The 386,477-nt window shown below is 71.8% G+C and carries 348 protein-coding genes, 1 other RNA gene, 6 pseudogenes and 2 riboswitches; of the genes and pseudogenes, 191 read left to right on the top strand and 164 right to left on the bottom strand.

Features of this window, described 5'->3' with window-relative positions; all coding sequences use genetic code 11:
• A partial coding sequence (locus ACZ4SW_RS08000; protein WP_468239395.1) for a transposase occupies positions 1 to 468 on the top strand: 468 nt, incomplete at its 5' end.
• 293 nt (positions 469 to 761) lie between these two features.
• Here the strand turns inward: ACZ4SW_RS08000 and ACZ4SW_RS07995 are convergent.
• The 4 genes from ACZ4SW_RS07995 to ACZ4SW_RS07980 all read right to left on the bottom strand — a co-directional run bounded on the left by ACZ4SW_RS07995 (position 762) and on the right by ACZ4SW_RS07980 (position 3,804).
• Complete coding sequence (locus ACZ4SW_RS07995; RefSeq protein ID WP_468239392.1) at positions 762 to 1,226, bottom strand: ester cyclase; 465 nt, start codon at positions 1,224 to 1,226, stop codon at positions 762 to 764.
• Between the two features lie 115 nt (positions 1,227 to 1,341).
• Entirely contained in the window at positions 1,342 to 2,046 is a 705-nt protein-coding gene (gene fabG / locus ACZ4SW_RS07990) for a 3-oxoacyl-ACP reductase FabG (protein ID WP_468239390.1), read from the bottom strand.
• Between the two features lie 61 nt (positions 2,047 to 2,107).
• Positions 2,108 to 2,770 carry an HAD family hydrolase gene (locus ACZ4SW_RS07985; RefSeq protein ID WP_468239387.1) on the bottom strand — a complete coding sequence of 221 codons (663 nt, stop codon included), beginning with the start codon at positions 2,768 to 2,770 and terminating at the stop codon, positions 2,108 to 2,110.
• Positions 2,767 to 3,804, bottom strand: coding sequence for a ScbA/BarX family gamma-butyrolactone biosynthesis protein (locus ACZ4SW_RS07980; protein ID WP_468239384.1), 1,038 nt, complete (start codon positions 3,802 to 3,804; stop codon positions 2,767 to 2,769). Before ACZ4SW_RS07980 ends, ACZ4SW_RS07985 begins: the two co-directional genes overlap by 4 nt.
• A 202-nt stretch (positions 3,805 to 4,006) precedes the next feature.
• On the opposite strand from ACZ4SW_RS07980, the gene ACZ4SW_RS07975 reads away from it, so the two are divergent.
• Entirely contained in the window at positions 4,007 to 5,566 is a 1,560-nt protein-coding gene (locus ACZ4SW_RS07975) for an acyl-CoA carboxylase subunit beta (RefSeq protein ID WP_468239381.1), read from the top strand.
• An 11-nt stretch (positions 5,567 to 5,577) separates the two neighbouring features.
• On the top strand, positions 5,578 to 5,787 hold the full coding sequence (locus ACZ4SW_RS07970) for an acyl-CoA carboxylase subunit epsilon (protein WP_468239378.1): 210 nt from the start codon (positions 5,578 to 5,580) through the stop codon (positions 5,785 to 5,787).
• 52 nt (positions 5,788 to 5,839) lie between these two features.
• On the opposite strand, the gene ACZ4SW_RS07965 is transcribed toward ACZ4SW_RS07970, so the two are convergent.
• The gene (locus ACZ4SW_RS07965) at positions 5,840 to 6,877 is read right to left on the bottom strand and encodes a ketoacyl-ACP synthase III family protein (protein ID WP_468239375.1); all 1,038 of its coding nucleotides are present in this window, start codon (positions 6,875 to 6,877) and stop codon (positions 5,840 to 5,842) included.
• Positions 6,878 to 7,245: 368 nt separating this feature from the next.
• Between ACZ4SW_RS07965 and ACZ4SW_RS07960 the strand changes: the two genes are divergently transcribed.
• From ACZ4SW_RS07960 to ACZ4SW_RS07950, 3 genes and pseudogenes are all read left to right on the top strand, one after another.
• Positions 7,246 to 7,524, top strand: coding sequence for an acyl carrier protein (locus tag ACZ4SW_RS07960; RefSeq protein ID WP_468239372.1), 279 nt, complete (start codon positions 7,246 to 7,248; stop codon positions 7,522 to 7,524).
• A complete protein-coding gene (locus ACZ4SW_RS07955; protein ID WP_468239369.1) occupies positions 7,517 to 8,740 on the top strand; it encodes a beta-ketoacyl-[acyl-carrier-protein] synthase family protein in 1,224 nt (407 codons plus the stop codon). The genes ACZ4SW_RS07960 and ACZ4SW_RS07955 overlap by 8 nt, the downstream gene beginning before the upstream one ends.
• Positions 8,662 to 9,426 (top strand): annotated as a pseudogene (locus tag ACZ4SW_RS07950) (beta-ketoacyl synthase N-terminal-like domain-containing protein); the annotation flags it as partial. The gene ACZ4SW_RS07955 and the pseudogene ACZ4SW_RS07950, both read left to right, overlap by 79 nt.
• Positions 9,427 to 9,737: 311 nt before the next feature.
• On the opposite strand, the gene ACZ4SW_RS07945 reads toward ACZ4SW_RS07950, so the two are convergent.
• The 3 genes and pseudogenes from ACZ4SW_RS07945 to ACZ4SW_RS07935 form a co-directional block, all read right to left on the bottom strand.
• Positions 9,738 to 10,607, bottom strand: coding sequence for a response regulator (locus ACZ4SW_RS07945; protein WP_468239366.1), 870 nt, complete (start codon positions 10,605 to 10,607; stop codon positions 9,738 to 9,740).
• Positions 10,608 to 11,125: 518 nt separating this feature from the next.
• Positions 11,126 to 11,347, bottom strand: a pseudogene (locus ACZ4SW_RS07940) (sortase domain-containing protein); the annotation flags it as partial.
• Positions 11,348 to 11,431: 84 nt separating this feature from the next.
• Positions 11,432 to 11,785 carry a hypothetical protein gene (locus ACZ4SW_RS07935; protein ID WP_468239364.1) on the bottom strand — a complete coding sequence of 118 codons (354 nt, stop codon included), beginning with the start codon at positions 11,783 to 11,785 and terminating at the stop codon, positions 11,432 to 11,434.
• Positions 11,786 to 12,019: 234 nt separating this feature from the next.
• On the opposite strand from ACZ4SW_RS07935, the gene ACZ4SW_RS07930 reads away from it, so the two are divergent.
• The 3 genes from ACZ4SW_RS07930 (at position 12,020) to ACZ4SW_RS07920 (ending at position 13,476) form a co-directional block, all read left to right on the top strand.
• Positions 12,020 to 12,469: a MarR family winged helix-turn-helix transcriptional regulator gene (locus ACZ4SW_RS07930; RefSeq protein WP_468239362.1), complete on the top strand. Its 450-nt coding sequence runs from the start codon at positions 12,020 to 12,022 to the stop codon at positions 12,467 to 12,469.
• 111 nt (positions 12,470 to 12,580) lie between these two features.
• Positions 12,581 to 13,168, top strand: a complete 588-nt coding sequence (locus ACZ4SW_RS07925) for a hydrolase (protein WP_468239359.1) — start codon at positions 12,581 to 12,583, stop codon at positions 13,166 to 13,168.
• 56 nt (positions 13,169 to 13,224) lie between these two features.
• Positions 13,225 to 13,476, top strand: a complete 252-nt coding sequence (locus tag ACZ4SW_RS07920) for a DUF2277 domain-containing protein (protein WP_468239357.1) — start codon at positions 13,225 to 13,227, stop codon at positions 13,474 to 13,476.
• On the opposite strand, the gene ACZ4SW_RS07915 is transcribed toward ACZ4SW_RS07920, so the two are convergent.
• The 3 genes from ACZ4SW_RS07915 to ACZ4SW_RS07905 form a co-directional block, all read right to left on the bottom strand.
• The gene (locus ACZ4SW_RS07915) at positions 13,448 to 14,047 is read right to left on the bottom strand and encodes a DedA family protein (protein WP_468239354.1); all 600 of its coding nucleotides are present in this window, start codon (positions 14,045 to 14,047) and stop codon (positions 13,448 to 13,450) included. The two genes, ACZ4SW_RS07920 and ACZ4SW_RS07915, sit on opposite strands and share 29 nt — an antisense overlap.
• Positions 14,048 to 14,290: 243 nt before the next feature.
• Positions 14,291 to 14,743: a DoxX family protein gene (locus tag ACZ4SW_RS07910; protein ID WP_468239351.1), complete on the bottom strand. Its 453-nt coding sequence runs from the start codon at positions 14,741 to 14,743 to the stop codon at positions 14,291 to 14,293.
• Between the two features lie 503 nt (positions 14,744 to 15,246).
• Complete coding sequence (locus ACZ4SW_RS07905) at positions 15,247 to 15,891, bottom strand: HNH endonuclease family protein (protein WP_468239348.1); 645 nt, start codon at positions 15,889 to 15,891, stop codon at positions 15,247 to 15,249.
• Positions 15,892 to 16,300: 409 nt separating this feature from the next.
• On the opposite strand from ACZ4SW_RS07905, the gene ACZ4SW_RS07900 reads away from it, so the two are divergent.
• Positions 16,301 to 16,882, top strand: coding sequence for a TMEM165/GDT1 family protein (locus ACZ4SW_RS07900; RefSeq protein ID WP_468239345.1), 582 nt, complete (start codon positions 16,301 to 16,303; stop codon positions 16,880 to 16,882).
• A 196-nt stretch (positions 16,883 to 17,078) separates the two neighbouring features.
• A complete protein-coding gene (locus ACZ4SW_RS07895; protein ID WP_468239342.1) occupies positions 17,079 to 17,738 on the top strand; it encodes an HAD-IA family hydrolase in 660 nt (219 codons plus the stop codon).
• Between the two features lie 52 nt (positions 17,739 to 17,790).
• On the opposite strand, the gene ACZ4SW_RS07890 is transcribed toward ACZ4SW_RS07895, so the two are convergent.
• Positions 17,791 to 18,966 carry a peptidoglycan-binding domain-containing protein gene (locus tag ACZ4SW_RS07890; protein ID WP_468239339.1) on the bottom strand — a complete coding sequence of 392 codons (1,176 nt, stop codon included), beginning with the start codon at positions 18,964 to 18,966 and terminating at the stop codon, positions 17,791 to 17,793.
• A gap of 189 nt (positions 18,967 to 19,155) precedes the next feature.
• Here ACZ4SW_RS07890 and ACZ4SW_RS07885 point away from each other — a divergent pair, with 189 nt between their 5' ends.
• Positions 19,156 to 21,291: an MDR family MFS transporter gene (locus ACZ4SW_RS07885; RefSeq protein ID WP_468239336.1), complete on the top strand. Its 2,136-nt coding sequence runs from the start codon at positions 19,156 to 19,158 to the stop codon at positions 21,289 to 21,291.
• Between the two features lie 44 nt (positions 21,292 to 21,335).
• Here ACZ4SW_RS07885 and ACZ4SW_RS07880 read toward each other — a convergent pair whose 3' ends face one another.
• Positions 21,336 to 21,827 carry a GNAT family N-acetyltransferase gene (locus ACZ4SW_RS07880; RefSeq protein ID WP_468239334.1) on the bottom strand — a complete coding sequence of 164 codons (492 nt, stop codon included), beginning with the start codon at positions 21,825 to 21,827 and terminating at the stop codon, positions 21,336 to 21,338.
• Positions 21,828 to 21,999: 172 nt separating this feature from the next.
• Here ACZ4SW_RS07880 and ACZ4SW_RS07875 point away from each other — a divergent pair, with 172 nt between their 5' ends.
• Both ACZ4SW_RS07875 and ACZ4SW_RS07870 read left to right on the top strand, forming a co-directional pair.
• Positions 22,000 to 22,674: a hypothetical protein gene (locus ACZ4SW_RS07875; protein ID WP_468239331.1), complete on the top strand. Its 675-nt coding sequence runs from the start codon at positions 22,000 to 22,002 to the stop codon at positions 22,672 to 22,674.
• A 5-nt stretch (positions 22,675 to 22,679) separates the two neighbouring features.
• Positions 22,680 to 23,222, top strand: a complete 543-nt coding sequence (locus ACZ4SW_RS07870; protein WP_468239328.1) for a hypothetical protein — start codon at positions 22,680 to 22,682, stop codon at positions 23,220 to 23,222.
• Positions 23,223 to 23,318: 96 nt separating this feature from the next.
• Here ACZ4SW_RS07870 and ACZ4SW_RS07865 read toward each other — a convergent pair whose 3' ends face one another.
• The gene (locus ACZ4SW_RS07865) at positions 23,319 to 23,738 is read right to left on the bottom strand and encodes a DnaJ family domain-containing protein (RefSeq protein ID WP_468239325.1); all 420 of its coding nucleotides are present in this window, start codon (positions 23,736 to 23,738) and stop codon (positions 23,319 to 23,321) included.
• Positions 23,739 to 23,857: 119 nt separating this feature from the next.
• Here ACZ4SW_RS07865 and ACZ4SW_RS07860 point away from each other — a divergent pair, with 119 nt between their 5' ends.
• Positions 23,858 to 24,253, top strand: a complete 396-nt coding sequence (locus ACZ4SW_RS07860; RefSeq protein WP_468239322.1) for an FHA domain-containing protein — start codon at positions 23,858 to 23,860, stop codon at positions 24,251 to 24,253.
• Between the two features lie 14 nt (positions 24,254 to 24,267).
• Here ACZ4SW_RS07860 and ACZ4SW_RS07855 read toward each other — a convergent pair whose 3' ends face one another.
• Together ACZ4SW_RS07855 and proP are read right to left on the bottom strand one after the other, a co-directional pair.
• Positions 24,268 to 24,942, bottom strand: coding sequence for an O-methyltransferase (locus tag ACZ4SW_RS07855; protein ID WP_468239321.1), 675 nt, complete (start codon positions 24,940 to 24,942; stop codon positions 24,268 to 24,270).
• Between the two features lie 293 nt (positions 24,943 to 25,235).
• Positions 25,236 to 26,609, bottom strand: coding sequence for a glycine betaine/L-proline transporter ProP (gene proP / locus ACZ4SW_RS07850; protein ID WP_468239320.1), 1,374 nt, complete (start codon positions 26,607 to 26,609; stop codon positions 25,236 to 25,238).
• A 615-nt stretch (positions 26,610 to 27,224) separates the two neighbouring features.
• On the opposite strand from proP, the gene ACZ4SW_RS07845 reads away from it, so the two are divergent.
• Positions 27,225 to 28,079 carry a glycerophosphodiester phosphodiesterase gene (locus tag ACZ4SW_RS07845; protein ID WP_468239318.1) on the top strand — a complete coding sequence of 285 codons (855 nt, stop codon included), beginning with the start codon at positions 27,225 to 27,227 and terminating at the stop codon, positions 28,077 to 28,079.
• Positions 28,080 to 28,298: 219 nt separating this feature from the next.
• The gene (locus ACZ4SW_RS07840) at positions 28,299 to 28,973 is read left to right on the top strand and encodes a hypothetical protein (protein WP_468239315.1); all 675 of its coding nucleotides are present in this window, start codon (positions 28,299 to 28,301) and stop codon (positions 28,971 to 28,973) included.
• Between the two features lie 209 nt (positions 28,974 to 29,182).
• Here the strand turns inward: ACZ4SW_RS07840 and ACZ4SW_RS07835 are convergent, their stop codons facing one another.
• Entirely contained in the window at positions 29,183 to 29,617 is a 435-nt protein-coding gene (locus ACZ4SW_RS07835) for an ATP-binding protein (RefSeq protein ID WP_468239312.1), read from the bottom strand.
• Between the two features lie 92 nt (positions 29,618 to 29,709).
• On the opposite strand from ACZ4SW_RS07835, the gene ACZ4SW_RS07830 reads away from it, so the two are divergent.
• Both ACZ4SW_RS07830 and ACZ4SW_RS07825 read left to right on the top strand, forming a co-directional pair.
• Positions 29,710 to 30,555, top strand: coding sequence for a helix-turn-helix domain-containing protein (locus ACZ4SW_RS07830; RefSeq protein ID WP_468239309.1), 846 nt, complete (start codon positions 29,710 to 29,712; stop codon positions 30,553 to 30,555).
• On the top strand, positions 30,515 to 30,793 hold the full coding sequence (locus tag ACZ4SW_RS07825; RefSeq protein WP_468239306.1) for a DUF397 domain-containing protein: 279 nt from the start codon (positions 30,515 to 30,517) through the stop codon (positions 30,791 to 30,793). Before ACZ4SW_RS07830 ends, ACZ4SW_RS07825 begins: the two co-directional genes overlap by 41 nt.
• Here ACZ4SW_RS07825 and ACZ4SW_RS07820 read toward each other — a convergent pair.
• Positions 30,777 to 31,946 (bottom strand): steroid 3-ketoacyl-CoA thiolase, encoded by a 1,170-nt coding sequence (locus ACZ4SW_RS07820; protein WP_468239303.1) that lies wholly within the window; start codon positions 31,944 to 31,946, stop codon positions 30,777 to 30,779. The genes ACZ4SW_RS07825 and ACZ4SW_RS07820 overlap by 17 nt on opposite strands.
• 266 nt (positions 31,947 to 32,212) lie before the next feature.
• On the opposite strand from ACZ4SW_RS07820, the gene ACZ4SW_RS07815 reads away from it, so the two are divergent.
• Complete coding sequence (locus ACZ4SW_RS07815; protein ID WP_468239300.1) at positions 32,213 to 33,448, top strand: cytochrome P450; 1,236 nt, start codon at positions 32,213 to 32,215, stop codon at positions 33,446 to 33,448.
• Between the two features lie 111 nt (positions 33,449 to 33,559).
• Here the strand turns inward: ACZ4SW_RS07815 and ACZ4SW_RS07810 are convergent, their stop codons facing one another.
• Positions 33,560 to 34,246 carry a YoaK family protein gene (locus ACZ4SW_RS07810; RefSeq protein WP_468239298.1) on the bottom strand — a complete coding sequence of 229 codons (687 nt, stop codon included), beginning with the start codon at positions 34,244 to 34,246 and terminating at the stop codon, positions 33,560 to 33,562.
• A 104-nt stretch (positions 34,247 to 34,350) separates the two neighbouring features.
• Between ACZ4SW_RS07810 and ACZ4SW_RS07805 the strand changes: the two genes are divergently transcribed.
• Positions 34,351 to 35,604: an alpha/beta hydrolase gene (locus tag ACZ4SW_RS07805; RefSeq protein ID WP_468239295.1), complete on the top strand. Its 1,254-nt coding sequence runs from the start codon at positions 34,351 to 34,353 to the stop codon at positions 35,602 to 35,604.
• 70 nt (positions 35,605 to 35,674) lie between these two features.
• On the opposite strand, the gene ACZ4SW_RS07800 is transcribed toward ACZ4SW_RS07805, so the two are convergent.
• The 4 genes from ACZ4SW_RS07800 to ACZ4SW_RS07785 form a co-directional block, all read right to left on the bottom strand.
• Complete coding sequence (locus ACZ4SW_RS07800; protein WP_468239293.1) at positions 35,675 to 36,103, bottom strand: aggregation-promoting factor C-terminal-like domain-containing protein; 429 nt, start codon at positions 36,101 to 36,103, stop codon at positions 35,675 to 35,677.
• Between the two features lie 437 nt (positions 36,104 to 36,540).
• Positions 36,541 to 37,005, bottom strand: coding sequence for a nuclear transport factor 2 family protein (locus ACZ4SW_RS07795; RefSeq protein ID WP_468239290.1), 465 nt, complete (start codon positions 37,003 to 37,005; stop codon positions 36,541 to 36,543).
• A 42-nt stretch (positions 37,006 to 37,047) separates the two neighbouring features.
• Positions 37,048 to 38,115, bottom strand: a complete 1,068-nt coding sequence (locus ACZ4SW_RS07790) for an MBL fold metallo-hydrolase (protein ID WP_468239444.1) — start codon at positions 38,113 to 38,115, stop codon at positions 37,048 to 37,050.
• Positions 38,116 to 38,234: 119 nt separating this feature from the next.
• On the bottom strand, positions 38,235 to 38,930 hold the full coding sequence (locus tag ACZ4SW_RS07785; RefSeq protein ID WP_468239288.1) for a glycerophosphodiester phosphodiesterase: 696 nt from the start codon (positions 38,928 to 38,930) through the stop codon (positions 38,235 to 38,237).
• Positions 38,931 to 39,350: 420 nt separating this feature from the next.
• Here ACZ4SW_RS07785 and ACZ4SW_RS07780 point away from each other — a divergent pair, with 420 nt between their 5' ends.
• Complete coding sequence (locus ACZ4SW_RS07780; RefSeq protein WP_468239285.1) at positions 39,351 to 40,811, top strand: aldehyde dehydrogenase; 1,461 nt, start codon at positions 39,351 to 39,353, stop codon at positions 40,809 to 40,811.
• Between the two features lie 3 nt (positions 40,812 to 40,814).
• Complete coding sequence (locus ACZ4SW_RS07775) at positions 40,815 to 41,048, top strand: ferredoxin (protein ID WP_468239282.1); 234 nt, start codon at positions 40,815 to 40,817, stop codon at positions 41,046 to 41,048.
• A gap of 276 nt (positions 41,049 to 41,324) precedes the next feature.
• Here ACZ4SW_RS07775 and ACZ4SW_RS07770 read toward each other — a convergent pair whose 3' ends face one another.
• Entirely contained in the window at positions 41,325 to 41,978 is a 654-nt protein-coding gene (locus ACZ4SW_RS07770; protein ID WP_468239279.1) for a TetR family transcriptional regulator, read from the bottom strand.
• Between the two features lie 208 nt (positions 41,979 to 42,186).
• On the opposite strand from ACZ4SW_RS07770, the gene ACZ4SW_RS07765 reads away from it, so the two are divergent.
• The 3 genes from ACZ4SW_RS07765 to ACZ4SW_RS07755 are packed head-to-tail and all read left to right on the top strand — an operon-like array spanning position 42,187 to position 45,460.
• Entirely contained in the window at positions 42,187 to 43,629 is a 1,443-nt protein-coding gene (locus ACZ4SW_RS07765) for a glycosyltransferase family 4 protein (protein WP_468239276.1), read from the top strand.
• A complete protein-coding gene (locus ACZ4SW_RS07760; RefSeq protein ID WP_468239272.1) occupies positions 43,623 to 44,393 on the top strand; it encodes a class I SAM-dependent methyltransferase in 771 nt (256 codons plus the stop codon). Before ACZ4SW_RS07765 ends, ACZ4SW_RS07760 begins: the two co-directional genes overlap by 7 nt.
• Positions 44,390 to 45,460 (top strand): prenyltransferase/squalene oxidase repeat-containing protein, encoded by a 1,071-nt coding sequence (locus ACZ4SW_RS07755; RefSeq protein ID WP_468239269.1) that lies wholly within the window; start codon positions 44,390 to 44,392, stop codon positions 45,458 to 45,460. Before ACZ4SW_RS07760 ends, ACZ4SW_RS07755 begins: the two co-directional genes overlap by 4 nt.
• Before the next feature lie 206 nt (positions 45,461 to 45,666).
• On the opposite strand, the gene ACZ4SW_RS07750 is transcribed toward ACZ4SW_RS07755, so the two are convergent.
• Entirely contained in the window at positions 45,667 to 45,960 is a 294-nt protein-coding gene (locus ACZ4SW_RS07750; protein ID WP_388562299.1) for a hypothetical protein, read from the bottom strand.
• 160 nt (positions 45,961 to 46,120) lie between these two features.
• Here ACZ4SW_RS07750 and ACZ4SW_RS07745 point away from each other — a divergent pair, with 160 nt between their 5' ends.
• Positions 46,121 to 46,705: a hypothetical protein gene (locus ACZ4SW_RS07745; RefSeq protein ID WP_468239267.1), complete on the top strand. Its 585-nt coding sequence runs from the start codon at positions 46,121 to 46,123 to the stop codon at positions 46,703 to 46,705.
• Positions 46,706 to 46,764: 59 nt separating this feature from the next.
• Here the strand turns inward: ACZ4SW_RS07745 and ACZ4SW_RS07740 are convergent, their stop codons facing one another.
• The 3 genes from ACZ4SW_RS07740 to ACZ4SW_RS07730 all read right to left on the bottom strand — a co-directional run bounded on the left by ACZ4SW_RS07740 (position 46,765) and on the right by ACZ4SW_RS07730 (position 49,805).
• Positions 46,765 to 47,778, bottom strand: coding sequence for an LLM class F420-dependent oxidoreductase (locus ACZ4SW_RS07740; RefSeq protein WP_468239264.1), 1,014 nt, complete (start codon positions 47,776 to 47,778; stop codon positions 46,765 to 46,767).
• 112 nt (positions 47,779 to 47,890) lie between these two features.
• Positions 47,891 to 48,691, bottom strand: a complete 801-nt coding sequence (locus ACZ4SW_RS07735; protein WP_468239261.1) for a hypothetical protein — start codon at positions 48,689 to 48,691, stop codon at positions 47,891 to 47,893.
• Between the two features lie 157 nt (positions 48,692 to 48,848).
• A complete protein-coding gene (locus ACZ4SW_RS07730; RefSeq protein ID WP_468239258.1) occupies positions 48,849 to 49,805 on the bottom strand; it encodes an N-acetylmuramoyl-L-alanine amidase in 957 nt (318 codons plus the stop codon).
• Between the two features lie 556 nt (positions 49,806 to 50,361).
• Here ACZ4SW_RS07730 and ACZ4SW_RS07725 point away from each other — a divergent pair.
• Positions 50,362 to 51,264, top strand: a complete 903-nt coding sequence (locus tag ACZ4SW_RS07725) for a putative RNA methyltransferase (protein ID WP_468239255.1) — start codon at positions 50,362 to 50,364, stop codon at positions 51,262 to 51,264.
• Here ACZ4SW_RS07725 and ACZ4SW_RS07720 read toward each other — a convergent pair.
• Both ACZ4SW_RS07720 and ACZ4SW_RS07715 read right to left on the bottom strand, forming a co-directional pair.
• Positions 51,198 to 51,839 carry a class I SAM-dependent methyltransferase gene (locus ACZ4SW_RS07720; protein WP_468239252.1) on the bottom strand — a complete coding sequence of 214 codons (642 nt, stop codon included), beginning with the start codon at positions 51,837 to 51,839 and terminating at the stop codon, positions 51,198 to 51,200. The genes ACZ4SW_RS07725 and ACZ4SW_RS07720 overlap by 67 nt on opposite strands.
• 266 nt (positions 51,840 to 52,105) lie before the next feature.
• On the bottom strand, positions 52,106 to 53,854 hold the full coding sequence (locus ACZ4SW_RS07715) for an MFS transporter (protein ID WP_468239250.1): 1,749 nt from the start codon (positions 53,852 to 53,854) through the stop codon (positions 52,106 to 52,108).
• Between the two features lie 253 nt (positions 53,855 to 54,107).
• Between ACZ4SW_RS07715 and ACZ4SW_RS07710 the strand changes: the two genes are divergently transcribed.
• Entirely contained in the window at positions 54,108 to 55,529 is a 1,422-nt protein-coding gene (locus ACZ4SW_RS07710) for an MFS transporter (RefSeq protein ID WP_468239247.1), read from the top strand.
• Positions 55,530 to 55,574: 45 nt separating this feature from the next.
• Here ACZ4SW_RS07710 and ACZ4SW_RS07705 read toward each other — a convergent pair whose 3' ends face one another.
• Positions 55,575 to 56,207 (bottom strand): response regulator, encoded by a 633-nt coding sequence (locus tag ACZ4SW_RS07705; RefSeq protein ID WP_468239441.1) that lies wholly within the window; start codon positions 56,205 to 56,207, stop codon positions 55,575 to 55,577.
• Between the two features lie 365 nt (positions 56,208 to 56,572).
• Here ACZ4SW_RS07705 and ACZ4SW_RS07700 point away from each other — a divergent pair, with 365 nt between their 5' ends.
• Positions 56,573 to 58,159 (top strand): alpha-L-arabinofuranosidase B, encoded by a 1,587-nt coding sequence (locus tag ACZ4SW_RS07700; protein ID WP_468239244.1) that lies wholly within the window; start codon positions 56,573 to 56,575, stop codon positions 58,157 to 58,159.
• On the opposite strand, the gene ACZ4SW_RS07695 is transcribed toward ACZ4SW_RS07700, so the two are convergent.
• Genes ACZ4SW_RS07695 through ACZ4SW_RS07685 form a run of 3 tightly spaced genes read right to left on the bottom strand, consistent with a single transcriptional unit; the run spans position 58,137 to position 61,067 of the window.
• Complete coding sequence (locus ACZ4SW_RS07695) at positions 58,137 to 59,423, bottom strand: sensor histidine kinase (RefSeq protein ID WP_468239241.1); 1,287 nt, start codon at positions 59,421 to 59,423, stop codon at positions 58,137 to 58,139. The genes ACZ4SW_RS07700 and ACZ4SW_RS07695 overlap by 23 nt on opposite strands.
• A gap of 16 nt (positions 59,424 to 59,439) precedes the next feature.
• Complete coding sequence (locus ACZ4SW_RS07690) at positions 59,440 to 60,156, bottom strand: ABC transporter permease (RefSeq protein WP_468239239.1); 717 nt, start codon at positions 60,154 to 60,156, stop codon at positions 59,440 to 59,442.
• The gene (locus tag ACZ4SW_RS07685; protein WP_468239236.1) at positions 60,156 to 61,067 is read right to left on the bottom strand and encodes an ABC transporter ATP-binding protein; all 912 of its coding nucleotides are present in this window, start codon (positions 61,065 to 61,067) and stop codon (positions 60,156 to 60,158) included. The genes ACZ4SW_RS07690 and ACZ4SW_RS07685 overlap by 1 nt, the downstream gene beginning before the upstream one ends.
• Before the next feature lie 303 nt (positions 61,068 to 61,370).
• Between ACZ4SW_RS07685 and ACZ4SW_RS07680 the strand changes: the two genes are divergently transcribed.
• The 3 genes from ACZ4SW_RS07680 (at position 61,371) to ACZ4SW_RS07670 (ending at position 64,485) form a co-directional block, all read left to right on the top strand.
• A complete protein-coding gene (locus tag ACZ4SW_RS07680; RefSeq protein WP_468239233.1) occupies positions 61,371 to 62,243 on the top strand; it encodes a MaoC/PaaZ C-terminal domain-containing protein in 873 nt (290 codons plus the stop codon).
• A 101-nt stretch (positions 62,244 to 62,344) separates the two neighbouring features.
• Complete coding sequence (locus ACZ4SW_RS07675; RefSeq protein WP_468239231.1) at positions 62,345 to 63,421, top strand: Zn-dependent alcohol dehydrogenase; 1,077 nt, start codon at positions 62,345 to 62,347, stop codon at positions 63,419 to 63,421.
• A gap of 101 nt (positions 63,422 to 63,522) precedes the next feature.
• A complete protein-coding gene (locus ACZ4SW_RS07670; RefSeq protein WP_468239229.1) occupies positions 63,523 to 64,485 on the top strand; it encodes a 3-oxoacyl-ACP reductase in 963 nt (320 codons plus the stop codon).
• A gap of 125 nt (positions 64,486 to 64,610) precedes the next feature.
• Here ACZ4SW_RS07670 and ACZ4SW_RS07665 read toward each other — a convergent pair whose 3' ends face one another.
• Together ACZ4SW_RS07665 and ACZ4SW_RS07660 are read right to left on the bottom strand one after the other, a co-directional pair.
• Positions 64,611 to 64,775, bottom strand: a complete 165-nt coding sequence (locus tag ACZ4SW_RS07665; protein WP_468239226.1) for a hypothetical protein — start codon at positions 64,773 to 64,775, stop codon at positions 64,611 to 64,613.
• Positions 64,776 to 64,825: 50 nt separating this feature from the next.
• On the bottom strand, positions 64,826 to 66,115 hold the full coding sequence (locus ACZ4SW_RS07660; protein WP_468239223.1) for a hypothetical protein: 1,290 nt from the start codon (positions 66,113 to 66,115) through the stop codon (positions 64,826 to 64,828).
• Positions 66,116 to 66,436: 321 nt separating this feature from the next.
• Between ACZ4SW_RS07660 and ACZ4SW_RS07655 the strand changes: the two genes are divergently transcribed.
• The 3 genes from ACZ4SW_RS07655 to ACZ4SW_RS07645 are packed head-to-tail and all read left to right on the top strand — an operon-like array spanning position 66,437 to position 69,428.
• Positions 66,437 to 67,294, top strand: a complete 858-nt coding sequence (locus ACZ4SW_RS07655; RefSeq protein WP_468239220.1) for a Nif3-like dinuclear metal center hexameric protein — start codon at positions 66,437 to 66,439, stop codon at positions 67,292 to 67,294.
• Positions 67,291 to 68,034, top strand: coding sequence for a zinc ribbon domain-containing protein (locus ACZ4SW_RS07650; RefSeq protein ID WP_468239438.1), 744 nt, complete (start codon positions 67,291 to 67,293; stop codon positions 68,032 to 68,034). Before ACZ4SW_RS07655 ends, ACZ4SW_RS07650 begins: the two co-directional genes overlap by 4 nt.
• A 56-nt stretch (positions 68,035 to 68,090) precedes the next feature.
• The gene (locus ACZ4SW_RS07645; protein ID WP_468239217.1) at positions 68,091 to 69,428 is read left to right on the top strand and encodes a bifunctional RNase H/acid phosphatase; all 1,338 of its coding nucleotides are present in this window, start codon (positions 68,091 to 68,093) and stop codon (positions 69,426 to 69,428) included.
• On the opposite strand, the gene eda is transcribed toward ACZ4SW_RS07645, so the two are convergent.
• From eda to ACZ4SW_RS07625, 4 genes are all read right to left on the bottom strand, one after another.
• Positions 69,403 to 70,110 (bottom strand): bifunctional 4-hydroxy-2-oxoglutarate aldolase/2-dehydro-3-deoxy-phosphogluconate aldolase, encoded by a 708-nt coding sequence (eda, locus tag ACZ4SW_RS07640; RefSeq protein ID WP_468239214.1) that lies wholly within the window; start codon positions 70,108 to 70,110, stop codon positions 69,403 to 69,405. The genes ACZ4SW_RS07645 and eda overlap by 26 nt on opposite strands.
• A 150-nt stretch (positions 70,111 to 70,260) precedes the next feature.
• Positions 70,261 to 71,061 (bottom strand): peroxide stress protein YaaA, encoded by an 801-nt coding sequence (yaaA, locus tag ACZ4SW_RS07635; protein ID WP_468239211.1) that lies wholly within the window; start codon positions 71,059 to 71,061, stop codon positions 70,261 to 70,263.
• 39 nt (positions 71,062 to 71,100) lie between these two features.
• The gene (locus ACZ4SW_RS07630) at positions 71,101 to 71,715 is read right to left on the bottom strand and encodes a hypothetical protein (RefSeq protein WP_468239209.1); all 615 of its coding nucleotides are present in this window, start codon (positions 71,713 to 71,715) and stop codon (positions 71,101 to 71,103) included.
• Positions 71,712 to 72,566: a MerR family transcriptional regulator gene (locus tag ACZ4SW_RS07625; RefSeq protein ID WP_468239206.1), complete on the bottom strand. Its 855-nt coding sequence runs from the start codon at positions 72,564 to 72,566 to the stop codon at positions 71,712 to 71,714. Before ACZ4SW_RS07625 ends, ACZ4SW_RS07630 begins: the two co-directional genes overlap by 4 nt.
• A 136-nt stretch (positions 72,567 to 72,702) precedes the next feature.
• Here ACZ4SW_RS07625 and ACZ4SW_RS07620 point away from each other — a divergent pair, with 136 nt between their 5' ends.
• The 6 genes and pseudogenes from ACZ4SW_RS07620 (at position 72,703) to rnpB (ending at position 76,595) form a co-directional block, all read left to right on the top strand.
• Positions 72,703 to 73,134, top strand: coding sequence for a DUF4260 family protein (locus ACZ4SW_RS07620; RefSeq protein WP_468239203.1), 432 nt, complete (start codon positions 72,703 to 72,705; stop codon positions 73,132 to 73,134).
• A 28-nt stretch (positions 73,135 to 73,162) separates the two neighbouring features.
• A complete protein-coding gene (locus ACZ4SW_RS07615) occupies positions 73,163 to 73,711 on the top strand; it encodes a TetR/AcrR family transcriptional regulator (protein ID WP_468239435.1) in 549 nt (182 codons plus the stop codon).
• Between the two features lie 107 nt (positions 73,712 to 73,818).
• Positions 73,819 to 74,397, top strand: a complete 579-nt coding sequence (locus ACZ4SW_RS07610; protein WP_468239201.1) for a Uma2 family endonuclease — start codon at positions 73,819 to 73,821, stop codon at positions 74,395 to 74,397.
• A 23-nt stretch (positions 74,398 to 74,420) separates the two neighbouring features.
• Positions 74,421 to 75,251, top strand: coding sequence for an AraC family transcriptional regulator (locus ACZ4SW_RS07605; protein ID WP_468239198.1), 831 nt, complete (start codon positions 74,421 to 74,423; stop codon positions 75,249 to 75,251).
• Positions 75,252 to 75,270: 19 nt separating this feature from the next.
• Positions 75,271 to 76,050, top strand: a pseudogene (locus ACZ4SW_RS07600) (DMT family transporter); the annotation flags it as partial.
• Positions 76,051 to 76,186: 136 nt separating this feature from the next.
• Positions 76,187 to 76,595: RNase P RNA component class A (rnpB, locus tag ACZ4SW_RS07595), an RNA gene on the top strand.
• 243 nt (positions 76,596 to 76,838) lie between these two features.
• Here the strand turns inward: rnpB and ACZ4SW_RS07590 are convergent.
• Positions 76,839 to 77,270: an ATP-binding protein gene (locus ACZ4SW_RS07590; RefSeq protein WP_468239196.1), complete on the bottom strand. Its 432-nt coding sequence runs from the start codon at positions 77,268 to 77,270 to the stop codon at positions 76,839 to 76,841.
• A gap of 123 nt (positions 77,271 to 77,393) precedes the next feature.
• On the opposite strand from ACZ4SW_RS07590, the gene ACZ4SW_RS07585 reads away from it, so the two are divergent.
• The 3 genes from ACZ4SW_RS07585 (at position 77,394) to ACZ4SW_RS07575 (ending at position 79,955) form a co-directional block, all read left to right on the top strand.
• Entirely contained in the window at positions 77,394 to 78,245 is an 852-nt protein-coding gene (locus tag ACZ4SW_RS07585; RefSeq protein WP_468239193.1) for a helix-turn-helix domain-containing protein, read from the top strand.
• A complete protein-coding gene (locus ACZ4SW_RS07580; protein ID WP_468239190.1) occupies positions 78,242 to 78,439 on the top strand; it encodes a DUF397 domain-containing protein in 198 nt (65 codons plus the stop codon). The genes ACZ4SW_RS07585 and ACZ4SW_RS07580 overlap by 4 nt, the downstream gene beginning before the upstream one ends.
• Positions 78,440 to 78,545: 106 nt before the next feature.
• Positions 78,546 to 79,955: an RtcB family protein gene (locus ACZ4SW_RS07575; protein WP_468239187.1), complete on the top strand. Its 1,410-nt coding sequence runs from the start codon at positions 78,546 to 78,548 to the stop codon at positions 79,953 to 79,955.
• 126 nt (positions 79,956 to 80,081) lie between these two features.
• Here the strand turns inward: ACZ4SW_RS07575 and ACZ4SW_RS07570 are convergent, their stop codons facing one another.
• The 6 genes from ACZ4SW_RS07570 to ACZ4SW_RS07545 form a co-directional block, all read right to left on the bottom strand.
• Positions 80,082 to 80,537 (bottom strand): archease, encoded by a 456-nt coding sequence (locus ACZ4SW_RS07570; protein WP_468239185.1) that lies wholly within the window; start codon positions 80,535 to 80,537, stop codon positions 80,082 to 80,084.
• A gap of 101 nt (positions 80,538 to 80,638) precedes the next feature.
• The gene (locus ACZ4SW_RS07565; protein WP_468239182.1) at positions 80,639 to 82,270 is read right to left on the bottom strand and encodes an MFS transporter; all 1,632 of its coding nucleotides are present in this window, start codon (positions 82,268 to 82,270) and stop codon (positions 80,639 to 80,641) included.
• A 100-nt stretch (positions 82,271 to 82,370) separates the two neighbouring features.
• The gene (locus ACZ4SW_RS07560) at positions 82,371 to 83,777 is read right to left on the bottom strand and encodes an alpha/beta hydrolase (RefSeq protein WP_468239179.1); all 1,407 of its coding nucleotides are present in this window, start codon (positions 83,775 to 83,777) and stop codon (positions 82,371 to 82,373) included.
• 278 nt (positions 83,778 to 84,055) lie between these two features.
• Entirely contained in the window at positions 84,056 to 84,877 is an 822-nt protein-coding gene (locus ACZ4SW_RS07555; RefSeq protein WP_468239176.1) for a PaaX family transcriptional regulator, read from the bottom strand.
• A 157-nt stretch (positions 84,878 to 85,034) separates the two neighbouring features.
• Positions 85,035 to 85,382, bottom strand: a complete 348-nt coding sequence (locus tag ACZ4SW_RS07550; protein ID WP_468239173.1) for a MazG-like family protein — start codon at positions 85,380 to 85,382, stop codon at positions 85,035 to 85,037.
• 112 nt (positions 85,383 to 85,494) lie between these two features.
• Entirely contained in the window at positions 85,495 to 86,040 is a 546-nt protein-coding gene (locus tag ACZ4SW_RS07545) for a DoxX family protein (protein ID WP_468239170.1), read from the bottom strand.
• A gap of 189 nt (positions 86,041 to 86,229) precedes the next feature.
• On the opposite strand from ACZ4SW_RS07545, the gene ACZ4SW_RS07540 reads away from it, so the two are divergent.
• Together ACZ4SW_RS07540 and ACZ4SW_RS07535 are read left to right on the top strand one after the other, a co-directional pair.
• On the top strand, positions 86,230 to 87,225 hold the full coding sequence (locus tag ACZ4SW_RS07540; RefSeq protein WP_468239168.1) for an aldo/keto reductase: 996 nt from the start codon (positions 86,230 to 86,232) through the stop codon (positions 87,223 to 87,225).
• Between the two features lie 275 nt (positions 87,226 to 87,500).
• Positions 87,501 to 88,742: a D-alanyl-D-alanine carboxypeptidase family protein gene (locus tag ACZ4SW_RS07535; RefSeq protein ID WP_468239165.1), complete on the top strand. Its 1,242-nt coding sequence runs from the start codon at positions 87,501 to 87,503 to the stop codon at positions 88,740 to 88,742.
• A gap of 261 nt (positions 88,743 to 89,003) precedes the next feature.
• On the opposite strand, the pseudogene ACZ4SW_RS07530 reads toward ACZ4SW_RS07535, so the two are convergent.
• Positions 89,004 to 89,171: pseudogene (locus tag ACZ4SW_RS07530) on the bottom strand (3-oxoacyl-ACP reductase); the annotation flags it as partial.
• A gap of 90 nt (positions 89,172 to 89,261) precedes the next feature.
• Between ACZ4SW_RS07530 and ACZ4SW_RS07525 the strand changes: the two are divergent.
• Both ACZ4SW_RS07525 and ACZ4SW_RS07520 read left to right on the top strand, forming a co-directional pair.
• Positions 89,262 to 90,626 carry a multidrug effflux MFS transporter gene (locus ACZ4SW_RS07525; protein WP_468239163.1) on the top strand — a complete coding sequence of 455 codons (1,365 nt, stop codon included), beginning with the start codon at positions 89,262 to 89,264 and terminating at the stop codon, positions 90,624 to 90,626.
• Positions 90,627 to 90,637: 11 nt separating this feature from the next.
• The gene (locus ACZ4SW_RS07520) at positions 90,638 to 91,750 is read left to right on the top strand and encodes a serine hydrolase domain-containing protein (RefSeq protein ID WP_468239432.1); all 1,113 of its coding nucleotides are present in this window, start codon (positions 90,638 to 90,640) and stop codon (positions 91,748 to 91,750) included.
• A gap of 84 nt (positions 91,751 to 91,834) precedes the next feature.
• Here the strand turns inward: ACZ4SW_RS07520 and ACZ4SW_RS07515 are convergent, their stop codons facing one another.
• Entirely contained in the window at positions 91,835 to 93,097 is a 1,263-nt protein-coding gene (locus tag ACZ4SW_RS07515) for an FG-GAP-like repeat-containing protein (protein WP_468239161.1), read from the bottom strand.
• A gap of 151 nt (positions 93,098 to 93,248) precedes the next feature.
• Here ACZ4SW_RS07515 and ACZ4SW_RS07510 point away from each other — a divergent pair, with 151 nt between their 5' ends.
• Together ACZ4SW_RS07510 and ACZ4SW_RS07505 are read left to right on the top strand one after the other, a co-directional pair.
• On the top strand, positions 93,249 to 94,259 hold the full coding sequence (locus ACZ4SW_RS07510) for a small ribosomal subunit Rsm22 family protein (RefSeq protein ID WP_468239158.1): 1,011 nt from the start codon (positions 93,249 to 93,251) through the stop codon (positions 94,257 to 94,259).
• Between the two features lie 151 nt (positions 94,260 to 94,410).
• On the top strand, positions 94,411 to 95,142 hold the full coding sequence (locus tag ACZ4SW_RS07505; protein ID WP_468239156.1) for a bifunctional DNA primase/polymerase: 732 nt from the start codon (positions 94,411 to 94,413) through the stop codon (positions 95,140 to 95,142).
• A 28-nt stretch (positions 95,143 to 95,170) separates the two neighbouring features.
• On the opposite strand, the gene ACZ4SW_RS07500 is transcribed toward ACZ4SW_RS07505, so the two are convergent.
• The 4 genes from ACZ4SW_RS07500 to efeO are packed head-to-tail and all read right to left on the bottom strand — an operon-like array spanning position 95,171 to position 99,409.
• A complete protein-coding gene (locus ACZ4SW_RS07500; RefSeq protein WP_468239154.1) occupies positions 95,171 to 96,172 on the bottom strand; it encodes an SCO2278 family lipoprotein in 1,002 nt (333 codons plus the stop codon).
• Entirely contained in the window at positions 96,129 to 97,004 is an 876-nt protein-coding gene (gene efeU, locus ACZ4SW_RS07495) for an iron uptake transporter permease EfeU (RefSeq protein WP_468239151.1), read from the bottom strand. Before efeU ends, ACZ4SW_RS07500 begins: the two co-directional genes overlap by 44 nt.
• 3 nt (positions 97,005 to 97,007) lie before the next feature.
• Positions 97,008 to 98,258, bottom strand: a complete 1,251-nt coding sequence (efeB, locus tag ACZ4SW_RS07490) for an iron uptake transporter deferrochelatase/peroxidase subunit (RefSeq protein ID WP_468239149.1) — start codon at positions 98,256 to 98,258, stop codon at positions 97,008 to 97,010.
• A 17-nt stretch (positions 98,259 to 98,275) separates the two neighbouring features.
• On the bottom strand, positions 98,276 to 99,409 hold the full coding sequence (efeO, locus tag ACZ4SW_RS07485; RefSeq protein ID WP_468239147.1) for an iron uptake system protein EfeO: 1,134 nt from the start codon (positions 99,407 to 99,409) through the stop codon (positions 98,276 to 98,278).
• Positions 99,410 to 99,538: 129 nt separating this feature from the next.
• On the opposite strand from efeO, the gene ACZ4SW_RS07480 reads away from it, so the two are divergent.
• A complete protein-coding gene (locus tag ACZ4SW_RS07480; protein WP_468239144.1) occupies positions 99,539 to 100,183 on the top strand; it encodes a PhzF family phenazine biosynthesis protein in 645 nt (214 codons plus the stop codon).
• A gap of 57 nt (positions 100,184 to 100,240) precedes the next feature.
• Here the strand turns inward: ACZ4SW_RS07480 and map are convergent, their stop codons facing one another.
• The gene (gene map, locus ACZ4SW_RS07475; protein ID WP_468239141.1) at positions 100,241 to 101,098 is read right to left on the bottom strand and encodes a type I methionyl aminopeptidase; all 858 of its coding nucleotides are present in this window, start codon (positions 101,096 to 101,098) and stop codon (positions 100,241 to 100,243) included.
• A gap of 60 nt (positions 101,099 to 101,158) precedes the next feature.
• On the opposite strand from map, the gene ACZ4SW_RS07470 reads away from it, so the two are divergent.
• Positions 101,159 to 101,392: a hypothetical protein gene (locus tag ACZ4SW_RS07470; RefSeq protein WP_468239138.1), complete on the top strand. Its 234-nt coding sequence runs from the start codon at positions 101,159 to 101,161 to the stop codon at positions 101,390 to 101,392.
• Positions 101,393 to 101,703: 311 nt separating this feature from the next.
• On the opposite strand, the gene ACZ4SW_RS07465 is transcribed toward ACZ4SW_RS07470, so the two are convergent.
• Positions 101,704 to 102,306, bottom strand: a complete 603-nt coding sequence (locus ACZ4SW_RS07465; protein ID WP_468239136.1) for a hypothetical protein — start codon at positions 102,304 to 102,306, stop codon at positions 101,704 to 101,706.
• 225 nt (positions 102,307 to 102,531) lie between these two features.
• On the opposite strand from ACZ4SW_RS07465, the gene npdG reads away from it, so the two are divergent.
• The gene (gene npdG, locus ACZ4SW_RS07460) at positions 102,532 to 103,236 is read left to right on the top strand and encodes an NADPH-dependent F420 reductase (RefSeq protein WP_468239133.1); all 705 of its coding nucleotides are present in this window, start codon (positions 102,532 to 102,534) and stop codon (positions 103,234 to 103,236) included.
• 127 nt (positions 103,237 to 103,363) lie between these two features.
• Complete coding sequence (locus ACZ4SW_RS07455; RefSeq protein ID WP_468239131.1) at positions 103,364 to 103,558, top strand: hypothetical protein; 195 nt, start codon at positions 103,364 to 103,366, stop codon at positions 103,556 to 103,558.
• Here ACZ4SW_RS07455 and ACZ4SW_RS07450 read toward each other — a convergent pair.
• From ACZ4SW_RS07450 to ACZ4SW_RS07440, 3 genes are all read right to left on the bottom strand, one after another.
• Positions 103,548 to 104,348: a site-2 protease family protein gene (locus ACZ4SW_RS07450; RefSeq protein ID WP_468239129.1), complete on the bottom strand. Its 801-nt coding sequence runs from the start codon at positions 104,346 to 104,348 to the stop codon at positions 103,548 to 103,550. The genes ACZ4SW_RS07455 and ACZ4SW_RS07450 overlap by 11 nt on opposite strands.
• A 281-nt stretch (positions 104,349 to 104,629) precedes the next feature.
• Complete coding sequence (locus tag ACZ4SW_RS07445) at positions 104,630 to 106,084, bottom strand: MFS transporter (RefSeq protein ID WP_468239126.1); 1,455 nt, start codon at positions 106,082 to 106,084, stop codon at positions 104,630 to 104,632.
• Positions 106,081 to 106,737, bottom strand: a complete 657-nt coding sequence (locus tag ACZ4SW_RS07440) for a TetR/AcrR family transcriptional regulator (protein WP_468239124.1) — start codon at positions 106,735 to 106,737, stop codon at positions 106,081 to 106,083. The genes ACZ4SW_RS07445 and ACZ4SW_RS07440 overlap by 4 nt, the downstream gene beginning before the upstream one ends.
• A 177-nt stretch (positions 106,738 to 106,914) precedes the next feature.
• Between ACZ4SW_RS07440 and ACZ4SW_RS07435 the strand changes: the two genes are divergently transcribed.
• On the top strand, positions 106,915 to 110,199 hold the full coding sequence (locus ACZ4SW_RS07435) for a BTAD domain-containing putative transcriptional regulator (protein ID WP_468239121.1): 3,285 nt from the start codon (positions 106,915 to 106,917) through the stop codon (positions 110,197 to 110,199).
• 27 nt (positions 110,200 to 110,226) lie between these two features.
• Here the strand turns inward: ACZ4SW_RS07435 and ACZ4SW_RS07430 are convergent, their stop codons facing one another.
• From ACZ4SW_RS07430 to panB, 3 genes are all read right to left on the bottom strand, one after another.
• Positions 110,227 to 111,045, bottom strand: a complete 819-nt coding sequence (locus tag ACZ4SW_RS07430) for an ABC transporter permease (protein WP_468239119.1) — start codon at positions 111,043 to 111,045, stop codon at positions 110,227 to 110,229.
• Entirely contained in the window at positions 111,042 to 112,067 is a 1,026-nt protein-coding gene (locus ACZ4SW_RS07425) for an ATP-binding cassette domain-containing protein (RefSeq protein ID WP_468239116.1), read from the bottom strand. The genes ACZ4SW_RS07430 and ACZ4SW_RS07425 overlap by 4 nt, the downstream gene beginning before the upstream one ends.
• Positions 112,068 to 112,421: 354 nt before the next feature.
• Entirely contained in the window at positions 112,422 to 113,309 is an 888-nt protein-coding gene (panB, locus tag ACZ4SW_RS07420; RefSeq protein WP_468239114.1) for a 3-methyl-2-oxobutanoate hydroxymethyltransferase, read from the bottom strand.
• A gap of 264 nt (positions 113,310 to 113,573) precedes the next feature.
• Between panB and ACZ4SW_RS07415 the strand changes: the two genes are divergently transcribed.
• From ACZ4SW_RS07415 to ACZ4SW_RS07400, 4 genes and pseudogenes are all read left to right on the top strand, one after another.
• A complete protein-coding gene (locus ACZ4SW_RS07415) occupies positions 113,574 to 115,166 on the top strand; it encodes an MFS transporter (protein WP_468239112.1) in 1,593 nt (530 codons plus the stop codon).
• Between the two features lie 92 nt (positions 115,167 to 115,258).
• Positions 115,259 to 115,888, top strand: coding sequence for a TetR/AcrR family transcriptional regulator (locus tag ACZ4SW_RS07410; protein WP_468239110.1), 630 nt, complete (start codon positions 115,259 to 115,261; stop codon positions 115,886 to 115,888).
• A 315-nt stretch (positions 115,889 to 116,203) separates the two neighbouring features.
• Positions 116,204 to 117,179, top strand: a pseudogene (locus tag ACZ4SW_RS07405) (endonuclease/exonuclease/phosphatase family protein).
• An 86-nt stretch (positions 117,180 to 117,265) separates the two neighbouring features.
• Positions 117,266 to 118,483, top strand: a complete 1,218-nt coding sequence (locus ACZ4SW_RS07400; protein ID WP_468239107.1) for an MFS transporter — start codon at positions 117,266 to 117,268, stop codon at positions 118,481 to 118,483.
• 105 nt (positions 118,484 to 118,588) lie between these two features.
• Here ACZ4SW_RS07400 and ACZ4SW_RS07395 read toward each other — a convergent pair whose 3' ends face one another.
• From ACZ4SW_RS07395 to ACZ4SW_RS07380, 4 genes are all read right to left on the bottom strand, one after another.
• Positions 118,589 to 120,670 (bottom strand): NAD(+) synthase, encoded by a 2,082-nt coding sequence (locus ACZ4SW_RS07395; protein ID WP_468239104.1) that lies wholly within the window; start codon positions 120,668 to 120,670, stop codon positions 118,589 to 118,591.
• A 126-nt stretch (positions 120,671 to 120,796) separates the two neighbouring features.
• A complete protein-coding gene (locus ACZ4SW_RS07390; RefSeq protein WP_468239101.1) occupies positions 120,797 to 122,737 on the bottom strand; it encodes a S53 family peptidase in 1,941 nt (646 codons plus the stop codon).
• 316 nt (positions 122,738 to 123,053) lie between these two features.
• Complete coding sequence (locus tag ACZ4SW_RS07385) at positions 123,054 to 123,683, bottom strand: DUF305 domain-containing protein (RefSeq protein WP_468239098.1); 630 nt, start codon at positions 123,681 to 123,683, stop codon at positions 123,054 to 123,056.
• Positions 123,680 to 124,366, bottom strand: a complete 687-nt coding sequence (locus ACZ4SW_RS07380; RefSeq protein ID WP_468239095.1) for a DUF3105 domain-containing protein — start codon at positions 124,364 to 124,366, stop codon at positions 123,680 to 123,682. The genes ACZ4SW_RS07385 and ACZ4SW_RS07380 overlap by 4 nt, the downstream gene beginning before the upstream one ends.
• Before the next feature lie 161 nt (positions 124,367 to 124,527).
• Here ACZ4SW_RS07380 and ACZ4SW_RS07375 point away from each other — a divergent pair, with 161 nt between their 5' ends.
• Positions 124,528 to 124,968, top strand: coding sequence for an RrF2 family transcriptional regulator (locus ACZ4SW_RS07375; RefSeq protein WP_468239093.1), 441 nt, complete (start codon positions 124,528 to 124,530; stop codon positions 124,966 to 124,968).
• On the opposite strand, the gene ACZ4SW_RS07370 is transcribed toward ACZ4SW_RS07375, so the two are convergent.
• Complete coding sequence (locus tag ACZ4SW_RS07370) at positions 124,959 to 126,140, bottom strand: globin domain-containing protein (RefSeq protein ID WP_468239090.1); 1,182 nt, start codon at positions 126,138 to 126,140, stop codon at positions 124,959 to 124,961. The two genes, ACZ4SW_RS07375 and ACZ4SW_RS07370, sit on opposite strands and share 10 nt — an antisense overlap.
• A gap of 305 nt (positions 126,141 to 126,445) precedes the next feature.
• On the opposite strand from ACZ4SW_RS07370, the gene glnA (ACZ4SW_RS07365) reads away from it, so the two are divergent.
• Positions 126,446 to 127,807: a type I glutamate--ammonia ligase gene (gene glnA / locus ACZ4SW_RS07365; RefSeq protein WP_468239088.1), complete on the top strand. Its 1,362-nt coding sequence runs from the start codon at positions 126,446 to 126,448 to the stop codon at positions 127,805 to 127,807.
• 135 nt (positions 127,808 to 127,942) lie between these two features.
• On the top strand, positions 127,943 to 128,626 hold the full coding sequence (locus ACZ4SW_RS07360; protein ID WP_468239085.1) for a DUF899 family protein: 684 nt from the start codon (positions 127,943 to 127,945) through the stop codon (positions 128,624 to 128,626).
• A gap of 6 nt (positions 128,627 to 128,632) precedes the next feature.
• Here ACZ4SW_RS07360 and ACZ4SW_RS07355 read toward each other — a convergent pair whose 3' ends face one another.
• From ACZ4SW_RS07355 to ACZ4SW_RS07345, 3 genes are read right to left on the bottom strand one after another with little or no spacing between them, the layout of a single operon-like run.
• Positions 128,633 to 129,670, bottom strand: a complete 1,038-nt coding sequence (locus ACZ4SW_RS07355; RefSeq protein WP_468239083.1) for a TolB family protein — start codon at positions 129,668 to 129,670, stop codon at positions 128,633 to 128,635.
• The gene (locus tag ACZ4SW_RS07350) at positions 129,667 to 130,938 is read right to left on the bottom strand and encodes an MFS transporter (RefSeq protein WP_468239080.1); all 1,272 of its coding nucleotides are present in this window, start codon (positions 130,936 to 130,938) and stop codon (positions 129,667 to 129,669) included. The genes ACZ4SW_RS07355 and ACZ4SW_RS07350 overlap by 4 nt, the downstream gene beginning before the upstream one ends.
• Before the next feature lies 1 nt (position 130,939).
• Positions 130,940 to 131,827, bottom strand: coding sequence for an alkaline phosphatase family protein (locus ACZ4SW_RS07345; protein WP_468239078.1), 888 nt, complete (start codon positions 131,825 to 131,827; stop codon positions 130,940 to 130,942).
• A 377-nt stretch (positions 131,828 to 132,204) separates the two neighbouring features.
• On the opposite strand from ACZ4SW_RS07345, the gene ACZ4SW_RS07340 reads away from it, so the two are divergent.
• Positions 132,205 to 133,140 (top strand): DUF72 domain-containing protein, encoded by a 936-nt coding sequence (locus ACZ4SW_RS07340; RefSeq protein WP_468239075.1) that lies wholly within the window; start codon positions 132,205 to 132,207, stop codon positions 133,138 to 133,140.
• Between the two features lie 162 nt (positions 133,141 to 133,302).
• Positions 133,303 to 136,302, top strand: a complete 3,000-nt coding sequence (locus tag ACZ4SW_RS07335) for a bifunctional [glutamine synthetase] adenylyltransferase/[glutamine synthetase]-adenylyl-L-tyrosine phosphorylase (protein ID WP_468239073.1) — start codon at positions 133,303 to 133,305, stop codon at positions 136,300 to 136,302.
• A gap of 46 nt (positions 136,303 to 136,348) precedes the next feature.
• Here the strand turns inward: ACZ4SW_RS07335 and ACZ4SW_RS07330 are convergent, their stop codons facing one another.
• Positions 136,349 to 137,218 carry a phosphatase PAP2 family protein gene (locus ACZ4SW_RS07330; RefSeq protein WP_468239071.1) on the bottom strand — a complete coding sequence of 290 codons (870 nt, stop codon included), beginning with the start codon at positions 137,216 to 137,218 and terminating at the stop codon, positions 136,349 to 136,351.
• Between the two features lie 108 nt (positions 137,219 to 137,326).
• Entirely contained in the window at positions 137,327 to 138,361 is a 1,035-nt protein-coding gene (locus tag ACZ4SW_RS07325; protein WP_468239069.1) for a LacI family DNA-binding transcriptional regulator, read from the bottom strand.
• A 460-nt stretch (positions 138,362 to 138,821) separates the two neighbouring features.
• Between ACZ4SW_RS07325 and ACZ4SW_RS07320 the strand changes: the two genes are divergently transcribed.
• From ACZ4SW_RS07320 to ACZ4SW_RS07285, 8 genes are all read left to right on the top strand, one after another.
• On the top strand, positions 138,822 to 140,096 hold the full coding sequence (locus ACZ4SW_RS07320; protein ID WP_468239067.1) for an extracellular solute-binding protein: 1,275 nt from the start codon (positions 138,822 to 138,824) through the stop codon (positions 140,094 to 140,096).
• A gap of 115 nt (positions 140,097 to 140,211) precedes the next feature.
• Positions 140,212 to 141,216 (top strand): carbohydrate ABC transporter permease, encoded by a 1,005-nt coding sequence (locus ACZ4SW_RS07315; RefSeq protein WP_468239064.1) that lies wholly within the window; start codon positions 140,212 to 140,214, stop codon positions 141,214 to 141,216.
• Positions 141,217 to 141,229: 13 nt separating this feature from the next.
• Entirely contained in the window at positions 141,230 to 142,141 is a 912-nt protein-coding gene (locus ACZ4SW_RS07310) for a sugar ABC transporter permease (protein ID WP_468239062.1), read from the top strand.
• A gap of 176 nt (positions 142,142 to 142,317) precedes the next feature.
• Complete coding sequence (locus ACZ4SW_RS07305) at positions 142,318 to 143,997, top strand: glycoside hydrolase family 13 protein (RefSeq protein WP_468239060.1); 1,680 nt, start codon at positions 142,318 to 142,320, stop codon at positions 143,995 to 143,997.
• Between the two features lie 169 nt (positions 143,998 to 144,166).
• Entirely contained in the window at positions 144,167 to 144,820 is a 654-nt protein-coding gene (locus ACZ4SW_RS07300; protein WP_468239057.1) for a maleylpyruvate isomerase N-terminal domain-containing protein, read from the top strand.
• A gap of 303 nt (positions 144,821 to 145,123) precedes the next feature.
• Positions 145,124 to 146,506, top strand: coding sequence for an alpha-amylase (locus ACZ4SW_RS07295; protein WP_468239055.1), 1,383 nt, complete (start codon positions 145,124 to 145,126; stop codon positions 146,504 to 146,506).
• A gap of 214 nt (positions 146,507 to 146,720) precedes the next feature.
• On the top strand, positions 146,721 to 152,120 hold the full coding sequence (gene pulA / locus ACZ4SW_RS07290) for a pullulanase-type alpha-1,6-glucosidase (protein ID WP_468239053.1): 5,400 nt from the start codon (positions 146,721 to 146,723) through the stop codon (positions 152,118 to 152,120).
• 33 nt (positions 152,121 to 152,153) lie between these two features.
• Positions 152,154 to 152,513 carry a 5-carboxymethyl-2-hydroxymuconate Delta-isomerase gene (locus tag ACZ4SW_RS07285; protein WP_468239051.1) on the top strand — a complete coding sequence of 120 codons (360 nt, stop codon included), beginning with the start codon at positions 152,154 to 152,156 and terminating at the stop codon, positions 152,511 to 152,513.
• A 27-nt stretch (positions 152,514 to 152,540) separates the two neighbouring features.
• Here the strand turns inward: ACZ4SW_RS07285 and ACZ4SW_RS07280 are convergent, their stop codons facing one another.
• The 3 genes from ACZ4SW_RS07280 to ACZ4SW_RS07270 form a co-directional block, all read right to left on the bottom strand.
• Complete coding sequence (locus ACZ4SW_RS07280; RefSeq protein WP_468239049.1) at positions 152,541 to 153,230, bottom strand: TetR/AcrR family transcriptional regulator; 690 nt, start codon at positions 153,228 to 153,230, stop codon at positions 152,541 to 152,543.
• 140 nt (positions 153,231 to 153,370) lie between these two features.
• The gene (locus ACZ4SW_RS07275; RefSeq protein ID WP_468239046.1) at positions 153,371 to 155,287 is read right to left on the bottom strand and encodes a hypothetical protein; all 1,917 of its coding nucleotides are present in this window, start codon (positions 155,285 to 155,287) and stop codon (positions 153,371 to 153,373) included.
• Between the two features lie 171 nt (positions 155,288 to 155,458).
• Complete coding sequence (locus ACZ4SW_RS07270; RefSeq protein ID WP_468239044.1) at positions 155,459 to 155,962, bottom strand: tetratricopeptide repeat protein; 504 nt, start codon at positions 155,960 to 155,962, stop codon at positions 155,459 to 155,461.
• Positions 155,963 to 156,104: 142 nt separating this feature from the next.
• Here ACZ4SW_RS07270 and ACZ4SW_RS07265 point away from each other — a divergent pair, with 142 nt between their 5' ends.
• Positions 156,105 to 156,530, top strand: a complete 426-nt coding sequence (locus ACZ4SW_RS07265; protein ID WP_468239041.1) for a hypothetical protein — start codon at positions 156,105 to 156,107, stop codon at positions 156,528 to 156,530.
• Positions 156,531 to 156,648: 118 nt separating this feature from the next.
• On the opposite strand, the gene ACZ4SW_RS07260 is transcribed toward ACZ4SW_RS07265, so the two are convergent.
• The 9 genes from ACZ4SW_RS07260 to ACZ4SW_RS07220 all read right to left on the bottom strand — a co-directional run bounded on the left by ACZ4SW_RS07260 (position 156,649) and on the right by ACZ4SW_RS07220 (position 165,361).
• On the bottom strand, positions 156,649 to 158,202 hold the full coding sequence (locus tag ACZ4SW_RS07260) for a DUF1996 domain-containing protein (RefSeq protein ID WP_468239039.1): 1,554 nt from the start codon (positions 158,200 to 158,202) through the stop codon (positions 156,649 to 156,651).
• A 219-nt stretch (positions 158,203 to 158,421) separates the two neighbouring features.
• Positions 158,422 to 159,075, bottom strand: coding sequence for a LuxR C-terminal-related transcriptional regulator (locus ACZ4SW_RS07255; protein WP_468239037.1), 654 nt, complete (start codon positions 159,073 to 159,075; stop codon positions 158,422 to 158,424).
• A complete protein-coding gene (locus ACZ4SW_RS07250; RefSeq protein WP_468239034.1) occupies positions 159,060 to 160,331 on the bottom strand; it encodes a sensor histidine kinase in 1,272 nt (423 codons plus the stop codon). The genes ACZ4SW_RS07255 and ACZ4SW_RS07250 overlap by 16 nt, the downstream gene beginning before the upstream one ends.
• 52 nt (positions 160,332 to 160,383) lie before the next feature.
• Positions 160,384 to 161,400, bottom strand: coding sequence for an NAD-dependent epimerase/dehydratase family protein (locus ACZ4SW_RS07245; protein ID WP_468239032.1), 1,017 nt, complete (start codon positions 161,398 to 161,400; stop codon positions 160,384 to 160,386).
• A 64-nt stretch (positions 161,401 to 161,464) separates the two neighbouring features.
• A complete protein-coding gene (locus ACZ4SW_RS07240; RefSeq protein WP_468239030.1) occupies positions 161,465 to 162,049 on the bottom strand; it encodes a winged helix-turn-helix domain-containing protein in 585 nt (194 codons plus the stop codon).
• 114 nt (positions 162,050 to 162,163) lie between these two features.
• Positions 162,164 to 162,286, bottom strand: a complete 123-nt coding sequence (locus ACZ4SW_RS07235; protein WP_103843624.1) for a hypothetical protein — start codon at positions 162,284 to 162,286, stop codon at positions 162,164 to 162,166.
• A gap of 258 nt (positions 162,287 to 162,544) precedes the next feature.
• Positions 162,545 to 163,573, bottom strand: a complete 1,029-nt coding sequence (glnII, locus tag ACZ4SW_RS07230) for a glutamine synthetase (protein WP_468239027.1) — start codon at positions 163,571 to 163,573, stop codon at positions 162,545 to 162,547.
• A gap of 584 nt (positions 163,574 to 164,157) precedes the next feature.
• Positions 164,158 to 164,865, bottom strand: a complete 708-nt coding sequence (locus tag ACZ4SW_RS07225; protein ID WP_468239025.1) for an RlpA-like double-psi beta-barrel domain-containing protein — start codon at positions 164,863 to 164,865, stop codon at positions 164,158 to 164,160.
• A 136-nt stretch (positions 164,866 to 165,001) separates the two neighbouring features.
• Positions 165,002 to 165,361: an arsenate reductase family protein gene (locus tag ACZ4SW_RS07220; RefSeq protein WP_468239022.1), complete on the bottom strand. Its 360-nt coding sequence runs from the start codon at positions 165,359 to 165,361 to the stop codon at positions 165,002 to 165,004.
• Positions 165,362 to 165,525: 164 nt separating this feature from the next.
• Here ACZ4SW_RS07220 and ACZ4SW_RS07215 point away from each other — a divergent pair, with 164 nt between their 5' ends.
• Positions 165,526 to 165,834 (top strand): hypothetical protein, encoded by a 309-nt coding sequence (locus tag ACZ4SW_RS07215; RefSeq protein ID WP_468239020.1) that lies wholly within the window; start codon positions 165,526 to 165,528, stop codon positions 165,832 to 165,834.
• A gap of 100 nt (positions 165,835 to 165,934) precedes the next feature.
• Here ACZ4SW_RS07215 and ACZ4SW_RS07210 read toward each other — a convergent pair whose 3' ends face one another.
• Positions 165,935 to 167,146 (bottom strand): winged helix DNA-binding domain-containing protein, encoded by a 1,212-nt coding sequence (locus ACZ4SW_RS07210; RefSeq protein WP_468239018.1) that lies wholly within the window; start codon positions 167,144 to 167,146, stop codon positions 165,935 to 165,937.
• 202 nt (positions 167,147 to 167,348) lie between these two features.
• On the opposite strand from ACZ4SW_RS07210, the gene ACZ4SW_RS07205 reads away from it, so the two are divergent.
• A complete protein-coding gene (locus ACZ4SW_RS07205) occupies positions 167,349 to 167,618 on the top strand; it encodes a hypothetical protein (protein ID WP_468239015.1) in 270 nt (89 codons plus the stop codon).
• Positions 167,619 to 167,625: 7 nt separating this feature from the next.
• Here ACZ4SW_RS07205 and pspAB read toward each other — a convergent pair whose 3' ends face one another.
• From pspAB to glnA (ACZ4SW_RS07190), 3 genes are all read right to left on the bottom strand, one after another.
• Positions 167,626 to 168,210, bottom strand: a complete 585-nt coding sequence (gene pspAB, locus ACZ4SW_RS07200) for a PspA-associated protein PspAB (RefSeq protein WP_468239013.1) — start codon at positions 168,208 to 168,210, stop codon at positions 167,626 to 167,628.
• A gap of 6 nt (positions 168,211 to 168,216) precedes the next feature.
• Positions 168,217 to 169,140, bottom strand: coding sequence for a zinc metalloprotease HtpX (gene htpX, locus ACZ4SW_RS07195; protein WP_468239011.1), 924 nt, complete (start codon positions 169,138 to 169,140; stop codon positions 168,217 to 168,219).
• Positions 169,141 to 169,398: 258 nt separating this feature from the next.
• Positions 169,399 to 170,808: a type I glutamate--ammonia ligase gene (glnA, locus tag ACZ4SW_RS07190; RefSeq protein WP_468239009.1), complete on the bottom strand. Its 1,410-nt coding sequence runs from the start codon at positions 170,806 to 170,808 to the stop codon at positions 169,399 to 169,401.
• A 198-nt stretch (positions 170,809 to 171,006) separates the two neighbouring features.
• On the opposite strand from glnA (ACZ4SW_RS07190), the gene ACZ4SW_RS07185 reads away from it, so the two are divergent.
• Positions 171,007 to 171,474, top strand: a complete 468-nt coding sequence (locus tag ACZ4SW_RS07185) for an RDD family protein (RefSeq protein ID WP_468239007.1) — start codon at positions 171,007 to 171,009, stop codon at positions 171,472 to 171,474.
• Between the two features lie 223 nt (positions 171,475 to 171,697).
• Here the strand turns inward: ACZ4SW_RS07185 and ACZ4SW_RS07180 are convergent, their stop codons facing one another.
• The 4 genes from ACZ4SW_RS07180 to lipB all read right to left on the bottom strand — a co-directional run bounded on the left by ACZ4SW_RS07180 (position 171,698) and on the right by lipB (position 174,947).
• Positions 171,698 to 172,399 (bottom strand): DUF4191 domain-containing protein, encoded by a 702-nt coding sequence (locus ACZ4SW_RS07180; protein WP_468239004.1) that lies wholly within the window; start codon positions 172,397 to 172,399, stop codon positions 171,698 to 171,700.
• A 166-nt stretch (positions 172,400 to 172,565) separates the two neighbouring features.
• Positions 172,566 to 172,763 carry an SCO2195 family GlnR-regulated protein gene (locus tag ACZ4SW_RS07175; protein WP_468239002.1) on the bottom strand — a complete coding sequence of 66 codons (198 nt, stop codon included), beginning with the start codon at positions 172,761 to 172,763 and terminating at the stop codon, positions 172,566 to 172,568.
• 277 nt (positions 172,764 to 173,040) lie between these two features.
• The gene (lipA, locus tag ACZ4SW_RS07170; protein ID WP_468239000.1) at positions 173,041 to 174,006 is read right to left on the bottom strand and encodes a lipoyl synthase; all 966 of its coding nucleotides are present in this window, start codon (positions 174,004 to 174,006) and stop codon (positions 173,041 to 173,043) included.
• A gap of 143 nt (positions 174,007 to 174,149) precedes the next feature.
• The gene (lipB, locus tag ACZ4SW_RS07165; protein ID WP_468238997.1) at positions 174,150 to 174,947 is read right to left on the bottom strand and encodes a lipoyl(octanoyl) transferase LipB; all 798 of its coding nucleotides are present in this window, start codon (positions 174,945 to 174,947) and stop codon (positions 174,150 to 174,152) included.
• Between the two features lie 295 nt (positions 174,948 to 175,242).
• On the opposite strand from lipB, the gene ACZ4SW_RS07160 reads away from it, so the two are divergent.
• Positions 175,243 to 176,679, top strand: a complete 1,437-nt coding sequence (locus ACZ4SW_RS07160; RefSeq protein ID WP_468238994.1) for a regulator — start codon at positions 175,243 to 175,245, stop codon at positions 176,677 to 176,679.
• A 13-nt stretch (positions 176,680 to 176,692) separates the two neighbouring features.
• Here ACZ4SW_RS07160 and ACZ4SW_RS07155 read toward each other — a convergent pair whose 3' ends face one another.
• Both ACZ4SW_RS07155 and ACZ4SW_RS07150 read right to left on the bottom strand, forming a co-directional pair.
• Positions 176,693 to 178,063 carry an NAD(P)/FAD-dependent oxidoreductase gene (locus tag ACZ4SW_RS07155; protein ID WP_468238992.1) on the bottom strand — a complete coding sequence of 457 codons (1,371 nt, stop codon included), beginning with the start codon at positions 178,061 to 178,063 and terminating at the stop codon, positions 176,693 to 176,695.
• 189 nt (positions 178,064 to 178,252) lie between these two features.
• Entirely contained in the window at positions 178,253 to 179,155 is a 903-nt protein-coding gene (locus tag ACZ4SW_RS07150; RefSeq protein WP_468238990.1) for a TIGR01777 family oxidoreductase, read from the bottom strand.
• A 71-nt stretch (positions 179,156 to 179,226) separates the two neighbouring features.
• Here ACZ4SW_RS07150 and ACZ4SW_RS07145 point away from each other — a divergent pair, with 71 nt between their 5' ends.
• Positions 179,227 to 179,715, top strand: coding sequence for a GNAT family N-acetyltransferase (locus tag ACZ4SW_RS07145; RefSeq protein WP_468238987.1), 489 nt, complete (start codon positions 179,227 to 179,229; stop codon positions 179,713 to 179,715).
• Positions 179,716 to 179,727: 12 nt separating this feature from the next.
• Here the strand turns inward: ACZ4SW_RS07145 and ACZ4SW_RS07140 are convergent, their stop codons facing one another.
• Entirely contained in the window at positions 179,728 to 180,912 is a 1,185-nt protein-coding gene (locus ACZ4SW_RS07140; protein WP_468238985.1) for a MarP family serine protease, read from the bottom strand.
• 329 nt (positions 180,913 to 181,241) lie between these two features.
• Between ACZ4SW_RS07140 and ACZ4SW_RS07135 the strand changes: the two genes are divergently transcribed.
• Entirely contained in the window at positions 181,242 to 182,009 is a 768-nt protein-coding gene (locus tag ACZ4SW_RS07135; RefSeq protein ID WP_468238983.1) for a peptidoglycan recognition protein family protein, read from the top strand.
• 152 nt (positions 182,010 to 182,161) lie between these two features.
• Positions 182,162 to 182,419, top strand: coding sequence for a hypothetical protein (locus ACZ4SW_RS07130; protein ID WP_468239429.1), 258 nt, complete (start codon positions 182,162 to 182,164; stop codon positions 182,417 to 182,419).
• 4 nt (positions 182,420 to 182,423) lie between these two features.
• Here ACZ4SW_RS07130 and ACZ4SW_RS07125 read toward each other — a convergent pair whose 3' ends face one another.
• The 11 genes from ACZ4SW_RS07125 to cobT all read right to left on the bottom strand — a co-directional run bounded on the left by ACZ4SW_RS07125 (position 182,424) and on the right by cobT (position 197,888).
• On the bottom strand, positions 182,424 to 182,942 hold the full coding sequence (locus ACZ4SW_RS07125) for a DUF4240 domain-containing protein (protein WP_468239427.1): 519 nt from the start codon (positions 182,940 to 182,942) through the stop codon (positions 182,424 to 182,426).
• 63 nt (positions 182,943 to 183,005) lie between these two features.
• A complete protein-coding gene (locus ACZ4SW_RS07120; protein ID WP_468238980.1) occupies positions 183,006 to 184,010 on the bottom strand; it encodes a helix-turn-helix transcriptional regulator in 1,005 nt (334 codons plus the stop codon).
• An 83-nt stretch (positions 184,011 to 184,093) separates the two neighbouring features.
• Positions 184,094 to 186,796: a pyruvate dehydrogenase (acetyl-transferring), homodimeric type gene (gene aceE, locus ACZ4SW_RS07115; protein ID WP_468238978.1), complete on the bottom strand. Its 2,703-nt coding sequence runs from the start codon at positions 186,794 to 186,796 to the stop codon at positions 184,094 to 184,096.
• 355 nt (positions 186,797 to 187,151) lie between these two features.
• Positions 187,152 to 187,775, bottom strand: coding sequence for a GntR family transcriptional regulator (locus ACZ4SW_RS07110; RefSeq protein ID WP_468238976.1), 624 nt, complete (start codon positions 187,773 to 187,775; stop codon positions 187,152 to 187,154).
• Positions 187,776 to 187,966: 191 nt separating this feature from the next.
• Positions 187,967 to 189,784, bottom strand: a complete 1,818-nt coding sequence (gene sucB, locus ACZ4SW_RS07105; protein WP_468238973.1) for a 2-oxoglutarate dehydrogenase, E2 component, dihydrolipoamide succinyltransferase — start codon at positions 189,782 to 189,784, stop codon at positions 187,967 to 187,969.
• Between the two features lie 101 nt (positions 189,785 to 189,885).
• Positions 189,886 to 191,274: a dihydrolipoyl dehydrogenase gene (gene lpdA, locus ACZ4SW_RS07100; RefSeq protein WP_468238971.1), complete on the bottom strand. Its 1,389-nt coding sequence runs from the start codon at positions 191,272 to 191,274 to the stop codon at positions 189,886 to 189,888.
• A gap of 302 nt (positions 191,275 to 191,576) precedes the next feature.
• Positions 191,577 to 193,118: a leucyl aminopeptidase gene (locus tag ACZ4SW_RS07095; protein WP_468238969.1), complete on the bottom strand. Its 1,542-nt coding sequence runs from the start codon at positions 193,116 to 193,118 to the stop codon at positions 191,577 to 191,579.
• 280 nt (positions 193,119 to 193,398) lie between these two features.
• Positions 193,399 to 194,181 carry an adenosylcobinamide-GDP ribazoletransferase gene (locus ACZ4SW_RS07090; RefSeq protein WP_468238966.1) on the bottom strand — a complete coding sequence of 261 codons (783 nt, stop codon included), beginning with the start codon at positions 194,179 to 194,181 and terminating at the stop codon, positions 193,399 to 193,401.
• A 28-nt stretch (positions 194,182 to 194,209) separates the two neighbouring features.
• Complete coding sequence (locus ACZ4SW_RS07085; protein WP_468238964.1) at positions 194,210 to 194,893, bottom strand: hypothetical protein; 684 nt, start codon at positions 194,891 to 194,893, stop codon at positions 194,210 to 194,212.
• A gap of 79 nt (positions 194,894 to 194,972) precedes the next feature.
• The gene (locus tag ACZ4SW_RS07080; RefSeq protein ID WP_468238962.1) at positions 194,973 to 196,754 is read right to left on the bottom strand and encodes a phosphatidylglycerol lysyltransferase domain-containing protein; all 1,782 of its coding nucleotides are present in this window, start codon (positions 196,752 to 196,754) and stop codon (positions 194,973 to 194,975) included.
• 66 nt (positions 196,755 to 196,820) lie between these two features.
• Positions 196,821 to 197,888, bottom strand: coding sequence for a nicotinate-nucleotide--dimethylbenzimidazole phosphoribosyltransferase (gene cobT, locus ACZ4SW_RS07075; protein ID WP_468238958.1), 1,068 nt, complete (start codon positions 197,886 to 197,888; stop codon positions 196,821 to 196,823).
• 131 nt (positions 197,889 to 198,019) lie between these two features.
• Here cobT and ACZ4SW_RS07070 point away from each other — a divergent pair, with 131 nt between their 5' ends.
• Positions 198,020 to 199,099, top strand: a complete 1,080-nt coding sequence (locus tag ACZ4SW_RS07070) for a class I SAM-dependent methyltransferase (protein WP_468238956.1) — start codon at positions 198,020 to 198,022, stop codon at positions 199,097 to 199,099.
• On the opposite strand, the gene ACZ4SW_RS07065 is transcribed toward ACZ4SW_RS07070, so the two are convergent.
• Positions 199,088 to 200,287, bottom strand: a complete 1,200-nt coding sequence (locus ACZ4SW_RS07065; protein WP_468238953.1) for a bifunctional adenosylcobinamide kinase/adenosylcobinamide-phosphate guanylyltransferase — start codon at positions 200,285 to 200,287, stop codon at positions 199,088 to 199,090. The two genes, ACZ4SW_RS07070 and ACZ4SW_RS07065, sit on opposite strands and share 12 nt — an antisense overlap.
• A gap of 111 nt (positions 200,288 to 200,398) precedes the next feature.
• Between ACZ4SW_RS07065 and ACZ4SW_RS07060 the strand changes: the two genes are divergently transcribed.
• Entirely contained in the window at positions 200,399 to 200,608 is a 210-nt protein-coding gene (locus tag ACZ4SW_RS07060; protein ID WP_468239424.1) for a hypothetical protein, read from the top strand.
• A gap of 35 nt (positions 200,609 to 200,643) precedes the next feature.
• Here the strand turns inward: ACZ4SW_RS07060 and ACZ4SW_RS07055 are convergent, their stop codons facing one another.
• From ACZ4SW_RS07055 to ACZ4SW_RS07045, 3 genes are all read right to left on the bottom strand, one after another.
• On the bottom strand, positions 200,644 to 201,720 hold the full coding sequence (locus ACZ4SW_RS07055) for a S1C family serine protease (protein ID WP_468238951.1): 1,077 nt from the start codon (positions 201,718 to 201,720) through the stop codon (positions 200,644 to 200,646).
• Positions 201,721 to 201,791: 71 nt separating this feature from the next.
• Positions 201,792 to 202,493: a class I SAM-dependent methyltransferase gene (locus ACZ4SW_RS07050; protein WP_468238948.1), complete on the bottom strand. Its 702-nt coding sequence runs from the start codon at positions 202,491 to 202,493 to the stop codon at positions 201,792 to 201,794.
• Positions 202,494 to 202,576: 83 nt separating this feature from the next.
• Complete coding sequence (locus tag ACZ4SW_RS07045; protein ID WP_468238946.1) at positions 202,577 to 203,206, bottom strand: DUF3043 domain-containing protein; 630 nt, start codon at positions 203,204 to 203,206, stop codon at positions 202,577 to 202,579.
• Positions 203,207 to 203,505: 299 nt separating this feature from the next.
• Here ACZ4SW_RS07045 and ACZ4SW_RS07040 point away from each other — a divergent pair, with 299 nt between their 5' ends.
• From ACZ4SW_RS07040 to ACZ4SW_RS07025, 4 genes are all read left to right on the top strand, one after another.
• Positions 203,506 to 204,303 (top strand): PspA/IM30 family protein, encoded by a 798-nt coding sequence (locus tag ACZ4SW_RS07040; protein WP_468238943.1) that lies wholly within the window; start codon positions 203,506 to 203,508, stop codon positions 204,301 to 204,303.
• Positions 204,304 to 204,331: 28 nt separating this feature from the next.
• Complete coding sequence (gene pspAA, locus ACZ4SW_RS07035) at positions 204,332 to 204,610, top strand: PspA-associated protein PspAA (protein ID WP_468238941.1); 279 nt, start codon at positions 204,332 to 204,334, stop codon at positions 204,608 to 204,610.
• A gap of 223 nt (positions 204,611 to 204,833) precedes the next feature.
• Positions 204,834 to 206,063: a sensor histidine kinase gene (locus ACZ4SW_RS07030; protein WP_468238938.1), complete on the top strand. Its 1,230-nt coding sequence runs from the start codon at positions 204,834 to 204,836 to the stop codon at positions 206,061 to 206,063.
• 22 nt (positions 206,064 to 206,085) lie between these two features.
• Complete coding sequence (locus tag ACZ4SW_RS07025) at positions 206,086 to 206,763, top strand: response regulator (protein ID WP_468238936.1); 678 nt, start codon at positions 206,086 to 206,088, stop codon at positions 206,761 to 206,763.
• Between the two features lie 15 nt (positions 206,764 to 206,778).
• Here the strand turns inward: ACZ4SW_RS07025 and ACZ4SW_RS07020 are convergent, their stop codons facing one another.
• Complete coding sequence (locus ACZ4SW_RS07020; RefSeq protein WP_468238934.1) at positions 206,779 to 207,357, bottom strand: Uma2 family endonuclease; 579 nt, start codon at positions 207,355 to 207,357, stop codon at positions 206,779 to 206,781.
• A 326-nt stretch (positions 207,358 to 207,683) separates the two neighbouring features.
• Positions 207,684 to 208,151 carry a hypothetical protein gene (locus tag ACZ4SW_RS07015; protein ID WP_468238932.1) on the bottom strand — a complete coding sequence of 156 codons (468 nt, stop codon included), beginning with the start codon at positions 208,149 to 208,151 and terminating at the stop codon, positions 207,684 to 207,686.
• Between the two features lie 314 nt (positions 208,152 to 208,465).
• Between ACZ4SW_RS07015 and ACZ4SW_RS07010 the strand changes: the two genes are divergently transcribed.
• Both ACZ4SW_RS07010 and ACZ4SW_RS07005 read left to right on the top strand, forming a co-directional pair.
• Positions 208,466 to 217,126, top strand: coding sequence for a golvesin C-terminal-like domain-containing protein (locus ACZ4SW_RS07010; protein ID WP_468239421.1), 8,661 nt, complete (start codon positions 208,466 to 208,468; stop codon positions 217,124 to 217,126).
• A 148-nt stretch (positions 217,127 to 217,274) separates the two neighbouring features.
• Entirely contained in the window at positions 217,275 to 218,201 is a 927-nt protein-coding gene (locus tag ACZ4SW_RS07005; protein WP_468238930.1) for a hypothetical protein, read from the top strand.
• Positions 218,202 to 218,781: 580 nt separating this feature from the next.
• On the opposite strand, the gene nadA is transcribed toward ACZ4SW_RS07005, so the two are convergent.
• Positions 218,782 to 219,966 carry a quinolinate synthase NadA gene (gene nadA / locus ACZ4SW_RS07000; protein WP_468238927.1) on the bottom strand — a complete coding sequence of 395 codons (1,185 nt, stop codon included), beginning with the start codon at positions 219,964 to 219,966 and terminating at the stop codon, positions 218,782 to 218,784.
• Positions 219,967 to 220,321: 355 nt separating this feature from the next.
• Between nadA and ACZ4SW_RS06995 the strand changes: the two genes are divergently transcribed.
• Positions 220,322 to 220,678: an iron-sulfur cluster assembly accessory protein gene (locus ACZ4SW_RS06995; protein WP_055491910.1), complete on the top strand. Its 357-nt coding sequence runs from the start codon at positions 220,322 to 220,324 to the stop codon at positions 220,676 to 220,678.
• 79 nt (positions 220,679 to 220,757) lie between these two features.
• Here ACZ4SW_RS06995 and ACZ4SW_RS06990 read toward each other — a convergent pair whose 3' ends face one another.
• Both ACZ4SW_RS06990 and ACZ4SW_RS06985 read right to left on the bottom strand, forming a co-directional pair.
• Entirely contained in the window at positions 220,758 to 222,305 is a 1,548-nt protein-coding gene (locus ACZ4SW_RS06990; RefSeq protein ID WP_468238924.1) for a hypothetical protein, read from the bottom strand.
• Between the two features lie 163 nt (positions 222,306 to 222,468).
• The gene (locus ACZ4SW_RS06985; RefSeq protein WP_468238922.1) at positions 222,469 to 222,684 is read right to left on the bottom strand and encodes a hypothetical protein; all 216 of its coding nucleotides are present in this window, start codon (positions 222,682 to 222,684) and stop codon (positions 222,469 to 222,471) included.
• Positions 222,685 to 222,816: 132 nt separating this feature from the next.
• Here ACZ4SW_RS06985 and ACZ4SW_RS06980 point away from each other — a divergent pair, with 132 nt between their 5' ends.
• A complete protein-coding gene (locus ACZ4SW_RS06980) occupies positions 222,817 to 223,791 on the top strand; it encodes a carbohydrate kinase family protein (RefSeq protein ID WP_468238920.1) in 975 nt (324 codons plus the stop codon).
• Positions 223,792 to 223,832: 41 nt separating this feature from the next.
• On the opposite strand, the gene ACZ4SW_RS06975 is transcribed toward ACZ4SW_RS06980, so the two are convergent.
• On the bottom strand, positions 223,833 to 225,209 hold the full coding sequence (locus ACZ4SW_RS06975; RefSeq protein WP_468238917.1) for an aminotransferase class V-fold PLP-dependent enzyme: 1,377 nt from the start codon (positions 225,207 to 225,209) through the stop codon (positions 223,833 to 223,835).
• 311 nt (positions 225,210 to 225,520) lie between these two features.
• Here ACZ4SW_RS06975 and ctaC point away from each other — a divergent pair, with 311 nt between their 5' ends.
• The 4 genes from ctaC to ACZ4SW_RS06955 all read left to right on the top strand — a co-directional run bounded on the left by ctaC (position 225,521) and on the right by ACZ4SW_RS06955 (position 230,017).
• Complete coding sequence (ctaC, locus tag ACZ4SW_RS06970; protein WP_468238915.1) at positions 225,521 to 226,480, top strand: aa3-type cytochrome oxidase subunit II; 960 nt, start codon at positions 225,521 to 225,523, stop codon at positions 226,478 to 226,480.
• Positions 226,477 to 228,210, top strand: a complete 1,734-nt coding sequence (ctaD, locus tag ACZ4SW_RS06965) for an aa3-type cytochrome oxidase subunit I (protein ID WP_468238912.1) — start codon at positions 226,477 to 226,479, stop codon at positions 228,208 to 228,210. The genes ctaC and ctaD overlap by 4 nt, the downstream gene beginning before the upstream one ends.
• Positions 228,207 to 228,605 (top strand): cytochrome c oxidase subunit 4, encoded by a 399-nt coding sequence (locus ACZ4SW_RS06960; RefSeq protein WP_468238910.1) that lies wholly within the window; start codon positions 228,207 to 228,209, stop codon positions 228,603 to 228,605. The genes ctaD and ACZ4SW_RS06960 overlap by 4 nt, the downstream gene beginning before the upstream one ends.
• 155 nt (positions 228,606 to 228,760) lie before the next feature.
• Positions 228,761 to 230,017 (top strand): L,D-transpeptidase, encoded by a 1,257-nt coding sequence (locus tag ACZ4SW_RS06955; RefSeq protein ID WP_468238907.1) that lies wholly within the window; start codon positions 228,761 to 228,763, stop codon positions 230,015 to 230,017.
• A gap of 49 nt (positions 230,018 to 230,066) precedes the next feature.
• Here the strand turns inward: ACZ4SW_RS06955 and ACZ4SW_RS06950 are convergent, their stop codons facing one another.
• The gene (locus ACZ4SW_RS06950; RefSeq protein WP_468238905.1) at positions 230,067 to 230,468 is read right to left on the bottom strand and encodes a response regulator; all 402 of its coding nucleotides are present in this window, start codon (positions 230,466 to 230,468) and stop codon (positions 230,067 to 230,069) included.
• 179 nt (positions 230,469 to 230,647) lie between these two features.
• Here ACZ4SW_RS06950 and ctaE point away from each other — a divergent pair, with 179 nt between their 5' ends.
• The 8 genes from ctaE (at position 230,648) to ACZ4SW_RS06910 (ending at position 238,450) form a co-directional block, all read left to right on the top strand.
• The gene (gene ctaE, locus ACZ4SW_RS06945) at positions 230,648 to 231,268 is read left to right on the top strand and encodes an aa3-type cytochrome oxidase subunit III (protein ID WP_468238903.1); all 621 of its coding nucleotides are present in this window, start codon (positions 230,648 to 230,650) and stop codon (positions 231,266 to 231,268) included.
• A 65-nt stretch (positions 231,269 to 231,333) separates the two neighbouring features.
• The gene (gene qcrC / locus ACZ4SW_RS06940; RefSeq protein ID WP_468238900.1) at positions 231,334 to 232,146 is read left to right on the top strand and encodes a cytochrome bc1 complex diheme cytochrome c subunit; all 813 of its coding nucleotides are present in this window, start codon (positions 231,334 to 231,336) and stop codon (positions 232,144 to 232,146) included.
• On the top strand, positions 232,143 to 233,201 hold the full coding sequence (qcrA, locus tag ACZ4SW_RS06935; protein WP_468238898.1) for a cytochrome bc1 complex Rieske iron-sulfur subunit: 1,059 nt from the start codon (positions 232,143 to 232,145) through the stop codon (positions 233,199 to 233,201). The genes qcrC and qcrA overlap by 4 nt, the downstream gene beginning before the upstream one ends.
• A complete protein-coding gene (gene qcrB / locus ACZ4SW_RS06930) occupies positions 233,198 to 234,835 on the top strand; it encodes a cytochrome bc1 complex cytochrome b subunit (RefSeq protein WP_468238896.1) in 1,638 nt (545 codons plus the stop codon). Before qcrA ends, qcrB begins: the two co-directional genes overlap by 4 nt.
• A gap of 137 nt (positions 234,836 to 234,972) precedes the next feature.
• Entirely contained in the window at positions 234,973 to 236,037 is a 1,065-nt protein-coding gene (trpD, locus tag ACZ4SW_RS06925) for an anthranilate phosphoribosyltransferase (RefSeq protein ID WP_468238893.1), read from the top strand.
• A 90-nt stretch (positions 236,038 to 236,127) separates the two neighbouring features.
• Positions 236,128 to 236,484 carry a PRC-barrel domain-containing protein gene (locus ACZ4SW_RS06920; protein WP_468238891.1) on the top strand — a complete coding sequence of 119 codons (357 nt, stop codon included), beginning with the start codon at positions 236,128 to 236,130 and terminating at the stop codon, positions 236,482 to 236,484.
• Between the two features lie 27 nt (positions 236,485 to 236,511).
• A complete protein-coding gene (locus ACZ4SW_RS06915; protein ID WP_468238889.1) occupies positions 236,512 to 236,682 on the top strand; it encodes a hypothetical protein in 171 nt (56 codons plus the stop codon).
• Between the two features lie 90 nt (positions 236,683 to 236,772).
• A riboswitch (SAM riboswitch) is annotated at positions 236,773 to 236,889 on the top strand.
• A gap of 199 nt (positions 236,890 to 237,088) precedes the next feature.
• The gene (locus ACZ4SW_RS06910; RefSeq protein ID WP_468238886.1) at positions 237,089 to 238,450 is read left to right on the top strand and encodes an aminotransferase class V-fold PLP-dependent enzyme; all 1,362 of its coding nucleotides are present in this window, start codon (positions 237,089 to 237,091) and stop codon (positions 238,448 to 238,450) included.
• A gap of 36 nt (positions 238,451 to 238,486) precedes the next feature.
• On the opposite strand, the gene ACZ4SW_RS06905 is transcribed toward ACZ4SW_RS06910, so the two are convergent.
• Both ACZ4SW_RS06905 and ACZ4SW_RS06900 read right to left on the bottom strand, forming a co-directional pair.
• Positions 238,487 to 238,768, bottom strand: a complete 282-nt coding sequence (locus ACZ4SW_RS06905; protein ID WP_103843080.1) for an Lrp/AsnC family transcriptional regulator — start codon at positions 238,766 to 238,768, stop codon at positions 238,487 to 238,489.
• Positions 238,765 to 239,496 (bottom strand): rhomboid family intramembrane serine protease, encoded by a 732-nt coding sequence (locus ACZ4SW_RS06900; protein ID WP_468238885.1) that lies wholly within the window; start codon positions 239,494 to 239,496, stop codon positions 238,765 to 238,767. The genes ACZ4SW_RS06905 and ACZ4SW_RS06900 overlap by 4 nt, the downstream gene beginning before the upstream one ends.
• 156 nt (positions 239,497 to 239,652) lie before the next feature.
• On the opposite strand from ACZ4SW_RS06900, the gene ACZ4SW_RS06895 reads away from it, so the two are divergent.
• From ACZ4SW_RS06895 to ACZ4SW_RS06875, 5 genes are all read left to right on the top strand, one after another.
• A complete protein-coding gene (locus tag ACZ4SW_RS06895) occupies positions 239,653 to 239,892 on the top strand; it encodes a hypothetical protein (RefSeq protein ID WP_468238883.1) in 240 nt (79 codons plus the stop codon).
• A 34-nt stretch (positions 239,893 to 239,926) separates the two neighbouring features.
• Entirely contained in the window at positions 239,927 to 241,276 is a 1,350-nt protein-coding gene (locus tag ACZ4SW_RS06890) for an NYN domain-containing protein (RefSeq protein WP_468238880.1), read from the top strand.
• Positions 241,277 to 241,514: 238 nt separating this feature from the next.
• Positions 241,515 to 242,546, top strand: a complete 1,032-nt coding sequence (locus ACZ4SW_RS06885) for a C40 family peptidase (protein ID WP_468238878.1) — start codon at positions 241,515 to 241,517, stop codon at positions 242,544 to 242,546.
• Between the two features lie 218 nt (positions 242,547 to 242,764).
• On the top strand, positions 242,765 to 243,805 hold the full coding sequence (locus ACZ4SW_RS06880; protein WP_468238875.1) for a C40 family peptidase: 1,041 nt from the start codon (positions 242,765 to 242,767) through the stop codon (positions 243,803 to 243,805).
• A 51-nt stretch (positions 243,806 to 243,856) separates the two neighbouring features.
• Positions 243,857 to 245,053 carry a hypothetical protein gene (locus ACZ4SW_RS06875; protein ID WP_468238872.1) on the top strand — a complete coding sequence of 399 codons (1,197 nt, stop codon included), beginning with the start codon at positions 243,857 to 243,859 and terminating at the stop codon, positions 245,051 to 245,053.
• 38 nt (positions 245,054 to 245,091) lie between these two features.
• On the opposite strand, the gene ACZ4SW_RS06870 is transcribed toward ACZ4SW_RS06875, so the two are convergent.
• Positions 245,092 to 246,318, bottom strand: coding sequence for a glycosyltransferase 87 family protein (locus tag ACZ4SW_RS06870; RefSeq protein WP_468238870.1), 1,227 nt, complete (start codon positions 246,316 to 246,318; stop codon positions 245,092 to 245,094).
• A gap of 147 nt (positions 246,319 to 246,465) precedes the next feature.
• Between ACZ4SW_RS06870 and ACZ4SW_RS06865 the strand changes: the two genes are divergently transcribed.
• Both ACZ4SW_RS06865 and ACZ4SW_RS06860 read left to right on the top strand, forming a co-directional pair.
• Positions 246,466 to 247,608 (top strand): glycosyltransferase family 4 protein, encoded by a 1,143-nt coding sequence (locus tag ACZ4SW_RS06865; RefSeq protein ID WP_468238867.1) that lies wholly within the window; start codon positions 246,466 to 246,468, stop codon positions 247,606 to 247,608.
• A 166-nt stretch (positions 247,609 to 247,774) separates the two neighbouring features.
• Complete coding sequence (locus ACZ4SW_RS06860; RefSeq protein WP_468238865.1) at positions 247,775 to 249,397, top strand: GMC oxidoreductase; 1,623 nt, start codon at positions 247,775 to 247,777, stop codon at positions 249,395 to 249,397.
• A 23-nt stretch (positions 249,398 to 249,420) separates the two neighbouring features.
• Here the strand turns inward: ACZ4SW_RS06860 and ACZ4SW_RS06855 are convergent, their stop codons facing one another.
• Positions 249,421 to 251,217, bottom strand: a complete 1,797-nt coding sequence (locus ACZ4SW_RS06855) for an AMP-dependent synthetase/ligase (protein ID WP_468238863.1) — start codon at positions 251,215 to 251,217, stop codon at positions 249,421 to 249,423.
• Between the two features lie 307 nt (positions 251,218 to 251,524).
• Here ACZ4SW_RS06855 and ACZ4SW_RS06850 point away from each other — a divergent pair, with 307 nt between their 5' ends.
• From ACZ4SW_RS06850 to ACZ4SW_RS06825, 6 genes are all read left to right on the top strand, one after another.
• Positions 251,525 to 252,322 carry a metallophosphoesterase family protein gene (locus tag ACZ4SW_RS06850; protein WP_468238861.1) on the top strand — a complete coding sequence of 266 codons (798 nt, stop codon included), beginning with the start codon at positions 251,525 to 251,527 and terminating at the stop codon, positions 252,320 to 252,322.
• 164 nt (positions 252,323 to 252,486) lie between these two features.
• On the top strand, positions 252,487 to 252,930 hold the full coding sequence (locus tag ACZ4SW_RS06845; protein WP_468238858.1) for an SRPBCC family protein: 444 nt from the start codon (positions 252,487 to 252,489) through the stop codon (positions 252,928 to 252,930).
• Positions 252,931 to 253,020: 90 nt separating this feature from the next.
• Complete coding sequence (locus ACZ4SW_RS06840; RefSeq protein ID WP_468238855.1) at positions 253,021 to 254,190, top strand: ArsA family ATPase; 1,170 nt, start codon at positions 253,021 to 253,023, stop codon at positions 254,188 to 254,190.
• A gap of 89 nt (positions 254,191 to 254,279) precedes the next feature.
• Entirely contained in the window at positions 254,280 to 254,762 is a 483-nt protein-coding gene (locus ACZ4SW_RS06835) for a DUF5304 domain-containing protein (protein WP_468238852.1), read from the top strand.
• 134 nt (positions 254,763 to 254,896) lie between these two features.
• Positions 254,897 to 255,850, top strand: a complete 954-nt coding sequence (locus tag ACZ4SW_RS06830) for an ROK family glucokinase (RefSeq protein WP_468238849.1) — start codon at positions 254,897 to 254,899, stop codon at positions 255,848 to 255,850.
• A 597-nt stretch (positions 255,851 to 256,447) separates the two neighbouring features.
• The gene (locus ACZ4SW_RS06825; protein ID WP_468238847.1) at positions 256,448 to 257,206 is read left to right on the top strand and encodes an endonuclease/exonuclease/phosphatase family protein; all 759 of its coding nucleotides are present in this window, start codon (positions 256,448 to 256,450) and stop codon (positions 257,204 to 257,206) included.
• Positions 257,207 to 257,209: 3 nt separating this feature from the next.
• Here ACZ4SW_RS06825 and ACZ4SW_RS06820 read toward each other — a convergent pair whose 3' ends face one another.
• A complete protein-coding gene (locus ACZ4SW_RS06820; RefSeq protein ID WP_468238844.1) occupies positions 257,210 to 257,776 on the bottom strand; it encodes a hypothetical protein in 567 nt (188 codons plus the stop codon).
• A complete protein-coding gene (locus ACZ4SW_RS06815; protein ID WP_468238842.1) occupies positions 257,769 to 258,548 on the bottom strand; it encodes an alpha/beta hydrolase in 780 nt (259 codons plus the stop codon). Before ACZ4SW_RS06815 ends, ACZ4SW_RS06820 begins: the two co-directional genes overlap by 8 nt.
• Before the next feature lie 162 nt (positions 258,549 to 258,710).
• Between ACZ4SW_RS06815 and ACZ4SW_RS06810 the strand changes: the two genes are divergently transcribed.
• From ACZ4SW_RS06810 to ACZ4SW_RS06795, 4 genes are all read left to right on the top strand, one after another.
• Positions 258,711 to 259,436 carry a lysophospholipid acyltransferase family protein gene (locus tag ACZ4SW_RS06810; RefSeq protein ID WP_468238839.1) on the top strand — a complete coding sequence of 242 codons (726 nt, stop codon included), beginning with the start codon at positions 258,711 to 258,713 and terminating at the stop codon, positions 259,434 to 259,436.
• Positions 259,437 to 259,471: 35 nt separating this feature from the next.
• Positions 259,472 to 260,716, top strand: coding sequence for a MacS family sensor histidine kinase (gene macS / locus ACZ4SW_RS06805; protein WP_468238836.1), 1,245 nt, complete (start codon positions 259,472 to 259,474; stop codon positions 260,714 to 260,716).
• Positions 260,717 to 260,766: 50 nt separating this feature from the next.
• Positions 260,767 to 261,414 (top strand): response regulator, encoded by a 648-nt coding sequence (locus ACZ4SW_RS06800; protein ID WP_468239418.1) that lies wholly within the window; start codon positions 260,767 to 260,769, stop codon positions 261,412 to 261,414.
• Positions 261,415 to 261,599: 185 nt separating this feature from the next.
• Positions 261,600 to 262,628, top strand: coding sequence for a 6-phosphofructokinase (locus ACZ4SW_RS06795; protein WP_468238833.1), 1,029 nt, complete (start codon positions 261,600 to 261,602; stop codon positions 262,626 to 262,628).
• A 63-nt stretch (positions 262,629 to 262,691) separates the two neighbouring features.
• On the opposite strand, the gene ACZ4SW_RS06790 is transcribed toward ACZ4SW_RS06795, so the two are convergent.
• On the bottom strand, positions 262,692 to 264,578 hold the full coding sequence (locus ACZ4SW_RS06790) for an anthranilate synthase family protein (protein ID WP_468238831.1): 1,887 nt from the start codon (positions 264,576 to 264,578) through the stop codon (positions 262,692 to 262,694).
• 101 nt (positions 264,579 to 264,679) lie between these two features.
• The gene (locus tag ACZ4SW_RS06785) at positions 264,680 to 264,742 is read right to left on the bottom strand and encodes a trp operon leader peptide (protein ID WP_351226422.1); all 63 of its coding nucleotides are present in this window, start codon (positions 264,740 to 264,742) and stop codon (positions 264,680 to 264,682) included.
• Positions 264,743 to 264,843: 101 nt separating this feature from the next.
• Here ACZ4SW_RS06785 and ACZ4SW_RS06780 point away from each other — a divergent pair, with 101 nt between their 5' ends.
• Both ACZ4SW_RS06780 and ACZ4SW_RS06775 read left to right on the top strand, forming a co-directional pair.
• A complete protein-coding gene (locus ACZ4SW_RS06780) occupies positions 264,844 to 266,196 on the top strand; it encodes a class II 3-deoxy-7-phosphoheptulonate synthase (RefSeq protein ID WP_468238828.1) in 1,353 nt (450 codons plus the stop codon).
• A gap of 80 nt (positions 266,197 to 266,276) precedes the next feature.
• Positions 266,277 to 266,492, top strand: coding sequence for a (2Fe-2S)-binding protein (locus tag ACZ4SW_RS06775; RefSeq protein WP_468238826.1), 216 nt, complete (start codon positions 266,277 to 266,279; stop codon positions 266,490 to 266,492).
• 25 nt (positions 266,493 to 266,517) lie between these two features.
• On the opposite strand, the gene bfr is transcribed toward ACZ4SW_RS06775, so the two are convergent.
• Complete coding sequence (bfr, locus tag ACZ4SW_RS06770) at positions 266,518 to 266,997, bottom strand: bacterioferritin (RefSeq protein ID WP_468238823.1); 480 nt, start codon at positions 266,995 to 266,997, stop codon at positions 266,518 to 266,520.
• 151 nt (positions 266,998 to 267,148) lie between these two features.
• On the opposite strand from bfr, the gene ACZ4SW_RS06765 reads away from it, so the two are divergent.
• Positions 267,149 to 267,781 carry a sulfite oxidase-like oxidoreductase gene (locus tag ACZ4SW_RS06765; protein ID WP_468238821.1) on the top strand — a complete coding sequence of 211 codons (633 nt, stop codon included), beginning with the start codon at positions 267,149 to 267,151 and terminating at the stop codon, positions 267,779 to 267,781.
• A gap of 142 nt (positions 267,782 to 267,923) precedes the next feature.
• Here the strand turns inward: ACZ4SW_RS06765 and ACZ4SW_RS06760 are convergent, their stop codons facing one another.
• Positions 267,924 to 268,829 carry a LysR family transcriptional regulator gene (locus ACZ4SW_RS06760; RefSeq protein WP_468238819.1) on the bottom strand — a complete coding sequence of 302 codons (906 nt, stop codon included), beginning with the start codon at positions 268,827 to 268,829 and terminating at the stop codon, positions 267,924 to 267,926.
• Between the two features lie 103 nt (positions 268,830 to 268,932).
• On the opposite strand from ACZ4SW_RS06760, the gene ACZ4SW_RS06755 reads away from it, so the two are divergent.
• Positions 268,933 to 269,766, top strand: coding sequence for an oxidoreductase (locus ACZ4SW_RS06755; RefSeq protein WP_468238817.1), 834 nt, complete (start codon positions 268,933 to 268,935; stop codon positions 269,764 to 269,766).
• Between the two features lie 182 nt (positions 269,767 to 269,948).
• Here the strand turns inward: ACZ4SW_RS06755 and ACZ4SW_RS06750 are convergent, their stop codons facing one another.
• The 5 genes from ACZ4SW_RS06750 to thiO all read right to left on the bottom strand — a co-directional run bounded on the left by ACZ4SW_RS06750 (position 269,949) and on the right by thiO (position 275,098).
• Positions 269,949 to 270,848 (bottom strand): deoxyribonuclease IV, encoded by a 900-nt coding sequence (locus ACZ4SW_RS06750; RefSeq protein WP_468238814.1) that lies wholly within the window; start codon positions 270,846 to 270,848, stop codon positions 269,949 to 269,951.
• Positions 270,849 to 270,894: 46 nt separating this feature from the next.
• On the bottom strand, positions 270,895 to 272,805 hold the full coding sequence (pknB, locus tag ACZ4SW_RS06745; protein WP_468238812.1) for a Stk1 family PASTA domain-containing Ser/Thr kinase: 1,911 nt from the start codon (positions 272,803 to 272,805) through the stop codon (positions 270,895 to 270,897).
• Between the two features lie 98 nt (positions 272,806 to 272,903).
• Positions 272,904 to 273,698, bottom strand: a complete 795-nt coding sequence (locus ACZ4SW_RS06740; RefSeq protein ID WP_468238810.1) for a thiazole synthase — start codon at positions 273,696 to 273,698, stop codon at positions 272,904 to 272,906.
• A gap of 3 nt (positions 273,699 to 273,701) precedes the next feature.
• Positions 273,702 to 273,902 (bottom strand): sulfur carrier protein ThiS, encoded by a 201-nt coding sequence (gene thiS, locus ACZ4SW_RS06735; protein WP_468238808.1) that lies wholly within the window; start codon positions 273,900 to 273,902, stop codon positions 273,702 to 273,704.
• Entirely contained in the window at positions 273,899 to 275,098 is a 1,200-nt protein-coding gene (thiO, locus tag ACZ4SW_RS06730; protein WP_468238805.1) for a glycine oxidase ThiO, read from the bottom strand. Before thiO ends, thiS begins: the two co-directional genes overlap by 4 nt.
• A riboswitch (TPP riboswitch) is annotated at positions 275,096 to 275,208 on the bottom strand. (Overlaps the previous gene by 3 nt.)
• 126 nt (positions 275,209 to 275,334) lie before the next feature.
• Here thiO and ACZ4SW_RS06725 point away from each other — a divergent pair.
• From ACZ4SW_RS06725 to ACZ4SW_RS06705, 5 genes are all read left to right on the top strand, one after another.
• A complete protein-coding gene (locus ACZ4SW_RS06725; protein ID WP_468238803.1) occupies positions 275,335 to 276,561 on the top strand; it encodes an NAD(P)/FAD-dependent oxidoreductase in 1,227 nt (408 codons plus the stop codon).
• A 306-nt stretch (positions 276,562 to 276,867) separates the two neighbouring features.
• Entirely contained in the window at positions 276,868 to 277,233 is a 366-nt protein-coding gene (locus tag ACZ4SW_RS06720) for an Rv2175c family DNA-binding protein (protein ID WP_468238801.1), read from the top strand.
• A 245-nt stretch (positions 277,234 to 277,478) separates the two neighbouring features.
• The gene (gene thiE, locus ACZ4SW_RS06715; protein ID WP_468238799.1) at positions 277,479 to 278,120 is read left to right on the top strand and encodes a thiamine phosphate synthase; all 642 of its coding nucleotides are present in this window, start codon (positions 277,479 to 277,481) and stop codon (positions 278,118 to 278,120) included.
• Between the two features lie 118 nt (positions 278,121 to 278,238).
• Positions 278,239 to 279,162 carry a methylenetetrahydrofolate reductase [NAD(P)H] gene (gene metF / locus ACZ4SW_RS06710; RefSeq protein ID WP_468238796.1) on the top strand — a complete coding sequence of 308 codons (924 nt, stop codon included), beginning with the start codon at positions 278,239 to 278,241 and terminating at the stop codon, positions 279,160 to 279,162.
• A gap of 55 nt (positions 279,163 to 279,217) precedes the next feature.
• Positions 279,218 to 280,138, top strand: coding sequence for an SCO2102 family sporulation regulator (locus tag ACZ4SW_RS06705; RefSeq protein ID WP_468238793.1), 921 nt, complete (start codon positions 279,218 to 279,220; stop codon positions 280,136 to 280,138).
• Between the two features lie 28 nt (positions 280,139 to 280,166).
• On the opposite strand, the gene ACZ4SW_RS06700 is transcribed toward ACZ4SW_RS06705, so the two are convergent.
• The 4 genes from ACZ4SW_RS06700 to ACZ4SW_RS06685 all read right to left on the bottom strand — a co-directional run bounded on the left by ACZ4SW_RS06700 (position 280,167) and on the right by ACZ4SW_RS06685 (position 285,688).
• A complete protein-coding gene (locus ACZ4SW_RS06700) occupies positions 280,167 to 281,684 on the bottom strand; it encodes a phytoene desaturase family protein (protein WP_468238790.1) in 1,518 nt (505 codons plus the stop codon).
• A 455-nt stretch (positions 281,685 to 282,139) separates the two neighbouring features.
• Positions 282,140 to 282,772 (bottom strand): TetR/AcrR family transcriptional regulator, encoded by a 633-nt coding sequence (locus ACZ4SW_RS06695; RefSeq protein ID WP_468238788.1) that lies wholly within the window; start codon positions 282,770 to 282,772, stop codon positions 282,140 to 282,142.
• A 44-nt stretch (positions 282,773 to 282,816) separates the two neighbouring features.
• Positions 282,817 to 284,901: a YhgE/Pip family protein gene (locus ACZ4SW_RS06690; RefSeq protein WP_468238786.1), complete on the bottom strand. Its 2,085-nt coding sequence runs from the start codon at positions 284,899 to 284,901 to the stop codon at positions 282,817 to 282,819.
• Positions 284,873 to 285,688: an ATP-binding cassette domain-containing protein gene (locus ACZ4SW_RS06685; protein ID WP_468238784.1), complete on the bottom strand. Its 816-nt coding sequence runs from the start codon at positions 285,686 to 285,688 to the stop codon at positions 284,873 to 284,875. Before ACZ4SW_RS06685 ends, ACZ4SW_RS06690 begins: the two co-directional genes overlap by 29 nt.
• A gap of 226 nt (positions 285,689 to 285,914) precedes the next feature.
• Here ACZ4SW_RS06685 and ACZ4SW_RS06680 point away from each other — a divergent pair, with 226 nt between their 5' ends.
• From ACZ4SW_RS06680 to ACZ4SW_RS06670, 3 genes are all read left to right on the top strand, one after another.
• Positions 285,915 to 286,454, top strand: coding sequence for an SAV_6107 family HEPN domain-containing protein (locus tag ACZ4SW_RS06680; protein ID WP_468238782.1), 540 nt, complete (start codon positions 285,915 to 285,917; stop codon positions 286,452 to 286,454).
• Between the two features lie 150 nt (positions 286,455 to 286,604).
• Positions 286,605 to 287,375 carry a methyltransferase gene (locus ACZ4SW_RS06675; protein ID WP_468238780.1) on the top strand — a complete coding sequence of 257 codons (771 nt, stop codon included), beginning with the start codon at positions 286,605 to 286,607 and terminating at the stop codon, positions 287,373 to 287,375.
• 275 nt (positions 287,376 to 287,650) lie between these two features.
• Positions 287,651 to 288,034 carry a DUF3040 domain-containing protein gene (locus ACZ4SW_RS06670; RefSeq protein ID WP_468238777.1) on the top strand — a complete coding sequence of 128 codons (384 nt, stop codon included), beginning with the start codon at positions 287,651 to 287,653 and terminating at the stop codon, positions 288,032 to 288,034.
• A gap of 811 nt (positions 288,035 to 288,845) precedes the next feature.
• Here the strand turns inward: ACZ4SW_RS06670 and ACZ4SW_RS06665 are convergent.
• The 4 genes from ACZ4SW_RS06665 to ACZ4SW_RS06650 form a co-directional block, all read right to left on the bottom strand.
• The gene (locus ACZ4SW_RS06665) at positions 288,846 to 291,347 is read right to left on the bottom strand and encodes a transglutaminase TgpA family protein (RefSeq protein ID WP_468238775.1); all 2,502 of its coding nucleotides are present in this window, start codon (positions 291,345 to 291,347) and stop codon (positions 288,846 to 288,848) included.
• Positions 291,344 to 292,702: a DUF58 domain-containing protein gene (locus ACZ4SW_RS06660; RefSeq protein WP_468238773.1), complete on the bottom strand. Its 1,359-nt coding sequence runs from the start codon at positions 292,700 to 292,702 to the stop codon at positions 291,344 to 291,346. Before ACZ4SW_RS06660 ends, ACZ4SW_RS06665 begins: the two co-directional genes overlap by 4 nt.
• Positions 292,702 to 293,730: an AAA family ATPase gene (locus tag ACZ4SW_RS06655; protein WP_468238771.1), complete on the bottom strand. Its 1,029-nt coding sequence runs from the start codon at positions 293,728 to 293,730 to the stop codon at positions 292,702 to 292,704. Before ACZ4SW_RS06655 ends, ACZ4SW_RS06660 begins: the two co-directional genes overlap by 1 nt.
• A 284-nt stretch (positions 293,731 to 294,014) precedes the next feature.
• Complete coding sequence (locus ACZ4SW_RS06650) at positions 294,015 to 294,557, bottom strand: beta-class carbonic anhydrase (protein ID WP_468238769.1); 543 nt, start codon at positions 294,555 to 294,557, stop codon at positions 294,015 to 294,017.
• Between the two features lie 418 nt (positions 294,558 to 294,975).
• Here ACZ4SW_RS06650 and rsmH point away from each other — a divergent pair, with 418 nt between their 5' ends.
• From rsmH to ACZ4SW_RS06570, 16 genes are all read left to right on the top strand, one after another.
• Positions 294,976 to 295,932 carry a 16S rRNA (cytosine(1402)-N(4))-methyltransferase RsmH gene (rsmH, locus tag ACZ4SW_RS06645; protein ID WP_468238767.1) on the top strand — a complete coding sequence of 319 codons (957 nt, stop codon included), beginning with the start codon at positions 294,976 to 294,978 and terminating at the stop codon, positions 295,930 to 295,932.
• A gap of 106 nt (positions 295,933 to 296,038) precedes the next feature.
• Positions 296,039 to 296,566: a cell division protein FtsL gene (ftsL, locus tag ACZ4SW_RS06640; protein ID WP_468238765.1), complete on the top strand. Its 528-nt coding sequence runs from the start codon at positions 296,039 to 296,041 to the stop codon at positions 296,564 to 296,566.
• 5 nt (positions 296,567 to 296,571) lie between these two features.
• On the top strand, positions 296,572 to 298,560 hold the full coding sequence (locus ACZ4SW_RS06635) for a peptidoglycan D,D-transpeptidase FtsI family protein (protein WP_468238762.1): 1,989 nt from the start codon (positions 296,572 to 296,574) through the stop codon (positions 298,558 to 298,560).
• A gap of 180 nt (positions 298,561 to 298,740) precedes the next feature.
• Positions 298,741 to 300,318, top strand: a complete 1,578-nt coding sequence (locus ACZ4SW_RS06630; RefSeq protein ID WP_468239415.1) for a UDP-N-acetylmuramoyl-L-alanyl-D-glutamate--2,6-diaminopimelate ligase — start codon at positions 298,741 to 298,743, stop codon at positions 300,316 to 300,318.
• A 4-nt stretch (positions 300,319 to 300,322) separates the two neighbouring features.
• Positions 300,323 to 301,738 (top strand): UDP-N-acetylmuramoyl-tripeptide--D-alanyl-D-alanine ligase, encoded by a 1,416-nt coding sequence (locus ACZ4SW_RS06625; protein WP_468238760.1) that lies wholly within the window; start codon positions 300,323 to 300,325, stop codon positions 301,736 to 301,738.
• The gene (gene mraY, locus ACZ4SW_RS06620) at positions 301,735 to 302,808 is read left to right on the top strand and encodes a phospho-N-acetylmuramoyl-pentapeptide-transferase (protein ID WP_468238758.1); all 1,074 of its coding nucleotides are present in this window, start codon (positions 301,735 to 301,737) and stop codon (positions 302,806 to 302,808) included. Before ACZ4SW_RS06625 ends, mraY begins: the two co-directional genes overlap by 4 nt.
• Positions 302,790 to 304,244 (top strand): UDP-N-acetylmuramoyl-L-alanine--D-glutamate ligase, encoded by a 1,455-nt coding sequence (murD, locus tag ACZ4SW_RS06615; protein ID WP_468238755.1) that lies wholly within the window; start codon positions 302,790 to 302,792, stop codon positions 304,242 to 304,244. Before mraY ends, murD begins: the two co-directional genes overlap by 19 nt.
• A gap of 118 nt (positions 304,245 to 304,362) precedes the next feature.
• The gene (gene ftsW / locus ACZ4SW_RS06610; RefSeq protein WP_468238753.1) at positions 304,363 to 305,712 is read left to right on the top strand and encodes a putative lipid II flippase FtsW; all 1,350 of its coding nucleotides are present in this window, start codon (positions 304,363 to 304,365) and stop codon (positions 305,710 to 305,712) included.
• A 6-nt stretch (positions 305,713 to 305,718) separates the two neighbouring features.
• Positions 305,719 to 306,810, top strand: a complete 1,092-nt coding sequence (gene murG, locus ACZ4SW_RS06605) for an undecaprenyldiphospho-muramoylpentapeptide beta-N-acetylglucosaminyltransferase (protein ID WP_468238750.1) — start codon at positions 305,719 to 305,721, stop codon at positions 306,808 to 306,810.
• Between the two features lie 22 nt (positions 306,811 to 306,832).
• Positions 306,833 to 307,618 (top strand): cell division protein FtsQ/DivIB, encoded by a 786-nt coding sequence (locus ACZ4SW_RS06600; RefSeq protein WP_468238748.1) that lies wholly within the window; start codon positions 306,833 to 306,835, stop codon positions 307,616 to 307,618.
• A 279-nt stretch (positions 307,619 to 307,897) separates the two neighbouring features.
• On the top strand, positions 307,898 to 309,085 hold the full coding sequence (ftsZ, locus tag ACZ4SW_RS06595) for a cell division protein FtsZ (protein WP_388987552.1): 1,188 nt from the start codon (positions 307,898 to 307,900) through the stop codon (positions 309,083 to 309,085).
• A complete protein-coding gene (gene pgeF, locus ACZ4SW_RS06590) occupies positions 309,082 to 309,810 on the top strand; it encodes a peptidoglycan editing factor PgeF (protein WP_468238745.1) in 729 nt (242 codons plus the stop codon). Before ftsZ ends, pgeF begins: the two co-directional genes overlap by 4 nt.
• A gap of 6 nt (positions 309,811 to 309,816) precedes the next feature.
• Positions 309,817 to 310,536, top strand: a complete 720-nt coding sequence (locus ACZ4SW_RS06585; protein ID WP_468238742.1) for a YggS family pyridoxal phosphate-dependent enzyme — start codon at positions 309,817 to 309,819, stop codon at positions 310,534 to 310,536.
• Positions 310,537 to 310,665: 129 nt separating this feature from the next.
• Entirely contained in the window at positions 310,666 to 311,298 is a 633-nt protein-coding gene (locus ACZ4SW_RS06580; RefSeq protein ID WP_468238740.1) for a cell division protein SepF, read from the top strand.
• Positions 311,299 to 311,350: 52 nt separating this feature from the next.
• Entirely contained in the window at positions 311,351 to 311,641 is a 291-nt protein-coding gene (locus tag ACZ4SW_RS06575) for a YggT family protein (protein ID WP_103839876.1), read from the top strand.
• A 52-nt stretch (positions 311,642 to 311,693) separates the two neighbouring features.
• The gene (locus ACZ4SW_RS06570; protein WP_468238737.1) at positions 311,694 to 312,815 is read left to right on the top strand and encodes a DivIVA domain-containing protein; all 1,122 of its coding nucleotides are present in this window, start codon (positions 311,694 to 311,696) and stop codon (positions 312,813 to 312,815) included.
• Between the two features lie 303 nt (positions 312,816 to 313,118).
• Here the strand turns inward: ACZ4SW_RS06570 and ileS are convergent, their stop codons facing one another.
• Positions 313,119 to 316,256 (bottom strand): isoleucine--tRNA ligase, encoded by a 3,138-nt coding sequence (ileS, locus tag ACZ4SW_RS06565; RefSeq protein ID WP_468238735.1) that lies wholly within the window; start codon positions 316,254 to 316,256, stop codon positions 313,119 to 313,121.
• A gap of 1,332 nt (positions 316,257 to 317,588) precedes the next feature.
• On the opposite strand from ileS, the gene ACZ4SW_RS06560 reads away from it, so the two are divergent.
• From ACZ4SW_RS06560 to ACZ4SW_RS06535, 6 genes are all read left to right on the top strand, one after another.
• On the top strand, positions 317,589 to 318,668 hold the full coding sequence (locus tag ACZ4SW_RS06560) for a TraR/DksA family transcriptional regulator (RefSeq protein ID WP_468239412.1): 1,080 nt from the start codon (positions 317,589 to 317,591) through the stop codon (positions 318,666 to 318,668).
• Positions 318,669 to 318,743: 75 nt separating this feature from the next.
• Complete coding sequence (gene lspA / locus ACZ4SW_RS06555; RefSeq protein WP_468238733.1) at positions 318,744 to 319,364, top strand: signal peptidase II; 621 nt, start codon at positions 318,744 to 318,746, stop codon at positions 319,362 to 319,364.
• Between the two features lie 64 nt (positions 319,365 to 319,428).
• Complete coding sequence (locus ACZ4SW_RS06550; RefSeq protein ID WP_468238731.1) at positions 319,429 to 320,373, top strand: RluA family pseudouridine synthase; 945 nt, start codon at positions 319,429 to 319,431, stop codon at positions 320,371 to 320,373.
• Positions 320,370 to 320,846: a GNAT family N-acetyltransferase gene (locus ACZ4SW_RS06545; RefSeq protein ID WP_468238729.1), complete on the top strand. Its 477-nt coding sequence runs from the start codon at positions 320,370 to 320,372 to the stop codon at positions 320,844 to 320,846. Before ACZ4SW_RS06550 ends, ACZ4SW_RS06545 begins: the two co-directional genes overlap by 4 nt.
• Before the next feature lie 84 nt (positions 320,847 to 320,930).
• Complete coding sequence (locus ACZ4SW_RS06540; protein WP_468239409.1) at positions 320,931 to 322,517, top strand: Na+/H+ antiporter; 1,587 nt, start codon at positions 320,931 to 320,933, stop codon at positions 322,515 to 322,517.
• 66 nt (positions 322,518 to 322,583) lie between these two features.
• Positions 322,584 to 323,324, top strand: a complete 741-nt coding sequence (locus ACZ4SW_RS06535; RefSeq protein WP_468238727.1) for an SDR family NAD(P)-dependent oxidoreductase — start codon at positions 322,584 to 322,586, stop codon at positions 323,322 to 323,324.
• Positions 323,325 to 323,336: 12 nt separating this feature from the next.
• On the opposite strand, the gene ACZ4SW_RS06530 is transcribed toward ACZ4SW_RS06535, so the two are convergent.
• A complete protein-coding gene (locus ACZ4SW_RS06530; protein WP_468238725.1) occupies positions 323,337 to 324,446 on the bottom strand; it encodes a mechanosensitive ion channel family protein in 1,110 nt (369 codons plus the stop codon).
• 103 nt (positions 324,447 to 324,549) lie between these two features.
• Here ACZ4SW_RS06530 and ACZ4SW_RS06525 point away from each other — a divergent pair, with 103 nt between their 5' ends.
• Positions 324,550 to 325,119, top strand: coding sequence for a dienelactone hydrolase family protein (locus tag ACZ4SW_RS06525; protein ID WP_468238723.1), 570 nt, complete (start codon positions 324,550 to 324,552; stop codon positions 325,117 to 325,119).
• An 18-nt stretch (positions 325,120 to 325,137) separates the two neighbouring features.
• On the opposite strand, the gene ACZ4SW_RS06520 is transcribed toward ACZ4SW_RS06525, so the two are convergent.
• From ACZ4SW_RS06520 to ACZ4SW_RS06505, 4 genes are all read right to left on the bottom strand, one after another.
• A complete protein-coding gene (locus ACZ4SW_RS06520) occupies positions 325,138 to 326,799 on the bottom strand; it encodes an alkaline phosphatase D family protein (RefSeq protein WP_468238721.1) in 1,662 nt (553 codons plus the stop codon).
• A gap of 134 nt (positions 326,800 to 326,933) precedes the next feature.
• A complete protein-coding gene (locus ACZ4SW_RS06515) occupies positions 326,934 to 327,746 on the bottom strand; it encodes a DsbA family protein (RefSeq protein ID WP_468238719.1) in 813 nt (270 codons plus the stop codon).
• Positions 327,747 to 327,839: 93 nt separating this feature from the next.
• Positions 327,840 to 328,529: a hypothetical protein gene (locus tag ACZ4SW_RS06510; RefSeq protein WP_468238716.1), complete on the bottom strand. Its 690-nt coding sequence runs from the start codon at positions 328,527 to 328,529 to the stop codon at positions 327,840 to 327,842.
• A 68-nt stretch (positions 328,530 to 328,597) separates the two neighbouring features.
• A complete protein-coding gene (locus tag ACZ4SW_RS06505; RefSeq protein ID WP_468238714.1) occupies positions 328,598 to 329,923 on the bottom strand; it encodes a DUF2252 domain-containing protein in 1,326 nt (441 codons plus the stop codon).
• Between the two features lie 222 nt (positions 329,924 to 330,145).
• Between ACZ4SW_RS06505 and dnaE the strand changes: the two genes are divergently transcribed.
• Positions 330,146 to 333,682 carry a DNA polymerase III subunit alpha gene (gene dnaE / locus ACZ4SW_RS06500; protein ID WP_468238712.1) on the top strand — a complete coding sequence of 1,179 codons (3,537 nt, stop codon included), beginning with the start codon at positions 330,146 to 330,148 and terminating at the stop codon, positions 333,680 to 333,682.
• 105 nt (positions 333,683 to 333,787) lie between these two features.
• On the opposite strand, the gene ACZ4SW_RS06495 is transcribed toward dnaE, so the two are convergent.
• Positions 333,788 to 333,967, bottom strand: coding sequence for a hypothetical protein (locus ACZ4SW_RS06495; RefSeq protein ID WP_468238709.1), 180 nt, complete (start codon positions 333,965 to 333,967; stop codon positions 333,788 to 333,790).
• 221 nt (positions 333,968 to 334,188) lie between these two features.
• Here ACZ4SW_RS06495 and ACZ4SW_RS06490 point away from each other — a divergent pair, with 221 nt between their 5' ends.
• The 5 genes and pseudogenes from ACZ4SW_RS06490 (at position 334,189) to ACZ4SW_RS06470 (ending at position 338,718) form a co-directional block, all read left to right on the top strand.
• Entirely contained in the window at positions 334,189 to 335,394 is a 1,206-nt protein-coding gene (locus ACZ4SW_RS06490) for an NYN domain-containing protein (protein WP_468238707.1), read from the top strand.
• Between the two features lie 425 nt (positions 335,395 to 335,819).
• Positions 335,820 to 336,692: pseudogene (locus tag ACZ4SW_RS06485) on the top strand (ABC transporter ATP-binding protein); the annotation flags it as partial.
• A 103-nt stretch (positions 336,693 to 336,795) separates the two neighbouring features.
• Positions 336,796 to 337,617, top strand: coding sequence for an ABC transporter permease (locus tag ACZ4SW_RS06480; protein WP_468239406.1), 822 nt, complete (start codon positions 336,796 to 336,798; stop codon positions 337,615 to 337,617).
• A 34-nt stretch (positions 337,618 to 337,651) separates the two neighbouring features.
• On the top strand, positions 337,652 to 338,326 hold the full coding sequence (locus ACZ4SW_RS06475; protein ID WP_468238704.1) for an AAA family ATPase: 675 nt from the start codon (positions 337,652 to 337,654) through the stop codon (positions 338,324 to 338,326).
• A gap of 317 nt (positions 338,327 to 338,643) precedes the next feature.
• Positions 338,644 to 338,718 carry a hypothetical protein gene (locus ACZ4SW_RS06470; RefSeq protein ID WP_465269763.1) on the top strand — a complete coding sequence of 25 codons (75 nt, stop codon included), beginning with the start codon at positions 338,644 to 338,646 and terminating at the stop codon, positions 338,716 to 338,718.
• Between the two features lie 51 nt (positions 338,719 to 338,769).
• On the opposite strand, the gene ybaK is transcribed toward ACZ4SW_RS06470, so the two are convergent.
• The 4 genes from ybaK to ACZ4SW_RS06450 form a co-directional block, all read right to left on the bottom strand.
• A complete protein-coding gene (gene ybaK / locus ACZ4SW_RS06465; protein WP_468238703.1) occupies positions 338,770 to 339,273 on the bottom strand; it encodes a Cys-tRNA(Pro) deacylase in 504 nt (167 codons plus the stop codon).
• 45 nt (positions 339,274 to 339,318) lie between these two features.
• The gene (locus tag ACZ4SW_RS06460) at positions 339,319 to 340,059 is read right to left on the bottom strand and encodes an LON peptidase substrate-binding domain-containing protein (RefSeq protein WP_468238700.1); all 741 of its coding nucleotides are present in this window, start codon (positions 340,057 to 340,059) and stop codon (positions 339,319 to 339,321) included.
• Positions 340,060 to 340,070: 11 nt separating this feature from the next.
• Positions 340,071 to 341,177, bottom strand: a complete 1,107-nt coding sequence (locus ACZ4SW_RS06455) for a hypothetical protein (protein ID WP_468238698.1) — start codon at positions 341,175 to 341,177, stop codon at positions 340,071 to 340,073.
• A gap of 152 nt (positions 341,178 to 341,329) precedes the next feature.
• Entirely contained in the window at positions 341,330 to 342,910 is a 1,581-nt protein-coding gene (locus ACZ4SW_RS06450; protein ID WP_468238695.1) for an oxidoreductase, read from the bottom strand.
• A gap of 310 nt (positions 342,911 to 343,220) precedes the next feature.
• Here ACZ4SW_RS06450 and hisD point away from each other — a divergent pair, with 310 nt between their 5' ends.
• The 9 genes from hisD (at position 343,221) to ACZ4SW_RS06405 (ending at position 349,188) form a co-directional block, all read left to right on the top strand.
• A complete protein-coding gene (gene hisD / locus ACZ4SW_RS06445; protein ID WP_468238693.1) occupies positions 343,221 to 344,546 on the top strand; it encodes a histidinol dehydrogenase in 1,326 nt (441 codons plus the stop codon).
• Positions 344,543 to 345,652, top strand: a complete 1,110-nt coding sequence (locus ACZ4SW_RS06440; RefSeq protein ID WP_468238691.1) for a histidinol-phosphate transaminase — start codon at positions 344,543 to 344,545, stop codon at positions 345,650 to 345,652. Before hisD ends, ACZ4SW_RS06440 begins: the two co-directional genes overlap by 4 nt.
• Positions 345,649 to 346,242: an imidazoleglycerol-phosphate dehydratase HisB gene (gene hisB, locus ACZ4SW_RS06435; RefSeq protein ID WP_100825690.1), complete on the top strand. Its 594-nt coding sequence runs from the start codon at positions 345,649 to 345,651 to the stop codon at positions 346,240 to 346,242. The genes ACZ4SW_RS06440 and hisB overlap by 4 nt, the downstream gene beginning before the upstream one ends.
• Before the next feature lie 3 nt (positions 346,243 to 346,245).
• A complete protein-coding gene (locus ACZ4SW_RS06430) occupies positions 346,246 to 346,410 on the top strand; it encodes a hypothetical protein (protein ID WP_200416903.1) in 165 nt (54 codons plus the stop codon).
• Entirely contained in the window at positions 346,401 to 347,069 is a 669-nt protein-coding gene (gene hisH, locus ACZ4SW_RS06425; protein WP_468238688.1) for an imidazole glycerol phosphate synthase subunit HisH, read from the top strand. Before ACZ4SW_RS06430 ends, hisH begins: the two co-directional genes overlap by 10 nt.
• 4 nt (positions 347,070 to 347,073) lie before the next feature.
• A complete protein-coding gene (priA, locus tag ACZ4SW_RS06420; protein WP_468238686.1) occupies positions 347,074 to 347,799 on the top strand; it encodes a bifunctional 1-(5-phosphoribosyl)-5-((5-phosphoribosylamino)methylideneamino)imidazole-4-carboxamide isomerase/phosphoribosylanthranilate isomerase PriA in 726 nt (241 codons plus the stop codon).
• Positions 347,796 to 348,185: a RidA family protein gene (locus tag ACZ4SW_RS06415; RefSeq protein WP_468238683.1), complete on the top strand. Its 390-nt coding sequence runs from the start codon at positions 347,796 to 347,798 to the stop codon at positions 348,183 to 348,185. The genes priA and ACZ4SW_RS06415 overlap by 4 nt, the downstream gene beginning before the upstream one ends.
• A gap of 36 nt (positions 348,186 to 348,221) precedes the next feature.
• Positions 348,222 to 348,977, top strand: coding sequence for an imidazole glycerol phosphate synthase subunit HisF (gene hisF, locus ACZ4SW_RS06410; protein WP_468238681.1), 756 nt, complete (start codon positions 348,222 to 348,224; stop codon positions 348,975 to 348,977).
• A gap of 76 nt (positions 348,978 to 349,053) precedes the next feature.
• A complete protein-coding gene (locus ACZ4SW_RS06405) occupies positions 349,054 to 349,188 on the top strand; it encodes a hypothetical protein (protein ID WP_468238678.1) in 135 nt (44 codons plus the stop codon).
• 8 nt (positions 349,189 to 349,196) lie between these two features.
• Here ACZ4SW_RS06405 and ACZ4SW_RS06400 read toward each other — a convergent pair whose 3' ends face one another.
• Positions 349,197 to 349,832 carry a TIGR03085 family metal-binding protein gene (locus ACZ4SW_RS06400; RefSeq protein WP_468238675.1) on the bottom strand — a complete coding sequence of 212 codons (636 nt, stop codon included), beginning with the start codon at positions 349,830 to 349,832 and terminating at the stop codon, positions 349,197 to 349,199.
• 82 nt (positions 349,833 to 349,914) lie between these two features.
• Here ACZ4SW_RS06400 and hisI point away from each other — a divergent pair, with 82 nt between their 5' ends.
• The 11 genes from hisI to lgt all read left to right on the top strand — a co-directional run bounded on the left by hisI (position 349,915) and on the right by lgt (position 358,973).
• On the top strand, positions 349,915 to 350,316 hold the full coding sequence (hisI, locus tag ACZ4SW_RS06395) for a phosphoribosyl-AMP cyclohydrolase (RefSeq protein ID WP_468238673.1): 402 nt from the start codon (positions 349,915 to 349,917) through the stop codon (positions 350,314 to 350,316).
• Between the two features lie 11 nt (positions 350,317 to 350,327).
• Positions 350,328 to 351,833: an anthranilate synthase component I gene (locus ACZ4SW_RS06390; protein ID WP_468238671.1), complete on the top strand. Its 1,506-nt coding sequence runs from the start codon at positions 350,328 to 350,330 to the stop codon at positions 351,831 to 351,833.
• Between the two features lie 87 nt (positions 351,834 to 351,920).
• Complete coding sequence (locus ACZ4SW_RS06385) at positions 351,921 to 352,559, top strand: TIGR02234 family membrane protein (RefSeq protein WP_468238668.1); 639 nt, start codon at positions 351,921 to 351,923, stop codon at positions 352,557 to 352,559.
• 162 nt (positions 352,560 to 352,721) lie between these two features.
• Positions 352,722 to 352,973, top strand: a complete 252-nt coding sequence (locus ACZ4SW_RS06380; protein ID WP_468238666.1) for an HGxxPAAW family protein — start codon at positions 352,722 to 352,724, stop codon at positions 352,971 to 352,973.
• Between the two features lie 105 nt (positions 352,974 to 353,078).
• Positions 353,079 to 353,537 (top strand): DUF2752 domain-containing protein, encoded by a 459-nt coding sequence (locus ACZ4SW_RS06375; RefSeq protein ID WP_468238664.1) that lies wholly within the window; start codon positions 353,079 to 353,081, stop codon positions 353,535 to 353,537.
• 192 nt (positions 353,538 to 353,729) lie between these two features.
• Complete coding sequence (trpC, locus tag ACZ4SW_RS06370; RefSeq protein WP_468238662.1) at positions 353,730 to 354,539, top strand: indole-3-glycerol phosphate synthase TrpC; 810 nt, start codon at positions 353,730 to 353,732, stop codon at positions 354,537 to 354,539.
• Between the two features lie 22 nt (positions 354,540 to 354,561).
• Positions 354,562 to 354,753 (top strand): tryptophan biosynthesis modulator TrpM, encoded by a 192-nt coding sequence (gene trpM, locus ACZ4SW_RS06365; RefSeq protein WP_468238660.1) that lies wholly within the window; start codon positions 354,562 to 354,564, stop codon positions 354,751 to 354,753.
• A 112-nt stretch (positions 354,754 to 354,865) separates the two neighbouring features.
• A complete protein-coding gene (gene trpB / locus ACZ4SW_RS06360; protein WP_468238658.1) occupies positions 354,866 to 356,152 on the top strand; it encodes a tryptophan synthase subunit beta in 1,287 nt (428 codons plus the stop codon).
• Complete coding sequence (gene trpA / locus ACZ4SW_RS06355; RefSeq protein ID WP_468238656.1) at positions 356,149 to 356,964, top strand: tryptophan synthase subunit alpha; 816 nt, start codon at positions 356,149 to 356,151, stop codon at positions 356,962 to 356,964. Before trpB ends, trpA begins: the two co-directional genes overlap by 4 nt.
• 85 nt (positions 356,965 to 357,049) lie before the next feature.
• Positions 357,050 to 357,826 carry a DsbA family protein gene (locus tag ACZ4SW_RS06350; protein ID WP_468238654.1) on the top strand — a complete coding sequence of 259 codons (777 nt, stop codon included), beginning with the start codon at positions 357,050 to 357,052 and terminating at the stop codon, positions 357,824 to 357,826.
• Between the two features lie 127 nt (positions 357,827 to 357,953).
• A complete protein-coding gene (gene lgt, locus ACZ4SW_RS06345) occupies positions 357,954 to 358,973 on the top strand; it encodes a prolipoprotein diacylglyceryl transferase (protein ID WP_468238652.1) in 1,020 nt (339 codons plus the stop codon).
• A gap of 106 nt (positions 358,974 to 359,079) precedes the next feature.
• On the opposite strand, the gene ACZ4SW_RS06340 is transcribed toward lgt, so the two are convergent.
• Genes ACZ4SW_RS06340 through ACZ4SW_RS06315 form a run of 6 tightly spaced genes read right to left on the bottom strand, consistent with a single transcriptional unit; the run spans position 359,080 to position 366,062 of the window.
• Entirely contained in the window at positions 359,080 to 359,907 is an 828-nt protein-coding gene (locus tag ACZ4SW_RS06340) for an HpcH/HpaI aldolase/citrate lyase family protein (RefSeq protein ID WP_468238649.1), read from the bottom strand.
• The gene (locus ACZ4SW_RS06335; RefSeq protein WP_468238648.1) at positions 359,904 to 361,094 is read right to left on the bottom strand and encodes a CaiB/BaiF CoA transferase family protein; all 1,191 of its coding nucleotides are present in this window, start codon (positions 361,092 to 361,094) and stop codon (positions 359,904 to 359,906) included. Before ACZ4SW_RS06335 ends, ACZ4SW_RS06340 begins: the two co-directional genes overlap by 4 nt.
• Entirely contained in the window at positions 361,091 to 362,506 is a 1,416-nt protein-coding gene (locus ACZ4SW_RS06330) for an ADP-ribosylglycohydrolase family protein (protein ID WP_468238646.1), read from the bottom strand. Before ACZ4SW_RS06330 ends, ACZ4SW_RS06335 begins: the two co-directional genes overlap by 4 nt.
• Before the next feature lies 1 nt (position 362,507).
• Positions 362,508 to 363,662 carry an ADP-ribosylglycohydrolase family protein gene (locus ACZ4SW_RS06325; RefSeq protein ID WP_468238643.1) on the bottom strand — a complete coding sequence of 385 codons (1,155 nt, stop codon included), beginning with the start codon at positions 363,660 to 363,662 and terminating at the stop codon, positions 362,508 to 362,510.
• 7 nt (positions 363,663 to 363,669) lie between these two features.
• The gene (locus ACZ4SW_RS06320) at positions 363,670 to 364,932 is read right to left on the bottom strand and encodes an ADP-ribosylglycohydrolase family protein (protein ID WP_468239403.1); all 1,263 of its coding nucleotides are present in this window, start codon (positions 364,930 to 364,932) and stop codon (positions 363,670 to 363,672) included.
• Positions 364,905 to 366,062, bottom strand: a complete 1,158-nt coding sequence (locus ACZ4SW_RS06315) for an ADP-ribosylglycohydrolase family protein (protein ID WP_468238641.1) — start codon at positions 366,060 to 366,062, stop codon at positions 364,905 to 364,907. The genes ACZ4SW_RS06320 and ACZ4SW_RS06315 overlap by 28 nt, the downstream gene beginning before the upstream one ends.
• A 255-nt stretch (positions 366,063 to 366,317) precedes the next feature.
• Here ACZ4SW_RS06315 and ACZ4SW_RS06310 point away from each other — a divergent pair, with 255 nt between their 5' ends.
• The 4 genes from ACZ4SW_RS06310 (at position 366,318) to ACZ4SW_RS06295 (ending at position 374,445) form a co-directional block, all read left to right on the top strand.
• A complete protein-coding gene (locus tag ACZ4SW_RS06310) occupies positions 366,318 to 367,049 on the top strand; it encodes a VIT1/CCC1 transporter family protein (protein WP_468238639.1) in 732 nt (243 codons plus the stop codon).
• A 364-nt stretch (positions 367,050 to 367,413) separates the two neighbouring features.
• A complete protein-coding gene (gene gltB, locus ACZ4SW_RS06305) occupies positions 367,414 to 372,009 on the top strand; it encodes a glutamate synthase large subunit (RefSeq protein ID WP_468239400.1) in 4,596 nt (1,531 codons plus the stop codon).
• Complete coding sequence (locus ACZ4SW_RS06300) at positions 372,002 to 373,465, top strand: glutamate synthase subunit beta (protein WP_468238637.1); 1,464 nt, start codon at positions 372,002 to 372,004, stop codon at positions 373,463 to 373,465. The genes gltB and ACZ4SW_RS06300 overlap by 8 nt, the downstream gene beginning before the upstream one ends.
• 260 nt (positions 373,466 to 373,725) lie before the next feature.
• A complete protein-coding gene (locus ACZ4SW_RS06295) occupies positions 373,726 to 374,445 on the top strand; it encodes a vWA domain-containing protein (RefSeq protein WP_468238636.1) in 720 nt (239 codons plus the stop codon).
• Between the two features lie 6 nt (positions 374,446 to 374,451).
• On the opposite strand, the gene ACZ4SW_RS06290 is transcribed toward ACZ4SW_RS06295, so the two are convergent.
• Both ACZ4SW_RS06290 and ACZ4SW_RS06285 read right to left on the bottom strand, forming a co-directional pair.
• Positions 374,452 to 375,402 (bottom strand): acyl-CoA dehydrogenase family protein, encoded by a 951-nt coding sequence (locus tag ACZ4SW_RS06290; protein ID WP_468238634.1) that lies wholly within the window; start codon positions 375,400 to 375,402, stop codon positions 374,452 to 374,454.
• Positions 375,402 to 376,541, bottom strand: coding sequence for an acyl-CoA dehydrogenase family protein (locus tag ACZ4SW_RS06285; protein ID WP_468238632.1), 1,140 nt, complete (start codon positions 376,539 to 376,541; stop codon positions 375,402 to 375,404). The genes ACZ4SW_RS06290 and ACZ4SW_RS06285 overlap by 1 nt, the downstream gene beginning before the upstream one ends.
• Before the next feature lie 68 nt (positions 376,542 to 376,609).
• On the opposite strand from ACZ4SW_RS06285, the gene ACZ4SW_RS06280 reads away from it, so the two are divergent.
• Genes ACZ4SW_RS06280 through ACZ4SW_RS06270 form a run of 3 tightly spaced genes read left to right on the top strand, consistent with a single transcriptional unit; the run spans position 376,610 to position 379,270 of the window.
• Positions 376,610 to 377,392 carry an SDR family oxidoreductase gene (locus ACZ4SW_RS06280; protein ID WP_468238630.1) on the top strand — a complete coding sequence of 261 codons (783 nt, stop codon included), beginning with the start codon at positions 376,610 to 376,612 and terminating at the stop codon, positions 377,390 to 377,392.
• Positions 377,393 to 377,433: 41 nt separating this feature from the next.
• Complete coding sequence (locus ACZ4SW_RS06275; protein ID WP_468238628.1) at positions 377,434 to 378,069, top strand: TetR/AcrR family transcriptional regulator; 636 nt, start codon at positions 377,434 to 377,436, stop codon at positions 378,067 to 378,069.
• Between the two features lie 43 nt (positions 378,070 to 378,112).
• Positions 378,113 to 379,270 carry an acetyl-CoA C-acetyltransferase gene (locus ACZ4SW_RS06270; protein WP_468238626.1) on the top strand — a complete coding sequence of 386 codons (1,158 nt, stop codon included), beginning with the start codon at positions 378,113 to 378,115 and terminating at the stop codon, positions 379,268 to 379,270.
• Here the strand turns inward: ACZ4SW_RS06270 and ACZ4SW_RS06265 are convergent.
• From ACZ4SW_RS06265 to ACZ4SW_RS06250, 4 genes are read right to left on the bottom strand one after another with little or no spacing between them, the layout of a single operon-like run.
• Positions 379,254 to 380,312, bottom strand: a complete 1,059-nt coding sequence (locus ACZ4SW_RS06265; protein WP_468238623.1) for an NAD(P)H-dependent flavin oxidoreductase — start codon at positions 380,310 to 380,312, stop codon at positions 379,254 to 379,256. The two genes, ACZ4SW_RS06270 and ACZ4SW_RS06265, sit on opposite strands and share 17 nt — an antisense overlap.
• Positions 380,312 to 381,067 (bottom strand): CoA-transferase subunit beta, encoded by a 756-nt coding sequence (locus ACZ4SW_RS06260; protein ID WP_468238621.1) that lies wholly within the window; start codon positions 381,065 to 381,067, stop codon positions 380,312 to 380,314. Before ACZ4SW_RS06260 ends, ACZ4SW_RS06265 begins: the two co-directional genes overlap by 1 nt.
• A complete protein-coding gene (locus ACZ4SW_RS06255; protein ID WP_468238619.1) occupies positions 381,064 to 381,954 on the bottom strand; it encodes a CoA transferase subunit A in 891 nt (296 codons plus the stop codon). The genes ACZ4SW_RS06260 and ACZ4SW_RS06255 overlap by 4 nt, the downstream gene beginning before the upstream one ends.
• Entirely contained in the window at positions 381,955 to 382,698 is a 744-nt protein-coding gene (locus ACZ4SW_RS06250; RefSeq protein ID WP_468238616.1) for an enoyl-CoA hydratase family protein, read from the bottom strand. It lies immediately after the preceding gene.
• Positions 382,699 to 382,789: 91 nt separating this feature from the next.
• On the opposite strand from ACZ4SW_RS06250, the gene ACZ4SW_RS06245 reads away from it, so the two are divergent.
• Positions 382,790 to 383,599 (top strand): SDR family oxidoreductase, encoded by an 810-nt coding sequence (locus tag ACZ4SW_RS06245; protein WP_468239398.1) that lies wholly within the window; start codon positions 382,790 to 382,792, stop codon positions 383,597 to 383,599.
• Entirely contained in the window at positions 383,596 to 384,504 is a 909-nt protein-coding gene (locus ACZ4SW_RS06240) for an SDR family oxidoreductase (protein ID WP_468238614.1), read from the top strand. The genes ACZ4SW_RS06245 and ACZ4SW_RS06240 overlap by 4 nt, the downstream gene beginning before the upstream one ends.
• Before the next feature lie 114 nt (positions 384,505 to 384,618).
• Here ACZ4SW_RS06240 and ACZ4SW_RS06235 read toward each other — a convergent pair whose 3' ends face one another.
• Positions 384,619 to 385,131, bottom strand: a complete 513-nt coding sequence (locus tag ACZ4SW_RS06235; protein ID WP_468238611.1) for a MarR family winged helix-turn-helix transcriptional regulator — start codon at positions 385,129 to 385,131, stop codon at positions 384,619 to 384,621.
• Positions 385,132 to 385,265: 134 nt separating this feature from the next.
• Here ACZ4SW_RS06235 and ACZ4SW_RS06230 point away from each other — a divergent pair.
• Positions 385,266 to 386,477, top strand: a 1,212-nt coding sequence (locus ACZ4SW_RS06230) for an MFS transporter (protein WP_468238609.1), incomplete at its 3' end; no start/stop codon positions are given.

The raw sequence follows: 386,477 nt of genomic DNA, 5'->3' as shown, positions 1-386,477 counted from the left end.
CATCGGCTGAACTGGAAGCGCGCCTCGATGGCCGCGGCTCTCGGCTACCACGTCTCAGACCCCGACCGCGGGCCTCGCCTGTGCTTCCACCTCAAGCCCGGCAGTTATGACACCGCCGCTCTGATCGAGGTCCTTAAACAGCTCAAGGTGTTCTATCGCGGAGAGCGGGTGGTGCTGGTCTGGGACGGGCTGTCCGCCCACTGGAGCCGGACCATGCGGGCTTGGGCCGCCGAACAGGACTGGCTGACCCTTGAACGATTACCGGCTTACGCGCCTGAGCTCAACCCGGTGGAGCTGCTGTGGTCGTCGCTCAAGAAACGCGAGCTCGCCAACCTCGCCGGCGACCACCTCGCAGACGTCGCCGACGCCACCGAACAAGGCATTCGCCGCATCAACCAGAACGATCAACTCCCCTGGTCCTTCCTCACCCACACCGGACTCACCATCCAACCAACCCCACAGAACTAACGAAAAGATCAGTAGGGCGTGTTGCGAAAGTCCCGCCTGCCTCGCGACGCCATGCACGCACTCTCGCCGCACCGGGCGAAACCCCAAGTACATCCAGTACGAGGGCTTCCACCCGGCACGCCGAGAGCACGCACCTGACGCCGCGAGGCCCGGCCTCCGGCCGGACGACGGGACTTTCGCAACACGCCCTAGAGCCGGCCCCGGCCGGCGCGCGCTAACGCCGTGTGGGCGGCACCGCATGCGGTGCCGCCCACACGTGTGAGGGGGAAGACGGTGATGGGAGAGCGCGGGCCTCAGGCGCGCGGCGTCGGCTTGGGCGCGCCCTCCAGCGGCTTGTCCCAGGCGCCGAGCTGACGCATCAGCTCCAGGTCGTCCCGGACCGCCCAGTGCTCGACCACCTTGCCTTCCGCGATCCGGTAGAGGTGGATGTGCTGGACCCGGACCCGCTTGCCGGTCGCGGGGACCCCCATGAAGTCCTTGACCTGCCGGCCCGTGAAGATCACCCGCAGCGCCGCCTTGTCGCCCTTGGCGAACGAGTCCACGATCTCCCAGCGGGCGTCCTCCCAGACGCTGCGCATCCACCGGGCGGTGTTCGCGTACGCCTCCGGACCGCGCGGCGCCCCCTCGGGGGCCTCCCAGTCGATGAAGTCCTCGGCGACGAGCCGGTGCGCGGCCTCCTCGTCCCCGTCGTTGAAGATCAGCCCCATGTCCACGGCGATCTGGCGGACGTCCTCATCCGTCAGAACCTGCGTCGTCACGATCTGCTCCTCTCGTCTCGACAAAGCGATGTGCTGTTGTGCGGTTGTCGTGGTGGTTCGGTTTTCGTGGTGGTTCGCGTGCGATGGGTGGGTGCGGGGTGCCTGCGGCGGGCCGCTACTGCCCCATGGCGAGACCGCCCCCCACGGGAACGGCCGCCCCCGTGACGTACGAGGCGCCGTCGCTCGCCAGGAAGCGGACGACTTCGGCGACCTCCTCCGGGGTGCCGGTGCGGCGCAGCGGGGTCTGGCTGAGCAGTTGCTCCCGCCGCTTGTCCGTGACGTCCCGGATCATGTCGGTCTCGATGAGGCCGGGCGTGACCATGTTGACGGTGATGTTGCGCGACCCCAGCTCCCAGGCGAGCGAGCGGGTCAGCCCCAGCAACCCGGCCTTGGAGGCGGCGTAGTTGGTCTGGCCGGGCGAGCCGAGGAAGCCCATCACGGACGACACGAAGACGATCCGGCCCCGCCGGGCGCCGATCATCGACCGGGCGACCAGGCGAGCCATCCGGAACGCCCCCACCAGGTTGGTCTGCAGGACGTCGGCGAAGTCGTCGTCCCGCATCGCCGCCGCCAGTCCGTCCCGGGTGATGCCCGCGTTGGCGACGAGCACCTCGACGGGGCCGAACTGGGCCTCGACCTCGGCCACGGCGCGTTCGGCGGACTCGCGGTCGGTCACGTCGCAGCGCACTCCGAACAGCCCTTCGGGCGGTTCCTCGGTGCGGTGGGTGATGGCGACCTTGTCGCCGTCCGCGCTGAACGCGCGCGCCACGGCGAGCCCGATGCCCCGGTTCCCGCCGGTGATGAGAACGGTTCGTGACACAGTGGTCTCCTGTCGTTCGGACGCGTGGTGAGAAGGCGGCCCACGAAGCGGGCCGCCGGGTTCATACGACGCCGGAGGGCAGCTCCAGCAGCGGACGCAGCCGGGCCGCCGCCTCCTCGGCATCGGTGAAGTGGACGGCCTGCCAGCCGGCCGCCTCGGCGCCCGCGCAGTTGGCCTCCGTGTCGTCGATCAGGACACAGGACTCCGCGGGCACACCCGCGGCCTCGGCGGCGATCTCGAAGATGCGCCGTTCCGGTTTCCGGGTGCCGACCGCGAACGACAGCACCAACGCGTCGAACAGCCCCTCCGGGTCGATCATGCGGCGCCACTGCCGGTCCCAGGCCGGCGGCATGTTCGACAGCATGCCGACGAACACGCCCGCGTCGTGCAGCTCGCGCAGGAAGCGCAGCCATGCCTCGTTGGTCTGCCGCCCCCGGAACCACCGTTCGCCGAAGTCGGACAGGTCGACGTCCAGCCCCGTGTCGCGGGCGAGTTCGGCCGCCATGCGGCGGGCCCACTCCTCCTCGCTGATCAGCGGGGTGTCCAGCGGGGCCATGACATCACCGCCGAAGGGCCGGGCCACCTCGGCCATCGCCCGGCGGAACGCCGGGGCGGGCAGACCCTCGCGGGCGCAGAAGTCCTCCAGGTCACGGGCGATGGGCGGGGTCAGCACGCCCCCGAAGTCGCTCCACACCGCCCGTACGGCAGCACGCGTCGCGGTCATGACCGCTCCTCACCGGCCACCGGGGCGGGGCCGAAGACCAGCTCCGTCTCGGCCACCGTCGCCCCGTTCTGCCGGAAGCCGACGCGGAGTTCGCCCGGCGGCGTCGGCGCACCGGCGCCGGGCCCGGCCGTGTGGGCCGTGGCGGTGACCGGGCTGTCCAGCTCCACGAAACGCTTGAAGCGCGCCGTGCACGCGGCCACGGGCGCGGTCACGGGCACGCCCGCCACATGGGCCAGCTGCCGCGCCGCCTCCACCAGCACCATGGCCGGGATGTGGTCGTAGGAGTGGTCGAACAGGCTGCGGTTGTCCCACCGCGGCTCGACCGGCGCGGACACGGCGCCGCCCTCGCGCACCGGCTCGCCCAGCACGACGTTGAGCGGACTGCGGCGCCCCACGGCAGCGGGGTCGGCGGCCCGGCCCGCCACCGTGGTGTCCAGGTCCTCGGTGACCGGGGGAGTGGACCTGCGCTGCAGGAAACGCAGCTTGTGGTAGTCCTCGCCCACCGCGGTGCTGGTGTCGATGCCGACCCGCGCGGCCTGCCGCCCGGCCAGGCTCAGCGTCACCTCGAAGCGGACCCCCCGCAGCCGCCCGCCCCGGCCCTCGTCACGCGCGGCGCTCCCCGCGAGCACCAGCTCGCCCGGCCGGGAACCGGCCGCGAGGGCGTCCTGGTCCTCGACGCGGACCGAGAAGCCGTTGACGAGGAAGACGGTGTCCCGGGACACCCCGTAGTACAGGTGCCCGGCGGCGGTGCACGCCTGTCGGGCGGACTCCAGGAGCAGCAGGAAGTCGAACGCGGCCGGACGGCGCAGATGGTCGCTGAAGTAGCCGTGCGACAGCGGAAGCTGCGCCCCGGCCAGGAACCCGTCGCCGCCGTCGCGCCGCAGATCGGTGACGAACACCTCGCCCACCGAGGCGCGGTGCACCAGCCGGCGGTCGATGGTGCGCACGAACTCCGGCGCGGGGCCGGCCGCCGCGGGCGGCGGTGACGGATCCGGCGTCGCCACCGTCCCGGCGACTTCGGTGACTGTCGTCATGTCGGAACTCCTCGTGTTCGGTACCGACACGATGTTCCGGGCCGCGTATGAAAGGCGCGTAAAGAGGACATCGAATCCCCGCATGGGCACTGGCCGTGACCCGCGGAACCCCTGCTTTTAACCGGCTTTCATCGGCCCGTCACATGATTTCGCCGCACACGTGCCGTGAACCCGGGAAAGCAAAAGGGAGGGATGTCCGCCGATGGCCCAGGCAGGAATGAGGGAGCGGACCGAAGAACTGCTGCTGCTGCGGGAAAAGGTGCGAGGCGGGCCGGGCGAACGCGCGACCCAGGCGCAGCGCGCCCGCGGGAAGCTGACCGTGCACGAGCGGCTGGAAGCCCTGTTCGACAAGGGGACCTTCGTCGAGATCGAGGGACTGCGCAGGCACCGCGCCAGCGGCTTCGGGCTGGAGCTGCGCCGTCCGCACACCGACGGCGTCGTCACCGGCTGGGGCCGGGTGCACGGCCGTACGGTCTTCGCCTACGCCCATGACTTCCGCATCTTCGGCGGCTCGCTGGGGGAGTCCCACGCCGCGAAGATCCACAAGATCATGGACATGGCCGAGGCGGCGGGCGCTCCGCTGGTCAGCCTCAACGACGGTGCCGGCGCGCGCATCCAGGAAGGAGTCACCGCCCTGGCCGGCTACGGCGGCATCTTCCGCCGCAACGTCCGCGCCTCCGGAGTGATCCCGCAGATCAGCGTCATGCTCGGGCCCTGCGCGGGCGGGGCGACCTACTCGCCGGCGCTGACCGACTTCGTCTTCATGGTGCGCGGCATCTCCCAGATGTTCATCACCGGCCCCGACGTGGTGGAGACCGTCACCGGCGAGAAGGTCACCCACGAGGAACTGGGGGGCGCGGACGTGCACGCCGCCGTCTCCGGCGCCGCCCACTTCGTGTACGACGACGAGGAGACGTGCCTGGAGGACGTGCGCTTCCTGCTCTCGCTGCTGCCCTCCAACAACCGTGAGCTGCCGCCGCCCTCGTCGCCGGCACCGCCTGTGGACGTCCTCGACGAGGAGCTGCTCGACCTGGTGCCCGCCGACCCCAACCAGCCCTACGACATGCGGAAGGTCGTCGAACACCTCGTGGACGACGGGGAGCTGATGGAGGTGCACGAGCGGTGGGCGCCCAACCTGCTGTGCGCGCTCGCCCGCATCGACGGCCACACCGTCGGTATCCTCGCCAACCAGCCGCGGCACCTGGCCGGGGTGCTGGACGTGGACGCCTCGCAGAAGGGCGCCTCGTTCATCCAGATCTGCGACGCGTTCAACATCCCCCTGCTGACCCTGGTCGACGTGCCGGGCTTTCTGCCGGGCACCGCGCAGGAGCACGGCGGCATCATCCGGCACGGGGCGAAGCTGCTGTACGCCTACTGCGCGGCCACCGTGCCGCGGGTGCAGGTCATCCTGCGCAAGGCCTACGGCGGCGCGTACATCGTGATGGACTCGCGTTCCGTCGGCGCCGACCTGTCCTACGCCTGGCCCACCAACGAGATCGCCGTCATGGGCGCGGAGGGCGCGGTCAACGTCATCCACCGGCGGGAGGTGGCGGCCTCGGACGACCCCGAGACCACCCGCGGCATCCTGGCGCAGAAGTACCGCGAGGAACTGATGCACCCGTACTACGCGGCCGAACGCGGCCTCGTGGACGACGTGATCGACCCCCGGCGCACCCGGGCGGTGGTCGCCGAGGCGTTGCGGACCCTGCGCACCAAGCAGGAGCGGCTGGTGCCGCGCAAGCACGGCAACCCGCCGATGTGAGGAGGGCCGTCGTGACCGAGCACCCGGCGGAGCACACCGCCCCCGAGTTCCGGATCGTCCGCGGCCGGCCGACCCCTGAGGAGATCGCCGCGACCACCGCCGCCCTGTGCCTGCTGCTGCGCGGCGGCCCGCCGGACGACGCCGGGCCCGCCTCCGACACGCCCGGCTGGCTGCGTCCCCTCCCGCACCTCCCGGCCGGCGCCTGGCGCACCGTGGGCTGACCACGCGTGAAGGGCCCGCCCGGACTCCGGGCGGGCCCTTCATGGCTGCGGCTCAGCGGCGCACGGCCTCCACGACGGCACAGGTCCAGGTGAACCCCGCGCCGGCGTTCAGCAGCACCGCCAGCTCGCCGGCGCGCAGGGCCGCCCGGCGCAGCAGTTCGTGCAGCCCGGCCGCCAGGTCACCGGTCCCCAGATGACCGGTGTCCGTACCCCAGTCGACCGCAGGGGCGGGCAGCAGCTCGCTCAGGACCGGGATCCAGGCGGTGTCCAGCACCTTGGCGCCGAGCCGGGGCAGCACCGCCAGACGGATCCGCGGATCGTCCGGGTGTACCGCGGCGTCCCGCAGCGCCCGCCGTACGACGTGCCGGATCATGTCGCGGTTGATCTTGTGGAAGACGTCCGCCCCGTGGTCCTTCAGATACAGCCGCTTGGTGCGGCGCATGTCGACCACGGGGGAGTTGTCCCGGGGCAGCCGGGCGAACGGGTCGGTACCCCGGTGCATGCCCTCCAGCTGCGGCGCCGCGGCGCTGTGCAGCGAGCGCAGCACGAGCAGGTCGGAGGCGGCGGCGGGCTGCCGCAGCAGCACCGCCGTACCCGCGTCCCCGTACGCGGCGCCGTAGTCGCTGCGCCAGCGGTCGAACCCCGGCGGGACGAAACGGTCCGCCGTGGTGACCAGGGCGTGCCGTACGCCCGCCTCCAGGGACATCCGGGCCACGGCGAGCTCCAGCGCGGCGGCTCCCCCGTTGCAGATCTGCCGCACCCCGACCGGCAGGGCGCCGTGCGCACCCAACTGGTCGGCGATGTAGTGGGGCGGGGACCACAGGTCGTGGCCCTGGTAGTACATCCAGGAGTGGCACAGCAGGCCCAGGTCGCCGGCGACCGTGTCCGACCGGTGCAGCGCCTCGGACGCCGCACGCACGGCCATGTCGGGAGCCGACACGTCCTCGGCCACGGGCAGGTGACGGTGCCCCAGATCCCTCGCCACCCGCGCCTCCAGCCGGCCCTCGGCGACCGCGTCGGCGGCGACGTCGCGTCCGGGAGGAAGCCACAGCGCGACGGAGGCGATACCCACGGGTACGGGCGGTCTCATAGGTGAAGCCCCTTCAACTCGACAGCTGGACGCCACCGTCCCAGCACCGGGAATTCTCTGGAAGGGAAATCGACGACGCATAAAACCCGGGTCGAAATCGACGGCGCATAAAACCGGAATGAAATCCGGGTCGCGGTCGCCGTGCGCCCATCGGCAGGCGCTTCTCTCCGTGGCAGCATGCTGAGCGAGGGGCCGGAACCGAAGGGATGGAAGGAAATCCCGGAATCGGTCCCGGCCTGGCCTTTGCCCGCCATGCGCGTGCCGTATCGCATCCGTCCGCAGAGAAGCCGCGGAGATCCGCGGAGATCCGCGGAGATCAGCGGGGATCCGCGGAGAAGCCGCTAGGACCCACAGAGAAGGGAACAACCATGTCCGACCTGACGTCGTCGCTCTCCTCCGAACTGCGCACCCGGGTCCGGGAGATCGTCGCGGACGTCCTGGAGGTCCCGGTCGAGGACCTCGCCGAGGACAAGAGCTTCGAGGACCTCGGCGCCGACTCCCTGATGGCCATCGAGATCTTCTCCCGCTTCGAGCGGCAGCTCGGCGTCCGCATACCCCAGGAGGAGCTGGTCGACCTGGAGAACCTGACGGCGGCCTACGACCTGGTGGCCCGTCACCAGCCGTCCGCGGAGGCAGCGCGTGTCTGAGACGGCGCCGCGCCGCGTCGTCGTGACCGGACTCGGCGCGGTGAGCAGCCTGGGCATCGGCGCCCGGCCGTTCATCGACTCCCTGCGGGCCGCCCGCAGCGGCATCTCGCCGATCCGGTCCTTCGACGCCTCCGGCTTCGACCACACTCAGGCCGGTGAGGTCCACGACTTCGTTCCGGAGGACCACCTGGAGCGCCTCGACCCGCGACGCTGGGGCCGCAGCAGCCAGTTCGCCGCCGCGGCCGCCCGCCTCGCGGTACGGGACGCCGGATGGGACCCGGCCGAGCTGTCCGCCCACCGGGCGGGCAGCGCCATGGGCACCACCAACGGTGAGGCCCGCGTCTTCCAGGAGCTGACCGAACAGTGGCTTCAGCGCGGCCTCGCCGGGATGGACCCCGGCCTCGTCGCGCAGGCACCGGCCGACCGCATCGCGGCAGCCGTCAACACCGAGCTGCGGCTGCACGGCGAGGCCCAGACGTTCGGCACCGCCTGCGCGGCGAGCAACTACGCCCTCGGGTACGGCTTCGACCAGATCCGTGGCGGCGGTGCCGACGTGATGGTGGTGGGCGGCGCCGACGCGGTGAACCGCGCCACCCACGCCGGTTTCCACCGCCTGGGCGCCATCGCCCCCGACGCCTGCCGCCCGTTCGACGAGGCACGGGCCGGCATCCTCACCGGCGAGGGCGGGGTCGCGCTGGTCCTGGAGTCCTGGGACAGCGCACAGGCCCGAGGAGCCCGCGTCTACGCCGAGGTGCTGGGCTACGCCCTCACCTGCGACGCCCGGCATCCGACCCAGCCGGACCGCGACGGCATCGCCGAGTGCATCCGCCGCGCCCAGCACAACGCCGGCGTCAAGCCGGACGAGATCGACTACATCTGTGCGCACGGCACCGGGACGCGGGCCAACGACACCACCGAAGTGGCCGCGGTCCGGGAGGTGTTCGGCGACCGTGTCCCTCCCATGAGCTCCATCAAGTCGATGCTGGGGCACACCATGGGAGCGGCCAGCGGCTTCGGTGCCCTGGCCTGCTGTGCGGCCCTCCACGAGGGGTTCCTGCCGCCCACCGCGACGGTCCGGACACCGGATCCGGCACTGGGGCCCGGACTGGACTGCGTCGCAGGCGAGGCCCGGCAGGCGTGGCCCCGGACCGTGGAGAACCACGGCTTCGCCTTCGGCGGCAACAACGCCATCGTCATCCTGGGGAGGCCGCAGTGACGGACCGGGACCTGTCCACCGTCGTGACCATCACCGGCTACGGGGTGCTCAGCCCGGCCGGTGTCGGCCGCAAGGTGCTCAACGAGGCGCTGCGGACCGGGACGCTGCCGCCCCGGACCGCGGAGGCCGCCGAACCGGTCACCGAGCCGGCCGGCGAGCCGCTGCCGCCGCTGCGCCTGCTGCCCGTGCCGGAGTTCGATCCGCGCGAGTACCTGGGGCGCAAGGGACTGAGCAGCCTCAGCCGTACGGCCGTGCTGGGCATGACCGCCTGCGAACTGGCCCTGCGCAGCCTGGCGGAGCCGGTGCCCGAGGAGGAGCGGTCCACCACCGGGGTGGTCCTGGGCACCAGCACCGGCAGCGCCCGCGCGGTCAGCGAGTTCTTCCGCGACACCTACGAGCAGGAACGGCCGTACCTGGTGAGCCCGGCGCTCTTCCCGGGCATCCTGCTCAACCAGGCCGCGAGCCAGGTCGCGATGCGCCACGGGTTCACCGGCGTCAACGCCAGCCTGGCCGGCAGCCGGATCTCCGCCCTGTCGGCGCTGCGGTACGCGCGCAACGCCCTGCTCACCGGCCAGGCCACCCGCGTGCTGGCCGGCGCCATGGAGGAGGTGAGCCCGCAGACCGCCTGGGCCTGGCACCGGGCCGGAGCGCCCGACGGGCACCCGATCGGCGAGGGCGGCGCGGCGTTCGTCCTGGAACGCGGCAGCGGCGCCCACGGAGCGGCGGCGGAACTGCTGGCCTGCGAGACCGGGTTCGCCCCGCCCGAGGACGGTCCCGCAGCGGTGGCCGAGGCGCTGGCCCGCTGCGTGACCGGCGCCCTGGCGGCCGGCGGCGTCGCACCCGGCGAGGTGGAGGTCGTGTCGGCCGGCGCCACCGGACTGCGCGGCTGGCCGGCGGTCGAGGCGCGAGGCCGGGACCGCGCCCTGGACGGCTGCCGCCCCGTGGTGCTGCGGGCGCAGGACGTGCTGGGCGAGACCCACAGTGCCGGCGCCGCCCTTCAGCTGGCCGCTCTTCTCGGCTTCTGGGAGGAGGAGGCAGCGCCCGGCAGGGCCCGCTGGGGTCTGGTGACGTCGGCCGGTGCGGACGGCTCGGTGGCGGCGGCGCTGCTGCGGCGTCCGCCGACGGTCACCTGAGAAAGGGGCGGTGACCCGGCCGGCCGTACGGCCGCGGCGACGACCGTGGGCGTACGGCCGGCCTCCGCTGCCGGGGACGGCCGGTCGGGGAGCAGGGCCGCTGCCGCGGCCTTGTTGACGGCGTCGACCCGGGAGACCGCGCCGAGCTTGCGGTACACGTTGTGCAGGTGCCGCTTGACCGTGCCCTCGGTGACGCCGAGGGCCGCCGCTATCTGACGGTTGCTCATCGCCGAGGCCACGTAGGCGAGTATCTGGCGCTCCCGTAACGAGAAGCCGGCCGTCGGCCGGGACTCCGCCGGCGCCGCGGCGGTCAGGCACAGGCCGTCCAGGGGCGGCGGCGACGGGGTGGCGAGGGAGCGGCTCTGACGGACGGTGTCGATGAAGCGCAGCAGCTCGCCGCGGCCGACGTCCTTGTGCAGACAGGCGCCGGCCCCCGCCGCCAGCAGGTCCCGGGTCTCCCGGGGGCTGCGGCGGGCGGACAGGACCAGCACCTGGGTGGCGGGGGCCGCCCGCCTCAGGCTCCGTACCGCCTCGCGTCCCCGGCGACCGGTCATGCGCAGGTCAAGCAGAACCAGGTCGGGCCGGAGCACGCGCACTACCCGGACCGCCTCGGTGCAGGACGCCGCGTGCCCGACGACGGCGATCCCGTCCTGGGCGCTCAGCAGTTCACTGAGTGCGTCACGGACGAGGGTGTGGTCGTCCGCTATGACGATGCGTATTGCTGGCGATGTCATCCAAGAGCCCCTGATGATCACGGTCTGGCGTCGCGGGAGGGGCGAAAGTCCGCGCGGCAGCCGTGATCCGGCCGCACACCCTCCGTAAGTGGCCGCTCATCGTTCCCACGCTCCGTCGGCGTCCGTGACCGACCACCTGGCGCACCGGCCGGAGGGCTTCGCCTCCGCCCACCGCCGACGTACCCGACACCGTTGTCGGCGCACCGCGACGCACATGTCCGGTGGTCGCACCCACCCCGACCGCACGCGCGCCGCTGAGCGTGGAAGAACGTGAGGATGCAGCACTGTCCCGCCGGTCGTCAGGGCCCGACGTCCGCTCCACGCCGGGCAGATGGCGCTCGGGCAGACGTCCATGAGGCTCCTCAGAGGACAGGCCTGGTTCCGGGGACCGACTCTCATGACGGGACGTTCGGACGGTAGCAAACTGGCTGGCCTGTTTGTCAACGCTTGCCTACCGTAAGTGACGAGGTCTGCCCCGGAGCCCGGTCCCGCCGTCGCCGCAGACGGTGGCGACGGGCTCATCGGCTGCCCGTCAGGTGCGCGAAGACGACGACGCCGCCCTGACAGCCGGAGGCGCGTGAGTGGCCGCCGCCGCAGGTGATGACCCGCAGTTCGGGCCGCGCGGCGGCGCCGTACACCTTGTCGTCGCGGAAGTCCGTCGCCGTGTACACCTCGACGGCGTCCACGGTGAACACCGCGACGCGGCCGTCCCGCCGGTCGACCTCGATGTGCTGCCCTTCTGCGCCCCGAGGCCGATCCCCGGCTGCAAGGGGTGGCCGAGCGCAGGAGGAGACCCCCGGCCGTCCGGCCGGGGGTCTTGTCGTTCAGTCCCTCTTCTCCTCGTCGTTCTCCTCGTCCTCGTGCACGTGCTTCAGACGCGTCCGTGCGTCCACCCTGTCCTCGGGCGCCACCTCGTCCCAGAAGCGGTGGCAGGAGACGAACACCGCGAGTTCCCGCTCACGTCGGCGGAGCTTCTCCACCTCCGCCTGTTCGTCCTCGGACCAGCCCGGGGAGGCGGGCCGCTCCACCTTGCGCCAGCCGGTGTCGTCGCTGAATCCGTCCAGCGGTTCCACCGACCACGGCAGCCGCTTCAGCAGGGCCAGGAGCTCGGCCCGGACCTGATGCAACTCCTCCTGACCGGCCAGGAGGTCACTCGGAAAGTCATAGGTCGCAGCCACGAGGGCAATGCTACGCCTGTTCGATTTTCGAAGGCGACCCTCTCCTCCCCGTTCACTCGAACGGATGTCCGTCACGTAGATCACGGCCTGCTCTCAGGGATCACGGACCCGCTGCGGCGCGTCACGGACCGGGCTTCCGCGGGCGCGCGGCCGACGCAGGCGACCGACGACCCCTTCAGGCAACCTGCTCAGTTTCAACTGGACAGCCCAGCCTGTCGAATCTAGAGTGCAGACATGGATCAGGACCCTGAAGGCGTCTCCGAGTCCGCCGCCCGTGCGGCCCGTGACCTGCGGGTGGTGTTCAGCCGGCTGCGGCGCCGCATCCGTGAGGTCGCCGGGGACGACGACCTCACGCCCTCCCAGGTGTCCGCGCTGACCCTGGTGAGCAAGGGCGGCGCCGCCACCGCCAGCACCCTGGCGTCCGCCGAGGGCGTGCGCCCGCAGTCGATGGCGGCCACCCTCGCCGTCCTCGAACAGCACGGCCTGATCCGCCGCAGCCCCGACCCCGACGACGGCCGCCGCCAGTTGGTCACCCTCACCGAGGCCGGCCGGGAGCGCGTCGAGGGCGACCGGCAGGCCCGGCAGGAATGGCTCGCCCGTGCCCTGCAGGACCGCTACAGCGAGCAGGAGCGGCAGACCGTCCTCGCCGCGCTGTCCCTGCTGGAACGGCTGACCCGGCCCTGACGCCGCAACTCCTCTCGACGACGGCGGGATCCGTCCTGCTTCCGGTGGCCACCCTGCTCGACCGCTCCCGGTAGAAGACACCCTCACCCCTCACCCCCCGGAAAGGCCCCCATGGCTCTCACCACGCTCGACCCGCGCACCGCCCTCGTCGTGATCGACCTTCAGAACGGCATCGTCGGGATGCCCACCCGGCCCCACACCGGTCCGGAGGTGGTCTCCCGCACCGTCGAACTCGCGGACGCCTTCCGGGCCCGGGACCTCCCGGTGGTCCTGGTCCGGGTCTCCTTCGCCGCCGACGGCTCCGACGCCGTCCCCGGGCGCACCGAGCAGCAGCGCGGCGCCCGCTCCTTCCCCGAGGGCTGGGACCTCGTCGTCGACGAACTCTCCGGCCACCCCGGCGACCTCCTCGTCACCAAGCGCAACTGGGGCGCCTTCCACGGCACCGACCTCGACGTCCTGCTCCGCCGCCGCGGCGTCACCCAGATCGTGCTGACCGGCATCGCCACCAGCATCGGCGTCGAGTCCACCGCACGGGCGGCGTACGAGCACGGCTACCACGTCACGCTCGCCACCGACGCGATGGCCGACGCCGACCCCGAGGCGCACCGCAACAGCGTCGAGCGGATCTTCCCGCGCCTCGGCGAGTCCGGCACGACGGCCGAGATCCTGGAACTGCTGGCCAAGACCCACGCGGTCTGACGCGGCAGACGCAGAAACCCCCTCGCCCCGCGGGGCGAGGGGGCCACACTGGAGTCATGTGCCGCAGCATCAAGACGCTCCGCCCGCCCGCCCTGCCCGAAGAGGCCACCGAGGAGGAGATCCGCGCCGCCGCGCTCCAGTTCGTGCGCAAGGTCTCCGGGTTCCGCGCCCCGGCCGCCCACAACCGCGAGGTGTTCGAGCACGCGGTGGACGCGGTCGCCGCGGCGACCGCGGAACTGCTCGCCGGCCTCGAGGTGCGCGGCGGGCGGTCGCGGGAGGCTACTTCCGCGGTGCCGGGCGGCGCATGAGACAGGCCGCGCCCACGCCCCCTGCGAACAGGGCCGCGACCGAGACACCGGTCGCCAGCCAGCTCGCGCCGAGCCACTGGGCGCCCAGGTAGCCGAGGGCCACGCTGTAGACGGCCCAGGCGATGCCCGCCAGCGCCGACCAGGGCAGGAACTCACGGGCCCGGCGGTGGGCGGCGCCCGCGCCGAGCGAGACGAGCGAGCGGCCCGCGGGTGCGAACCGGGCGACGATCACCAGCCCGCCGCCGCCGCGCGCCAGTGCCGCACCGAGGCGTTCCTGCGCGGTCGTCAGCCGGCGGGACCGGGCGATGGCGCGGTCCAGGCGCTCACCACCCCGCCAGGCCAGGCCGTACGCCACCAGGTCGCCCAGCACCGAGGCCGTGGCCGCGCACAGCGTGAGCCCGACGATGTCCGGCACCCGGCCGACGGCGGAACCGGCGGCCGCCGCCGTCGCCGCCGTGATCACGAGTACGCCGCTGGGCAGCAACGGCAGGAAGACGTCCAGCAGGACCGACACGGCCACCGCGGGGTAGATCCAGGGGCCACCGGCCAGCGACCCCACACTCTCCATCACCGGAACTCCCCGTACGACTCCCCAGAGGCAACCACGTGCCGCGATGTCGCTGGGGAGCGGCAGGAGCGGCCTTTGACAGCCGTACAGAGTACGCGGCCGGAGTGACGGAGGGTACGGCGGGGGCTGCCGGGACGGTGGCCGCACCCGACGGGGCGTTCGCCGGGAACCGGACACGCCGACGGCGCCCGCAATCGGGCGCCGTCGTCCTCCCGGAGCTCGACGGGGAGCTCGCTACGAACTGGTTCAGGCCGCCACGGGCTCCGAGGACCGCTGCTTCTCGCCGGCCGCGGACCGGGCGGCGAGCAGGCGGTCCAGGCCGAGCGCTCCGGAGCCGGTGAAGACCAGCAGCAGGAAGGCCCAGCAGAAGAGCACCGGCAGCTCGCCGCCGTTCTCGATCGGCCACAGGGCGTTGGGCTGGTGCACGTCGAAGTACGCGTACGCCATCGAGCCGGACGCCATGAACGCTGCACCGCGGGTGCCGAGACCCACCAGGACCAGGGCGCCGGCGACGAGCTGGATCACCGCGGCGTACCAGAAGGGCCAGGCCCCGGTCGCGACGGTGCCGCCCTTGGTGCCCGCCGCGCCGCCGAGGACGCCGAACAGCGAGGCGGCGCCGTGGCAGGCGAAGAGCAGGCCGACGACGATGCGGAACAGCCCGATGGCGTAGGGCTGTGCCTGGTTGAGGCGTGTGGTCATGTGGGGGGCTCCTTCGGTCTGGTTCCGGTCCGCGAACGGGCCGGTCTGGGGACGTGAACCGAGTGAGCCCACACATTAGGCAGCCCTAACTAATACTTGCAAGTTCAACATCGGGTCGGATGGCCGGTCCTTTTCGCCTGCGGTCGCGATTGCGCAGCGCCGCGCACGGGTGCGCCGGAACCCTCGCGCGGGCGTCCGGTGATGCTTCGGCACAACTCAAATTGCCCAGCACGCAGAGAACTTGATGACGCATCAGATTGCGAGGCGGCGCTGTTGCGTCCGGACTCGGGTCGGGTAGTCCGTGGTGTGCGCGGAGGGCGACCGTCCGGCCGGAACGAGTCGGTCGGGCGTCCGGCCGCCGGCCGCCGGGAGCGGGACTCCGGCGCCCGCACCCCGATGCGTGTGCGGACGCGTACGATCCGGTCCGGCCTCTCGCGGGGCGCCGGTGGGGCGACTCCGACTCCGTCGTGAGCCGCCCCCTGCCGTGGAAGGGCCCAGTGGGCTCAGCAGCTCGCGAGGTGGTTCTGCAGCGCGCTCTTCTCGGCCGAGTCGACGGAGAGGTCGTAGTAGTACTTCACCTGCACCCAGGCACGGACATAGGTGCACACGTACGCCGACCGGGACGGCACCCAGGTGGCCGGGTCCTGGTCGCCCTTGGCCTGGTTGACGTTGTCGGTCACGGCGAGGAGCTGGGGGCGGGTGATGTCGTTGGCGAACGCCTGGCGCTGCGAGGTGGTCCACTTGCTCGCGCCGGAGTCCCAGGCCTCGGCCAGCGGGACGAGGTGGTCGATGTCGACGTCGGAGGCGGCGTACCAGGTGGCGCCGTCGTAGGGCGAGTACCAGCTACCGCTGGTGGCCGCGCAGGAGGAGTCGGTGACGACGTTGGAGCCGTCGCGCTTGAGGATGTACTCGCGGGTGTTGCAGGTGCCGCTGATGGTGATCCACGTGGGGAACAGGTCGCGGCTGTAGCCGGTGCGGTTCTCGGCGGCCACCGTGAGCGAGGCGAGGTAGCTGCGGGCGGTGGCGGCGCTGACCGGGGTGGGGAGGGCGGCGGAGGCGGTCGAGCTGTTGAAGAGTCCGACCGAGGCTATGAGTCCGGTAAGAGCGACGAGTATGCTGACGCGTCGACGCGCGTAGACCTTGGGCATGGCAACTTCCTTGTGGGGTGGGGATGTTGGGGCGTGAGCGAGTGAATGCTCGCGGGGGTGCGTTGCCTCCTGGTGTGTGTTCGGTAAGAAGTTAATGACGCGAACATGACACGACAAGGGGACGGGGGAGGCCGGTCGTGTGACCCGCGCCCTTTGGTGTGGGTCGTGCCGTCCCGTACGATGGGCGGCGCAGAAGGGGAGTAGCTCTTCGCCGGACCGTCGACACACTGCTCAGCTCGGCTGAGCCGGCGCCCGGAGGCGGACCTCGACGAGGGGTCGGCCAGCGAGACCTTCGGCAAGCAGTGCACGCCCGTGCCGTACGGCGGCGGGCGATCCGTGTGCTGCCGTGCCGAGGTGTCGCAGCGTTCACAGCACTCTCGGCGGGGCGGCCCCGACCGATTGAGGAACCTTGATCAGCATCACCGTCCTGGCGCTCGTCTTCGGCGTCATCTTCCTGGCCGAGCTGCCGGACAAGACGGCCCTGGCCGGACTCGTCCTCGGCACGCGCTACCGCGCCTCGTACGTCTTCACCGGTGTCGCCGCCGCCTTCACGCTGCACGTCGTGCTCGCCGTCGCGGCGGGCAGCGCGCTGACCCTGCTGCCGCAGCGGCTGGTGCACGCGCTCACGGGGGTGCTGTTCCTGGGCGGTGCGGCGATGCTGCTGCTGAAGAAGGGGGACGACGAGGAGGAGATCCGCAAGCCGGAGGACCAGTCCTTCTGGAAGGTGGCCGGCACCGGCTTCATGCTCATCCTGGTCGCGGAGTTCGGCGACCTGACCCAGATCATGACGGCGAACCTCGCGGCCCGCTACGACGACCCGCTGTCCGTGGGCCTCGGGGCGGTGCTGGGGCTGTGGGCCGTCGCGGGGCTCGGCATCGTGGGCGGCAAGGCGCTGATGAAGCGGGTGCCGCTGGGTCTGATCACGAAGATCGCGGCGCTGGTGATGCTGGCGCTCGGGGCGTGGAGCCTGTACGAGGCCGTGGCCCGGTGACGTCGCCGAGCCCGGCGGGTGTGGCCGGGCGGCGAACGGCCGGTGACGTCTTGGTGGGGGCGCTGGCGGGATCCCGGACAGTTTTGTACCGTGGAGGAACAAAGTGGCTCCCGCCTGCTTCCCCTGACCGGCGGGCGGGGCCGCCTTGTCCCTGCCGGGCGCACCCGTACGCCCCCGCCGCGTCTTGGAGCTGCCGATGACGGCCACCACCGTGCTCACCGCCCGCGCCCTCCTGCTGGACATGGACGGCACCCTCGTCAACTCGGACGCCGTCGTCGAGCGGATCTGGCGCCGCTGGGCCGACCGGCACGGGCTGGACGGCGACGAGGTGATGAAGGTGGTGCACGGGCGGCAGGGGCACGCGTCGATGGCGCTGCTGCTGCCCGGCCGGCCCGTGGAGCAGAACCTGGCGGACAACGCCCGCATGCTCGCCGAGGAGACCGCGGACATGGACGGGGTCGTGGCGGTCCCCGGGGCCCGGGCGTTCCTGGACTCGCTGCGCGGGCTGCCGCACGCGCTGGTGACCTCGGCCGACGTCGCCCTGTCGACCGCGCGGATGGCGGCGGCGGGTCTGGAGCTGCCGCCGGTGCGGATCACCGCCGAGTCGGTCGGCGCGAGCAAGCCCGACCCCGAGGGCTTCCTGAAGGGCGCCGCGGAACTGGGTCTCGACCCGGAGGACTGCGTGGTCTTCGAGGACTCGGGCGCGGGCATCGCGGCGGGTCGCGCCGCGGGGATGCGGGTGGTGGGCGTCGGTCCCAGGGCGGGACTGCACGGGCCGGACGCCCTGGTCCGGGACCTGACCGGGGTGCGGGTGGAGACGGCGGGGGACGGCTCGATCCGGCTCCGCCTGGCCTGACGGCCCCACCGGGGGATTGTGACGACAGCAGCCGTGCGGCGGTGGCCGTGGGCTACGGCTTCGTCGTCTCCGACTCCAGCCTCGTTCTCGTCGCCGTGCCGTACACCCCGGACTCGTCTCCCTTGATGCCCCGGCTGATCTGGTAGCTGCGGACCGCGTTCTCCACCTGGGCGTCGTAGGTGCCGTTCGCGGGGCCCAGGTACAGGCCCACTTGGCGCAGCCGGAGCTGCAGTTCCGTGACGTCCGGGCCCTGGTCGCCGGGGCGGAGGACCGAGGCGCCGCGGTGGGGCTGGGCGTTCGTGCCGGGGGACGCCGTGGCACTGGCCGGCGCGCTCGTCGGCGTGCCGCTGGGCGTCGGCGACGCGGACGGCGTGGGGGACGCGCTCGACGGGGAGGGCGACGGCGACGGGCTCGCGCTCGGCGACGGGCTCCTGCTCGGTGCGGGCGCCGCCACGGACGCCGTGGTCGCCGGGGCCGACGTGCCGTCCGGCGACGGCGACTCCGGCACGCTCGCCCGGATCTCCTGGGGCAGCGCGCCGTCCCGCTTCGGGGGCTCGTAGGAGAACAGCCCGCTCGCGAAGCCCGCCGCAGCCACGACCGTCGCCAGCGCACCGCCCGTGGCCAGCAGGGCGGCGCGCCGTCGGCGCCAGCTCCGCGGCTCGGCGTCCGGGGGAACGGAGGCGGCCTGTTCCTCGACGGAGGGCACGGCCGGCAGAAGCGCCGTCCCGTCCGGAACGGCACCCAACCGTGCCGTCGCCTCCGGGGTTCCCGGTACGGCGGCCGGCCGTGCCGTGGTGTCCGGGGTTCCCGGTACGGCGGTCAACCGTGCCGTCGCCTCCGGGTCTTCCGGTACGGCGGCCGGCCGTGTCATGGCGTCCGGGGTTCCCGGTACGGCGGTCAGCCGTGCCGTCGCGTCCGTCTCCTCCGGTGCAGCAGCGGCGTCCGGGCCTTCCGCCGCGGCACCCGGCCGCGTCGTCGCGTCCGCCGCTCCCGGTACGGCAGCGGCGTCCGGCCCTTCCGGCACGGTCCCCAGCCGTACCGTCTCGTCCCCCAGCTCCACATACGGCCTGATCCGCAGCGGATCGAAGTCCTCCGCCGCAGCCGCCTCCGCCGTGCGCGCCTCCTGGAGTGCCTCGGCCGCCCGTCGGGTGCACCCGCACGACGGCGTGCCGTCCCCGCGCCGCGGCGCCCCGCACTCCGGGCAGGCCTGTCCGTTCGGTCCGTTCACGCGTGGGTCCCCTCCCCGCCGAATTCCAGGAATTATGCAGATCTCCCTCACGGAATCTCCCGGCAGCCCCCGGAATTCCTCCTTCCCATCAGGACTCAACAGGCCATAACGGGTCACACCCACCACGATGAGAGTGCACGATGGACGACAGCGCACCGGAGGTCGTACGACCGTCCACGGGAGGCCTTCATGACGGATGACACCCAGGGCCGGGCGGCGGGAGAGGACACGCGGCCCACGGAGCCGGCCCTACCCGGCGCCGCCGCAGGCACCGGCACCGGCGGCTCCTCCGCCGCACGCCGCACGCCCGGCGGCGACAGCGTGCGCGGCGGCGTCCTCGTCTCCATCGGCGCACTGCTGCTCGGCATGCTTCTGGCCGCCCTCGACCAGACGATCGTCTCCACCGCGCTGCCCACCATCGTCAGCGACCTCGGCGGACTGGAGCACCTGTCCTGGGTGGTCACCGCCTATCTGCTCGCCTCCACCGCGGCCACCCCGCTGTGGGGCAAGCTCGGCGACCAGTACGGCCGCAAGAAGCTGTTCCAGGCCGCGATCGTGCTCTTCCTGATCGGCTCGGCCCTGTGCGGCATGGCGCGCAACATGCCCGAGCTGATCGGCTTCCGGGCCCTGCAGGGTCTCGGCGGCGGCGGGCTCATCGTGCTGTCGATGGCGATCGTCGGCGACATCGTCCCGCCCCGGGAGCGGGGCCGCTACCAGGGTCTTTTCGGCGCCGTCTTCGGAGCCACCAGCGTCCTCGGCCCGCTGCTCGGCGGTCTGTTCACCCAGCACCTGAGCTGGCGCTGGGTCTTCTACGTCAACCTGCCGGTCGGCGTGGTCGCCCTCGCCGTCATCGCCACGGCCCTGCGCATCCCACGGAAGGCCGAACGGCACGTCATCGACTATCTCGGCACCCTCCTCATCGCCTCCGTCGCCACCTGCCTGGTCCTCGTCGCCTCGCTCGGCGGCACCACCTGGGCCTGGGGCTCGCCGCAGATCGCCGGCCTGGCCGCCCTCGGCGCCGTGCTGCTCGTGGCGTTCCTCGCCGTCGAACGCCGCGCCGCCGAGCCCGTCCTGCCGCTGAAGCTGTTCCGCGTCCGCACCTTCACGCTCTCCGCCGTCATCAGCTTCATCGTCGGCTTCGCGATGTTCGGCGCGATGACGTACCTGCCGACGTTCCTGCAGATCGTCCACGGCATCAGCCCCACCCTGTCCGGTGTGCACATGCTGCCGATGGTGGCCGGCATGCTGCTGTCCTCCACCGCCTCCGGACAGATCGTCAGCCGCACCGGCCGCTGGAAGGTGTTCCCGATCGTGGGCACCGCCGTCACCACCATCGGCCTGCTCCTGCTGCACCGGCTCACCGAGAACAGCGGCACCGCCGAGATGAGCGGCTACTTCTTCGTCTTCGGCCTCGGTCTCGGCCTCGTCATGCAGGTGCTCGTGCTGATCGTGCAGAACGCCGTCGCCTACGAGGACCTGGGCGTCGCCACCTCCGGCGCCACCTTCTTCCGCTCCATCGGCGCCTCGTTCGGCGTGGCCGTCTTCGGCACGGTCTTCGCGAACCGCCTCGCCGACAAGCTCGTGGCCGCGCTCGCCGGGCATCCGCTCCCGCCGGGCGTCAGCCCGGGCGCCCTGAAGGCCGACCCGCGCGGCATCGCGGCCCTGCCGCCCGCCGTACGGCCCTCGGTCCTGCACGCGTTCGCCTCCTCCATCACCGACGTCTTCCTCTACGCGGCCCCGGTCGCCCTCCTCGGTTTCGTCCTGGCCTGGTTCCTGCGCGAGGACAGGCTGCGCGGCTCGGTCACGGCACCGGACGTCTCGGAGACCCTGGCGAGCAACCCGGTGCACCGTTCGTCGTACGAGGAGGCAGGCCGCGCACTGTCCCTGCTCGGCTCCCGGGAGGGACGCCGGCAGATCTACGAGAAGATCACCAGGCGGGCCGGGTACGACCTGCTGCCCGCGACGAGCTGGCTGCTGCTGCGGATCAGGAAGTACGGCTGGGCCGAGCCGGCGCTGCTCGCCGAGCGCAGCTCCGTCCCGCTGCACGTCATCCTCGCCGCGGCACGGCAGGTGGAGGAGCGGCGCCTCGCCGTGCGCCAGGGGATCGACCTGGTCCTGACCGAACAGGGCCGCGAGGTGGCCGACCGTCTCGCCGAGGCGCGTGAGGAGTCCCTGGCCGAACTGCTGGGCGACTGGTGGGGCCCCGACCGCCCGACCGACCTGATCAAGCTGGTCCAGGAACTGAACGCGGAGCTGTGCGGCTCGGACGCGGAACGCCCGCACGACGGGTCGCCGCCACCACGGCCGTACGGACGGGCCGTCTGAGGCGCGTTGCGACGGGGCGAACGTGGCCTGCCGCGTACCCGCGCTCAGGTCAGCCGCTTGGCGAACCAGTGCTCCGCGTAGTCGTTGTCGTTGTACGGGGCCGTCTCCTCGTAGCCGAGGCGGGCGTACAGGGTGCGGGCCTCCACCAGGTCGTTGCGGGTGTCGAGGACCATCCTCGCCGCGCCCAGCGCCCGGGCCGCGTCCTCCGCGGCGGTCACCAGGAGCGGGGCCCCGCCCTTGCCGCGTACGTCCGGGTGCACGAAGACCCGCTTGAGCTCGGCCGTCGCGGGATCCATCAGGCGTACGCCCGCGGTGCCGACGGGCTCGCCGTCATACCGGGCGACCAGCAGCCGGCCGCCGGGCGGCGCCAGGTAGTCGCCCGTGTCGGCGGCGATCTCGCGCTCCAGCTCGTCCGGGTCCGTGCGACGCCCCTCGTGCAGCAGGTACCAGCGGTCGCTGACCTCCGTGTAGTACGCCCGCCACAGCGCGGCGGCGACCGGGGAGTCGAAGGGTTCGGGGGCGATGGTCCAGCTCATGCCGAACATTCTCGGGAGGGGCCGACAGGGGCGCGCAAACGAATTACGCGGGCCCTCCGGTCTTCCGGCGGTGCCGGGACCCGGGGCTCGTTTGGGGGCCGCCGTCCGGGCAACCCGGGCGGGAGACGGCCCGCCGGGCCGTGAGACCTGAAGGCAACCCCGGAAGGCACCCATGTCCACAGGCTGGATCATCGCTCTGATCGTGATCGTGATCGTGGCGGCCGCCCTCGCGGGCGCGGCCGCGGTGTCCCCAAGGGCCAGGGGCGCGGTCGGCGGGCGGGGCCTGAAGCGCCGCTTCGGGCCCGAGTACGAGCGGACCGTGGCCCGGCACGACGGCGACACCAAGGCCGCGGAGCGCGAGCTGACCGAGCGGCTGAAGAGGTACGGCGCGTTGCACGAGCACCCGCTGGAGCCGGCCGAGCGCGAACGGTACGCGGCGCGCTGGGCGGCCGCGCAGGAGCGCTTCGTCGACTCCCCGGGTGAGGCGGTGGCCGAAGCGGACCGGCTGCTCGCCGAGCTGGCGGGCGTGCGGGGCTTCCCGGACGGCACGCGCTACGAGGAGCAGCTCGACGCGCTGTCCGTGCACCACGCCCACCACGTCCACGGCTACCGCCGGCTGCACCGGGCCGCACACACCCCGGACACCGGCATCTCCGCGGACGGCTCGGACACCGAGGAGATGCGCGAGGCCATGCTGGAGGCGCGTGCGCTCTTCGAGGACCTGGTGGCACCCCCGCGCCGGCAGTCGGCCGGCCCCACGGAGAAGACGCCCCGGCACGCCGCCGGCAGCACCGGGCAGTCCCGTCTGCCGTGGGCGTTCCACAGGCAGCATGTGAAGGGGAGTTGAGGGTGATGACGGAATGGACACCGGGCGGCGCCGCCGAACGCCCGGAAGCGACGGGGCGTCGGCCCGACACCGGAGAGCCCCGGTCGGCGGCGGAGTTCCGGCCCGAGTCGGGTGAGGGCCGGCCGGGCGCCGAGTTCCGGCCGGAGGCGGGGGAGTCCCCGGTGGCGGGCGAGTACCGGCCCGGGACGGGTGAGCCCCGGTCGGCGGCCGAGTTCCGGCCCGAGACCGCCGAGTCCCGGCCGGCCGCTGCGGGCCCCTCGCGGGAGGCCCGGCTGCTGCCGCGGGACGAGTGCGACAAGTTCGAGCTGCGGTTGCAGCACGCGGTCGGCAGGTTCGTCGACCGGCCCAAGGAGGCCGTGGAGGAGGCGGACCAGGTGGTCCAGGAGGTCGCCTCGCGCCTCGCCGAGGCCGTGACCTCCCGGCGCCGCACCCTGAAGGCGTCCTGGCAGGAGACGGGCGACGCGAGCCACCCGACGGCCGACACGGAACAGCTACGACTGGCGCTGCGGGACTACCGGGCTACGGCGGAGCGGCTGCTGAGCATGTGAGCGGCACCGGCGACCCGGCGAGCGGGGCCGGCCCGGACGACACACCGGGCCGGCCCCGCTTTGTGCGTCACCGTGTCGGTTCGCCGTGGGCGCCTGTCAGCCCGCTCCCGCGCGCCCCTCATGGCGCTCGCGCCACTCCCGGACGACCGCCTCCACGTCGTAGGGCTTCAGGCCCAGCGGAGGGCCCGGCGGCGGCTTGAACATCATGTCGCGGATCTTCGCGTTCAACTGTTCGATCAATCGCCGTGCCACCCGTTCCGACGGCGCCTGGGCGGCCGCCGTCAGCGTGTCCTCCGCCTCCTTGCGCAGGGCCAGCGTCGGCGGCAGGACCGAGATCCCCTCGCGGGCCATCTTGCGCTTGATCCACCACAGGTCGTCGTACGCCGTGTCACTGACCGCCTCAGACGGCTCGCCCGCACCGGGGAGGTTCGCGAACTCTCCTCGTGCCTGGGCGTCACGGATCTGTTTGTCGGCGAACGACTCGAAGCTGACGCCGGGCGGCTTGCGTTCGGTCATGGGTTCATTGTGCGCGAGGTCCCCCGGCGGGGCGATCGGGCGAATTATCATTCCGGCGCGGCACGCCAACGGGGCCGGACCGCAGCACACTTCAACCGCCGCACCCAGAAGGAGCGCACGTGCTCGAACTCACCATGGCCTCGGTCTCCGCGGCGGACGCCGGGGCGACGGCCGGCATGCAGATGGCCGACGCGCCCAGTGAGCCGGGCGCAGTGCTGCGGGTGGGCCGGGACAAGTCCGTGTGCCGGCTGGCGACCCCCGACGACTGGCTGTTCGTCTCCCGGGTCCACCTGGAGTTCCAGTACGCCGCGGACGGCGCCTGGCAGGTCACCTGGCTGCGCGGCTCCCAGCCCGACCCCTCCTCCGAGGTCCTGCTCACCCTCGCCGGACACCCCGCCCAGCCGCTGCCCTACGGCGGCACGGCCAGGCTCCCGCAGGGCGCCTCCGGTGAGCTGGTCATCCAGGACCGCACCGCCCCCCGCAGCGTCAACGTGGGCTTCTACCACGAGGCCTGACGGCCGCCACGGAGTCAGCCCACCACCCGGGCCAGCGCGAACCCGTCGTACCCCTTGCTGCCCACCGTCTGCACCGCTGTCGCGCTCAACCTCGGGTGCGAGCCCATCAGTTCGAGTGCGGCCCGGGTCCCCCGCACGCTCGGGTCCTCGCTGCCCGCGTCGGTGACCTGGCCGCCGCGCACCACGTTGTCGAGGACGATCAGGCTGCCGGGGCGGGTCAGCTTCAGCGCCCACTCGACGTAGTGCGGGTTGTTGACCTTGTCCGCGTCGATGAACACCAGGTCGAACGGCTCCGGCTGCTCCTCGGCCAGCTTGGGCAGCGACTCCAGCGCCGGGCCCACGCGCACCTCCGTGATCCCGTCCAGGCCCGCCCGTTCCAGATTGCGGCGGGCGACCTGGGCGTGCCTGGCCTCGTACTCCAGGGTGATCAGCCGGCCGTCGGCGGGCAGGGCGCGGCCCAGCCAGATCGTGCTGTACCCGCCGAGCGTGCCGATCTCGAGGATGCGGCGCGCCCCCTGGATCCGGGCCAGCAGGTGGAGCAGCTTGCCCTGGTTCGGCGCCACGTTGATGTGCGGCAGGCCCGCCGCGTCGCTGTCCCGCAGGGCCGCGGTGAGCGCCTCGTCCTCGGGGGCGAGCAGGTCCGTGAAGTAGGCGTCGACGTCGTCCCAGAGCTGTTGCGCTGTGGTCATGCACCATGCCTTTCATCCGGCTGGTTAGATGGCCTAACTAGGCTCGCTAACGAATATAGCCAGAGGAGGGTGCCGTGTCAGCGGATTTCCCCCGGTCGGGTGACGGGCCACCCGGTGGAGCGGTGTCACCGACCGGCTGAGCGCGCCTGGACGCCCGGCGGCTCTGCCCGCTTTCCCCGCGAAAACGCCTGCTCCTCGCGCGAACGCCTGCTCCCTCGCGCGAACGCCTCCGCCGCGCCGCCGGACCGAAGTCCCCGGCGGCACGACGGAGGCGCCCGTCGCAGTGGGCCGTATCAGCGCTCCGCGCGCTCCAGCGACGGTGCCGAACCCGGCAGCGGGCGGCCCGCCGACTCCGCCATGAACCACACCGCGGCACCGCCGATCACGGCCGCCGCCATCATGTAGTACGCGGGCATCATCATGTTCCCGGTCGCGCCGATCAGCGCCGTGACCACCAGCGGGGTCGTGCCGCCGAACAGCGACACCGAGACGTTGAAGCCGATGGACAGCGAGCCGTAGCGGACCCGGGTCGGGAAGAGGGCCGGCAGCGCGGACGGCATGGCCGCCGTGAAGCAGACCAGCAGCAGACCCAGCGCGCCCATGCCGAGCGCGACCGCGAGCAGGCTGCCCTGGCGGATCAGCAGGACGGCCGGGACGGACAGGAACAGGAAGCCGGCACAGCCCGCCGCGATCACCGGACGGCGGCCGACACGGTCGGACAGGGCGCCGACGAAGGGCTGCACGATCATCATCAGCGCCATCACGGCGAGCACGACCAGCAGTCCGTGCGTCTCGTCGTACTTCAGCTCACTGGTCAGGTAGCTCGGCATGTACGACAGCAGCATGTAGTCGGTGACGTTGAAGACGAGCACCAGGCCGATGCACAGCAGCAGCGCCTTCCACTGGCCGGTGATCATCTTGCGCAGCGGCACCTTGGGCCGGTTGGTCTCGGCCTTCTCCACCTCGGCCGCGAACGCCGGGGTCTCCTCCAGGCGCAGCCGCAGGTAGAGCCCGATGACGCCCATCGGCCCGGCGATCAGGAACGGGATCCGCCAGCCCCAGGACGCCAGGTCGGCGGAGGACAGCAGCGCGGTCATCAGGGTGACCAGGCCCGCACCGCCGATGTAGCCGGCGAGCGTGCCGAACTCCAGCCAGCTTCCGAGGAAGCCGCGCTTCTTGTCCGGGGCGTACTCGGCGATGAACGTGGAGGCACCCGCGTACTCGCCACCGGTGGAGAAGCCCTGCACCAGCCGGGCCACGAGCAGCAGGACCGGCGCGCCGACGCCGATCGCGGAGTACGACGGGATCAGGCCGATGGAGAACGTGCCGATCGCCATCATGATCATGGTGATGGCGAGCACCTTCTGGCGCCCGATACGGTCGCCGAGCGGTCCGAAGACCATGCCGCCGAGCGGGCGGACCAGGAACGCCGCGGCGAACGCGCCGAAGGTGGACAGCAACTGCGCGGTGGAACTGCCGGACGGGAAGAACACCTTGCCCAGCGTGACCGCGATGTAGCTGTAGACGCCGAAGTCGAACCATTCCATGGCGTTGCCGAGCGCGGCGGCCTGCACGGCCCGCCTCACCAGGGCCGGCTCGGTGACGGTGGCGTCGGGTTTCTTGGGGAAGGGGGTGGAACGGGAAGCGGCAACTGTGGCAGCCGACAAAGGTTCGCTCGCCTACCTTTCGACGGGGACAGGGGCGGGGCCCGCCGTTGTACGGGGCGTGCGTGTGCTGCGTCTCGTACGGCGGACCGGTGATCGGCCGCAGCGGCCGACCGGGCCGGTCAGGGTGGGCCGCGAAGCCACGGGGCGGGGCCGAAAGGCCGGCCGCCGACGGCCGGTACGTCCGGCCACGGGCTGGGCCCTGGGGTCTGGCACGGCGATGGGCCAGGACCAGCTACAGGTACAAGGCTTGCCGCAAAGGCGAGCCGAAAAACGACCATAAGGGAACTTGCCGTCATAGCGGACAGTAGTCGTCCCGCTGCACAGAGCGCGAAAAGGCGCCGTGTCCAGGTCTGACGGCCCCGCCGCGAGCCACCGCCCGCCGCCCGTCCTGTGATCCATCTCGCGCCCTGCGTAGGAACCGGACCGCCCGTACACCCGTCGTCATGCGGACAAAACGGACGCGGACTTCAACTGAGGAGGGAGTCGCCGGGAGCCCTGTGTGGTGCCTGTGAACGGTCGGCTAAGATCGCGAAGTTCATCGCTTCACTGAACGTTCTTTCACGGGGGATCGCGTACATGGGACGGCGCAGTACGTCCGGCTCGGCCCGTCCCGCAGTGCGTCGCAGATATGTGCTGCCGCTCGCGGTGGCGACGGCGGCGGTCGCGACCTTGGGCGTCGCCGCGCTGACCGGCCGCACCTCGGGGACGCCGACGGCTCACGAGCCGCAGAAGACGCCCACCGCCGACTGCTCCGGTACCCGTGTCATCGGGCATCGCGGCTCCCCTCGGCGCGCACCGGAGAACACGATCGCCTCCTTCGAAGCGGCAGCGGCTCACGGAGCCGACTACGTGGAGACCGATGTGCAGGTCACCAAGGACGGCGAGCCGGTCATCATGCACGACCCCACCGTGGACCGCACCACCGACGGCACCGGCCGCATCGACCAGCTCACCGCGCGGCAGGTGTCCCGGCTGACGGTGAAGGGCGGCGGACACGTCCCGACGCTGCGTCAGGCGCTGACCGCCGTCAAGGCCCTGCCGGTTCGGTTCCTCCTGGAGATCAAGGGGCCGCAGACGCCCGCGGTGGTCGACCGGGTCCTCCGGCTGGTCTCCGAGGCCAAAATGACCGACCGCACCGTGGTCCAGTCCTTCGACGAGGACATCGTGCGCCACGTGGCGGCCTCCCCGTACAAGATGAAACCGGCCCTGCTCCGGGACAAGCTCGACGCGGACCCCGTGGCGACGGCGCGGAAGTTCTCCCTCTCCGCGTATGCGGTGAACTTCAACAGCCTCAAGGCGCACCCCGACGTGGTGCGCCGGCTCCACGCGGCCGGTGTCCAGACGTTCGTGTGGACGGTCGACGGCGCCGGCAAATGGAAGCGCGCGACATCGTGGGGCGTCGACGGCGTCATCACCAACACTGCCGATCGGTTCTTCCAGTGGCGGAAAGACCACTGCGCTCCCAAGTGACCGTGGCTGCGCGAGGCGATCCCGCACCGCCTCGATGACGCTGACGTCCGTCTGATCGACGTCTCCCGCGTCGTCCATGAGGCTGGGATTTCGTCAACCGGTGATGTAGATAAGTCAGTTGTTGCGTCCGGTAGATCGCAACAGGCGGTGATCGCGGGTGACTTCGATCGCTCTTCCCGTGATCGTCGACCCCCCTCATGCACAGTGAAAGGCACATGTATGGCGAACAACCGCAGGATGCGCTGCGTCGGACGGATGCTGGCGCTGTCAGCGTCTGCGCTGGGCGTGGTGGCGGCGGTAGCCGTTCCGGCGTCGGCCGATGACCAGCCCACCCGGGCACAGCTCATAGCCGACTGCGACTCCGGCGAAGGGAAGTGCTCCTTCAACGATCCACAGTTGGGGCATGCGTATCTCGGAGACTTCCACCGGGTCTCCGACTCGCTCTACAACTGCAGCACCTCGCCGGCCACCCAGTCGATGACCTGGTCCGACACCGTCGGTTCCACGGATTCGGCGGGCGTATCCGTGACCGCCGGCGGCAAGATAGCGGGAATCATCGACCTCAGCGTAACGGCGACTTACAGTCACACCTGGTCGAGCACGCACTCGGAGTCCAGCTCCGTCAACATGACGGTGAAGCCCGGCGAAGTCGGCTGGATCTCCCGGGCGCAGGTGATGCAGACCGTCTCCGGCACGTGGCAGACCCATTACGACAACCGGAAGTGGGGTCATTACTTCTGGTTCGTCCCCGATGTGATCACCGGGCCTGCCCCGAACGGGACGGACGGTCAGAGCAACGCGGTGGTCGTCAAGTCCAGGAAGATGACCGCTGAGGAGAAGCGGTCCTGCTCCGAGCGCTCCGGTAAGGCCAAGACGTTCGTCGTCCAAGGCTGATCCATCGAGAAGATTCGCGATCTCCCACGGCCCTACCGGATTCCGAACCCGGTAGGGCACGTCGGTGGGTGACGGAGTCGGTCATCGAGCCGTCCGGGGCTCTTGCTTTTGGTGGACTGCGCTCGTCCCACTGCTCCACGAAGGGGCGCGTGAGCCGACGGAAAGGACAGCTCGACCGCTCGCGGCTTCCCGCCCGCGCGGACGGCCGTCTACTCAGAAACGGCTGTACCGGCCTCGCACTCGAACCACACGGTCTTGCCGCCCGTGCCGTGTGTTTCCACGCCCCACTTGTCGACCACCGCGTCGAGCAGGAGGAGCCCGCGACCGTTCTCGGCCTCCATACGCAACTCAGCAAGCACCGCGGGGCGTTGCTCGCAGCCGTCCGTCACCTCCACCCGGACACCGGCCGCCTGCCGGAGTACCAGCAGTGTGCAGCGCCGGTCGGGAACGTGGCGTACGACGTTGGCGATCAGCTCGGTCACGGCCAGCTCGGCGGCGTCGGCCAGCTCCTCCATCTCCCACTCCTGGACGAACGAGCGGACGATGCGGCGGATGTGCCGCGCCGAGTGCTCGCCGACGGTGAGGTGCATGCGGTACCGGGTGGGGAGGGGGCCCAGGAGGGCAACGGGAATGTAGTCGTTCACACGACGAGCCTGACCTCGCCCGACTACCCTCGGCTACGGATCGGATACAACGGGTCCCGCTGTGGGCCGCGTTGCGTGAAAGGGGGCCGTGCGTGACCCACATCAACGTCCTCGATCCGGGCGCCTCACCGCTCGACTACTACGGCTTCGAGCTGCGCAGGCACCGGGAGGCTGCCGGGCTGACGCAGAAGCAGCTCGGGGACATCGTCAACTACACCGGGTCGCTGGTGGGGCAGATCGAGACGGCGCGGAGGGTTCCGACACCGGAGTTCAGTGAGCGGGTGGATGCCGCCCTGCGGACGGACGGGCTGCTGTCCCGGCTGGTCGAGCTGGTGCTGCGCAGCCAACTTCCCGCGTGGTTCCAGCAGGTGGCGGCACTGGAAGTGCGGGCCGCTGAGATCTGCACCTTCCAGATGGGCATGGTCCACGGCCTTCTCCAGACCGAGGCGTATGCGCGCGCCACGCTGGGCGCACTCGACCGGACCGACCTCGATGACCGGACCGCTGTACGTCTGGCCCGTCAGCGCATCTTTCAGAAAGACGAGCCGCCGGTCTTCTGGCTGATCCTCAGCGAGGCCGCTCTGTACCAGGAGATCGGCGGCCCCGCGGCTATGCGTGGCCAACTGGCTCACCTGTTGTCCTTCGAGGACGACCCCCGGATCAACATCCAGGTGCTGCCGTTCTCGGCCGGAGCGCACGCGGGACTGACAGGCTCATTCAACCTCTACCAGTTCACCAACGATCCGGACATCGTCTACACGGAGAGCTACGGCAGCGGGCATCCGACCGCCAACCCGACCACCGTCAAGGACTGCTCGCTCCGTTACGATCATCTTCGTGCCGCCGCTCTCTCCCTCAGGGACTCGGCGGAGCTGATCCGCGTGATGGAGGAACGCTATGGAGAGCAAGGCGATGCCGGCAGGGATCGAGTGGCGTAAGTCCAGCTACAGCAGTGACCAAGGTGGCGAATGCGTCGAGTGCGCCCCCCTCGGCCCCCTCGCCTGGCGCAAGTCGTCCCATAGCAGTGACCAGGGCGGCGACTGCGTAGAAATCGCCGAAATCCCCTGCGCCACCGTAGCCGTACGCGACTCCAAGACCCCCGCCGGGCCCGTGCTCACCCTCGCACCGGCCGCCTTCTCGGCGTTCGTCTCCTGGGCCGCTACAACCGCTGAATGATCGTCCCGGTCGCCAGCCCACCCCCGGCGCACATCGTCACCAGCGCGAACTCCTTGTCCGCCCGCTCCAGTTCGTGCAGTGCCGTCGTGATGAGCCGCGCCCCGGTGGCGCCCACCGGGTGGCCCAGCGCGATCGCGCCGCCGTTGACGTTCACCTTCTCCAGGTCCTGGTCGAAGACCTGAGCCCAGCTCAGGACCACCGATGCGAACGCCTCGTTGATCTCCACCAGGTCGATGTCCTTCAGGGACATCCCGGCCTTCCCCAGCACCGCCCTGGTCGCGTCGATCGGGCCGTCCAGGTGGAAGTGCGGGTCCGAGCCCACCAGGGCCTGGGCCACGATCCGGGCCCGCGGGCGCAGCTTCAGCGCCCGCGCCATCCGCTTCGACGCCCACATGATCGCGGCCGCACCGTCCGAGATCTGCGAGGAGTTGCCCGCCGTGTGCACCGCCGTCGGCATGATCGGCTTCAGCCGGGACAGCGCCTCCAGCGACGTGTCGCGCAGCCCCTCGTCCCGGTCCACGAGCCGCCACATGCCCAGGCCGGCCCGTTGCTCCTCCTCCGTCGTCGGCACCTGCACGGCGAACGTCTCCCGCTTGAACCGCTCTTCCGACCAGGCGATCGCCGCCCTCTGCTGGGAGGCCAGGCCCAGCGCGTCCACGTTCTCGCGGGTGAGGCCACGGTGGCGGGCGATCCGTTCGGCCGCCTCGAACTGGTTCGGGAGGTCCACGTTCCACTCGTCCGGGAAGGGTTTGCCCGGCCCGTGCTTGGAGCCCGAGCCCAGCGGCACCCGTGACATGGACTCGACGCCGCAGGAGATCCCCACGTCGATCACGCCCGCCGCGACCATGTTGGCCACCATGTGCGACGCCTGCTGGGAGGAGCCGCACTGGCAGTCGACCGTCGTCGCCGCCGTCTCGTAGGGCAGGCCCATGGTCAGCCACGCGGTGCGCGCGGGGTTCATCGACTGCTCACCGGCGTGGGTCACCGTGCCGCCGACGATCTGTTCGACGCAGTCGGCGGGGATGCCGGTGCGGCCGAGGAGTTCGCGGTAGGTCTCGCCCAGCAGGTAGGCGGGGTGCAGATGGGCGAGCGCGCCGCCGCGCTTGCCGATGGGGGTGCGCACGGCTTCGACGATCACGGGTTCCGCGGCCATGGGGGGCTCGTCCTCTCCTCGGTCACCCGCGCGGCGCGGGCGTCCCGGCCCACCCGCCACGCAGAACTAGTACGCGTTCTAGTTCTGTGTGCAGTGTGCTGACAGGGCGTCCGAGGCCGCAAGGGTCGTGCAGCCTCCGGAGTCGTGATCTGTACGAGTCTCGCACGCGATCGGGGCGCCGCACCCCTTGCGGCTTGTAGAACCCGTTACTACCTTCACCGAAAACTGATACACCGTCAGAACGCGAAGAATGGTGGGGGTCACCCATGCCCTGTCCCGCGCTGCCCGACGGGTTCGACTTCACCGATCCCGATCTGCTGCACCACCGCGTGCCCCTGCCGGAGTTCGCCGAACTGCGCCGGGCCGAACCGGTGCGCTGGATAGCCCAGCCGGCCGGGCTCGCGGGCTTCCAGGACGAGGGCTACTGGGCGGTCACCCGGCACGCCGACGTCAAGTACGTCTCCACGCACCCGGAGATCTTCTCCTCGTCCCTCAACACCGCGATCATCCGGTTCAACGAGCACATCGAGCGCGAATCGATCGACGCCCAGCGGCTGATCATGCTGAACATGGACCCGCCCGAGCACACCCGCGTCCGCCAGATCGTCCAGCGCGGCTTCACCCCGCGCGCCATCCGGGCCCTGGAGGAGCGGCTGCGGTCCCGTGCGCGGGCCATCGTGCAGGCCGCCCTCGCCCACGAGGGACCCTTCGACTTCGTCACCCAGGTCGCCTGTGAACTGCCCCTGCAGGCCATCGCGGAGCTGATCGGCATCCCCCAGGACGACCGGGCCAGGATCTTCGACTGGTCCAACAAGATGATCGCGTACGACGACCCCGAGTACGCCATCACCGAGGAGGTCGGCGCCCGGTCGGCCACCGAGATCATCGCGTACGCCATGAACATGGCCGCGGAGCGCAAGCAGTGCCCGGCGAAGGACATCGTGACGACGCTGGTGGCCGCCGAGGACGAGGGAAACCTCAGCTCCGACGAGTTCGGGTTCTTCGTGCTGATGCTGGCCGTCGCCGGCAACGAGACGACCCGCAACGCGATCACCCACGGCATGCACGCCTTCCTCACCCACCCCGGTCAGTGGGACCTTTACAAACGGGAACGGCCGAAGACCGCCGCCGAGGAGATCGTCCGCTGGGCGACCCCGGTCAACGCGTTCCAGCGCACCGCCACCCAGGACACCGAACTCGGCGGCAAACAGATCCGCAAGGGCGACCGGGTGGGGCTGTTCTACTCCTCCGCCAACCACGACCCCGAGGTCTTCGACCGGCCGGACGTCTTCGACATCACCCGCGACCCCAACCCGCACCTCGGCTTCGGCGGCGGAGGCCCGCACTACTGCCTCGGCAAGTCCCTGGCCGTCCTGGAGATCGACCTCATCTTCCAGGCGATCGCCGACGCCATGCCGGACATCAAACCGGCCGGCGACCCGCGCCGCCTGCGGTCGGCCTGGATCAACGGAGTGAAGGAACTCCGGGTCACCGTGGGCTGACGGACCCGGGCCGCCGGCCTCCCGGCGCCGCCGGCCCGCCCCGAGGGAGGCAGGGGCATCCCCCTGCGCCCCGCCCCTGCCTCCCCCGTGCCCCCGGGTCGCGCAACGTCGTCACTCGCGGCCCGACGCCACCACCGCCAGCACGGCCGTCGTCACGGCCGTGAGCAGCAGGGGCCAGCCCAGGCCGTGGTGGATCACCAGCCAGCCGCCGAGCACGGCGCCCGCCAGCAGGCAGGTCGCGGAGGCCGCGCGGCGCCGGGAGCGCCTGCCCGTGCCGCCGGCGAGCCGCGAGTCGGAGGCGAGCCCGGTGAGGGTCGAGGTGAGGACGGTGGTCGTCGTCAGGTCGGGCACCGCCAGCTTCCGTACCGTCGCGTTGCGCACCCCCATCGCGAAGGCCGTCACCGCGATCAGCGTGTACCTGGTCGTGGCGGTGCCCGGCGCGACGAAGGCGACCGCCGACGACGCGCCCAGCAGCACCGCCTCGGCCCCGAGCGTGAGCCGCGCCCAGGCGCGCCGCGACCCGCCGCCGTACCGCCGGCCCGCGCGTCCGCCCGCCACCGCCCCCACCAGGAACGACCCGAGCGAGATCACCGCGTGCGACGTGGAGAAGCCGGGCGCCCCGGCGGCGGCGAAGCCGAGCACCACCACGTTGCCGGTCATGTTCGCCGTGAAGACGTGTCCGAGGCCCAGGTAGCTCACCGCGTCGACGATCCCGCTGATCACGGTCATCGCCAGGAGCGCGGGGACCAGGCGCAGTCCGCGCGTCGCGGGTTCCTCCACCGGCGTGTCAGCGCTCATACGGGCCTCCGGGCAGCGGGACGGGCACGGTGCGGTCAGCCCCACCCCGGACGCGGGGGATTCCCGGATGTCCGGGCGGGCAGGACGTCCGTAGCGTCGGGTTCATGAGTGAGGAGACGCACAAAGACCAAGAAAACCACACCAGTTGGACGGTCAGGCGAGGGCTCGCCGCCGCGGCGGCCCTCCTGCTCGCGGGCCTCGCCGCGGCCCCCGCACTCGCGGCGACGCACACGCCGGAGACGACGGCACCCCGTCGCGGCACCCTCGTCTCGGTTACCCCGGTCGTGTCCCGGGACGCCTCCGGCGTACGGACCTTCCTGGCCGGGCGGCACATCGCCACCGACACGGTGCGGTACGGCGTGAGGGGATACCGGCTGACGTACCGGACCGTCGACCCGCGCGGGAGGCAGACCACCGCGACCGGCCTGCTCACACTGCCCGCCGGTGGCGCGCACCGGCTCGACCTGGTCTCCGACACCCACGGCACGATGGTCTACCGCGGTGACGCCCCCTCCGTGGGCGACGACTTCGGCCGCATCCCCTCCTACCTGAACGCGAGCGCCGGCCGAGCCGTCGCCGCGCCCGACTACCTGGGCCTCGGCGAGGGCCCCGGCCGGCACCCCTACATGGACACCCGCTCCTCCGTCACGGCGTCCGTCGACATGCTGCGCGCGGCCCGCACGGCGGCCGCCCGCCTCGGCCGCCCGCTCACCGGAGACGTCTACGTGACGGGCTTCTCCCAGGGCGGGCAGGTGGCGATGGCGCTCGGGCGCGCGCTGCGGCAGGGCGCCGACCAGACGTTCCGGCTCAAGGCGCTGGCGCCCGTCAGCGGCCCGTACGACCTGGCGGGTCAGGAGGTCCCGGCGCTGTTCGACGGCCGGGTCAACGGCACCAGCGGAGTGCTGTACACCGCGTACTGGCTGGTCGCGCAGAACCGGCTGCACCACCTCTACGACCGGCCGACCGAGGCGTTCCGCGCCCCGTACGCGCAGCGGGTCGGGGCCCTGTTCGACGGCACCCACCCGGACGAGGACGTCGTCGGGGCGCTGCCGCCGAGCGTGGGCGAACTGCTCACGCCCGCCTTCGCCGAGCGGATGCGGCATCCGAGCGGTGCCCTGCGGGCCGCGATGCGTGCGGCCGACGGCACCTGCGACTGGAAGCCGGACGTACCGGTGCGGCTGTACGCGGGGGCGGCCGACACCGATGTGCCGATCGGGAACGCGCGCAGTTGTGCCGCCGCACTGGGCGCGCACGGCGCGCGGGTGCGGCTGGTGAACCAGGGGGCGGTGGACCACTTCGGGTCGGTGGCCGTGTCGGCGCCGCAGGTGGTGCGGTTCTTCGACTCGGTGCGCCGCTGAGCGGACACGCCGCAGGCGGCGGCCCCGGATCCGGGGCCGCCGCCTGCGTGGTCTCGTGGGACCGGCTCGATCAGTACCAGTGGTGGGTGGACCAGAAGTTCCACGCCGCCGCGGGGCTGCCGTAGCGGGAATTCATGTAGTTCAGGCCCCACTTGATCTGGGTCGCCGGGTTGGTCTTCCAGTCGGAGCCGGCGGACGCCATCTTCGAGGCGGGCAGCGCCTGGACCAGGCCGTAGGCGCCGGAGGAGGCGTTGGTGGCGTGGATGTTCCAGCCGCTCTCATGCGAGACGATCTTGTTGAACGCTTCGTACTGCGCCGGGTCCGGGATCATCTGGTGCGCGATCGCCTGAACGGAAGAGGGCGAGGCCGACGCCGACGTGGGGGTGGCGGCCTGGGCGGGCGCCGAGGTGAGCAGCGCGCCGGTGGCGGCGGCGGCCACGGCGGTGGCGGCGATGGCCTTCTTCGGGGAGGCGATGCGGCGGATGAAGGAGACGGTCACAGGAAACCTTTTCGTCGGGGACTCGGGAGCCGCGACATGCCGGAACCACGCGGGGCGCGGTGGGGGGCATGCGTCGGCGCCGCGACCCGGGTGGGTTCGTCGGCGCCTGGCGACGTCATCCAGAGAAGCAGGCCGACGAGATGTCCGCAATGACCCCTTTTACTAGTTGTGGTCGCATCCGCCGGAAACGCCGGGCGTGTGATCTGGCTCTCAAACCCCAGGTCGCGCGGGCAATTAGCGTAGGCATGACATGGTCGTGGATCTACGGCCGGACGTCGTAGGTGACGGTGGTCACGTGGGGCTCGTCACGGTTTGGGTCACGCATGGCCCATAGCGGTTATACGCACAGAAATCGGACACTGTGACCCGTGTCGCACGAACGGCGGTCGTGATGTGACCGGCATCGCAGGCGCCGAGCCCGAATCTCCTGCCGGATCTCAGGATTTCCCAGCCGACGGCAGCCGCGTCGTCGGGCCGCCGAACGGCAGGTGGAGGGTGCGGGAGGCGAGCAGCCAGGTGCCGTCGACCCTGCGGAACGTGTCCTCGTAGTGGCCGACCTGGACCGGTGGGCCGGGCGGAACCATGTCGCCGCGGTAGCCGTCGACGCGGTACGTGGTGAAGTACGAGGTGGCCTCGGCCGTGTCCGCCGACGTCACCGTGACGAGGACGTTGGACATGATCCGGCGCGAGAGCCGGTCGGCGGGGCGGGAGCCGAAGTACTCGCGCAGCGTGTCCCGCCCCTGGAACCGCCGCCCGTCCCCCGGCGCGGGCCACTGCCAGACGCCGTCCTCGGTGAACAGCTCGGCCACGGATGCCGGTTCGCCGAGGTCGAGGCGGCGGACGAAGTCCAGGACGATGCGCTCACAGGCGCGTTCCGCGAGAAGGTGCTCCAGGAGGTCCATGAGCCTTGGTACCAACCGCGGCACAGGCGGTGCCGGCGTTTTTCACACGGCCGCGTACGCCACCGGGTCGCTCCCCGCCACCGCCTCCGCCCGCCCCAGCTTCACCAGCCGGCGCAGATGGGCCTCGGCCTCCGCGACCGCGATGTGCCGTGAGCCGTACGGGATCTGCTCCCAGGGGCGGTTCCACTCCATCCGCTCGGCGAGCTGCCAGGGGGTGAGCGGCGTGGACAGCAGGGTCAGCAGCCCCGTCAATCGCTCCGCGTGGTGCGCCAGCAACTCCCGTACGCGGCCCGGCGCGTCGGTGAACGGGTGCTGGTGGGCCGGCAGCACCTCGGCGGGGCCCAGGCGGCCGACGCGTTCGAGTGAGGCGAGGTAGTCGCCGAGGGGGTCCGTCACCTCCCCCATGCTCTCCACTCCGCCCGAGCCGGGGCGGCCCCCGCCGTCGTCCGGGTCCTCGTACAGGCCGATGTGCGGGGTGATCTCGGGGAGCAGGTGGTCGCCCGAGAACAGGCGGCCGTGGCCCGGGAGCCCGGCCGGATGCTCCTCCTCCAGGTGGAGGCAGACATGGCCGGGCGTGTGCCCCGGCGTCCAGACCGCGCGCAGGCGGCGGCCGGGCAGGTCCAGGAGTTCCCCGGGGACGATCTCCCGGTCGGGCAGCGCCGGGGCGAAGCCCGGCAGGTCCCGGCGGCCGTGCGCGGCGCGCAGCGGAGCCAGGTGTTCCTCGGGGGCGCCGGCCGCGGCCAGCTTGTCGGCCATGTACGCGTACCAGCGCTCCGGACGGGTCTCACGGGTCCGCCGTACGACCGCGGCGTCCGCCGCGTGCATCGCGACCCAGGCGCCGGACGCCTCGCGGACCTTGCCGGACAGGCCGTGGTGGTCGGGGTGGTGGTGGGTGATGACGACGCCGAAGACCTCCGCGGGCGAGGTGCCGCACGCCGCGAGCCCCGCCGCGAGCGCGTCCCAGGAGTCCGGGTCGTCCCAGCCGGTGTCGATCAGCACCGGGCCCCGGTCGGTGTCGAGGACGTGGACGAGCGTGTGGCCGAGGGGGTTGTCCGGGATGGGGACCTTGAAGGACCGTACGCCCCCGCCGTGGTCGTGCGCCTGCGTCATCGGCTCCCCGCCCCGGCTCGTCGTCATCCCGCCTCCGCCCGCCCACGGCCATGGCCCACTATAACTAGAACCGGTTTCACACCAGAACGGCCTGTGGAGGCTCCGTTTCGGCCCCGAGGTCAGGCCGTGGCCTCGACCAGCCGCTTCATGCCGGGCTGGTCGGTCACGCAGCCCACCAGGCCGAGCGCCCGGGCCAGCGCCAGGTCGCGCTCGTCGTTGACGGTCCAGGCCATCACGTCGATGCCGGCGGCGCCGCACTTCTCCACGATGGCGCGGTTGAGCTGGCGCAGTTCCACGCTGACCAGGGTGGAACCGACCTTCTGGGCGCGGCCGACGAAGGTGTCGCGGTGCGCGCTCGGGCCTGCGACCAGCACGGTGCGGGCCTGCGGCAGCAGGTTGTGTATCTCGATCAGCGCCACGTCGTGGAACGACAGCACCGAGACCCGGTCCAGCAGGTCGCGGTCGGTGAGCACCTTGGCCAGCGAGCGGGCGGCGGCCACGTCCTTGATCTCCGCCTGGATCGGCAGCGTCGGCCCGACGGCGTCCAGCACCTCCGCGAACGTGGGGATGCGCTCGCCGAGTCCGGCGTCCAGCTTCTTGAGCTTGCGCAGCTTCTGGTCGGCGATCGGACCGGAGCCGTTCGTCGTGCGGTCCAGGGTGTCGTCGTGCATGACGACCAGCTCGCCGTCCTTGCTCAGGTGCAGGTCCAGTTCGATGCCGTCCAGCCCCTCGCGTTCGGCCCGCAGGAAGGAGCGCAGGGTGTTCTCCGGCTCGGCGGCCATGACACCGCGGTGGCCGATGGTGAAGAAAGACACTCGGTTGCCGTCCTCGTGTAGTGGTCGGGCAGCCGCACGAGTGCCGTACCCCCCGCCGGGTGGCGGGCGACCGCCCGTCGGAGCACCCAGCCTAACGGGCCCCGTCCGGCCGCACGCCCGGCCCGCCTGTACCGCCTCACAAGGGACAGGACCCGCGTGCCGGCACACGCGGGTCCTGCGTCCAGGCGCGCTGTGAAGGCGGGGTGCCCGCCGGATCGGTTCCTGACGGGTCAGCCGGTGCAGCCCGTGACGACGACGGGGCTGCCGGTCCGCCGTCGGCGGGCACGGCCGCTCGTGACGATCGACAGGTGCCCGGGCGGCCGGGGGGCGCAGGTCTGGCCTAGTCGAAGTAGAACTGGTATCAGTTCTGAAATGCCGTCAGGAAACGGCCCCGCCCGGCTCCCGCAGGAGGCACTCGCCATGACCGAGCTCGTGGAACACGGACAGCTGTTCATCGGCGGGGAGTTGACCGACCCCCTGGGTGAGGACGTCATCGAGGTGGTCTCCCCGCACACGGAGGAGGTCATCGGGCGGGTGCCGCACGCATCCCGGGGGGACGTCGACCGGGCCGTCGCCGTGGCGCGCCGCGCCTTCGACGAGGGCCCCTGGCCCCGCATGGCGCTCGACGAGCGGATCGCCGTCGTGACGAGGATCAAGGACGCGATCGCGGTGCGGCACGAGGAGATCGCCCGGGTGATCTCCTCCGAGAACGGCTCCCCGTACTCCTGGAGCGTCCTCGCGCAGGCGCTCGGCGCGATGATGGTGTGGGACGCGGCGATCACGGTCGCCCGGAACTTCACGTACGAGGAGCGGCGGGACGGCGTTCTCGGGAAGATCCTGGTGCGGCGCGAGCCGGTCGGGGTCGTGGCGGCCGTGGTGCCGTGGAACGTGCCGCAGTTCGTCGCCGCCGCCAAGCTCGCGCCCGCGCTGCTCACCGGCTGCACGGTGGTGCTCAAGCCGTCGCCCGAGTCGCCGCTCGACGCGTATCTCCTCGGCGAGATCGCCCGCGAGGCCGGGCTCCCCGAGGGCGTGCTGTCGATCCTGCCCGCCGACCGCGAGGTCAGTGAGTACCTGGTGGGGCATCCAGGGATCGACAAGGTGTCGTTCACCGGCTCGGTCGCGGCCGGCCGGCGGGTCATGGAGGTCGCCGCGCGGAACCTGACGCGCGTGACCCTGGAGCTGGGCGGCAAGTCGGCTGCCGTGGTGCTGCCGGACGCGGACGTGGAGACGACCGTGGCGGGGGTCGTGCCGGCCGCGTGGATGAACAACGGCCAGGCGTGCGTGGCCCAGACCCGCATCCTCGTACCGCGCTCCCGCTACGAGGAGTTCGCCGACGCCTTCGCCGCCGCGGCGAGCGCCCTCGTGGTCGGCGATCCGCTGGACCCCGCCACGCAGGTCGGCCCGCTGGTGGCGCGGCGACAGCAGCAGCGCAACCTCGACTACATCCGCATCGGCCAGGAGGAGGGCGCCAAGGTCCTCACCGGCGGCGGGCGGCCCTCCGGTCTGGAGCGTGGCTGGTACGTGGAGCCGACCCTGTTCGGCGACGTCGACAACTCCATGCGGATCGCCCGCGAGGAGATCTTCGGGCCGGTCGTCTGCCTGCTGCCGTACGGCGACGAGAACGAGGCCCTGAAGATCGCGAACGACTCCGACTACGGGCTGAGCGGCAGCGTGTGGACGGCGGACGTGGAGCACGGCATCGAGGTCGCCCGGCAGGTGCGTACCGGGACGTACTCGGTGAACACCTTCAGCCTCGACATGCTCGGTCCCTTCGGCGGCTACAAGAACTCCGGGCTGGGGCGGGAGTTCGGCCCCGAGGGGTACGGCGAGTACCTCGAGCACAAGATGATCCATCTGCCGGCCGGGTACGAGGAGGCGTAGCCCATGGGCGACCGCTGGCACATCGAGGTCGACCGCTCGGTCTGCATCGGCTCGGCGCAGTGCGTGCACCGGGCGGCCGACGCCTTCCGCCTCGACTCCGCCCGCCAGTCCCACCCCGTCGCGGTGGACGCCGACGCGGGGGAGCAGATCCTTCAGGCGGCGGAGAACTGCCCGGTGGAGGCCATCGCGATCACGGTGGCGGGGAGTGGGGAGCCGGTGTTCCCGCCGGAGGAGTAGGCGAGGCTGCGGTAGGGCGATATGCCCGAAAAAAGTCTAAAAATCATGGCCTGGGGGCTTCCATTTGGGTGGAGAAGTCCTAGTCTGGAAGTTGCCTACGAGGCGAGTGAAGGAAATCAACCGGAGATGCCGACTAGGGCGTGAAGTTTCGGCTTCCGCTGTGGCCGACATCGACGGTCGAAAGACCGGAAGGTCGAGAGACCGGAAGGTCGACCGGAACCCGTCTCGTAGGTCTTTTTCGTGCCCGGGGCCGCCCGCGGCCTCCCCACAGCCGCCCTACGGCCTGCCGTTCCGTGCCCGGCCCTCGTCGTCGATCAGCCGGCACACCGTCTCGATGTCGATCTTGACCTGGGCGATGGAGGCGCGGCCCGACAGCCAGGTGATCAGTGCCGAGTGCCAGGTGTGCTCGATGACCCGCACCACCGAGAGCTGGTCCGGGGTCGGATCGCCGTCCAGGCCCATCGCGTCCAGGATGATCGCCGTCGTCTGCCGGGAGACCTGGTCCACCTCGGGGGAGACGCTGCGGTCCGCGAAGGTCAGGGCGCGCACCATGGCGTCCGCCAGGTGCGGCTCGCGCTGCAGCGCCCGGAAGGCGCGCATCAGGGTCTCCGCGACCCGCTCGGCCGCGGTCCGGCCGGCCGGCGGCTTCTTCCGCAGCGTGCCGTGCATGCGCTCGAGCTGGTCCTGCATGGTGGCGACCAGCAGGTGCACCTTGGACGGGAAGTAGCGGTACAGCGTGCCGAGCGCCACCTGGGCGGACTCCGCCACCTCCCGCATCTGCACCGCGTCGAACCCGCCCCGGCTCGCCAACTGCGCGCTCGTGTGCAGGATCCGTCGGCGGCGTGCCTCCTGCCGCTCGGTGAGCGGAGGTGAGGCGGGCTGCGCCGCCGGTCGCGCGGTACTGGCTGGCACCTTGGCTTCCGCAGGCATGGGTCCCGTCCGTGACAGTCGGTGAGGGCAGGTGATCAGACAGGATGGCAGGGGTGCCGGCCGTGGCGCGAATCACCTGATCCACCGCTCACAGTGGCCCTACCTGCCGGTAGATTCAGAGGCTCTTGAACGATCAAGTCTGTAACTTGTTCTAGATTACCGTCCCGGCGTAGTCTCGCGGGAAACTGCAGGGAAGAAGGGGCCTAGAGTGACCGCTGAGGCCAGGGAGGCGGGCGCCGAGGAGGGTTCTGCCGCCGATGGCGACCGTCCGCTGCGCATCGCGCTCCTGACGTACAAAGGGAACCCGTTCTGCGGCGGTCAGGGCGTGTACGTACGGCACCTCTCGCGTGAGCTGGTCCGGCTCGGTCACCGGGTCGAGGTCATCGGCGCGCAGCCCTACCCCGTGCTCGACGAGGGCGAGGGCCTTCAGGGGCTGTCGCTCACCGAGCTGCCCAGCCTCGACCTGTACCGCCAGCCCGACCCCTTCCGCACCCCGAAGCGCGACGAGTACCGGGACTGGATCGACGCCCTCGAGGTCGCCACGATGTGGACCGGCGGCTTCCCCGAGCCGCTGACGTTCTCCCTGCGCGCCCGCCGCCATCTGCGCGCCCGGCGCGGCGACTTCGACGTCGTGCACGACAACCAGACGCTCGGCTACGGCCTGTTGGGCGACGTGGGCGCGCCGCTGGTGACCACCGTCCACCACCCCATCACCGTGGACCGGCAGCTCGAACTGGACGCGGCCGAGGGCTGGCAGCGGCGGCTGTCCGTACGGCGCTGGTACGCGTTCACGCGCATGCAGAAACGGGTCGCGCGCCGGCTGCCGTCGGTGCTCACCGTCTCCGGCACCTCCCGCCAGGAGATCGTGGACCACCTGGGCGTCGACCGGGACCGCGTCCATGTCGTGCACATCGGCGCCGACACCGACCTGTTCTCGCCGGATGCGTCGGTGCCGCAGGTGCCGGGCCGGATCGTCACCACCTCCAGCGCGGACGTGCCGCTCAAGGGCCTCGTCTTCCTCATCGAGGCGCTCGCCAAGGTGCGGACCGAGCACCCCGGGGCGCATCTCGTCGTGGTCGGCAAGCGCGCCGAGGACGGGCCCGTCGCACAGGCCATCGAGCGGTACGGGCTCGAGGGCGCCGTCGAGTTCGTGAAGGGCATCTCCGACGCGGAGCTGGTCGACCTGGTGCGGTCGGCCGAGGTGGCGTGCGTGCCGTCGCTGTACGAGGGGTTCTCGCTGCCGGCGGCCGAGGCGATGGCGACCGGGACGCCGCTGGTGGCCACCACGGGCGGTGCCATACCGGAGGTCGCGGGCCGCGACGGGGAGACGTGCCTGGCGGTCCCGCCCGGCGACGCGGGCGCGCTGGCCGCCGGGCTGAGCCGGCTGCTGGCCGACCCCGGGCTGCGGGCCCGGCTCGGTGCGGCGGGCCGTGCACGGGTGCTGCGGCACTTCACCTGGGCTAAGGCGGCGGAGGGGACGGTGGCGCGGTACCGCGAGGCCATCGCCCTCAACCGGGCCCGCGATCGCGCCCGCGGGGGCGCTCCCGCGGCACCCGTCGCCCCGTCCCCGGTCACCGCCACCGCCTCCGCGGCCGCCGCCCCCGCCGAAGACATCGTCGTACCCAACCGCGAAAGCAGGGCCACGTGCTGACCGTCGACTTCTCCCGGTTCCCGCTCGCTCCCGGCGACCGTGTGCTGGACCTCGGCTGCGGTGCCGGACGGCACGCGTTCGAGTGTTACCGGCGCGGCGCGCGGGTCGTGGCCCTGGACCGCAACGGCGAGGAGATCCGCGAGGTCGCCAAGTGGTTCGCGGCGATGAAGGAGGCGGGCGAGGCCCCGGCCGGCGCCACCGCCACGGCGATGGAGGGCGACGCGCTGGCCCTGCCCTTCCCGGACGAGTCCTTCGACGTCGTGATCATCTCCGAGGTGATGGAGCACATCCCGGACGACAAGGGCGTCCTCGCCGAGATGGTCCGGGTGCTCAAGCCGGGCGGCCGGATCGCGATCACCGTGCCGCGCTACGGCCCCGAGAAGGTCTGCTGGGCGCTGTCCGACGCCTACCACGAGGTCGAGGGCGGCCACATCCGCATCTACCGGGCCGACGAACTGCTCGCGAAGATACGGGAGGCGGGCCTGAAGCCGTACGGCACCCACCACGCGCACGCGCTGCACTCGCCGTACTGGTGGCTGAAGTGCGCGTTCGGCGTCGACAACGACAAGGCGCTGCCGGTGCGCGCGTACCACAAGCTGCTCGTCTGGGACATCATGAAGAAGCCGCTCGCCACCCGGGTCGCCGAACAGGCGCTGAACCCGCTGATCGGCAAGAGCTTCGTGGCGTACGCGACCAAGCCGCACCTGCCGCCTCTGGCGGAGGGCGCCGAGACCGACGAGACCTCCGAGGCGGCCGCCAAGTGACCACCCCCCGGACAGAACACCTCGTCCTGCCCGGGGTCCTCACCGCCGAGCAGGCCGCCGCGACCGTCGCCGGGATCCTCGCCGTGCAGCGGGAGGACGGCGCCATACCCTGGTTCCGCGGGCACCACCTGGACCCCTGGGACCACGTCGAGGCGGCGATGGCGCTGGACGCGGCCGGGGAGCACACGGCGGCCGAGCGGGCCTACGACTGGCTGGCACGCCACCAGAACGAGGACGGGTCCTGGTACGCGGCCTACGCCGACGGCGACCCGGATCAGGTCACCGACCGCGGCCGGGAGACCAACTTCGTCGCGTACCCGGCCGTCGGGGTCTGGCACCACTACCTGGCGACCGGCGACGACACGTTCCTGGACCGCATGTGGCCGACGGTGCACGCGGCGGTCGAGTTCGTGCTGCGGTTGCAGCAGCCGGGCGGGCAGATCGGCTGGAAGCGGGAGGACGACGGCACGGACGTGGCGGACGCGCTGCTGACCGGGTGCTCGTCCATCCACCACGCGCTGCGCTGCGCGCTCGCGATCGCCGAACAGCGCGAGGAGCCGCAGCCCGACTGGGAGTTGGCGGTGGGCGCGCTGCGGCACGCGATACGCCGGCACCCGGAGCGGTTCCTGGACAAGGACCGTTACTCGATGGACTGGTACTACCCGGTGCTCGGCGGCGCGCTGACGGGCGCGGAGGCCAAGGAGCGCATCGAGGCGGACTGGGACCGTTTCGTCGTGCCCGGCCTCGGCGTGCGCTGCGTGGTCCCCAACCCGTGGGTGACCGGCGGCGAGTCGGCCGAACTCGCCCTGGCCCTGTGGGCGATGGGCGAGTCCGACCGCGCCCTGGAGGTCCTCCAGTCGATCCAGCACCTGCGGGATCCGGAGACGGGCCTGTACTGGACGGGCTACGTCTTCGAGGACGGGGCGATCTGGCCCGAGGAACTCACCACCTGGACGGCCGGCTCGCTGCTGCTCGCCGTGGCCGCCCTGGGCGGCGACGAACCGACCTGCACGGTCTTCGGCGGCGACGCCCTGCCCACGGGCCTGGACACCGACTGCTGCGGATAGCTCCGCTCTGGCGTGGGGACGCCTTCCCGCCCTCCCTGCCGGGGAGGGTGGGGAGGGCGGGTGGCCACCGTGGCTCCGCCTACGGACCGGGTGTCGGCTCTCGCGCCGGGTCGTGTGCCCGGCCTGTAGGCAGGGTGTGGGGGCCCCGGGCGCTCGGCACGGCTGCCCTTGGGCCCGGTGGGGGCCGTTGCGCTCAGCGGCAGCGTTCAGTGGCGGTGGATGCGGTTGGCGATGGCGTGGCCCACGAAGAGGTAGACGACGGCGGCCAGGCCGTAGCCCGCGACCACCCGCGCCCACGCCTCGTGGAACGTGAACAGGTCGTGGGACCAGCCCGCCAGCCATGCCGCCGCGTCGTGGACGAACTGCACCAGGTCGTTGGCGGGGTTCGCGTTCAGCAGGTACATCAGGATCCACAGGCCCAGGATGACGGCCATGATGTCCGCGATCACGGCGATGACCGTACCGGCCTGATTCGCACCGTTGCGATATCGAGGGGACATGTCCTCCGGGTTGCCCGGCGAATCCCGGTCAAACTCGTGGAGGTTCGGCGCGGGCCCCGGGCAGGCGGGGTCACTCGTTCGGCACGCCCGGGCGGCAAGGCCGCCCGACGTGGGTGAAGCTGTCGGTGGATCAGTCGGCTTCCCGGCCCCGGAGGCTCCCGTGCTCGCACCGATACGCTCTGCCAAGCTCTTCGAGCAGGGGATGCCCCCATGCGCGGTGGCGCTCGTCCTCTGCTCCGTGCTGTTCACCGGTGCCGCCGCCTGCGGTGACGGGAGCCTCGCGCAGCAGGCGGCCCTCTACATCGCCGTCCCCACGCCCACCCCGACCACCCCGGCGCAGCGGCAGAAGCTCGCCAGGACCCGGTTCGCGGCGAACGCGGGGCTCGCGGCCGGGGCGGTCCGCGAGTGGATCGTGAAGCCGTGGAAGGCCGGTACGTTCAAGAAGGGCGCCGAGGGACGCAGAACCGCCCTGGCCAAGGCCGGCCTCGCCGGCACCTTCGCGCACAGCCGGCTCGCGGCCGCCGCCCGCGACGCCCAGGGCGACCCCGCGCTGGCCAGGGTCCTCGCCCCGCTTGCGCCCGGCATCGACGGGCTCAAGGACCTGCCCTCCCGCCTCCGCAAGGGCGACGAGCCGGCCGCGGCGTCCTACGCCGGTCTCGTCGACCAGGTGAAGGCCGCGGCCAGGAAAGCGGGCGTCCCCGTCCGCGACCAGCTCCCGTCCGCCGCGCAGCTCGCACGCGGCTGACGGGGTCAACGGGGCACCGCCGTGCAGCGCTCCGCGGCGGTGCCCTGCCTCCTTTTCGCCTACTTCTCGTTCAGCTCGGCCAGCACCCGCAGCGTGTGCGGGTCCGGCGCCGTCACCAGCAGGTCCGTCACCGGGCCGGTGCGCCACAACTCCAGCCGTTCCGCGATGCGTTCGCGCGGCCCGACGAGCGAGATCTCGTCGGCGAAGGCGTCCGGCACCGCCAGCACCGCCTCCTCCCGCCGTCCCTGAAGGAACAGCCGCTGGATCCGCCGCGCCTCCGCCTCGTAGCCCATGCGGGCCATCAGATCGGCGTGGAAATTGCGGGCCGCGTGCCCCATCCCGCCGATGTAGAAGCCGAGCATCGCCTTCACCGGCAGCAGCCCTTCGGCGACGTCGTCGCAGACCTTCACCCGGGCCATGGGGGCGACGACGAACCCCTCGCGCAGGTCGGTCAGCTCCGCCCCGTACACCTCCGGACGGGTCGGCGACCAGTACAGCGGCAGCCAGCCGTCCGCGATCCGCACCGTCTGCGCCACGTTCTTCGGACCCTCCGCGCCCAGCAGGACGGGCAGGTCGGCGCGCAGCGGGTGCGTGATCGGCTTCAGGGGCTTGCCCAGGCCGGTGCCGTCCGGGCCCGGGTAGGGCAGGGGGTGGAAACGGCCCTCCAGCTCCACCGGCGCCTCACGGCGCAGCACTCGCCGCACGACCTCGACGTACTCCCGGGTCGCGGTGAGCGGTGAGCTCGGGAACGGGCGCCCGTACCAGCCCTCCACCACCTGCGGCCCCGACAGGCCGAGCCCCAGCATCATGCGCCCGCCCGAGAGATGGTCCAGGGTGAGCGCGTGCATCGCGGTCGTGGTGGGGGAGCGGGCCGCCATCTGCGCGACCGCCGTGCCCAGCTTGATGCGTGTCGTCCGCGCGGCGATCCAGGTGAGCGGCGTGAACGCGTCCGACCCCCAGGACTCGGCGGTCCACACCGAGTGGTAGCCGAGCCGTTCCGCCTCCCGCGCCAGCGTGACCTGGTCCGCCGCGGGGCCGCGGCCCCAGTAGCCGAGCGCGAGTCCGAGCCGCATGCCGCCGCCTCCCCGACCCTCTGCTGACGGTCCGTCAGATCTGTGGAGTGGCTGCGACTGTACGGCAACGGCCCCCCGCCCGGAAGGGCGAGGGGCCGTACGGGGCAGGGGCTCAGCCGCGCTGGATACCGCTCGTGTCCTGCAGCACGCCCCGGCGGCCGTCCTGCGTCTGCGCCACCAGGGCCGGACCGCGCTGCTCGACGGCCAGGTACCAGGTGCCGGGCGCCAGTTCGGCGATCGGCGTGGGCGAGCCGTCCTCCGGGAACAGCGGGCGCGGCACCGGCACCGCGAACCAGAACGGCGAGAAGTCGGCGGCGGGAACCGTCTGCTGCGGCTGCTGCGCGCCGAACGGCTGGCCCTGCTGCGGCTGACCGCCGAACGGCGACTGCTGCGCGCCCGGGTAGCCGTACCCGCCCTGCGGCTGCGCACCGTAGGGCTGGGGAGCGGCGGGCTTGGGGGCCGGGACGAGGGCGGCCTGCAGGGCCGGGACCAGCGGCGTGGCGATGGCCGCAGCGGCCATGACAATCGTGGCGACCAGGCCGAGGATCAGGCCGGTGCCGGCGCTGACGCTGCTGGCCCCACCGAGGTTGTCGACACCGCCGATCGGGTCGAAGACGTTGCCGAGCGCGCTCCAGGCGGCGAAGACGGTGAAGGCGACGCCGAACTGGCCGAGGTCGAGACCCGCGACCTTGGGCACCTGCGGCAGGCCGTGGGCGACGACGACCAGCGCCGCGCCGATGATGCCGGCCAGGAAGACGCTCAGCAGCAGCGGTCCGCTGGCCCAGGCGCTGGGGATGTCCGCGCTGCTGGGAGCCCCGTCGATCGAGTAGATGTCGAGGAACGACGCGATGAACAGCAATACCGCTGCTCCGATCACCACGCCGTCGCCTCTCGTGAGGGAGCGGATATTCACTTCGGGTCCTTCGTCTGTCGTCTCGTCGTCGGTGGAGGCGTCGCTGTCACCATGTCGACCTCGGGCCGCGGTGCGAAGCGCGGGGGTGACCCCTCATCGTAGGGAGACACTATCGTCAGCCCGGCCTGGGTGTCCGCCGGGTCGGAGACGATGATCGCTACCCGCGCAGGAAACTCACGATTCCCTCAGAGATTCCCTGCGCCGCCTTCTGCCGCCACGAGCCGCTGGTCAGCAGTGCCGCGTCCGTGCTGTCGCGCATGTTGCCGCACTCGATGAAGACCTTGGGAACCGTTGACAGATTGAGACCGCCGAGATCGCTCCGTACGACGAGGCCGGTGCCGGCGCCCACGTAGTTGGCGGGCGCACTGCCGGTGACGCGGGCGAAGCCGCCCTCCACGCGTTCGCCGAGGTCGCGGGAGGGGCCGACGATGGCACGGGTGTCCGCGGCGCCCTTGTGCACCGAGGCCGGCAGGATGACGTGGAAGCCGCGGTCGCCCTGGGGCGCGCCGTCCGCGTGGATGGAGATCGCCGCGTCCGCGTGCGCCTCGTTGCCGATCCGCGCCCGCTCGTCCACGCAGGGGCCCCACGACCGGTCCCCGTCCTGCGTGAACTTCACCGTGGCACCCTGCTGCTCCAGCAGCGTGCGCAGCCGGCGCGCCACGTCCAGGGTGAACCGGGCCTCGGTGTAACCGGAGTTGGTGGACGTGCCGGTGGTGTCGCACTCCTTGGAGTTGGTGCCGATGTCGACCTGGCGATTGATCTCGGCCGTGTGGTCGACGTTGCCGGGGTTGTGCCCGGGGTCGATGACGACGACCTTGCCCGCGAGGGACCCCGCACCGGACCGGGCGGTGGACGACGTGGCCGGCTGCCCGCCGCTGTCCGCCCCGCCGGCCGGAGAGACCGGGGAGCCCGGCGCGGCGGCGGACGGCGCGGTCCCCGCGGACCTGGTCGTGGGCGCCCTGCCCCCCGGCCCGCCGCCGGTGTCGGCCACGGCCTCGTAGACCAGCCAGCCGAGCAGCGCCGCAGGCACCAGCGCGGCCACCGCGACGGTCAGCGGCCCACGTCGACGACGGCGGGGCTCGGGGGCATCGAAGTCCGGTCCTGCGTACGACATGCCTGCCACCTTAGAGCCTCGAACACAATGGGCGTCCGATCAGCTCGCGGCGTCTGGTGCGTGCGATCGCAAGGCGCCGGGAGGTCCTCGTAGCGGAGCTACTGGGACCTTTCGGCAACGCCGCGAGCGTGCGTGCCAGGCGTCGCGAGCCGGGCGCCCATTGTGTTCGGGGCTCTTAGGGGGCTGCCGCGTGCCCCGCAGGCCACCTGGGCCGTCCGTGTCCGCCACGGGAGGGTCGAACTCGACCGCCCCCGCCCGCCCCGACCGGGCCGTCGGCCCGCGCGGACGGGGTCCTCCGTGCTCCGGTGCGCCCACCGGAGCCGGGGCGTCTCCGGCCGGGAGGGCGTCGTAGAGTCGTGGGGTGGCATTCATGAGCACCCCGCACTGCTGCTTCCTGTGATCGGAAGGTGTTGAGGGCGACGCCGGACGGCGCCGCCCTCCTCGGTGTGCCCGCCGCGTGAACCCCCTTTCCGGAACCGCCCGTTCCAGGGGCGGTGACTCTCTGAGCGCGCGTGCAGGCACGGTCCCTTCCCTTCGCCGTTGCCAGGAGTGCCTTGTGCCCGTGTCGCCTCCCCCCTCCCTCGAATTCGTCCTGGACCTGCTGCGCTGCCCGACGTGCCGTACGCGCCGCCTGCACCCCGACCGCGGTGCGCTGCGCTGCCCGGCGGGTCACACCTTCGACATCGCCCGTCACGGCTACGTCAGCCTGCTGACGGGGACCCGTGCCACCAGTGGCGACGACGCGCCCATGGTCCAGGCCCGGGACCGGTTCCTCGCCACCGGCAGGTACGCGCCCGTCCACCGGGCCGTGGCCGGCCTGGTGGGCGACCCCCTGCCAGGTCGGGGAACGGTGGTGGACGTCGGGTGCGGTACGGGCTACTACCTCGCCGGTGTGCTCGACCGGTTGCCCGGCGCCCGTGGCCTGGGGCTGGACACGTCGGCGCGCGCACTGCGCTCGGCGGCGCGAGCCCATGAACGGGCCGCCGCCGCGGCCTGGGACGTCTTCCGTCCCTTCCCACTGGCCGACGGGGTGGCCGATGTCGTGCTGAACGTGTTCGCCCCGCGCAACCCGGCCGAGTTCCACCGGGTGCTCCGCCCGACCGGCCGGTTGATCGTGGTACGCCCCACCGGGCGGCACCTGGCCGAGCTGCGCGGCCGGGTGCCTGCGATGATCACGGTCGACCCGGCCAAGGAACAGCGCCTGCACCGGGCGCTGGACCCCTTCTTCGAGGCCGCCGTGACCGAACAGGTCGAGTACCCCACGTCCCTGACCAGGCCGGAGGCCCTGGACCTGGTGGGGATGACGCCGAGCGCACGCCACGTGAGCCGTGCGGACACCGGCGATGACGGCGTCCTGCCCGAGCAGGTCACCGTCTCCGTGCTGGCCACCGCCTACCGCGTGCGCCGCAGGACGCGCAGTGAGCCGGTCGCCGAGGTCTCCGTGAACTCTCCGGACTGAAGGGCCCTGAGATAGACGCGGTACGGGGCCTGGCCGGTGAACTCGTCCTCCGGATCCGGGAACACGTCGTGGATGACGAGGAGGCCGCCCCGGGCCACATGCGGAGCCCAGCCCTCGTAGTCGGCGGTCGCATGCTCGTCGGTGTGGCCGCCGTCGATGAACACGAGGCCGAGCGGGGCGTTCCACACCTCGGCCACCTGCGGCGAACGGCCCACGAGCGCGATCACATGGTCCTCCAGGCCCGCCCTGTGCAGGGTGCGCCGGAAGGTGGGCAGCGTGTCCATCAGGCCGACCTCGGGGTCGACCGTCTCCGGGTCGTGGTAGTCCCAGCCCGGCTGCTGCTCCTCGCTGCCGCGGTGGTGGTCCACGGTGAGGGCCGGGACCCCGGCGGCGCGGGCCGCGTCGGCGAGCAGGATCGTGGACCGGCCGCAGTACGTGCCGACCTCCAGCAGCGGCAGCCCGAGCCGCCCCGCCTCGACGGCGGCCTCGTACAGCGCGAGCCCCTCGTGCCGCGGCATGAACCCCTTCGCGGCCTCGAACGCGGCCAGGATGTCGAGTTGGGGCGCCGCGGGCATGGGGGCGTCCTTTCGGTCGTACGAACGTGTGGGCGCCCTATGCTGCCGCACCCCCCGCCGGCGTGGCGACGGGGGGTGCGGCAGCGGCCCACGGTCGGCACACCGTGGGCGCGTTCAGCGACGTGTCGGTGGCGTTGCCGCCATGGCCTGGTGGGACGGCTCCCGGGCGGGGATGTCCGCGGGCCGGGTCAGCGGGCCGCGGCGCAGCAGCGCTCGCCGAGCCGGCCGCTCGCGAAGTCGTCGGCCCGCTCGGCGATTCGGGTGTGTCAGGCTTCCGCAGCCGCGACCGGCTCGCCCGGGAGCGACAGGTCCAGGTCGACCGGGCGGTCGTCGCCCGAGTGGGTGGCCGACGAGGCGACCGGCGCGTGCCCCGCGGCCCGGGCGGCCAGGACGTACGGGCCCTGGGCCGGCACGGTCAGCGTGTAGCTGCCGTCCTCCTCGCTCAGCGTGGCGCCCGCCTGGCGGCCCCGGCGGTCGATCAGCGTGACCTTGGCGCGGGCGACCGGCGTGCCCTCGGCGTCCAGGACCCGGCCGCGGAAACCGCGCAGCACTGCTTCGGCGCGCTCCAGGTTCGCGTCCTCCTCGCTGCTGGCGCGGAGCCGGGAGTGGGCCGCGGGGCGGCGGCCGGGCAGGAAGAGGGCGAGCAGCAGGCCGAGGGCGACCGCGGCCGTGGCGATCAGGAAGGACACCCGGAAGCCGTGCATGGTCGGGATCGCGAGACCCTGCACATGGTTCGCGGTGTTGGCGAGCACCATGCCGATGACGGCGCTGGAGACCGATGTGCCGATGGACCGCATCAGGGTGTTCAGGCCGTTGGCCGCGCCCGTCTCCGAGGCCGGGACCGCGCCGACGATCAGGGCGGGCAGCGAGGAGTAGGCGAGGCCGATGCCGGCGCCCAGGACCACCGAGGTGATCACGGTCTGCCAGGCGGCGTCCATCAGGCCGAGGCCGCCGCCGTAGCCGATGGCTATGACCAGCAGGCCGATGATCAGGGTGACCTTGGGGCCGTAGCGGGCGGACAGGCGGGCGTAGACCGGCGCCGTGAACATCATCGTCAGGCCCAGCGGAGCCACGCACAGGCCCGCGACGACCATGGACTGGCCCAGGCCGTAGCCGGTCGCGGTGGGAAGCTGGAGGAGCTGCGGCAGGACGAGCGAGACGACGTAGAAGCTGACGCCGACCATGATCGAGGCGAGGTTGGTGAGCAGCACCTCGCGGCGGGCGGTGGTGCGCAGGTCCACCAGCGGCGCGGTGAGGCGCAGTTCCAGCACGCCCCACAGCAGCAGGACCACGACGGACGCGGCGAACAGGCCCAGCGTGGTGCCGGACGACCAGCCCCAGTCGCTGCCCTTGGTGATGGGCAGCAGGAGCAGCACCAGACCGGCGGACAGGCCGAGCGCGCCCAGCACGTCGAAGGAGCCCTTCGCGCGCATCGGGGACTCGGGTACGGCGAGGAGGGTGAGGACGATGGAGAGGGCGCCGAGTCCGGCGGAGCCGTAGAACAGGGCGTGCCAGTTCGTGTGCTGGGCGACCAGGGCGGCGGCGGGCAGGGCGAGGCCGCCGCCGACGCCGATCGAGGAGCTCATCAGTGCCATGGCGGAGCCGAGCCGCTCGCGGGGCAGCATGTCACGCATCAGTCCGATGCCGAGCGGGATGGCGCCCATCGCGAAGCCCTGGAGCGTACGGCCGACGATCATCGGCATCAGGGCGCTGGTGACGGCGCTGACCAGGGCGCCGACCACCATCACGGCCAGGCTGGTGAGCAGCATGCGCCGCTTGCCGTACAGGTCGCCGAGACGGCCCATGATCGGGGTGGCCACGGCGCCGGAGAGGAGGGTGGAGGTCAGGACCCAGGTGGCGTTGCTGGGCGCGGTGTGCAGCAGCTGGGGCAGATCCTTGATGACCGGGACGAGCAGCGTCTGCATCACCGCGACCACGATGCCCGCGAAGGCGAGCACCGGCACGATCGCGCCGGACGGCCTTGGTGCGGGCTGGTCGGTCGTTGGGTGCGTCATGGATCGGGGCCTCCGGGCCTGTTCGGTTCGTGCGGAACGGGTCGCTCGGGAGAAGTGGGAGCCGAGCGGATAAGTGCTGGGTAAACCACGTATGCACAGGCAACTATTCCGATGCTTCGGCGTACTAACGAATCCTTGACCGAGCCATGGGTTTCTGACCTGCTGTCAGGGAACGTCGTACGTCCCGGGGCCGAGGCGGGGTGGGGCGAAATCCCGATGCGGACGGCGCGGCCGGGTTGGGAGCATGGCGCGCATGCTGCGAGCCGCCGAACACACCGCGCCCATCCGCCGTACCGCGCCCCCCACCTGGGTGGTGGTCGCGCTCGCGTGCGCCGGGCAGTTCCTCGTCGTGCTCGACGTGTCCGTGGTCAATGTGGCGCTGCCGTCGATGCGCGCCGACCTCGGGCTGAGCGCGGAAGGGCTGCAGTGGGTGGTGAACGCGTACGCGATCGCCTTCGCCGGGTTCATGCTGCTCGGCGGGCGGGCCGGGGACCTGTACGGGCGCAAGCGGATGTTCCTCATAGGGCTCGCCCTGTTCGCGGCCGCCTCCCTCGCCGGCGGACTGGCCCGGCACGGCTGGGAGCTGCTGGCCGCACGGTCGGCGCAGGGGCTCGGGGCGGCGGTGCTCGCGCCCTCGACGCTGACGCTGCTCACCGCCGCGGTCCCGGAGGGGGCCGCACGCGCGCGGGCCATCGCGACGTGGTCCGCGGTGGGCGCCGGGGGCGGTGCGGCGGGCGGACTCGTCGGGGGGCTGCTGGTGGACGGGCTGTCGTGGCGCTGGGTGCTGCTGATCAACGTGCCGGTCGGCGCGGTGGTCCTCGCCGGGTCGGCGCGGTGGCTGGTGGAGAGTCGTGCGGGGAACCGGCGGCGTCTGGACCTGCCGGGCGCCCTGCTGGTGACGGCGGGACTCGGCACGCTCGCCTACGGGATCGTGCAGACGGAGGCGGAGGGCTGGACGGCGGCGGCGACGCTGGTGCCGCTCGCCGCGGGAGTCGCGCTCATCGGGCTGTTCCTGGCGGTGGAAGCGCGGGCGAAGGCCCCGTTGATGCCGCTGAAGCTGCTGCGGGTGCGGTCGGTGTCCGCGGCGAACGCGGCCATGTTCGTCACGGGCTCCGCGATGTTCTGCATGTGGTTCTTCATGACGCTGTACGCGCAGAACGTGCTCGGCTACTCGCCCCTGGACGCCGGGCTCGCCCTGGTGCCCAGCTCGCTGGCCGTGGTGCTCGGCTCGAAGGTCGCGCCGCCGGTGATGCGGACCGTGGGGGCGCGGAACCTGGCGGTGCTCGGGACGCTGATCGCGGCGGCCGGGTTCGGCTGGCAGTCGACGATGACGGCGGACGGCTCGTACCCGACCTCGATCATGTTCCCCGGCATCCTGATGATGCTGGGCGCGGGCCTGGCGGGGACCCCGCTCGCCGCGCTCGCGACCTCGGGGGCGGCGCCGGGGGACGCCGGGCTGGTGTCGGGGCTCATCAACACCTCGCGCACGATGGGCGGTTCCCTCGGCCTGGCGGTGATGTCCACGATCGCGGCGACGCGCACCGGAGGACGCGGCTCGGCGGACGCGCTGACGCAGGGGTACGCGGAGGCGTTCCGCACGAGCGGCTGGGTGCTGCTGGCGGGGGCGGTGCTGATGCTGGCGTGGCTGCCGCGGACGCCGTCCCGCCGGGGGTGACGGTTCAGTGCCTGCCGCGGACGCCGTCCCGCCGGGGGTGACGGATCAGAGCCACCCCTGCTGACGCGCCTCCCGCACCGCCTCCGTGCGGTTGCGGGTGCCGGTCTTGCCGATGGCGGAGGAGAGGTAGTTGCGGACCGTCGACTCCGAGAGGTGGAGCCTGGCGGCGATGTCGGCGACCGTCGCCCCGTCCACGGAGGCCTTCAGCACGTCGCACTCGCGGGCGGTCAGCGGACTGGGGCCGGCGCTCAGGGCCGCCGCGGCCAGGGCCGGGTCGACGACCGTTTCACCGGTGAGCACCCGCCGGATCGCCGCGGCCAGCTCCTCCACCGGCCCGTCCTTGACCAGGAAACCGGCGGCGCCCGCCTCCATGGCACGGCGCAGATAGCCGGGGCGCCCGAAGGTGGTGAGGATCAGCACCCGGCAGTACGGAGCCTGCTCCCGCAGCTCGGCCGCCGCGTCCAGGCCGCTCCTTCCCGGCAGTTCGATGTCCAGCAGCGCCACGTCCGGGCGATGGACCAGCACGGCGTCCACGATCGCATCACCCGCCGCGACCTGCGCGACGACCTCGATGTCCGCCTCCATGCCGAGCAGCAGCGCGAGGGCGCCGCGCATCATGCCCTGATCCTCGGCGAGCAGTACCCGGATGCATTTCGTCGGCCGCTGATCGGGGGGCATCTCGTTCACGGGCCAAGCGTACGGGCGGCAGGCCGGGCCCGGGCGCACACGGCCAACTCCACGACGGCGTAGGGCGATCCGGCGATCCGGCCGTGCGACGACCCGGCGATCAAAGACTCTTCCTTGTTCCGTGCCGCGAGTCTTGACGGATTCTGACCGTGGTCAAACAATCGGCTCGGCATTCAGGGAACTCCTTTGCAATTCCTGTGCCATGCCCATCCCCATGTCCACTCCATGTCCACTCCGGGCCGACTCCCCAAGATGTTCGGAATTTCGAAAGAGAACAGGTTCGGCATTTCGACCGAACATTGTCCGGTATTTCGAATGGATTCCGTGCGGCCCCACCGGAACGGAAGAGGTACACCGTGTCCCCCACGCCCACGCCCCCGCGACCGCAGCGCCGCGGAAGCGCGGTCCTGTCCGCGCTGGCCGCGTTCGTGACCGTGGTCGTGCTCGCCCTCGGCCTCTCGGTCGGCGCCGGCGCGCCCCGGGCCGCCGCCGCGGGCTCGCTCCCGTGCGACATCTACGCCGCCGCCGGCACCCCCTGCGTCGCCGCGCACAGCCTCGTCAGGGCGCTCTACTCCTCGTACAACGGCCCGCTCTACCAGGTGAAGCGCGCCTCGGACGGCGCGACGACGAACATCGGCCTGCTGGCGGCCGGCGGATACGCCAACGCCGCCGCCCAGGACTCCTTCTGCTCCGGCACGACCTGCATCATCACCGAGATCTACGACCAGTCCTCCCGCCACAACGACCTCACCGTCGAGGGCGCCGGCGGAGCCGGCGCGGCCGACGTCGGCGCGCCCGCGGACGCGCTGCCGGTGACCGTCGGCGGGCACCAGGTCTACGGCCTGGAGATCTCCGCCGGCATGGGCTACCGGGACAACTCCACCTCCGGTGTCGCGGTCAACGGGCAGGCCGAGGGGATGTACATGGTCACCTCCGGCACCCATGTCAACGGACGCTGCTGCTTCGACTACGGCAACGCCGAGACGAACAACAAGGACACCGGCAACGGCCACATGGACGCCATCAACTTCGGCACCGAGTGCTGGTTCTCGCCGTGCTACGGGAAGGGCCCCTGGGTCCAGGCCGACCTGGAGAACGGCCTGTTCCAGTCGGATTCCGGCTACAGCAAGAACTCCTCGAACACCGGCACGGGACCCCTTCCCTTCGTGACCGCGCTACTGAAGAACAACGGCCAGAACCATTTCGCGCTGAAATACGGCAATGCCCAGTCCGGCGGTCTCACGACCACCTATTCCGGCGGTGAACCCACCGTCAACGGCGGCGGCTACTCGCCGATGCACCAGGAGGGCGCGATCGTCCTCGGAACCGGCGGCGACAACAGCAACGGCTCCATCGGTTCCTTCTTCGAGGGCGTGATGACCTCCGGCATCCCGACCGACGCGGCCGACGACTCCGTGCAGGCGAACATCGTCTCCGTCGGCTACGGCGGCGCGACCGGGTCCACCGGCTCCCTGACCCCCGGTTCGGAGATCTCGCTGCGCGCCACGACCTCCTGCTGCACCGGTGACTACATCCGCCACCAGAACGACGCGGCGGTCATCTCGTCGATCACGTCCAGCAGTTCGAGCCTCGACAAGAACGACGCCACCTGGATCGTCCGCCGGGGCCTCGCGAGCAGCTCCTGCGTCTCCTTCGAGTCCAGGAACTACCCGGGCGACTTCCTGCGGCACTACAACTTCCAGCTCTACCGCCAGCCCATGGACGGCACCGCGCAGTTCAGAGCCGACGCCACGTTCTGCCCCCAGACCGGCAAGAGCGGCACCGGGACGTCGTTCGCCTCGTACAACTACCCGAGCAAATACCTCCGCCACTACGACTACAACGTCTACATCGCGAGCAACGGCGGCTCGAACACCTGGGACAGCGCCACGTCGTGGAGTGACGACGTGAGCTGGGTGGTCAGTCAGCCCTGGGCGCCGTGACCGCCGGGGACAGCGGCTGAGGGGGCGGCTGAACGGGCGGAGCGGAATCCACCGGGAGTTCCGCGGTGACCGTGAAGCCGCCCCGCGGCGACGGACCGGCCCGCAGGGACCCGCCCGCCGCCGCGAGCCGCTCCGTCAGCCCCTTCAGGCCGGTCCCGCCGACACCCGCCGGGGCCGGCTCGGCGGGTGCCCCGCCGCCGTTGTCCGCGACCGTCAGCCGGACGCGCTCCGAGCTCCCGTCGACGGTGATCTCGCAGCGGGTCGCGCCGCTGTACCGCACGGCGTTGGTGACCGCCTCGCGCACCACCCAGCCCAGCAGCGCCTCGGTCTGCGACACCAGGGGAGGACCGGAACGCCGCACGACGGGTTCGATGCCGGCGGCGGTCAGGGCCGAGCGGGCCCGGTCCAGTTCCGTGCCGAGGCTCCCCTCGCGGTAGCCGGTGACCGCCTCGCGGATCTCGGTGAGCGCCTGCCGGCCGACGGACTCGATGTCCGTGACCTGCGCAAGCGCCGCCTGAAGATCGCGGGGGGCGAGTCTGCGGGCCGCCTCCGACTTCACGACGATCACCGACAGGGTGTGGCCGAGCAGGTCGTGCAGATCGCGCGAGAACCGCAGACGTTCCTGCTCCACCGCGCGGCGGGCCAGTTCCTCGCGGGCGGCGCGCAGTTCCCGTACGGCCTCGGACAGCGACAGGATCGCGGCGGTCACCATCGTCGACAGGAACGTGCCGTAGGCGATGTTGAGTCCGTCCCAGCCCTCGTGCAGGCCGGAGACGACACCGGCGACCGCGGTGAGGGCGAGGCCCGTCCTGCCCAGCCACGGGCCGCGCACGACCGCTCCCGTCGCGAGGCCCAGCAGGGGGAAGAACAGCAGCCAGTTGTCGCCGTACCCGATGGCCAGACCGAAGGTCACCACACCCATCAGGACCAGCGCCGCCCGCGTGGACCGGGCCTGACGCTTCTGTTTGTCGAAGGCCCGGAACGCCACGTAGATGTAGCAGGTGTTGAAGGTGAACAGGCCCAGACCGCCGATCCACGCGTCGGGGGTCCTGCCCTGGAACAGGTTGGAGAAGGCGCCCATCCCCATCAGCAGCCAGGGCAGCAGGGAGAATCCGGTGGGCGGCGGCCCCGGGTTCTCGGGCATCGTCCCGGCCTTCCGGGCGGCCTTCTGCTCGGCCTTGAACCGCTCCTTGTCCTCTTTCCACGTCTGCCGCGCCTGCTGCCAGGCATCCACCTGGCACGAGACGCTTCGCATCCAGGACATGTCCCCGATCCCCCGTTCAGATGGTCCCCGCACTCCTGCGGTAGGACAGCACAGCGTACGAACCGAACACCAGGAGCCAGGCCCCCGCGACGAGCAGCGCGGCGAACGCCGGGGCGTGCCCGTCCGCGACCGACGTGCCGAGCTGGGCGATGCGGTACGTCGGGGTGTACGCGGACAGCGAGCGCAGCCAGCCGGGGAACAGGGCGACCGGGAACCACAGGCCGCCGAGCACCGCCAGCCCCAGGTTGCAGATCATGTTCGCCACGCCGGTGGTCTGCGCGGTCAGCCGGTAGCCGTTGCCCAGGCCGAGCAGGGTGAAGGGGAGCGAGCCGAGCCACAGCAGCAGCGCAGTCGCCGCCCACTGCCAGGCCGCCAGCCGTACGCCGTTGACCAGACCGCCCGCCGCGAGGACCGCGACGATCGCGGGCAGCACCGTCACCGTACCGGTCAGCGCCCGGCCCATGACGACCTGGCGCGGGGTCATCGGGGTCACCCTGAGCTGCCGCAGCCAGCCCACGGCCCGGTCCTCGGCCACCCCGCCCCCGGTGCTCAGCGCCGAGCCGACCGCGCCGTACGCGGCCATGCCCACCATCGACGCCGTCCTCCAACCACCGTCGTTCTCGCCGATGTTGGTGAACAGCAGGTACATCATCACCGGCATCGCGATCCCGCCGATCACGAAGCCCGCGTCGCGCAGGGTCCGGCGCACCTCGAGCCGCAGATAGTCCCACATCACACCGTCTCCGTCTCACGTGAGGTCAGGGCGAGGAACGCGTCGTCCAGCGAGGCCGGCACGACCTCCAGGCCCCGTATCGCGTCCAGTCCGGCCAGGGCGATCACCGTCGCGTCGGAGTCGTCCGTGCGCAGCAGCGCCCGGTTCCCGCGCACCTCCACCGACCGCACGCCGGGCAGCAGCTCCAGGCCCGCAGTGCCGCGCCCCGCCAGGTCGAAGGAGACCAGGTTGCCGCCGGCCGCCCGCCTGAGCTGCTCGCCCGTGCCGTCCGCGACGACCCGGCCGCGGTCGACGACGACGATCCGGTCGGCGTGCGCGTCCGCCTCCTGGAGGTAGTGCGTGGAGAACAGGACGGTGTGCCCGCGCCGCGCGTAGGCCCGCATCGAGTCCCAGAAGGCGTGCCGCGCCTCCACGTCCAGCGCGGCGGTCGGCTCGTCCAGCACGAGCAGCGAGGGGTTCCCGGCGAGCGCCACCGCGAACCGCACCCGCTGGGTCTGGCCGCCGGAGAGCCGGTCCACGCGCCGCCCCGCCAGATCCGCGATCCCGGCCAGTTCCAGCGCCCGGGCGACGGACATCGGGTCGGGGTAGCGTCCGGCCACGAAGGAGACCAGCTCGCGGACGGTGACCCGGGGGACCGCCCGCGCCTCCTGGAGCATGGCGCCCACCCGGCCGGCGCGCACGGCCTGCTCCGGGGGCGCGCCGAAGACCTCGACCGCCCCCTCGTCCGGCTCGTTCAGGCCGAGCAGCAGCGAGATCGCCGTCGACTTGCCGGCGCCGTTGCGGCCGAGCAGCGCGACCGTCTCGCCGTGTTCCATCCGCAGGTCGATGCCGTCCACGGCGCGCACGGCGCCGTAGGTCTTGACCGCCCCCGTGAAGGACACCGCCGGCGGTGTCCCGGTCGTCTTCATCATGCGTACGACGCTACGGGGGCTGCGGTACCGCCCGGCAGATGTCTTTGTCAGCGATCCGGCAGTACAAATGTCCCGGCCCAACCGACATGCCTCCCCCGGCCGCCAACCGACCTGCCTCCCCCCGGGGCCCCGCTGACCCGCCGCCCATCGAGCTGACACGACGTCAGGAGCCTTCACAACGCGGGACCGCTCGGCTATACAGGGTCCCGCTGGACTGGAACGCGTTTCAGTTCTGCCCGTGACGACCTCGGTGCGGCCGACGGTGCGGACGGCCGCGCCGAGGTCTCGACCGTCAGGAGCCCCATGCCCATCGACGCAGCCAAGGCCCTCGCGGCCGAACCCCGGACCGGCGAGATCACCTGGACCGCCAAGGACGTGCAGCTCTACCACCTCGGCATCGGCGCCGGCATCCCCGCCACCGACCCCGACGAACTGCGCTACACCCTGGAGTCCCGGCTGCACGTCCTGCCCGCCTTCGCCACCGTCGCCGGCGCCGGCTCCCCGGGCGTGATCAGCTCTCTGGCCATGCCCGGCGTGGACGTCGACCTCGCCCGCGTCCTGCACGGCGGGCAGTCGCTGACGATCCACCGCCCGATCCCGGCCGAGGGCACGGCGAGGGCCACCGGCCGGATCGCCGCGGTGTACGACAAGGGCACGGCCGCCGTCCTCGTCATGCGCACCGAGGTCGCCGACGCCGAGGGCCCGCTGTGGACCAACGACGCCCAGATCTTCGTACGGGGAGAGGGCGGCTGGGGCGGCGACCGCGGCCCCTCCACCCGGCTGGACGCGCCCACCGGGGAGCCCGACAAGGTCGTCGAACGGCCGATCCGCGAGGACCAGGCCCTGCTCTACCGCCTCTCCGGCGACTGGAACCCGCTGCACGCCGACCCGGAGTTCGCCAAGCTCGCCGGCTTCGAGCGGCCCATCCTGCACGGACTGTGCACCTACGGCATGACGCTCAAGGCCGTGGTCGACACGCTGCTCGGCGGTGACGTGACCCGGGTGCGCTCCTACGCCACGCGGTTCGCCGGGGTGGTGTACCCGGGCGAGACCCTCCGCATCCGCATGTGGCGCCAGGGGGAGCAGGGAGCACGGGGGGTGGTGCGGGTGACGGTGGGCGCGGTCGAGCGGGACGACGCGCCGGTCCTCGCCGACACGGTCGTCGAACACTCTTGAGCCACCCAGCCGTCTGAGCCACCCAGCCATCTAGCCACCCAGCCGTCGAGCGGTCCCGGGCCGCCGAGCCCGGGCATCGAGCCTCCGAGGGGAGCCGCACCATGCGCGCAGCCGTACTGCACGAGATCGGCCAGGACAAGCTGGAGGTCCACGACGACGTCGAGGCGACGGGCTTCGGCCCCGGCAGGGTCAGGATCCGGGTGCGCGCCACCGGGCTGTGCCACTCGGACCTGTCCGCCATGAGCGGCGTCCTGCCGCAGCCGGGGCCGTTCGTGCCCGGCCACGAAGGCGCGGGGGAGGTGCTCGAGGCCGGCGAGGGCGTGAGCCATGTGAAGCCGGGGGACAGGGTGGTCGTGTGCTGGCTGCCCGCCTGCGGCACCTGTCCCGCCTGCCGGCGCGGCCAGACCGAACTGTGCCTGGCCGGGTTCATGAACGCGGGCACCCCCAACTTCCGGCGCCCCGGCGGTGACGTCTTCGGCTTCGCGGGCACCGGCACCTTCGCCGAGGAGGTCGTCGTCGACGCCCGCTGCGCCGTCCCGATCCCGGACGACGTGCCGTTCGACATCGCCGCGCTCATCGGCTGCGGGGTGACCACCGGACTCGGGGCGGTTCTCAACACCGCCGACCTCCAGGCCGGTTCGTCGGTGGCGGTCATCGGCTGCGGAGGCGTCGGCATCTCCGCGGTCCAGGGCGCACGGCTCAAGGGCGCCGCCGAGATCGTCGCCGTGGACCCGGTGGCCTCGCGCCGCGACGCGGCGCTGCGGTTCGGCGCCACCAGGGCCGTGTCCCCCGACGCACTGCCCGACGCGAAGCAGCAGGTCACCGGCGGTGAGGGCTTCGACTACGTCTTCGAGGTCGTGGGCAGGTCGGCCACGGCCCGGACCGCGTACGAGAACACCCGCCGCGGCGGCACGCTCGTGGTGGTCGGCGCCGGGGCCATGGACGACTTCCTCCAGCTCAACATGTTCGAGCTGTTCTTCGACGAGAAGCGGATCCTGCCGTCCCTGTACGGCGGCGGGGACGTCCGGCGTTCCTACGAGCGCACCATCGCGCTGTGGCGCGCCGGGCGCATCGACCTGGCGGGCCTGATCACGCACCGGGTGCCGCTCGCCGACATCAACGAGGCACTGGACCAGATGCGGACGGGGACGGCCCTGCGTACGTGCATCGAGACCTGAACCTCATCCGAGCCACCTGGACCACCTGAACCACCTGAGCTGTTTGAACCAGGTGGACCACCTGAACCACGCCTGAACCTCCCTGCGGCGAGAGGACGTTCATGTCACTGCCACTCGAGGGACGCGCCGCCGTCGTCACGGGCGCCGGCCGGGGACTGGGCCGGGCCGAGGCACTGGAACTCGCCCGGCTCGGCGCGGCCGTCGTCGTCAACGACTACGGGCAGCCGGAGAGGGACGGGTCGGGGGAGGCCTCGACAGCCCCGGCCGAGGCGGTCGCCGCCGAGATCCGCGCGGCCGGCGGCCGGGCCGTCGCCCACACCGGAGACGTGTCCGACTTCCGGCAGGCCCGTGAACTGGTCGAGTCGGCCGTCGAGGAGTTCGGCCGGCTGGACATCCTCGTGAACAACGCGGGCATCCTGCGCGACCGCATGGTCTTCTCGATGTCCGAGGAGGAGTGGGACGCGGTGATCCGGGTCCACCTCAAAGGCCACTTCAACACCACCCGCTTCGCCGCCGCGCACTGGCGGGCCCGCTCCAAGGCGGCGGACCGGCCGGTGTACGGGCGGATCGTCAACACCTCCTCGGAGGCGTTCCTGGCGGGCTCGGCCGGGCAGCCCAACTACGCGGCGGCGAAGGGCGGAATCGTCGGCCTGACCACGTCGACGGCGCTCGCCCTCGCCAAGTACGGCGTCACCGCGAACGTGATCTGCCCGCGCGCCCGCACCCGCATGACCGAGGACGTGTTCGCCGGCCTGGAACCCCCGGACGACGGCCTCGACCCGCTCGCCCCCGAGCATGTCGCGCCCCTCGTCGGCTATCTGGCCTCACCCGCGGCCGCGCAGGTCAACGGACAGCTCTTCGTCGTGCACGGCGGCATGGTGGCGATCGTCGAACGGCCGCGGGTGGCGGCGAAGTTCGACACGAAACAGGACGCCTTCACCTACGACGAACTCGACGCGCTGCTGACCCCGCACTACGCCGAGCGGCCGGCGGGCGAGACGTTCGCGGCGGTGGAGGTGCTGGGGTTGCGGCACGACGGGGCGTCGGGGCGCCGGGACCGCTGAAGGGGTCGATGAGGGCCTGTGTGCGACGGCCCCGCCCGTCGTGGGACGGGCGGGGCCGAACAGACGCGGCAGCCGGCCGGGTTGCGGCGGCTGGCGGACCGTCACGTGGTGCTACCGGGACCGCTTCAGGCCGCCGTACCGGTCTGCTCCTGCTGCCCGGAGGGCTTGCGGTGCCGGCCGTGCGGCGCCGCCTCCTGGTCCTCCACGGAGACCGGGCCGCGGTGCTTGCCGTGCCCCGGGATCTCCTGGACCTCGGCAGCGAGAGGCTGGGTGGTGATGGTGTCGCTCATAGGAAGTGTTCACCCCGTCAAAACATGATCCTTCGTACAGCCGGGCGAGTCTAACGGGCGGCGACGACAGCCGTACCGGGGGCCGGGGGTGTCGTGCCGCGGCTGCCGCCCTGGCCCTGCGCGTGCCCGGGAAGCCCGTCCTTACTCCCCGCCGACACCTGTCTTTTACGGATCCACACGACCGGGGCCGGTGCCGCCTCCGCGCGCCGTGGCGACAGCGCCTGCTGCAACGTGACCGGCCGTGCCGCCGCCGGGTCCGCAGGCCGCGGAACCGGCCGTTCGCCCGTCTCCCGCGCCGGGGCGGCCTCCGCCGCCCGGGGCACCTCCAGCCGCGCCACCCCGCACCGCACCGTCCCCGTCGCGTACGGCAGCCGCAGCACACCGTCCCGTGTCCACAGCCCGGCACCCGCCAACCATCCCGTCGGCGCCGCGAGTTGATGGACCCTGCGGTCCGCGGGGCGCCACACCCCGACCCAGCTTCCGGCCGGCCCGTCGATGCGCAGCGCCACCGCGCAGCTCTCCGGTGTCAGCGCCTGCCCCGGCTGGATGGCGAACGGCGTCGCGGGGCGGTCCAGCCGCAGGCACTCGGGGAACCGCACCGGCAGTGTGCTCCCCAACACCCCCCAGCCGAGCCGCTCCCGGCCCGGTGAGGGTGCGTCCGAGCGGATCAGCAGCAGCCCGCTGTCCGGGTCCGCGAGCAGCAGCCGATCGTTGCTGCCCTCGGCGATCTGCAGCAGCGGCGACACCTCGCCGTCCCGCGCGAGATCCACCACCACCGTCTTGGTGGGGCCCCCGTCCGGCGGTGTGCGGTCCACGGCCAGCAGCCGGCCCGCGCGGTCCAGCCACACCCCGCCCGAACACCGGCCCGGCACCCGGGCCACCCGCTCCGGCCCCCTGGCGCCGCCCGCCACCAGCCACACCGCGGTCGCCGCCCGATCCACCTCCAGCGCGAACGCGCGGTCGCCGGTCGGCGCGGGCGGCAGCAGCCTCAGCCGGGTCCCCTCCGCGGGGCACTCCACCGCGCCCAGCAGCCGCTCCCCGGTGCCCGGGCCGGCCGGGTACAGCAGCGAGAACGTGTGGCGCCCGGCCGCGACGCGGTGGATCAGCACCCGCCCGTCGGCCAGCGGCTGCACTTCGGTGCCGGGCTCCTCGGGCTGGTCGACGGGCAGCGGTACGGCGTACGGTTCCGGGCCGTCCAGGGTCCAGCGCTCCGGGAACCAGGACCCGCCGTCCAGGGCGAGACGGGCCGCGTAGGCACCGTCCGCGGTGATCACGCATCCGGGCGCGGGCACCCCTTCCGGGCCGTTCGCCGTGGCGGTTGTGAAGGCACAGGCCGTCATCGTTCGGTCACCTCCGGCGACGAAGCTAGTTTTCGTACGCACAGGCGTGGAATCCCCGGGCCGTCGCTTCACACGTAAGGGTGTCCGTCCCCGGATTCCTGTGAATAAACAGGGGCGGTTGTGCTGCACGAGGGGGCGCGCGTACCGCCAACTCACCACCCTGGTAGGGCCGGACGACGAGCCGGGCGGTGGGCGGGTGCGATCGGGCGATGCGAGGGGCCGGGCGACGAGCCGGCCCGTCCCGGTCCCTCCCGCCGCCCGCCGGAACGAGCCGACCCGCGACCGGTGGGGCACCGCCCCGGGCCAGGTAGCCTTTCCCCCGTGCCCCGTCTGTCTGAAGTCATCGCCGCGCTGGAGACCCTGTGGCCCGCCGAGCGGGCCGAGTCCTGGGATGCGGTCGGCACGGTCGTCGGCGACCCCGACCAGGAGATCTCCCGGGTCCTCTTCGCCGTCGACCCCGTCCAGGAGATCGTCGACGAGGCGGTGAAGCTGGGCGCCGACCTGCTGGTCACCCACCACCCGCTCTATCTGCGCGGTACGACCACGGTGGCGGCCTCCACCTTCAAGGGCCGCGTGGTGCACACCCTCATCAAGAACGACATCGCGCTGCACGTCGCCCACACCAACGCAGACACCGCCGACCCGGGCGTCAGCGACGCACTCGCCGGCGCGCTGGACCTCAGGGTCGTACGCCCCCTGGTGCCCGACGCCACCGACCCGGAGGGCCGGCGCGGACTGGGCCGCGTCTGCGAACTGGACCACCCGCTGACCGTCCGCGAGCTGGCCGCCCGCGCCGCCGAGCGGCTGCCCGCCACCGCGCAGGGCATCCGCGTCGCCGGCGATCCCGAGGCGGTGGTCCGCTCGGTCGCCGTCAGCGGCGGATCCGGCGACAGCCTCTTCGACGCCGTCCGCGCGGCCGGCGTCGACGTCTTCCTCACCGCGGACCTGCGCCACCACCCGGCGTCCGAGGCCCGCGCCCACAGTCCTCTCGCGCTGCTCGACGCGGCGCACTGGGCCACCGAGTGGCCCTGGTGCGAGCTGGCAGCCGCCCAGCTCGACGAGATCTCCGACCGGCACGGATGGGACCTGCGCGTCCACGTCTCGAAAACGGTCACCGACCCCTGGACCGCCCACGCGGCGTCCTCCGCCACCACTAGCGCAACGGGAGCCCCCAACTGAACGCCGCGCCCGCCGACCAGATCCGCCTCCTCGACGTCCAGGACCTCGACGTACGCCTGCAGCAGCTCGCGCACAGGCGGAGGTCCCTGCCCGAGCACGCCGAGATCGAGTCGCTGACCAAGGACCACACGCAGCTCCGCGACCTGCTGGTGGCCGCGCAGACCGAGGAGAGCGACTGCGCCCGCGAGCAGACCAAGGCCGAGCAGGACGTGGACCAGGTGCGGCAGCGCGCCGCCCGCGACCAGCAGCGCCTCGACTCCGGCGCGGTCACCTCGCCGAAGGACCTGGAGAACCTCCAGCACGAGATCGCCTCGCTCGCCAAGCGGCAGGGCGACCTGGAGGACGTCGTCCTCGAGGTGATGGAGCGCCGCGAGGCCGCGCAGGAGCGGATCGCGGAGCTGACCGAGCGCGTCGCCTCGGTCCAGGCGAAGATCGACGCCGCCACGGCCCGCCGGGACGCCGCCTTCGAGGAGATCGACGGCGAGGCCGCCTCGGTGACCAAGGAGCGCGAGGTCGTCGCGGCCTCGGTGCCCGCCGACCTGCTCAAGCTCTACGACAAGCTGCGCGAGCAGCAGGGCGGCATCGGCGCGGCCAAGCTGTACCAGCGCACCTGCCAGGGCTGCCGGCAGGAGCTCGCGATCACCGAGCTGAGCGAGATCCGCTCGGCGGCGCCCGACACGGTGGTGCGCTGCGAGAACTGCCGCCGGATCCTGGTGCGGACGGCGGAGTCGGGCCTGTAGCCCCGGGGCACCAGGCGTACCGAGAGGCGACGAGAGTCGAGTAAGAGGCGTACGGCGTGCGGGAGTTCATCGTCGAGGCGGACGGCGGTTCCCGGGGCAACCCGGGGCCCGCGGGCTACGGCTCCGTGGTGCGCGACGCGGGCAGCGGCGAGACGCTCGTGGAACGGGCCGAGTTCATCGGCACGGCCACGAACAACGTCGCCGAGTACCGGGGACTGCTGGCCGGGCTGCGTGCGGCCCATGCGCTGGACCCGGGCGCGCGGGTACGGGTGCGGATGGACTCCAAGCTGGTCGTGGAGCAGATGTCGGGCCGCTGGAAGATCAAGCACCCGGCGATGAGACCCCTGGCGATGGAGGCGGCCGCGGTCTTCCCGGCCGGGCAGGTCACCTACGAGTGGATCCCGCGCGAGCAGAACAAGCACGCGGACCGGCTCGCCAACGAGGCGATGGACGCCGGGGCGCGGGGCGAGCGCTGGGAACCGCCGACGCACGGCGCGACGGCCACTGAACCGACCGCCCCCGAACCGGCCGCCCCCCAATCGACCGTCCCAGAACCGACCGCCCCAGAACTGACGGCCTCAGAACCGACGACCCCCGAACCGGCAGGCCCGCCGGGCGACGCGGCCGCGGGCGCCGCACGGGCGAGGGCGGCTCTGGCGGCGCCCACCGGCGCCGCGGCTTCTGCGTCGGCCCCCAGGCGGTCCGCGGAGCGGGAGGCGGCCGACCTCAGGGCCGCCCGTAACGTCGCCTCCGCGCCGCCGCCCGACCTCGGCACCCCTACGACCCTCGTGCTGCTGCGGCACGGCGAGACGCCGCTGACCTCGCAGAAGCGGTTCTCCGGCAGCGGGGGCAGCGACCCGTCCCTGTCCGAAGCGGGCCGGGAGCAGGCCGAGAGGGTCGCGGCGGTGCTCGCCCGCCGCGGCACGATCCAGGTCGTCGTGTCGTCCCCTCTGGCCCGCGCCCGGGAGACCGCCGGGATCGTCGCCGCCCGCCTCGGCCTCGACGTGACCCTCGACGAGGGGCTGCGCGAGACCGACTTCGGCGCCTGGGAGGGTCTCACCTTCGCCGAGGTCCGCGAGCGGTACCCGGACGACATGAACGCCTGGCTGACCGACCCGGAGGCCGCACCCACCGGCGGCGGTGAGAGCTTCGCGGCCGTCGCACGCCGGGTCGCCGTCGCGCGGGACAAGCTGCTCGCCTCCCACGCGGGCCGCACCGTCCTGGTCGTCTCCCATGTGACGCCCGTCAAGACCCTGGTCCGGCTCGCCCTCGGCGCACCCCCCGAGGCCCTGTTCCGCATGGAGCTGTCGGCCGCGTCCCTGTCCGCGGTGGCGTACTACGCCGACGGCAACGCCGCCCTCCGCCTCCTCAACGACACGTCCCACCTGCGCTGACCGGACGCCGCAGCCCCGCCGCCTCCCGGGCGAGGCCCTCGATCCGCGCCCAGTCCCGTCCGGCGATCGCGTCCTCGGGCACCATCCACGTTCCGCCGACGCAGCCGACGTTGGGAAGGCCGAGGTACTCCGGGGCGTTCGCCGGGCCGATGCCCCCCGTCGGGCAGAAGCGGGCCTGGGGGAGCGGCCCCGCGAGCGACTTCAGGAACGCCGTGCCGCCCGCCACCTGCGCCGGGAAGAACTTCATCTCCCGCACGCCGCGTTCGAGGAGCGCCACGACCTCCGACGCCGTCGACACCCCCGGCAGGAACGGCACACCCGAGTCCTGCATCGCCGCCAGCAGCGCCTCCGTCCACCCGGGACTGACCAGGAAGCGCGCACCGGCCGCCACACAGTCGGCCACCTGCCCCGGCGTGATGACGGTCCCGGCCCCCACCACCGCGCCCGCGACCTGCCCCGCCACCGCCCGGATCGCCTCGAGTCCGGCCGGGGTGCGCAGCGTCACCTCGATCGCGGGCAGCCCGCCGGCCACCAGGGCCCGCGCGAGCGGCACCGCGTCGGCGACGTCCTGGACGACGACCACGGGGATGACGGGAGCGAGATCGAGCACCGGGTGGCCTTCGCGCACCGGGTGGGCGGGGGACGGCGCGGAGGGCGCGGGGGAGGGCAACGGCGAGGTCATGGCCGTCATCCTGCCCACGGCGGGCAACATACGCAAAGGCTGTTGCACATGTTGCAATGTTCCTGGGTGGAGTGGGACAGGTGGCCGTAGTGGCCATAGTGGCAGTAGTGGCCGTGCTCGCCGTAGTGGCCGTAGTGCGCCGAGCGGGGATCAGTGGATCTCGGTCACCACCACATCCAGCGCCCACGGCTTCCCCGCCCGGCCCGGTGCCTCGGCCTCCACCGCGTATCCCAGGTCCCGCAGCGCCTCGACGAGTTCCGCCGGGTCCCTCGGCGCGGCCCCGGCCGTCAGCAGGGCGCGGACGATCCGCCCCTTGGTCGCCTTGTTGAAGTGGCTCACGACCGACCGCTTCTCCACCCCGTCCACGACCTGGGAGTGCAGCACCCGCACGGTCGCCGTACGCCCGGCCACCTCGCCCTTGGGCTTCCACGCGGCCGCGTACGCGGAGGACCGCAGGTCGAGCACCAGACCGTCACCGGCCGCCTCGGGCAGAACGGAGGCCATCGGCGTGCGCCAGTACGCGCCCAGCGCCCCGAGCCCGGGCAGCTTCACGCCCATCGAGCAGCGGTACGAGGGGATGCGGTCCGTGACGCGGACGGCACCCCACAGCCCGGAGAAGACGAGCAGGGACCTGGCCGCGCGCCGCTTGGCCGCGGTGTCGAGGGAGGCCAGGCCCAGGGCGTCGTAGAGCACACCGGTGTAGATCTCCCCGGCGGGCCGCGCCCCCGCGCTCCGCAGCCCGGCGTTCTTGGCGACCTCCCCGCGCAGGCCCTCGCTGAGTCGGAGCACCTGGCTCGCCTTCTCCTCGTCCCCGGCGCACAGCTCGACCAACTCGGCCAGCACGGCCTCCCGCGCGGCGGTGAGCCCGGGCAGCGACAGCGACTCCAGCTTCAGCGGAGCGCCGCGTCCGGAGGACGCCTTGCCTTCGGAGGGCGGCAACAGGACGAGCACGGGTTTCTCCTCGAACCGGGTGGTGGGGCCTGCGCCAGGTTACGGGGTCAGGGGATCGGGGTGCCGTTCGCGGAGCGCCGCCACCAGCCGATCCGGCTCCTGGGCGTGGAAGCGGATCACACGGACGTCCCGGCGCCGGCCCAGCAGGGAGACGTGGGTGACGGGCGTGTCGAGTTCGAGGGTCACCGTCGTCTGCGCCCCCACGGGCAGGTCCAGTTCGCCCTCGCGCGGCTCGTGGGAGGTGCGCAATTCGCGCCGGACCGCCCCGATGTGCTCCAAGGGAACGCTCAGGTCGACGTGGGCGGCCCGGCGCAGCCGCAACGCGGTGGGGGTCAGGACGTGCGGACGGCTCACCGACGCCGCGTGCAGGCCGACGACCATCAGCACGGTGTAGACGTCCAGAACGAGGGTGATCGCGTGCGCCACCGGCCAGTCCCGCAGCAGTACGGCCGTACCGGCCGCCTCCACCACGCACACGAACGCCAGCCCGAACAGCAACGCGCCCTCCCCGCGCGCGTACCCGTACGCACACCCCTCGCGCGTGCCGTTCGTACGGCGCGCCGCCCAGAGCCAGATGCTCGCCAGCAGCCGGAGTTCGTGCCGCAGCAGCGCGTACGGGATCCGGGTCCTCGATCCTCCGGAACCGGCCGTCATTCCCGGCCGTCCCCAGTGCGCCGGTCCTCTTCGGCCTGCCGGTCCTCTTCGGCCTGCCGGTCCTCCTCGGCCCGCCGATCCTCCTCGGCCCGCTGGTCCTCCCCGGTGCACCGGCCCTCCCCGGCCTGTCGCAGGGCGCGGCGGATCGCCTCCGCCTGGGCCGGGGACATGTCGGCGTACAGCGCCCGCAGAAAGCCGTGGTCGTGGTCGACGCCCCCCTCCGGGACCAGCCCGTCGGGCAGGCAGGCGACGACCGCGCGGACCGCCTCGTCCACGCGCGGGTCGTCCGGGCCGGCGTCCGCCAGCGTGTCGAGCAGGGCGTACGCCTCCCGCGCCCGCTCCACGGCGCCCGCGTCACCGAACGCGCCCCCCAGTGCGGCCCTCAGCCGCTCCTGGTCCTCCGGCCCGGCCGCCGTCTCGATCAGCGCCATCACCTCACGGTCCTTGGCCGCCATGGGGGACTCCACGAAGGCCTCCATCCCGGCGAACAGCTCGGCCAGCTCGGGGGAGACCGGGCCCTCGGCGGGCACGCCCCGCTCGCGGAGCGTGCGCAGCCGGGAGCGGCGTTCGCGGATCGCCGCCTCCTGACGGGCCAGGTCGTCGTCCAACTCGGCCAGCACCTCGGCGAGATCGCGGCCGGCGTCGTCCGCGAGGACGTCCCGCACCTCCGCGAGCCCGAGGCCCAGCTCGGTCAGCCGCCGGATCCGGGCCAGGGCGACGGCGTGGCGCAGGCCGTAGTCGCGGTAGCCGTTGGCAAGCCGGTCGGGTTCGGGCAGCAGCCCGAGGTGGTGGTAGTGCCGCACGGTCCGCGTGGTGACGCCGGCGACCGCGGCGAGTTCTCCGATCCGCATGGGATCAGTACAGACGTTGACGCCGCGGCAGGGTCAAGACCTTTCCCCGTCGGGCCCCTTGACGGCTAACACTGTTAGCCGTAGCGTCGTGGCTAACGGCGTTAGCTCGACGCCCGACCGGCCTCAGGAGGCAGTCATGAGCACGGCCACCATCGCGTCCCCCCACACCGCCCGCCCCACCCGCTCGCCCGTCACCGTCCTGCGCCGCACGGCCTGGCTCGCGAACGCCCTCTTCTGGTCCGCCTTCGCCGTCCTCGAAGCCGTCAACCACGGCTGGACCGCCGGCACCCTCGCCCTGGTCTTCCTCGTCCTGCCCGACCTGACCTTCCTGGTGGCCCTCGACCAGGCACCCCGCATGGCCAAGGGACAGCTCGCGCCCCGCGCGGTGCCGTACTACAACGCCCTGCACCGGGCGCTGGTCCCGCTCGCCCTCATGGCCCTCTACACGGTCACCCCCATCGCCTGGGCCCCCGCCTTCGCGGCCCTGTGCGGCTGGCTCGCCCACATCTCGTACGATCGCGCCTTCGGCTACGGACTGCGCACGAAGGAGGGCTTCCAGCGTGGCTGACCGTCCCACCCCGACCGCCGGGGCGCACCTGTCGCCCCGGGCACGGGAGATCGTCGCGGCGGCCCGGACCCTCCTGGAGGAGTCCGGGCCCGCCGCGCTCACCATGCGCACCCTCGCCGACCACCTCGGCATCAAGGCCCCCTCCCTCTACAAGCACTTCCCCGACAAGCACGCCGTCGAGGTCGAGCTGATCGCCCAGATGCTCGACGAGTCGGCCGAGGCTCTGGAGGCCGCCGAGGCCCGCGCCCCCGGCTCGCTCCAGGCACTGGCGGAGGCGTACCGGACGTACGCCCTCACCCACCCCCACCTGTACCGCCTGGCCACCGAACGCCCCCTGCCCCGCGCCGCACTGCCCCCCGGCCTGGAGGACCGTGCCGCCCTGCCCCTGCTGCGCGCCTGCGCCGGCGACCTCGACCTGGCCCGCTCCACCTGGGCCTTCGCCCACGGCATGGTGATCCTGGAGATCCACGGCCGGTTTCCCGACGACGCGGACCTGGAGGCGGCGTGGAAACGGGGTCTCGAGGCACTGCACCGCGCCGACGTCGTGACAGGGTCGAGCGAGCGGCCCGGCGCCTGACGACCGTCGTGAACGTGTGCCACGATCGAGGGAACGGTTCCCGATCTCACGGGCCAGGTGATCAGCCGATGTCCCATTCTGGCGAGCGACCGAAGGAGGGGCGTGACATGACCGCCATGGCCCATGAGCCGCTCACGCAGGAAGAGGTCCTGCTGGAGGGCTTTCTCGCCCTGGACACCCCGGAGGGATTCCGGGCGGAGCTGATCGAGGGTGAGATCGTCGTGACACCGCCGCCGGACGGGGACCACGAGGACTACATCGGGCTGATCGTGAACCAGGTGATCAGGCGTTCCCGGACCGCCATGCAGTTCTCCGGAAACAAGGGGCTCAAGCTGCAGAGCGGAGGCGGTTGCCCGAAGGATCACGTGATCCCGGACGGCACGTTCGCTCCCTTGGAACTGCGGCTCTATCGGGGCGCCGACCCCTGGATGCCCTGCGACGGCGTCGCCATGGTCCTCGAGGTGACGTCCACCAAGCCCAAGGCCGACCGTGAGGCCAAACGCCGGTGCTACGCCCGCGGTGGCATCCCCCTCTACCTGCTCGTCGACCGCGAAGCTTCCTCGACCACCCTGTTCGGCGACCCCGAGAAGGACGACTACCGCGAGCACTGCACCCGCCCCCTCGGCAAACCGCTCGCCCTCCCCGAGCCCTTCGCCTTCGACCTGGACACCGGCGACTTCCTCTGATCCCATCGAGCCGGGGGTGCGGGATGGGCGTACGGGAACAGGCCACGTGGACCAGGGCACGGCTCGGCGCCGGCGGCCCGCCCCTAGACCTCCTCACCGCCTGCTTCGACCAGCACCGCTACGCCCCGCACGCCCACGAGCAGTTCACCATCGGCGTCTGTGTCGGCGGCTCCGAGGTCATCGACTACCGCGGCGGCCACATCCGCACCGGCCCCGGCACCATCGTCGTCCTCGACCCCGGCGAGACCCACACCGGCGCCCCCGCCACCACCACCGACGGCTACGCCTACCGCGCCCTGTACGCCGACCCCGCGCTGCTCGCCGACGGCATCCTCGGCGGCCTGCCGCACTTCCGCGAACCGCTCCTCGACGACCCCGAACTGGTCGCCGCCCTGCGCGCCACCCACACCGAACTCAGCGCCTGCCCCGACCCCCTCGAGGCCGAGTCCCGCCTCCCATGGCTGCTCACGGCCCTCGCCCGCCGCCACTCCACGGCCCGGCCGACGTCCGACACGATCCCCGGCGCCGCCTCGATCGCCCACACCGTCCGCGACCGCCTCGCCGACGAACTCCTCGCCCCGCCCTCCCTGGCCGCCCTGGCCGCCGACCTGGGCATGTCCCGCTACCAGTTGCTGCGCGCCTTCCGCACCGAGATGGGCCTGCCGCCGTACGCCTGGCTGGCCCAGTACCGCGTGACCAGGGCCCGCGGCCTGCTGGAGGCAGGCCTGCGCCCGGCGGACGTCGCGCCGCTCGTGGGCTTCGCCGACCAGGCGCACCTGACGCGCTGGTTCCGTCGCGTGCTCGGGGTGACCCCGGCGGCGTACCGCAACAGCGTTCAAGACGCGGCGTCGTGACCGGGCCCAAACTCACCGCATGACTGCACGAGGCTGGTTCCTCTTCTCCCTCATGGGAGTGATCTGGGGCATCCCCTACCTGATGATCAAAGTGGCGGTGGACGCCGTGTCCCCCACCATGGTGGTGTTCACCCGCTGCGCACTGGGCGCCGCGCTCCTGCTCCCGTTCGCTATACGGCAAGGGGGCCTGCCCCGGGTCCTGCGGACCCACTGGCGCCCCATGCTGGCCTTCGCGTGCATCGAGATCATGGGCCCCTGGCTCACGCTCACCGACGCCGAACGGCACCTGTCCAGCTCCACGGCGGGCCTGCTGATCGCGGGCGTCCCGATCGTGGGCGTGGTCGCGGCCCGGCTGTTCGGCGACACGGAACGACTGGGCCTACGACGGCTGGCGGGCCTGGCGGTGGGCCTGGCCGGCGTCGGCGTCCTCACCGCACCCCACCTGACCGGCGGCGACGCCCGCTCCCTGGCCGAGGTACTGCTGACGGTCCTCGGCTACGCGACCGCCCCGCTGATAGCCGCCCGGCACCTGAAGGACGTCCCGTCCCTCCAGCTCACGGCACCCTGCCTGACGCTGGCGGCCCTGGTCTACGCCCCCGCGGCGGCGGCCGCGTGGCCGACCACGGTCCCCTCGGCCCAGGTCCTGGCCGCGCTGGCCGGCCTGGGCGTCATCTGCACGGCGGTCGCCTTCGTGGCCTTCCTGGAACTGATCAAGGAGGCAGGCCCCACCCGCGCGACGGTGATCACGTACGTCAACCCGGCGATCGCGGTGGCGGCGGGCGCGGCCCTGCTGGACGAGCCCCTGACGGCAGGCATCATGATCGCCTTCGCGCTGATCCTGGCAGGCTCGGTGCTCGCGACGGCGGGCCCGACCGTGGCACCGGCACCGGCACCGGAGGGGGAGCCGCGCCGGGTACCATGGTCCACACGGCAGACGAGCCGGGCGGACGGCCGCGTGGAGTCCCCCTGACGGGGGCGCTCCCCGAGGAACGTCCGGGCTCCACAGGGCAGGGTGGTGGCTAACGGCCACCCGGGGTGACCCGCGGGACAGTGCCACAGAAAGCAAACCGCCGGGGACCTCGGTCCTCGGTAAGGGTGAAACGGTGGTGTAAGAGACCACCAGTGCCCAGGGCGACCTGGGCAGCTAGGTAAACCCCACCCGGAGCAAGGTCAAAAGGAGCGCTGTGAAAGGCGCTCTGCGCGGACGCTCGAGGGCTGCCCGCCCGAGTCCGCGGGTAGACCGCACGAGACCGGCGGCAACGCCGGCCCTAGATGGATGGCCGTCGCCCCAGGCTCCGCGAGGAGCCCGGGGAACAGAACCCGGCGTACAGCCCGACTCGTCTGCCGCTCCTGCGGCTTTGCCTGAGAAAGGGCCTCTGACCTGCGTCGGAGGCCCTCCCTCCAGCCTGTGAGGGCGGGCCCCAGGCGCGAGAGCGAGGCTGTAGCCGTCAATCTGCCGCGCTGAGCGCGTCGGCCTCCAACCGGAGCAGGCCGCCGTCCTGCGGACGTATGACCTCCGTCGGCGGATCCACCCGCCGGAACAGCGTGCCCGTGTCCGAGTGTGAACGGACTGTCACGCATTCGCCGTTAGGGGAGTGGGAGGCATGCCCAGACGGTCTTGCCCGAGGGCGGGTACGGGGCGCTGCCCCAGCGGGTCGCGAGGGCTTCCACGAGGAGCAGGCCGCGGCCGGAATCGGCGGTCGGGTCGCAGAAGGCGGTCGTGCTCGGTAGGGCCGGGCGGTCGCCTCGGGGGTCCGTGACCTCGATTCGGAGGGTGTCCGGGTCCGGGGCGTCGAGGCGGAGCGTCAGGCGGAAACAGCGGCCGGTCACTCGGCCGTGCGTGACCGCGTTCGCTGACAGTTCGGCTACCACCAGGGCGGCGGAGTCAATGGCCGTGCAGGAGGGTGGCCATCCCCATTGGGTGAGTTGCTGCACTGTCAGCAGACGGGCCAGGCGGGCGCCTCGGGGCGTGGCGCTGAGGAGCTGGGTGAAGCGCCGGGTGGAGATCTCTGACTTCATGTCACCGAGCGTGGCCGGGGCGCTCTAGCCTGACCAGGGAATCCTTCGGTACGGAGGGTGTGTGTACCGGTGCGGACCGTGTTCGGTACCGGTGTCGGCCGTGACCTGTGAGGGGGGTAGGCGGTGTCGGAGGCGCAGGAGCCGTACGACGAGGGCGAGCTCAGCGGTGACCTGATGCGGGCCGTCGGCAAGCAGGTCAAGTTGCTCCGGGAGCGGGCCGGGCTCACGCAGAAGGAGTTGGGGGACCGGCTCGGGTACAGCGAGGACCTGGTCTCGTCGCTGGAGAGGGGGAGGCGTACGCCGCAGCGGGAGTTCCTGGAGGCGGCGGATGAACTTCTCGGGGCCGGGGGGTTGTTGAGGGCCACGATCGAGGATGTTGAGAGGGCCAAGGCGAAGGCGAGGGTTCGCCATCCGGCGTGGTTCAGGGATTATGCGCGGTTGGAGTCGAGCGCGGTTGAGATCAACTTCTTCAGCATGGTCACGGTGCCGGGTCTGCTGCAGACAGAGGACTACGCGCGAGTCACATTCAGTGTGCGACAGCCGCTATGGGCTGAGGAGACCATCGAGCAGCGTGTGGCCGCTCGGATGGCTCGCCAAGAGATCCTTACTCACTGGCCGCCACCCATCGTCACGGCAGTCATCGACGAGGCTGTTCTGCGACGTGAGATTGGCGGGACGAAGGTCCAGCAGGAGCAGCTACGGCACCTGGTGAACGTCGGGCGGTTGCGCAGCACCACGTTGCAGGTTCTGCCGTTGGGCTGCGACGAGAACCCCGGCGTGGACGGACCTTTCGTTCTCCTGACGCCCAAGGGAAAGCCGCAGGTCGGCTACCTGGAGGTGCAAGGTGCCAGCCATTTGATCACTGACCCGGAAGAAGTGCGTATGCTGGCCGCACGGTATGGAGCCATCCGTGGGCAGGCTCTCACGCCAGGCGAGTCCCTTGCCCTGATGGTCAAACTGTTGGGAGAGCGATGAGTACTGACACCACCTCGCCCGAACTCGCCTGGTTCAAGAGCAGTTACAGCGGTGGCGAAGGCGGCGAATGCCTGGAGGCCGCCGCAACGCCCACCACCGTGCACGTCCGCGACTCCAAGGTCCCCGCCCGCGCCCAACTGAGGTTCCCGCGTTCCGAGTGGGCTGCCTTCGTACGGTTCGCCGTCGAACGCTGACCCGTCACGCAGTGAGCCGGAGCCGGCAGGACGCACAGGCGGTCGTGGTCCGGGTACCCGGAATGTGAGAAGCGGGCGTCCGCACCGCACCTCGTAGGAGACCACCATGGACCTCCTCGAAGAAGCCCCCCACCGCTTCCGCATCGAACGGCATGGTGACATGCGCGTCCCGGGTGTCGTCTTCGCCTCCCGGGGGCTGCTGCGTGATGCCGAGCAGGCTCTGGAGCAGGTCGTCAATGTGGCGACGTTGCCCGGGATCGTCGGCGCCTCGTACGCCATGCCCGACATCCACTGGGGTTACGGGTTTCCCATCGGTGGTGTCGCGGCGACCGACGTCGGCGACGGGGGTGTGGTGTCGCCGGGTGGGGTGGGGTTCGACATCTCCTGTGGGGTGCGGCTGCTGGCTGCTGATTGCGATCGGGAGGGGCTCAGGGGCGCCCTCGACGCGGTCATGGACGGGCTCGACCGGGCCGTTCCGCGCGGTGCCGGGCCCGGTGGTGTGTGGCGGCTCAGCGGTGGGGAGCTGGAGCGGGTGCTGGAGGGCGGGGCCCGTTATGCCGTGGAGCAGGGGCACGGGGAGGAACGGGATCTTGTCCGGTGCGAGGACCGGGGAGCGGTACTCGACGCCGATGTCGGGCAGGTCGGCGGGCGGGCCCGGGAGCGGGGGCTCGGGCAGGTGGGGAGTCTCGGGTCGGCCAATCACTTCCTTGAGGTGCAGCAGGTCGCCGAGGTGTACGACCAGGCGGCTGCGGGCGCCTTCGGGATCGCCCTCGGGCAGGTCACCGTGATGATCCACTGCGGGTCGCGCGGGCTCGGGCACCAGATCTGTACCGATCACGTGCGGGCGATGGACCGGGCCATGGCGCGGTACGGCATCTCCGTGCCCGACCGGCAGCTTGCCTGCACTCCGGTGGACTCGCCGGAGGGGCGGGCGTATCTGGGGGCGATGGCCGCCGCCGCCAACTACGGGCGCGCCAACCGTCAGCTCCTCACCGAAGCCGCTCGTCGGGTCTTCCGTCGCGCCGCGAACGTCCGGCTGTCCCTCGTGTACGACGTGTCGCACAACCTCGCCAAGCTCGAGACCCATGAGGTGGGCGGGCGGCGGCGTCGGTTGTGCGTGCACCGCAAGGGGGCCACTCGGGCGTTTCCGCCCGGCGACCCCGATCTTCCCGAGGACCTCCGCCCTCAGGGACAGCCCGTGCTCATTCCCGGGACCATGGGCACTGCCTCTTACGTCCTGGCCGGGGTGGCCGGGGGAGGTGCCTTCTTCTCCACCTGCCACGGTGCGGGGCGCAGGATGAGCCGGCACCAGGCCGCCCGCACGATCACTGGGAGGGAGCTGCGGGCCAGGCTCGAGCGGGACGGCATCGCGGCTCGGCCGCTCTCCTGGCGCGGGCTCGCCGAAGAGGCTCCGGAGGCGTACAAGGACGTCGGGGAGGTCGTGGCGGCGAGTGAGAGTGCCGGACTGTGCCGGATCGTGGCCCGTCTGGTGCCGCTCGGGGTCGTCAAAGGCTGACCCGGCTCCTGCTGTGCGTTTGTCTCAGCCGGCCCGGTCCCTGTCGTGCGTTTGTCTCGGCCGGCCCCGACTCTGCTGCGCATCTGTCTCAGTCGGCCCCGGCCCCTACCTGCACGTACGTCTGTCTCACACGTCCACGATCGCCGTGCACGACCAGCCGTACGGGTCCGGGCCCATGTGCAGGCCGTGCCACGACACGCCCTTCGGTACGGCGCCGGTGATCTCCACGTCCGACAGTCCGGTGACCGTCAGCCGCACCTCCAGCCCCTCGTCGTCGGACTCGGCCTCCACGTCCACGGGCACCTGGCCGTGGACCTCCAGCCGGTAGACGACCTCCTCCAGCAGCGCGGCCAGCAGATCGTCGTCGTCGTTCTCGGCCAGCCGTACGCGCTCCACGGCGGTGGGTCGTGCCGTGGACAGGTCCGCGAAGCAGTCCACAAGACCGGACGCCGCCTCCGCCAGGCAGCTCTCCCGGCTCACTCCCCAGGCCTCGATGCGCACATCGGCGGTGTGCGGCACCGTCCGGTGGCCGCTCGCGCCCTGCCGACGCATCGACCTGTCGTCGTCCGTGTCGCCGACCATGCCCATCGTGTGCCCGTCTGGACCGCGCTCAATCGGCCGGAGCCAAGACCCCGGGGTGCCGAGCAGCCCCGGGGTCTCACGGAGAGGTGGTTCGCCCCGCCTCAGCCCGTGGCGAGTACGGCGCGCTCCTTTCCGCCGTCGTCCGGCTGCGCCGCGTTCTCCTCCGCCGTACGTCCCCGCAGTGCCGTCACCACCAGCAGTGCCGAGAACAGGGCGGCCGAGCCGCACACCACGAAGCCGATCGAGTAGCCGTGGCCGAGCGCGTCCAGGGCGTAGGAGCGGGCCGCGCCGGGCGGGGAGGCGGGGGGTACCGAGTTGAGGGCGAGCGGGCCGCCCTCCTTCAGCACCTCGTGTGCCGCCGCCTTGGACTCCGCGCTCAGCGAGGACGAGGCGGTCAGCGAGGAGGTCACCCGGGTCGCGGCCTGGCTCAGCGCCACCGCGCCGATGACGGCCGGGCCCAGCGTGAAGCCGAAGTCGCGCAGCAGGTTGGTGGCCGCGCTCGCCATGCCCGCGAGCGGCACCGGGACCGTGTTGACGGCCGTCGCGGTGATCGACGACACCGTGAACGCGAAGCCGATGCCGACCAGCCCCAGCGGCAGGATGAGGGACGTCAGGTTCTCGTCGCCCACGTCCAGTCCCGCCGCGAGGAAGTCGCCCGCCGCGATCAGCGCCAGGCCGGCGGTGAGGAGCGCCCGGGCGGGCAGCCGGTGCAGCAGCCGCGAGGTCAGCGGGGTGAGGACCGGGGTGATGGCGTTGAGCAGCAGGAACGCGAACGCCGTGCGCATCGGGCTCTGGTGCTGGATCGGACCGAGCCGGATGCTGGCCGCGTACGCCGTGCCCAGGAAGCTGAACATGCCCACGACCGCGACGACCGAGGCGATCGCGAAGGAGCGGTTGCGGAACAGGTCCAGGCGCAGGAGCGGGGAGCGGGCTCGGCTCTCGGCGTAGACGAACAGGCCCACGAAGACCGCCGCGATCACGAACGCCACGACCACCGGGGTCGAGCCCCAACCGTCCGTCGGCCCCTGGATGACGGCGTACAGCAGTGCGAAGAGGCCGACGCCGATGGTGATCTGGCCGCCGACGTCGAGCGAGCGGCCCTCCGGGGCCCGGGAGTCGGTGGCGAGCCAGAGGCTCACCAGCGCGCTGATCGCGGCCAGGACCGCGACCACCACGAACGCCGAGCGCCACGAGCCGTAGGTGCCGGTGATGCCGCCGAGCAGCGGGGCGAGGAAGCCGCCCGCGGAGAGGCTGGAGGCCCATACGGCGATGGCGCGGGCCCGCTGGGGGCCGGTGTGCGTACCGGCCGCGATCATGGCGAGCGAGGTGGGGAAGAGCGCGGCGGCGCCCAGACCGGCCAGCGCCTGGCCCACCCAGAGCTGGTGGATGCCGGAGGCGCTCGCGGCGACGACCTCACCCGCGCACAGCAGCGCCGCGCCGCCGACCAGCAGCCGTTTGCGGCCGAAGAGGTCGCCGAGGACGCCGAAGGACAGTTCGAGGACGGCCACGGGGAGGAGGAACGCGTCCGAGATCCACGTGAGCTGGGAGCCGACGGGGTGCAGGTGCTCCTGGAACAGGCCGTTGAGCGTGGCCGGCATCGCGAGGCCGATCTGGGCCAGGCAGACGGCGAGACAGCCGGCGACGAGCGTGCCGATCGGGAGGGAGGCGGACGAGGAAGCGGAGGTGGTGGACGGGGGAGAGGAAGCGGACGCGGCAGCGGGTGTGTCGGACATGAGCGGGTCCCAACGTCAGTGGTGGGTGTGGTGCAAGGTGCCGGGGCGCGGGGCCACGGGGAGCGGGGCGCGAGGGTCGGGCCGCGAGTGCGGCGGTGCGTCAGTGGTGGGTGGGGTGTGCCGGGCGGTCGCGGCCGGCCGTCAGGCGGGCCGGGCGGTACGGGATGTACGCCGCCCCGTCCAGGCCCAGCGCGGTCGCCGACCGCTGGAGCGCGGCCGGGGTCGCCGCGTCGTCCCAGTGGCCGGTGGCGACGCGGTGCTCCAGCGCGTGCAGGGCGGCCACCGTCTCGGCCGTGGTGAACGCGCAGTGGCCCTGCCGCTGGACGTAGGCCTGCCGCAGCAGCGCCCCGTCCCCGGCGGCGCGCACCCGGTCGCCGAACCGCCGTTCCTGCTGGACCGGGACCAGGTTGTCGGCGACGGTGTGCACGTCCAGCAGCGGCACGCCGAGGCTCTGACCGGCGGAGGAGGTGCGCTGCGCGGCGCGTACGGCGGCCGGGTCGGCGGTGATCGCGGCGCCCGCCGTCAGGGACGTGAGGTCGGCGCCCAGGTCCAGGCCGGCCGCCCGGTACAGGGCGCGGACCTGCGGGGCGTGCTCGGAACCGGCGAGCAGGCGGGCGTAGTCGACGCCCTTGTTCCAGGAGTTGTTGCCTCCGGCAGACTGCTCGATGGCGTACCGGCCGCCCTCGACGAAGGAGAGGATGCCCTGCGCGAACCACGCGTACTGCTGCTGCTCCTGCCCTGACCAGTCCGTCGGCGCGGGGGCGGTCTCGCCGGGCGCCCATGCCGGCAGGTTCAGGAAGGCGGCGGCCAGCGCGATCCGGGCGCGGCCCTGCGGGGTGGCCTGGGCGGCGGTGACGGCGTCGGTGAGCTTCTTGGCGGTGGCGGCCGCGTCGGCGGCGGAGCCGAAGCGGACCAGACCCACGTCCTGCCCGGGCAGGAGCAGGCGGGCGATGGTGTACTCGGCGTCGAGCTGGTAGTTGTCCAGGTCCGTGGCGCCCGCCACCAGGCCGCACAGGCCGAGCGCGCCGTCGACGCGGCCGGCCCCGTCGCGGGCGATCTGCGCGTTGACGAGCCCGCCCATGGACTGGCCGACGGACAGCGTGCGCCGCGGTGTGCCGATCTTCGCTGTGACCGCGCCGAGCGTGGCGAACTGGTCGCGTTCGGCGCTGTTGAGGGCCCACATCGAGCCATGGGGGTCGTACGACGACCCGGCCATCGCATAGCCCTCGGCGAGCAGCTCGGTGCGTACGGCGTCGGAGGGGGCGTCCTGGGCGACGGTCGGGCCGAAGCCGTGGCTGAACAGCAGCAGGGTGCCGTTCCAGCGGGCGGGGACGTCCGCGATCCAAGTGGCGCCGTCGGCGAGGGTGCCGGTGAGGTGGGTGGCCCCCGGGTCCGCCTGCGCGGCCGGCGCGGGCAGGGCGGCGGTCAGGGTCGCGGACGCCACCGTGGCCAGGGCGGCGAGGGCGATCCGGAGTCGGGTACGGGGACGAGGGCGGGCGGCGCGCATGCGTCGGCTCCTGTCTGACGGCTCGGGAGCGGGGACCGTGCGATTGCTCAGTTGCTTAGTTGCTCGGTGCTGAGTGCTCAGTGCGCGGTGCTCGATCGCTCGGTGCCCGATCGCTCGGTTGCGCTCAATTGCTCAGTGCACTGAACGTCAGGGAATGTAGGGCTGTTTTCTTGCGGGCGTCAATGGAGTGCACAACATCACTTCGCGAAGCGGCGCCCGGGGCGACGAGCCGCATGTGCGTTACTCAGCCGTTCCGGCGCGACGAGCCCGCAGGCGCGCTACTCCGCCGGCACCGTCTCGATCAGCCGCCGCGCCGCGTCCCTGGCCGGTGCGTCCAGCAGGGCGTGGACCGCGCGGAACGTCTCCTCGGCGCCGACCGCGGGCCAGTCCGCCGGCAGGTGCTGTACGGGCAGCCGGGGGTCGCTGCGGATCACCTGCAACCACTCGGAGGTCAGCCGCAGCCGCAGCGCCAGCGCGTCCTCCGAGGTGATGTCCGCGCCGCCCGACGCGAACGGCCGCCAGGACGCCTCGAACTCCCGGTAACGGGCGGCCAGTTCCTCCAGGTCCCAGGTCTCGTCGATCATTCCGGCGATGTCCGTGCCGGTGTCCGCCCGGGCCCGGAAGACCTTCACGTGCGCGGCGAGCCCCAGCTCGGCCACGATCCCGGCGACGTCCACCTCGCCGGGCGCGATCCACAGCCCGCTGAACAGGGCCCCGAACCCCGCCCAGGTGAGCTGCGACCGCAGATCGTGCCGCTGGCGCTGCCAGGACTCCGGGAGTGAGAAGCCGAGCATGGTCCAGGTGCCGTCCCAGTCCCGGTTGACCGCGCCCGCCTTCCAGATGCGCCGCTCCCCGTCGCGCAGGATCGCCTCCGAGCGGTCGGTGAGGCCGACGTACGTCCGCCGCCCCTCGCGGCGGCGGGACAGCAGGCCGCGGGCGACCATGCGGGTGAGGGTGGACCGGGTGGCCTGCTCGCCGACCCCGGCGCGACGGAACACCTCGATGACGCTCCCCGTGTACACGCACACCCCGCGGCCCAGCACCTCGTCGCCGAGGAAGCTGAGCAGGAGGGACTGGGGGCGAAGGGCCGGGGTGGTCACCCGGACACAGTACGAGGCCGCGTCATGTCTGACACATTCTCACTCGGTGGAGCGCCCGGACGAACGCCCGGAGGAATGCCCTGAGGAGCGCCCGGAGGAATGCCCTGAGGAGCGCCCGGACGAAACGCCCGGGCGGGTGCTCGAACGAACGCCCGGATCATGAGCCCAGCGAGCGCGCCCTGACCCCCTCCAGATGCGCCATGAACACCTCGCGCGCCCGAGGGTTCAGCGTGCGCAGTGCCACCAGCGCCGTGATCACCACGTCGCACAGCTCCGCCTGCACGTCCTCCCAACTGTGCGAGGTGCCCTTGCGCGGGTTCTGGCCCGTCGCGCCGATCACCGCCTGTGCGACCTCGCCGACCTCCTCCGACAGCTTCAGCACGCGCAGCAGCAACTCCTGCGTGCCGTCGTGCGCACGGTTCGCGTCCAGCCACGCGTGCAGCCGGTCGATCGACTCCCAGAAATCCGACTGCCAGAGGTCCGCGGACGTCACCTGTTCGGTCATGCCCGCAGACTGCCATGCTGCGGCCGTCCTCGGAGCGCCACCCCTCCAAGCGCCACTCCTCCGAGCGCCACCCCTCGGAGCGCCACTCCTCCGAGCGCCACGCCTGGGAGCGCTACTCCTCGAACAGCGCCTCCTGCTCGCCCTCCGTCTTCTGCCGCAGTCGCTTGGCCCGCGCCCCGATCACCAGCGCCGCCCCCGCCGCCGTCGCCGCGAACGCCGCCGGAACCATCCAGTCCCGGTTGAAGGCGTGACCGGACAGCGCGTCCACGGAGAGCCGGCCCGGTCCCGTGACCGCCAGGCTCGCCGCCGTCAGGCCGAGGGACACCGGGTACTCCAGACCGCCGCTCTGGGCGAAGAACCCCTGCGGGGCGTGCACGGCCGCGGCGCCCGCCATCCCGCCGGCCACCGCGGCGCCCGCCGCCGGGGTGGCGAGGCCCAGCGCCAGCAGGGTGCCGCCGCCCGCCTCCACCAGTCCCGAGGCCAGCGCGTTCTGCTTGCCCGGCCGATAGCCCACGGACTCCATCCACTGCCCGGTGCCCTGGAGCCCGCCCCCGCCGAACCAGCCGAACAGCTTCTGCGCGCCGTGCGCCGCCAGCACCGCGCCCGTGCCCAGCCTGAGCAGCAGCAGCCCCACGTCACGTCGGTCGAAACAGGTCACGGTCACTCCCCTGGCAGGCAACAGGAACAGTCCCCTCCGCGTTCCCACCGTCCCACCCCTCACACCGGCCGACCTGTTCACGACGCCGTTCGGGTGGGCGCACGGCGGGGCCGGTCCTGACGCGAGGCGCGGGCGGCCTCCGCGAAAGGGCTTGCCCTCGTGTGCACTCCAACTCCTACGGTCCTCGGCATGGAGAGCTTGGAGCACGTCAGGACACTGGGAAGAAGCGGTATCCGGGTCAGCGCCCTCGGCTTCGGCTGCTGGGCCATCGGCGGTGAGTGGGCGTCCCCCGACGGACAGCCCCTGGGCTGGGGGAAGGTCGACGACGAGGAGTCCGTACGGGCGATACGGCGCGCCCTCGACCTCGGTGTCACCTTCTTCGACACGGCCGACGCCTACGGCACCGGCCACAGCGAGCGGATCCTCGCGCGCGCCCTCGGCAAACGGCGCGACGACGTCGTCATCGCCACCAAGTGGGGCAACCTCATCGACGAGGAACGCAAGCTGCTCACCGGCAGCGACGACTCACCGGCGTACGCCCGCCGCGCACTGACCGCCTCCCTGCGCCGCCTGGACACCGACCACATCGACCTCTACCAGCTTCACCTCTCCGACGCGGACCCCGAGCGCGCGGCCGAACTCCGGGACATCTGCGAGGAGTTCGTACGGGAGGGGCTGATCCGCGCCTACGCGTGGAGCACCGACGACCCCGCGCGCGCCGCCGTGTTCGCCGAGGGGGAGCACTGCACGGCCGTCCAGCACCGTCTGAACATCCTCCAGGACGCGCCCGAACTCCTCGCCCTGTGCGAGGCGTCGAACCTCGCGAGCATCAACCGCAGCCCGCTCGCCATGGGGCTGCTGACCGGCAAGCACACCCCCGGGCGCGCCCTGGAGGCCGGTGACATCCGCAACGCCCCGCCCGCGTGGCTGCCGGGCTTCACCGAGGGCGGGGGCGCCGACGCCGAGTGGCTGCGGCGCGTCGAAGCGCTCCGGGACGTCCTCACCAGCGGCGGCCGTACGCTCGCCCAGGGCGCCCTCGCCTGGATCTGGGCCCGCAGCCCGCTCACCGTGCCCATCCCGGGCTTCCGTTCGGTCGCCCAGGCCGAGGAGAACGCGGGCGCCCTGGAGAAGGGGCCGCTCACCGCCGCGCAACTGGCCGAGGTGGACCGGATCCTCGGGAGGTGAGCGCCCTCTGACGGCCGCTCACCGGGGTGCGTTCACAGGGGCGGGGGAGGCCTTTCAGCCGTTCTGGGTAAGAAATGCGTGAGGGGCGGGAAGGGCGCCCGGGGCCACATTTCCGTAAGACGGCGCATTCCTGGGACGTTGACGGTGTGATTCCGGGAAACTCCTGGTGAGCGATGTGTCCTGCGTCACGGAGTTTCCCGGACATGACCCGGACTTTGCTGTTCCTTTATCAGTCTGCCGTGTGTCGGCGGGGATTCGCTCTGTACCGTCCCGGGGTGCATTTCTCCTCTCCGCTTTCCCCGCCCGACGCGCGGTCCCGGTACGGCGCGCGGTCCCCGCACGACGGACGGCTGTCCCCGCACGAGGCGCGGCTGTCCCGGCGGGCCCTGCTCGGGCTGGCCGCCGCCGCGCCGCTGGCCCTGGCGGCACCCGCGCCCGCGTCCGCGTCCGAGGTCCCGGCCATCGGCGGCGAACGACTGGGCCTGGCCGGTGTCCAGGTGCAGGGCGCCGCCGCGCTGCCGAAGAAGCTCACCGCCCGCTCCTGGCTCGTCGCCGACCACGACAGCGGCGAGGTGCTCGCCGCGTGCGACGCGCACCGGCGGCTCGCCCCCGCCTCCACGCTGAAGATGCTGTTCGCGGACACCGTGCTGAAGAAGTTCGAGCGGACCCGGACGTACACGGTGACCGACGCCGACCTCGCGGACATCCCCGCCGGGTCCAGCCTCGTCGGCATCAAGCCCGGGATCACGTACACCGTCGAGCAGTTGTGGCTCGGCGTCTTCCTGCGCTCCGGCAACGACGCCGTCCACGTCCTCAGCCACATGAACGGCGGGATCGCGAAGACCATCGCCGAGATGCAGGCCAAGGCGGACGATCTGCAGGCCCTCGACACCCATGTGGCCAGTCCCGACGGCTTCGACCACCCCGGGCAGCTCTCCTCCGCGTACGACCTCACGCTGTTCGCCCGCGACGGCCTCAGGAACGCGGACTTCCGCGGCTACTGCTCGACCCGGATCGCGAACTTCCCGGCGGGCGGGAAGAAGACCTTCCAGATGCAGAACACCGACCGCCTGCTGACCGGTGCCTGGGGTCTTGGCACGTACAAGGGCCTCATCGGCGTCAAGAACGGGTACACCAGCAACGCGGGCAACACCTTCACCGGCGCCGCCACGCGCGGCGGACGCACCCTCCTCGTGACCGTCATGCACCCCGAGCCCGGCGGCAACGGCGTCTACCAGGAGACCGCCTCCCTGCTCGACTGGGGCTTCGCGCACGCCGGGAAGGTCCGGCCCGTGGGCACCCTGGTGGAGCCGGTCAGCGAGGGCGGGGCGAGGGCGACGCCCGCGCCCGGGCGGCAGGCGTCCCGTGGGGCGGCCGGCGCGTCGCACGGCGGTCCACCGTGGGGGCTGATCGGCGGGGCCGGGGGAGCGGCGGCGCTGCTGGCCGGCGGGGTCTACGCGCTGCGCGGGCGAGGGCGGCGCAAAGCCGCCGCCGAGGACGGCCGCCACCGGAGTTGAGGCGGGGCGAAGCAAGGGCAGCCGTTCCGCGGTCCGGCGCGTACCCCGCGGTCCCACGCGAGGTCCACCCCCTTCCGGACCACGGAACGGCTGCCACCCCCCCTGGTGTGGCCTGTGGAATACCGGTGCTCCAAATGTGAAGCTCCGGTGTAGGCGGGTTCAGCGTAAGCCCGTCATGTGCGCGGATGGTGCGGAGTCTTCAATTCCGTTTGTGGAAGTTGAGTTGTCGACAAAAAGGCGCCCGAGGCGCCGGATCCGTCCGCCGCGGCCCGCGTCCGGCATCGCCGCCGCCGTCGGCGGCACCGGCACGGTCGCGAACTGCACGTTCGCCTCCAGCGGCAGCTCCGTCATGGGCCGCACGGTGCGCGCCACGTCGACCACGTCCAGCACGGGCTCGACCGCCACCTCCCCGTTCGCCCCGAGGACTCCACGTGGGCGTGTCCGCCCCTCGGTACACCGCCTCGTCCGGCCCGTGGAAGCTGAGAACATAAGGGGCGCACGTACGACGAGGAGGAGCACATGCCCGAGCGTGGCCGAACCACGCACGACCGGAAGCAGCCGCACAGCCACATAGCCGATCCGGAGGCCGCAGCGCCCGGCGCCGCACCGCACACCCGGGCCGCCCTGCGCCGCACCGGTCTGCTGGTCACCTTCCTGCTCGGCGCCCTCACCGCCACGCCTCCGCTCGCCATGGACATGTACCTCCCGTCCCTGCCGGAGGTCACCAGGTCCCTGCACGCGCCGGCCGCGACCGTGCAGCTCACCCTCACCGGCTGCCTCGCGGGCATGGCGCTCGGCCAGCTCCTGGTCGGCCCCATGAGCGACAAGTGGGGGCGTCGCCGCCCGCTGCTCACGGGCCTCGCCGTGTACGTCCTCGCCACCATGCTGTGCGCCCTGGCCCCCTCGGTGGAGGCGCTGGTCGCGTTCCGGCTGGTGCAGGGGCTCGCGGGCGCGGCCGGGATCGTCATCGCCCGGGCCGTCGTCCGCGACCTGTACGACGGCATGGCCATGGCCCGCTTCTTCTCCACCCTCATGCTGATCTCCGGGGTGGCGCCGATCGTCGCGCCGCTCATCGGCGGCCAGATCCTGCGCGTCACGGACTGGCGGGGCGTGTTCGTGGTCCTCACGTTCGTCGGGATCGCGCTCACCGCGCTGGTGTGGGTGCGCCTGCCCGAGACGCTCGAGCCGGCCGACCGGCACGGCGGGGGAGTGGCCGCCGCCCTGCGCTCCATGCGGACGCTGCTGGCCGACCGCGTCTTCACCGGCTACACCATCGCGGGCGGCTTCGCCTTCGCCGCGCTGTTCGCGTACGTCTCCGCGTCCCCGTTCGTGATCCAGGAGATCTACGGCGCCTCCCCCCAGACCTTCAGCCTGCTGTTCGGCCTCAACTCGGTCGGCCTGGTCGTCGCCGGGCAGGTCAACGGCAAGATCCTGGTCGGCCGGGTCAGCCTCGACAAGGTCCTCGCAGTCGGCCTCACGGTCGTCACCCTCGCCGCGACCGCACTGCTGCTGATGGCGACGGGCGCCCTCGGCGACGTCGGTCTCGCACCGGTCGCCGCCACCCTGTTCGTGCTGATGTCCGCGATGGGCATCACCCTGCCCAACACCCAGGCGCTCGCCCTGATGCGCACCCGGCACAACGCCGGATCCGCGTCCGCGCTCCTCGGCACCACCTCGTTCCTCATCGGCGCGGTCGCCTCGCCGCTCGTCGGGGTCGCCGGCGAGCACACCGCCGTCCCGATGGCCGTCGTCCAACTGGCGGCGGCCCTGGTGGCGGTCGCCTGCTTCGTGGCACTGTGCCGTCCCTGGAACGCACGCGCGGGCGCGGAGGGCGGGAACACCCTTCGCTCGAACGCGGCCGAGAACTTGGGAGCAGAGAGCTGAGCGCACCGAGACTGCGCGTCGACACCCCGGAGAAGGCCGGGCTCGACGCGGAGCACCTGCGTCTTCTCGTACGCGAGGTCCACGCCGCCGTCACCGGGGAGCGCCCCTGGGCGGCCGGCGCCGTGGTGGTCGCCGGGCGCGGACCGGTGATCGCCGTGGAGCACGCGGCGGGCTGGGCGGTCCGCTACGCCGCCTACGACGCCCGGGCCGACCGGGGCGTGGAGCTGCCGCGGCAGGAGCGGGTGCCGATGACCGTGGACACGCCCTTCGATCTGGCCTCCCTGACCAAGCTGTTCACGGCGGTCGCCGCGGTGCAGCAACTGGAGCGGGGCACGCTCGGCATCGACGCGCGCGTGGGGGCGTACCTGCCGGAGTTCCGGGCGGCGGCGGACGCGGGGATCACCGTACGGCACCTGCTCACCCACACCTCCGGGCTGCGGCCCGAACTCCCGTTGTACGACTGCGCGTCGCACGAGGAGCGGCTGGCGCTGCTGCGCGCGGAGGCACCGGTGGGTGCGCCCGGCACGTACTGCTACTCGGACCTCAACCTCCTGCTGCTGCAGTACGTCCTGGAACGCGTCACCGGCCGCACCCTCGACGCGCTCGTGCGCGACGGGATCACCCGGCCGCTGGGGATGACGGCGACGGGTTTCGGGCCGTGCCCGGACGCGGCGGCCACGGAGGACCAGCGGCGGCCGTGGGCCAAGGCGGACCGGGGGATGGTGCGGGGCCGCGTCCACGACGAGAACGCGTGGGCGCTCGGCGGAGTGGCCGGGCACGCGGGCCTGTTCTCGACGGGGCGGGACCTGGCGGTCTTCTGCCGCACACTGCTGGCCGGCGGCTCCTACGGGACGGCACGCATCCTGGGCCCCGACTTCGTCGAGCTGATGCTGACCCCGCCGGGCCTGGGCTTCGCGGTGGACCAGCCGTGGTTCATGGGCGAGCTGGCGGGCCGGGGCGCGGCGGGCCACACCGGCTTCACGGGCACATCACTGGTCCTGGACCCGGCGACGGACACCTTCCTGGTCCTCCTGGCGAACACCGTCCACCCGCGCCGCCGCACCCCGGACAACGGCCCACGGGCACGGGCGGCGGACCGGCTGGCCCGGGCGGTGCGGGCGTGAGCGGCGCTCTCCGGGGGCAGGGGCGACGCAGGGCCACTGCTCTGCGTCGCCCCTCCAGGGCCGTTCCTCCCTGGAGGGGCGTGCTCAGAAGCCGCCGTTGAGGTCGTACCAGTTGCGGTTCCACACCTGGTACTTGGCGAAGGATCCGTTGCCGTTGCCCGCGTAGACCCGTAGCTCGTCCGCCGTCACCGAGGCGTCGGGGTTCCGGTAACCGTCCTGAGTGGCGGCGACCAGGTCGTTGCGGCCGTCACCGTCGACGTCGCCTACGCCGAGGAAGGTGGACATCTGGCCCCAGCCGCCGCCGATGAGCTTCCGGGCGCCGAAGGAGCCGTGTCCGTTGCCGGGGTACAGCCACAGGTTGCCCGAGGTGTCACGGGCGAGGAGGTCGCCGTGGCGATCGCCGTTGAGGTCGCCCGGTGCGGTCAGGGCGTTCATGGACTTCCAGCCGCCGCCCAGGGATGTGCGGGCGGCGAAGGTGCCGTGGCCGGTGCCGGCGTACAGCCACAGGGTGCCGGCGGAGTCACGGGCCAGCAGGTCGCCGCGTCCGTCGCCGTTCAGGTCACCGGTGGCGGTGATGGTGGCCATCGACTTCCAGCCCCCGCCGAGGTCCTTGCGTGTGCCGAACCCGCCCCGGCCGGTGCCCGGGTAGACCCACAGCTCGCCGGAGGAGTCGCGGGCGACCAGGTCTTCGGTGCCGTCGCCGGTGAGGTCGCCGTGCCGGGTCAGGGCGGTCATGGAGTTCCAGCCGCCGCCGATCAACGTGCCGTCCCCGGTGCCGGAGACGAACCAGAGCCGGCCGCTTCGGTCCCGGGAGAGCAGGTCCGCGCGGCCGTCACCGTTCAGGTCACCGAATCCGGCGGCGCTCTGGGCGGGCTCCGCGTACCACCCGGCGTAGGGCGGACTGCTGCACTCCCGCTCGTTGGGCACGATCTTGATGGAGCTGATCGCCTTGTCGAGGCTCGAGTCGGAGTCCGTGTAGCCGTTGTCCGGTGGGTCGGCGAAGTAGGTGCCGCCGTAGTTCGGGTCGGTGTAGAGGCAGGAAATGCTGGACGTGCGGTTCCAGTAGGAGCGGATCCTGTTGTCCCACGTGCCCATCGTGGGCATGTCGGAGCGGGTCTTCATCATGGAGCCCGTCTCGCTCGTACCGGTCCATCCGCACAGGTAGCCGGACGGGCAAGCGCTCGCCGACGTGGTGGCGGCCTGCGCGGGTGCGGTGAGCGGCACCGCCACCAGCGCCGTGCTCCCCGCAGCCACCAGCAGTCGTATGAGGCGTCTGTTCACGTAGGTCCCTTCTGGGGGCTCTCCCTGGAGATCGAACAGGGCCAGCGCACTGTACGCCTCTGCCATGGGCGCATCTGAGGCGGCGGCCGTCTCGGCGGTCAGTACTCGGAGGGCCCGGGGTCTCCGTCGTCCGGCGGAAGCCGTCAGCGGATCGCCGCTCTCGTGAATGAGTACCGCTCTTCGAAGCGAGCACCGCTCACCGCCCTAGAATCGCCACGTGAACGCCCCCGACTCCCCAGCCGACGCTCTCCGTGCCGCCCTGTCCCGGCTGCTCGACGGGCTTCCGTCACGGCAGGCCGGTCAGGCCGTGGAACGGCTGATCGCCAACTACCGGGGGCGGACCCCGACCGACGCGCCCGTGCTGCGCGACCGCTCCGACGTGGTCGCCTACGCCGCGTACCGGATGCCCGCCACGTTCGAGGCGGTGTGCGCGGCGCTCGACGCCTTCGCGGCCGCCGCCCCCGGCTGGACGCCGGCGAGCCATGTGGACATCGGCGGTGGGACCGGCGCCGCCACCTGGGCCGTGAGCGCCACCTGGGGCGGGGAGCGTCCGGTCGCCGTGCTCGACTGGGCCGAGCCCGCGCTGGCGCTCGGCCGGGAGATCGCCGAGGCCAACCCGGCGCTCAAGGTCGCCGAGTGGCGCCGCTCTCGTATCGGAGCGGCGCTCACCATAGAGAGCGCCGATCTCGTCACGGTCTCCTACGTCCTCGGCGAGCTCACCGAAGCCGACCGCGCCGCCGTCGTGGACACCGCGGCCGCCGCCGCCCAGGCCGTCGTGATCGTCGAACCCGGCACCCCCGACGGCTACAGCCGCGTCATCGACGCGCGCGACCGACTGATCCGCGCCGGCTTCCACGTCGCCGCGCCCTGCCCGCACAGCGCCGCCTGCCCCATCGTCCCCGGCGAGGACTGGTGCCACTTCTCGGCCAGGGTCAGCCGTTCCTCACTGCACCGCCAGGTCAAGGGCGGCTCGCTGCCGTACGAGGACGAGAAGTTCAGCTACGTCGCCGCGAGCCGATTCCCGGTGCTCCCCGCCGCCTCCCGCGTGGTCCGGCGCCCGCAGATCCGCAAGGGCCAGGTGCTCCTCGACCTGTGCGGCCCGGACGAGTCCCTGCACCGCGCCACGGTCACCAAACGCCACGGACCGCTCTACAGGGCCGCCCGCGACGCGGATTGGGGCGATGCCTGGCCTCCGCCTTCCGGTGATGCCGGCGGACAGACCGGATGAAATCCCGCGATATCCCCTGATGGCGGCCCTGAGTTGGGATCGCCCGGTTGCCCCGGGCCCACCCCGGTGGGCAGCTCCGGTCACCCGTCGCGCAGGATGGTGGGACCATAGGGCATGCTGTCGGGACCACAGCAGCGAGGCGAGGGGATAGATGAGCGCAGACTTCGGCCGCCGCGCGAGCGTGCAGGGCAGGATCTCCCAGTGGCTGCGCGGACGACGTCCCGCCCGTCTCGAGGAGGACGCCGGCGACGGCGGCCGTGAGGCGATGCTGCTGGCTGCCGCCGCGGCCGGGTTGCCCCTCGCCCCCGCCGCGCACCCCGTCGGCTACCGCTGTTCCTGCGACCGCGTCGGCTGTCCCACGCCCGCCCGGCACCCCGTCTCCTTCGCCTGGCAGACGCAGTCCACCACCGACCGGGCGCAGATCGAGCGATGGGCCCGGCACGAGCCGCGGGCCAACTTCATCACCGCCACCGGGATGGTGCACGACGTGCTCGACGTCCCGCGCGAGGCCGGCGAGGAGGCCCTGGACCGGCTGCTCGCCTCCGGTGTCGAGGTGGGCCCCGTCGCCACCACCGGGGACGGCCGCATGCTGTTCTTCACGCTGACCCGCGGCACGCCCGAGGACGAGGACGAGTGGTGGCCGTGCGAACTGGACTGCCACCCCGAGACCATGGACGAGCACCCGGGGCTGCGGTGGCACTGCCGGGGGTCGTATGTGCTGGTGCCCCCGGCGCGGTTGCCGGGGGACCTGACGGTCGAGTGGGTCCGGGGTCCCGAGCACGCGCTGCCGGATCCCCTGAGCCTGCTCGAGGTGCTCACCGACGCGTGCGCGCGGTACGCCGGGAGCGAGAGCGAGTTGGCGGGCTGGCCGCACCGGGGCTGAGCCCCGGCTGCGACCGCCGTCACCGACGTCACTCCCCCTTGGCCCCCGTCAGCCCCTCCACCCGGCTCACGAACTTCACGCGGCCCTTCACCGGGTCCAGCACCGCCTGGTTCGATACGTACTCCAGGGTCAGGGACTGCTTGACCTCCCCGGTCAGCAGCGCCTTGGTGTTCGGGTCGGTGAGGTTGATGTTCACGCCCTGCGCGGCCGTCTGTTTCTCGTAGTGGTGTGTGGCGAAGAACACCAGCGCGCCGCCGTCCGTGGTGCGCAACCCCACCGGGGCGTAGTCGCCGTTGGTCAGCGACTCGTCGATGTACTGCCGGGCCAGTCCCGGCTTGGTCGCGTTCTCCAGCCGGGTGGCCCGCCACTGCGAGGTGTGCGGGCCCGGCGCGAACGCGTCCCCGCCGCTCTGCAGGTAGGTCGCGTAGGCGGTGCTGAGCTTCCGGGGCTGGACGGCGAGCGCCGGATCGTCCGCGGGCACGGGCTCGGCCCAGCCGTCCTTGTCCGTCTTGAACGCGGGCACGTCGCCGGGCGCGAGGATCGTCAGATACGACACCGCCCACACCTTGCTCGCGTCGGAGCGGGTGAACACGAGCAGCCAATGGGCGTCCGCGCTGCCCTTGTTGGCGCGGGTGTCGGCGACGAACCAGCGCGGCCAGCCGGCCTTCGCGGGGATGACGAACCTGGCGTCGGTCAGCTTCAGCGGCACATGGGCGGGGTTGCCGCCCGGGTTGGTCCGGTGGCCGGCCTCCAGTTTGCCGCCGTCGATGGCGCCGAGCGCACCGGTGACCCGGCCGGCGTCCTGGGACCGGTCGTACGTCTTGTCCGCCTTGTTGTAGGCGGTGAGGAAGTCCTTCAGCGCGCGGGCCGCCTCGGCGCGTGTCGCCGTCGGTACGACCTCCCGCTCGCCGTGCACCACGACGCAGCCGCTCGCCGTCATGGACAGAACCGTCACCGCCGCCGTTGCCAGGGCGAACCGGCCTGGACTACGCAGCGTTCGAGGGCTGCGATCCCCGCGCTCCCTGCTCATCAGTGACCTTCACCTTCCCCTTTCCGGAGGCGAACCCTACCGGGGACAGGAAAAGCGCGAGCGTCGGGACCAAGTACAGCAGCCACACCGTGACCTGAAGGACCGTCGGATCGGGCTGGAAGTTGAACACGCCCTTCAGCAGCGTGCCGTACCAGCTGTCCGGCGGAACGGTGCCGCTGATGTCGAAGGCGAGGCTCGTCAGGCCCGGGATCCAGCCGGCCTCCTGCAGGTCGTGGAAGCCGTAGGCGAGCACGCCCGCGGCGACGACGACCAGCAGGCCGCCGGTCCAGGTGAAGAACTTCGCCAGGTTGATCCTCAGGGCGCCGCGGTAGAACAGCCAGCCCAGGAAGACGGCCGTCGCGAGGCCCAGGGCGACGCCGACGAGGGGGCGCGGGGTGCCGTCGCTCGCCGCGTGCACCGACGCCCACACGAACAGCGCGGTCTCCAGCCCCTCGCGGCCCACGGCGAGGAACGCGGTGGCGACCAGCGCGCCCGTGCCCATCGCCAGGGCCGCGTCCAGCTTGCCGTGCAGTTCGGACCGCAGATGCCGGGCCGTGCGCCGCATCCAGAAGACCATCCACGTCACCAGGCCCACCGCGAGGATCGACAGGGAGCCGCCGAGCGCCTCCTGCGCCTGGAACGTCAGCTCCTGGGAGCCGAACTCGAGGACGCAGCCGAAGCCGAGCGCGAGGGCGACCGCGATGCCGATACCGGTCCAGATCGGCCTCAGCGCGTCGCGGCGGCCGGTCTTGACCAGGTAGGCGATCAGGATGCAGACGACGAGGCTCGCCTCCAGCCCCTCGCGCAGGCCGATCAGATAGTTGGAGAACACGGGTCAGGCCTCCTCGGACAGCAGGGTGCGGCCCCACCAGTCGCCCGAGTCCCGGACGCCGGGAGGGATGGCGAAGACCGCCGAACCCACGTGCTGGATGTACTCGTTGAGCGCGTCGTGCGCCGCCAGCCTGCGCTGGAGCGGGATGAACCCCTTGCGGGGGTCGCGCTGGTAGGCCAGGAAGAACAGGCCCGCGTCGAGGCGGCCGAGGCCGTCGGTGCCGTCCGTGAAGGAGTAACCCCGGCGCAGGATGGTGATGCCCCCGTTGGAGTCGGGGTGGGCGAGACGGACGTGTGCGTCGGGCTTCATCGCCTTCAGGAACGGCTCGTCGTGCTCCTTGGCCCTGCCGGCCGGTGCGCCCTCGCGCTTGTCCCGGCCGAAGACGTCCTCCTGCTCCTGCAGCGAGGTCCGGTCCCACGTCTCGACGTTCATGCGGATCCGCCGGGCGACCAGATACGAGCCGCCGGTCATCCACGCCGGCCCGTCCCCGTCGCCGACCCACACGAACTTCTTCAGCCGGTCGGTCTCCGTGCCCGCGATGTTGCGGGTGCCGTCCTTGAACCCGAAGAGGTTGCGCGGCGTCTGGGCGTCGGGGGTCGTCGAGGACGTCTTGCCGAAGCCGAGCTGGGACCAGCGCACGGCGACCTTGCCGAAGCCGATGCGGGCCAGGTTGCGGATGGCGTGCACGGCGACCTGCGGGTCGTCCGCGCAGGCCTGGATGCACAGATCGCCGCCCGTGCGGGAGCCGTCCAGGTTGTCGCCGGGGAACTTCGGCAGGTCGACCAGCGCCTCGGGCCGCTTGCCCGTCAGGCCGAACCTGTCGAAGAACGACGGCCCGAAGCCGATCGTCAGGGTCAGCCGCGAGGGTTTGAGGCCCAGCGCCTCCCCGGTGTCGTCCGGGGGCGCCTCGGCGAGTCCGCCGTACGCGCCCTCACCGACGGCCTGCCCGGCCGTCATCCGGCGCGCGGCGGCCGTCCACTCCTTCAGCATCTCTACGAACGCGGCCCGGTCGTCGGTCTTCACGTCGAACGCGGCGAAGTGCAGCCGGTCCTGCACGGGCGTGGCGATGCCCGCCTGGTGCGCGCCGTGGAACTCCACCGCGCCGCCCGCCTCGGCGGCGGCCGGATCCGCGTCGCCGCCCGCGCCCGCAGCCGCCACCGCACCGCCGGCCACGGCGGCACCGAGCGCGAGCCCGGCGCCGGTCCAGCCGATCAGCGCCCGGCGCGACGGACGGGTCCCCTGGGTGTCGGTCATGTGCTCCGCCCCCCTGTTCACTTCACGACCGCGGCGGCGAGCTTGGAGAGCGGCTCGGCGAGGGCGTTCACCGCGTCCGAGAGCTCCTTGCGCTGTGCCTCCGTGACCTTGTCGTAGGAGACGAAGTCGTACGAGGCGCTGTCCGGGCGGTACTTGTCCAGCAGGGCGTTCAGCGCCGAGAACTGCCGGTCCAGTTCCTTGGCCAGCGCCGGGTCGTTCTTCGACGCGACCGGCTTCAGCAGCTCGTACGCCTTCTGCGCACCCTCCACGTTGCCCTTGAAGTCGACCAGGTCGGTGTGGGCGTAGCGGTCCTCCTCGCCGGTGACCTTGCCGGTGGCGACCTCGTCGAGGAGTTCCTTGGCGCCGTTGGCCATGGAGGTCGGGGTGATCTCGGCCTTGCCGACCCGGCCCTGCCAGTCCTCCAGGTCGGTGACGAGCCGGTCGGCGAGGGTCTTCTCCTCGGCGCCGATCCTCTTGTCCTGCCAGAGCGCCTTCTCCAGGCGGTGCCAGCCGGTCCACTTCTGGCCGGCCTCCAGGCCGTCCTCGCGGACGTCGACCTTCGGGTCGATGTCGCCGAAGGACTCGGCGACCGGCTCGGTGCGCTCCCAGCCGAGGCGGGAGACCGCGTATGCCTTCTTCGCAGCGTCCAGGTCCCCGTCCTTGACGGCCCCGACGAAGGTCCGGACGCGCGGAAGGGTCTCGTCGGCCTGTTCCTGGACGTAGGCGCGGTAGTCGGCGACGGCCTTGTCCAGTTCAGGGTCGCGCCGGGTGGTCCCGCCGCCGGTCGCCTTGACGTCCTGCCGAATGCCCTTGCCCTTCATGCCGGGCTTGCACGCGATCCGGTAGTCGCCGGCCTTGACCTCGGCGGTGACCTTCTGACGGGTGCCGGGACCTATGTTCTCGCGCTCGGCGACGACCCGGTCGTCCGGGAAGAGCACGTAGACCTCGGTGACCTTCGAGCCCTTGTTCTCGATGGCGAGCTCGACGTGTCCGGCCGGGAACTGCGTCTTGGACAGTTTGCACGCGTCGTCCGTCGCGGTCACGGTGATCACGCGGTCGCCGTCCTCGGCGCTGCTCTTCTCCGTGCAGGCCGTGACGGCGGTCAGGGCCGCGACGGTGGCGACGGCGGCAAACAGGCGGACGGCTCGCATGCAGGCTCCATGGAGATGCGGTTTGGTGAGGCTTGCCTAATTTACCTGAGCCTTACTCGTGCTATACCCGGCTTGACCGTGATTCAGGTCTCATCGGGACGCCGCGCGGGGTGATGCTTGAATGCCGGGGTGACTGACTACGACGTGCTGCGGGTCTTCTGCGGGCCCGGCGGCGGCTACGGCAACGAACTCGGCGTCGTCCGGGACGGTTCGCTGATCCCCGAGCCGGACGAGCGGCAGGCGTTCGCCGCCAAACTGGGCTTCAGCGAGACCGTGTTCGTCGACGACCCCGAGCGCGGGGTCATCGACATCTACACGCCCACGCTGCGGCTGCCGTTCGCCGGGCACCCCTGCGTGGGCACCGCCTGGCTGCTGGACCTGCCGGAACTCGTCACCCCCGCCGGCGTCGTGGGAGCACGCCTGGACGGCGAGTTCAGCTGGATCGAGGCCCGCCCGGAGTGGGCGCCCCCGCGCACGCTGCGGCAGTACGCGACGGCGGCCGAGGTGGACGGGCTGCCCGTGCCACCGCCGGGGGAGTGGCTTTACGCCTGGGCGTGGGAGGACGAGGCGGCGGGCCGCGTGCGCGCCCGCGCCTTCCCTGGTCGCGACGACGGTATCGACGAGGACGAGGCGACGGGCGCGGCGGCGCTCCTGCTCACCGCCCGACTCGGCCGCGCGCTCAACATCCGCCAGGGAGCAGGCTCACAGATCCTGACGGCACCGCAGCCGGAGGGGTGGGTGGAGGTCGGGGGCAGGGTGTTCCTGGAGCGCTGAGACGGCCGATGCCCCCGGACCGCGCCGGCTACGGCGGCGTGAGACGACGCGTGCCGGCTACGGCAGCGTGAGGATCTCCGCTCCCGTGTCCGTGACGACCAGAGTGTGCTCGAACTGCGCCGTCCGCTTGCGGTCCTTGGTCACGACCGTCCACCCGTCGTCCCACATGTCGTACTCGTACGTGCCGAGGGTGAGCATGGGCTCGATGGTGAACGTCATGCCGGGCTGCATCACCGTGGTCGCGTGCGGGCTGTCGTAGTGCGGGATGATCAGCCCTGAGTGGAACGACGAGTTGATCCCGTGACCGGTGAAGTCCCGCACGACCCCGTACCCGAACCGCTTCGCGTACGACTCGATGACGCGGCCGATGACGTTGATCTGACGGCCCGGCCGCACGGCCTTGATGGCGCGCTCGAGGGACTCGCGGGTGCGCTCGACGAGCAGCCGGGACTCCTCGTCCACGTCGCCGACCAGGTAGGTGGCGTTGGTGTCGCCGTGGACGCCGCCGATGTACGCCGTCACGTCGAGGTTGATGATGTCGCCGTCGCGCAGGACCGTGGAGTCCGGGATGCCGTGGCAGATGACCTCGTTGATCGAGGTGCACAGCGACTTGGGGAACCCGCGGTAGCCCAGGGTCGACGGATAGGCGCCGTGGTCGCACATGTACTCGTGGGCGACCCGGTCCAGCTCGTCCGTGGTCACGCCCGGGGCGATGATCTTCGCGGCCTCGGCCATCGCCCGCGCCGCGATCCGCCCGGCGACGCGCATCGCCTCGACGGTCTCGGGAGTCTGCACCTCCGGCCCGGTGTACGGGGTCGGCGCCGGTTTGCCGACGTACTCGGGGCGGCGGATGTTTCCGGGCACGGAACGGGTGGGAGACAGCTCTCCTGGTACGAGCAGCGACTGGCCAGACATGCCAGCGAGTGTATCCAGCGGTCGTGCGGGACCATGGCCGTGGTGAAAGGAGCTTCTGCGATGGCGCTGTTCAGGAAGCGGACGGTGGGGAAGCCGGGCGAGTGGTACTACTGCCTGGTCCATCAGAAGGTCGAGGAGGGCCCGGAGTGCCCGGCGAAGGACCGCTTCGGCCCGTACGCGTCCCGTCAGGAGGCGGAACACGCGATGGAGACGGCACGGGAGCGGAACGTCGAGTGGGAGACGGACCCGCGCTGGCACGACGCGCCACCGGCGGCCGAACGGGAGGAAGACTGAGCCGGGCGTCCGGCGGCGCCCCAGCGCCCCCACCTCTGCCGCCGCCCGGCGGAGATCCCCGGCCCACCCGCCCGGCAGGGCGGGTGGGTGCTGCTCGCCCCGCCCGGCGCAGCCCTTGGCGGGAACCGAATCCCGGCCGCCGGCCCGGCCCGCCCGTGCGTGCCGCCCGGAGGCGTACCGCGTGCTCGTGCGTGCGGGCGTCGTAGCGCGTCAGGGCCGGGAGGCATACGGCCGGAGCGGTCACCGCCCCCGTGCACAGCAGGCCGCCGCCCCACCGGTGCGGTGCCCTGGGCAACCGGTTCTCCCGGCCGCTACCACCTGGCCGGCGGCGGCTGCGTGAGGTGGTCCGCCAGCCGGGACAGACGGTCCCGGAAGCGGCGCCGGCCCCGCGGATCCGGCAGCCGGTTCTCCCCGGCCGCCGCGCTCACCAGGTGCTGCACCGTGTCCAGATCGAGGTCCGTGTCCGCCGGGACCGACAGCGACTCGTGCGCCAGCGCCGTCAGGTCCCGGTCCCCGGCGTCCAGCGCCAGCACCGTCGCCCCGGCCCGCCGCGCGTCATGGACCCGCTCCAGCAGCCCCGCCCCCGGCGCGGCGGGCGACACCACCAGCAGCGTCTCCCCGCGCCGCGCCGCCGAGAGCCGCCCCAGGCCCACCGCCAGGTGCGCCGGGTCGGAGGCCCGCGCCGCGTGCCGCACCAGCGTCGGGGACAGCTCCGGCGTCCCCGACCAGGCCGCCTCGTCGACCAGGTGCGCCGCCAGGTGCCACGGCTCGTACTCCTCGGTGCCCACGAGCAGCAGCCCGCCCCCGTGCGACACGACGGACCCGCGCAGCGTCCCGGCGAACCGGCGCGTGGTGACCGGCCACTCGGTCCCGGCGAGCACTTCCCGAAGCAAGGCGACCCGTACGGCGTCCATACGCCGGCATCCTGCCGCAGACGGCCCCCCGGCAACGGCGGTTCCCCCGGAATTCGCCCGACCCGGGCACGGACCCGGGCAGGATTCGCACCCGGACCCGGACCATGGGGCACACCAGCACCGCCGCTCACCGCCACCCGCCCTCCGAACGCGCACCTCCCGCCGATCCCGCGACGCCCCTCACCTGAGCGGCGGGACCGGCCGGGGCGCACGTAGAGTCGGCCCATGACCTCTACCGACAGTGCACCCAAGGCCCCCGCCAAGGACCCCTGGGACCTCCCCGACGTCTCCGGACACGTCGTCGGCGTGCTCGGCGGCACCGGGCCGCAGGGCAAGGGCCTCGCCTACCGGCTCGCCCGGGCCGGACAGAAGGTGATCATCGGCTCCCGTGCCGCGGAGCGCGCCCGGACCGCCGCCGAGGAGATCGGCCACGGTGTCGAGGGCGCCGACAACGCCGAGACCGCGCGGCGCAGCGACATCGTGATCGTCGCCGTGCCGTGGGAGGGCCACGGCCCGCTGCTGACGTCGCTGCGCGAGGAGCTGGCCGGCAAGCTCGTCGTCGACTGCGTCAACCCGCTCGGCTTCGACAAGAAGGGCGCCTACGCCCTCAGGCCGGAGGAGGGCAGCGCAGCCGAGCAGGCCGCCGCGCTGCTGCCGGAGTCGCGGGTCACCGCCGCCTTCCACCACCTGTCCGCCGTGCTCCTGGAGGACCCGGAGATCGAGCAGATCGACACGGACGTCATGGTCCTCGGCGAGGAGCGGGCCGATGTGGAGATCGTACAGGCGCTGGCCGGACGCATCCCCGGCATGCGCGGCGTCTTCGCGGGCCGGCTGCGCAACGCCCACCAGGTGGAGTCGCTGGTGGCGAACCTGATCTCCGTCAACCGGCGGTACAAGGCACACGCCGGTCTCCGGATCACGGACGTATGACCTGTATGACCTGATGGGGGACACTGGTCGGCGAAGCAGTCCGAGTGTTCCGGGTGCTCCGAGTGCTCGACGAGTCCGAGCAGTCCGAGCAGTCCGAGCAGTGTCCCCCGACAGGAGAGCCGATCCCATGCCCCGCCTCGCCCTCTACGCCCTCGCCGTCTGCGTCCTCGCCGTGGCCGCGGCCGTCGTCTCCTTCGTCCAGGGCAGTTGGCTCGGCATCGTGTGGATCCTGCTCGCCGGCGTGTCGTCCAACATGACCTGGTACTACGTCAGGCGCGGCCGGGCGGAGCGGGCAGCGCGGGCGAAGTCCGTCACGGGCTGACCGAGCAGAACTCGTTGCTGCCCTGCCAGAAGCGGTACAGCTCCTGACCGCAGTACTGGTCGAAGCCGCCGATGCCCAGGCCGTTCAGGATGGTGTCGATCACGTCGAAGAACGCGTTGTTGACGGACGGCACCCACAGCAGCGCGAACAGGAACAGCAGGCCGAACGGCGCGAAGGGCTCCACCTGGCGCCGGACGCTGTACGGCAGCCAGGGCTCGAGAATGCCGTAGCCGTCCACGCCGGGCACCGGCAGGAAGTTCAGGATCGCGGCCGTCACCTGCAGCAGCGCGAGGAACGCGAGGGCGAACCGGAAGTCCCGGGGCACCCCGTCCAGCGCGTGCAGCCAGAACGGCGCCGTGCACACCGCCGCGAACAGCACGTTCGTCAGCGGGCCCGCCGCCGAGATCAGGCTGTGCCGCCAGCGGCCCCGGATCCGGCCCCGCTCGATGAACACCGCGCCGCCCGGCAGACCGATCCCGCCCATGATCACGAAGACCACCGGCAGCACGATGCTCAGCAGGGCGTGGGTGTACTTCAGCGGATTCAGCGTGAGGTAGCCCTTCGCGCCGACCGAGATGTCGCCGCTGTGCAGGGCGGTGCGGGCGTGCGCGTACTCGTGCAGGCACAGGGAGACGACCCAGGCGGCCGTCACGAACAGGAACACGGCGACGCCGGGCTGCTCGGCGAACCCGCTCCAGGTGGCCCAGCCCGTGACCGCCGTCACGGCCAGGATCCCGACGAACACGGGACTGATCCTGCGGTCACTGCGCCGGGCGGCGGCGGTGGTCATGGGGCTCCCTGATCTCGGTACACACATGGGCGACGGCCCGACCGTACCGGGCGTACGGGGAGAACGTCTCGCCGGAGGGGCCCGGTTCCGGGGGCCGGCCGCCGAGCCGGTCTCCTGCAGGCGTACGTGGTGCAGGGCCGTGGTGAAGAACGGCACGGCGTACACGCCCTGGGCCGAGTCCGGTCACCACCAGGGGCACTCGTCGCGTTCCTTGCCCCCGGCGGCGTGGTTCGGCCCCCGGTACCGGTTGCACCGCTCGGTCCCGAGGCCGCGAAAAAACCTCAGGAATCCTTCCGCCCGACAGTTTCGCGCGGGCGCCGCCCGCGGGGCTGGGACCTGGGCGAGGACGCGGGGGTCGTGTCGTGTCCTTCCCGGTGGACTGGTCCTTCCCGGTGGACTGGGCGCGAGGGCAGCCGATACGCAGGGAACAGGCCGAGAGCAGCGAGGGCGGCCAGGACCAGCAGGGCAGGGCTCATGGTAGAAACAGCGGGCCCGGTCGCGCCGGCTGCGACGGCGATGCCGAGGGTCGGCCCGATGTTCATGGCGGTCTGCTTGAGTCCGCCGACGACCCCGGCGTACCCGGGCGGCGCGTCGCCGACGACGGTCCCGGTGGCAGTGACCATCACCGTGGCGAAACCGGCACCGATGACGGCGAAGGCGGCGGTCATGGCCATCCACGGGCTGGCCGGACCGAGCCGGGACAGCTCCCCGATGCCGGCCGAGACGAGGACCGTACCGGCGATCGCGGTGCGGCGCGCACCGTACCGGCGCAGTGCGGCGGCCGCGGCCGGTGCGCCGAGGACCATGAGCGCGGTCAGCGGAAGGACGCGCAGACCGCTGGCGAGCGGGTCGAGGCGGAGTGTGTCCTGGAGGTAGAACGTGGCCCTGAACAGTGCGCCGAACAGGCCGGCGTTGGTGATCAGCAGGATCGCCGTCGACGCCGTCACCGGTGTGGAACGTGCCACGGCCGGCGGAACGATGGGGTGCGTGGTGCGGCGTTCGTGCCGGGCGAGGACCGCTGCGACGCCTGTGACGGTGAGGAGTTCGAGCAGCGTCGGCAGGGAGGCCCACCCCCGCGCGGGTACGTCGGCCAGGGCGTGAACGAGGACTGCCAGTCCGATCGCGAGCAGGCCGGCACTGGTGAGGTTGACCTGCGAAGAGGTGGCACGTTCAGGTGTCGGCGTCCGCACCGCGACGACGAGAGCGGCGATGGCGAACGCGATGGGCACGTTGACCCAGAACACGGCGCGCCAGCCCAGATGCGCCACGAGAGCACCGCCGAGGACCGGACCGGATCCCGCCGCCACTGCGATGGCACTGGTGCGGATGGCGATGGGCGTGCCGAGCCGGTCCGCGGGATACGCCAGCCGCAGCAGCGCGAGCGTCGAAGGCTGCAGGAGCGCGCCGAATCCACCCTGCAGCGCGCGCAGGACGATCACCCAGCCGACGGTCGGCGCGAGGGCGATCCCGGCGGAGGCGGCCCCGAAGCCGAGGACGCCGACGAGCATCAGGCGCTGATGCCCGTACCGGTCCCCGAGGCGCCCGGCGATGACGAGCAACGCGGCCACCGCGACCAGATAGCCGGTGCTCGTCCACTGGATCTGCGCCATGCTCGCGCCGAGATCACGCCGCAGGCCGGGCTGTGCCACGAGCAGGATGGTGCCGTCCAGTGCGACGATCATTGCGCCGGCCACGCTGACCAGAAGTGCGAGCCGCCGCTGTACGAGTGCGGTCATGAGGCCACCGGGCCGAGATGGGCGTCCAGAACCGCCGTGATGAGGCGGTCGCGTCGGTCGTCGCCCGGGTCACCGCCCTGCGGTGGCGCTCCGAGGGCGAGTTGCAGGCTGCCCCAGGCCCACAGCTGGGCGATGCCGTGCAGGTTCGACCACAGGGCGGCCGCGGCCACGGCAGGCGGAGGTGCGGCCGTATCCGGCTCGTCGGTGCGTTGCGCGGCATCCCGCTCCGATCGGCATCGGGCGACGAGTTCGGCGATGTGTCCGAACAGCGGGAGGGTCGACTCGCGCAGCCGCGGTTGATCCGATGCCTGCGGCCCGCTGTCGAGCAGGTCGTGCCGGAACATCAGCTCGAACATGCCGCGACGCTCCAGCGCGTACCCGACGTACACCCGCGCGAGGACCTCCAACTGGCCGCGCGGTGTGGTCGTGCCGGCGATCGCGGCCTCGAACCGGGCTCCGAGATCCTCGAATCCGCGACGGGCGACAGCGGAGAGCAGCGCGTGGTGCGTAGGGAAGTACCGACGCGGCGCCCCGTGCGACACCCCCGCTCGACGGGCTATCTCCCGTAGGCCCACGGACGCCGAGCCCTCGGTGAGCACGAGATCCACCCCGACATCGATCAACCGCTCCCGAAGGGAGCTCTCACCATGCATAGACAGTGTCTACCACTGGTGAGTAGACACTGTCTACTCACGTCTGTTCGCTGTGAACGTCCGCAGGCCGTCCCGCAGTTGGCTTGCGGCTCGGGTCAGCGACAGGAGTCCGCGGCCGGTCGGGCCGCACGCCGCGCCACGGAAACCCCGTGACCCCCGGTGACGGTGGCAGAGAGAATGAACCCCGTGCGCTATCGCCTTCTCGGTACCACCCAGGCACTACGCCCCGACGGCACGCCCCTGGCCGTCGGCGGGGCGCGGCTGCGTGCCCTGCTGACCGTGCTCGCGCTGCGGGCCGGCCGGGCCGTGCCGGCCGCCCTGCTCGTCGACGAGGTGTGGGACGGCGACCCGCCCGCCGACGCACCCGGCGCCCTGCAGGCACTGGTCGGGCGGCTGCGGCGGGCGCTCGGTGCGGACGCCGTGGAGTCCGTGGACGGCGGCTACCGGCTGGCCGCGGCACCCGACGACGTCGACCTGCACCGCTTCGAGCGGCTCACCGGGGACGGCCTGCGCGCACTCGCCGACGGCGACCCCGCGAAGGCGGCGGTCGTGCTGGACGACGCCCTCGCCCTGTGGCACGGCCCCGCCCTGGCCGACCTGCCCGACCGGACCGCCGAGGCCGCCCGCTGGGAGACCCGCCGCCTGGATGCGCGCCGCGCCCGCCTCACCGCCGCGCTCGCCCTCGGCCACGGCGAACAGCACCTGCCCGAGCTGACCGCCCTGTGCGACCTGCACCCCCTGGACGAGCCCCTGCAGGCGCTGCGCCTGCGTGCCCTGCGCGACGCGGGCCGCCCGGCCGAGGCCCTGGCCGCCTACGAGGACGTACGGCGGGTGCTCGCGGACCGGCTGGGCTCCGACCCGGGGCCCGAACTACGGGCGCTCCACGAGGAGTTGCTGCGCGACCCCGGCACCCCGCCCGCCACGGTCCCGTCCCACGGGGATGCGTCCGCCGCACCCCCACCGCCGCCCGGCAACCTCCGTGCCCGGCTCACCTCCTTCGTCGGGCGCGACGCCGACATCGACGCGCTGCGCGGTGATCTCGCCCGTGCCCGGCTGGTCACCCTGCTCGGACCCGGTGGCGCCGGAAAGACGCGGCTGTCCCAGGAGGCCGCCGAGACCGTGGCGCACGAGTTGCGGGACGGCGTGTGGCTCGCCGAACTCGCGCCCGTCGACGACCCGGAGGCCGTGCCCGAGGCCGTGCTCACCGCCGTCGGCGCGCGCGAGACCGTGCTGCGCGGCGCAGGCGCCGAGGAGATGCGTGCCGTCGCCGAGCGGCACGACGACCCCCTGGTGCGGCTCGCCGAGCACTGCGCCCGGCGCCGCATGCTGCTCATCCTCGACAACTGCGAACACGTCGTGGACGCCGCCGCCCGCCTCGTCGCGTACCTGCTCGAACGCTGCCCCGGCCTGACGGTCCTCGCCACCAGCCGGGAGCCCCTCGGCGTCCCCGGAGAGGTGCTGCGGCCCGTCGAACCGCTGCCGCAGCCCTCCGCGCTGGAACTGCTCGCCGACCGCGGCGCCGCCGCCCGTCCCGGCTTCCGCGTCGAGGACGACCCCGAGGCCGCCGCCGAGATCTGCCGCCGCCTCGACGGGCTGCCCCTCGCCATCGAACTGGCGGCCGCACGGCTCCGCATGCTCACCCCCCGCCAGATCGCCGACCGGCTCGACGACCGCTTCCGGCTGCTGACCTCCGGCAGCCGCACCGTGCTGCCCCGCCAGCAGACCCTGCGGGCCGTCGTCGACTGGTCCTGGGAACTCCTCGACGAGGACGAACGGGCGGTGCTGCGCCGGCTGGCCGTCTTCTCCGGCGGCTGCGACCTGACCGCCGCCGAAGCCGTGTGCGGACCCGCCGCCCTGGAGGCGCTCGGCTCGCTCGTCGACAAGTCCCTCGTCGTGGCCGCCCCGGCGGGCGACGGCGGGATGCGCTACCGGCTCCTGGAGACCGTCGCCGAGTACGCGGGCGAACGGCTCGACGAGTCGGGTGAGCGCTCCGACGCCGAACGCGCGCACCTCACCCACTACCGCGAACTCGCCCGCACCACCGACCCGTTGCTCCGCTCCGCGCAGCAACGCGCGGCGATCGAGCGCCTCCAGCTCGAATACGAGAACCTGCGCACCGCCCTGCGCCGCGCCGTCGCCGCCCGCGACGAGCAGGAGGCGCTGTGCCTGCTGCTCTCGTTGTGCTGGTACTGGCAGATGCGGGACCTGCGCACCGAGGCCCGCGCCTGGTCGACCGCCGTGATGGCCCTGGGCCCCGACCCCTTCACCGCGCCCGCGCGTCCGGTGCCGGACCTGCTCGACCGACCCACCGACAGCCCGCCGCCGATGCCCCCCGAGGTCCTCGACGAGGCCCGCCGCGGCGCACACCTCGTCCACCTCGCCTGCATGGACATGGACATCCAGGCCTGGGAGACGCCCGAGGCGAAGGAGAAACTGCGCGTCATCAGCCGGACCTACCGGCCCGGCCAGCCGCAGACCTGCCGGGTGCCCGGGTTCCTGTGGTTCTTCGCCGTCCTGCTCGACGCCGACATGGAGCGGGTACGCGTGGTCCTCGACGAGACCGTGCGCACCTGCCGCGAGCTCGACCAGCCCTGGGAGCTCGCCCAGATACTCCAACTGCGCGCCAACATCCTCGCCAACCGCGCCGACTGGGCGGGCGACGCCGCGCGCGACGCGGACGAGGCACTGGAGATCTTCCGCCGCCTCGGCGACGCCTGGGGCGCGGCCGAGGCCCTGTCCGCCCGTGGTGAGGCGCACGAACGCAGCGGTGACTACCTGCTCGCCGCCGCCGACTACGAGGCCGCGCAGCGCCAGGCCGAACAACTCGGCGCCCGCTCCCAGATGGCGGTGCTCGGCGCCCGCCTCGGCAGTGCCCTGCTGGACGCGGGGGAGGTCGAGCGGGGGGAACGGCTGCTGCGCCAGGTGATCGGGGAAGGCCACGGCACGACGGACGCCATGCCGTTCGCCCGGATCTTCCTGGTGATGTGGCTCGGCCGGACGGACCGCGTCGCTGAGGCGCGTGAGCAACTCCAGGTGGTGCGCAAGGAGTTCGGCGCCGTGTCCTTCGCGGTCTTCGACGGGATGGTGATGGGTCTGGACGCCTGGCTGGACGCCGTCGAGGAGCGGTACGAGGAGGCGCTCGCCAAGGTGCGCACGGCACTCGCACGCGCGGCGGACCGGATGAGCCTGGTGATCGCGCCGCACATGGGCTCCGTGCATCTGGTGACCGCGGCGATCGCGCTCGCGGGCGTGGACGGCGGGCTTCGCGCCGGGGACGCGGCCCGGTGTGTGGCCGCCGCCGACGGGCTGCTGCCGCCCGGCCACGTCCGGGCACCCGCGGAGCTCGACGCACGCGCCAGGGCGGAGGCGGCCGCCCGGGCCGCGCTCGGCGACCCGGCCTACGAGGCCGCGTACGCGGAGGGCGGCGGCCTCACTCTGGAGGAGGCCGCCGCCCTCGTGTGACGCGGACCGGCTGTGCCGTGCCCGGCGTCAGCTCTTGTTGTTGAACTTGCGGATCGCGATCGGCGCCATGACCAGCGTGAGGACGACCGACCAGGCCAGGGTCATCAGCACGTCGTGGGCTACCGGGCCCCCGTTCATCAGGCCCCGGGCGGCGTCCGCGAGCGTCGACAGCGGGTTGTAGTCGGTGAAGGCCTGCAGCCAGCCCGGCATGGTCTTGGTCGGGGCGAAGATCGACGAACCGAACTGCAGCGGCATCAGCACGAGAAACCCCATCCCTTGGACGGCCTGGGCGCTCTTGAGCACCACGCCCAGGGTCAGGAAGATCCACATGACCCCGAATCCGAAGAGGACCGACAGACCGATCGCCGCGAACAGGCCCGGGACGTTCGACACCGACAGGCCGAGCAGGAAGCCCACCGCCAGCAGGATCGCCGTGGCGAACAGCATCCGCCCGAGCTCCACCGCGATCTTCGCGATCAGGACGGAGGCCCGGCTGATCGGCAGGGACCGGAAGCGGTCCATCACGCCCTTGTGGAAGTCCTCGTTGAATCCCGTGCCCACGCCCTGCGCGATGTTCATGCCCATCATCGCCATCAGGCCGGGGACCACGTAGTTGACGTACGCGTGCCGGTTGTGGGTGCCCGCGATGGCGCCGCCGAAGACGAACACGAACAGCAGACAGAAGATGATCGGGAACAGGACGGCGTCGAACATGGACTCCGGGTCCTGCCGGATCCACAGCAGGTTGCGGCGGACCAGCGCGCCGATGTGGCGCAGGTTGGAGCGCAGTCCGATGCGGTCTTCGGGGACCGGGGCGGCGGGTGCGGTCAAGGTGGTGGCGCTCATGCGGCGACCTCCTCACGGGCGGGGGACGCGTCCTGCGCGGCACCGGCCTTGTGGCCGGTGAGGGACAGGAACACCTCGTCCAGGCTGGGCAGTTCGGTGGCGATGCCGGCGAGCGTGACGCCGCGGGCGGTGAGCGCGCCGACCACCGCGGTCAGCTGCTCGTCGCTGAGGATGGGCACGAGGACGGTGCCGGTCTCGGCGTCCACGGTCGCGTGGCCGGGACCGGTGAGGCCGAACTCGTCGAGCGCCGCGGCCGTCGGGCGCAGCTCCGCCCGGTCGGCCGGGCGGATCCGCAGCGTACGGCCGCCGACCTTGGCCTTCAGCTCGTCGATGGCGCCGCCCGCGATGACCTTGCCGCGGTCGATGACGGTGAGCTCGGAGGCGAGCTGCTCGGCCTCCTCCATGTACTGGGTGGTGAGCAGCACGGTCACGCCCTCGGCGACCATCCGCTTGACCTCGGCCCAGACCTCGTTCCGGGTGCGCGGGTCGAGGCCGGTGGTCGGCTCGTCCAGGTAGAGCACCGCCGGGTGCCCGATCATGGAGGCGGCGAGGTCCAGGCGTCGGCGCATACCGCCGGAGTACGTGGACGCCGGGCGCTTCGCGGCCTCGGCGAGCGAGAACCGCTCCAGCAGCCCCTCGGCCCGGGCGCGGGCCTCCTTGCGGGACAGGTCGAGAAGCCGGCCGATCATGTACAGGTTCTCGAAGCCGGAGAGCTTCTCGTCCACGGAGGCGTACTGGCCGGTGAGGCCTATCACACGGCGTGTCTGCCGAGGCTGCCGTACGACGTCGTAGCCGGCGACCACGGCGTGGCCGGCGTCGGGTGTGATGAGGGTGGACAGGCAGCGCACGAGGGTGGTCTTGCCGGCGCCGTTCGGCCCCAGCACGCCGAGGACGGTGCCCTCGCGCACATCGAGGTCGACGCCGTCCAGCGCCTTGGTCTCGCCGTAGTGCTTGACCAGCCCCCGTACGGTGACAGCCGCGTCCGGTGCGGCGTCGATCGGGTTGTCGTCGATTCGCGTCATGCCACGAAGGTGTCAGCCCCCACCGACAAACGACCGACAGCGCACCTACAGCCGCCGACGGACCGCTGACAGCCCCCCTGGCCGCCGACAGCACCGACGACTCCCCGACGAACCCCGCAACCATCGATGGGGAACCACGACGGCCGGCGACCACGTCCGCGAGAGCGGCGCCGGTTCAGGCGCCCAGGCGGCAAGCAGCCCGCCGACGGGGGAAGATCGGCGGGCTGCCGCGCGCCCCGCGGGTGGGGCGCCCTGTAAGGGGGTGCGGGGCAGTGGCGCTGTGCGGTTTCGCCGCGAGGGCTCGTCCGGCCACGGGCGGCCCGCAGTGCTCCTACTGCCGCACCCCGCAGTGGGTCAGTGCACGGAGTGCTCCTCGAGCGGGAACGTCCCGCCCACCACGTCCTCGGCGAACGCCTTGGCCGCGTCGCCGATGACCTGCCGCAGGACCGCGTACTTCTTCACGAACTTCGGCACCCGCCCTCCGGTCAGCCCGAGCATGTCGGTCCACACCAGCACCTGCGCGTCCGTGTCCGGACCGGCCCCGATGCCGACCGTCGGAATGTGCAGCACCCGCGTCACCTCGGCCGCCAGCTCCGCCGGTACCAGCTCCAGGACGACCGCGAACGCGCCGGCGTCCTGCACGGCCTTGGCGTCCCGCAGGAGCTGCGCGGCCGCCTCCTCGCCGCGGCCCTGCACGCGGTACCCCATGGCGTTCACGGACTGCGGGGTCAGGCCGATGTGCGCCATGACCGGGATGCCGGACTCCACCAGCAGCTCGATCTGGCGGTGCGAACGCTCGCCGCCCTCCAGCTTCACCGCGCCGACCCCGGCCTCCTTCACCAGCCGGGTGGCCGAGCGCAGCGCCTGCACCGGGCCCTCCTGGTACGAGCCGAAGGGCAGGTCGCCGACGATCAGGGCGCGCCTGGTGCCCCGTACGACCGCGGCGGAGAGCATGGTCATCTCGTCGAGGGTGACGGGCACGGTCGTCTCGTACCCCAGGTGGCAGTTGCCCGCCGAGTCGCCGACGAGCATGACCGGGATGCCGGCCTCGTCGAACACGGAGGCGGTCATCGCGTCGTAGGCGGTGAGCATGGGCCACTTCTCGCCGCGCTCCTTGGCGGCGGTGATGTCGCGCACGGTGATGCGGCGGGAGCTCTTCCCCCCGTACAGCGCCTTGCTGCTGTCGGAGGCCTTGAGCGAGCCCTGAACGTGCTGCCCCTGGGCAGCCGGAAGCTGCGTCATCGCAACGGCTCCTTCTGTCATCTCGAGGCGCCCTGACGGCGTCCCCGGACCACCCCCATGGTGGCACCTCGTGCCACGCGCGGCTAGGGCAGGGGCGGGCCCCGGGGCGCGGTGGGGTGAGGGGCGGCGGCTCAACCTCAGGGGCGGGTCCTGCGTCTCCCGCCTCGGGCCGCTTCACACGTGACCCAGGTCTCTTCTTAAGGACTGCGTAAAGAGATCCGATACGAGACCGTTCCGTATCGAAAGTCGCCTAGGCTCGCTCATATGACTTCCGCTGCTGCCCCTGTCGAACGGCGGGTGCCCGAGGCCGTGCACCGGCGCCGGTGGGCCATCCTCGGCGTGCTGATGCTCAGCCTGCTGATCGTGGTGCTCGACAACTCCATCCTCAACGTCGCCATCAAGACGATCTCCACCCCCGCGCCGACCGGCCTCGGCGCCACGCAGAGCGAGCTGGAGTGGGCGATCAACGCCTACACGCTCGTCTTCGCCGGGCTGCTGTTCACCGCGGGGCTGCTGGGCGACCGCCTGGGCCGCAAGAGGGCGCTGCTGGCCGGTCTCGTGGTGTTCGGCGTGGGGTCGGCGCTCGCCGCCGAGTCGAGTTCACCCGATCAGCTGATTGCGTTCCGCGCGCTCATGGCTCTCGGGGCGGCCTTCGTGATGCCGGCCACGCTCGCCGTGCTCATGAACGTCTTCGAGCGCGACGAGCAGCCCAAGGCCATCGGCATCTGGGCCGGCGGCGTCGGTCTCGCCATCGCCATAGGCCCGATCACCGGCGGGCTGCTGCTCGACCACTTCTGGTGGGGCTCCGTCTTCCTGGTCAACGTGCCGATCGTGATCCTGGCGTTCGTCCTGATGATCTGGCTGGTCCCCGACTCCCGCGACCCCAACCCGGGCCGGATCGACCCCATCGGCGTGGTGCTGTCCGTCGTCGGCCTGGTCCTGCTCGTCTACGGCATCATCAAGGGCGGCCAGCTCGCCGACTTCACCGACGCCAAGGTGCTCGGGACCATACTGGCCGGTCTCGCCGTCCTCGCGATCTTCGTCGTGTTCGAGAAGCGCAGCGACCACCCGTCCATCGACGTCACCTACTTCAAGAACAAGGTCTTCTCCTCCGCCATCGCCGCGATCTGCCTGGTGTTCTTCGCGCTGATGGGAGTGACCTTCTTCTCCGTCTTCTACATCCAGAGCGTGCGCGGCTACTCGCCGCTGCAGGCGGGTCTGCTGATGCTGCCGCTGGCCGCCGCGCAGCTCATTTTCGCGCCGCGCGCCCGGCTGCTGGTCGACCGGTTCGGCAACCGGGCCACGACCACCGCCGGCATGCTGATCATCGCCGCGATGCTCGCCGCGTTCGCCACGCTGGAGGCGGACACCCCGCTGTGGATCCTCGAGGTGGTGTTCTTCCTGATGGGCACCGGCATGGCCCACATCATGACCCCGACCAGCGTCGTCATCATGCAGGCCCTGCCGCGCGAGAAGGCCGGCTCCGCGTCCGCGCTCAGCAACACCTTCCGCCAGGTCGGCGGCGCGCTCGGCATCGCGGTCCTCGGCTCGGTCCTGTCGACGTCGTACCGCGACGGCATCCAGGACGAGCTGACGTTCCTGCCGGCCGGTGTACGCCACACCGCGGGCGAGTCCATCGAGGCGACCCTCGGCGTCGCCGCCAAGCTCGGCCCGCGGGGCAAGGCGCTCGTCTCCCCGGCCAACGACGCGTTCCTGCACGCCATGCACACCACCGCACTGTGGGGCGCGGCCGTCGCGGTGCTCGGCGCCGTCGTGGTCGCCCTGTTCCTGCCGGGGAAGGCTCCCGGGCCGCGGACCGGCACGGAGGAGCCGGAGCTGGTCGCGGCCGACCACTGACGGCACGTCAGGACGGGCACTCGGGGAGCCGGGTGCCCGTTGACGACACACAACGGGGGAACACCACGGCGCAGCCAAGGACGGAGTCGAACGTGAGCCTCGCCGGCAGCAGGCCCCGGACCCAGCACCAGGAGTGGCCCGCGCGCGGACGCCCGCGCAGCGAGGCCGTCGAACGGGCCATCATCGAGGGAGTGATGAAGCTCATGGAGGACGGCGTGTCCCTCACGGACCTCTCCATAGAGCGCATCGCCCGCACCGCGGGCGTCGGCAAGGCCACGATCTACCGGCGGTGGAACAACAAGGAGGACCTGTTCGTCGACGTCCTGCGCGCCGCCGACCCCGAGGAGCCCGAACTGCCGGGCACTTCGATGCGCGACGACCTGGTCATGCTCCTGGAGTGGCTGCGGCAGCGCGCCCTGGCCAGCCGCTCCTCGGCCATCCTGCGCAACGTGCACGCGCAGATGAAGACGAGCCCCAAGATCTGGGCCGCCTACCACTCCACCGTCATAGCACCCCGGCGCCGGCTCAGCTTCGACATCCTGCGCCGCGGACAGCGCGAGGGCGAGCTGCGCACGGACGTGGACATCGATCTGATGAACGACATGCTGATGGGCCCCATGCTCGTACGCTCCCTGCTGCGCCCGGAGGCGCCCCTCGAGGAGGGCTTGAGCGAGCGGATCGTCGACACGGTCCTGGAAGGCCTGCAGCCCGTCAGGTCGTGACGCGCCTGCAGCCCGTCAGGTCGTGACGCGCCTACAGCCCGTCAGATCGTAACGTCCGTGTGCCGGTTTCCCCGCGTCTGTGTGCGCGTTTCGTCACAGAAGGCCTCTGAGGCGCCCCCGTTCGGAACTTCGGACATCGCCTTCTTCGTCCTCGTGCGCGTACGGCCGCCATGGGGCGGCAGGGACGGAACCGATCATCCCCTAGGGTCGTTACCGCGGGGACGACGGTGTGCACGGCAAGGTGTGAGGCGACGGTATGGCGCAGGCGTACATGACGGAGACGGGTGGCGGCGGCACGAGGCCGGGCCGCGGAGGATCCCGGTTCCGGCGCCTGTACGACGGTCTGCGCGGCGACCGCGGCATCTGGCGCCGCGGCATCGTCCTGGCCGTCTTCGCGGTGCTCCTCGCGCTGGTGATGCTGCTGCACGCGCGGATCCCCAACAGGATCGGCAACACGGGCTCCCTGACGGAGACGTTCCTGCCGTGGCTCGGGATCGTGGGTGTGCCCCTGCTGCTGATCCTGGCGCTGCTGCGGAAGTCGGCGACGGCGCTGATCGCGGTGCTGGTGCCCGTGACGGTCTGGCTGAACCTCTTCGGCGGGCTGCTCGGCGACAAGAGCGGCAGCGGCGGCGACCTGACCGTCGCCACACACAACGTGAACGCCGACAACCCCGACCCGGCCGGCACCGCCCGGGACGTGGCCGCGTCCGGGGCGGACGTGCTGGCGCTGGAGGAGCTGAAGGCGTCCGCGGTGCCGGTGTACGAGCGGGCGCTGGCGTCGACGTACCGGTACCACTCGGTGCAGGGCACGGTCGGGCTGTGGAGCAAGTACCCGCTGAGCGGCGTCGAGCCCGTGGACATCAAGCTGGGCTGGACACGCGCGATGCGGGCCACCGTGGACACGCCGGAGGGGGAGATCGCCGTCTACGTCGCCCACATGCCCTCGGTGCGGGTGAAGCTGGCGGCCGGGTTCACGGCGCGGCAGCGGGACACCAGCGCGGACGCGCTCGGGGAGGCCATCGCCGGCGAGAAGCTGAACAAGGTGATCCTGCTCGGTGACCTGAACGGCACGATGAACGACCGCGCGCTCAACGCCGTCACCTCCCAGATGCGTTCCACGCAGGGCGCGGCCGGCAGCGGCTTCGGGTTCAGCTGGCCGGCGTCGTTCCCGATGGCGCGGATCGACCAGATCATGGTCAAGGGCATCGAACCGGTGAGTTCCTGGACGCTGCCGCGGACGGGGAGCGACCACCTGCCCGTGGCGGCTCGTGTGAACGTCACCACGTCTTAACCGCGCGGAATACTGGGCCTGGCAGCGTTTGTTCCGTAAGTGAACATACGCGTACTGACCTCGTTCGGAAAGGCACAGGCTCTTTTATGCCCCTGGCCCTGCTCGCCCTCGCCGTGGGCGCCTTCGGCATCGGAACAACCGAGTTCGTGATGATGGGCCTCCTGCCCAACGTCGCGGACGACCTGCACGTATCCATCCCCACCGCCGGGCACCTGGTCTCGGCGTACGCCCTGGGCGTGGTGATCGGCGCGCCGCTGCTCGCCGCGGTCACGGCGCGCATGTCCCGACGTACGGTCCTGATCGGGCTGATGGCCCTGTTCGTGCTGGGCAACGCGCTGTCGGCGCTGGCCCCCGGCTACGACTGGCTGCTGGCCGCCCGTTTCCTCAGCGGGCTGCCGCACGGCGCGTTCTTCGGCGTCGGCGCGGTCGTCGCCACCGGCCTGGTGGCACCCGAGCGCAAGGCCCGCTCCGTGTCGCTGATGTTCCTGGGCCTGACGGTCGCGAACATCGCGGGCGTGCCGGTCGCGACGCTGATGGGACAGCACCTGGGGTGGCGCGCGACCTTCCTCGGCGTGAGCGCGATCGGCCTGGCCGCGATCGCCTCCCTCCTCGTCCTGATCCCGCACGACCACACCCACGCCCCGGCCGGCGGTCTGCGCGGCGAACTGGCCGCCCTGCGCTCGCTGCCGGTGTGGCTGGCGCTGGGGACGACGGTGGCGGGCTTCGGCGCGCTGTTCTCGGCGTACAGCTATGTGACGCCGATGCTGACGGACGCGGCGGGCTACGCCGACTCGAGCGTGACGCTCCTGCTGGCTCTGTTCGGCGTGGGCGCGACCATCGGCAACCTGGTGGGCGGCCGGCTGGCGGACCACTCCCTGCGGGGCACGCTGTTCGGCGGCCTGACGTCCTTGGCGGCGGTGCTCGCCCTCTTCCCGCTGCTGATGAGCGCCCAGTGGAGCGCGGCCCTGGCGGTCACCCTGCTGGGCATGGCGGCCTTCGTCACCGGCTCGCCCCTGCAGCTCATGGTGATGGAGAAGGCGTCGGCGGCGCCGTCGCTGGCCTCCTCGGCGAACCAGGCGGCGTTCAACATGGCCAACGCGGGCGGAGCATGGATCGGCGGCCTCGCGCTGGCCGCGGGCTTCGGCGTGACGTCTCCGGCGGCGGCCGGGGCGGGGCTGGCGGTGCTCGGCCTGGCGGTGGCCGGCGTGGCCTACGCGGTCGACCGTCGCCGGGTCCCCGCCGTGGGGCGGGAGCGCGTGGTCGCCTCCCACGTCCCGCAGGAGGCGGAGGCGCTGCACCGCTGAGCTGTGCGCGCCACGACGAACACGACGAAGGGGTGCCCGGTGGTACCGGGCACCCCTTCGTCGTGTTCGTCGTGGCTGTCGCTCAGGCGGTCCCGCGCCGGCCGGTCACCGTGCCGTGTCCCCGGTGTTCTCGATGCCCTCGGCGTCCGGGGCGTCGAAGCGGGCGAGGTCGCGCAGCCAGGCCCGTGCGTTGCCGTCGGACGGCGCTCGCCAGTCGCCGCGCGGGGAGAGCGAGCCGCCGGCCGACACCTTCGGCCCGTTCGGCATGGCGGACCGCTTGAACTGCGCGAACGCGAAGAAACGACGGCAGAAGACCTCCAGCCAGTGCCGGATCTCCGGCAGGTCGTACGCCACCCGCTTGGCCTCGGGGAAGTTCGGCGGCCAGGCGCCGGCCTCCGCGTCGTGCCAGGCGTGCCAGGCCAGGAAGGCGATCTTCGACGGCCGGAAGCCGTAGCGCAGCACGTGGAAGAGCGTGAAGTCGTGCAGCGCGTACGGGCCGATCTTGGACTCGGTGGACTGCATCTCCTCGCCCGGCACCAGCTCCGGGCTGATCTCGGTGTCGAGGATCGCCGCGAGGGTCTTGCCGGTCTCCTCGTCGAACTGGCCGCTGCTGATGACCCAGCGGATCAGGTGCTGGATCAGCGTCTTCGGCACCCCGCCGTTGACGTTGTAGTGGCTCATCTGGTCGCCCACGCCGTACGTGGACCAGCCGAGCGCCAGCTCCGACAGGTCGCCGGTGCCCAGCACGATGCCGCCGCGCTGGTTGGCCAGCCGGAACAGGTAGTCGGTGCGCAGCCCGGCCTGCACGTTCTCGAAGGTGACGTCGTACACCGGCTCGCCGGAGGCGAAGGGGTGGCCCATCTCCTTCAGCATCAGCCGCGCGGTGGGCGTGATGTCGAGCTCGGCCGCGGTGACGCCGAGCGAGTTCATCAGCTTGTGGGCGTTGTCCTTGGTGTGGTCGCTGGTGGCGAAGCCGGGCAGCGTGAAGGCCAGGATGTCGCTGCGCGGGCGGCCCGCGCGGTCCATCGCCCGGGCGGCGACGATCAGCGCGTGCGTGGAGTCCAGGCCGCCGGAGACCCCGATGACCACCTTCGGGCCGCCGATCGCCGCGAGGCGCTGCTGGAGGCCCTCGACCTGGATGTTGTACGCCTCGTAGCAGTCCAGGGCGAGGCGGTCGGGGTCGGCCGGCACGAACGGGAAGCGCTCCAGGCGACGGCGCAGCCCCAGGTCGGTGAGCGGCGGATCGAGCTCGAAGGAGACGGTCCGGAAGTCGCCGGTCCGCGCGCGGTGCGTGCGGCGGTTGTCGTCGAACGTGCCCATCCGCTGCCGCTCCTGCCGCAGCAGGTCGAGGTCCACGTCGGCCACGGCGTGACTGTCACCGAGCGGGAACCGCTCGGTCTCGGCCAGCAGCACGCCGTTCTCGTAGATCATGGTCTGGCCGTCCCAGGACAGGTCCGTGGTCGACTCGCCGAGGCCGGCCGCCGCGTAGACGTACGCGGCGAGGCAGCGGGAGGACGCCGAGCGGCACAGCAGCTTGCGGTCCTCGGCCCGCCCGACCGTGATCGGGCTGCCCGAGAGGTTGACCAGCACGGTCGCACCGGCGAGGGCCGCCTCCGCGCTGGGCGGCACCGGCACCCACATGTCCTCGCAGATCTCCGCGTGCAGCACCAGGCCGGGAACGTCCTGAGCCTCGAACAGCAGATCCACGCCGAACGGTACGGCCTCGCCGCCGACCCGGATGGACCCGCCGCGCTCGTCGGCGCCGTCGCCGATCTGCCGGCGCTCGTAGAACTCCCGGTAGTTCGGCGGGTACGACTTGGGCACGACACCCAGGACGCGGCCGCGGTGCACGACCACCGCGCAGTTGTAGACCCGGTTGCGGTGGCGCAGCGGGGCGCCGACGACCAGGACCGGCAGCAGATCCGCCGACCCGGCCACCACCTCCTTCAGCGCCTCCTCGACCTGGTCGAGCAGCGCGTCCTGCAGCAGCAGGTCCTCGATCGAGTAGCCGCACAGCACCAGCTCCGGGAAGACGGCGACGGCGACCCCCTCCCCGGCGCACCGGCGCGCCTGGCGCAGGACCGCTTCGGCGTTGGCGTGCGGGTCCGCGATGACGGTGTGACCCGTACACGCGGCGACGCGTGCGAAGCCATGCTGATAGATCGACCAGAAGTTCAACGGAGGCACGGCGCCCAGTGTAATCGTCAGAGCGACGCGATGGGGGGTACGGAGTGTGCGCCACCTCACACACGGCGAAGGGGCGCGGGGTGGACCCACCCCGCGCCCCCTCAAGGTGCCGTTGCCGGCGGTGTCTCAGCGGCGCTTGTACGACTCGACGTATCCGGGAGCGGGCGAACCCACACCGGTGACGTCGTCGTAGCCCTTCACCGCGCTCAGCGAGCTGTCCTTGCCGAGGCTGCGGACCGAGGTGGCGAGGCCGCCCGTGGCGTCGTAGCCGTTGACGAAGTCGACGCGCGCCACGGCGAGACCGGAGCCCGTCGGGTTGTCCGTCACGTCGTGGTACGCCTTCGACCCGTACCTGGCGTAGATCTCCGGGTTGGCGAAGCCGATCGGCTGGCCGCCGCGGGCCTCCTGGGCCAGCGCCTGAACGGCGGCGATCACCGGCGCGGCGAGCGAGGTGCCGCCGATGCGGTACTCGTCGTACGCCTGGGTCTTGCCGTCGGGCAGGGTCTGCGTCTGGCCGACCAGGAAACCGGTGTTCGGGTCGGCGATCGCCGCGATGTCCGGGACGACGCGGTTGCCGGTGGCGCTGTTGGCGTTCGCCAGCGCGTCCGGGACGACGCCCTTCTGGTAGTAGGGCTCCGCCACGGTCTTGCTGGTGCCGCCGCCCGCGCCCGAGGTGAACGCGCCGGGGAAGTTGACCCAGCTCTTGCCGTCCGCGGACAGCGTGGCCTTGTCGGTGCCCCAGCCGGTCTCCCACTGGTACGTGTCGTTCTTGCCGACCGCCAGCGAGGTGCCGCCGACCGCCGTCACCCAGGCCGAGTTGGCCGGGGTGTCGACCTGCTTCGTACCGGTGTTGGCGACCTCGTCGCCGTTGTCGCCGGAGGAGAAGTAGAAGCCGATGCCCTCGACCGCGCCGAACTGGAAGACCTGGTCGTAGGCGGCCGCCAGGTCCGGCGTCTGGTTGGCCTCGATGTCGCCCCAGGAGTTGGAGACGATGTCGGCCAGGTGGTTGTCGACGACCTTGCTGAGCGAGTCGAGCAGGTCGTCGTCGTAGCAGGAGGCGGCGCCGACGTAGGTGACGTCGGCGGCGGGGGCGACCGCGTGCACGGCCTCGACGTCGAGCGTCTCCTCGCCGTACCAGCCGGCGGCCGAGCACTCCTTGGTCTTGGTGTACTGGTTCGGCAGCACCTGGTGGAGCTGGCCGGTGGTCCAGGCGGCGTCGCCGTGCTTCTTGGCGTAGGTGGCCGCGTCGAAGGCGATGGTCGGGGAGGCGTACGCGTCGGTGATCGCGACCCGCACCCCCTTGCCCGTGCGGGTGCCCGCGCCGTACGCGGCCCGGAGCTGCTTGCCCGTGTAGCCCTTGATCGCGTACGGGATCGTGTGGCCGTACGCGTCCGGCAGGGTCGTCGCGGTGTTCGAGCCGAAGTACGAGGAGAACGGCCCGGAGTTGCGGAAGACGGTCTCCGGCGGCGGAAGCTGGTCGTCGTGGTTCGCCTTGTGCGGGGCGTTGTCCAGGCCGGTGACGGTCAGGACGGCGCCCTTCACGGCGGCGGGGACGGAGACCGCCTGCGCCGGGGCCCGGTAAGTGGCCGAGCCCTTGGAGTAGTTGTGCAGCTGGGTGCCGAACGCCTTCTCGGCGGCGGCCACGTCACCGGAGACGGCGACGTAGTGGGGGGTGACCGCGGTGACCTTCAGGCCGGCCGACGTCAGCCAGGACTTGACGGCGGTCACCTGGGCCTTGGTGGCCCCGAAGCGGTCCTGCGCCTTCTTGGCGCTCAGGTACTTGCCGTACAGCGGCGAGTTGGGGTCGGACACGGCCTTGGCGTAGGCGGCCAGGCCCGCCGCGTCCTTGCCGGCCAGGTAGACCCGGGCCTTCACCTGGGCGCTGTTCGATGTCGCGCCCTTGTCCGCCTTGGCCGTGGCCCACAGCGGCTTGGTGCCCTTCAGTACGTCACGAGCGGGGCTGTCCGCGGCGTGCGCCGCGGGTATGCCCAGCGCCAGCGCGCCGGCGATCATGGGCAGTGTCGCTGCCATGCTCACAGCGCGCATCTTGGCGCGGTTGGATCTCATAGAACCCCCTGCGATGCGGTTCGCATGCATGTAGTGGTCGATACGTCATGCGGTCCGCGTGCCGGCCCGCGGCGGTTCGGCCGACCGTATGGATCACACGATGGGGGTCACTCTGTCGATGAACGGTTCATGCCAGGGGAATGAAAAAGCCAAGGAAACACCAAGTGGCCGGAGCTACTGGTGATTTGGGTGGGTTTGGACGTTCCCCGTGTGTTGCGGAAAGATTGCGATTGCCGGGATGCCCTTGCGGCGACCTCCGGCCCGTGCCGCTTTGTCGATATGTATGCAGGCCGGTGGTCATGCGCCGCCGGTCGCGTCAGGTGCGCGGCTCGGCTCCCCGTTCCTTGAGCATCGCCGTCATCAGCTCGATCTCCGACCGCTGTGCGTCGACCATGCCCTGCGCGAGTCTCTTCTCCACGCCGACCGTGCACTTGGCGACGCAGCCCTCGGCCATGTGGACGCCGCCCTTGTGATGGTCGGTCATCAGGCGCAGGTAGAAGACCTCGGCCTGCTCGCCGCTGAGTTCGCCCAGCTTCTTCAGCTCGTCGTCGGTCGCCATGCCCGGCATCAGCGCGCCGTCCCCGCCGGCGGCCGTGCCGCTCATGCCCATCCAGGTCATCGGCGGGTCGGAGGACACCTTCGGCAGCCCCCACAGGTCGAGCCAGCCCAGCAGCATGCCGCGCTGGTTGGCCTGCGTCTGCGCGATGTCGTACGCGAGCCGGCGCACCTCCTCGTTCCCGGTGCGGTCGCGCACGATGTACGACATCTCGACGGCCTGCTGGTGGTGGACCGCCATGTCCCGCGCGAAGCCGGCGTCCGCCGAGTCCGCCGCGGGCACCCGGATGGTCCTCGCCCCGCCGTCCTCGGCGGCCGCGTACGTGATCGCGCCGGCCGCGACGAGCGCCGCCGCCGAGGCCCCCGCGATCCAGCCGATGTGCCGGTTCACCGCATCGTCCCGCCGGTGCACGGGGCACCCGGCTCGGGCGTCTGCTCGCCCTGGACGTACGTCGCGAGGAACCTGTCGACGCCCGGGTCGTCGGCGCTCCGCACGGAGAGCTGGTGGCCCCACGCGGTGAGCATGATCGGGCTCGCCTGGTTCTCGTACGGACTCATCAGCGTGTACGGGGTCCTCCTCACCTTCGCCGCGAGCGCGGAGACGTCGGCCTTCGACGCCTGGCCGGTGTACGTCACCCATACCGCACCGTGCTCCAGCGAGTGCACGGCGTTCTCGTCCCTGACGGGCTCGGTGTAGACGGTGCCGTTGCAGTCCAGCCACACCGGGTTGTGGTCGCCGCCCACGGGCGGGCGCATCGGGTAGGGCACGCTCGTGGTGACGTGGGCGCGGGACAGCTTGCCCGTCCAGATCCGCACGCCGTCCTTGCCGGTGACGAAGTGGCCGGAGTCCCCGGAACTCCTCCCCGGGCCCTGCGCCCCGCTCGCCGCGGAGGCCCTGCTCCCGGACTGGGAGCCGGTGAGGACCACCCCGCCGGCGACGAGACCGGCGACGACGGCCAGGCTCGCCGCCGCCTTCGGGATCCGGGTCCGGCGCTCACGGATGCGTTCGGCGCGACGCGTCTGTTCCACGCGGGCCGTGCGCTCGGCGGAAGCGGAGGTGGGGGTGGCGCCCATGCGGGAATCCTTCGGGGGAAAAGGGATCTTAGGGACGCCTGATGCTAATGGGGCGGAGACCGCTCACCCGGGCAGCGCCACCCGAATGGCCGAAGAAGTGCCCGCGTCGGCCGTCGCGACGATAATTTGAACCGCAGATGCGCATTATCTAGGCTGGCGGCATGCGGCTGTTGCGCTCCACCGACCTGGCGCTGCGGGTCCTGATGCGACTCGCCGTCGCCGGCGACTCCACCCCCACGACCCGCGAGGTCGCGGCGGCCATGGACGTGCCGTACACGCATGCCGCGAAGGTCGTGGCCGAACTGACGCACATGGGACTGCTGGAGGCCCGCCGCGGCCGGGGCGGCGGGCTCACCCTCACCGGGGCCGGGCGCACCGCGTCGGTCGGCGCGGTCGTGCGCCGCTTCGAGGGGGACGGCGACGTCGTCGACTGCGAGGGCGCCACGCCCTGCCCCCTGCACACCGGCTGCCGGCTGCGGGGGGCGCTGCGCCGGGCCCAGGAGGCGTTCTTCGCCTCGCTGGACCCGGTGACGGTCGAGGACGTGGTCGCGGCGCCGACGGGGCCGCTCCTGCTGGGGATATCCCCCGCGCCTCAGCCCTGAGCGAGCCAGAGGTCCGGGCCGAACACTTCGTAGTGGACGTCGGCCGGAGCCACGCCCTTCTCGATGAGCTGGGCGCGCACCGCGCGCATGAAGGGCAGCGGACCGCACAGGTACGCGCGCGTGCCCGAGGCGACCGGGACCGGGGACAGGTCGACGAGGCCGGTGTGCGCGGACTCGGGGGCGTCCTGCTCGTACCAGAAGTGCACGGCGGCGTCCGGCAGCTTGGCCGCGAAGCCCTGGTGGTCGGTGCGCAGGGCGTGCGTGGCGGGGGAGCGGTCGGCGTGCACCACGGTGACCGGGCCGCGGTGGCCGGTGCGGGCGAGCTGCTCCAGCATGGCGATCATCGGGGTGACGCCGATGCCGGCGGAGGCCAGCAGCAGGGGCGCGTCGGTGGCGTCCAGGGTCAGGTCGCCGTAGGGGGCGGACAGCTCCAGGGTGTCGCCCTCACGCACGCGCGCGTGGAGGTGACCGGAGACCTCGCCGTCGGGCGTGTCGCCGCCCTGCACCCGCTTGACGCTGATCTGGCGCACCGGGGAGTCGGGCGCGGCGGACAGGCTGTACTGGCGGATCTGCCGGGCGCCGTCCGGAAGTTCGACGCGGACGGAGACGTACTGGCCCGGGCGGAAGTCGGGGACCGGCCCGTCGTCGGCCGGGCGGAGCTGGAAGGTGGCGACGTCCGCCGTCTCCTCGACGCGCCCCACGACCCGCCAGGTGCGCCATCCGCTCTGGCCGCTCGCCGCGTACAGCCGCCTCTCGATCGCGATCAGCGCGTTCGCCATCAGCCAGTAGACCTCGTCCCAGGCGGCGGCGACCTCGGGGGTGACCGCGTCGCCGAGGACCTCGGCGATGGCCGCGAACAGGTGCTGGTGGACGACCTCGTACTGCTCGGGGGCGACGCCCAGCGAGGCGTGCTTGTGGGCGATGCGGCCCAGCATCACGTCGGGGCGCTCGTCCGGGTGCTCCAGCAGGTGCGTGGCGAACGCGGCGATCGAGCCCGCCAGGGCCTGCTTCTGGGCGCCGGAGGCCTGGTTGCCGCGGTTGAACAGGTCCCGCAGCAGTTCGGGGTGGGCGGCGAAGAGCCGGGCGTAGAAGCGCTCGGTGATGTCGCCGATCGCGGCGCCGACGGCGGGAAGGGTGGCGCGGACGGTGGCCGCGGACTGCTCGGACAGCATCGGGACTCCTTGCAACTCGACTGATCGGAACGCTATGAAAACTTGCATATGAGATGCAAATTTAACGGCGTGGTGTCCCTCACTTCGCGTACCGGACCGGCCATTACGGATGCCGGCCCGAACAGGCAAGATGGGCGTCAGAGCAGGACACCTGCCGTATGCGGGGCGTTCAGTCCGAGGTCGGGCGGCCGATCAAGGTCCGCAACGCGCATGAAATGCTGTTGTGGTGGGATGCTCAGGTGCGCGACCGCCTCCGGCCCAGCCGGAGACAGGCGGCCTGACCAGCAAGGATGGGGAAGCGGAAGATGGACAAGCAGCAGGAGTTCGTGCTCCGGACCTTGGAGGAGCGCGACATCCGGTTCGTACGCCTGTGGTTCACGGACGTGCTGGGCTTCCTGAAGTCCGTGGCCGTGGCCCCCGCCGAACTGGAACAAGCGTTCGATGAAGGCATCGGCTTCGACGGCTCCGCCATCGAGGGCTTCGCCCGTGTCTACGAGTCCGACATGATCGCCAAGCCGGACCCGTCGACCTTCCAGATCCTGCCCTGGCGCGCGGAGGCCCCGGGCACGGCCCGCATGTTCTGCGACATCCTCATGCCGGACGGCTCGCCGTCCTTCGCGGACCCGCGCTACGTGCTCAAGCGCGCCCTGGCCCGCGCCTCCGACCTGGGCTTCACCTTCTACACCCACCCCGAGATCGAGTTCTTCCTGCTGAAGGACCGGCCGCTGGACGGCTCCCGCCCGACCCCGGCCGACAACTCCGGCTACTTCGACCACACCCCGACCAACGTCGGCATGGACTTCCGCCGCCAGGCGATCACCATGCTGGAGTCGATGGGCATCTCGGTCGAGTTCTCCCACCACGAGGGCGCCCCGGGCCAGCAGGAGATCGACCTGCGCTACGCGGACGCGCTGTCCACGGCCGACAACATCATGACGTTCCGCCTGGTCATGAAGCAGGTCGCGCTGGAGCAGGGCGTGCAGGCGACCTTCATGCCGAAGCCGTTCTCGGAGCACCCCGGCTCCGGCATGCACACCCACCTCTCCCTGTTCGAGGGCGACCGCAACGCGTTCTACGAGTCCGGCGCCGAGTACCAGCTCTCCAAGGTCGGCCGCTCCTTCATCGCGGGACTGCTGCGGCACGCGGCGGAGACCAGCGCGGTCACCAACCAGTGGGTGAACTCCTACAAGCGCATCTGGGGCGGCTCCGAGCGCACCGCGGGCGCCGGCGGCGAGGCGCCGTCGTACATCTGCTGGGGCCACAACAACCGCTCGGCCCTGGTCCGGGTCCCGATGTACAAGCCGGGCAAGACCGGCTCCGCCCGCGTCGAGGTCCGCTCACTTGACTCCGGCGCGAACCCGTACCTGGCCTACGCGGTCCTGCTGGCCGCCGGCCTGAAGGGCATCGAGGAGGGCTACGAACTGCCTCCGGGCGCCGAGGACGACGTGTGGGCCCTGACGGACTCCGAGCGCCGCGCGATGGGCATCGAGCCGCTGCCGCAGAACCTCGGCGAGGCGCTCGCGCTGATGCAGCGCAGCGACCTGATCGCCGAGACACTGGGCGAGCACGTGTTCGACTTCTTCCTGCGCAACAAGAAGCAGGAGTGGGAGGAGTACCGCTCCGAGGTCACGGCGTTCGAGCTGCGCAAGAGCCTGCCGGTGCTGTAGGCGCAGGTCAGGGCGGGTTTCCCGCTGAAGCGGCGGATGGGGCCGACGGTCGTGGACCGTCGGCCCCGGCGCGTCCCGGAGGGCGTGTCGCCATAGACTCGAGTGATCTCGGGGTCTCCCACCCAGGAGGACGTGATGGTGCGGCACACCCGACTGCCCGGCGAGTCCGCCGACTACCTCGCCGCCCGCGAAGAACTCCGCCTCGCCGAGATCGAGCTCATGCGCCACCGGGAGGAGGTCGCGGCCCGGCGCCGGGCGCTCCCCGAGGGCCCCGCCGTCGATGACTACGTCTTCCTCGAAGGCCCGGCCGACCTCGACGCGGGCGACACCCCCGTCCGCGAGGTCACCCTGGGCGGGCTGTTCACCGCCCCGGACCGGCCGCTGATCGTCTACCACTTCATGTACGGCAAGCGGCAGAGCGACCCCTGCCCCATGTGCACCCTGTGGATCGACGGCTTCAACGGCGTCGCCCGCCACGTCGCCCGGAACGCCGACTTCGCCGTCGCCGCGGCGGCGGACCCGCCCGCCCTGCGGCGGTACGCCCGCACCCGCGGCTGGACCCGGCTGCGCCTGCTGAGCTGCGGCGACAGCACCTTCAAGTACGACCTCGGCAGCGAGGACGAGGACGGCGCGCAGGACTCCACCGTCTCCGTCTTCACCCGCGACGGCGACGGCACCGTCCGGCACTTCTACTCCGCCCACCCGCGCATGGCCGACGACATCGACCAGCGCGGCATCGACCTGCTCAACCCGGTCTGGCACCTACTGGACCTGACGCCGGGCGGGCGCGGCGACTGGTTCGCAGGACTGGACTACTGATGCCGGTCAGGACGCCGGGCGGCTGCCGCCGGTGAACGCCGGGGACAGCGCCGCGGTGTCGATCCGCCGCGGCGCGCCCGTGCCGTCCGCCGGGATCTCGTAGAGGTCCGCGCCGAAGTCGCCCGGCAGGGCGTAGACCAGGGTGTGGTCGTCCCGCCAGACCGCCTGGTCGTCCACGCTGCGGGACTCCGCGAGCGGCGTCTCGCGCAGCGTGCGCAGGTCCAGGACGTACAGGCGCCAGGGCGCGTCCTTGGGGAGACCCTCGACCCGCTTCTTGTACGCGATGCGCGTGCCGTCGGGGGACAGGGACGGGCACTCGACGTTCCGGTGGAGCGTGGTGACGGTGCGGGCGCGCAGGTCGCCGCGGACCAGGTAGGTCGTGCCCCCGGTGGCGAGCGTGGCGTAGAACGTGCGGTCGTCCGGGGCGAAGGTCACGCCCCAGAAGTTCACGTCCGACGCGTGGTACGTCCTGCCGTCCTTGACGATGCGGTACGCCTCCAGGGACGGGGTGAGCGTGCCCGTGCGGGTGTCCACGATCGCCGCACGGGTGGAGAAGTTCGTCCCCGCGTACGAGTCACCGCCCACGAATGCCGTCCACGCGGCGTACCGGCCGCTGGGGGAGACCCGGGCACGCGACGGGATGCCCGGGACGTCGTAGTGCGCCCTCTCCCGCAGGGACGCGTCGAGGATCAGGGCCCGGTAGGTGTCCGAGACCGGGCCGTGCACGGCCTGGAGGCAGACACCGGTGCCGGCGGCGGCGTAGAAGCGCAGGCACTTCACGCCCGAGGCGGTGCGCGGGCCGGAGGGGTCCGACGCCGGGACCGTCGTGAGTTCGTCGCGGTGCGGGCCCCACGCCATGTTGCGGAACACCATGCGGCCGGGCTCGGTGAGCGTGACCTCGCCCGGGGTGATCCGGGGGCCGCCGGCCCGGGGCTGGTTCCTGCGCTCCGCGCGCGCCGACGCGTGCAGGACCGATGCGGTGCCGATCCCCGCGAGGGCCAGCAGCGCACAGAGCAGGACCAGGATGCGGGTGCGTGCCGTCATGCCGTGCCTTTCGGGCGGAGCGTCGTCAGGGAGAAGGCCGCGCACACCGCCAGCGCCGCCGTCGAGGCCAGCAGCGCCGGACGGTCGCCCCACACCGTCCAGGCCGCACCGAACCCCAGCGAGCAGGCGAACCGGGCGAGCGCCTGGCCGGTCTGCACCAGGGCGAGCCCGGAGGAGCGGAGTTCCTCGGGCACGCTGTCGGAGGCCGCCGCCATCAGCACGCCGTCGGTCGCCGCGTAGAAGCCGCCGTGCAGGGCGAGCACGGCGTACGGCAGCGCCGCCGAGTGCCAGGAGGTGAGCAGCAGGACGTAGGCCAGGAGCAGTGCGCCGTGGCCCGCCAGGAAGACCCGCCACCGCCCGATCCGGTCCGCGAGCCGCCCCAGCGGCACCGCCAGCAGCAGGAACGCGGCCGCCGTGCCCAGGGGCAGCAGCGCGAACCAGCGGTCCGGGACGCCCAGGCGGCGTTGCAGCAGCAGGTAGACGAAGGAGTCGCTGACCGTCGCCAGGCCCAGCAGCAGCGCGCAGACCGCGATGCGGCGCAGGTCGCGGCGGCGCAGCAGGGCGAGGGCGGCGCGGAGGGTGGGCCGGGGGGCATCGGTGGCGGCCGGGGTGTGGGCGCGGCCGCCCGGCACGAAGAGCACCAGGACCAGGACGCCCGTGACGGCCACGCAGAAGCTCACCGTGAACACCGCGTCGTAGCCGTCCACCGTCGCCCGCAGGATCAGGAACGCCACGAGCGGGCCGAGCAGCGCGCCCGCCGTGTCCATCGCCCGGTGCACCCCGAACGCGCGACCACGTGTCTGAGGGGTGCTGGACAGGGAGATCAGCGCGTCGCGGGGAGCCGTGCGCAGGCCCTTGCCGGTGCGGTCGGCGGCCAGGACCAGGCCGATGGGAGTGAGGGTGTGCGCCACCAGCAGAAGGGGCTTGCACAGGGCCGAGATGCCGTAGCCGAGGCCCGCCACCCACTTGTGGCGCCCCGAGCCGCGGTCGGCCAGGTGGCCTCCGGCGAGCCGTACGAGTGCCGAGAAACCGTTGTAGATGCCGTCCAGCAGCCCGAATCCCAGCGGGGACAGACCCAGGCCCGCGACCAGGTACAGCGGAAGCACCGCCGTGACCATCTCGGAGGAGACGTCGGTGATCAGGCTGACCGTGCCCAGCGCGAGCACGGTCGGGGCGACCGCGGTGAGGCGCCGCCCGGCGCGCGGCCGGGCGGCGCCGTCCGCGGACACGGGCGCCGGGGTCCCGGCGCGGCTGTCCGCTACGTACATGTCACGACGCCCAGATGCCGGTGATGTCCGTGGCCGAGGCGGCGTTGCCCGCGTGCGTCGTCAGGCCCTGGGTGTCCTCCAGGGTGCGCAGCAGGTCGTAGTGGTTGTAGGTGGTGGAGGTGCTGGAGCCCGGCGTCACCGGCTGGCCGTACAGGACGGTCGGGATGCGGTTGCCGCTGAGGCTGTTGTCCTCGTCGAAGGTGACGACGAGCAGGCTGTTGTGGGTCTTGGCCCACGTCGCGTACGCGCCCAGGTTGTTCTTCAGCCAGGTGTCACCGGTCGACACCGAGCAGTCGTGCATGTCGTCGCACAGGTTCGGGACGACGAAGGAGAGCTGGGGCAGCGTCGAGTAGTCGGTGGGGAACTGCGCGAAGGTCTTGGCGCTCGACGTCGGCACGTTGCTGAAGGCGAACCACGGGTTGTGCTTGCGGGCGTACTTGCCGCTGCTGCACGTGGTCGAGCCCTGGCTGGGCAGCGACTCGTTGTAGCTGGCCCAGGTGCGGCCCGCCGCGAGTTGCTCGGAGGCCAGGTTCGCGGCCGAGGAGAAGCCGGGGGTGTAGCAGCTGTCGTCCGTGATGCCCTGGGTGGAACCCGAGAACAGGGCGAGGTAGTTGGGCTGGCTGGGGTGGGTGATGGCGTACGACTGGGTGAGGTTGGCGCCGCCGGACTTCAGCGAGTTGATGTACGGGGCGCTGGAGGAGCCGATGATCTGGCTGTACGCGTGGTTTTCCATGACCACGACGACCACGTGGTCCGGGCTGGGGACGGAACCCGCGGCGTGCGCGGACTCACCGCCCAGCCCGGTCCACAGCCCGATCGCGGCTGCGGCGAAGGCGGCTGCGGACGCGACGGTGGCACGGGTGCGGCGGTACAGGGAACTGCCGGACACATGAACCTCCGGAGAGGGGGAGGGACTTCGGGGGGCAGCGCTGAGAGAGCATGGTCACGCCAAGGTATCCGCGCCCCACGCCTTACGGCCCGAAGGATGAAGAGCCGGTGAATTGCTGCCGCGCCGGGAGTCCGGACGGTACCCGTCGCGGCACCGCACTACGCGTCACGGTCGCGGTTCACTCCTCATCGGCCCACTCCTCATCGACCCGTTGCCTTTCCCTCCGTTTCGCGCGTCGTTCGCCGCTCCGCCGATCAAGTCGCCGCGACTCCAGGCCACTTGCCGGCGGCGGCTGAGCACGGGCCGGAGGGGCCGCCCTACGGAGCCGGACGTGCCCGGCCGGACATGGGCGGGCGGTCCCGGGCAACACGGGGCGCATGGGCGACATCCTCGTAGGGACCTGTTCCTGGACGGACCGGGCGCTGGTGCGGAGCGGCTGGTATCCGCGGGGCCGGCGTGACGCGGAGGGAAGACTGAGGTGCTACGCCGAGCGGTTCCCCGTGGTCGAGGCGGACTCCTCGTACTACGCGCTGCCCGCGGAACGCACCAGCCGACTGTGGGCGGAACGCACGCCGGACGGTTTCGTCTTCGACGTCAAGGCCTTCTCGCTGCTGACGGGGCATCCGACACGGCCGGACGCGCTGCCCGCCGACCTCCGGCCGGCCTACGCACAGCGGCGCGCCCCCGGCCCGGGCGGCGTCGACGCGGGACTGCTCGACGAGGTGTGGGCCCGGTTCGCGGAGGCGCTGCGACCGCTGCGCGGGACCGGACGGCTCGGGACGGTGCTGTTCCAGTTCCCTCCCTCGCTCACTCCCGGCCCACGCTCCGAGGCGTTCGTGCGGGCGTGCCGCGAACGGGCCCGCAACTGGCCCGTCGCCGTGGAGTTCCGGCACCCCGACTGGTGGCGGGGCGGCAGGCAGACGGCCACCGCGGCACTGCTCGCCGACCTGGACGCCACCGCGGTCGCCGTGGACACGGCGCGCGGCCTGCCGAGCTCCATGCCGCCCGTCGCACCGGTCACGGCACGGCACCTGGCCGTCGTCCGCTTCCACGGGCGCAGCCCGCACTGGGGCACCGGGTCGAAGGAGGACGCCTACCGCCACACGTACACCGAGCGGGAACTGGCGGAGTGGGTGCCGCGGGTGCGCGACCTGGCCGAGCGGGCGGACCAGGTGCACGTCCTGTTCAACAACTGCTGCGCCGACGCGGCGGTCCGCGCGGCGGAGACGATGCGGCGACTGCTGGGCGAGGAGCTGCCGCACCGGCTACGGCACGCCTGCACACCGCAGCCGGGGCTCTGGCCGGAGGGCTGAGATGCCCGCGGCACCCCACGGCACCCGGTCCCGCGACACTCCGCGCGGCCCCGCACCCGGGCTCCATGCGTCCCACAGGGCACCGCCCCGGCGCTCCCGTCCCCGTCTCCGGTTACGCTCAAAGCCGCAGGACCTTGATCTCGACGCTCGGGAGGCCGAGGGATGACCGTGCCCCAGGGGCGCAGAAGCAGCACCTTCACGCGACTGCTGCGACACGGTTTCACCGACCCCGCAGCCGCCGAGCGGCTCCTGGAGAGTGCCGAGCTGGCGCCGGTGCGGTCCGACCCCGTCCTGCTCGACGCCCTGGGCGCCACCGCCGACCCCGACCTCGCGCTCGGCGGCCTCGTCCGGCTGCTGGAGGCGCAGCCCGCCCCCACCGCCCGCCGTGAGCTGCTCGACACGCTGATCTCGGCCAAACCCCTGCGCGACCGGCTGCTCGGTGTCCTCGGCGCCTCGGCGGCGCTCGGCGACCACCTCGCCCGCCACCCCGGCGACTGGCACGCCCTGGTCACCTACGAACCGCACGACCTGCACCCCGGCGTGGCGGAGTTCGAGCGGCAGCTCGCCGAGGCCACCGACCCCGTGTCGCTGCGCGTCGCCTACCGCCGCTGCCTGCTCTCGATCGCCGCCCGCGACGTGTGCGGCACCACCGACGTCGCCCAGGCCGCCGCCGAACTGGCCGACCTCGCCACCGCCACCCTCCGCGCCGCCCTCGCCATCGCCCGCGCCGCCGCCCCCGAGGACGCCGCGCTGTGCCGGCTGGCGGTGATCGGCATGGGCAAGTGCGGCGGCCACGAGCTGAACTACGTCTCCGACGTCGACGTCATCTTCGTCGGCGAGGCCGCGAGCGGCGCCGACGAGCGCAAGGCCCTGCAGGCCGCGACCCGGCTCGCCTCGCACATGATGCGGATCTGCTCGGAGACCACCGTCGAGGGCAGCATCTGGCCGGTGGACGCCAATCTGCGCCCCGAGGGCAGAAACGGCCCGCTGGTGCGCACCCTGGCCAGCCACCTCGCCTACTACCAGCGCTGGGCCAAGACCTGGGAGTTCCAGGCCCTGCTCAAGGCCCGTCCGGTGGCCGGCGACCTCGACCTCGGCGAGGAGTACGTCGCCACGCTGGCCCCGCTCGTGTGGCAGGCGGCCGAGCGCGAGAACTTCGTCGCCGACGTGCAGAAGATGCGCCGCCGGGTCGTCGAGAACATCCCAGCGGGCGAGGTCGAGCGCGAGCTGAAGCTCGGCCCGGGCGGCCTGCGGGACGTCGAGTTCGCCGTCCAGCTCCTGCAGCTCGTGCACGGGCGGTCCGACTCCTCGCTGCGCAGCGGCACCACCCTGGACGCGCTCAAGGCCCTCGCCGCCGGCGGCTACGTCGGCCGCGCCGACGCCGCGCAGCTCGACGACGCGTACCGCTTCCTGCGCTCCATGGAGCACCGCATCCAGCTCTACCGGCTGCGCCGCACCCACCTCGTCCCCGAGGACGAGGCCGACCAGCGGCGCCTGGGCCGTTCCCTCGGCCTGCGCACCGACCCCGCCGGCGAGCTGAACCGCGAGTGGAAGCGGCACACCGGGGTCGTACGCCGGCTGCACGAGAAGCTCTTCTACCGTCCGCTGCTCGACGCCGTCGCCCAACTCGCCCCCGGGGAGGCCAGGCTGAGCCCCGGCGCGGCCCGGGAACGGCTCGTCGCGCTCGGCTACGCGGACCCCGCCGCCGCCCTGCGCCACCTGGAGGCGCTGGCCTCCGGGGTCACCCGCAAGGCCGCCATCCAGCGCACCCTGCTGCCCGTGCTGCTCGGCTGGTTCGCCGACTCCGCCGACCCGGACGCGGGCCTGCTGAACTTCCGCAAGGTGTCCGACGCGCTCGGCAAGACCCCCTGGTACCTGCGGCTGCTGCGGGACGAGGGCGCCGCCGCCGAGAACCTCGCCCGGGTCCTGTCCGCCGGCCGGCTCGCCCCCGACCTGCTGATGCGCGCCCCGGAGGCGGTGGCCCTGCTCGGCGACGGGGACGGCGGCGGACTCGAACCCCGCCCCCGCGCCCACCTGGAACAGGAGATCCTCGCCGCCGTCGGCCGCGCCGAGAACGCCGAGCAGGCGGTGACGGTGGCGCGCGGCGTACGGCGGCGGGAGCTGTTCCGCACGGCCGCCGCGGACATCGTCGGCTCGTACGGCACCGAGGAGACGCCCGCCCGCCCGGACCAGGGCGCGCTGGTGGACATGGTGGGCGGTGCGGTCTCGGACCTGACGGCGGCGACCCTGGCGGGCACGCTGCGGGCCGTGGTCCGCGCCGGCTGGGGCGACCTGCTGCCCACCCGGTTCGCCGTGATCGGCATGGGCCGCTTCGGCGGGCACGAGCTGGGCTACGGCTCCGACGCCGACGTGATCTTCGTGCACGAGCCGTGGGAGGGCGTGGACGAGCGGGAGGCGGCCGAGGCCGCGAACCGGGTGGTCGCCGAGATGCGACGGCTGTTGCAGCTCCCCAGCACCGATCCGCCGCTGCTGATCGACGCCGACCTGCGCCCCGAGGGCAAGTCCGGGCCGCTGGTGCGCACCCTGACGTCGTACGCGGCCTACTACCGCCGCTGGTCGCTGGCGTGGGAGGCGCACGCGCTGCTGCGGGCCGAGCCCGTCGCCGGGGACGAGGACCTGGGCCGCCGCTTCATCGAACTGATCGACCCGCTGCGCTACCCCGCGCAGGGGCTCGGCGACGACGCCGTACGCGAGATCCGGCGTCTGAAGGCCCGCATGGAGTCGGAACGGCTGCCGCGGGGCGCCGACAAGACCCTGCACACCAAGCTGGGCCGCGGCGGCCTGTCGGACGTGGAGTGGACGGTCCAGCTCCTGCAGCTCCAGCACGGCAGGTCGGAGCCGGGCCTGCGCACCACCCGCACCCGCGCCGCGCTCTCCGCCGCGTGCGCCGCCGGCCTGATCTCCGACGAGGACGCCGCGACCCTGGACGAGGCGTGGGTCCTCGCCACCCGGGTGCGCAACGCGGTCATGCTGGTCCGGGGCCGCGCGGGCGACACGTTCCCGTCCGACACCCGCGAGCTGGCCGCCGTGGGCCGCTACCTCGGGTACGGACCGGGCCACGTCGGGGACATGCTGGACGACTACCGGCGTACGACGCGCAGGGCCCGCGGCGTGGTGGAGCGGCTGTTCTACGGGGCGTGAGACGGCTGCGCGCGTCCTTCGGTCGTGAGGAGTCGGCGGCGGTGGTTCACGCCCGCACCGGCACCAGCGCCGGCTCGCCCGCCGGCGCCACCCGGCGCGGCAGTGCGTACGGCAGCGCGCCGTACCAGACCCGCGCCACCGCGAAGCCGAACGCCAGGCACAGGGTGCCGCCCACCGCGTCCAGCCAGAAGTGGTTGGCCGTGGCGACGATCACCACCAGCGTCGTCGCCGGGTACAGCAGGCCCAGGACCCGCGCCCACGGCACCGTGGACAGCGCGAAGATCGTCAGCCCGCACCACAGCGACCAGCCGATGTGCATCGACGGCATCGCCGCGTACTGGTTCGACATGTTCTTCAGGTCGCCCGACGCCATCGAGCCCCAGGTGTGGTGCACCACCACCGTGTCGACGAAGTGCGCGCCGCTCATCAGGCGCGGCGGCGCCAGCGGGAAGAAGTAGTAGCCGAGCAGCGCCACCCCCGTCGTCGCGAACAGGGCGAGCCGGGCGGCCGCGTACCGCCCGGGGTGGCTGCGGTACAGCCAGACCAGCACGCCCAGCGTCACCACGAAGTGCAGTGTGGCGTAGTAGTAGTTCATTCCGATGATCAGCCATGTCACCGAGTTCACGGCGTGGTTCACCGAGTCCTCGACGGCGATCCCCAGGTGGTTCTCCACCCGCCACACCCGGGCGGCGTTGCCCAGCGCCTCGGCCTTCTGCTCCGGCACCGCGTTCCGGATCAGCGAGTACACCCAGTAACTCACCGCGATCAGCAGGATCTCGAACCAGAAGCGCGGGCGGCGCGGGGTGCGGATCCTGCGCGGGACGCCGTGGTCCGCCGGCTCCTGCGCGGCGTCCGTGACGGACCGGGGAGCGGGCTGCTCCCGGCCCCCCACCGCCGTCACGGTCCTGTCACCCATAGGTACAGAGTCTGCCAGAAAAGGGACCCATCGCCGATCATCCCCCGGAAGGGTTCCCGTCGCTTCTTCTCCAACCGGCGTACGGGACGAAGCGGCAGGAACTACTGCCTAGGAACGACTCCGCTCCCCAGGAGCCGAAGCCGTGGACCCGCGCACCACCAGTTCCGGCATGAACACGAACTCACTGTGGGGCGCGGGCGTCCCGCCGATCTCCTCCAGCAACGTGCGTACCGCCGCCTGCCCCATCGCCGGGACCGGCTTGCGGATCGTCGTCAGCGGCGGGTCCGTGAACGCGATGAGCGGCGAGTCGTCGAAGCCCACCACCGAGACGTCCGTGGGGACTTCCAGACCCCGCTGCCGCGCCGCCCGTATCGCCCCGAGCGCCATCATGTCGCTCGCGCACACCACCGCCGTGCAGTCCCGGTCGATCAGCGCGGACGCCGCCGCCTGACCGCCCTCCAGCGTGTACAGCGAGTGCTGGATCAGCCGGGACTCGATGTCCTCGACGCTCAGCCCGAGCTGCTCCTGCACGGTGCGCACGAACCCCTCGATCTTGCGCTGCACCGGCACGAACCGCTTGGGCCCGAGCGCGAGCCCGATCCGGGTGTGGCCGAGGGACACCAGGTGCGTGACCGCCAGCGCCATCGCGGCCCGGTCGTCGGGGGAGATGAACGGCGCCTGCACCTTCGGCGAGAAGCCGTCCACCAGCACGTACGGCACGCCCTGGGCGCGCAGCCGCTCGTAGCGCTGCATGTCGGCGGTGGTGTCCGCGTGCAGCCCGGAGACGTAGATGATCCCGGCGACCCCGCGGTCCACGAGCATCTCCGTCAGCTCGTCCTCGGTGGAGCCGCCCGGCGTCTGCGTCGCCAGCACCGGGGTGTACCCCTGCCGGGTCAGGGCCTGGCCGATGACCTGGGCGAGGGCCGGGAATATCGGGTTCTCCAGCTCCGGAGTGATCAGCCCCACCAGGCCCTCGCTGCGCTGCCGCAGCCGGACCGGGCGCTCGTAGCCGAGCACGTCGAGGGCGGCCAGCACGGACTGGCGGGTGGTCGCCGCGACGCCCGGCTTTCCGTTCAGGACACGGCTGACAGTCGCCTCGCTGACCCCCGCCTGCGCCGCGATGTCGGCAAGCCGTGTGGTCACGGCACTGGACTGTACCGGCCGCATCTCCGCTTGCCCACCAAGGGGACGCCGGGCCCGGCCGGTCGAACGGCCCGCTGCCGGTTGCTGCGTCATGGCGCTCCCTCGTGTTGTGTTCGGCGTCCGCTCCGCAAGCGGATGATTCCCGCCCCGGTGACGTGTGGCAAGGCCTTGCAGAGTCTTGCACAAGTGGCCCGGATCCCGTCGAGCAGCCGCGAATACAGGTCTACAGCCCCTCACGGCGAGGTCACGAGGACGTAACCATCATGCGTTCTTGCACTTTTTTGCTGCAAGGTCTTTCGCGACGGTTGCAGCGCTGTTACGTTCACCGACGCCCGACGACGTCCCCCACCCTCGACTTCGCTCGAGCGGGCGGGGCCCCCATCGGCGCAGTCGGCACCTCGACAGGGACGGCGGACGGGACCGTCACCTGCACTCGGGCTTTCACCCTCAAGGAGAACTCATGCGGCGTGGCATAGCGGCCACCGCGCTGGCGGCGTCCGTCGCCCTCGCGGCGACGGCCTGCGGCGGAAGTGACGGCGGCAGCGGCAAGTCCGACGGCCCGGTCACCATCACCTGGTGGGACACCTCCAACGCCACCAATGAGGCGCCGACGTACAAGGCACTGATCGCGGACTTCCAGAAGGCCAACCCGACCATCAAGGTCACGTACGTCAACGTCCCCTTCGACCAGGCGCAGAACAAGTTCGACACCGCCGCGGGCTCCAAGGGCGCCCCCGATGTGCTGCGCTCCGAGGTCGGCTGGACCCCCGCCTTCGCCAAGAAGGGCTACTTCCTGCCGCTGGACGGCACCGAGGCCCTCGCCGACCAGAGCAAGTTCCAGCCCAGCCTGATCAAGCAGGCCCAGTACGACGGCAAGACCTACGGCGTGCCGCTGGTCACCGACACCCTCGCCCTCGTCTACAACAAGGCCCTGTTCAAGAAGGCCGGCATCACGGAGGCCCCCAAGACCTGGGACGAGCTGAAGTCCGACGCCGCCAAGATCAAGGACAAGACCGGCGCCGACGGCTACTGGGGCTCCACCCAGGCCTACTACGCCCAGTCCTTCCTCTACGGCGAGGGCACCGACACCGTCGACGCCGCCGCCAAGAAGATCACCGTGAACTCGGCCGCCGCGAAGAAGGCGTACGGCACCTGGCTGAGCACGTTCTCCGGCAAGGGCCTGCACAAGGCCGACACCACCGCCGACGCCTACGCCCACATCCAGGACGCGTTCGTCAACGGCAAGGTCGCCGCGATCATCCAGGGCCCCTGGGAGATCACGAACTTCTACAAGGGCAGCGCTTTCAGCGACAAGTCCAACCTCGGCATCGCCACCGTCCCGGCCGGCTCCACCGGCAAGGCGGGCGCTCCCACCGGCGGCCACAACCTCTCCGTCTACGCCGGCTCCGACAAGGCCCACCAGGAAGCGGCGCTGAAGTTCGTCAACTTCATGACCTCGGCGAAGTCCCAGGAGACCATCGCCCTGAAGAACTCCACGCTGCCCACGCGCCAGGACGCCTACACCGCGCAGGTCAAGGCCGACCCCGGAATCGCCGGCTACCAGGCCGTCCTGCCCGCCGCCCAGCCGCGCCCGGCACTGCCCGAGTACAGCTCCCTGTGGGGCCCGCTCGACACCGAGCTGCCCAAGATCGCGGGCGGTCAGGAATCGCTGGACAAGGGCCTGAGCAACGCGGAACTCGCGATCGCCAAGCTGGTCCCCGACTTCAGCAAGTGAGCCCGAGTGGCCGCCGGATCCTCCTGATGGACCTGGGGGGAAGGATCCGGCGGCCACCGGCCTGCGCCCGGCCCCACCCCCTGATCTCCCCTGATCTCCCCGAAGGTGTCGCACCATGACTGTCGCCATCGACCGCGCGACCGGCAAGCGCCGCGGTGACCGCGCGCCCCGGCCCGGCCTGGGCCGGCGCATCCGAAACGCCTACCAGAAGCACTGGTACGCCTACGCGATGATCGCCCCGGTCGCGGTCGTGCTCGGCGCGCTCGTGTTCTATCCGCTGGTGTACGGCTTCTACCTCACGCTGACCGACGCCAACAGCCTCAACAGCGCCCGCACGATCGGCGTCAACCACATCGACGCCACGTACAGGTTCATCGGGCTCGGCAACTACAAGGACGTCCTGTTCGGTCCGCTGTCCTACGACCGCTTCTGGTCGCACTTCATCTGGACGGTCGTGTGGACGGCCGTCTGCGTCACCCTGCACTACACCATCGGCCTCGGCCTCGCGCTGCTGCTCAACCAGAAGTTCCGCGGGCGCACCCTCTACCGGGTCGTCCTGGTCCTGCCCTGGGCCGTGCCCACCTTCGTCACCGTCTTCGGCTGGCGCTTCATGCTCGCCGACGGCGGCATCATCAACAACGCCCTGCACGCCCTGCATCTACCGCAACCGCAGTGGCTGGAGGACACCTTCTGGCAGCGGTTCGCCGCGATCATGGTCAACACCTGGTGCGGTGTGCCGTTCATGATGCTCTCGCTGCTCGGCGGCCTGCAGGCCATCGACACCTCGCTCTACGAGGCCGCCGAGATGGACGGCGCGAGCGCCTGGCAGCGCTTCCGGCACGTCACCCTGCCGGGCCTGAGGTCCGTCAGCTCCACCGTCGTCCTGCTCGGCATCATCTGGACCTTCAACCAGTTCGCCATCATCTTCCTGCTGTTCGGCAACACCGCCCCGGACGCCCAGATCCTCGTCACCTGGGCCTACCAACTCGGCTTCGGCCAGCAGCCGCGTGACTTCGCGCAGTCCGCCACCTACGGCATCCTGCTGCTGGCCATCCTGATCGTCTTCACCTCGTTCTACCGCCGCTGGCTGAACCGCAACGAGCAGCAGCTCGCGATCTGAGGCAGGAGTTCCCATGAGCACGACCACTGTCGAGACCTCCTCCGCGGTGACCGGGCGGCCCGTCGCGGACGCGCCGCGGCGCAGGGTGCGCCGGCGCGGCGAGCACGGCCCGCTCGCGAGCCTCGCCTCCCACACCGCGCTGATCGTCGCGAGCCTGATCGCCTTCTTCCCGGTCGGCTGGCTGATCTTCCTGTCCCTCGGCCCGGACAAGGACGACTATCTGCACCCCGGTCAGATCTGGCACACGATGACGCTGGACAACTACTCGTTCGTCCTACGGCACACCAGCTTCTTCGACTGGCTCAAGAGCACGCTCATCGTGGTGGGCGGCACCACGGTCATCGGCGTGCTGATCGCCGCCACCACCGGCTACGCGGTCTCCCGCATGCGCTTCCCCGGCTACCGGAAGTTCATGTGGCTGCTGCTGCTCACGCAGATGTTCCCGATCGCCGTCCTGATCGTGCCGATGTACCAGATCATGTCGGACCTGGGACTCATCGACACCTACCTCGGCCTCGTCCTGATCAACAGCACGACGATCGTCCCCTACTGCGCCTGGCTGCTGAAGGGGTACTTCGACACGATCCCCTTCGAGATCGACGAGGCGGGCCGGGTCGACGGACTCACCCCGTTCGGCACCTTCGTACGGCTGATCCTGCCGCTCGCCAAGCCCGGTCTCGCGGTCGCCGCCTTCTACGCCTTCCTCACCGCGTTCGGCGAGGTCGCCTTCGCCTCGACGTTCATGCTGAGCGACACCAACTACACCTTCGCCGTCGGCCTGCAGAGCTTCGTCAGCGAACACGACGCCCAGCGCAACCTGATGGCCGCCACCGCGGTCCTGATCGCGATACCCGTTTCCGCGTTCTTCTACCTGGTACAGAAGAACCTGGTGACCGGCCTCACCGCGGGCGGCACCAAGGGCTGAGCGCCCGTCCTTCCCGGCTCCCGCGCGGCGTGCCGCGCGGGTGGCGGCCGCGGTCGGCCCCCCCAGCCCATCGAGCACGGGGGGATCCCAAAGCCCCGCTGTCACCGCGGCCGCCTCCTCACCTGCCCGCCGTACCCATGCCCATGACCCCAAGAACTCCGTTACTCAAGGACGCCATGAGCCAGCACTCCGCCGACCCGGCCCCGAACACCGCCCTCGCCACCGTCGCCTCCCACCGCGACTGGTGGCGGGACGCGGTGATCTACCAGGTCTATCCGCGCAGCTTCGCCGACAGCAACGGCGACGGCATGGGGGACCTGGAGGGCGTACGTTCCCGACTCCCGTATCTGCGCGACCTCGGCGTGGACGCCGTGTGGCTCAGCCCCTTCTACGCCTCGCCGCAGGCCGACGCCGGCTACGACGTCGCGGACTACCGTGCCGTCGACCCCATGTTCGGCAGCCTGCTGGACGCTGACGCACTGATCCGCGACGCCCACGGGCTGGGGCTGCGCATCATCGTCGACCTGGTGCCGAACCACTCCTCCGACCAGCACGAGTGGTTCAAGCGGGCACTCGCGGAAGGCCCCGGCTCCCCGCTGCGGGAGCGCTACCACTTCCGCCCCGGCAAGGGCGAGAACGGTGAACTCCCGCCCAACGACTGGGAGTCCATCTTCGGCGGCCCGGCGTGGACGCGGGTCACCGAACCGGACGGCACCCCCGGCGAGTGGTACCTGCACCTGTTCGCCCCCGAACAGCCCGACTTCAACTGGAACCACCCGGCGGTCGGGGACGAGTTCCGCTCGATCCTCCGCTTCTGGCTGGACATGGGCGTGGACGGCTTCCGCATCGACGTCGCCCACGGCCTGGTGAAGGCGGACGGCCTGCCCGACCTGGGCGCCCACGACCAGCTCAAGCTGCTGGGCAACGATGTCATGCCGTTCTTCGACCAGGACGGCGTGCACGAGATCTACCGCGAGTGGCGCAAGATCCTCGACGAGTACACCGGCGACCGGATCTTCGTGGCGGAGGCCTGGACCCCGACGATCGAGCGCACCGCGAACTACGTCCGCCCGGACGAGCTGCACCAGGCCTTCAACTTCCAGTACCTCAGCACCCACTGGGACGCGGCCGAACTGCGCGCCGTCATCGACCGCACCCTCGACGCGATGCGCCCGGTCCACGCGCCCGCCACCTGGGTCCTGTCCAACCACGACGTCACCCGCCACGCCACCCGCTTCGCCCACGACGCGGCCCTCGGCACCCAGATCCGCGAGGCGGGCGACCGTGAACTGGGCCTGCGCCGGGCCCGCGCGGCGACCCTGCTGATGCTGGCCCTGCCCGGATCGGCGTACGTCTACCAGGGTGAGGAACTGGGCCTCCCGGACGTCGTGGACCTCCCCGACGAGGTCCGCCAGGATCCCGCCTACTTCCGCGGCGCCGGCCAGGACGGCTTCCGCGACGGCTGCCGGGTCCCGATCCCGTGGACGCGTACGGGCACCTCCTACGGCTTCGGCAGCGGGGGGAGCTGGCTGCCGCAGCCGGCCGACTGGGGTGAGCTGAGCGTGGAGGCCCAGCAGGACGTCCCCGGCTCCACCCTGGAGCTGTACCGCACCGCGCTCGCCGTCCGCCGCGCCCACCCCGACCTGGGCGCGGGCGACGCGGTGGAGTGGCTGAAGGCTCCCGAGGGCGTCCTGGCCTTCCGCCGGGGCGACTTCGTCTGCGTGGCGAACACCACGGGCGAGGCGGTCACGATCCCTGCCTACGGGCGTGTCCTGGTCGCCAGCGCGGAGGTGACGGTCGCGGACGCGGAGGCGAAACTGCCGTCGGACACGACGGTGTGGTGGACCACGTCCTGACGGCGCGCCACCTGCATCGCGGGGCCCGCCGTCCGTGCTGACGGCGGGCCCCGCGATGTGCGGACCGGGAAACCGGCGACCGCTCTCTTCCGACAGGCCGACCGCGTGAGGTGGTCGAGGTTCTGCCGGTCGCTTGTCCACTGTTCCGGGCGGGCCTTACCGTGTCGCAGTGGATCTGTTCGCACGTTCCTGGGCGGCGTTGCGCACGGCGGTCGCGGAGCTACCCGACGAGGACTTCGAGCAGCCGTCCGGCTGTGCCGGCTGGCTCGTGCGGGACCTGGTGTGCCACCTGCTCATCGGTGCCCAGGACGTCCTGATCACCCTGGTGACGCCTGCTGAGAGCGAACCGACCGTGGACGCGGTCACCTACTGGAAATTCGTCGAACCCCCGACCGGCGAGGACCCCCTCGATGCGCTGGTCCCCCGGCTGGCCGCCGCATACGGCGAACCGCGGTGGCTCAAGTTCCACTTCGACGACGTCGGCTCCGCCGCGGGCCGCGCGGCCGAACTGGCCGATCCGGCCGCCCGCGTCAGCACGCGCGGCGAGGTGCTGACCGTCGGCGCATACCTCGGCGCGTACGTGCTCGAATGGACCCTGCACCACCTCGACCTGATCGCGTATCTGCCGTCGGCCGTGGAGCCGCCTGCAGAGACTCTGGCGGCGGCACGCGTGATGCTGGAGAAGATCGCCGCAACCCCGCTTCCCGCCTCGCTCTCGGACAAGGACGCGCTGCTGATCGGCACCGGACGGCGCACGCCGACCGACGCGGAGAAGACCGCGCTGGGCGACTTCGCCGCCAAGCTCCCGCTCGTCATCGGCTGAGCGGGCCGTGCTCGCCGGCTCGCCGTAAGCTCTTTCGCCCGTTTTCAAGGACCCCGTCGTCCGCCGTGGACGGTGGACCCCGGCGTCCTCCCGGGGCGTTCGCGCAGGCCCGACCGGGCGCAATCCGGCCCTATTTCGCGTATGTGACAGGAACATGTCCGCAGGGTTGACCGCAGAGGGCGGGGCTCGTACCTTCTGCTCCACTGCAAGTAGTTGAAAACTTGCAGCAATTCCCTTCAGGGCATCTCAGTGCCTCTCACCGGCTCCCCTCAACAGATCCTTCAACGGAGAAGGAACCCCCACATGCCCAGCAGAACGCTCTCCGGCGCCTTCGCCCTCGTGGCGGCGGCGTCGCTCGCACTCACCGTCCCCGCCGGGACCGCCCACGCCTCCCCGCCCGGCACGAAGGACGTCACCGCCGTCCTCTTCGAGTGGAACTTCGCCTCGGTCGCCAAGGAGTGCACCAACACCCTGGGCCCGGCCGGCTACGGCTACGTCCAGGTCTCCCCGCCGGCCGAGCACATACAGGGCTCCCAGTGGTGGACGTCCTACCAGCCGGTCAGCTACAGGATCGCGGGTCGTCTCGGTGATCGCACGGCCTTCCGGAACATGGTCGACACCTGCCACGCGGCAGGCGTGAAGGTCGTCGTGGACACCGTCATCAACCACATGTCGGCCGGCAGCGGCACCGGCACGGGCGGCTCGTCCTACACGAAGTACGACTATCCCGGCCTGTACTCGTACGCCGACTTCGACGACTGCACCGCCCAGGTCACCAACTACCAGGACCGCTGGAACGTCCAGCACTGCGAGCTGGTGGGCCTGGCCGACCTGGACACCGGCGAGGAACACGTCCGCAGCACGATCGCGGGCTACATGAACGACCTGCTCGGCCTGGGTGTCGACGGCTTCCGGATCGACGCCGCCAAGCACATCCCGGCGGACGACCTGGCCAACATCAAGTCGAGGCTGACCAATCCGTCCGCGTACTGGAAGCAGGAGGTCATCTACGGCGCGGGCGAGGCGGTCCAGCCCGGCGAGTACACCGGCAACGGCGACGTCCAGGAATTCCGGTACGCCTACGACCTGAAGCGGGTCTTCAACAACGAGAAGCTCGCGTACCTGAGCAACTTCGGTGAGCCCTGGGGCTATCTGAGCAGCTCGGTCGCCGGGGTCTTCGTGGACAACCACGACACCGAGCGCAACGGCTCCACCCTCAACTACAAGGACGGCGCCAACTACACCCTGGCGAACGTCTTCATGCTCGCCTGGCCGTACGGCGCACCCGACATCAACTCCGGTTACGAGTGGTCGGACGCGGACGCCGGCCCGCCGAACGGGGGGCAGGTCAACGCCTGCTGGCAGGACGGCTGGAAGTGCCAGCACGCGTGGCCGGAGATCAAGTCGATGGTCGCCTTCCGCAACGCCACACGCGGCCAGGCCGTCACCAAGTGGTGGGACGACGGCAACAACCTCATCGCGTTCGGCCGCGGCAGCAAGGGCTATGTGGTCATCAACCACGAGAGCACGACGGCCGACCGCTGGTTCGAGACGTCGCTGCCGCCCGGCACCTACTGTGACGTGCAGGGCGACAGAACCGTCACGGTGAACAGCAGCGGCTGGTTCCAGGCGTCGGTCGCCCCCAACACGGCGCTCGCCGTCTACGCGGGCAAGTCGAGCTGCTGAGACCGGACTTCCCCGACGGGCCCACCGTCCGCCGTGCGCAGGGCGGCGGGCCCCTGCTCATGCAATTTCTTTCCGATGGTTTCAAGCCTCTTGCTGTAATCCTTTCGTCGGCGATACGGTCGCGCGGGCGCCCGGCAGCAGTTGCCCGATGTCGCGGCGAGGGGCCGGACCCTGTGGATCCAATCGAGCCGTAATCGCAAGGAGTTCAGTGCCTGTGATACCGAGATGGCCGGCGCCCGGGACGCGCCGCACCCCGTACCGGAGAAGAGTCGCGGCCGTCGTCGTCGCCGCGCTCGCCGCCGCCTTCCTCCCACCCCTCGCCGCGCTCGCCAACACCCCGCCCGCGCCCCCCTCCGACGCGAAGCTCGCCGCACAGCCCGCCCGGCACGGCGACACCCGCGAGCAGTTCTACTTCGTCATGCCGGATCGTTTCGCCAACGGGGACCACTCCAACGACCGCGGCGGGCTGACCGGTTCACGCCTGGCCACCGGCTACGACCCCACCGACAAGGGCTTCTACCAGGGCGGCGACCTCAAGGGCCTGACCGACCGGCTCGACTACATCAAGGGGCTCGGCACCACCGCCATCTGGATGGCGCCGATCTTCAAGAACCAGCCCGTTCAGGGCACGGGAGCGAACGCCTCCGCCGGGTACCACGGCTACTGGATCACCGACTTCACCCAGGTCGACCCGCACTTCGGCACCAATGAGGACCTGAGGACCCTCATCACCAAGGCGCACGCCAAGGGCATGAAGGTGTTCTTCGACGTCATCACCAACCACACCGCCGACGTCGTGAACTACCGGGAGAAGGCGTCGGGCTACCTCTCCAAGGGCGCCTTCCCCTACCTGACCAAGGACGGCAGGCCCTTCGACGACGCCGACTACGCCGACGGAACCAAGAGGTTCCCGGCCGTCGACACCGGTTCCTTCCCGTACACCCCGCAGCTCACGAGCGACACCAAGGTCCCGTCCTGGCTCAACGACCCGACGATGTACCACAACCGGGGCGACTCGACGTTCGCCGGCGAGTCCGCGACCTACGGCGACTTCTCCGGTCTGGACGACCTGTGGACCGAGCGGCCCGAGGTCGTGCACGGCATGGAGAAGATCTACGAGCGGTGGGTGAAGGACTTCGCCGTCGACGGCTTCCGGATCGACACCGTCAAGAACGTGAACATGGAGTTCTGGACGCAGTGGGCGACCGCGCTGGACAAGTACGCGGCGGCGCACGGCCGGAAGAACTTCTTCATGTTCGGCGAGACCTACTCCGCCGACACCTCGGTCACGTCCCCGTACGTCACCCAGGGCCGTCTGGACGCCACGCTGGACTTCCCGTTCCAGGACGCGGCCCGCGCCTACGCCTCCCAGGGCGGCAGCGCCCAGAAGCTCGCGAGCGTCTTCGGCGACGACTACAAGTACACGACCGACAAGGCCAACGCCTATGAGCAGGTCACCTTCCTCGGCAACCACGACATGGGCCGCATCGGGTACTTCCTGAAGCAGGACGACCCGAAGGCGACGGACGCCGAGATCCTGAAGAAGGACGAGTTCGCCAACGAGGTGATGTTCCTCAGCCGCGGCAACCCGGTCGTCTACTACGGCGACGAGCAGGGCTTCACCGGCTCCGGCGGCGACAAGGACGCCCGTCAGACGATGTTCGCCTCCAAGGTCCCGGACTACCTGGCCGACGACGAGATCGGCACCGACCGGACCCACGCGAGCGACTCCTACGACACCGGTGCGCCGCTCTACAAGGAGATCGCCGCTCTCTCCAAGCTGCGCAAGGACAACCCCGCGCTCACCGACGGCGTCCAGACCCAGCGCTACGCGGCCGACGGCCCCGGCATCTACGCCTTCTCCCGTACGGGCACGGACGGCACCGAGTACGTGGTCGCCTTCAACAACGCGGACGACGGCAAGTCGGCCACCTTCGCCACCGGGTCCGCGGGCATGACCTTCCGCGGCGTCCACGGCACCGACGCCTCCCTCACCAGCGACGCCGACAGGAACGTCACCGTCACCGTCCCGGCCCGCTCGGCGGTCGTGTTCAAGGCCGCCCGCCCGCTCGCCGCGCCTGCCACCAGGCCCACGATCACGCTGAAGGCCCCGGACGCGGGCGCCACCGGCACCGTCGGCATCCAGGCCGACGTCACCGGCGGGCAGCTCGACCGCGTCGTCTTCGCGGCCCAGACCGGCGACGGCCCCTGGAAGGTCCTGGGCTCCGCCGACCACGCCCCGTACAAGGTCACCCAGACGATCGGCAAGGACGTACCGGCCGGAACCGCCCTGCGCTACAAGGCGGTCGTCGTCGACTCGGCGGGCCGCACCGCGAGCGCCACGGCCGGCAGCACCACCGGCACCCCGCCCGCCCCGCAGGTCCCCACGGCCTCCTCGCGCGACCATGTGGTCGTCCACTACAAGCGCACCGACGGCGACTACGACAACTGGGGCCTGTACGCCTGGGGCGACATCGCCGACGGCGAGGCGACCACCTGGCCGAACAGCCATCCCTTCGTCGGCCGGGACGCGTACGGCGCCTTCGCCTACGTCAAGCTCAAGCCCGGTGCCTCCAGCGTCGGTTTCCTCGTCATCGACAAGGACGGCGACAAGGACGTCTCCGCCGACCGCACCATCGACGTCAGCCGGACCGGTGAGGTCTGGGTCGAGCAGGGCAAGCCGGACGTCCTCACCCAGCGGCCCGGCTATCCGGCCCAGGACACCACCAAGGCCGTCCTCCACTACCACCGCGCCGACGGGAACTACGACGGCTGGGGCATCCACGTCTGGACCGGCGCCGCGCACCCCACCGACTGGTCCAGCCCCCTGAAGCCGGTGCGGACCGACGCGTACGGCGCGGTCTTCGAGGTGCCGCTCGCCGCCGGCGCCACCAGCCTCAGCTACATCGTCCACAAGGGCGACGAGAAGGACCTCCCCGCCGACCAGTCGCTCGACCTCAAGGCGAACGGCTACGAGGTGTGGCTGCTGAACGGGCAGGAGAAGTACCTGCTGCCGCAGCCCGCGGGCAACGCGGCCGCCCTCGACCTGACCACCTCCAAGGCGGTCTGGCTCGACCGGTACACCCTCGCCTGGAACGGCGCCGACGGCGCCGTCTCCACCCAGCTCGTCTACTCCCACGACGGCTCGATCGCCGTCAAGGACGGGACGCTGACGAGCGACGACGAGCGCTGGCTGCGCCTGACGAGGACCACGCTCTCCGACGCCCAGAAGGCGAGGTTCCCGTACCTGAAGGACTACACGGCCTGGTCCGTCGACCCGCGCGACCGCGACCGGGTGCGTGAGGCGCTCGGCGGCCAGATCGTGGCCTCGCAGCGGGCCGCAAACGGCGCGGTCCTGGCGGCGACGGGCGTCCAGATCGCCGGAGTCCTCGACGACCTGTACGACGCGACGAAGGCCGAACTCGGTCCGGTCTTCCACCACGGCCGTCCCACGCTCGCGGTGTGGGCGCCGACGGCCCAGTCGGTGAAGCTGGACCTCGACGGCTCCACCGTCGCCATGCGGCGGAACGACACCACCGGCGTCTGGTCCGTCACCGGCCCGGCCTCCTGGCGCGGCAAGCCCTACCGGTACGTCGTGAAGGTGTGGGCGCCCAGCGTCCGCAAGATCGTCACCAACAAGGTCACCGACCCGTACTCCCTCGCCCTCACCGCCGACTCGAAGCGCAGCCTGGTCGCCGACCTGGACGACAGGTCCCTGGCCCCGAGCGGCTGGTCTGCTTTGAAGAAGCCGAAGGCCGTACCGCTCAGGGACGCACAGATCCAGGAGCTGCACATCCGCGACTTCTCCGTCGCGGACCGCACCGTGCCGGCCGAGGACCGGGGCACCTACCTCGCGTTCACCGACAGGAACAGCGACGGCTCCAAGCACCTGCGGGAGCTGGCCAAGGCAGGTACGTCCTACGTGCACCTGCTGCCCGCCTTCGACTTCGCGACCGTGCCCGAGAAGAAGTCCGAGCAGGCCACCCCCGACTGCGACCTCGCCTCCTACGCCCCCGACTCCGACCGGCAGCAGGCCTGCGTCGCCGCGACCGCCGCCAAGGACGCCTACAACTGGGGCTACGACCCGTACCACTTCACGGTCCCGGAGGGCTCCTACGCCACCGACCCGAACGGCACGGCCCGTACCGTCCAGTTCCGCAAGATGGTCGAGGCGCTCAACGAGGACGGCCTCCGCGTCGTCATGGACGTCGTCTACAACCACACCTCGGCCGCCGGTGAGGCCGACACCTCCGTGCTCGACCAGATCGTGCCCGGCTACTACCAGCGGCTCCTCGCCGACGGGTCGGTGGCCAACTCGACGTGCTGCGCCAACACCGCCCCCGAGAACGCGATGATGGGCAAACTGGTCGTCGACTCGATCGTCACCTGGGCCAAGGAGTACAAGGTCGACGGGTTCCGCTTCGACCTCATGGGCCACCACCCCAAGGCCAACATCCTCGCCGTGCGCAAGGCTCTCGACGCGCTCACGCCCGCCAAGGACGGCGTCGACGGCAAGAAGATCATCCTCTACGGGGAGGGCTGGAACTTCGGCGAGGTCGCGAACAACGCCCGCTTCGTGCAGGCCACCCAGCAGAACATGGCCGGCACCGGCATCGCGACCTTCTCCGACCGCGCCCGCGACGCCGTACGCGGCGGCAGCCCCTTCGACGCCGACCCCGGCCTCCAGGGCTTCGCGTCCGGGCTGTACACCGACCCCAACTCCTCGACGGGCAACGGGACGAAGGCCGAGCAGAAGGCGCGGCTCCTGCACGACCAGGACCTGATCAAGGTCGGGCTGACCGGCAACCTGGCCGGCTACCGCTTCACCGACTCGGAAGGCAAGCAGGTCACCGGCGCCGGGATCGACTACAACGGTGCGCCCGCCGGATACGCGGACGCGCCCGGCGACGCGCTCGCCTACACCGACGCCCACGACAACGAGTCGCTGTTCGACGCCCTCGCCTACAAGCTGCCGACCTCCGTGAACGCGGCCGACCGGGCCCGGATGCAGGTGCTCGCCATGGCCACGGCCACGCTCTCGCAGGGCCCGTCCCTCTCCCAGGCCGGCAGCGACCTGCTGCGCTCCAAGTCCCTGGACCGCAACTCCTACGACAGCGGTGACTGGTTCAACGCCGTCCACTGGGACTGCCGGGACGGCAACGGCTTCGGTCGCGGACTGCCGATGGCGGCCGACAACCAGTCCAAGTGGCCCTACGCACAGCCCCTGCTCACCTCGGTGAAGGTGGGGTGCGAGCAGATCGAGGGCGCCTCGGCCGCCTACCGGGACCTGCTGCGGATCCGGACCACCGAGCCCGTCTTCTCCCTGGCCACCGCCGGCCAAGTGCAGTCGCACCTCTCCTTCCCGCTCTCCGGGAAGGACGAGACACCCGGCGTGATCACGATGGAACTGGGTGACCTGGTCGTCGTCTTCAACGCCACCCCGCAGCAGCAGGAGCAGAAGGTCGACGGCCTGGCGGGCACCCCCTACCGGCTACACCCGGTGCAGGCGAAGGGCGCCGACCCGGTGGTGAAGACCTCCGCCTACGCGGCCGGCTCGGGCACGTTCACCGTCCCGGCGCGGACGGTGGCGGTGTTCCAGCGGGCGGGGCAGTAGGGTCGGGGCCGTTGCCGTAGAACAGGAGTGCCCATGCCGCAGATCACCGTCGACTACTCGCACCCGGTGGAGGACCCCTTCGACCTGGAGGGGTTCGCGCGGGCGCTGCACGAGGCGACCGTCGAGATCGCCGCGGCGAAGCCCGAGGCGTGCAAGACGCTCTTCCGGCACAGCGACACCAGGGCGTTCGGATACGAGGACCCCGAGGCGCACGCGATCGTGCACGTGACCATCGGCCTCCTCGCCGGACGCAGCGAGGAGACGAAGGCCAGGCTCACCGAAGCCGTGCTGGAACTGCTCCGGGAGCATGTGGCACCGGAGGACGGCGTGACGCTGCACGCCTCCGCCGAGGTCCGCGAACTGGACGCGTCCTACCGGAAGTTCGAGCGGTAGAGCCCCGACCAGAATGGGAGTCCGATCTTAGGCACCCAGGGAGACGAGCCGGCCGACCAGGTCCGCGTAGGGGCTGTCGGCCGGCTCATTCTTGATCATCTTCTTCAGCAGCGCCGCCAGGTCCTCGTCGTGGGCGGCGCTGACCGCGGCCAGTGCGGCGAAGTCGTGCACCAGCTTGACCTCCAGCTCGGCGCGCGGGATGCGCCGCCCGTCCAGCCAGATCAGTGCCGTCGCTTCGACGAGCGAGATCCAGGAGCGGACCACCAGCTCCAGACGCGCGGGCGGGTCCTGGACCTCGAGGTGCGCAAGGATCTGGACATACGCGGCCTGCCGCACCGAGTCGACGAGCGCGTTCGTCCGGGAGGAGCCGACAGCGGGTCCGCCGCGCATCAGCGCGGAGAAACCGGGGCCGTGGTCCTCGACGAAGTCGAAGAACCGGTGCATCACACGCAGCAGCCGGGCGCCCAGCGGGCCCTCCCGGGGTTCCACGAACCGACCTGCCAGATCCTCCGAGGCACGCGTCAACGCGGCCTCGTACAGGCTGAGTTTGCCGGGAAAGTAGTGGTAGACCAGCGGCCGCGAGATGCCCGCGGCCGACGCTATCTCGTCGATGGAGACCTCGTCGGGGGAGCGTCGGCTGAACAGTTCGAGCGCGACGCCGATCAACTGCTGCCGCCGCTCCTCGACTCCCAGTCTGCGGCGTACCCCGGTTGCCATGCGAACACCTTACCGATCAGATCCAGCCGCGCAGGGCCCCGGACGGCAGCGGTTGTTCACATGTTAAGCACATATCCCGCACCCGACGGGTCCGGTGCACGGGTCCGGTGCACGGATCCGTGCACCGGACCCGTGCCGTGTCACCGCAACGCGCTGATCGTCCTTCCGTCCTTCAGCGTGCCCTTCAACCGCGCCTTGGCGCCCTGCTTGGCGCGCACGGCCAGCAGACTGCCGTCCGCCGATCCGGACACCCCGCCCGCCGCCTGGACGGACTTCGTGTCCTGGGTCCCGGCGGCCAGCAGATACCAGTCGCCCTTCGCCGACTTCCACAGCACGCCGGCCAGTACGTGCGGATCCTTCGCACCGCACGCCGGCACGTCCTCGGCCTGCGCCGCGATCGCCCCGTCGGCGGCGCCCGGCGTGTGGAACTGCGCCTGCACCCAGCCCCCGTCGCCCCGCCAGGTGTCGGCGCGCGTGCACAGCCAGGCCCCGTCGCCGGAGGCGTCCGGCAGCGTCTGCCGCGCGTACTCCCACGCGTTCACCGACTTCACGCCCTGCGACCGCACCGCCGCCAGCGAACAGGCGAAGGGCGCCCAGGTGTGCAGCGCCGTCGTCCCGGACGCCTCCCGCGGCGCGCCCGGCCGTCCCACGGTCAGGTGCGCCGGCACCAGCTCCCCGAGATCGGTCAGCAACTGCGCGCCCGAACCGCCGGTCAGCTCCAGCACCTTCCACGACGGGCACGAGCCGGACTGCTGCGCCGGGCTCGCCAGCGGCGCGGTGACTCCGCCGGTCAGGCCGAGGTCCGTCGTTCCCGCCGTCGGCCTGCGCAGGTCCCGCTCGGCGGCACCGGTCACCCAGGGGGCCGTAAGAAAGCGGACGTTGGCGTCGGCCCGGTCTAGCACCACCGCGTCCGCCTCGGCTCCGCTCGCCCCGTCGACCCGGGCGAAGTCGAGCGCCGCTCCTTCGGTGCCGTCCTTCGGCTCCGCGTAGCGCACGACGCGCAGACCGTCGTAGAAGAGCACCACCCGAGCGGTGTCGACCTGCCCCGCGTACAGCAGACGCGGCGGTCCCGGCGGGCCGCCCGACGGGGTGCCCGGGGTCGCCGAGACCCGCACGGAGTCACCGGGCCGCGCCCACACGGCGAGCGCACGCCGCAGCAGTGCCCGGTCGCCGGTGAGGTCGCCGCGCGCGGGCCACACGGAGAAGTCGGTGCGCGCCGAGGTCTTCCAGGCGGCGGGCGGCATCGTCGTCACCTGGGCCGGGTCCAGGGCGGCCTGCGCCGCCGGGTTCTGCTCGCCCGAGGGAGCGGCCGCTCCGTCCGGGCCCCAGCCGCCGTCGGGCAGGGCGAGAAGCGCCCCGCACACCGCGACGGCCGCCGCTGCCGCGAGCGCCGCCTTGCCGTGCCGGCGGCGCCGCATCAGGTCGGTGGGCCGGGCCTGGAGGGAGCACGCGTCGAACTCGGGGGAGTCCAGCAGCGCGTCCTGCGCGGGCACACCCGAGGCCTCCCGCACCGCGGCCGCCGGGTCCGCGACGCCCGCCGCCGCGAGCACCTTGGGCACCTCGCCCTCGGGGAGCTTCTCCAGGCCGCGCAGGACGTAGGCGGCGCGGGCCGGCGCGGAGAGCGTCGACAGCCGCTGGTCCAGGGCGAGTTCCTCGGCGCCGCCCGAACGCGGGAAGAGTTTCAGGCCCCAGACCTGCGGCAGCAGCGGCGGCAACTGGGAGCGCTTCGGCCAGGCGGCCCGCCTGAGCGGGACTCCCGCCTCCAGTGCCGTGCGCAGCACCCGCAGCCGGACGAAGGAGTACCCGGGGTCGCCGTCGCGGCCGGTCGCCTGGGCCGGGATCATCGAGGCGGAGGTACGCCCGCGGGGGAGCGCCCGCTGGGCCAGGGCGTGCGCGGTCAGCACCCGCCGGGTGCGGCCGAGGCCCGACGGCAGCACCAGATAGGCGAGCCGGACGAGCCGGGGGTAGTGCTCGACGAGCGCGGCCTCGGCCTGCTCGACGTCGACGACCGGCCCGGAGGCCGGGGTGGGGCGCGGGGCGACATCCTGTGACTGCACGTCCGGCAAACGAGCGGGACGGGTGTTGGTCACCGGGACGCCGGCCCGCCTCGGCGCCACGACGGCACGACGGCAGGACGGTGGTGGGTGGCGGCGGCACGGCCGCGGCCCCCGGTCGGGGGCGCCGGCGTCGTCGACGGCCCCATGGCCGCCCGCCCCGGCCCGGTGGGCTCAGCGGCCGGGCTCGACCAGCAGCCGCGCGTAGTTCGCCATCGACCGCTGGTAGCGCGGCAGATGGGGGGCGAGCGCGCCGAGGACCAGGGCGAGGCCCTCGCGGTCGCGGCCGAGACTCGACAGGCACAGGGCCAGAGTGGCGCGCACCGCGTCGTCCAACTCGTGCGACGGGGCCTCGAGTTCGGGGGTGAGCAGCGCGACGCCCTCCTCGGGCCGTCCGATGTTCCGGAGCGAACTGGCCAGCTGGATCCTGGCCCGCCGGCCGCGGTAGCCGTCGAGGCCGCGCGCCAGCGCCTCCCGGTACAGCGGCACCGCCCGGTCGGAGTGGCCCGTCGAGTCCCAGGCGCAGGCCCGTTCGAACGGCCCGACCGGGCTGTCGTCGGGCAGTTCGGCGACGAGGGCGTCGATCACGGCCCGGAAGTCCGGGGCGCCCTCTTCCGTGTAGTCGTCGAAGCGCGCCCAGGCAGCGGCCAGGCGTTCCTCCCAGTCCGGTGTGCTCATCCATCCCCCTCGTCTCGGGTGCCGACGGCACACTGTCGCACAGATGTGCCGCCATTGAGCACCGGGCGCACCGGAGCCGTACGGAAGGGCAGGGCCCTCGCGGGGGCTCCCAGCGGCATGGCCCGAAGGACCGGAGGAACACATGAGGTGCACGCGCGAGAAGCTGGCGGCCGGTGCGGTCGTCGCCCTGCTGGTGCTGACCGGCTGCGGCGGATCGGGCGGGTCGTCCGGTGCCGCCCAGGACAAGGTCCCGGCGGCCGCGACCGGCAGCCTCGAGGACCTGGCGGCGGACGTGAACTGCAAGCCGAACATCCAGACGGACGCCGACGAGATCCGTCAGGCCATCTGCACCAACGCGGACGGCAAGTTCGTGCTCGCCACCTTCGCCACCGACCGCGGCCAGCGGGAGTGGATCAACGACGCCAAGGACTACGGCGGTTACTACCTCGTGGGCCGCAAGTGGGTCGCCGTCGGCGACGACGGAGTGGTCAAGGCGCTGCGCGGCAAGCTGGGCGGCGATGTGGAGGTGGGCGCCGACCACCACTCCCACGCCGGCCACAGCGGCTGAGCCGGATCCGGGATCTGCCGTCCGGAAGGCAGTCCCTGGCGCACACACCGAAGGCCGGTGGCGGGAGATCCGCCACCGGCCTTCTTCAGTGGGTCACCGGTTCAGTGGTGTCGTCCTGTCACTGGCACCTCTGGCCGGAGTTGATGCAGTTGGCGATCTTGTTCGCCAGGCCGCCGGTCGTGACGCTGATGAAGTCGTCGTGGTCGGTGGCCGCCTTGTGGAGCTGGTCCGGGAAGCCGTCCACCGCGTAGGCGTTCTTCACCTGGCCGTTCTGGATGACCGGCGGGTTGATCTTGTACACGAGGCGCATCGTGAGCTGCGGGATCGCCTTGAAGCCGTTCCCGCAGGCGCCGCTCGCCGGGTCGGCGAAGGCCACGTGCGTGCGGTGGTTGGCGCTGTCGATGTTCTGGCCGTCCCAGCAGCTCTGGAAGGCGAACGTGCGGACCACGTTGCTGCCCTGCGGGCAGATCGGGTACTGCGTCGTCAGCTGGACCTTGTTCTCGAAGCCGGTGCAGCTCCAGTGCGCGTTGGCGTTCGCCAGGCCGTTGGTGGTGGTCTTGGCGTCACCGGTGATGATGCGCAGGAACTGCGGCATCGCGACGACCTTGCTGGTCGGGTTGCCGACGTACTTGATCTCCGCCTGGACGGGGGTCAGGATCTTGCCGACGTTGCCTTCCTTGCCGCCGCCGTCCCTGTTCTGGTCGAAGTCCTGGGTGCCGTCCTGGATACGGACCACCGGCCAGTAGTACGCCGACAGGTCGTTCTTGTTCTGGCAGCTCGTGCCGCCCTGCAGGAACGTCTGGTTGCTGGAGAAGGCGTTGACCTTCTGGTTGCCGACGTAGTCGTGCAGGTGGTGCGCGCCGTTGGCCACGCCGGGCGCCACGATCACGTTGTCGGTGTTGTGGTTCTTGTTGGCGTTCACACCGCAGCGCGTGACGAACTGACCCGTCGAGGCGTTGGGGGTCTTGTTCGGCTTGGCCTGGACGTTCGGTGCGACCTTCGTGATGTCCACGAAGTCGGCCGCCACCGGGCCGTTGCCGGCCTGACCGCCGTTGCCCTGCTGCTGGCCGTTGTTGCCTTGCTGCTGGCCACCGTTCTGCTGGCCGCCCTGCTGCTGGCCACCGTTCTGCTGGCCGCCCTGCTGCTGACCGCCCTGCTGCTGGCCGCCGCCGGTCTGGCCGGCGTTGGTCTGGTTGGTGGACAGCGTCGTGCAGGCGGCGAGCTGGGACAGCGACTGGTTGAAGGCCCCGCCGACCCGCTGGATGTCGATCCTGATCCGGTCGATCGTCGCGGCCCGCTTCTCCTTGAGGGGGCCGACGATCGCGTTCTGCACGAAGCTCGCGTCGTTCGCCTGGGCCTGGCGCGTGGAGGCGAGCCGGGAGTAGGCCTCGGTGATCTGCTTGTCGAGGTTCGCGAGCTCCGCGGCCACGCCGTTGCGCGCCGCGGCCGGCACGTTCGTCAGCTTCTGGCCGACGTCCGGGCAGGAGATCGTCGCCACCTGTGCGGAGGCGGCCTTGGTCTGATTCCCTCCCCAGGCCTGGTTGTTCGTCTCGTGGGCCGAGGCGAAGTAGTTGGCCCAGAGCAACCCGCCCCCACCGAGCGCTAGGGCAGCCGAGGCGGCTATGGCCTTGGTGGCCAGCGGCGTACGGCGTTTTCTCGTGTTGCGTCCCATGGAACTCCTCTGACTTCCTTTCGGGGCGGAGGCGCCCGACAGGGGTGAAGCGGCGTCATCCCATACGCAGGAGGCCGGTGGGGTGTTCAGAGACCAGAGAAAAACTTGGAAGTTCCTGAGGGCAATTCGGGCGCAAGAGGTGCAGAAGCCCTCGTTTCAAAGGGAGTTGAGGCGGGTAGAGGTCATTCTTTTGAATTTCATTCAGCCGGTTCGGCCGATTCAGCGACCGTGATCCAAATAGGCGAGGACGGCCAGAACCCGCCGATTGTCGTCGTCGGAAACCTCGAGGCCCAGCTTGGCGAAGATGTTGGAGGTGTGTTTCGCGATCGCCCGCTCGGTGACCACCAGCCGCTCGGCGATCGCCGCGTTGGAGCGGCCCTGCGCCATCAGCTCCAGCACCTCCAGCTCCCGCGGCGTCAGCCGTCCGAGCGGCCGGTCGTCCGCCGCGCGCCGCGTCAGAAGCTGCTGGATCACCTGCGGGTCCATCGCCGTGCCGCCCGCCGCCACCCGTCGTACGGCGTCCACGAACTGGTCGGCGTCGAACACCCGGTCCTTCAGCAGGTAGCCGATCCCGCCGTCGCCGTCGGCGAGCAGTTCCCGCGCGTACAACTGCTCCACGTGCTGGGAGAGGACCAGCACCGGCAGCCCGGGCCGCTCCCGCCGGGCCTCGAGCGCGCACTGCAGGCCCTCGTCGGTGTGCGTGGGCGGCAGGCGCACGTCGACCACGGCGACGTCCGGCTCCGACTCCGCGAGCGCACGGGCGAGTTCGGGCCCGGACTCGACGGCGGCGGCGATCTCGAAGTCGTAGGCCTCCAGCAGCCGGACCAGTCCGTCTCGCAGCAGGAAGAGGTCTTCGGCTAGGACAACGCGCACGGGATCTCCAGCGTCACCAGGGTGGGGCCGCCCGCGGGGCTGCTGACGGCCAGGACGCCGTCGAATGCGGCGAGCCGGCGCTCGACCCCGGCGAGCCCCGAACCCGCCCCGATCGCGGCGCCGCCCTTGCCGTTGTCGGTGACCGTGATCCGCAGCGTGCCGTCCGCGTGGTGCACGTCGACCCAGACCCGGTCGGCGCCGGAGTGCTTGACGGCGTTGGTGAGCACCTCGCTCACGGCGAAGTACGCGGCCGACTCGACCGGCGCGTCCGCCCGGCCGGGCAGGTCCACACTCACCTCGCCGGGCAGCGGCAGCCGCAGCGCCAGCGCCCGTACGGCGTCGCCCAGGCCGCGCTCGGCCAGCACCGGGGGATGGATCCCCCGGACCAGGTCGCGCAGTTCCTCCAGCGCCTCGGAGGAGTTCCGGCGCGCCTGGGCCAGCAGCTTCCTGGCCTGCTGCGGGTCCTTGTCGAGCAGCATGTCGACGGTGCCGAGGTCCATGCCCATCGCGACCAGCCGGGCCTGCGCCCCGTCGTGCAGGTCGCGTTCGATGCGGCGCAGCTCCGCGGCCGAGGTGTCCACCGCGTCCCGCCGCGTCTCGGTCAGCACCCGGACGCGCTCGGCGAGTTCACCGTGCGGGGCGCCGAGGACGGCCCGGGTGAGCCGGAAGTGCGCGACGAGCAGGCGCGGGGCGTACCGCCAGGCGACGGCGAGGAGCACGGCGCCGAGCGCGGCCGCGCCGAAGGCGGTCGCCTGGCCGGAGACCGGGACGAAGGCGTACCAGTAGGTGCCGCCCCCGACGTACGACCGCCACAGCCCGGCCGGCAGCAGGAGCCCCTCCACCGGGTACAGCAGCACCACGGCCGGCAGCAGCGCGGTGAAGAAGCCCGCCGTCAGGTCCACCGGCAGCCAGAGCACGTCCCGCCAGGTCTGCGGGTCGCGCAGCATCCCGAAGGTGCGCGACCACGGATTGGCGTCCGCGGGGAGCGGCCGGTACGCCGCGCGGATCCGTATCCCGCACCACTCGTCCGCGAGCCTGCGCCGGGTGCCCGCCAGGGCGCGCACGCCGGTCAGCACCCACGGCGTGGTGACGAGCCCGATCCCGAGCGGGACGAACGCGAGGGACAGCAGGGTCAGCACGAGGAACGCCACGCCGAACGGCAGCACCGCCAGGGACAGCACCAGCCCGCGCACGGCGGCCAGGACGACCTTTCGTGCGTGCTCGCGGGCGCCCCCGCGCCTGATCTCAGGATTCATGGCGTCAGTCTGGCCGAGGTCCGGGCGGCGGTCACGGGCCCGAGCCACCCGGTCAGGGGGTGGTGCCAGGTACACCCCCGGCGCCGAGCACCTTCGCCTCCACCGCCGGGTCCAGACCCACCGGGGGCCGGCCGGGCCGCTGCGGCACCGCACCGCCCGACTCCCGCAGCCAGGCCCAGGTGTCGCCCACGGTCTCCGCGACCGGGCGGCACCGCAGCCCGTCCCGTACCGCCCGGGACACGTCGATGCCGTACAGGGCCGCCTCGTAGTCGCTGCCTTCCGGCACCCACACCGGCAGTTGCGTCCACGGCTCGATCCCGGCGTCGAGGACCGTCTCGGGCGCGGTCCACCGCAGCTCCGCCCCGCTCCCGGTGACCCGGACGCACTCGTCCAGCAACGCGCCCATCGTGCTGTGCCCGCGCGGACCCGCCAGGTTGTACGGCCCGCTCAGCTCCCGCTCCACCGCGCCGAGCGTCCACTGCGCGAGGTCCCGCACGTCGACGTACTGCAGCGGCAGTTCGCGCGGTCCGGGCGCCAGGACGGGACCGCCGCGGGCGATCCGGGTCAGCCACCACGGCAGCCGGCCGATGTTCTCGTGCGGCCCGAGGATCAGTCCCGACCGCACGAGCACCGAGCGGTCCGCGCCGAAGGCGGCCAGCGCCGCCAGCTCACCGCCCCGCTTGTCCCGCGCATAGTCGGTGGCCTCCGCGTCCGCCGCGGCGCCCGCCACCAGCGGCGCGCCCTCGTCGTACCCGAAGGGCGGGACCCACGCGTACACCGAGCAACTCGACACGTACACATACCGTCCGGCGCGCCCGGCGAGCAGCCGCGCCGCCTCGTGCACCGCACGCGGCGCCGCCGACCAGGTGTCCACGACGGCGTCCCACTCACCCGCGGCCAGCGCGGCGAGCCCGCCGGGCGCCGTGCGGTCGCCGCGCAACGCCCGGACACCGGGCGGGGACTGGTGCCGCCCCCGGTTGAGGACGGTCACCTCCCAGCCCCGCCCGAGCGCCGCCTCGACGACGGACCGGCCCGCGAACTCCGTACCGCCCAGCACCAGAAGTCTCATACGGACGACTCTGCCCGGACGGCCCACGGGACGGAACCCGGTTCTGCTGACAGAAGATCCCCCGTCAACGGTCCGTCGGCGGTACGTACTTGTAGCCCACGCGCCGCACCGTCTGGATGGTGTCGCGGTGTGCGGCGCCCAGCTTGCGCCGCAGCCGGGCGATGTGGACGTCGACGGTGCGCCCGTCGCCCACGTGGCCGTAGCCCCATACCGTGGTCACGAGCTGGTCGCGGGTGTGCACCCGGTGCGGGTGCGCCACCAGGTGGGCGAGCAGCTCGAACTCCAGGTAGGTCAGGTCGAGCCGCCGTCCGTCCACCTCGGCGGTGCGCCGTCCGGGGTCGACGCGCACGAGCGGGTCCGCGGTCACGGTCCGCTCCGCGTCCGGCTGGTCGGGCACCGCGACGGGCGGGAACGGGGGCTGCTGGTCGGCCGGGACGAGCACCAGGTAGCCGATCATCGGCGGGCGGCCCGGCAGGCTCGGCAGCGCGTGCGGGGGTGCCGGCAGCCAGGTGGCTCCCGGCGGCAGGAAGTCGGCCACGTCGACGGCCTCGTCCCGGTCGACGGCACGCAGACGGTGCCGTGCCGGGCCGTTCGACGGGGTGGCGGTGGTGGTGAGGGCGGCGGTGGACAGAGAACGAGTGGTCGCCATGAGAGGTCAGCTCTTTCGCGCGAGGAGTTCGTCGGGGGGACGTACGTCGTGCGCGCTGGCCGGAGGCCGCAGAGGACGGCTGCGCCGGTGTGTACGGCTGCCGGGTGTACGGCTCTACAGGGCCCGCGCGGTGTCCGCGCGACAACACACCCGGTCGAAGTCGTGGTGCTGACGGGAAGGCCAGAAGGGCTCGAGGTCACGGCGACCCGTCGCGCTGAACTTCTGGAAGCTGGCCATGGGTCCCATTGAAGCAGACACCGCGCCCGGACAGGACCCTTCTCTCATTGCTTGGACACGGAGGTGGCGTGAAGTCGACGTTGCGTGCGCCGCCCGACCATGCCTTCGGGGCAGGTCATGGGCTTGACGGAGATCGCCGCGCCCGAACCGCCGGTCCACATGGCGGACAACCCGGCCGCGGTGAACGCCGCCGGAGGCACGCGCAGGGGGCGCCCACCGTGAGGTGGGCGCCCCCTGCGGAGTCGTACGGTGCGCGGGTCAGACCTGGCCGGCCTTCTCCAGCGCCGTGCAGCAGGTGTCGACGATGAGGCGGGTCACCAGGTACGGGTCGACGTTGGCGTTCGGGCGGCGGTCCTCGATGTAGCCCTTGCCGTCCTTCTCGACCTGCCATGGGATGCGCACCGAGGCACCGCGGTTGGAGACGCCGTAGGAGTACTCGTTCCACGGGGCGGTCTCGTGCAGGCCGGTGAGGCGGTCCTCGACGCCGACGCCGTAGTTCTTGACGTGGTCGAGCGGCTTGGAGCCCTCGCCGAGCGCCTCGCAGGCGGTGATGATGGCGTCGTAGCCCTCGCGCATCGCCTTGGTCGAGAAGTTGGTGTGCGCACCGGCGCCGTTCCAGTCGCCCTTGACCGGCTTCGGGTCCAGGGTCGCGGAGATGCCGAAGTCCTCGGCGGTGCGGTACAGCAGCCAGCGGGCCACCCAGAGCTGGTCGGCGACCTCGAGCGGGGAGAGCGGGCCGACCTGGAACTCCCACTGGCCGGGCATGACCTCGGCGTTGATGCCGGAGATGCCGAGGCCCGCCTTCAGGCAGTTGTCCAGGTGCGCCTCGACGACCTCACGGCCGAAGATCTCGTCGGCGCCGACACCGCAGTAGTAGCCGCCCTGCGGGGCGGGGAAGCCGCCCTCCGGGAAGCCGAGCGGACGCGAGCCGTCGAAGAAGGTGTACTCCTGCTCGATACCGAAGACCGGCTCCTGGGCGGCGAACTTCTCGGCCACCTCGGCCAGCGCGGCACGGGTGTTGGACGGGTGCGGGGTCATGTCCGTGTCGAGGACCTCGCACAGCACCAGGACGTCGTCGCCGCCGCGGATCGGGTCGGGACAGGAGAAGACCGGCTTGAGCACGCAGTCCGAGGAGTGGCCCTCGGCCTGGTTCGTGGAGGACCCGTCGAAGCCCCAGATCGGAAGCTCCTCGCCCTTGGCGTCGTCGGCCAGGATCTTCGTCTTGGAACGGAGCTTGGCGGTCGGCTGGGTGCCGTCGATCCAGATGTACTCAGCCTTGAAGGTCACGGGCCACATCCTTCGGGGAGGTCTCGACTGCGCGGTCGACAGCGCGGTCGCAGGAGTCGTGCGGGTGCGCGGCGCTGCGGCAATGGGGCGCCGGTGATGCCCGGCAGCTTGTCAACAGGCGATTTCCCGGCCATTGCCCTGCTGTGAACCCCGTGTTACCGACACGCTTCCCGGCCGGGAACCACACGGTGATGGGTCCCCCACCGGCGTCCGGCGCCGGCGGCCTCATCGGCGAACCGCGGCTCGGCACGCGCGGGGCCGGCCACCCCCCCGGTGCGGTGGCCGGCCCCACAGCCCCGCTCGACGCGGGGCGGTCGCGGCCCCGGGAGGCGACGGCCGGCCTCCCCACCGGGAACCCGGCCGGGGGCCCGCGCCCGAGCACCGCCGCGCTGCGCTCGGGCGCGCGTGCCGGTCCTGCCGCTCGTGGCCGCGAACGGCAGGACCGCGCACATGGTGTGCCGCCTCCCGGAGTTCACGCCTCCGGGAGTTCACGCCTCCGGGAGTTCACGCCTCCGGGAGTTCACGCCTCCGGAAGTTCACGCCTCCCGGAGTTCACGCCTCCCGGAGTTCCTGAGGCGCAGGTCTCACCCCACCTTCTCGATGAGAGCCCGGCGGATCAGGAACTTGCCGGGCTCGCGGACCTGTTCGAAGGCCGCGTTGTTGAGGAGCACGCAACTGCCCGAGACGGAGGTGACCTTCACCGTCGTGGACTTGTTGTTGTCCAGGTTGGTGACCTTCAGGGTCGTCCCCGCGGGGAACTGGTTGCTGGACGCGGCCGGGGCGCCGCCCTCACCGGAGAGCGTCACCGTGGAGCCCTTGCAGACCTGTTGCCCCGAGGCGGATCCCGCGTTGTCCGCGGGTGCCGAGGTCGCGGGGGCGGTCGTCGCCGGCGCGGTGGTGGCGGCCTGCGAGGCCTGGGGGTCCTGAGCCGACCCCCCGGCCTGCGCGGCGCCGCCGGACTGCGCCGATCCCGAGCCGCCCGCCTGGACGGACTCCCCGACCTGGCAGCCGGACGCCTCCTGCTTCCGCTTGATCTCGGCGACGACCGCCTCGCGGTTGGCGATCCGCGCGGCCGACTGGGCGTCCGGGTTGGCCTTCTGCGCGGCGATGAACGCCTCGTTGTTGCCGAGCGCGGTGGCCAGGCCCTGACAGACCGTGGAGGTCGACGCGGTCTGCACGTTCGCCGCGTTCGAGGTGGCGGCGAGGGCGAAGGCCCCGCTTCCGGCCACGGCGACCGCGGTGACCGCCAGCGCGATCTTCTTCTTGGGACTGAGAGTTCTCCTACGCGACATGCGCGCCTCCTGTCCCCGGCCGCCGTCACCGGCGACCGGACGAGATAGGTACGCCGCTATGTACGAGATACCGAACGGAGTTACTCAGTGGTTTACAGGAGTCAGCGAAGTAACGTAGGTCACAGGAGCGCCGGCGTCAGCGGGACAGCGCGTCCCGTACGGCCTCCTCCGTGCGCCCGACCACGGCCGTACCGTCGTCGGCGGTGATGATGGGCCGCTGGATGAGCCGGGGATGCTCGGCGAGCGCGCGCACCCAGCGGTCACGGGACGCGGCATCCCTCGGCCAGTCCTTCATGCCGAGTTCCTTGGCGTCGGGCTCCTGGGTGCGGGTGATGTCCCACGGCTCGAGCTGCAGCCGGTCGAGGACGCCGCGGATCTCCTCCTCGGTCGGTACGTCCTCCAGGTAGCGGCGCACGGTGTAGTCGGCGCCCTCGGCGTCGAGCAGGGTGAGGGCGCTGCGGCACTTCGAGCAGGCCGGGTTGATCCAGATCTCCATGCCTCACACGGTAGCCGAAACACCCCTTCTCGCCCCTGTCACAACCTGGCTCAAATGGCCTGTGGCCAGGGGCTTTTGTCAGTGGGCGGCAGTAAAATAGAAGCAGTGTTCGAGGGGGGCGCCGGAGCGTCCGGCATCTCCCTGACCGCGACAGGAGGATGCCTGTGCCCGCTGCCGCAACCAGGCCGAAGCCCACTCAGTCGACGGCGCGGCGGCCGGTCCCGCTGGACCTGCCGTACGCACCGGTGGCCAAGCGACCGCTCCCGCCGGGGCGGCCGCGCGAGTGGTACGTCACGCACAACCGGCGCCTGAAGGCCATGCGCCTCGCGATCGCCCTGCTCGACTCGGGGGTGTACGTACCGAACCAGGCGCACAACGAGACGATACGGAACACGGCGGAGCAGATCGGGGTACGGCCGCCGTCGGACACGACGTGCCACATGGTGCGGGCGCTGATGCGGTACTGCCGTTGAGCGTGGCGCCGGGCGCCCTCCTTCCTTTCGGGCGCCCGGCGTCGTGGCCGCCGCCCCCGGGGGCCCCTTCCCCGGGCCCCCGGGGACGGCGGCCTCCTCCTCAATCGCCGGACGGGCCGGGCAGGTTGGCCAGCTCCTTCTCCAGAGGTGTCCGGAAGCGTGGTGTCACCCGGGTGCCGGCCAGCCACGATCCCAGTCGGGCGGCCTCCGTGGCGATCGCCTCGTGCGCCTCCCGGCCCAGATCCTCCTTGTCCAGGACGCGCCACACCACCTCACCGTCCGCCCGCTGCGCCCACCCCCCGACCACCCGGCCGTCCCACCACACCGTCGGGCCGACATTGCCACTGCGGTCGAACAGGGCCGGCCGCAGCTCGGGGGACAGGTACCAGTCCCGTTCCTGCCAGCCCATCGCCGTGGGGTCCAGGGCCGGAAGCAGGGCCGCCCACGGTCCGGCGGCCGGCGGCGATTCCTCGTCGCCGGACGTCACGTACCCCGTCGCCCCGCCGTCCAAGGTCACCGGGACCGCGTCCATCGCCGTCAGCGCCCGCCGCACCTCCGTCACCCTCCAGCCCGTCCACCACTTCAGGTCCCCCTCCGTGGCCGGGCCGCAGGCCGCCAGCCAGCGCCGGAGCAGCTCCCGCTGGGCCTCGGCGGGCGGGAGTTCGGGGTGGGGCGGGGCGATGGCCCAGCGGAACTGCGACGACGTCCACGCACCCAGCGGACGCCCCCGGACCACCCGGCCCTCGACGCCCAGAACGCGCATCAGCCGCGACGACACCGTCTGCAGGGCCTCGTAGCTCTTGCCCGCCCCGTACGTGAACTGCTCCTTCAACCTCGGCTCGTCCCGGGTGAGCTGGACCGTCGTCGCCTCACCGCGCCGGGCCAGCGCGGCGAGCGCCGACGCCTCGACCTCCGTCAGCCACTCCTCCGTCAGCCGCCCGCCGCTGCCGGCCGCCAGGTCCTTGACCAGGCCCGCGCGTGCCTTCGCCGCGTTCACCAGTCCCGTCGACGCGTGCACCACGGCCGTGAGTTCGGTCGGGAACACGAACACGGTGTGCCGCATGCCGTGCATCCGCACCAGCGTCCGGTCCTCGTACAGCGCCCGCTCCACCTCCGCCACGGTCTTGCCCGCATCCGCCAGGCGCGCCCCGACGGCGAGGAACACCGTGGCCGGATCCGTGCCGTGCAGCGCCACCAGCGAACCGGAGACCTCCTCGGGCGTCGCCGCCCGCGCCCCCGCGCCCAGCCGGTGCCGCGCCGCGAGCCGGGCCCGCCGCTCCGCCGTCCCGATGTGCCGCCGCGCCTCTCCCATGCCGCCTCCACCGAATGCCGCCCCGTACGCGCTCCGCCATCCTCTCGCACGGCCCGGCCACCGGTCCGGCACAGCCGAAAAGCAGATGCACCCCCCGTGACCGCATCCCTACGCTGGACACACGTTCCGATGGTGGTCGCACACCCCCGGCACCCCGTCGGACCCTCTGGCACAACCACTCACTCAAGCGAAGGAGGGCGTCATGGGCACCATCATCCTTGCCGGAACCGTCGTCCTCGTCCTCTTCGGGTTCGGCAACCACATCTGGTGGCTCGCGGCCATAGCCCTGGTCGTCCTGTACGCGCGGTACGGTCGCGGCTCGTCGCCCGCCGGCACCCCGGGCGCCCCGGCCTCGGCGGCCACCTACCGGGAGTACCGAGAGCGCCGTGACCAGCAGGCCAAGTGGGAGCGCCGCTACCGCCGCGAGCGCCCCTTCGAGGCCCGTCGTCAGGAGCGCGGGCCGAGCAAGTAGGGGCGCGTCACAGGCCGGGCGCACCCCAGATCGGGAACCACCGGCCGAGGTCCTGCTCGATCCGCAGATCGTTCGCGAGGACCGCCTTGGTCTGCAACTCCAGCGCGTTGTCGCGCCGCTCGCCCTGCCCGGCGAGCGGCGCGAACGGGTAGTAGGTACCTCGCTTGTACAGGTAGACCAGGCCCAGCCGCCGCCCGCCCGGGCCCTGGAAGCCGGCCACCGAGCACAGCAGTTGCGGGCCGAAACCGTTGACCTCCATGGCGCTGTTCACCGCGTGCAGGTCGTTGACCAGGGCGGAGAGCTGGTCGGGGGTGCGGCGCGAGACCAGCCACGAGTAGCCGTAGTCGTCCCGTTGCAGCTCGACGGGCGGCCCGGTGCGGTCGGTGTCGGCGTCGAGGAGCGCCTGGACCTCACGGTTGGTCTGGGTGAAGGCGCCGCCCTCCACCGTGGCGAAGCAGACCGCGCCGGTCCCGGTCGGGGTGAACCCGGTGGCCGCCTCCAGCGTGATGGCCGCCGACGGCAGGGCGAACAACCGGTCGAGATCGGGTGCCGCCGGCTTCGTACGGCCGAGCAGGATGTCCAGGAACCCCATCGGCCCTCAGCCCGCCTTTCCGGGCGCCGCTGCCTCGCCCAGTTCCGCGGAGATACGGGCGAGCTGCTCGAGCCGCTGCTCCAGCGTGGGGTGCGTGGAGAACAGACGGGAGATGCCCGGCTCGGCACCGAAGGCCGGGGTGAAGTAGAAGGCGTTGAACGCCTGCGCGGTCCGCAGATCCCTCGTCGGGATACGGGCGATGTCCCCGGTGACCTTGGTCAGCGCGGACGCCAGCGCCGAGGGCCGCCCGGTCAGGTGCGCGGCGGCGCGGTCCGCGGCCAGCTCCCGGTACCGGGACAGGGCCCGGATCAGCAGGAAGCTGATCGCGTAGACGAGCGCCGAGATCCCCATGACGGCGCCGAGGACGACCACGGTGTTCTGGTCCTTGCGGCCCCGCCCGCCGAACAGCTCCGAGTAGAAGGCGAACCGCACCACCAGCCCGGCGATCACCCCGAGGAACGACGCCACGGTGATCACGGCGACGTCCTTGTGCGCCACGTGCGACAGCTCGTGCGCGAGCACACCCTCCAGCTCCTCGGGCTCCAACCGCCTGAGCAGTCCGGTCGTCACGCACAGCACGGCGTGGTCGGGGTTCCGTCCGGTCGCGAAGGCGTTCGGCATGTCCAGCTCGGAGACGGCGACCAGCGGCTTCGGCATGTCGGCCACGGCGCACAGCCGGTCCACCACACCGTGGAGCTGTGGATACTCCTCCCGCTCCACGATCCGCCCGTGCATGGCGTACAGCGCGATCCGGTCCGAGAACCAGTACTGCGCCCCCAGCGCCACCGCCGCGATCACGACGACCAGCACCCAGGACTTCAGCAACGCGATCAACGCGGCGACGAACGCCACGTACAGCAATCCGAGCAGAAACAGCGTGACCGTCATCCGGACGGTCAGCCGCCGATCACTCTGGAACCGGCTCCGCATCCTGCATCACCCCGCAGTACCCAGCAGTAAGGCACTCGTCCCACCCCCATTGTGCGCCCAACGCCACCCATGAACCGGTTCCGAACGGCTCCATGGCAGGCAAAGAGTCGCTGTGGAGGGCCCTGGCGGATCCTTGGGGTAACGGCGGAACGGCGGAACGGCGGAGCGGCGAGTGCGGCGACGACGGAGCCCCGTCGCCGCCCGGGGGCGGTGACGGGGCTCCGTGTTCTGCGTGTCAGTGCTGCGGCAGCGGCCGGCTCACACGTCGAAGTACAGCTCGAACTCGTGCGGGTGCGGACGGAGCTGGAGCGGGGCGATCTCGTTGGTCCGCTTGAAGTCGATCCACGTCTCGATCAGGTCCGACGTGAAGACGTCGCCCTGGAGGAGGAACTCGTGGTCGGCCTCGAGCGAGTCCAGGACGGCCGAGAGCGAGGTCGGGACCTGCGGGACGTTCGCGTGCTCCTCGGGAGCCAGCTCGTACAGGTCCTTGTCGATCGGCTCGACCGGCTCGATCTTGTTCTTGATGCCGTCCAGACCGGCCAGCAGCAGCGCCGAGAAGGCCAGGTACGGGTTGCCGGAGGAGTCCGGGGCGCGGAACTCCACGCGCTTGGCCTTCGGGTTCGAACCGGTGATCGGGATACGCATCGCGGCGGAACGGTTGCGCTGCGAGTACACCAGGTTCACCGGGGCCTCGAAGCCCGGCACCAGACGGTGGTACGAGTTCACCGTCGGGTTGGTGAAGGCCAGCAGCGACGGGGCGTGCTTGAGGATGCCGCCGATGTAGTAGCGGGCGGTGTCCGACAGGCCCGCGTAACCGGCCTCGTCGTAGAACAGCGGGTCGCCGTTGCTCCACAGGGACTGGTGCACGTGCATGCCGGAGCCGTTGTCACCGAAGATCGGCTTCGGCATGAAGGTCGCCGTCTTGCCGTTGCGCCAGGCGACGTTCTTCACGATGTACTTGAAGAGCTGCAGGTCGTCCGCGGCGGCGAGCAGCGTGTTGAACTTGTAGTTGATCTCGGCCTGGCCGGCGGTGCCCACCTCGTGGTGCTGGCGCTCGACCTTCAGACCGGCCTTCTCCAGCTCCAGGCTGATCTCGGCGCGCAGGTCGGCGAAGTGGTCGACCGGCGGGACCGGGAAGTAGCCGCCCTTGTAGCGGACCTTGTAACCGCGGTTGTCCTCCAGCGCACCGGTGTTCCAGGCACCGGCCTCGGAGTCGATGTGGTAGAACGACTCGTTCGCGCTGGTGGCGAAGCGGACGCTGTCGAAGACGTAGAACTCGGCCTCGGGACCGAAGTACGCCGTGTCGGCGATCCCGGTGGAGGCGAGGTAGGCCTCGGCCTTCTTCGCCACGTTCCGCGGGTCACGGGAGTACTGCTCGCCCGTGATCGGGTCGTGGATGAAGAAGTTGATGTTGAGCGTCTTGTCCCGGCGGAACGGGTCGACGCGTGCGGTCGACAGGTCGGCGCGCAGTGCCATGTCGGACTCGTGAATGGCCTGGAAGCCACGGATCGAGGATCCGTCGAAGGCGAGCTCGTCGTCCGGGTCGAACGCCTCAACCGGCACCGTGAAGTGCTGCATCACGCCCGGCAGGTCGCAGAAGCGGACGTCGATGAACTTGACGTCCTCGTCCGCGATGAACTTCTTGGCCTCGTCGGCGTTCTGGAACATCCAGCTCCTCCTAGTCCCGACCGTCCGTGCCGGGGGGGTTGTTCGTTCGTGCGGCCAGTGCGGTGGCACACGCTGCAGCCGACCATAGGGACGGGCGGTTTCTCAGGCGTGACCCATTTGTTTCCGCCAGGTTAACCGGCTCGCGCCTCCGTGACCCCGGCTCCCGGCCGGCCGAATCGGGAGCGATACCGTGGACGGGTGGACAACAGGCAAGCAATCGGATCGTGGCTCTCCGGTCCCCGCGCGGCCATGGAAGAAGCCGGCGCGGACTTCGGATACCGCGGGGAGCAGCTCGGTCTGCCCGAGCAGGGGCCGGGCTCGATCGCCCGCCCGGGCCGGCGCCTCGGCGCCCTCGCCGTCGACTGGGGCCTGTGTGTCTTGATCGCATACGGTTTGATCACCCACGGCTACGCCCCGGCGACCGGCAACTGGGCGCTGCTCGTCTTCTTCGTGCTCGGCGTCCTGACGGTCGGCACGATCGGCTTCACCCCCGGCAAGCGCCTCTTCGGCCTGCGGGTGGTGGCCCTGGGCACGGGCCGGGTCTCGCCCCTGCGCGCGGTGCTCCGCACGATCCTGCTGTGCCTGGCCATTCCGCCGCTGATCTGGGACCGGGACGGCAGGGGACTGCACGACCGGATGGCGGGGACGGTCGAGGTCCGGATCTGAGGCCTCGCAACGGTCCGGGGTCTGGATCCGAGGGGTTCGAGTGGTCCGGGTGGTGCGGATGCGAGGGCTCCGAACGGTCCGGGTGGTGCGGATGCGAGGGCTCCGAACGGTCCGGGTGGTGCGGATGCTAGGGCTCCGAGCGGTCCGGATCAGAGAGCCCGGAACGCCGATGGGCCGTCCTGAGAGCGATGTCTCAGGACGGCCCATCGGCGTTCCGGCTTGGTCATCGACCCTTCGGGCCACCTCGCGGCATCCGCATCCCCTTGGGGAGCGGCCCCTTGGGCAGCGGCATGTTGCTCATCAGATCACCGAGGGCCCGCAGCCGGTCGTTCGTGGCGGTCACCTGGGGGCCGGTGAGCACGCGCGGGAACTTCAGCATCGTCGTGCGCAGCTTCTTCAGCTCGACCTGGCCCTCGCCGGTGCCCACGACCAGGTCGTGCACCGGCACGTCCGCGACGATGCGCGCCATCTTCTTCTTCTCGGCGGCGAGCAGGCTCTTGACGCGGTTCGGGTTGCCCTCGGCGACCAGGACGATGCCGGCCTTGCCGACCGCGCGGTGCACCACGTCCTGGCTGCGGTTCATCGCGACCGCCGGTGTGGTGGTCCAGCCGCGGCCGATGTTGTCGAGGACCGCCGCGGCGGCGCCCGGCTGGCCCTCCATCTGGCCGAAGGCGGCGCGCTCGGCCCGGCGCCCGAAGACGATCGCCGTCGCGAGCAGGGCGAGCAGGAGGCCGAGAATGCCGAGATAGATGGGGTGACCGATCAAGAAGCCGATCGCGAGGAAGACACCGAAGGTGATGATTCCGACTGCCGCGAGTACAAGACCGATCTTGGGGTCGGCCTTGCTGGTCATCTTGTAGGTCAGGGCGATCTGCTTCAGTCGCCCCGCGTTCGCAGCGTCCGCTGCAGGTTCCTTCCTCGCCATGCCACGAAGTCTACGTGGCCCGGGAAGCGGCTACGACGGCAGTGCCGGTGGTGGAGCGGTGGGGGTGGAGCGGTGGGGACGCTCCGGTGCGCGGGGAAGTCGCGCGGGGTTGCCCGGAGGGCGGTCGGACGCCCTCTTGGGACGGGACCGCGGGACCGGGCGGCTGCTACGAGCGGGAGGCGGCGGCCTCGAGGACGCGCTCGGCCTCGAACCGGTCCTTCGCGCGGCGGCGGTCCTCCAGGACGGAGGTCCAGGCGTTGCGGCGGGCGGTCCGCTGACCGCCGCTCATGAGCAGTGACTCGATGGCACGCAGTGCATCGGTGAATGACGGGATCGCGTTGGCACGGACGGGTGCGGCCTGCATGGTGGAGGTCTCCCCTGGGTCGGCGGCTCGTGGCCTGGACACTACTGGGCGTGCAGTCAGGCTCACTGTTCGGTGTTACCAGGACGTGACCGACCGGTCAAACGCCAATGAAACCTTGCTGCGCTGCGGGAAAAGACGGACGCGGCCCCGCCGGTGCCCGCCAACTGCGGGGACGGTCGGGACCGCGTCAATCGGCCACTACCCGGCGGTAGCCGCTTGTGTGCGGATTCACACGCGGGAAGTGGCACGGAGTGCCAGAACCGGGGTGGCGGCCGGGTCAGACGGCCTGCGCGGCGACGTACGTGCCGCGCTTCTCCACGGCCATCTGGTACAGCCGCCCGGCGCGGTACGAGGAGCGGACGAGAGGGCCGGACATGACGCCGGAGAAGCCGATCTGCTCGGCCTCTTCCTTCAGCTCCACGAACTCGTGCGGCTTCACCCAGCGCTCCACCGGGTGGTGGCGGACGCTCGGGCGCAGGTACTGGGTGATGGTGACCAGTTCGCAGCCGGCGTCGTGCAGGTGGCGCAGTGCCTCGCTGACCTCCTCGCGGGTCTCGCCCATGCCGAGGATCAGGTTCGACTTCGTCACCAGGCCGTGGTCACGGGCCGCAGTGATCACCTTCAGCGAGCGCTCGTAGCGGAAGCCGGGGCGGATGCGCTTGAAGATCCGCGGGACGGTCTCGATGTTGTGGGCGAAGACCTCGGGGCGGGCGGAGAAGACCTCCGCGAGCTGCTCGGGAACCGCGTTGAAGTCGGGGGCGAGGAGCTCGACCTTGGTCCGTCCGCCCTCGCGCTGTGCCGTCTGCCGGTGGATCTGCCGCACGGTCTCGGCGTACAGCCAGGCGCCGCCGTCCTCCAGGTCGTCGCGGGCGACGCCGGTGATGGTGGCGTAGTTCAGGTCCATGGTGACCACGGACTCGCCGACACGGCGGGGTTCGTCGCGGTCGAGTGCCTCGGGCTTGCCGGTGTCGATCTGGCAGAAGTCGCAGCGGCGGGTGCACTGGTCGCCGCCGATGAGGAAGGTGGCCTCGCGGTCCTCCCAGCACTCGTAGATGTTCGGGCAGCCGGCTTCCTGGCAGACCGTGTGCAGGCCCTCGCTCTTCACGAGGTTCTGCATCTTCGTGTACTCGGGACCCATTTTCGCCCGGGTCTTGATCCACTCGGGCTTGCGCTCGATGGGGGTCTGGCTGTTGCGGACCTCCAGGCGCAGCATCTTGCGTCCGTCGGGTGCGACTGCGGACACGTCGGCTCCCTGTAGCTTCGATTCTTCGGCGTACACCAGGGTACGCCCGTGGTTGTCGGCCCCCGTGTCGAGACCAACCCGGGGGCCCTGGGGTGCATTCCCCTGCCGGGTGCACGGGGTGTCGGCCCGCCCCCGGCGTCCCCTCACGCGGAGGCCCGCTCGACCTCCCGCGGCTTCAGCTCCGCGTTCTCCAGCACGTCCCGAAGGTGCCGCTCCACCACCGGCAGCACCTCCTCGATCGTCACGTCCCGGCCCAGCTCGTTCGCCAGGGACGTGACCCCGGCGTCCCGGATCCCACACGGGATGATCTTGTCGAACCACGCGTTGTCCGGGTTCACGTTCAGTGCGAAGCCGTGCATCGTGACGCCCTTGGCGACGCGGATGCCGATCGCCGCGATCTTGCGGTCCTCCCGCCGCTGCCCCGCGTTGGACGGCGCGTACTCCGGCCCGTTCAGCCGCGGGTCGAACTCGTCGTCGTGCAGGCGAGGGTCGAAGTCCAGGGAGAGTCCCCCCAGGGACGGGCGCTGGTCGACCGGGTCCCCGAGGACCCAGACCCCGCTGCGGCCCTCCACCCGCGTCGTCTCCAGGCCGAACTCCGCACACGTGCGGATCAGGGCCTCCTCCAGGCGCCGTACGTGCGCCACCACGTCCACCGGGCGCGGGAGCTTCTGGATGGGGTAGCCCACGAGCTGACCGGGGCCGTGCCAGGTGATCTTGCCGCCGCGGTCCACGTCGATGACCGGCGTGCCGTCCAGGGGCCGCTCCTCGGGCGCCGTGCGCCGGCCCGCCGTGTAGACCGGAGGGTGCTCCAGGAGCAGGCACGTGTCCGGGATCTCGTCCGCGAAGCGGGCGGCGTGCACCCGGCGCTGTTCGTCCCACGCCTCCTGGTAGTCGACGGCCTCGGTCCCGAACCCCATACGGACGAACCGCAACTCACTCACGGCAAGCGCCTCCCTAGAAGCTTCGTAAGGCGCGAAACGCGCCCACGCCACTGTACGACCGGCCCGGACGGAACGCGCCGCCCGGTCGACGTCAGCCGACCGGCCAATCCTCACACGATCGGATGAATAGACGCGGAAGAGTGCGATCGTCTGCTCACTCTCCGCTACATTCACGCCGTCCACCAGGCCATAAGGGCTGTTCACAGGCGATACGGGCACAGCGGCGACCGGGGGAGGCACCTGCCCCTCCGCGAGGCTGCCGCGGTGGCCCGAAAGGCAGGAGACCGCACCGCAGATGACGGAACGACCCGCGCAGCGCACCCCCAACCGACAGCTCGCCGCGCTCATCGCAGAAGCCGGGTTCTCCAACGCAGGTCTCGCCCGTCGCGTCGACCAGCTCGGCCTCGAACACGGGCTCGATCTGAGATACGACAAGACATCCGTGACCCGCTGGCTGCGCGGGCAGCAGCCGCGCGGCACCACCCCGGCGCTGATCGCCGAGGTGTTCACCCGGCGGCTGGGGCGCCGGCTCACCGCGCAGGACCTCGGACTGGACGCCTGCGCCCCGGTCTACGCGGGCCTGGAGTTCGCCGCCACGCCGGAGGAGGCCGTCGACATCGTCAGCGGCCTGTGGCGCAAGGACTCCGGCAGCCACGCCGAGCTCCGGAAGATCGCGTTCACCCCGGCCGGGCTCGTCGTCCCCAGCCGGGACTGGCTGATCGGACGCCCCGACGACAAGGTGGCGCGCGGAGAGGCCGCCCCCCGTGTGCCCGCCCAGGGCCGCCCCGTCGTGCCCCGGCAGCGCGGCCAGTCCGAGCGCGGGCCCGGCCAGAAGGTCACCGGCGGGGACATCGCCGCCCTGCGCTCGGTCGGCGAGCTGTTCCGCGCCCTCGACCACGCCTACGGCGGCGGCCACGCCCGCCAGGCCCTCGTGCGCTACCTGGAGCACGAGGCCGAGCCGATGCTCCGCGGCACCTACGGCGAGCAGACGGGCCGCCGCCTGTTCGCGGCGGCCGCCGATCTCACCCGGCTCGCCGGCTGGACCTCGTACGACATCGGCGCGCACGGCCTCGCCCAGCGCTACTTCGTGCAGGCGCTCCGGCTCGCCCAGGCCGCCGGAGACCGGATGTACGGGGCGTACGTGCTGGTCACGATGAGCCGCCAGGCCGTCTACCTCGGCCACGGCCGCGAGGCGGTGCAGCTCGCGCGCGTGGCCCAGCAGGGCGTCGGCACGTCCGCACCGCCCGTCGTGCAGGCGATGCTGCACGCCGTGGAGGCGCGCGGGCACGGCGTACTCGGCGAGGTGCGCGCCTGCACGTCCTCCCTCGTACGGGCCGAGCGCGCGCTGGAGTCGGCCCGGCCCGGCGACGAGGCCCCGCACTGGGCCCGGTTCTTCGACGAGGCGCAGCTCGCCGACGAGTTCGGGCACTGCCACCGGGACCTGCAGCAGTACCGGGCCGCCGTCCAGCACGCCGAGCGCTCGCTCCAGCTCCGCGCGCCCGGCTACGCCCGCAGCCGGCTGTTCTGCCGGGTGGTGCTCGCCACGGCGCGGCTCGGCCTCGGCGAGCTGGACCAGGCGTGCCAGCTCGCGGCCGAGGCCGCGGGGCAGGCCGCGGAGATGCGGTCGGTGCGGGCGACGGAGTACGTACGGGACTTCGAGCGCCGCCTGGAGCCGTACAAGGACGCCGCACCCGCACGCGGCTACCGCGACAAGGTGGCCGCCCTGCACTGACCCCGGCGGCCGCTCAGGCCGCCGTCGGCAGGGGGTCCGCCAGCTCGGTCGGGCCCGTGCCCAGGTCCGCCAGGACCGCGCAGGCGGCCCGGTGGCCCGAGTGCAGTGCGCCCTGCACCGTGCCCGTGTCCCGGTGGTCGCCGCACACGTACAGCCCGGCCAGCAGCCGCACCGGCCGGCGCACGTCGTGCGGGGGCCGCATCACCGGGACGGCCCGCGCGGTGTGGTGCACGGCGAGCGTCTCCCAGCGCGTGGTCGAGATGCCGTACAGACGGGCCAGATGGGCCCGCACGGCGCCGTCGACGTCCTCCGGCGGCGCGCCGAGGACGGTGGAGGAGACCAGGGCCCGGCCCGCGGGCGCCCGGGACGGGTCCACCAGGCTGACCACCGCCGTGTGCGCCACCGGGCCGTCGCGGTCCGCGTCGAGCAGCAGTGACGCACCGGTCGGCGGCGGCTCGTCCATGGTGTGGTGGACGACCGTGACGGGGTGGAAGTCGGGCACCCGCAGCCCCGGCAGCAGCTCAGCGGCGGCATGCGCGTCGGTCGCCAGCAGCACGGCCCGGCAGCGGACCTCGCCGTGCTCGGCGGTGGTGACCGAGGTCGTCGAGACGGAGGTCGCGCGCACGCCCGTGTGCACGGTGCCCGGCGGCAGTGCCCGCGCCAGCAGTTCGGGCAGCACCTCGGCGCCGCCCTCCGGCACGCACAGCCGGCCGCTCGCGAAGGCGCGCAGCGCGAGGTCGGCGGCGCGGCTCGACATGCTCAGCTCCGGGTCGCACAACAGCGCGGCGAGCAGCGGACGCAGGAAGCCCTCGACCGTACGGGCCGGCATCCCACGGGCGGCGAGCGCGCGCCCGGCGGGCAGATCGGGGCGGGCCAGCAGCCGTTCCAGGGGAGTGGCGGCCATCCGGGCCAGCACCGCGTTGAGCCGGGCCTGGTCCACTGCGCCACCGAGCGGGGCGGGGGATCCCGCCGCCCTCGGCCGGACGGCCCGCGCTCCGGCCGTCCCGTTCCCCGGGCGGGGCGCACTGGCCAGCGCGCGTACAGCGTTGAGCGCGCCCCGTGCGCCCCCTGCCGCCGGGAGAGCGCCCGCACGCCGGTGGCGCCCCCCGCTGTGCACCAGGACACCCGGCGCGAAGGGGCGCAGGACGAGCGCGTCGAGCCCCGGGGTCAGGCGCAGTTCGGGATACGACGTGGACAGGAGCTGTCCGACGCGGTCGAGCCGGAAGCCGTCGACCTTCTCGGTCGCCATCCGGCCGCCCACACAATGGGCGGCCTCCACAACGGTGGTACTCACTCCTGCACTGGTCAGTCGGTGGGCCGCAGCGAGGCCGGCCACCCCGGCCCCCACGATGACGACGTCCGCCTGACGCACGGGCTTCAACACGTGCCCCTCCTCGAGGTTGCGCGGTCGGCGAAGACGTCATGCCCGCGACCGGCTTCAGGAATACCCGAGTTCTGCTCGAGGGTAGGGCCGCGCACGGTCAAGTGAAGTCGCGCATCGACAGAGCACGGTCGCACAGCGGTCGCATGCGGTCGAACGCGAAAGGTTCCGTGCTGCGGTGGTGCCGTCCGGTCACCGTCGGAGCGCCTCCCGCAGCGCGTCCTCGATCCCGGGAAACGTGAAGGAGAACCCCGACTCCAGCAGCCGCCTGGGCACCACCCGCGCGCTGCCGAGCACGTCCCCGGCCATCTCGCCGAGAGCGAGCCGCAGTGCGGGCGCCGGCACGGAGAAGAGGGTCGGCCGGTGCAGCACCCGCCCCATGGCCGCCGTGATCTCACCGTTCGTCAGCGGCTCGGGAGCCGTCAGGTTGAACGGCCCGGACAGTCCCTCCGCGCCGAGGAGGTGACGGATCGCCGCCACCTCGTCGTACAGCGAGATGTACGACCAGTACTGGCGTCCGTCCCCCATCCGCCCGCCGAGCCCCGCCTGGAAGAGCGGGAACAGCCGCCCCCAGGCGCCCCCTCCACGCGCCACCACCAGCCCCGTGCGCAGGAACACCGTCCGCACACCCGCCTCCCGCGCGGGAGCCGTCGCCTCCTCCCATTCCACGCACATCCGGGACAGGAAGCCGTCCCCGGGCGGCGCCTCCTCGTCGACCACCCGGTCCCCGGTCTCGCCGTAGTAGCCGATCGCGCTGCCGTTGACGAGGACACGCGGCGGATCGGGCAGCGCGGCGACGGCCTCCGCGAGCGCCGCCGTACCCAGCACCCTGCTGTCCCGCAGCGTCTTCTTGTACGCGTCCGTCCAGCGGTGGTCGCCGACCCCGGCCCCCGCGAGGTTGACCACCGCGTCGCACCCGGCCAGCGCCGCCGTGTCGACGTACCGGCCCTCGGGGTCCCAGCAGACCTCGTCCTCGCCGCGGGCCGCGCGGCGCACCAGGCGCACCACCTCGTGCCCGTCCGCGACCAGCGACCGGACCAGGGCACTGCCGATGAGACCGGAGGCTCCGGCAACGGCGATCCTTGAAAGTTCCATAAAACCCATCCTGTCCCGCGCCGCCTAAAACCCCGGTCAGGACATGCGTACCCCGCCGTACAGTGACCCTCATGCCCGCTCCGTACATACGTCTCGCCACGCTCGACGACGAGGAGGCGCTCGGCCGGCTCGACCGGGAGACCTGGTCCCCGCTGCACGCCGTCCAGCCCCGCCCCCAGCCGCCGTACCGCCCCTTCTACAACGAGCGTTACGGGCCGCAGGACCACCTCGTGGCGGAACTCGACGGCACCCTCGTCGGCTACATCCGGCTCGGCTTCCCGACCTCGCTCGCGTGCAACTCGCACGTCCGGCAGATCCAGGGCCTGGCCGTCGCCGAGGAGGCGCGCGGGGCCGGCGTCGGCCGGGCGTTGCTGCGGGCGGCCCAGGACGAGGCCCGCCGCCGCGGCGCCCGCCGCATCAGCCTGCGCGTCCTCGGCCACAACACCCCCGCCCGCAAGCTCTACGAGTCCGAGGGCTTCGTGGTGGAGGGCGTCCTGCCCGAGGAGTTCCTCATCGAGGGCCAGTACGTCGACGACGTGTTCATGGGCCGCCCCCTGTGAGGCGCCACCGGGTCAGGACGTGACGAGGTCGCCCGTGTCGACGGGCGCCGTGGCGTTCGCCGCCCGCTGCGCGTCGCCCGCCACCTCGTCCGCCGTCAGCACGTACCCCGTCTCCTGGTCGGAGGTGGACCGGGCGAACACCACGCCGTACACCTCGCCGTCGGTGGTGAGCAGCGGGCCGCCGGAGTTGCCGGGCAGGACGGTGGAGCGGATGGAGTAGATCTCCCGGGTGACGGTGTCCGAGTTGTAGATGTTCTGGCCCGTGGCCTGGATCTTGTTCGCGACCGTGGCGGCCCGCAGCGTCAGGTCGCCGTCCTGCGGATAGCCCGCGACCACGGCCGCGTCGCCGCGCTTGGCGCCGTCGTCGAAGCGCAGCACGGGCGCGTGCAGGTCCGGCACGTAGAGCACGGCCACGTCCCGGTCCGGATCGAAGAGCACCACCCGCGCCGCGTACGCCGGGCCGACGCCGCCCACGCGCACCGTCGGGTGGTCGATGCCGGCCACCACGTGCGCGTTGGTCATCACATGCCGTGCGGCATACACGAACCCGCTGCCCTCGCGGCCCTGGACGCCCGAGGCGCCCTCGATCTTGACCGTGCTGAGCTTGGCGGCGTTGGTCGCGCTCGGCGTGACGTTGTCCCCGGAGGGCTTGGCCACCGTCGCCGTCGGCTCGTTCTCGAAGGGGTTGAAGACCTGCGGGAAGCCCGCCTGGGTGAGCGCCGAGGTGGCACGCGAGAACCAGGTGGGAGTGGTGTCCGGCATCGCGCTCTGCACGGCGCCCAGCAGCCGTGAGTCCCGGATCGCCTCGGTGACCACCGGTGAGGAGGAGGCGCCGAGGACACTCGCGGCCACCCACGCCACGATCAGCACCGCCAGCGAGTTCGCCGCCGCCCCGCCGATGCCGTCGGCCACCCTGAGCGGCCCGTGGTCCAGCTCGCGCCGCAGCTTCAGCGCGAGCCGGCCCGCCAGCTCGTGGCCGATCGCCGCCGGCACCAGCACCGTGAACACCGCCGTCACCGTCGCCGCGGTCGTCCCCCGCGTCACCAGGTGCATCACCCAGGGCAGGATCCACACGCCGACGACGGCACCGCCGACGAAACCGGCCAGCGAGACGCAGCCGGCCACCAGTCCGCGCCGGTAGCCGGACGCCGCGTAGGCCAGGACGACCAGCGTCAGAAGGATGTCGAGCAGGTCCACGAAGCCGCCTTTCTCTTGGACCCCCTAGTACGCGCGGCGGGGTCCCAGTGATCAGCCCCGCGCGCGTGGCACCCGGAAACCGGCCACGCACGCGCCGACCTGCACCGCACCACCCGGGGAACAGCCTCCGCACCCCGGTCGGCGTGCGGTTGCCCGGGCGATCCGCGCGGCGCGCACTGGTGGAAACGTCCTGGACCGGGACGATGGTTCCACCGGGTGGCACACCACACATCGCGGGCGCGTCGGAAGGGATGGACAGTGGGTCCATGCGTGTCCTCCCAAGAGCACGAAGAGGCAGAAAGAGACGCCCGCTCCGATCGCTGCGTCCGATGCGGATACCGGACGTCGTGCTGCTGCTGGTCGGTTGTCTGCCGGGACTCGCCGCCGGTGCCGCGCTGGTGGTGGGCACCCTCGGCGCGGAATCCCCGGTCGCGGTCCGGCCCCCGCGGCCGGTCGGAGCCCGCTCCGCCGTCCTGCACACCGCGCCCAGGCCGCGCATCCTGCCGAGATCCGTCTGGGCGGGCAAGGAGGAGGGCGCCGGGAGCCGGCCGTCACCGCGCTACGACGACAAGGTCGTCGCCGTCTTCGTGCACCACACCGCCTCGCCCAACCAGTACGACTGCGCCGACACACCCCGCATCATCCGGGCGCTGTACGCGGGCCAGATCGGCTACCGCCGCTGGGACGACATCGGCTACAACTTCCTCGTCGACCGCTGCGGCACGATCTACGAGGGCCGCACGGGCGGCGTCGAACGGCCCGTCACCGGCGCCCACACCCAGGGCTTCAACCACCGCACCTCGGGCATCGCCGCCATCGGCACCTTCTCGCAGGGCGTGCCCGTGCCCCGGGCGATGGCCGACGCGATCGCCGCCCTGGCCGCATGGAAGCTGGGCATCGCGGACATCGACCCGCGCAGCAAGGTCAAGCTGGTCTCCAGCAACGGCCAGAGCCGGTACCAGGAGGGCAGCACCGCCCTGCTGCCCGCCCTCGCCGGCCACAACGACGGCTACATGACCAACTGCCCCGGCGCGGCCCTCACCGCCCTGCTCCCCTCCATCAGGGAGAAGGCGGCCCACCTGCAGGGCAGGAAGTGACGTCCGGTCGCACCCGCTGTTCCGGCGCGCCCGCGGACGCGGTCCACAGGAACGCCACAGATCCTCCGCAGGGCCCTGAAATCCCCGCGGCCTACGGTCGCGGCAACAGCCGACCGGAGGTGGGGATCATGACCAGCAGCCGTACGGAGACCATGACCAGCAGTCGTACGGAGACGAAGAGGACGAGCACCTGGGCGGGGGCCGCACGCAACCCCTGGACGGTGCTCTGCGCGGTCGCGGCGGTCGTCCTCGGCCCGGCCGCGGCCACGGCGTCCGCCCTCGACCAGGCAAACAAGGCGCCGCTGCACCACGCGGCGAAGCCCGGCCGGCCGCCGCACCCCCACCTCCCGGCCGCCGACGGGGCAGGGGCCTACCTGCCCGCCGACCCCACGCGTCGGCGCGCGGCCTGAACGCTCAGTCCCGGAAACGGTCCCAGAGCCGCGGATAGCGCTCGGCCAGCACAGATTCGTTCTCCAGATCGAACGCCGTCCCCTCCGGCTCCGTCGGCACGGGCGGGATGCCCAGGTCGGGCGTTTCGACGCCGGTGAGCTGCTCGTACGCCTCGTCCGCCGCGTAGCCGAGTTCCTCGCCGTCGCCGTCGACCTCCTCGTCGAAGTCCTCCAGCAGGTCGGCGAGCGAGTCGGGGTCGTGCAGAGCGCCCTCGAAGACATGCCGGCCCTGGCCGATCAGCCAGCACCGGAAGGAGTCGAACGCGTCGTCGCTGGCCCCGTCGAGCAGCACCCAGGCGGCACCCCACAGGTCCCAGCGGTAGGAGCGGTTGAACCGGGACTCGAAGTGCCGGGCGAAGTCCAGGACCGACTCCGGGTCCAGGTGCGCCAGCCGCTCGACGAGCACGTCGGCCTGTTCCTCGGGGTCGCCCTCGGCGGCCTCGCGGCTCGCGTCCACCAGCTCCCAGAACTGCGTCTCGTCCATCACGGGACCAGCATCGGCCTTCGGCGGGAGGGGCGCACGCGGAGTACGGAGTACGCCGGGGCGTCAGGAGGCGTAGAGATCCGCGAGCCGCCGCGCGTCGCTTGCGCAACGGGCGCGCAGCCGCTCGGGGGACAGCACCTCGACCTCCGGGCCGAGCGTCCTGAGCTGCGCGTGCGCGACCTCCTCGGATTCCACGGGCAGGGTCGCCGTCACCCGGCCGCGCTCGTCCGGGGGACCCGCGTCCCGCAGGGCCTCCCGAGCCGAGGTGTGGCCGACGGCGTACGGCAGTCCTCGTACGCCCTCCTCGGAGAGCCGTACCACGACCTCGGCCCGCAGGATGGACCGCGCGAACTGCTCGGCGCGCTCCGCCCAGAAGGCCGGGAGGTCGAACTCCTCGTCCCGGGCGAAGCGTTCCGCACGCACGTCCACGGCCGTGAAACGGTCGATGCGGTACACCCGGAAGGAGCCCTGCCCCGCGTCCCGTGCGGCGCGTCCCCGCGGCTCGCGGACCCGCGCGCACAGGTACCAGACGCCCGCCTTGAGCACGAGTCCGTGGGGCTCCAGTTCGCGCTCCACCTCCTCCTCGCCGCGCCGGTAGCGCGCGGTGACCGGCCGGTCGTCCCACACGGCGTCCGCGACCACCGGGAGCAGGGCGGGCGTCTCGGGTTCCTTGAACCAGTCGGGCGCGTCCAGATGGAACCGTTGCGCCGCCGTGCGCGGGGCGTCGCGCAGGGAGGGGAGGAGGGCCGCGGACACCTTCAGACGGGCCGCCGAGGCCGCGTCCTGAAGCCCCATCTCGCGCAGCGCGCCGGGCACGCCGCTGAGGAACAGCGCCTCGGCCTCGCTGCGGGCGAGACCGGTCAGCCGGGTGCGGTACCCGCCGACCAGCCGGTAGCCCCCGGCCCGCCCCCGGTCCGCGTACACCGGGATCCCCGCCTCCGACAGAGCCTGGGCGTCCCGGGTGACGGTCCGCTCGGACACCTCCAGCTCCTTCGCCAGCTCGGCGGCGGTCATGGAGGGCCGGGCCTGGAGCAGCAGCACCATTTTGATCAGACGGGCGGCACGCATGGGTTCATCATGCCCGGGACCACGGACGGTGAAGGGGTACGGCGGCCGCCGTACCCCTTCACCGTCCGTGCTGCCCGCAGGCCTTACAGGCCGTACTTCTCCCGGGCCTCCTTCACGGCCGTCGCCTTGACCTCGCCGCGCCTGGCGAGCTGGGCCAGGGCCGCGACCACGATCGACTCGGCGTCGACGCCGAAGTGGCGGCGGGCCGCCTCACGGGTGTCGGAGAGGCCGAAGCCGTCGGCGCCCAGCGAGGAGTAGTCCTGCTCGACCCACTGCGCGATCTGGTCCGGGACCTGGCGCATGTAGTCGGAGACGGCCAGCACCGGGCCCTCGGCGCCCTGGAGCGCCCGGCGCACGTACGGCACCCGCTCCTCGCCGCGCAGCAGCGCCGCGTCGGCCTCCATGGCGTCCCGCCGCAGCTCGGTCCACGAGGTCGCCGACCACACGTCCGCCGCGACGCCCCACTCCTCGGCGAGCAGCTTCTGCGCCTTCAGCGCCCAGTGGATCGCCGTGCCGGAGCCGAGGAGCTGGATGCGCGGGGCGTTGGCGGCCGGGGCGAGACCCGCCGACTCCGCCGTGTTGAAGCGGTACAGGCCCTTGACGATGCCCTCGTCGATGCCGGGGGCGGCCGGCTTCGCGGGCTGCGGCAGCGGCTCGTTGTAGACGGTCAGGTAGTAGAAGACGTTCTGGTCCTCACCCGGGGCCGCCTCGCCGTACATGCGGCGCAGACCGTCCTTGACGATGACCGCGATCTCGTACGCGAACGCCGGGTCGTACGTCAGCGCCGCCGGGTTGGTCGCGGCGATGACGGGGGAGTGGCCGTCCGCGTGCTGCAGGCCCTCACCGGTCAGCGTCGTACGGCCGGCCGTCGCGCCGACGAGGAAGCCGCGGCCGAGCTGGTCGCCGAGCTGCCACATCTGGTCGGCGGTGCGCTGCCAGCCGAACATCGAGTAGAAAATGTAGAACGGGATCATCGCCTCGCCGTGCGTCGCGTACGACGTGGAGGCGGCGATGAAGTCGGCCATCGAACCGGCCTCGGTGATCCCCTCGTTGAGGATCTGGCCGTTCTTGGCCTCCTTGTAGTACATGAGCTGGTCGCGGTCGACCGGCTCGTACGTCTGGCCCTTGGGCGAGTAGATGCCGAGCGACGGGAACAGCGACTCCATGCCGAAGGTGCGCGCCTCGTCGGGAACGATCGGGACCCAGCGCTTACCCGTCTCCTTGTCGCGGACCAGGTCCTTGACCAGGCGGACGAACGCCATGGTGGTCGCCACGTTCTGCGAGCCGGAGCCCTTGTCGAAGGCGGCGAACGCCTTCTCGGCCGGGGCCGGCAGCGGGGCGACGGGGTGGACGCGGCGGGCCGGGGCCGGGCCGCCGAGGGCCGCGCGGCGCTCCTGGAGGTAGCGGACCTCGGGGGAGTCGGCGCCCGGGTGGCCGTAGGGCACCACGCCGTCGACGAAGTCGCTGTCCTTGATCGGCAGGCCGAGGCGGTCGCGCATCGCCTTGAACTCGTCCACCGTCAGCTTCTTCATCTGGTGGTTGGCGTTCTTCGACGCGAAGCCCTCACCGAGGGTGTGGCCCTTGACGGTCTGGGCCAGGATCACCGTCGGCGCGCCCTTGTGCTCCAGGGCCGCCTTGTACGCGGCGTAGACCTTGCGGGCCTCGTGGCCGCCGCGGGAGAAGTGGAAGCACTCGATGATCTTGTCGTCGCTCAGCAGCTTCGCCATCTCGGCGAGCGCCGGGTCCTTGCCGAAGAAGTCCTCGCGGATGTAGGCGGCGTCGCGGGTCTGGTACGTCTGGACCTGGGCGTCCGGCACCTCGCGCAGACGGCGGACCAGCGCGCCCGTGGTGTCGAGGGCGAACAGCTCGTCCCAGGCGGTGCCCCACAGCGTCTTGACGACGTTCCAGCCGGCGCCGCGGAACTGGGCCTCCAGCTCCTGCACGATCTTGAAGTTGGCGCGGACCGGGCCGTCGAGGCGCTGCAGGTTGCAGTTGATGACGAAGGTGAGGTTGTCCAGCTCCTCACGGGCGGCGAGCGCGAGGGCCGCCGTCGACTCCGGCTCGTCCATCTCGCCGTCGCCGAGGAACGCCCACACGTGCGAGGAGGAGACGTCCTTGATGCCGCGGCTGGTGAGGTAGCGGTTGAAGCGCGCCTGGTAGATCGCGGAGAGCGGGCCGAGGCCCATGGAGACCGTCGGGAACTCCCACAGCCAGGGCAGGCGGCGCGGGTGCGGGTAGGACGGCAGACCGTTGCCGCCGGCCTCCTGGCGGAAGTTGTCCAGGTGCTGCTCGGTCAGGCGGCCGTCGAGGAAGGCGCGGGCGTAGATGCCGGGGGAGGCGTGGCCCTGGATGTAGAGCTGGTCGCCCGAGCCGTCGCCCTCCTTGCCCTTGAAGAAGTGGTTGAAGCCGGTCTCGTAGAGCCAGGCGGCGGAGGCGAAGGTGGCGATGTGGCCGCCCACGCCGTGTTTGCTGCCGCGGGTCACCATGGCGGCCGCGTTCCAGCGGTTCCAGGCGGTGATCCGGGCCTCCATCTCCTCGTCACCGGGCACGGTGGGCTCGGCGGCGGTGGGGATGGAGTTGACGTAGTCGGTCTCGAGGAGCTTCGGCAGCGCGATGCCGGTGCCCTCGGCACGCTCCAGTGTGCGGCGCATCAGGTACGCGGCACGGTGCGGCCCGGCCGCCTTGGCGACGGCGTCCAGGGAGGCCTGCCATTCGGCGGTCTCCTCCGGGTCGCGGTCCGGGAGCTGGTCGAGCTCGCTCGGCTGGATGGCGTGGGGGTCGGTCATGTCGCCGCCTTCCTCAGTCGAAGGGGGTTCCCTCATCGGTAAGGGTTGGGGTTGCCCTTGGTCTTTGGCAGGACAGGGCGTGGGCTCCGGTGAGAGTCCATCGGGGACTGTAACTCCCTGATCGATGATCGATCAAAGGGTTGAGGCCCAAAACCTCTTGATCACGAGAAAGTCGGCACGCGGTGCCTCGGAGAGTGGCACCGGGTGACGCTTCCGCCCAGGGTTTTTGCAGGTCGGGGCGCGTTTGAGCGGGGGATCGCTCCGGTGTTCGGGCTGGTTCAGGGCTGGCTGCCAGGGCTCCGCACCCCAGGGCCGGCGCCGTCGGGGCCGGTCTCCGCCGCGGCGGGAAGAGAGGTCAGGCCCTCGGCGCGCAGCCCAGGACGTGGGCCTTCACCAGCTCCGCGATCCTCGGGTCCCGGCGCTTGAACGCCTCCACCAGTTCCTCGTGCTCCTCCGCGTACGACTGCTGGACCGTGCCCAGCCAGCGGATCGACAGGGCCGTGAAGACCTCGATGCCCAGGCCCTCCCAGGTGTGCAGCAGCACGGAGTTGCCGGCCGCGCGGACCAGTTCCCGGTGGAAGGCCACCGTGTGCCGCACCTGCGCCGTACCGTCCGCCCTGCGGTCCGCCTCGTAGAGCGCGGCCACGTGCGGCTCCAGAGCCGAGCAGTCCTCCGCCAGCCGCTGCGCCGCCAGCTCCGCCGCGATCGCCTCCAGACCGGCCCGGACCGGATAGCTCTCCTCCAGGTCGGCCGCCGTCAGGTTCCGCACCCGCACGCCCTTGTTCGGCGCCGACTCGATCAGCCGCAGCGACTCCAGCTCCCGCAGCGCCTCGCGCACCGGAGTCTGGCTGACCTCCAGCTCCGTGGCGATCCGCCGCTCCACGATCCGCTCGCCCGGCTTCCAGCGCCCGCTGACGATCCCCTCCACGATGTGCTCGCGGATCTGCTCGCGCAGCGAGTGGACGACGGGCGCGGTCATGAAGGGCTCCTTAGGTGGGGCCCAGCGGCCCACGGGGGCTTTGACGTTTAGACAATACGGCCGCCACCGCCCGGGGGAAGGGCGCATACCGGCGCTTTTGCGCAGGTGAGACGAGGCTTACACCCGGCAAACGCGACGCCCCCGCCCGGAATGCTCCGGACGGGGGCGTCGTACAGCCGTGTCCCCGAGGGTCAGAGGCCGAGCTCGACCTCGAACTCGCCCGCCTCCAGGATCGCCTTGACGGCCGTCAGGTAACGGGCCGCGTCGGCGCCGTCGACCAGGCGGTGGTCGTAGGACAGCGTCAGGTAGGTCATGTCGCGGACGCCGATGACCGTGCCCTCCTCCGTCTCGATGACGGCCGGGCGCTTGACCGTGGCGCCGATGCCGAGGATCGCGACCTGGCCCGGCGGCACGATGATCGTGTCGAACAGGGCACCGCGCGAACCGGTGTTGGAGATGGTGAAGGTCGCGCCGGACAGCTCGTCCGGGGTGATCTTGCTGGCCCGGACCTTGCCCGCGAGCTCCGCCGTGGCCTTCGCGATGCCGGCGATGTTGAGGTCGCCCGCGTGCTTGATGACCGGGGTCATCAGGCCCTTCTCGGAGTCCACCGCGATACCGATGTTCTCGGTGTCGAAGTAGGTGATCGTGCCCTCGGCCTCGTTGATCCTGGCGTTGATGACCGGGTGGGCCTTCAGCGCCTGGGCGGCGGCCTTGACGAAGAACGGCATCGGGGAGAGCTTCACGCCCTCACGGGCCGCGAACGCGTCCTTGGCGCGGGCGCGCAGCTTCATCAGGCGGGTCACGTCGACCTCGACCACCGAGGAGAGCTGGGCCTGCTCGTGCAGGGCCTTGACCATGTTGTCGCCGATGACCTTGCGGATCCGCGGCATCTTGACGGTCTGGCCGCGCAGCGGGGACGCCTCCAGGACCGGCGCCTTCTTCGCGGCCGGGGCGGCGGCGGCAGCCGGGGCCGGGGCGGCAGCGGCGGCCTTCGCGGCCTCGGCGGCGGCGATGACGTCCTGCTTGCGGATGCGGCCGCCGACGCCGGTGCCCTTGACGGTGGACAGGTCGACGCCGTTCTCGGCGGCGAGCTTGCGCACCAGCGGGGTCACGTAGGCGCCCTCGTCGGTCGGCTGGGCGGCGGCCGGAGCAGCCGGAGCAGCCGGGGCCGGGGCCGGGGCAGGCGCGGCAGGCGCGGGAGCCGGAGCCGCGGGCTGGGCCGGGGCGGCAGCGGCGGGGGCTGCCGGCGCGGGCGCCGGAGCCGGAGCGGCAGGCGCGGCGGGGGCCGGGGCGGCCGGGGCCTCGGCGGCGGGCGCCGGAGCGGGGGCGGCCGGGGCCGGGGCGGCCGCCGGAGCGGCACCCGGGGCACCGATGACGGCGAGCTTGGCGCCGACCTCGGCGGTCTCGTCCTCACCGACGACGATCTCCAGCAGCACACCGGAGGCGGGCGCCGGGATCTCGGTGTCGACCTTGTCCGTGGAGACCTCGAGCAGCGGCTCGTCGGCCTCGACGGTGTCGCCGACCGACTTCAGCCAGCGGGTGACGGTGCCCTCGGTGACGGACTCGCCGAGCGCGGGCAGGACGACCTCGGTGCCCTCGGCGGTGCCCGCACCGGCGGTGGCCTCGGCGGTCGGGGCCGGAGCCGGGGCGGCCTGCTCGGTGGAGGGGGCGGCCGGGGCCTGGGCCGCCGGAGCGGCCGTCGGGGTCGGGGCCGGAGCGGCGGCCGGGGCGGCCTCGGCGGCGGGGGCCGGGGCCGCCGCGGGGGCGCCCGTGCCGTCGTCGATGACGGCCAGCTCGGCGCCGACCTCGACCGTCTCGTCCTCGGCGACCTTGATGGAGGACAGCACGCCGGAAGCCGGCGCGGGGATCTCGGTGTCGACCTTGTCGGTCGAGACCTCGAGCAGCGGCTCGTCGGCCTCGACGCGTTCACCCTCGGCCTTCAGCCAGCGGGTGACGGTGCCCTCGGTGACGCTCTCGCCGAGCGCCGGAAGGGTTACGGAAACCGCCATGGTTTCGGTTGCTCCTTAACGGATGGGGTCTCCCCCAGTTCGAGCGAAGCCGAGAACTAGGGGAAGCGGAAGTCTGTGTCGTCGCGTTCGTCGACCGAGGGTCAGTCGTGTGCGTGCAGCGGCTTGCCGGCCAGGGCCAGGTGGGCCTCGCCGAGCGCCTCGTTCTGCGTCGGGTGGGCGTGGATGAGCTGGGCCACCTCGGCCGGCAGCGCCTCCCAGTTGTAGATGAGCTGGGCCTCGCCGACCTGCTCGCCCATGCGGTCGCCCACCATGTGGACGCCGACGACGGCACCGTCCTTGACCTGGACGAGCTTGATCTCGCCCGCGGTCTTCAGGATCTTGCTCCTGCCGTTGCCCGCCAGGTTGTACTTCAGGGCGACGACCTTGTCCGCGCCGTAGATCTCCTTGGCCTTGGCCTCGGTGATGCCGACGGAGGCGACCTCCGGGTGGCAGTACGTCACCCGCGGCACGCCGTCGTAGTCGATCGGAACGACCTTGAGGCCGGCCAGGCGCTCCGCCACCAGGATGCCCTCGGCGAAGCCGACGTGGGCGAGCTGGAGCGTCGGGACCAGGTCACCGACGGCGGAGATGGTCGGGACGTTGGTGCGCATGTACTCGTCGACGAGGACGTAGCCGCGGTCCATGGCGACCCCGGCCTCCTCGTAGCCCAGGCCCTGGGAGACCGGGCCGCGGCCGACGGCGACGAGGAGGACCTCGGCCTCGAACTCCTTGCCGTCGGCGAGGGTGACCTTGACCCCGTCCTGGGTGTACTCGGCCTTCTGGAAGAAGGTGCCCAGGTTGAACTTGATGCCGCGCTTGCGGAAGGCGCGCTCGAGCAGCTTGGAGGAGTTCTCGTCCTCGACCGGGACGAGGTGCTTGAGGCCCTCGATGATCGTGACGTCCGAACCGAAGGACTTCCACGCGGAGGCGAACTCGACGCCGATGACGCCGCCGCCCAGGATGATCGCGGACTTCGGCACGCGGTCCAGGACGAGGGCGTGGTCGGAGGAGATGATGCGGTTGCCGTCGATCTCCAGGCCCGGGAGCGACTTCGGCACGGAGCCGGTGGCGAGCAGGACGTGGCGGCCCTGGATGCGCTGACCGTTCACATCGACGGAGGTCGGGGAGGACAGGTAGCCCTCACCCTCGATGTAGGTCACCTTGCGGGAGGCGATCAGGCCCTGCAGACCCTTGTACAGGCCCGAGATGACATCGTCCTTGTACTTGTGGACGGCCGGTACGTCGATGCCCTCGAAGCTGGTCTTGACACCGAACTGCTCGCTCTCGCGGGCCTGGTCGGCGATCTCGCCCGCGTGCAGCAGGGCCTTGGTGGGGATGCAGCCCCGGTGCAGGCAGGTGCCGCCGACCTTGTCCTTCTCGATCAGGGCGACGTCCAGGCCCAGCTGCGCCCCGCGCAGGGCCGCGGCGTAACCACCGCTACCACCGCCGAGGATCACTAGGTCGAAAACGGTGCTGGCGTCGTTCGCCACGTCACGTCCTCCATGCATGTGCGCCGTGCGCCGGTCGTCGGTGACCGGCAGGCGGCTGGTGTCCGGCCGCTTGATGCTTCGGCCCTTCGGTGGGGCCCTGTCCTGCCGAGACCCCATCTTTGCACTTGTCGGCCGCTACCGAGACGCCGGGCCGGTGTGTGAGACGTCTGATCCGTCACGTCTCAAGGTCGCGGCGTCGGTGGGCCGTACGGATTTCGTCGAGGGCGTAACGCCCGGTGCCACGACCGGGACGCCCCCGGACCGCGCGGGTCCGGGGGCCGCCCGCACCGGACGGGGCGCGATCAGCCCAGGTCGCCGGCGGCCGCCAGCTCCGCGAGCCGGACCAGCGTGCGCACCGCCGAGCCCGTGCCGCCCTTCGGCGTGTAGCCGAACGGGGCCTGCTCGTTGAACGCCGGGCCCGCGATGTCGAGGTGGGCCCAGGTGATGCCCTCGCCGACGAACTCCCTCAGGAACAGGCCGGCGACCAGGCCGCCGCCCATCCGCTCGCCCATGTTGGCGATGTCGGCGGTGGGGGAGTCCATGCCCTTGCGCAGGTGCTCGGGCAGCGGCATCGGCCAGGACTCCTCGCCGACCTCCTCGGCGGCCTCGTGGACCGCGGTGCGGAACGCATCGTCGTTCGCCATGATCCCGAAGGTGCGGCTGCCCAGCGCCAGCATCATCGCGCCGGTGAGGGTGGCGACGTCCACGATGGCGTCCGGGTTCTCCTCCGAGGCCGCCCACAGCGCGTCGGCGAGGACCAGCCGGCCCTCCGCGTCCGTGTTGAGCACCTCGACGGTCTTGCCGCTGTACATGCGCAGCACGTCACCGGGGCGGGTGGCGGAGCCGGAGGGCATGTTCTCGGCGAGGGCGAGCCAGCCCGTGACGTTCACCTCGAGGCCGAGGCGGGCGGCGGCCACGACCGCGGCGAAGACCGCCGCCGCGCCGGACATGTCGCACTTCATGGTCTCGTTGTGGCCGGCCGGCTTCAGCGAGATGCCGCCCGAGTCGTAGGTGATGCCCTTGCCGACGTAGGCGAGGTGCTTCTCCGCCCGGGGGTGCGTGTACGACAGCTTCACCAGGCGCGGAGCGGAGGCGGAGCCCGCGCCGACGCCGAGGATGCCGCCGTAGCCGCCCTTGGCGAGCGCCTTCTCGTCGAGCACCTGCACCTTGATGCCGTGCTCCTTGGCCGCGGTCTGGGCGAGGGCCGCGAAGGCCGCCGGGTTCAGGTCGTTCGGCGGGGTGTTGATCAGGTCGCGGGCGCGGTTGAGCTCCTCGGTGACCGCGACGGCGCGCTCCACGGCCGCCTTGTACGCCTTGTCGCGGGGCTTGCCGCCGAGCAGGGCGACCTCGGCGAGGGGTGCCTTGCCGTTGTTCTTGGCGTTGCGGCCGTTCCGGCCGTTCCTGCCGTTCTCCTTGTACGTGTCGAAGGAGTACGCGCCGAGCAGCGCGCCCTCGCCGATGACGCCGGCGTCCGCCGCGTCCGTGATCGGCAGGGCGAAGACGGCCTTCTTGGAGCCGGCGAGTGCGCGGGCGGCGGATCCGGCGGCGCGGCGCAGCGCCTCGGCGGGGAACGCCTCGTCCTTCTCCGGCTCGGCACCGAGGCCCACCGCCACCACGACGGGAGCCTTGAAGCCGGAGGGCGCGGGCAGCTTCGTCACCTCGCCCTCGGCACCCGAGGCGCCCAGGGTCTGCAGGATGGCGGCGAGCCTGCCGTCGTACGCCTGGTCCACGGCCTCGGCGCCCGGTGCGACGACCGGGCCCTCAGCGCCCTTCGCGACACCGACCACGATCGCGTCGGCGCGCAGGCCGGCCGCGGCGGCGGTGCTGAGAGTGAGAGCAGTCACGGTGGTGAAATCTCGCTTCCGATTGAGTTTCAGGTGGCCGAACGGATGGGGTCGACCGGCCCGGGAACCGACCCTAGATTGCCGTGCACATCCGGTCTTCACCTGGGCAGGGAAACACCCGCCACGAGACTACGCGCGGTGGCCGGTTTCTGCGGTGCCGGGCGTCCGCGGTCGACGGCCGGCAGGGGTGGGCCCGGCTCGGCACCCCGCCGCAGCGGCGTTCCGGAACCGCCGATGCCGGGCCGTCCCGGCGTGTGCCGCCGCGGGCTGGGCCGCCTGTTCAGCCCAGTGACAGCACCACGAGTGCCGTCGTCGCGGCGGTCTCGGCGAGCCCGCCGAAGACGTCACCGGTGACCCCGCCGAAGCGGCGCACGCAGTGCCGCAGCAGCAGTTCGGCGACGGCGGCCGAGACGACGACCGCGAGGGCCGTGCGGACCATGTCGTACGTGCCGAGGAGCGCGCCCCCGGCCGCCGCGGCCACGGCGACGGCGGCGCCCACCGCGAGCGCACCGCCCGTCGGCACCACGCCCGCGACCGCGGCCCCCAGCCCCTCGGGCCGGGCGGCCGGTATGCCCTCGCGCGCGGCCAGGGTGAGCGCCAGCCGGGCCGCCGTCGCCGAGACGACCGCCGCGAGGGCGCCCCGCGTCCAGGAGTGACCGTACGCCTGCGCGAGCGCCGCGACCTGGGCGAACAGTACGAACACCAGCGTGATCACACCGAACGGCCCGATGTCGGACTGCTTCATGATCCGCAACGCGTCCTCGGCGGGCTTGCCGCTCCCGAGCCCGTCCGCGGTGTCGGCGAGCCCGTCCAGGTGCAGCCCCCGGGTGAGCGCGGCGGGCACGGCGGCGGAAGCCACGGCGGCGAGCAGGGCTCCGGCCCCCAGCAGCAGCGACAGCCCCCCGACAGCCGCGGCGACCACCCCGACCACGACCCCGGCGAGAGGCGCCGCCACCATGCCCCCGCGTGCGGCGTCGCGATCCCAGCGGCTGACTTCGACGGGCAGGACGGTGAGGGTCCCGAAGGCGAACCGGAGACCATCGAGCGGCGGGATCTTGGACACGGGGGCAGCGTAGCTCCCCCGGCACAGTTCACCCTCCGGTGTCACGCAACCACGCCGCCCCCGGGGACCGCTCACGCAGCTCCGACAGGGCGCACAGCAACACCACCGCGCCGATCGCCGCGATGTGCTCCTTGCCCGCCAGGTTGTCCTTCACCACCAGCTCCACGACCATCGCGGCGGCCACCACGCCCCCCGTGACCCGCGCGCCGTACCGCCGGCACAGGAACAGGGCCAGCCCGATCACCGCCGCCGACGGCCCGGTGTCGACGACCTGCGCGTCCGTCGGGGGCAGCCCCAACGGGTGGTGGGGGCCCAGGGCGATGCCCAGGCGCGCGTACAGGGTGCCGGCCAGCGTGGCGGTGTAGGCGATGACGAGGGTGCGCCGGCGGCCCAGGCAGATCTCGGCGGTCCCGAACACGAACAGCATCTGCAGCAGCGCGCCCCACACCGGCAGGTCGAGAGCCGGTACGAACAGGGAGAGCGGGGTGCGCAGCAGGGCCAGCCACAGCGGCTCCCCGGCCCGTACGGACCCGATGTTCTGCACGAACCCGAAGCCCCACGGCTGGTTCTGCACGAACTGCAGGACGGAGGTGAGGCACACGGCGGCGAGCGTCATCGGCAGCGCCCGCCAGGTGCGCCGTGCGAGGGCCTGGCGCACGGTGACGTACGGGGGTCCCCACTCGGCGCGGACCAGGCGGGCGAGGGCCTTCATCCCGTGGTCCTGATCAGTCCGGAGAGGGCGCTCATCCAGCGGTCCTGGTCTGTCCGGCGCTCGTCATCCCCCGTGCTCCTCACCTGTGCGACTGAAGGTGCTTGCGGTGCAGCCACTTCGGGAGCCCCGGCGCCTCCAGGAACCCCTCCGCACGTGCCGAGGCGACGCCGATGCGCAGCAGGTCCGCGCTCTTCTCGAAGAGCAGGAACCTGGGTTCCCAGATGGGCCGGTACTTCGCGTTGGCCCGGTACAGCGACTCGATCTGCCACCACCGCGAGAAGAAGCTGAGCAGCGAACGCCACAGCCTCAGCACCGGTCCGGCACCGAGTCGTGCACCACGTTCGAAGACGGAACGGAACATGGCGAAGTTGAGCGAGACCTGGGTGATCCCGATCTCCCCGGCGCGGCGCAGCAGTTCGATGACCATGAACTCCATGAGGCCGTTGTCGGAGTCGCGGTCGCGCCGCATCAGGTCCAGCGACAGGCCGTGCGGTCCCCAGGGCACGAAGGACAGCAGCGCCCGCAGCCGGCCCTCGCCGTCCGTGCACTCGAGCATCACGCACTGTCCGTCCTCCGGATCGCCGAGCCTGCCCAGCGCCATGCTGAAGCCGCGTTCGGTGGCCCCGTCGCGCCAGTCGTCGGCCTTCCGGAGCAGGAACGCCATCTCGTCGGCGGGGATGTCCGCGTGGCGCCGGATGCGGACCGTGTACCCGGCGCGCCGGACCCGGTTGCAGGCCTGGCGCACGGTGCGCATGGCCCGTCCCTCCAGGGTGAACTCACCGACGTCCACGATGGCTTCGTCACCGAGTTCGAGCGCGTCCATCCCGTGCCGCGCGTAGACGGTCCCCGCCTCCTCGCTCGCGCCCATCACCGCCGGGATCCAGCCGTGCGCGCGGGCCTCGGCGAGCCAGGGCTCGATGGCGCCGGGCCAGGCCTCCGGGTCGCCGAGCGGGTCGCCGGAGGCGAGCGAGACTCCGCCGAGGACGCGGTAGGCGACGGCCGCCTTGCCGGTGGGCGACCAGATGACGCTCTTCTCGCGGCGCAGCGCGAAGTAGCCGAGGGAGTCGCGCTCGCCGTGCCGCTGCAGCAGCGCCCGCAGCCGTTTCTCGTCGTCCTCGGTGATCGGGTCGACGGCGCGCCGGGAGCGGAACGCGGCGTACAGGACGGCGAGGACGAGCAGCGTGCTGAAGACGTTGATGGTGACGTTGACCCAGTTGGGGGTGGCGATCCCCGGGTAGTGCGAGTCGTCGACGGTGACCGAGACCAGGCGCAGGGTGCCGTAGCGCCAGCGCTCCGGGAAGGTCGAACGGTGGGCGTCCCGCGCGGTGTTGGTGACGGTGACCAGGAGGGCTGCGAGCAGGGAGGCGGTGAGCAGACCGCCGGCGGCGACGGCGGCGGCGAGCCGCGGGTTGGACCGGTCGCCCTTGGCGTAGAACTCGCGCCGGCCGACGAGGAGCGCTGCGGCGAAGGCCGCGGTGAGGACCAGGGAGATCCAGTTCTGGGCGTACTGCCGGATCTCCGGGAAGGCCATGGCGAACGCGAACAGCAGCAGGAAGGGGCCGCTGAGCGCCAGGTTGAGGATCCATGCCGCCCGTTTGCGGCGCCGCATCGTCACGGCGAGGAACATCGTGAACACGCCGGAGGCGAAACCCGCGGTCAGCAGGTAGGGCGTGAAGAGGTTCTCCTGGTTGTGCCGTCGCACGTCCTGCCCGAAGGAGACCCAGACGGCGGAGAGGAAGTTGATGAACGTGACGGCCCGCAGGTACCAGACCGCGAACGCGGCGGCCCGCCGGGAGGCCCGCCCCCCGCCCCCCGGCCGAACCGTGCGTTCCCGTTCCACGCTAAATCGGGCATCTCCCATGAAGGGCGATGATATGGGGCGCTCAAGGGAGTGCGGGGGAGCGGTTCGAGGCAGAAATCGGCCAGTTCACTCCTTGTCCGCGGCCTCCACGGACTTCTCCGGAAGCTCCGCCGCCAGGGCGGCCGCGGCCTGCACCAGGGGCAGCGCCAGCAGGGCTCCGGCTCCCTCACCGACCGTCACTCCGTGGTCGAGCAGCGGCTCGAGGGCCATCCGGTCCAGCGCCTTGGCCTGAGCCGGCTCCCCGCTGTTCTGGCCCGCCAGCCACCAGTCCGGCGCGCGGAACGCGATCCGCTGCGCCACCAGCGCGCACGCCGCGGACACCACCCCGTCCAGGATCACCGGCGTCTTGCGCACCGCGCACTGCAGCAGGAAGCCCGTCATCGCCGCCAGATCGGCGCCGCCCACCGTCGCCAGCAACTGCAACTGGTCCCCGAGCACGGGCCGGGCCCGCCGCAGCGCGTCCCGGATCGCCGCGCACTTGCGCATCCACGCCAGGTCGTCGATCGCCAGGCCCCCGCGCCCGGTCACCACGGAGGCGTCGGTCCCGCACAGCGCGGCGATCAGTACGGCCGCCGGCGTCGTCCCGCCGACGCTCACATCGCCGAGGACCACCAGGTCCGTCCCGGCGTCCGCCTCCTCGTCCGCGACCGCGACACCGGCCCGGAACGCCGCCTGGGCCTCCTCGAGGGTCAGCGCGTCCTCCACGTCGATGCGTCCGCTGCCGCGCCGCACCCGGTGCCGTACGACGTCCTCCGGCAGCGCCTCGGGGTCGCAGTCCAGCGCCATGTCGACCACCCGCACGGGCACGTTCATCTGCCGGGCCAGGATCGACGCCGGGCCGGCGCCCTCCAGGACCGCCCGCACCAGCCGGTCGGCGCTGCCCGCGGGCCGCGCCGACACGCCGAGCGAGGCGACCCCGTGGTCGCCCGCGAACAGCACCGCACGCGGCCGCTCGATCGGCCGCACCGGCACGGCGGACTGCGCCGCCGCCAGCCACTCACCCAGGTCGTCCAGGCGCCCCAGTGCCCCGGGCGGCACGATCTGACGCTCCCGGCGCGCCTCCGCGTCGCGGCGCACCCCGCCGTCGGGGCGCTCGATCAGATCGGTGAAGTCGTCGAGATTAAGCGAGCTCATTCGCCGAACAGTACCGGCAGAGATCGAACGCGGAGGCGCCACGTCGACGGCACGTCATTGCGTCCCCGAGCGGCATCCCGTACGTACCGTTTGATCACGGATTGTCCTACGCCGCCGATCAGGAGCCGCCCATGCCCCCCACTCCGCGGACGGGCGCCGCACACCGCACCGGGCGCCCCCGTCAACCCGCCCGGGGCGTGCGCCGGTTCGAGCCGCGCCGCGAGGACTGCCCGTGGTGCGGCTCGGCGCGGCTGCACACCCGGCTGCGCACCCCGGACCTGCTGCGGCGCACCCCGGGCACGTTCGTCCTCGACGAGTGCGGGGACTGCGGGCACACCTTCCAGAACCCCCGCCTCACCGCCGACGGGATCGCCTTCCACCACAGCGACGTCCACGACCCCCACCACCGGCTCGACGGCTTCGCCGAACGCCTCCTCACCGCCCCCGGCACCGCCCGGCGTCACCGCGCCGCGGCCCGCGCGATGCTGCCCTTCCCGGAACCGGAGAGCTGGCTCGACGTCGGCACCGGCCGCGGCGACTTCCCCCGGGCGGCCAAGGAGGTCCACCCCTACACGTCCTTCGACGGCCTGGACACCTCCCGCGGTGTGGAGCGCGCACGGGCCGCGGGCCGCATCGAGGAGGCCCACCGCGGACACCTCACCGACCCGGCGATCCTCGCCCGGCTGCGCTCCCGCTACGACGTCGTCAGCATGTTCCACCACCTGGAGCACACCCCCGACCCGCGCGCCGAACTCCGCGCCGCCCTGGCCCTGCTGCGCCCCGGCGGCCATCTCCTCGTCGAAGGGGCCGACCCGGCCTGCGCGTTCGCCGCACTGCTCGGCAGATGGTGGCTCTCCCACGGCCAGCCCCGCCGTCTGCACCTGATGCCGCTCGGCAACCTGCTCGCCGAACTGGAGTCCCTGGGCTGCGCGATCGTCGCCACCGACCACCGCGAGCCGCATACCCCGTACGACATCGCGGGCGTCCTCGCCCTCGTCCTGGACCGGGTGCTGCCGCCCCCGGACGCCCCCTGGCGCGCCGTGCCGCCGACCCGCCCCGCACGCCGGCTGCGCGCCACCCTGACGAGCGCCGCCGCACCCCTCGTCGCGACCGCCACCGCCCTGGACCGCACCCTGGCCCCGCTGCTGCGACGGACCCGCTTCTCCAACGCCTACCGGGTCATCGCCCGAAACGCGCCCTCATCCGCGTAGCGTCAGCGCCTGCCCCGCCACCACCAGCAGCACATGCTCGCACTCCGCCGCGAAGGCCGTGTTCAGCCGGCCCAGTTCGTCGCGGTAGCGGCGGCCGGACGCGGTCGCCGGGACGATGCCGGAACCCACCTCGTTCGAGACCGCGACGACCGTCCGCCGGGTCTCACGGACCGCCGCCGCCAGCTCCTCCACCCGCGCCCGCAGCGCCCGCTCACCGCCGTCCGCCCACTCCGCGTCGTCCCACGCCGTCACCGCGTCCATCGCGTCCGTCAGCCACAGCGACAGACAGTCGATCAGCAGCGGCGGCCCGTCCTCCTCCAGCAGCGGTACCAGGTCGCAGGTCTCGACGGTGTGCCAGGACCCGGGCCGCCGCTCCCGGTGTGCCGCCACCCGCGCCGCCCACTCCGAGTCCCCGCCCCGCGTCCCGCCCGTCGCCACGTACAGCACGTCCGGGAACGCCTCCAGGCGCCGCTCCGCCTCCACCGACTTGCCCGACCGCGCCCCGCCCAGCACCAGGGTGCGCCGAGGCACGTCCGGCACGTCCTCACGGGCGCCGACGACGAGCGCCGTGCCGTCCGGCACCGCCCGCGCCCCCGCCGCCGCGAGCCGCCGCGCCAGTTCGGTGCCCGGCGGCACGTCATGGTCCAGATGGGCGGCGACGACGTCCGTGGCCGGCCCGAGCGCCCCCACCGCCCGCAGCTTCGCCAGCGCGTCCGGCCGCCCCACCACATCCGCGACCACCATGTCGTACGGCTCCACCGGCCCCGAGAGCCCGGCCGGCGCCGCGCCCGGCGGCAGATACAGCAGCCGCGTCCCGTCCGGGCCGGTCACCGCGTACCCCGTGCCCGGCGCGTCCATCGCCAGGGCCCGCACCCGGTGCCCGGTCAGCAGCGTCAACTCCCGCCCGTCCGGCACCCGCCCGGGCTGCGGCAGATCCGCCGGGATCTCCACCGGGGGACCGTCGTGCGGATGCGTGAGCAGCACCTGCCGTACGCCCGCCGTCGACCGCCCGGCGCGCGCCGCCGCGAACGCCGCGCCCGGGGTCAGGTCCAGCAGCAGCACCCCGTCCACGAGCAGGGAGGTCGCCGCCCGCGCCGCGGGCCCGAGCGCCCGTGCGCAGGCGGCGCAGGGACAGCCGGGGCGGGGGAGTCCGGGAGGAGCGCCGGTACCGAGCAAAGTGAGTTCCACGGACCCGATTTTCCCGGGTCACCGCACGTCTTGCGCGTCCGGCTAGGCTCGACCCGACGAGCGGGCCGGGATTCGGTCCGCTCTGCAGGTGCTCACATCGTGGAGGCGTACATGGTGGCGTGGACGTGGCGGTTCGAGAAGGCCGACGGGACGGAGGTCCAGCCGGCGGTCGAGCCCGAGGAGTTCACCACTCAGGGGGACGCCGAGTCCTGGATCGGGGAGCACTGGAAGGACCTGCTCGCCGGAGGAGCCGACCAGGTGCGGCTGTTCGAGGACGGCACGGAGATCTACGGGCCGATGAGCCTGCACGCCGAGGAGTGATCGGCACGGGCGGGGGCCGCTCCGGCCCTCGCCCCCTACTGCTCGCCCAGGGTGACGTCCACCGTCCTGCGGTGCCCGTCCCGCACATACGTCACCGTCGTCCGCTGCCCCGGCCTGTCACCGGCGAGCGCCTGGGCGAGGGACGTGACCGTGGTGATGCTCGTGTCACCCAGTGCGGTGATGACGTCCCCGGCCCGGAGCCCCGCCCTGTCGGCCGCGCCACCGCTTTGGACCCGGACCACCGCGACGCCGGCCGGCCGATAGTCGGCGTTCACCACCGTGCGGGCCGAGATGTCGAGGGCCGCCCGCCCCGAGTCGGTGACGTGCCCCGTCCTGATGATCTGGTCGGCGACCGTCTTCACCAGGGACGTCGGGATCGCGAACCCGATGCCGGGCGCCGCGCCGCCCCCGAGCTCCGGGTCGACCGCGGCCAGCGTGGGGATGCCGATGACCTTGCCGCCGAGATCGACGAGCGCGCCCCCGCTGTTGCCCGGGTTGATCGCCGCCGAGGTCTGCACCATGTTCCCGATCGTGGCACCCGTACCCCCGTCGCCGCGGCCTTCGCTGACGGTCCGTCCGGTCGCCGACACGATCCCCTGCGTCACGCTGGAGGACAGCCCGAGCGGCGAGCCCATGGCGAGCACGATCTGCCCCACCTCGACCTTGGCGGAGTCCCCGAAGGCGGCCGCCCTCAGCCCGCGCGGCACCTTGTCGAGCCGGATGACGGCGAGGTCCTGCTCCGGGTACGAGGAGACGAGCCGCGCGGTCAGCGGCTGCTCGCTGTTGGCGGTGGTCACCTTGAACGCCCGGTTGTGCCCGATCACATGTGCGTTGGTGACGATGTGCCCCCTGCCGTCGTAGACCACGCCGGACCCCAGGGCGTTGCCGGTCTGGATCTGCACGACGGACGGCAGGACGTCCTTGATGACCCGCTGGTACTGGCTCTGCAGGTCGCTCGCCGCCGTGGCCAGGGCGCCGGAACGGGTGCTCGCCGCGCCCTCCTCCCGGGCCGGGGACCCGGAGCCGGTGGTGCAGCCGCCGAGCAGGACCAGACAGCAGACGAGGAGCGGGGCGCACAGCCGGCGCGGGGCACGGGTACGGGAAGCGTCCATGCCCCGAGTGTCACCACGGCGCCACGGACCTGCCCCCGCTGCTCACCCGAACGGGGTCGCCCGGACCGTCCTCAGCCGCGCACTCCGCACAGATGCAGCAACGCCGCGACCCCGCGGTACGGGTCCGTCCGCCCGGCCCGCTCCTCCACCGCCAGCAGCGTCTCGACCTCGGGGGGAACCTCCGCGTCGTCCGCCGCCGTGTCGGTGAAGACGCGCACCCCGTACCAGGCGTGCAGCGGTGCGCCGATCCCCGCCAGTGTCGCGGTCAGCGCCTCCAGCCGGTCCGCGCGCACGTGCAGGCCGAGCCGGTTGGTGTAGGACAGGGTGCCGAAGGCGGCCAGCGCGCCCGCCCAGTGACCGGACAGGCCCGGCCGCATCGCCAGCGCGTCCCCGTTGCGCACCAGGAGGGAGAGCAGCCCGCCGGGGGCCAGCATGCGGGCGAGCCCCGCCAGCAGCGCGTCCGGCTCCTCGACGTACATCAGCACGCCGTGGCAGAGCACCACGTCGAAGCTGCCCGGCAGGAAGTGGACGCCGGTGTCCCGGCCGTCGCCCTCGATGATCCGCATCCGCTCCCGGATGCCCTCCGGCTCGGCGGCGAGGGTCTCACGGGCGGCGGCGATCATCTTCTCGTCCCGCTCGAGCCCGGTCACCTGGTGCCCCGCCCGGGCCAGGCGCAGCGCCTGCGTCCCCTGGCCCATGCCCACGTCGAGCACCCGCAGCCGCTGCCCGACCGGGAACCGCCCGGATATCTGCTCGTCCAGTTGCCGGGCCACCAGCTCCTGCCGTACGACATCACGCAGACCGCCGAGCCTGCTCAGCCAGGCGTCCGCCGCGCCCCCCGAGAAAGACGTCGTACTCAGGGCCGCTCTCCGCGCTTGACCTGGGGCTTGGGCAGCCGCAGCCGGCGCATCTGCAGGGAGCGCATCAGTGCGTAGGCGACCGCGCCCCGCCTGTTCTGGTCGGGGAACCGCTCGCTCAGCCGCTTGCGCAGCCGGATCGCGGAGAACACCGAGTCGGCGACGATCCCCAGGATCACGATCAGCCACAGCAGCAGCGCGATCGACTGCAGCGCGCCCACCCGCACCACGCTCAGCACGAGGATGACCACGGCCATGGGCAGGAAGAACTCCGCCACGTTGAGCCGGGAGTCGACGTGGTCGCGCGCGAACTTGCGGACCGGGCCCTTGTCCCGCGCCGGCAGATACCGCTCGTCCCCGCCGGCCAGCGCCTGGCGCTGCCTCTCCAGCGCGGCACGCCGCTCCTCGCGCTGCCGCTTGGCGGCGTCCTTGCGCGACAGGGACGTGTTGGCGACGCTGCGGCGCTGGGACTGGGCCTCACTGCGCTTGGGCGTGGGCCTGCCCTTCGGGGCCTGCGGGTCACGGGGCTGCTTGGAGACGGTCACCGGCGCCTTGTCGGCGACCGGGGCCTTCTCTTCCTTGGCACGGCTACGGAACACAAAACCCAAGGGTACGGGGTGCCCCCGCATGGACCCCAGCCCCGTGGGGAACGATCCGGCAACACCGCTCGTCTCCAGGGGGACAGAGCGGCAGCAAAAGGAAGACCGCCGACGTTCTTCCGAAGGACGGCTGAGGGAATCGCGGCGTCTCCCCGTACGTCACCGAGGGGGACACCTACTCCCTACGCCGGAGCGGGACCGGACGCAGTCGTCCTTGGGGATGACCGCATCCGTCCCCGAACAGTGCGGTAATGGATGCAGGGCCCGTACTGTGGGTTCTGTCGCAGAGCTGTGAGCTGGACTCGGTCAGAAGGGGGCGCGCGAAGCCCATGAGCGGTGTCATGAAGCGTATGGGGATGATCTTCCGCGCGAAGGCGAACAAGGCCCTTGACCGGGCCGAGGACCCGCGCGAGACCCTCGATTACTCGTACCAGAAGCAGCTGGAGCTGCTGCAGAAGGTGCGCCGTGGTGTGGCGGACGTGGCCACGTCGCGCAAGCGCCTGGAACTCCAGCTCAACCAACTCCAGCAGCAGTCGTCGAAGCTGGAGGACCAGGGCCGCAAGGCGCTGGCGCTCGGCCGGGAGGACCTGGCCCGCGAGGCGCTGTCCCGGCGGGCGGCGCTCCAGCAGCAGGTGACGGACCTGGAGACCCAGCACCAGACCCTGCAGGGCGAGGAGGAGAAGCTCACGCTGGCGGCCCAGCGGCTGCAGGCGAAGGTGGACGCCTTCCGCACCAAGAAGGAGACCATCAAGGCGACGTACACGGCGGCCCAGGCGCAGACCCGGATCGGCGAGGCGTTCTCCGGGATCTCCGAGGAGATGGGCGACGTCGGCCTCGCGATCCAGCGCGCCGAGGACAAGACGGCCCAGCTCCAGGCCCGCGCGGGCGCGATCGACGAACTCCTGGCCTCCGGTGCCCTGGACGACCCCTCCGGCATGGCCAAGGACGACATCCAGGCCGAGCTGGACCGGCTCTCCGGCGGTACGGACGTGGAGCTGGAGCTGCAGCGCATGAAGGCCGAGCTGGCGGGAGGCTCGTCCGACCAGCGGCAGGCCATCGAGGGCGGCACCGGACAGGGCCAGAACCAGTCCCAGCCGCAGGACACCCCGCGCTTCGACAAGCAGTGAGCCGGTCTCACGCCTCAAGGAGGGCGACATGATCGTACGGATCATGGGTGAGGGGCAGGTGCGGCTCGACGACGCCCGCGTCGCCGAGCTGAACAAGCTGGACGACGAGCTGCTCGCGGAGATGGAGCACGGCGACGAGGCCGGCTTCCGCCGCACCCTGACCGCACTGCTCACGGAGGTCCGCCGCCTGGGCGCTCCGCTGCCGGACGACTCCCTGGAACCGTCGGAGCTGATCCTGCCGTCGCCGGACGCGAGTCTGGAGGAGGTCAGGGAGATGCTGAGCGACGATGGGCTGATTCCGGGCTGATTCCGTGTTGATCCAGGGCTGAGCGGTTCGTCCGGCCCGGGTCGGCGGAATCCGGCCCGTCTGCGGGTTCCCCGTGCTCGACGAGCTCGGGGGAGTCCGGGGACGAGGCCGTTCAGGCCGGAGCGGGGCCCGGGGGCGGCAGCGCCCGGGCGGGACGTGCGTGCACCGCCGGGCGGACCCGGCCTCGGTTCCGCCCGCCGCAGCCGCCCCGTACCGTGAAGCCGTGAGCACCCTAGAGCGCACCCGGTGCCGGATCCGCGCCCACCCCCTCGCCCTGGACGCCGTCCTGGCCTTCGGCGTCCTGGTCGCCATGCTGGCCACGTCCGTCGCCGACCCCCGCGGCGACCGCGCCACCTGGGGAGCCCACACCCCCGACGCCCTCAGCCTCGTCCTCATGGTGCTCGGCGCCGCGGCGCTCGTCCTCCGCAGGCGGCACCCCATGACCGTCCTCGCCGTCACCGGCACCCTCTCCCTCGTGGAGCTGGTCACCGCAGACCCGCGCGCCCCCGTGGCGATGTCCGCCGTCGTCGCCCTCTACACCGTCGCCTCCACCACCGACCGCCCCACCACCTGGCGCGTCGGCCTGCTGACGATGACCGTGCTGACCGGCGCCGCCATGCTGTCCGGCCCCCTGCCGTGGTACGCGCAGGAGAACCTCGGCCTCTTCGCCTGGACCGGCATGGCCGCGGCCGCCGGCGACGCCGTGCGCAGCCGCCGCGCCTTCGTGCAGGCCATCAGGGAGCGTGCCGAGCGCGCGGAGCGCACCCGTGAGGAGGAGGCCCGCCGCCGCGTCGCCGAGGAACGCCTGCGCATCGCCCGTGACCTGCACGACGTCGTCGCCCACCACATCGCCCTGGTCAACGTGCAGGCCGGAGTCGCCGCCCACGTCATGGACAAGCGGCCCGACCAGGCCAAGGAGGCCCTCGCCCACGTCCGCGAGGCCAGCCGCTCCGCGCTCAACGAACTCCGTGCCACGGTCGGCCTGCTCCGCCAGTCCGGCGACCCCGAGGCCCCCACCGAACCCGCCCCCGGACTGGCCCGCCTCGACGAACTCGCCGAGACCTTCCGCAGCGCCGGCCTCCCGGTCGAGGTCGCCCGCGCCGACTCCGGCACCACACTGCCCGCCGCCGTGGACCTGGCCGCGTACCGCGTCATCCAGGAGGCCCTCACCAATGTGCGCAAGCACGCGGGGCCCACCGCGAAGGCCGAGGTCAGCGTCGTCCGCGTGGGCCCCGACGTGGAGATCACGGTCCTCGACGACGGCCCGGGCGAGGACACCGCGTCCGGGGACGACGACGGCCACGGCGGCCATGGCCTGCTCGGCATGCGGGAGCGCGTCACCGCCGTCGGCGGCTCCCTCACCACCGGTCCCCGCTACGGGGGCGGCTTCCGCGTCCATGCGATCCTGCCCGTCGAGAACCACACGACGACCGCAGCCGGGGAGACCGTGTGACCGCCGCCCAGGGAGGGCCCGTATGACCATCCGTGTCCTGCTCGCCGACGACCAGGCGCTGCTGCGCAGCGCCTTCCGGGTGCTCGTCGACTCCGAGCCGGACATGGAGGTGGTGGGCGAGGCGTCCGACGGCGCCGAGGCGGTTCGGCTCGCCAAGGAGCGGGGCACCGACGTCGTCCTCATGGACATCCGCATGCCCGGCACGGACGGCCTCGCCGCGACCCGCCTGATCAGCGCTGATCCGGCTCTCGCCCACGTCCGGGTGGTCATACTCACGACCTTCGAGGTGGACGACTACGTCGTGCAGTCGCTGCGCGCCGGCGCCTCCGGCTTCCTCGGCAAGGGCTCCGAGCCCGAGGACCTGCTGAACGCCATCCGCGTCGCGCACGGCGGCGAGGCCCTGCTGTCGCCCGCCGCCACCAAGGGGCTCATCGCCCGGTTCCTCGCCCAGGGCGACGACGACGGCCGCGACCCGGCCCACTCCGACCGGCTCGGCACGCTCACCGGCCGGGAGCGCGAGGTGCTCGTCCAGGTCGCAGGCGGCCACTCCAACGACGAGATCGCCGAACGCCTGGAGGTCAGCCCGCTCACGGTGAAGACGCACGTCAACCGGGCGATGGCGAAACTGGGCGCCCGCGACCGGGCCCAACTGGTGGTCATCGCCTACGAGTCGGGACTGGTGCGCCCGAGGACGGACTGACGAGGACGCCGGACGTCACAGGAAGTCGGTGGTGCCCAGTTCGAAGGCGAACGGTTCCGGCAGGACGAGCGGCTTTCCGAACGGAAGCGTGCAGTGCTGGCGGTAGTCGTCGTCCTCCGGGTCGCTGAACAGGGTGATCGAGGAGGCCTCGCGGTCGACGAGCAGGTAGAGGGGGATGCTGCCACGGGCGTAGCAACGGCGCTTGGCCTCGCGGTCGGTCTGGGGCTTCGTGGACGTCACTTCGAGCACCATGGCCACGCCGTCGGAGGGCATCCAGGGGTCGGCGCCACGGTAGAGGCGCAGCTCCGCGGGCGCGAAGGTGCCGTCGGGGATCACGTGGTCCTTGGGACAGCCGCCCTCGCTCTGGAGCCTCAGGCCTTTGTTCCCGGAGAAGTCCATGTCGGTCCGGGACCGCCTGATCACCTGTTTCACGATCTGGTTGATGTAGTCCTCGTGGTCCCCGTCCGGCGGCGGCGTCACAACGATCTCCCCCTCGATCAGACCGGCCCGGAACCCCTCCGGGGTCTCGAGCGCCAGGAAGGTCTCCAGCAGGCCTTCCGCCGGCGTGATGGGCTCATGTGCCACGGCAGTCATGTCACGCCCCTCCTTCTGTCGATCGCCAGACTGGGACATCGGAAGATCACCTGGCCCTGAGATCGGGAACCGTTCCCTCGATCGTGGCACAGGATCACGGCCACCGTCAGGGACGTGTGGCCGTGCCGAGTGAGGGGGCGCACCGTGCATGCCGATGGTGGGGCCAGCTTTGTCGCGGGTCCGTGGCGAAGTCCGGCTGCGACTCGCGCGAGTCGGCCGCCGGCTGCGGGACACTCAGGGGTGCCGGATTGCGATCGCGGGGACATTTCGGATGAATGCCCCCGGTGTCGTGCAGGGGCCGGGCCCAAAGGGACGACCCGTCGCGCTCAGTCCTGCTTCGCGCCGGCCGTGGCCGGCGGCAGCATGCCGGAGCATGTGGCCCGGCCGAACGTGCCGGTGGCGGTGGCGCTCTGGACGTGCTTGCCGCGGACGGCGAGCGTGCAGCGGGCTTGACCGCCCTTCTCGCCGAGAACGATGCCGATGGTCGGTTCCTTGCCGAGCGGGACGTCCACCGTCCTGCGCCATGGCAGCGCGGCCGCTTTGACGACGGTGGCATCACCGGATGCGCTGCGGGCCTGGTAGGTGATGTCGACGGTGCCGGTGCCGGTCACCTCGTACGTCACCGCAGCGGTGGGGATATGCCGTTCCGGCTTGCCGTCGTCCTGGCCGATGCCGAGTACGCCGTAGAGGACGAGGCCGGCGCAGGCGGCGAGCAGGGCGCCGCCGATGGCCAGGCCGAGGCGGTCGCCGCTCGGCTTCCCTGCCGTTTCGGATTCCTGGGTTTCGCCGCCCATGAATGGTCTCCCTGAAATTCGGAATGCTCGGGTGCTCGGGGTTGGAGCCGGGCGTTTATACACCACACCGAATCGCCATGGCCAGCGAGCGGATATATCGGGCAACACGGCGGCCGATTCAGCGTCAAGCGCCGGGTAAGAGGCTCAACTCCCGATGTGTCCGGTCGCTTGACACTCTGTCGGCCGCATGGCTAGAAACCCGGCGCCGCTGCCTGTGGCCTGCCGTCATCGCAGTTGGGAGGCGTGTACGGGCGGCGGTTTCAATGACGACGGTTCGGGAAAGGTGTGGCGTGAGACCCAGATTGGGCAGGCTCATGGCGTGCCTGGTGGTATCAGCGGTGACAAGTACCGCGCTGCCCCAGATCGCTTATGCGGCCCCCGCCTCCGGCGGTGACGGAAAGGGAATATTCGACACCGTCAAGGGCTGGTTCGAAGATGGCGAAGAAAACGGGAAGCCTCCCTCGCACGACGAGCTGGGAATGGCGGATCGGCAGAAGCTGCCGAAGGGGAGGGTCGCGCCGAAGGCGAAGCGCGTCCGGGAGCTGACGGGCCGCCGGACGGCGAACGCCCGCTTCTGGCAGTTGTCGGACGGCCGGGTGCAGGCGGAGCTGTCGGCGCTGCCGACGTCCTACCGGGACGCGAAGTCGAAGGCATGGAAGGCCATCGACACCTCGGTGCGGGCCTCGTCGGTGAAGGGCTTCACGTTCTCCAACACGACGAACGAGGGCCGTAGCTGGTTCGGTTCGGACGCGGGACGGCTGGTGCGGTTCCAGTCGCCGGACGGCCGGTCGGTCACCCTCGGCCTGGAGGGCGCGGGGAAGACGCTGACGCCGGCGGCGAAGGGCTCGACGGTCACGTACGAGGACCGGGCGCACGGCGCCGAGATCTCGTACGGCGTCGGTCGCGGCCGGGTGAAGGAGAACATCACCCTCGCCAAGCGCCCGTCCGGTCCGCTGAAGTTCACCTTCACGCTGGACACCGACGGTCTGGTGCCGAAGGCGCGCAAGGACGGCTCGATCGCGCTGTACGGGGAGCTGCCGAACACCCCGGTCATGGTGATCCCGGCGCCGTTCATGACGGACGCGAAGAAGGCGGACACCTCCGTCTTCGGGGAGACGTACAGCACCAAGGTCACTCAGAAGCTGACCCGGGACGGGAAGTCCTGGAAGCTCACGGTCACGCCGGACACGCAGTGGCTGGCGTCGAAGGACCGACAGTATCCGGTGGTGATCGACCCGACGATCACGATCGCGCCGAGCCCGACGGACTCGCAGGACACGATGGTCCTGTCGGATCAGGCGTCGACGAACTTCAACACCACCTGGAAGCTGTCGGCGGGCAAGACGGACACGGGTATCTCCCGGTCGCTGATCAAGTTCCCGCTGAGCGAGATCCCGTCGGGCACGAAGATCGACTCGGCGCGCCTGGAGATGTACTACGACCAGGCGCACACCACCAACGCCAACAACGTGACCATCGGCGCGTACCGGGCGACGGGGGCGTGGGACGAGTCGACGGCGACCTGGTCCAACACCAGCTCGCTGGTGGGTGAGCTGTCCGGCACCAGCGTCCAGGTGGACGACGGGGACGCGGGCACCACGGCGGCGACCGGCACCTGGCCGTCGGCCTCGTCCTCGAACGGCATCGGCTCGGACTACCACTCCAACAAGGACAGCGTCTCCGGGGACACCTACACCTGGCAGCCGAAGCTCCCGGAGACCGACTCCTACCGCGTCGACGTGCACTACGTGGCGGGTTCGGACCGGGCGACCAACGCGCCGTACACGGTGACGGGCAGCGGCGGGTCCACGACGTACACGGTGAACCAGCAGTCGGGCACCAACGGGGTGTGGGCCTCCCTCAACGGCGGCAACGAGATCAACTTCTCGCAGGGCACGGCCGGCAAGGTCGTCCTCGGCGACGGCCCCGCGTCCGCCTCCACGGCGGTGATCGCGGACGCGGTGCGCTGGGTGAACCCGGCGACGATCACCAAGGGCGCCGGTCAGTACAACCAGTGGCACAAGTTCCCGGTGACCGACACCGTCCAGCAGTGGATCAACGGCACCTCGGCCAACAACGGGTTCGTCCTCAAGGCCACGGACGAGTCGTCCACCGCGCCGACCGGCGGCCCGCGCTACGAGTCGGGTGACGGCGACTACGGCGGCGAGACGGCGACGATCCCGCGGCTGACGGTCACCTACGGGGCGGTCGGCACGACGCTGAACTCCCCGACGGTGATCCACTCCACCGGGCCCGAGCTGTCCTGGCCGGCGTACCAGAACACCAGCGGCGACCCGGGTCTGGACATCGCCCAGTACGAGTTGTACCGCTCCACGCAGCAGGCGTTCACGCCGTCCGCGGCGACGCTGGTGGCCCCGATCGACAAGTCGGCCACGGCGTACACGGACACCACCGCGACACCGACCCCGGACTCCTCCTCGGTCGAGATCGGGCGGTCGTACTACTACCAGATCGCGGTGAAGACGAAGAACGGCCAGTTGCTGGGCTCGCCGACCCGGATCGTGGGCGTGCCCAAGGCGGGCCGGACGATGCGCCTGATCCAGGGCACGTCGGGGGTGACGGACACGACCCTGGCCTCCGGGCAGCCGACCACGAACGAGGACACCATCTCCTCCTTCGGTGTGGGCCAGAAGTGGCTGGAGGTGGGCAACAACTCCACCACCTACGGCAAGGCCCGGGCGGCGCTGAAGTTCGACACGTCGGCCGTCCCGACGACGGCGACGGTGCTGGAGTCGCGCCTGTTCATGTGGGGCGCGGAGACCACGACCGGCTCCAACGGCGCGGTCTACGAACTCCACGGCCTGAACCGGGACTTCAACGAGACCCAGGCGACGTGGAACAACGCCACCTCCACCACCGCGTGGACCACGGCGGGCGGTGACTACTCCGGCACCGTGTCGGACACGGTCGCCCAGGTCTCGGAGGTGGGCCGCCACTGGTGGGACGCGACCTCCCTGACCCAGGGCTGGATCAAGACCCCGTCCTCCAACCACGGCGCGCTGGTCAAGCTGAAGGACGAAACGTCCACGGGTCCGCAGGAGCGCACGCTGTTCCTGTCCTCGGAGACCTCCGACTACCAGCTGGGCCCGCTGCTGCGCGTCATCTACGTCGACTCGACGACCTCGGACACGTACTACGCGCCGCAGGCCCCCTCCCGGATGACCCCGAACTCCACGTACACGGTGAACTTCACGGTCACCAACACCACCTCCAGTGCGTGGGCGTCGGGTGAGCGGGTGCTGTCGTACACGTGGAAGCTGCCGGACGGCACGGACGTGACGACGGGCGGCAACCAGCTCTCCACGGCGATCCCGGCGCTGAACCCCGGCCAGTCGGCGACGATCCAGGCCCAGGTGGCCACGCCGATCAACTCCGACTCCGGCAACAAGCGCACCGACTACGTGCTCGGCTGGGACATCAAGAAGGTCTCCGACGGCTCCTGGCTGTCGGTGACCAACACCTCGATCCAGCCGATGAAGCAGAACGTGGCGGTGGAGGACCCGACCTCCGACTCGCTGGGACTGGAGAAGTTCTACTCCTACACCGGCAAGAACACCGGTGCCGGCTCGACGGTGATGAACAACCTGGCCTCGGGCAACAGCGTCTGGTCGTACAACGCCTTCACGAACCCCGGCCGGGGTCTGACGACGTTCGCTCGCTTCGCCTACAACTCCCTCGACACCTCCGACACGGTGTCGGGTGCGGGCTGGTCGGCACAGCTCGCCGGGCCGATCCGGCTGGGCGCGCCCCTGGACTTCCACCCCAACCCGAACCCGACGGAGGTCCGCCTCCCGGACGGTGACGGCACCACCCACGTCTTCACCAAGCAGGCAGACGGGACGTGGAAGGCCCCGGCGGGCGTCCACTACCAGCTGACGATGAAGGCGGGCCTGGACTGCACCCCGGACAAGGACCCGGTCCCGGACGCCTGGACCCTGCTGCGCCCGGACGGCACGCGGTTCCTCTTCGGCTGCGACGGCTACCTCACGTCGATCGTCGACAAGAACGGCAACACGCAGACGTACACGTACGAGGAACGCAAGTCCAACAACAAGCCGACGAAGTTCCTCACGTACATCACCGACCCGGCGGGCCGGCAGTCGCTGACGGTCGAGTACTACAAGAAGGGCGACGCGTCGTACGACTACATCGACGACACGGGCGCCAAGGTCACCGGCAGCAACCTGACCAACTCCAAGATCTACGACCACGTGAAGTCCATCACGGACATCTCGGGGTCCGTCTCGGGCCTGCCGATCCGGAAGATCTCCTTCTACTACACGACGAAGGGCCTGCTGGGTCAGTTCACCGACGGTGACGGCTCCAGCCAGCCGAAGGTCTTCAAGTTCACCTACGACGCCACGCAGGGCAACAAGAACGTCAAGCTGGTCAAGGCCACCGACCCGCGCGGCAACGCGACCCAGCTGGCGTACTACCCCCCGCAGACGGGTGACGACCCGAAGTACCACTGGTGGACGAAGACCATCACCGACCGCCTCGGCGGCACCACGGACTTCGCGTACGCGGCCGACACCGCGAACACGAAGTTCACCGACACGACGGTCACGGATGCCGAATCGCACGCCACGCAGTACGTCACGGACGACTTCGGCCGCCCGGTCCAGACGACCAACGCCAAGTCCCAGACGACGAAGATGTCCTGGGACGCCGACAACAACGTCACGTACCTGGAGGAGGCCAACGGCGCCAAGACCGCGTACTGCTACGACCAGAAGACCGGCTACCCGCTCTGGCAGCGCGACGCGGAGAACAACACGGCGGGCCTGCCCGACCAGACGGCCACCTGCGTGTCGGACACGACCAAGTGGCCGGCGAACGCGTCGAAGTACGAGTACCAGACGCGCGCGGACGGCTACTCGGCCGACCTGTTCCGCAAGACCTCCCCGGAGGGGCGGGCCTGGCAGTTCGGCTACGACTCCTTCGGCAACCTGACGTCGGTCACCGACCCGAAGGGTGTCGCGACGTCGACGGCGGGTGACTACACCACGTCGTACGCGTACGACTCCTACGGCGAGCTGACCAAGGTCACCGACGCCAACGGCAATCCGACGACGTACAGCAGCTTCGGCCCGACCGGCTACCCGGCGACGATCACGGACGCGCTGAACAAGTCCACGCTGTACGTGTATGACGAGCGTGGCGAGGTCACCTCGGTCACCGACGCCCTGGGCAAGAAGACCACGCAGACGTACGACACGTTCGGCCGTCCGCTGGTCAACACGGTGCCCAAGGTTCAGGCGGCGGGCGTGTACATCACGACCCCGGCGCCGGAGTACGACGAGAACGACAACGTCACCAAGTCGACGGCACCCAACGGCGCGGTCTCCACGGCCGTGTACGACAACGCGGACCAGATCATCTCGGCGACCGCGCCCAAGGACACCTCCACGTCGGACGACCGGGTGACGTCGTACACCTACGACAAGGTCGGCAACCTCAAGACGACCACGGAGCCCAAGGGCACGCTGACGACGACGGACACCACCGACTACGTCACCACCAACAACTACGACCCGATCAACCAGCTCACCTCCGTGGTGAACGCCGCGGGCGACAAGATCTCCTACGAGTACGACAACGTCGGCAACGTCGTCACGGTCATCGACCCGAAGAAGAACGCGACGACGGACACGACCGACTACATGAGCAAGACGGCCTACGACCTGGACCACCGGGTCACGTCCGTCACGGACGCGGCCGGCAAGACGACGAAGAAGTCCTACGACAAGGACGGCCTGGTCGTCTCCGTGACGGATCCGGAGAACAACACCACGCTCATCACCTACGACGAGCGCGGCAAGACCACCCAGGTGCAGACTCCCCACGAGGGCAGCTCGCCGATCACGTACAACACGACCAAGTACGAGTACGACCAGGTCGGCAACGTCACCAAGGTGCTCACGCCCCGCTCGGTGGCGGCGGGTTCGACGGACGCGTTCACTCAGCGCACGGAGTACGACGCGCTGAACCGCGCGGTCAAGCAGTACCAGCCGTACGACCCTGCGGACTCCCGCTACAACAACCCCAACGTCTACACGCAGACCTCGTATGACGACGTCGGCCGGGTGGCGTCCACGTCGCTGCCGCCGTCGGACGGCGAGACGGTCCGCAACACCACCACCTACGACTACTACGACAACGGCTGGGTGAAGTCCTCCACCGACCCGTGGGACATCGCCACCAGCTACGACTACAACGAACTCGGCCAGCAGACGGCCAGGACGCTGACGTCGGCGGGTGGTTCCTCCAACCGCACGATGAGCTGGTCGTACTACCCGGACGGCAAGCTCAGGTCCCGCTCGGACGACGGCGTGCCGGTCGGTAGCGCGGTGGTCCTGGCCGACAACTCCGACACCCAGAACACCTCCTCGACCGGGACGTGGTCGACGGGTGACGCAGCCAGCGAGCAGGGGTACAACTACGCCTCGCACGCGGCGGGTACGGGCACGGACTCGTTCACGTGGACGCTCAACATCCCCAAGGACGGCACGTACACGGCGTACGTGAAGTTCCCGAAGGTGACGGGCGCCGCGGCAACGGCGAAGTACACGCTGACGTACTCGGGTGGCACGGTCGACAAGACGATCGACCAGAGCGCGACCGCCAATCAAGGCACCTGGGTCTCGCTGGGTTCGTACGCCTTCACTCAGGGCAATGCCGCCAAGCTTCAGCTGTTCCAGAACGGCGGCGGCACGGTGGTCGCCGACGCGGTGAAGCTGGTCCGCGACAACTCGGCCGACACCGACAACGAGAAGAAGACGTTCGCCTACACCTACGACGCGAACGCCAACCTCACCAAGATCGACGATACGTCGTCGAGCGCGAAGATCGACGCGTACACGATCGCCTACACGGGCCTCAACCAGGTCCAGAAGGTGACCGAGTCGCTGACCGGTGTGGACAAGAAGTCAACGTCGTACACGTACGACGCGGACGGTCAGGTGAAGACCGTCGACCATCCCGACCAGTACTCCAAGTACACGTACGACCTGCGTGAACTGGTCCAGACGGTCTCGGTGGGGACGTCCGCCACAGACGCCTCGCCCAAGGTGACGTCGTACACGTACACCGACCGCGGCCAGACACTTCAGGAGACGAAGTCCAACGGGAACACCGTTGACTACACGTACTACCTGGACGGCCCGGTCAAGTCCACGACGGAGAAGAAACCCAACGGCACCCTCGTCTCCTCCCACACCTACGCCTACGACCCCAACGGGAACAAGGCGCAGGACGTGGCGAAGAAGATGAACGCCGACGACCATGCGGCGTACCTCTCGTCCACGACGGACTACACGTACGACCCGGCGAACCGCTTGGCGAAGGCGGTGAAGACGGGCAACGGCGCGGACACCGAGACCTACGTCCACGACGACAATGCCAACGTCATCAGCCAGACGGTCAAGGGCACCACGACCACCTACAACTACGACCGGAATCGCCTGCTCACCGCGACGACGGGTGGCACGACGGCGAACTACGACTACGACCCGTTCGGTCGCCAGGAGTCGGTGACCTCGGGCGGCAAGGTGATCAGCCGTAGCGTGTACGACGGCTTCGACCACGTCGTGGAGTCCCAGAAGATGGACGACACGGGCGCGATGAAGTCGACCACGTACGCCTTCGACCCGCTCGACCGCACCACCTCGGAGACCGCCAACGGCAAGACGACGGACTTCGAGTACCTGGGCCTGTCGAACGAGGTGCTGGACGAGAAGGTCGCCGGCACCCTCACCAAGTCGTACCAGTACAGCCCGTGGGGCGAGCGCCTGTCGCAGATCAAGTACAACAGCGACGGCACGACCGAGGACGGCTACTACGGCTACAACGGCCACACCGACGTCGAAACCCTGACGGACAAGAACGGCGACACGAAGGCGACCTACGGCTACACCGCCTACGGCTCCGACGACAAGTCCGAGTTCACGGGCATCGACAAGCCGGACGCGGCCGACCCGACCAAGGAGGCGTACAACCCCTACCGCTACAACGCCAAACGCTGGGACGCCCAGTCGGGCACGTACGACATGGGCTTCCGCGACTACGACCCGGGCCTGAACCGGTTCACGACCCGGGACATGTACAACGGCGCCCTCGCCGACATGGGCCTTGGCACCGACCCGTACACCGGCAACCGGTACGCATTCGGCGGTGGCAACCCCACCAGCTTCGTCGAACTCGATGGGCACAGGCCCATCGAGTGCAACGATCCCAACTACCGCTGCACGCCGAACAGCGGTGGGGGATGGGACATCGAAGATGCGAGAAGGTCTCTTGCTGTAAGCGACCACAACCGGGTCGTCGCCGATACGGTGAACGTGATCAAGAAGCGAATGGCGGAACTCGGCGTCACCGGCAGGATCACAACGTCCAAGAAGTTCAACCTCATACCGGGAGCTGCCCGAAACCCGGAGGAGGAAAAGGACGGGATCGCAGACATCATTCTCTGGACGGAAGAAAAAGTGTACGTCTGGGAAGTGAAGAGCAAGGGCGGAAAGGGTAAGTTCGACGGAGAGTGGATGTCGAACACGGAAATGGGGCCGTTGCAGCTTCAGCGGTATATCGACGGTCTCCAGGAAAAGTTGCGGGAGAAAAAGGACAACAGGACGGTCGAAGCGGGATTTGGTCTCGCCAATAGCAAGGTCACGTCCGTCGACGGCCGAACGATGAATGTCTGGTCCGGAAAGGACGACGGCGAGCTGGGTATCCGGTACTACTCACGAGGTTTCCCGAAGGAGAAGCCGCAGAAGCAGGAACAGGAGCAGGAAGCCAAGGTTCCGGCCGCCAACTCCAATTGCACGCCGGTTGTCGCCGACATGGCGTGCGTGGAAGACATGGGGAATCCATTCACAATCCCGGGATTCAACGGATTCCGTATGCCGTCACTTGGTGGTATACGAGGTTTCATCCCGCTGCCTGGTTTCGCCTTCTGAATGAGGGCTGACTAGCGGAACGTGCTGGGCCCTGGAGTCCGACTGTGAAAGCCGGCTCCAGGGCCTCGCCGCACGTCACAGGTGATCGACTGTTGAGCGGGTGGTGCAGTATTTGCTAAGTGGCGGTCAGGGTAACTATGCTCTGGCCATGCGCCAGAGCGGACTCAAAGTACTGCTTGATGTTGACAGGCAGAGCCCAGTAGCATTCGGTGACATCGCGGCGGAGTGGATGCGTCGCTTCATTCCCACAGCATGTCCCGGAACGTGGGCAAAGCTGCAGGATTGTCTTCCGTTGGAGTCCCCCCTTGACTGGGACGATTTGCATGGCGCACCTGGTGGGGTGTGGGCGCGCCTGTCGCTTTTTCCTCGCGGCCGGGGAGAGGCCAAGGCGGCAGCTTACTCGGCGCAGGCTCTTGATGATTTCTCCGCCTCTCTGAGCTCACCGTTCGAGCGGGCATCGCTCAAACTGTGGTGCCTGGACGAGGCCGGAACGGTCGATCCGTCCGGCGGCAGGTCGATCGAGCTCGTGGTCGACGTCGAGAATTCAGCTGATCCGGCGTGGATGCAGATGTCCGTCGTGACAAGCGGCGGAATGTCCGAGACGGATCCCGGTAGCCACGCCGCGTGCGACCGGTGGGCGACGGCGCTCGGGGAATTCGCCGACAGAACCAACCCCGCGTATGGGCAGATTTATACGGACAGCCTGTCCATCGGGTGGACGGGACTCGACACTGCGCTGCGGCGGGGAGGGCGTACCGGCTCCCTGGCGGAGAGGCGCAAGTTTCTGCGGGGATACTCGTGGATCACCATCATCCCGGAAGAGCTCTCCGAAGGGCTGGGCGGAGCCCCCGGACTGCAGGACGCAGGCACGCTGAGCGAGGTGCGTCAGCTCTCCAGCGGTGGCCTGTGGGTGAGGGCGACTCCCGACGTTGCGTCCTTCGGTCAGCCGCAACTGGAGTCGGTCTTTTCTGCGCTGAAGCCAGTCCTGCCCCCTGGCATGCCGAAGAAGGACCCCTTCGCCCAAGCAGATGGGCGGCTTCCTCAGTTGGTCTGGAGAGACGCGGCCGAGGACTGAAGGTTCTCCCGTCGTCAGCGAGTTCCGCGGCTGCCCGAACCCCGAGGCCGCGAGCTGCCGGCCGTTTCGCTCACCGGACGCCCGCCGGAAGCTCGATGACCCCCGTGAACACGCCCTCAGAATCGGTTCGGGCTTCCCCCGGGGCCGAGCGAAGGGGTGGGGGCCATGGCCAGGGGGAAGAACGTGTGGCGAGTGCCGGTGAGATGAGGCGGTATGCCGCGGGCTTCGTCGCGCATGTCACCGCTCGCCACCGGCTGCCGCTCGACTACTCCGTGGCCAGTCTGCGGGTCGTCGACTTCCTCATCGACGCCGCCGCGCAAGGGCGGCGCTCGGCAAGGTCGGCAACCGCTTCGAGGCGGGCGGACCCGAGGAGTCCCTGCAGCGCTTCTATCCGAGGTTGCACGGGAGGGCGCCTGGAGGGCGGGCGGCGGCCACGGGAGCTTGTGCAGCGAGCGGCGGCCGCAACTGACCGGCGCATCCGACGGTCCGACGGCTCTACGGCGGAACCCGTACGCGCAGGGCAGTGCCCCGGCGCCGGTGAGGGCGGCCGGGGCACTGTCATGTCGGCACTACGTCGCCACTACGGCAGCGCCAGCATCCGCTCCAGCGCCAGCTTCGCGAACGCCTCCGTCTCCTTGTCGACCTGGATGCGGTTGACCAGGTTGCCCTCGGCCAGCGACTCCAGCGCCCACACCAGGTGCGGCAGGTCGATGCGGTTCATCGTCGAGCAGAAGCACACCGTGCGGTCCAGGAAGACGATCTCCTTGCCCTCCGGCGCGAAACGGTTCGCCAGGCGGCGGACCAGGTTCAGCTCCGTGCCGATGGCCCACTTCGAGCCCGCCGGGGCCGCTTCCAGCGTCTTGATGATGTACTCGGTCGAACCCACGTAGTCCGCCGCCGTCACCACCTCGTGCCTGCACTCGGGGTGCACCAGCACGTTCACGCCCGGGATCCGCGCCCGCACGTCGTTCACCGAGTCCAGGCTGAAGCGACCGTGCACCGAGCAGTGGCCCCGCCACAGGATCATCTTGGCGGCGCGCAGCTCCTCGGCGGTCAGCCCGCCGTTCGGCTTGTGCGGGTTGTAGACCACGCAGTCGTCCAGGGACATGCCCATGTCCCGCACCGCGGTGTTGCGGCCCAGGTGCTGGTCCGGCAGGAACAGGACCTTCTCACCCTGCTGGAACGCCCACTCCAGGGCCCGCTCGGCGTTCGACGACGTGCAGATCGTGCCGCCGTGCTTGCCCGTGAACGCCTTGATGTCCGCGGAGGAGTTCATGTACGAGACCGGCACCACCTGCTCGGCCACGCCCGCCTCGGTCAGCACGTCCCAGCACTCGGCGACCTGCTCGGCCGTCGCCATGTCGGCCATGGAGCAGCCGGCCGCCAGGTCGGGCAGGACCACCTTCTGGTCGTCGGACGTCAGGATGTCCGCCGACTCCGCCATGAAGTGCACACCGCAGAAGACGATGTACTCGGCCTCCGGCCGCGCCGCGGCGTCCCGGGCCAGCTTGAAGGAGTCGCCCGTGACGTCCGCGAACTGGATGACCTCGTCGCGCTGGTAGTGGTGCCCGAGTACGAACACCTTGTCGCCCAGCTTCTCCTTGGCCGCGCGGGCGCGCTCGACCAGGTCGGGGTCGGACGGCGAGGGAAGCTCGCCGGGACACTCGACGCCCCGTTCGCTCTTCGGGTCGGCCTCGCGGCCGAGCAGCAGCAGGGCGAGGGGCGTCGGCTGTACGTCGAGCTCCTGGGTCTGGGCGGTGGTCACGACACGCACCCTTTCTGTTCTGCGGCTCGCCGGCCCTCGAGGGGGCCGGCGGGACATGCCTTTTCGTCGAATTGACGCTATCTATCATAACCGCTTCATGTCACTTTGACGATGGCGATAGCGTCTATGTGACGTGAATCCCGGTCGCCCCCGGTCGCCCCTGGCCGACTCACCTCCGTCCCACAGCCGTCCCGCAGCCGTCCCTCCACAGGCCGGTATGCGTGTTCCGGCGCGTGTGCGAGCATGAAGAAGAAGCGAGACGCGAGAGGAAGCGCGCTCGGCCCGGAATGAATCCGCGGCCCTGCCGGTTGCACTCGTCGGCAAGCAGTCTCCGTACAACCCGGGAGAGATGTAGATGTCCGTACAGGACGAGACCACCACCGTCACCGACGGCATCATCCTGACCGACGCCGCCGCGGCGAAGGTCAAGGCCCTGCTCGACCAGGAAGGCCGTGACGACCTGGCGCTGCGCGTCGCGGTTCAGCCCGGCGGCTGCTCCGGCCTGCGCTACCAGCTCTTCTTCGACGAGCGCTCGCTCGACGGCGACGTGGAGAAGGACTTCGGCGGGGTCAAGGTCGTCACCGACCGCATGAGCGCCCCGTACCTGGGCGGTGCCACCATCGACTTCGTCGACACGATCGAGAAGCAGGGCTTCACCATCGACAACCCGAACGCGACGGGCTCCTGCGCCTGCGGCGACTCCTTCAGCTGAGCAGCCCACCGGTAGGCGTGTGAAGGCGGCGTCCCCCACCCGGGGGGCGCCGCCTTCGTCCGTCCGTGGAACCGGCCTCCTACCGTGCGAGCGGGGGCCCCGCCCCGTCGGCGGGCACCGTCCCCTTCGGGATCGGCGTGCCGTCCGAACCGACCACCTTGCGGTCGCCCAGCGGCGCCTTGAGGTGCAGTGTCTCGTGGTAGACCTTGGCGATCATGATGCACACCTTGCCCCGCCAGGGCTTCTCCGTCACGGTCACCGTCACCTTGTCGGAGCCCTCGCTCACGGAGGCCGTGTAGTCGGCGCACACCCCGCCCTCATAGGCGATGGTGAGGTCCCGGCCGTCGGCGGTGTAGCCCATGACCTTCACGTCGCGTTCGGCGGGCGCCGGCGACGACGTCCCGCCCGGAGCGCTCGGACGGGGAGAGGGCGTCCCGCCCGGAGCGCTCGTACGGGGCGACGGCGTCCCGCTCGGCTGCCCCTGCGGCCGCGGGCTGGTCAGATACCGCGGGTCGATCGCCGGATACGTCGCCGTGACGCCGTCCCCGGCCCCGGCCGGCCGTACCTCGAACAGCCACGACGGCACCAGGACCGCCCTGCCGTCCACGGAGTGCCGGGCCAGCCCGAACACCGCGCCCTCCACCGTCGCCGACGCCCGTTTCGGCGCCCCGGTGGCCGCCCCGCACGGCTGCTCGTCCCGGTCCTCGGCCGGTACCGGAGCGGCGCAGCCGCCGATGCCCCTGCGGCCGTACGACGGCGCGCCGTTCATCAGCTCCAGCGTCTGCTTCGCGTCGAGCACGGGATACGTCGCTCCCTCGACCGGCGCCTTCAGGGTGCCGCTGCCGCCCAGCACCCGGCCGTCCGCCGCCACCTGGACACCGGTCGACCAGCCGTGCGTGGGCAGCCCGCCCACCTCCGGATCGGCGTTCACCAGCCGCAGCGAGCCCAGGAGCCGACGGGCGTCGAGCTTGGCGTCGTCCTGGCCGAGCGCCTTCAGCACCGGAGCGGCGGCCCGCTTCGCCACGGCCTCGCTCACCGGGGAGCCCTTGGCGGAGTCCTGCGCGGAGGGGCACACCTTGCTGCCCCGGCACAGGTCGTCGGACCCGGGCCCGTACCGGCTGAACGTCCAGAACCCCGGCGCCTGCCCCGCCACCCGCAGCAGCGGCTGCGCCCCGTCCTGGCCGCCGCCCACCGTCCAGGAGTCACCGGCCCGCCGCGGCGTGCCGCTCACGTCCAGCGCCTTGGCGAGCCGGGCCACCTCGTCCCGCGTCACCTCGCCCTTCGCCCAGTACACCGGCGCGGACTCGGGGCCGCTCGGGAGCGTGCCCGCCGCGCGGTACGTCGTGCCGTACGGGTTCGGCTCGCCCACCGCGATGCCGGGCGTGCCGCCCTCGCCGTAGCCGTCGAGGGCCAGCGCCGGAGGGGCGCCGTCACCGCCCGGTGCCGAGGAGCCGCCCGCGCCGCCGGACAGGGTCGTGGCCAGATACGTCCCGCCGCCCCCGGCCAACAGGACCGCGGCCGCGACGGAGGCGACCACCACGGGGGAGCGCCGTCGGGGCACGGCGTCGCCCCCGCTCTCGGGGACGTCCGCCGCGTCGCTCGCGTCGTCGGGTCGCTCGGTGTTCACCGCATCGCTCCTTCGGCTCCACGCTGTCCCAGGAGACCCCGCCGTGCCGGGAAAGGGCACGGAAGGTCGTATCCCGCCTCCCTCTTACGGGGGACGGCGATGGGACGCGGCGGGGGAGCGCACGGTTCCCCGGCGGGTGCGCCTGTCGGCGAGGCGCCGGGAATCAGTCCCCGTAGTCGGACATCGCGTCCAAGAGGCGGGCGGAGGCGGGCGGCACGCTGACGCCGTGGATCAGGGACGGGGAGACCGGCAGGGGAGCGGCTTTCGCGGGCACGGCCCAGTGCGGGGTCATCCGGGCGCAGTCGCCGCGCAGCGACGCCAGGTCTCCTTCCGGTTCCGCGGTGATCGGGGCGGTACCGGGGGCCTCGAGCTTCGTCATGACGGCACCGTAGGCACGCCCGAGCCCACGAAGAAAGATCTACTATCGGGTAGTTTTGCCTGCTTCAGAGGGTCCGGTGGACCGGGTAGCGTGAACTGTCCATCCCCTGCGCCCCAGGAGAGTGTCCTAGCCGTGCGTATCGCAGTCACCGGCTCCATCGCCACCGACCACCTCATGACCTTCCCCGGCCGCTTCGCCGACCAGTTCGTCGCGGACCAGCTGCACACGGTCTCGCTCTCCTTCCTGGTCGACCGCCTCGACGTACGCCGCGGCGGGGTGGGCGCGAACATCGCCTTCGGCATGGGGCAGCTCGGCACCAAGCCGATCCTGGTCGGCGCGGCCGGCTCCGACTTCGACGAGTACCGGGCGTGGCTGGACCGGCACGGAGTGGACACCGAGTCCGTACGGATCTCGGAGACCCAGCACACGGCCCGTTTCGTGTGCACCACCGACGCCGACCACAACCAGATCGGCTCCTTCTACACCGGCGCGATGAGCGAGGCCCGGCTCATCGAACTCAAGACCGTCGCCGACCGGGTGGGCGGCCTCGACCTGGTCCTCATCGGCGCCGACGACCCGGAGGCGATGCTGCGCCACACCGAGGAGTGCCGCTCCCGGTCCATCCCGTTCGCCGCGGACTTCTCGCAGCAGATCGCGCGCATGGACGGCGACGAGATCCGGATACTGCTGGACGGGGCGACCTACCTCTTCTCCAACGAGTACGAGAAGGGGCTCATCGAGACCAAGACGGGCTGGTCGGACGCCGAGATCCTGGGCCGCGTGGGCCACCGCGTGACCACGCTCGGCTCCCGGGGCGTGCGCATCGAACGCGCCGGCGAGGACCCGATCGAGGTGGGGGTGCCCGAGGAGACGGCCAAGGTCGACCCGACGGGTGTCGGCGACGCCTTCCGGGCCGGGTTCCTGTCGGGGCTGGTGTGGGGCGTCTCGCTGGAGCGGGCCGCCCAGGTGGGGTGCATGCTCGCGACGCTGGTCATCGAGACGCTGGGCACGCAGGAGTACCAGTTGCGGCGGGCGCACTTCATGGACCGCTTCACCAAGGCGTACGGCGACGAGGCCGCCGCGGAGGTCCGGGAACACCTGGCCTGAGACAGGGACACGCACACCTGAGGCAGGGACACGCACAGACGCTAGGCGAGCCGGCGGACCACGTACGCCGCCCCCCGTTCCGCCGGCTCCTCGCCCACGTACTCCTGCCCCCGCATCTCGCACCACGCCGGGATGTCCAGCCGCGCCGCCTCGTCGTCCGCCAGGACGCGCACCGTGCCGCCGACCGGGACGTCCCCGAAGACCTTCGCCAGCTCGATCACCGGGATCGGGCAGCGCTTGCCGAGGGCGTCCACGACCAGGGCGTCCTGCCGCCCGGCGGTCCGCGGGGACGGCGCCCCCAGCTTCTCCCGAACCCCCGCCACCGCCTCCGGCAGCACCGCGAGGAACCGTTCGACGTCCTCCGCCCGCGCACCCGGCGGCAGCGACACCCGGACGTTGCCCTCGCTCAGCACCCCCATCGCCTTGAGCACATGGCTGGGGGTCAGCGTGCTGCTGGTACAGGACGAACCGGACGACACGGAGAAACCCTCGCGGTCCAGCTCGTGCAGCAGCGTCTCCCCGTCGACATAGAGACAGGAGAAGGTGACGATCCCGGGCAGCCGGCGCACCGGGTCGCCCACCACCTCCGCATCGGGCACCAGCTCCGGCACCCGCACCCGGATCCGCTCCGTCAGCTCCCGCAGCCGCACGGCCTCCTCGGCCGCCTCCGCCCGCACCGCCCGCAACGAGGCCGCGGCCGCCACGATCGCGGGGATGTTCTCGAACCCGGCCGCTCGCCCGGACTCCCGCTCGTCCGAGGGACCTTGGGGCGCGAACCGCACTCCCTTGCGCACCGCGAGAAGGCCCACGCCCGACGGGCCGCCCCATTTGTGGGCACTCGCCGTCAGGGCCGACCAGTCGCCCTCCACCGGGCCCCAGCCCAGCGACTGGGCCGCGTCCACCAGCAGCGGCACCCCGGCCGCCCGGCACGCCTCGGCCACCTCGGCCACCGGCTGCACCGTGCCCACCTCGTGGTTGGCCGACTGCAGGCAGGCCAGCGCGGTGTCCGGACGCAACGCCTCCGCGTACTCCCCGGGGCTGACGGCGCCCGCCCGGGACACCGGCACCCGGGTCACCGTCCCGCCCGCCGCCTCGAACACCTCCGCCGAATGAAGCACCGAGGAATGTTCGACCGCTGACACGATCAGGTGGCGTCCGACCCGGCGGCGGCCCGCCAGCACCCCCTCGATGCCCGCGTGCACCGCCCGCGTTCCGGACGAGGTGAAGACCAGCTCGTCCGGGCGGCAGCCCACCGCCTCCGCGGCCGCCTCCCGTGCCGCGTCCAGCAGCAGCCGCGCCCGCCGCCCCTCGCGGTACAGCCGGGCGGGATCGGCCCACCCCTCATCGAGGGAGGCCAGCAGAGCCTGCCGGGCGACGGGATGAAGAGGAGCACCGGAAGCAGCGTCGAAGTAACCCACACAGCAACGCTAGAACGCCGGGCAAGTGCAAGGGGACCTCAAGGGGCGCGGGGAACTGCGCGATCAACCCAAAACCATCCGCACTCGCCACACAAGCCGCACTCCCGAGCCAATAGGCGCCCCCTATGCCCTACTCCACCCCTTCGGGGCGCCCCGCGGCGCGTACGGCACCCTCCCCGCGAACCGCCGGATGGCGTCGAGTAGGGTTTGGTCCGCATAAACATCCAAACCCCTGCCCGACGCAGGGCGGCGACCGACCAGCGAGAAGGCCGCAGCCAACCGCGCGGGCGAGACTCTCGGGAAGGCGCTACGTGAGTCCCAACGGCTCCGACCGCTCGCCGCGGCGCCCGATGCGGCGGAAGCTGCTGCAGGCACTGACCGCGGGCCTGGTCCTGGCGACCGCAACCGGTTGCACATACAAGGACTTCCCCCGCCTTGGTATGCCCACCCCGACCACGGAAGAGGCTCCGAGGATCCTCTCCCTGTGGCAGGGGTCCTGGGCGGCCGCGCTCGCCGTCGGCGTGCTGGTGTGGGGCTTGATCCTGTGGAGCGCGATGTTCCACCGTCGCAGCCGCACCAAGGTCGAGGTTCCCCAGCAGACCCGGTACAACATGCCCATCGAGGCGCTGTACACGGTCGTCCCGCTCATCATCGTCTCGGTGCTCTTCTACTTCACCGCCCGCGACGAGTCGAAGCTCCTCAGCCTCTCCAAGAAGCCCGACGTCACCATCAACGTCGTCGGCTACCAGTGGAGCTGGGGCTTCAACTACGTCACCCCCGTCCCCGGGGTGACGGGCGACGCGAAGACCGACAAGAACCTGGCCGCGATCCCGGACCGGTTCAAGAACGACTTCCCGGCGAACGCCGGCGGTGTCTACGACTTCGGCACGCCCGCCACGCGGAACCCGCAGACGGGCAACCCCGGTCCCACCCTGTGGCTCCCCAAGGGCAAGACCGTCCGCTTCGTCCTCACCTCCCGTGACGTCATCCACTCCTTCTGGGTGCTGCCGTTCCTGATGAAGCAGGACGTCATCCCGGGCCACACCAACGCCTTCGAGGTGACCCCCAACGCGGAGGGCACCTTCCGCGGCAAGTGCGCCGAGCTCTGCGGCGTCGACCACTCCCGGATGCTGTTCAACGTGAAGGTCGTCTCGCCCGCAGCGTACGAGCAGCACCTCAAGGACCTCGCGAAGAAGGGGCAGACCGGTTACATTCCCGCCGGCATCGCGCAGACGAGCCACGAGAAGAACCGGGAGACGAACAACCTGTGAGCATCCTCAACGAACCCCAGGGTGCCGCGGCAGCTGAGTCGTACGAGAACGAGCTGCCGGTCCGGCGCAGGCGACCCGGTAACGTCGTCGTCAAGTGGCTGACGACCACCGACCACAAGACGATCGGCACGCTGTATCTGACGACGTCGTTCGCGTTCTTCCTGATCGGCGGCGTGATGGCGCTGCTCATGCGCGCCGAGCTGGCCCGTCCGGGCCTGCAGATCATGTCGAACGAGCAGTTCAACCAGGCGTTCACGATGCACGGCACGATCATGCTGCTGATGTTCGCGACGCCGCTGTTCGCCGGCTTCGCGAACTGGATCATGCCGCTGCAGATCGGCGCGCCCGACGTGGCCTTCCCGCGGCTGAACATGTTCGCCTACTGGCTCTACCTGTTCGGCTCGCTCATCGCGGTCGGCGGCTTCCTCACCCCGCAGGGCGCGGCCGACTTCGGCTGGTTCGCCTACAGCCCGCTGTCGGACGCGGTCCGCTCGCCGGGCGTCGGCGCCGACATGTGGATCATGGGTCTGGCCTTCTCCGGCTTCGGCACGATCCTCGGCTCGGTCAACTTCATCACCACGATCATCTGCATGCGCGCCCCCGGCATGACGATGTTCCGCATGCCGATCTTCGTGTGGAACGTACTGCTGACCGGTGTGCTCGTGCTGCTGGCCTTCCCGGTCCTGGCGGCCGCGCTGTTCGCCCTGGAGGCGGACCGCAAGTTCGGCGCCCACGTCTTCGACGCGGCCAACGGCGGCGCACTGCTGTGGCAACACCTCTTCTGGTTCTTCGGCCATCCAGAGGTGTACATCATCGCGCTACCGTTCTTCGGCATCATCTCCGAGGTCATCCCGGTCTTCAGCCGTAAGCCGATGTTCGGCTACATGGGCCTGATCGGCGCCACCATCGCCATCGCCGGCCTGTCCGTGACGGTGTGGGCGCACCACATGTACGTCACCGGTGGCGTGCTGCTCCCGTTCTTCTCCTTCATGACGTTCCTCATCGCCGTACCCACCGGCGTGAAGTTCTTCAACTGGATCGGAACGATGTGGAAGGGCTCGCTGTCCTTCGAGACACCGATGCTCTGGGCGACCGGCTTCCTGATCACCTTCACCTTCGGTGGCCTGACCGGCGTCATCCTGGCCTCGCCGCCGATGGACTTCCACATCTCCGACTCGTACTTCGTGGTGGCGCACTTCCACTACGTGGTCTTCGGCACCGTCGTCTTCGCGATGTTCTCCGGCTTCCACTTCTGGTGGCCGAAGATGACCGGCAAGATGCTCGACGAGCGCCTCGGCAAGATCACGTTCTGGACGCTGTTCATCGGCTTCCACGGCACGTTCCTGGTGCAGCACTGGCTGGGCGCCGAGGGCATGCCGCGTCGTTACGCGGACTACCTCGCCGCCGACGGCTTCACCGCCCTGAACACGATCTCGACGATCTCCTCCTTCCTGCTCGGCCTGTCGATCCTGCCGTTCCTCTACAACGTCTGGAAGACGGCCAAGTACGGCAAGCCGGTCGGCGTCGACGACCCGTGGGGCTACGGCCGTTCGCTGGAGTGGGCGACCTCCTGCCCGCCGCCGCGGCACAACTTCCTCACGCTGCCGCGGATCCGCTCCGAATCGCCCGCGTTCGACCTGCACCACCCGGAGATCGCCGCGCTCGAGCAGCTCGAGTACGCGGGTGCCGGCAGCAAGGGCGTCGCTGGTGGCAAGGAGGCCGGCAAGTGAAGATCCAGGGCAAGATGTTCCTGTGGCTGTCCGTCTTCATCCTCGTCATGGCCGTGATCTACGGCCTGTGGTCGAAGGAGCCGGCCGGCACCACCGCGCTCTTCCTGGCCTTCGGCCTGAGCGTGATGATCGGCTACTACCTGGCCTTCACGGCCCGGCGGGTGGACGCGGGAGCGCAGGACAACAAGGAGGCCGACGTCGCCGACGACGCCGGTGAGATCGGCTTCTTCAGCCCGCACAGCTGGCAGCCGCTCGCCCTCGGCATCGGTGGCGCGCTCGCCTTCCTGGCGATCGCGATCGGCTGGTGGCTGCTGTACTTCTCGGCCCCGCTGATCATGGTGGGCCTGTGGGGCTGGGTCTTCGAGTACTACCGCGGCGAGAACCGCACCCAGTGACACGCTCCACGGGAGCCCGGACACACCTTCTGGAGTGTCCGGGCTCCCTCTTTTTGCCGCGCCCTGTGTCCGGGCTCCCTCTTTTGCCGCGCCTTGTGTCCCCCACAAGGATTGCCCGGCGCGCCGTGCTTGACAGACGTTCCTAGCGTGAGGGCATGAGCCACACAGCGTTCTTGAGGAACGGCACGGTCGTCGGCTGCACCCTGGTGGTGATCGCCCTCGGTGCGGGCCTCGTCGCCTGCGGGTCGGACGGGGACCCGGCGGCGAAGCCGTACGACGCGGCGGACGACATCGACTTCAACGCCCAGGTCGGCGACGGCAAGAAGGTCGACCCGGACAAACCACTGGAGATCACCGCCTCCGGGTCGGACGCGCGCATCACGGACGTCACCGCCATCGACTCCCGAGGGCGCTACGTCGCGGGTGAACTCTCCGCCGACGGCGGCCGCTGGCACAGCACCTCACCGCTGGCCGCGGGCACCCACTACACGGTGCAGGTGAGCACGGAGGACGGGGACGGCAACCCCGGCCGCAAGACCCTCGACTTCGACACCAGCACCCCGAAGTCCAGGAAGGTCCTGAACGTCACCTTCGGGCCGGACTCCGGGACCTACGGCGTCGGCCAGCCGGTGACCGCCACCCTCAGCGAGCCCGTCAAGGACAAGACCCAGCGGGCCGTCGTCGAGCGCGCCCTCAGGGTGGACTCGGTGCCCGCCGTACAGGGCTCCTGGTACTGGGTGGACGACAAGACGCTGCACTACCGCCCCAAGGACTACTGGCCCGTCCACGCCACCATCACGGCGTACAGCAACCTCGCCGGCGTGAAGGTCGCCGACCGTCTCTGGGGCGGCGACAGCAAGCCCGTGAGGCTCACGACGGGGGACAGCGTCATCGCCCTCACGGACGCCGCCGCACACCGGATGACGGTCTACAAGAACGGCGACGTGATCAAACAGATCCCCATCACCACCGGCAAGCCCGGCTACGAGACCCGCAACGGCGTCAAGGTGATCCTGGCCAAGAGCTACGTCGTACGCATGCGCGGAACCACCATCGGCATCTCGGCGGGCTCCAGCGACTCCTACGACCTGAACGTCTACTGGGCGGCCCGGGTGACCTGGAGCGGCGAGTACGTGCACGCCGCGCCCTGGTCCGTCGGCTCCCAGGGCTACGCCAACGTCAGCCACGGCTGCACGGGCATGAGCACCGCGTACGCCCAGTGGTTCTACAACACGGTCCGGCAGGGCGACATCGTCCAGGTCGTCAATTCCAACGGACGACAGATGGAACCGTTCGGCAACGGCTTCGGCGACTGGAACGTGGACTGGACCAAATGGCAGAAGGGCAGTGCCCTCAGCCCCGACACCGCCAACCCGGCGATGACCGCGCGTCTGAGCCCCGAGAGCGTCTGATCCGCCCCGACAGGGGCGGATGAGGGGCGGATGCGGGTGCGGTGGCCCCTCAGGCGCTCGAAAGGGCCTTCCGCCGCAACAGGGAGGCCAGAGCCGAGGCGAACTCGACCGGCTCCACCGGCAGCGCCACCGCCGCGTCCGCGCGACTCCAGGTCGCAAGCCACGCGTCCTGAGGCCGGGCGATCAGCACCAGCACCGGCGGGCAGTTGAAGATCTCGTCCTTGATCTGCCGGCACACGCCCATCCCGCCCATGGGCACGGCCTCGCCGTCCAGCACGCACACGTCGATGCCGCCCTTGTCCAGCTCCCTGAGCACGGCCCCCGGCGTGGCGCACTCGACGAACTCCACCTGGGGAACGTCCGGAGCCGGCCTGCGGCCGGAGGCCAGCCGCACCTGGGCGCGGGTGTTGGAATCGTCGCTGTAGACCAGCACCGTGGCGGTCGGCTGCATGCTTCCCTCCGGGACGTCGTCGTCGTACGGAACGGACCATCGGTGCGGATGCTACCCCCTGGACCACCGGGTCGACACCGGCGCGCACCCGCCTTCGGTGCGCCATCCGGGCACTACAGACGGTACGGACACTCCGAACGGCACCCCCCGGAGTGAGGGCGAGATAAGCGACCGACATAATGTCGGTCGTGGCGACAGCAACGACAGTAGAAACCGGGCACGCGCACCCGTCGGTCAACCGGCCGAACCTCACCAGCGTCGGAACCATCATCTGGCTGAGTTCCGAGCTGATGTTCTTCGCGGCCCTCTTCGCGATGTACTTCACCCTGCGATCGGTGACCGGGCCGGCTCACTGGAAGGAGATGGCGAGTTCTCTCAACGTCCCCTTCTCCTCCGTGAACACCACGGTCCTGGTGCTCTCCTCCCTCACCTGCCAGCTCGGCGTATTCGCCGCCGAGCGCGGTGACGTGAAGAAGCTCCGGGGCTGGTTCATCGTGACCTTCATCATGGGTGCGATCTTCATCGGCGGGCAGATCTTCGAGTACACCGAGCTGGTGAAGAAGGACGGCCTCTCGCTGTCCTCCGACCCGTACGGCTCGGTGTTCTACCTGACCACCGGCTTCCACGGCCTGCACGTGACGGGTGGTCTCATCGCCTTCCTGCTGGTCCTCGGCCGCACCTACGCGGCCAAGAGGTTCACCCACGAGCAGGCGACCGCCGCCATCGTCGTGTCCTACTACTGGCACTTCGTCGATGTCGTCTGGATCGGCCTCTTCGCCACGATCTACCTGATCAAGTAGTCGGCGACCGTCCGATCCGATTCCCAGAAGCATCGACGCAGAAGATCCTGACACCGGGGTAATCCGTGAAAAAGCTCTCCGCACGACGACGCCATCCGCTGGCGGCTGTCGTCGTCCTACTCCTCGCGCTGGCGGCCACCGGGGGGCTGTACGCAGCGTTCGCGCCCGCGACCCAGGCGCAGGCCGATACGACCGCCCAGTCCCTCGCCATCGACGAGGGCAAGAAGCTCTACCAGGTGGGCTGTGCCAGCTGCCACGGCACCAACGGTCAGGGCAGCTCCGACGGTCCGAGCCTGGTGGGCGTGGGCGCGGCGGCCGTCGACTTCCAGGTCGGCACCGGCCGCATGCCCGCCGCCACCTCGCAGGGCGCCCAGGTGCCGCGGAAGAAGCCGGTCTACAACCAGACCCAGATCGACCAGCTCGCGGCGTACATCGCCTCCCTCGGCGCCGGCCCGGCGATCCCGACGAAGAACGACTACAGCCCGGAAGGCGCCGACATCGCCAAGGGTGGTGAGCTCTTCCGCACGAACTGCGCGCAGTGCCACAACTTCACCGGTGAGGGCGGTGCGCTGACGCACGGCAAGTTCGCCCCGAGCCTCGAGGGTGTCGCTCCGAAGCACATCTACGAGGCCATGCAGACCGGCCCGCAGAACATGCCGAACTTCCCGGACACCACGCTGTCGCAGCAGAACAAGAAGGACATCATCGCGTACCTGAACGCGGTCAACGGTGACCAGACCGAGAACCCCGGCGGTCTCAAGCTGGGCGGCCTCGGTCCGGTCTCCGAGGGCCTGTTCGCCTGGATCTTCGGCCTCGGCGCGCTGATCGTCGTCGCCGTCTGGGTCGCCGCTCGGACCGCAAAGGCCAAGAAGTCATGAGTAGCCACGACATTCCAGAAGAGAACCTGCCCGCTGAGCAGGACACCGAGTCCGGTGCGGTAGCCGTCGCGGACGAGGAGAACCCGTTCGCCGACCCGGGCCTGCCGCCCCACGAGCACCGCATCCAGGACATCGACGAGCGGGCCGCCAAGCGCTCCGAGCGCACGGTCGCCCTGCTGTTCACCGTGTCGATGCTGGCCACCATCGGCTTCATCGCCTCGTATGTGGGGATCCCGAAGGACAAGTCGATCTACGTCTTCCCGCTCGGGCACATCAGCGCGATGAACTTCGCGCTGGGCCTGACGCTGGGCGTGGCGCTGTTCGCGATCGGCGCGGGCGCGGTCCACTGGGCCCGCACCCTGATGTCCGACGTGGAGATCGCCGACGAGCGTCACCCGATCGAGGCGTCCCCCGAGGTCAAGGCCAAGGTCATGGACGACTTCCGGCAGGGCGCCAAGGAGTCGGTGATCGGCCGCCGCAAGCTCATCCGTACGACGATGCTCGGCGCACTGGCCATGTTCCCGCTCTCCGGGCTCTTCCTGCTGCGTGACCTCGGTCCGCTGCCCGGGACCAAGCTCCGCCACACCATGTGGTCCAAGGGCAAGCTCCTCGTCAACATGAACACGAACCAGCCGCTGCGTCCCTCGGACGTCCAGGTCGGTTCGCTCACCTTCGCCAAGCCCGAGGGCCTGGAGGAGACCAACGAGGACTTCCAGGTGGAGATCGCCAAGGCGGCGCTGATGATCGTCCGGCTGCAGCCGGAGAACATCAAGGACAAGAAGGAACTCGAGTGGTCCCACGAGGGCATCGTGGCCTACTCGAAGATCTGCACCCACGTGGGTTGTCCGATCTCCCTGTACGAGCAGCAGACGCACCACGTCCTCTGCCCGTGCCACCAGTCCACCTTCGACCTCTCCGACGGTGCCCGGGTCATCTTCGGCCCGGCCGGTCACGCCCTGCCGCAGCTGCGCATCGGCGTCAACGCGGACGGTTACCTCGAGGCGCTCGGCGACTTCGAGGAGCCCGTCGGTCCTGCTTTCTGGGAGCGCGGATGAGCACTACACCGAGCAACGGGTCCGCATCGCGCGGACGGGCACCGGCCGGCGAGCGCGTCGCCGACTGGGCCGACGGACGCCTGGGCATCTACACCCTGGCCAAGTCCAACATGCGGAAGATCTTCCCCGACCACTGGTCGTTCATGTTGGGCGAGGTCTGCCTCTACAGCTTCCTCATCATCATCCTCACGGGTGTGTACCTGACCCTGTTCTTCCACCCGTCGATGAACGAGGTGGTGTACCACGGCAGTTACGTGCCGCTGCAGGGTCAGCTGATGAGCGAGGCGTTCAACTCGACGCTGCACATCAGCTTCGACGTCCGCGGTGGTCTGCTGGTCCGTCAGATCCACCACTGGGCGGCGCTGATCTTCCTCGCCGGCATGTTCGTGCACATGATGCGCGTGTTCTTCACCGGCGCGTTCCGCAAGCCGCGTGAGATCAACTGGGTGTTCGGCTTCCTGCTGTTCGTCCTCGGCATGTTCACCGGCTTCACCGGTTACTCGCTCCCGGACGACCTGCTCTCCGGCACCGGTGTCCGCTTCATGGAGGGCGCGATCCTGTCCGTGCCGATCGTCGGCACGTACCTGTCGTTCTTCCTCTTCGGCGGCCAGTTCCCGGGCGGCGACTTCGTGGCCCGGTTCTACTCGATCCACATCCTGCTGCTGCCGGGCATCATGCTCGGCCTGGTGGTGGGCCACCTGATCCTGGTCATCTACCACAAGCACACGCAGTTCGCGGGCCCCGGCAAGACGAACAACAACGTCGTCGGCATGCCGCTGCTGCCGGTGTACATGGCCAAGGCCGGAGGCTTCTTCTTCCTGGTCTTCGGCGTCATCGCGGCCATCGCGGCGATCGCCACCATCAACCCGATCTGGGCCATCGGCCCCTACCGTCCGGACCAGGTGTCCACGGGCGCCCAGCCCGACTGGTACATGGGCTTCTCCGAGGGCCTGATCCGTACCATGCCAGGCTGGGAGATCAACGTCGCGGGCCACACGCTCGTCCTGGGCGTCTTCATCCCGCTGGTGATCTTCCCGCTGGTCCTGGTCGCGATCGCGGTCTACCCGTTCATCGAGTCCTGGGTCACCGGCGACAAGCGCGAGCACCACATCCTGGACCGCCCGCGCAACGCGCCGACGCGCACCGCGTTCGGTGCCGCCTGGATCTCGTGGTACTTCGTGCTGCTGGTCGGCGGTGGCAACGACCTGTGGGCCACGCACTTCCACCTGTCGATCAACGCGATCACCTGGTTCGTCCGCGTCGCGTTCTTCGTGGTGCCGGTGCTCGTCTTCATCGCCACCAAGCGGATCTGCCTCGGCCTCCAGCGCCGCGACCGCGACAAGGTGCTGCACGGCCGCGAGTCGGGCATCATCAAGCGGCTGCCGCACGGTGAGTTCATCGAGGTCCACGAGCCGCTCAGCCAGGAGCAGCTGCACACGCTCACCGCGCACGAGCAGTACAAGCCGCTCGAGATCGGCCCCACGGTCGACGAGAACGGCGTCGAGCGGAAGATCAAGGGCTCGCAGAAGCTCCGCGCCAAGCTGAGCAACGCCTACTACGGGGAGGACAACCAGATCCCCAAGCCCACGGTCGAGGAGTACAAGGAGATCACGAGCGGCCACGGCCACCACTGATCGCTGCACGCCACGCCGCGGTCGAAGGGCCCCGTCCGGTGTTCGGACGGGGCCCTTCGCCGTGCTCCGGGCTGGATAGGGTGGACTCGTTCGAGACTCGCGTCCCGTAGTCCGGGACACCGACCCAGGAGCGGCTTATGAGCGCTGTGCATCCCGCTGGAGGCGACACCGCGGCGGGCCGTTCCTGGCCCCAGGTGCTGAACGGCCTGCTCGACGGACGCGACCAGAGCGCGGACGACACGGCCTGGGCGATGGACCGCATCATGCGCGGCGAGGCGACGGACGCGCAGATCGCCGGGTTCGTGGTGGCGCTGCGGGCCAAGGGCGAGACCGTCGAGGAGATCACCGGCGTCGTCCGGGCGATGTACGAGCACGCCAACGTGATCGAGGTGTCGGGCCGCACGGTCGACATCGTCGGCACGGGCGGCGACGGCGCGAAGACGGTGAACATCTCCACGATGTCGGCGCTGGTGGTGGCCGGCGCCGGCGCGAAGGTCGTCAAGCACGGCAACCGCGCGGCCTCGTCGGCGTCGGGCGCGTCGGACGTCCTGGAGAAGCTGGGCGTCAACCTCGACCTGACGCCCCAGCGCGTGGCGCAGGTCGCGGAGGAGGCGGGCATCACCTTCTGTTTCGCGGTGAAGTTCCACCCCGCGCTGCGCCATGTCGCCGCCGCGCGCGGTCAGCTCGGGATCCGGACGGTCTTCAACGCCCTCGGCCCGCTGACCAACCCGGCCAAGGTGAAGGCCCAGGCGGTGGGCGTCGCGGACCCGCGCCTGGCCCCCATGATCGCCGGCGTGCTCGCCGAGCGCGGCAACTCCTCCCTGGTGTTCCGCGGCGACGACGGACTCGACGAGCTGACGACGACGGCCACCTCCCGCGTCTGGATCGTCCGCGACGGCAAGGTCACCGAGGAGACCTTCGACCCGCGGGACGTCGGTGTCGAGCTGGTACCGGTTCAGGCTCTGCGCGGCGGCGATCCGTCCCACAACGCCGAGGTCGCCCGCCGTCTCCTCGACGGCGAGAGGGGCCCGGTCCGGGACGCGGTCCTGCTGAACTCGGCGGCGGCGCTGGTGGCGCTCGACCCGGGGGACGGTCCGCTGGCGGAGCAGATCCGTGCCGGCATGGCCAGGGCCGCCGAGTCGATCGACTCGGGCGCGGCCAAGCGGGTCCTGGAGCGGTGGGTGGCCGCGAGCAACGCCTGACTCCGGGCGCCCGCGGAAAAGGCCAGGTCAGGCTGGCGGGAGTACAGTGAGATACGTGGCAGCTCCCCCGCGGGCGCAAGGAGGCCGGGCATGATCCATTCCGCCGATATCCGCGAGTGGCGCAACCGGGACGTGGTCGACGCCAAGGGCCGCAAAATCGGTTCCCTGGAGGCGGTCTACGTCGACACCACCACCGACACACCGGCCATGGCCACCGTCCGCACCGGTATGCCGACCCGGCACAGGCTCGTCTTCGTCCCCCTCGACGAGGCGACCGTGGGACCCGGGTACGTACAGGTGGCGCACTCCAAGGGGCGGGTGCGCAAGGCGCCGTCCATCGGCGTGGACGACGTCCTGCCGGTCGAGCGGGAAGAAGAGATCTTCAAACACTACGACAGGGCCTATGAGCCCGGTGCCGACCGCGGACGCCGCCTCGCGCGCCGCTGACCTGCCGGGCCTGAGGAAGTGGTCACCATGGCGTTCGTGCTGTTCCTGATCCTCGCAGCGGTCGTCCTGGGCATCATCGGCGCGGTGGCGAAGGGGCTGTTCTACCTCCTGATCATCGGCGTGGTGGTCTTCCTGGCCAGCCTCGTCCTGACCGGCATGCGCTGGGGACGGCGCTCGCGCCACCACCTGCTCCGCTGACACACCGGGACGGGATTCCCCCGGGGATCCCGTCCCGGTATCCGGACGGAAGTTGCGGGCGGGTGATCGCCTGTCGTAATTTCCTGACCAGGTCATGAGCGACAGCCATTCGGCCCCGGCCGGCTGTCCGGCAACCCTCCGTCCGTGGCGGGGTGCCCCGGGTGAAGACCAGGCCGCAGGCAGCGAGGTCTGCGGCAAGCGCGGACCCCTCGCACACCGTGGACGGTGTGGGGCCAGGGGTCCTGGTCGTTCGAGGGAGCCTTCCGTGAGCAAGCGAATGCGCTAGGGCCGCAGAGCCCCGCCTCCGCATCCCCTTTTTCTCTTCACCTTCCCGTGCCGTCGACACCCTGCGCCCGCACGCGCGTCCGGCACCGGTGAGTCTCGCCTGCCCTACGGGAGTACCCCCATGTCCGTCTCCACCTTTGCCGCCGACCAGTCCGTCTGTGCCCCGCTGCCCGTCCTGGGCCGTGATGTCACCGTCCCGCTCGTCACCGGCGGCGACGTCACCTACGCCGCGCTCGACTACGCGGCCAGCGCCCCCGCCCTGCAGCGGGTCTGGGACGACGTGGCGGCGTACGCGCCGTACTACGGCAGCGTCCACCGCGGCGCCGGCTACCTCTCCCAGCTCTCCACCGACCTCTTCGAGAACGCCCGCCGCACCGTCGCCGAGTTCCTCGACTGCCGCGACAGCGACCAGGTGGTCTTCACCCGGTCCACCACCGACTCGCTCAACCTGCTCGCCGCCGCCCTCCCGGCCGACTGCCAGGTGTTCGTCTTCGAAACCGAGCACCACGCCTCCCTGCTGCCCTGGCGGGACGCCCGCGTCAGCTACCTCGACGCCCCGGGCAGCCCCCGGCAGGCCGTCGAGACCCTGGAGCGCGCGCTGGCCGACCGCGACCCCTACGGCCCGGCCCTGGTCTGCGTCACCGGCGCCTCCAACGTCACCGGCGAACTGTGGCCGGTGCGCGAACTGGCGGCGGCCGCCCACGCGCACGGCGCCCGCATCGTCCTGGACGCCGCCCAGCTCGCCCCGCACCACCCGGTGTCCGTCAAGGACCTCGACGTGGACTGGGTCGCCTTCTCCGGCCACAAGCTCTACGCGCCCTTCGGCTCCGGCGTACTGGCCGGCCGCGCCGACTGGCTGCGCCAGGCCGAGCCGTACCTCGCGGGCGGCGGCGCCAGCCGCAAGGTCACGCGCCGGACGGACGGGGGAGTGGACGTGGAGTGGCACGACACGGCCGCCCGCCACGAGGCGGGCTCCCCGAACGTGATCGGCGCCTACGCCATCGCGTCGGCCTGCAAGGCGCTCACCGAGGCCGGCTTCGACACCCTGGTCGCCCGCGAGCAGCACCTGATCCGCAAGGTGACGGCGGGCCTCGCCGAGATCCCCGAGGTCAGGGTCCTCTCCCTGTTCGGCGACGACGCCCCCCGCGTCGGCGTGATCTCCTTCGTCGTCGACGGCTGGAACAGCTCGCACTTCGCCGCCGCGCTCTCCGCCGAGTACGGCATCGGCGTCCGCGACGGCCTGTTCTGCGCCCACCCCCTGGTCCGCACCCTGCTCGGCAGCGACCCCCAGACCCAGGGCGAATGCGGCGCTCCCGAGGCCGCGCCCGGCGAGAAGTCCCTCAACGCCATCCGGGTCAGCTTCGGCGCGGGCACCCCCGACGAGCACGTGGAGCGCTTCGTCACCGCCGTGCGGGAGCTGGTGAGCGACGGCGCGAAGTGGCGGTACCGCACGGAGAACGGCCGCTGCGTTCCGGCGGTCTGAGGCTGTCGCAGGGCCGGTGAGGCGGCGTTCAGCGGGTCAGGAGTCCAGCCCGATCGCGAACGCCGCCTCCAGGTCGTGCTGGGAGTACGTACGGAACGCCACATGGGTGTCCGTCGCCTCCACACCCGGGATCTTGCTGATCCGACCGGGGATGACGTCCGCCAGCTCCTCGTGCTCCCGCACCCGCACCATGGCGATCAGGTCGTAGGTCCCCGTGACGGAGAAGACCTCGCTGACGGAGTCCAGCGAGGCGATCCGCTCCGCGATCTCGGGGATCCGGTCCACGCTGGTCTTGATGAGCACGATCGCGGTGATCACGGCTGCTGTTCTCCCTCGGGGGCCTCGGCTGGTGCTTTCACCCTACTCGTACGCACCTGGCGCACCGACGCGTAGAGGAACCCCAGCGAGAACCCCACCACGTGCGCCAGGTACGCCACCCCGGGCCCCTGGGCGGCCCGGCCCGCCGCCATCCACTGCAGGGACGCCCAGAACGGCAGCACCACCCAGGCCGGGAACCTGAGCGGCAGGAAGAACAGGAACGGGAAGAGACTGGTCACGCGCGCCTTGGGGAAGAGGAAGAGGAACGCGCCCAGCACCGCGGAGATCGCCCCTGACGCTCCGACCAGCGTCTGGGCCGACGCCGCGTTCGCCGCTGCATACCCCAGCAGCGCCAGGTAACCGCAGCCCAGATAGAACAGGGCGAACTCCACGTGCCCCATCCGCTCCTCGGCCATGGCTCCGAAGACATAGAGGAAGAGCATGTTGCCCAGCAGATGCACCCAGCTCCCGTGCACGAACAGCGCCGTGACCGGTGTGAGCGCGGCCCGGGGCGCCCCGCCGAACAGCTCCACCGGCACCACGCCCCAGCGGGCGAAGTAGGCCCGCTGCGCGGCGAGCAGCGCGTCCCCGGTCCCGTAGGCCGGATTCAGCCCCGCCGCCGGTCCGACGACGAAGAGCACACAGCACACGACGATCAGCCCGTAGGTCACCGGGGCCGACTGCCCGCGCAGTGCTCCGACGGCCGCCCTGCTCCAGGTGCTGATCATGGTACAGAGCATGACGCAACCGCCCCGATCGGCACAGAGTGCCTCGCCGCCGTGGAACGGGCGGGCGGCGGGTACTCGGCAGGCCGTAGGGTTACGAGCCACACGCTCCAGGGAAACTGGCGCATCACGGAGACTGGAAGAAGGAAGAGCACCCAGATGACGGTCCCCCTGCCGACGGAGACGACCCGCTGGCGCTGCACGCTCTGCGGCAACCTCACCCGTTTCGATGTGACCCGCTCGTCGAAGGTCGTCGAGTACGTGCACCTCGATCTGGCCGGGGAGCCCAAGGTCGAGGAGCGTGAAATCGTCAGTGAGACCATCGAGTCGGTCCGGTGCCGCTGGTGCAACGCGGTCGACCAGGTGGAGCTCGTGGACAGGCCGGGCGCCGGCTCCTGAGGGAGGCGGCCCCGCAGGGCGTATGGGGTGAGGGATGGCTGAGACCACAGGCGGGGAGCCGGTCGACGGCACCGCTGAGGTGCTCGACCGTCCGCTGCCCGACGGCGTGCGCCGTCGGGTCGTGCAGATCGTGTCCGACGGCTTCGGCGGGCTGACCCTCGCCGAACTGCCCGCACAACTGCGCCAGTACGCCCGGTTCACCCCCACCCGCCGGGCCAGGTTCGCCGGCAACGCCATGGCGGCGGCCGTGGAGACCGACGCGCTGTTCCGGCAGCGCATCGCGGAGAAGTTCAGAGAGGCCCAGCCGGAGCTCGCCGGTGCCCTGGACTCCGGCTCGCCGCCCCCGGCCGCGGACCCGCTCGACGTGGCGGCCGCGGCCTACGTACTGCGCCCGCCGGGCTGGGTGAAGCTGGTGACCGCCGCCGGCGAGGAGGCCCAGCGGGTCGACGCCGAGCGGGCCGACGAGGAGAGCCGGGCCGAGCTGGAGCGGCTGCGCGACGAGCTGGCGGCCGCACGCGAGCACACCCGCGCCGAGACCGAGCGGCTGCGGGCGGAGCTGGACGCGGCGCGCAAGGAAGCCGAATCGCTTCACCGCAAGCTGCGTGCCGCCCTCAGTGACGTCCGGCGTGGCGAGGCCGCGCTGCGCAAGGCCCGGGCCGAGGCCGAGGCGGTGCGGGCCGAGGGGCAGGCCCAGGTCTCGGCCGCCGAGAGCGAGACCCGCCGGCTCAAGGCGCGCCTCGCCGAGGCGGAGGCCGCGCTGGAGGCCACGCGCAGGGCGGCGCGCGAGGGGCGCAGCGTCGAGGACATGCGGGTACGGCTGCTGCTCGACACCCTGCTCGACGCGGCCCAGGGGCTGCGCCGTGAACTGGCGCTGCCGCCGGTCTCCGTGCGGCCGGCGGAGACCGTGGACGCGGTCGAACCGGGACGAATGACTCCGAAGGACATCGCCGCCCGCGCGCTGTCCGAGAACGATCCCGCGATCCTCGACCAGTTGCTCGCCCTGCCCCAGGTGCATCTGGTCGTCGACGGCTACAACGTCACCAAGACCGGCTATCCGCAGATGCCGCTGGAGAAGCAGCGCCTGAGACTCCTCGGCCAGCTCTCCCAACTCGCCGCGCAGACCGGCGCCGAGGTCACCTGTGTCTTCGACGGGGCGGAACTGGCCGCACCGGTGCTGCTCGCACCCCCGCGCGGGGTGCGGGTGCTGTTCTCCAAGCCGGGCGTCACGGCGGACGAGTTGATCCGTCAGCTCGTGCGCGCCGAGCCGCCGGGCCGGCCGGTCGTCGTCGCCTCCACCGACCGCGAGGTGGCCGACGGGGTCGCGCGGGCCGGAGCGCGCCCGGTCGCGTCGGCGGTGCTCCTCAAGCGCCTCTCGCGAAGCTGAAATCGCCGTAAGGCGGCCTACGCCCCAAGCGCAACATACGGGGTTCCATGCCCGAATTGACGGGACCGTCACCCCACGTAGCGTCAGGCGGGCGTCACCTCCTGTGCTTCATGTGCAAAGAATGCATTGCGTGACCGGATTTTTAGGTGTGAGGATTTGAATTCATCACGATGAGGTCACTAGGGTCTGGCCTCGAACCTCCGAGCGGGTGATCACTTAGAAGAAGGAGCTCGCTTCCGTGGCGTCCCACCGTCGACCCAAGCAACCGAGCCGCGCACGTGTGACCGTGCTGACCACCGCAGCCGCCGCTGCCGTCGCTTTCAGCGCGCAGGCCGCCAACGCCGCGCCCGGCGAGAAGCCGAGCAAGGACGAGGTCAAGGCCAAGGTCGACGCCCTGTACGAGCAGGCGGAGCAGGCCACCGAGAAGTACGACGGGGCCAAGGAGAAGCAGGACAAGCTGCAGAAGGAGATCTCCACCCTGCAGGACAGGGTCGCCCGCGGCCAGGAGGAGCTCAACCAACTGCGCGACGGCATCGGCACCATGGCCAGCGCCCAGTACCGCACCGGCAGCATCGACCCCTCCCTCCAGCTCTTCCTCTCCTCCAACCCGAACGACTACCTGGACAAGGCCTCCACGCTCGACCAGTTGAGCAGCCAGCAGGTCGAGGCGCTGAAGAAGATCCAGGAGAAGCAGCGCGAACTGGCCCAGGAGCGGCAGGAAGCCACCGACAAGCTCAAGGACCTCGCCGCCACCCGCACCGAACTGGGCAAGAAGAAGAAGGAAGTCCAGGGGAAGCTGGCCGAGGCGCAGAAGCTCCTCAACAGCCTCAGCGCGCAGGAGCGGGCCGCCCTCCAGGCCGACCAGGCCCGCGCCAGCCGCGACAGCGCGCGCACCGTCCTCAGCGGCTCCACCGCCGCGGCCTCCGGTCGGGCCCTCGCGGCCTTCCAGGCCGGACAGACCAGGATCGGTGATCCCTACGTCTACGGCGCCACCGGCCCCAGCTCCTTCGACTGCTCCGGTTTCACCGGCTGGTCCTACGCGCAGGCCGGCATCTCCCTCCCGCGCACCTCGCAGGAGCAGGCCAACGTCGGCACCCGCATCTACAACATCAACGACCTCAAGGTCGGCGACCTGGTCTTCTTCTACAACCTGGACCACGTCGGCATCTACGCGGGCAACGGCCAGGTGCTGCACGCCCCGCACACCGGCGCCACCGTGCGCTACGAGGCGATGAGCGACATGCCGTTCGATTTCGGCGTCCGCGTCTGACGCTCTCCTCCAGGTTCCCGCCCCACACCGCCCGAACGAGCGAATTCCAGCGACTCCCGCTGACTCCACGCCCCGCCGATGACCTGCGTCAGCGGCGGGGCGTCGCTCTGTCGGCCCCTCGGGCTCTTTGGACCCGCGGTGATCATCCCGCTACTGTCTGCCGCGTTTCCCCCGCCGCCCGGCGGGCGGTTTGTCAGCGGAAGGGAGAGCGACCGGTCGTGGGGTCCCATCGCCGCCTTGCACCATCCGGCATGCGCCAGGGCGCCGGCGCCGTGGAGTCGAACCGAGCCCTGAAGAGGGCCGCCGCCGTACTGTCCGCCGCGGCGGCGGCCGCGGCCACGCTGGGCGCCGTGCCGGCCGACGCCGCGCCACGCGACACCCGGGCCGCGGTGGACCGGCTGTACCGGGAGGCGGAGCAGGCCACCGAGGCCTACAACCGCGCCGGGGAGCGCGCCGACGCGCTGCGCCGGGAGGTCGGCCGGGCACAGGACCGCATCGCCCGGCAGCAGGACCGCGTCAACACCATGCGGGACGCGCTCGGCGCGCTCGCCGGTGCTCAGTACCGCTCCGGCGGACTCGCCTCCCTCGCGCTGCTGCTGTCGGACGACCCCGGCGAGTACCTCGACAGGGCCGCGGTGATGGACCGGATCGGCGCCCGCCAGGCCGGGCAGCTCCAGGAACTGCAGGGAGCGCTGCGCCGGTTGGCCCGGGAGCGCGCGGTGGTGGCCGGGGAGCTGGCCCAGTTGGAGAAGGGCCGTGAGGCGGTCGCGCAGCACAAGAAGGCCGTGGAGCAAAAGCTCCTCGCGGCGCAGCGACTGCTGAACTCCCTGCCGGCCGGGGAGCGCACCGCCTACCAGCGGGCCTCCCGCTCGGCCGGCGAGGTGCCCGGCCTCACCCCGGCCGCGGCGCCCGACTCCCGTGCGGCCGCGGCCGTGGCCGCGGCCCGCTCCGCACTCGGCCGCCCGTATGTGTGGGGGGCCAACGGGCCGGGCGGCTTCGACTGTTCGGGCCTCATGCAGTGGGCGTACGGGAGGGCGGGCGTCGGACTGCCGCGCACCTCGCAGCAACAGCGGTACGCCGGCCGCCAGGTGCCGCTGTCCCAGGCCCGCCCCGGGGACCTGGTGGTCTACCGCTCCGACGCCAGCCATGTGGCGATGTACGTCGGCGACGGTCGGGTCATCCACGCACCCCACCCGGGGGCGGCGGTGCGCTACGACCCGGTCGGTATGATGCCGATCGCGTCCGTCACGAGGCCCTGAGGCGCCGGTCCAGGCCCGAACCGCCGTGCGGGCGGCGCGTACGATCGGACGGTGGCTGGTCGTGGGCGTGCGTCGGGGATCGTGGCGGGCTGTGTCCTGCTGCTGGCCGGGCTCGTCGGCTGCGGCGGCGCTCCCCCCGCGGAGAACCGGACGGCCGCCGTGCGGGAGCTGCTCGACCGCCGGGCGACGGCGATCCTGGACGGCGACCGCTCCGCGTTCCTCGCGACCCAGACCCGCACCGCAGGCGCCGCCGGGTTCGACCGCCTGCGCGCCGTGCCGCTGGCCGCCTGGTCGTACCGGCTCGGCTCCCTCCACCAGACCGGTGACCAGGCCTCCGCCGAGGCCGAACTGCGGTACCGCGTCAGGGGATACGACCGGGCACCGGTGACCGTCGCCCGGTCACTGCGGCTGACCCGCACCGGCGGACGCTGGTACGTCACCTCCGACGAGCCCGCGCGGAAGGCCGCCGAGCAACTGTGGGACCAGGGCACCGTCGAGGCGGTCCGCGGCGCGCACAGCCTCGTCCTCGGCGTCGGGCAACCGCGGAACGCGCTGCGGAGCTACGCGCGCCTGGCGGACCGTGCGGTGCCCGCCGTCACCGGGGCGTGGGGAACCGACTGGCCGGGACACGTCGTGGTGCTGGTACCGAAGTCGCTGGACGGCATGGCGGGGCTCCTCGGCGCACCGGCGTCCGGGTACCGGGGGATAGCCGCGGTCACCACCGGTGAGACGGGCGGCAGCGGGGCGACGCCCGCGGACCGGATCACCGTCAACCCGGACGCCTACGCCATGCTCGGCGACCTCGGCCGGCAGGTCGTCCTCACCCACGAGACCACCCATGTGGCCACCCGCCGCCACACCACGGCGGCCACGCCCCTGTGGCTGTCGGAGGGCTACGCCGACTGGGTCGGCTACCGCGGCACCGGCCGGACCCCCGCCCAGGTGGCCCCCGAACTCGCCCGCGCCGTCACCCTGGACCACACCCCGCCCGCGCTGCCGCAGGACTCCGACTTCGCCTTCTCCGGGGACGCCGGCAGACTGGCGCAGGCCTACGAAAGCGGCTGGATGGCCTGCCGGATGATCGCGGACCGGTGGGGCGGGGCCCGACTGGACGACTTCTACCGGGCCGTCGGCGACCACGGGAAGCGCGAGGGATCGGTGGAGACCGCCCTGAGGACGGTGCTCGGCACGACCCCGCAGCAGTTCACGCGGCAGTGGCGGGCGTATCTGCGGTCCCGACTGGGCTGAGGCCGCGGCCGGTCCACCGGCCCTGATCAGGGCGCCGGTCAGGAGGACGTGAGCGTCTCCTGGGTGCGAGCGGTCTGCGGCGGTACCGTCCGGGCCGCGTGCGAGACCGTGGTGCGCCACAGGGACCTGGCCGCGGTCAGCGTGGCGAGCAGCAGGAGGCCGTTGCGCGTGGCGAGGAGGGTGACGCCCAGCCGGTCGCTCGCCACGACGTTCGCGAAGTACACCGGGAACTCCAGGACCGTGGCGAGGCAGGCGGCCAGGAGCAGCCCGGCGGGCAGGACCATCCGGCTGCCGGGCAGGCACAGGCAGACGGCCGCGAGCCCCACCAGCCACACCATGTACTGCGGGCTGATCACCCGGCTGGTGAGCGTGAACAGCAGCACCGCCACGAAGGCCGCGTCCGCGAGCGCGTGCGGCGGCAGGCGGCGCACGCTCACCCGCCACAGCAGCAGCCAGCCGAACGCGATCACGGTGAGGAAGAGGGCCGCCGCGCTGACCCAGTCGACGTAGGGGCCGAGGAACTCCACCGAGCCGTAGTTGAGCATCACCCGGCCCTCCCAGCCGTAGTGCCGGGCCACGTGGAACACCAGCGAGCCCAGCGACTCGACCTCGGTGCCGCGGTCGCGCTGGGCGGTCAGGAAGGAGAAGGCGCCGGGCATGGTCAGGGCGAACAGCAGGGCGAGAGCGCCGGCCGTCGCCGCGGCCGAGATCCAGGCCCGGCGCCTGCCGGCGCCCGCAAGCAGCAGCGCCGGCCACACCTTGAGCAGCGCGCCGAAGGCCACGAGCGCCCCCATCAGCCGCGGGCGGCGCACCCCGGCCAGCAGCGCGGCGACCGCCACGGCCGTCACCATCAGGTCGTAGCGGGCGTACACCGTGGGGCCGAGCAGCGGCACGCCGACCGCCCACATCCAGGCGCCGCGCGGCGACCTGCCGCGCCGGAAGCCCGCGTAGACGAGGAGAACGAAGACCGCCAGGTCGGCGACGCAGGCGAGCACGTAGAACGCCTGTGCGTAGCCGAGGAAGGGCAGCAGCGCGGGGGAGAGGATCGCGAGCGCCGCGGCGGGCGGGTACTGCCAGGTGACGTCGCCCTGGGGGAACCTGCCGGTGCGCAGGGTCTCGTACCAGCCCTGGTAGATCACGGAGACGTCGCTGGTCACGTCCGGGCCGGGGAAGACCCACACCTTGAAGACGTAGAGCAGCAGGACCAGCCGCGTCAGCAGCCAGGTGGCGAGCAACCAGACCGGAATGCGCCGTGCGCCCGCCATGTCCACCTTCAGTACCTGTCCTCACACGTCCGGCATCGCTGTCGCTGAGGAGCCATGATCCCGCGTCGAACCGGGCGAGGGGCGGCAAACGCGGCCGTTGGGCGCTGTGAGTACCGTCGCACAACGGGTTCGGTACTGTCGACGACGATGCACAAGACCCTCATCGTGACCAACGACTTTCCGCCGCGTCCCGGCGGCATCCAGGCGTTCCTGCACAACATGGCGCTGCGCCTGGACCCGGACCGGCTGGTCGTCTACGCCTCCACCTGGAAGCGCGGCCGGGAGGGCGTCGAGGCGACGGCCGCCTTCGACGCCGAGCAGCCCTTCACCGTCGTGCGGGACCGCACGACGGTGCTGCTGCCGACACCGGCCGCGACCCGGCGGGCCGTGGGGCTGCTGCGGGAGCACGGCTGCACCTCGGTGTGGTTCGGGGCGGCGGCACCGCTCGGCCTGATGGCCCCCGCGCTGCGGCGCGCGGGCGCCCGGCGCCTGGTGGCCACCACGCACGGCCACGAGGCGGGCTGGGCCCAGCTGCCCGGCGCCCGCGGCCTGCTGCGTCGCATCGGTGAGTCCACGGACACGATCACCTACCTCGGCGAGTACACCCGCTCCCGCATCGCCGCCGCGCTCACCCCCCAGGCGGCCGGGCGGATGGTGCAGTTGCCGCCGGGCGTCGACGAGAAGACCTTCCACCCCGGCTCGGGAGGCGACGAGGTCCGCGCCCGCCTGGGGCTCACGGACCGCCCGGTGGTGGTCTGCGTCTCCCGCCTGGTCCCGCGCAAGGGCCAGGACACGCTGATCCGGGCGCTGCCGCGCATCCTCGCCGAGGAGCCGGAGACGGTCCTGCTGATCGTGGGGGGCGGGCCCTACGAGAGGGACCTGCGCAGGCTCGCCCAGGAGACCGGCGTCACCGACGCGGTCCGCTTCACCGGCGCCGTCCCGTGGTCCGAACTGCCGGCGCACTACGGGGCGGGCGACGTCTTCGCGATGCCGTGCCGGACCCGGCGCGGCGGCCTCGACGTCGAGGGTCTCGGCATCGTCTACCTGGAGGCTTCCGCGACGGGCCTGCCGGTGGTGGCCGGCGACTCGGGCGGCGCGCCCGACGCGGTCCTGGACGGCGAGACGGGCTGGGTGGTCCACGGTGGCTCGCAGGAGGAGACGGCGGACCGCATCGTCACCCTCCTGGCGGACCCGGAGCTGCGCCGCAGGATGGGGGAGCGCGGCAGGCAGTGGGTGGAGGAGAAGTGGCGCTGGGACCTGCTGGCTGACCGGCTCCGGGAACTCCTGTGAGGGACCGGCGCGTACGGACAGGGGCGCGGGGCTGTATCGAAATGCGGCTCCGCCGCGTGGGCGAGACAAGCCACGAACAACCGGTAGCCGCCCGACGCCGGAACGTGGCACCCCGGAAGGCGCCCGATCTCTAGCCGGAACAAAAAAATCCGCCGATGCTGCGCCCATGACACCAAAACTGACGCGCCGTCAAATACTGGGCCTCGCAGCCCTGCAAACGGCAGCCGCACTGGGGTTCACCCGCATCAACCTGCAGTCGGCCCGAGCGGCGGAGCCGCCCGCGGTCGACAACGCCCCGGCGATCGTCGTCGGCTCCGGCTACGGCGGCGCCGTAGCCGCCCTCCGCCTGGGCCAGGCCGGCATCCGCACCCTCGTCCTCGAAATGGGCCGCCTGTGGAACACCCCCGGCCCCGACGGCACGGTGTTCTGCTCCACCAGGGACCCGGACCGGAGATCCATGTGGTTCCGCACCCGCACCGAGGCCCCGCTCGCCACCTTCCTCTGGCTGGACGTGGTCAACCGGGACATCAGCCCCTACCCGGGCGTCCTCGACCGCGTGCACTTCGACGCCATGTCCGTGTACGTGGGCCGCGGCGTCGGCGGCGGCTCCCTCGTCAACGGCGGCATGGCGGTCACGCCCGTCCGGTCCTACTTCAGCGAGCAGTTCCCCACCGTGGACGCCACCGAGATGTACGGCACGTACTTCCCGCGGGCCCGCACGATGCTGGGCGTCAACACGGTCGACCCCGCCTGGTTCGAGTCGACCGAGTGGTACCGGTTCGCCCGCACCTCCCGGAAGGCCGCCGCGAACACGGGCCTGAGGACCACCTTCGTGCCGAACGTGTACGACTTCGCCTACATGCAGCAGGAGGCGGCCGGCACCGCCACCAGGTCGGCCCTGGCCGGCGAGGTCATCTACGGCAACAACCACGGCAAGCGCAGCCTCGACAAGACGTACCTCGCCGCCGCGCTCGGCACCGGCAACGTGACCGTCAACACCCTGGAACGGGTCAGGGAGATCCGCAGGGCCGCCGACGGCGGCTACCTGCTGACCGCCGACCGGTCCGACCTGACCGGCGCGGTCGTCGAGACCAAGACGTACGCCTGCACGTACCTCTTCCTCGGCGCCGGCAGCGTCGGCACCACCGAACTCCTCCTCCGCGCACGGGAGACGGGCACCCTGCCCGCGCTCGACGCCGACGTCGGGACCGGTTGGGGCACCAACGGCAATGTGATGCTCGGCCGCGCCAACCACCTCTGGGACACCGTCGGCGCCGACGAGTCCACCATCCCCGTGATGGGCATCGACGACTGGGCCAACGCCGACAACCCCGTCTTCGCCGAGATCGCCCCGCTGCCGATGGGGCTCGAGCACTGGATCAGCCTCTACCTGGCGATCACCAAGAACCCCCAGCGGGCCGCGTTCTCCTACGACCCCTCGACCGACGGCGTGAAACTCGGCTGGACCGCCGCGCAGAGCGCCGTCTCGGTGAGCATGGCCAAGAAGCTCTTCGACCGGATCAACGCGGCCAACTCGACCATCTACCGCTACGACCTCTTCGGCTCCACCAGCAAGGTCTTCGCCGACGACTTCACGTACCACCCGCTCGGCGGCTGCGTTCTCGGGAAGGCGACCGACGACTACGGCCGGGTGAAGGGCTACCCGAGGATGTACGTCACCGACGGCTCCCTCGTGCCGGGCAACCTCGGCGTCAACCCCTTCCTCACCATCACCGCGCTCGCGGAACGCATCATGGCGCGGGTCCTCGCCGAGGACACCGCGCCATGACGTGAGACCGGGAGACGGCCCGGCTACTTCCGGTACAGGGCCTCGATCTCCTCCGCGTAGTCCTTCGCCACCACGTTGCGCTTGAGCTTCAGGGACGGCGTGAGGTGGCCCGACTCCTCGGTGAACTGGGAGGAGAGAATGCGGAACTTCCGCACCGATTCCGCCTTCGACACCGCGGCGTTGCCGTCGTCGACCGCGTCCTGGATCGCGGCGAGCAGATCCGGGTCGTCGCACAGCGACGCCGCGGTGGAACCCGCCGGCTTGCCGTGCTCGGCCGCCCAGCGGCCCAGGAACTCCTCGTCGATCGTGATCAGCGCGCCGACGAACGGCCGTCCGTCGCCCACCACCATGCACTCCGCGACCAGCGCGTGCGCCCGGATGCGGTCCTCGATCACGGCCGGGGCCACGTTCTTGCCGCCCGCGGTGACGATGATCTCCTTCTTGCGGCCGGTGATCCTGAGGTAGCCGTCCTCGTCGAGGGTGCCGATGTCACCGGTGTGGAACCAGCCGTCGGCCAGCGCCTCCGCGGTCGCGGCCTCGTTGTTCCAGTAGCCCTTGAACAGGTGCTCGCCGTGCAGCAGCACCTCGCCGTCGTCCGCGATACGGATCACGGATCCCGGCAGCGGCTGGCCGACCGTGCCGATCTTCTGCCGGTCCCACGGGTTGAACGCCGTCGCCGCACAGGACTCGGTCAGTCCGTAGCCCTCCAGGACCGTGAAGCCGATGCCGCGGAAGAAGTGGCCCAGGCGCTCGCCCAGCGGAGCGCCGCCGGAGATGGCGTACTCGCCGCGGCCGCCCAGCACCGCGCGCAGCTTGCTGTAGACGAGCTTGTCGAACGCCTTGTGCTTGATCTTCAGACCGAGGGACGGACCGGACGGCGAGTCCAGCGCCTTGCTGTACGCGATCGCCGCGTCCGCCGCCTTGTCGAAGATCCTGCCCTTGCCGTCCGCCTGCGCCTTGGCGCGCGCCGAGTTGTACACCTTCTCGAACACGCGCGGCACGCCGAGGACCAACGTCGGCCGGAACGCGGCCAGTTCGTCGGTGAGGTTCTTGATGTCCGGGACGCAGCCCAGCTTGATCGGCGCCATCATCGGCGCGATCTGCACCAGACGCCCGAAGACGTGCGCGAGCGGCAGGAAGAGCAGGACAGAGCACTCGCCGGTGCGGAACAGGGGGCGCAGCCGCTCCACGACGTTGCCGCACTCGGCGAAGAAGTTGCGGTGGGTCAGCACACAGCCCTTGGGGCGCCCGGTGGTGCCGCTGGTGTAGACGATCGTCGCCGGGTCGTCGGCCTTGGCGAGGGAGCTGCGCTCCTCGACCGCCGTGTCGCTGACGTCCCGGCCGACACGGCCCAGCTCCTCCACGGCCCCGGCCTCGATCTGCCAGACGTGCTTGAGCGCGGGCAGCTTCTCGCGCACCGCCTCGACGGCCGCGGCGTGCGTGTCCTGCTCCACGATGCAGGCGGTCGCGCCCGAGTCGCTGAGGATCCACTGCACCTGCTCCGGCGAGCTGGTCTCGTACACCGGCACGGTGACCCCGCCCGCGCTCCAGATCGCGAAGTCCAGCAGCGTCCACTCGTAGCGGGTCCGCGACATCAGGCCCACCCGGTCGCCCGGCTGCACTCCGGAGGCGATGAGGCCCTTCGCCGCGGCCTGCACCTCGGCGAGGAACGCGGCGGAGGTGACGTCCTGCCACACGCCCGACACCTTGCGGGCGATGACGGCGACGTCCGGATGCTGCGCGGCGTTTCTGCGGACGATGTCGGTCAGGTTTCCGTCCGCAGGGACCTCGTACAAAGCCGGAAGGCTGAACTCGCGCAAGACTGCTGCTCCTCACAGGGCGCCGACGCCACGACTCTGTGTTGCTGCGACGGTGCGGTCCAAGGCTCGGTCAGGTGCTCGGGATTCATCCGGGATTCACTGGTTGAAACCCTGAGCACGACTGGACTGCCCGGACGTTACCCGCCGGTATGGCTTCTCCGACAGGGGGTCCCGACGAGATGTTCCGTGCGTCACACATGTTGGCGTTCCTCGACGCACAGTAATCCACCTCTTGACTTACTGGCCAGTAACCTCAGGTGCCGCCGCCACTGTTCACCTCTGCCCCACAGCCCTACGCTTGATCGTCATGGCATCCACACCGGGCGGCAACAACAGGACACGCGTCCACGTGGTCAGCGACGTGCACGGCAACGTGCGCGACCTGGCCCGGGCGGGCGAGGGGGCGGACGCCTTGATCTGCCTGGGCGACCTGATCCTCTTCCTCGACTACCACGACCACTCGCGCGGGATCTTCCCGGACCTGTTCGGCACGGAGAACGCCCACCGGCTGGTCGAACTGCGCACCGCGCGCCGTTTCGAGGAGGCGCGGGCGTTCGGCGCCGGGCTGTGGGCCGGGGTGGGCACCGACCGCGCCGCCGCGATCGAGAAGGCGGTGCGCCGGCAATACGCCGACCTGTTCGCCGCGTTCCCCACGCCGACGTACGCCACCTACGGCAATGTCGACATGCCGCCGCTGTGGCCCGAGTACGCCGGCGAGGGCACCCGGGTCCTGGACGGCGAACGCGTCGAGATAGGCGGCTGGACCTTCGGCTTCGTCGGCGGCGGCCTGCGCACCCCGATGCGGACCCCCTACGAGATCGGGGACGAGGAGTACGCGGCCAAGATCGAGGCGGTGGGGGAGGTGGACGTGCTGTGCACCCACATCCCGCCGGAGGTCCCGGAACTGGTCTACGACACGGTGGCGCGCCGCTTCGAGCGCGGCAGCCGGGCCCTGCTCGACGCCATCCGCCGTACCCGGCCGCGGTACTCCCTGTTCGGACACGTCCACCAGCCGCTGGTGCGCCGGATGCGGATCGGGGCCACGGAGTGCGTGAACGTGGGTCACTTCGCGGGGAGCGGGAAGCCCTGGGTGCTTCAGTGGTGAACGGACCGCGGGGCGGCACCCCGGCCGTGGAACGGCACTGCCCGGCCGAAGCCCAGGTGGGGTGGTAGCGGCGCCGCGCGTGCGCGGTAGCCTTCACGCTGCACACACGTGCGCACGGGCGCACCACCCTCCCTGACCGGACCGCATCTGGAGGAGCCACGGCGATGGCGGAACACACCAGCTCGAGCATCACGATCGAGGCGGCTCCGGCCGACGTCATGCGGGTGATCGCCGACTTCGCGCGCTACCCGGACTGGACGGGCGAGGTGAAGGAGGCGGAGGTCCTGTCCGCCGACGAACAGGGCCGCGCGGAGAAGGTGCGCCTCGTCATGGACGCCGGCGCCATCAAGGACGACCAGACCCTCGCGTACACCTGGACCGGCGACAGCGAGGTCTCCTGGACCCTGGTCAAGTCGCAGATGCTCCGGTCCCTGGACGGCTCGTACCTGCTCAAGCCGGCCGGGGCGGGCGCCACCGAGGTGACCTACCGGCTGACCGTCGACGTCAAGATCCCCATGCTCGGCATGATCAAGCGCAAGGCGGAGAAGGTCATCATCGACCGCGCGCTGGCGGGGCTGAAGAAAAGGGTCGAGGCCGGGGAGAAGTGACGGCCGCGGAGCCGGGGGACAGGTGACGGGCACGGCACGCGCCGGGTGCCGTCGCGTCGAGGCGGTGGCTCTCCGTTACCGTTCACGGTCATGCGCACCATCCTGATCACCGGCCCCGGCGGCTCCGGCCGGACCACCGTCGCCGCGGCCACCGCGCTCGATGCCGCACGCCGGGGCAGCCGCACCCTCGTGCTCAGCGCCGACCGCACCGACACCCTCGGTGCCGTACTGGGCGTCCCCACCGGCGCCCACCCCGTCGAGGCCGCACCCGGCCTCACGGCCTGGCGCCCGGACGCCGCCGCCCGCTTCCGCGACGGCCTCGTGGCCTTCCAGGACCGCGCGGCCACCGTGCTCGACCTCCTCGGTGCCGCGCCGCTCGACGCGGAGGAGGTCACCCCCTTGCCCGGCGCCGAGGAACTCGCTCTGCTCCGCGCCCTGCGCGACGCGGCGCTCTCCGAGTCCTACGACCTCCTCGTCGTCGATCTGCCTCCCGCTCCGCAGGCGCTCGTCCTGCTCGCCCTGCCCGAGGAACTCCGCCGCTATCTGCGCCGTCTGCTCCCGCCCGAGCGGCAGGCCGCGCGCGCCCTGCGCCCCGTCCTCGGCCGGCTCGCGGGCGTGCCGATGCCCGCCGACTGGCTGTACGAGACCACCGCCCGCTGGGACGTCGAACTGGCCGCCGTCGAGGCCGTCCTCGCCGACCGCGCCACCAGCGTCTGGCTCGTCGCCGAGCCGGGCCCGGCCGCCGCCGACGCGGTCCGCACCACCGTCACCGGCCTCGCCCTGCGCACCCTGCGCCCCGAGACCCTGGTCGCCAACCGCGTCCTGCCCGACGGCGGCCACGACGCCTGGCTCGCGCACCTCGCCGCCCAGCAGCGCAAGGCCATGGAGGAGTGGCAGGGCACCTACGCCGTGCACGAGGTCCCGCACCTCGGCCACGACCCGCGCGGCACCGACGACCTCGCCGCGCTGGCCGTCCCGGACGTCAACCCGCAGCCCTCCCCGGTCGAGTGGCCCGTGACGGACCGGCTCGCCGAGGACGGTGTGCTCGTGTGGCACATCCCGCTGCCCGGCGCGATACGCGAGGAACTGGACCTGGTCCGGCGCGGCGAGGAGATCGTGGTGACCGCGGGGCCGTTCCGCCGCATCGTTCCCCTTCCCTCGGCGCTGCGCCGCTGCACCGTGGCCGGGGCGGCGCTGCGCGAGGGCGAGCTCCGCATCCGCTTCGCACCGGACCCGGAGCTGTGGCCGCGCACCACATGAAGCCGGTGCGCGCCCGCGGCCGCAGCTGATGAAGCACGTACCCCCGTTCGGGTAACGTCGGGAGTACGAACCGCAGTCAGGAGTCCGCCATGAGCGAAGAGCGCCCCCGTTCCGACGCCGCTCAGGAGGAGGCCGAGGAAGTGCGGGTGACCGACGCCGACGCCTGGGCGACGGCATGCGCCGAGGACCTCGCCGCGGAGAAGGCCCGCCGCCGGACCCAGTACGGGCCGCCGCCCGGGTCGGCCGCCGAGGAGCTGAAGAGACTCGTCGACGCCGTCGCGGACAAGCTGTCCGGGCTGCAGGCACCGCTGTTCGGCGCGGCGGCCTCGGGCACGGCCCAGCACATGGTCCGCCAGGTCGTGCAGCAGGCCAGGGCGGCGGTGGAGCCGGTCATCGAGCGCAACCCGGACGTCTTCGACCACCTCGCCGCGGCCGGCTCGGAGCTGCTCGCGGCCTACCGCTCCGCGGTCGAGGCCCAGGAGCGGCGCTGGACCAACCGCACCTCCGGCGACATGGACCCCCGTCGGCAGGACGGGGACGAGGGCCCCGGGGAGCACATCGACCTCGACTAGGCCGGCAGGGGAGGCCGGGAGCCTGGAGAACCGGGAGAGGCCGGGGTCCCCGGGCGGGAGGGAGCCGTCCGACGCCCTTGCGGCCCCTCGGGTACGGTGGGCCGTAGCGGGGCTCGACCGAAACTGAGGGATTCATGGGACTCACCATCGGCGTCGACATCGGCGGCACGAAGATCGCGGCCGGTGTGGTCGACGAGGAAGGCAACATCCTCTCGACCCACAAGGTGCCGACTCCGGGCACGCCCGAGGCCATCGTGGACGCCATTGCCGCTGCCGTCGAGGGCGCCCGTGCCGGTCACGAGATCGTCGGCGTGGGCATCGGAGCCGCCGGCTACGTCAATCGCCAGCGCTCCACGGTGTACTTCGCGCCGAACATCGACTGGCGCCAGGAGCCGCTGAAGGACAAGGTCGAGGCCCGCGTGGGCCTCCCGGTGGTCGTCGAGAACGACGCGAACGCGGCCGCGTGGGGCGAGTACAAGTTCGGCGCGGGCAAGGGCCACCGCAACGTCATCTGCATCACGCTCGGCACCGGCCTCGGCGGCGGCATCATCATCGGCAACAAGCTGCGCCGCGGGCACTTCGGCGTGGCCGCGGAGTTCGGCCACATCCGGATGGTCCCGGACGGGCTGCTGTGCGGCTGCGGCTCGCAGGGCTGCTGGGAGCAGTACGCGTCGGGCCGCGCGCTCGTCCGCTACGCCAAGCAGCGTGCGAACGCCACCCCCGAGAACGCGGAGCTGCTGCTGTCGCTGGGCGACGGCACCCCGGACGGCATCGAGGGCAAGCACATCTCCATGGCCGCGCGTCAGGGCGACCCGGTGGCCGTGGACTCCTACCGCGAGCTGGCCCGCTGGGCCGGCGCGGGTCTCGCCGACCTGGCGTCGCTCTTCGACCCGTCGGCGTTCATCGTCGGCGGTGGTCTCTCCGACGAGGGCGAACTGGTCCTGGAGCCGATCCGCAAGTCGTACAAGCGCTGGCTGGTGGGCGGCAACTGGCGCCCGGTCGCCGACGTGATCGCGGCCCAGCTCGGCAACAAGGCGGGCCTGGTGGGCGCGGCGGACCTGGCCCGCGAACCGGACCCGGTCATGTAACGCCCGCTCCACGCACGACAGCGCCCGCCGCACCCACAGGGTCCGGCGGGCGCCGCCGTTCCGGCGGGAGCCGGCGTGGACGGACGGCCGGACGGACGGACGGACGGGCTGGGCGCGGGGGAGGCGGTTGCCGCCGGGGTGCGGCGACGAAGTCTCCGGGCTTCGTTGCGGCGGCAGTTGGTGGGGTCCTCGGGGTCTGGGACGGAGGCCTGTGTCCGGGGGCGGGCGTGCGGGTTCTGGGGGTGCGGGGCGGTGTCCCGTGTCCGGGGGCGGGCGTCGGGTTCAGGGGGTGCGGGGCGGAGGCCCGTGTCGGGCGGGCCTCCGGTTCTGGGGGTGACGGGGACGGGGTCGCCGTCGGGGTCCGGGCCGGAGTCCGGAGGTGCTGTTCCGGCGGGGATCTGCTGTTCCGGCGGGGATCGGTGGGCTCCCGGGGCCGGGGCGGAGTCCCGTGGGGGGCGCGCCGACGGAGCTTTCGGGCTCGGGGCGGGCAGCGCACGCGGTGCCCGCCGGGGGCTCGGGGCGGAGCCCCCGGGACGGGTCAGGCGGGGGCGGGAAACCCGGGCGGGCCCCGGCCGGGGACGGCGTATCTTGATCCACATGGCGACCTCCGACCCGCTGCTGCCCGACTCCCGAACCGAAGCCGACGGATCCGCCGTCCTCCGCGTGCTCAGCTACAACATCCGGTCGATGCGCGACGACACCGACGCACTCGCGCGCGTCATCCGCGCCTGCGCCCCCGACCTCGTACTCGTCCAGGAGGCTCCCCGTTTCTTCCGGTGGCGCAAGAAGCTCGCCCGGCTCGCGGCGGCCTCCGGTCTCGTGATCCTCACCGGCGGCGCCACCGCCGCCGGGCCGGCCCTGCTGTGCTCGCTGCGGGCCACCGTCGAGCGCACCGAGGACGTCCTGCTGCCCCTCACCCCCGGCCTGCACCGCCGCGGCTTCGCGACGGCGGTCGTACGGTTCGGCGGCGCCCGGCTCGGCGTCATCGGCTGCCATCTGAGCCTGCAGGACGACGAACGCCACGAGCAGGGAGGCATGCTCCTCGACCGGCTCGCCGGGATGGGCGTCGAGCACGCGATCGCGGGCGGCGATCTGAACGAGACCCCCGACGGGCCCACCTTCAAGCGCCTGGCCACCGACCTTCAGGACGCCTGGGCCACCGCCCCCTGGGGCGGGGAGCACACCTGGACGCGCTCCGGCCCCCCACGCCGAATCGACGCCGTCTTCGCCACCCGCGGCATCGAGGTCCTCGGCTGCGGCGTCCCCCTCGGCCAGCCCGGCGTGACGGAGCGGGACCTGACCGCGGCCACGGACCACCTTCCCGTGCTCGCCGCCCTCAGGGTCCCGGCGGCGTAGCGGTCAGACCACCGCGCCGCGCCCCGGGTCGTCGTCCCCGTCGTCGTCCGTCTTCATGCGCACGACCAGGGTCACGAAGCCGCCCAGGAAGCCGCCGACGCCGAGGGTGGCGAGCCACCAGGTCATGTCCCAGCCCAGCACCACCGCCAGCAGGAGCAGCACCGGGCCGCCGATCACCGACAGCCACGCGAACTTCGCCGTCGCGTCCGCCGCGGGCAGCGGCGGCGGCTCCGGCGGCACGAAGTGGCCCTCGTCGTCCTCGTCGAAGTCGTCCTCGGACGGCTCCGGAGCCGCGTAGTCCCGCGGGCCGACCCCGGGGGCGAACGACACCGAGCTGCCCAGCGGCTTCACCGGCCCGTCCTTCGTCTCCTCGTCCTTGAACGTGACGCCGTTCGGCTCCCAGTCGGGCAGCGCGAGGTCCTCGACCGGCTTGAACGGCTTCGAACCCGGCGGGTCCGGCGGCTCCTCGCCGTACCCCGCGACGATCGCCGCCCACGCGGCCTCCTCGTCGAAGGGCACACCCTTCTCGTCCGGCTCGCGGTCCTCGCGGTCGGAGTCGTGCTCAGCCACCTGCGGCCGTCCCTTCCTTGCCGACACTGGGCGCGAGCCGGCCGATGAACGCGTGGCTCTCCTCGAAGATCCGGTCCGCGTCGTGGTCCAACGTCGCCACGTGGTAGCTCTGTTCCAGCAGGATCTCCCGCACGTCCGTGGAGGAGACCCGGCTCAGGATCCGGGCCGAGTCGGCGGGCGGCACCACATGGTCCTGCGGGCTGTGCAGGAGCAGCAGCGGCTGGGTGACCTGCGGCAGCTCGCCGTCGACGATCCGGAAGAAGTTCCGCAGCGAGTGCGCCGCGTGCAGCGGCACCCGGTCGTACCCGAGCTCCACGCTGTCCGGCTTGGCGATGTCGCTGGCGATCCCCTTCGTCGTCCGCACGAGGTGGCGGGCGACCGGCAGGGCGTACGCGGACAGGCCGTGCACCTTGTTCGCCGGGTTGACCACGATGACGCCGCTGACCGCGTCCCCGTGCTTGGCGGCCAGCCGGAGGGCCAGGGCACCCCCCATGGACAGGCCGGCCACGAACACCTGCGCGCAGCTCCGGAGCAGGGCGCGCAGCTCGCGGTCGACCTCCCCGTACCAGTCCTGCCAGCCGGTGAGCTGCATGTCCTCCCAGCGTGTGCCGTGCCCGGGCAGCAGCGGCAGCGAGACGGTCAGGCCGCGCTCGGCCAGATGCTCCGCCCACGGGCGCAGCGACTGCGGGGAACCGGTGAAGCCGTGGCAGAGGAGGACGCCGATCTCCCCGCCCTCGTGGCGGTACGGCTCGGCTCCGGGGAGGACCGGCACGTCGGTCTCCTGTTCATGAAAAGGGGCAGGGCACGTCGATTGCAGGTACTTCACCGTACGCGACGGCACTGACACCGACCAGGGTCGTCGGTTCCTTTGTCGGCGGGCCGCGTTAAGGTCTGATCTACAGACACAGGAGGCACTCGGTTGTTGTACGGCGCGATGAAGGTATCCATCGGGGGGCCGCTGAAGCTCGCCTTCAGGCCGTGGGTGGAAGGCCTCGAGAACGTTCCCGCCGAGGGCCCCGCGATCCTGGCGAGCAATCACCTCTCCTTCTCCGACTCGTTCTTCCTGCCCGCGGTGCTCGACCGCAAGGTGACCTTCATCGCGAAGGCCGAGTACTTCACCACGCCCGGTGTGAAGGGCCGGCTGACCGCCGCCTTCTTCAAGGGCGTCGGCCAGCTCCCCGTCGACCGCTCCGGAGCCCGCGGCGCGGGCGAGGCCGCCATCAAGAGCGGCATCGAGGTGCTGGAGCGCGGCGAGCTGTTCGGCATCTACCCGGAGGGCACCCGTTCGCCCGACGGCCGTCTCTACCGGGGCAAGCCCGGCGGTCTCGCGCGCGTGGCGCTGGCCACCGGGGCGCCCGTCATCCCGGTCGCCATGATCGACACCGAGAAGATCCAGCCGCCGGGCAAGATCGTCCCGAAGCTGATGCGGCCGGGGATCCGGATCGGCAGGCCGCTGGACTTCAGCCGCTACCAGGGCATGGAGCACGACCGGTTCGTGCTGCGCGCGGTGACCGACGAGGTCATGTACGAGATCATGAAGCTCTCCGGCCAGGAGTACGTCGACATCTACGCGACCGCCGCCAAGCGGCAGATCGCAGAGGCGGCCAAGGCGGAGAAGCAGGCCCAGAAGGAAGCACAGAAGGAAGCGGCGGGCTCGTAGAGCGCGGTCCGTAGGACTCGCTGGGGGTGGGGGACATGGCCAAGCGCGAGCGCGTCATCAGGATGTCCGTCGAGCAGCCGCTGTGGCGTGCCCTCGCCGGGTACCGGATCCTGACGATGCTGTACGCGATCGGGTTCTTCGCGACCGCCTACGAGACGTTCACCCGGCCCTGGCTGGCGATCGCCTACTACGTCCTGCTGAGCGTGTGGACCCTGGCCACGCTCCCCCGGGTCGCGAACGCGGCGAGCTGCGCCAGGTGGTTCCTCGCCGTCGACCTCACCATCGCGCTCACCGGCATCCTCCTCACCCCCGTCGCCGACTCGCACGAGCGGATCGCCTCGGGCGGCCCGACCCTGCCGTCCATATGGACCGCCGGGTCGGTCCTCGCGTACGCGCTCAAGGGCGGCTGGCGATGGGCGGCCTTCGCCTCCACCCCGGTCGCCGCGGCGAACCTGATCGAGCGCGGCTCCCCGGCCCGGGACACCGTGCACAACGTGGTCCTCGTCTGGGTCGCCTCCATCGCGATCGGCTACGTCGTCGAGGTGGCCCGCGCCTCCGAACGCACCCTCGCCCGCGCGCTGGAGATCGAGGCGGCGACCCGGGAACGGGAGCGGCTGGCCCGGGACATCCACGACGGGGTGCTCCAGGTGCTCGCCATGGTTCAGCGGCGCGGCACCGCGCTCGGCGGTGAGGCCGCGGAGCTGGGCCGGCTGGCCGGGGAGCAGGAGGTGGCGCTGCGCACCCTGGTCTCCGGGGGCCTGGTGCCGCCGTCGCGGGTGTCGGAGGACGCGTCGCTCGGCGCGGTCGTGCGCGCGGTGGACGAGCCGGACGCCGAGGAGGGCCCGGTCGACCTGCGCACCCTGCTCGCCGGGTACGCGGGCGCTCGGGTGACGCTGTCCGAGCCGGGCGGCCCGGTGCCGCTCGCGCCGGCCGTCGCACGGGAACTGGCCGCCGCCGTCGGTGCCGCCCTGGACAACGTCCACCGGCACGCGGGGGAGGGCGCCCGGGCCTGGATCCTCGTCGAGGACGAGCCGGACGGGATCGTGGTGACCGTGCGGGACGACGGGCCGGGCATCCCGGAGGGGCGCCTCGCCCGGGCCGCGGAGGAGGGACGCCTCGGAGTGGCCCAGTCGATCCGGGGCCGGCTGCGCGACATCGGCGGCACGGCCGAGTGGATCTCGGTCCCGGGCCAGGGCACAGAAGTGGAACTGAAGCTACCGAAGGCCGTGAGGGACGGACAGGACCTCGAGGCCGCGCGGGGGAAGGCGGAGCAGCGGTGACGGAGAGCGGGACGACGACGGACGAGTGGGGGCGGACCCCGATCAAGGTCATGGTGGTCGACGATCACCCCATGTGGCGCGATGCCGTCGCACGTGACCTCGCCGAGTCCGGATTCGACGTCGTCGCCACCGCGGGCGACGGCGAGCAGGCCGTGCGCCGCGTCCGGGCCGCCGCACCCGACGTGCTCGTCCTGGACCTCAACCTGCCCGCCAAGCCCGGCGTCCAGGTCTGCAAGGAACTCGTCGGCGCCAACCCCGCGTTGCGCGTCCTGGTGCTGTCGGCCAGCGGCGAGCACGCGGACGTACTGGAGGCCGTGAAGTCGGGCGCGACCGGCTACCTGCTGAAGTCGGCGTCCACCCAGGAGCTGATCGACGCGGTGCGCCGCACGGCGGCCGGCGACCCGGTGTTCACCCCCGGTCTCGCGGGACTCGTCCTCGGCGAGTACCGCCGCCTCGCCTCCGAACCGGCCCCCGCCGCCGGCGCCGACGAGCCGAAGGCACCGCGGCTGACCGACCGCGAGACCGAGGTGCTGCGGCTGGTCGCCAAGGGCCTCAGCTACAAGCAGATCGCCGAACGCCTGGTCATCTCGCACCGCACCGTGCAGAACCACGTCCAGAACACCCTCGGCAAACTCCAGTTGCACAACCGGGTGGAGCTGGTCCGGTACGCCATCGAGCGGGGACTCGACGGCGAGTAGGCCCCGGCCGGGTCGCACGGACCCCGACCACGTCAACCTCCGGAGGGATATCCCGCTTTCGAGTGGATTGACGGAGATCAACTGGCGGACAATTCACCGGAATTGACCTTCCCGCCCATGCCGAAGTGACCTGGGTCACTATTAGCGTGACCCGCATCAGGCAACCGCGGCGAAGGGACATTTCCATGCGGGTCGGAGTACTGACCGGAGGCGGCGACTGCCCCGGGCTCAACGCCGTCATCCGGGGCATCGTGCGCAAGGGCGTGCAGGAGTACGGCTACGACTTCGTCGGTTTCCGGGACGGCTGGCGGGGTCCCCTCGAGGGCGACACCGTCCGGCTCGACATCCCCGCCGTGCGCGGCATCCTGCCCCGCGGCGGCACCATCCTCGGCTCCTCGCGCACCAACCCCCTCAAGCAGGAGAACGGCATCCGCCGCATCAAGGACAACCTCGCCAAGGAGGAGGTCGACGCGCTCGTCGCGATCGGCGGCGAGGACACCCTCGGGGTCGCGGCGCGCCTGTCCGACGAGTACGGCGTCCACGTCGTCGGCGTACCGAAGACCATCGACAACGACCTGTCCGCCACCGACTACACCTTCGGCTTCGACACCGCCGTCAACATCGCGACGGAGGCGATCGACCGCCTGCACACCACCGCCGAGTCCCACATGCGGGTCCTGGTGGTCGAGGTGATGGGCCGTCACGCCGGCTGGATCGCCCTGCACTCGGGGCTGGCCGGGGGCGCCAACGTCATCCTCATCCCCGAACAGCGCTTCGACGTCGACCAGGTGTGCGCCTGGGTAACGTCCCGGTTCAAGGCGTCGTACGCGCCGATCGTGGTCGTGGCCGAGGGAGCCATGCCGAAGGACGGCGACATGGTGCTGAAGGACGGGTCGCTGGACTCGTTCGGGCACGTGCGCCTGTCCGGAGTCGGCGAGTGGCTGGCCAAGGAGATCGAGAGGCGCACCGGCAAGGAGGCCCGGACGACCGTGCTCGGGCACGTCCAGCGCGGCGGCACGCCCAGCGCCTTCGACCGGTGGCTCGCCACCCGCTTCGGCCTGCACGCCATCGACTGCGTCCGCGACGGCGACTTCGGGAAGATGGTCGCCCTGCGCGGCACCGACATCGTCCGCGTCCCCCTCTCCGAGGCCACGGCCCGGCTCAAGACGGTCGACCTCGAGCTCTACCAGGAGGCCGGCGTCTTCTTCGGCTGACGCCGCACCTCCCGTGGAACCCGGCCGGGGCGAACCGCACCCCGGCCGCGCCCACCCGGCCGGCTACACCGCCGGGCGCCGCTGGGCGAACGGGCTCGTGCCCGCGGCGGCCAGCCCGTCCAGCAGTTCCCGTACGGTGTCGGCGCCGCCCATCGACAGCACCGACTCCGGGTGGAACTGCACCCCCGCGAAGCCGGTGGCCCGCAGCGCGTGCACCTCGCCGCTCACGCTGCGGCTGACCTCGACGCCGTGTGCGGCCAGCTCCGCCGCCGCCTCGTCGTCGCAGTGCGCCACGAAGCTGTTGTAGAAGCCGACGGTCTCCGACCGCCCGAACAGGTCGATCTCCATCTGGGCGCCCTGGTACGGGACCTCCTTGCGGACGATCGGAAGTCCCAGCTCGGCCGCGATCAGCTCGTGCCCGAGGCAGACGCCGAGCACCCCGTGCCGGTGCCCCCGGATGACCTCGGCCGTCAGCTCCCGCAGGAACCGCATCTTCGGATCCGCCAGGTCCGAAGGGTCGCCCGGCCCCGGCCCGAGCACCACGGGGCCGGGGTGCGCGAGCACCGCCTCCCGCAGCCCCGGCGCGTCGTACCGCCGTACGGTCACCTCCAGGCCCGACGATCGCAGGACGTGCGCGAGCATCGCGGTGAACGTGTCCTCGCCGTCCACGACGAACGCGTGCCCGGTCAGCTCCGAGGCCCGCTGCTGCATCCGCAGCCAGAACGGCGCCAGCCTCTCCCGCCGCCCGTCCAGTGCCGCCCGCACCCGCGGGTCGTCCGCGAGGCCGGGCCGTACGCGCTCCTCGCGCGGCCGTCCGGGCCGCACGCCCAGCGCCGCCAGCACCCCGGCCGCCTTGGCGTGCGTCTCCGCGACCTCGCCCGCCGGGTCCGAGCCGCGCACGAGTGTGGCCCCGACCGGCACCCGCAGCCGTCCGTCCGCGGCGATGTCGGCGGTGCGGATGAGGATGGGGGAGTCGAGGATCTGCGCGCCCCCGGAGTCCCTGCCGAGCAGTGCCAGGGCACCCGCGTAGTAGCCGCGCCCCCCGACCTCGTGCCGTTCGATCACCCGGCAGGCGTTCTGCACCGGCGACCCGGTGACGGTCGCCGCGAACATCGTCTCCTTCAGCACCTCGCGCACGTCCAGCGTGGACTTCCCGCGCAGCTCGTACTCGGTGTGCGCGAGGTGGGCCATCTCCTTCAGCCGCGGCCCGACGACGACCCCGCCCATGTCGCCGACCGTGCACATCATCTTCAGCTCCTCGTCGACGACCATCGACAGCTCCTCGATCTCCTTGCCGTCGGCGAGGAAGTCGAGCAGGTGCTCCGGGGACGGGCCCTCGGCGGGATAGCGGTACGTCCCGCTGATCGGGTTCATCACGACCGTTCCGCCGGACATCCGCACGTGCACCTCGGGGCTGGCCCCCACCAGCGTGCGCTCACCCGTGTATACGACGAAGGTCCAGTACGCGCCCCGCTCCCCGACCAGCAGCCGCCGGAACAGCGCGAGCGCGTCCGCCCGGCCGAAGCCCGCAATCCGGCCCTCGTACGTCCGCCGGATCACGAAGTTGGCGCCCTCGCCCCGCCCGATCTCCTCCTCCAGCACCCGCCCGACGATCCCGGCGTACTCCTCGTCGGCGACGTCGAAGCCGCCGTCCTGGACCCGGACCTCGTGCCGGGGCAACTGCGCCAGCGCCTGGTCCAGGGGGATCTGGTGCGACTCCTCGGGGGTGAGCGCCAGCAGCGGTGTGCCGTCGTCGCGCACGTCGAAGCCGCGCTCGCGGATCTGCCGGAAGGGGACGAGGGCCAGCGCCTTCTCGGGCAGGTCGGCCAGGCGCTCACAGCGGCCGACCGGCCCCGTCAGCAGCTCCACGGTGTCGTGGTCACGCCCCGGGGTGCGGCGGCGCAGCAGGGCGAACGGGCGGGGGTCGTCCAGCAGGTCCAGCAGGTTCATGGGCGGTGTCCTTCTCGGTGAGGTGAGAGGGAACGGCCCGGTCGCGAAAACACCGAAGGCCGCCCCTCGGGCGGCCTTCGCGAAGTCTTGCGTACGCGCAGTCAGTGGGCCGCCGGACGAGCGGTCCACCACCAGTTCTGGTTCTGGGTCGAGTGCGCGAACATGCCCCGCACCCTACACGAACCCGCCGCCCCGGCGCGGACGAGCCGTCTCATCAGTCGAGCGCACTGATAAGCGGTGGACACGACCCCGTAATGTTTAGGGGGTGACCGTGAACGCTAAGACCAGCCCGAGCGCTGGCAACACCTGGCGAGACCTGCCCGCGGCGCAGCAGCCCGAGTACCCCGACCCCGAGGCTCTGCGCAAGGTGATCGCGGACCTCGCGTCGTATCCGCCGCTCGTCTTCGCGGGCGAGTGCGACCAGCTGCGCGCCCGGATGGGAGCCGTCGCCAGGGGCGAGGCGTTCCTGCTCCAGGGCGGCGACTGCGCCGAGGCCTTCGACGCGGTGTCCGCCGATCACATCCGCAACAAGCTCAAGACACTGCTCCAGATGGGCGCCGTGCTCACGTACGCCGCCTCGGTGCCGGTGGTGAAGGTCGGCCGCATCGCCGGCCAGTACTCCAAGCCGCGCTCCAAGCCCACCGAGACCCGTGACGGGGTCACGCTGCCGGTGTACCGGGGCGACTCCGTCAACGGCTTCGAGTTCACCGAAGAGGCGCGGATCCCGGACCCCGAGCGCCTGAAGCGCATGTACCACGCGTCGGCGTCCACGCTGAACCTGGTGCGCGCCTTCACCACCGGCGGTTACGCCGACCTGCGCCAGGTGCACGCCTGGAACCAGGACTTCGTGAAGTCGTCGCCGTCCGGTCAGCGCTACGAGCAGCTCGCGCGCGAGATCGACAACGCGCTGAACTTCATGCACGCCTGCGGGGCCGACCCGGAGGAGTTCAAGACCGTCGAGTTCTACGCCTCGCACGAGGCGCTGCTGCTCGACTACGAGTCCGCCCTGACCAGGGTCGACTCGCGCACCGGGCAGCTCTACGACGTCTCCGGGCACATGGTGTGGATCGGTGAGCGCACCCGGCAGCTGGACGGCGCGCACATCGAGTTCGCCTCCCGGATCCGCAACCCGATCGGCATCAAGCTCGGCCCGACCACGACGGCCGAGGACGCCCTGCGCTACATCGACCGCCTCGACCCGGACCGCGAGCCGGGCCGGCTGACCTTCATCGTCCGCATGGGCGCGGACAAGGTCCGCGACCGGCTCCCCGAGCTGGTGGAGAAGGTCACGGCGTCCGGCGCGGTGGTGGCCTGGGTGACCGACCCCATGCACGGCAACACGTTCGAGGCGGCCTCCGGGCACAAGACCCGCCGCTTCGACGACGTGCTCGACGAGGTCAAGGGCTTCTTCGAGGTCCACAAGGGGCTCGGCACGCACCCGGGCGGCATCCATGTGGAGCTGACCGGCGACGACGTCACCGAGTGCGTGGGCGGCGGCGACGAGATCTTCGTCGACGACCTGCACCAGCGTTACGAGACGGCCTGCGACCCGCGGCTGAACCGCAGCCAGTCGCTGGACCTGGCGTTCCTCGTCGCGGAGATGTACCGGGACCAGTAGGGCCCACCCCGGTTCCGCACCTCCCGCAGGGAAGGTAAGGTTAGGGTTACCTAATCGACCCCCGGCGGGAGGTGTACCGCGTGTACGTCTGCAGTTGCTTCGGCATCACCGAGCAGCAGGTGAGGCAGCACGCGGAGAACGGCGCCTGCACGCCGCGGCAGATCGCCTCCACCTGCAAGGCGGGCACGGACTGCGGCTCCTGCGTGCGGAGGATCCAGGCGCTGCTGGGGCGCGGCGCGGGTCCGCGCCGTGAGATCGCCGGGTCGGCGCTGTCGGGCATGGAGGAGGCCGCGTAGCCGCCGCCCGGCCCGCCCGGCTCTCCTAGCTTTCCGGTTGCTCGATGACCTGGGAGATGTAGAGCGCCTCGCCCAGCTTCTCCAGCAGGTCGAGCTGGGTGTCCAGGTAGTCGATGTGGTGTTCCTCGTCCGCCAGGATCGACTCGAAGATGTTCGCGGACGTGATGTCGCCCTTCTCCCGCATCACCTTGATCCCGCGCCGGAGCCGGTCGATCGCCTCCACCTCGATCTGCCGGTCCGCCTCGAACATCTCCCTGACGGTCTGACCCACCCGCACGTGGAAGAGCCGCTGGTAGTTCGGCAGGCCCTCGAGGAAGAGGATGCGGTCGGTGAGCACCTCCGCGTGCTTCATCTCGTCGAACGACTCCCGCCGCGTGTACCGGGCGAGCTTGTACCACCCGAAGTTCTCCTGCATCTTCGCGTGCAGAAAGTACTGGTTGATCGCGGTCAGCTCACCGGTGAGCTGCTCGTTGAGGAATTCGATGACCTCGGGGTCGCCCTGCATGGCGGGGCTCCTTCCAGGCGGGGACGAGCGGGCTGCGCGCATGATGGCACCGGCACCGAGGGGCGTCCAGTAAGTTCACGCTTAGTGGGAGTTGCCCCGATTGAGCCGGGGCTGGTCATGTGCACCCTCCGCGGTCTGTCAGGATGGAGTCATGGGTCATCCGGTGGAGCGCGAATCTGGAGAAACGGCACGGTCACAGCTTCCGCCGGGACAGCGACTCCAGCGGGGCTGGCCGGTCACGCACTACGGACCCGTTCCCAAGTTCCGCCCCGAGCGCTGGGAGTTCCGGGTCTTCGGCGCCACCGCGGACGGCGAGAAGCACTGCTGGAACCACGAGGAGTTCACGTCGCTGCCGTACGCGACCGTCGTGGCCGATCTGCACTGCGTGACGAAGTTCAGCATGGTCGGGGCCGAGTGGGGCGGCATCCCGGCCCGTACGATCCTGGAGATCGCGCCGCCCGCGCCCACCGTCACCCATGTGATGGTGTGGGCGGAGTACGGGTTCAGCTCGAACCTGCGCCTGGCCGACTTCGCCTCGGAACGCACGATCTTCGCCACCCACAAGGACGGCGAACTGCTCACCGCGGAACACGGCTTCCCGCTGCGCCTGATCGTGCCGCACCTGTACGCCTGGAAGGGCCCCAAGTGGGTCCGTGGCGTCGAGTACATGACCACCGACCGGCGCGGCTTCTGGGAGGAGCGCGGGTACCACAACATCGGCGACCCGTGGAAGGAACAGCGCTACTCCTACCAGGAGCAGCCCGGGGACGGCCCCGAGCTCTGACCGCGCGGGGCTCCGGTGCCGCACCCGCAACGCCGGCCCCGGGGCGTGCGCCGCGCGGACGGCAGCGCCGTCCGGGCCCCGCTCCGGTCCTTCTCCCGGCGTCGGGAGCGGATCCCGGCACCTCCCGCGGCTGCGCCCCGCCTCAGTCCGTCGTCCCGGTCGCCGGCCCGCACGCGCGCACGTAGTCCTGCACCAGCGGGCGGCGGTCGTCGGCGCGCCAGGCCAGGGCGAAGCGGCTGGGCGATATGCCCCTCACCGCACGGGTGACGACTCCGCCGAGGGTGATCAGCGGGGTGTTCCCGGCCGCCAGCAGGACTACGCCCAGCCCCGCGACGAGCGCCTCGTACGTCTCCTCGGTGCTCGCCACCTCCGCGCCGATCACTGCCGGCCTCCCGCCGCGGGCGTCGGTGGCGAGCCAGTGGTCCCGCAGCGGCCCGGCGCTGTCGGGCAGAGCGAGGAACGGCTCGTCCAGCAGGTCGGTGAAGTCGATGATCTCCCTGTCGGCGAGCGGATGGGTGTCGGCCATGGCGACCAGGCGGGGTTCCTCCGCGACCACCACCCACCGGTAGCGGTCCGGATCGGGCAGCGGCAGCCAGACGAACGCCACGTCGCACGTGCCGTCGGCGAGCCCGGCGGTCGGGTCGTGCCAGGGGACCTGGCGAAGCCGGAGGCGGGCGGCAGGGCGCGCTGCGGTGAAGCGGGAGCGGATCGCCGGCAGCACGCCCCCGCGCCCCGGACTGGTACTCATCCCCACGACGAGGACGGCCGCCCGGTCGGCCACGACCCGGGCGACCGCCTCCTGGGCCGCCTCCCACTCGGCGAGGATGCGCTGAGCATGCGGCAGCAGCGCCGCGCCGACCGCGCTCAGGCGCACCTCGCGCCGATCGCGCTCGAACAACGCGGCCCCCACCTGTCTCTCCAGCATCCTGATCTGCTTGCTCAGCGCGGGCTGCGACACGTACAGCCGCTCGGCCGCACGCGTGAAGTGCAGTTCCTCGGCCACCGCGGCGAAGTACCTCAGGTCCCGTCCGTGAACGTCCATGACCATCGGCTATCACAGCGGATCTTGGACGGGCAACGGACGTGCGGGGCAAGGTGGTTCACACACGGACCGCCGAGAACAGCGGGTCACCCGGCATGAGGAGAAGAACATGAACAAGGTGTGGCTGGTCACCGGGGCGAGCAGCGGGTTCGGCCGGGCGATCACCGAAGCGGCGGTGGCCGCGGGCGACATCGTGGTCGCCGCCGCCCGCCGCACCGCGCTGCTCGACGACCTGGTCGCCGCGCACCCGGACCAGGTCGAGGCGCTGCCGCTGGACGTCACCGACATCGCGGGCGTCCAGGCCGCGGTCGACGGCGTGGCAGCCCGGCACGGCCGGGTCGACATCCTGGTCAACAACGCCGGACGGGGCATGGTGGGGGCGGTCGAGGAGACCACCGACGCGGAGCTGCGGGACCTGATGGACCTGCACTTCTTCGGCCCGGCCGCGCTCACCCGGGCCGTGCTGCCGCACATGCGCCGCCGGGGATCGGGCGCCATCGTGCAGCTGACCAGCATGGGCGGGCGGTTCGCCTTCGCCGGAGTCGGCGCCTACTGTGCCACCAAGTTCGCCCTGGAGGGGCTCTCCGAGGCGTTGGCCGCCGAGGTCGCCCCGCACGGCATCCGGGTGCTGATCGTCGAGCCCGGCGCGTTCCGTACCGGATTCGCCGACGCCGCGGCCCTGCGGCCCTCCGCGGCCATGGACGCCTACCAGGACACCGTGGGTCCCGTCCTTTCCGGGCTGCCGGGCGGAAGCGGCAGGGAACCCGGGGACCCGGCCAAGGCCGCGGCCGCCATCCTCACCGCTCTGGACGCCGACGAACCCCCGCTGCGTCTGCCGCTCGGCAACGACGCCGCCGACGCGATCGGCGACCACCTCGACCGTGCCCGCGCCGAACTCCGCTCCTGGGAAAAGCTCATCCGCTCCACCGACTTCGACGACTGACACCTCCGGCCGCCTCCGCCCGGCGCTCCCGCCCGCCGTTTCCACGCAGGCGCGGCGGGAGACCGGGCGTCGTGCGCTGCGGACGGTGTGCTGCCACGGTCCGTCCGTGGTCCCCCTGGACGTCGCGTGGCGCAACACGCCTACCTAGTGCCGCGACGGGGCGAACGTTGCCTGTCGCGGCGCTAGCCGTCCCGCAGCTTCTTCAGCCGCTCCACGTCCGCCGCGTGCCCTTCCTTGCGGCCGGGGGTCTCGATGACCAGCGGCACGCCCTCGGTGGCCGGGTGCGTCATCAGCGCCTGGAACGGGGCCTCGCCGATATGGCCGGCGCCGATGTTCGCGTGCCGGTCCCGGTGGGCTCCGACCGCCTCCTGGGAGTCGTTGGCGTGGATCAGTTTCAGCCGGCCCGCGCCGACGGTGTCCACCAGCAGGTCCAGCGTCCGGTGCGCCCCGTCCGGGCCGGTCAGGTCGTGCCCGGCCGCGAAGATGTGGCAGGTGTCCAGGCAGACGCCGAGCCTCGGGTGGGCGTCCAGGGCCTCGAAGTACGGCCCGAAGTCCCAGGTGCGGGAGCACAGTGAGGCGCCCTGGCCCGCGGTCGACTCCAGCAGCAGCCACGGGTCGTCGTCGTGCGTCAGCTCGTCCAGCAGCGGCAGCATGCGCTCCCGCACCTGCTTCAGCGCCACGGAACGGTCCCGGCCGCCGGTCGCGCTGCCGGTGTGCACCACCACGCCCCGCGCCCCGATCGCACGCCCCCGGCGCAGCGAGTGCCTGAGCGACTCCACCGACCTGTCCACGGTCGCCTCGGTGTGCGAGCCGAAGTTGATCAGATAGGGCGCGTGGACGTACACCGGGATGGACTCGGCGGCGCACGCGGCCCGGAACTCCTCGTCCTCGCGCGGGCTGCCGGCGGGCGTCGCCCAGCCGCGCGGGTTGGCCACGAAGACCTGCACCGTCTCGGCCCCGATGTCGCGGGCGTAGGCCAGCCCGACGGAGTTCAGCCCCCCGGCCACCGGGACGTGGCTGCCGATCGGGTTGCGGAAGGGGCCAAAGGCGCCCGGGGCGCCACGGGACTGCTCAGTGCTCACCCTCCAAGGGTGTCACGTGCTCCGGGGCGTCCCTCCGCGGCCTCGGCTAGCGGATCTTGATGGTGATCGTCGAGCCCTTCGGCGCCTTGTCCCCGCCCTTGACCGACTGGCTCTTCACCGTGTCGCCGAACAGGCCCAGCAGACCCCGGTCCTCCTCGACCTGGAAGCCCGCGGCCTCGAGCGTCTTCTTGGCGTCGTCGACGTTCTGCCCCGTCACGTCCGGCACCGCGACCATCTCGGGGCCCTTGGACAGCGTCAGCGTGACGGTGTCGCCCTGGCCGGCCTGCTTGCCCGCGCCCGGCGACTGCCGGGCCACCTTCCCGGCGTCGTACTCCGAGGTGACCTGCGTGTCGGCGATCTTCACCTGCAGGCCCGCCTCCTGCAGCTTCGAGGTGGCGTCGTCGATGGAGTCGCCCCTGACGTCGGGCACGTCCACCGGGCTGCCCTTGCTGACGACGAGCGCGATCGCCGAACCGCCGTGCCGCTCGGTCCCCGCCCCCGGGTCCGTGCCGATCACGGAACCCTTGGGCACGTCCGCGCTGAACGCCTGTGTGACCATGCCCGGCACCAGCCCGGCCTTCCTCAGCCGGTCCTGGGCCTCGCCCAGCGCGTAGCCCTTGAGGTCGGGCACCCGCACCGTCTCGGGACCGTCCGAGAGCGTCAGCGTCACCGCGTCGTGGGAGCGGATCCGCGTCCCCGCCGCCGGGTCGGTGCTGATCACCGTGCCGCGCCTCACCGTGTCGCTGTAGGCGTGCTTGACCTGCTTCACCTCGAGGCCGGCCGCCTTCAGCCGGGACCGCGCGTCGGCCTCCGTCTTCGCCAGCAGCGGCGGGACCTTGGTGAACTGGCCGGAGTTGATGTACCAGACCCCCGTACCGACACCGAACACCACCAGCACGGCGAGGACCAGCGCGTACAGCCCGCGCCGGGGCCGAGCCGGGCGCCGGGGCGGCTCGGGGGGCGGGGCCTGAAGCCGGCTCGTCCGGTTGAGGACGGCCTCCCCGGCGTCCACACCGCCGGCCGGCAGCAGGCGCGGGATCACGCTCGTGCGGTCCTCGGCGATGTCGTGCTCCGCGGCGAGCGCTCCCGGCGGCACGGCGTCCAACTGCTCGTCCGAGAGCGCGCCGCGGGCTTGCAGCACCTGCCCCAGCAGCGCCACCGCGTCCGCCGGGCGCAGCTCGGGGTTGCGCGCGGTCGCCGACGCGACCACGTCGTCGAGTTCGACGGACAGCCCGGGCACGGTCGCCGACGGCGGCGGCACGTCCTCGTTCAGGTGCTGGTACAGCACCTGGGCGGGGGAGTCGCCGTGGTGCGGCTTGGCTCCGGTCAGCATCTCGTAGAGGACGACCCCGCACGCGTACACGTCGACCCGCGGGTCGGCCGTGCCCTGCTCGATCTGCTCCGGGGCGAGGTACGAGACGGTGCCGAGGACGGCGCCCGTGGTGTTCGTGACGGTGTCCACGGCCCGGACCAGGCCGAAGTCGGCCACCTTGACCCGGCCGTCGTCCCCTATGAGGACGTTCTCCGGCTTCATGTCCCGGTGCACGAACCCGGCGCGGTGCGCCGCCCCCAGGGCGGCCAGCACCGGCTCCAGGATGTCCAGGGCCGCGCGCGGCTGCAGCGCCCCGCGCTCGCGCAGCACGTCCCGCAGGGTGCAGCCGGCGACGTACTCCATGGCGAGGTAGACGTACGACCCGTCGGCACCTTGATCGAACACCTGCACGACGTTCGGGTGGTCGAGGCGGGCGACCGACTTGGCCTCCCGTATGAAGCGCTCGACGAACGAGCCGTCGGCCGCCAGCGCCGGGTGCATCACCTTCAGCGCGAGCACACGGTCCAGTCGCGTGTCCAGGGCCCGGTAGACCGTGGCCATCCCGCCGACCGCGATCCGTGCGTCGACGCGATAGCGGCCGTCGAGCACCTGCCCGACGAGAGGGTCCTGAAGGGTCGTATCCACGCCGGTGAGTCTACGAGGGACCACTGTCGGCCCCGGCCGCCGCGGGGAGACCGGGGCCCTACTGCAGCCGACCTGTGACGCACGCCTCCCGGCACCGCTCAGAAGGCCGGCCGCTCCGGATCCAGCCGGGCCAGGCCCTCCGTCGGCGACGACGCCTCCGCGAAGTGCCGGCGCGGGATACGGCCGGCCCGGCGCGCGAGCCGGCCCGCCTCCACCGCGTGCCGCATGGCCTCCGCCATCAGGACCGGCTCCTGCGCCCGGGTCACCGCGGAGGCGAGCATCACACCCGCGCACCCCAGCTCCATCGCCAGCGCCACGTCCGACGCCGTCCCGGCCCCGGCGTCCAGGATGACCGGCACGCGCGCGTGCTCCACGATGAGCTGGAAGTTGTGCGGGTTGCGGATGCCGAGCCCGGAGCCGATCGGAGAGCCGAGCGGCATGATCGCGGCGCAGCCGACGTCCTCCAGCTTCCGGGCGAGCACCGGGTCGTCGTTCGTGTACGGCAGCACGGTGAAGCCGTCGTCCACCAGCGTCTCGGCCGCCTCCAGCAGCTCGATCGGGTCCGGCAGCAGGGTCCGCTCGTCGGCGATGACCTCCAGCTTGACCAGATCCGTGCCGAGCGCCTCGCGCGCGAGGCGGGCGGTGAGCACGGCCTCGCCCGCGGTGAAGCAGCCCGCGGTGTTCGGCAGCACCCGGATGCCCAGCTTGTCGAGCACGGACAGGACCGAGCCGTGCACCGAGGCGTCGACGCGCCGCATCGCGACCGTCGTCAGCTCCGTGCCGGACGCCACCAGCGCCCGCTCCAGCACGTCCAGGCTGGGCGCGCCACCGGTCCCCATGATCAGCCGGGACGAGTAGGCGGTACCCCCGAGGACGAGGGGATCGTCAGCCATGGGTCAGCCTCCTTGGACGGCGGTGAGGACCTCGACGCGGTCCCCCTCGCTGAGGGACGTCGACGCCCACTGCGCGCGCGGGACGACGGTTTCGTTGACGGCGGCGGCCACCCCCGAGGGGGCCGCGGTCAGGCTCCGCACCACCGCGTCGAGCACGACACCCGGGGCGACCTCGCGGGCCTCCCCGTTGACCGAGATGTTCATACGGATCGCTCCGAGAGTACGGCGGCGGTGAAACGCCGCGGGGTGAAGGGACGGGCCTCCTCCGGCAGCTCACCGGTGGTCAGCACGTGCGCCATGACGTCGCCGGTGACCGGGGTGAGCAGGACGCCGTTGCGGTAGTGGCCGGTGGCCAGCAGCAGGCCGTCCAGCTCGGTCGGGCCGAGCAGCGGCGCGTTGTCCGGGGAGCCCGGGCGCAGTCCGGCCCGGGCCTCGGTGAGCGGCAGCTCGGTGATCCCGGGCACCAGCTCGTGCGCGTCCCGCAGCAGCTCGTACACCCCGCCCGCGGTGACCGTGGTGTCCCAGCCCAGCTCCTCGCTGGTCGCGCCGACCACCAGCTCGCCGTTCTCGCGCGGCACCAGGTAGATCGCGCCGCCGCGGACGACGGCGCGCACCGTACGGCTCAGGAACGGCGCGTACCGCTTCGGCACGGTCAGCCGCAACACCTGCCCCTTCACGGGACGGATGGGCGGCAGGACGGCCTCCGGGACGCCCGCGAGCCGCCCGCTGAGGCTGCCCGCGGCGAGCACGACCTGCCCGGCGGCCAGCTCGGTGCCGTCGGCGGTCCGCACCCCGGCGGCACGCTCCCGCACCACCGTGAGCCGCTCGGCCCACACCCGGTGGAAGACGACCCCGGCACGTTCGCAGGCGGTCACCAGGGCCGCGGCGAGCCGGCGCGGGTCGATCTGGTGGTCGCCGTCGACCCTGAGGCCCCCGCGCACGCCCGGCGCGAGCATCGGCTCCAGACGGCGGCACTCGCGCCCGCTCAGCCACTCCGACGCCAGGCCCGACCGCTGCTGGAGGGCGTGCAGTTCCCGCAGCTCGGCGCGGTCGTCGGCGTCGAGCGCGACGGCGAGCGTGCCGCAGCGGCGGTAGCCGAGGTCCCGGCCGGTGGCCTCGGCCAGCTCGGCGGCGAAGTCCGGGTAGCGCCGCGCGGAGGCGAGGTTCAGGGCGAGCAGCCTCTGCTCGCCGTAGTGCAGCTCGGTGACGGCGGCCAGCATCCCGGCGGCCACCTGCGCGGCTCCGCCGCCGGGCTCCGGATCCACCACGGCGGTGGCGAACCCGCGCTGCGCCGCCCGCCAGGCGGTCACGAGCCCGATGATCCCGCCCCCGATGACGAGGACGTCCGACACGGTCGACGCGCCGCGCGCGCTCGACGGTCCGTCCGGTGTACGCGACATGGGCGTCCAGCCCCTCCCTTCGCCGGCATGACCCGGATCAGGTTCGTACGGTCGGAGGCCGTCCCAGCCTCCCTCTCAGCCCGGTGCGCCGGGCTCCCGCGAGTGCTTTACGTGGCAACCCTAGCCCGCACGGCACCGCCCTTGTAAGACAGCCTCCGCTCGGCCCGAGGGGCTGTGCAGGACGTCACTCAGCACGCCCCCTGACTGACAATTCGTCAGTTGTCTATGGTGATCAGGTGAGCGAGCAGACGCAGGCACGGGGCGGAACGGCACGGCGCGTCGTCGTCGTGGGCGCGGGCATGGCCGGGGTGCAGACCGCGGTCGCCCTGCGGGAACAGGGCTTCACCGGCAGCGTGACGCTCATCGGGGCGGAGCCGCACCAGCCGTACGACAGGCCGCCGCTGTCCAAGGCCGTCCTGCTCGGCAAGGCCGAGGGATCCGCCTTCGACGTGGACTTCGAGGCGCTGGAGATCGAGCTCCGGCTCGGCCGCGAGGCGACCGGCCTGCGCCCCGGGGACCACGAGCTGGACACCGAGCGGGGCCCCGTGCCGTACGACGTCCTGGTGGTGGCGACCGGTGCGGAGCCGATCCGGCTGCCGGGCGCGGAGGGCGTCCCGGGCGTCCATCTGCTGCGCACGCTGGACGACGCCGAGCGGCTGCGGCCGGTGCTCGCCCGGCAGCACGACATCGTGGTCGTCGGCGCGGGCTGGATCGGCGCGGAGTTCGCCACCGCCGCACGCGAGGCGGGCTGCGCGGTGACCGTGGTGGAGGCCGCGGACCGGCCGCTCGCGGGGGCGCTGCCCGCGGAGGTGGCGGCGCCGATGACGGCCTGGTACGCGGACAGCGGTGCCGAATTGCGGACGCACGCGCGTGTGGAGCGCATCGAGCCGGGCGCGGTGGTGCTGGACGACGGCTCCCGGGTGCCGGCCGGGGCGGTGGTGGTGGGCATCGGCGCCCGGCCCGCCACGGCGTGGCTGGCGGGGTCCGGGATCGAGCTGGGCGTGCACGGCGAGGTCCTGGCCGACGACCATCTGCGCACCTCGGTGCCGGACGTGTACGCGGTCGGCGACTGCGCGTCCTTCCCGTCGGGCCGCTACGAGGAGCGCCTGCTGGTCCACCACTGGGACAACGCCCTCCAGGGGCCGCGTACGGTGGCCGCGAACATCATCGGTCAGACGCCGGTGGCCTACGACCCGGTGCCGTACTTCTGGTCGGAGCAGTTCGGCCGGTTCGTCCAGTACGTGGGGCACCACGCCTCCGCCGACACGACGGTGTGGCGCGGCGACCCCGAGAGCGCGGCCTGGACGGTCTGCTGGCTGCGCTCGGGCCGCCTGGTCGCCCTGCTGGCCGTGGGCCGCCCCCGGGACCTCGCCCAAGGCCGCCGCCTGATCGAATCGGGCACCCCCATGAACCCCGCCCTGCTGGCGGACCCGTCCCGCCCCCTGAAGGAGGCGACGGCGTAAGGCCCGTCGGTGGAGCGTGGGGCTCCTCCGTGCACAGGGCAGGGGCAGGTGCCGAACCGGCGGCCCCCGGGCGGGACACTCCGGCCCGCCGGCCACACCGCAGCCACCGGCGGCCCGGATCTCCCCTACCGATCCTCGTACGGCACCCCCGGCGTCCCGGATCCCCGTACGGCACCCCCGGCGTTCCGGATCCCCGTGACGACCCCGGGCCACCACCCCCGCCCGGCGGTATACCACCCCCTCCGGCTAACCCCGCCGGAGGCACTCGGCTTCCGACTGTCAGTCCGGGATGGCACGCTTGATCCCGTGACCGAGATTGAAGCAAAGATCGATGCTCTCGTCCCCGCCTGGCTCACCCTGCCCGACATCGCCGAGGCGCTCGGCGTCGAGGTGACCCGCGTGCGGCAGCTGGTCAAGGAGGGCCAGCTCATCGCCGTCCGCCGAGGTGAGAACAAGGCGCTGCACGTCCCCGCCGCCTTCATCGACGGGGACAAGGTGGTCAAGGGCCTGTCCGGCACCCTGACCCTGCTGCGGGACGACGGCTTCACGGTCGAAGAGATGATCGAGTGGCTCTTCACCCCGGACCCGACCCTGCCCGGCACCCCCGCGCAGGCTCTCAGCGAGAATCGCGGTACGGAGGTGAAGCGCCGCGCGCAGGCGCTCGCCGTCTGATCCGATCCAGCCTGATCGGACCTGACCGGATCGGACCCGGCCCGATCGGGCCCGACCCGTTCGCCCCGACCTGATCGGGCCCGACCCGTTCGGCCCCGACCCGATCGGGCCGGCTCCGGTCTGATCGGGACCGCACACAAGAAGAACCGTCCGGCGTACGGGCCGCGGGCACCGGAACGCGCCCCGGCCCCGGCCGACCGCGCCCGCCGCGGCCCGTACGCCACCGACAACGGGGGACCACCACCGTGCCCGACACCGCCCGCCTCGCCGACGCCCGCGTCTACCTGTGCACGGACGCCCGCAGGCGCCAGGGCGACCTCGCCGAGTTCCTCGACGCGGTCCTCGCCGGCGGCGTCGACATCGTGCAGTTGCGCGACAAGGGCATGGAGGCCGCCGAGGAGCTGGAGCACCTTCAGGTCTTCGCCGAGGCATGCGCCCGCCACGGCAAGCTCCTGGCGGTGAACGACCGCGCGGACGTGGCCCACGCCGCCCGCTCCGACGTCCTGCACCTCGGCCAGGGCGACCTCCCCGTCCCCGCGGCCCGCGCCATCCTCGGCGACGACATCCTCATAGGCCGCTCCACGCACTCCGAGGCGGAGGCGGAGGCCGCCGCCGTCCAGGAGGGTGTGGACTACTTCTGCACCGGCCCCTGCTGGCCCACCCCCACCAAGCCCGGCCGCCCCGCCCCCGGCCTCGGCCTGGTCCGTCACACCGCCGCGCTCGGCACCGACCGCCCCTGGTTCGCCATCGGCGGCATCGACCTCGGCAACCTGGACCAGGTCCTCCAGGCGGGCGCCCGCCGCGTGGTGGTCGTCCGCGCGATCACCGAGGCCGACGACCCGGGCGCTGCGGCGGCCGAGTTCGCCAAGCGGCTGCGCACGGCGTAGGAGCAGCCGGAAGCCCCTCCTGCCGCACCTTGTCCGATGGGTGGACAACAAATCGACAATTCGGGCAAATCCAGGGCGTGCGGTTGGGGGACCGCCGCCCCCTGGCTAACCTGCGACTATGGCCCTCGGAACCGCATCCACGAGGACTGATCGCGCACGCACCGTGCGTGACATCCTCGCCACCGGCAAGACGACGTACTCGTTCGAGTTCTCGGCGCCGAAGACCCCCAAGGGTGAGCGGAACCTGTGGAGCGCGCTCCGGAGGGTCGAGGCGGTCGCCCCGGACTTCGTCTCCGTCACCTACGGTGCCGGCGGTTCCACCCGTGCGGGCACGGTCAAGGAGACCGAGCAGATCGTCGCCGACACGACGCTCACCCCGGTCGCCCACCTCACCGCGGTCGACCACTCCGTCGCCGAGCTGCGCAACATCATCGGCCAGTACGCCGACGCCGGGATCCGCAACATGCTCGCGGTGCGCGGCGACCCGCCCGGCGACCCCATGGCCGACTGGGTGCCGCACCCCAGGGGGCTGACCTACGCGGCCGAACTGGTCCGGCTCATCAAGGAGTCCGGCGACTTCTGCGTCGGTGTCGCCGCCTTCCCGGAGATGCATCCCCGCTCCAGCGACTGGGACACCGACGTCGCGCACTTCGTCGACAAGTGCCGGGCCGGCGCCGACTACGCGATCACGCAGATGTTCTTCCGGCCGGAGTCGTATCTGCGCCTGCGCGACCGGGTCGCCGCGGCCGGCTGCGACACCCCGGTCATCCCCGAGGTCATGCCCGTGACCAGCGTGCGGATGCTGGAGCGGCTGCCCCAGCTCAGCAACGCCGCCATCCCCGCCGTTCTGAAAGAGCGGATCCTCGCCGCGAAGGACGATCCGGCGGCGGTACGCTCGATCGGCATCGACTTCGCCACGGAGTTCTGCGCGAGGCTGCTGGCCGAGGGGGTCCCCGGGCTGCACTTCATTACACTCAACAACTCCACGGCGACGCTGGAGATCTACGAGAACCTGGGCCTGCACCACCCGCAGCGGGCCTAGACCGCCGCACCCGTATGCGACACACTGCGTAGCGGCCACTGGGAGAGGGGCGTACATGGGCTGGACGGTCCTCTACATCGCGTTCGGCGTCGTCGCGCTGTGGTTGCTCGGCGAAGTGCTGCTGCAGTACAAGGCACGCCTGCGCTGGCGGCTGCTCGCGTTCGTCGGATTCCTCGGCGTCGTGTTCGGCGTTCTGATCCCCTCCGTGCTGGTCATCGCCGTGGGCGCCGCCGCCTTCGCGGTCGGGCAGACCTATGTCACCCTGTCGTTCCGCCGCGGATTCGCCGCCGGCTGGGCGGTCGGCAACCGTCCGCGCGAGGGCGCGGGCGCCGGCAGCAAGCGCCGCCGGGGCGAGAAGGCCCGCCAGGAGCCGGCGCCGGAGGACGACGACCTCGAGCAGGCGGCCGCGACGACGACGATGCCCGCCGGAACGTACCAGCAGGCCGACGCGTACGACGAGGACGACCACGACGACGTCTTCACCCGCCAGGGAACCACCCCGCCCGCGGAGACCGCGGCCGAGGCCACCGCCGTGTACGAGCCGCAGCCCCTGCCCGAGGAGACCGGCTCCTACGGCGTCTACACCGGCAACGGCTACGCCGCCGGACAGCCCCAGGAGCAGCAGGCCTACGCCTACGACGGCTACTCCGGATACGGCCAGCAGCAGTACGGCTACGAGGGCGGCCAGCAGCAGTACGCCGGCTACTCCGACCCGTACCAGGGCACGGGCTCCTACGGCGGCGGCTCGTACGACACCACGTACGGCGGCGAGCAGCAGTACGGACAGCAGGCGTACGGCCAGGACCAGTACGCCACCGGCACCTACGGGGCGACCCCGCCCGGCGGTGTCTGGGTGCCCCAGCAGCGCACCACCGACGACGCGCTCGGCGGCGAACTCCCGCCGCAGCAGCCGTACCCGTACCAGGGCGACGGCACCGCGCACGGCAACGGCTACGACGAGCGCTACCGCTTCTGACCGGTCAGGGCCCGCGGCCCCCGGGACGTCACTGAGAGCCCCGGAAGTCCGGTCCCTCCACGATGAGGCCGGCCACCAGGGCGCCCGACATGCCGGCGTGGGGGAGACCTCCACCGGGATGGGACCAGCCGCCGACCGTGAACAGGCCCGGCAGGCGGGTGCTGTTGGACGGCTGCAGCAGCCGACCCCCGGCCGCCGCGAGAGCCGGCGCCGGAACCGCGCCACCGGGCGCGCCGGTGTCCTCCGCGATGTCGGCGGGGGTGCGCACCTCGCGCCACAGGACACGGTCGGCCAGGCCGGGTATCGCACGCTCGGCGGCGGCGACGATCCGGTCCACGTCGGACTCCGTGACGACGGTCCCCGAAGGCACCGTGACCGTCAGCGTGACCGCCTCGTGCGCCGTGTCGGGCACCAGCGCCGGGTCGTCCGGGCGCAGCACGGTCACCGTCGGCGACGGCGGAAGTCCGGCGGGCTCCGCGAACAGCCGGTCCAACTCGCGCTCGCGGTCGGCCGTGTGGACGACCGTCCGGTGTGCGGCACCCTCCGGCCGGCCCCCGCGCAGCGCCAGCAGCACCGTCAGCCGTCCGGGCATCCCGCGCTGCGGCGCGACCTCGTCCGCAGCGCGCGCCGCCGTCCCCGGGACCAGGCGGTCCAGAACGGTGGGCGCGACCCCGGCCACCACCAGGTCGGCCTCCGCCACCGCGCCCGTCCCGGTGCTGGGGGAGGTGCCCCCGGCCAGCTCCACGCCCGCCGCCCGGCCGTCCTTCTCGACGATCCCCGTGACCTCGGCGCCGAAGACGAACTCCACCCTGCGGGCCAGGCACCGCTCGTACAGGGCACGCGCCAACTCCCGCATCCCGCCCCGCACGTACCAGGTCCCGAAGGCGTGCTCCATGTACGGCAGCACCGCCGCGCTCGCCGGGGCCGTCCGCGGGTCCAGGCCGTAGGCCAGGGCATGGCTCTCCAGCAGGGCCACCAGGCGCGGATCGCGCAGCTCCCAGGCGCCGACCTCGGCGAGCGTGCCGGCCCGCCGGGTGCGCAGCAGCCTCTTGTGCGGCACCGCCGGGTACGGCTCACGCTCGGCCAGCATGGTCCAGTTTGGCCACAGCGGCTCCTCCAGGAGCGGCCGGCGCGTGCGGTCCCAGGCCTCGCGCGCCCGCACCAGGAAGTCGCCCCAGCGCCCGCCCGCGCCCGCACCCAGCGCCGCATCCAGCGCGGACACCACGCCCGCGCGCGAGGCGTTGGGCAGCGCCACCTCGGTGCCGTCCGCGAAGACGTGCCGTGACGACGGGTCCACCTGGACCAGCTCGACGCAGGCCTCCAGCGGCTCCTTGCCGGTCTTGACGAACAGATCGCGGTAGACCGCCGGCAGCGGCAGCAGGCCCGGGCCGGTGTCGAAGGAGAAGCCGTCGCGGGAGAAACGGCGCACCGCACCGCCGTACGTCTCCGTACGTTCGTACACCACCACCCGGTGGCCCGCGACGGCCAGCCGGGCGGCGGCCGCCATCGCGCCCATTCCGGCGCCGATCACCGCAGTCCGTGCCATGCCTGCGACTTTATCGGCCGCCGCCGACACTCCGGCCGCGGGCCTGTGACCGGCGCTTTCCGGCATCGCCGTGCCTGGGGGTGAGCGCCCAGGTCTGAGTATCCGTACTCAGGCGGAGAGATGAGTACCTTCGCGGATGGGGCCCGACGTGCGCGGACGGGAGAGTGGAGGCACGGAACGGGGCACGGCTCCGGCACCGCCGACACGGGGCGGCGGAACGGTGCCGGCCCTCGACCGCTCCTTCCGCCGGCACTCGTCCGGTGGAAGCGAGGCAGGGGGAGACCCGGGGGAAGGACCGACCGGGGGGTCGAACGGGGGACACGGGGGCACGACGGAGTGCCGGTTCGAGGCGGCCCGCGAAGGGCGCGGCCGCCACGAGCCGGCGCTTTCGTCTGCGGCCGCCACGATCCGGCGCTTTCGTCCGCGGCCGTCACCGGCCCGGCCGGCCATGCCGCCTACCGGCCGCCGCTCACGCGCCCCTGGATCAGTCGCGAGAGTGCCGCGTGGACGTCGTCCAGGGAGCGCTCCGGCTGGAACGACTGCCAGTCCAACGCCGCCACCAGCACCATGCCGACGAGCGCCGCCGCCGTCAGCGGGACGTCGATCTCGCCGCTGAACTCGCCGCTCTCCACACCCGCGCGCAGCACGTCCTCGATGGCCGCGACGACCTGCTGCCGGACCACCATGAGCGTGGACTGCCAGGCCCGGTTGGTGCGCCACAGCTCGGCCACATACAGCTGGGTGAAGGACGGGTAGCGGGCGATGAAGGCGAGCCCGGCGCGGATCATGGCGTCCAGGGCGTCCACCTTGGTCCCGCCCGCCAGGTCGCTCTGCTCGGCCGCGTCCCTGAGGGAGGCGGTGAGGAGTCCCACACCGTGCCGCAGCAGCTCCTCGAAGAGGACGGACTTGCTCGCGAAGTTGTAGTAGACCGTGCCCTTCGCGACCCCGGCCCGCTCGGCGATCTCGTCGACGGTGGTCGCGGAGAACCCCTGCTCCGCGATCAGGGTGACGGCCGCCTCGTAGAGCTTCTGCCGGGTCGCCTCGCGGCGGCTCGAGCCGCCCGACGTAGCGGCGCTGCTGCGTTCCATGGCCCTGATTCTCACAGGAACGGCCCGGTGGGGCGGCCCCGACCTCACAGGTTCAGCTCCGGGTGCAGCCGGTCCAGCGTCCACACCTGCCTGCGCCGGGCGGACAGGGCGGTGAGCGCGAGGGCCCCCGCGGTGAACGCCGTGAGCACGGCGCAGGCCTGCCACACGGGTCCCAGACCGCCGCCGGTGATGAGCCGGCGCAGCGCTCCGACGACGTAACTCATCGGCAGGAAGGGGTGGATGGCGTTGAAGAAGCCCGGAGAGGTCTGCACGGGGTAGGTGCCGCCCGCGGACGTCAGCTGGAGCATCAGCAGGGCGAGGACGAGGATCCGGCCGGCTGCCCCGAAGCGCGCGTTCAGCCACTGGACGAGTGCCGCGAAGCACGCAGCGACCAGGAACAGGAACCCGATCGTCCCTGCCGCCCGCGTCATCCGCAGACCGATCGCCCAGTGCAGTACGGCCATCAGGGCGGCCGTCTGCAGCACGCCCACGGCGGCCACCGGCAGCCAGCCCGCCAGTGCGATCCGCCAGGCGGAGGCGCCCGCGGCGAGCGCGCGCCGGTTCATCGGCGGGATCAGCATGTACGCCACCATCGCGCCCACCCACAGGGACAGCGGGATGAAGTACGGGGCGAAACCGGTGCCGTAGTTGGGCGCGTGGTGCAGGTCCCTGGAGGCGAGCTGCACCGGGTCCGCCATCACCTGGGTGCGCCGGTCGCGGTCCTGCTTGTCGTAGTCGGGGATCCTGCCCGCGCCGTCGTGCAGGCCGCCGGCGAGCTTGCCGGAGCCGTCGGCGAGCTTGTACATGCCGCCGTTCAGATCGATGGCGCCCGTCTCCAGCGCGCCGATTCCCGAGTCCAGGTCGGCCGCCCCGGCCCGGGCGGTGCCGAGGCCGGTGTGCAGGGTCCGGGCCCCCTTGGCGACCTCTGCGGCGCCCTTGTTGAGCGCATCCACCTTGGAGACCGCGTCGTCGAGGTCGTCCGACAGGTGCGGTGCCGCCTTGGCGAGCGCCCGGGCCTGCCCCTGGAGGGTCTTCAGGTCCTGCTGCATGGCGGTCATGTCGCCGTGGTAGTCCTGCACCACGGTGTTCACGTCCTCGGCGAGCCGTGCCGCGTCCGCCGCGGCGTCCTTCGCCTGCTTCAGGTCCTGGCACGCGGGGTCGGGCAGGACCTGGTTCACACAGCGCTTCCGGTACACCGCGTCCAGCGTCTCGGAGGCTTCCCGCGTGCCCTTCTCGGCGATGGGAGCCGTGGTGACGAAGGCGTCGAGGTGCTCGCTGATGACACCCGCCGAGTCGGCCACCAGGGTCGCGGTGTCGGCGATCTGCCGGCCGTCCTTCTTCAGGAAGGGCCGCACCTGGCCGGCCGCGCCGTGCACCCGGTCGGCGAGCGCCTGGGTGCCGTCCGCGACCTGCTGGGCGCCGTCCTGGAGGGCGCCCGCTGCCTGGTCGAGCTTGTTCAGGCCGCTGGAGAGCTTTCCGCTGCCGCTCTTGGCTTCCCTCAGCCCGTCGGCCAGGTCCTTGGAGCCCTTCTCCGCCTTGCCGATCCCGCCCGTGAGCCGGTCGGCGCCGTCGGCGGCCCTGACGGTCGCGCCGTGGATGTCGGAGAACGAGATGAAGATCCGGTCGAAGAACGACCGCGAAGCCTTCGTGGAGGCCGCCGCGCGCACCTCGGCGAACACCGTCTTGGAGATCTGCCCGACGATGTAGTTGTTGGCGTCGTTCGTCCGCACCTGGAGGGCGCCCGTCTCGGGGGAGCCACCGGAACTGGAGGCGATCTTGGCGCTGAAGTCGGACGGCATGGTCAGCGACAGGTAGTAGGTGCCGTCCTCGACGCCCTTCCGGGCTTCGGCGGCGCTCATCCGGTGCCACTCGAAGGTGTCGCTCCTGAGCAGCCCCTTGACGAGGTCGTCGCCCGCGGTGAGCCTCCGGCCGGCCACGGTCGCCCCCTTGTCGTCGTCGACGAGCGCCACGGGGATGCGGTCGAGCCGCCCGTACGGGTCCCAGAACGACCACAGGTACAGGGCACCGTAGAGCAGCGGCAGCAGCAGGAGCGCGACCAGTGCCGCACGCGGCAGCTTCCCTCTGCCGAACCGCCTGAGCTCAAGCGCGGCCAGTTTCGGCGAGCGCATCCGCCGCCTCCTTGTCGTCGTCGCCGTCTTGGTCCTGGGTTTCGTCGGCCGGCCCGTCGGCGGCGGTCTCCTCGCGCGCGTGGCGCGCGCCGGGCGCCGTGGACACCACGACCGCGTCCTCGGGTGGCTCGGTGCACACCGCGAGGACGGTCGTCCCGTCCTCGGTCAACGACCTCAACAGGTCCCAGGCCTCCGCCCGTTCGGCGGGGGACAGCTTGAGGTCGGCGTCGTCGACGGCGAGCAGGCGCGGCCGTCCGATCAGGGCCAGTGCCACGGACAGCCGCAGGGCCTCCAGTCGCTCCAGGTCCCGTACGGCGGTCCGGCGGCCCTTGGGCAGCGTTTCCGGGTCGAGTCCGGCGGCGTCGAGGGCGGTGTCGATCCGGCGTGCCGTCTCGGCCGCCCTCCCCCCGGCGAGCAACGTGCGCAGGGAATCACCGAACCGGCGTTCCAGCAGCGCGCGTTCGCGCAGGTGCTCGCCGACGGTCAGCGCCGGGTCGAGGTCGGTGACGCCGGGCACGTGCGCCGGTGCGCTGATCCGGCGCACGGCGGACATCTCCTTGGGCAGCCGGTGCCCGCCGACCGTGGCCCGGCCCTCGCTCGGCCTCATCCGCCCGGTGAGCGCGAGCAGCAGACAGGTCCGGCCCGAACCCGAGGGGCCCACGACGGCGATGAGCGAGCCGGGCCCCGCGTCGAGGTCGACGTCCCGGAAGACCCAGCCGCGCGGTCCCTTCAACCCGAAGCCGGCGGCACTGACGGCGACCCCGGCCGCCGTCTCCTGCATGTCCATGTCCCCCCTCGTTCCCCTGGGTGGGGCACCCAGTCCCGGGGCCCCCGTCACAGGGCCCCGGGAACCCGGTTTTTTTGAACTGACTGGTCAGTGCAAAAACTACTCCGAACCTTTGAACGAAGCAAAAGACCAGGTCAGAACGGATTGTCAGTGCCATACCTCACGATGGGCACATACGGCACCTCGTCTCAGGGTGTGCCGTCACACAGACGACAGGAGGTTCGTCATGGCCAGTCACCACGCAGCCGCCGCACGTCGGCGCCGCGCCACCGGCCCTGCCCCCTCACTGACCGGCCCGGCGAGCGACGTGCACCCCGTGCTGCGCCGGGCCACGGCCCCGCCCGCCGCCCTCGACCTGCTGGCCCAGGCCCGCGCCGCACTGGAGGAGGCCACCCTCCTCGAAACGCCCAACGAGCGGTACGCGACGGCCCATCTGGCGGCCCTGCGCACCGCCGCCGCCGTGCTCGCCGCCCGCGGGCGCCCGGAACCGACCGCGCGGCGCCGCGCCAAGATCCGGAGCGCCTGGGAAGTGCTCCCCGAGATCGCGCCCGAACTCACCGAGTGGAGCGCGCTGTTCGCCTCCGGCGCCGCCCGCCGCGCCCGCGCCGAAGCCGGTATCCGGGGTGCGGCCGGCACCCGGGACGCGGACGACCTGATACGGGACGTGGCGATGTTCCTGCGCCTGGTCGAGCGGATGCTCGTGCTCCAGCCGGTGCTTCCACAGCCGCGCCAGGACGGGAAGCGGGAGATGCCGGACGCGGGGTGACGGTTCCGGGCGGGGCGAGGGGTCCGGGTCGGGCGCCGGAGGCAATAGGGTGGAGGCGCCTGAAGTCTTTCGCCCTGGTAACGGGGGTCGGAAGGCCGTCCGATCGCTCCGCCGAACACCAGGCGGTGCCGCGCCGAGGAGTCAACTGCCGTGTCGGACCCTACTCGCCCCCGCGCTGCTCTCCGTACCGCCGTGGTCTGGGAGGTCCTCAAGGATGCCCTCGACCGCCGGGTCAAGGCCACGGGGCGGGACGTGCTGGACGTCCTCGACACCGGTGGCGGCAGCGGTAACTTCGCCGTGCCCGTAGCCCGCCTCGGCCACCGCGTCACCGTGGTCGACCCCAGCCCGAACGCTCTGTTCGCGCTGGAGCGCCGGGCCGCCGAGGCCGGCGTCGCCGACCGGGTGCAGGGCGTGCAGGGCGACGCGCACGGCCTGTTCGACGTGGTCGAGCGCGGCGGCTACGACGCGGTGCTCTGCCACGGCGTCCTGGAGTACGTCGACGACCCCGCCGAGGGCGTCCGCAACGCCGTCGCGGCGCTGCGCCCTGAAGGCGTCCTCAGCCTGCTCGCCGCGGGCCTCGGCGGCGCCGTGCTCGCGCGCGCCCTGGCCGGGCACTTCAAGGAGGCCCGGCAGGCGCTCCAGGACCCGAACGGCCGCTGGGGCGAGGGCGACCCCGTGCCGCACCGCTTCACCGCGCAGCAGCTCACCGCGCTCGTCGAGGACGCGGGCCTGCGCGTGGGCGCCGTACACGGCGTGCGGGTCTTCGCGGACCTGGTGCCCGGGGTGCTGGTGGACACCGAGCCGGGCGCGCTGGAGGCGCTGCTCGGGCTGGAGGCCGCGGCGGCCGAGTCCCCGGCGTTCCACTCCGTGGCGACGCAGCTTCACGTGCTCGGTGAGACGGCGGGGGCCGCCGAGGCCTGAGGGGGCCGTCGTGGGCCCCGCTGATCAGCGGCTTGGCGGCGGATGGAGTACGCCACAGGCCCCCCGATCGGGCGGTCCGCGCCGTATGATCGAGGGAGACCGACCGGCATGACGGCTCGGCCACTGGGGAATGAAGATCTCAGTGAGCCGGGACGGGCGTGGCGGATTCCGGTTGGCCAATTGGCGTAGAGGGGCGGGTTTCAAGGGGGCGATTCCCTGCCTATCCTGAAGGGGACCCCCGGTCGCCCCGGCGACTGCACGATGAGGAGGACTCCGTGCCGCTCTCGGAGCACGAGCAGCGCATGCTCGAGCAGATGGAGCGAGCGCTGTACGCCGAAGATCCCAAGTTCGCGTCGGCGCTTGAGGGAAGCGGGCTGCGTACGTACACCCGGCGGCGGGTCTACCAGGCGGTCGCGGGCTTCCTCGTGGGTATCGCGCTCCTCATGGCCGGAATGGTCGCGAAGCAGATCTGGATCAGCGTGGTGGGATTCCTCGTCATGCTGGGCTGCGCGGTGCTCGTCGTGACCGGTTGGCGCAAGGTACCGAAGCCGGGCGAGCAGGGCGCGCCGGGCATCCGTCGGCAGGTGCGCCCGCGGCGGCCCATGATGGACCGCATCGAAGAGCGCTGGCAGCGTCGACGGGACGAACAGGGCCAGTAACAGCAGACATGAGGCACAGGGGCGACCGGACGGTCGCCCCTGTTGCTGTATCCGGCACCGAACAGCCGCAGCGGCCCGGCGCCGTTCGCTGCACGCGCGGGGCGAGGGGCGCCACCGGGCTCGCAGACGCCGGCCGAGGGCGCCTGTCCGACGGGCTCGTGCGACTGCACCCCGAGCTGCGGCGGGCTCCGGGCCGAAGGGGCCGCTCGCGTTCGGGCTCCCGGCCTGAGCGGGGGCTCTCCGATAGACCCCCGGGGCTCCGGTCGGTCCTCGGGGCTCTCCGGTCAGTCCTCGGGGCTCCGGTCGGTCCGCGGGGCTCTCCGGTCGGTCCGCGGGGCTCCGGTCGGTCCTCGGGGCTCTCCGGTCAGTCCTCGGGGCTCTCCGGTGAGCCCTCGGGGCTCCGGTCGGTCCTGGTGGCTCCGGTCGATCCTCCGGGCTCCGGTCGGCTCCGGTAACCCCGGGTCGGTCCCCAGGGCGTGGAGACCGGCCCCAGCGGCCTGTTCTGCGGGCCGCAGCACCGGCCTCCGTCGGAGTCCGGGGCCGGACGGCGTCCGCTCGCGCTCGTCCACCGGACCGGCCCCGCTGCCCGGATGCCGGGACTGGCCACGCTGCCACGATGCCGGGACTGGCCACGCTGCCCGTGTGCGGGGGTTGGCCCCGCTGCCCCTGTGCCGGGAGGCGGGAGGCGGGAGGCAGGAGGCGGGAGGCGGTGCGGACCTTCCGGCCGCCGACCTGGACGCGTCGGCCGCGCCGGCGGTCGCGCTCAGTGGTCGGTGCGGCCCGCCCCGTGTCCAGGCGGGCCGCACCCGTGTCAGCTCCCCTGCTGGCCCGAGGGGCGGCGTATCAGGGCCGCCCAGCGCGTCGTCCAGTGGGCCTTCAGGCCGGCCCAGCGGTCCGCCGCCGCCCATACCGCCCGCATCGCCGACGGCGGCGCCACGAGCGCGCGGAGGCGGGTCCGGCGGCCGGCCGTGGAGCGCAGGGAGGCGCGCAGCTTGCGTACGTCGTCCACCAGGCCCGTCTGGGACCGCGGCTCCGGCGCGAACAGCACCTGCTCCACCGCACCCGCCACCCGGTGCACGGCCTCGGCCGTCTCGGGGTCCACCCGGCCGAGCCGCACGATCCGCTCGGCCGCCTTCCGCGGGGTCAGCGCGTCGTCCGGTGCGATGCCGTAGTCCCACGCCGTGTCCGTGAGCTCCCGCCAGACCGCCAGCGTGTGCCCCGGGGAGACCTGCGGCGCCTGGTTCGAGGGGGTCTCACCGGGCAGTGCGGTCATCCCGATACCGTCCGCGTACCCCCCGCCTCCGCGATCCCTGCGGCGGACGCGGGCGAGCGGCAGGGCCGACGGAGCGTGCTGCGCGGAGGCCAGGCGCACCGACCGGCTCCTGAGCCGCCACAGCATCGGCGTCAGCGGCACCGCCACCAGCACCAGACCCAGCAGGGCCCAGAACAGCACCCGGTACCAAGGCGGCCCGTCGTCCCCGGAGCCCCCCGCGATGTGCGAGGACTGGCTGGGGCACCCTTCCAGCCTCCGCACGGTCGCCGAGCAGCTCTCGCTCGCCGACGGAGCGGCGGACGGCGCCGTCGCCGACGACAGCGACGGCCGCGGCACCACCGGAATCTCCCCGGTCGGCGTGTTCGACTGCGTGTACGACGGGGTCGAGCCCCGGTTCGGGGTCGGCTCGAAACGGGTCCAGCCCACGCCCTCGAAGTACAGCTCAGGCCACGCGTGCGCGTCCCGCAGCCCCACCGACATGGAACCGTCCGCCTGCGGCGACCCCGGAGTGAACCCGACCGCCACCCGCGCCGGTATCCCCAGCGTGCGCGCCATCGCGGCCATCGCGAAGGAGAAGTGCACGCAGAAGCCCTGCTTGTCCTTGAGGAACCGGGCGATGGCGTTCGGCCCGGTCCCGACCTGCACCTGCGTGTTGTAGGTGAAGCCGCCGTTGACCGCGAAGTAGTCCTGGAGCTTGACCGCCTGCTCGTAGTGGTTCGACGACCCGGCCGTCACCCTGCGGGCCGTCTGCGCGACCACGGCGGGCAGCGAGGACGGGACCTTCGTGAACTCGCGTTTCAGCGATGCCGGCGGCTCCGGCGCATCGGCCAGCTGCTCCGCCGTCGGCTGCAGGATCAGACTCTTGACGTCGTACTGCACGCCCCGTGTGTTCTGCCCGTGGTCGCCGACGAGCGTGCGGCCCACCGGCTCGTACCGCCAGCTTCCCTTGATCTTCACGCTCGTCGCCGGGTACGGCATCGGCAGCCAGTCCTGCGCGTACCAGTCGGCAGCCGAGATCCGCGTCTCGATCTCGGTCCGCCGCACGCTGCCCGCGAGCCCGGTGGGCGTGGGGAGCGTGTCCGGCACGGCGGTGATGTGCCGCTGGGCGGGCTTCCAGGTGGTGCCGTCGAAGTCGTCCAGGGCGACGATCCTCAGGTACATGTCCTGGGTGTCGTCCGTGTTGGTGCGGTACGCCATCACCTGGCGGTCCTGGTCCACGTTCAGGCTGTCGCGCAGCGACACCAGCGGGTTGACCGCGGAGATCGTGTTGCCGTCGCCCAGCCCCACGCCCGCTCCGCCCCCGGTGCCGTCCAGCAGCCCGCCCCGCAGCGAGGGCAGGGCCAGGGGCACCACCAGGGCGACGCCCAGCGCGACCGCGCCGATCCGCCGTCCGGTGCGCACGGGGGCCACCGCGCCCCCGGAGTCGGCTTCCCGGGCGCGTGGACCGCCGCCGAAGACCCGCCCCCATTGGGAGAGCCGGTCCCGGCCCTCGGCCAGCAGCAGCATCAGATAGCCGCCCGCGGCCACCAGGAACCACAGCCAGTCGGAGGCGCCGTGCGACAGGGCCGTGGCCACCGCGTACAGCGCGAGCAGGGGCAGTCCGGCCGGGGCCGCCGCGCGGAACGTCACGGCCAGCGCGTCCACCAGCAACCCGATCACCAGCACCCCGCCGACCGTCATCAGCCGGATCCCGGGCGTCAGCGGCGCCGGGCTCGTGTACCGCCCGACGTCCTCGCCGCCCGACTGCAGCAGCTCCCCGAAGTGCCGGAAGGCGTCGGGGCCGGGGATGAACCCGGCGAGGGACTGCTCCCGGGCGAAGACCAGCGTGAGCAGCGACAGGGCGACCACCACCTGGCAGGCGAGGGTCAGCGGACGCGCCAGCGGCACCCGCCGGGTCGCCGCGCCCACCCCGGTCACCGCCGCCACCAGCAACGCCGCCTGGACCAGCCAGGTCGCCGGGGACACCAGGGGCAGCAGGGCACACGACGTCATCAGCGTCGCCGCCGCGGCACAGAGCGCGAGACGCGCCCGCCCGCTCACGACCGTCCCTCCGCACCGCTCACGGCGCCCACGCCCGTGCGCTGCCGGTCCGCCTCGCGCCACAGATCCGTCAGGGATACGCCCCGGGGGACGGGCAGGGCGGTCCAGCCCGCGTCGCGCAGCAGCCGCAGCCGCTCCTCGCTGCGGTCCCACGGGCCCGGCACGTCGGCCGGTTCACGTCCCCAGGCGTCGCTGTCCAGCACGAACGCGAGCGCGCCGCCGCTGCGCCCGCTCATCTTGGCGGCCACCGCGGTCTGCTCCTCGTCGAGATCGCCGAAGAACGCCACCAGCAGCCCCTCGTTCCCGCCCCGCAGCACGTCGTAGGCGCGCGAGAGGCCCGCACCGTCCGAGTGGTCGATCACGGCGAGTGTGTCCATCATCAGCCCGGCCGCGTCCGCGGATTCCTGGCTCGCGCCCGCGAACCCCTCCGCGCCCTCACCGGGCACCGAACTGCCCGTGTCGGTCAACAGCCGCACCGAGAAGCCCCGTTCGAGCATGTGCACCAGGGTGGACGCCGCGCCCGTCACCGCCCACTCGAAGGCCGAGTCAGGGCCCGCACCCCGGTAGGCGATCGCTCGGGTGTCGAGCAGCACCGTGCACCGGGCCCGCTGCGGCTGCTCCTCCCGGCGCACCATCAGCTCGCCGTAGCGCGCGGTGGAGCGCCAGTGCACCCGGCGCAGGTCGTCGCCGTACCGGTAGCCCCGCGGGATCACGTCGTCCTCACCGGCCAGCGCCAGCGAGCGCTGCCGCCCGTCGCCGTACCCCTGCGCCTCACCCGCGAACCTGACCGGCGGCAGCGGTTCCACGCGCGGGATGACCGTCAGGGTGTCGTACGCCGAGAAGGAGCGGGTCAGCTCGCACATCCCGAAGGGGTCGGTCAGCCGGAGCTGGAGCGGGCCCAGCGGATACCGGCCGCGCAGGTCCGAGCGCACGCGGTAGGACACCTCGCGGCGGCCGCCCGCCTCCACCCGGTCCAGGACGAACCGGGGGCGCGGCCCGAGGACGTAGGGCACCCGGTCCTGGAGCATCAGCAGCCCGGTGGGCAGCCGCGAGACGTTGTCCATCCGCAGATGCACCCGCGCCTCGGAGCCCGCCGGCACCCGCGAGGGGGACAGGCGGCGGCTGCCCGCGACCCGGTAGCGCGTGCGGTACAGCACGGTCGCGCACGCCAGGGGCAGCACCGCGAGCAGGACCCCGACCCGCAGCAGCTCGCTCTGGCCGAGGACGTAGGCGCAGATCGCGGCGGCGACACCGGCGGCCAGGAAGGACCGGCCGCGCGTCGTCAGCCCGGCGAGCGCGGTGCGCAGCCCGCCCCGGTCCTCCTCGGCGGTGCGGGCCGTCCCCCCGTAGCTCATCAGAGCCTCCGGGGCGGCTGCTGGCCGAAGTCGCGGCCCATGGTGAGGCCGGACTGCTGCGGGGGCGCCGCGGGCACCGGGGTGCTCTGCAGGATGTCCTGCACGACCTGTTCCGCCGTGCGGCGGTTGAGCTGGGCCTGCGCGGTGGGCAGCAGCCGGTGGGCGAGGACCGCCACGGCGAGCGCCTGAACGTCGTCGGGCAGCGCGTACTCCCGGCCGGCCAGGGCGGCGGATGCCTTCGCCGCGCGCAGCAGGTGCAGCGTGGCGCGCGGCGAGGCGCCGAGTCTGAGGTCGGGGTGCGTACGCGTGGCGGCGACCAGGTCCACCGCGTAGCGGCGGACCGTCTCGGCGACGTGGACGCCGCGGACGGCCTCCACCAGCTTCACGATCTCGTGTGCGTGCGCCACGGGCTGGAGGTCGTCCAGGGGGTTGACCCCGCCGTGGATGTCGAGCATCTGCAGTTCGGCGTCGGGGCTGGGGTAGCCGATGGAGACGCGGGCCATGAAGCGGTCGCGCTGGGCCTCGGGCAGCGGATAGGTGCCCTCCATCTCCACCGGGTTCTGCGTGGCGACCACCATGAAGGGGCTGGGCAGTTCGTACGTCTGGCCGTCGATGGTGACCTGCCGCTCCTCCATCGACTCCAGGAGCGCGGACTGGGTCTTGGGCGAGGCGCGGTTGATCTCGTCGCCGATCACGATCTGGGCGAAGATGGCGCCCGGCTTGAACTCGAAGTCCCGCCGCTGCTGGTCCCAGATGGACACGCCCGTGATGTCCGAGGGCAGCAGGTCGGGCGTGAACTGGATGCGCCGCACCGAGCAGTCGATGGACCGGGCCAGTGCCTTGGCGAGCATGGTCTTGCCCACGCCGGGGACATCCTCGATCAGAAGATGCCCCTCGGCGAGCAGCACGGTCAGCGAAAGCCGTACGACCTCGGGCTTGCCCTCGATCACTCCTTCCACCGATCTGCGGACGCGCTCCACAGTGGCGGTCAGATCAGTGAGGCTCGCTCGATCGTCATAGGTCGTCACCCGGCCCTCCTCGGCCCGTTTCTTTCTCCGGGCCGACGCTCTGCTGTGCGGACCGGCCCACCCCGAAACACGGACACCACGCGTGTGAAGTTCCGCGTGACGCCACAACCCGCATTCTTGCCGCCGTTACCGATTCGTGTCACTCGCCTGTGGATAACTGGCCGTGATATGTCGGCCTTACGGGCTTTTTGGCACACCAGGGTGGGGATCCTTGTCCGAATGGACTTCCGACTCCGGCGTGCTGACGGCGGGTGGAGTACGGGGTGGGAGCCCGGAACGGGCCGTTACGCCGGCTCGACCTCCCGCAGCAGACCCGTCTTCACGTCGAACACGAAACCGCGCACGTCGTCCTTGTGCAGCAGGAACGGCGAGGTGCGCACCCGCTGCATCGACTGCCGCACGTCCTGGTCGGCGTCGCGGAACGCCTCGACCGCCCAGGAGGGCCGCTGGCCGACCTCCATCTCCAGCTCGTGCCGGAACTCCTCGGTCAGCGACTCCATGCCGCAGCCCGTGTGGTGGATGAGCACGATGCTGCGGGTGCCGAGCGCCCGCTGGCTGATGGTGAGGGAGCGGATCACGTCGTCGGTGACCACGCCGCCCGCATTGCGGATGGTGTGGCAGTCGCCCAGCTTCAGGCCGAGCGCGGCGTGCAGGTCGAGCCGAGCGTCCATGCAGGCCACCACGGCGACGCGGAGCACGGGACGGGCGTCCATCCCGGGATCGGTGAACGCGGCGGCGTAGCGCTGGTTGGCCTCGACGAGGCGATCGGTGACGGGGCCGGTTATGGCGCCTTCGGGGCCGACGGGTACGGATGCGGAAGTCGTCATACCCATGACGTTACTGGTCACAAGCGATCTCGGCCTGCTGTGGGAGGGGACAAAGAACGCCACCGCGACTTGTTGTGACGCAACGCACACAGGCGGGAGGCATCCACCGGGCGGGTGAGTCCTTTCGAATACCGCCGCCGCGGCGGGCCGGTGGCGCCACGCACAGCCCCGTTGATTGACCGCGAGACAGGGTGGACTAAAGTGACGCGAAGCGGGAGGCGAGACGCTCTCCCCGCGGACTGTTCACCCCCGGAGACGTCGGCGGGCGCCGATGCCTCCCCGCGTGCGCGGCGCGTACGTACGGCTCGGCCTCCTCCCGCTCCCGGTCGGCTGACGCTTCCGGCGCCGGCAGGCCGCCTTTTCGAGCGGGCGGGGACCTGGCGGTGCGATGCGGCCGCGCCGGATCTGAGAGGCCCCCTTGACCCAGAGCCGACACGTGCCCGTCATGCTCCGGCAGTGCCTGGACATGCTGGCTCCGGCCCTCGCCGAGCCGGGCGCCGTCGTCGTCGACTGCACCCTGGGGCTCGGCGGCCACAGCGAGGCCCTGCTGACGCACTTCCCCCAGGCCCGGCTCATCGGCCTCGACCGGGACAAGGAGGCGCTGCGCCTGTCGGGAGAGCGCCTCGCCCCCTTCGGCGACCGCGCCACGCTGGTGCACGCGGTCTACGACGAACTGCCCGACGTGCTCGCCCGGCTGGGCATCCCGCGCGTCCAGGGCGTCCTCTTCGACCTGGGCGTCTCCTCCATGCAACTCGACGAGGCGGAGCGCGGTTTCGCGTACGCCCAGGACGCCCCGCTCGACATGCGCATGGACCAGACGGCGGGCATCAGCGCCGCCGAGGTCCTCAACACCTACCCGGCCGGCGACCTCGTGCGGATCCTGCGGACGTACGGCGAGGAGAAGCAGGCCAAGCGGATCGTGTCGGCGATCGTGCGCGAGCGCGAGAAGGAGCCGTTCACCAACAGCGCGCGCCTCGTGGAGCTGATCCGCGACGCGCTGCCGCAGGCGGCCAAGCGGACCGGCGGCAACCCGGCCAAGCGCACGTTCCAGGCGCTGCGCATCGAGGTCAACGGCGAACTGGCCGTCCTGGAGCGGGCGATCCCCGCGGCCGTCGGGGCGCTGTCCGTCGGCGGCCGGATCGCCGTGCTCTCCTACCACTCGCTCGAGGACCGCCTGGTCAAACAGGTGTTCGCGGCGGGTGCGGCGAGCACCGCGCCCCCCGGCCTGCCGGTCGTCCCCGAGCGCTACCAGCCCCGGCTCAAGCTCCTCACCCGCGGTGCCGAACTTCCCACCGACGAGGAGATCGCCGAGAACCGCAGGGCGGCCCCGGCACGCCTGCGCGGCGCCGAGCGCATCCGTGAGGACGTCGAGTGAGCCAGGGCGCCGAGTGAGCCGTACGACGACCGAGTGAGCCGCACGAAAGGGGTGGGCGAGTGAGCAGGGGACGCGAGGCGGGTGTGGAAGCGCGGCGGGAGGGCGTGTGAGCGGCACACCCGAACTCAGGGGCCGGGCGGCCCGGCTCGCCCGGCTGATCCCCGCGGGCCGCAGCCGGGCCGCCCGCACCCCCTTCGTGCTGCTGGTCGTCCTGCTGCTGGGCGGCGGCCTCATCGGGCTCCTGATGCTGAACTCCGCGCTCAGCGAGGGCGCGTTCCAGCTCGACGACCTGCAACGGCAGACCAAGAGCCTCACCGACGAGGAACAGGCCCTCCAGCGGGACGTGGACGCCTACTCCGCCCCCGACGCCCTCCAGCGCCGGGCCCGCGAACTCGGCATGGTCCCCGGCGGCGACCCCGCCTTCCTGAGCCCCGACGGCACCGTCAAGGGCGTCCCGGGCCCCGGCGGCCAGCAGTCCTCGGCGAGCACCGCCACCGTGCGCCCGCCCGAGGTCCTCGGCGCCCCGGGCCCGGCGGTGGCGCCCTCGCCGTCCCGTTCCACCCATGCGGCGGCCGCCCCTACGGCCGCCTCCCCGAGCCCGTCCGCATCCTCCTCCCCGACCCCCGGCAGGTGACGGAAGTGTCCGACAGGGAACCGCCGCGCCGTCGCGTGCCCGGGCCCGCCCGGCCCGTGCGTCCCGACGCCGGGCGCCGCCCGGGCCCCGGTGCCCGGCCGGCCCGCCGCCCGGCCCCGGCCCCGGCCCCGGCCCCGGCCCGCCGCCCCGTCCCGGCCCGCCGCCCCGCCCCGCGCGCCATCCGGCTCGGCAGCCCCCGCCCCCGGCTCCGCCTGATCGGCCTCGCGCTGACCCTGGTGATGGTCGCCTTCGTCGTACGGCTGCTCCAGGTGCAGGCCGTGGACGCGAGCGCGTACGCCGCCAAGGCCGACAAGAACCGGTACGTCGGCCGCACCCTGGCCGCCGTCCGCGGCGAGATCACCGACCGCGACGGCGTCGAGCTGGCCACCAGCGTGGACGCGTACGACATCACGGCCGACCCGACGCTCTTCACGTCCGAGGCCACCAAGGTGGCGGATGCCCCGGAGCAGGCCGCCGCGCTGCTCGCCCCGATCGTCGGCCAGGACGCCGCCGACATCGCCAGGAAGCTGAAGGCCCCCGACACGCGCTATGTGCCGCTCGCACACCGCCAGACGCCCCAGGTGTGGAACCAGATCAAGGACCTGAAGAACACCCTGGCGACCAAGGCGAGGACGGACCCGAACACGGCCAACGTCCTCGCCGGCGTCCTCGCCGAGCCCACCAACAAGCGCGTCTACCCCAACGGCGACCTCGCCGCCGGCGTCCTGGGCTGGGTCAACGACGAGGGCAAGGGCGCCGGCGGCATCGAGCAGCAGCTCAACCAGGAGCTGGCCGGCAAGGACGGCAAGATCCGCTACGCCCAGTCCGGCGGCCGTCTGGTGCCGACCGCGGGCTCCGCCGAGACACCCGCGGTGGCCGGCACCGACGTCGAACTGACCATCGACCGCGACATCCAGTGGGCCGCGCAGAGCGCCATCACCGACCAGGTGAAGAAGTCCAAGGCCGACCGCGGGTACGTCGTGGTGCAGGACACCCGGACCGGCCAGATCCTCGCCCTGGCGAACTCGCCCGGCTTCGACCCCAACGACCTCTCGCACGCCGACCCGGCGGCCCTCGGCAACGCGGCCGTCCAGGACGCGTTCGAGCCCGGTTCCACCGCGAAGGTCATGACGATGGCGGCCGTGCTCCAGGAGAACGCCGCCACCCCGCTGACCCACGTCACCGTGCCCAACCGGCTGCACCGCGGCGACCGGCTCTTCGCGGACGACGTCGACCACCCGACCTGGTACCTGACGCTCAACGGCGTCCTCGCCAAGTCCAGCAACATCGGCACCATCCTGGCGGCCGGACAGCTCGGCAGGACCCAGGCGCAGGCCAACCAGGTCCTCTACTCCTACCTGCGCAAATTCGGCATCGGCCGCCCCACCGGGCTCGACTTCCCGGGCGAGACGGCCGGCATCCTGGCGCCCCCCGACAAGTGGTCGACCTCCCAGCAGTACACGATCCCCTTCGGCCAGGGTGTGTCGATCAACGCGGTGCAGGCCGCGTCCGTCTACTCGACCATCGCCAACGGCGGCGTGCGCGTAGAGCCCTCCCTCGTGCGCGGCACCAAGGGTCCGGACGGACGCTTCACCCCGGCCCCGCAGCCCGAGAGGACCAGGGTCGTCAGCGACAGGACGGCGAAGACGCTCGCCCAGATGCTGGAGGCCGTCGTGGACGACGGGCAGGGCACCGGCAACAAGGCGCGCATCCCCGGCTACCGCGTCGCGGGCAAGACGGGTACGGCCAACCGCGTGGATCCGGCCACCGGCAGGTACCGCGGCTACACGTCCTCCTTCGCCGGATTCGCCCCGGCGGACAAGCCGCGCGTCACCGTCTACTGCGCCATCCAGAACGCCACCAAGGGCAGCTACTACGGCGGTGACATCTGTGGCCCCGTCTTCAAACAGGTGATGGAGTTCGCCCTGAAGACCCTCCAGGTGCCGCCGACCGGAGCCGCCCCCGCGGACCTGCCCGTCACCTTCACGCCATGATCAGCAATACGAAGCACTACGGGAAAGACCGACCAGGAACCGCTCGTGACAACGATCACTCCCGACCCCGGGAACCACACCCCGCCCTCGCCCTCGCTTCGCTCCCCGGGGGCTGCGCCGGGTACGCTCACCGCCGTGCCACACGCTGATCAGTCCCCCACCATTCAGAAGGGCGCTTCCGTGACGTACCCGGGACCGCCCAGGCCGGTTCACGTCTCCGCCACACCCCTCGCGGAGCTCGCCGGCCAGCTGGGTGTCACCGCGCCGGAGAGCGCCGTCGAGGTCACGGGCATCACCCACGACTCGCGCGCCGTCCGTCCCGGCGACCTGTACGCGGCCCTGCCCGGCGCGCGAGCGCACGGTGCCGACTTCGTCACCCAGGCCGCCGGACTCGGCGCGGTCGCCGTGCTGACCGACCCGACGGGGGCCGAGCGCGCCGCGGCGACGGGCCTGCCGGTCCTGGTCGCCCCCGACCCGCGCGGACGGATGGGCGAGCTGGCGGCCACGATCTACGGCCACCCCGGCCGTGACCTGCTCCAGATCGGCATCACCGGCACCTCCGGCAAGACCACCACGGCCTACCTCGTCGAGGGAGGCCTGAAGACGGTCCGCTCCACGAACGAGGGGGGCCGGCGCGAAGCGTCGTCGGTTGAGGGCGGTGGTGAGCGACGGGTCGGGCTCATCGGCACGGTCGAGATGCGCATCGGCGAGACCCGCATCAAGTCCGAGCGCACCACCCCCGAGGCCACCGACCTGCAGGCCCTGTTCGCGGTCATGCGCGAGCGCGGGGTCGAGGCGGTCGCCATGGAGGTCTCCAGCCACGCGCTGGTCCTCGGCCGGGTCGACGGCTGCGTCTTCGACGTCGCCGTCTTCACCAACCTCAGCCCGGAACACATGGAGTTCCACTCCGACATGGAGGACTACTTCCGGGCGAAGGCGCAGCTGTTCACGGAGAGGCGCAGCAGGCTCGGCGTGGTCAACGTCGACGACGAGTACGGCCGCAGGCTCGCCAAGGAGGCCGGCGTCCCGGTGGTCACGTACTCCGCGGAGGGCCACCCCGACGCCGACTGGCGTGCCGAGGACGTCCGCATCGGCCCGCTGGACTCCACGTTCACCGTGATCGGCCCCAAGGAGCAGCGCATCGCCGCCAGGTCGCCGCTGCCGGGCCCGTTCAACGTGGCGAACACCCTGGCCGCGATCGTCGCCCTCGCCGAGGCCGGGCTGGACCCGCAGACCGCCGCCGACGGCGTCGCGGCCGTACCGGGCGTCCCGGGGCGCCTGGAGCGCGTGGACGCCGGGCAGCCCTACCTCGCGGTCGTCGACTACGCCCACAAGACCGACGCCGTCGAATCGGTGCTGCGCGCCCTGCGCAAGGTCACCGAGGGCAGGCTGCACGTCGTCATCGGATGCGGCGGCGACCGTGACACCACCAAGCGCGCCCCGATGGGCGCCGCCGCGGCCCGGCTCGCCGACACCGCCGTGCTGACCTCCGACAACCCGCGCTCCGAGGACCCCCTCGCGATCCTCGCCACCATGCTCCAGGGCGCCGCGTCCGTGCCCGCGCACGAACGCGGAGAGGTCCAGGTCTTCGAGGACCGGGCCGCCGCCATCGAAGCCGCAGTGGCCCGCGCGCGGCCCGGGGACACCGTGCTCGTCGCGGGCAAGGGCCACGAACAGGGCCAGGACATCGCCGGGGTGGTCCGTCCCTTCGACGACCGCCAGGTGCTTCGCGAAGCTATCCAGAAGACCCAGGGATGAACTTGTGATCGCCCTCTCCCTCGCCGAGATCGCAGAAGTCGTCGGCGGGCAGACGCATGACATACCGGATCCGTCCGCCCAGGTCACCGGGCCGGTCGTCCGGGACTCCCGCGAGGTGGGGCCCGGATGCCTCTTCGTCGCCTTCGTCGGCGAACGGGTGGACGGCCACGACTTCGCACCCGCCGCCGTCGAGGCGGGTGCCGCGGCCGTCCTGGCGTCGCGCCCCGTCGGCGTGCCCGCGATCGTGGTGGACGACGTCCAGGCAGCGCTCGGCGCCCTCGCACGGCACGTCGTCTCACGGCTGGGGGCGACCCTCGTGGCCCTCACCGGCTCCGCGGGCAAGACCAGCACCAAGGACCTCATCGCCCAGGTGCTGCAGCGCAAGGCGCCGACCGTGTTCACGCCCGGCTCGCTCAACAACGAGATCGGGCTGCCGCTGACCGCCCTCAGCGCCACCGAGGAGACCAGGTTCCTCGTCCTGGAGATGGGCGCCCGCGGCATCGGCCACATCCGCTACCTCACCGAACTGACCCCGCCGAGGGTCGGTGTCGTGCTCAACGTCGGCTCCGCCCACATCGGCGAGTTCGGCGGCCGCGAGCAGATCGCGCAGGCGAAGGGCGAACTCGTCGAGAGCCTGCCCTCCTCGGACGCCGGCGGCATCGCGGTCCTCAACGCCGACGACCCGTACGTGAAGGCCATGACCTCCCGTACGAAGGCGAAGGTGATCCTTTTCGGAGAGTCCGACGAAGCGGACGTACGCGCCGAGAACGTGCGACTCACGGACAGCGGACAGCCCGCCTTCAGGCTCCACACACCCTCCGGTGCATCCGATGTGACCATGCGCCTGTACGGTGAGCATCACGTGTCGAACGCGCTCGCCGCGGCCGCCGTCGCCCATGAGCTGGGCATGTCCGCAGACGAGATCGCCGTCGCGCTCTCCGAGGCGGGCTCCCTCTCCCGCTGGCGGATGGAGGTCACCGAGCGCCCTGACGGCGTGACCATCGTCAACGACGCCTACAACGCGAACCCCGAGTCGATGAGGGCGGCACTGCGCGCGCTCGTGGCCATGGGCCGGGGACGCCGGACGTGGGCGGTGCTCGGCAAGATGGCCGAGCTCGGGGACGAGGCGCTCGCCGAGCACGACGCGGTCGGACGGCTCGCCGTCCGGCTCAACGTCAGCAAGCTCGTCGCGGTCGGGGACAGGGAAGCGTCCTGGCTGCAACTGGGCGCATATAACGAGGGTTCGTGGGGTGAGGAGTCGGTGCACGTGTCCGACGCACAGGCGGCGATCGACCTGTTGCGCAGCGAGTTGCGCCCGGGAGACGTCGTACTCGTGAAGGCGTCCCGGTCGGTCGGACTCGAGAGCGTGGCGCAGGCGCTGCTCGAGACCGGTGCCGAGGGTGGGGTCGATGCCCGATGATGAAGCAGATCCTGTTCTCGGGAGTCATCGGCCTGTTCCTGACCCTGATCGGCACCCCGCTGCTGATCAAGCTCCTCGCCCGCAAGGGCTACGGCCAGTACATCCGGGACGACGGCCCGCGCGAGCACGCCAGCAAGCGCGGTACGCCGACCATGGGCGGCATCGCGTTCATCCTGGCGACGATCGCCGCCTACTTCCTGTCCAAGGTGATCACGGGCGCGCCCCCGACCTTCTCCGGACTGCTGGTGCTCGGCCTGATGGGCGGCATGGGCCTGGTCGGCTTCCTCGACGACTACATCAAGATCGTCAAGCGGCGTTCGCTCGGTCTGCGGGCCAAGGCGAAGATGGCCGGCCAGCTCATCGTCGGCGTCGCCTTCGCCGTGCTGGCCCTGCAGTTCGCCGACAGCCGCGGCAACACCCCGGCCTCCACCAAGCTCTCCTTCGTGCAGGACTTCGGCTGGACCATCGGCCCGGTGCTGTTCGTGATCTGGGCGCTGTTCATGATCCTCGCCATGTCGAACGGCGTGAACCTCACCGACGGTCTCGACGGCCTCGCCACCGGCGCCTCCGTGCTGGTCTTCGGCGCGTACACCTTCATCGGCGTGTGGCAGTGGCAGGAGTCGTGCGCCAACGCGCAGACCCTGACCAACCCGGCCGCCTGCTACGAGGTACGGGACCCGCTCGACCTGGCGGTCGTCGCCTCCGCGCTGATGGGCGCCTGCCTCGGCTTCCTGTGGTGGAACACCTCGCCGGCGAAGATCTTCATGGGGGACACCGGTTCGCTGGCCCTGGGCGGCGCGCTGGCCGGCCTCGCGATCTGCTCCCGCACCGAGCTGCTGCTCGCGCTGCTCGGCGGCCTGTTCGTCCTGATCACCATGTCGGTCGTCATCCAGGTCGGCTCCTTCCGCCTCACCGGGAAGCGCGTCTTCCGGATGGCTCCGCTCCAGCACCACTTCGAGCTCAAGGGCTGGTCCGAGGTTCTCGTCGTGGTCCGCTTCTGGATCATTCAGGGCATTTGCGTCATCGTGGGACTCGGCCTCTTCTACGCGGGATGGGCAGCGGAAAAGTGATCGACTGGCAGGGCAAGCACGTCACCGTCGCGGGACTCGGCGTCTCGGGCATCCCGGCGGCCAAGGTGCTGCACGGGCTCGGCGCGGTCGTGACCGTCGTCAACGACGGCGACGACGAGCGGGCCCGCGCACAGGCCGCGGAGCTGGAGGCGCTCGGGATCACCGTGCGCCTCGGGGACACTGCATCCCGCAGCGGCTCCGCCGCGGGCGCCCTGCCCGAGGGCACCGAGCTGATCGTCACCACGCCCGGCTGGAAGCCGGACAAGCCGCTGTTCGCCGCCGCCGCGGAAGCGGGCGTGCCGGTGTGGGGCGACGTCGAACTGGCCTGGCGACTGCGCGGCCCCGACGCCGCCCCCTGGCTCGCGGTCACCGGCACCAACGGCAAGACCACGACCGTGCAGATGCTCGCCTCCATCCTGAAGGCGGCGGGCCTGCGCACGGCCGCCGTCGGCAACATCGGGGTCTCGCTCCTCGACGTCGTCCTCGGCGAGGAGAAGTACGACGTACTGGCGGTGGAGTTGTCGAGCTACCAGCTCCACTGGGCGCCGTCGCTGCGCGCCCACTCCGCCGCCGTGCTCAACCTGGCGCCGGATCACCTCGACTGGCACGGCTCGATGGAGGCCTACGCCGCCGACAAGGGCCGTATCTACGAGGGCAATCGGGTCGCCTGCGTCTACAACGTCGCCGACAAGGCCACCGAGGACCTGGTGCGCGAGGCGGACGTCGAGGAGGGCTGTCGGGCCATCGGCTTCACCCTGGGCACGCCCGGGCCGTCCCAACTCGGCGTCGTGGACGGGATCCTGGTGGACCGCGCGTTCGTCGAGAACCGGCAGCAGAACGCGCAGGAGCTGGCGGAGGTCTCGGACGTCAACCCGCCGGTGCCGCACAACGTCGCCAACGCCCTTGCGGCGGCGGCTCTCGCGCGCGCCTTCGGGGTGCCCGCGCGGGCCGTACGGGACGGGCTGCGCGCCTTCACACCGGACGCCCACCGCATCGCGCACGTCGCGGACGTGGACGGGGTCGCGTACATCGACGACTCCAAGGCCACCAACACCCATGCCGCCGAAGCCTCGTTGGCGGCGTACGAGTCGATCGTGTGGATCGCGGGCGGGCTCGCCAAGGGTGCGGTCTTCGACGAGCTGGTCGCCAGGGCGGCCAAGCGGCTTCGGGGCGTGGTGCTCATCGGGGCGGACCGGGCCCTGATCCGGGAAGCCCTCGCGCGACACGCGCCGGAAGTACCCGTGGTGGACCTCGAACGGACCGACACTGGGGCGATGCGGGCGGCCGTGGCCGAGGCGCGGAAGCTGGCGCATGCGGGCGACACGGTCCTGTTGGCTCCGGCTTGTGCCTCCATGGACATGTTCGCCAACTACAACAAGCGCGGGGACGCGTTCGCGGAGGCCGTTCGCGAACTCGGTGCGGGCGCGGGCGCCTGACGGCGGGTCTCGGCCACCGCCGGTGGCCCGGAGATCCATGGAGGGACGCGTGAGTGGGACATGGCTGGTATCTCGTCGGCGGCCGTTCGCCGGTGGTACGGCAGCGATGAGGTGACCGATGGCGTCGAGTAGCCGTACCACGCAGCGGGCGCCCGGACGTCCCCCCACCGCCCCGCCCCCGCACGACAACGCCCTGACCCGGCTCGTCACGCGGGCCCGGCGGGCCTGGGACCGGCCGCTCACCGCCTACTACCTGATCCTCGGCAGCAGCCTGCTGATCACGGTGCTGGGGCTCGTCATGGTCTACTCGGCCTCTCAGATCACCGCCCTGCAGATGTCGCTGCCCGGGTCGTACTTCTTCCGCAAGCAGTTCCTCGCCGCCGCGATCGGGGCCCTGCTGATGCTGATCGCCTCGCGGATGCCCGTGAAACTGCACCGGGCGCTGGCGTACCCGATCCTGGCCGGCGCCCTCTTCCTGCTCGTCCTGGTGCAGGTCCCGGGCATCGGCATGGCGGTCAACGGCAACCAGAACTGGATCTCGCTGGGCGGCTCCTTCCAGATCCAGCCCAGCGAGTTCGGCAAGCTGGCACTCGTGCTGTGGGGCGCCGACCTGATCGCGCGCAAGCAGGACAAGCGGCTGCTCACTCAGTGGAAGCACATGCTGGTGCCGCTCGTCCCCATGGCGTTCCTGCTGCTCGGGCTGATCATGCTGGGCGGCGACATGGGTACGACGATCATCCTGACCGCGATCCTGTTCGGGCTGCTGTGGCTGGCCGGGGCGCCCACGCGCCTGTTCGCCGGCGTGCTGAGCGTCGCCGTGGTGCTCGGCGCCCTCGCCATCGAGAGCAGCCCGCACCGCCTGAACCGGCTGGCCTGCATCGGCGCGACCGACCCCGGTCCGAACGACATCTGCTGGCAGGGCGTGCACGGCCTGTACGCCCTCGCCTCCGGCGGAATCTTCGGATCGGGGCTCGGGGCCAGTGTGGAGAAATGGGGACAACTCCCCGAGGCGCACACGGACTTCATCTTCGCCGTCACCGGTGAGGAACTGGGCCTCGCGGGCACGCTGTCGGTACTGGCCCTCTTCGCGGCTCTAGGCTATGCGGGTATCCGCGTGGCCGGACGCACGGAGGATCCCTTCGTGAGGTACGCCGCGGGAGGCGTGACCACCTGGATCATGGCCCAGGCCGTGATCAACATGGGTGCGGTGCTCGGCCTGCTGCCGATCGCCGGCGTCCCGCTCCCGCTGTTCTCCTACGGAGGATCCGCCCTGCTGCCGACCATGTTCGCCATCGGGTTGCTGATCGCCTTCGCGCGCGACGAGCCCGCTGCGCGGGCGGCGCTTGCGATGCGGCAACCCCGCTTTGGTAGAAAGCGGGCGGGAGGCTCTGTGTCTGACCGGGGGCCTCGGAGATGGAACACGATGCGACGGCGTGCCTCGGCGGCGCGTTCGTCCGGAGAGCGGTGAATTTCGGTGCATGTCGTACTCGCCGGTGGGGGGACCGCCGGCCACATCGAGCCCGCGCTCGCCCTCGCGGACGCCCTGCGCAGGCAGGACCCGACCGTGGGGATCACGGCCCTGGGCACGGAGCGGGGGCTGGAGACCAGGCTCGTCCCCGAGCGCGGCTATGAACTCGCGCTGATCCCCGCCGTCCCCCTGCCGCGCAAGCCGACCCCCGAACTGATCACGGTCCCCGGGCGGCTGCGGGGCACGATCAAGGCGGCCGAGCAGATCATCGAGCGCACCAAGGCGGACGTCGTCGTCGGCTTCGGCGGCTATGTCGCGCTGCCCGGCTACCTGGCCGCCAAGCGCCTCGGCGTGCCGATCGTCATCCACGAGGCCAACGCACGCCCCGGCCTCGCCAACAAGATCGGCTCGCGGTACGCCGCCCAGGTGGCCGTCTCCACCCCCGACAGCAAGCTCCGGGGCGCCCGCTACATCGGCATCCCGCTGCGCCGCTCCATCGCCACCCTGGACCGCGCCGCCGTACGGCCCGAGGCCCGCGCCGCGTTCGGTCTCGACCCGAACCTGCCGACGCTGCTGGTCTCCGGCGGCTCGCAGGGCGCCCGGCGGCTCAACGAGGTGGTCCAGCAGGTCGCCCCGTACCTCCAGCAGGCCGGCATCCAGATCCTGCACGCGGTCGGTCCCAAGAACGAACTGCCGCAGGTGCACCACATGCCGGGGATGCCCCCGTACATCCCGGTACCGTACCTGGACCGGATGGACCTCGCGTACGCCGCGGCGGACATGATGCTCTGCCGCGCGGGCGCGATGACCGTCGCCGAACTCTCCGCCGTCGGGCTGCCGGCCGCGTACGTTCCGCTGCCCATCGGCAACGGCGAACAGCGGCTGAACGCCCAGCCGGTGGTCAAGGCGGGCGGCGGACTGCTGGTCGACGACGCGGAACTGACGCCCGAGTGGGTCCAGCAGAACGTCCTTCCGGTGCTCGCCGACCCGCACCGGCTGTACGAGATGTCCCGTGCCGCCGGTGAGTTCGGCCGCCGGGACGCCGACGAGCTGCTGGTCGGCATGGTGTACGAGGCGATCGCCTCGCGCCACCAGTAACACGTGAGGGAAGGCAGGGGCCATGGCCGGACCGACGACCGTCGAGCGCGGTGAGCGCAAGCAGGTTCGGCCCGGCCCGCCCCGGCCGCCCCGACTGGGGCGACTGCTCACCCTTCGTATGCTCATCATCCTTTCCGTTGCGGTGGTGTTGGCGGGCGGCGGCTCTCTCTGGCTGCTGTACGGCTCGTCCTGGCTGCGGGTGGAGCGTGTCTCCGTCACGGGAACCCGGGTGCTGACGGCGGCACAGGTGCGTGAGGCGGCCGGAGTGCGGATCGGATCGCCGCTGATTTCCGTCGACACCGAGGCGATCGAGGCGCGGGTGCGCCGGAAACTGCCCCGAATTGACGCGATTGACGTCGTCCGCTCCTGGCCTCATGGAATCGGGCTGAAAGTGACCGAACGTACTCCGGTTCTGGTCGTCAAAAACGGCGGAAAGTTCATCGAAGTGGACAAGGGGGGAGTACGGTTCGCCACGGTTTCGCAGGCGCCGAACGGCATCCCCGCTCTGGAATTGACGGTGTCCAAGTCGGCCGGCTGGCGCCGATTCGGCACCGACCGGATGGTCCGCGAGGCGGCCCTCGTGGCCCAGGACGTGCCGGCCGCCGTCAAGCGGGATATCCGGACTGTCCGCGTCCGTTCCTTCGACGCCATCTCCCTGGAGCTGAGCGGCGGGCGGACGGTGATGTGGGGCAGCAGCGAGAGAGGGCGGGCGAAGGCCGTCGCACTGACCGCGCTGATGAAAGCCGCGTCAGGTGCCCGGCACTTCGATGTCAGCGTCCCCACCGCCCCGGCGTCATCGGGGAGTTGACGCACATCCGCGCAGGCCAGCACCCTGGTTGGGCACTGCTACGGCTGATCACATAGGGTGAAAAGAAAAGCGGGAGGTTCGGCGTGTTCGTTGAACGGGCGCCACTTGTCGACTTAGTGTCCTGTTCGGAAGAGTCCAGGGAACAGACACACTGGTAACCCTAAACTTCAGGGTTAGGGTTCGGGTCGGCGTTCGGACCGTCCCATTCGGCATCCGCCGTCGGGCCGCGGGTCACCCGCGGGACGACGGCAACGTAATTCGAGGCGAGAGGCCTTCGACGTGGCAGCACCGCAGAACTACCTCGCAGTCATCAAGGTCATCGGTGTCGGCGGCGGTGGTGTCAATGCCATCAACCGGATGATCGAGGTCGGTCTCAAGGGCGTCGAGTTCATCGCCATCAACACCGACGCGCAAGCTCTGTTGATGAGCGACGCCGACGTCAAGCTGGACGTCGGCCGGGAACTCACGCGCGGACTCGGCGCCGGGGCGAACCCGGAGGTCGGCCGCAAGGCCGCCGAGGACCACCGCGAGGAGATCGAGGAGGTCCTCAAGGGGGCCGACATGGTCTTCGTGACGGCCGGTGAAGGCGGCGGCACCGGCACCGGCGGGGCGCCCGTCGTGGCCAACATCGCGCGCTCGCTCGGCGCGCTCACCATCGGCGTGGTCACGCGCCCGTTCACTTTCGAGGGACGGCGCCGCGCGAACCAGGCGGAGGACGGCATCGCCGCCCTGCGCGAAGAGGTCGACACCCTCATCGTCATCCCGAACGACCGGCTGCTGTCCATCTCGGACCGCCAGGTCTCCGTCCTCGACGCCTTCAAGTCGGCCGACCAGGTCCTGCTCTCCGGTGTCCAGGGCATCACCGACCTCATCACCACGCCCGGCCTGATCAACCTCGACTTCGCCGACGTCAAGTCCGTGATGTCCGAGGCCGGTTCCGCCCTCATGGGCATCGGCTCGGCCCGCGGCGACGACCGCGCGGTGGCCGCGGCCGAGATGGCGATCTCCTCGCCGCTCCTCGAGGCGTCCATCGACGGCGCCCGCGGCGTGCTGCTGTCCATCTCCGGCGGCTCCGACCTCGGCCTGTTCGAGATCAACGAGGCCGCCCAGCTGGTGAGCGAGGCCGCACACCCCGAGGCCAACATCATCTTCGGCGCGGTGATCGACGACGCCCTCGGCGACGAGGTCCGGGTCACCGTGATCGCCGCCGGCTTCGACGGCGGTCAGCCCCCGGCCAAGCGGGAGAACGTCCTCGGCTCGTCCTCGCTCAAGCGCGATGAGCCCGTCCGCCCCGCCGAGAGCCGCCCGTCCTTCGGCTCCCTCGGCAGCGTCACGCCGAAGGAGGCTCCCGAGCCGGCCCCGGAGCCGGTGGCCGACCTCCCGGTGCCGCCGCCGTCGGTCCCGCCGTCGCGGACCTACTCGGACAGCGCTGCCGAGGAGCTGGACGTGCCGGACTTCCTCAAGTGATAGGACAGCGCGACACCGTGAGCGGCGCGCACTTCGCCTTCACCGACCGGTGGGGCGGGGTGAGCGCCGCTCCGTACGAGGAGCTCAACCTCGGCGGCGCGGTCGGCGACGACCCCGGCGCCGTCCGCACCAACCGGGAACTGGCCGCGAAGTCGCTCGGCCTGGACCCCTCCCGGGTGGTGTGGATGAACCAGGTGCACGGTACCGACGTCGCCGTCGTGGACGCCCCCTGGGGTGAAAATCCGGTGCCCGAGGTGGACGCGGTCGTCACCGCCCGGCGTGGACTCGCCCTCGCGGTGCTCACCGCCGACTGCACCCCCGTCCTGCTCGCCGACCCCGTCGCCGGGATCGCGGCCGCCGCCCACGCCGGCCGGCCCGGCATGGTCGCCGGAGTCGTTCCCGCCACCGTCCGCGCGATGATGGAACTGGGCGCCGACCCGTCCCGGATCGTCGCCCGCACGGGACCCGCGGTCTGCGGCCGGTGCTACGAGGTGCCGGAGGCGATGCGTGCCGAGGTGTCCGCCGTCGAACCGGCGGCGCACGCCGAGACGAGCTGGGGCACTCCCGCGGTCGACGTGACCGCCGGCGTGCACGCGCAGCTCGACCGGCTCGGGGTGCGCGACCGGGCGCAGTCGCCGGTGTGCACGCTGGAGTCGCACGATCACTTCTCGTACCGCCGCGACCGGACGACCGGGCGGCTCGCGGGCTATGTCTGGCTGGGCTGATGGGGCATGACGGACCGTAGGGATCACATCGCCACGAACCTCGCGAAGGTGGAGGACCGTATCGCGGCCGCGTGCGCGGCGGCGGGTCGCAAGCGCGAGGAGGTGACCCTGATCGTGGTCACCAAGACCTACCCCGCCTCCGATGTGCGGATCCTGTCGGAACTCGGTGTGCGGCACGTCGCCGAGAACCGCGACCAGGACGCGGCTCCCAAGGCGGCGGCATGCTCGGATTTGCCGCTTACATGGCATTTTGTCGGTCAGTTGCAGACCAACAAGGTGCGATCCGTGGTCGGTTACGCGGATCTCGTGCAGTCCGTCGATCGTTCCAAGCTGGTGACGGCCCTGTCCAAGGAGGCCGTACGAGCCGGGCGCGAGGTGGGGTGTCTCATCCAGGTGGCGCTCGATGCGGGGGAGAGCGGCCGAGGTGAGCGCGGAGGTGTGGCGCCCGGAGGAATCGAAGAGTTGGGCGACCTCGTCGCGAGCGCGCCCGGGCTGCGGCTGGACGGCCTGATGACGGTCGCGCCGCTCACCGGCGAGTACGCGGGGCGTCAACGGGCGGCGTTCGAGCGGCTCATGGATTTGTCGACCGACCTGCGCAGGGCCCATCCGGCTGCCACCATGGTCTCTGCAGGGATGAGTGCGGATCTCGAGGAGGCCGTGGCTGCCGGGGCGACACATGTGCGCGTCGGGACGGCGGTACTCGGAGTCCGCCCCAGGCTCGGGTAACGTCGCCAGGAAGTCGGACCACAGCAGAAAATATGGTCATTACCGCTGATAGGCGGGCGTAACGACCTCGTGGATCGCGGGCACTTGGCAGTCGTCAGCCGATCCACCACAGAGCGGAGGACTCAGAGCATGGCCGGCGCGATGCGCAAGATGGCGGTCTACCTCGGCCTCGTGGAGGACGATGGGTACGACGGCCGGGGATTCGACCCCGATGACGACTTCGAGCCCGAACTCGATCCGGAGCCGGAGCGGGACCGCAGGCGGCACGAACCGACGCACCAGGCACTTCAGCCCCAACGGGACGAATCGGTACGCGTCGTGCAGCCGCCGGCGCCACGCGATCCCGTGTCCCCCTCCGCTTCGCTACCCGCGGAATCCGGGCGGCCGGCCCGCATCGCGCCCGTGGCATCCATCACACAAGAACGCCAGAGTCTGGAGAAGAACGCACCGGTGATCATGCCCAAGGTCGTGTCCGAACGAGAGCCGTACCGGATCACCACGCTTCACCCCCGGACCTACAACGAGGCCCGTACCATCGGGGAACACTTCCGTGAGGGCACTCCTGTGATCATGAATCTGACTGAGATGGATGACACAGATGCGAAGCGACTTGTCGACTTTGCGGCCGGTTTGGTGTTTGGTCTTCACGGCAGCATCGAGCGGGTGACGCAGAAGGTGTTCCTGTTGTCGCCTGCTAACGTCGATGTCACGGCGGAGGACAAGGCCCGCATCGCAGAGGGCGGGTTCTTCAACCAGAGCTGAGACGCACCACCGGAAAGACGGCACGGGAGCAGGGGAGAGGGAAGCGCGGACCATGGGCGTGTTCCTACAGGTTGTCTACATCGCGCTGATGTGCTTCCTCGTCGTGCTGATTTTCCGGCTGGTCATGGACTACGTCTTCCAGTTCGCCCGCTCATGGCAACCCGGCAAGGCGATGGTGGTCGTTCTGGAGGCCACCTACACTGTCACCGATCCACCGCTGAAGCTTCTGCGGCGGTTCATCCCGCCGCTGCGTCTCGGGGGCGTGGCGCTCGACCTGTCCTTCTTCGTACTGATGATCATCGTCTACATCCTGATCTCGATCGTGGGCAGCTTCGCGAGGTGAATGTGGACGATACGGTCTTGCCGACTGCCGATGACTACGTTGAGGTGAAGACATGCCGCTGACCCCCGAGGACGTTCGGAACAAGCAGTTCACGACCGTCCGCCTCCGAGAAGGCTATGACGAGGACGAGGTCGATGCCTTCCTCGACGAGGTCGAAGCCGAACTGACCCGTCTGCTCCGGGAGAACGAGGACCTGCGCGCCAAGCTGGCCGCCGCCACTCGTGCCGCCGCGCAGAACCAGCAGAACATGCGCAAACCCCCGGAGGACCAGAACCCCCAGCAGGGCATGCGCGGTCCCGGGGCGCCCGTCCCCGCCGGGATATCGGGCCCGCCGCAGCAGCAGATGGGCGGCCCCATGGGTGGCCCGCCCCAGCTGCCGAGCGGTGCCCCGCAACTGCCGGCCGGCCCCGGCGGCGGTCAGGGTGGTCCCCAGGGACCCGGCCCGATGGGCCAGGGTCCGATGGGTCAGGGGCCGATGGGCGGCCAGCCCCCGATGCAGCAGCAGATGGGTGGCCCCATGGGCGGTCCGATGGGCGGCCCCATGGGTGGTCCGGGCATGCCCGGCCAGGGTCCCGGCGGCGACAGCGCCGCGCGTGTCCTCTCGCTGGCCCAGCAGACCGCCGACCAGGCGATCGCCGAGGCCCGCGCCGAGGCCAACAAGATCGTCGGCGAGGCCCGCAGCCGCGCCGAGGGTCTGGAGCGCGACGCCCGTGCCAAGGCGGACGCCCTGGAGCGGGACGCGCAGGAGAAGCACCGCGTCGCGATGGGCTCCCTGGAGTCCGCCCGCGCCACGCTGGAGCGCAAGGTCGAGGACCTGCGCGGCTTCGAGCGCGAGTACCGCACCCGCCTGAAGTCGTACCTGGAGTCGCAGCTGCGCCAGCTCGAGACCCAGGCCGACGACTCGCTGGCCCCGCCGCGCACCCCGGCCACGGCCTCCCTGCCGTCGCCGTCGGCGCCGTCGATGGCCCCGGCCGGTGCGAGCGCCCCGTCGTACGGCGGCAACCAGACGATGGGCGGCGGCCCGGCTCCGTCCGCTCCGTCCTACGGCGGCCAGCAGCAGATGTCCCCCGCGATGACCCAGCCGATGGCGCCGGTTCGCCCGCAGGGCCCGTCGCCGATGGGCCAGGCGCCCTCGCCGATGCGCGGGTTCCTCATCGACGAGGACGACAACTGAGGGTCGTGAAGACGCCGTAGGCGTCGGCAGCGTTCAGGGCGGGGCCCCGGATCGAGAGATCCGGGGCCCCGCCCTTTCGTGTGGCGTCTCTTTCGTGCGACTTCCTGCTGCGGCTTCGTGCTGCGGCTTCGTGCGACTTCGTGCGACGTGCTTGGCGCCCGTGTTCGGACCGGGGAGCGGTTGTGCGTACGGACGCAACGCCGAAGGCCCGGGCCCACCAAGATTTTTTCGGTGGGCCCGGGCCTCGGGTGGGTGCTGCGCCTTGCGCAGGCGGTGCCTTACGCGTTGCGCAGGCGGACGGCGTTACGCCTTGCGCAGGCGGAAGGTCAGGGACAGGCCTTCGTCGGTGAACGGCTCGCCGTAGGTCTCGTCCGCCTCGCCCTGGGCGAAGTCCGTGGCGAGGACCTCGTCCGCGATCAGACCGGAGTGTTCGCTCAGGGCGGCGATGACCGCCGGGTCTGTCGCGGTCCAGCGCAGCGCGATGCGGTCGGCGACGTCCAGGCCGCTGTTCTTGCGGGCCTCCTGGATGAGCCGGATCGCGTCACGGGCGAGGCCCGCCTGCCGCAGCTCCTCGGTGATCTCCAGATCGAGGGCGACCGTCGCACCGGAGTCGGACGCCACCGACCAGCCCTCGCGCGGGGTCTCCGTGATGATCACCTCGTCGGGGGCGAGGGTGACGGTCTCGCCGTCGACCTCCACCGACGCCGTGCCCTCGCGCAGCGCCAGGGACAGCGCCGCCGCGTCCGCGTTCGCGATGGCCTTGGCCACGTCCTGGACGCGCTTGCCGAAGCGCTTGCCCAGCGCGCGGAAGTTGGCCTTCGCCGTGGTGTCGACCAGCGAGCCGCCGACCTCGGAGAGGGACGCCAGGGCCGAGACGTTCAGCTCCTCCGTGATCTGCGTGTGCAGCTCCGGGTCCAGCGTCTCGAAGCCGGCCGCCGCGACCAGGGCACGTGACAGCGGCTGACGCGTCTTGACGCCCGACTCGGCGCGCGTGGCACGGCCCAGCTCCACGAGCCGGCGCACCAGCACCATCTGCCGCGACAGCTCCGGGTCGATCGCCGACAGGTCCGCCTCGGGCCAGGACGCCAGGTGCACCGACTCGGGGGCGCCCGGGGTCACCGGCACCACGAGGTCCTGCCACACCCGCTCGGTGATGAACGGGGTGATCGGCGCCATCAGCTTCGTGACCGTCTCCAGGACCTCGTGCAGGGTGCGCAGCGCGGCCTTGTCGCCCCGCCAGAAGCGGCGGCGCGAGCGGCGGACGTACCAGTTGGACAGGTCGTCGACGAACGCGGAGAGCAGCTTGCCGGCGCGCTGGGTGTCGTACGCCTCCAGGGACTGGGTGACCTGGTCGGTGAGCGCGTGCAGCTCCGACAGCAGCCAGCGGTCCAGGACCGGGCGGTCGGCCGGGGCCGGGTCGGCCTCGCTCGGCGCCCAGTTCGAGGTACGGGCGTACAGGGCCTGGAAGGCGACCGTGTTCCAGTAGGTGAGGAGGGTCTTGCGCACCACCTCCTGGATCGTGCCGTGGCCCACGCGGCGCGCCGCCCACGGGGAGCCGCCGGCCGCCATGAACCAACGCACCGCGTCCGCGCCGTGCTGGTCCATGAGCGGGATGGGCTGCAGGGTGTTGCCCAGGTGCTTGGACATCTTGCGGCCGTCCTCCGCGAGGATGTGGCCCAAGCAGACGACGTTCTCGTACGACGACTTGTCGAACACCAGGGTGCCGACCGCCATCAGCGTGTAGAACCAGCCGCGGGTCTGGTCGATGGCCTCGGAGATGAACTGCGCCGGGTAGCGGGACTCGAACAGCTCCTTGTTCTTGTACGGGTAGCCCCACTGCGCGAACGGCATCGAGCCCGAGTCGTACCAGGCGTCGATGACCTCGGGCACGCGCGTGGCGGTCTTCCCGCAGCCGTCCTGAGGACAGGCGAAGGTGACCTCGTCGATGAACGGGCGGTGCGGGTCAAGCTCCGACTGGTCGGTTCCCGTCAGCCCGGTCAGCTCCGCGCGGGAGCCGACGCAGGTGAGGTGACCGTCCTCGCAGCGCCAGATCGGCAGCGGGGTGCCCCAGTACCGGTTGCGGGACAGCGCCCAGTCGATGTTGTTGTTCAGCCAGTCGCCGTACCGGCCGTGCTTGACCGTCTCCGGGAACCAGTTCGTCTTCTCGTTCTCCTGGAGGAGACGGTCCTTGATCGCCGTGGTGCGGATGTACCAGGACGGCTGCGCGTAGTAGAGGAGCGCGGTGTGGCAGCGCCAGCAGTGCGGGTAGCTGTGCTCGTAGGGGATGTGCTTGAAGAGGAGGCCGCGCTGCTGCAGGTCCTCGGTGAGCCGTTCGTCCGCCTTCTTGAAGAAGACACCGCCGACCAGCGGCACCTCCTCCTCGAAGGTGCCGTCGGGGCGCACCGGGTTGACCACGGGCAGGCCGTAGGAGCGGCACACCTTGAGGTCGTCCTCACCGAAGGCGGGGGACTGGTGGACCAGACCCGTACCGTCCTCGGTCGTGACGTACTCGGCGTTCACCACGTAGTGGGCCGGGGCGGGGAACTCCACCAGTTCGAAGGGACGCTGATACGTCCAGCGCTCCATCTCGGCGCCGGTGAAGGTCTGGCCCGTTGTCTCCCAGCCCTCGCCGAGCGCCTTGCCGACGAGCGGCTCGGCGACGACGAGCTTCTCCGCGCCGTTCGTCGCGACGACGTAGATGACCTCGGGGTGGGCGGCGACCGCGGTGTTGGAGACCAGTGTCCAGGGGGTCGTCGTCCACACCAGGAGCGCGGCCTCGCCGGCCAGCGGACCGGAGGTGAGCGGGAAACGGACATAGACCGACGGGTCCACGACCGTCTCGTAGCCCTGCGCCAGCTCGTGGTCCGACAGGCCGGTGCCGCAGCGGGGGCACCAGGGGGCGACGCGGTGGTCCTGGACCAGGAGCCCCTTGTCGAAGATCTGCTTGAGCGACCACCAGACCGATTCGATGTAGGCCGGGTCCATCGTGCGGTAGGCACCGTCGAGGTCCGTCCAGTAACCCATGCGAGTCGTCAGCTCGGCGAAGGCGTCGGTGTGGCGGGTCACGGACTCGCGGCACTTGGCGTTGAACTCGGCGATGCCGTACGCCTCGATGTCCTTCTTGCCGCTGAAGCCGAGCTCCTTCTCGACCTCCAGCTCCACCGGGAGACCGTGGCAGTCCCAGCCGGCCTTGCGGGCCACGTGGTAGCCGCGCATGGTGCGGAAGCGGGGGAAGACGTCCTTGAAGACGCGCGCCTCGATGTGGTGGGCGCCCGGCATGCCGTTGGCGGTGGGCGGGCCCTCGTAGAACACCCATTCGGGGCGGCCCTCGGACTGCTCCAGGCTCTTGGCAAAGATCTTCTGCTCGCGCCAGAAGTCGAGCACCGCGTGCTCGAGCGCGGGCAGGTCGACCTGGGCGGGCACCTGGCGGTACTGCGTCATCGATCTTCCTCCGGCGGACGTGCTGCCTTCCGTCGGAGGGACGAGAGCCGGGAATTCCGAGAATCCTCCGTACGCCGTGTGCGGCGCGCTCCCGCGGTACCACCCTCCTTGGCTCCCCGGTGCGCCGTATGCGCCGGTGAGCCCCCTCATTGGGGCGCGAAGCCGGTTCTACTGGCCCCTGGGCTGTCGCTGGGGCGTTCTTCCGGCGGCTCCGGGGTGATCTTCACGTCGCGCTCGCCCCCGGGCTCACACCGTCCCCGGGTCGCTCTGGGCTGCGTACGCCGCTACTCGTCCCCATCCACGCTTTTCGCTCCGCCCAGTGTACGGCGCCGCACGGACGGCGGCCGACCGGATTTCCGGCTCCGGCGGCCGGGGGTGCGGCGGGCCCCCGGGTGACTCGAATGGCGAGACGCCGGCGTGCGGATTCGAGGAGCGGGGGCCCGGCGGATTACCGGGCGGAGAGCTGGGCACAACGGATGCAGGCTCGCCGCGGGGCACGCGCGTGGCGGGCGATTCGCGGGCGTGCCCCGTTGCCGCGGGCCAGAAGTCGATTTATCGTCCCAGCACGATTTCGCGCGCAAGATCACAATATGTGAAGGGGCCGCGGTCATGGTCGCGAAGAAGACCGCCGTACAGCAGTCGGCGTCCGGCAGAACCACGGGTGCGGCTGCCTCCGGCGGTGTGGTGGCCCAGGCCGTGGACGGGAAGAAGACCACCCACACGGCGGGGACGGGGCGGACGGTCAGGAGTGCCGGCCGGCCGGTGCCGGCCGCCACCGGGGCCGGGGACGGGAAGGCCGCGCACAGGGCCGGGGGGACGGTGGCGCGGGGAAGGAGCACGGCGGCGTCCAGGGGCGCGGGAGCGGAAAGCTCCGTTCCCGGCACGGTGCCCGGTCCGGTGGGCGCCTCGCAGGGGCCGGGCGCGATGAGGACCGCGGCCGGGAGCAGCGCGGGGAGAGCGGCTTCCCGCGGGACGAGCGCCCAGCAGGCCGGCGCCCGGCAGTCGGTGTCGAAGGCGGCACCCTCGAAGAAGGCCCCCGGGAAATCCGCATCCCGGGAAGCGGCGGCCAAGGAGTCCGCCCCCGGGAAGACGGCGGTGACCGGCACCGTCGCCGAGGAGGAGGCAGCGAGCGGCGCCGGCGCGAAGAGGTCGCCGGCGAGGACGGCCCCGGCGCAGAAGACCGCCGCGGGGAAGACGGCCGCTGCGAAGACTTCCGCGAAGAAGGCGGTGACCAAGAAGGGGGCGGCCAAGAAGGCGGCCGCTGCGAAAACCTCCGCGAAGAAGGCGGTGGCCAAGAAGGCGGCCACTGGGAAGACCTCCGCGAAGAAGGCGGTGGTCAAGAAGGCGGCGGTCAAGAAGGCGGCGGTCAAGAAGGCGGCCGCTGAGAAGACCGCGGGGAAGAAGACCACCGCCCCGACGGGACCGGTCGGGAAGACCGCGGCCAAGAAGGCCGCGGCAGCCGGTAAGACCACGGCCGCCGGGAAGGCGGCGGCCGAGAAGCCCGTCCCGAAGAAGGCGGCCGAGAAGTCCGTCACCAAGAAGGCGGCAACCAAGGGTGTCGCCGGCAGGAAGGCGGCAGCACCCGGCACTGTTCCCGAGAAGGCGGCGGCGAAGAAGGCGGCGCCCGGCAAGGAGGCTGCGGTGACCAGCACCGTCGCGAAGAAGACGGCGGCGAAGAAGGCCGCTGCCAAGAAGACGGCGGCCAAGAAGGCCGTCACACCGAAGTCGGCGGCCAAGAAGGCCCTCACCCCGAAGACGGCGGCCACGAAGGCCGCCGCCGGAAAGGCGGCCCCCTCCAAGGCCGCCGCCGACAAGAGCGCCGCGAAGGGCGGCACGACGAAAAGCACCCCCACGAAGAGTGCGGCCAAGAAGAGCACGGCCAAGAAGGCGAGCGAGGTCGAGGCCGCGAAGCAGACGGGAGCCACGACGGTGGTTGCGAAGAAGACTCCTGGGACGGCCACGGCGGACACGGGCCCCACCGCGGTCCCGAAGGCGAGGATCGCCGCGGCCGAGCCCGGTGAACTGGCGGTGCGCCCCGGAGAGGACCCGTGGACCCCGGAGGAGGTGACCGAGGCGCGCGCCGAGCTGGAGTCCGACGCCCTGCGGCTGCGCGGCGAGATCGACGCCTCGGAACAGGCGCTGGTCGGGCTGATGCGCGACTCCGGGGACGGCGCCGGCGACGACCAGGCGGACACCGGCACCAAGAACATCACCCGTGAGCATGAGATGGCGCTCGCCCACAACGCCCGGGAGATGCTCGAACAGACCGAACACGCGTTGGAACGGCTCGACGCCGGCACCTACGGCCTGTGCGAAAGCTGCGGCAACCCCATCGGCAAGGCCCGTATGCAGGCCTTTCCGCGCGCCACCCTGTGCGTGGAATGCAAGCAGAAGCGGGAACGCCGCCCATGAGCCCCGCCTGAACACGTGATCCGGCGGTGGTGTCGTAGTCTCGTCCAGTCAGGGCACCTAGGTTGAGGGATTCACGTGGCAGAGGCGGAGCGCATCATCGGTACGCCGGACATCCCAGACGCGGCCGGGCCGGAGCAGTCCGACGGGCGGGCCCCGGCCGAGGGCCCCGGAGCCCAGGGGCCGGGTTCCGGCGCCGCCGAGCGGCCCAGGGGCAGGCGCCGGATCGCGGTGCTGTTCGCGGTCGCCGCCTTCGCGTACGCCCTCGACCTGGTCAGCAAGCTGATCGTGGTCGCGAAGCTGGAGCACCACGAGCCGATCGAGATCCTCGGGGACTGGCTGAAGTTCGAGGCGATCCGCAACCCGGGTGCGGCCTTCGGCTTCGGCGAGGCCTTCACCGTGATCTTCACGGTGATCGCGGCGGCGGTGATCGTGGTGATCGCCCGGCTCGCCCGCAAGCTCTACAGCCTGCCCTGGGCGATCGCCCTCGGCCTGCTCCTCGGTGGCGCGCTCGGCAACCTCACCGACCGGATCTTCCGTTCGCCGGGCGTGTTCGAAGGCGCGGTCGTCGACTTCATCGCGCCCAAGCACTTCGCCGTGTTCAACCTGGCCGACTCGGCGATCGTCTGCGGCGGCATCCTGATCGTGCTGCTGTCCTTCCGCGGCCTCGACCCGGACGGCACCGTCCACAAGGACTGAGGTCGCCAGAGGTTGTCCACAGGCGCGTGGCAGGGCGCAGGGGCCCGTCCGGCATACTCGACGGGTGAGCACGCTTCCCGAGATCCGTACCCTGCCCGTGCCCGACGGCCTGGAGGGCGAGCGCGTCGACGCCGCCATCTCCCGCATGTTCGGCTTCTCCCGCACCAAAGCCGCGGAGCTGGCCGCGGCGGGCAAGGTGCAGGTCGACGGCGCCGTGGTGGGCAAGTCGGAGCGGGTGCGGGGCGGCGCCTGGCTCGAGGTCGAGATGCCGCAGGCGCCCGCGCCGGTGCAGGTGGTCGCCGAGCCGGTCGAGGGCATGGACATCGTGCACGACGACGATGACGTGGTCGTGATCGTCAAGCCGGTCGGCGTCGCCGCGCACCCCAGCCCCGGCTGGACCGGCCCGACCGTGATCGGCGGCCTCGCGGCGGCCGGCTACCGGATCTCCACCTCCGGCGCCGCCGAGCGCCAGGGCATCGTGCACCGCCTCGACGTCGGCACATCGGGCCTGATGGTGGTGGCCAAGTCGGAGTACGCGTACACGTCGCTCAAGCGCCAGTTCAAGGAGCGCACGGTCGACAAGCGCTACCACACGCTCGTCCAGGGCCACCCCGACCCGACCAGCGGCACCATCGACGCGCCCATCGGCCGCCACCCCACCCACGACTACAAGTGGGCGGTCACGGCCGACGGCAAGCCCTCCGTCACGCATTACGACCTGCTCGAGGCGTTCCGCTCGGCCTCCCTGCTCGACGTCAAGCTGGAGACCGGGCGCACCCACCAGATCCGCGTCCACATGGCCGCCCACCGGCACCCGTGCGTCGGCGACCTGACGTACGGGGCGGACCCGACGCTCGCCAAGCGGCTCGGCCTGACCCGTCAGTGGCTGCACGCGGTGCGGCTCGGCTTCGAGCACCCGGCGGACGGGCGGTGGGTGGAGTTCGAGAGCGACTACCCCGCCGACCTGCAGAAGGCGCTGGACAAGGTGCGCGAGGAGAGCTGGGCATGAGCGCCGGCGACGCCGGGTACACCGTGCGGGTCGCCGAGGACCCCGCCGACCGTGAGGCGTGCTTCGCGGTCCGCAAGCAGGTCTTCGTCGCCGAACAGGGCGTCCCCGAGGACATCGAGTACGACGCCCACGACGCCGGCGCCGTGCACGTCCTGGCCGTACGGGAGGACGGCGTGCCGCTCGGCACCGGCCGGCTGCTGTACGGGGAGGCGGCCGCCGCGAAGAACGGCGGCGACGCGTCCGTGGGCTCGCTCGGGCGCCTCGCGGTGACACGGGAGGCACGCGGGCTGGGCGTCGGCGCGGCGCTGGTGCGGGCCATCGAGGAGGCGGCACGCGAGCGCGGTCTGACGGCGGTGGACCTGCACGCGCAGACCCACGCACTGGGCTTCTACGAGCGGCTCGGCTACGCGGCGTACGGACCGGAGTTCCCCGACGCGGGCATACCGCATCGCTCGATGCGGCGCCCACTGTAGTGAAGCCGGGAAAACGGGTGAGAAGGGTGGCATGGCAGGCTTGAGACCTGCCGTGTGAACGTCGAACCACCCGGAGCGCTCACCGTGGACCAACTCGCCCTGTTCCTGCTGCTGTTGCTCGGGGCCGTGGTGAGCGTCCCGGTCGGGGACCGGCTCCGGCTGCCGGCGCCGGTGCTGATGACCCTGCTCGGGATCGTGCTCGCCCTGCTCGACTTCGTGCCCAACGTCAACATCCCGCCCGGGCTGATCCTGCCCGCGCTGCTGCCGCCGCTGCTGTACGCGGCGGTGCGCCGCACCTCGTGGCGGCAGTTCACGGCCAACAAGCGGCCCATCTTCCTGCTGGCCGTGGCGCTGGTGTTCGTCACCACCGTGTGCGTGGCCGCCGTCGCCCACGAGGTCGTGCCGGGGCTGCCGGTCGCCGCGGCGGTGGCGCTGGGCGCCCTCGTGGCGCCCCCCGACCCGGTGGCGGCGACCGCCGTGGCGGGACAGCTCGGGCTGCCCCGCCGCCTGGTGTCCATCCTGGAGGGCGAGGGACTGTTCAACGACGTGACGGCGATCGTGCTGTACCACGTCGCGATCGCCGCCGCCGTCAGCGGAACGTTCTCGCTGCCGCACGCCCTGCTCGAACTGGCGCTCTCCGCGGTCGTCGCCCTCGCCGTCGGGCTCGCCCTCGGCTGGGCCGCCAACAAGCTGCTCGACCTGCTCGGCGACGCCACCCTGCAGATCGGCCTGACGCTCCTCGTGCCGTACGCCTCGTACGTCCTGGCCGAGGAACTGCACGGCTCCGGCGTACTGTCCGTGCTGATCACCGCGCTGTTCCTGGCCGAGTACGCCGCCGATCCGGACGACGTGATGATGCGGCTCGCCGGGCACACGTTCTGGGACGTGGTGGACACCCTGGTCACCGGGATCGCGTTCGGGCTCATCGGGCTGGAACTGCACCACGCGATCCGGACCGCGTCCGGGCGGTGGGGCGAGATGCTCGGCTGGGCCGTCGCGATCGTGGCCGTCGTCGTGTTCGTCCGCCTCGCCTGGCTGCTGCCCGCGACCTGGCTGACGAAGCGGCTGCACGCCAAACGGGACTACGACGAGGAGATCCCGGTGTCCTGGCGGGAGACCGTCGTCATGTGGTGGTCCGGGATGCGGGGCGTGGCGTCGGTGGCGTTGGCCCTGGCCATTCCGCTGACCATGGACGACGGGTCGCCCTTCCCCGGCCGGAACGAGATCGTCTTCATCGCCTTCGGGGTGATCATGGCCACGCTGGTGCTCCAGGGGCTCACACTGCCGTGGCTGGTGCGGAAGCTGAACGTGCGGTCCGACACCGAGAGCGAAAAGGAGTTCGAGCATGCGCTGGCGGTCCGCGCGGCCAAGGCGGCGAAGCGCAGACTGAAGGAGATCGAGCAGGTCGAGGAGCTGCCGGACGAACTGTCCGAGCAGCTCCTGCGCAGGGCCTTCGACATCGGCGCCCGCATCAGCCCCGACCTCGGGGACGAGGAGCGGCGCGAGGCGCAGCAACAGCGGGCCCGGCGCATCAAGCGGGCGCGCAGGATCCACGGGGAGATGCTGAGCGCGGCACGCCACGAGGTACTCGCCGCCCGCAGCGAACCGGGCGCGGACCCGGAGATCGTCGACCGGGTGCTGCGCCACCTGGACGTCCGCAGCCTGCGCTGACACCCGCCCCGCGACCCGCCCGGGGGCCAATGCGTCCGCCCTGGGCGCTTTTTGTACGATTGGATCATGACGCGCAACGTGGTGATCAGTGGTGGAGGAACGGGGATCGGACTGGCGGCGGCGCGGGCCTTCGCCGCAGACGGGGACCGGGTGCTGCTCCTCGGGCGGCGGCCGGAGGTGCTGGAGAAGGCCGACGTGCCGGGGGCGCTCACCTACGCGGCCGACCTGAGCGATCCGCACGCCGTGCGCGGCGTCGCCCGGTTCGTGGCCGACGAGCTGGGCACCGTGGACGTGCTCGTCAACAACGCGGGCGGCAGCGGACTTCGGGAGCCCGAGGCCGGCGCCGAGGACCCGCTCGAAGCCGTCGCGCACACCTGGACCGTCAACTTCCGGCTGAACGTGCTGACCGCGGCCCTGCTCACCGAGGCACTGCGGGACCGGCTCGCCTCCCCGGGCGGCCGGGTGCTGTTCCTCAGCTCCATCGCCGCCTACCGCGGCTCCGGCAGCGGCGCCTACGCCGCCTCCAAGGCCGCCCTGCACCCCTACGCCTTCGACCTGGCCCGGGAGGTCGGGCCGCGCGGCATCACGGTGAACGTGGTCGCGCCGGGCTACATCGAGGACACCGAGTTCTTCGGCGACGCCATGGACCACGCGCGACGCGAGCGGCTCATCGCGGAGACGTCCATCGGCCGCGCCGGTACGCCCGGGGACGTGGCCGCGACCCTGCACTGGCTGGCGTCCCCCGGTGCCCGCCACGTCACCGCGCAGGTGATCCAGGTCAACGGCGGTGCGGAACGCGGCCGCTGACGTGGGCCGGGCTCAGCCCCGGCCCGCCCGCTGCTCCTCGTACGCCTTGCGGAACCGTCCGTCGGGCGAGGAGTGGCCGTTCCAGCCGGGCGGAGGTACCGCGCCCGCCGTGTTGACCCGCGGCAGCGCGTAGGGGTGCTCCTCGGCCAGCCAGCGGATGAGCTCCTCGCGCACCGTGACCCGGGCCGTCCATATGTCGTCCGCGTCCTTCGCGGTGACCAGCGCCCGCACCTGCATGGTGTTGGGCGTGGAGTCGGTGACCTGGAGGCCGTAGGCGCGGCCGTCCCACGCCGGACAGTTGCGCAGGATGTCGCGGAGCTTGTCGCGCATCGCCTCCACGGGCGCGGTGTGGTCGACGTGGAAGTAGACGATGCCCGTCATCTGGGCGCTGCCGCGCGACCAGTTCTCGAACGGCTTGGACGTGAAGTACGACACCGGCATGGTGATCCGCCGCTCGTCCCAGGTGCGCACGGTCAGGAAGGTCAGCGTGATCTCCTCGACCGTGCCCCACTCGCCGTCCACGACCACCGTGTCGCCGAGCCGCACCATGTCGCCGAACGCGATCTGCAGCCCGGCGAAGAGGTTGGAGAGCGTGGACTGCGCGGCGACACCGGCGACGATGCCGAGGATGCCGGCCGAGGCCAGCAGCGAGGCGCCTGCCGTCCGCATCGCGGGGAACGTCAGCAGCATCGCGCTGGCCGCCACCACCCCGACGGTCGCGTACACCACCCGCATGATCAGCGTGACCTGGGTGCGCACGCGCCGGACCCGGGCCGGGTCGTGGTGGGCGCGGGCGTAGCGGCTGTACGTCGTCTCGACGATGGCCCCCGCGATACGGATCACCAGCCAGGCCGCGGAACCGATCAGCACCAGGGTCAGCGTCCGGCCGATGCCCACCTGGTGCGCCTGGAGGACCTTCACCTGGTCGTAGGAGCCCCTCAGCAGGGCCGCGCACAGCACGAGCTGGTAGGGGATGCGGCCGCGGCGCAGCAGACCCCACAGGGGCGTCTCGGGGTGCCCGGCGTTCGCCTTGCGCAGCAGGACGTCCGTGCCCCACCCGATGAGCAGGGTGAGTCCGACCGTTCCGCCTAGGACGATCACCGGGCGCAGTACGTTCTCCATCCTTGGAACGTAACCAGTGGGGCCCGCCGTGAACCTGTGGCCAAGAACACCCGGGTCCGGTGGGGCGTCCGGCGTCGTCCGTCACGGCTGGCACCATGGCCTCATGAACATCATGCTCTTCCACTCGACGTACGGGCTGCGGCCGGCCGTCCGGGCCGCCGCCGACCGGCTCCGCGCCGCCGGGCACGAGGTGTGGACCCCCGACCTGTTCGACGGCCGCACCTTCGAGACGGTCGAGGAGGGCATGGCCTTCAAGGACGAGATCGGGAAGGAAGAGCTGCTCAAGCGGGCCGTGCTGGCCGCCGCGCCGTACTCCGAGCGAGGGCTCGTGTACGCCGGGTTCTCACTCGGCGCCGCCACCGCGCAGACCCTGGCGCTCGGCGACCACAAGGCGCGCGGGCTCCTGCTGCTGCACGGCACCTCGGACATCGCGCCGAACGCCTCGGTGGACGGACTGCCGGTGCAGTTGCACGTCGCCGAGCCCGACCCGTTCGAGACGGACGACTGGCTCGGCGCCTGGTACCTGCAGATGGGCAGGGCGGGCGCGGACGTGGAGATCCACCGCTACGCGGGCGCGGGCCACCTGTACACCGACCCGGACCTGCCGGACTACGACGAGGAGGCGGCCGAGGCCACCTGGCGGGTGGCGCTCGGCTTCCTCGACAGCCTGTAGCCCGCCCTGCACGGGCGGCTACACCGGGTCGTACGTCCGCTCGACCTTCTGCGTGCCGCTGCGCGTGCGGTACGACCGCTCCCAGGACGAGGTCGCGCTCGCGTCCGTACGGTCGGACAGCACGTAGTAGTCCATCTGCGCGCGCTCGGCGGTGATGTCCAGCACGCCGTAGCCGTGGCGGTCGGTGTCGACCCAGTGCACATGCCGGTTGGCCGCGCGGATGACCGGAGCGGCCACCGCCGAGACGGTGCCCTCGGGAACCTTGACGATGTCGTCGAGGTTGTCGGACGTGACCGAGGTGACCACGAACTCGGTGGCCGCGGAGGCGGACAGCGGGTAGGTGCCGGCGTCGACGGGCACGTCGTTGGCCCATGCCATATGGATGTCGCCGGTCAGGAACACGGTGTTCCGGATTGCGTTGTCCCGCAGGTGGGCGAGCAGTTCACGGCGGTCGTCGGTGTAGCCGTCCCACTGGTCGGTGTTGACGGCGAGGCCCTCCTGCGGCAGCCCCAGCAGCTTGGCCAGCGGCCTCAGCAGATCGGCGGAGAGCGAGCCGATGACGAAGGGCGCGATCATCACCGAGTTGCCGACCAGCCGCCAGGTGGTGTCGGACGCCTTCAGGCCGGCCTTCAGCCAGTCGAGTTGGGCACGGCCCGTGATGGTGCGGTCCGGGTCGTCGACGGAACCGCTGCCCGTGGACGCCTGTTGCGAGCGGAAGGAGCGCAGGTCGAGCAGGGAGAGGTCGGCGAGCTTGCCGAACCGCAACCGGCGGTAGGTGGTCCCCTCGAGCGCCGGACGGACCGGCATCCACTCGAAGTACGCCTGCTTCGCCGCCGCCTTGCGGGCCGTCCAGGTGCCCTCGGCGCCCTCGGTGTGGTTGACCGCGCCGCCCGACCAGGCGTTGTCGGCGAACTCGTGGTCGTCCCAGATCGCGATGACCGGCGCCTTGGCGTGCAGGGCCTGGAGGTCGGGGTCCGTCTTGTACTTCGCGTGCCGGACGCGGTAGTCGGCCAGCGTGATGATCTCGTTCGCCGGGGCGTGCGGGCGCACCACCGTGCCGCGGGCCGCGTACTCCCCGGTCTTGTACTCGTAGATGTAGTCGCCCAGGTGCAGCCATGCGTCCAGGTCGCCCCGCGCGGCCAGGTGCCGGTACGACGCGAAGTAGCCGGCCTCCCAGTTGGCGCAGGAGACCACACCGAAGCGCAGCCCGGGGACGGCGGCGTCGGCGGCCGGCGCGGTGCGGGTGCGGGCGATGGGGGAGTCGGTGCCGCCGGCGGAGAAGCGGAACCAGTAGTCCGTGGCCGGTTCCAGGCCCCGTACGTCGGCCTTCACCGTGTGGTCGGAGGCGGCGGTCGCGGTGACGGAGCCCTTGGCGACGATGTTCGTGAACGCCTTGTCCTTGGCGAGCACCCAGTCCACTTCGGTGTCGGGACCGAGCCCGGAGCCGGGCGTCGCCTGTGCGGTGGGCGTCACCCGGGTCCACAGCAGGATGCCGTCGGGCAGCGGGTCGCCGGAGGCCACGCCGTGCAGGAAGGCCGGAGTGCCGGAGGCGGCCCGGGCGGGAAGCGCGGCGGCCAGCGGGGCGCCGAGGACGGCTGTGGCGGCCGCGGCCTTGACGACCGTACGGCGGCGCGGGGACGGTGAGTTGAGGCTCTCGGATGATCTGTGTCGACTGGTCACGGGCGAGCAGACTACTGACCAGTACGCACAAAGAGCGGGCGAACTCGCAAAGTTCGCCCGCTCTTCTTCTAGCGGACCTTCTTCTTCCGGCCCTCCTCAACGGGACCGCCCGGCCCCGCCGTGGGGTGGGCCGGTCAGGCCTTGAGCGCGTTGTCGATCGCCGTGTTGAAATCGGCCACCGTCATCGGCGCGTTCTGCCCGTCCGAGCCGGTGAGCGTCTTGCCGTCCATCTTCAGGGTCGGCGTGCCCTGTACCCCGCTCTTGTTGAAGACCTCGGACATGTCCAGCGCCCACTTGTCGTAGGTGCCGTCCTTCACGGCCTTCTGGAACGCCGCGTTGTCCTTCAGGGCGGGGACGGTGTTCGCGACCTTGATCAGGTAGCTGTCGTCCTTGAACTTGTCCTGGGTCTCCTCCGGGTGCCACTTCGCCGAGTACAGCGCGCTCTTGTACTCGAGGAACGCCTCGGGGCTGACGTTCAGCGCGGCTCCCATGGCGCTCAGGGCGTTCTTGGAGCCCTCGCCCTGGGTGTTGGTGTCGATGAACGTGGCACCGACGTACTGGATCTTGAACTTGCCCTCGTCGACGTCCTTCTTGACGGTCGAGCCGACGGTCTGCTCGAACTGGGCGCAGATCGGGCAGCGCGGGTCCTCGTACATGACCAGGGTCTTCTTGGCGCTGCTCTTGCCGATGACGACGGTGGTGCCGTTCGCACCGGAGGTGTTGGCCGGCTTGACGAGCGGGTCGCTCTTCGCGGCCTCCCAGTAGCTGGGCTTGTTGTTCTGCACGACGGCGTAGCCGACGCCGCCCGCGATGGCGAGCACGGCGACGACCGAACCGGCGACGATCAGCTGCCGCTTGACCTTGTCGCGCTTGGCCTGCCGCTCGCGCTCGATCCGCAGCCGCTCACGGGCCGCCGTCTTCGCCGCCTGGGTGTTCCGCTTGCTCATGGGTGATCTCCTGTGGGACGCGCACCGTGGTGCGCGGAATGCCGGATGGGGAGTGGTCGTGCTCGGGGTGTCGCCCGGAACGGGCGGTGTCGCTCAGATCAGGGCGACCGAGCACGGCGGTCCACGCCGTCCCAGGGAGTGCACGAAGAGGCGGGTGCGCAGGGCGGTGATCCGCGGCGCCGGGCGCGGCACCCGGCGGACCGGCGCGAGCCGTACCGTCACGGCGGCGACGGCGAGCAGCAGCGGCCGGAACGTGGTCGCGGCCACCGCGCCGAGGAGCTGAACCAGCGCCCGCTCGCCGCGGCGGAGCCAGGCGGCGGCCAGCAGCCCCACGCTCACGTGGGCGGCGAGCAGCAGCCAGGCGGTCGCCGGGTCGGCGTGCGCCAGGAGCGCGGCGATCCGGTCGCTGCCGGTGCCGGTGCCGGTGACCCGGCTGAGGGGCGTGCCCACGCTGCCGCTGCACAGCACGTCCAGGCCCACCGAGCGCAGCGGGCCGGTGACCGGGCCGCCGGCCCTGCCGTAGCAGGCGTGCTGGCCCGTGGTGAACACCGTGTCCGCGGCCAGTTCCAGCGGCACCAGCAGGGCGGCGATCTTCCCGAAGCCCCGCTCACGGCCGGCCAGCGCGTACGCGACGACGAAGACGGCGGCGGCTATGGCGGCCACCGTCCCCATCGGCAGGGGGACCTCGGACAGCAGCACGTGCGACGCGGTGCTGAGGGTCACGACCAGTGTCGTGAACAGCGCCGCGCGTACGGCTCTGAGGCGGGTCCCGGATATGTCCATAGCAGAGGAGAGTGTGTCACGGCTTCCTGTAAGGGAACACTAAAAGGTTCCTGTGGCCGGGCCTTCCGTCACAGACCTGGAATCCGGCCGTTGCGGAACAGGTCCACGAAGATCTGGTGGTCCGCACGCGCGCGTCCCCCGTAGGTGTGGGCGAAGTCCACCAGCAGCTCGCCGAAGCCGTCCTCGTCGGCGGCGATCGCCGCGTCGATGGCCCGCTCGGTGGAGAAGGGCACCAGTGACTCGCCGGAGGTGTCGTCCGCCGCCGCGTGCATGGCGGCCGTGGCCCGGCCCAGGTCGGCGACGACCGAGGCGATCTCCTCCGGGTCGTCGATGTCGCCCCAGTCCAGGTCCACCGCGTACGGCGAGACCTCGGCGACGAGCTGGCCCGCGCCGTCCAGCTCGGTCCAGCCCAGCCACGGGTCGGCGTGCGCCTGCAGGGCGCGCTGGGAGATCACCGTGCGATGGCCCTCGTGCTGGAAGTACTCCCGGATCACGGGATCCGTGATGTGCCGGGAGACGGCCGGGGTCTGGGCCTGCTTGATGTAGATCACGACGTCGTTCTCCAGGGCGTCGCTGTGGCCCTCGAGGAGGATGTTGTACGACGGCAGGCCGGCCGAGCCGATACCGATGCCGCGGCGTCCCACCACATCCTTGACGCGGTAGGAGTCGGGGCGGGCCAGGGACGACTCCGGCAGCGTCTCCAGATAGCCGTCGAAGGCCGCGAGCACCTTGTAGCGGGTGGCCGCGTCCAGCTCGATGGAGCCGCCGCCCGGCGCGAAACGGCGTTCGAAGTCACGGATCTCGGTCAGGGAGTCCAGCAGCCCGAAGCGGGTGAGCGAGCGGGCGTCGCGCAGCGCGTCGAGCAGCGGGCCCTGGGCGGTGTCCAGGGTGAAGGGCGGCACCTCGTCGCTCTTGGCGCCGGTCGCCAGGGCGTGGATGCGCTCGCGGTAGGCCGCGGCGTAGATGCCGACCAGCTCGGTGATCTGGTCGTCGCTGAGCGCCTTCGCGTACCCGATCAGCGCCACGGAGGCGGCGAAGCGCTTCAGGTCCCAGGTGAAGGGGCCGACGTACGCCTCGTCGAAGTCGTTCACGTTGAAGATCAGGCGGCCCGTGGAGTCCATGTAGGTGCCGAAGTTCTCGGCGTGCAGGTCGCCGTGGATCCACACCCGCGAGGTGCGGTCGTCCAGGTACGGGCCGCCGCGCTTGTCCGCGTCCAGGTCGTGGTAGAAGAGGCACGCCGTCCCCCGGTAGAACGCGAACGCGGAGGCCGCCATCTTGCGGAACTTCACGCGGAACGCGGCCGGGTCGGCGGCGAGCAGCTCGCCGAAGGCGGTGTCGAAGACGGCGAGGATCTCCTCACCGCGTTGCTCGGCGCTGAGCTGCGGAACCGACATCGCTGGGTGCCTCCTGAGACGGATGGTGCGTGATCTTCGAGGGCGATCTTCCCCCACATTCCCTCCCGGCAACGACCGGCGGGGTGGGGGAGTGCCCACGTTTTCTCCGCATGAAGGTACGCGCCGCAGCCCGCGGAGTGTCAGTGCCGAGGCATAGACTTCGACGCTGTCCCCAGACTCCGAGGCGCTGCGCGCCACACTTGCCATTGGGAGGCTCGAACCGTGTCAAAGCCGCCGTTCACGCACCTGCACGTCCACACCCAGTACTCGCTGCTGGACGGTGCCGCGCGGCTGAAGGACATGTTCAATGCGTGCAACGAGATGGGGATGACGCACATCGCCATGTCCGACCACGGCAACCTCCACGGGGCGTACGACTTCTTCCACTCCGCGAAGAAGGCCGGAATCACCCCCATCATCGGCATCGAGGCGTACGTCGCCCCCGAGTCCCGGCGCAACAAGCGCAAGATCCAGTGGGGCCAGCCGCACCAGAAGAAGGACGACGTCTCCGGTTCCGGTGGCTACACCCACAAGACCATGTGGGCGGTGAACAAGACCGGCCTGCACAACCTCTTCCGCCTGTCCTCCGACGCGTACGCCGAGGGCTGGCTGCAGAAGTGGCCCCGCATGGACAAGGAGACCATCGCCCAGTGGTCCGAGGGGATCGTCGCCTCCACCGGCTGCCCCTCCGGCGAGGTGCAGACCCGGCTGCGCCTCGGCCACTTCGACGAGGCCCTGAAGGCGGCCGCCGAATACCAGGACATCTTCGGCAAGGACAAGTACTTCCTGGAGCTGATGGACCACGGCATCGAGATCGAGCGCCGGGTCCGTGACGGCCTGCTCGAGATCGGCCGGAAGCTCGGCATCCCGCCGCTGGTCACCAACGACTCGCACTACACGTACGCGCACGAGGCCGCCGCCCACGACGCCCTGCTGTGCATCCAGACCGGCAAGAACCTCTCCGACCCGGACCGCTTCAAGTTCGACGGCACCGGCTACTACCTGAAGTCCACGGAGGAGATGTACGCCATCGACTCCTCGGACGCCTGGCAGGAGGGGTGCGAGAACACCCGGCTGATCGCGGAGATGGTCGACACCGAGGGCATGTTCGTCAAGCGCGACCTGATGCCCAAGTTCGACATCCCCGAGGGGTACACCGAGGTCACCTGGTTCCAGGAGGAGGTCCGCCGCGGCATGGAGCGCCGCTTCCCGGGCGGCATCCCCGAGGACCGCATGAAGCAGGCCGAGTACGAGATGGACGTCATCATCCAGATGGGGTTCCCGGGCTACTTCCTCGTGGTCGCCGACTTCATCATGTGGGCCAAGAAGAACGGCATCGCCGTGGGCCCCGGCCGTGGCTCGGCCGCCGGCTCGATCGTCGCCTACGCCCTGGGCATCACCGACCTGGACCCCATCCCGCACGGCCTGATCTTCGAGCGGTTCCTCAACCCCGAGCGCATCTCGATGCCCGACGTCGACATCGACTTCGACGAGCGCAGGCGCGTCGAGGTGATCCGGTACGTGACGGAGAAGTACGGCGCCGACAAGGTCGCCATGATCGGCACCTACGGCACCATCAAGGCCAAGAACGCGATCAAGGACTCCGCGCGCGTGCTCGGCTACCCGTACGCGATGGGCGACCGCATCACCAAGGCCATGCCCGCCGACGTCCTCGGCAAGGGCATCCCGCTCTCCGGCATCACCGACCCGAGCCACCCCCGGTACTCGGAGGCGGGCGAGGTCCGCTCGATGTACGAGAACGAGCCGGACGTGAAGAAGGTCATCGACACCGCCAAGGGCGTCGAGGGCCTGGTCCGGCAGATGGGTGTGCACGCGGCCGGCGTGATCATGTCCAGCGAGACCATCACCGAGCACGTCCCCGTCTGGGTGAGGCACACCGACGGCGTGACCATCACCCAGTGGGACTACCCGAGCTGTGAGTCGCTCGGCCTGCTGAAGATGGACTTCCTGGGCCTGCGCAACCTCACGATCATGGACGACGCCGTCAAGATGGTGAAGTCCAACAAGGGGATCGACATCGATCTCCTCAGCCTCCCGCTGGACGACCCCAAGACCTTCGAACTGCTCCAGCGCGGCGACACCCTCGGCGTCTTCCAGTTCGACGGCGGCCCCATGCGCTCCCTGCTGCGCCTGATGAAGCCGGACAACTTCGAAGACATCTCCGCCGTGTCGGCCCTGTACCGCCCGGGCCCCATGGGCATGAACTCCCACACGAACTACGCGCTCCGCAAGAACGGGCAGCAGGAGATCACGCCGATCCACCCCGAGCTGGAGGAGCCGCTCAAGGAGGTCCTGGACGTCACCTACGGCCTGATCGTCTACCAGGAGCAGGTGCAGAAGGCCGCCCAGATCATCGCGGGCTACTCGCTCGGCGAGGCCGACATCCTCCGCCGCGTGATGGGCAAGAAGAAGCCCGAGGAGCTGGAGAAGAACTTCGTCATCTTCCAGTCGGGCGCCCGCAAGAACGGCTACAGCGACGAGGCGATCCAGGCGCTGTGGGACGTGCTGGTCCCGTTCGCCGGCTACGCGTTCAACAAGGCGCACTCGGCCGCGTACGGCCTGGTCTCGTACTGGACCGCGTACCTGAAGGCGAACCACCCCGCCGAGTACATGGCCGCGCTGCTGACCTCGGTGAAGGACGACAAGGACAAGTCGGCGGTCTACCTCAACGAGTGCCGCCGCATGGGCATCCGCGTCCTTCCGCCGAACGTCAACGAGTCCGAGGCGAACTTCGCCGCGCAGGGTGACGACGTGATCCTCTTCGGCCTCTCCGCCGTGCGGAACGTGGGTACGAACGTCGTCGAGTCGATCATCCGCTGCCGCAAGGCCAAGGGGAAGTACACCTCCTTCCCGGACTACCTGGACAAGGTGGAGGCGGTCGTCTGCAACAAGCGGACGACGGAGTCGCTCATCAAGGCGGGCGCCTTCGACTCCCTCGGCCACACCCGCAAGGGCCTGACGGCGCAGTACGAGCCGATGATCGACAACGTGGTCGCGGTCAAGCGCAAGGAGGCCGAGGGACAGTTCGACCTCTTCGGCGGCATGGAGGAGGAGAGCAGCGAGCCCGGCTTCGGCCTCGACGTCACCTTCACCGACGAGGAGTGGGACAAGACGTATCTGCTCGCCCAGGAGCGGGAGATGCTCGGTCTGTACGTCTCGGACCACCCGCTCTTCGGCCTGGAGCACGTGCTGTCCGACAAGGCCGACGCGGGCATCGCCCAGCTCACCGGCGGCGAGCACGCGGACGGCGCGGTCGTCACCATCGGCGGCATCATCTCCGGCCTGCAGCGCAAGATGACCAAGCAGGGCAACGCGTGGGCGATCGCCACGGTCGAGGACCTCGCGGGCTCCATCGAGTGCATGTTCTTCCCGGCGACCTACCAGCTCGTGTCCACCCAACTCGTCGAGGACGCCGTGGTGTTCGTCAAGGGCCGCCTCGACAAGCGCGAGGACGTGCCGCGGCTGGTCGCGATGGAGCTGATGGTCCCGGACCTCTCGAACGCCGGCACCAACGCGCCCGTCGTGCTCACCATCCCGGCCACGCGGGTCACCCCGCCCATGGTGAGCCGCCTCGGTGAGATCCTCAGCCAGCACAAGGGCGACAGCGAGGTGCGGATCAAGCTCCAGGGGCCGCGCAAGACGACGGTCCTGCGCCTGGACCGCCACCGGGTCAAGCCGGACCCCGCGCTCTACGGCGACCTGAAGGTCCTTCTCGGTCCGTCCTGCCTGGCGGGCTGATCATCCGGAGTGACACAGCAGATGAGGGGCGCACCCGGGAACGGGCGCGCCCCTCATGCGCGTCGGCCCTCGCGCGCGGGCCTCGCATCAGCTCTCGGGCGGGCGTCAGTTGTGGCCGAAGCTCTTCTGCTTCTTACGGGTACCGTCCGCCGGGCTGCCCTGCGTCTGCGTCATCGGAGACGCGTGCGCCTCCGGCGCGGGCCGCTGGGTGTGCTCCTGCGCCTGCTCGGCCTTCGGGGAGCGGTTCTGCGGGCCGGCCTGCTTGCGGTTCTTGTTCTTGGCCATGGTGATGCCTCCTGTGGGGGACTAGGGGCCAGGGCCGGGACCAGATTCACATAGGCTGACATCAACCGCATGTCGGACAATTACCCTGCGTGACACCGTTCTTCGTGGACCGGGCCCCCGATCCGCCACGCCGAAGATCGAGTTCGGGCCGTTAACCTCACCGCCGTCGGGCAGACTCGAAGCAAGCCCGAAGCAAACCTCCCGGAAAGAGGGTGGATCGCGTGGACCGCTGCATCGTCCTGGTGGACGCCGGGTATCTGCTCGGGGCTGCCGCCAGCCTCCTCGCCGGGGAACCCTCGAGGTCCCGCATCACCGTCGACCACGCCGCCCTCATCCAGGGGCTGCGCGAACGCGCCGAGGCCGACACCGGGCGGCCGCTGCTGCGCATCTACTGGTTCGACGGCGCCCCCGACCGCGTGCCGCAGCCGGAGCACCGCCGGCTGCGCGTGATGCCCCGGGTCACCGTGCGCCTCGGCGCGCTGACCCGCAGCGACGGCCGGTGGGCGCAGAAGGGCGTGGACGCCGCGATGCACGCCGAACTGACCGAGCTGGCCCGCAACCGCGCCTGCTCGGACGTCGTGCTCGTCACCGGTGACGGGGACCTGCTGCCGGGCATGATGGCCGCCAAGGAGCACGGGGTCGCCGTGCACCTGTGGGCGGTCCAGGCCGCGGACGGCGACTACAACCAGTCCGAGGACCTGGTCGCCGAGGCCGACGAGCGACGCGTGCTCGACCGGGCGTGGATCACCCAGGCCGTGCGGCCCAAGGAAGTGGGCGGGGTGTGCGCGCCGCCGCCCGCGCCCCGGCCGGAGATCGCCGCGATCCTCTCGGCGCCGCTGCCCGAGTCGGCGCTCACGGCCACCACGGAGCGGCCCGCCGCCGAGCCGGAACACGTCCCGGCGTCCGCGTCCCAGAACGGCGCCCAGGAGCGGGTGCCGGTCGCCAAGGGCGTACCGACCCCGAAGGACCTCGCGGCGCTGCGGGCGCCCCACACCGCGTCGCAGCCCGCCGGGGCGACGCTGCGCTGGTCGTCCGACAAGGGCTGGGTGGACCGGCCCGTCGCGGCGGAGTCGCCGGAGGCCGCCTCGCTGCCGACGCTGGCGCAGCTCACGACCGCGGAGCAGCGGTGGGCCGACCGGGAGGAGGACATCACCACGGTCGGCGGCGATCCCTACGAGGTCGGGCAGGTCTTCGCCCGGCGGTGGATCTCCCGCCTCGCCGACCCCTCCCACCTGCAGAAGCTGTCGAGCATGTACCCGAGGGTGCCGCACCGCATCGACGGGGAACTGCTGCGGTACGCGGCCCGCTTCGGCCTGCTCGCCCACAAGGACGACCAGATCGACGAACACGACCGTTACGCGATCCGGGCGGGTTTCTGGCGCGAGATCGACCAGCGCACGGCGGCGGAGGCGCCCGTCGGCGACTGACCCGGCCTGTCGGCGGCTGGCCCGACCCGTCGGCGACCGACCCGGGCGGGGCCGGACCGGCGGGGCGCCCGGGGCACAGCACGTCCGGGGCGTCGGTGTCGCGGCGGGCACGGTGGCCGGTGTCGCGGCGGGCACCCGGGGCGGAACGTGCCGCGCGGGTTTCCGGCGGGGGCGGCGGGCGCGCGCCGGATTCGGACGCCCGTCCGCCGGTGGCGCGGGTGGGGAGCCGGGGCGGGCCCCGGGAACCGTTCGGCGGGCGGCACCCCTTACCCTCGTCCTTTGTGAGCAAGCGCAGCGCAACGGCACCACGGCACCGTCACGACGTCGTGTGCGCCGTGCGCGGGCTGACCAAGACCTATCCGGCGGTGCGGGGGCGGCGTGGTGCGCCGGGGACGCCCGAGGTGCGGGCCACCGACGACGTACGGCTGGACATCCGGCGCGGCGAGATCTTCGGGCTGCTCGGGCCGAACGGCGCCGGCAAGTCCACCCTCGTCCGCCAGTTGACCGGGCTGATGCGGCCCGACGGCGGCAGCGTGGAGATCCTCGGGCACGACATCGTGCGTCACCCCGAGCGGGCCGCGCGCATCCTCGCCTACCTGGGCCAGGAGTCCACCGCCCTCGACGAGCTGACCGTCTCGCTCGCCGCCGAGACCACCGGACGGCTGCGCGGGCTCGACCTGCGGCAGGCCCGTGCGGAGCGCGACGCCGTCCTCGACGAACTCGGCCTCGCGCCGATCGCCTCCCGGCCGCTGAAGAAACTCTCCGGCGGCCAGCGCCGGCTCGCCTGCTTCGCCGCCGCGCTGATCGGGGAACGGCCGCTGCTGGTGCTCGACGAACCGACCACCGGCATGGACCCCGTCGCCCGCCGCGCCGTGTGGGCCGCCGTGGACCGGCGGCGGGCCGAGCGCGGGACGACCGTGCTGCTGGTCACCCACAACGTCATCGAGGCGGAGACCGTCCTGGACCGGGTGGCCGTCCTCGACCGGGGCCGGATCATCGCCTGCGACACCCCGGCCGGGCTGAAGGAGCGCGTCGCCGGCGAGGTCCGCGTCGAACTCGTCTGGCGCGAGCGGGCGCCCCTGGAGGTGCCCGAGGTCGCCGCGCTGCGCGGCCGTGCCGTGGAGGCCGGGCGCCGCTGGTCGCTGCGGATGGCACCCGAGGAGGCGCGCGCGGCCGTCGCCACCGTCACCGGGGGCGCGGCCTTCGCCGCCCTCGACGACTTCACACTGGCCACGCCCAGCCTGGAGGACGTCTACCTGACGCTCGGCGGCAGCGGCCAAGGGCTGGTGAAGGCATGAGCGCGGAAGCCGTGGTGTCCGTATGGAGCGCCGGGGGGAACGTCACGAGGACCGCGAGGACCTCGACGAGGACCTGGGGGAGAGCGAAGAGGAGCAGCGCGAGGTGAGTGTCCTACCCGCCGGGGTCCTGCCCGGCGCCCGGGCGACGGACGACGGTGCCGCGGACGGCGCCGCCCTCGGGCCGCGGGCGCGGCTGTGGCCGTCGCTCGCCGCCGTGTACCGGGCCCAGCTGTCCCGGGCGCGGGTCGCGCGGATCCCGCTGCTGTTCGTGGCGACGTTCCAGTCGATCGGCATCATGATCATGATGCGCGGGGTGGTGAGCGGCGGCGGCAGCGACGCGTGGTCCGTCGTCGCCGGATCGTCCGTGCTCGTGGTCGCGTACGTCGGGCTGAACCTGCTCGCCCAGTACTTCGGCCAGCTCCGCGGCAGCGGCGGGCTCGACCACTACGCCACGCTGCCGGTACCGGCCGCCGCGGTGGTGCTGGGTGCGGCGGGGGCGTACGCGTCCTTCACGGTGCCCGGAACCCTGGTGACCGCCGTCTTCGGGTGCGTGCTGTTCGGACTGCCGCTCGCCCACCTGTGGGTTCTCGCCGCGGTGATCCCGCTGGCCGGAGCCGCGCTGTCCGGTCTCGGCGCCGCCCTCGGACTCCTCGCGCCGCGGCCCGAACTGGCGACGCTCCTCGGGCAGTTGGGCATGTCGGCGGCGCTGTTGCTGGGCGTGCTGCCGGCGCACCGGATGCCGGAGGCCATCCGGCTCGTACGGGACCTGCTGCCGTCGACGTACGGGGTGGAGGCGTTTGCGCGGACCTTCGGCGGGCATCCGGACTGGGCGTTCGTCCTCGGTGACCTGGGCGTGTGCGCCGCCGTCGGGGTGGCCTCGCTGGCCCTGGCCACCTGGGCGTACCGCCGGGCGGCCGTCCGGTGACGCGGCTGACAGACACGCCTGGCAGGATGTGAAGGTGACCGCTCCGTTGACTCCGCCTCCGCCGCCGCATGAACAGTCCCCGCACGCTGCGCACGAGACGTGGCACGCCGGGGCCGACCCCGTGGGGATCGGGCCCGCGCCGCACGGTGCCACGGCCGCGTACGGGGCGGACGGGCCCGGCATGAAGACCGAGGTGCGGGATGCCGTCGTGATCACGGTGGGCGTCGCGATCACCGGGGCGCTGCTCGGGGTGCTGTGGTGGTGGCTGGCGCCGCACGTTCCGCTGGTCGGGGACCAGGTCGACAACAACTGGGTCGTCTATCTGAAGGACACCGAAGGGGAACAGGCCATCGGGGTGGACGGGACGTTCACGCTGCTCGCGGCCGGCTTCGGGGTGCTCAGCGCGCTGGTGGTCTTCCTGGCGCGGAAGCGGGGCGGGGTGCCGCTGGTGGTGGCCCTGTGCGTGGGCGGACTGCTGGGGTCGCTGCTCGCGTGGCGCCTGGGGGTGTGGCTTGGGCCCACGTCGAACGTGATCGCGCACGCCAAGCAGGTGGGCAAGGGAGTGACGTTCTCCGCGCCGCTGAAGCTGGGGGCCAAGGGGGCGTTGCTGGCCTGGTCGGTGGCGGCGCTGGTGGTGCACCTGGGGCTGACGGCGCTGTTCGCTCCGCGGGATCCTGATCCGTACGGGGTGGCTGCGCCGCAGGCGTAGCGGCCGGGGGTGCGCCGAAGCGGGCTCGCCCCCGCCGCCCCCACCCTTCCCGTCCCTCGGGGGCTGCGCCCCCAGACCCCCGCATCGGTCTTGCGGTCTCGTCCTCAGACGCCCCGGGCGGGCTGGTTTCGGGTGGGCTGGGGGGCCGGTCTTGCGGTCTCGTCCTCAGACGCCCAGGGCGGGCTGATTTCGGGTGGGCCGGGGGATCTGCCTGCCGCCTCGTCCTCAGACGCCGGGCGGCCGATTTCGGGCAGGCCGCGTCGGCAGGCGTGTCCGCAGCACTCGACGGACGGCCCGTCCTCGGCTAGGACGGAAACATGTCGAAGAGGACACGCAAGCGCAAATGGCGCATGAAGAAGGGCCACGCGAACCACGGCCATCGGCCGGCGTGACCACCGCCCACCACCACGACGCCGGGCAGGCCGGATTCAGCCCGCCCGGCGTCAGGAGCGGCCGATCGGCGCCAGTGTCGCCTCCGTGAGCTTGGCCAGGTCCTCGGGCGCCAGTTCCACCTCCAGGCCCCGGCGGCCCGCCGACACACAGATCGTGGGGTGCGACGACGCCGACTCGTCCAGCACCGTGCGGAGCTTCTTGCGCTGGCCGAGGGGGGAGATGCCCCCGCGCACGTAACCCGTCGTACGCTCCGCGAGCGCCGGGTCCGCCATCGCCGCCCGCTTGCCGCCCACCGCCGTGGCCAGCGCCTTCAGATCCAGCGAACCCGCAACCGGGACCACCCCGACCACGAGCGCCCCGTCCACCTCCGCCACCAGCGTCTTGAACACCCGTTCGGGGGAGACGCCCATCGCCTCGGCCGCCTCCTCGCCGTAGGACGGGTGGGACGGGTCGTGGTCGTAGGCGTGGAGCGTGAACTCCACCCCGGCCGTCGTCAGGGCCACCGTCGCCGGCGTGCCGCCCGACTGCTGCTGCTTCCTGGATTTCTTCGCCATCCGGCCGTTCCCGTTCCCGTTCCCGTTCCCCAGAGGGGTCGCGCGTCAGTTCAGACTTGTCGGCGTCCGCGTCAGCTCCGTCGCCGGCAACGACGGCAGGTTACGGATGATGGCCGTCTCCGAGCGAAGCAGTTTCAGCTCGTCGCGGAGGCGGGAGGCGGTGTCGGGCGCCTGCAGCAGCCGCTGCTTCGTCGGCGTGTCCAGCATCACGGCGGCCGCCACCAGGTACGACACCACCGCCGGTTCGTCCGGCAGGTCGGCGCCCGCCGCCAGGGACCTCTCCCGCGCGCCCGCCAGCCGCTTCTGGTACTGCCGGAACGCCCGCAGCACCCCCTCGGCCAGCGCGCCCGCCTCGTCGCCCTGTTCCTCCGGCAGCTCCTCCAGCTCGGCCGTCAGATACGGTCCGGAGGCGTCCACCGAGAGCACACGGACGCGGGTCGTGCCCGTCGCCAGGACCTCGAACGAGCCGTCGGCCCGCTCCCGGACCGTCGCCGCGTCCGCGATGCAGCCCACCGCGTGGAACGCCTTGGCCGGGTCGGCCCCGAAGCCCGCCGCGGGTCCGCGCTCGGGCAGGGCCGTGGGATCCGGCATGCCCGGCGCGCTCGGCGCCACCTCGTGGCCGTCGCGGATGGCGACGACGGCGAACCGGCGCGGTTCGTCCTCGGGGACCTTCGACAAGTCGCGCATCAGGGCGCGATAGCGCTCCTCGAAGACGTTCAGCGGGAGCACGAGCCCCGGGAACAGCACCGAGTTCAGCGGGAAGAGCGGGAGCCGGACGGTGGTCACGACCCGAAAGCCTAATGGTCGCAGCAGGGAGTGTGGCCGTTGTGGTCGTTCAGGTGCCCGATCAGTTGCCTGCCGGGGGGAGGAACGTACGGCAGAAGCCCCTCCGGCGCGTGCCGTGGGACCGGCGACGCCAGCGCCAGTCGTACCGCCTCCCGCACCTCGAGGAACCGGCCCAGCGGATCGTCGCAGAACCGGTCCCAGGGGAACGACGTGGCGTACGGGCCGGTCAGACGCAGTTGCGAGAGCGCGTCCTGCCAGCGCTCCAGCCGGACCAGGACGAAGACGAGCAGGTTGCGGATCTCCGCGGGCCACGGGTCGGCGGCCGCGAACCGCGACGACAGCGCGATGGCCCGGTCGGCCGCCGCGTCCAGCCGCCCCCGGGCCACGACCACCCCGTCGCCCTCCGTCAGGTACTTGAAGGCGGCACGCGCGGGCAGCGCCTGCACCAGGGAGCCCGGCGGGGCATCCTGAGCGGCGGTCTCGGCGAAGTCGAAGCACTCCCAGTGCGAGTCACCCGGCGTGTGCGGAATCCTCCCCCACTGGGCGCTGCACGCGGCGGAAAGGTACTGCAGGGCCGCGACATGGCAGCCGTAGTGGTGCGGGGAGCGGCGTACGGCCTCGGCCCACAGCCGCTCGTACTCGCTGTGGCGGGCCTGCGCGCCGCGCGCGTGGTCGAGTGCCACCCGCCACGGCACCGGGTCCGAGGGATCGCCCTCGGTCGCCGCGGTGACCAAGGAGCCGACCTGGCGCAGGAGTTCGACGCGGGCCGGCGACTCCCAGCAGCGCGCCACGGCCAGTTGGGCCCCGACCACGGCGGCGTCCGGGTCGTGCGGGGCGGCGGCGGACCAGTCCCTGAGCCATTCGTCGCGGGAGCGGGCGAAGGCGGCGAGCCGCGTGACGTACCGGTCGCGGTCCTCCCACTCGGCTCTCTCCCGTGTGGCCGCGAGCAGTTCGGCCGCCGGACCGTACTCGCCGCGGCCCGCCGCGACCAGGACCGGCGCCAGACGCTCGTCGGGGGCGTCGAGAAGGACCTCGTCGTCTGCGGGCAGCCCGTCGGCGAGGCGGAAGGAGGTGCGAGCCATCCGTGTCGTACGGATGAAGGGGCGGAGCATTGCCATGGTGCCGACCATTGAAAAGCCGCAGGTCGGGGGCGCGCCAGCACGAATGCGTAACCCGTGTTTGGTTGTACGGACGAGATTCAAGAAAGCGTAAAAAATGACTGTTTCGTAGGTGTTGGGATCTATGCACCAGCCGCTCTGGTCACATTGGATCAGTTGCGTCGCAGCAGTCTCGTCGCCCCCGCGGCCACCGTCGTGGCCAGTATCCAGCCGAGCAGGATCACCGCCGTCGACACCCACTGCCAGGCTCCGCTGAGCTGCCACTGGCCCGCCTGGCCCAGATCGATCACCGGGAGCAGCAGGTCCAGGGCGAACAGGGACGGGTTCCACGCCGGGTGCCCGTTCTTGTCGACCGGCGGATGACTGGCGTGCGAGAAGGCGACCGACGACGCCGCCCACAGCACCGCCATCCACACCGCGGCGCGGCCCGGCCGGTACCCGTAGGCGACCGTCCAGTCCTGCATGTACCCCCAGAGCTTGGCCGCGAGCGGCAGCGTCTCGCGGCGCCGCCGCTGCTTGGCGAGCAGGACCTCGCGCGCGTCCTCGTCCTCGCCGGAGTTGCGCAGCACGGCCGCGAGCCGTTCGTACGGCTCCGGGTTGTACTCGGCGGTGGCCGCGGCCACCCACTCCAGGCGCCGGGCCAGCGGGAAGGCGTCCTGCGGGACCAGGTTCTCGTAGGCGAAGCCGCCCATGTGGAGATCGCCGAGGCCGGGCCAGCTCGTCCACCGGTCCACCAGGTTCACGATCCGGGCGCCCGACAGGATCACCTTGCCCCGCTCGGGCCGCTCGCCCAGGAAGCGCAGCTCGGGCGTCTGGACCCGGCGCAGCGACAACTCCTGGTCGTCGTCGAGGACGAACCGGGCCCGGTCCAGGTCCACCGCGTCCCCGAACCGCCCGTCGTCCAGCCGGATCCCGCCCCGGCACTCGAAGCCCTGCACCCGGGTGCCCCGGGCGGGCGTGGTGCCGCTGCTCTGCAGCGGATTGCCGACGCCCGCCGGAGTCAGGTAGAGGGTGCGCTCCACCGTCAGTTGCGGGGCGTTCAGGGCCAGCCGGGTGTACGGGCTGATCAGCCGGGCGCCGCGCAGGCTCAGCGACACGCCGACCTTGGCGCTGCGCAGGCTCAGCTCCCCGTACGACTCCAGCATCTCCGCCTGCAGGTCCTGCCCGACGGTCAGGCCGTCCGCGCTGATGGAGCGGCCGCGCCGGTCCCGGTGCACGACGGCCTGGTTCAGCATCAGGTCGGTGCCGATGTGCGCGTCCGTGAGCCGCACACCGCCCTGGAACCGGCAGCGCGGCAGATGCAGGTCGCCCTCCGTGTGCACGCGCGCCGCCTCCAGGCGCGGCACCGAGCAGTCCACGAGCCGTACCGTCGTGAAACGGGCCTCCGGCAGCAGGACCTCCGCGTCGAACCGGCAGCCCTTCAGCTCGACGTACGGCACGACCGTGCCGCCCGCGAGGTCCAGCGTGTCCGTGATCCGGACGCCGGTCAGCTTCAGCGACGAGACCCGGCCGGCGAGCGCGGGCGGGCCGTCGAGGAGCAGCCAGGCCACGATCCGGGCCCGCACGCTGCGCTCGGGGCCCCACGGCACCGCGCCGTGCGGATCGTCCACGGCGGGGTCCCCGTCGCGCAGGTCGTACTCGCTGCCGTTGCGGAAGGCCTGCCACATCCCGGCCTCCGCCGCGGTCAGCCCGTCCGGCACATCCTCGACCCGGATGCCGGCACCCTCGGTCACGGCTCTTCCTTCCTCCTCAGCTACTCGCGGGTTTCGTACGACCGTTCATGCCCGCTGTGTGACCGGCCGAACGCCCAAGGTGAAGGGGATCTTCCGCCTCACCGTCCGCACCCATCGAATCCAGCCACCGCTGTCCGCACCCACCCACCGGTCGCTCCCGCCCACGTGCGACACGCCGTGCCGTCCACCGGTCCGTCCCCGGCCGCCCTTGGTGACCGGCCCGTCACCGAGCGGTCCGTCCGGCCACGCTCTGTATCAGCCATTGATACGGCCGTCCAGCCTGTCGGTGCCGTCTGCGAGAATTGGGGCTGTGATCTCCCGAATCGATCTGCGCGGCGACGCCCTCCCGGAGGGCCCCGCCCTGCGCGACCTGCTGCCCCGAGCCGACTTCGACGTAGCGGCCGCACTGGAGAAGGTGCGTCCGATCTGCGAAGCCGTGCATCATCGGGGCGACGCGGCGCTGATCGACTTCGCCGAGAAGTTCGACGGCGTGCGGCTGACGTCGGTCCGGGTCCCGGCCCAGGCCCTGAAGGACGCGCTGGAGCAGCTCGACCCGGCCGTGCGCGCGGCCCTGGAGGAGTCCATCCGCCGCGCCCGTCTCGTCCACCGCGAGCAGCGCCGCAGCACGCACACCACGCAGGTGGTGAGCGGCGGCACGGTGACCGAGAAGTGGGTCCCGGTGGACCGCGTGGGTCTGTACGCGCCGGGCGGCCGGTCCGTCTACCCGTCGTCCGTGATCATGAACGCCGTCCCGGCGCAGGAGGCCGGCGTGCAGTCGATCGCCCTCGCCTCCCCGGCGCAGGCGGAGTTCGGTGGCCTGCCGCATCCGACGATCCTCGCCGCCTGCGCCCTGCTCGGCGTCGACGAGGTGTACGCGGCCGGCGGCGCCACCGCCGTCGCGATGTTCGCGTACGGCACCGAGTCCTGCCCGCCCGCGAACATGGTCACCGGCCCCGGGAACATCTGGGTCGCCGCCGCCAAGCGCTACTTCACGGGCAGGATCGGCATCGACACCGAGGCCGGCCCCACCGAGATCGCGATTCTCGCCGACTCCACCGCCGACCCGGTGCACGTGGCCTCCGACCTGATCAGCCAGGCCGAGCACGACCCGCTGGCGGCGGCCGTCCTCGTCACCGACTCCGTCGAGCTGGCGGACGCCGTGGAGAAGGAGCTCGAGCCGCAGGTCGCCGCCACCAAGCACATCGAGGACCGGATCCGCCCCGCGCTGGCCGGCAAGCAGTCCGCCATCGTGCTGGTCGACGGCATCGACGAGGGCCTGCGCGTGGTCGACGCGTACGGCGCCGAGCACCTGGAGATCCAGACGGCCGACGCCGCCGCGGTCGCGGACCGCGTCCGGAACGCGGGCGCGGTCTTCGTCGGCCCCTGGGCGCCGGTCTCCCTCGGCGACTACGCGGCCGGGTCCAACCATGTGCTCCCGACCGGAGGCTGCGCCTGCCACTCCTCCGGCCTGTCCGTCCAGTCCTTCCTGCGCGGCATCCACATCGTCGACTACACGCAGGACGCGCTGGCCGAGGTCGCGCACCACGTGGTGACGCTGGCGGAGGCGGAGGACCTGCCTGCGCACGGCGCGGCGATCAAGGCAAGGTTCGGTTGGAAGGTGCCTGAGAGCAAGTGAGCTTCGGAATCGACGATCTTCCCGTCCGGGACGAGCTGCGCGGCAAGACCCCTTACGGCGCCCCCCAGCTCGACGTGCCCGTACGGCTGAACACCAACGAGAACCCGTACCCGCTGCCCGAGCCGCTGGTCGAACGGATCACCGAGCGGGTGCGCGAGGCCGCCCGCGGTCTGAACCGCTACCCGGACCGTGACGCGGTCGAACTGCGCACGAGGCTGGCCGAGTACCTGACGAAGACCGGCAACCACCACGTCGGCCTCGAGAACGTGTGGGCGGCCAACGGCTCCAACGAGGTCATCCAGCAGCTCCTGCAGACCTTCGGCGGCCCCGGGCGCACGGCGATCGGCTTCGAGCCGTCGTACTCGATGCACGCGCTCATCGCGCGCGGCACGGGCACCGGCTGGATCTCCGGGCCCCGCACCGAGGACTTCGCGATCGACCTCGCCGCCGCCGGGAAGGCGATCGCCGAGCACCGGCCCGACGTCGTCTTCATCACCACCCCCAACAACCCCACGGGCAACGCGGTCCCGCCCGAGACGGTCCTCGCCCTGTACGAGGCCGCGCAGGCGGCGAAGCCGTCCATGGTGATCGTCGACGAGGCGTACATCGAGTTCAGCCACGGCGACTCGCTGCTGCCGCTGCTCGAAGGTCGGCCGAATCTCGTCGTCTCGCGCACCATGTCGAAGGCGTTCGGCGCCGCCGGCCTGCGCCTCGGCTACCTCGCCGCGCACCCGGCGGTCGTGGACGCCGTCCAGCTCGTCCGGCTGCCGTACCACCTCTCGGCGATCACCCAGGCGACCGCCCTGGCCGCCCTGGAGCACACCGACACGCTGCTGAAGTACGTCGAGCAGCTCAAGTCGGAGCGGGACCGGCTGGTCGCCGAGCTGCGCGCGATCGGCTACGACGTCACCGAGTCCGACGCCAACTTCGTGCAGTTCGGGCGGTTCCCCGACGCGCACGAGGCCTGGCGGAAGATCTTGGAGCGAGGCGTCCTGGTCCGGGACAACGGCGTACCGGGGTGGCTGCGGGTGACCGCCGGAACGCCGGAGGAGAACGACGCGTTCCTCGACGCGGTCCGTGAACTCAAGAAGGAGTACAGCGCATGAGCCGCGTTGGGCGCGTGGAGCGCACCACCAAGGAGACCTCGGTCCTCGTCGAGATCGACCTCGACGGCACCGGCAAGACCGACATCGCCACCGGCGTCGGCTTCTACGACCACATGCTCGACCAGCTCGGCCGGCACGGTCTGTTCGACCTGACCGTGAAGACGGACGGCGACCTGCACATCGACTCGCACCACACCATCGAGGACACCGCCCTCGCCCTCGGCGCCGCCTTCAAGCAGGCCCTCGGCGACAAGGTGGGGATCTACCGCTTCGGCAACTGCACGGTCCCGCTGGACGAGTCCCTCGCCCAGGTCACCGTCGACCTCTCCGGCCGCCCGTACCTGGTGCACACCGAGCCCGAGAACATGGCGCCGATGATCGGCGAGTACGACACCACGATGACCCGGCACATCCTGGAGTCCTTCGTCGCCCAGGCGCAGATAGCACTGCACGTGCACGTGCCCTACGGGCGCAACGCGCACCACATCGTGGAGTGCCAGTTCAAGGCGCTGGCCCGCGCCCTGCGCTACGCCAGCGAGCGCGACCCGCGCGCGGCCGGCATCCTCCCGTCCACGAAGGGCGCGCTGTAAGCCATGAACGGCACCTCGACCGTACTGATCGTCGTCGGCCTGTTCCTCGTCGGCGGGATCATCTCCTTCGTCAAGCAGAAGATGCCCACGAGCCTGATCGTGCTGCTGTCGATCGGCGCGGCACTGTGTCTCGTCGCGGGCGTCATGCGCCTGGAGGTGTGGAATTGAGCACCCCGAGCACTCCGCAGAAGAGTCCCAAGAAGGTCGTCGTCTTCGACTACGGCTTCGGCAACGTCCGCTCCGCCGAGCGAGCCCTCGCCCGCGCGGGCGCCGACGTCGAGATCACCCGTGACTTCGACCGGGCCATGAACGCCGACGGCCTGCTCGTGCCCGGCGTCGGCGCCTTCGCCGCCTGCATGCAGGGCCTGAGGGAGGCGCGCGGCGACTGGATCATCGACCGCCGCCTGGCCGGGGGGCGCCCGGTGATGGGCATCTGCGTCGGCATGCAGATCCTGTTCGGGCTCGGCATCGAGCACGGCGTCGAGACCGAGGGCCTCGCCGAGTGGCCCGGCCGGGTCGAGCTGCTCCAGGCGGACGTCGTGCCCCATATGGGCTGGAACACCGTCGAGGCACCGGCCGACTCCGAGCTGTTCGCCGGCCTGGACGCGGACGCGCGCTTCTACTTCGTGCACTCCTACGCCGTCCACGACTGGCAGCTCCAGACGCACAACCCGGCGATGCGCGCCCCCAAGGTGACCTGGTCGACGCACGGCAAGCCGTTCGTGGCGGCCGTGGAGAACGGCGCCCTGTGGGCCACGCAGTTCCACCCCGAGAAGTCCGGCGACGCCGGCGCGCAGCTGCTCACCAACTGGATCGGAACCCTGTAGAGACATGGCCAAGCTCGAACTCCTCCCCGCCGTCGACGTCCGCGACGGCCAGGCCGTCCGCCTCGTGCACGGCGAGTCCGGCACGGAGACCTCCTACGGCTCCCCGCTGGAGGCCGCCCTCGCCTGGCAGCGGGCGGGCGCCGAGTGGCTGCACCTGGTCGACCTGGACGCCGCGTTCGGCACCGGCGACAACCGCGCGCTGATCGCCGAGGTCGCCAGGGCGATGGACATCAAGGTGGAACTGTCCGGCGGCATCCGGGACGACGACACGCTGGCCGCCGCCCTGGCCACCGGCTGCACGCGCGTGAACCTCGGCACCGCCGCCCTGGAGACCCCCGCGTGGGTCGCCAAGGTCATCGCCGAGCACGGCGACAAGATCGCGGTGGGGCTGGACGTGCGGGGCACCACGCTCCGCGGCCGCGGCTGGACCCGCGACGGCGGCGACCTCTACGAGACGCTGGAGCGTCTCGACAAGGAGGGCTGCGCGCGGTACGTGGTCACGGACATCGCCAAGGACGGCACGCTGCAGGGCCCCAACCTGGAGCTGCTGCGCAACGTCTGCGCCGCGACGGACCGCCCGGTCGTCGCCTCCGGCGGCGTGTCGTCCCTGGACGACCTCAGGGCCATCGCCGACCTCGTCCCGCTGGGGGTTGAGGGCGCGATCGTCGGGAAGGCCCTGTACGCGAAGGCGTTCACCCTGGAAGAGGCCTTGGAGGCTGTGTCGTCATGACCGAAGCCGTACGGCGCGTGCAGAGCGGAAGTCCCTGGGAAGAGTCCTTCGGTTTCGCGCGCGCCGTCGCGGCGGGCGACCGCGTCCTGGTGGGCGGCACGACGTCCTTCAAGGGCAGCGTGCTCTACGGGGAGGGCGACCCGTACGAGCAGGCGAAGGTGGCGTTCACCAGCGCGCTCGAGGCGATCGCCGAGTTCGGTCTCGGACCTGAGTCGGTGATCCGGACCCGGATGTTCCTGACCCATCCGCGGGACGTCGACGAGGTGGGGCGCGCCCACAAGGAAGTGTTCGACCAGGTGCGCCCGGTGACGACCCTGCTGGTGGTGGAGGGCTTCGTCGACCCGCGCATCCTGGTCGAAGTGGAACTCGAAGCCTTCAGAGGCTAGAGCTGTTCGTAGGCATTCATAAGGAGCCGTGGATTCATGACCCTGGCGGTCCGAGTCATCCCCTGCCTGGACGTGGACAACGGCCGGGTCGTCAAGGGCGTCAACTTCCAGAACCTGCGCGACGCGGGTGACCCCGTCGAGATGGCGAAGGTGTACGACGCCGAGGGCGCCGACGAGCTGACGTTCCTGGACATCACCGCGTCCTCGGGCAACCGGGAGACGACGTACGACGTGGTGCGCCGCACCGCCGAGCAGGTCTTCATCCCGCTGACGGTCGGCGGCGGCGTCCGTACGGCCGAGGACGTGGACAGGCTGCTGCGGGCGGGCGCCGACAAGGTGGGCGTCAACACGGCCGCGATCGCCCGCCCGGACCTGATCCGGGAGATCGCGGAGCGCTTCGGCCGCCAGGTGCTGGTGCTCTCGGTGGACGCGCGCCGCACCGAGTCGGGCTCCTTCGAGGTGACGACCCACGGCGGCCGCCGCGGCACCGGCATCGACGCGATCGAGTGGGCGCACCGGGCGGCGGAGCTGGGCGCCGGGGAGATCCTGCTCAACTCGATGGACGCGGACGGCACGAAGGACGGCTACGACCTGGAGATGATCGCGGCCGTCCGCAAGCACGTCACGATCCCGGTGATCGCCTCGGGCGGCGCGGGCGCACTGGCCCACTTCCCCCCGGCGATCGCGGCGGGCGCGGACGCGGTGCTGGCGGCATCGGTGTTCCACTTCGGCGACCTGCGGATCGGCGAGGTGAAGCAGACGCTGCGGGACGCGGGCCACCCCGTGCGGTGACCCTGCGCCGGGCTTGGGCCCCGGTCGCCGCGGGGCGGCCGGGGCTCTTTCACGGGCAGGTACGCACGGAAAGAGCATGCCGCTGTCCGCCGCCGCCATCGGTGCCTTCGGTGTCGGTCCGGTGTTCGTCGGCAGTGCGGCGGTCTGCGGGCTGGGCGGGGTCGTCGTTCTGGGTGCTCGTGATCTGCGCCGCGCCGAGCTGCCTTGCTGAGGGCCCGCTCAGATCCCCAGCTGTTTCGTCTCCCGTGCCTGCGTGATCGCCTCCTTCTCGCCCTCCAGCTCCACGTCCGCCACCCGCTGCCGGCCCATCGCGAACATCAGCAGCTCCGAGGGTTCTCCGGTGACCGTCACCACCGGGGTGCCCCGGTGGGCGACCGCCGTCTGGCCGTTCGGGCGGCGCAGGACCAGGCCCGTCGGGGCGCCGCGGCCGGTCAGGCGGGCCGTGCGCTCCAGGCGGGACCACAAGGCGTCCTGGAAGACCGGGTCCAGTTCGCGTGGGGTCCAGTCGGGCTGCGCCCGGCGCACGTCCTCCGTGTGGACGTAGAACTCCACGGTGTTGGCCGCCTCGTCGAGCTGCTTCAGGGAGAAGGGTGAGAAGCGCGGCGGGCCGGTACGGATCAGCTGGATCAGCTCCTCGTACGGCTTCCCGGTGTACTCCTCCATCACCTTCTCCAGGCGGGGGGCGAGCTGCTTGATCAGCGTGCCGCCGGCGGCGTCCGGGCGGCGTTCGCGCACCACGATGTGGGCGGCCAGATCGCGGGTCTTCCAGCCCTCGCACAGCGTGGGCGCGTCGGGGCCCGTGGCCTCCAACAGGTCGGCGAGGAGGAGTCGTTCACGCTTGGCATGGGTCGACATGCAGTCAGCGTACGACCGGGGCGACGGTCCGCCCACCGGACGGTGACCGGGGATGTCGGCGTGGCGCGGCACAATGGTCCGCATGACCAGCACGCCTGACCCCTCAAGGCCCAGCGGCCTGGATCCCGAGATCGCCGCGCGCCTCAAGCGCAGCGCCGACGGGCTGCTCCCCGCCATCGCCCAGCAGTACGACACCGGTGAGGTGCTGATGCTCGGCTGGATGGACGACGAGGCGCTGCACCGCACCCTCACCACCGGCCGCTGCACCTACTGGTCGCGCAGCCGCCAGGAGTACTGGGTCAAGGGGGACACCTCCGGCCACGTGCAGCACGTGAAGTCGGTCGCGCTCGACTGCGACGCCGACACCGTGCTGGTCAAGGTCGACCAGGTGGGCGCCGCCTGCCACACCGGCGACCGCACCTGCTTCGACGCCGACGTGCTGCTCAAGGACGCCGCCTCCGCCCCGGCGTCCGCGGATCAGTAAGGTCGGCCGCCATGGACCTCGAGACGTTCCGCAAGCTGGCCACCGACCGCCGCGTCATCCCGGTCACGCGCAAGCTCCTCGCCGACGGCGACACCCCGGTCGCGCTGTACCGCAAACTCGCCGCCGAGCGCCCCGGCACCTTCCTGCTGGAATCCGCGGAGAACGGCCGCTCCTGGTCGCGGTACTCCTTCGTGGGCGTCCGCTCCGCCGGGACCCTCACCGAGCGGAACGGGCGGGCCCACTGGCTCGGCACCCCGCCCGTCGGCGTCCCCACGGACGGCGACCCGCTGGCCGCCCTGCGGGCCACCATCGAGGCCCTGCACACCCCCCGCGACCTCGCCCACGACCTGGCCCTGCCCCCCTTCACCGGCGGCATGGTCGGGTACCTGGGCTACGACATCGTGCGCCGCCTGGAGAAGATCGGCCCCGGGGAGCGGGACGACCTGCGGCTGCCCGAGCTGACCATGCTGCTCACCAGCGACCTCGCGGTCATGGACCACTGGGAGGGCTCGGTCCTGCTGATCGCCAACGCGATCAACCACAACGACCTCGACACGGGCGTCGACGAGGCCTACGCGGACGCCGTGGCCCGCCTCGACGCCATGCAGGCGGACCTCACGCGGGCGGTCGCCCAGCCCCCGGCCGCCCTGCCGCCCTCCGTACTGCCCGAGTACTCCGCCCTGTGGGGCGGCGAGGACTTCCAGCAGGCGGTCGAGGACATCAAGGAGCGCATCCGCGCGGGCGAGGCCTTCCAGGTCGTCCCCTCGCAGCGCTTCGAGACGCCGTGCACGGCGAGCGCGCTGGACGTCTACCGGGTGCTCAGGGCCACCAATCCCTCGCCGTACATGTACCTGTTCCGCTTCGAGGGGTTCGACGTCGTCGGGTCCTCCCCGGAGGCCCTGGTGAAGGTCGAGGACGGCCGGGCCATGGTCCACCCCATCGCCGGCACCCGGCACCGCGGCGCCACCCCGCAGGAGGACCAGGCCCTCGCCGACGAACTGCTCGCCGACCCCAAGGAGCGCGCCGAGCACCTGATGCTCGTCGACCTGGGCCGCAACGACCTCGGCCGGGTATGCGAGCCCGGCTCGGTGGAGGTCGTCGACTTCATGTCGATCGAGCGGTACTCCCACGTGATGCACATCGTCTCGACGGTCACCGGACGGGTCGCGGCCGGGCGCACCGCCTTCGACGTCCTCACCGCCTGCTTCCCGGCGGGCACCCTGTCCGGCGCGCCCAAGCCGCGCGCGATGCAGATCATCGACGAACTCGAGCCGTCCCGGCGCGGGCTGTACGGCGGCTGCGTCGGCTACCTGGACTTCGCGGGCGACTCCGACACCGCCATCGCCATCCGTACGGCCCTGCTGCGCGAGGGCACCGCGTACGTCCAGGCGGGCGCGGGCATCGTCGCCGACTCCGACCCGGTCGCCGAGGACAACGAGTGCCGCAACAAGGCCGCGGCGGTCCTCCGCGCGGTCCACACGGCGAACCGCCTGGGCCAGGACCGTGTGGGCCGATGACGGACCGCTCGGGACGATAACGCTACAAGTCGACAAGACCTCCCCTACGGGACCCCGGGTGACAGTTCGCCCGGGGTCCAGGCGATAGTGGAGTACGTGACTGCCGTACCTGATCCCCGTTCCGAGGCCGCCGCACCCCTCCGGCCCGCCCGCCGGAGCCTCGCCCTCGCCCTGCTGTGCGGGGCGGTCGGCGCGGCCGTGGCGCTGCTCTCCACCCGGCAGAGCTGGTCGGCGGGGACCGTGGCGGTGGCCGGCGGCGACTATGCGCTGACCGCCAAGGGCAGCGACGTCACCGGCGTCCCCGCGGCCCTCGCCATAGTGGGCCTCGCCGCACTCGTCGCCGTCTTCGCCGTCCGCAGCACCGGGCGCGTCCTCGTCTCCCTGCTGCTCGTGCTCTCCGGCGCCGGCACCGTCGCCGCCGCGCTGCTGGGCGCCTCCGACAGCTCGGCGCTCGACGACAAGGCGGCACAGGCGGCCGGCGACACCTCCGCGACCGCGACCGCGCTCACGCACTCCGCCTGGCCGTACATCGCGGCCTTCGGCGGCGCGCTCCTCCTCCTCGCCGGACTGCTCGCCCTGCGTTACGGTCGGCTGTGGCCCGCGATGTCGGGCCGCTACGAGCGCGACGGCACCCCCCGTCCGCGCAGGGCGAAGCCCGTCGACCCCGACCGCCCCGAGGACCTGTGGAAGGCCCTCGACCGGGGCGAGGACCCCACCGGCGCCTGAGCGCCGTCCCCTCCGGCACGCGAGCCGAAGGCAGCACCCCCGAAGGCGTGGCGAGCCCCGGAGGGAACAGTGCTACCCCGTGCTCACCCCCTGCGCACGGTGCGGGACAATGGCTCCGAGCTTCGACTCACCCACGCACATAGAGCCAACAAGGAGCAAGACATGGCGGGCAGCAGCCACGGCAACGGGCACGGTCACACCCCGGCCGCCTGGACCGGTGTCATCATCGCCTTCATCGGTTTCTGCGTCGCGGGCGCCTTCACCGTGATGGCCCAGCCGGTCGGCTTCTGGGCGGGCATCGCGATCTGCGTCCTCGGCGGCGTCGTCGGCGGCATCATGCGCCAGATGGGTCTCGGCCAGCCCAAGACGCAGGCCCACTCGGCACACCAGCCCGCGGAGGCGGCGGAGCGCTGAGACCTCCCGGCCGGGCCTTTCCGGCCGGACGACAGGCGGCCCCGGACGGTGCGTACGGGAGCCGCCTTATCCGTGCCCGCGCACCCGCGGCGGCGGGCGGGCAGAATGCGTGAGGTGAACGCCGATTCCCCCCGCGTGACCCCGCACCGCGCCGGCGCCGGCGGCGGAGCCGTCCTCGGCCGCATCGCGGTGCCCGCCGGGGTGCTCGCGGCCGTCGCCGGGGCCTTCGCCTACGTCGGAGCGGTCGACCCCAACCGACCCGGTCACTACCCGGTCTGCCCCCTGCTGCGCTACACCGGCGTGTACTGCCCCGGCTGCGGCGGACTGCGCAGCGCGCACGCCTTCGTGCACGGAGACGTCCTGACAGCGCTCCAGGACAACGCCCTCGCCGTCGCCGGCTGCCTCGTCTTCGCCGTGGTGTGGACCGTCTGGGCGGTGCGCGCGGTGCGGGGACGGGCGCTGCGGATCGACCTCGCACCGGTGCACCTGTGGAGCCTCGGCGCCCTGGTGCTCGCCTTCACCCTTGTCCGGAACCTGCCGTTCGGCGGCTGGCTGCACCCTTGATCGACCGATGAACGTCCAGGTAGTGGGACCGGCGTCCACCGGATGTGAGCCTTGGGCCATGCTCCGGATACCATCGCAGTGACCACCGGTTTCGCCCTCCGGGGCGACCCCGGAGGACCGAGGCCCGACACGAAGCCCGACCTCGTCGGACCTCACCCCCATCGTCAAACCGTCAGGAAGGGGGCCGCTCGCGTGAGTGTGCTCGACGAGATCATCGACGGAGTCCGTGCCGACCTCGCGGAGCGGCAGGCACGCGTCAGCCTCGACGAGCTCAAGGAGCGCGCGGCGAAGGCTCCCGCGGCCAAGGACGGCGTCGCCGCCCTGCGCGGGGACGGCGTCAAGGTGATCTGCGAGGTCAAGCGGTCCAGTCCGTCCAAGGGCGCGCTCGCCGCGATCGCCGACCCGGCGGGGCTCGCCGCGGACTACGAGGCGGGCGGCGCGGCCGTCATCTCCGTCCTGACCGAGCAGCGCCGCTTCGGCGGTTCGCTGGCCGACCTGGAGGCCGTCCGGGCCAGGGTCGACATCCCGGTGCTGCGCAAGGACTTCATCGTCACCTCCTACCAGCTCTGGGAGGCCCGGGCGTACGGCGCCGACCTCGCGCTGCTGATCGTCGCCGCCCTCGACCAGTCGGCCCTGGAGTCGCTGATCGAGCGCGCGGTCTCCATCGGGCTCACCCCGCTCGTCGAGGTGCACGACGAGGACGAGGTCCAGCGGGCGGTGGACGCCGGAGCGAAGGTCATCGGCGTCAACGCGCGCAATCTGAAGACGCTGGAGGTGGACCGCACCACGTTCGAGCGGGTCGCCCCCGAGATCCCCGACACGATCGTCAAGGTCGCCGAGTCCGGCGTCCGCGGACCGCACGACCTGATCGCGTACGCCAACGAGGGCGCCGACGCCGTACTCGTCGGCGAGTCCCTGGTGACCGGGCGCGACCCGAAGACGGCCGTCGCCGACCTGGTGGCGGCGGGCGCACACCCGGCACTGCGGCACGGCCGGGGCTGACCTACCGCTAGGCTTGCCCTCGATGACGCTCCCGCTCACCCTGCCGACCCGGGACCCCTACGCCCGCCTCGCGCGCGGCTGCCGGCCCCGCGGCTGCCGCGCGCCCGCACGCCGTGTGCACGGGCGCCGGGTGCGGTATGTCATCGGCGACGAACCCGGGCAGGTGAACGGACGTCGATGGCAGCGCCCCGAAAGGGGCGCGGAGCAGTTCTGACCATGCGGCTCGGCCGCCTGGGGCCGACCGGCCGCAGCAGGCCCGTGGCCGACCGACAACGACCCGCGCTCCCACGGCGATTGGCATCCACAACTCACCGTGAGGTTTCCGCATGCCCAGCCAGTTCTTCATCCCTGACCCATCCGGGCAGGTCCCCAGCGCCGAGGGCTACTTCGGCGCGTTCGGCGGCAAGTTCATCCCGGAGGCCCTCGTCGCCGCCGTCGACGAGGTGGCCGTCGAGTACGAGAAGGCCAAGGCCGACCCCGAGTTCGCCCGCGAACTCGACGACCTGCTCGTCAACTACACCGGCCGGCCCAGCGCCCTGACCGAGGTCCCGCGCTTCGCCGAACACGCCGGTGGCGCCCGGGTGTTCCTCAAGCGCGAGGACCTGAACCACACCGGGTCCCACAAGATCAACAACGTGCTCGGGCAGGCCCTTCTCACCAAGAGGATGGGCAAGACCCGGGTCATCGCGGAGACCGGCGCCGGCCAGCACGGCGTCGCCACGGCCACCGCCTGCGCCCTGTTCGGGCTCGAGTGCACGATCTACATGGGCGAGATCGACACCCGGCGGCAGGCCCTCAACGTCGCCCGCATGCGCATGCTCGGCGCCGAGGTCATCGCCGTGAAGTCCGGCTCCCGCACCCTCAAGGACGCCATCAACGAGGCGTTCCGCGACTGGGTCGCCAACGTCGACCACACCCACTACCTCTTCGGCACCGTCGCCGGGCCCCACCCCTTCCCGGCCATGGTGCGCGACTTCCACCGCGTCATCGGCGTGGAGGCACGACGGCAGCTCCTCGAGCGCGCCGGACGACTGCCCGACGCCGCCGTCGCCTGCGTCGGCGGCGGCTCCAACGCCATCGGCCTCTTCCACGCCTTCATCCCCGACGAGGGCGTACGCCTCATCGGCTGCGAGCCCGCAGGGCACGGCATCGAGACCGGCGAGCACGCCGCCACCCTCACCGCCGGCGAGCCCGGCATCCTGCACGGCTCCCGGTCCTACGTCCTGCAGGACGACGAAGGCCAGATCACCGAGCCGTACTCCATCTCCGCGGGCCTGGACTACCCGGGCATCGGCCCCGAGCACTCCTACCTCAAGGACAGCGGCCGCGGCGAGTACCGCGCCGTCACCGACGACGCGGCCATGCAGGCCCTGCGCCTGCTGTCCCGCACCGAGGGCATCATCCCGGCCATCGAGAGCGCACACGCCCTCGCCGGGGCCCTCGAGGTCGGCAGGGAGCTCGGCGAGGACGGGCTGATCGTCGTCAACCTGTCCGGGCGCGGCGACAAGGACATGGACACCGCCGCCCGGTACTTCGGCCTGTACGACACCGACGCGTCCGTCGCCGCGGACGCCGACACCGACGCCGCGGAGATCGAGGGGGACGCCCAGTGAGCGGAAACATCCAGCTTCTGACCGACACCCTCGCCGCCGCGAAGGCGGAGGGCCGTTCCGCGCTCATCGCCTACCTGCCGGCCGGCTTCCCGACGGTCGACGGCGGTGTCGCCGCCGTCAAGGCGGCCCTGGACGGCGGCGCCGACGTCGTCGAGGTGGGCCTGCCGCACAGCGACCCCGTCCTCGACGGCCCCGTCATCCAGACCGCCGACGACATCGCCCTGCGCGGCGGCGTCAGGATCGCCGACGTGATGCGCACGGTCCGCGAGGCCTACGAGGCCACCGGCAAGCCGATCCTCGTGATGACGTACTGGAACCCGATCGACCGCTACGGCGTCGAGCGCTTCACCGCCGAGCTCGCCGAGGCGGGCGGCGCGGGCTGCATCTTGCCGGACCTGCCCGTCCAGGAGTCGGCCCTGTGGCGCGAGCACGCCGAGAAGCACGGGCTCGCCACGGTCTTCGTGGTCGCGCCGAGCAGCAAGGACGCACGGCTGGCCGAGATCACCGCGGCGGGCTCCGGCTTCGTCTACGCGGCCTCGCTGATGGGCGTCACCGGCACCCGCGAGACGGTCGGCGCGCAGGCCCAGGACCTGGTCCGGCGCACCCGCGCCACCACCGGCCTGCCGGTCTGCGTCGGCCTGGGCGTCTCCAACGCCGCCCAGGCCGCCGAGGTGGCCGGCTTCGCGGACGGCGTGATCGTCGGCTCGGCGTTCGTCAAGCGGATGCTGGACGCGCCCGACGAGGCGGCGGCCCTGGAGGCGGTACGGACGCTGGCGGGCGAGCTGGCCCGGGGCGTCCGCCGCGAGGCGTGAGCCGACAGCGACAGACCGCTCACTCGAACGAGTGGACCTGAGTCCGGGGAGGCGCGCTGCGCCTCCCCGGTTCGTTCTGCCGGATGTGAGCGAGAAGAACCGTGAAGGAAAGCGCACCGCCCGCGAGCGGCTGGCGGTCGAGCGACAGAAGCAGAAGGCCGCGGAGAAGCGCCGCCGCGCGCTGATCGTGGGCGGCTCGGTCGTCTGTGTCCTGGCGCTGGCGGCGGTGGTGGGCGTCCTGGCGGCGAACTCCGGCAAGAGCAGCAAGAGCGGTGCCTCCGGCCCCGCCATCGCACCCTCGGGGGCGACGGGCAAGGACTCCCTCGCGATCCCCGTCGGCAAGGACTCCGCCAAGTCGACCCTCACGGTGTGGGAGGACTTCCGCTGCCCGGCCTGCCAGGCCTTCGAGACCGCCTACCGCCCCACGCTCCGCCAACTGGTCGACGCCGGGCAGCTCAGAGTCGAGTACCACCTGGTCACGCTCATCGACGGAAACCTGGGCGGCAGCGGCTCCCGCACCGCGGCCAACGCGGCGGCGTGCGCGCAGGACGCCGGAAAGTTCTGGGACTACCACGACGTGCTGTACGAGAACCAGCCCAAGGAGACGCAGGACTCCTACGCGGACGACGCGAAGCTGATCGACCTGTCCGGCAAGGTCCGCGGCCTCGACAGCCCCGACTTCCAGAAGTGCGTCAAGGGCGGCACACACGAGAGCTGGGTGGTGAAGTCGAACACCGCGTTCCAGAACGGCCGCTTCAGCGGTACGCCGACGGTCCTCCTCGACGGCAAGAAGATCTCCGAGGACCGGACCATGACCCCGGCCAAGCTGAAGCAGATGGTCGAGGCGGCGAACAAGTCCTGAGGCCGGGGAGGCCACTGGCGCCCGCGATGCCCCCGGCGTCCGATAGGCCGGGGGAGTCGTACGTTATGGACCCGTAGCCGGGTGGGTTGCCACGCTGTGTGTCCGGCAGGGTAGCGTCGTTCCTGCCATGGAACTTGCCTACATTCCCAGCCCCTCGCGCGGAGTGCTGTACCTCGGCCCCATTCCGCTGCGCGGCTACGCCTTCTGCATCATCATCGGTGTCTTCGTAGCCGTGTGGCTCGGCAACAAACGCTGGGTCGCCCGGGGCGGCCGCGCGGGCACGGTGGCCGACATCGCGGTCTGGGCCGTCCCGTTCGGCCTGGTCGGCGGGCGGCTCTACCACGTGATCACGGACTACGAGCTGTACTTCAGCGAGGGCCGTGACTGGGTGGACGCCTTCAAGGTCTGGCAGGGCGGGCTCGGAATCTGGGGCGCGATCGCGCTCGGCGCGGTCGGTGCGTGGATCGGCTGCCGCCGCCGCGGCATCACGCTTCCCTCGTACGCCGACGCCGTCGCGCCCGGCATCGCCTTCGCGCAGGCGATCGGACGCTGGGGCAACTGGTTCAACCAGGAGCTGTACGGGCGGCCGACGGACCTGCCGTGGGCGCTGCACATCACGTCGTCGACGGACGGGCGGGTGCCGGGGTACTACCACCCGACGTTCCTGTACGAGTCGCTGTGGTGCATCGGGGTCGGGTTCCTGGTGATCTGGGCGGACCGCCGCTTCAAGCTGGGGCACGGGCGGGCGTTCGCGCTCTACGTGGCCGCGTACTGCGTGGGCCGCGGCTGGATCGAGTACATGCGGGTCGACGACGCCCACCACATCCTGGGGCTCAGGCTGAACGACTGGACCGCGATGCTGGTCTTCCTGCTCGCGGTGACGTACATCGTGGTGTCGTCGCGGGCCAGGCCGGGCCGGGAGGCAGTGGTCGAGCCGGGTGCTGCCGACGGCGAGGCCGAGGGGGACAGCGACTCGCAGGAACCGGAGAAGAAGGGCGAGCCCGGGCCCGAGGACGAGAAGCCCACGGCTGCGCAGATCACGGAGGCCGAACAGGCCCCGAAGACCGAACAGGCCACGGCGACCGAAGAGGCCACGGGGGCGGCGGAGGCCGTGCAGGACGAGGCCGGGTCGGCCCAGAAGGGCTGAGGGACGTTCGTACGCTGCCGGGGGCGCCGTATCGCTGGATACGGCGCCCCCGGTGTGTACCCCAGATGTGTACCCCCGGTGTGCGCCCTCGGAGTGTCTCCGGCGCTCAACGCCTCCGGCGGGCCAACGACAGGGTTCTGTGCGCCTCTCGCACCACCGCCGTGTCGATGAAACGGCCGTCGGGAAGGGCCTGGGCGCCCTGGTCCAGGGCGGCGGCCTTCAGGGTCTCCTCCGCCCGGGTGATCTCCTCGGGAGTCGGTGCGTAGGCCCGTTCGATCACCGGGAGCTGGCGGGGATGGATCGCGGCCCGGCCCAGGAAACCGAGCCTGCGGCCGTGTGCGCAGGACGCCGCAAGGCCCTCCAGGTCCCGGGTGTCCGGGTAGATCGACTGTGCCGGCGGCGGCAGCGCGGCCGCCCGGGCCGCCACCACTACCCGCGCCCGCGACCAGTCGAGCCCCGCGTCCTCCCACACCCCGAGGTCGGCCCGGAGATCCGACTCGCCGAGCGCGATGCCCCGCACCGCCGGATGCGCCGACGCGATCGCGAACGCCCGCTCCACCCCCAGGGCCGTCTCCAGCAGGGCGTAGAGGGGGACGACCGAGCCGTCCGCCCGGACGGCACGTCGCGCGGCGCGGACGACGTCCGACGGCGACGTCACCTTCGGCAGGCGCAGACCCGTGACGCCCGCAAGCGCCCTGAGCGCCGTGAGGTCCGCCTCGCCCCACGGGCTGTCCAGCGCGTTCACGCGGACGTGGACCGGAACCGGTGCGCGCTGCGTCAGACGTTCCACCGTCGCCGCCCGCGCGTACGCCTTGCGGTCCGGCGCGACCGCGTCCTCCAGATCGACCAGCACCACGTCCGCCCCGGATGCGAGCGCCTTGCCCACCACCTCCGGGCGGTCCCCGGGCGCGTACAGCAGGGTGAGCGGGGTCACAGCGCGCCCTCCGCCTCGAGCGCGGCGATCTCGGAGGCCGTCAGGCCCAGCTCGGTCAGGACCGCCCGTGTGTCCGCCCCGTGCGGACGACCGGCCCAGCGGATCGCGCCGGGCGTGGCGGAGAGGCGGAACAGGACGTTCTGCATGCGCAGCGGGCCCAGTTCCGGGTCGTCGGGGATCGTGGTGATCGTGCCCAGCGCCGCGTACTGCGGGTCGGTCATCACCTCGCGCACGTCCTGCACCGGTGCGACCGCGGCCTCCGCGTCCTCGAACGCCTTCAGCACCTCCGTGCGGGTCCGGCAGGCGATCCACCCGCCGACGGCCTCGTCGAGGACGTCCGCGTGCCGGGCCCGCTCCTCGCCCGTCGCGAACCACGGCTCCTCGGCCAGGTCCGGGCGGCCGACCAGACGCATCACGCGCTCGGCGACGGACGTGGCGGAGGCCGAGACGGCGACCCAGCCGCCGTCCGCCGTGCGGTAGGTGTTGCGCGGGGCGTTGTTCTGCGAGCGGTTGCCGGTGCGCCCCTGGACGTGGCCCAGTTGGTCGTACCAGATCGGCTGCGGGCCGAGGACCGTGAGGATCGGCTCGATGATCGCCATGTCCACCACCTGCCCCGCCCCGGTGCGCTCCCGGGCCGCGAGTGCCGTCATCACCGCGTACGCCGTCGCCAGGGCCGCGATCGAGTCGGCCAATCCGAACGGCGGAAGCGTCGGCGGCCCGTCCGGCTCACCGGTGATCGCCGCGAAGCCGCTCATCGCCTCCGCCAGCGTGCCGAAGCCGGGCCGGTGCGCGTACGGGCCGAACTGGCCGAACGCGGTCACCCGGGCGAGCACCAGCCGGGGGTTGACGGCCGACAGCTCGTCCCAGCCCAGGGCCCACCGCTCCAGGGTGCCCGGGCGGAAGTTCTCGACGATCACGTCGGCGGTCGCGGCGAGTCGCAGCAGCGCCGTGCGGCCGCCGGGCTTCGACAGGTCCAGGGTCATCGTGCGCTTGTTGCGGCCGAGCAGCTTCCACCACAGTCCCACCCCGTGCTTCGTCGGGCCGTGGCCGCGGGAGGGGTCGGGCCGGACCGGGTGCTCCACCTTGATGACGTCGGCGCCGAAGTCGCCGAGCAGGGTGGCGGTGAGGGGACCGGCGAAGAGGGTCGCGAGGTCGAGGACGCGGAGGCCGGCGAGGGGTGCGGTCATGAGCGGTGGGCCTCCCGGTGGGTGAGGTGGGCCAGGGCGTCGAAACCGACGCCGTTGAAGTCGCCGACGGACGTGGTGAGCCGGTTCTTGAGGGGGGTGGTCCAGCGGTCGGGGAGCGCGGTGGGGTGTCCCGCCAGCAGTCCGGCGATGCTGCCGGCCGTCGCGCCGTTGGAATCGGTGTCCCACCCACCGGAGACCGCACGGCAGACGGATCGGGTGAAGTCCCCGTCGGCGTGGGTGAGGGCGGCGGCGATCAGTGCGGTGTTGGGGACGGCGTGGACCCAGTGGTAGCCGCGGTGGGTGGCGTGCAGTGCGTCGACCACCGCGTCGAAAGAGGGCGTGGAGGCGGCCAGCCGGATGGCGTGGCGGACCGCGCGGGCGAGGCGGGAGGCGGGCGGCACGACCCTGAGGCCGGTGCGCAGACAGTGGTGGACGTCGTGGACGCCGGTGGCCGCCTCGGCGATGGCGGCCGCGGTGAACATGGCCGCGTAGACGCCGTTCGCGGTGTGGGTGAGGGTGGCGTCGCGGTGGGCCTGTTCCGCGGCGGCGGCCGGGTCGCCGGGGTTGGTCCAGCCGTGGACGTCGGCGCGGATGAGGGCGCCGATCCATTCGCGGAAGGGGTTGCGGTGGCGGGCGGTGCGCGGGGGTTCGATGCCGCAGAGGAGGTTGCGGTAGGCGACGCGTTCCGCGGTGAAGGTGCGGGCGGCGGGGAGTTCGTCCAGCCAGAGGCGGGCGACGTCGGCGGTGGTGAAGTGCTTGCCGTGGCGAGCGAGCAACAGCAGGTTCAGCAGGGGGTAGTTGAGGTCGTCGTCCTCGGGCATGCCGTCGATGTTCTCGGCGAGGGAGGTGGCCGCGGAGCGGCGGTTCCAGGGGTAGGCCTCCGACAGTTCTCGTGGGACTCCTCGGGCCGTGAACCAGGTGTTCAGGGGCCAGTTGCCGGTGGCCTCGGCGAGTCGGCGGATGCCGTCCAGGGGGAGCTTCTCCACCGGTTTGCCGAGCAGGCAGCCGGCGGCTCTGCCGAGCCAGGCGGCTTCGAACCGCGCCTCGGTGGGCATTGCCCGGGGGCGGGTTTCGCCCCCCGGCGCGGGCAGGGTGCCTCCCCCGGCGGGGGTGCCCCCGGCGTCCACCGAAGGCCAGTCCGTGCACAGCGCCTTGATCCGGTCCAGCTCCGTCGGCTCGTGGTCCCTCAAGCGGCTCGGCAGGTCCGCCAGTTCGTCCAGCAAGTCCTTCGCCAGCAGGCGCAGGTACGGGGACGCCGGTTCCGGGGACGCGCCGGCGCTGTCGGGAGCCGGTGGGCCGCCCGCCGCCCTCCACCTCGCCGCGATCGTCGACGGCTCCCGGCCGTCCTGTTCCGCCTGGCGGAGTTCGTGGCCGAGGAGGTCCTCCGGCTGGACCCAGGTCAGTCGGAGCACCTCAGCCTCCCAGCGCGGCGAAGGCCGCCTCGTGGGACCGGCGGCGGCGTACGTCCCGGGCGAAGACCTCCCGGGCGACCTCCGTGAGCGTCCGGGCCGGCGCGTGCAGATCGAGGCGGCTCGCCTCCGCGACCGCCTTCGCCCAGTCGGACGGGACCTGCGACCCCAGCGCGCCCGTGACCGCGCCCGCCATCGTGGCGATGGAGTCGCAGTCCCGGCCGTAGTTCACCGAGCCGAGCACCGCGTGACGGTAGTCCCCGCGCGCCACGACCATCATCCCGAGCGCCACGGGGAGTTCCTCGATGGCGTGCAGCCGGGACGGGCGGCGGGCGCCCAGGGACGGGGCGCGGTAGTCGGGGCCGACGGTGTCGTACGGCGCCACCGCCTCGCGCAGCGGTCGCAGCGCCGACTCGTAGTCCGTGTAGCGGGAGGCCGTGTCGCAGACCGTCTCGATCGCGGCGCGCGTCCCGTCCCTGGCCACCGACAGGCACGCGGCCACCACCGAGTCCGGTGTCGCGCCCGGTGCGCAGGCCGCCGCCACCGCCGCCGCGAGCACCCCGGCCGCCTCCCTGCCGTACGACGACTGGTGGGCGCCCGCCACGTCCAGGGCCTCGGCGTACGCGCCCTCGGGATGGGCCGCGTTGACCAGACCGACCGGCGCCATGTACATCGCGGCACCGCAGTTGACGATGTTGCCGACGCCCGCCTCCCGCGGGTCCGCATGGGCGTGGTGAAGCCGTGTCACGAGCCACTTCTCGGCGAGGAAGACGCGGTGCAGCGGGAGTGCCTCCGCCTCCAGCTCAGGGATCCAGCGCGGGTTCGACATGAGGTCCGGGACCAGGTGCTCGGCGATCGCGTACGCGTCGAGGTGGTCGCGGACGGCCGCGTACACCCGTACCAGCGCGTGCGTCATCAACGTGTCGTCGGTGACGTGGCCGTCGCCCTTGTGGTACGGGGCGACGGGGCGGGCCGTGCGCCACGCGTCGCCGTGCCAGGGGCCGACGATCCCGTGCACCCGGCCGCCGTGCCGTTCGACGATCTGCTCGGGGGAGTAGCCCTCGACGGGACCGCCGAGGGCGTCGCCGACGGCGGCGCCGACCAGGGCGCCGGTGATGCGTTCGTCCAGAGGGACCGTCTCGTCAGGAGTGGGCGTCATGCCCGAATCATCCACCGTGGGCCGTCAGTTCCCCCGTCTCCAGGAGTTCGGCGAGGTGTACGAGATCCGTGCCGGTCAGGTGGGGCAGCGCGCAGCCCGCGAGGGTGCGGCAGGCGTCGCGCCAGGAGGGCGGGATCACCGCGCCGCCGCCGAGGGCACCGGTCAGCGCCCCCGCGAGGGCCGGGGCGGAGTCGGCGACCCGCGACAGGCAGGCGGCTGCGGGCACGGCCTCCGTGATCCGCCCGCGGGCCGCCGTCGCCAGGGCGAGCGCGACCGGGACGGTTTCGGCCGCCGCGACGCCGTAGCTGTAGACGTGGTCGACGATCTGGTGTTCCAGCAGGGGGACGGCGCAGAAGGCCCCCTTGCCGCCGTGGACCAGTTTCAGTGCGTGCCGGGCGTTGCGGCCGATCTCGGTGGACTCCGGGAGCTCGGCCAGCGCGGCCGTCACGCAGAGGTCGAGCGGCTCCCCGGACAGGGCGAGCGAGAGGGCCGCGGCCATGGCGCGGGCGCCGTGCACACCGTCGCCGTCCTGGGTGTAACGGGCGTCGAACTCGGCCAGTTCGGCGGCGAGTTGGGGCTCGCCGGGGTGGGCCACGGCGAGCGCGCAGGCCCGTACGCAGGCCGCGTCGTCGAAGTAGTGCGGGTTGTCGTGACCGGTGGCGGGCGGACGCAGCCCGGTGGCGAGGTTGCCGAGGCCCGCGCGGACGGAGATGCGGGCGCGCAACGGCACGGCGGCCGGCCTCGCCCCGGGAGCACGGTCGGGCGCGGCGGCCGCGGCGGCGAGGTCGGTCCAGGACCGGTCGAGGGCGGCACGCAGTGCGTACTGCCGGTCGAGGGCGACGGGCGTTTCGCGCTGCCGGTCGAGAGCGACGGGTGTTTCGCGTCGCCGGTCGAGGGCGGCGGGTGTTTCGCGCTGCCGGTCGAGGGCGGCGGGCATTCCGCGCTGCCGGTCGAGGGCGTCGAGCGCGCCGGTGTCCCGGGCGCGCAGCAGAGCCTCGGCCGTGAACGCCGCCCACTCGGCGTCGTCCGACGGCCCGAGCCGCAGGGGCTCCGGCGACTGGTTGAGGGCGATCGGCACGGGCAGCGTGGTGGTCGCGTTCTGCTCGGCGAAGGCGTCCAGCTCCCGGGTCAGCCGCCGGGTCCACTCGGGCATCCGCGCGGCCCGGTGCCGGGCGGCGGGCCACCCGGCGGCATCGCCGACGGCGAGCCCGAGCAGCAGACCCTCGATCCGCCGCGGCCCGCTCACGGCTCCCCCTCCGTCCGGTCGCAGACCACCGCACCGAGCGGCGCCCGTGCGTCACGCCGCAGGGTCCCCTCTCCCTCGCCGCCAAGCCCTACGACTCCCCGTCCCCGTACGCCCCACCCCGCCTCCCGGATCCCCGCGCCCTCCGCCCCCCGCCGCGCCCCGTCCCCGGGGGTCAGCAGCTCCGCCACGTCCAGTACGTGGTGCCCGGCCACCGACGGCAGGCAGCTCCCCCGTGCCGGTCCGATCTCCGCCGCCCACTCCCGGGGGATCGCCGAGATCCCGCGCGTCGCGCCCGCCAGGGCGCCCGCGACCGCGGCCGTGGTGTCGGCGTCGCGGCCCATGTTGACCGCGGTGAGCACCGACTCCCGGAAGTCGCCGGAAGCCGCCAGGTACGCGCCGAACGCCAGAGCGACCGCCTCCGGTGCGAGGTCCGCCCAGGGGTATCCGTCGATCACCACCGCGGAGCGGACCGCACGGGGTCCCCGGTGGGCCACGGCGACCGCGCGGCGCAGCGAGCGCGCGGTCCACGAGTCCTCGGGGACCACCCCGAGCGCCGCGGTCACCACGGCGCTCGCCGACGCACCGGCCATCGCCGCCGCGACGCCGGCCGCGACCGCCCGGCCGCCGTGGATGCCCTCCCCCTCGTGGCTCACCGAGCCGTCGATCGCCACCAGCCGCGCCGCCTCCGCCGGGCGACCCGCCGCGAAGACCCCGAAGGGCGCCGCGCGCATGGCGAGACCGTCGCTCCAGGCGTGCCGGTGCTGCGCCGAGACGGGAGCGGCAAGGCCCCGGCGCAGGTTTTCCAGCGTCCCGCGCTCGCTGAAGCCCGCCCCCCGGAACGGCCCCTCGTCCCGGTTCGCGATCCACTCGTGCCAGGCCGCCTCCACGTGCGCCACGGTGAGCGCCGAGCCGTGCCGGGCCAGCAGCAGCCCCGAGAAGATGGCGTACTCGGTGTCGTCCGTGCCGCACGGACGCTCGGTGACGAAACCCGTGATGCCGCCCCAGCGCGCGCGGATCTCGGACGGGTCCAGGTTCTCGGCGGGTGCCCCCAGCGCGTCTCCGACGGCGAGGCCGAGCAACGCGCCGCGCGCCCGCTCCCGGGGACCGGGGGCGTCGTCGGGCGCCGGTGACGGGGGACTGCAGGCGATGGCCATACGGTGCCTCTTCTCTCGGGCGCCCCCTGTGCGGATCTGTCCCCCCGGAACCGCCGTCCCGAGCCTCGTACGGGACAGCATCACCCGTCCGGCATCTGAGCGCCTCTCCACACGAATGAGCGAGAAACGGCAAAAGTGCAGGTTAGCCGAGCCTTTCCTTGCTGGCGGGACGGAAATTCAAGGCGTAGGTTCTGTGTTGTCGAAAGATAGAACTTGTCCAAACTGAGCTTTGCCTAAGCTTCCCTGGGGGACCGCATGGCCATCATCGAGACCGAGGCGACGCTGCACGAGGCGCACCGGGACAACCACACCCACCGGGACGTCAACGGTGGCTGGCTGCGCCCGGCCGTCTTCGGTGCGATGGACGGGCTGGTGTCCAACCTGGCCCTGATGACAGGCGTCGCGGGCGGTTCCGTGAGCCAGCAGACCATCATCATCACAGGTCTGGCGGGTCTGGCCGCCGGGGCCTTCTCCATGGCCGCCGGGGAGTACACCTCCGTCGCCTCGCAGCGGGAGCTGGTCGAGGCGGAGCTCGACGTCGAGCGGCGCGAACTGAGGAAGCACCCGGAGGACGAGGAGAAGGAGCTGGCCGCCCTGTACGAGGCCCGGGGTGTCGAGCCCGCCCTGGCCCGTGAGGTCGCCAGGCAGCTCTCCCGCGACCCCGAGCAGGCCCTCGAGATACACGCCCGCGAGGAACTCGGCATCGACCCCGGCGACCTGCCCTCCCCGTTGGTGGCCGCCGTCTCCAGCTTCGGGTCCTTCGCCCTCGGCGCCCTGCTGCCCCTCCTGCCCTACCTGCTCGGCGCCCACGCGCTGTGGCCGGCCGTTCTCCTCGCCCTCCTCGGGCTGTTCGCGTGCGGCGCGGTCGTGGCCAAGGTGACCGCGCGAAGCTGGTGGTACAGCGGGCTGCGGCAGCTCGCCCTCGGTGGCGCCGCGGCGGGTGTGACGTACGTCCTGGGCACTTTGTTCGGTACGGCCGTACGATAGCGGCGGGCTATTTATGCGAGGGACCGCATAAATAGTTGTTACTCCACGGTTTCGCTCGCTTGACGAGCGGGCATGAGCCGTAAGCGCCGCGGGCAATGACGCCTGCTCCGCACCCCTCACGGTGGGCGATGTTGCCCTCCGCACCCGGCCCGACGGACACTGATCTGTCCGCTTGTGCCCCCTCTACTTCATCGCCGTGCGTGGAACCCGCGCCACGCAGGCGATGTCCGCATGTTGGAACGGTCTATCCCGGTTCCCGAGAACCGCTCCATCATGTAACCTGCACGAAATTTTGACTCTTCGCAGAGGGCCAACGTCGTCCCTCGGCACCTGCACATGCCACATGACGACGACGGGAGAGCCGATGCGTACGCCGCGCCAGCCGTCCCAGCACTCCGCGAATGGCCAGAACTGGTCCTTCATGGATGCTCGCCCTGCTGCGCAGGGTATGTACGACCCCCGCAACGAGCACGACGCCTGTGGCGTCGGCTTCGTGGCCACCCTCACCGGCGAGGCGAGCCATGCGCTGGTCGAGCAGGCGCTCACGGTTCTGCGCAACCTGGAACACCGCGGTGCCACCGGCTCCGAGCCCGACTCGGGTGACGGCGCCGGCATCCTCTCCCAGGTGCCCGACGCCTTCTTCCGCGAGGTGGCCGGATTCGAGCTGCCCGAGGCGGGTGCCTACGCCGTCGGCATCGCCTTCCTGCCCGTGGACGACACCACCGAGGCCGTCTCGAAGATCGAGACGTTCGCCGCCGAAGAGGGCCTGACCGTCCTGGGCTGGCGCGAGGTCCCGGTCGCCCCCGAACTGCTCGGCGCCACCGCGCGCTCCACGATGCCGGCCTTCCGCCAGCTCTTCGTCACGGACGGGGCGAGCAAGGGCATCGACCTCGACCGCAAGGCGTTCGTGCTGCGCAAGCGCGCCGAGCGCGAGGCCGGCGTGTACTTCCCGTCGCTGTCCGCGCGCACGATCGTCTACAAGGGCATGCTGACCACCGGCCAGCTCGAGCCCTTCTTCCCGGACCTGTCCGACCGCCGCTTCGCCACCGCCATCGCGCTGGTCCACTCGCGGTTCTCCACGAACACCTTCCCGAGCTGGCCGCTCGCCCACCCGTACCGCTTCGTCGCGCACAACGGCGAGATCAACACGGTCAAGGGCAACCGCAACTGGATGCGCGCCCGCGAGTCGCAGCTCGTCTCCGACCTGTTCGGCCCGCAGGAGAAGCTGGAGCGGATCTTCCCGATCTGCACGCCGGACGCCTCCGACTCCGCGTCCTTCGACGAGGTGCTCGAGCTGCTGCACCTCGGCGGCCGCTCCCTGCCGCACTCCGTGCTGATGATGATCCCGGAGGCGTGGGAGAACCACGACTCCATGGACCCGGCCCGGCGCGCCTTCTACCAGTACCACTCCACGATGATGGAGCCCTGGGACGGCCCGGCCACCGTCACCTTCACCGACGGCGTCCAGGTCGGCGCCGTGCTCGACCGCAACGGCCTGCGCCCGGGCCGCTACTGGGTGACCGACGAGGGCCTCGTCGTGCTCGCCTCCGAGGTTGGCGTCCTGGACATCGACCCGGCCAAGGTCGTCCGCAAGGGCCGCCTGCAGCCCGGCCGCATGTTCCTCGTGGACACCGCCGAGCACCGCATCATCGAGGACGACGAGATCAAGGCGGCCCTCGCCGCCGAGCAGCCGTACGCCGAATGGCTGGAGGCCGGCGAGATCGAGCTGGGCGACCTGCCCGAGCGCGAGCACATCGTGCACACCCACGCCTCGGTCACCCGCCGCCAGCAGACCTTCGGCTACACCGAGGAGGAGCTGCGCGTCATCCTCGCGCCGATGGCGAAGACCGGCGCCGAGCCGATCGGCTCCATGGGCACCGACTCGCCCATCGCCGCGCTGAGCGAGCGTCCGCGCCTGCTCTTCGACTACTTCACCCAGCTCTTCGCCCAGGTCACCAACCCGCCGCTGGACGCGATCCGCGAGGAGCTGGTCACCTCCCTGCGTTCCTCGCTGGGCCCCCAGGGCAACCTGCTCGAGCCGACCGCGGCCTCCTGCCGCAGCGTCGTGCTGCCCTTCCCAGTGATCGACAACGACGAGCTGGCCAAGCTCATCCACATCAACGCCGACGGCGACATGCCCGGCTTCAAGGCCGCCACCCTCTCCGGCCTGTACCGGGTGCACGGCGGTGGCGACGCCCTCGCCGCGCGCCTCGCGGAGATCTGCGCCGAGGCCGACGCGGCCATCGAGAACGGCGCCCGCCTGATCGTCCTCTCCGACCGCCACTCGGACGCCGAGCACGCGCCGATCCCGTCGCTGCTGCTCACCGCGGCCGTCCACCACCACCTCATCCGCACCAAGCAGCGCACCCAGGTGGGCCTGCTGGTCGAGGCCGGCGACGTCCGCGAGGTCCACCACGTCGCCCTGCTCATCGGCTACGGCGCCGCCGCCGTCAACCCGTACCTGGCGATGGAGTCCGTCGAGGACCTGGTCCGCGCGGGCACGTTCCTGCCGGGCGTCGAGCCCGAGAAGGCCATCCGCAACCTGATCTACGCCCTCGGCAAGGGCGTGCTGAAGGTCATGTCCAAGATGGGTATCTCCACCGTCGCCTCCTACCGCGGCGCCCAGGTCTTCGAGGCCGTCGGCCTGGACGAGGACTTCGTCGAGCAGTACTTCAACGGCACGGCCACCAAGATCGGCGGCGTCGGCATCGACGTCATCGCCCAGGAGGTCGCCGCCCGCCACGCCAAGGCCTACCCGGCCTCCGGCATCGCTCCCGCGCACCGCGCGCTGGAGATCGGCGGCGAGTACCAGTGGCGCCGCGAGGGCGAACCGCACCTGTTCGACCCGGAGACGGTCTTCCGCCTCCAGCACTCCACGCGCACCGGCCGGTACGACATCTTCAAGAAGTACACGGCCCGTGTGAACGAGCAGTCCGAGCGCCTGATGACGCTGCGCGGCCTGTTCGGCTTCAAGTCGGACCGGGGGCCGATCCCGATCGAGGAGGTCGAGCCGGTCTCGTCGATCGTCAAGCGGTTCTCCACGGGCGCCATGTCGTACGGCTCCATCTCCCAGGAGGCGCACGAGACCCTCGCCATCGCCATGAACCAGCTCGGCGGCAAGTCCAACACCGGTGAGGGCGGCGAGGACCCGGAGCGCCTGTACGACCCGGCGCGCCGCTCGGCGATCAAGCAGGTGGCCTCCGGCCGCTTCGGTGTCACGAGCGAGTACCTGGTCAACGCGGACGACATCCAGATCAAGATGGCCCAGGGCGCCAAGCCCGGTGAGGGCGGCCAGCTCCCCGGCCACAAGGTCTACCCGTGGGTGGCCAAGACCCGGCACTCGACGCCGGGCGTGGGACTCATCTCTCCGCCGCCGCACCACGACATCTACTCCATCGAGGACCTGGCGCAGCTCATCCACGACCTGAAGAACGCGAACCCGCAGGCGCGGATTCACGTCAAGCTGGTCTCCGAGGTCGGCGTCGGCACGGTCGCCGCGGGTGTCTCCAAGGCGCACGCGGACGTCGTCCTGATCTCCGGCCACGACGGCGGCACCGGCGCCTCGCCGCTGACGTCGCTGAAGCACGCGGGCGGTCCCTGGGAGCTCGGCCTCGCCGAGACCCAGCAGACCCTGCTGCTCAACGGCCTGCGCGACCGGATCGTGGTCCAGACGGACGGCCAGCTCAAGACCGGCCGTGACGTGGTCATCGCCGCGCTGCTCGGCGCCGAGGAGTTCGGTTTCGCGACCGCTCCGCTCGTCGTCTCCGGCTGCGTGATGATGCGCGTCTGCCACCTGGACACCTGCCCGGTCGGCATCGCCACCCAGAACCCGGTGCTGCGCGAGCGGTTCTCCGGCAAGGCCGAGTTCGTCGTGAACTTCTTCCAGTTCATCGCGGAGGAGGTCCGCGAGCTGCTGGCCGAGCTGGGCTTCCGCTCCATCGAGGAGGCCGTCGGCCACGCCGAGGTCCTCGACGTGACCCGCGCGGTCGACCACTGGAAGGCGCAGGGCCTGGACCTGGAGCCGCTGTTCCACGTGCCCGAGCTGCCCGAGGGCGCGGTGCGCCACCAGGTGATCGCGCAGGACCACGGTCTGGAGAAGGCGCTCGACAACGAGCTGATCAAGCTCGCCGCCGACGCGCTGTCCGCGGACTCGGCCGCCGACGCCCAGCCGGTGCGCGCCCAGGTCGCGATCCGCAACATCAACCGCACGGTCGGCACCATGCTCGGCCACGAGGTGACGAAGAAGTTCGGCGGTGCAGGACTGCCCGACGACACCATCGACATCACCTTCACCGGCTCCGCCGGTCAGTCCTTCGGCGCCTTCGTGCCGCGCGGTGTCACCCTGCGGCTGGAGGGCGACGCCAACGACTACGTCGGCAAGGGCCTCTCCGGCGGCCGGATCGTCGTCCGCCCGGACCGCGCGGCCGACCACCTCGCCGAGTACAGCGTCATCGCGGGCAACACCCTCGCCTACGGCGCCACCGGCGGCGAGATGTTCCTGCGGGGCAAGGTCGGCGAGCGGTTCTGCGTCCGCAACTCCGGCGCGCTGGTCGTCGCGGAGGGCGTGGGCGACCACGGCTGCGAGTACATGACCGGTGGCCACGCGGTGGTCCTCGGCGAGACGGGCCGCAACTTCGCGGCCGGTATGTCGGGCGGTGTCGCGTACGTCATCGACCTGGACCGCGACAACGTCAACGCCGGCAACCTGGGGGCCGTCGAGGCCCTGGACGACGCCGACAGGCAGTGGCTGCACGACGTGGTGCGCCGCCACCAGGAGGAGACCGGCTCGACCGTGGCCGAGAAGCTCCTCGCCGAGTGGGACACGGCCGTGACCCGCTTCAGCAAGATCATTCCCAGCACGTACAAGGCAGTGCTCGCCGCCAAGGACGCCGCCGAGCGAGCCGGTCTGACCGAGACCGAGACCCACGAGAAGATGATGGAGGCGGCGACCAATGGCTGATCCCAAGGGCTTCCTGAACCACGGCCGCGAGGTCGCCAAGTCCCGCCCCGTGGAGGAGCGCGTCCGGGACTGGAACGAGGTCTACGTCCCCGGCTCCCTGCTGCCGATCATCAGCAAGCAGGCCAGCCGGTGCATGGACTGCGGCATCCCGTTCTGCCACAACGGCTGTCCGCTCGGGAACCTGATCCCCGAGTGGAACGACTACGCCTACCGCGAGGACTGGACGGCCGCCTCGGAGCGGCTGCACGCCACGAACAACTTCCCGGAGTTCACGGGCCGCCTGTGCCCCGCTCCGTGCGAGTCGGCGTGCGTGCTCGGCATCAACCAGCCGCCGGTCACCATCAAGAACGTCGAGGTCTCGATCATCGACAAGGCGTGGGACAGCGGTGACGTCAAGCCGCAGGCCCCGGAGCGCCTGTCGGGCAAGACGGTCGCGGTCATCGGCTCGGGCCCGGCCGGTCTGGCCGCCGCCCAGCAGCTCACGCGGGCGGGCCACACCGTCGCCGTCTACGAGCGCGCGGACCGCATCGGCGGCCTCCTCCGCTACGGCATCCCCGAGTTCAAGATGGAGAAGCGGCACATCAACCGCCGTATCGAGCAGATGCGCGCGGAGGGCACCCGCTTCCGTACGGGCATCGAGATCGGCCGCGACCTCAAGGCGTCCGACCTGCGCAAGCGGTACGACGCGATCGTGATCGCCGCGGGCGCCACCACCGCCCGCGACCTGCCGGTCCCCGGCCGTGAGCTCAAGGGCATCTACCAGGCGATGGAGTACCTGCCCCTGGCCAACAAGGTCCAGGAGGGCGACTACGTCACCTCCCCGATCTCCGCCGAGGGCAAGCACGTGGTCGTGATCGGCGGCGGTGACACGGGCGCGGACTGTGTGGGCACGGCCCACCGCCAGGGCGCGGCCTCGGTCACCCAGCTGGAGATCATGCCCCGCCCGAACGACGAGCGGCACCCGACGAACCAGCCCTGGCCCACCTTCCCGATCCTCTACAAGGTCACCTCGGCCCACGAGGAGGGCGGCGAGCGGATCTACTCCGCCTCGACGACCCACTTCGAGGGCGACGAGGACGGCAACGTGCAGTGGCTGCACCTGGCCGAGGTCGAGTTCGTGGACGGCAAGCTGACCCAGAAGCCGGGCACGGAGCGGAAGATCCCGGCCCAGATGGTCACCCTCGCCATGGGCTTCACCGGCACCGACCAGCAGAACGGCCTGGTCGAGCAGCTCGGTCTGGCACTGGACGAGCGCGGCAACATCGCGCGCGACGCCGACTTCCAGACGAACGTGCCGGGCGTGTTCGTGGCCGGTGACGCGGGCCGCGGCCAGTCGCTGATCGTGTGGGCGATCGCCGAGGGCCGCTCGGCCGCCCGGGGCGTCGACCGCTACCTCACCGGCGCCAGCGACCTGCCGGCCCCGATCCGGCCGACGGACCGCGCGCTGACGGTCTGACGGCCCCTCACCGAAAACGTCCCGTACAAAGGCGTACGGGCTGGTGTCTGGGGGGTATCCCCCCAGGCCCCCCGAGACGGCGCCTGCCACCTTGTCCCCGACCGGACGAATCGGCAGGCGCCGCCGCCTTTTCGGGCGCTCATCGCCCAGCCGGTCGACTGCGTCACCTCGCCCCCCGGTCATCGGCCCGCCCGCGTGGAGGCGAGAGGCCGACGTGCCGTAGCCTCGGCGTTCCCGCACCGCACCGAAGGGGGATCGGCATGGCCGCGATCAGTCTGACCAAGGTCGAACAGACCGCGCCCGCGCTGGTCAGCCTGTACAAGACCGCCGGGGTCTCGCTGCGCAAGCACGGGCTCGACGGGCAGCGGGCCGCCGTCTACCTCGTGGTCGACTACTCCGGGTCCATGCGGCCGTACTACGAGGACGGCAGTGTGCAAGCCCTCGCCGAACGCGTGCTCGGGCTGGCCGCGCACCTCGACGACGACGGAAGCGTGCCGGTGGTGTTCTTCTCCACCGACGTCGACGCCGTCTCCGACATCTCCCTGGCCGGCCACCGGGGCCGCATCGACCGGATCGTGTCCGGGCTCGGGCACATGGGCAAGACCAGCTACCACCTCGCGATGGACGCCGTCATCGACCACTACCTCGACAGCGGCTCGCAGAACCCCGCCCTGGTCGTCTTCCAGACCGACGGCGGCCCCATCAGCAAGTTCGCCGCGGAGCGCCATCTCTGCAAGGCGGCGAAGCTGCCGATGTTCTGGCAGTTCATCGGGTTCGGGGACCCGGACAGCAGGCAGTTCGACTTCCTGCGCAAGCTCGACGAGCTCGCGGTGCCGCAGCGGCGGGTCGTCGACAACGCCGGGTTCTTCCACGCCGGTACGGACCCACGGCAGGTGTCCGACGCCGAGCTGTACGACCGTCTGGTGAGCGAGTTCCCGCAGTGGCTGGCGGCGGCGCGGGCGCGGGGCATCGTGGAGTGAGCACCCTTACGCCCGGGGGCGGATCCCGTCGAGGACCGCGGCCCGGCATTCCTGGGGCGTCCCCCAGGCCGTGAGCAGCGCGCGGGCCTTGGTGAGCCACAGCGAGAGGTCGTACTCGCAGGTGTAGCCGATCGCCCCGTGCGACTGCAGCGCCGTCCGGGCGGTCGCGTACGCCGCTTCACAGGCCGCGACCTTCGCGGCGGCCACATCGGCCGGGGTCATCGACAGGGCGGCGCCGAACAGCAGCGGGCGGGCGAACTCCAGGGCGGTCTTCGCATCGGCCAGCCGGTGTTTGACGGCCTGGAAGGAGCCGATCGGCACACCGAACTGCACCCGCCGCCCGACATACGTGACGGTCTTCTCCAGGAGAGCCAGACCGACGCCGAGGGCCTGGGCGGCGGTGGCCAGGCGGGCCCAGAGGACCGCGTCCGGAGGGACGCGGCAGAGCGGTGCGCCGCCGGGGAGCGGGACGGCCAGGCGTCGGGCCGGGTCCAGGGACGGCCGTACCTCCCGCACACCGGGAGCCTGCCATACCTCGCCGTCCCTGAGCGCGAGTACGACGTCCGCCGTATCCCCGTCCAGCGCGTACGGCGCGGCCACCGTGGCCAGCCGCTTTCCCGAGGCCAATCCGGGCAGCAGCTCCCCGCCGCGCTCGGGTGCCCCGCGGAGCAGGGCGGCCGCGAGCACCGTCTCCACCACCGGGCCCGGCATCGCGTGGCGCCCCAACTCGATGAAGGCCAGGGCCAGTTCCACCGGATGCGGTCCCACCCCTTCGTACGCCTCCGGTATCGCCAGGGCGAACACGCCGGCCTCCGCGATCCGCGACCACAGCGCCCGCCCGGCCGTCGGGTCGCCGACGCTCCAGGACCGGGCGACCGCGGGGGTGTCGGCGGCGGTCAGCAGCGCGTCCAACGAGCGGGCGAAGGCACGCTGTTCCGCGGTGGGCAGGAAGCGCATCAGCGGCGGCCCTTCGGCAGGCCGAGCAGGCGCTCGGCGATGATGTCGCGCTGGATCTCGTTCGTGCCGGCGTAGACGGGGCCCGCGAGGGAGAAGACGTACCCCTGCGCCCAGTCGCCGTCCGCCAACTCGCCTTCCTCGCCCAGGAGATCGAGGGCCGTCTCGTGCAGCGCGATGTCGTACTCCGACCAGAACACCTTGTTCATGCTCGCCTCCGGGCCCATCGGTTCGCCCTGCAGGAAGCGGGACGCGCCCGCGTACGTGAAGAGCTGGTAGGCGCGTGCGCCGATCACCGCGTCGGCCACCCGGTCCCGCACGTGCGCCGGGGAGCCTTGCTCCTGCCACAGCGCCACCAGCCGGTCGGCGGCTGCCAGGAAGCGCCCGGGAGAGCGCAGGGTGAGCCCGCGCTCGTCGCCGACCGTCGACATCGCGATCCGCCATCCCTCACCGGGTGCACCGATCACGTCCTCGTCCGGCACGAACACCTCGTCCAGGAACAGTTCGGCGAATGCCGGCTTCCCGTCGAGACGGCCCACCGGACGGACCGTCACGCCGGGCGCGCGCAGGTCGAACATGAGGTAGGTCAGTCCCTGATGGGGCTTCGGAGCGTCCGGATCGCTGCGGAACAACCCGAACGCCCGGTCCGCGAAGGCCGCACGCGACGACCACGCCTTCTGCCCGCTCACACGCCAGCCGCCGGCCGTGCGCACCGCCCTGGACCGCAGGGAGGCCAGATCGGAACCGGCCTCCGGCTCCGACCACGCCTGCGCCCAGACCACCTCCCCGCGTGCCATCGGCGGCAGCACCCGGGCCCGCTGCTCCTCGGTGCCGTGCTCGAACAGGGTCGGCGCCAGCAGATGGATCCCGTTCTGGCTCACCCGGCCCGGCGCGCCTGCCGCGTAGTACTCCTCCTCGAAGATCAGCCATCGCACCAGCCCCGCGTCCCGTCCGCCGTACCGCGCCGGCCAGGACACCACCGACCAGCGATCCGCGGCCAGTTCCGCCTCCCACGCCCGGTGCGCCGCGAACCCCTCCCCGGTCTCCAGGGAGGGCAGCGGGGCGGCGGGCACATGCGCGGCCAGCCAGGCCCGCGCCTCGGCGCGGAAGGCCTCGTCGGCGGGGGAGTGGGTGAGGTCCACGGGCGCCGTCCCTCCACGGTGCTTCCCTAATCTTCCCTAACAAGTGTTTGGTAGGTTAGCGTGGGCCCATGACAGGCGTCGAGAGTCCGGCGTACGAGCCCGGCCACGGGCTGCTGCGGGGGCGCACCGCCGTGATCACCGCGGCGGCCGGTGCCGGGATCGGCGGCGCCACCGCTCGCCGGTTCCTGGAGGAGGGCGCGCGCGTCCTGATCAGCGACGCGCACGTGCGCCGCCTCAAGCAGTACGAAGCGGAGCTGGCCGGGGAGTTCGGGGACGCGGTGACCGCACTGCCGTGCGACGTCACCGACGATTCCCAGGTCCGCGCCCTCTTCGACACGGCCGCCCGGACCCACGGTCGGCTCGACATCGTCGTCAACAACGCCGGCCTGGGCGGCACCGCCGCGCTCGTGGACATGACCGACGAGCAGTGGTCGCGCGTGCTGGACGTGACGCTGAACGGCACGTTCCGGTGCCTGCGCGCGGCCCTGCGCGCCATGAAGGAGACCGGCGGCGTGATCGTCAACAACGCCTCCGTGCTCGGCTGGCGCGCCCAGGAGGGACAGGCGCACTACGCCGCCGCGAAGGCGGGCGTGATGGCCCTGACCCGGTGCGCGGCCATGGAGGCGGCGGCATACGGGGTGCGGGTCAACGCCGTCGCGCCGAGCCTCGCCCTGCACCCGCACCTGGTGAAGGTCACGACCCCCGAGCTGCTTCAGGAGCTGACCGCTCAGGAGGCCTTCGGGCGGCACGCCGAGCCCTGGGAGGTGGCCAACGTGATCGTCTTCCTGGCGTCCGGCTACTCCTCCTACATGACCGGCGAGGTCGTCGCCGTCAGCAGCCGCCACCCCTGAGCCCCGCGATGGACCCGCGCCCCCGGGATCACAATGGATCCGTGCCGACCAACAAGAAGCCCCAGGTGACCGCCGCGCCCGCCCGCCGCCGCGAACTCCTCGACACCGCCGCCGAGGTCTTCGCCGAACAGGGCTACAACGCCACCACCGTCCGCACGATCGCCGACCACGCCGGAATGCTCGCGGGCAGCCTCTACTACCACTTCGACTCCAAGGAGTCGATGCTGGAGGAGATCCTGCGCACCTTCCTGGACGAGCTGTGGGACGGCTACGACACCGTCCTGGACGCCGGTCTCGGCCCGAGGGAGACGCTGGAGGCGCTGGTCACCGAGTCGTTCCGGGAGATCGACCGGCACCGCGCGGCCGTCGCGATCTACCAGAAGGAGTCCAGGCAGCTCGCGGCGCAGGAACGGTTCGCGTTCCTCGCCGAGTCGCAGCGCAAGTTCGAGAAGGCATGGCTGTCCACCCTGGAACGAGGGGTCGCCGACCGGGTCTTCCGGTCCGACCTCGACGTCCGGCTCACCTACCGGTTCGTGCGCGACACCGTGTGGGTCGCCGCCTCCTGGTACCGGCCCGGCGGACAGCACAGCCCGGAGGAGATCGCCCGCCAGTACTTGTCCATGGTGCTCGACGGGATCGCCGTACGCCGAGAACAGCAGGAGCACAGCAGCACATGAGCAGCCGTATGGGAACCGTCGTCCTGTGTGAGGGAGTTCCACCATGGCCGAGGCCTACATCGTCGAAGCGGTCCGTACGCCCGTCGGGCGGCGCCGGGGCGGGCTCAGCGGAGTCCACCCGGCCGACCTGGGCGCACACGTCCTGAAGGCCCTCATGGAGCGCTCGGGCGTCGACCCGGCCGCCGTGGAGGACGTCGTCCTCGGCTGCCTGGACACCGTCGGGCCGCAGGCCGGGGACATCGCCCGCACCTGCTGGCTGGCCGCCGGGCTGCCCGAGGAGGTGCCCGGCGTGACCGTCGACCGGCAGTGCGGCTCCTCCCAGCAGGCCGTGCACTTCGCGGCACAGGCCGTCATGTCCGGCACCCAGGACCTGGTGGTCGCGGGCGGCGTGCAGAACATGTCGCAGATCCCGATCGCCTTCGCCTCCCGTCAGGCCGCCGAACCGCTCGGGCTGACCGAGGGGCCGTTCGCGGGCAGCGAGGGCTGGCGTGCCCGCTACGGCGACCAACCCGTCAACCAGTTCGCCGGCGCCGAGATGATCGCCGCCAAGTGGGGCATCACCCGGCGCGACCAGGAGGAATACGCCCTCCGCTCGCACCGGCGGGCGGTGCGCGCCATCGACGAGGGCCGCTTCGAGAAGGAGACCGTCGCCCACGGGGACGTCACGGTCGACGAGGGCCCGCGCCGGGACACCTCCCTGGAGAAGATGGCCGAGCTGAAGCCCGTCCTGGAGGGCGGCACCATCACCGCCGCCTGCTCCTCGCAGGTCTCCGACGGCGCTGCGGCCCTGCTGCTGGCCTCGGAACGGGCCGTACGGGAACACCGGCTCACCCCCCGCGCCCGCATCCACCACCTGTCGGCGCGCGGCGAGGACCCCATCCGCATGCTGACCGCTCCCATCCCGGCGACCGCGCACGCCCTGAAGAAGACCGGGCTCACGATCGACGACATCGACCTCGTCGAGATCAACGAGGCGTTCGCCCCGGTCGTGCTCGCCTGGCTGAAGGAGACCGGCGCCGACCCGGAGAAGGTCAACGTCAACGGCGGCGCCATCGCCCTCGGCCACCCCCTCGGCGCCACCGGTGCCAGGCTGATGACCACCCTCCTCCACGAACTCGAACGGACCGGCGGCCACCTGGGCCTGCAGACGATGTGCGAGGGCGGCGGCCAGGCCAACGTGACGATCATCGAACGGCTCTGAACCGGTCCAGGGACCTCAGCACCTCCTCCGCCTCCGTCATGATCCGCTCCACCAGCTCCGCGCACGACGGCAGGTCGTCGATCACCCCGGCGACCTGCCCGGACGCCATCACCCCCAGATCCGTCCGCCCGTCCACCATCGCGGCCCTGAGCAGCATCGGCGTGTTCGCCGCGAGCAGCACCTGCCCCCAGCTCAGGTCCTTGCCGTGCCTCAGGGCGAGCCCGTCGCGGATCATCCGCGGCCACGACAGACCCGACAGCCTGCGGAACGCCGACGCCCGGCGCACCGCCCGCAGCAGCGCCCGCACCCGGCCCGCGCGCTCCAGCGAGTCCACGAACGGCGTGCGCAGCATGCGGTGCGGCAGCCCGTCCACCGCCGTCGTCACCGTCACATCCCGCACCGACGCCGCCAGATAGCACGCCTTCACCGCCTCGGGCACCGTCGAGTCCGAGGTCAGCAGGAACCGCGTGCCCATCGCGATGCCCGCCGCCCCGTACGCCAGCGCCGCGACCAGCCCGCGCCCGTCGTGGAAGCCGCCCGCCGCCACCACCGGGATGTCCACCGCGTCCACCACCTGCGGCAGCAGCACGGACGTCGCCACCTCACCCGTGTGACCACCGCCCTCGCCGCCCTGCACGACCACCGCGTCCGCACCCCAGGAAGCCACCGTCTCGGCATGCCGCCGCGCTCCCACGGACGGGATCACGACGACCCCGGCCGCCTTCAGCTCGGCGATCAGTCCGGCCGACGGCGCCAGCGCGAAGGACGCCACCCGCACGCCCTCCTCCACGAGGATCCGCACCCGGTCGCCCGCGTCCTGGGCGTCCGCCCGCAGATTCACCCCGAACGGCGCGTCCGTCCGTGCCCTGACCTCCCGTATCGCCTCCCGCAGCCGATCCGGTGTCATGGTCGCGGAGCCGAGGATCCCGAGCGCACCCGCGTTCGCCGCGGCGCAGACCAGGCGGGGCCCGGCCACCCAGCCCATGCCCGTCTGCACCACCGGATGCCGGACCCCGACGAGACGCGTGAACGCCGTGTCCATCAGCGCCCACCGCCCCCGCCGGCCCGATCGGGCACCTCCCGCTCCCGTACCCCCTCGGGATCGATCACCTCGCGGATCAACCGCAGCTCCAGGGACGTCGGTTCACGGGTGTACGGAACGTCGTCGGGGACCGTCAGCTCGAAGCCCGTCGCCCGCCGCACCTCATCGGGCGTCACCCCCGGGTGCAGCGAGGCCGGCCGCATCGAGCGGTCCGGGGTGTCGAAGTCGAAGACACCGAGGTCGGACACGACACGCGCGATGTGGTGGAAGCGGGCTGTGGCCGGATGCCGGGCCGCGCGGTCGTACCCCACCCCGCACACCATGTCGACCCGCTCGACGAACACCCGCCGCGAATGCCGCGGTATCCAGTAACTGGTCGGATGGTTGAGGGTGTTGACCGGCGCCCCGCGCACCCCGAGCAACTGCCTCCGGGGTGCCGCCCAGTCCCCGATGCACGAGATGTTCTGGTTGCCGAAGCGGTCGATCTGGCTCGCGCCCATCATCACGTGCCGCCGTCCGCCGGCCACCAGCTCCAGATGCCGCCGGTACGGCAACCAGCCCTCCACCGTGCCGTCGACGCCCACCAGCATGGCCTCGCCGTCGGTGAGCAGCAGGTCCGGGGAGAAGGTCCGCCGGGCCAGCCGCGCCCCGATCGAGGGGACCGGGCCCATGGGGCTTGCGAGGATCTCCCCGGCGCCGCGCCACGCCTCGGCACACGCGATCACGCAGTACTCGGCTCGGGTCGCCGCGCTCATGACCGCTCCTCGTGCCAGGCCCGGACGGCCGACTGGTAGGCGTGTTCGTCCCCGGCGAGGAACCGCCCGGCGAATTGTGACCACTCGGTGGTCGCGTAGTGCCTCTGGAACGCCTCGTCCCGGTCGTGGTCCGGTGCGCAGGAGGTGAAGTGCGCGCCGTTCGGAGCCTCGACCACCCCGGTCACGACGTGCCGCTTGAGCAGCAGGGTCTGCGGCGCCGCCTCCTTCGTCAGCTCCGCCGTGTCCACGATCCGCTCGCAGGAGACGTACGCCGCGTCCGCCGCCTCACAGAACAGGTCGTCGAAGTACGGATCCGGGCCCAGGTACTGGCCGTTGCCCAGTCGGTCGGCACGGTTGACGTGCACCAGGACGGCGTCCATCCGCAGCGCCGGCATCGCCACGAACTCCTCGCGCGGTCCGGGCGAGACGGTCCCGCCGCCGGCGAAGGACCACCCGTCCCCGTACGGCGACGTCACCGTCCGCAGGCCGGGGTTGACCCGCAGCACGTCCGAGCCGACGCCCGCCCGCACCGGCAGGAACGGCAGCCGGTTCGCCGCCGCGCGCAGCCCCCACAGGAACATCGCCTCGTCGACCTCCACCAGCTCCAGCGCACCGCTCTCCCGGGCCGCCCGGAAGTGCGGTTCGAGCGGGATCGAGTCGAGGGTCGTGAACGCTGCGACCAGCCTCCGGACCCGCCCCGTGGCCGCGAGCATGCCCACGTCGGGACCGCCGCAGGAGACGACCGTCAGATCGGTGACCCCGGAGCGGAGCAGCGCCCGCACCAGGGCCATCGGCTTGCGCCGCGACCCCCAGCCCCCGATGCCGAGGGTCATGCCGCTCTCCAGCCGGGAGACGACCTCCTCGGCGGTCATCGTCTTGTCCCCCACCTATCCGCCCTCCTTCCCGAAGGTGTCCCGGACCCGGCCGGCCGCACCGCTGAGGTTCGCCTCGAACGTGAAGCCCTGCTCGAAGCGGTAGCTGCGCCGCACATCGACCGGGTCGATCCCGTTGAGGGCGGCCTTGGCGAGCCGGAGCAGCTCACCGTCCTTGGCGGCGATCTCACCCGCCAGTTCCAGCGCGGCCGCGCCGAGCCCGCCCCGCGGCACGACCCGCCACACCGCGCCGTGCGCGTGCAGCTCGGCCGCCGTCACCGTGCGCGCGGTGTAGTAGAGGGCACGCATCAGATGCGGCGGCACCAGCCGCGCCAGATGCGTGGCCGCGCCCAGCGCGCCCCGGTCCAGCTCGGGCAGCCCGAAGACGGCGTCCTCGCTCGCCACGATCGCGTCCGCGTTGCCGACCAGCCCTATCCCGCCGCCCAGGCAGAAACCCTGCACCGCCGCCACGACCGGCACCTCGCACTCGTACACCGCAGCGAACGCCTCGAAGCACCCCCGGTTCGCCCCCACCAACGCGCCGCTGCCCTCGGCCTGTATCTCCTTGATGTCCACGCCCGCGTTGAAACCGCGCCCCTGCGCGGCCAGCACGACACAGCGGACCTCCCGGTCGCGGCCCGCCGAGCGCACGGCCTCGGCCAGCGCGAACCAGCCGGCCACCGGCAGCGCGTTCACCGGCGGGAAATCGACCGTGACGACGGCGACCCCTTTTTCCGGGCACGAGGTGGAGACACTCATGGACACATCAGCTACCTTTCCACCAAACGTTTGTTAGGTGAGATTCGAAGCTAGCAGTCGTCGCGAGCCGACGGGAGGGCCTGTGGACAACCTGCGCGGCCGTACGGCACTCGTCACCGGCGGCACCCGCGGAGTCGGCGCCGGAATCGCCCAGGCGTTCGTCGCGGCCGGAGCCCAGGTCGTCGTATGCGCCCGCCGTCCGCCCGAAGTCCCCCTGCCCGGCACCGAGTTCCTCCCACTCGATGTGCGCGACCCCGATGCCGTACGCGACTTCTTCGCCGCGCTGCCCCGAGTCGACGTACTGGTCAACAACGCGGGCGGCACCCCCTACCGGCTCCTCGCCGACGCCGGGCCCGAACGGCACGCCCGGGTCGTGGAACTCAACCTCCTCGCGCCCCTGACCGTGTCCCTCGCCGCGTACGAGCACCTCCGGCGCGCCCGGGGGGCGATCGTGATGATCGGCAGTGTGAGCGGCGGTCGCCCCTCGCCGGGCAGCGCCGCCTACGGGGCGGCCAAGGCGGGGCTGGAGAGCCTCGCCCGCTCCATGGCCGTGGAGTGGGCACCCGAGGTGCGGGTCAACACGCTGGTCGTCGGGATGGTCCGCACCGAGCTGTCCGCCCTCCACTACGGCGACGCCGACGGCATCGCGGCCGTCTCCCGCACCGTCCCGCTCGGGCGTCTCGCCGAGCCGTCGGACATCGGCGAGGCCGCCGTCTTCCTCGCCTCCGACGCCGCCGCGTACATCACCGGCGCAAGCCTCCTGGTCCACGGGGGAGGGGAGCGCCCGGCGTTCCTCGACGCGGCGACCGTCAACAGGGGCGCGACAAGAACAGGGGCAAGGGGCGCTGCGCAAACAAGGACAAGAGGAGCTTCGGAAGCGGGGAAAGGGGACATGCCGTGACCGGTGTCGCCGACGGCCGCGTAGTGATCGTCACCGGCGCGGGCCGGGGCCTCGGCCGCGCCCACGCCCTCGCGTTCGCCGCCGAGGGCGCGAGGGTCGTCGTCAACGACCTCGGCGTCGGCCTCGACGGCACGCCCGGCGCCGGCAGCCCGGCCGGGCGGGTCGTCGAGCAGATCCGCGCGGCCGGTGGCGAAGCGATCGCGCACAGCGGGGACATCGCGACGAGCGCGGGGGCCGCGTCCCTGGTGGCGGCCGCCCTGGAGGCGTACGGGCGTGTGGACACCCTCGTCAACAACGCAGGCTTCCTGCGCGACCGGATGCTGGTCAATCTCGACGAGGACGACTGGGACGCCGTCGTGCGGGTCCACCTCAAGGGGCACTTCCTGCCGCTGAAACACGCGGCGGCGCACTGGCGCGCCGAGGCGAAGGCGGGGCGCACCCCCTGCGCCCGCGTCGTCAACACCAGCAGCGGAGCGGGGCTGCTGGGCTCGGTGGGGCAGGGCAACTACAGCGCGGCCAAGGCCGGCATCGTCGCCCTGACGCTGGTCGCGGCGGCGGAACTCGGACGCCACGGGGTGCAGGTCAACGCCATCGCGCCCGCGGCGCGCACCCGCATGACCGAGGGGACGTTCGCCGAGGCGATGGCGGCACCCGCCGGCGGCTTCGACGCGATGGCCCCGGAGAACGTCTCCCCCCTGGTCGTCTGGCTCGGCTCCGCCGCGAGCGCCGGGGTCACCGGCCGGGTCTTCGAGGCGGAGGGCGGCCGGATCAGCGTCATGGAGGGCTGGCGGCGGGGCCCGACGGCGGACAAGGGCGCGCGGTGGTCCCCGGCCGAGGCGGGGGAGGCGGTCCTGGAACTGCTGGCGGAGGCGGAGGCGCCGGGGGCCGTGTACGGGGCCGGGTAGAACCTGGGGCCGAGCGCCGAGCGCCGAGTGGGGACGAGCGCCGAGCGCCGGGGGCCGGGGGCCGCGGAGCCGAGTGCCGGGGACCGTGGCGCCGGGGGCGAGGGGCCGTGCGGTCTATTCGGACAGGCGGGCGACGAACTTGCTCTGCCGCTCGGACATCACGGACAGGAAGCGGACCACGGTCTCCAGCTCCTGCGCGCTGAACTCCTCGCACGCCTCGACGATGTCGCGCGCCCACTCCTCGAAGAACACGGCGAGTTCGCGGAGCTTCTGCTGGTTCAGCTCCACCAGCACACGCCGCTTGTCCGTGGGGTGCTTGACCCTGCGCACGAACCCCTTGGACTCCAGGCGGTCGACGAGCCCCGTCACGGACGCGGGAGCCAGACCGGTCAGCTCCGCGAGGTCCTTAGCGGTGAGCGGGCCGCGCCGCTCCAGGAAGTCCAGGGTCTTCTCCTCCGTGGCGTTCAGGCCCTGCTGCGCGGCGATCGCCGAGTGGAACATCACCGTGACGGCGCTGTGCTGCCGCCCCACGGTCATGAGCTGCTCCAGCGCCCTGGCCCGCCGCTCGTCGTCGTTCCCGACCGCTGCCGCACCCTCGCCCGTGCCGTCCGTGTCAGCGCTGTTCATGGCCCCAGGCTAGCAAATATTTCGTTCGGTCGAACTAAGGACTTGCGCCGAAGGCACCCTCGATGGAAGTCTTTCGTTAGACCGAACGAAATAAATCCGCGCCGTGTCAACGGCCGTCGTCGCCGGGAGTCACCATGACCTCAACCCTCGCCGCCACCTCGGAACCGGTGGCGGAGCCGTATCCGCGCCGCTGGGCCGCTGCCGCCGTGATGATGGTGGCGGCCCTGATGGACCTGCTGGACGGGACGATCGTCAACGTGGCGATCCCCTCCATCGGCCGTGATCTGCACGCCGCGCAGAACGCCCTGCAGTGGCTGGTCTCCGCCTACCTGCTGGGTTTCGCCGCCACGCTGATCGTCTCCGGGCACCTCGGTGACCGGTTCGGCCGCCGTCGCCTCTTCCTCCTCGGCACCGCCGGCTTCGGACTCGCCAGTCTGGGCTGCGGAATCGCTCAGTCTCCGGGTCAGCTGATCGCGGCCCGGGCCGTGCAGGGCGTGATGGCCGCGGTGCTGCTGCCGCAGGTGCTCGGCTCGTTCCGGACGCTGTTCCAGGGCCGGGAACGCGGCGCCGCCTTCGGGATGTACGGGGCCGTCGCCGGGTTCGCCTCCGCGATCGGACTGCTGCTGGGCGGGCTGCTCACGGACGCCGACCTGTTCGGCTGGGGCTGGCGGTCGGTGTTCCTGGTGAACGTTCCCGTCGCCGCCGTCACCTTCGCGGCCGGGTTCGTGCTCGTGCCCTCGACGAAGGAGCGCTCGGCCGGGCGCCCGGACGTCTTCGGCAGCCTCGTCCTGGCGGCGGGCCTGGTCGCGATCGTGCTGCCGCTGGTCCAGGGACGCGTCAACGGCTGGCCGCTGTGGGGCTGGCTGTGCCTCGCCGCCGGCGTCGCCGCGGTCGTCGGGCTCGGGATCTACGAGGCCCGACGGCGCCGAGCGGGGACGGTGCCCCTGCTGCCGGACCGGGCGTTCCGGCTGCCGGCGTTCTCCGTCGGGTTCCTCGTCCAGCTCCTCTTCTCCCTGGGCATGCAGGGCTTCTTCCTGGTCTTCGCGCTCTGGCTGCAGGGCGGCGAGGGGTACACCCCGATGCAGGCGGGTGTGGTGACGGTGGCGTTCTCGGCGGGCAGCTTCCTGACCGCGCCGATGGCGGACGGGCTGGCGGTGCGGTTCGGTCGGCTGGTGCTCGGAGCGGGCGCGGTGCTCATGGCCGGCGGGTTCGGGCTGGTGTGGGGGGGGGGGGGGGGGGCCCCCCCCCCCCCCCCCCGGGTACAGGCCTCTTTTTCGGGCCTCTCGTTTTCCTACATCCGAACGGGGTTTCTTGCTTTTTTTCTTTTCGCCCTCGTTCTGTCCTCC

It is taken from the genome of Streptomyces sp. NPDC028331 (assembly GCF_055565775.1).
Note: the sequence above shows the minus strand (reverse complement) of the source record. Positions and strands in the feature narration are given on the sequence as shown.

Excerpts from the sequence above, each read along its gene's own strand:
- ACZ4SW_RS07220 (WP_468239022.1), bottom strand. The coding sequence starts at position 165,361 with ATGGAGATCTGGATCAACCCGGCCTGCTCGAAGTGCCGCAGCGCCCTC.
- ACZ4SW_RS06895 (WP_468238883.1), top strand. The coding sequence starts at position 239,653 with ATGACGGTCCCCCTGCCGACGGAGACGACCCGCTGGCGCTGCACGCTC.
- ACZ4SW_RS07010 (WP_468239421.1), top strand. The coding sequence starts at position 208,466 with ATGGCGTGCCTGGTGGTATCAGCGGTGACAAGTACCGCGCTGCCCCAG.
- ACZ4SW_RS07340 (WP_468239075.1), top strand. The coding sequence starts at position 132,205 with ATGGGCGACATCCTCGTAGGGACCTGTTCCTGGACGGACCGGGCGCTG.
- ACZ4SW_RS06790 (WP_468238831.1), bottom strand. The coding sequence starts at position 264,578 with ATGAACCTGCTGGACCTGCTGGACGACCCCCGCCCGTTCGCCCTGCTG.
- ACZ4SW_RS07625 (WP_468239206.1), bottom strand. The coding sequence starts at position 72,566 with ATGCGGATCGGAGAACTCGCCGCGGTCGCCGGCGTCACCACGCGGACC.
- ACZ4SW_RS07415 (WP_468239112.1), top strand. The coding sequence starts at position 113,574 with ATGACTTCCGCTGCTGCCCCTGTCGAACGGCGGGTGCCCGAGGCCGTG.
- ACZ4SW_RS07710 (WP_468239247.1), top strand. The coding sequence starts at position 54,108 with ATGCTGCGAGCCGCCGAACACACCGCGCCCATCCGCCGTACCGCGCCC.
- pspAB (WP_468239013.1), bottom strand. The coding sequence starts at position 168,210 with ATGGGGTTCCTGGACATCCTGCTCGGCCGTACGAAGCCGGCGGCACCC.
- ACZ4SW_RS07790 (WP_468239444.1), bottom strand. The coding sequence starts at position 38,115 with ATGACGCAGGCGCACGACCACGGCGGGGGCGTACGGTCCTTCAAGGTC.
- ACZ4SW_RS07130 (WP_468239429.1), top strand. The coding sequence starts at position 182,162 with ATGACCAGCAGTCGTACGGAGACGAAGAGGACGAGCACCTGGGCGGGG.
- ACZ4SW_RS07695 (WP_468239241.1), bottom strand. The coding sequence starts at position 59,423 with ATGTCCTGGATGCGAAGCGTCTCGTGCCAGGTGGATGCCTGGCAGCAG.
- ACZ4SW_RS07180 (WP_468239004.1), bottom strand. The coding sequence starts at position 172,399 with ATGGCGAGGAAGGAACCTGCAGCGGACGCTGCGAACGCGGGGCGACTG.
- ACZ4SW_RS07355 (WP_468239083.1), bottom strand. The coding sequence starts at position 129,670 with ATGACGGCACGCACCCGCATCCTGGTCCTGCTCTGTGCGCTGCTGGCC.
- ACZ4SW_RS06760 (WP_468238819.1), bottom strand. The coding sequence starts at position 268,829 with ATGGTCATGGACGTTCACGGACGGGACCTGAGGTACTTCGCCGCGGTG.
- ACZ4SW_RS07210 (WP_468239018.1), bottom strand. The coding sequence starts at position 167,146 with ATGGGAGAGGCGCGGCGGCACATCGGGACGGCGGAGCGGCGGGCCCGG.
- ACZ4SW_RS07960 (WP_468239372.1), top strand. The coding sequence starts at position 7,246 with ATGTCCGACCTGACGTCGTCGCTCTCCTCCGAACTGCGCACCCGGGTC.
- ACZ4SW_RS07270 (WP_468239044.1), bottom strand. The coding sequence starts at position 155,962 with ATGAGCACACCGGACTGGGAGGAACGCCTGGCCGCTGCCTGGGCGCGC.
- ACZ4SW_RS06835 (WP_468238852.1), top strand. The coding sequence starts at position 254,280 with ATGAGCGAAGAGCGCCCCCGTTCCGACGCCGCTCAGGAGGAGGCCGAG.
- ACZ4SW_RS06390 (WP_468238671.1), top strand. The coding sequence starts at position 350,328 with ATGGACCTCGAGACGTTCCGCAAGCTGGCCACCGACCGCCGCGTCATC.
- ACZ4SW_RS07880 (WP_468239334.1), bottom strand. The coding sequence starts at position 21,827 with ATGAGCTGGACCATCGCCCCCGAACCCTTCGACTCCCCGGTCGCCGCC.
- ACZ4SW_RS07540 (WP_468239168.1), top strand. The coding sequence starts at position 86,230 with ATGGAGAGCTTGGAGCACGTCAGGACACTGGGAAGAAGCGGTATCCGG.
- ACZ4SW_RS07265 (WP_468239041.1), top strand. The coding sequence starts at position 156,105 with ATGAGGTGCACGCGCGAGAAGCTGGCGGCCGGTGCGGTCGTCGCCCTG.
- ACZ4SW_RS07320 (WP_468239067.1), top strand. The coding sequence starts at position 138,822 with ATGCGGCGTGGCATAGCGGCCACCGCGCTGGCGGCGTCCGTCGCCCTC.
- ACZ4SW_RS06840 (WP_468238855.1), top strand. The coding sequence starts at position 253,021 with ATGCGCACCATCCTGATCACCGGCCCCGGCGGCTCCGGCCGGACCACC.
- ACZ4SW_RS07425 (WP_468239116.1), bottom strand. The coding sequence starts at position 112,067 with ATGACGCGAATCGACGACAACCCGATCGACGCCGCACCGGACGCGGCT.
- npdG (WP_468239133.1), top strand. The coding sequence starts at position 102,532 with ATGACCTCTACCGACAGTGCACCCAAGGCCCCCGCCAAGGACCCCTGG.
- ACZ4SW_RS06955 (WP_468238907.1), top strand. The coding sequence starts at position 228,761 with ATGAGCCACACAGCGTTCTTGAGGAACGGCACGGTCGTCGGCTGCACC.
- ACZ4SW_RS07875 (WP_468239331.1), top strand. The coding sequence starts at position 22,000 with ATGTCCACAGGCTGGATCATCGCTCTGATCGTGATCGTGATCGTGGCG.
- ACZ4SW_RS07005 (WP_468238930.1), top strand. The coding sequence starts at position 217,275 with ATGCGCCAGAGCGGACTCAAAGTACTGCTTGATGTTGACAGGCAGAGC.
- ACZ4SW_RS06270 (WP_468238626.1), top strand. The coding sequence starts at position 378,113 with ATGGCCGAGGCCTACATCGTCGAAGCGGTCCGTACGCCCGTCGGGCGG.
- ACZ4SW_RS07205 (WP_468239015.1), top strand. The coding sequence starts at position 167,349 with ATGGGCACCATCATCCTTGCCGGAACCGTCGTCCTCGTCCTCTTCGGG.
- ACZ4SW_RS07685 (WP_468239236.1), bottom strand. The coding sequence starts at position 61,067 with ATGATGAAGACGACCGGGACACCGCCGGCGGTGTCCTTCACGGGGGCG.
- ACZ4SW_RS07810 (WP_468239298.1), bottom strand. The coding sequence starts at position 34,246 with ATGAGCGCTGACACGCCGGTGGAGGAACCCGCGACGCGCGGACTGCGC.
- ACZ4SW_RS07705 (WP_468239441.1), bottom strand. The coding sequence starts at position 56,207 with ATGCCCCCCGATCAGCGGCCGACGAAATGCATCCGGGTACTGCTCGCC.
- ACZ4SW_RS07775 (WP_468239282.1), top strand. The coding sequence starts at position 40,815 with ATGGGCGACCGCTGGCACATCGAGGTCGACCGCTCGGTCTGCATCGGC.
- ACZ4SW_RS07975 (WP_468239381.1), top strand. The coding sequence starts at position 4,007 with ATGGCCCAGGCAGGAATGAGGGAGCGGACCGAAGAACTGCTGCTGCTG.
- ACZ4SW_RS06825 (WP_468238847.1), top strand. The coding sequence starts at position 256,448 with ATGGCGACCTCCGACCCGCTGCTGCCCGACTCCCGAACCGAAGCCGAC.
- ACZ4SW_RS06585 (WP_468238742.1), top strand. The coding sequence starts at position 309,817 with ATGACGGACCGTAGGGATCACATCGCCACGAACCTCGCGAAGGTGGAG.
- ACZ4SW_RS06860 (WP_468238865.1), top strand. The coding sequence starts at position 247,775 with ATGACACCAAAACTGACGCGCCGTCAAATACTGGGCCTCGCAGCCCTG.
- glnA (WP_468239088.1), top strand. The coding sequence starts at position 126,446 with ATGGACAAGCAGCAGGAGTTCGTGCTCCGGACCTTGGAGGAGCGCGAC.
- ACZ4SW_RS07865 (WP_468239325.1), bottom strand. The coding sequence starts at position 23,738 with ATGACCGAACGCAAGCCGCCCGGCGTCAGCTTCGAGTCGTTCGCCGAC.
- ACZ4SW_RS07380 (WP_468239095.1), bottom strand. The coding sequence starts at position 124,366 with ATGGGCGCCACCCCCACCTCCGCTTCCGCCGAGCGCACGGCCCGCGTG.
- ACZ4SW_RS06795 (WP_468238833.1), top strand. The coding sequence starts at position 261,600 with ATGCGGGTCGGAGTACTGACCGGAGGCGGCGACTGCCCCGGGCTCAAC.
- ACZ4SW_RS06260 (WP_468238621.1), bottom strand. The coding sequence starts at position 381,067 with ATGAGCGCGGCGACCCGAGCCGAGTACTGCGTGATCGCGTGTGCCGAG.
- ileS (WP_468238735.1), bottom strand. The coding sequence starts at position 316,256 with ATGACGCAGTACCGCCAGGTGCCCGCCCAGGTCGACCTGCCCGCGCTC.
- ACZ4SW_RS06515 (WP_468238719.1), bottom strand. The coding sequence starts at position 327,746 with ATGAGCAAGCGGAACACCCAGGCGGCGAAGACGGCGGCCCGTGAGCGG.
- gltB (WP_468239400.1), top strand. The coding sequence starts at position 367,414 with ATGCGTACGCCGCGCCAGCCGTCCCAGCACTCCGCGAATGGCCAGAAC.
- ACZ4SW_RS07295 (WP_468239055.1), top strand. The coding sequence starts at position 145,124 with ATGCCCAGCAGAACGCTCTCCGGCGCCTTCGCCCTCGTGGCGGCGGCG.
- ACZ4SW_RS06300 (WP_468238637.1), top strand. The coding sequence starts at position 372,002 with ATGGCTGATCCCAAGGGCTTCCTGAACCACGGCCGCGAGGTCGCCAAG.
- ACZ4SW_RS07465 (WP_468239136.1), bottom strand. The coding sequence starts at position 102,306 with ATGGACGCCGTACGGGTCGCCTTGCTTCGGGAAGTGCTCGCCGGGACC.
- ACZ4SW_RS07870 (WP_468239328.1), top strand. The coding sequence starts at position 22,680 with ATGACGGAATGGACACCGGGCGGCGCCGCCGAACGCCCGGAAGCGACG.
- ACZ4SW_RS06600 (WP_468238748.1), top strand. The coding sequence starts at position 306,833 with ATGGCCGGACCGACGACCGTCGAGCGCGGTGAGCGCAAGCAGGTTCGG.
- ACZ4SW_RS07245 (WP_468239032.1), bottom strand. The coding sequence starts at position 161,400 with ATGAGACTTCTGGTGCTGGGCGGTACGGAGTTCGCGGGCCGGTCCGTC.
- mraY (WP_468238758.1), top strand. The coding sequence starts at position 301,735 with ATGATGAAGCAGATCCTGTTCTCGGGAGTCATCGGCCTGTTCCTGACC.
- ACZ4SW_RS07620 (WP_468239203.1), top strand. The coding sequence starts at position 72,703 with ATGAGCACGGCCACCATCGCGTCCCCCCACACCGCCCGCCCCACCCGC.
- ACZ4SW_RS07895 (WP_468239342.1), top strand. The coding sequence starts at position 17,079 with ATGACGGCCACCACCGTGCTCACCGCCCGCGCCCTCCTGCTGGACATG.
- ACZ4SW_RS06405 (WP_468238678.1), top strand. The coding sequence starts at position 349,054 with ATGCCGCTGTCCGCCGCCGCCATCGGTGCCTTCGGTGTCGGTCCGGTG.
- ACZ4SW_RS07730 (WP_468239258.1), bottom strand. The coding sequence starts at position 49,805 with ATGTCGTACGCAGGACCGGACTTCGATGCCCCCGAGCCCCGCCGTCGT.
- ACZ4SW_RS06910 (WP_468238886.1), top strand. The coding sequence starts at position 237,089 with ATGTCCGTCTCCACCTTTGCCGCCGACCAGTCCGTCTGTGCCCCGCTG.
- ACZ4SW_RS07855 (WP_468239321.1), bottom strand. The coding sequence starts at position 24,942 with ATGACCACAGCGCAACAGCTCTGGGACGACGTCGACGCCTACTTCACG.
- ACZ4SW_RS07930 (WP_468239362.1), top strand. The coding sequence starts at position 12,020 with ATGGATCAGGACCCTGAAGGCGTCTCCGAGTCCGCCGCCCGTGCGGCC.
- ACZ4SW_RS07925 (WP_468239359.1), top strand. The coding sequence starts at position 12,581 with ATGGCTCTCACCACGCTCGACCCGCGCACCGCCCTCGTCGTGATCGAC.
- ACZ4SW_RS07820 (WP_468239303.1), bottom strand. The coding sequence starts at position 31,946 with ATGGCCGCGGAACCCGTGATCGTCGAAGCCGTGCGCACCCCCATCGGC.
- ACZ4SW_RS06545 (WP_468238729.1), top strand. The coding sequence starts at position 320,370 with ATGAGCGCCGGCGACGCCGGGTACACCGTGCGGGTCGCCGAGGACCCC.
- ACZ4SW_RS07045 (WP_468238946.1), bottom strand. The coding sequence starts at position 203,206 with ATGCGGGGGCACCCCGTACCCTTGGGTTTTGTGTTCCGTAGCCGTGCC.
- ACZ4SW_RS07470 (WP_468239138.1), top strand. The coding sequence starts at position 101,159 with ATGGCGCTGTTCAGGAAGCGGACGGTGGGGAAGCCGGGCGAGTGGTAC.
- ACZ4SW_RS06310 (WP_468238639.1), top strand. The coding sequence starts at position 366,318 with ATGGCCATCATCGAGACCGAGGCGACGCTGCACGAGGCGCACCGGGAC.
- ACZ4SW_RS06525 (WP_468238723.1), top strand. The coding sequence starts at position 324,550 with ATGAACATCATGCTCTTCCACTCGACGTACGGGCTGCGGCCGGCCGTC.
- ACZ4SW_RS06325 (WP_468238643.1), bottom strand. The coding sequence starts at position 363,662 with ATGACGCCCACTCCTGACGAGACGGTCCCTCTGGACGAACGCATCACC.
- ACZ4SW_RS06510 (WP_468238716.1), bottom strand. The coding sequence starts at position 328,529 with ATGGACATATCCGGGACCCGCCTCAGAGCCGTACGCGCGGCGCTGTTC.
- ACZ4SW_RS07770 (WP_468239279.1), bottom strand. The coding sequence starts at position 41,978 with ATGCCTGCGGAAGCCAAGGTGCCAGCCAGTACCGCGCGACCGGCGGCG.
- ACZ4SW_RS07605 (WP_468239198.1), top strand. The coding sequence starts at position 74,421 with ATGGGCGTACGGGAACAGGCCACGTGGACCAGGGCACGGCTCGGCGCC.
- aceE (WP_468238978.1), bottom strand. The coding sequence starts at position 186,796 with ATGACCGACCCCCACGCCATCCAGCCGAGCGAGCTCGACCAGCTCCCG.
- ACZ4SW_RS07370 (WP_468239090.1), bottom strand. The coding sequence starts at position 126,140 with ATGCTGTCCGAGCAGTCCGCGGCCACCGTCCGCGCCACCCTTCCCGCC.
- ACZ4SW_RS07060 (WP_468239424.1), top strand. The coding sequence starts at position 200,399 with ATGGTGGCGTGGACGTGGCGGTTCGAGAAGGCCGACGGGACGGAGGTC.
- ACZ4SW_RS06800 (WP_468239418.1), top strand. The coding sequence starts at position 260,767 with ATGGTGGTCGACGATCACCCCATGTGGCGCGATGCCGTCGCACGTGAC.
- ACZ4SW_RS06430 (WP_200416903.1), top strand. The coding sequence starts at position 346,246 with ATGAACGGCACCTCGACCGTACTGATCGTCGTCGGCCTGTTCCTCGTC.
- ACZ4SW_RS07375 (WP_468239093.1), top strand. The coding sequence starts at position 124,528 with ATGCGGCTGTTGCGCTCCACCGACCTGGCGCTGCGGGTCCTGATGCGA.
- ACZ4SW_RS07550 (WP_468239173.1), bottom strand. The coding sequence starts at position 85,382 with ATGACCGAACAGGTGACGTCCGCGGACCTCTGGCAGTCGGATTTCTGG.
- ACZ4SW_RS06650 (WP_468238769.1), bottom strand. The coding sequence starts at position 294,557 with ATGACGACTTCCGCATCCGTACCCGTCGGCCCCGAAGGCGCCATAACC.
- ACZ4SW_RS07330 (WP_468239071.1), bottom strand. The coding sequence starts at position 137,218 with ATGGGTGACAGGACCGTGACGGCGGTGGGGGGCCGGGAGCAGCCCGCT.
- ACZ4SW_RS07040 (WP_468238943.1), top strand. The coding sequence starts at position 203,506 with ATGAGCGGTGTCATGAAGCGTATGGGGATGATCTTCCGCGCGAAGGCG.
- ACZ4SW_RS06900 (WP_468238885.1), bottom strand. The coding sequence starts at position 239,496 with ATGATCAGCACCTGGAGCAGGGCGGCCGTCGGAGCACTGCGCGGGCAG.
- ACZ4SW_RS07920 (WP_468239357.1), top strand. The coding sequence starts at position 13,225 with ATGTGCCGCAGCATCAAGACGCTCCGCCCGCCCGCCCTGCCCGAAGAG.
- ACZ4SW_RS07455 (WP_468239131.1), top strand. The coding sequence starts at position 103,364 with ATGCCCCGCCTCGCCCTCTACGCCCTCGCCGTCTGCGTCCTCGCCGTG.
- ACZ4SW_RS07780 (WP_468239285.1), top strand. The coding sequence starts at position 39,351 with ATGACCGAGCTCGTGGAACACGGACAGCTGTTCATCGGCGGGGAGTTG.
- qcrB (WP_468238896.1), top strand. The coding sequence starts at position 233,198 with ATGAGCACTACACCGAGCAACGGGTCCGCATCGCGCGGACGGGCACCG.
- ACZ4SW_RS06265 (WP_468238623.1), bottom strand. The coding sequence starts at position 380,312 with ATGGACACGGCGTTCACGCGTCTCGTCGGGGTCCGGCATCCGGTGGTG.
- ACZ4SW_RS07145 (WP_468238987.1), top strand. The coding sequence starts at position 179,227 with ATGCCCGCTCCGTACATACGTCTCGCCACGCTCGACGACGAGGAGGCG.
- ACZ4SW_RS07740 (WP_468239264.1), bottom strand. The coding sequence starts at position 47,778 with ATGCGGCTCGGACTCGCGCTCGGCTACTGGGGCCGCGGCCCCGCGGCG.
- panB (WP_468239114.1), bottom strand. The coding sequence starts at position 113,309 with ATGACGCAGCTTCCGGCTGCCCAGGGGCAGCACGTTCAGGGCTCGCTC.
- trpB (WP_468238658.1), top strand. The coding sequence starts at position 354,866 with ATGCCCAGCCAGTTCTTCATCCCTGACCCATCCGGGCAGGTCCCCAGC.
- ACZ4SW_RS06865 (WP_468238867.1), top strand. The coding sequence starts at position 246,466 with ATGCACAAGACCCTCATCGTGACCAACGACTTTCCGCCGCGTCCCGGC.
- ACZ4SW_RS06740 (WP_468238810.1), bottom strand. The coding sequence starts at position 273,698 with ATGGCTGACGATCCCCTCGTCCTCGGGGGTACCGCCTACTCGTCCCGG.
- ACZ4SW_RS07360 (WP_468239085.1), top strand. The coding sequence starts at position 127,943 with ATGGTGCGGCACACCCGACTGCCCGGCGAGTCCGCCGACTACCTCGCC.
- ACZ4SW_RS07815 (WP_468239300.1), top strand. The coding sequence starts at position 32,213 with ATGCCCTGTCCCGCGCTGCCCGACGGGTTCGACTTCACCGATCCCGAT.
- ACZ4SW_RS07500 (WP_468239154.1), bottom strand. The coding sequence starts at position 96,172 with ATGAGCAGGGAGCGCGGGGATCGCAGCCCTCGAACGCTGCGTAGTCCA.
- ACZ4SW_RS07980 (WP_468239384.1), bottom strand. The coding sequence starts at position 3,804 with ATGACGACAGTCACCGAAGTCGCCGGGACGGTGGCGACGCCGGATCCG.
- ACZ4SW_RS06575 (WP_103839876.1), top strand. The coding sequence starts at position 311,351 with ATGGGCGTGTTCCTACAGGTTGTCTACATCGCGCTGATGTGCTTCCTC.
- ACZ4SW_RS06235 (WP_468238611.1), bottom strand. The coding sequence starts at position 385,131 with ATGAACAGCGCTGACACGGACGGCACGGGCGAGGGTGCGGCAGCGGTC.
- ACZ4SW_RS06315 (WP_468238641.1), bottom strand. The coding sequence starts at position 366,062 with ATGGCCATCGCCTGCAGTCCCCCGTCACCGGCGCCCGACGACGCCCCC.
- ACZ4SW_RS06535 (WP_468238727.1), top strand. The coding sequence starts at position 322,584 with ATGACGCGCAACGTGGTGATCAGTGGTGGAGGAACGGGGATCGGACTG.
- ACZ4SW_RS06995 (WP_055491910.1), top strand. The coding sequence starts at position 220,322 with ATGTCCGTACAGGACGAGACCACCACCGTCACCGACGGCATCATCCTG.
- ACZ4SW_RS07630 (WP_468239209.1), bottom strand. The coding sequence starts at position 71,715 with ATGACGGCCGGTTCCGGAGGATCGAGGACCCGGATCCCGTACGCGCTG.
- ACZ4SW_RS06870 (WP_468238870.1), bottom strand. The coding sequence starts at position 246,318 with ATGGCGGGCGCACGGCGCATTCCGGTCTGGTTGCTCGCCACCTGGCTG.
- efeO (WP_468239147.1), bottom strand. The coding sequence starts at position 99,409 with ATGCGAGCCGTCCGCCTGTTTGCCGCCGTCGCCACCGTCGCGGCCCTG.
- ACZ4SW_RS07315 (WP_468239064.1), top strand. The coding sequence starts at position 140,212 with ATGACTGTCGCCATCGACCGCGCGACCGGCAAGCGCCGCGGTGACCGC.
- ACZ4SW_RS07390 (WP_468239101.1), bottom strand. The coding sequence starts at position 122,737 with ATGAGATCCAACCGCGCCAAGATGCGCGCTGTGAGCATGGCAGCGACA.
- ACZ4SW_RS07670 (WP_468239229.1), top strand. The coding sequence starts at position 63,523 with ATGTCACTGCCACTCGAGGGACGCGCCGCCGTCGTCACGGGCGCCGGC.
- qcrA (WP_468238898.1), top strand. The coding sequence starts at position 232,143 with ATGAGTAGCCACGACATTCCAGAAGAGAACCTGCCCGCTGAGCAGGAC.
- ACZ4SW_RS07160 (WP_468238994.1), top strand. The coding sequence starts at position 175,243 with ATGACGGAACGACCCGCGCAGCGCACCCCCAACCGACAGCTCGCCGCG.
- ACZ4SW_RS07905 (WP_468239348.1), bottom strand. The coding sequence starts at position 15,891 with ATGCCCAAGGTCTACGCGCGTCGACGCGTCAGCATACTCGTCGCTCTT.
- ACZ4SW_RS07280 (WP_468239049.1), bottom strand. The coding sequence starts at position 153,230 with ATGGCAACCGGGGTACGCCGCAGACTGGGAGTCGAGGAGCGGCGGCAG.
- trpD (WP_468238893.1), top strand. The coding sequence starts at position 234,973 with ATGAGCGCTGTGCATCCCGCTGGAGGCGACACCGCGGCGGGCCGTTCC.
- ACZ4SW_RS07250 (WP_468239034.1), bottom strand. The coding sequence starts at position 160,331 with ATGAATCCTGAGATCAGGCGCGGGGGCGCCCGCGAGCACGCACGAAAG.
- ACZ4SW_RS06455 (WP_468238698.1), bottom strand. The coding sequence starts at position 341,177 with ATGGCAATGCTCCGCCCCTTCATCCGTACGACACGGATGGCTCGCACC.
- hisI (WP_468238673.1), top strand. The coding sequence starts at position 349,915 with ATGACCAGCACGCCTGACCCCTCAAGGCCCAGCGGCCTGGATCCCGAG.
- pspAA (WP_468238941.1), top strand. The coding sequence starts at position 204,332 with ATGATCGTACGGATCATGGGTGAGGGGCAGGTGCGGCTCGACGACGCC.
- ACZ4SW_RS07945 (WP_468239366.1), bottom strand. The coding sequence starts at position 10,607 with ATGACATCGCCAGCAATACGCATCGTCATAGCGGACGACCACACCCTC.
- ACZ4SW_RS07080 (WP_468238962.1), bottom strand. The coding sequence starts at position 196,754 with ATGGGAGATGCCCGATTTAGCGTGGAACGGGAACGCACGGTTCGGCCG.
- ACZ4SW_RS06505 (WP_468238714.1), bottom strand. The coding sequence starts at position 329,923 with ATGTCGGTTCCGCAGCTCAGCGCCGAGCAACGCGGTGAGGAGATCCTC.
- ACZ4SW_RS06920 (WP_468238891.1), top strand. The coding sequence starts at position 236,128 with ATGATCCATTCCGCCGATATCCGCGAGTGGCGCAACCGGGACGTGGTC.
- ACZ4SW_RS07570 (WP_468239185.1), bottom strand. The coding sequence starts at position 80,537 with ATGGTCGGCGACACGGACGACGACAGGTCGATGCGTCGGCAGGGCGCG.
- ACZ4SW_RS07120 (WP_468238980.1), bottom strand. The coding sequence starts at position 184,010 with ATGCGTGCCGCCCGTCTGATCAAAATGGTGCTGCTGCTCCAGGCCCGG.
- thiS (WP_468238808.1), bottom strand. The coding sequence starts at position 273,902 with ATGAACATCTCGGTCAACGGGGAGGCCCGCGAGGTCGCCCCGGGTGTC.
- ACZ4SW_RS06985 (WP_468238922.1), bottom strand. The coding sequence starts at position 222,684 with ATGACGAAGCTCGAGGCCCCCGGTACCGCCCCGATCACCGCGGAACCG.
- ACZ4SW_RS07285 (WP_468239051.1), top strand. The coding sequence starts at position 152,154 with ATGCCGCAGATCACCGTCGACTACTCGCACCCGGTGGAGGACCCCTTC.
- ACZ4SW_RS06250 (WP_468238616.1), bottom strand. The coding sequence starts at position 382,698 with ATGAGTGTCTCCACCTCGTGCCCGGAAAAAGGGGTCGCCGTCGTCACG.
- ACZ4SW_RS06570 (WP_468238737.1), top strand. The coding sequence starts at position 311,694 with ATGCCGCTGACCCCCGAGGACGTTCGGAACAAGCAGTTCACGACCGTC.
- ACZ4SW_RS06280 (WP_468238630.1), top strand. The coding sequence starts at position 376,610 with ATGACAGGCGTCGAGAGTCCGGCGTACGAGCCCGGCCACGGGCTGCTG.
- ACZ4SW_RS07985 (WP_468239387.1), bottom strand. The coding sequence starts at position 2,770 with ATGACCGCGACGCGTGCTGCCGTACGGGCGGTGTGGAGCGACTTCGGG.
- ACZ4SW_RS07350 (WP_468239080.1), bottom strand. The coding sequence starts at position 130,938 with ATGTACGTAGCGGACAGCCGCGCCGGGACCCCGGCGCCCGTGTCCGCG.
- ACZ4SW_RS07660 (WP_468239223.1), bottom strand. The coding sequence starts at position 66,115 with ATGACGGCCTGTGCCTTCACAACCGCCACGGCGAACGGCCCGGAAGGG.
- ybaK (WP_468238703.1), bottom strand. The coding sequence starts at position 339,273 with ATGGCGAAGAAATCCAGGAAGCAGCAGCAGTCGGGCGGCACGCCGGCG.
- ACZ4SW_RS06685 (WP_468238784.1), bottom strand. The coding sequence starts at position 285,688 with ATGGACATGCAGGAGACGGCGGCCGGGGTCGCCGTCAGTGCCGCCGGC.
- ACZ4SW_RS06915 (WP_468238889.1), top strand. The coding sequence starts at position 236,512 with ATGGCGTTCGTGCTGTTCCTGATCCTCGCAGCGGTCGTCCTGGGCATC.
- map (WP_468239141.1), bottom strand. The coding sequence starts at position 101,098 with ATGTCTGGCCAGTCGCTGCTCGTACCAGGAGAGCTGTCTCCCACCCGT.
- ACZ4SW_RS07665 (WP_468239226.1), bottom strand. The coding sequence starts at position 64,775 with ATGAGCGACACCATCACCACCCAGCCTCTCGCTGCCGAGGTCCAGGAG.
- ACZ4SW_RS07575 (WP_468239187.1), top strand. The coding sequence starts at position 78,546 with ATGGACCTCCTCGAAGAAGCCCCCCACCGCTTCCGCATCGAACGGCAT.
- cobT (WP_468238958.1), bottom strand. The coding sequence starts at position 197,888 with ATGAGCTCGCTTAATCTCGACGACTTCACCGATCTGATCGAGCGCCCC.
- ACZ4SW_RS07335 (WP_468239073.1), top strand. The coding sequence starts at position 133,303 with ATGACCGTGCCCCAGGGGCGCAGAAGCAGCACCTTCACGCGACTGCTG.
- ACZ4SW_RS07910 (WP_468239351.1), bottom strand. The coding sequence starts at position 14,743 with ATGACCACACGCCTCAACCAGGCACAGCCCTACGCCATCGGGCTGTTC.
- glnA (WP_468239009.1), bottom strand. The coding sequence starts at position 170,808 with ATGTTCCAGAACGCCGACGAGGCCAAGAAGTTCATCGCGGACGAGGAC.
- ACZ4SW_RS07840 (WP_468239315.1), top strand. The coding sequence starts at position 28,299 with ATGGCGAACAACCGCAGGATGCGCTGCGTCGGACGGATGCTGGCGCTG.
- ACZ4SW_RS07805 (WP_468239295.1), top strand. The coding sequence starts at position 34,351 with ATGAGTGAGGAGACGCACAAAGACCAAGAAAACCACACCAGTTGGACG.
- ACZ4SW_RS07055 (WP_468238951.1), bottom strand. The coding sequence starts at position 201,720 with ATGGACGCTTCCCGTACCCGTGCCCCGCGCCGGCTGTGCGCCCCGCTC.
- ACZ4SW_RS06400 (WP_468238675.1), bottom strand. The coding sequence starts at position 349,832 with ATGTCGACCCATGCCAAGCGTGAACGACTCCTCCTCGCCGACCTGTTG.
- ACZ4SW_RS07720 (WP_468239252.1), bottom strand. The coding sequence starts at position 51,839 with ATGCCCGCGGCGCCCCAACTCGACATCCTGGCCGCGTTCGAGGCCGCG.
- ACZ4SW_RS06530 (WP_468238725.1), bottom strand. The coding sequence starts at position 324,446 with ATGGAGAACGTACTGCGCCCGGTGATCGTCCTAGGCGGAACGGTCGGA.
- ACZ4SW_RS07025 (WP_468238936.1), top strand. The coding sequence starts at position 206,086 with ATGACCATCCGTGTCCTGCTCGCCGACGACCAGGCGCTGCTGCGCAGC.
- ACZ4SW_RS06375 (WP_468238664.1), top strand. The coding sequence starts at position 353,079 with ATGCGTGAGGTGAACGCCGATTCCCCCCGCGTGACCCCGCACCGCGCC.
- ACZ4SW_RS06660 (WP_468238773.1), bottom strand. The coding sequence starts at position 292,702 with ATGAGCTACGGGGGGACGGCCCGCACCGCCGAGGAGGACCGGGGCGGG.
- ACZ4SW_RS07125 (WP_468239427.1), bottom strand. The coding sequence starts at position 182,942 with ATGGACGAGACGCAGTTCTGGGAGCTGGTGGACGCGAGCCGCGAGGCC.
- ctaE (WP_468238903.1), top strand. The coding sequence starts at position 230,648 with ATGTCGGTCGTGGCGACAGCAACGACAGTAGAAACCGGGCACGCGCAC.
- efeB (WP_468239149.1), bottom strand. The coding sequence starts at position 98,258 with ATGACCGACACCCAGGGGACCCGTCCGTCGCGCCGGGCGCTGATCGGC.
- ACZ4SW_RS07240 (WP_468239030.1), bottom strand. The coding sequence starts at position 162,049 with ATGGCGACCACTCGTTCTCTGTCCACCGCCGCCCTCACCACCACCGCC.
- ACZ4SW_RS07680 (WP_468239233.1), top strand. The coding sequence starts at position 61,371 with ATGCCCATCGACGCAGCCAAGGCCCTCGCGGCCGAACCCCGGACCGGC.
- ACZ4SW_RS07715 (WP_468239250.1), bottom strand. The coding sequence starts at position 53,854 with ATGACGCACCCAACGACCGACCAGCCCGCACCAAGGCCGTCCGGCGCG.
- ACZ4SW_RS07450 (WP_468239129.1), bottom strand. The coding sequence starts at position 104,348 with ATGACCACCGCCGCCGCCCGGCGCAGTGACCGCAGGATCAGTCCCGTG.
- ACZ4SW_RS06580 (WP_468238740.1), top strand. The coding sequence starts at position 310,666 with ATGGCCGGCGCGATGCGCAAGATGGCGGTCTACCTCGGCCTCGTGGAG.
- ACZ4SW_RS06890 (WP_468238880.1), top strand. The coding sequence starts at position 239,927 with ATGGCTGAGACCACAGGCGGGGAGCCGGTCGACGGCACCGCTGAGGTG.
- ACZ4SW_RS07690 (WP_468239239.1), bottom strand. The coding sequence starts at position 60,156 with ATGTGGGACTATCTGCGGCTCGAGGTGCGCCGGACCCTGCGCGACGCG.
- ACZ4SW_RS07015 (WP_468238932.1), bottom strand. The coding sequence starts at position 208,151 with ATGGGCGGCGAAACCCAGGAATCCGAAACGGCAGGGAAGCCGAGCGGC.
- ACZ4SW_RS07445 (WP_468239126.1), bottom strand. The coding sequence starts at position 106,084 with ATGACCGCACTCGTACAGCGGCGGCTCGCACTTCTGGTCAGCGTGGCC.
- ACZ4SW_RS07135 (WP_468238983.1), top strand. The coding sequence starts at position 181,242 with ATGCGGATACCGGACGTCGTGCTGCTGCTGGTCGGTTGTCTGCCGGGA.
- lgt (WP_468238652.1), top strand. The coding sequence starts at position 357,954 with ATGGAACTTGCCTACATTCCCAGCCCCTCGCGCGGAGTGCTGTACCTC.
- ACZ4SW_RS06950 (WP_468238905.1), bottom strand. The coding sequence starts at position 230,468 with ATGCAGCCGACCGCCACGGTGCTGGTCTACAGCGACGATTCCAACACC.
- ACZ4SW_RS07560 (WP_468239179.1), bottom strand. The coding sequence starts at position 83,777 with ATGCGCGCCGCCCGCCCTCGTCCCCGTACCCGACTCCGGATCGCCCTC.
- sucB (WP_468238973.1), bottom strand. The coding sequence starts at position 189,784 with ATGGCGGTTTCCGTAACCCTTCCGGCGCTCGGCGAGAGCGTCACCGAG.
- eda (WP_468239214.1), bottom strand. The coding sequence starts at position 70,110 with ATGACCTCGCCGTTGCCCTCCCCCGCGCCCTCCGCGCCGTCCCCCGCC.
- ACZ4SW_RS06415 (WP_468238683.1), top strand. The coding sequence starts at position 347,796 with ATGACCGAAGCCGTACGGCGCGTGCAGAGCGGAAGTCCCTGGGAAGAG.
- ACZ4SW_RS07310 (WP_468239062.1), top strand. The coding sequence starts at position 141,230 with ATGAGCACGACCACTGTCGAGACCTCCTCCGCGGTGACCGGGCGGCCC.
- ACZ4SW_RS07070 (WP_468238956.1), top strand. The coding sequence starts at position 198,020 with ATGCCCCCCACTCCGCGGACGGGCGCCGCACACCGCACCGGGCGCCCC.
- ACZ4SW_RS07020 (WP_468238934.1), bottom strand. The coding sequence starts at position 207,357 with ATGACTGCCGTGGCACATGAGCCCATCACGCCGGCGGAAGGCCTGCTG.
- ACZ4SW_RS07610 (WP_468239201.1), top strand. The coding sequence starts at position 73,819 with ATGACCGCCATGGCCCATGAGCCGCTCACGCAGGAAGAGGTCCTGCTG.
- ACZ4SW_RS06700 (WP_468238790.1), bottom strand. The coding sequence starts at position 281,684 with ATGGCACGGACTGCGGTGATCGGCGCCGGAATGGGCGCGATGGCGGCC.
- ACZ4SW_RS07305 (WP_468239060.1), top strand. The coding sequence starts at position 142,318 with ATGAGCCAGCACTCCGCCGACCCGGCCCCGAACACCGCCCTCGCCACC.
- ACZ4SW_RS06335 (WP_468238648.1), bottom strand. The coding sequence starts at position 361,094 with ATGACCGCACCCCTCGCCGGCCTCCGCGTCCTCGACCTCGCGACCCTC.
- ACZ4SW_RS06290 (WP_468238634.1), bottom strand. The coding sequence starts at position 375,402 with ATGCGCTTCCTGCCCACCGCGGAACAGCGTGCCTTCGCCCGCTCGTTG.
- ACZ4SW_RS06380 (WP_468238666.1), top strand. The coding sequence starts at position 352,722 with ATGGCGGGCAGCAGCCACGGCAACGGGCACGGTCACACCCCGGCCGCC.
- ACZ4SW_RS06695 (WP_468238788.1), bottom strand. The coding sequence starts at position 282,772 with ATGGAACGCAGCAGCGCCGCTACGTCGGGCGGCTCGAGCCGCCGCGAG.
- ACZ4SW_RS06830 (WP_468238849.1), top strand. The coding sequence starts at position 254,897 with ATGGGACTCACCATCGGCGTCGACATCGGCGGCACGAAGATCGCGGCC.
- htpX (WP_468239011.1), bottom strand. The coding sequence starts at position 169,140 with ATGCGGAGCCGGTTCCAGAGTGATCGGCGGCTGACCGTCCGGATGACG.
- ACZ4SW_RS06755 (WP_468238817.1), top strand. The coding sequence starts at position 268,933 with ATGAACAAGGTGTGGCTGGTCACCGGGGCGAGCAGCGGGTTCGGCCGG.
- ACZ4SW_RS07825 (WP_468239306.1), top strand. The coding sequence starts at position 30,515 with ATGGAGAGCAAGGCGATGCCGGCAGGGATCGAGTGGCGTAAGTCCAGC.
- ACZ4SW_RS07675 (WP_468239231.1), top strand. The coding sequence starts at position 62,345 with ATGCGCGCAGCCGTACTGCACGAGATCGGCCAGGACAAGCTGGAGGTC.
- ACZ4SW_RS07525 (WP_468239163.1), top strand. The coding sequence starts at position 89,262 with ATGCCCGAGCGTGGCCGAACCACGCACGACCGGAAGCAGCCGCACAGC.
- ACZ4SW_RS06705 (WP_468238793.1), top strand. The coding sequence starts at position 279,218 with ATGGGCTGGACGGTCCTCTACATCGCGTTCGGCGTCGTCGCGCTGTGG.
- ACZ4SW_RS07430 (WP_468239119.1), bottom strand. The coding sequence starts at position 111,045 with ATGAGCGCCACCACCTTGACCGCACCCGCCGCCCCGGTCCCCGAAGAC.
- murD (WP_468238755.1), top strand. The coding sequence starts at position 302,790 with ATGGGCAGCGGAAAAGTGATCGACTGGCAGGGCAAGCACGTCACCGTC.
- ftsW (WP_468238753.1), top strand. The coding sequence starts at position 304,363 with ATGGCGTCGAGTAGCCGTACCACGCAGCGGGCGCCCGGACGTCCCCCC.
- ACZ4SW_RS07440 (WP_468239124.1), bottom strand. The coding sequence starts at position 106,737 with ATGCATGGTGAGAGCTCCCTTCGGGAGCGGTTGATCGATGTCGGGGTG.
- ACZ4SW_RS07150 (WP_468238990.1), bottom strand. The coding sequence starts at position 179,155 with ATGGAACTTTCAAGGATCGCCGTTGCCGGAGCCTCCGGTCTCATCGGC.
- hisB (WP_100825690.1), top strand. The coding sequence starts at position 345,649 with ATGAGCCGCGTTGGGCGCGTGGAGCGCACCACCAAGGAGACCTCGGTC.
- ACZ4SW_RS07225 (WP_468239025.1), bottom strand. The coding sequence starts at position 164,865 with ATGTCGCGTAGGAGAACTCTCAGTCCCAAGAAGAAGATCGCGCTGGCG.
- thiO (WP_468238805.1), bottom strand. The coding sequence starts at position 275,098 with ATGTCGCGTACACCGGACGGACCGTCGAGCGCGCGCGGCGCGTCGACC.
- ACZ4SW_RS06810 (WP_468238839.1), top strand. The coding sequence starts at position 258,711 with ATGAAGGTATCCATCGGGGGGCCGCTGAAGCTCGCCTTCAGGCCGTGG.
- ACZ4SW_RS06680 (WP_468238782.1), top strand. The coding sequence starts at position 285,915 with ATGGCCAGTCACCACGCAGCCGCCGCACGTCGGCGCCGCGCCACCGGC.
- ACZ4SW_RS07260 (WP_468239039.1), bottom strand. The coding sequence starts at position 158,202 with ATGGGACGCAACACGAGAAAACGCCGTACGCCGCTGGCCACCAAGGCC.
- ACZ4SW_RS07175 (WP_468239002.1), bottom strand. The coding sequence starts at position 172,763 with ATGCAGGCCGCACCCGTCCGTGCCAACGCGATCCCGTCATTCACCGAT.
- ACZ4SW_RS06295 (WP_468238636.1), top strand. The coding sequence starts at position 373,726 with ATGGCCGCGATCAGTCTGACCAAGGTCGAACAGACCGCGCCCGCGCTG.
- bfr (WP_468238823.1), bottom strand. The coding sequence starts at position 266,997 with ATGCAGGGCGACCCCGAGGTCATCGAATTCCTCAACGAGCAGCTCACC.
- ACZ4SW_RS07885 (WP_468239336.1), top strand. The coding sequence starts at position 19,156 with ATGACGGATGACACCCAGGGCCGGGCGGCGGGAGAGGACACGCGGCCC.
- metF (WP_468238796.1), top strand. The coding sequence starts at position 278,239 with ATGGCCCTCGGAACCGCATCCACGAGGACTGATCGCGCACGCACCGTG.
- hisF (WP_468238681.1), top strand. The coding sequence starts at position 348,222 with ATGACCCTGGCGGTCCGAGTCATCCCCTGCCTGGACGTGGACAACGGC.
- ACZ4SW_RS06495 (WP_468238709.1), bottom strand. The coding sequence starts at position 333,967 with ATGGCCAAGAACAAGAACCGCAAGCAGGCCGGCCCGCAGAACCGCTCC.
- ACZ4SW_RS07085 (WP_468238964.1), bottom strand. The coding sequence starts at position 194,893 with ATGAAGGCCCTCGCCCGCCTGGTCCGCGCCGAGTGGGGACCCCCGTAC.
- ACZ4SW_RS06690 (WP_468238786.1), bottom strand. The coding sequence starts at position 284,901 with ATGCGCTCGCCGAAACTGGCCGCGCTTGAGCTCAGGCGGTTCGGCAGA.
- ACZ4SW_RS07435 (WP_468239121.1), top strand. The coding sequence starts at position 106,915 with ATGAACCCCGTGCGCTATCGCCTTCTCGGTACCACCCAGGCACTACGC.
- ACZ4SW_RS07580 (WP_468239190.1), top strand. The coding sequence starts at position 78,242 with ATGAGTACTGACACCACCTCGCCCGAACTCGCCTGGTTCAAGAGCAGT.
- ACZ4SW_RS07590 (WP_468239196.1), bottom strand. The coding sequence starts at position 77,270 with ATGAAGTCAGAGATCTCCACCCGGCGCTTCACCCAGCTCCTCAGCGCC.
- trpM (WP_468238660.1), top strand. The coding sequence starts at position 354,562 with ATGACGCTCCCGCTCACCCTGCCGACCCGGGACCCCTACGCCCGCCTC.
- ACZ4SW_RS07505 (WP_468239156.1), top strand. The coding sequence starts at position 94,411 with ATGAGCGCAGACTTCGGCCGCCGCGCGAGCGTGCAGGGCAGGATCTCC.
- ACZ4SW_RS06845 (WP_468238858.1), top strand. The coding sequence starts at position 252,487 with ATGGCGGAACACACCAGCTCGAGCATCACGATCGAGGCGGCTCCGGCC.
- ACZ4SW_RS07965 (WP_468239375.1), bottom strand. The coding sequence starts at position 6,877 with ATGAGACCGCCCGTACCCGTGGGTATCGCCTCCGTCGCGCTGTGGCTT.
- macS (WP_468238836.1), top strand. The coding sequence starts at position 259,472 with ATGGCCAAGCGCGAGCGCGTCATCAGGATGTCCGTCGAGCAGCCGCTG.
- ACZ4SW_RS07110 (WP_468238976.1), bottom strand. The coding sequence starts at position 187,775 with ATGACCGCGCCCGTCGTCCACTCGCTGCGCGAGCAGATCCGCGAGCAC.
- ACZ4SW_RS07750 (WP_388562299.1), bottom strand. The coding sequence starts at position 45,960 with ATGTCCCCTCGATATCGCAACGGTGCGAATCAGGCCGGTACGGTCATC.
- priA (WP_468238686.1), top strand. The coding sequence starts at position 347,074 with ATGGCCAAGCTCGAACTCCTCCCCGCCGTCGACGTCCGCGACGGCCAG.
- ACZ4SW_RS07795 (WP_468239290.1), bottom strand. The coding sequence starts at position 37,005 with ATGGACCTCCTGGAGCACCTTCTCGCGGAACGCGCCTGTGAGCGCATC.
- ACZ4SW_RS06765 (WP_468238821.1), top strand. The coding sequence starts at position 267,149 with ATGGGTCATCCGGTGGAGCGCGAATCTGGAGAAACGGCACGGTCACAG.
- ACZ4SW_RS07515 (WP_468239161.1), bottom strand. The coding sequence starts at position 93,097 with ATGGCAGAGGCGTACAGTGCGCTGGCCCTGTTCGATCTCCAGGGAGAG.
- ACZ4SW_RS07565 (WP_468239182.1), bottom strand. The coding sequence starts at position 82,270 with ATGTCCGACACACCCGCTGCCGCGTCCGCTTCCTCTCCCCCGTCCACC.
- ACZ4SW_RS07235 (WP_103843624.1), bottom strand. The coding sequence starts at position 162,286 with ATGGCCAGCTTCCAGAAGTTCAGCGCGACGGGTCGCCGTGACCTCGAG.
- ACZ4SW_RS06850 (WP_468238861.1), top strand. The coding sequence starts at position 251,525 with ATGGCATCCACACCGGGCGGCAACAACAGGACACGCGTCCACGTGGTC.
- ACZ4SW_RS07400 (WP_468239107.1), top strand. The coding sequence starts at position 117,266 with ATGCCCCTGGCCCTGCTCGCCCTCGCCGTGGGCGCCTTCGGCATCGGA.